Here is a 461,373-nt window from a genome sequence, read left to right as displayed (position 1 = left end):
GATCCGGAAGGGACCGCTGGGAGCTCCCGTTCCGATGGTCCAAGTGTTATCGATGTCTTCGGGACTGGCAATGCCCTTGCTCCAAAGAATCAAAGCGTTGTTTAAAAAGGGGACCAAAAGGCTGTTTAAGATGTAGCCCGGTTGTTCCTGATTAATCATGACTGGAATCATGCCAATTTCTTGAGAGTACTGTTTCAATGCTGCAGGCAGAGCGGAATCAGTTTTGCTTTGAGGCATGATTTCGGCTGTGTTGAATTTCCAAATTTCGTTGGCAAAGTGGTAAGCCAAAAACTTATCGGGACGACCAGTTGCTTCAGCAAATTGTGAAGGTAAGAAAGTGGAGGTATTGGTAACTAGGATGGTGTTTGAATCAGCTAATTCCTTGAACTGATCGTAAAACTCATCCTTGGTTGCCACGTTTTCTGGCAGGGCTTCGATTACCAGATCGGCACCAGCTAAAGCATCCTTTAAATCAGTGGTGTACTGTAAGTGCTTTTCGGCGTTTTTGATTTGTTCGTCAGTGGCGTTTAAATCAATCCGAACGGCCGTTTCCCACCGGTCAATTCGGGCTTTAGTTCTGTCGATGGATTGATCAGAACGACCCCAAATGGTGACATTTTTGTTATGAAAGGCAGACATGAATCCAATTTGGGATCCCAGTGTTCCTCCCCCAATGATGGTTACGTTATTAAATTCCATGATGGTCACTCTCTTCTATGGATTATTTGGTACAAGGCAAGTATAGCACCATGGACGAGGAACTAGCACAATTAGAAACCGCAAACTGGCAGATGAAGGGGGAAATTAAATTTTTCAGTAAAACGGTTTCATAAAACCAGTTAATTTGGTGATATAATTACGTTGAAGTAATAATGAAACGAGGATGAATCACAATGAAAAAGTCAAAATTCCTATTAACTGGCGTAGTCGCACTAACACTGGGAACGGTCGGGGTTGTTACCCTGTCAGCAAACCCATTAACGGTTCAAGCCCAAACGGCCAATTCGAATGCTGACCAAGGAGAGATTATTGTCCACTACGTTGATCAAAACGGCAATCCCATCCGCTCAGCAACCACGGCTACGGGTCAATCAGGAACGACTTACTATGCTTCGGTGCCCAACATTAATGGCTATCGGTACGTCCGGGTTGCAAATGGACAAAACGATAGTTATGGGCCTGCAATGGTATTTGGGGGTTCTACCGATGGTACCGGAGTTCAGGAAATGACCATCATTTATTCGGCAAACGTAAATCAAGGTCAGACTAGTTCTGCTACGAAAAAACAAGGTGATTCTGGCGCTACTACCTCGCAATCGACCAGGGCCAGTCAAACAAATTCAACCGCAACGGGTCAATCAGCTACTTCTCAGTCGGGACAAACTGCTGACGACCAAACAGACGCAACTGGAACCACTACGAAAGCTGACCAAAAGCAAACTACCAAAAAGAAGCAAAAAAAATCCGATCAGAAAAAGCAAGCAACGAAAAAAACGAATCAAGATCAAGCTAAAACTAAGACACATCACAGCAGCTTACCGTGGGTGATTGGGGGGATTGTTTTAGTGGCAATTGTGGTCGGAGCTGTAGTGTGGCACCGACGCTATGTGCCGAAACATTAAGTATGATGATTAATTTTAAAACGTCATCAAACTAAAAGGGGAGCGCAACCGCGTTCCTCTTTTAGTTTTAATCTTAAATTAAAGCTAACAAATAATTAATAGTTATTGTTTAAAAATATTTACTTGTTAAACTATAAAGAATGCTAAGCAACGTTGCTTAATCAGGAGGAATTTTAGATGGAAGAGCAAGCAAACCAACGCTGGTCGTGGCCAACTTACCTGCTATTTTTTGTTAGCAGTGTTTTATGTCCGAACGTTGTCTTTTACTTTACCAGCGCTAAGTTTTTTATAAGAAGAACCACCTTACTAGGTGTTAAGGACCTAGCTCATTTTACGGACCTGCAGTTTACGTTTTTCCAGCTGTTCTTGGTTTTATTTGTTTCCACCGTGGGATTCGGATTCACTTATTTAATTAATTGGCTGGTTTTAAAAATGCTTTCCCGGAATTTAGATGGCCAAGCCTTGTTTGTGGCAATGGGTTTTGCCATTTTGATTGCGGATGCCATTACCATATTAGTGACCGGATTATTTCACATCAATACGCCGACCCTCACAGCAGCTCTTAAAGTCCTAGTCCTCACGTTTTGTTACGCTAGTTTTACTAAGTATCAGGACAAACGGGGGGTTTGTATCTTAGGAGTTCTATCCCTATTGATTCATTTTGCCCTGCTATCATTAAAATAGTCATAAATAAAACTCCTCGTCAGCGTGATGCCGATGGGGAGTTTTTAAGCTTCGTTAAGTTCTTCGAGTGCCACACTCGCGGTTTCCCACTCATTTTCCACCCGTTGTTGTTCGGATTGGAGTTGATGGAGCTGTTCCTGGAGCTGTTGACTCCGCTCTGGATCCTGATAGTTTTCCGGTTGGGTCATATCAGTTTGAACCTGAGTTACTTGTTCCTCTAGCTGACCCAGTTGTTTTTCTAAGTCCTGTACGGATCGTTCTAATTTGCGGCGTTGGCGTTGCACGTCCTTTTGGCGTTGGAACTGTTGTTTCTTTTCTGAAATCGGTTCACTAGGTGCGGGAGCTGCTTCTGACTGTTCGTGGGCCGCAATTTCTGCTTCTTCTGCTTTTTTAGCCGTGTAGTAATCATAGTTCCCCATGTAGGTGGTGGAGCCATCCGCACTCAATTCCACGATGTGGGTCGCTAATTGATTGATAAAGTATCGGTCGTGAGAGACAAAGAGAATCGTACCCTGAAATTCCAACAGAGCCCCTTCCAAAACGTTGATACTGTCAACGTCGAGGTGATTAGTTGGTTCGTCCAGAATTAGGACGTTATCGTGTTGCATCGAAAGTTTGGTCAATAGCAACCGGGCTCGTTCCCCACCAGAAAGGTTGGCAACCTGTTTTTCGACCGCATTCCCACTAAAAAGAAAACTGCCTAAGATGGAGCGAATTTCTCGTTCTGGCGTGGTCGGATAGTCATCCCAAAGTTCATGAAGCACGTCTTTTTCAGGATGCAGGCGGGCCTGTTGTTGGTCGTAGTACCCGATTTGGACGCCAGTGCCAAAGTTGATGGTTCCCCGCAGTGGGGGGATTTCACCTACGATTGTTTTTAACAACGTCGACTTACCGACTCCATTGGGGCCAAAGATGGCGAACCGTTGACCGCGTTTTAGGTGGAGGTCGATGGGGTAACTAAGCTCCTTTTGGTAGCCGATACCCAGCTTTTCTACGTCGAGTACGACTTCACCACTTTTACGATCCGGATGAAATTGGAAGCGAGCGGTTGCATGTTGGGGATGCGGTTTTTCAACCCGTTCGATTTTTGCCAATTGCTTTTGGCGGGACTGAGCTCGTTTGGTGGTCGAAGCGCGGACCATGTTTTTTTGGATGAACTCTTCGTCCTTTTTGATTTGATGCTGTTGTTTTTCGTATTTCTTGGCAGCAATCGATAACTGGTGCTGTTTTTCCTTTACAAAAAAGCTGTAGTTTCCTGAATAGTGGGTCAACCGGCCGTTTTCGAGGTCGTAAATTTCATTAACCACTTGATCCAAGAAGTACCGATCATGGGAAACCACCAACAGGGCGCCACTATAAGACTTTAGAAAGTTTTCAAGCCAGGCCGTGGTCCCCATGTCAATGTGGTTGGTCGGTTCGTCGAGAATCAGAAGGTCTGGTTTTTCTAATAGCAGTTTTGCCAGGGCCACCCGAGTTTGTTGACCACCGGAAAGTTCATTAATCGGTCGGTTTTGGTCAGCAGTTGAAAACCCAAAAGCACTCATGACGGTTCGAATTTCAGCATGATAGCCATAGCCATTGTCGCGCTTGAAATCTGCTTGTAATTGATCGTAGGTTTTGGAAATGGCCGCTAGTTTCTCAGGATCAGCAATAACCGCTGGTTGACTCATTTCGGTTTCTAATTCGTGAATTCGAGTTTCCATTTTAATTAAACGTGCAAAGGGGAGTTCTAATTCGGCCTCAATGGTCCGGTCAGAATGTAACCCCGTGTTTTGGGGGAGGTATCCAATTGACAGCCCTTGTTTAATCGTTACGCGGCCATCGCTAGCGGTTTTAGGATCAACCAGTAGCTTTAATAAGGTTGATTTTCCTGCCCCATTTTGACCTACGAGTCCGATATGGCTGTGATCATTGATGGTTAAATTGAGGTCGTCAAAAATGGGCGTCCCGTTAAAGCGTTTAGTCAGTTGTTGTGCCTGTAAAATAATCATTGTGCTTCCTCCTGCCGTAATCTTATCATATTTTGTGGTTTGCTAATTAAAACCGAGATGAAATCATTCACAAACCCAGTGGAATTAACTAAGCGGGTTGAATTTGAAAAAGAAGCATCTTTTTTAGTTGAACAGTCCAATCAAATCGGGAATCATTGCCGGCTTAACGAAAAAATTCACAAGCGCATAGTTTGTGGTAAAATGAGATTAAGAGTAGAACGACTAATTTGAAGGAGGCCATCAGCAAATGGCAGAAGTGAAAATTCCCCGTGCAACCGCAAAACGGCTACCACTTTATTATCGTTATTTAAATATTTTACACGATGGAGGAAAGACGCGGGTTTCATCGACGGAACTGGCCGATGCCATTCACGTGGATTCGGCGACGATTCGGCGCGATTTTTCGTACTTTGGAGCCTTGGGAAAACGGGGTTATGGGTACGACGTTACGAACCTCTTGGAATTCTTCAAAAACATCCTGCACCAGGACCGTTTAACCAACGTAGCGTTAGTTGGAGTCGGAAACCTCGGGCACGCGCTATTAAACTTTAACTTTCACCAGGATAGTAACATCCGGATTTCTGCCGCCTTTGACGTAAATCCCAAAAACGTTAACACGATTCAGGGGGGCGTTCCGATTTATCCCATGGACCAGATGATTAAACAACTCCGGGACCAACAGATTAGTGTGGTTATTTTAACTGTGCCAACCAACGTGGCTCAAGATGTGGCAGATCAGGTCTCAGAAGCAGGCGTGAAGGGCATCTTGAACTTTACCTCCCGCCGTTTAAACGTTCCAGATGGGATTCGGGTGCACAACGTGGATCTTACCAATGAGCTCCAAACTTTAATTTATTTCATTGATCATTACGATCATGGCAGCGATGACTAAGGGTTCCGGAAATAGGAACTCTTTTTTTGAACTAAATTCTTGCATTTAAATTCGAAGGAGCTTATATTAAATAATGTAATTAGCACTTGATGAGTCTGAGTGCTAAAACGTTACTTTATTGGAGGGATTAATGATGTTACAACCAATTGGAGATCGTGTCATTATTGAAATTCAAGACCAACCGGAAGAAACGGTTGGCGGCATTGTATTAGCTGAAAACGCTAAGGAAAAACCAACCCAAGGAAAAGTAGTTGCGGTTGGAACCGGCCGAGTGCTTGATAACGGTGAAAAAGTTGCTCCCGTAGTTAGCGAAGGTGACGTTGTAATGTTTGATAAATACGCCGGAACTAAAGTTAACGATGGAGATCAAGAATATCTTGTGATGCACGAAAGCGACCTCCTCGCAATCGTTAAATAATTTAACAATTAGGCTGAAATAGCAAGTTCAAATTAATTAAACATGAGGTGAATGAAAATGGCTAAAGAATTAAAGTTTTCTGATGACGCACGGAGCGCCATGCTAAATGGTGTCGACAAGTTAGCTGACACAGTTAAAACAACGATGGGACCAAAAGGTCGGAACGTGGTCTTGGAAGAAACTGCTGGCGACCCCACGATTACTAACGATGGGGTTACGATTGCTAAGGCAATTAGCTTACCTGATCACTTTGAAAACATGGGAGCTAAGTTAGTTTCTGAAGTAGCATCCAAGACGAACGATGTTGCTGGTGACGGAACTACGACGGCCACGGTTTTAACCCAAGCCATCGTTAAAGAAGGAATGAAAAACGTGACGGCTGGTGCTAATCCAGTGGGGGTTCGTCGCGGAATTGAAAAGGCCACGAAAGCGGCTGTTGATAGCTTACACAAGATGAGCCACAAGGTGGAAAACAAAGATGATATTGCCCAAATCGCTTCGATTTCTTCTGCTAGCGAACAAGTGGGTAGTTTGATTGCCGACGCCATGGAAAAAGTTGGAAACGATGGGGTAATTACCATCGAAGACTCCAAGGGAGTAGAAACTAGCTTGGACGTGGTTGAAGGAATGGAATTTGATCGTGGCTACATGTCCCAATACATGGTCACTGATCAAGAAAAGATGGAAGCTGATTTAGACAATCCTTACATCTTAATCACCGACAAGAAGATTAACAACATGCAAGACATCATGCCGTTGCTGCAATCAGTTGTGGAACAAGGTCGTTCGTTATTGATGATTGCCGATGACATTGGTGGCGAAGTGCTCCCAACCTTGGTTCTGAACAAGATGCGGGGAACCTTCAACGTGGTTGCTGTTAAAGCTCCTGGCTTTGGTGACCGCCGGAAAGCTCAATTACAGGACATTGCAACCTTAACTGGTGCGACTGTCATTAGTGATGACCTCGGCTTAGAATTGAAGGACACCACGGTTGATCAATTGGGACAATCCAATAAAGTAAACGTTACGAAAGATTCGACGACCATCGTGGAAGGTAAGGGTGACAAGGATGCCATTGCCCAACGCGTTGCCGAAATTAAGGGTCAAATTGCTGCTACCAACTCTGATTTTGATAGAGATAAGTTGCAAGAACGTTTGGCTAAATTAGCTGGTGGAGTGGCTGTTATCAAAGTCGGTGCTGCTACGGAAACCGAATTGAAAGAACGCAAGTACCGGATTGAAGATGCCTTGAACGCTACCCGAGCTGCCGTAGAAGAAGGATTTGTTCCTGGTGGTGGAACGGCCTTCATCAACATCTTAAACGATGTGGCTGCTGTGGAAGCAGAAGGCGATGAACAAACTGGGGTTGACATCGTGCGTCGGGCTCTGGAAGCTCCGGTTAAGCAAATTGCTGAAAATGCCGGTGTAGACGGTGCTGTGATTGTGGACCACTTGAAGCAAGAAAAACCAGGAATTGGCTACAACGCTGCGGACGACAAGTATGAAGACATGATTGCCGCCGGGGTGGTTGACCCAACCAAGGTTAGTCGCTCTGCTTTACAAAACGCTGCTTCTGTTTCTTCCTTATTATTAACCACTGAAGCCGTGGTTGCGGAAGAACCAAAGGAAGATGGCGGTAACGATAATCCGGCCATGGCACAAGGAATGCCTGGCATGATGTAAGCGAACTAATTAAAGAGAAGTTTACACTAGTAAACTTCTCTTTTTTTGTTGTCGGAAACGGGCAGTCGGAGTATAGTAGCAGTTGTATAAAAATGCTAGTTAGCAAATTCAAGATATAGGAGTACAGTTTCATGTGGCGATATTTAAAACGTTTAATTATTGGCCGACCGCTGAAAAGTACCGATGAATCAGGGCAGTCCCTTACGATTTTTAAGGGATTAGCCCTGTTGTCGTCAGATGCGTTATCATCAGTGGCTTACGGAACGGAACAGATTACGGCAGTCTTGATTACGCTATCAACGGCCGCCCTCATGTACCAAATGTGGGTTGCGTTGTTGGTGTTAATTCTTCTGGCCGCCATTACTTTGTCCTACCGGCAAATTATTTATGCTTACCCCTCTGGTGGGGGAGCCTATGTGGTGGCTCGGAGTAATTGGGGTGAAGGTGCTGGGCTAGTGGCCGGGGGCTCGTTACTGGTTGATTACATGTTGACCGTGGCGGTGTCTACGACCTCTGGAACAGAAGCAATTACCTCGGCAATTCCTAGCCTATATCACTATCAGGTTCCGATTGCGATTCTGATTGTGCTGTTCATCATGGTCTTGAACCTGCGGGGGATGCGTGACTCTGCGTCCTTCCTAGTGTTGCCCGTTTATCTTTTCATTTTGATGATCATTTTAATGATTATCGTTGGGGGGTATAACATTTTAACGGGGAAGATTACCTATCATGCTGCAGCACCAATCACGGCCTCCGTGAAGGGTATGACCCTGTTAATGTTTTTTAAAGCCTTTTCGGCCGGGTCTGCTTCCTTAACCGGAGTGGAAGCCATCAGTAATGCGGTGCCCAACTTTAAGCAACCGAACCGGAAGAATGCTTCCAATACGTTAGCTTTAATGGCAATCATCTTGGCCATTTTCTTTGGTTCCATCACGTTCTTAAGTTACTACATGGGCATTATCCCGAACGCCAAGGATACGGTACTATCTCAAATCGGGACGGGTGTCTTTGGGCACGGGTTCTTCTACTACATGTTACAACTGGCGACGGCCTTAATTCTGGCTGTGGCTGCGAACACTGGATTCTCAGCCTTTCCCATCTTGGCTTACAACATGGCCAAGGATAAGTACCTGCCCCATGCCTACCTTGATAAGGGAGACCGGCTGGGTTATTCTAATGGAATTATTTCGCTGGCAATTGGAGCTGTTGTTTTAATCTGGATCTTCAACGGGAAAACCAACCTCCTGATTCCACTGTATGCGGTTGGGGTGTTTGTACCGTTCACGCTATCGCAATCCGGAATGATTGTGCATTGGTTACACCACAAGGAAGGCTTCTGGCCAGGTAAGATGTTCATTAACCTGATTGGAGCCGGAATTTCGGTCATGCTAGTGCTGTTCTTGTTTGCACTGCACTTCAAGGAAGTTTGGCCGTACTTGATCATCATGCCGTTGATTTTGTACATGTTCTACCGGGTTCACAATCACTACCAACAAGTAGCCCGACAGTTGCGGGTTCACAATAAGAATGAATCCGTTCAGATTCGAGAATACGATGGTTCCACGGTCATCGTGCTGGTCGGAAACGTCACCCAGGTGACCCGCCAGGCCATCAGTTATGCCAACTCGATTGCGGATCAAGTGGTTGCGGTCCACGTTTCCTTTGCCTCTGATCCAGATAAGGAAAACAAGATTGAAAATCAATTCAAGAGTGAGTATCCGGACATCAGATTCGTTAACATTCATACCTCATACCGGTCCTTGAACGATCCAGTGCTGCGGTTCTGTGATGTAATGGCCCGGAAGGATGATGAGATTAACTACTCCACGACCGTTTTGGTTCCACAATTCGTCCCGCGGAAACCATGGCAACAAGTATTGCATAATCAAACCGGAGTCCGTTTGCGGGCAGCCTTGAATTCACGACAAAATATTATTGTTTCAACGTACAATTACCATTTGAGTAACTAATTATTACTAAATTTTTTAACCAAAAAGGACAGCTTCCGCTTTGAGCGGAAACTGTCCTTTTTGTAGCTGGTGCAATGTTTGAAGTCTGATTACAGCACATAAAAAAGCTCCCTAAAGTTAACTTTTAGGGGGCTTTAGCTTAGGTTAGCTTTAAATTAAAGGTGAACCAAGTTGGCAAAGAGGGGTACGACAACGTCAACTACGATTGAGATGATAACAACCGAAATAGCAGCCATGGATCCTTGGATTTCACCGAGTTCTAACGCTTTGGCCGAACCCAGTGTGTGACCAGCGGTTCCTAATCCTAATCCCACTCCAATCGGGTTCTTGAGGTGGAAGATCTTAATCAGCCAGTCCCCGATGGCGTAGATGATTACGGCGTTTAAGATGCAGGCCATGGCGGTGATGGCTGGGATTCCGTGAATTCCGGCGGCGATTGGCATAGCGACGGCCGTTGTAGCAGCTTGTGGTAACATCGAAGCAATGCCGGCGTTGTTGAGACCCAGTAGTTTGGAAACAAAGTACATAATGACCACCGAAATTGATAGTCCAATTACGAGCGAAAGGATAATCTCCAACCAATACTTCTTCACAATGTCATTGCGTTTGAACAATGGAATCGCAAAGGCAATCGTAGCGGGGTAGATAAACCAGAAGATGATGTCACCACCGGGCTTGTAGAGGTTCTTGTAAACCCAGGTCACATCCAGATTTGCGACTCTGGCGATTAACCATAAGATGAAAATTCCTAACACCATGCTGACGAACAGCGGTTGAAAGAGGAAGAATCCCTTTGATTTTTTAAATAAGAAAGTCCCTAACAGAAAGACCAGCAGGGAGAGGGCAATTCCGAACATCGGCGTGCCCAAAAATTTAATTAATTCCATTTTCATTGCAACTTACTCCTTTACTGGGAAAAACCGGTTTCGTAACCAAATCAAAACCGTGGCTACCAGGGCAACCGAAATCAACATGACGACCGTGGAAATGAAGATCATGACAACCATTTGCAGTCCGGACTTTTTCATGATGTCTAAGTCAGCGGCCAGTTGAATTCCGGAGGGAACAAAGAGAAATGCTAGAATGCTAATCAAAAAGTTCCCGACCTTTTCCACGTGAAGCGGTTTGATAACGTGAAAGGTTAAGAGGAGGTAGAGAATCACTAATCCCACTACTGACGCCGGAACGGGAAAGTTCTTGGGAAAGAGGGACGAAATTATGTACGAAACGAATAAAATTACTGCATAAATTCCCATCTGTACCAGGATGGGAGCAGCTTTTGTGGTGTCTTGGGTGTTTTTTACATCTTTAGTTGACATCGCAATACTCCTTTCAAAATTGGAATCTTTTTTACTGTTAATATTATAACAGAGCCCAATGTAAACGCAATCATTCCTGGGAATTAGGCACGAGCCGTTCAACAAATTGGGTCCCCTCGGACTTAAATTGCACGTTGCCTGCCAATAGATTTTGTAAATCAGTTTGGAATTGATCTAAAGCACTGGCTGCCACGGACGTGGTCACGGTGACCATGGCTTGATAATCCATGTCCATAATTTGGAAGTCGTGGGTGGTTAAAAAGTAGTTCAATTGATCGTAATTTTTGTAGTCTACGGTAATTTTGAAGACCTCGTGGGTTACTCGTTGCACAATACCCACGGTCTCAATCACTTGGGCTGCTGAACCACTATAAGCTCGGATAAGACCACCCGCTCCCAGTTTAATACCGCCAAAGTACCGGGTGACCACAATCGCGACGTTGTGAAGCTGGTTCTTTTTGATGACTTCTAAGATGGGAACCCCGGCTGTACCACTGGGTTCTCCATTGTCACTTTCTCGTTGCACCTGATCGGTTTCGCCCAGTACGTAGGCAAAACAGTTATGGGTGGCCTTTTTGTGATCGGTTTTAACTTTTTGAATGAAGTTTATAGCCTCAGCTTCGGTGCTAATTCGAGCGATGTTAGCGATGAACTTGGATTTTTTGATGACAATTTCGTGATTGCCAGCGTGGGCAATCGTTAAAAATGGTTGATCCATGTTGAGTTCCTTTCCGTATCTAAAGCTAGAGGTGAAATATAAATGGACGAACAAAATTTCTGGGGTCGCTTGGTGCCATTGCCAACTGCAGAGGCATGTGCTTTACCCACTGAGCATTTTCAGCAACAAGCAGCCATTGAAGTGGGATCCAGCTTCCTTCATTGTAACCGATGCCAAACTGATTGTGAAAAAAGCAGGAATGAGCTACCGAGCGGAGATTATTACTGTCGAGCTTGTCTGAACTTAGGCCGCTTAGACAGCTCCATGCAGTTGGTGAGTCAGGCAGAACCAAATGCATTTCCACCAGCTTTAAATCCTTTAGTATGGACCGGGGAGTTGACTGCACAACAACGAGATTGTGCTGATCAGTTGCAGCGGGGGTTTCAAACTCACCAAGATCAATTGTTGTGGGCGGTGACCGGCGCTGGCAAGACCGAAATTTCATTTCCAGGAATTGCCTGGGCATTACAACAAGGCCTTCGGGTGGCGGTGGCCGCCCCTCGTGTTGATGTGTGTGGTGAACTTTATCCGCGCTACCAAGCCGTTTTCCCCACGATTCCGATTGCGTTACTGCATGGTCACACCGAAACGGGGTACGTCTATCGGCAATTAACCATCTGTACCACTCACCAACTCCTTCGGTTTCAATCAGCCTTTGACGTTTTGATTTTAGACGAAGTGGATGCCTTTCCGTATGCCAATAATCCTATGCTTGAACAGGCGGCTCGACGTGCGCTCAAATCGATGGGGAGCTGTCTGTTAATGACCGCAACCCCCAGTCTTCGACTTCAGCGAAAGTACCAGGGGCGGACGGCTTATTTACCACGGAGATTTCACGGGCATCCGTTACCTCAAATTCACTGGCGGGTGGCCGTGCGCTGGCGGAGGCAACTGCAACAGGGGAAATTACCACGGATTTTACGGAGCTTAATCCGCACCAAGGTTCGCGCGCAACAACCATTTTTATTATTTGTGCCTCGCATTCGTGATATAGATCCGCTTGATCGGTATTTACATTGCCATGTGGCCGGACCCCCGTGTTGGGAAACCGTGTATGCGGGTGATCCAGAGCGGATTAGCAAGGTAGAACGGATGCGGAACCGGAAAGTTTTATTTTTAGTGACGACCACGATTTTAGAACGAGGGGTTACCTTTCCGGGGATTGATGTGATTATCCTGGGTGGAGATGACCGGGTCTTTTCAGTGGCTTCGCTCGTGCAGATGGCGGGTCGGGTTGGTCGTAAAGACAGCCGGACCACCGGGCAAGTTGACTGCATCGTAAGTGGTTACACCAAAAACGTGCGACGTGCGCGGCGCCAAATTGCCCAGATGAATCGAAAGGGGGCTCGTGCGAATGTTTGAACGATGTTTGTGGTGTGATAATCAGTTGCGGCCGACGCTAACCGTGACCTGGCTCTTTAGTTTGCAACCCTATCAGGCACCCCAGCTTTGTCACCGCTGTCAACCACTTTTCGAACCACCGAAACAGCCCCAGTGTTCGCAGTGTGGTCGGTTCCAAACGGATGTACTGATTTGTGGTGACTGTCAGGCTTGGAATGAATGGGGCTTTGCCGTACTTAAGAATCAGGCACTCTATCCTTATCACGGGATGATGCAGGAGTACTTAGACCGGTATAAGTTTAAAGGTGATTACGCGTTACGGTTGTTGGTAAAGGAACGGTTGGAACGATGCCTGCCAGATGATGGATCGTTGATTGTGCCGATTCCTGTGGCTACCGCACAACGACAACAACGGAAGTTTAATCAGGTTGAGGGCTGGTTGACAGACGTGGACTGGTTGGATGCTTTGGTGGCAAAGCCGAAAACTACCAATCAGCATCAACGAAGTCGGCAACAACGATTACAAACGTGGCAGCCGTTTTCAATTAATCCAGCGGCAGTAACACAACTTCAGGGGGGCTCCGTCTGCTTGGTGGACGACGTGTATACGACGGGGCAAACGGTGCATCAAGCCCAACGGTTGTTATTGCAAAATGGAGCCGCTCAGGTTTGCAGCGTAACGCTCGCACGGTAATTGATTGTTATTTGCCCCGTAATTAACTATAATTAAATCAGTGGAATCAATGTGTGGAAACAAGTGAAGGGAAATTACATCATGTTATCTTTTAACGTTCGGGGCGACGATGTCGACATCACAGATGAGGTTCGACAGACTATCGGTAGCCAGATTGAACAAATCAATACAGAGTTAGCTGATGGTGTTTCAGCGGTAGCTCACGTAAATTTGGTTAGTTATTCTAATCGCCTAATTAAGGCTGAAATCACCATCATTTTTCCCTTTCTGTTATTGCGAGGAGAGGCAACGACGAACGCCATTACCACTAGCATCAGTAATGCAGTGGATCAGATTATGGGTCAGATTGAACGCTATCGCACTAACGTAAATCAACATGCTCAACGAAGCAATCATTCGAACTTGTTTCGGGATAAGGAAGCCCCCGTGGTGACGTTAGACGTGGTCCGTAAGAAACGGATTCCGTTAAAGCAGATGGACTCAGAAACCGCCATTTTACAAATGAACTTACTTAATCATGATTTTTACATTTACAAAGACATTAACGACGAAACCATTAACATCATTTACCGCCGTAACGATGGTCACTACGGTCTGATTACAACGGAAAGTTAAGGCGAGTGGTTATGCAACAATGGGGCTCTCAAAAACTAGTTTTTTGGGGGCTTTCCTCTTTTTTTAATGTGGGGAGAGTAATTTTTAATTAGGCGCAGAAAATGTTAGAATGAAAAGTATATAACTAAAACCGCCAGCAAACAATCAAGATACATCAAGGAGATTGAAAGCATGCCAACAAACGTATTAAAACAATGGGTGGAAAGTGATAACCGCCGCATTAAACAGCTAGGCAAAATTGCCGATCAGGTTAGTTCCTACTCGGAAGAATATCGCCAGCTCAGCGATGCTGAGTTACAGGCGAAAACGCCTGAATTCAAAGAACGCTATCAAAATGGAACCAGCTTAGATGATTTACTTCCAGAGGCCTTTGCGGTTGTCCGTGAAGGAGCTCGTCGGGTCCTTGGGATGACGCCGTTCCGGGTTCAAATCATGGGAGGTGTGGTTCTGCACGAAGGAAACATTGCCGAAATGAAGACCGGGGAAGGAAAAACCTTGACGGCCACGATGCCAGTGTACCTTAATGCCATTTCGGGTAAAGGGGTTCACGTGGTAACTGTGAACGAATATCTGTCTGCTCGGGATGCCGAGCAAATGGGAGAATTATACAACTGGTTGGGATTAACGGTTGGGGTGAATACTGCTGAAAAGAATCCCGAAGAAAAACGGGAAGCCTATAACGCGGATATCACCTACTCCACAAACAGTGAAATTGGGTTTGACTACCTGAGGGATAACATGGTGGTTTACAAAGAAAATCGGGTGCAACGCCCGTTAAACTTTGCTTTGGTCGACGAAGTGGACTCCATCTTAATTGATGAAGCCCGGACTCCGTTGATTATTTCTGGACAAGCTCAGGGTGCCAACGAGTTATACCGGCAGGCAGACCGATTTGCCAAAACCTTGACGGCTAAAGACGACTTTAAGGTCGACCTGGAAACTAAAACTGTTTCCCTCACGGAGCAGGGAATTAAAAAAGCGGATCAGTTCTTTAACTTGAAAAACATCTATGATCCGGATAACACGGCTTTAACCCACCACATTGACCAAGCCTTACGAGCTAACTACGTGATGGAACGGGACAAAGACTACGTGGTTAAGGACGACGAAGTTCTAATCGTGGATTCCTTTACCGGTAGAATTATGGAAGGGCGACGGTTCTCAGATGGTCTGCACCAAGCTTTAGAAGCTAAGGAAGGCGTAACCATCCAGGAAGAAAGTAAGACGATGGCCAACATTACGTACCAAAATCTCTTCCGGCGTTATAGTAAGCTAGCCGGGATGACGGGGACGGCTAAGACGGAACAAGAAGAATTTCGTGAAATCTATAACATGAACGTAGTCGCTATTCCGACGAACAAACCCGTGGTTCGGATTGACGAACCTGACGTGTTGTATCCGACGTTACAGTCTAAATTTGACGCAGTGATTGATAAGGTGAAGGCCTTACATAAACGGGGCCAACCAATTTTGCTTGGAACGGTGGCCGTGGAAACTTCAGAATATCTTTCCCAACGGTTAAATCAAGAACACGTTCCCCACGTGGTTTTGAACGCGAAAAATCACGCTAAGGAAGCTGATATCGTTGCCAACGCGGGCCAAAAGGGCGCGGTAACGATTGCGACCAACATGGCTGGTCGGGGAACCGATATTAAATTGGGACCCGGTGTAGTCGGTGTCGGTGGTCTTGCGGTAATCGGAACCGAACGGCATGAATCCCGGCGGATTGATAATCAGCTTCGGGGGCGGGCTGGCCGGCAGGGAGACCCTGGATATTCCCAATTCTACCTGTCCTTAGAGGATGATTTGATGCGGCGGTTTGGTTCAGAAAGAATTAAGAACGTTTTAAACACCCTCAAGGTTGAAGATGACGACGCTGTGATTCGGAGCCGGATGATTACCAAGCAGGTCGAATCAGCACAAAAACGGGTTGAAGGAAATAACTACGACTCACGGAAAAACGTGTTGAAGTACGATAACGTGATGTCCGAACAACGGGACGTGATTTACGGCGAACGGAATCGCGTGATTGAAGAAAACCGGTCGTTACGCTGGGTCATCATGCCGATGGTCGAACGGACGATTGACCGGATTGTTTCCCTGCATACCCAAGGAGAACCAAAGGACTGGAACCTTGATACGATTGTTGACTTTGCTGTTAGTTCATTAGTTAGCATCAACGAAATCGGGGTTGACGACTTAAAGGGCAAGAGTGCGGATGAGATTAAAGAGTACTTGAAACAGTTGGCTCGCCAGACCTACGATGAAAAAGCTAAGCAATTTCCAGATCCAAGTCAGCTCTTGGAATTTGAAAAAGTGGTGATTTTGCGGGTGGTTGATGATCATTGGACCAACCACATTGACGCCATGGATCAACTTAGAGAGTCGATTGGACTGCGGGGATATGGACAGTTAAATCCGCTGGTTGAGTATCAACGGGAAGGATTCCAGATGTTTGAAGAAATGGTTGCAGATATTGATTACGACGTAACTCGGCTCTTCATGAAGGCCGAAATTCGGCAAGACATTCAAAGATAACCAACAAGGCGAGGGACTGCGGTTCTTCGCTTTTTCTTGGTATCGGGTCTAAAAAAAGCACTTAAAGGGGTAATTAGAATGGAGTTAAGCACAGCAAAAGCCAAAGTGGCCGACATTAACGAAGCCATTAGTAACTTTGGGAGGTCTCTTTGACCTCGACCAATTAAATGAAGACATCAGCATCAATGAAGCCAAGATGGCTCAACCTGGGTTTTGGGATGACCAACAGGCGGCCCAGCAGTTAATTGCAACGACCAACCGGCTCAAGGAAAAGTACGATCAATTCCACGAGTTGGAAACGGAAGCCGAAAACCTGGAGGTTAGTTTGGCGCTGTTAACGGAATCCGATGATCCGGAACTAGCCCAGGAATTTGAGCACGATTTGGAGCAGGCGGAACAACACCTGCACAATTACCAGCTGAGTCTGCTGCTAAACGGAAAGTATGACCACAATAATGCGATTGTGGAAATTCATCCGGGAGCCGGCGGGACGGAAGCTGAAGACTGGGCGGAAATGCTGCTACGGATGTACACGCGGTGGGCCGAGCAGAATAACTTTAAGGTGGAAGTAGATGATTATCAACCGGGCGAAGTCGCCGGGCTTAGTAGCGTGACGATGACCATCAGCGGTCCGAACGCTTACGGTTATTTGAAAGCAGAAAAAGGGATTCACCGGTTGGTCCGGTTGTCACCTTTTGATTCGGCGGGACGGAGGCATACTTCATTTGCCTCTGTGGACGTGATGCCTGAGTTAGACGATAGTGTGACGGTTGAAATTAATCCAGATGACCTGCGAATTGATGTCTTTCGGTCTAGTGGAGCCGGGGGGCAGCACATTAATAAAACCTCTTCAGCCGTTCGCATCACTCACCTGCCGACAGGAATCGTGACGGCAAGTCAAGCTCAACGTTCTCAACTTCAAAACCGAGTTACCGCGATGAATATGTTAAAATCAAAGTTGTATGAACGCGAAGAGCAAAAGAAGGCCGAGGAAAAGGCAAAGTTAGCGGGAACCCAGCTGGACATTGGTTGGGGTTCACAGATTCGGTCCTACGTCTTTCATCCGTATACCATGGTGAAAGATCACCGAACGGGGTATGAAACTGCGAACGGAAAAGCCGTGATGGACGGAGACTTAAATCCCTTCATTGACGCGTACTTACAGTGGAAGTTACAACAAGATAATCAATAAGGATGGCAATTATGCAACAGCAGTTATTATTTAATGTTTTATTTTTCTTTATGATGCCGGCGTTCTGGTTCGGGATTGGTCGTACCCTGGTGGATCACCACTTACGGGTGAAGCGGGAACGATCGCTTTACGATAGTGCGATTAATCCCAAACATACTGAACTGCGGACCTTTTTGTGGGGAACGATTGGTTTAGGAATCGTAGGCTCGGTTCTGTCCTTTGCGTTTGGAATCGAGGTTTCCTATGCCTGGATTTTTGCTTACGAAGCCATTGTAGCCTTGATGCTGGTAATTCCGGGCGCTATGTTCCCGTTTGCTGGGATGGGGATTTTGATGTTACTGATTCTGTTACTCGGTAATAACTTTTACACTCACATTTTAAACGGAAACCTTAGCCTCACCTTGCAAAACACGATGCCCGTGGGAATGAACTTTTTGGAATTACTGACGGTCATGTTGATTTTGCAGTACCTGTTCTTGAAGTTTAACCGGAAGTCCGTGAATTCACCGGTCCTTAGTAAGAACATTCGGGGGAATCGAGTTGCTTCGTACCTCTTTAATAAATTCACCATCTTTCCACTGGTCTTTCTAGTTCCGGGACAATTGTTTGTCGCTAACAGTCCATTTTGGCCAATGTTTCGGTTGTTTGGAAGCAAGGTCAGTATCCTGGTGGTGCCGTTTTTGATTGGTTACCGATTTAAATTTGTTAGTGACATGTCAGCTGATATCCTTAAGCGCCTTGCCAATGCCACTGGTTGGTTAGCTTGGTTAAGTTTGGGACTTACGATTGATGCTTTTCTGTGGAAAAATCTCTGGTTTGAAGTGTTAGCGATTATCGTCTTGTTATTGGCTTACGGAATGGTGCTGTATCATTATCACCGTGTTGACAAACGTGCTTCGGCTAAGCAAGTAGAACAAGCCGTGGATGGAATTCGGATTTTAGCGGTGAAACCAAATACGCCTGCTAGCAAGATGAATCTGCAAACCGGCGATCTGATTTTAGAGGTCAATGGACAAGCCGTTCGTAACGAAGAACAGCTATACCGGGCCTTGCAAAGTAGTCCAGCCTTCTGCCATCTCAAGATTAAAAACCGGAACGGCCAACTAGAACTAAAGGATGCAGCCATTTACGAAGGGGCTCCCCACGAAATTGGGATTGTGACCTTTCCGAAAGAAAAAACAGGAGCAACCAAATGAGAGTAATTAGTCGGTGGCTGGTTAATTTCATCTTACTATTAGCCTTTTCCACCATCTTTCCGGCTTCCTTTTACATCGGGAGCTGGCAGGTGGCGCTTGGCGCCGCTGCCGTTTTAACCTTATTACAGGTTTTAATCAAACCAATTTTATCAATATTGTTTTTGCCAATTAATATTGTGACGTTTGGGCTCTTTAACCTAGTATTAAACGCTTTGATTTTAGAGATAACCGCCATCTTAGTGGGACCAATGATGAGTTTCTCATCGTTTGGCATGGTTTTTGTGATTTCTTTGTTAATGTCAATTTGTAATTACTTTATTACACCGGATGTGTAGTCAAGGAGGATCTTCATGAGTAACAAGAGTGTGAGTGTCAAAGAACTAGTGGAAAATACTCATTTGAACGTTTTTTCTGGTTCGGAATATTTAGACCGACCGATTACAACGAGCGATATTTCGCGGCCTGGATTGGAATTAACTGGCTACTTTGCCTACTATCCTTCAGAACGGATTCAACTGTTGGGAATTACGGAAACGTCATTTGCCAAGCACTTGGAAGAAAAGGACTTGCAAGAATACATGACCAGATTGTGCCAGCCTGATACTCCCGCCTTTGTAATCTCAACGGACATTGAACCACCGGTTGAATTGATTCGGGCCGCTAAAACAGCCCAAATTCCGATTTTGGAATCAAAGCTGAACACCTCGCGGGTTTTAAGTAACATGACGGATTATTTGGAAGCAAAACTAGCACCGCGGCAATCCATTCATGGAGTATTGGTCGAAGTTTACGGGGTTGGAATTCTGATTACCGGTGATTCTGGGATTGGTAAAAGTGAAACTGCGTTGGAACTGGTGAAACGCGGACACCGGCTGATTGCCGATGACCGGGTCGACGTACACCAACACGATGAGCAAGACATCATTGGACAGGCTCCCAAAATTTTGAGTCACCTGTTAGAAATTCGGGGAATTGGAATTATCGACGTGATGACGCTGTTTGGAACCGGAGCCGTTCGGTCGGAAACGCGGATTGACTTAATCGTTCACCTGGACGTGTGGGAAAAGGGGAAGAAGTACGATCGCCTAGGCACTGGTAACGACAAACAACAAATTTTTGATGTCGAAGTTAAGCAACTAAATATCCCGGTTAAACCAGGTCGAAATCTTGCCATTATCATTGAAACAGCAGCAATGAACTTCCGGGCTAACACGATGGGCTACAACGCCACGAAAATGTTTGACGAAGAATTAAACGGGTTAATTAAAAATAACAGTGCTGCGGATCAACCAAAGCCTGACGAAGGTAAATAAGGGGGACTTGCGACAATGTTTGCAATTGCAGCCCTAAATCCGATTGCCTTTAGCTTTGGTCCGTTCAACGTACGGTGGTACGGACTCATCATTGCCAGTGCCGTCTTAATTGCCGTGTGGTTGGCAATGCGAGAAGTGCATCGTCAGGGACTCAACGAGGACCTGGTCTATAACCTCATTTTAGGTGCGATTCCGATTGCCATTGTCTCTGCTCGGATTTATTACGTGGTTTTTCGGTGGAATTATTACGCGAGCCATCCGGGAGAAATTATCGCCATTTGGGACGGAGGCATTGCCATCTACGGAGCCTTGTTAGGAGCGGGTCTGTTTATCTGGTGGTTTTGTCGCCGTCATCAATTATCTCTTTGGCAGGTGTTTGACATTGCGGCCCCGACCGTAATTATGGCGCAAGGAATTGGCCGGTGGGGGAACTTCATGAACCAAGAAGCGTATGGAGCAATTACCACCCACCGTTTTCTCACCCAATTACATTTACCGACCGGGATTATCAATCAGATGTTAATTGACGGAGCATACCGGCAACCGACCTTTCTCTATGAATCCATTTGGGATCTCTTAGGCTTCATTTTGTTGATGACCATGCGCCATTCCGACCACCTGTTTAAGCGTGGAGAAATCTTTTTGGCTTACGTCATGTGGTATTCCTACGGGCGCTTTTTTACCGAGGGAATGAGAACGGATAGTTTGATGCTGGGGCCACTGCGGATTTCTCAGGTGTTATCAGTAGTGCTGTTTGTGGGGGCGTTGGCCGTCCTCGTTTATCGCCGCCGCACGGACCACAGTTTACAGTGGTACGACGTTTACAACTCTAAAGGAGATCAATAAATGAAAACTAAAATTGCCGTATTAGGAGCTGGCTCCTGGGGCAGCATGTTAGCTGCCATTTTGGATGCCAACGGGCATGAGGTCCAACTGTGGACCAGAAGTGCAGAACAGGCCAACGAGCTGAACCAGCACCACACTAATTCTCATTACATTCACGATTACACCTTTTCAGCCAGTTTGCAGGCAACTACTGATTTAGAGGAAGCCTTAACCGATGCGACGGATATTTTGTTCATTGTACCGGCTCAAGCAACTCGCTCCGTAGCACAGGACGTTAATCAAATCCTGGCTAAGTTAGGCACTAAACCAGCCTTGATTCACGGGAGTAAGGGATTGGAAACCAAAACCTACCTGCGGATTTCCCAGGTGCTGGCAGAAACAATTGATCCTAATCACCGTACCAGTATTGCGGTGCTTTCGGGTCCCAGTCATGCCGAAGGGGTTGCCCAACACGATCCGACCTTGGTAACGGTGGCGAGTGATGATTTTGACGCCGCTAAACACTTCCAAAAATTATTTATGAATGAGTACTTTCGGGTTTATACCAACTCAGATGTCATTGGGGTTGAATTTGGCGGCGCCCTCAAGAACATTATTGCCCTCGCATCGGGCGCCCTAGCTGGATTAGGTTACGGGGACAATTCCCGAGCGGCTTTGATGACCCGGGGAGTGGCCGAAATTTCGCGATTAGGGGTGAGCTTTGGTGCTAACCCGTTAACCTTTGCCGGTTTATCCGGAATGGGGGATGTGATTGTTACGGCGACCAGCACGAACTCGCGGAACTACCGAGCTGGTTACCAACTAGGTCAGGGCGTTCCGCTCGACGAAGTGGTCGCTAACATGGGCATGGTGATTGAAGGAATTGCCACTAGTCAAGCCGCTTATGACTTAGCTCAGACAACCGGAATTTCGATGCCAATTACCGAAGCAATTCACGCCGTCCTCGAACAAGAAGAAACCGTTCCAGATGCTATTCACGCTTTAATGACGCGGGAAGGGCAAACGGAAAATGGTTAACCAAAGTAGTTGTGAGCTAAATAAGTTACTAACTTTAAGTAAGTGTGTTAGGATAAAGCTATTGAAAGTTAACCACTAAATGAGGTGAACAAAATGACCAAAAAATACGATGTAATTGTAATCGGAGCTGGACCAGCGGGAATGACCGCCGCTCTTTACGCTTCGCGAGCCGAACTTTCTGTTTTAATGCTTGATCGGGGTGTGTATGGGGGCCAGATGAACAATACCGCTGAGATTGAAAACTACACGGGGTTTAAATCCATTCTGGGTCCAGACTTATCTGAAAAAATGTACGAAAGTAGTACCCAATTTGGGGTGGAATATGCCTATGGTGAAGTCACTGGGATTGAGTTAGCTGGGGACCAAAAAATTGTTCATACTGCCGAAGACCAGTTTGAGGCACCAGCGGTCATCATTGGGTCTGGTTCAGAATACCGGAAACTCGGAGTTCCTGGTGAAGATGAATATGGTGGTCGGGGAGTTTCTTACTGTGCCGTTTGTGATGGAGCCTTCTTTAAGAATGAAGACGTTGTTGTAGTCGGTGGTGGGGATTCTGCCGTTCAAGAAGCTACTTACTTGGCTAACTTGGCAAAAAAAGTGACGGTTGTGCACCGCCGGGATCAACTTCGGGCCCAAAAGATCTTACAGGAACGCGCCTTTGCCCGTGACAACATTGAGTTTATTTGGAATAGTAATGTTACTGAAATTCTTGGTGATGGCAAAAAGGTTTCTGGGGTTGCATTGAAGAATAATCAAACTGGCGCAACCAGCGAACTGCCAACGGCCGGGGTGTTTGTATACGTTGGCATTTTGCCAATTACCGAGGCCTTTAAAGACCTGGGCATTACCGATGAACAAGGTTGGATTTTGACCAATGACGAAATGGAAACGAACGTACCTGGGATTTTTGCCGTTGGAGACGTCCGCAAGAAGCATTTGCGCCAGATTACCACTGCCGTTGGTGATGGTGGAATTGCTGGTCAAGCGGTCTTTGACTACGTGGAATCCGTTAAAAGCAAATAATTTACCAAAAGGAAGGACTCTGGGAGTGCTTCTTTTTTGTTTGGCGAAAGTATGTTCGTGTGCTAAGATAATAACACTGACCTAGTTGACTGGAACAACTAGCACTTACGATTAATCACCAATTAAGAATAAGAGGATCAAATGGTTACAAAAACACAAAATCAATTTGAGTTGGTTTCAAAGTACCAACCAACCGGTGACCAACCCACGGCAATTCACAAGATTGACGCTGGTTTAGCTGCTGGCGATAAAGAACAAACCCTGTTGGGAGCTACGGGAACGGGAAAAACGTTCACGATGGCTAACATCATTCGGGATCAAAATCGGCCTACTTTAGTGTTGGCTCATAATAAGACCCTGGCGGGGCAGTTATATAACGAGCTCAAGGAGTTTTTTCCGCACAATGCCGTGGAATACTTCGTTAGTTACTACGATTTCTATCAACCAGAGGCCTACGTTCCTTCAAGTGATACCTACATTGAAAAGGATGCATCGATTAACGATGAAATCGACCAACTACGACATGCTGCGACGAGTGCGTTATTGTCTCGGAACGATGTGATTGTGGTGGCTTCTGTTTCCTCTATCTTTGGATTGGGGAATCCCGAAGAATACCAAAATCATACCGTTTCGCTACGGGTTGGTGATGAAATGGAACGCGACGTTTTGCTCCGGAAGCTGGTTAACATCCAGTTTCAACGCAACGACATTGACTTTGATCGGGGTCGTTTTCGGGTCCATGGGGATACCGTGGAGGTTTTTCCGGCTTCTGGAACGCAAAACGCCTACCGGATTGAATTCTTTGGCGATGAAATTGACAAAATTACTCAAGTCAACACCTTAACGGGGGAAGTCTTGGGAGAACCCACGTCGGTGACACTCTTTCCGGCGACCCACTTTTTGACCAATGATGAAATCATGCGGGTGGCTTTGCCAGAAATTAAAACCGACATGGAAACCCAAGTCGGAAAGTTAGAACACTCCGGTAAACTCCTAGAAGCCCAACGATTAAAGCAACGGACAACTTACGACCTGGAAATGATGCGGGAAATGGGTTACACGTCGGGAATTGAAAACTACTCACGTTACATGGATCGCCGGAAACCGGGCGAACCACCGTATACGCTGCTGGATTTCTTTCCCAAAGACTTCTTGATGTTTATCGATGAATCACACCAAACAGTGCCCCAAGTTCGGGGAATGTTAAAGGGAGATCGAGCCCGCAAGAAACAGCTAATTGACTACGGCTTTCGGTTACCGAGTGCCTATGACAACCGACCGTTAAACTTTGATGAGTTTGAAAAGCACATTCACCAGGTGGTTTACATGTCAGCTACTCCCGGTGATTACGAACTGGAACATAGCAGTCAGGTGGTAGAACAGATTATTCGACCAACTGGGTTACTGGATCCAACCGTCGAAGTGCGACCGACTAAGGATCAGATGGATGACTTACTGGGCGAAATTAACGCGCGGGTCAAGAAAAACCAACGGACCTTTGTGACAACCTTGACCAAAAAGATGGCCGAGGATTTAACCGATTATCTTAAGGATCTGGGGGTAAAAGTGAAATACCTGCACAGTGACATCAAAACCCTGGAACGAACGCGGATTCTGCGGGACTTGCGGTTGGGAAAATTTGACGTTCTGATTGGAATTAACCTCCTGCGGGAAGGAATTGACGTACCGGAAGTTTCACTGGTGGCCATTTTGGACGCTGATAAGGAAGGTTTCTTACGGAACGAACGCTCCCTGATTCAAACCATCGGGCGGGCCGCTCGGAACGAAGACGGGCACGTGATCATGTACGCCGATCATGTGACGGACTCAATGCAGTTAGCCATGGATGAAACCCAGCGGCGGCGGGACAAGCAAATTGCGTATAACGAAGCCCACCACCAGCAACCGCACACCATCATTAAACCGGTGGAAAAAGTCATTTCGGCTTACAAACAAACCGAAGATGATCATTACAACAAGGAAAAACCGTTTGCAGAGTCTGACTTTGAACAAATGAGTGTCAAGGAACAACAAGTGGTCCTGAAAAATCTGAGTGATGAAATGCAGACGGCGGCGCAACAACTAGACTTTGAACAGGCGGCAAACCTGCGGGATACGATTAAAAAATTAAAGCAAGAAATGGATTCATAATTAAAGGAGGTGGAGACCATGGCCAATGATGCCATTAAAATTCGCGGCGCCCGGGAACACAACTTAAAGGACGTGAATGTGGACATTCCGAAAAACCAGCTCGTAGTAATGACGGGTCTCTCTGGATCAGGAAAGAGTTCGCTGGCATTTGATACTTTATATGCGGAAGGTCAACGCCGGTACGTGGAAAGTCTGTCGTCATACGCCCGCCAGTTTCTGGGTCAGATGAATAAGCCAGACGTTGATTCAATCACCGGATTGAGTCCGGCGATTTCGATTGACCAGAAAACGACGTCAAAAAACCCCCGTTCCACCGTGGGAACAGTTACGGAAATTAATGATTACCTGCGCTTGTTGTGGGCTCGGGTAGGGACTCCGGTCTGTCCGAACGACGGCACGGTAATTCGGAGCCAATCGGTGGACCAAATGATTGACCGCATCATGGAACTGCCAGAGCGGACGAAAATGCAAATTTTGTCGCCAATTGTGCGTGCCAAACGGGGCCAGCACAAAAAGGTGCTGCAACGAATTAAAAAGGAAGGCTTCGTCCGGATTATCGTGGACGGGGAACAACATGATGTTAACGATGACCTAGAGTTGAATCAGAACCAACGGCACGACATTAGCATTGTGATTGACCGGATTGTGGTGAAACCAGGGATTAACGCCCGGTTGTCTGATTCCCTAGAGACGGCGTTACGTTTGAGTGAGGGGTATGCCACCCTTGACTTTCTCGGTCAACGGAAACCGATGCTCTTTTCGGAACATTATTCCTGTCCTGTGTGTGGCTTTACCGTGGGGCAATTAGAACCCCGGCTCTTTTCGTTTAACTCACCATTAGGGGCTTGTCCAGAATGTGACGGACTGGGTGCTAAGCTAGAGGTGGATGAAGAATTGGTGATTCCAGATTCCAGTAAAACGCTACGCGATGGGGTGATTGAGCCATGGAATCCGATTAGCTCCAAGTACTACCCGACATTATTGGAACAAGCGGCCACGGCCTTTGACATTGATATGGATGTCCCGTTTGAAAAATTACCGAAGGACCAACGGGAATTGATTTTGTACGGATCCAAGGGGAAAGAATTTCATTTCCACTATGAAAGTGACTTTGGGGGCGTTCGCGATGCCGATGTGCCGTTTGAAGGGGTCATGACGAACATTGCCCGTCGCTATCGGGACACTAACAGTGACTTCACCCGCGACCAGATGCGCAAGTACATGCGGGAATTAACCTGTCAGGCTTGTCATGGATTGCGATTAAACCAAAAAGCGCTGGCCGTTAAGATTAACGGGTTAAGCATTGCCGAAGTCTGTGAACAAAACATCACGGAGGAATTTAACTTCTTTCAAAACGTTGATCTCGGCGAGCAGGATACCACGATTGCGCAACCAGTAATCAAGGAAATTAGTGATCGGTTGGACTTTCTGCTCAACGTGGGACTAAGCTACCTAACCCTGTCACGAGCAGCGCGCACCCTCTCTGGAGGGGAAGCCCAACGAATTCGTCTGGCTACCCAAATTGGTTCTAACCTCTCGGGGATTCTCTACGTGTTAGATGAACCCTCGATTGGACTGCACCAACGGGATAACGCCCGCTTGATTAAGTCACTGAAGCAGATGCGCGACCTCGGTAACACCTTGGTCGTGGTAGAACACGATCAGGAAACGATGCTCGCGGCTGACTACCTCGTGGACGTCGGTCCGGGAGCCGGTGCGAACGGTGGTCGGATTATGGCAACCGGAACTCCCGCCGAAGTGGAACAGAACCCGAACTCGTTGACGGGACAATATTTATCAGGCAAAAAGTTTATTCCAGTCCCACTGCAACGACGGACCGGAAACGGGAAGTTTGTGACGGTGAAGGGCGCCCAAGCCAATAACCTAAAAAACATCACGGTGAAGTTTCCGTTAGGGGAACTGAACGTGGTTACCGGGGTCTCTGGCTCTGGGAAATCGACCCTTGTAAATGACATTTTAAAGCGGGCACTGGCCCAGAAGTTAAACCATAATTCTGCCAAGCCCGGGAAGTATAAATCAATTACCGGTTACCAGCAGATTGAAAAACTGGTTAACATCGATCAGAGTCCGATTGGCCGGACACCACGAAGTAATCCAGCCACCTACACGGGTGTTTTTGATGATATTCGCGATTTATTTGCCAAAACGAATGAAGCGCAATTGCGCGGTTACCATAAGGGCCGCTTTAGCTTTAACATCAAGGGGGGACGGTGTGAAACCTGTCATGGTGATGGAATCCTGAAGATTGGGATGGATTTCTTACCAGACGTGTACGTTCCGTGTGAAGTTTGTCACGGCAAACGGTACAATGCCGAAACTCTGCAGGTGGAATACAAGGGCAAGAACATTGCCGAAGTTTTAGACCTGACGGTACGCGAAGCCCTTGACTTTTTCTCGGCAATTCCCAAGATTACCCGGAAATTGCAAACGATTGCCGACGTCGGACTCGGTTACGTAAAACTCGGACAACCGGCGACAACCCTCTCCGGTGGGGAAGCCCAGCGGATGAAATTGGCATCAGAACTGCATAAACGTTCCTCCGGCAAGAACTTTTACATTCTCGATGAACCAACGACGGGATTACATACGGACGATGTGAAACGTTTGTTGCAAGTTTTGCAGGCCCTCGTGGATGAAGGCAATACTGTTTTGATCATCGAACACAACATGGACGTGATTAAGCAAGCCGACCATGTGATTGATCTCGGTCCGGAAGGTGGAGATGCCGGTGGAACCGTCGTGGCCACCGGAACGCCGGAAGAAATTACGACCGTTTCTGAGAGTTACACGGGTCAATATTTAAAACCAATTTTAGCGCAGGACACAGAACGTACGAAAGCTGCATTAGACTAAAAAGAATCGTCACTGACGGTTCTTTTTTGCTGGGGATGAAACACCCGGTATGCTATACTTAGACAAAGTTTGGAGGAGAGGGCAATGCGAAAAGATGATCAATTGGTAGTTATAACCGGAATGAGTGGAGCAGGCAAAACCAAGGCGCTCCAAACCTTTGAAGACTTGGGGTACTTTTGTGTTGATAACCTGCCAACGGCGTTGATGGGTAAATTTACCGAATTATTGCGCACTTCCAGTGAAATTAATCAGGTGGCCGTAGTCTTAGACTTACGTTCCGCTGAATCAAGTCAAGCCGTAGTGGAATTGTTGCTTAAGATTGCCAAACGACACAATGACCGGGAAGCAGTCATTTTCCTGGATGCGAACACCGAAAAGCTGGTCTCCCGCTACGAAGAAAGTCGGCGGGATCACCCGTTAGCTCGGAACGGACGGGTGGTTGACGGTATTGAAAAGGAACGGAAGCTCCTGGCTGAAGTGCGGGACAATGCTAGTTGGGTAATTGATACCACGGATCTTAAGCCACAAGACTTACAAGCAAAAATTGTGAAACGATTTGAACAGCACGAGCTACCGCAATTTCATGTGGAGCTAATGTCTTTTGGTTTTAAGCACGGACTGCCCTTGGATGCTGACATGGTGTTTGACGTGCGTTTCATTTCTAATCCATATTACATCCCCGAACTCCGGGATCAAACTGGTCAGGATCAACCAGTTTATGACTACGTCATGGAACAGGATAGCGCGGAGACCTTTTTTAACAAAACCCTCAATCTCCTCGAATTTGAATTGCCCCGCATTAGACAAAGTTCGAAATCCAGCGAGACAATTGCGATTGGTTGTACGGGTGGGCAGCACCGCTCCGTGGCGATGACCGAACGGTTGGCGCATCATTTGCGTGAACTGGGCTACGTGGTAAATATTACCCACCGCGACATTCAACGACACAAAGGAGCAGAGAAACCCAATGGTAGATAAAGTTGCGAAACGAATTGATCGTCCCCGGATGGTGGTGATTGGCGGAGGAACCGGGTTGCCCGTGATTCTAAGAAACTTAAAGAAACGCGACGTGGATATCACGGCCGTCGTGACGGTGGCTGACGATGGCGGTTCGTCCGGAATTTTGCGGAACTACATTAACGTGTTACCCCCGGGAGATATCCGCAACGTCCTGGTGGCCTTATCCACATTGCCAGAGCTATACCTAGATATTTTTCAGTACCGGTTTAAGTCTTCGGATAAATTTTTGTCCGGGCATGCGATTGGTAATTTAATTATTACGGCACTTTCCGAAATGGAAGGCGGCTTCTTTGACGCAGTGCAGGAATTAACCCGGATGATGAAAGTCGACGGGCACGTTTACCCGGTTTGTGATGAAGAACTGGTGCTGCATGCCGAGTTTAGTGACGGCAGTCAATTAGCCGGAGAAGCAGAGATTACGGCGGCTGATAAGCTGGTGAAGCGGGTCTGGGTGGAATCTCCGACTAATGATCACCAACCGGAGGCCGTCCCCGACGTGATTGAGGCCATTATGAACGCCGATCAAATCGTGCTGGGTCCCGGAAGCTTATATACCAGTATTCTGCCGAACTTAATGGTAAGCAACGTGGGTGAAGCGGTCAAAGCTACGAGTGCTGAGGTGGTCTATATTTGTAACATTATGACTCAAAAAGGTGAAACGGATCACTTTACGGATGCCGACCACGTGCGGGTTTTAGACCGGCAATTAGGGCAGAACTTCATTAACACCGTCCTAGTTAATAACCGTCCGGTCCCGGCGAGCTACATTGATCATCAACGTTGGGGGGATGAATCACAACCCGTCGGGCATGACTACCAAGGTCTCAAGGAACTAGGTTGTCGGGTGATTTCCTCAGACTTTTTAGAATTGAAAGACCACGGTGCCTTTCATAATGGTCAGCTTGTTTCCAACGAACTGATTCGCTTGCTCGGTCAACCAAAATTCAATCATTAGGAGGTCACCAAGATGTCATATGCTAGTGATGTGAAAAAGGAGCTCACCCGCTTAGAGGTCCATCGTACCAATGCCAAGGCGGAATTAATGGCGCTGATTCGGATGAATGGGACCTTAACACTGTCAAATCAACACTTCTCGTTAGAAGTCCAATCTGAAAATTCTGCGATTACCCAACGAATTTATCGGTTGCTGTTACAGTTTTATCAAGTTAAGGCTAGTGTCGTAGTTCGGAAAAAGATGAAGCTGAAGAAGAATAATTTGTACGTGGTGCGCCTGCAGCAACGGGTGGAAGCTATTTTGGATGACTTGGGAATTTTAGATCATTATCAGATTTTAGAACGGGTCCCGGTGGAGTTGTTACAAGATGATTTACAAGTCCGTTCCTATTTACGCGGAGCCTTTTTGGCCGGGGGATCGGTCAATAATCCCCAAACCTCGCGGTATCACCTAGAAATTTATTCTTTGTACGAAGATCACAGTGAGATGCTGACCGAGATGATGAATCAGTATCACTTAGGTGCCAAGCAAACCAAGCGGCGCAGTGGTTACATTGTGTACTTGAAAGAAGCCGAAAAGATTGCGGATTTCTTACAGCTGATTGGGGCCACCAATGCGATGCTGAAGTTTGAAGACATCCGGATTGTCCGCGACATGCGTAACTCAGTCAACCGGTTGGTTAATTGCGAAAATGCCAACATGAATAAGGTGGCGAACGCGTCGACCCGTCAGATTGAAAACATCCAACTGATTGAAGAACGGGTGGGACTTGAGTCCTTGCCACCGAAACTGCGCGACGTTGCCGAAACGCGCTTGAAAAATCAGGAAGTTAGTTTGAAAGAACTCGGCGAGTTGGTTGCGAACGGACCGATTTCCAAGTCGGGGATTAATCACCGGTTACATAAGATTAACGACTACGCAGAGAAGTTACGGGCCGAGCCGTAATGTCACTGCCAAATAAAAAAAGTGCCGAGAAAATTAATTCTCGACACTTTTTAGTTATTGCTTATTTTCGATCGGAACTGTTCTTCATAATACCGTCAATCAAGCCATAATCAACTGCTTCGGGAGCAGTGAGGTAGTTATCCCGTTCGGTATCACGATCAATCTTAGAGAGCGGCTGACCGGAGTGATCTGCTAAGAGTTCGTTAATCATCTTGCGAGCTCGCAGAATTTCTTTGGCAGCAATCTCAATTTCAGTTTGTTGACCTTGCGCACCACCAGATGGTTGGTGAATCATGATTTGGGCATGTGGCAAAGCAAACCGTTTACCTTTGGTTCCGGCCGTAGCCAAAACGCTGGCCATCGAAGCGGCCATTCCCATGACGATCGTTTGCACGTCGGCTTTGATGAAGTTCATGGTATCGTAAATGGCCATTCCGGAAGTAATGACTCCACCTGGGGAGTTGATGTATAAGTAGATGTCCTTGTCAGAATCTTGGGCGTCCAAGAATAGCAGTTGGGCAATCACGGCGTTGGCCATGTTGTCTTCAATTTCTCCGGAAAGCATGATAATGCGATCTTTTAGTAATCGTGAGTAGATGTCATATGCGCGTTCACCTTGAGGTGAGTTTTCAACGACTGTTGGAACTAATGGCATAGTTGAATCCTCTCTTTCTTCTTTAAATTTAATTGGAATTTTTTAATTCGTGAGTTTATCTTACAATGATGGTCAGTCAAGGTCAAACAAAGAGCTTATGAAAGTGACTTTGCATTAAACGAGACTGGATTAAATTGTATCATCATTTTACTAATAAATTTATATCTTATTAGTAAAATGCATTACTCGTTAGTGTATTATTTACCGTATAAAAATAAATTTAAAAGGAGGATCAAAATGAAAAACGAAATTTTAGACTTGCAAGATTTTTTGGGAATGCAACTAATTTATACCTATGACAATGGGTGGGAATATGAAATTTATATTAAAAATGAGGATACGATTGATTACAGAATCCATAGTGGGATCGTCGGTGGTCGCTGGGTAAGAAATCAGAAGGTTAATCTTGTGGAATTAACCCCAGGGATTTTCAAAGTTGCTTGGACGGAACCCACGGGTACGGATGTGTCATTGGATTTTATGCCTAATAAAAATAAAACGCACGGAGAAATTTTCTTTCCGAAGTGGGTCGATGAACATCCAAAACTCACAGTTTGTTATCAAAATGATTTTATTGATAAGATGCATGAAGCACGGAATCAATATCCCACTTATCCAAAAACTGTTGTTTCTGAATTTTCAACGATTACATTTCAACAACATCGAGGAGTCAATAATGAGAATGTAATAGCGCAAGCGCCATATCAGGGAATGGTTAATGATATTAAAACTGGTAAGCTTTAATGATATGCTTAATTTTTTCTAAATTAAAAAGCAGATGAGATTTCTCATCTGCTTTATCTTAGTGCGCCACGAGGGAATCGAACCCCCATCTCAAGAACCGGAATCTTACGTGCTATCCATTACACTAGTGGCGCGTCAGAACACTCTTATTATATTAAATGATTCAACGCTAATAATCAACCCCTAACTTTAAAATCGTTTGGTTTGAATTCAAATGGTGGTTTGCTATACTAAAAACCGTAGTTAGCTAGTGACTGGCTATCAATGCACGTGATTATGGAACCGCTTTAAGCTTGAGGGGAAATCACTGACATTTCCTGACAAAGGTGGTAAGATAGTTACGTATTAAATATTAGATATTCCTGAAGGAGGAAGCCGATTATGACTACAAAGATTGGTATTAATGGTTTCGGACGAATTGGTCGTCTTGCATTCCGTCGGATTCACGAACTAGGCGCTGAAGGGATCGAAGTTGCTGCAATTAACGACTTAACTACCCCTTCAATGTTAGCTTACTTATTGAAGTATGATTCTGTTCACGGTCGTTTCCCTGGCAAAGTGGAATCCACTGAAGACGCAATCATCGTTGATGGTAAGCGCATTCCTGTTTACGCAGAACGTGATGCTAAGAACATTCCTTGGGTTAAGAACGATGGTGTTGACTTCGTACTTGAATGTACTGGTTTCTACACTTCCAAAGAAAAATCACAAGCTCACTTGGATGCCGGTGCAAAACGGGTATTGATTTCAGCTCCTGCTGGTGACATTACTACTGTTGTTCCTGGTGTTAACTTGGATGTCTTGAGCCAAGACGACAAGATCGTTTCTGCTGGTTCATGTACTACTAGTTGTTTAGCACCAATGGCTTACTGGTTGAACAAAGACTTCGGTGTTAAAGTTGGTACCATGACTACTGTCCACGCTTACACTGCTACTCAAGCATTGCAAGATGGTCCACGGAGCGCTAAGTTTGCTAACAACCGTGCCGCTGCTGTTAACACGATTCCTCACAGTTCTGGTGCTGCTAAGGCCATTGGTTTGGTTATCCCAGAACTTGACGGTGCATTAAAGGGTCACGCACAACGGGTTGCTACCATTGACGGTTCTTTAACTGAATTAGTTACCGTCTTGGACAAGAACGTTACGGTTGACCAAGTTAACGACGCCATGAAGAGCCACGAAAACGAAGCCTTTGGTTACAACGACGACTTCATCGTTTCTTCAGATATCGTTGACGATGACCACGGTTCCATTTTCGATCCTAACCAAACTGAAATCGTTGAAAACGACGGTTTACAATTAGTTAAGACGGTTGCTTGGTACGACAACGAATGGGGCTTCACTTGCAACATGGTTCGGACTTTGCTTAAATTTGCTACGATGTAATTTAACCACTAGTTCTATGAACTGAATGTGATTGAAAAGGCGGAGGAGGGATAACCTCCCCCGCCTTTTTTCTAAATTAAAGAATCTCAGGAGGAAACACAGCATGAGTAAATTAATCATTGATGATTTAGATCTCAAGGATAAAAAAGTCTTAATGCGGGTTGATTTCAATGTTCCCATTAAAGATGGGGTGGTCGGTGACGATAACCGGATTGTGGCCGCTTTACCTTCCATCGAATACGTGATTGATCACGGTGGCAAAGCCATCTTGTTCTCACACTTGGGCCGGATTAAGTCCGAAGATGACAAACCTGGTTTGTCATTACGCCCGGTGGCCGAAAAGCTCTCGAAGTTATTGGGCAAACCAGTGACGTTTGTTCCCGTTAACGAAGGGCCACAACTGGAAGAAGCCATTGATAACATGCAAGATGGTCAAGTGTTACTAGCTGAAAACACTCGTTACCAAGACGTCATTAACGGCGAACAAGTTAAACGTGAATCCGGTAACGATCCTAAGTTAGGTGAATACTGGGCCTCTCTGGGTGACGTCTTTGTGAACGACGCCTTTGGAACGGCTCACCGGAGCCACGCTTCGAACGTGGGAATTGCAACGGCCATGGAAAAAGAAGGCAAGCCAGTGGCTGCTGGATTCCTATTGGAAAAAGAAATCCAATTCTTAGGAAACGCTGTAGACAATCCTAAGCATCCATTCGTAGCCATTTTAGGGGGAGCAAAGGTTTCCGACAAAATTGGTGTGATTGATCATCTGTTGGACAAAGCCGACAAGATCATCATCGGTGGAGGAATGACTTACACTTTCTATGCTGCTAAGGGCATTGGGATTGGAAACTCCTTAGTTGAAAAGGACAAGATTGACGTTGCTAAGGAAATCCTGAAAAAGGGTGGCGACAAGATTGTGCTGCCTGTTGACTCTGTTTGTGCCGACCAGTTCTCGAATGATGCTAAGACCCAAGTGGTTGACGGTTCCATTCCAGACGGCATGATGGCCTTAGACATTGGTCCTAAATCAATTCAACTGTTTGAAGACGTCTTAAAGGACGCGAAGACGGTGGTTTGGAACGGACCAATGGGTGTCTTTGAAATGCCTAAATTTGCTGAGGGTACCTTAGCAATCGGTCGTTACCTTGGGACTTTGAAGGACGCTACCACAATCGTGGGTGGAGGAGACTCAACGGCTGCCGTAAAAGAACTCGGTGTGGCTGATAAGTTAACTCACATCTCAACTGGTGGGGGAGCTTCTTTGGAATACCTGGAAGGAAAGACCTTACCGGGAATTGCTTGTGTTTCTAACAAAGATTAATTTAAAAAGACTAGTGCTTGCTGAGCGCTGGTCTTTTTTATTTAGAGTGATTGCTAGTTATTTGGGGAGATTTCCGCTAAAATTAAACTAACGAGACGAGAGGAGAAAGAAAAGATGAGAACTCCCTTTATTGGTGGCAATTGGAAAATGAATTTATCGTTGACCGAAGCCGCTCAATTTATTGATGAGATTCAGACCCAGCTTCCACCCAGTGACGAGGTGGAAACGGTGTTGGCGGCTTCGCCATTGTTTCTGCACACAATGCAGGAGCATAATAACAGCCCCCTGTTAGTTGCTGCCGAAAACTGTTTTTACGAAGACGAGGGGGCCTATACCGGTGAGGTAAGCCCCAAGGCATTGAGTCAGATGGGAATTAAGTACGTGATTGTCGGTCACTCAGAGCGCCGGAAGTACTTTCATGAAACTGATGAAATTGTGAACAAAAAGGTCCACGCGGTGTTCCGGAGCCACATGCTGCCCATCATTTGCTGTGATGAAACGATGGGTCGGTATGAAACCGGCGACCACATTTCCTGGATGGTCAATCAGGTGACAGCCGCCATTCGGGGGTTGGATGCCGATGACGTGAAAAAAGCGGTCGTGGCCTACGAACCCAGCTGGGCCATCGGAACTGGGCATACTGCTCCAGCAGATGCTGCAGAGGAAGGTTGTTATTTGATTCGGCAAACGATTGCGGATATTTATTCCGATCAGATTGCGAACCAAGTCCGGATTTTGTACGGGGGGAGCGTCACCCATGAAAACATCCGTGAACTAATGAAGCAACCAGATATTGACGGGGTGTTGGCTGGAAAAGCCAGTCTTACCACGCAGGAGTTTGTGGAATTAGCTAACTTTCACCAACCAAAATAGTTGGTGAATTTATTTGCAAAGTGATTTTTAAAACTGTAAAATTTAGATGGATAGAATTAGTTTATTAAACTACTAAGGAGATTTATTATGTCAATTATTTCTGATGTATACGCACGCGAAGTCCTTGACTCTCGTGGTAATCCAACTGTTGAAGCAGAAGTTTACACCGAAGACGGTGCAATGGGCCGGGGAATTGTTCCTTCCGGTGCCTCAACTGGTGAACACGAAGCCGTTGAATTACGTGATGGTGACAAGAGTCGCTACATGGGCAAAGGGGTTACGAAAGCCGTTGCGAACGTAAACGACAAGATTGCAAAGGAAATCATCGGTTACGATGTTACTGATCAATTAGGTATTGATCAAGCCATGATTAAGTTAGACGGAACGCCTAACAAAGCTAAGCTTGGTGCCAACGCCATTTTAGCCGTTTCCATCGCCGTAGCTCGCGCTGCTGCTGACGAATTAGGCACTCCTTTATACAACTACTTAGGTGGCTTCGATGCCCACGTTTTACCAACTCCAATGATGAACGTTATCAATGGTGGTAAGCACGCTAACAACAAGGTGGACTTTCAAGAATTCATGATTATGCCAGTTGGTGCTCCAACGTTCCGGGAAGCCGTTCGGATGGGTTCAGAAACGTTCCACAACTTAAAGGCCATTTTAAACGAACGTGGTTACTCCACGGCCGTTGGTGACGAAGGCGGATTCGCTCCTGACTTGAAGAACAACGAAGAACCATTTGAAATCTTGGTGGAAGCCATCGAACGGGCTGGCTACAAACCAGGTAAGGACATCTGCATTGCCTTTGACTGTGCTGCTTCTGAATTCTACAACACGGACACGAAGAAGTACGACTTAGTCGGTGATGGTAAGTCTTACACTGCTTCAGAATTCGTGGCATTACTGGACTCCCTGATTGAAAAGTACCCAATCATCTCTATCGAAGACCCATTGGACGAAAACGAATGGGAAGACTGGAAGGTTGCTACTGCTGAATTAGGTAAGAAAGTACAAATCGTTGGTGACGACCTCTTCGTAACTAACACTGAATACCTATCTAAGGGAATTAAGATGCACGTGGCTAACTCAATCTTAATTAAGTTGAACCAAATTGGGACCTTAACTGAAACTGTCAACGCAGTTAACATGGCTAAGGAAGCTAGTTACACGGCTATTATTTCTCACCGTTCTGGTGAAACGGAAGACACGACGATCTCTGACTTAGTGGTTGCTTTAAACGCTGGTCAAATCAAGACTGGTTCCATGAGCCGGGGCGAACGGATTGCCAAGTACAACCAATTGATGAGAATCGAAGACCAATTAGGTTCAGTTGCTCAATACAAGGGAATTCACTCCTTCTACAACTTGGACTACACTGCTCGCGAAAATATCATCAACAAATAATTAATTACCATCAGAAGTCGTTAGCGCTTGCTAACGACTTTTTTATAAGTTTTGTATATTACTATAATTAACAAGGTGAAATAATGAAGTTAAGTTTAAAAAACATTGGTAAATTAAATGATTCACAGATAGAAATTAATGGATTAACAATTATTGCAGGAGATAATAATACTGGTAAAAGTACTGTAAATAAAGCTCTTTATGCTGCATTTAAATCTCTGAATAATTATAAAGAAAAAATATATTATAATAGATTAAATAAACTAAAAAAATCTATATTGGGAATTGTACGAAGATCATTACGCAGGGGATCATTGCGAAGAGAATCTATTAGATCTAATTATTCTATGAGATCTTTTCTAACTTTTAGAAATAATATTAATTCACTCTTAGAAAATTTCATGAGTGATGAAGTTCAAGATTCTAATAAATTAGTAGATGAAATTTTTGAATTTTTTAATAGTGATAATTTGGAAATTGAAAAAAAACAAATCGTTGAAATAATTGAAGAAATATTAAATGTTTCAGATTATGATATTTTTAAAAATTTATCTTCTGGAAATTTTGAAGCTGAATTTAATGGTCAAATTTCAAATTTATATGAATCAAATAAAAAATCACTTATACAATTAGAGATTTCTAAAACAAAAACATCATTCGAATTTTATGATAATAGTATATCTGAAATCAATGAACCAATTGACCTAGAAGTTTTTCCTATATATATAGATGGTCAGAGTCGATTTGAAGATGAATCTGAAAGCTTGTTATTAGGTATTAACCATAATAATCATAATATAGATTTTAATAAAATGCTTAATAATAAAAAATATAATGTGGATGAGATCGATTGGGTATTAAACAATAAAAAACTAAATAAGTTAATTGGAAATATTAAAAGAGTTGTTCCTGGGGAAATGATTCAAGATGAATCTGACGGATATTTTTATATAGAAAATAACAAAAGGATAAATATAAATAACGTTTCGTCTGGGCTTAAATCATTTATTTATATTAAGGAACTAATATTGAAAGGTTTTATAAAAAAAATGGATTATTGATTTTAGATGAACCAGAAATAAATCTACATCCAAAATGGCAGATTATATTTGCCGAAATAATTGTATTAATTCAAAAAGAATTTAAAATGCATGTAATATGTACTACTCATAGTCCATATTTTCTTCAGGCATTGCAGGTTTATTCTGAGTATTATGATATTGACAAAAAAACAAGGTATTATCTTTCTAGTATAGAAGATGAGAAAACTTTTATTAATGATGTTACAGAGTCTATTGATGAAATATACAAGTTAATGGCAAAACCATTTGATGTGCTTAATAAAATACAAAATGATATTGATCAAAAAAACGAAGAAAATTATTAGTAGAGGATTTAATAGTGGCAAATGTACATTTGGATAGTAATTTGATTAAAGAAAAAAATATGGATCAATTTATTGATCGCATAACTGATGCCTCTTTTGATGATAGTCAGTGTCAATCATTAGTTATTAGCGATGTGAAAGTTTTGAATTTTGATAAAATTAAAGAAAATTTTGAAAATAAAAAATTTAAATATTTTAAATCAGCTGATACTATGTTTTGGTTAGACTCTAATTTTGATGATATTATTTTTGTAGAATTTAAAAATGGTCAGTATAAGCATGTTAAAAACAAAGATTTAAGAATGAAAATTTATGATAGCATGATTATTCTTTCTAATATATTTGAGTTAACTATATGTCAAATATTTAATAAAGTTAGATATGTAATTGTTTATAATGATGAATTCCCAAGCATAAATAAAATACATGAAGAAATAGCTGATTTAGCCAATACTGAATCAATTAAAACAGGATGGATGAATAAAATTGAAAGTATGGAATCATTGGAAAATGTTATTGTAAAAAAGATTGATGGATTAACAAGTGAAGAATTTAAATATGAATTTGATTTATAATTAATTACTATCAAAAGTCGTTAGCGCTTGCTAACGACTTTTTTCTTTGGGAGAAAGCCTCCCCTGGGTTATAATCATGAGCGTAGTTGTGTTATAATAAAAAATATGAATTATTAGACCGTGACTAGCTGTCGAGGAGGAAATTTCTGTGACTAATTTTTTGATGATTATCCTGTGGATTGTGAGCGTGCTCATTATCGCGGCAGTGTTAATGCAACCTTCCAAGAATAATGATGCCATGGCTTCGTTTACCGGAGGAGCGAGCGATTTGTTCTCAGAATCCAAATCCCGAGGCTTTGAATCATTTATTCAAAAAGTAACTGTGGTATTAGGGATTTTGTTTTTTGCGATTGCCCTAGTTTTAATGTGGATCGCTCAACATTAATGAAAAAACTCCTGTTGCCGACAGGAGCTTTTTTTATATGATTGTTCGACAGACTAGCAACTGAAGAAGTAGAAAAAAGAGGAATTTAACGTGCAAGATAACAAACTAAAACAAGAAATTGCCGATCTTTTAAGTTCGCATGCGAACGAACAGTTCGACGTGGAAAAAATTGCGGATGCCCTCCGCTACCATGGCTCGGCCGCCTTTAAACTAATTGTGCAAGAATTAGCTGAGTTGGAACGGGACCGAGTAATCGTGGTTACTAACGACGGTAACTTTAAGATTAACCCGAGTGAACTGTCCCACGAAGGGGTCTTTCACTCCAATCCGAAAGGCTTTGGGTTCGTTGCCTATGATGAACAACTTCCCGATGCCTTCATTGCACCCGATGACACCATGAAAGCCATGAACCTGGATAAGGTGCAGATGCAGATTACCAAGGCCGCTCAGAAGAATTCTGACCGAGGTCCTCAAGGAAAAGTTATGGAAATCATGGAACACCATTATGACCACGTGGTGGGGGAATTCGTGAAGACCAACAATGACCTGGGATACCTGGGGCAGGTGAAGTTACGCGATAAAAAGTTGACCGGAATGAAGTTCTACGTTGCTGACGCTGGGATTCACCCGACGCCCGGGGAAGTCGTGACGGCTGATATTACCGAATACCCGAATGCTAAGCATCCAGACTACATGGTCGGGGTGGCAAAGCAGGTCATCGGAAGCGTTGATGATCCGGGGATTGATATCCTCCAAATCGTGTACGCCAACGACGTTCCCTCTGAATTTCCGACGGACGTCTTAGAGGCCGCGGATGAGATTCCAGACCACGTTCTTCCCGAAGAAACTAAGGGACGTGAGGACATCACTGATCAAGACCTGGTGACGATTGATGCGGAAGAATCCAAGGACTTGGATGATGCCGTGACCGCCTGGAAGTTACCGAACGGAAACTACCATTTGGGGGTTCACATCGCGGACGTTAGTCACTACGTGAAACCCGGTAGCCGTTTAGACGAAGAGGCTTACACCCGGGGTACGTCTGTTTATCTGACCGACCGGGTAATCCCAATGTTACCGCGGCGGTTATCAAACGGAATCTGTTCGTTGAACGAAGGAGAACTCCGGCTCTGCATGAGTTGTGAGATGGAAATTAATCCGCAGGGACGCGTCGTGAAATCCCGGATTCATCCGAGTGTGATGAAGTCGACGGCCCGGATGACGTATAATGCTGTTAACGAAATCATTGAAAATCATGATCCGGAAACCCGGGCGCACTACGCTGGACTGGTTCCGATGTTTGAAACCATGAACGAACTGCACCAGATTCTATACAAGGCGCGGCGCCGACGGGGAGCCATTGACTTTGCCGATGACGAAGCTAAAATTATCGTGGACGAAGCCGGGCACCCGATTGACATTCAGGTGCGGACCCGGGGAACGGCCGAACGATTGATTGAATCGTTCATGTTGGCCGCCAACGAAACGGTTGCGGAAACTTATCACAAGGCGAAGGTTCCGTTTATTTACCGGATTCACGAAAATCCAGATCCCACCAAAGTGAAGGACTTCTTTGAATTCCTGACTGCCTTTGGAATTAACGTCAAGGCTGATCCCGATCACTTGCAACCAAAGACCTTGCAAAACATTTTGACAAAGGTCGAAGGTAAACCTGAAGAAGCGGTAGTCTCAGTAATGTTGTTACGGAGCATGCAGCAAGCCAAGTATAACGAAAAATGTGTCGGTCACTTTGGACTGGGAGCCAAGTACTACACGCACTTTACTTCCCCCATCCGGCGGTATCCTGACATGTTTATCCACCGGCTCATTCATTACTACGAAGACCAAGGAATCAACGATACCACGAAGAAGACCTATGCTGACGTCGTGAGCGACGTGGCGGTGCACGCTTCTGAAACCGAACGCCGTGCCGTAGATACGGAACGGGACGTGGACGCCATGATGAAGGCCGAATACATGAGCAACAAGATTGGCGAAGAGTTTGATGGGGTGGTTAGTTCTGTACTGAAGTTTGGAGCCTTTATTGAACTCCCCAACACGGTTGAAGGTCTCGTGCACATTAGCCGGATGACGGATGATTACTACGAATACGTGGAAAAATACATGGCGTTAGTCGGTCGGAACACGAAGCGGACCTTTAAGATTGGGCAAGACGTCCGCGTGAAGTGTGTGGGCGTGGATGTTGACCAAAGTGCGGTGGACTTTGAAATTGTGAACCCCGAAGAAACACCTACTAGTGAATTATTGCCCAAGCGAGCTCAGCACAATAACGCTAAGCGGCGGTATAACAACAATAGTCGGCGCCCGGGGAGCCATAACGGTTCCAACCAAAACCGGAATCACAACCAACAGCGTAATTATCAAAAACAGAACGGTGGGAACAAACCAGCCGGGCAACCCGCTACCGATCACAAACATCAATTTACGATTCAGAAACGAAAATAAGGACTGATTTACATGGCGCATACGAAACGGAAGCCCCAAACGGATAACGTGGTGGCGACCAACCGCAAGGCTCGCCACGATTATTTCATTGAGCAAACGTATGAAGCAGGGCTGGTGTTAACTGGAACGGAAATCAAATCGGTCCGGGAACGCCGGGTGAACCTCAAAGATGGTTTTGTTTCAATCCGCAACGGGGAAGCCTACCTGATGAACGTGCACATTAATGAATATACTGAGGGAAATCAATTTAATCATGATCCGTTGCGCAACCGGAAACTGTTGTTACACAAAAAAGAAATCAAGCATTTACAAGAAGCGGTGCAGACCAAGGGAGTTACAGTTGTTCCCCTCAAGATGTACCTAAAACACAATTTTGCGAAGGTTTTAATTGGCATTTCCAAAGGGAAACACAGTTACGATAAGCGTGAAACCATCAAACGGCGCGATCAACAACGCCAAATTGATCGGGTTATGAAACATTATTAAGGGACGGGTAACCGTCCTTTTTTGTTATAATTAGAGTGCAGGATTGGAAGGGAGCATCACAATGAAACGATTTATTGATAATGACTGGTGGCCCATTTTAGAGCCGGAGTTTCAAAAGCCTTACTACCAAAAGTTACGGCAGTTTTTGGTCAATGAATACCGGAATCAGACCATTTATCCGGCCATGCAGCGGATCTTTCAAGCCTTTGAATGGACACCGTTTTCAGACACCAAAGTGGTCATCTTAGGGCAGGATCCGTACCATGGTCCGCACCAGGCAATTGGGTTAAGCTTTGCGGTGGAGCCCAACGTTACGTTGCCTCCGTCGTTGCGCAACATCTACAAGGAGTTGGACAACGATTTGGGGATTAAGCCCGTGCACCACGGTTATTTAAAGCACTGGGCGGACCAAGGTGTACTACTCTTGAACTCCGTTTTGACCGTTCGTGATGGCCAGGCGTATTCGCACCAGGGTCATGGTTGGGAACAACTAACGGACTATGCGATTGCCAAGTTGTCGGAACGGCCGGAGCCCGTTGTTTTCATTCTCTGGGGTCGGTCAGCGCGTAACAAGCTTAAGCTCATTGACCAGGAAACCAACGTTGTGATTCAATCTGCCCATCCCAGTCCGCTGTCTGCTAATCGAGGTTTCTTCGGGTCACGACCGTTTTCAAAAACCAACGCGGCCCTAACCGCAATGGGAGAAACTCCGATTGACTGGCAATTGCCAGAACACGTTACGATGACAAATTAGGAGGTTACCATGGATTTATTTGAAAGTTTGAAAAGCAAAATTAAAGGTCAATCCATTCGCATCGTTTTTCCCGAGGGAAATGACGAACGAATCATTAGTGCCGCACATGGTTTACAAGCAGAAGCACTAATTCACCCCATTTTACTGGGACAAGAAGCTGACATTACGGCCACCGCGGCCAAAATGAACGTTGACCTGGATGGCGTTGAAATTATCGACTACCAAAACGTTGATAGTGAACAAACGCAAGCCATGGTGCAGGCCATCGTGGACCGGCGGGGTGGCAAGACGTCTGCCATGGAAGCCTTAGAATGGTTAAAGGATCCGAACTACTTTGGAACGACCATGGTTTACATGGGTCAAGCCGATGGAATGGTTTCTGGAGCTAGTCATCCGACGGGCGATACCATCAGACCTGCTTTACAAATCATTAAAACCAAACCAGACGTGAACCTCATCAGTAGCGCCTTCATCATGCAACGTGACGAAACCCGCTTAATCTTTGCGGATTGTGCGATTAACATTAACCCAGATGAAAACCAACTCGCTGAAATTGCGACGGAAACCGCTAAAACGGCGGCCTTGTTTGATGTGGATCCCAAAGTGGCCATGTTGAGCTTCTCCACCAAGGGTTCCGCTAAGGGTGCTGAAGTGGAAAAAGTCCAAAAAGCGACGAAAATTGCGCACGAACAAGCTCCCGACCTAGCTCTGGACGGTGAATTACAATTTGATGCTGCCGTGGTTCCGGCAGTTGCGAAGGCAAAAGCACCGGACTCACAAGTAGCGGGCTCAGCTAACGTCTTCGTCTTCCCTGATTTGCAATCCGGAAACATTGGTTACAAGATTGCCCAACGACTTGGTGGCTTTGAAGCCATTGGACCTATCTTACAAGGTCTAAACAAACCCGTTTCGGACTTATCTCGGGGTTGCAACGCGGCTGATGTTTACAAGGTCGCTATCATTACGGCCACCCAGGCCTTATAAGCGAGTTGAAAGCAATGGAAAAACAGGTAGTGGTCACGAAGCCGGCGGAAACAGAAGCCTTGGGAGAACAACTAGCGCAGCAACTCCAACCGGGTGATGTGATTCTGTTAGATGGAGATCTGGGTGCAGGCAAAACCACCTTTACGAAGGGGATTGCTCGCGGTTTGGGGATTCGGCAGACCGTGAAGAGTCCCAGTTTTCCGATTATCCGAGAGTATCAATCAGGACGGCTCCCACTCTACCACATGGACGTTTATCGGTTAGAAACCGGGGGAGCCGCCGACCTCGGCTTAGATGAATATTTTGCTGGCGACGGGGTGAGCGTGGTGGAATGGTCGCAATTTGCGGAAACCGAGCTACCCGAGCATTATCTGCAGGTTGCAATCGAACGCCAGGATGACGTTGATGCTGACCAACGACGGTTAACCCTGCGCGCTCACGGAGATCGGTTTGAAACTTTGTTAGCTCAGTTGGGGTTTTCCGATGAGTGAGGAAGTACGAATCCGCGCCGCGGTTCCAGCAGATGCAGCGGGGCTATTAACCTTAGTGAAACGGCTCCAACAGGAAACGGATTTAATCACGGTTGATGAACAGCTGGACCGGTTAACTTTGGATAAGGAAGCGGCAATTCTCGAACGTTTAAACACTTTGGGGACGAATCTAGTGGCCGTGGCATCCTTGGATACAACGTTGGTTGGTCTCGTGACCATCATGGAGCAAACTCCGGCGGTGGGAGAACTCGGAATTGCTGTGCTCAACGATTACCAGGGGGTGGGATTAGGTTCCGCGCTCCTCGACCTGGCCGTAGATTGGTTTACGAAGCTTAGCCGATTACAACGGTTGCTGTTGACGGTTAAAGAGTCGAACCAACGGGCGCTTCGGTTATACCAACACGCTGGCTTTCAGCTCACCGCCCGGCACCATGACATTCTTACCATGACATACAAAAACGACCAGTCAGAATCAGCTTCCCAGTAAGGAGCCGAACGACGACTGGTCGTTTTCAATTTTATTTAAATGTTGGTAATAAAAGGTCGCAGCGCTGCCGGACCGAATTGTTGCTGTTGGGCGAGCAAAATGTTGGCACACGCTAAACTGTCATCCAAGGCGTTGTGGTGATGTTCCAACGTAATTCCCAGTCGCTCACTGACCGTGTTAAGCTTGTGGTTCGGAAACTCCGGATAGAACTTTTTCGCGGTTTTAACCGTATCCAGGGTTTGATAGTGAGGGACCGGGAGCTCGTAGCGTTCTAAACTCTTTTTTAAGACGCTGTTATCGAAGCGGTTGTTGTGGGCAATTACCAAGCGGTGGGGTTTGAAAAATGGTTTGATGATTTCCCAAATTGCTGGAAACGTTGGCGCCGTTTGGACGTCGCGTTGGTGAATCCCATGGACCTGGATGTTGCGCCAGTTAAAGGACGTTTCGGGGTTGATTAACGAATAAAATTCGTCAACCACCTGGTCGTTACGCACGACCGTCAGGGCCACGGAGCACGCACTAGCGCGCTGATGCGTTGCGGTTTCAAAATCAATGGCGACAAAATTCACAAAAATCCCTCCTTGGGGTTGAAATCAGTAGAATCAATGCCTTTAGTATATCATTTTCCAAGTAGTGTTCCCCGAATGAGCGTGGTAGAATGAAGGAAGATGACCGAAAGGAAAACAGAACGATGACAGTTGATTTAACTACTAAATTTAACGATTTTAAAATTTTAAAAGATGAACCATTGGCTCATTATTCTTGGACCAAAACCGGTGGACCGGCGGACTTTTTGGCCTTTCCGGAATCGGACCAGCAGGTGGAAGCGCTAGTTCAATATGCCGACCAAATCGACATGCCAATCACGGTGCTGGGCAATGCTAGTAATTTAATCGTGCGGGATGGTGGAATTCGGGGACTGACCATCATCCTGACCGCGATGAATCACATTCACGTCGACGGTGAGCGGGTAATCGCAGAAGCCGGGGCTGCTTACATAGAAACTACCAAGGTTGCCCAACAAGCTGGTCTGACTGGTCTGGAATTTGCCGCCGGGATTCCTGGTAGTATTGGTGGCGGTGTCTTTATGAACGCCGGAGCTTATGGTGGTGAAACCAAATTTGTGTTGGAATCAGCTACTGTTTTAACGCAGGAACTGGCCGTTGAAGTTTGGCCGCACGAGCAGTTGAACTTTGGCTATCGTCACAGTGCGATTCAGGATCAACACGCGATTGTACTGGGGGCCACTTTCAAGCTCCGTCTGGGTCACAAAGATTTGATTCAACACGAAATGAATCATTTAAATTACTTGCGCAAGTCCAAGCAACCCCTTGAATATCCGTCCTGCGGGAGCGTCTTTAAGCGACCGAAGGGACACTTCGCTGGCAAGCTGATTCACGAAGCTGGCTTGCAAGGCTATCGGGCAGGCGGGGCCGAGGTGTCGAAAAAACACGCTGGCTTTATTGTCAACGTGGACCATGCCACCGCTACTGACTACCTGCACGTGATTCATCACGTCCAGGAGACGGTCTTTGCCCAAACTGGGATTCACTTAGAAACCGAAGTTCGGATTATCGGAGTGGAACCATAAAAAAGACTCATTAGGTTGCTAACGACACCTAATGAGTCTTTTGGTTTTCAATGATTTTTATGTTTCTGGACTGTTATCCTGAATGATTGTATAAATCCAGTAAATGACTAGCTGAATGATGGTCATCAAGATGACAAAAATCAGCATCTCCCGGTTCCACATGTTAGCAAACATGTGCATGTAAAATTTTGGATTGGTAATTAGGTAAACAGTGTGCACCCGCAGAAAACGGCCGATGTAGAGGCCAACCGAGCTCAGAAAAATTAGGACACAGGTCACCATCATGTTAGTAAAGGCCATCTGGAGGTGCAGCTTGGCGGTAATTGCCTTGGCCACGTGAATCAAACTCCAAAAGCCCAAAAAGGCGCAGGTTAACGCGCTAATCAAGAGGCAGGTATACAGAAACCAGATGTGACCATCTAACTTCAGCATTCCGTTAATGTCGTTCGGATGGAGCCACGATAGGTGCAATAAATCGGTTAAGATGTAGGGGGCATTTGGATAAAAAAGCATCCAGACGATGGTTAAAAACCAGAAAATCAGCACATTTTGCTTGGGCTTACCGATGTGGAAACTCAGCTCAATTGGGATGTAGCCTAAAAACGTGTTTAATAGTAAGAACCCGAAGAGCGAGTCCTTGATAAAAAGCTTGATAAACACCAGCCACACGATGAAAAACAAGCGGACTTGCCATTTTTTTCTGTTTGTCATATTTTAATCACCTCAAAATAGTCTACTTTCATTAAACCGCAAATTAAGTAAAAAAACTATTAAATTGTTTCTTAAACCACGCCGACCGCCCTATTAAAATTGGTTCGGGGAGTGCTATAATGATTCTAAAGTCGCCTCAAGTAGGAAGGAACACGAACGAATGGGAATTAACTGGAGTAACATTCTGACACTACACAACCTCAGCAACGTGCTGGACATTTTGGTAGTGTGGATTCTAATCTACGAATTATTTATGCTGTTAAAGGGGACCCGTTCCATCCAGCTCCTACGCGGGATTGTGGTGCTAGTGATTGCTAAGGTACTGAGCTGGTACCTTGGACTCACCATGACCTCTTGGATTTTGGATCAGGTTATTAATTGGGGAGTCATTGGTTGTATCGTGATTTTTCAACCCGAAATTCGGCGGGGACTCGAAAAATTGGGTCAACAGTCAGTCTTTAAGCAATCCCAGCAGGCTAACGCACGAACTGAAAAGGTGATTAAGGCATTGGACGGGGCAATTCAGTATCTATCTAAACGTCGGATTGGAGCGCTGATTGCGATCCAGATGAAGACCGGACTGGAAGAATGGATTGAAAAGGGAATTGCTTTGGATGCGGACGTTTCCAGTGAACTGTTGATTAACATATTTATCCCGAACACGCCACTGCACGATGGAGCCGTCATCATTAAGGATGATCGGATTGCCGCTGCCAATGCCTATTTACCTCCTTCGGACAGTAAATTAATTCCTCGGGAATTAGGAACCCGGCACCGGGCCGCCGTTGGTCTCTCTGAAGTTACCGATGCCATTACCATCGTGGTTTCTGAGGAAACGGGAGAAGTGTCGTTTACCCAGAACAACGAACTCCTGCGTGGAATGAGTCAGGAAGACTATTTAAAGTACCTGCGCAGTCATTTATTGAAACCAAGTCAGAAAAAGACTTGGCACGGGGAAGTGCACGATTTTTTTGCTAAACTAATGGGAGGTGGCAAGTAATGCACCGCTTTATGGATAGTAAAGTATTTGCACTGCTCTTTTCGTTTGTGATTGCCGTGGGTTTGTTTTTCATCGTGAATCAAGCTAAATTAGGCACTCCCAATGCACGCAATAATCAGGCAAACCAGCAGCTTACCTCTGATACTCGGAAGCAAATCGAGGTTCCGTTGCAACTGAACGTAAACTCTGAGAAGTATTTCGTGGTCGGGTATCCGAATCAGGTACAAGTCCAACTGAAGGGACCAGCTGCACTGGTGACTACGACCGCAAACACCAGGAACTTCAAAGTGATTGCTGATTTAAATGACCTTGGACCTGGAAAACACACAGTCCGGTTACAACAAACCGGTTTGAATTCCGAACTGCAAGCCACGATTAAGCCAGCTAAAATCACCGTGAACATTCAACCCCGTGAAACGGAAACCTTCCCCATAACGGTGGAGTACGATAAAAATCAAATCATGGCGGGGTATAAGGTAACCCGGGTCGAACAGGATCTCAAAAAGGTCAGCATCACCGGACCGGAAAATGAGATGCAACGGATTGATAAAGTGGTGGCCAAGGTGAACTTACCGAATGACGTACGCAAGTCGACCAATAAAGCAGCTGTGATTGATGCCGTGGACGTCAAGGGTAAAACCGTCAACGTGGTCATTTCTCCATCAACCACAGACGTAAAGCTCGACGTGCAAAAAGATAACCAAAAGAATAATGAAGAAAACAAGTAATTGGAACCAGTAAAGGAGTAAAAATGAAGTATTTTGGAACTGACGGAATTAGAGGGATTGCTAACCAAGAACTAACCCCAGAATTAGCCTTTCGGGCTGGTCGAGCTGGGGGTTATGCCCTTACCAAACGGAGTGCTGAAAATCACCAACCTCGGGTTTTGGTCTCACGTGATACTCGAATTTCTGGACAAATGTTAGAAGACGCCCTGGTAGCCGGCTTATTGTCCGTCGGGATTGAAGTGCTCCGTCTCGGAATCGTAACGACGCCTGGTGTCGCTTACTTAGTTAGAGACCAGGATGCGGATGCCGGCGTGATGATTACTGCTTCGCACAATCCAGCCGAATACAACGGAATTAAGTTCTTCGGTGGTGACGGCTACAAGCTGTCTGACGAGATTGAGGCTGACATCGAAGCCATCCTCGAAAATTCGGTGGATGATTTACCCCGCCCGGCTGCCAAAGGACTGGGAACGGCTGATAACTACACGGAAGCCGGACAAAAGTATCTTCACTTCTTAGCGCAAACAATTCCAGAAAATTTAACCGGCATGAAGGTAGTGGTGGACGCTGCTAATGGAGCCACCAGTTCGCTAGTACCACGTTTGTATGCCGACTTAGGCATTGATTTCACCACGATGGCTACGACACCAAATGGCATTAACATTAATGATCAAGTTGGTTCAACTCATCCTGAACAATTGCAACGGTTAGTGGTCAACGAAGGCGCCCAACTAGGAATTGCTTTTGATGGGGACGGTGATCGGTGTATCGCGGTTGATGAACTCGGAAACATTGTGGATGGTGACAAGATTATGTACATTTGTGGAAAGTACATGGATGAACATGGTCGTTTGAAGCAAGATACGATTGTCACCACGGTGATGAGTAACTTGGGAATGTACAAGGCTATGGAAGCCCACGGTTTAAAGAGTGTGAAGACCAAGGTCGGTGATCGGTACGTGGTAGAAGAAATGAACCGGAACGGTTACAATCTCGGTGGTGAACAATCTGGTCACATTGTCTTCTTAGACTTCAATACCACCGGAGACGGCATGTTAACTAGTTTGCAATTGATGTCGATTATGCAGGCGACGAACAAACCATTATCTGAATTAGCCGCTGGGGTACGTAAGTATCCCCAAAGTTTAGTGAACGTGAAGGTGAAAGATAAGAAACATGCAATGGATGCTCCTGAAGTTCAGGAGGTCATTCAACAGGTTGAAACGGAAATGAATGGCAACGGACGAATTTTAGTCCGACCGAGTGGAACCGAACCATTGCTCCGGGTGATGGTCGAAGCAGCGACGCAGGAGGATAGTCAGCGGTATGCTGATCAAATTGCTGCAATCGTTAAACAAGCTAATCAATAAAAAAGAACGGTTCGTTACGAACCGTTCTTTTTTATTGGGCGTAGACCAATTTAGAGTTATGGTTTGACAAGTATTTATGAAAACACTAATATATAAGATGCGTTAACAAACTAAAAATAATTTAAACATCTATACCAATTTAGGAACGAGGACATTTATTATGTGTGGAGTAGTTGGAGTAACCGGAAATAAAAACGCGACTGAAATTTTAGTTAGCGGCCTAGAAAAGTTACAATATCGGGGTTATGATTCGGCCGGAATCTTTGTTGACCAACCGGATGGCACTGATTACCTGGTCAAGACCACGGGAAGCATTGCCGACTTACGCAAGAAAATTGGACCAGAAGTTCAGGGAACGGCCGGAATTGGGCACACCCGCTGGGCAACCCACGGTGGAGTTACGATTGAAAATGCACACCCTCAATTTTCCAGTGACGAACGTTTTTACCTGGTTCACAATGGTGTGATCGAAAACTTCCAAGAATTAAAGGACAAGTACCTCCAAGGGGTGCACTTCCACAGCCAAACTGATACCGAAGTGGTTGTGCAGTTAATTGATAAGTTTGTGAAGGAAGGCATGAGCACCCAAGATGCCTTTAACAAGACGTTATCACTCTTAGAAAATTCATCATACGCCTTCATGTTAATGGACCGCGAAGAACCAGAAACGATTTACGTGGCTAAAAACAAGAGCCCAATGCTGATTGGATTAGGCGATGGTTGTAACGTGGTTTGTTCTGATTCGATTGCTATGTTAAATGTGACCCATACTTTCTTAGAAATTCAAGATGGCGACATGTGCATCGTGAAACCGGACGAAGTGATTGTAAACGATGCAGACGGAAACGTGGCCGAACGCGAAACCTTTGAAGTTAGTGTGGATCCAAGCGCTTCTGATAAGGGAACTTACCCATACTACATGTTAAAGGAAATTGACGAACAACCAAACGTAATGCGGAAACTTTCTGCTGAATACTTAGACGAAGCGGGACACCCGACAATCAATGCCGATTTAGTGGATGCCATTAAGGACTCCGACCGAATTTACATCGTCGGGGCAGGAACTAGTTACCATGCCGGTTTGGTCGGAAAAATGCAGTTAGAAAAGCTGACCGGGATTCCTGCTGAAGTTCACGTTGCTTCTGAATTTGCTTACGAAGACCCGTTACTGTCTGAAAAGCCATTCTTTATCTTCCTTTCGCAAAGTGGGGAAACGGCCGACAGTCGACAAGTGTTAGTTAACGTTAACAAACAGAAGCTGCCCAGCCTGACGATTACGAACGTTGCCAACTCCACGTTATCACGCGAATCAACTTTTACTTTGTTATTGCAAGCTGGTCCAGAAATTTCCGTGGCTTCCACCAAGGCTTACACCGCCCAAATTGCGCTCGAAGCTATTTTAGCTAAGGCCGTGGGTGAGGCCAAGGGACAATCAGCTGCCCTTAATTTTGATCTTAAAGGTCAACTAGCTGTAGTGGCTCAAGGAATGCAAAGTATCGTGGACGAAAAGAATGAAATTAATCAGATCGCGGAAGACTACTTCGTGGAAGCTAACCAAGCCTTCTATATCGGTCGGGGAATTGACTATACGGTTTCGATCGAAGCTGCTTTGAAGCTGAAAGAAATTTCCTACGTCCACGCCGAAGGGTTTGCCTCTGGAGAATTAAAGCACGGTACGATTGCCTTGATTGAACCAGGAACTCCCGTAATTGGCATTATTACGCAAGCTGGCACCGCTGGTTTGACGCGGAGTAATCTCGAGGAAACGGCTGCCCGTGGTGCTAAGACGCTATCGATTGTGAAAAAAAGCTTGGCTCGTCCGGAAGATACCTTTGTGATTCCGGATGTCGACGAACTATTGACGCCACTCTTGAGTGTCATTCCCGCCCAACTGTTGGCTTACTACACTAGCTTGAACAAGGGCTTGAACGTAGACTTACCACGTAACTTAGCTAAGAGTGTTACTGTGGAATAAAAAATTGTATAATTAAAAAGAAAAGGATTGTTACGACAATTCTTTTCTTTTTTCGCTTAAATTAAAGAAGGTGAATAAGATGAAATACACAAAACGAACGAAACAAAATAAACACGATCGCAAGGAAGCAACTTGGGAGAAATTTAAGCAGCAACAAAACAAGTTAAACGCGGACCGGCGGGGATTACGGTCGGTCTCAAAACGACACTGGTAAGGAGCGTTATATGGCACAAAAAAGTCACGAAACTCTTACTTTGATTGAAGAAATTACGCGCTTAGACGGTAGCAAGTACCTAGAAATTAGCAACATGGTTCAAAACGGACGAGCAGAGCTGGCCGCGGAACGGAACTTAATTAAGCAAGTGCGGATTCTGCAGCTCAACATCCCGCACTCCGTTCACGTGATTAATTACGAAAATTACATTAACCAGCGCTATACGATGCCTGATGAAAATCTGCAGGAGTTTGAAGAATGGAAAAAAACCCCTGCAATGGAACAGGAAGTTGCCCAAATTTTGAAAGAAAATCACATTGGTTAACGCTGCTTTACCGGATTTTTAGTTTGTGGGATAATGAACAAAAAGAACACGGAGGCAGGAAACATGATTGAAAAATTTCTGATCGGAACGTATACCAAAAATCAAAGTAAGGGTATTTACCAAATTGAATTGGATACGGACAAGCCGGCTTTGCAAAACCTGCAATTAGTGGCTAAGGCCGGTTCCCCAACCTATGTTGCTGAATCCAAAGCCCACCGTATTTACGCCGTGGAACGAGTCATGGAAGACAACGAACTGCATGGAGGGGTAGTGGACTTAGACGGGACCACCATTCCAGCGAAGGAACTGCAAAAGATCGTGGAAATGGGGAGTAGCCCGGCTTACATTACGGTCGACGAAAAACGGCAATTTGTGTACACTGCCAACTACCATACCGGAGATGTGACCATCTTTAAGATTGGGCCAGACGGCTTGCTGGCCGCTACTGATCGGGTTCATGATCATGGTAAGGTGGGACCGCGCCCAGAACAAGCTGATGGGCCCCACCCCCACTATGTTGATATCTCGTTTGACGGTCGGCTAGTGGTTTGTGACCTCGGTCTTGATCAGATTTTTCTGTACGATTTAACTCCGGAAGGAAAACTCGAATTAGTCAGTGGTTTAACCCTAGAACCGGGATTTGGACCGCGGCACATTACTTACATTGAAGAACTGGGTAAGGCTTACTTAGTCGGAGAGTTAAGCAGCAAAGTGGCGGTCTTAAACTACAACGAAGAAACCGCGCAGTTTGAAATCGAACAAGTAGTATCCACCATTCCAGCTGACTGGACGGAACATAACGGAGCCGCTGCCATTCACTTGTCGAGTGACCACCGCTTTATCTACGTTTCTAACCGGGGTAATGATAGCATTGTCGTCTTTGCCGTCCAACCAGACGGAAAGTTAAAACAAATCCAACGGATTTCTACCGAAGGGGAATTCCCCCGGGACTTCAACTTTAACCGATCGGAAGACTTCCTGATCGTTGCTAACCAAAACACCGATAACGCTACTTTATTCCAACGGAATGCCGATTCTGGCAAGTTAACCTTGGTCCAAAAGGACTTTACGGTGCCGGAAGGTACTTGTGTGGCTCACCGTCAGGATTAATTGCCATCCGAAAAGGATTGCGTTTTCAGCAGGATTATTGTATATTGAGACTAAATTAAGACCGCGTCAGGACGAGCGTAAGCAGAACCGTGACCAGCGAGCTAGGAAGGGTGAAAGCCTAGTACACGGAGCTTACAATTAACACCTGGAGGGTTCTCGAATTGAGAACCGCGGTACCGGAAGTTCAGCCGTTATTGTGAACTAGAGTTGGTTTTTCTTGGAAAAACAATTTGGGTGGTACCGCGAAGACCTCGTCCCTTACGACGAGGTCTTTTTCTTTGGCCTTAATTCTTGGCTGACGGTTAAATTTAAAAAGGGGAGTAATAAAATGGATGTATTAGTAAAAGACTTATACACAGAGTCACGTGACGGATTGACAAGCCCAATTACCATTTCGGGATGGGTGCGGACGATTCGGAACTCAAAAAAGATTGCCTTTATTGAAGTCAATGATGGTTCGTACATCAAAAACGTACAGGTGATTGCGAAACGGGATCAACTGGATAACTTCGAAGATGTGATTAAACTACCGATTAGTTCCACCGTTAAGATTACAGGACAATTGGTAGAAACACCGGATGCTCCACAACCATTTGAACTGCACGCGGATGAAGTGACCATTGCAGGTGTTTCTGACCCAGACTACCCACTGCAAAAGAAAGCGCACTCGTTAGAATATTTGCGGACAATTGCCCACTTACGGCCTCGAACCAACACCTTTTACGCTGTGTTTAAGATTCGGTCACTAGCAGCCTTTGCCATTCACGAATACTTGCAACACCACGACTTCGTGTACGTAAACACGCCGATCATCACCAGTAGTGATGCCGAAGGAGCCGGGGAAATGTTCCGGGTTACCACGTTAGATCCAGACCAACCGGAACAAGACGACAAGGGCAAGACCGACTTTGGTCAGGACTTCTTTGGTCAGGAAACTAACCTGACTGTGAGTGGGCAACTGCAAGTGGAACCATTTGCGCTAGCTTTTCGGAACGTTTACACCTTTGGACCAACGTTCCGGGCCGAAGATTCGCACACGAAGCGCCACGCCGCTGAATTTTGGATGATTGAGCCAGAAATGGCCTTTGCTGGTTTGCCAGAAACGATTGATGAAATTCAAGGATTGCTCCAATATGTGGTGCAATACTTGTTAGACCACGCCCAAGCTGATTTGCAATTTCTTAACGATCACGTGGACGAACACTTGCTGGATCGTTTACAACAAACGGTCGCCGAGCCATTTGCCCGAATTACCTACACGGAAGCAATCGAACGCTTAGAACAAGCCGATGCCGACTTTAAGTTCCCCGTGAAGTGGGGGATTGATTTAAAGGCTGAACACGAACAATATCTGGCCGAACAAGTTTTCCACAAACCGGTTTTTGTGACAGATTATCCTCGTGACATTAAGGCCTTCTACATGCGCGATAACGCGGACGAAAAGACGGTAGCAGCGGTAGACTTGTTAGTTCCCCGGATTGGTGAATTGGTCGGAGGAAGCCAACGCGAAGAACGCGAAGACGTGCTGTTGGATAAGCTTCACGAATTTAACCTACAAGAATCCGACTACGACTGGTATTTGGAACTCCGTAAATACGGGGGCACAAAGCACGCTGGCTTTGGAATCGGCTTTGAACGCTTGTTAATGTACGTAACTGGAATGGACAACATTCGGGACGTTATCCCTTACCCACGGGTACAAGGAAGCATTAATTTTTAATCATGAAAAGAACGTTTCGGCGTTCTTTTTTTCGGGCTCCAAGTGGTTTATAATGATTATCAGCAAAAGATTGGTCTTGAAAGGATGGTTCAAATGCAAACGGAAACTCCAATGAAACCCCTCACACGGTGGCTATTCATCGCGACCATGTTGGTGGGAACTTTCACCATGTCGATTAGTCAGTCTTCCTTATCGACGGCTTACCCCACCCTCATGAAGTATTTTCTAATTTCGGCGGACACGGTTCAGTGGTTAACCACTGGCTTCATGATTGTAATGTGTATTACGATGCCGATTAGTCCGTGGCTGTTAAACAACATCAGCTTTAAAACGCTCTTCATGGGCGCTTTACTGCTGTTCGATGTCGGAACTCTGATCATTTTCTGGGGACCTAATTTCTATCTAGTGATGCTGGGTCGGATTATGGAAGCCGCAGCCGTCGGGGTTCTCTTTCCCTCATACCAAACGGTGCTGTTGGAAATCACACCCGAAGCTAAGCGAGGGACTATCATGGGAATCGCTGGCCTGGTAATGGGTTCAGCGCTTGCTTGTGGTCCGATTATCTCTGGAATTGTCCTTCGTTTTACTAGTTGGCGAGGCCTTTTCATCTTCTTCATGGTGGTTATTACTTTAGTATTACTGTTGTCATTCTTCGTCATGCGTGACGTCATGCCACGGATTCCATCGAAATTGGACTGGCTTTCCGTGTTCTACTCGCTGGGGTTAATCGGTCTCTTGTACGTGATTACCAAGGCCGGGGAACCAAACGCCGACTGGACCACTTTAATCGTGATTCTCGTAGTGTCACTACTCTTGCTGGCCTTCTTTGTGCACCGGCAGTTAAATCTGTCGGAACCAATGTTGGATTTGCGAGTGATGAAGACCTTTAACTACGACCTAGCCGTGTTGTTAACCGGCTTTTCTTACATTTCCTTGATTGTGGTGACCATCATTTTCCCACTCTATTACCAACAGGTGTTAGGGGCTTCGCCGTTTGTTTCTGGAATGGCTCTAGTTCCTGGGGCGGCGCTCTTGAGTCTTTTGAACCCCGTTACAGGAACCCTAGCCGATAAGATTGGTTTTAAACCCACGATGTTAGTTGGAATGGGCATGATTGTGGTCGGCTGGGGGATTCTCGCCCTCGTCCACATTAATAACATTTGGGGGATGATTGGGTTGGCGATGCTAATTGAAGGAGGAAACGCCTTTGTCATGATGCCCGCTGTGACCCTAGGAGCGAACTCATTACCAAACGATCTAGTTTCGCACGGAACTGCTGTGATTACGACGGTGCGACAAGTCCTCGGTTCCACCGGAGTGGCTGTTGCCACTCTGATTCTGGTTAATGTGACTGGGAAGGCTATGCATGGTGGTTCATCGTACATGATGGCAAACCAAACTGGTTTTCACGCCGTCTATTGGACCTTCTTTGGAATTGCGGTACTCGGTTTTATCATCGCCATGCTAATTCGATCGACCGGGTCAAAAGATGCAGAATAGTATAATCATTGTGCTAAAATTAAATTAAACAACAGACAGTCATTGGTTATTAAATGGCTGTCTTTTTAACGAGAGGATTGGAAACATGGCACAGCCCCCAAAACAACAACGATGGCTTAAATGGGCAGAACGAATTCTGCTGGTCCTACTCCTAGTGGTAGGAATCACCCTGATTTTTAGCTCTCAATTAGAGGGATACTGGATTCAATGGCAGAGTCACCAGAAGGTTACGAACATTTCCCAGCGAGAAGCGCAACGAGGGAAAAAGAAGGATGCTAGTTATAACTATCAAAATGTCCAAGCGGTTTCTGAAAATGCGGTATTAGAGAGTGAAAAAGCGCGCAAAACGGACGCAATTGGTTCGATTCAGATTCCAGATTTAAACATTAATCTGCCAATTTTTAAGGGACTTAACTCTGAAAATCTGACGATTGGGGCTGGAACCATGAAGCCTAATCAAAACTTAGGAGAAGGGAATTATACCCTGGCAGGACATCACATGCAAAATCCCAAAATTCTCTTCTCCCCGTTAGCTGAAGCAAAAAAAGGGCAGGTCGTGAAGATTAAGACCGGCACCCAAACCGCCCACTATAAAATCACCAAGATTAAGGTGGTACCAGAAACAGATGTTTCGGTGATTAACGATGTGCCGGGGAAAAAATTGTTGACCTTAGTTACCTGTGCCAGCGGTAATCCAGGTGAAACTCGGCGCCTAATTGTAACTGGTGAATTAATTGAATAGCCGCACGAAGCCATTTAACTTTTGGGTTAGATGGCTTTTTTATTTAGTTGTGGTAAGATACGGAAAAATAGGAGGGATAAGCATGGAAAAATTAGCACAGTTACAAGCATATTTACGCGATCAACAACTAGACGTTGCCTACGTTAGTGATCCCGAAACGATTGAATATTTAACTGGGTTTGGGAGTGATCCTGTGGAACGGGTCTTAGCATTATTCGTATTCCCTGATCAGGAGCCCTTTCTCTTTGCACCGGCTTTAGAAGTTGAAGACATTCAGAGTACGGGCTGGACGCACCCCGTCTATGGTTACCTTGATCACGAGGATCCGTTTGCGATGATTGCCAAGGACGTGCGAGCCCGGATTACGAACCCAATCCACTGGGGGATTCAAAAAAACCAACTTACTGTGGAACGACTCCAAGCTCTACAAGCGGAATTTCCGGAGGCTCAATTTGCTGCTGATTTAACGTCCGTAATTGAACGGATGCGCCTGATTAAAACTCCCGATGAAATTGAAAAATTGCGGGCGGCTGGTAAAGAAGCCGACTTTGCTTTTGAGGTGGCCTTTAACACGATTGCACCAGGGAAGACTGAGGCCGATGTCGCAGCTGAAATTGAATACCAATTGAAAAAACGCGGAGTAATGGAGATGAGTTTTGCCACGTTAGTCCAAGCGGGAAAGCACGCTTCTCAACCGCACGGTGACACTGGGATGAATGAGATCAAAGAACATGAACTGGTGCTGCTGGATCTGGGAACGGTGCACGATGGTTACATTAGCGATGCCAGTCGGACGGTGGCAGTTGGTTCGCTTAGTGACCAGCTACAAGAAATTTATGCTGTATGTTTGAAGGCACAGTTAGCTGCTCAAAATGCGGTTAGGCCCGGCGTTACCGCCGCTGAGTTAGATAAGGTGGCACGTGATATTATTGACGAAGCAGGGTACGGTCAGTACTTTATTCATCGGCTCGGTCACGGAATGGGAATGAGTGAACACGAGTTTCCGTCCATCATGGAAGGGAACGGTCTGAAACTGGAAGAAAATATGTGCTTTTCGATTGAACCAGGGATTTACATTCCGGGGGTTGCCGGAGTGCGAATTGAGGATTGTGTGCGTGTAACTGCGGATGGTTGTGAACCATTTACCCATACTTCCAAGGTTTTGCAAAACGTTTTAAAATAGTGAAAGCGTTGATATGACTTGGACTTAACCGGAATGAACTGATTTTGCATAAAAAAATAAACCGTTTTCATTGTACCTTTTTTCACAACATGGTATATTTGTTTTTAGTAAATCGTAAGCATTAATTTGAAAGAGGGATTAACCATGAAAGTCGTTGTAGTTGGTTGTACTCATGCTGGAACCTTTGCCATTAAACAAACCCTAGCTTCTCATCCAGAAGCCGAAGTGACGGTCTACGAAAAGAACGATAACATCTCGTTCCTTTCCTGTGGGATTGCTTTATATCTTGGTAAAGAAATCAAGAACAATGACCCACAAGGATTGTTCTATTCTAGTCCAGAGGAATTAAAGAGCCTCGGGGCCGACGTTGAAATGAAACACGAAGTGACAGAAATTGATCCAAACCAAAAAATTGTCAAAGTTAAGGATCTTGAATCCGGCTCTGTTACGGAAACTCCATATGACAAGTTGATTATGACGACCGGCTCCTTACCAGTGGTTCCTCCGATTGACGGAATCCAAAGCGACAAAGTTTACCTGTGTAAGAATTGGCATGACGCTAAGAAGTTGTTTGACGAAGCTCCGAAGGTTAAATCAATCACGGTTATCGGTTCTGGTTACATTGGTGCTGAACTTGCCGAAGCTTACTCCAAACAGGGTTATCAAGTAAACCTACTGGATGGATCTACTCGGGTGCTCTACAAGTACTTTGACAAGAAGTTCACCGATATTTTAGCCGCCGACTATGAAAAGAACGGGGTTAACTTGGAATTAGGTTCAAAGGTCACCGGTTTTGAAGAAAAAAATGGTGGTATTTCCGTTTTGACCGCTAATGGTGACGAGATTCACTCTGACATTGCCATTTTATGTATCGGTTTCCGTCCGAATACTGGTCTGTTAAAGGGCAGGGTCGACATGATGCCAAATGGGGCCATTATCACTGACAGATACATGCACTCATCTAACCCAGACATTTTTGCTGCTGGTGATAGTGCAGCCGTTCACTATAACCCAACTGGTCAAAATGCTTACATTCCATTGGCTACTAATGCGGTGCGGCAAGGAATTTTAGTCGGTGAAAACCTAACGGAAGACAAGGTTAAGTACATGGGAACCCAATCTTCCTCTGGCCTGAAGCTTTACGACCGGACCTACGTTTCTACCGGGTTAACGATGGCGGCTGCTAAGGATCAAGGAATTAACGCCCGGCAAGTGATTGTTGAAGACAACTACCGACCGGAATTCATGTTAACCACTGAACCGGTTTTGATGTCCTTGGTTTACGACCCAAGTACGCGGCGGATTCTCGGTGGCTCCTTAACCAGTATGTACGACGTTTCACAATCTGCTAATGTCTTGTCTGTAGCAATTCAAAATCAAAACACGATTGACGACTTAGCCATGGTTGACATGCTATTCCAACCACAGTTTGATCGGCCATTCAATTACTTGAACATCCTGGCTCAAGCTGCTCAAGCACAAGAAGATAAAAGTAAAAAATAAAGCGACGATAGCTAAAAAAGTAGCTCCGTGAACTTAAGTTCACGGAGCTACTTTCTTTATTTGAACATCCTTAACTGGTACAATAAAGGATAATGCACTAAATTTTCTACGACAACCATTTACCAATTAAAAGTTAATCATCGTAGCCAAAATCATGGCGACAAAACAAATTCCCACTAATCCGATAATAATTTTTAAAATGATTTGCTTGAGATTAGTCCTTTCTGGAGCGGGTTGGTTCTTTTCAAGTTGTTCAAATCTTTTTTCTAAATCTTGTTTAAGTAGTTTTCCATTGTTTTTCATAATGTATAAATTATATAATTATTAAAAGCAATAAGCAATTAATTAATAAAAGGGGAGCAAGCTGAATGGCATTATTGCAAAAACGGCATTATCAAAAAGTGGTTCGTCAAGTGTTACAACTTGCCCCAACTTATCAGCAGATGTCAGATGCCGAGTTACAAAAACAAACCCAAACTTTAAAGACTAAGGTCAACGGGGATCGTTCCCACTTGAAATCGGTTTTACCGGAAGCGTATGCAATTGTTTGTGAAGCAGCCGATCGCGTTTTAGGGTTACGCCCGTATCCAGTCCAGATTTTAGGGGCAGTGGCCATGGAAGATGGAAACATCGCTGAAATGAAAACTGGTGAAGGAAAGACCTTAACTGCTACAATGCCGATGTACCTACACGGTTTAATGGGAAGTGGCAATTTTTTAATTACGGCTAATGAATATTTAGCTGCTCGTGATGCTCACGATATGGGAATCCTATATAAATGGCTCGGATTAACGGTTGCTAGTGCTGTTCCTGAACTTGGTCAAAAGCCAGAAGATCGTGATTTAGATGCAATCTATCAATCAGATATTGTTTACACGACTAACAGCACCCTGGGTTTTGATTATTTGTTTGATAATTTGGCTAAATCTCCACAAGAACAGCATTTAAGGGCATTGAACTTTGCGCTGTTAGATGAAGCAGATGCAGTTTTACTAGATACGGCTCAAACACCGCTGGTAATTTCTGGGGTGCCTCGGGTGCAATCTAATTACTATCAAAGTGCTGACCAAGTAGTGAAGCTTTTAGAGCTGGACGAGGATTATCAAATTAGTGACGATCAAAAGAGCGCTTGGTTTACCCCGCGGGGGATTGTTAAAATGGAACAATATCTGGACGTTGATAATCTGCTATCAAAAACGTGGACAGAACTTTATCGGCATCTTGTTCTAGCATTACGGGCCAATTACATTCAAAAACGTAATCGAAATTACGTTGTGAAGGATAACGAAGTGGTGCTAATTGATGCAGAAAATGGAAGAGAATTGCCCGGGATGAAGATGCAAGCTGGGATGCATCAAGCTTTGGAAGCCAAAGAGCAGGTTGAAATTTCTACCGAGCAGCGGACGATGGCGACGATTACATATCAAGATTTATTCCGGATGTTTAATCAATTAGCTGGGATGACTGGAACTGCGGCGACTGATAAAAAAGAATTTTTAGAGGTTTATAATCTATCAGTTTTTAAAGTTCCAACCAATAAACCAAGCATCAGGAAAGATTTACCTGATCACTTATTTATTAGTAACCGGGCAAAATTGTTAGCTACTTTAGCTGTGGTTAAAAAAGCCCACTCCAGTGGTCGCCCTGTATTAGTTGAAACCGGATCGTTGGAGTTGTCGGTATTGTATTCTAATTTACTTTTGAAAGAACGAATTCCACACAGTTTATTGAATGCGCGCAGTGAGGTAAAGGAAGCCGAGATTATCCGAAACGCTGGTGAAATTGGGGCAGTTACAGTTGCTACTTCTATGGCTGGTCGTGGAACGGACATTACCATTAGTGAGGAAGTTGAGAAGCTTGGGGGACTATTGGTACTTGGAACAGAAAGGATGCAAAATCGCCGGATTGATAATCAGCTTCGTGGTCGTGCGGGACGACAGGGTGAGCCGGGAGAGAGTGTGTTCTATGTTTCATTAGAAGATAAAGTGGTAACAGAAAATGCGCCTAAATCAATTCGGAAGTTTGCCTATCAGCATGCCCACGATCAGAATCAAACGTTAAGTAATCGGGGACGTTTTCGTAATGCCATTAATCGGTCTCAACGGATTTTAACGAACCAAGAACGTAACGCCCGTTTTGAAACATTACAATATGGAGAAGTGTCTCGGATTCAACGCGAGAGTGTCTATCAAACAAGAAATCTAATCATGCAGGCTACTAATTTGGATGCCCTGGTAAAAATGTGTTTTCAAGATGTGGCCAAGGATTTTGTGAATAATCAAGCAGAATGGATAGATGAAACGCAGACTCTTCTGGAGTTTGTTTACCAAAATATTGATCCAGACTATCAACCGAAAAAAGACTTAGAAAAGTTAAGCCATGCTGATCAGTTAGAGGTACTCCAGAAGATTATGAAAGCACGCTTAGTGACCGTCCACCAACAGCTTCCTCATCAAGACCAATGGATTTATTTTGAACGATTAGCCGTTTTGCGTGCAGTCGACCAAGGTTGGGTTGAACAAGTTGATCAACTGGAGATGTTAATGCAGGTAACTAAGAGTAGGTCGATTGCTCAAGTAAATCCGATTTTTGAATACCAAAAAGAAGCACAAAAAGCCTATCGGTCCATGCGATCTCGAATTAAATTGCAGGTGGTCAGAAATTTAACTAATTCAGAGGTCATTCCTCAATCGGATGGAACCGTTGACGTCGAATTTCCTTAAGTAGAGCGAAAGTGGTTAATATAAATGAAATTTTTACGTAAACATCTTTTGACCAGTCGCATTGTCTGGACGTTGTTAATTTTAGTAATTTCAATTCTGGGGCAAGATATCATTATTCCTGGAATCGATCCAGCGGTTGCCGATGCGGCTCTTTCCAAACAATCCTTCCTACAAATGTTGGGGATTACGATTGGGGGAGAATTGAAGATCCCTACCCTATTATCATTAGGTCTAGGACCATATATGATGGGATTGATTTTTTGGCAAGCGTTAGCAGCACTAGACTTTGATTGGGTAAATCGACTAACGATTAATCAAACAGGATACATTCAAAAAGTAATTACATTGCTGTTGGCCATTTTACAGGCTTACCAGTTGGTGTTTTATTTAAAACCCGCTCTTGTTCCCATTACGGTTCTGGATCATAGTTTACCATTGCTGGTTTCGGAAATAGGCGCAATTTTGATCCTAATTGCAGGTGCCATGTTAACCGTTTTTCTGGGAAACGTTAATGCTGAAAAGGGACTTGGTGGAATTTCAATTTTAATTCTACCGGGAGTTTTAATTGGTTTGCCGCGGGCATTACAGGCCGGGTGGCAGGATTTGAATTATCCGTTAACGGTACCGCACCTTCTTACAGCCGGACTGGTCACCCTAGTCGTGATTGTCCTGTTTGTAATGCTATTACAAATCGAACTGCGCATTCCGTTGCAACGACCGCTAATTGAAGGTAATGGGAGCCAGTCTTATTTACCATTTAAGTTATTAGTAGCAGGGGCGATGCCCTTCATGTTTTCTTCAACTTTGTTTTTAATTCCGAATGAATTAATTGAATCAAATGGAACATTACGTGCAAGTCACTTAGCTAAATTTATCCATCTTGTTACCAATCAGCAAACGGTAGCGGGAATTGTTGGATACGGTGTAATTATTATGTTGTTGACCTATATTTTTGGGTTCATCACGATTCAACCGCTACGATTGTCAAAGCAGATGAAGGAAAATAATGAGTACATTTTAAATGTCTTTCCGGGAATGGCCACAACTGACTATCTATTAAAATGGTTTCTAGTTATGGCAACTAGCGGAGGTTTATGTTTGGTTGTAATTGCCGTTATTCCCTTAATTATTGGATTAAAGTGGCACGGAATTGCGAACTATACAATTTACATTGGAAGTATTGCGATTATGGTTACTTTAATTCAGGGGCTGTGGGAACAAATTCGTGCTCTTTATAGTAAACAGCAATATCAGGTTTTTAAGTAAGAAGGTGAATTAATGGTATTAATTATTCCTAATTTTCAGGATGCTCATGGTCAGTCCTTAGCTGATTTACCCGAGGTTTGGCTAGCTAAAATGTTACAGCAAGCTGATGAACCAGTTGAATTGGCATTTTTACAGTCATCTTTGACGTTAAAGCGTGATTTACAACGGCTGGGTTTACAAGACATTGTTTATTGGAGTGCTTTTGCGGATTTGCAACAGGTTGATGGAATCGAAGGTTTACCGTTAACTTTGTATGATTTTCCCTTTACAGATGGATTAGATCCTTTCTTTATTAATGGAGAAAACCGAGTGTTGCTGTATCGTGATGGAGTATTAGAGATGGAAATTGTCGTTCATCACCAGCTGGAAGTGGAACAGGTAGTCTATTATCGCTCCGATGGATCTCGTGAAATTAATTATTATTCAGATGATGGGTTTTTAAGCACAAAAACTTGGATAAATAATAATAATCAGACAACGTGGCAAGAATGGTATACTCCGCTTCGACAACTAGTTTTTTGGATGGATGCGGAGCAGATTTTTCACGTTGCGCCTGAGTTCCAAAGTCAATTTGCCCAATCTACTTATGCCAATTTAGAGCTAATGATTCAAGAACGGTTTGAAAAGCATTTTCATAAACCTACGAACGTGATTGCAGCTTATCGAGCCGGAGTTCCTGCCACTAACCGCTTTCATTTATCGTTACCAGCCGAGCGGATGGTAGCGTTACTGGAGCCAGCAATTCACTTAGATCAAGTTAATCAGTTGCGACAACAGTTTCCCCAAGTAAATTGGGTATTCCCGAGTCATAATTTGGTGCAACAATTTCAAGCGGAGTACGAGTCAAAGGAGGATCAGCGACTTAGCGCAATTGAACCGTATCCAACCAGCTTTAGTCCCGGACTTAGTAATGAATTTGAGGCTCAATTTGTATACTGGCAGGTCGTAGGTCAGTCTGAAGAACAGATTGAACAAGCTGTAAATTCATTATTGCCTAAGCTACTGAGTGATGACAAACTGGTTTTACTGATTACAGGAGATGCTAATTCTAAACAACTGTTGCAGTTAAAACAGCAAGAGTGGATTTTAACTCATTTAAAGGTTGATGTTCTAGGAAGTGACTATCAAAGATACGTTACTGAAGCACAACCACATAAATTCCAAACAGAGGCAGAGTGGCTAGATTTTATTGATAATCAAATTATGGATGATGATGCTGCTCTGGATGATGATGACCTGCGGCTTTTTTATCGGGCTAATCTTTTTGCTAATCAGTTTCAATTTATTGAAGAACAGGATGATGATGAATCTATTTTTCAGAAAATTCGCTTGTTCATTGATATGGGAACCCATGCTGATTTAAAGAAACAAATTCAAGCAATTTCGGCCGCGGTTCCAATTATTAGTACCGTTCCAACGGATTTAATTCATAGTGGGAAGAATGGCTTTTTAAATCGAACAATTGCAGCGTTACCAACGCAACTTGATTACTTTTTAAAAGATTTACATCATTGGAATCAAGCAGTCGTTGATAGTGTTGATTTGATGGAAGAGTATGAGCAAGATCAAATCATTAAACGCTGGAAGGGGGTTTTAAATCATGGCTAATTCCAAAATTGTAACTCCTGTCATTCACATTGGGACAAACGACTTTACCACTGCCGCTCACTATTTAACGGATGATTATTTGTACCTTCATAGCACTAGTTCCAAATTAGGGCAACAATTAATTGACAAGTATCCTCTTTTTAAGGACAATAATAGATTAAACGGTAAATATCGAAATGCTGTTTTTATTTTAGACGTTGGCTTTCCATGGTTAAACGATGTGACAGTACTAAGAGAGTTACCGTCCAATCAAATCTTAGTTAACCGGCAGCTTGAATTTGAACAAGAGAGTCAAAATCTTTTAGCCATGAAGGGTGCGTTTTATTACGATTACTCAACGCCAGAACCATTAATTAAAGACATTCAACATTTTTTTTATTTTGATCCCGATGGCTATCGGTTCAATCCCCAAGCTTGGCACTTTAACTTGCAGCACTTAGTTACCGTTCACCAACGTGGAAATGTTTATCATGAATTAGAAATAAAACCGACTGATGATTGGCAACTAGTGGCTAGTCCCATGGACTCTTTCTTTTTGCCAGAAAAAATGGCAGATAAAGTTTCAATTGACTATCAAGTTGAGGATGGAGCTGAACTTGCTTTAAAAATCACCCAAGTTGATGCAAACACTAAGCAAGTTATTAAAACGGTTTTTGCAACTGGATCTGATTTAGAAACTAGTTTTGAAGTGCTTGGTAATGAGCAGCACTCTTTTTTTCAGGTATTGTTATACGCTAAAGGTCACGGAAAGGTTCAGATTGGGGATCTTCACATTCGCCGCTCACGAGGTCCATATGGAGAAATGATGCCTAATGATCTGGTTTTAAAAGATCAAAAAATGCATGGGAACGTTGGGGTTTACTTTGATGCTGGAGATTTAAAGCCACCATTAAACGTTTATTTTGCTGGTTATCGGACCAAGGAAGGCTATGAAGGACGGCGGATGATGGAGAACTTTGGAGCGCCGTTTTTATTAATTTCTGATTGGCGTCTGGAAGGAGGCGCTTTCTATCTTGGTGATGTTGACTTTGAAAATCAAATTGTGAAAATTATCCAGGATAAACTTCGTGAATTACACTTTCAGGAGTCTGATTTAATCTTGGCAGGGATGTCAATGGGGACCTTTGGAGCAATGTACTATGGAGCTCGTTTGAATCCAACTGGAATTGTCTTGGGGAAACCATTGGCGGAGTTAGGCACCATCGCTCAGAACGGACGCGTTCGACGTCCCAATGATTTTCGGACGAGCGAAGATATGCAACTATATTTTGAACCAGATTTATCAGAGTCCGCGAGTCAAGATTTAGATCAACGATATTGGAAAAATTTAGAAAACGGTCAGTTACAGAATACAACCTTGGCGATTGCTTACATGTTTCAGGATGATTACAATCGTGATGCTTACCAAGGAATTCGCACTCGGTTTGCAAAGTTGAATCCAACTGGAAAACTATTGGCCAAAGGCTTCGAGGGTCGACATAATGATCAAACTGGGCCAATCGTGGCATGGTTTCAACGCCAATATTGGTATCTATTGTCTACTTTTGGACGCAAACCAGTCCGAAAACCCCGCAAGAAGGCCCGGAAGCAAAAGAAAGGGGCATAAACATGAAAACTATCTATGGGTTAACTTGGGATGCATCCGATCCAAATACTGATAGTTATGGCTCCCAAATTGCCTATGATTTGAATGGATTTGTCCGCTACCAGAATCTTCTCCAGCCAGCTGGAAAAAGGATTCATTGGTGGGAAACTAAGCATCCGCAGGGAAATGCACAGGGACCTCATTATGGGAGTAAATTATTACCACAATTGCCCCGAAATGAAAAATTTCATTTACTTTTAGACGGAACAGCATCCCCAGCGGATTCGGTAGGGATAAAATTGGTTACTTATGATCAAAATCAGCAACTTGCAAACGAGTCAATGTCATTAACTAATCATTTATCCTTTGAACTAACTAATGATGAGCAGGATTATGAATTTTCACTGGTAAAATTTAATAACCAACAATTTGTTTTTAAGGGTTTATTCATTGTTCCAGATGAAATTTGGCAATTATTTACGATTAAGCCACGGTTTGAAATGGCTGCGATTGACTTGATTCCAAGGGATTCAGTCAAAAAGGGGACGGAAGGAACGATGATGATTCGTAATTTTAATCGTGTTGTTGATGCAACCCCCTTTGCAACGTTGCCGGCATTTCAACCTAATCGAATCGTATGGGTAACTGCATCTTGGTCTGCATCTGAATTAGAACAAAAATTAGCTGATTTTAAAACTGATTTTGATCTCCAGTCAGTTACGTTGACCGCCGGAGATTTAGTTTCACAACGACTGCTGAACGAAATGCAGCAGTCTGATATTTAAGAGAAAGTAGGACTTGCTATGAATTTTTTCATTAACCAAGCAATGGGATTGGGGAACTCTGGAGTAGAACATGCTGAGTTTTATCGGGCAGAACGCTTTAAGCAAGCAAAGTTACCATTCCGTTTTTTATTTTTGAATCTAGTTCCGGAATTGCATCGGGCGATGGATCGATGGGGGCTACATGATTCTGAGGTTTTAAATCTGTGGGAGTACCTTGTTTTAGGAGAATCATATTTAAAAAAAGGTTTAGTTCACCGGACTAAACCTCAAAAGAACGTGATGATCACTGATAATACCAATACCAATCGGAAGCAAGAATTTGTGACTGATTCTGGTATGCGGGTGATTCAGCATTTTTATAAAGGACCGGATAAACAACATCCGGATAATCCAGTTTTGCAGGTTGGCATTTCACGGGTGGAGCTTTATTTAGAAAGAACTGGCGAACGTAAAGTGATGTATCAGGTAGAAAATGATACGCACCGTGGTTCTAACGTTGTCAACATTCACCTCTTCAATGAACGTGGACGTCATCTTTTTTTCCGTAATTTATACGGATTACACCGTTATTTCTTTGAGAAGGTGGATCGCGCCTATCATGGTAATAGTAATTTTATTATTGATCGGGGAGAATTTGCGGATGACGTGTTAATGCAAAATCGGATTCCAAATTCTAAAATTGTTTATATTGTTCATGCAGACCAACTGGCTAATCGAGATGATCCAAAGTATCCGTTATGGAATGATCATTATGAATACATGTTAGAGCATCTCCATCAAGTTGATAGAGTGGTAACTGCCACTAAATTACAACGCGATGATTTATTAATTGACGATCCTAGTGCTCGCGATATTGTCACCGCGATACCTGTCGGGGGAGTACGTGATGGCATTACCCAGCAATCCGGGAGAAAGGCGCACCGTCCATTCCGTTTGATTACGGCCTCCCGCCTAGCCGCCGAAAAACACGTTGATATTGCCATTAAAGCTGTTGCTAACTTGCATAATCAAGGATTAAAAATTAATTTTGATATTTATGGTCAAGGGGAGGAACAGGAAAAATTAGAGAAAACCATTAAAGAACAACATGCAGAAGAGTATGTTCATCTGAAGGGGCTCTCCCATGATTTGGAAAATATTTATCCTAACTATGATGCTTTCGTTTCCACTTCTTTCTCAGAAGGCTTTGGATTAACTTACATTGAAGCTTTGAACGCTGGTTTGCCAGTCGTAACCTTCGATGCCCGTTTTGGGGCACAGGAATTAATTCAAAATGGCGTTAACGGATACCTTGTTAATTTAAAACGTACTGATGATGACTATAACGTAGAGCAAATTCAGGTGGCATTGCATAAGTTAATCACAGGTAATTATTCGAAACTGCAAGCAGCCACTAGTAAATCTGTTGCTGAATTTCAGGATCAAATCACAGCGGATAAATGGAGGAAATTAATTAATGGATTACGTACTAGTAAATAATGTTGTTGCTGACGAGCAATGGCAACAAATTAAGGCGGAAGCTCCTGATCAAGAGCAGCCTAATGTGATTTCCTTAGTTTCTGCTCCTAAGTTAGGGAAATATTTTGGTGAGTCAGGGGTTAATGGAATTAACCTATTAGACCGTTTAACCCAGCGCAAGTATCATTTGGGGCAATATCGTTTTTTTAATGACGTTCCGGTTCCGTATTGGGATAAAATTTTTGTGAACCGGGATGGGAGTATTTCAATCTATGATCGGGGTTCGGAAATTGCTAAAGAATTTTTGTATCCCAATACGAGAAGAGCGGCCCAGGACGTTCGTTACACCAATTTGGACGGTACGCTTGATTATATTGAAGAATATGCATATGATGGGACCATTTTTAGTAACCTGTTTTATGCAGAAAATGAAATGCTAGAGATGGTGTTTTATAATCAGAAATTTCAACCAGTGGTGCGTTACTATCTTTACCAAGGAGTCATTAATTTAGTAACCGTTGAGAACCCAGAAACCCACCAGGTTTTACAGCGTTATAATTCATTGCTTGAGTTTTATAATGATCAAGTTCGGTCCATTGTTACCGAGCAAGACACAGTGATGATTAATTACATGGGTGTTGAATTGACGTCGCTTATTAATACCGAATCACACAACATTTTGCGTTTAAGTGAGGACCCATTGGATGATCAGGGTAATGTCAGGGGAAACTTAGCTGATATCTTGTATGATCGGGTAAAAACAATTCAAACCGTCCAGGTTTCTGCAAAAGATTATAAGATTTTGCAAAAAAAAGGCTTACCACTTGCAAAAATTGTTATAATTTAGTTAGCTAAATAGTTGTACATAACTTTTTTGCTTTGTAATTTGTAGGAAGCAAGGGAATATGACCTTTAATAATTCAGGAAAATTAAGGAGCCATAATTATGAGTAGATTTAATCAAAAACGTCGGGAAGCGATTTTTGATAACAACAAAAAAGTCCGATACCGGATGTATAAAGCTGGAAGAAGATGGCTAGTCGCTGGAACAGCAACCGTTAGTGGATTGGCTGCTAGTTTATTTTTAGGGGTACCAACGACATTAGCCGATTCTACCCAGCAAGTTTCAAAACAAGTTGATGAAAATAGTGATTTGTTAGTTAGTAACCAACGAGCTTCTATTCCATCCACTTCCACTTCAAATAACAATGATTCTAGTAGTGCTAGCTCAACTTCAGTTAGTGAATCAACGAACTCTAACTCAACTAGTTCAACTTCTGTCAGTGGATCGAATGATACTCAATCAGATGGTTTAATGTCTGTGAGTGATTCTACTGACGCTAAGTCTACTAGTGCTAATTCAAGTTCTGAACAAAGTTTTGCTAGTCAATCTAAGAGTGTTTCAAAGACTGATGGACAAACGTCAGATAGTGTTTCTAGCATAGTTTCAAATGAGACTGTCACCAACGAAGCACATCATAATAATTTCCAAGTTGCTGCTCAGAATGACCAGCCATCACAGCCTTTTTACACTGAATCGCAAATTAATTCGTTGAGTGATTCTTATAGCGGAGCATATGAGTCTCAATCTGGTTCAGCCAGCACATCACTGTCACTGGACTCTAATTCGTTACTTTCACAAGAATCAGTTGCGCAAAGCACTAGCAATTCAACCAGTAATAATCAGACACAAAATTCACGCTATAACGAAAGTGTTTCGAACCAAAATCGTTCGTACTCAGAATCAATGAGTGCGTCTAACCAAACCTTATCGCTTTCAGCTTCGAAGTCAGCTAGTCGGAGTAAGCTGGGCTTTGACAGTATGAGTCAATCTAATTCAAACTGGTTAAAGAGTGCTTCGATATCGACTGATGATGTTACTGGACACGGATCCTTATGGGATATGGTATCTCAAGCTCTTTCGCGTGGGAGTCTTTCTCTTTCAACCCAGTTTCAGGGACAGCCGATTCCAAAGTCTGCGCAAGATTCTTATGATAAGGAAATGGGAGTTCTTAGTATCAGTGCCAGTATCATGAGATCCGCTGATACCAGTGTTTTAAATAGTATTAACAATAGTCATTTAATTAACCAAAATTCAGTTAGTACATCTGCCAGTCGATCTGCTTCAATTAGTGGATCAACATCGGCATCAAAGGCTCAAGATGCTTCCCAGCAAGCTTCAGCTTCTGATAGCAACGTTAGTCAGTTAATTTCAAGTTATCAGCAAGATTCTCAACGCAATAGCTTGAGTTATGCACAAAGTGTCAATGGCAGTATTAGTACCAGTCAAAAACGCAGTAATGATTATGTAAGTAGTGTTAGTGCTTCTGATAGTCAATTAATCAGCACCTCTGAGTACATCAGTCAGTTACGTTCTCAGACGATGCTTAGTTCATTGAGTAACTCTGCTAGTCAATCGGCATCTTCGGCTTCTGACGTGGCCAGTGCTAGCTTTTCTAAAATAAACTCTCTTACTGCTAGTGCCTCTGAGAATCAGTCCGACATAGCAAGTTTAGTCTCTAGCCAAGATAAAATTGATAGTAAAAACGGAAGTATCTATAACAGCTATTTGATTAGTCAATCAACTTCCGATAGTTTGAAAATGACTTCTACGTCTAATTCAGCTAGTCTAAGCAACTCCATTTCATCTAGTAAGTCACTTTCTGGACTAGAAAATATTTTAAGTCAATCAAAAAGTGCTTCGACTAGCAGTAGTTTGAGTACAGATGACGTTATCCAGCAGTCACTTTCTGCTAGTAGATCAGCATCTCAGACGTCTGCCAGCACGACTAAGACGGGGTCGTTAAGTGAATCTCTTAGTGCCTCAGCTTCGTTGAGTGCTAACGATTCTGCTTCAACCAGTAAGAATGCCGCTCAAAGTGGGAGTTCTTCTGCGGAGCAATCGCTTTCACAATCTAAATCGCTTAGCGCGGTCAGTGGGACGGCAAGTAAGAGTGCTTCGTTGAGTGTTAAAAACTCACTTTCCTTATCTAATTCGTTTGCTCGTTCTAATAGTGATTTGTTGAGTCAATCTCTTGTTAATCAATCAAATTCTGCATCGGCTTCTGCTATGCAAAGTAGGAACTACTCGATTAGTGATAGTAATAGTGTTAAATCTAGTCTTACATTTAGCAATTACATTTCTCAGAGTGCGAGTGGTTCGCGTTCAGGGCTTGATGCTAGTATGTCTGACTCTGAATCTTACTATTCAAATTCAGCACCAGCGTCGCTACGTTCCTCTTTGAGCTCTAGTACATCGCTTAGTGAAGCAGCTGCTAATTCTCAAAGTGGTTCTGCTTCTCAAAGTAGCTCTTTGAAGCAATCCAAGGGAGACAGTGTTTCAGTTTCCAACTCGATTTCTGAAAGCGCTAGATTAAAAAGCCTTAGCAATGAATCGAAAAATATTATCTCTGTCTCAAATAGCGGCTCTATTTCATTTTCAATTAGTGAATTAAAGTCTGCTTCCAACTTGAAATCAGCATCGCAGTCGGTTGACAGTGCTTCAAATTCTGCTTCTCAATCAGTGGTTGATAGTGTATCTACCAGTGGTTCTGCTTCAATGAGTGCTTCGACCAGTTCTTCTTTAAGTGCCGTTGGGGCTCACAGTACTAGTGCTAGTGTTTCTAGTTCAATGAGTGCTTCTAGAGTTGCAAATGAATCCACTGTTGCTAGTGATTCTACGAAAGAATCTAAATCTGCTTCAGCGTCGATTAACGATGTCTCACAGAGTCAAAGCAAACAAACTTCAGCTTCAACTTCGATCAGTTTAAGTCAAATGGAATCTAGTAGCGACAGTATGAAGGAAGCCGGTTCTGGTAGTAATTCTGTTTCTGCCTCTACCAGTGCCTCGATTAGTGCAAAGACTAGTGCTAGTAACGTAAATAGTGCTTCACTCAGTGCTAGTGTGAGTGATTCTTCTTCGGTTAAACATGTCGATAATAGTATTTCTGCAAGTAAATCGACTAGTGGTTCTGATTCTACTAGTACGCAGTTGAGTACATCGGCAGATAATTCAACATCTACTTCGGTTAATGGATCAGTTTCTGCTTCTGTTAGCGGGTCAAAAACTGGAGTAAGCAATGATTCTGCTAGTACCAGTGCCTCAATTAGTACTAGTAATTCAGATGCCGCTTCGATTAGTCAAAGTCAATCTGTTGCAAACAGCATCGCTTCTAAATCAGCTAGTGATGCTAGTGGATCGTTGAGCGCTAGTTCGGCTAGTTCCTCTGCCAGTGCTTCTAAGAGCATTTCGGCATCAACTAGTCAATTTGCTAGTCAATCGGCTTCTGATAGTACGGTAGTTTCTGCTTCAAATTCTACAAGTATTTCGCTTGTTAGTGACAGTACTAGCAAATCGATTAGCCAATCGTTGTCTGATTCTACTTCTAGTTCAAAATCAACTAGTCAGTCTGCACTTGATAGTACGTCTGACTCAGCAGCAAAATCCATCAGTGATTCACTTGCTAGTGACAGCACCAGTGCCTCAGCAAGTACATCTGTTAAGAGTGATAGTGCTTCAGCCTCTACAAGTTATCAATCAGCGAGTGAATCAGCTTCCGCAAGTAAGGCCGTAAGTGAAAGCGTCTCTGCTAGTCAATCAACTTCTACCAGTGACTCTGAACTAAAGAGCGTGTCGGATTCTGTTTCCTTGAGTGGCTCGGGAACTGATTCAGAATCAGCAAGTATGTCCGCTGAACAAAGCACTTCTACGAGTGAATCAGTTGTAAATTCAATGAGTGATTCAGCTAGTGTTTCTGCTTCCATGCAGAGTGACGCGGATTCGATTAGTACATCGAAGAGCGCATCAACTAGTCAATCTGATGCAGCATCTACCAGTTTTAGTACTTCAACAGTTAACTCGGCAAGCACTTCTGCTTCGACGTCTGCTTCATTGTCAGGCAGCATTTCCATGAGCCAAAGTGTAAGCATTTCTAATGCTGATTCAACGCCAAGTTCACGGAGCACGTCAGTCAGTGCTTCGATGAGTGATGCTTCTACGAGTGCTTCAAAGAGTCTCAGCGTTTCTGATGCAGCTTCACAAAGTGCGAGTGTTTCCGCCTCGACGAGTGCAAACTCTAAGTCTACGAGTGATGCCAGTGCTTCTGATAGTGCGGCATCGAAGAGTACTTCAGCTAGTGTCTCGGCCAGTGCTTCGGCTTCGATGAGCACGTCGGCTAGCGATTCAGCCGTAAATAGTACGTCTGATTCCGCCGCTAAATCGATGAGTAACTCCGTTGCTAGTGATAGTACAAGTGCTTCAACCAGTACTTCAGCTAACAGTGTGAGTGCCTCAACTTCAACGAGCGACAGCGTTGCTAGTGCTTCGCAGTCGGCTAGTGTGGAAGTAAGCATGAGCAAGTCGGCAAGCGAATCAGCATCGAAGAGTGTGTCAACGGACAACAGCCGCTCGGCTTCGGTTTCGATGAACGGCTCGGGAACTAATTCCGCTTCGGCCAGTGAATCGGCGGCACGAAGTGCCTCAATGAGTACGTCGGCTGTGAAATCAGCTAGTGTTTCAGCGAGTGCTTCGGCTTCAATGCAAAGTGATGCTAGCTCGAAGAGTACCTCGGCTAGTGCCTCAACGAGTCAATCAGATGTAACTTCGGTCAGTCTCAGCACGTCAATTGCCGGTTCAGTGAGTGCTTCGGCTTCGATGTCCTTATCAAGTTCGATGAGTGCTTCGCAAAGTTACAGTAGCAGCATCTCAAACTACGATTCGCAACCCGGATCACAAAGTGATTCGGTCAGTGCTTCGATGAGTGATGCTTCTACGAGTGCTTCAAAGAGTCTTAGCGTTTCTAATGCAGCTTCACAAAGTGCGAGTGTTTCCGCCTCAACGAGTGCAAACTCGAAGTCGGCTAGTGATGCCAGTGCTTCTGATAGTGCGGCATCGAAGAGTACTTCAGCTAGTGTCTCGGCCAGTGCTTCGGCTTCGATGAGCACGTCGGCTAGCGATTCAGCCGTAAATAGTACGTCTGATTCGGCTGCTAAATCGATGAGTAACTCCGTTGCTAGTGATAGTACGAGTGCTTCAACCAGTACTTCAGCTAACAGTGTGAGTGCCTCAACTTCAACGAGCGACAGCGTAGCTAGTGCTTCGCAGTCGGCTAGTGTGGAAGTAAGCATGAGCAAGTCAGCAAGCGAATCAGCATCGAAGAGTGTGTCAACGGACAATAGCCGCTCGGCTTCGGTTTCAATGAACGGCTCGGGAACTAATTCCGCTTCGGCCAGTGAATCGGCGGCACGGAGTGCCTCAATGAGTACGTCGGCTGTGAAATCAGCTAGTGTTTCAGCGAGTGCTTCGGCTTCAATGCAAAGTGACGCTAGCTCGAAGAGTACCTCGGCTAGTGCCTCAACGAGTCAATCGGATGTAACTTCGGTCAGTCTCAGCGCATCAATTGCTGGTTCAGTGAGTGCTTCGGCTTCAATGTCCTTATCAAGTTCGATGAGTGCTTCGCAAAGCTACAGTAGTAGCATCTCAAACTACGATTCGCAACCCGGATCACAAAGTGATTCGGTTAGTGCTTCGATGAGTGATGCTTCTACGAGTGCTTCGAAGAGTCTCAGCACTTCCAATGCAGCTTCACAAAGTGCGAGTGTTTCAGCCTCGACGAGTGCAAACTCGAAATCTACGAGTGATGCCAGTGCCTCTGATAGTGTCGCTTCCAAGAGTACTTCAGCTAGTGTCTCGGCCAGTGCTTCGGCTTCGATGAGCACGTCGGCTAGCGATTCAGCCGTAAATAGTACATCTGATTCCGCCGCTAAATCGATGAGTAACTCCGTTGCTAGTGATAGTACAAGTGCTTCAACCAGTACTTCAGCTAATAGTGCGAGTGCCTCAACTTCAACGAGTGACAGCGTAGCTAGTGCTTCGCAGTCGGCTAGTGTGGAAGTAAGCATGAGCACGTCGGCAAGCGAATCAGCATCGAAGAGTGTGTCAATGGACAACAGCCTCTCGGCTTCGGTTTCGATGAACGGCTCTGGGACTAATTCCGCTTCAGCCAGTGAATCGGCGGCACGGAGTGCCTCAATGAGTACGTCGGCTGTGAAATCAGCTAGTGTTTCAGCGAGTGCTTCGGCTTCAATGCAAAGTGATGCCAGCTCGAAGAGTACCTCGGCTAGTGCCTCAACGAGTCAATCGGATGTAACTTCGGTCAGTCTCAGCACGTCAATTGCTGGTTCAGTGAGTGCTTCGGCTTCAATGTCCTTATCAAGTTCGATGAGTGCTTCGCAAAGCTACAGTAGCAGCATTTCAAACTACGATTCGCAACCCGGATCACAAAGTGATTCAGTGAGTGCTTCGATGAGTAACGCTTCCAAGAGTGCCTCTATGAGTTTGAGTACTTCTACGGAACAGTCGATGAGCGCCAGTCAATCAGCCTCAACGAGTGCAAACTCGAAATCTACAAGTGATGCCAGTGCTTCTGATAGTGCGGCATCGAAGAGCACTTCAGCTAGCGTTTCAGCCAGTGCTTCCGCTTCGATGAGCAAGTCAGCGAGTGAATCAGCCGTAAATAGTACGTCTGATTCGGCCGCTAAATCGATGAGTAACTCCGTTGCTAGTGATAGTACGAGTGCTTCAACCAGTACTTCAGCTAACAGTGTGAGTGCTTCAGCTTCAACGAGCGACAGCGTAGCTAGTGCTTCGCAGTCGGCTAGTGTGGAAGTAAGCATGAGCAAGTCGGCAAGCGAATCAGCATCGAAGAGTGTGTCAACGGACAACAGCCGCTCGGCTTCGATGAACGGATCGGGAACTAATTCCGCTTCCGCCAGTGAATCGGCGGCACGAAGTGCCTCAATGAGTACATCGGCTGTGAAATCAGCTAGTGTTTCAGCGAGCGTTTCAGCTTCAATGCAGAGTGACGCTAGTTCGAAGAGTGCCTCAGCTAGTGCCTCAACGAGTCAATCGGATGTAACTTCGGTCAGTCTCAGCACGTCAATTGCTGGTTCAGTGAGTGCTTCGGCTTCAATGTCCTTATCAAGTTCGATGAGTGCTTCGCAAAGCTACAGTAGCAGCATCTCAAACTACGATCCGCAACCTGGATCACAAAGTGATTCAGTGAGTGCTTCGATGAGTAACGCTTCTACGAGTGCTTCGAAGAGTCTCAGTGCTTCTAATGCAGCTTCACAAAGTGCGAGTGTTTCCGCCTCAACGAGTGCAAACTCGAAGTCTATGAGTGATGCCAGTGCCTCTGAGAGTGCGGCATCGAAGAGCACTTCAACGAGCGTATCGGCTAGTGCCTCGGCTTCGATGAGCAAGTCAGCGAGTGACTCAGCCGTAAATAGTACGTCTGATTCCGCCGCTAAATCAATGAGCAACTCCGTTGCTAGTGATAGTGCGAGTGCTTCGAAGTTTACCTCAGCTAATAGTGTGAGTGCTTCGGCCTCAACGAGCGACAGCGTGGCTAGTGCTTCGCAGTCGGCTAGTGTGGAAGTAAGCATGAGCAAGTCGGCAAGCGAATCAGCATCGAAGAGTGTGTCAACGGACAACAGCCACTCGGCTTCCGTTTCGATGAGTGGCTCCGGAACTAATTCGGCTTCCGCAAGTGAATCGGCGGCACGGAGTGCCTCGATGAGTACCTCGGCTGTGAAATCAGCTAGCGTCTCAGCCAGCGCTTCGGCTTCCATGCAAAGTGATGCTAGCTTAAAGAGTACGTCAGCTAGTGCGTCAACCAGTCAATCAGATGTAACTTCGGTCAGTCTCAGTACGTCAATTGCTGGTTCAGTGAGTGCTTCGGCTTCAATGTCCTTATCTAGTTCGATGAGTGCTTCGCAAAGCTACAGTAGTAGCATCTCAAACTACGATTCGCAACCTGGATCACAAAGTGATTCAGTGAGTGCTTCGATGAGTAACGCTTCCAAGAGTGCCTCTATGAGTTTGAGTACTTCTACGGAACAGTCGATGAGCGCCAGTCAATCAGCCTCAACGAGTGCAAACTCGAAGTCTACGAGTGATGCCAGTGCTTCTGATAGTGCGGCATCGAAGAGTACTTCAGCTAGTGTCTCGGCCAGTGCTTCGGCTTCGATGAGTACGTCGGCTAGCGATTCAGCCGTAAATAGTACGTCTGATTCGGTCGCTAAATCGATGAGTAACTCCGTTGCTAGTGATAGTACAAGTGCTTCAAGCAGTACTTCAGCTAATAGTGCGAGTGCCTCAACTTCAACGAGTGACAGCGTAGCTAGTGCTTCGCAGTCGGCTAGTGTGGAAGTAAGCATGAGCAAGTCGGCAAGCGAATCAGCATCGAAGAGTGTGTTAACGGATAACAGCCTTTCTGCTTCGGTTTCGATGAACGGCTCCGGGACTAATTCCGCTTCCGCCAGTGAATCGGCGGCACGGAGTGCCTCGATGAGTACATCGGCTGTGAAATCAGCTAGCGTCTCAGCCAGTGCTTCGGCTTCCATGCAAAGTGATGCTAGCTCGAAGAGTACCTCGGCTAGTGCCTCAACGAGTCAATCGGATGTAACTTCGGTCAGTCTCAGCACGTCAATTGCTGGTTCAGTGAGTGCTTCGGCTTCAATGTCCTTATCAAGTTCGATGAGTGCTTCGCAAAGTTACAGTAGCAGCATCTCAAACTACGATTCGCAACCCGGATCACAAAGTGATTCGGTCAGTGCTTCGATGAGTGATGCTTCTACGAGTGCTTCAAAGAGTCTTAGCGTTTCTAATGCAGCTTCACAAAGTGCGAGTGTTTCCGCCTCAACGAGTGCAAACTCGAAGTCTATGAGTGATGCCAGTGCCTCTGATAGTGCCGCTTCCAAGAGCACTTCAACGAGCGTATCGGCTAGTGCCTCGGCTTCGATGAGCAAGTCAGCGAGTGACTCAGCCGTAAATAGTACGTCTGATTCCGCCGCTAAATCAATGAGCAACTCCGTTGCTAGTGATAGTACGAGTGCTTCGAAGCTTACCTCAGCTAATAGTGTGAGTGCTTCGGCCTCAACGAGCGACAGCGTGGCTAGTGCTTCGCAGTCGGCTAGTGTGGAAGTAAGCATGAGTACGTCAGCTAGTGCTTCAGCATCGAAGAGCGTGTCAACTGACAATAGTCTCTCGGCTTCCGTTTCGATGAGTGGCTCCGGAACTAATTCGGCTTCCGCCAGTGAATCGGCTGCACGGAGTGCCTCGATGAGTACGTCAGCTGTAAAATCAGCTAGTGTTTCAGCGAGTGCTTCGGCTTCAATGCAAAGTGACGCTAGTTCGAAGAGTACCTCGGCTAGTGCCTCAACGAGTCAATCGGATGTAACTTCGGTCAGTCTCAGCACGTCAATTGCTGGTTCAGTGAGTGCTTCGGCTTCAATGTCCTTATCTAGTTCGATGAGTGCTTCGCAAAGTTACAGTAGCAGCATCTCAAACTACGATTCGCAACCTGGATCACAAAGTGATTCGGTCAGTGCTTCGATGAGTGATGCTTCTACGAGTGCTTCGAAGAGTCTCAGCGTTTCTGATGCAGCTTCACAAAGTGCGAGTGTTTCCGCCTCGACGAGTGCTAACTCGAAGTCGGCCAGTGATGCCAGTGCTTCAATGAGTGCTAATGATAAGAGCACTTCAACGAGCGTATCGGCTAGTGCTTCCGCTTCGATGAGCAAGTCAGTGAGTGAATCAGCCGTAAATAGTACGTCTGATTCCGCCGCTAAATCGATGAGTAACTCCGTTGCTAGTGATAGTACAAGTGCTTCAAGCAGTACTTCAGCTAATAGTGCGAGTGCCTCAACTTCAACGAGTGACAGCGTAGCTAGTGCTTCGCAGTCGGCTAGTGTGGAAGTAAGCATGAGCAAGTCGACAAGCGAATCAGCATCGAAGAGTGTGTCAACTGACAATAGTCTCTCGGCTTCGGTTTCGATGAACGGCTCTGGGACTAATTCCGCTTCCGCCAGTGAATCGGCGGCACGAAGTGCCTCAATGAGTACGTCGGCTGTGAAATCAGCTAGTGTTTCAGCGAGTGCTTCGGCTTCAATGCAAAGTGACGCTAGTTCGAAGAGTACCTCGGCTAGTGCCTCAACGAGTCAATCGGATGTAACTTCGGTCAGTCTCAGCACGTCAATTGCTGGTTCAGTGAGTGCTTCGGCTTCAATGTCCTTATCAAGTTCGATGAGTGCTTCGCAAAGTTACAGTAGCAGCATCTCAAATTACGACTCCAACCCTGGATCACAAAGTGATTCAGTGAGCGCTTCGATGAGCGATGCTTCTACGAGTGCTTCAAAGAGTCTTAGCGTTTCTAATGCAGCTTCACAAAGTGCGAGTGTTTCCGCCTCGACGAGTGCTAACTCGAAGTCGGCCAGTGATGCCAGTGCTTCAATGAGTGCTAATGATAAGAGCACTTCAACGAGCGTATCGGCTAGTGCTTCCGCTTCGATGAGCAAGTCAGTGAGTGAATCAGCCGTAAATAGTACGTCTGATTCCGCCGCTAAATCGATGAGTAACTCCGTTGCTAGTGATAGTACAAGTGCTTCAAGCAGTACTTCAGCTAATAGTGCGAGTGCCTCAACTTCAACGAGTGACAGCGTAGCTAGTGCTTCGCAGTCGGCTAGTGTGGAAGTAAGCATGAGCAAGTCGACAAGCGAATCAGCATCGAAGAGTGTGTCAACTGACAATAGTCTCTCGGCTTCGGTTTCGATGAACGGCTCTGGGACTAATTCCGCTTCCGCCAGTGAATCGGCGGCACGAAGTGCCTCAATGAGTACGTCGGCTGTGAAATCAGCTAGTGTTTCAGCGAGTGCTTCGGCTTCAATGCAAAGTGACGCTAGCTCGAAGAGTACCTCAGCTAGTGCCTCAACGAGTCAATCGGATGTAACTTCGGTCAGTCTCAGCACGTCAATTGCTGGTTCAGTGAGTGCTTCGGCTTCAATGTCCTTATCAAGTTCAATGAGTGCTTCGCAAAGCTACAGTAGCAGCATCTCAAACTACGATTCGCAACCTGGATCACAAAGTGATTCAGTGAGTGCTTCGATGAGTGATGCTTCTATGAGTGCTTCAAAGAGTCTCAGCGTTTCTGATGCAGCTTCACAAAGTGCGAGTGTTTCCGCCTCAACGAGTGCTAACTCGAAATCGGCTAGTGATGCTAGTGCCTCAATGAGTGCTAATGATAAGAGCCTTTCCATGAGTGTTTCCACAATTGATTCGAACTCCACTAGTAAATCAGTAAGTCGGTCAATCGTTGAAAGTATTTCTGATTCCGCTATGCATTCAAATAGTAATGAAATCATGAGCCAAAGTGATAACGCTTCGCTAAGTACATCAGCTGCCTCACGGAGTGCTTCAACTTGGGAAAGCATGAAATCAGCTAGCCTATCTGAATCTAATAGTGAAGCAGTCATGAATAGTAAGCAGATTAGTGCATCAACGTCAACGAGTACTTCGACTATGAAGAGCTTGTCAACGTCGGCCTCGTCCTCAGCTTCTATGAATGGATTTGGAACAGATTCCGCTTCAACTAGAAATTCAGCAGCACAAAGTGCCTCAATGAGTGCTTCCGCTATGAAGTCGACTAGTCATTCTGTTAAGGCATCAACTTCCATTCACAGTGATGCTAGTTGGCACAGTAATTCTGGGAAACATTCAAATAGTCGATCCGATAGAACTTCAATGAGTTTCAGCACATCAGTTGTTCATTCGGCAAGCAAGTCGGTCTCCATCTCGGTAATAGCATCAGACAGTGCATCTCTGAGTCTAAGTCAAAGCATTTCGAAATATGCTTCAAGGACTGGATCACAAAGCGATTCAACTAGTACCTCATTGAGAAGTGCTTCCCTGAGTGCTTCGACTTCAATTAATCTTTCTACTGAGATGTCGATGAGCATTAGTAAATCAGCATCTGCAAGTACAATCTTAAAATCTACAAGTGATGAGAGCGTTTCTATCAGTGACAATGAGAACAGTTACTCATACAGTACTTCGATTAGTGAATCGGACTCAACCAGTAGATCGGTTAGTCGTTCGATTATTGACAGCACATCAGATTCAGAAGCGAAGTCCATTAGTAATTCCGTTGCTAGTGATAGTACGAGTGCTTCTGCAAGCACATCAGTTGCTTCCAAGAGTGCCTCAACTTCAATTAGCATGGATTCTAATAGTTACTCAGTATCTGAAAGTGAAGCTACTAGTAATAGTCATCGGGCTAGCAACTCTACCTCAATGAGTGCTTCAATAGCCCAGAGCTTATCGGTTTCTGTTTCTAAGAATGGTTCTGGAACCAATTCGGTTTCAACTAGTAGATCGGCATTACAGAGTGCTTCAATGAGTACCTCAGCTAGAAATTCAACCAGTGGTTCTGCTAGTTCATCTGCTTCGTTGCAAGATAAACTGGACTCGATGAGTACTTCCAAGAGTGCTTCCGCTAGCAATTCTGATACTCTCTCAATGAGTATGAGTATTTCGACGGTTATCTCAGCTAGTTACTCTGCTTCAACTTCTAGCTCGCAATCTAATAGTGCTTCTATTAGTCAAAGTGAAAGTATTTCAGAGTACGGTAAGCATCCAGGATCACAAAGTGATTCGGTAAGTGCCTCAATGAGTGAAGTTTCCACGAGTGCTTCACAGAGTATCAGTATGTCTACCGAGAAATCGATGAGTGCTAGTCAATCAGCTTCTACAAGTGCAAACTCGAAGTCCACAAATGATGCAAGTGCATCTGAGAGTGCCGCTTCGAAGAGTGCTTCTGCGAGTGCTTCGATGATTGAGTCTAACTCAACCAGCAAGTCTCAAAGTGAGTCAGTAATTAGTAGTACATCTGATTCAGCAGCTCAATCGACTAGTATCTCTGCTTCAAGTACCAGTGCTTCCGAATCAGCTAGAGAAGCATCACAAAGTACTAGTGTTTCAACTTCTGTAAGTATTTCTGGTTCGATTAGTACATCAATTGTTAATGAGAACAACGCTAACATTAATAACCAAAATATTGGTAATAATGGCAACGCAAATCTTATGCAGCAAATTAATACCATTGGTAGCAATGTGTTTATACCAGTAATCGGTAATGGTGCTCTTGCAGGACTAGCAGCCGTTAATGGTAATGCAATTATTCCGTTCTTCGTTGGTGCCGCTATTCAACAGTTAACAACTAATGCTAATGGTGGTAATACGAATAATGGCAATGCTAATGGAATTAATGCGGCAAATGAAATTAACACTAATGCGAATAACAAAAATGTTAACCGAAAGGCTAAACATAAGAAGCATTCCACTAATGTTAAGAGTTTTGCCAAAAATCATAATATTAATCAAAAACATCAAAAGCGGACACCAAACTACGCTGAAACTGCGGCGTTTGCTCTCGCTGGATTTGGAATTCTAGGATTATTCCTTCTCCTTGCTCTTGCTAAGAGAAAAAAAGATAAATAACGGAATTACATTATTTTTCAGGAAATGAAAATAATTGTAATTACCTAAGTTTAATACCCCAAAGGTCGTTGGCCTTTGGGGTATTTTTTTGATTTATGAAGCTTTTTGTTTCATCAAAAAATAAATTTGCGTGATAATAGTTATTGAAAAGTTGTATTTAACCAAAATTAGTGTATAATACTGTAGTTCTTTAATTAATATAGTGAAGTTAATTTCTAATAAGATCTGAACGATTTATAAAAACATTCATGAGTTAGAAGGGGATGAAAGCAATTGAAAAGATTTAGTCAAAAACGATTCGATGAGTTGTTAGAAAACAACCAGAAAATTCGTTATCGAATGTATAAATCAGGGAAACAGTGGTTATTTGCTGGAACGGCAACGGTTAGTGGAGCAGTTTCTAGTATTTTATTGGGAACGCCCACCACTTTGGCGGATACCAATCCGACTTTGAGAAAAGAATTAAACGATAGCGATCAGGTTCTGGTGAATCAACAATCAGCAACGGTGCCTGCTCATTCACAGATTAAGTCTGATTCCGTCAGTGGAACTGTCACGGATAGTACCGAAATTACTAAATTGGAATCAAGTTCGGAAACTTCAACTAGTGGATCAACATCTAGTGCGACTTTAATTAGTTCTACAGAAAATCAAGTAGGTTCACAAAGTATTAGTATATCGGAATCCAGTTCTTGGAGTTCAAAAAGTAGCACCGGTTCAAATCGTTTATCACTAAGTAATAATGATTCACAAAGTGATGAAATGGCAACGGGAGAATCTCAGTCGGCTGCATCCAATAATCAAACGGATACAGCATCAGATAAAATTGGGAAAGAAGCTACTTCGGTTACTGGGACTTCCAATGAAAAGGTAGAAGACAGCTCTTTATCACAAGTAAATGAAGACCGTAAAAGTACCAGCTTCGGTTCAGATTCAGAAATGATTAGTCAAAGTCAACGGCAGAGTGAGTCAACTGTGGTTGCTGATAAACAGTCCTTATCTTTTTCCCAAAACCAATCTATAAGTTTATCGGAACAGCAGTCACTAGTTGCTTCTACGAGTGATTCGCATATTCAAAGCCAAGTATTAGCCGTTAATAGCGCTCCTTCTAATAATGGAGTTAATAAAATTCCATCTGGTCCGGCTGGCGAAAATAATCAGTTTAACCTCTTGATGAATGCCATTGATAAAGCTCTGCAAAGAGTAGGACTTAGTTTATCGAAATTAGGCATTTCTGCTAATGTTGATGATGTTTTGAGCGGGAACAGTTTTATTTATGATGGGAACTCGGGAATCATTAAGATTAAAACGAGCCGGGGTTGGATTAACGTTTTTGGGAGTCAGACTGCCAACCTATACATCTGGAATCCTACTGCTAACCATGGATTAGGGGCGTGGGAGAAAGTTGGTTCTTACACCACTAATAGTTACAATCAGGATGTGACCGTTCAAATTAATCCTGATAACTATGGATTACAACCAGGCGATCAAATGTATTTCCAAGTTGGGGTGCAAAGCTATGATTTAGCGAACCAACTAGCGAACTATATTATTAGTCATTTAGGGAATAGCTTTTTAGATGGAATTGCTAAAGATGCCATTAAAGCCGCAGTATCCATTTATAATGGATTAGTTGGGGTTGGAAATAGTGAGTCTTATTCCAAGGTGCTGGGATTACCGGTCGTATCTAATATCCCATCGTTGTCAGCTTCTGCGTCTAGCAGTTTGCATGATTCACTAATTACAACGTTATCAGACAGCTTGTCAACTAGTTGGGGATCAACTTCTAACGCAGATGGAGCATCTCAGTTAGACTCACTTAGTGGTTCTCAATCACAATCAATCTCTGTTAGTCTAAGTGATTTTAGAAGTACTTCAAACGCGTTAGATTTTAGCGTTTCGTATACTTCATTGGATATTCCTAGTCTGATGAACTCTGCATCTACGGCGAACTCCTTAAGTTTGGATGTTTCGAACAGAATGTCACTTATTTCTGAATATGGTGGCGAAACTTCTCCTGATTTTAAAAATAGCGTTGCTAACAGTGCGAGTGTTAGCACACAGAGTAGTTTACAAGCCTCTAATGCATTGCAGAGTAAGTTGGATTCGCAGTTAAACTCGGTTAGTAACTCGATTAATTCTCGTAATTATTCGGGATCTTATTCACAAAGCGCTTCTACAAGTAAATCATTTGATGATTCGGTTCAACTATCCCGTTCAAACTCACAATCATTGATGATTGCCAGTGTTCAACAAAGTCAATTTGCCTCGATTTCTTATAGTGTTTCAAAATCTAGTAGTGAAAATGCTGCAATCCCATGGTGGCCATTTGGCAGGTCTGAATCTACTTCTATTTCGCTTTCCGACTCGGCCTCAACTGTCGCATCGCAGTCTAAATCTCAATCCGAAGCACCTGCTTCACAAAGTGTTTCTGCTTCACTTGCCAGTTCGATTGCGTCATCATTGCAGTCTAGCGCTAATTCTTCGGCTTCGACCAGTCAATCTTTAGCTGCTTCTAATCAAGCGTCAGTTAGTGAAGTTGAATCTTATAGTGATTCAATTATAAATTATCGTTCTGAAGTTGCTTCAAGGTTATACAACCAGTCGATTGTTGATAGCTTGCAAAGTTATTACGACTCGTTAAAGATAAACAATAGTGTCAGTTCTTCCGAGTCTAGCAGCATTACCTCGCAGTCGAAGTTAGTTTCACAATCTAAATCAAATGCCGCTTCGATTAGTAGTAGTGATTCAATTAATCAAAGTGAATCGATTTCAATTGCGGATTCTTTAAAGCATGACTCTCATTATGATTCCACTTCGCTTTCCACTAGTGCTTCTGTTTCAGATAAAGCTAGCCAGTCTAATGGAATTAGTGCCTCGCTTTCAGCTAGTGTTTCGACGTCTGAACATTCAAATAATGAACATTTAAGTATTTCTGCTTCAGTTTCTGCAGCAAATAGTTTTTCGATTTCTGCGGCTAATAGTTTGTCCACTCAAGTTAGTCTGTCTAAGTCATCTTCACAATCAATTTCGAATAATTCGATAATTACGGATAGCAGAGGATCGGCTTCTCGAAGTGCCTCGCTTTCACAGAGTACCCAGGAATCAGATTCCTCATCCACGAGTGTAGCAAATAGCTTTTCGGTTTCTTCGTCTATGAGTGAATCTAAATTTAATAGCGTTTCTGCATCTGCAAGTGTTTCTAAATCAGATGCAAGTGAGAATGACTTACAATCTGCTTCTACCAGTAAATTTGGTTCTTTATCCGCTTCGATTAGTAAAGTAGACTCCACATCAACTTCACAATCTAGATTTATTTCAGCTAGTTTTTCTAACTCAGTTTCTGGTTCAAATAGTAAGTCTACATTTGTATCGGAATCAGTTAGTCTTTCATTATCTAAATTAGGGTCAATGAGTAAGTCACTATCGGTTTCAACTAGCGAATCGATTTCCAATATTGTTTCACTAAGTAACTCAGTTTCAAAGGCTAAATCCGAAAGTGCGTCAGTTTCGATTGCTAAATCTTCTAGTATGTCTACTTCTAGATTGGAATCAGTCAGTGAATCTGAATCAGGTTCGGAAAGTAAATCAATATCAATTGTTGATTCATTAAGTACTTCAAGTTCTAATGTTTCATCGATAAGTGAATCTATGTCTAATTCAGAGTCAATTAGTGTATCGGATTCAAGTTCTGGAAGTATTTTGATTTCAACGTCTGATTCAATAAGCAACTCAATTTCTAAAGTAGCTTCTGAGAGTACGTCTATTTCTAATTCTGGATCATTAAGTAAATCAGTTTCGGTGTTTACTTCACTGAGTGAATCGAATTCGAAAGCAACTTCTGAAAGTACATCAATCTCGAATTCCACATTAGCAAGTGAATCCATATCTAAATCAGATTCAATTAGAGCATCAGATTTAAATTCTACAAGTACCTCACTTTCTGACTCTAAATCGAAATCATTAAGTAATTCGGCATCAATGGCTGCTTCATTGAGCAAATCAAATTCGAAAATAGTCTCCGAGAGCACTTCGAATTCTAAATTGGAAAGTGAGTCCACATCCAATTCAGATTCAATAAGTGTTTCAAGTTCTAATGTTGCATCAGCAAGTGAGTCTACATCTAAACTGGAATCAGCCAGCACTTCAATTTCAACAGCCAATTCACTAAGTATTTCAATCTCCCAATTGACATCCGAGAGTACTTCAATTTCAAATTTTGTATCGACAAGTGCATCTGCGTCTAAATCAGAGTCGACTAGGGGATCTGATTCAAGTTCGATGAGTAAATCAACATCAACGGCTGATTCACTAAGTGCATCAATTTCTAAAGTGGCTTCTGAAAGTAAGTCAATCTCGAATGTCGCATCGGCAAGTGAATCTGTTTTAAAATCAGAATCGATTAGTGTATCCAACTCAAACTCAATAAGCACCTCAGTTTCTATCTCTGCTTCCTTAATTGGGTCGACCTCGAAAGCAGCTTCCGAAAGTACTTCAACATCTAATGTTGCCTCGGCAAGCGAATCAACATCTAAACTGGAGTCGACCAGTTTATCGGATTCAAATTCGATGAGCAAATCAACATCAACGGTTGTTTCCTTGAGTGGATCGACTTCAAAAGCAGCTTCTGAAAGTACGTCAATCTCGAATGTCGCATCAGCAAGTGAATCCATATCTAAATTAGATTCAATCAGCACATCAGATTTAAGTTCTATAAGCACCTCGGTTTCTATCGCTGTTTCCTTGAGTGGATCGACTTCAAAAGCAGCTTCCGAAAGTACTTCAACATCTAATGTTGCCTCGGCAAGCGAATCAACATCTAAACTGGAATCGATCAGTTTATCGGATTCAAATTCGATGAGCAAATCAACATCAACGGTTGTTTCCTTGAGTGGATCGACTTCAAAAGCAACTTCCGAAAGTACTTCAACATCTAATGTTGCCTCAGCAAGCGAATCAACATCTAAACTGGAATCGATCAGTTTATCGGATTCAAATTCGATGAGCAAATCATTATCAATGGCTGTTTCATTGAGTGAATCGAATTCGAAAGCAGCTTCTGAAAGTACTTCGAGTTCAAATGTCGCGTCAGCAAGCGAATCAACATCTAAACTGGAATCGATCAGTTTATCGGATTCAAATTCGATGAGCAAATCATTATCAATGGCTGTTTCATTGAGTGAATCGAATTCGAAAGCAGCTTCTGAAAGTACTTCGAGTTCAAATGTCGCGTCAGCAAGCGAATCAATATCTAAATTGAAATCGACCAGTTTATCGGATTCAAATTCGATGAGCAAATCAACATCAACGGTTGCTTCCTTGAGTGGATCGAATTCGAAATCAGCTTCTGAAAGTACTTCGAGTTCAAATGTCGCGTCAGTAAGTGGCTCTGTGTCTAAGTCAGAATCAACTAGTGTATCTAGTTCAAATTTGGTAAGTAATTCGATTTCGACTTCTGATTCAATAAGCACCTCAATTTCCAAAATAGTTTCTGATAGTACGTCTGTTTCTAATGCAGGATCATTAAGTAATTCAGCATCAACAGCTGCATCAGTGAGTGGATCCGTGTCAAAATCAGAGTCGACCAGGGGATCTGATTCAAGTTCGATGAGTAAATCATCATCCATGGCTGATTCACTAAGTGCATCAAATTCAAAAGTGGCTTCTGAAAGTACGTCAATCTCGAATGTCGCATCGGCAAGTGAATCCATATCTAAATTAGATTCAATCAGCACATCAGATTTAAGTTCTACAAGTACCTCAGTTTCTAACACTGGATCATTAAGTAAATCAACATCAATGGCTGTTTCATTGAGTGAATCGAATTCGAAAGTAACTTCCGAAAGTACTTCGACATCTAATGTTGCCTCAGCAAGCGAATCAATATCTAAATTGGAATCGACCAGTTTATCGGATTCAAATTCGATGAGCAAATCAACATCAACGGCTGCTTCACTAAGTGGATCGACTTCTAAAGCAGCTTCTGAAAGTACTTCGAGTTCAAATGTCGCATCAGTAAGTGAATCTGTTTTAAAATCAGAATCGATTAGTGTATCCAACTCAAATTCAACAAGCACCTCGTTTTCTATCGTTGCTTCCTTGAGTGGGTCGACTTCGAAAATAACTTCTGAAAGTATTTCAACATCTAATGCTACTTCGGCAAGCGAATCAACATCAACGGTTGCTTCCTTGAGTGGGTCGGCTTCGAAAGCAGCTTCTGAAAGTACTTCAACATCTAATGCTGCTTCGGCAAGCGAATCAACATCTAAACTGGAATCGACCAGTTTATCGGAATCAAATTCGATGAGCAAATCAACATCAACGGTTGCTTCCTTGAGTGGATCGGCTTCGAAAATAACTTCTGAAAGTACTTCAACATCTAATGCTGCTTCGTTAAGCGAATCAACATCTAAACTGGAATCAATCAGTTTATCGGATTCAAATTCAACAAGCACCTCGGTTTCTATCGTTGCTTCCTTGAGTGGGTCGGCTTCGAAAGCAGCTTCTGAAAGTACTTCAACATCTAATGCTGCTTCGGCAAGCGAATCAACATCTAAACTGGAATCGACCAGTTTATCGGAATCAAATTCGATGAGCAAATCAACATCAACGGTTGCTTCCTTGAGTGGATCGGCTTCGAAGGCAGCTTCTGAAAGTACTTCAACATCTAATGCTGCTTCGGCAAGCGAATCAACATCTAAACTAGAATCGATCAGTTTATCGGATTCAAATTCGATGAGCGAATCAACATCAACGGTTGCTTCCTTGAGTGCATCGAATTCAAAAGCAGCTTCCGAAAGTAATTCGACATCTAATGTTGCCTCAGCAAGCGAATCAACATCTAAATTGGAATCGACCAGTTTATTGGAATCAAATTCGATGAGCAAATCAACATCAACGGTTGCTTCCTTGAGTGAATCGACTTCGAAAGCAGCTTCTGAAAGTACTTCAACATCTAATGCTGCATCAGCAAGCGAATCAACATCTAATGTTGCCTCAGCAAGCGAATCAACATCTAAACTGGAATCGATCAGTTTATCGGATTCAAATTCGATGAGTAAATCAACATCAACGGTTGCTTCACTGAGTGGGTCGACTTCGAAAGCAGCTTCTGAAAGTACTTCAACATCTAATGCTGCATCAGCAAGTGAGTCTATATCTGATTTAAATTCGATTAGTACGTCAATTTCTAATGTCGGCTCATTAAGTAAATCAACATCAATAGTTGTTTCACTGAGTGAATCTAACTCGAAAGTGGCTTCTGAAAGTACGTCAAGTTCAAATGTCACATCAGCAAGTGAATCCATATCTAAATCAGATTCAATCAGCACATCATATTTAACTTCGGTAAGTATTTCAGTATCAACTGATGCTTCATTAAGTACTTTGAACTCCAAGTTAATATCTGAGAGCACATCGCTTTCTAACGCTGGATCATTAAGTGCATCAAATTCGAAGGTGGTTTCTGAAAGTACTTCAATTTCTAATGTCGCATCAGCAAGTGATTCAACATCTAAACTGGAATCAGATAGTATATCTGGGTCAAAAACAACAAGTTTATCAGGTTCAACATCTGATTCAGTAAGTGTCTTGAATTCCAAGTCGACATCAGAGAGTACTTCTAGTTCTAGTGCTGGGTCATTAAGTAAATCAGTTTCTATAGTTTCCTCTTTGAGTGGATCTAATTCAAAAGTAGATTCCGAAAGCGCTTCAAGTTCGAATGCTGCATCAACGAGTGAATCCATGTCTAAGTTAGGGTCAATTAGTGTATCGGATTTAAATTCAACAAACATTTCAATTTCAAAATCTGCATCGACAAGTGACTCAATTTCTAAAACGATTTCTGAAAGTACATCAATTTCGGATTCTACGTCAGCAAGTAATTCATCATTTGCGTCAGAATCAACTAGTGCATCGGATTCAAGTTCTGCAAGCACCTCAAATTCCAAATTGATATCTGAAAGTATTTCGATTTCTAACGTTGATTCATTAAGTGAATCTATTTCCAAAGTTACTTCTGAAAGTACTTCAATTTCAAATGCTTCATCAGCAAGTGAGTTCACATCTAAATCAGGGTCAATCAGTTTATCGGGCTCAAATTCGATGAGTAAATCTGGATCATTAAGTAATTCAGTATCAACTTCTACTTCAGTAATTGAGTCAATTTCTAAAGTAAGTTCCGAAAGTACTTCAAGTTCGAGTTCCGCATCAATAAGTGGATCTACATCTAAACTGGAATCAGATAGTGTATCAGATTCAAACTCAGCAAGCATCTCAGCTTCGACTTCTGATTCAGTAAGTATTTTAATTTCCAAGTCAATATCAGAAAGTGCGTCGGGATCTAGTTCCAGGTCATTAAGTAAATCAGTTTCAATGGTTAGTTCGCAAAGTACTTCGAATTCGAAAGTAATTTCAGATGCTACTTCATTAAGTGCTTCATCCTCAGAGTCAGGATCAACTAGTGCATCTGATTTAAATTCATTAAGTGCTTCAGTTTCTAACGCTAGATCATTAAGTTCATCAACGTCAATGGCTGCCTCACTGAGTGAATCGAATTCGAAAGTGGATTCTGAGAGTACTTCAATTTTAAGCTCTAATTCGGTAAGCATCTCAATTTCGACAGTTAAGTCATTGAGCACATCAAGCTCCAATGCTAAATCAATGAGTGAGTCAGTATCTAAGTTAGTGTCAACAAGTTCATCAAACTTAAGTTCGTCAAGCATTTCTGCTTCATTAAGTGGTGTTAATTCAAAAATAACTTCTGAAAGCGCATCTAATTCTAGTGTTGCATCAGCAAGCAATTCATCATCCGCGTCAGAGTTAACCAGTTTATTGGGTTCAAATTCGGTAAGTGAATCCGCATCTAAACTGAATTCAATTAGCGCATCAGGATCAACTTCAGCAAGTACTTTAGCTTCGATATCTGATTCATTAAGTACTTTGGATTCAAATGTTGCTTCTGAAAGTACATCCAGTTCTAAGGGTTCATTAGTAAGTGAGTTATCATCTAAGCTGGGGTCAATCAGTGAATCAATCTCAAACTCATTCAGCGCCTTAAACTCTGATGCCTCGTCAGTAAGTGGATCGACGTCTAAGGTTGCTTCAAACAGTGGATCGGAATCAAACTCTAGTAGCATTCAGGTTTCAACAGACGATTCACTAAGTGCTTCAAATTCAAGAGTAGTTTCCGAAAGTACCTCAAGCTCTTCAAGTAAATTATTTTCAACGATTGATTCACTAAGTTTATCTAACTCAATGTCCGATTCTGAAAGTATTTCGGTTTCAATTGTTGATTCAATTTCTGGAAATAATTTGTTATCAGAAAATTCGCAAATGACTGCGATTAGTTCTCGAAATAGAGAGGCCAGAAGTTATCAAGGAACTAGTTTGAGATCTGGAGCATCCGAGTCAAATCAATTAGCTTTAAGCCACAATAATCAATCTATGATTAATGCAGGGAACCAGACTAATTCCGGAATTAACCAACAGCAAACTAATCAGACTCCGGTTAACTTGTCCCAGATTCAGCAATTGTTTGCTAATAATAGTGCTTCTGATTCATCAACAACGCCAACGAGACGGATTTCCAGATCAAGTAGTGTTCAAAAGAAAGTAGGACAACAGTCTGAAATAGGTTCTTCAGAGCAGCGTAATCATTCTGCAGTATCAGCAAAACACACTAAGCAATCCGTGCACAATCAAAAAGGATTCGTGGAAAAAGCCGCAGAATTCGGTGCCTTGGGAACCATAGGATTATTATTACTTTTAGGTAGAAGTAGAAAAAATAAAGGCAATAGAAAAAAATAAACTTCTTACTAATTAAAAAGGCTTCGTGATTAAATTATCACGAAGCCTTTTGTTGTTGCCTAATGGGTAATTCCATTATTAAGCATTAACTGTTTGTAAATTTCAATGAAGTTAAAGTACATGTCTTTAGTAATGTATTCATTGGTACAGTGTAAAGATTGATTTCCTGGTCCAAAAATCATAAACGGAAAATCTTTTTGTTTTTTAACTAGTAGTTTAGCTGCATCTGTCGTATAAGCTGCTCCAAACGTTTTGATTGGTTTTCCGGTAACCTGTTTTCCTACGACTTTTCCCCGTTCGATTAATTGGGTTTCTTTCACACCATCGACAGGAGGTAAATCCATGAGGACTTTAATGTCAAAGCGATATTTAGCATCCTTTTGCTGCAATTCATTAACTGCTGATTTAATTAATTTTAAAACTGCATCGTTATCAAAATTTTCGATTGTCCGAGCGTTTAAAGAAACGGTTGCAGTTCCAGGGATGGAATTAACCTGGGAGCCGGAGTTAAAAACAGTAAAATTAAATAGAAATGCTCCAGTAGCATCGTCTGACTCCGTAACCTGATGTAAGCGGTGATCAATGATTTCAACGAGGTCAAGTAAATTTTGGAGGGCATTGTTACCCAATTGGGGCATTGAGCTATGGGCATCGGTTCCCTTAGAATCAATTTGGATGTCAAGGGAACCTTTGTGTGCATAACAAATTTCATAGCCAGTTGGTTCCCCAATGATTAATGCATCAACATCATCCATATAGCCCATGGTAGTTAACTGCTCGGCACCGTATTCACCGACTTCCTCACCAACTGTTAATAAAAAGCGCACGGTCCCAGTTAATGGAGTTTTAGTTGCTTGTAATTCAAGCATGGCAATTACCATTGCTGCTAATCCGCTTTTCATATCGCAAGCACCACGTCCGTACAACTCATTATTTTTTTCAGTGAGAACAAATGGGTCTGTATTCCACTCATCATTAACAGCCACCACGTCAGCATGTCCGTTAAAGACCGTAACCGGGTGCCCACTACCAATTTCTGCAACTAGGTTGGATCGGTTGGGGGCATACGAAATCAACTTATTTGCAATTCCATGTTCAGTAAACACGGATGCTAGGTATTGCGCTACCTGCTCTTCATAGTTATTAATGGAACGAATGGCAACTAAATCAGAGAGTAGTTTGATTTTTTCAGTAGGATTCATTGCGTTCGTCCTTTCTTTTTCTACTAGAATAACCGAAACTTAGCAAAAGTCAATTTAACGGGAAATAAAAGCGTCTTTTTGGTGATTGGCGACTGAATTAGGTAGAATAAAAGCAAAAGAAGAGCTGGAGGCAAAAACACATGCATCAAAAAATTTTGGTAGTGGAAACAAACGTCGCAAATTTTGCGGGAACTAATCATTTAACTGGATTATGGTTAGGCGAATCAGCCGAATTTGTAACGGTGATGGAACACGCTGGATTTACAATTGATTACGTCAGTCCAAATGGTGGATATGTTCCACTTGATCCGCGGAGTATGAAAGATTCATATGTTAATGATGAAACGTTAAAAACGTACTTAACCAACGATTATCAGAGTCGGGGGTTAGCAGCTACCCTGAGTCCCCAACAAGTTAATCCTGCTGATTATGAAGCAATTTATTTTACGGGTGGTCATGGGGTTATGTTCGATTTCTTCAATAATCAACCTTTACAAAAGCTTGCCTTATCAATTTATGAGCAGAATGGTTATCTTTGTTCCGTCTGTCATGGGATTGCCGGCTTATTGAACGTTAAGTTAGCCAATGGGAACTATCTAATTACGGGCAAAAAGATTACAGGTTTTACCACTAGTGAAGAACTATTAAGTGGTAATTCCAAACGAGTTCCGTTTCTAAATGAAAAGGTGGCCACTAGCCACGGGGCTGATTTTCAGAAGGGGATGCCTTTTAAAAGTTTTGTGGTTCAGGATGGGCATTTAATTACCGGTCAAAACCCAGCTTCTCCCAAAGAAGTGGCAGAAAAATTAGTGGCAAATTTAAAGAATAAGAAAGACTGATTTTTAGATTTAGGAATGTATCAAATAAAGGAATCCGAACGTTATGTTGTGCGGATTCCTTTTTTATTTAAATTTAGATTGACTTCCAATGCAAATAAGCTATACTAACGGACATTAACTAATGATTAGTTTTAACTTTTAGTCAATTGACGGGATCTTAATTATTATTTGGTAAGCATAAATTAATATTGGAGTTCACATGACAACTGAGATTAAACATTTAACGAATAGCAAACAGACGGTCCGAAATTTACACCAAATGATTGTGAAAACCTTTTGGGATACATATCGGGGTACCTCTGCTGACCATAACATTGCGGATTATTTGGAGCAAAATTACTCTTTGGAGCAGGTTAAAAAGCAGCTGCAACAACCCAATTGTGCCTTTTACTTTATTTTGGTGAATGGTAGAATTGGGGGTTATATGAAGCTAAATTTTGATGAAGCGCAAACCGAAAATTATCATGGGAAGTCACTGGAAGTTGAAAAACTCTACGTTCTGCCCGCTTTTAAACGGCAGGGGTTAGGGACGAAACTTTTGGCCTTTGCTGAAGAGACCGCAGTCAAACGGGATGAAGATTATATGTGGTTAGGGGTATGGAGTGAAAATGAAAAGGCTAAGGCTTTTTACCAAGAAATCGGCTTTCATCAAGAAACTACCCATACCTTTGAACTTGGTGATGATCCGCAAACCGATTTAGTCTTCGTTAAAAAATTAAAATAAGTTGTAAAGTTAGGTGGATAAAAATGGAACAACAGGAAAAACTAGCAGTCTTACGGCAGTTAGTTGGGGTTAAAACAATTGATGGCAACGAACTCGCGGCCGCTGAGTACATTCAGGATTTACTGGCAGAACACGGAATTAAAAGTGAAATCCATAATTTAGGCCACCAACAGGCGAACTTAATTGCAGAAATTGGCACGGGCCAAAAGCCTGTTTTTACCGTTAGTGGACACTTAGATACGGTAGCCGTTGATGAAGATGATTGGGACACGGATCCGTTTGAACTGGTGCAAAAAGATGGTCAGTTTTACGGAAGTGGAGTAACTGACATGAAGGGCGGTGTGGCTGCTTTAGTAATTGCCATGATTGAACTCCACGACCGCCAGGTGCCTTTAAACGGAACCCTCCGCCTCGTTTTAACTGCTGGAGAAGAAAGTGATATGCGGGGTTCCCGTGCCTTGCACGCGGAAGGAGTAATGCAGGACTCTGATACGCTGCTAATTGCAGAACCAACGGGTTATCGAACGGTGTATGCGAACAAGGGGGAAGTGGATTTTATCGTCACTGCCGTCGGAAAAGCAGCGCACAGTTCGCGACCCAACTTTGGAATTAACGCCATTCAAAATTTGATGGACTTTTTAGAAGCGGTTAAGACCAAGATTGAACAAAAAGCGGAACAACGTCCTGATTCCGTGTTAGGAAAGACCACGTTTACGGTTGATATCTTTAAAGGTGGGATTCAAATTAATGCCATTCCTGCTAAGGCAGAAGCGCAAATTAATACTCGAATTGTCCCGGAGTATAATAATGAAGCCGTGATTGCGGATTTTAACGAAACGTTAGATGAATTTAACGCAACCCACGAAGGGGAAATTCAGGTTAAGTTGCTGATGAACATTCCGCCGGTGGTTGCTAAATCAGACTCCCGCTTAATCCAGGAAATTGTAAAGATTGCCACGCCGTACATGCAGTCGATGCACTATTCTGCAGAGGAACAGCAACAAGGAGCCGAAATGTTGGAAAAGCAGGGATTCAATCCCTTTGCGACTGACAAGCTGGCTGTGTTGAGTGCAGCTGGTGGTACCGATGCTTCGGAATTACTTCGGGACAAACTGGAAGGTGCTAATTACGCTGTCTTTGGCCCCGGAAATCCACTAAAAATGCACCAAACTAACGAAGCGGCCTCGGAACAAATGTGGTTCGATTTCATTGAAATTTACGAAAAATTATTTGCAGAGTACTTAAAGTAAACATTTCGCTTAATTGAAGGGTAAAATGGTCTTTAATTTTAATTAAAGGCTTTTTTGTTGTCATGATAACAAGGATTAATCTAGAGAAAGGAAGATGACCAATGAGAATTGGAATTACAGCTAATGTGAACCTTGGGGAACCCAACCTCTACTGCCAACCATTGGCCAATTGCTTGCCGAAAACGTTTATTGACGTGGTGACTAAGCATCAGCATATTCCGGTGATTTTACCGGTGGTTAAACCGGAATTAGCCCCAGAACTAGTTGAGATGGTGGATGCAGTGATTATTCCTGGTGGTCAGGACATTGATCCGGAGTTTTTTAATGAAAGCCCGCAGGAAGAAACCACTGCTAGCTATGAACCACACGATGAATTTGAATTTGCAGTCGCTAAAGCAGCATTAGATCAACACAAACCGGTGTTAGGGATTTGCCGTGGCTATCAACTGTTAAACGTGGCGTTTGGGGGAAGTTTGTATCAGGATTTGCCGACCGAATTTCCGGGTCACCCGCAGATTCACGAGCAACGGGGGAAATTAGCGAAAGCAGAGGTACATGAGGTCAAAGTAGAACCAGGTACCCAGCTTTCACAAGCGTTAGGAACCCAAACCGGGGTGAACTCACGGCATCATCAGGGCTTAAATCGAATTGCCCCCAACCTTCATGTGGTAGCGGAAGCCGCCGATGGAGTACCGGAAGCAGTGGAAGATGATTCGGGATTGCTGTTGGGTGTCCAGTGGCATCCTGAAGATTTATGGCAAACGGATGTGAGTCAGGAACAATTATTCACTACTTTTTTCCAACGGGCGGATTTGTGAAGTTATGTAATTAAAGCATAGCAAAAAGCACCTTCAATCATTTTTTGTTTGAAGTTGCTTTTTAGTTTGTGAAGTTTACATTAATATTGTGAAAACAAATTAGATGAATTATAATGGTTTTAGGTTAAGAAAACGGTTACAAGTTAACTGTACATAGAAAGAAGATTGAGGACAATGACAGTAATTAATGACTTAGAAAACATCGTTGGCAATCGTTATGTGATTACTTCAAAAGAAAAATCACTGCAGTATCGGGAAGGGTATCGTTCTGGTCGTGGAGACGCGTTAGCCGTGGTTCGTCCGGGTTCATTGTTAGAACTCTGGAAGATTTTGCAAGTGGTCCAAAAAAACGACTTGATTGTAATCATGCAGGCCGCTAACACCGGTTTAACAGAGGGTTCCGTACCTACCGATGGTGGATACGACCGCGACGTGCTAGTGATTAACGTGATGCGAATTAAAGGCATGCAGCTGATTGATGATAACAAGCAGGTGATTGCCTTTCCGGGGACCACGTTGCATAAATTAGAAACGAACCTGGACAAAGTTCATCGTGATCCGCACTCTGTGATTGGGTCTTCTAACATTGGGGCCACGGTCATTGGCGGGATTAACAACAACTCCGGTGGGGCCTTGATTCAACGGGGACCAGCTTATACCGAGCTAGCTTTGTACGCACAAATTACCGCTGACGGGCAACTCAAGTTAGTTAATCACCTCGGCATTGAGCTCGGAAGCACGCCGGAAGAAATTTTAACGAACCTTGAAAACCACAATTACTCTGCTAAGGATGTTCAATATGATCCAGACCGCGTGGGGCACAACCGGAACTACGAGGAACGGGTGCGCAACGTCACTTCTGAACAACCGACCCGTTACAACGCTGATCCACAAGAACTCTACGAAGTTTCTGGTTCAGCCGGTAAGTTAGTTGCTTTTGCCGTTCGGTTGGATACGTATCCGAAGCCCAAGGAAACCAAGGTCTTTTACATTGGAACTAACGATCCAGACGTCTTAGAAAAATTAAGACGGCACATCCTGACGAAGTTCAAGCACCTGCCAATTTCTGGGGAATATATGCACAAGGATGCTTATGACCTGGCAAAGAAGTATGGAAAAGACTCCCTAATGGTGATTGAATACCTGGGAACTAATCCGTTGCCGTTCCTGTTTAGTTTCCGGGCCGCTACCGAACGGAAATTACGGCACATTCCCACGTTCAAACCAGACTTTATTGACCGGACCTTGCAAAAGTCCAGCGTACTCTTCCCGAACCAATTGCCGAAACGAATGGAAGAGTTCCGGAACAAGTATGACCACTATCTGCAACTGAAGGTAGCAGACGATGGGATTACCGAAGCAAAACAGTACCTTGATGAGTTCTTTAAGGACAACGAAGGTGGCTACTTTGAATGTACGCCACACGAAGCTAATGTGGCAGCTATTCACCGGTACGTGGCGGCTTCTGTGCCAATTCGGTACCAAGAAACCCATCAAAAGCAAGGGAACCAAATCTTACCGTTGGACGTGGCTTTACCACGCAACGAAGAAAAATGGTTTGAAACCTTACCAAAGGAAATTGATGAACAGATTCAGTACAAGATGTATTACGGTCACTTTTTAGATCACGTGATGCATCAGGATTACATTTTGAAACCAGGCGTGGATGCTCACGAACTGAAAAAGGAAATGTTAAAATTATTTGACGCGCGGGGAGCCATTTACCCAGCTGAACACAACGTGGGGCACTTGTACCACGCTCCGGAAGCATTGGTACATCACTACCGGGAAAATGATCCGACGAATACGTTTAACCCAGGAATTGGTTTAACTTCAAAGAAGAAAAACTGGCAATAAATTTCTCTAAGTTTAATCACAATTAAGCGATACCCCTTAAATTAAATCTTTAATTTAGGGGGTATTTTTATGATTATAATTCTTGTACATATAAGTGAGCACACTATAAATTGCTTTTTTATTGACGCTGTAAGCACATCTTTTTGTGGATGGAATTCAGTATGATAAGGTAATACAGCATACAAAAAATAAGTAAGGGGTAATTAATTATGAAAATTCAACTCGCAATTGATCTAGAAGATGTGGACGGCGCTATTCAATTAATCGACAAAACGAAGGATGGTATCGATATTTTTGAATACGGAACTCCATTGGTAATTAACTTTGGTTTGGAAGGGTTAGCTAAGATTAGAAAGCAATTTCCAGACATCACTTTGTTGGCCGACTTAAAGATTATGGACGTGGCTTCCTACGAAGTGGACCAAGCCTTTAAGTACGGTGCTGACATCACTACTATTTTAGGGGTAGCTGAAGATCAATCCATTAAGGATGCCGTTAAGGCCGCTCACGATGCTGGCAAGGAAATCCTGGTGGACATGATTGGGGTGACTGATGTGGCTAAACGGGCTCGTGAAATTGATGCCATGGGAGCCGACTACATTGGAACTCACACTGGTTATGATTTACAAGCCAAGGGTGAAACGCCATTCGCTACTTTTGCTAAGATTAAGGAAAACGTTACGCACACTAAGACGGCGATTGCTGGGGGCATTAAGCTCGATAACGTGGATGAAGTTAAGGCTGCTGATCCGGACCTCTTGATTGTCGGTGGTGGAATTGCCACAACGGATGATCCTGCCAGGACTGCTGCTGAATTCAAAGCTAAATTAAAGTAGGCGCAGACTGATGTGGCAAACGATTCTGGCAGAATTAGGCCGACAAGACGTGACAACCACTAAGGCAGAGTTGGAACGGCTACAACAAGCACCACGTATCTTTGTCTACGGTGGTGGTCGTTCTGGTCTTGCCTTGCGGGGCCTGGCAATGCGCCTGATGCAGTTAGGCAAAACTGCCTACGTAGTGGGTGAAACCACGACCCCGGCAATTCAAGCTGGTGATTTGTTGCTGGTTGCTTCGGCGTCGGGAACCACGACGGGGACGGTCAATATTGCTAAAGCCGCGCGGCAAGCGGATGCTGACGGGTGGTTGTTGACTACTATTGATGAATCACCGTTGGCAGACTTAGCTCAGCAGGTGACATTGTTGCCCGGAAAGAGCAAAGACTTAGTGGGCGAAGAACAGGCTTCTGTTCAACCGATGGGGAGTTTGTTCGAACAATCCGTGTGGTTGTTTGGGGATGCGCTAACGCTGGCTTACATGCAGTTTGCCGAAGTTAGTGAAGCGGACATGCGCAAGCGGCACTCTAATTTAGAATAAATGAGATGAAGCGGGACTGACTGATGGGTTGGTCCTGTTTTTTTGTGAAGAGATTTAGCTGGTTCAATGCGCACTTTGTATGTATAATTTGATTTACATAAATCATGATGCATTAATTCAAATTAATAAATGACGTAAAACTGGAGTCAATAGTATGGCAGAAAAAATTTTGGTTTACCCAGTGATTTTGAAACAAGAAGCACATGATGTTTTTGTGACCATTCCAGACATTGATGGTGGTTATACGCAAGGTGACAACGTTGAGGATGCAATTCGAATGGCTCAGGATGCAATGGGAAATTTGTTAGAAGATGTGGATGGAAAGGATTATCCGCAAGCATCAAATCCCAATGATTTAAATTTACAAGATGATGAAAATTTAGTTTACGTTGCGATCAACATTGATGATTTTAAAAGACGGTATTCCAAAACGGTCCGGACGAACGTGACCATTCCTAAGGCGTTAAAGGAAAAGGCCAAACGGGAACACATTAATCTTTCACGGGTCTTAACGGATGCTTTGTATGAAGTAGTGAAATAATTGTGATTAAATGCAAAAGGAACTCCCTCAATGATTGGGGAGTTCCTTTTTTGTATTTTTACGTATTTAAATCGTGCTTAATTTTTATAAGATACTTTAAATAAAATTATTTTTTCAATCTATTAGTTATAGGTTATAATTAAGTCAGGATAAGTGATAGCGCTTACACCAATTTGAATATTGATTAGCTGGAGGTTGATTTTCATGGCAAACCGAATGAAAGATAAAGTAGCAATTATTACTGGTGGTAGTAAAGGGATTGGTTATGCAGTCGCAGAACAATTTGTGGAAGAGGGCGCTAAAGTTACCATTACCTGTCGAAAAGACGATGAAGGGCAAGCAGCGGTTGAAAAACTTAATGCGAAGATAGCTGGTTCCGCTAAGTACCTCAAACAAGATGTTTCTAATTCTAAACAGTGGAACGAAATCTTTGAGGAAACAGAAAAGGACTTTGGACCGGTAACAACCTTGGTTAATAATGCTGGGATTGGATTAGGTAAGACTATTGCTGATACGACTGATGAAGAATGGAACCAGGTTCTTGCAATTGATTTGAATGGAGTTTTCTATGGCCTTCGAGAAGCAATTAACCAAATGAGAAAACATTCTATTGCGGGATCGATTATTAACATGTCTTCCATTGAAGGAATTGTCGGAGATCCGATTTTAGGGGCTTATAATGCTTCTAAAGGGGCAGTTAAAATGATGACTAAGTCGGCCGCTTTAGATTGTGCTTTAAAAGATGATGGAATTCGAGTTAACTCTGTTCATCCTGGCTACATTAAGACTCCTATGATTTCAGCTGATTTGGAAAAAGCGATGTCACAAAGAACCAAGACGCCAATGGGACACCTTGGAGCACCAGAAGATATCGCATATGCCTGCGTTTACCTTGCTTCAGATGAATCGAAGTTTACCACTGGAACTGAATTAGTTGTTGATGGTGGTTACACGGCTCAATAATTTGTAACATAAAAAGCGCGCTTCAGATTGTGAAGTGCGCTTTTTGAATTTCTAAGTTCATTGTCAATCGTTATTCAACTGATTCGTGGATTAAGATATTTTTGATTTCATTATCAACGATTTCAAGGGAAATTAGATTGATATCTTCTAGGTCTAAAACCACTTGCCAGAACTCATTGAAGGATAACCCGGTTAGTTGGCGAATGGGTTTAATTCTTGAATTTGAAGTGGGACGTTCGGCGGGAGCAACTGCTCTAATTGCATTTAATACCTTTTCTGAATTCATAGCTCACGCCTCCTTAGGGTACAGTCTAACTAAAAAGGAATCGTTTGTAAAAGCACTATGGTTAGAAGCAAAATAATGGGAAGACCCCAAACGTAGTAGATGAACAAATAAACTACAATTCCATTTGAATCTTTTCAGGTTACCTGGGAAGGATTTTTTGAACTAATTGGGGTGAGTACAGTAATTTTGTTGTTGATTTGGTGGTTCCGATAAGTATTTATTTTCAAAAAGAGAATGAAAAAATATTAGTTTTTAAATAAAAGTAGCTGGAATCTGAAATAAGTTCAGATCCCAGCTACTTTATTATGTACACAGGGAATCCAATCTTTTTGTGAAAAATGATTTTGGTTAAATGCTTGCTTAATTTGATTCAAACTCTAGTTGTTTTATTGAATAAATTATCCAGATATTATTTTCTAAGCACGAATTGGGAAAGCTGGTTTGTAATGATAGAATGAACATAGCAAACAAATGAGGAGTTTAATAATGGAAACTAGGGTAAAGAAACAGTACCGAAAAAATGTAAAAAAATTACTATTAGGATTGTTAATTGTTATTCCGGTTGCTTTTTTAGTGGGCTATGAGATTGCACAAGCGGGTTATCATAATGATCGTAAATCGGTAAAATCAGCGCCTAGCAAGCAGGATAAGCGACACGTTCCAGCTAAGGTTAAAGCTCGTAGTCAAGAAACCAATGAAGGAGTTCCGACAACGAGGGGACAACAAGAGCAGAGAAGTGGGAATAGTACTGCTGGTGAAAGTATCCCAACTAAGCACGCACAAACTCGCCAGCAATCGGTTAATCAGAGTACTACAACTAATAACGACGTCGATACAACCGATCCCTTAAGTGGACCTGGAGCCGGATGTGCACTTGCCAATCGTTACCAGACGGATTCAGAAACCGGAAAAATCGTTGATGTTTCTACTGGCAAAGAAGCAACTGAAGCCGAAAGAAATGAATTTATGCAGAATCAGGAAGAACAACGGGATTATTTAAGGCGTGCAAATGAAAAAATTAACCAAATGAATCAAACAGATAATTCAAATTCAAGCGACGAACATTAAAATTGATGATTGGGGAAACCGAAGGAATGGAACAACGGGTTAATTTATATCACAAGGGGAAGAAAAGCAAAATCATGATTATTGGTGTGCTGGGATTGATTTTGTTAGTTATTTTGGGAAGCTATGTGTTAGCACGCCCAGAGCATAAAACAGCTGTCGAGCAACCGCGGAAGCATAAAAGTGCTAAGGACAAAAAAGCTTCGGTTCAACCAATTAAAAAGCAGAAGGTTATGGAACAAGTTAGTCCACGTACTTCTAATGTTGCTACTGGGACGCAATCACAATCTGCTAATGATGATAGTTCAACGGATCAAGAAAAGATAGCTCAGCAATACGAATATAATCGTGAAAAATTTCGGAAACAGGACATTGATGCTCAGAATGCCATCCATGCGTTAGTAACGAATCCTGATGGAACCAGAAGTTATGTGACAAAAGCTCAGGCCGAACAAGAGGGAACGCTGACTACGTTGTGGGATATGGGACCAGATGGTGTTGCCGTTCCGGTCTATGATTCTAAGGAAATGACGAACCAAAGTAACGATGGAAGTGCTAATAATGAACCTCAGAATAATTCAGATGGGAATGGAGCTGATGACGACAATTATGAGGTAAATTCTGGGGACGATGAAAATACAGTGATTGTAAAAAATAATAAGACTGGAGAAACGATTCAGAAGAAGTCTGTTGGAAACCCTGATTGGGATTATGCTCATGATCGACCGATTACATATTAGATGATTAAAGTATAATTATTAATTATCATTATCTAGAAATCCATCGATTATTTCTTTTATTGATTCTGACACTTCATTATATCTATTATTTATTTCTGAATCATTTGAATCTTTAGGAATAGTTTGAAATAGATCAAGTGCTTCATTTAATTTGTATAGAAATTTATCATACTTTGGAAAGTTTTTATTCATGGTTTTATATTTTTTAATATTAGCCAAACCATTAGCAAAACTTAATACAGAATTAAACATTTTGTTTTTATAAATTTCGTTATTGTTTTCAGATTCAATATTTTTTAAGACTCTTATAACATTTAGAATATCATTAGAAATAGTAAATGGGTCGGATGAGCTAGTAACATTTTCAACATTTGAAGATACTATTTCTAATGATGTCATAAAGTAATCATTTTTTTGTTCTGATAGTGCATTATTAAAGCTATGTTGTTGTTTTCGTAAAGATTCATCAAAGCTTTTTTGTTGATCATCTAAAGCTTTATTTGCCTCATCAATAAAGTCGTTTAATTCTTCTATTTTTTTATTGATATCTTCAATCCCAAAATCTTTTCTAATCTGATCTATTTGGTTTTGTGATAATTTTAATTGCTGGTATGAATAAAATCCTATAAATGCAATCGAGATAGTCATAATGCTGAATAACCATGTTATAGCTGTTGAAAATCTAGAATCCATTGTACTTATTTCAGACATTAGATGACCTACTAATTCGGAAGAAGTGAGATTTTTATATTTATCATAAGATCCATTTGCAGTAATATAACTGAATAGAGAAAAAAAGAAAATTGATATAAATAATGACCATCCTACTAAGTAGGTTTTCTTTAAAATTTTTAATGATTTTTTCAAAAATGTTTCTTTATTTGAATTTCCTTTGTTGATTTCCATAAGTAGTTCTCCTAAATAAAATATTAAAAAAGCCTGACAAAAATTAATCTGTCAGACTTTCAATGGAGTCGGCGGGATTTGAACCCGCGTCCGAATATGCCGCCACTCGAACGTCTACACTCGTAGGTCAATTATTTAAATTTCACTTTCCATCACGCCATTAATCAAGGCTAATATGGAAAGCTAACCTGATTAAGCTCTTCTTCCTGCCCCAGGTGGAGACAGAGAAGCGTCAGTCCACTAAATTTAGGACCCAGGATTAACTCATGGACGAAGTTAGCTGGATCTACGTCAGCTGGTGTTTAGGCAGCTAAGGCGTAAGAATTGTTATTATTTTTTGCAGTTATAATTTAAACTGAACGATTTGACGCATCGTCGTACGGAGTGCAGTTCAAGTACGGACCATACCCGTCGAATCCATAACGACCCCGATAGATACAACTAGAATTGTACCATATCCATTGGTTAAATTAAATCAAAATGACGCAGACCATTGACAATTCCGTGGTTAGTGTTGGCAGTGGTGACGAATTCTGCATGATCCTTAACGCGTTCACGTCCATTTTCCATCACAACGGGGTGATCAACAAAGTCTAGCATCGGAATGTCGTTGTTTCCGTCCCCAAAGGCATAAGTTGGAATGCCAGTTAAGCCGGTCATTTCCATTAGTTGCTTAATTCCACTGGCCTTAGAAGCTCCGTAGTCAACCACGTCGATACTAAACGGTGAGTTCCGGTAGAAACTTAGACGATCGCCAAATTTTTCCTCGTACACATCATCCAAGTCAGTCGTCGTTACAAACATCATATCAATCGGACGGTCGTACCAGTACTGACGGTCTACTAATTTGGGGAGGGGAGCGTGGACAAAGGCGCAGGCTTTCTTTAGGAGTTCGTCGTGGCGAGAAGCTCCCTTACCTTCTTGGTCCAGGACGGTGATGGAGTTGCCGTGTTGTTTGGCAAAGTCATCGAGTTCGTCGATTGTGTGAGGGTCAATCCGGCGTTCAAAGAGTTCCTTCCCTTTGTAAATTCCGTGGTCACCATTTGAAGTAACCGCCGTGTCAATTTTAGTTTTTTTCAGGGTTTCTGGAATTTCGTAGAGGGTCCGTCCGGTGGCAATGACCGGCAAGCCACCATTCTCCCGGATTTGATCCATGGCTTCTGCAACTTCGTCCGTCACCTGAGAGTTTTTATCAAAGAGGGTACTATCGAGATCAAAGAAAACTAAATATTTATACATAAATGGGACTCCTTTCAAAACAAGTTTTTATTATAACATTCAATGGCTACTAATTGGGAATGATTCAAGTTACAATAATAACAACTACATTACAGAAAAACGAGGGATTCAGATGCGAGCAATTGAAATTACAGGCGCCGCTGCCAGCAAAATTGAAGGTGGCTATCCTAAATTAAGTTTAAAGGATTTGGAACAACCAGTTGATGCGACGGACAACGGTGAATTTGTTGCGCTACAAAAGAGCGGACACTTTGTTGCTAGTGCTTACCTAGCTCAAGAAGGCAATGGGATTGGCTGGATTTTGAGTCGGAAAGAAAATCAAGCCATTAACGCGGCCTTTTTTGAACAACTTTTCCGTAAGGCATTTCAACTCCGCGCTCCGTTAGTGGGTCAACGGGTAACGGCTTACCGATTATTTAACGGCATGGGGGATGGCTTAGGTGGCTTAGCAATTGATAACTTTGACGGACAGATCTTATTAACCTGGGAAAATGCTGGCCTTTACCACCAACGAGCTTTCATCATGGATGCCCTGAACCAGGTTCTAGACGAATACAAGGGTGTGTACGAGTTAAAACGGTACCAAGCTCAAGCAACCATTACGCCCGTAACTGATTTAGCCGCTTTTCCCCAGCAACAACAAGTGGTGACGGAAAACGGGATTAATTATGAAATTCAACTGGCCGGGGGAATGAGACCGGGATTGGATCTGGCCTACCGGGAAGTTCGGCACCAACTCAAGAACAACTCACATGCTAAGTTGGCATTGCACCTGTTGTTTGACCAAACCGGCTTTGTAACGGCTTCCATTATTGGTGGAGCGGTGCAAAGTGAAGCTGTGGATCAAAAGAATAGCGCTAAGACAAACCTGGTGGCAGAACTGAGTGCTAACAAAATTACTCAAAAGATGCCGAAAGTTCGGACCATGGATTTATTAGGTTATTTGGATTATGCCACTAAGCACGAGTTGAAATTTGACGTGATTACGATTAACTTACCCGCCTTTCTGCGTTCCAAAAAGGGGAATTTCAACATCCGCAAAGACTTGAATACTTTGTTGCAACAAGTTTTTACGTTAGCCACCAAGGAAGCAGATGTTTTCATTACCACTGAAACGCCCGCGGTAACCATTAAGGGCTTGCGTCAAGCTGCACAAACGGCCTTACAACAATTGGGTCAAGCTTTCATCGAAAAGGAAGCCTTTAAGCAACCACTTGATTTCCCATTTAATCCCGAATACCAACGTGAAAGTCCCATTAAAGGACTCTGGTTTAAATTCCAACGGTAATTTATCTTAGCTAGTAAAAGCGAAAATTTAAAAACTTTGTGTAAACGTTTACAAAAGTTATTGCATTCCAATTTTTCCAGCTCTATAATAAAGTTGTAAGATGAATTGCCGTCCAAGGAGGATAAGATTATGTTATATGGAAGTATTGAAGCTGGTGGAACTAAATTTGTGTGTGCGGTTGGTGACGAAAACTTTAACGTGGTTGACCAAACCCAATTTCCGACCACAACTCCTGACGAAACATTAGCGAGAACCGTAAAGTACTTTAAAAAATTTGATCACATTGATGCCTTTGGAATCGCTTCCTTTGGTCCGATTGATATTGACAAGAACTCTGATACCTACGGTTGGATTATTAAAACGCCGAAAAAGGGTTGGAGTAACATTGACTTTTTGGGCAAGATGAAGGAAAGTTTCCACGTTCCAATGTTCTGGACGACGGATGTGAATGGGTCTGCATACGGTGAATACGTAAGCGCTAAGCGCCATGACGAAAACATCAAATCAGTTAGTTACATTACGATCGGAACTGGAATCGGAATGGGTTCGGTAATTAACGGTGATTTCTTAGGGGTTAAAGGAACGCCTGAATTTGGTCACATCAAAGTTAAACGCCATCGTGATGACCTTGATTTCAAGGGAACTTGTCCATGGCATGGTGACTGTCTTGAAGGAGTTGCTTCCGGTCCAACTTTTGAAGCTCGGAACGGGGTAAAAGGTCAAGATACACCAATTTCTGATCCAACTTGGGACATCATTGCTTACTATGCAGCTCAAGCGGTGGTTGATTTAACGGTTACCTTCCGGCCTGATAAGGTTGTGCTAGGTGGAGGTGTCTGCACCCCAGAATTTATTGCTAAAGTTCGGGCTCAGTTTACCTTACTCTTTAACAATTACCTCAGCGTTGGTTCATTAGAAAAATACATTACGGGTCCTGAAATCCAACACAATGGTTCCGCCACATTTGGTGACTTTGTGTTAGCTCAAAAAGCAATTGATGACGAAAAGAAGAATATTGAAGTGGGGGAGTAGCACAGATGGCTTACATTAAATTTGATGATTCGAAAGTTGGTCAATTTGTTCACGAAAACGAGTTACCAGAAATGCAAGCCTTAGTAACCGCTGCCGACCAAGAATTACGGAATGGAACTGGTGCGGGAGCTGACTTCCGGGGCTGGCTGACGTTACCAACTGATTACGATCACGAAGAATTTGCGCGGATTCAAAAAGCCGCTGAAAAAATTAAGCAAGATTCTGACGTGTTGGTCGTAATCGGAATCGGTGGTTCTTACCTGGGAGCTAAGATGGCTGTGGACTTCTTAAACGGAAGTTTCTACAATTCCAAACCTAAGTCAGAACGTCGGGGTGCCCAAGTGGTCTTTACCGGGAACTCATTGAGTGCTTCTTACCTACAGGAACTCCAGGATTTCGTGGGTGATCGCGATTTTTCAATTAACGTGATTTCCAAATCAGGAACAACCACGGAACCTTCGATTGCCTTCCGGATTTTTAAAGAAAAATTGATTAAGAAGTATGGTAAGGAGGAAGCAAACCATCGAATTTACGCTACGACGGATGCTAAAAACGGTGCTTTACGACAAGAAGTGGAAGCGAATGGTTACGAAAGCTTTATTATTCCAGATGACGTGGGTGGTCGGTTCTCCGTCTTAACGCCAGTTGGTTTATTGCCAATTGCTGCTACTGGTGCTGACTTAAACAAATTAATGCACGGTGCTGCTGACGCAGCTCAAAATTATCAAAGCACTGATTTAACCAAGAATGACGCCTATCGGTATGCCGCATTACGGAACATCTTGTACCGAAAAGGTTACGTAACGGAATTAATCGAAAATTACGAACCGAACCTGCGGATGTTAGCCGAATGGTGGAAGCAATTGATGGGTGAATCCGAAGGTAAGGATCAAAAGGGAATTTATCCTTCTTCTGCTAACTTTACGACGGACCTGCACTCGTTAGGGCAATATATTCAAGAAGGATTGCGGAATCTGTTTGAAACGGTTGTCAAAGTTGAAAAGCCACCTTACAACGTTGACATTCCAATGGAAGCAGATAACTTGGATGGATTGAACTACCTGAAGGGTCAATCTTTGAATGAAGTGAATGACAAAGCGTACGAAGGAGTGGTTTTAGCCCACAACGATGGGGGAGTTCCGGTCTTGACGGTCGAAATTCCTGACGAATCTGAATACAGCTTGGGGTACTTAATTTACTTCTTTGAAGTAGCCGTTGGCATTTCTGGTTACTTAAATGGAATTAATCCCTTTAACCAGCCAGGAGTGGAAGCCTACAAACAAAACATGTTTGCTTTGTTAGGTAAACCCGGCTACGAAGAATTAGCTGCTAAACTAAAAAAAGAAACTGATTAATTTAAGTAATAAAAGTGGAGGATGTTTTTGACGCTCTCCACTTTTTTGATGAGAAAAATCTAGGTGGAAGTTACAGCAACCCTAACGTGGAGTTACTTAAGCTTCCCTTAATAATTTCTCAATATATTTCAAAAAGATTACAGTTAGATTAAGAACAAGTTGAAGTGCCCACAAATGATTTTTGCCATGCTAGTATGTGTCTTGTAAGGTAATTAAATTAAAAAGTAAAAAGACAATTTCGAAAAGGAGATTATCGATACAATGAAAAATACTAAAGTTCACTTTAAGATGTACAAAGCAGGAAAGAAATGGTTGTTTGCCGGAATCGCAACTTCAATGATGGCAGGTGCTTTCATGTTTGCTGGTAACAACACTGCTTCTGCTGATGTTTTGTCTACTGGACAACAACACGTTGGAACTTCATACGCATGGGGTGGAACTAACCCTGGTGGCTTTGACTGTTCTGGTTTCACGCAATACGTTTACGGTCAAAACGGGATTAGCTTACCACGGACTGCTGCCGCTCAAGCTGCTGCTTCACAACCAATTAGTGCTTCTGAAGCTCAACCCGGTGATTTAGTATTTTTCAACGACGGTAGTGGAATTTACCACGTTGGTATTTACCAAGGGAACGGCCAAATGTTGGATGCTCAAAACCGTGGTGTAATTAGTGGAGACTCCATTTCTTACTTCCCTGGTCAAGTAACCTATGGTCGAGTTGGTGGTGGTGCTTCCGTTGCTCAAGCTCAACCAAGCCAAGTACAAACGCAAAGCCAATCAGCTGCTACTAACAACAATGGTCAACAAGCACAACCAGCAGCTGATGCGCAAGCACAAACTGCTAACAACGACCAAGCAGCCGCACAGCCAGCAGCTGATGCGCAAGCACAAACTGCTAACAACGATCAAGCAGCTGCACAACCCGCAACTGACACACAAGCACAAACTGCTAACACTGATCAAGTAGCCGCACAACCCGCTACTGATAATACTCAAGCTCAAGCAACTAATGATGACCAAGCAGCCGCACAACCAGTCGCTGAAGCTAAGCCAACTTTAACTGACGCTAAGTTAGTTTCTCAATCATCAAACGAAGGTAAATTTAACCCTGAAACTGGTTACTTCATCAACGGCGACACTCAAATTGCCGTTCGGAAATCAGCTAGCTTGAAAGACAAGATTACTGGTTACCTTCCTGCTGGAGCTAAGATTAGTTACGATGGCTACGTAGTTAAAGATGGTCACGTTTGGGTTGAATACACTGGTTACAACGGTGACAAGTTATACTGCCCAGTTCGCGAAACTCACAAGGTAGCTTGGGGTACGTTCGAATAATTAGATAAACTATTGAAAGGTGCTAACTTCGGTTGGTGCTTTTTTGTTTACCCGCAAACTAAAAAAGGCACCGTGTCGCAATCGACACGGTGCCTTTTAGATCCTAATTAAGCATCATATTCTTGTAAGTGACCCCGGAAATCAGCTAGTTTTTGGTAACCTTTGGCTTCCATGAGGTACGTTAACTCTTGGTTAATGCGGGCAAAGGCATCCAGGCCTTCTTGCATGACCACCGTTCCTAATTCCACGATGTCAGCCCCACAGAGAATCAATTCAAAGACATCGGTTCCCGTGTTGACGCCACCAGTTCCGATGATCTTGATTTCCGGACGCAGACGTTGCCGGAAAGCCCGGACGTTGGCTAATGCTACCGGCTTGATGTATTTGCCCCCGATACCACCAAAACCACCCTTAGGTTTAATCACCACTCGTTCGGTTTCTGGATCAACCACGAGCCCGTTCCCCACACTATTAATGGCGTTGATGTAAGTCAACGGGTATTGGTTTAAAATCTCGGCCATGGCATCGTACTGTTGCAGGTCAAAGTAGGGTGGTAGTTTAACTCCCAGGGGCTTGGTGTAAAAGGCAAATACCCGGTCCAAAATTTCTTTAGTGGCCTCTAGGTCGTACCCAATTTGGGGTTTACCCACTACGTTGGGACATGACAAGTTTAGTTCACATAGTCCGGCAAAATCACTGGCTTGAATTTGTTTAAGCGCGTCAATTTGATCCGCCATCTTGGTTCCAGTTACGGATAAATCAATTGGTTTGTCCGTATCGGTATTAGCGATAAAATCAAGGTAGTACGCTAAACCTTGGTTAGGCAATCCCATCGAGTTGATGCTCCCGAGGTCAGTATCAAAATAACGAGGTTGGGGATTTCCCGCTCGTGGGGCGAGGGTAGCACTCTTGGTGGTTAAACCGCCAGCGGCTGACGCTAACACCGCGTTCATTTCTGTTGCGGTTTCGTCCCACACTCCGGCCGCGTTAATCAACGGGTGCTGAAAGGTTTCATTTCCAATCGTTGCGCTTAAGTCAATTGCAGTCATACTCTTCTCCTTTGCACACTGCTGGAGGGCAGTGCGGTTAACGAAAAACGCAGTTAGTAAGGTCCTGGTTCAGAGAAAAAGACCGCACTAACTGCGTAATTTTACTATCATGCTGAAGATCTCTTGGTCTCTCTGAACCAAATTAAGATTAATTGTATTAATCCTACTGAAGAAGGACGAGCTTGTCAAGCAGCGGAGGATTGACTTTTGCGCTTAAATTCGTTAAAGTAAGCACCAATTAGACAACTCGATAAAGCGGGTGCTTTAATTCAATCCAGAGAGGTTGACAAGTTAGCTGGCGCTGTTTATTTAGGGACATGCTTGGTTAATTTGGGCATGTCCCTTTATTGTTAGCAAGACAAGCATGAGGAGGAACCAATGGTGAATGCAGCTCAACATGATTTGGTCTCAGTTAGTGATTTAAGTGAAGCAGACGTTCTACATAAGATTCGCTTAGCGCAGTTGTTTCAGGCCGGCAAAACGGTTCGGTTACAGCGACCAACGTTTGCGATGAATTTATTTTTTGAAAACAGTACGCGGACTCACACCAGCTTTGAAATGGCCGAACGCAAGCTAGGGATGCAGGTTTTACAATTCGTGGCCGATGGCAGTTCCGTGACTAAGGGCGAAACGCTAGGGGATACCATCAAAACGATTCAGGCGATTGGCGTTGACGTGGCTGTGATTCGGCATCCGGAAAACGAATACTACCAACCATTGTTATCTGATGACTTAGACATTAGCATTGTTAATGGGGGGGATGGGAGTGGGCAACATCCGTCCCAATCTTTACTAGACATGATGACCATTTACCAAGAATTTGGAACGTTCAAAAACTTAAACATCACCATCGTCGGAGACTTGAACCACTCCCGGGTTGCCCGATCCAACATGGCGTTATTAACCCGACTAGGGGCCCACGTCTCGTTTGCTGGACCAGAACAATGGTATAACGCCGAGTTTGAACAATATGGGAACTACACCACGATTGACGAAGCGGCGGAGAATGCCGATGTCATGATGCTCTTGCGGGTGCAAAAGGAACGGTTGGGAACGGAACTGCAGGATTTTGACGAAGCGAGTTACCACCAAAAATTTGGACTCACCAAGGAACGGTATGCTCGGTTAAAGTCGACGGCCATCATCATGCACCCGGCACCCGTGAATCGGGGGATTGAGATTGATTCTAGTTTGGTGGAAAAGCCTCAATCTCGGATTTTTAAACAGATGGAAAACGGGGTTTTCATGCGGATGGCGATTTTAACGGACGTGTTGGTGGCCAAGGGCTTGATCAATCCCGCAGAAATCAAAGGAGAATAAGCGATGACAAAGTTATTAGTGAAAAATGGTCAAGTTTATCAAGACCAACAACTGGTGCCTGGTGATGTTTTAATCAAGGATGGCAAGATTGCAGCCATCGGCGAAAACTTGGATCAACCCGATCAAATGGTGGTGGATGCGACCGGAAAAGCCATTTTACCCGGCTTAGTGGACGTCCACGTTCATTTCAGAGATCCCGGACAAACAGCTAAGGAAACGGTGGCTACGGGAAGCGCAGCCGCTGCGCACGGCGGTTACACGACCGTGTGTGCCATGCCGAACGTAACGCCGGTGCCGAACACGCCGGAACAGTTAAGCCAGATCATTGCTAAAAACCAGCAACAAGCGAAGATTAACGTGTTGCAATATGCGCCCGTGACCGTGGACGAACGGGGCGATGAACTGGTTGATTTTGCTGGCATGAAAGCCGCTGGCGCCATCGGCTTTAGTAATGATGGAATTGGGATTCAAACTGCCAAAACGATGTACGATGCGATGGTAGCAATTGCCCAAACCGGGTTGCCACTCGCTGCTCACGTTGAAGATCACGCTCTAATGAATGGCGGAGTGATGAACGCGGGACAACGCGCTCAAGAGTTGCACTTACCGGGGGCGGTTTCCGTCGCAGAAACGAGCCAATTGGCCCGGGATCTAGAGTTAGCTCGAGTTACTGGTGTGCACTATCACGTTTGTCACGTTTCCACCGCTCGTAGTGTGGAATTAATTCGGCGGGCCAAGGCCGATGGTATTCATGTGACGGCCGAAGTGAGCCCGCACCACTTGTTGCTGGATGACAGCATGATTCAGAACGATAATCCGATGTTTAAGATGAATCCACCCCTGCGGACTAAAGCAGACCGGGAGGCCCTGTTAGCCGGCTTACTGGACGGTACGATTGATATGATTGCGACCGACCATGCCCCGCACACAGTAGCAGACAAGGGCAACAGTTTTAAGGATAGTGCCTTTGGAATCACGGGATTGGAAACGGCCTTTCCGCTGTTGTTCACGCAGCTGGTAGAGCCAGGAACGGTTTCTCTGGAACAATTGCTGAACTGGATGAGTTTTAATCCCGCCCGGATTTTTGCGATTCCGAATCCGACGGACATTAAGGTCGGAAGTGCGGGCAACATTTCCATCTGGGACTTAGAGGTTGACCGGCAGATTACTGAAGCTGAGTTGCAATCAAAGGGGAAAAATACTCCGTTTATCGGCACTCCGGTCGTTGCTGAACACTTTAAGACGATTTGTAACGGCGAACTAGTTGATTAAAAAATAATGGTAAAAACCAGAGCGTGCTCTGGTTTTTAGTTTGGTCATTTTGACAGCTGACAGAGATTCCCGTAAGATAGATAAGGGCAACAAATGTTCGGATTTAAAGGAGAAAAATGATGAAAAAAATCATGCATTGGCTGGTGGGGCTGGTCGCCGGCATCACCCTGAGTTTAGGGGCGGGAGCAACCATTAGCCACGCCCAAACGGCGGTAACCACGGCCCCACAAACGACGGCGCGCTACCAACAATTACAACAAACTAACTATCAATCTGGCTCCGCGGCCTATGACGTCTTGAACAACGATCAACCGGACACCATTGCTCCGGTTGATTATGCAGTCAGCCACATTGATTTTTCTAATTTAGATCAGTTAAACCGGGTGGGAACCGCTACGGCCTATCTAACCAAGGATAATTTAGGCAAGTCACAGGGGCGAGCTGCTCAGGTCTTTAAACCCACGGGCTGGTCAAACCAACCCAAACGGGTCAACGGTGAACGAGTTTATCCGGTAAACCGGGGGCACCTAATTGCGTACACGTGTACCTTTAACCTGAATCAAAACGGAAAGTACACACCGGGCGCCAAGGGCTCGATTGATAATCCAAAGAACCTCTTTACCCAAACCGCGTTTGCAAACCAAAAGTTAATGACGATTAACGAGCAAGCGGTTCGGAATGCTTTATCGGCGGGGAAAAAAGTGATTTACCAGGTCACGCCCGTCTTTCAGGGTAATGACCTGATGGCCAAGGGAGTTTGGGTGCAGGCCGTCAGTACGGATGGATCATTTCATCTGAACCGGTACTTGTACAACGTTCAACCAGGCTTGGATTTTGACTATGCGACGGGGCGGTCGACGGTTGATCATAATATGAACGTACCGACCCCGATGAACTACGAGAATTATCACGCTAAATCCTATCACAAGGTTGCCAGTGGCTATCGGCACCACAAGGTTCATGTGAACTACCATCATTTCTTTTAAAAAAGAGTTTGACAAACTAAGCGAGTTCCTGTAAATTAATGACAATTAATTAGTTCGAAAAACAAAGCGGAGGAGAGTAATTTTCCAGTGACTGCTAGAGAGTTCCCGGGTGGTGCAAAGGGAGTCATTCGCTGGTAAATGAAAGTAACCTCCAAGTTGCAACTGCGAGAAGCCGAGTAGTTGTTGGGAGTGCCCATTATCGCACTGAGTATGTTAGTTTTAACTACATACCTGGAGCCAATCAATGTGATTGGGAAGATGGGTGGTAACACGTGAGAACGTCCTGGACTGTTTCTAGAGCAGTACAGGGCGTTTTCTTTTTGAACTAACATACTCGCAGAGCCCCCAGCTGTGAAGCTGCGGGAAAATAAGGTGGTACCGCGGTCACACGTCCTTAGGGAGTGACAATTATGAATTACACTAGGAGGATGCATCATGACCACGATTACTACGGAAAATCAGTCCAAGCTGAGTTTTAAACAATATTTGATCTTAGCCTCACTGTTGTTTGGACTCTTCTTTGGAGCTGGAAACCTAATCTTTCCCATTCATCTCGGCCAAATTGCGGGGCACAACTGGTTGCCAGCGGCGATTGGTTTTTTACTGTCGGCGATTTTACTGCCATTGTTCGCAATTTTAGCCCTCAGTATCACGCAAAGTAACAGTATGTACGACTTGGCGTTGCCAGCCGGCAAGTTTTTTGCAATTGGCTTCTTGGTTTTAACCCACGCCTCGCTGGGACTTTTAATCGCAGCGCCCCGGACGGCGACGGTTACCTTCTCGATGGGAGTACAACCGTTTATTCCGAAGGCCTGGGCAACCCCGGCGCTCCTGATTTTTTCGCTGTTCTTCTTTGCGCTCACCTTTGGGTTGGCTTATCACGAAGGGAGCGTTACCAAAAACGTGGGAAAAGTTTTGAACCCGATTTTTATTTTACTGATGGTTTTTCTGTTCGTCGTTGCATTTTTATTGTACGGCGACATTCGCGGGCTCCCATTGATGCCAAAACCAGGGCAGGGAACTGGTTCGTTGATTAACGGCTTCTTACAGGGTTACAACACGATGGATGCCTTAGCCGGCTTAGGCTTTGGTGTTACCATCATTACGGCGCTGAAAGCATTTGGACAATCCAGTCGGGACCGCTCCTGGTCAGTTGCTAAGGTAGGTGGCCTCACGATGGGTTTTGAAGCCTTGATTTATACCTTCCTGATTGCCTTGGGAGCCGCTAGTTTATCCTTTACTAAGGCTAGTGCCGACGGGGGAACGGCCTTTACAATCATCATGCGGCACTACACCGGAATCATGGGAGCCGGGGTATTAGCAGCCTTGACCTTCTTGGCTTGTTTAACCACGGCGATTGGCTTGTTAACTTCGTTGGCTCAGGATTTGAGTCGCCAACTTCCTAAGATTGGTTATCACAAGATTTTACTAACGGCAACCACCATTGCCTTTTTGATTGCTAACTTCGGATTGGAAAAGATTATCGAATACTCAGCCCCGTTACTGAGTTTCTTGTACCCCTTAGCGATTACCTTGATCCTGTTGGGCTTGTTAAAACCACTGTTGGGGACGAAAACGTTAATCTATCGGGTAACCACCGGAATTGTTTTAATTCCCGCCTTGCTAGATTTTATCCACACGTTGCCCAAACCGCTCTTGAGCTGGGCTCCATTGACTACGATCGATCAATGGTCCTTACACACGATTCCACTGTATCAAGTGGGCTTGGACTTCGTGCCGTTCTTAATCATTGGATTAATCTTGAGTCTCCTGCTTAATTACGGGAAAAAGGCGCTTACGAACTAAAATCAACTGAGAGTCACCATTGCTTTAGGAATGTGGCTCTTTTTTAGTTGATGTGACAAAAGGTGACATGATTTGTTTACCTTCGTAATTTTTCTGTGTAAGCTAAGATGAGAAAATTAGGAGGAAAAATCATGAAATCAATAAATCGAGCTACGAAAGGGTTGCTATTTGCCATTTTTGCATCCGTCTCCTGGGGTTTTTCAGGAACGTTGCAGCAGTTTGTCTCACAGAACGAAACGATTCCGGCCGGTTGGTTCTTATCGGCTCGGACGACGATTGCTAGTCTAATTTTGCTGGTGTTAAGTGCGATTATTTATCGCGGTAAAATCTTTGGCGTCTTTAAGAGTTGGCGTTCGATTGGCTGGTTAGTCGCCTACGGGTTGTTTGGACTAGCCGGGAACATGGGGAGTTTCTACGTGGCCATTCAACAAGGAGGCAGTAACGGGGCCAGTATGGCTACCATCTTGCAGTACTTAGCGCCACTGTTTATCCTCCTAGGAGCCTTGATTTTTCAACGACAACGCCCGAGCAAAGTAGACTTAGTCGTCTTTATTTTGGCCTTGTTAGGAGTCTTTTTGGCGGTGACAAAGGGGAACTTGAACGAGTTATCGATTCCAATGATTTCCTTGGTCATGGGAATTATTTCTGGGATTACGGCCGCGGGTTACGTGGTGTTACCAAAGGAAATTGGGAAGGATAACCCGCCCTTTGTGGTCTTGGGTTGGGGAACTTTGATTGCCAGTTTGGCCTTTAACCTCCACCAACCAATCTGGGTTGGGGTTCCGCACCTCAGCATGGGTGGCGTGCTCGGAATCCTCGGAATCATCTTTTTTGGAACGTTGATTACGTTCCCCGCCATTATTTACGCGACTCGCTACACGTCGTCTGCTGCCATTAGTTTGGTGGATGCGATTCAGCCGGTAATTACCTTCGTGATTAGTATTTTCTGGTTCCACGCTACTTTAAACATCGTGGAAATGATTGGGGCCGTGTTAATTATCGTGGCCATCTACATCTTGCAGTACTCCGAACGGCACCAAGTTGACCAGTTATCACAATGAGTTTATACTGATTCCAACCTAAGGGGGGATGCAGATGGAACTAATTGTGAATGACGAACTGACGTTGCGCACGCCCAAACCAGAAACGGATGGACCACGGTTAGCAGCCATCATTGCTAAAGATCGGGAGACGTTACAGCAATGGTTGCCGTGGGTACCAACGAACACGACCGCTAGTGAAATTAGTTTTTTACAGGAGTTGGTCACGCAGGCGCAGCAGCACCGTTCGCTGCAACTAATTATTTTGTGGCACGATGAACCGGTCGGCATGGTCGGTTTTAATCGGTACGACCAACTGGATTCCGGGCAACAAAACGCCGAAATTGGCTACTGGCTGGCTAATCAAGCTGTGGGTCATGGCATCATGCACCAGGCCGTGCTCGCACTGTGTCAATATGGTTTTTCGGATTTGCAACTCGATGCGATTACAATTGTGGTGGCGGTGTTAAATCAACGCAGCAATCACGTGGCTCAACGAGCTGGTTTTCAGTTAGATCACGTGGTGCCGAACCAGATTACTCTTTACGATGGGAGTCAGGTGGACGCGAACTACTGGCTGAAATTTAAACCAGATGGACAATTAGCTCAAAGTCAGGCATATTAAAAGCGACAATTAAATCAGTTTCTTCGGGGCAGGGTGTAATTCCCGACCGACGGTAACGGCAACAGCCGAAGTCCGTGACCCGCATTCGTGCGGTGGATCTAGTGAGAGTCTAGAACCGACAGTATAGTCTGGATGGGAGAAGAAACCAAACAGTTTTTGGATCAGTGGGTGCTCATGGGCACGAACTCGGTCGAAAAGCTTATTTGAATTAACTTAAAAACGGGAGCCCCGCAGTTTTTGACTGTGGGGCTTTTTGTTTGCCATGAAAATGAGAGGAGTAAAACGCTTTGGATGAAACCGCGTTGTTACAACAAGCGCAAGCGGCGGCCCGGCAAGGAAGCGAGCACACTTACACTAATCCGGTGGTTGGAGCTGTGATTGTGCGGGACGGTCAGGTGCTGGCTACCGGCTACCACCAACACTTTGGCGGTCCCCATGCTGAGATTAACGCACTACGGCAGTTAGCGGATCCGCAACTGGCTGAGGGCGCCACGATGGTGGTGACTTTAGAGCCCTGCAGTCATTACGGGAAAACGCCGCCGTGTGCGGCTAAGTTAATTGAGGTCGGAATTAAACGGGTCATTATTGGACAACTAGACCCAAATCCGGTGGTTGCCGGTCGGGGGAAACGAATGTTAGAGGCGGCTTGCATTGATGTTACCGTCGTTAATGACCCGGGGGACTTGAACCAGGCCTACAACTTCTTTTATCAACACCAGCGCCCCTTGGTAACGTTGAAAATGGCCCTGACGCTGGACGGCAAAATGAATCAGATGGCCCAGCAACGGACCATAATTACCGGAAAGATAGCTTACCAAGACAGTCAACGACTGCGATTAGAGCAACAAGCCATTTTAGTGGGCGAACACACCCTATTAGTGGATGATCCGCAACTGACGGTTCGCAACCAATCGTTGGACTATCCCCCGGTTCGAGTGGCAGTAGTAAATGATGCCGACCAGTTGCCCACGCAGCTCCACCTGTGGGATGATCAAGCACCGACCTGGATTTTAAGTCGGCAACCGAGTCAGCGTGAGTGGCCAGCGAATGTGCGCGTAATTACTGACCCAGAGTGGCAACCGGTAACGATTGTTAATTTTATGGCGCAGCAAGGGGTTCAATCCCTGTTAGTTGAGGGCGGGAGTACCGTGCAATCCCGCTTTTTAACGGCTGCTTTGGTTGATCGGTTGGTGGTATATCGAGCTCCAATCGTGCTTGGCAACGGGTTAGCAGCCTTTAACGAGTATCAAGAAAATCCAGTTGCATTTGAACTCGTTCAGGAACGGCAATTAGGCCAGGACTGGCGTGTTGATTTAAGGAGGAAATGATGTTTACAGGAATTATTCAAGGCACCGGGAAAATCAGACGGTGGAATCCCGCCGTCAATTCGGGACGGATGACGATTGCCAGTTCCTTACCGCACCAGTGGCAGAGTCGGATTGGCGATAGCATCGCATTGAGCGGGATTTGTCTGACGGTTGTGGATTATGACGAACGGGAGTTTAACGTTGACGTGATGCCGGAAACGACCCACCGCACAAATCTAAAGCAGTTGCAACCGGGAGCATCCGTCAACTTGGAACCAGCGTTATTAGCGACCCAACGCCTCGACGGTCACTTTGTGTTAGGACACGTGGACGCTACGGTTCCAGTGGTGCAGTTAAATCAAGATGAAAACGCCGTCCGGATGCGGATTGAATTACCTAGTCAGTACCGAGCGGAGGTTCAGGAAAAGGGTTCGGTCACGATTAATGGCGTTAGTTTGACCGTGACAACGGTGGGACCGCAGGACTTTGAAGTTAGTCTGATTCCGCACACTTTAGGGCAAACTAATCTAGGCGACGTGACCGTGGGGGACCTGGTTAACCTAGAAACGGATGTTTTAGCTAAGTACGTGAAAGGAATGATGAGTGATGACAAGAGCAGAACGCGTTAAGGCCGCCGTTCGTCAGTTACAACAAGGGGGCTTGGTGGTCGTGGCCGATGATCAGGATCGCGAAGGTGAGGGCGATTTAATTGGACTGGCTGAAAAGATGACGCCAGAAACGGTAAACCGAATGGTGACGCAGGCCCGCGGGTTGTTGTGTGTACCGATGGCGCCGGAGCAAGTGCAACGACTCGGGTTACAACCGATGGCTCATGAACAGGATGCCTTTGGGACGGCTTTTTTGCAGGGGACGGATGCCAAGGCAACCAGCACGGGGATTTCGGCGGTGGACCGAGCCACCACGATCCAGCGCTTGGCTAATCCCCACGCCACTCATGATGATTTTTATCACCCTGGTCATCTTTTTCCGCTGCAAGCACGGCAAGGCGGGATGCTTGCTCGGAACGGCCATACGGAGGCTGCCGTTGACTTAGCCAAGTTGGCGGGATCGATGCCGATAGCAGCCATCATTGAAATTTTGCGACCAGACGGCACCATGATGCGTCAGGCTGAGTTACAGGAGTTTGCTCAACGGAATACCTATCCCTTTATCACGATTGCCGATTTACAGGCTTATTGTAAAGAGCAGGTGCAGCAACAATTGCATCGCTTAGAACCGGTACAGTTGCCGACACAATTTGGCACATTTCAACTGACGGCGTACCAAACAGCTGTGGACAAAGAACCAGCTTTATTGATTAGTAAGGGTGAAGTGACGGTGGACGAGCCGTTGTTATTGCGCGTTCATTCCGAGTGTTTCACCGGTGACGTACTGGGATCGTTACGGTGTGATTGTGGCGAGCAATTAGCCACGGCGTTCCAAACGATTGCGGCTAATGGCCACGGCGCCGTTTTGTATCTACGGCAGGAAGGACGAGGCATCGGTTTGGCCAATAAGTTAGCGGCCTATCGCCTGCAAGAGCAGGGTCTGGATACGGTGGAAGCCAACCAAGAACTGGGCTTTGCGCCGGATGAACGTGATTATGAGCTGGCGGTGGCTATTTTACGTGATCAAGGAGTCACGACGATTGATTTAATGACCAATAATCCGGATAAGATTGAGCAGTTAGAAAGCGCTGGGATCATAGTCCGAAAGCGGGTTCCGTTAGAAATTCCGCCGCACGCGGCGAACCGGGCATACTTAGAAACGAAAAAACACAAGATGCAGCACATGCTAAAGGAGATTGACTAATGAAAATGGTAACGGGAAGCTTGAACGGGAACGACCGCAAAGTGGGAATTGTAGTGGCCAAGTTTAACCAACTGGTAACGCAAAAGTTGCTAGACGGAACGATTGCCACCCTGAAACAATGTGGGGTGGCAGATGCGGATATCCAGGTTTACTGGGTACCTGGAGCTTTTGAAATTCCGCGGGTCGCTAAGTTAGTGAGTGAATCTGGAAACGTAGCTGGTGTGATTGCTTTAGGGGCCGTGGTCCGCGGCGCCACTTCGCACTATGACTACGTGTGTTCCCAAGCTGCGGCTGGGATTGCGGAAGTTTCGTTAGCTAGTCCTGTTCCGGTGATGTTTGGCGTACTGACGACGGATGACATGGCGCAAGCGCTGGATCGAGCTGGCGGTAAGGCTGGTAATAAAGGAAGTGAGTGTGCGCAAGGCTTGTTAGAAATGCTTAGCGTGGAAGATCAAATTTAACGATTACGCTTGGATGAGAACGGGGAACCGTTCTTTTTTAGTACCAATTATCCGCACAAACCGACCACTTAACCAACTATCCATTGTTTTATCAGCTGGGCTTGCTAAGCTAATCATCAAGGAGGGAAAATGATGAAAGTTGAATTTGATTTACAGCCCCAGTTTGTCCAACCATTTGCAACGCTACACGCTGAGCAAAAGGATGAAGAGTTGCAAAAACTAGCAACGGAGATCGAACAGTGGGGACGGCCGCGCGTAATAACCGGTTATCAGTACCAACAGTCGTTTGCGTTGCCGGTAGCGGAAATTATTCGGATTTATACCGAAAATAAAGCGGTCTATGCCGAAACAGCCACGAGTAAATATCGGCTGCAACAACGGATTTATCAGTTACGCCAAACGTTACCCCGGCATCAATTCATTCAAATTTCGAGTGCTGAAATTGTAAACGTGGCAATGTTAGATCGGTTAGCTTTGAGTCGCACGGGTCAGTATGAAGTACGCTTGAAAACGGGACAGGTTAGCTATGCTTCCCGGCGATTTGTACAGAAAATGAAAAAGGAGTTGGATTAATGATGAGACGGATTTGGAATTATACAGTTAGCGGGGCAATTGGTGGCCTATTTATTGGTTTTTGGTTAGCCATGTTGTTTTCAAAATTAAATGGTGTGAATCATTTTTTTCCATCTAGTCCAGCTTTTATCAGTCATTTTGGTTCGGAATTGAACGCCACGGCGGTGGCCGGAGGAATATGGATGGCAATGGGGATCGTCTTTTCGCTGAGTAGTTTGATTTTTTGGGTCGAACGCTGGAGCATCACTAAGAAAACGGTTTTGCATTTTATCGTGACCTACGTGCTTTTTTCGACCCTAGCGGTTGTTTCGGAATGGTTCCCATTTAATTTTGTTTATTTTGCAAACTTTACCGTCATTTTCATCATCATCTACGTGGGGATATGGACGATTGAAATGAGAAAGGCCCGGAAAACGATTGCGGAAATTAACCAAAAATTAGCGAAGAAATAAGAAAAACCGACGAACTTCTCGAAACTGAGAGGTTCGTCGGTTTTAATTGTGATTAAAGTAACTGGCAGCGGCATAAATTATTAAGCCAACAATTGCGAAGGCGGCAAATAGCCAAAAGTATGTGATGAAAAAGCCAACAATGATTAAAAAGAAGAAGATGCCTAGACAGCCACAGCAGTTACTGCGAAAACTAGAGATGATTGCTATTAACAAGAGCAAGGGAAAAACAAAAAATAAGAAGATCATTAATAACCTCACAATTTAAGTGATAGAAAAAGTCGCTCAATGAGCGACTTTTTAGTAATTACCCGTACGAGACTCGAACTCGTAACTCCGCCTTGAGAGGGCGACGTCTTAAACCAGTTTGACCAACGGGCAATAATCATCATATAACGGTTTTATTTTACTCTCCTTGATGATAAAAGTCAATTGAATTAATGTTTGACAAGTGTCCGCTAGCATTGTAGTATATTTAATGTACTTATTGGGTATTAGCCAAACTGGTAAGGCAGTGGACTCTGAATCCATAATGTACTGGTTCGAATCCAGTATACCCAATTTCGTGTTTTTACTGATTTTCATACACTTTCAAAAGCTCGCTACGGCGGGCTTTTTTGCTACCCTTGGTTTCACTGGTTTTCGTTGTTTTTCGGGTCGTTCGTAACATTTCTCGTAACACGCAAATGGTAATCTTATAAGTTAATGAGTTTATCCATAATTTGACTAGCGTTATTTTCCTGTTCTTTGGTTACCGCTGTGTAAATATCCATGGTCGTATCAATGTTTGAGTGGCCGAGATACTTAGAAACGGTTTTTACATCCATGCCGTGCGCAAAAGACAGCGTAGCAAAGGTGTGCCGGAAACCGTGAGCAGTAACGTGCTTTAATTTGTATTTATTCTGAATGGTCGATAGCCAATAGGTTGACTTAGTCGGCTGTAATAATTGTCCCTTGGTATTGGTAAAAACTAAACGGCCGGGGTTGCTACTCGTTCCCAATGCGAATAAGTATTCTCGTTGCTTAGCTTTCCAATGCTTTAATAAGCGGATAATTTTAGGCGGTACGGTTAGCTTGCGTTTACTTCCCTTAGTCTTAGGGCTTTGGATAACTAGCTCGTTGCCGGCCTTAGAGAGCGTTTTATTGATATCAATGGTATTGTCCCTAAAATTGATATCGTCCCACGTAAGGGCAAAGGCTTCGCCTTTTCGCATGCCCGTAAAAGCCAATAAGCTAAAAAAGATAAACGGCTGGGGTTGTCCCTTATAATGTTGCTTGGTTAGGGTCAAAAACTGATTTAGTTCTTGTTCCTCGTAGTAGTTGCCTATGGTATCTCTGTTTATTTGTTGATCGTGTTTGCGCACTCTAATGCCAATCGCAACATTCCGCTCAATTAAACCGGTAACCACTCCGTATTGCAGTACGTTAGATACATAATTCTTTAGCTGATTGGTTTTCTTAATTTTTTCGTTCTCCCACGATCTTACCGCTTTGTAAACATCCTCGGCCGTGATTTTCTTAATATCACACTCGCCAAAGCAGGGGAGAATATGCAACTTAAAATTACGTTCGGTAGTAGTAACCGTACTTGCCTTTAAATTTCGTTGGCTGTATTCATTTTCGAACCATCGGTGATATAATTCAGTAAACGTGATAATTTGCGGTTTATTAAAGTCGAATTTACCGCTTTTAATCTGATATTGAAGCCTTGCTAGTTCTAGCTGGGCTTCTTTTTTTGTTCTACGGTGAATATGCTTGCTTACTTGCTTCTTTGTCCGTGGATCAATACCAATATATATATTGAAACCGTAACCCGTCTCACCGTCTTTAGTATTGAATTTATAAATTTTAGTCATTGTTTGCATCTCCATAAAAAAATCAGCTGGGGGCACGATTTAACTATGTAGATTGCGTATAACCTTGGTATATCTATTTATATTGTCATCCGTTTCAATGGTTTTTTAGTCTGCGGATGCTATTAATCGTTCTTTTCCTGAATAAATTTAGAAAGAGATTTTAGAGCATTATTTAAATTTTTATTTATAGATTGCACGGTATCATTATTTATATTTCTCGAATTAATGCAGTAACTCATTTTTTCAAAAATTTTAGAAGTGTTATTCATTAAATCATCTAGTGAACCATCTGAATTATTTTCTAAAATTGTATCCATGAAATTAACCGTATCAGCAAAGAAACAAAGATCAGCATCGCCAAAAGCTACCTCTTCCATTCCTTTCAAGGTTTCTAAAATTTCATCTCTTTTGTGCAGATTGCCAACGTCTAAAACATTTTCTACCTCGTTTAGTAGCTTTTCTTCATCAGCTGTTATCTTTTCACCGTTTTGTAATTTGGCAGTAACTTCACTGAATTTTTTCACTGTTTCTATATCATTTTCTTTTACACTTGTTGTTTTTGCATGGATATTGGGGGCGCCATTTAATAAATAATTTACTGACACGCCACCTAAGTTTGCAATTGATTTTAAACGTTGAGCATTAGGTTTATTTATGCCACGTTCCCAACGTGAAACAACGCTACCAGAAGTAGACGGTTTAACCATTTCGCCAAAACCACGTACATCTTTCCCTAATGATAGTCGGATAGTTTTAATTCTATCGCCTAATTCTTTGTTTTCTTTTGTTGGCCTTGGCTCTGACAATTACAGCACCCCCTTTGCATATTAAATAATACACTATTTTGTGACTAAATGAGACAATTTATATAAAATAGTGTTATAATTACTTTGTGACTAAATGAGACTTTTTGAGGTCTTTTTATTTTGAAAGGTTGTGACTAAATATGACTAAAGAATATTTAACGATTAGTGACGCTATGGAATATTTAGGTGTGAAGTCCTATCAAACGTTTAAAAAACTCACTAATAACGGTTTGCCCTTTGTTGAAATTGATGGTTTTAAGCGAATTAAAAAAGAGCAATTAGATAATTGGCTTAGACAGCACGAAAAATAGAGAGGATGAAAACAAGTGAAAGTTAAAGCAGTACCGAGGGAAGAGCTTCCGGAAAGTATGAATTATAAGCAGGCACTTCAATGGTTCAATATCGGGAGCTATAACACTTTGTATGATTTTATCGCCGAGGGCTTGCCGGTAACGGTGATTGGTAACGTTAAGCGGATCAGTAAAACTAATGCGCAAAAGTTTTGGGATGAACATACAAAGTAATTACTGACAGTTAAAGCTGGGGGCACGATTTAACTAAATAAAAAAGCCACTCGCTGAAAAAGTGGCCACACATAAGTAATTAGGTTTGGTAGGACATGAAAGGGGGTGAGCTAATGCCTGTATTAGTGAATTGGTTGGTATTTTTATTAATTGTTTCTGTGTCAATTAATCTGAACTTACTTGCTTATTACTTCGATAACAAAGACAAGCTAAAGGGGGATAAATCATGAGCAATAAAGCTATAAAAGTTACCTTTACGGATGATATGCCGAAAGGACTTTCGTTTTTAAGAATTGGCGGCCACTTTTTCATAAATAAAGGCTATTCACGGGAGCGCTTAAACATCAGCAACCCGTTAAAGGGGGTACATTGCAATGGCAACCAGTGAGCTATTTAAGAAATTAAACGAGCATCGCAATAGTTACATTAGTACGGATGAAATAGAGAATAGCGTGGGTCTTTCTCATTCTGCGTTATTACAAGTTATAAGGCGCCACGTCAAAGAATTAGAATCAGTTAGTAGAGAGCGCCTAAATTTCCGGCACGATGGTAAAGGCAGAAAGGTTTATCTACTTAACCCGGAGCAAGCAACGTTATTAGTGGTGTTCATGCGATCAACTGGGGTTGTTGCTGAATTTAGCACTGATCTAGTTAAGCAACTGTATTCAATCCAAAGAAAGCAGAACGACCAAGAAACGGCTGAAATTAATAAGAAGCTACGCCGTGCAATAAATGACAACGGAGACCGTGACTATCAAAAATATCACGATTTGGCTTACTTAACCGCTATTGGGAAACGCGCCAAGCAATTAAGAAAAGAGCTAAACATTCCGAGCGGTAAGACAATTACGGACTTCTTAAACGATAAACAAGTTACGCGTGTTAATGAGATGAAGCGGAGAATTGCCACCATGTTAGAGAACGGAAAAAGCTATCAAGAAATTAGGTTTAGCTTGTATCACTTGAACCAACTACAAGGGAGTTAGAAACGATGAAAAGGCTAGGCAAGGCAACAAAAATAGCCCGCATGACTTTGGAGAGTTGCGGACTATCTTAAAACGCATTCATAAACGTTTTATGGCTTGTTCAAGCCTTTTTAATTATAGCAGGTATATGCAGGTAATTAAAAAGAGAGGTAAACGGATGAATAAGAAAGAGTTAGTTAATCAAAGTACCAGTATTGAATATGAAGCGGATGCACTAGCTTCGCTTGCGCACTTAGGGATTAGAGAGGTGGGAAACATTATACAGACAGGAAAAGACCCAATAGAACGGCTGTACGACGTCAATAACTTACTTAAACTAATTTTAGATAAGTCTCTGATAATTGAAGAGTGTTCGGTAGATCTAGGGAACAATTTAAATGGATCCACGGAGAAAAAAGCGGGGGTAAATGCTAATGAATGAAACAGCATCCGTTAATTATGGATATACCTTTACTCGGCTTAGCGAGGATGCCCGCATTAGTTACCAATCAATCGCTATTTATGACGTTCTTAGCTCGTTAGCGGGTGATGGGTATAAATGTACTGCTACGGTGCAGGAACTTTGCGACATGCTACAAATGACCCCTAAAACGTTTTTTAAATACCAAAACGAGTTAATAAATGCCGGTTATCTATCAAAGAAACGACAGGGCGGACATAATGGCAATGTTTACACTTTAGAGCTTGCTAAGTCAGTTTTTAGAGATATGAAACATTTATATAGTTTAGATCTAAGTAGTGATGAAGCGTTAGATTTACCGGTTCCGGTTTACTTTGAATTAAGCACTGGTAATAAGCTAACTAAGGATTTAATACGTGATTTTGGTTCTGTTTATAATAGGCAACCAAACTGGGCTATTAATTATGCTATTGGTAAAGCGCTAGGCCATGACGTTAATAACCCTATTGAAACGGTGTTATATGCAAAAAGAACTGTTGAAAACTGGGCTACGGATCCAAGCATAAGAACTAAGGATGATATAAACGAGCAGGACAGAGAATACCACGCTATGCGCCAAAAAGAGCAACTAGGCTGGTAACGGTTAGGGGTGTTCATTATCGCAAGTAAAGCTAAAAAAATGGCTATTTTTGCCAAGAGTGAAAATTATTTAGATAAGCAATATAACCCCGACAATCCAAGTTATCAGTTTACAATCACGCCATTAGAATTACAGACAGATAAAAAATTAAATTCTAATGATAAAGCTATAATAGCTAGATTGGTTAGTTTATCTAACAACAATAATGGTTATTGCTATGCAACTGATAAGGTGCTTAGCACCTATGTTGGTTGTACTGTTCGATCAATCGGGAACTCGCTTCGTAAACTATCAGAACTCGGCTATATATATAAAGAAAGTCGATTCACTGATAATGATATAACTACTACTAAACGTAAAATATACGTTCATCCGACTATAAAGAGGTTATATAAACGGATCCAACAACAGAGTAAACAAAATAAAAAAGGGTCTGCGCCCTTTTAAGATTAAAGTAATTTAAATAATGTAACGTGGTACCTATCTTAATTCCATGTTACATTATTTTTTTATCTTTGAGTATTAGAGTATTTAACTGTTACGTAGCGCAATTTTTGCATGGTTAATAGTCCTGTTGCCCTAAATGGGTTAATCATTGATCTACACCGCTATTAAGAACGGAAGTATAGCAAATTAAAAATAAGTCATAAATAAAATATTGCTGTGAATGTTGATATAGCAACAATACTAGAGTGCTTTAAAATTTTATTTTTAAGCGCATTAAAAATAAAACGTAGAGCAAAGGTATTTAAAAAAGTTCCCGGCTTAGTAATGAAGTTATGCCAACTATCGCATCGCAATTGGCCACTTGCGGTTGAATAGTGTGCCCCAATTAGAGCATAGGGTATGCCCTAATTAGGGTATAGGCTGAAAGTCTTATATATCGGTATTTATCAGCATTTTAACGGTTACCTATGTTCGATTTTCGCACGTTGGTAAGTAAAATATTCTAGTTACGTAAGGAAAGTTTTTCATTTATAAAGCCAATGTAAAGGAAATTTTTTCCGTATGTAATGGAAAATTTTTCCGTTAGGTTAAGGAAAAAATTGCAGACATAATAAATAAGAGAATAAATAAGTTAATATATAAGGGTTTAACCAACTAATAAATAAGACTACTCAACCTACCGCTAAGAACCTGCGTAGGTGTGAGAGAAATAGTATAGGGCAATTATAGGTGGCTATATTGAGAGCCTTAACAGTCCTACATAATGGTTAGATACATAGCTTTAGTATCAGACCTTAACACATTAAAGAAACGGTTAAGTTATCCCATTAATCACAACGCCAACCATCTAAAGCATTAGAGCATTACGTAGGGTTAGCTTATTGAATAAATACCCTAAAGCGGATGCTAGTATTTAGTTGCTGATCTAGGTTAGTAACTGAACTGTATTATAAATGCCGTTATCATCCGCCACGGTACTTTATGAACTTAATTACTATCTATCTATAAACCGCTACAATTATATAGCGAACGTATGTTCTAATATTAATAACATGATCGTTAGCAGAAGTGGTTAGAGATTAAGTACAGTCGTAGTTGGCAACTGAAAGCTAGGTAAGTACATTGATGGTTAATAAAGTAGTTGGGAGTGTTTTATATGGATCTATCTTTTTTAGATGATGAGATTGACGAGCAGGCAACGTGCAATAAGGTACGCCGGTTTTTTAAGAAGCAAGTGCCTAGGTTAATTCGATTATCGGGGCTCAATTTGGTTAGCTTAAAATCTCCGGAGCTATCAAGCATGCCGACTAGCAAACCAGCCGGGAACACTAATGAGGATCGCATAGTTAGGAAACTAGAAGCGCAAAGAATTATAACGGCAGTGGTTCAAGCTATACGGATATGCGGGGAGCCTAGCAATACAATTCTTTTTGGTGTTTACTTGCAGGGGCTTCCGAATTGGCAAGTAGAACAGCAACTAGGTTATGGCGCTTCTAGGTTTTATCAGTTAAAAAATCAATCGTTTTTAAACTTTGCTGATGCCTTTGCTGAAGCTGATTTACATGTTTATAAATGATCTTTCTAGGTTGTCATATGAAGTAGGGGATACAACTAATCAAAAGCGATTAAAGAATTGAGAAAAGAACAAACGTTTAAAGAATAATGGGGGTCTTAAAATGAGGCCTCTTTTAAAATAGGTCGAATTATTTTGAACCGGTTAGCATCCGTTGGCAGCGAATTTTATGGCGCTAGAGTAAAACACCCCCCGCCCCCTGTTTTCGATCCGTGGGGAGCACGCACACGGTCTGCTTTGTGTAACAGCACAATTTTTCAGAATTTTTTTATAGGGGGGTACCCTTCCATAAACCGCGGTATAATAGGATTTTGCAAAAAATAAAAGCCAAAAACTTACCCCCTTAACGCACCCTAAAACGATTAAAAAATGGTTAGTGGATAATTGGCAGGAAATGACCTAAAAGGGGGCTAAATGGGGTAAAATTGGCCGAATTTGAAGCAATTAAGAGAAAAGGGCACCTAATTTTGAACTTGGTTTAACAGCAAAAAGGTTTAAGGCCACTTTTGTTTAATTGGTTGGGTAGTTAATTGCTAAGAATGCGGATCCTGATACCTAACGACTATCTAAATGTATCTATTCAATTTTAGATAGATGTTTACAGCTGAAAATTCAGCAGTGATGTTTAGTAGGTTATGGCGGTGGCCGGTTTGGTGTCCCTTTTAATGCTGGTAATTATCAATCTACGCTATATAGCTAAGTTGACGTTAGCGAGTTGAGTGTTGCAGTGCTTAACTATGATTAGTTAATGACCGCATCAGCTTTTGAGTTGTTGAGATGAACGTATTAGGCTACCTAATCGGGTTATTAGTAATGCAATGGATGCCACACAACGCCACGGCAGTAATAGTTAAATAATTCCGTTGAATTGTTGTAAACATTGGTACATAAAATAGCATCCGTACTAGACTTTACTAAGTATTTTTAGAGTGTTCAGCAGATGAAGTCCGGCCAATCATAACTAGAAGCCGGTACTTTAAAACTAAGGTCATGCTTAGATGAAATTACGTAAATGCCAAAGTTCAAACCTATTTGGGGTTAGTAAAGAGTGCATAAAATGATGCAGTCGCTTGCTTAATAACGTAAGCACTGGGGTACTTTAAAGATGCCCCCAATTTCGGGGATATATTGCCGGATGAGTTCTAGTTTTCCTGTTTCTAAAGTCTTAGATTTTTAGATGAGTAAATGAGGCAGTTTAGGCTAACAACTTATTAAATTTTGACAGGTTTTGACCCCACAAAATTTTGTGATCGATGAATTAGTAAACTAAGCATTTAGAAAATTGAGGGATGCCCCTAAAATTTGAGGAGATGTACTAACTAAATAAGTTGCTTTTATCTTTGTATAACGTCTTATATGGTTTTGATATTTAGAACGTGCCTTTGGCCTAGATTGGTAGAAATAATAGTGTAGTTAGATATTTGACCTCTAAAAGGGGATGCTTGCATATTAAGAAACTTAAAACTGGCCGACTAATTAGAACTGATCCGGGTAGTTATTCATTGTGCTAGGAATTGGGAACGAAAAGCCATCGATTACTAATCGTATATGTATAAAATTGGGTAAATATCACTATATAATCTAGGTTATTAGATTAAGAAGTGCGAAAAGCCCGGGGATGGTTAGAGCCAATAAATGAGATGCTAAGAGCTTCGCCGTGTATTGCTGATAACTAAATAACTTGATAGATAGGCAATAACTAAATATCTTTATCCAATTTGGGGCGATGGGAAACCGGCAATAGCGTTACGTTGAGAGTTACTAGATTATTCTAAGATTGGTAGGTTTTGACTGTTTAAAGTTGAGCAGTTGATTATAAAACCTAAGTTGAACTAGAACGTACGTGCATCCGCTTATACCAGTATTAGTTAGCACCGTTCTTAACCGGTCTTATTAGATTGAATGCTACGGATGATATTAGGCACAAAAAAACACCACCGAATTAATGCGGTAGTGCTTTTTGTATCATGCCCCCAACTATTTCTAAATTGAACTCGTAACACGTAAATGAACTCGTAACATTTTTCGTAACACGGAAAACTATAACCCGTTGGCAACCCTAAATAATCAACGTTTTAGCTGGTAGTAGTTTGAAACCAGTATACCCAATTACCTGTTTTCACAGATTTTCATAAACGTTCAAAAGCTCGCTACGGCGGGCTTTTTTGCTACCTTGGGTTCCACTGGTTTTCGTTGTTTTTCGGGTCACTCGTAATATTTATAGTAACCTGATTGGAATAAACCAGCTATATTTTAATTAATAACAGCAAGATTATCATTAAGACGGTGAATTATTATGAATGATGCAGTAAAAATCACGATTGGGGATATTTTAAAAGAAGAATTCAGGATATCCTGCATGATCGGAGAAAAATTAGTTTGGACACGTCAATTCGCTTAGGTAAATACTTTGGCGCTAGCAAAACTTACTTTTTAAACATGCAAAATTCTGTTGATTTACGTAACTTAGATGATGATGCCGTTAAGGAATACATTAAAATTAAACCAATTAAGCATTTATCAGCCTAATTGAATGTTGAAACTAGAAAAGCACCCCCACTTATAAAAGTAGGGGTGCTTTTCAGTATAATCATCAAAGTTTACAGCAGCTTCGACGTCTTCAACTTAATGTTATTCGAGTAATCCACCGGAATATCAATTACGACTGGTCCATCGGTCTTCATGGCTTTCTTGAAGGCATGCTCAAATTCATCGAGGTTGTTAACCCGGATTCCGGTAGCGCCGTAACCATTGGCAATTTCGGCGTAGTTGATGTTATTGAAATCAACTCCAGAGTCCTTACCGTACTTCGCAATTTCTTGGAAGCGCACCATGTCATAGTGGGAGTCGTTCCAAATTAACTGAACGATGTTGGAGTTCAACCGCACTGCGGTTTCTAGTTCTTGACCAGAGAACAAGAAGCCCCCGTCACCAGAGACGGACACGATTTTTTGGTTCGGACGAACTAACGAAGCGGCAATGGCCCATGGCAATGAGACTCCGAGCGTTTGCATTCCGTCACTGAATAGCAACGTCCGTGGTTGGTAAGACTTAAAGTAGCGTGCCATCCAAATGTAGTGACTGCCAATGTCAACCGTGATGGGCGTGTCTTCGGTAACGTTTTTTTGGACCACTTCCAGCAAGTTCAACGGATTCAAACGTTCTTGATCACCAGCTTGTTCGTACTGACGGTAGTTTTCTTCGTCAATCTTCTCGTATTCACTGCGCAAGCGGTTTAACTCATTCAACGTATCGGCAGGGAATTCTGGTTGATCGGGAAGGGCATCCGTAATGGATTCCAACGTCTTGGCTACACTGGTTTGGGTATCAATCACTGGTTGAAAATCGTTGGACAGTTCCGTTTGGACGTCATCAATGTTGATGATTGGCGTATCATCGTTGTGCCAGTTCCGTGGTTCGTATTCCACTGGATCGTAACCGACCGTCAAGACAAGGTCACTATCACGCAGAATCGAATCACCCAGTTGGTTCTTAAAGAGGCCAATCCGGCCAAAGTAGTGGTCAACTAGGTCCTTGGAAACGACGCCGGCGCCTTGGAAAGTTTCAACGACGGGCAGGGCATATTTTTGAATCAGATCACGGATGGCCTGCGTATTAGCTGGGGCAGAAGCACGCATGCCGGCTAAAATCACCGGACGTTTGGCTTTTTGAATCCGCTCGGTAATGGCAGTTAAAGTGGCCTTTCCAGCCCGACCGTGGTCCACATTACCCAAGGGTTGCAAAACAGGACGGGTGACTTCTTCGGCCAGTACGTTTTGGGGCAGGGAGATGAAAGTTGCCCCTTGTTTAGGCGCCATGGCCGTTTGGTATGCGTTGGTAAAGACTTCAGAAGCATTGTTGGCATCGTGAATCTCAACGCTGCTCTTGGTTACGTCACGCAGAATGTCAGTATTTCGAGCGGCCTGGTGGGTGGCCCGGTTAATGTCGTCTTGCGGAACTTGACCCCCTAAAGCAATCACGGGATCACCTTCGGTAGTTGCCGTCAGTAATCCGGTGGCTAAGTTGCTAACGCCAGGTCCGGAAGTAACCATGGCCACGCCAGGCTTGCCGGTTAACCGACCAATGGCAGCTGCCATGAAAACAGCATCCTGTTCGTGGCGTGTTACAATGAGTTTAGGTGCACGTTCATCTGGACAATACTCGAGGGCCTCGAACAATTGATCGACTTTGGCCCCAGGGATTCCAAAGCAATATTGGATGCCTTGGTTAATCATTGATTGGACGAGCGCTTCGGCACCGTTCATTTTTGTATCAGTCAAAATAAACAACTCCTTAGTTGAGAAAGTAGGATAAAATTATGAATCAGAATTTATTATACCAGCATTCAACCCTCGCTGACCTAACTGCCGGCTTGTTTTCTGGAACCATGCTCGTTTCGGAACTCTTGAAACACGGTGATACCGGGATTGGAACCGGGGACGGCTTGGACGGAGAATTAATCATTTTAAACGGAACTTTGTACCAGGTAACGTCGACAGGAGTCGTGAACGTCTTACAACCAGACGATCAAGTTCCGTTTGCAACGGTCAACTTTGCTAATTATCAACCAGAAACAGCTATCCAAGAGCAAACGCGCGATGAAACGCTAGCCCAAATTGCCGGTCGTCATCCGTGGCAAAACTTATTCTATTCCTTCCAATTAACCGGAAAGTTTAGTTACATGAAGACCCGATCGGTGAAAAAACAAAGCAAGCCGTATCCAACGTTGGAACAAGCGGCTAACGATCAGGCCATGTTTGAAACGCACGATGTCACCGGAACAATGCTCGGTTACTATGCTCCACAACTGTACAATGGGGTGGCAGTTGGTGGTTTTCACTACCACTTCCTTGCCGATGACCACGACTTTGGGGGCCACGTCTTAGACTTTACGGTAGCCGATGCTAAACTAAGCATGCAGGCCTTTACCGATTTGCAGGAACATTTCCCCGCTACTAATCCCGAATTTTTAAACTTTGACTTTGCTAAGCACAACGACGTGGCTAGTCAAATTAAAAACGCCGAACAATAAAAATTAGGTTAGAAAGAAGTCGATAGTGATGCGGTTTGCGCAGACGCAGGCAGAGATTCGGCAAATGATCGCCGACCAAACCATTCCAGGCGCCTCGTATGCCATGGTGACGGGTCTGAACGTCCAATCTTTTGTGCAGGGCTACCAACAGCTCCAACCGACGACCCAGCCGTTGCGCGAGAATCAGTTGTACGATTTAGCATCGTTAACCAAGGTAATGGGGACGTTACCAGTAATGATGAAGTTGCTTGAGCAGCAAAAGGTGGGAATCGATGATTCCATTACTAACTACCTGCCGGAGTGGAAGCATCCCCAGGTGACGATTCGCCATTTATTGACCCATACGTCCAACATTGAAGGGTACATCCCCAATCGCAACCAGTTAAACATGAACCAACTTCGAACCGCATTGCTAGGTTTGGATGTGGGACCTGATTTGGGGCACAAAATGCACTACCAGGATGTCAATTACATCTTTTTGGGTTGGATTGCCGGGGTGGTGTGTGGATTGCCGATTCAGCCGTTGATTAAGCACATGGTGCTCGAACCATTGGGACTGATTGATTCTACGTTTCACCCGGATGTGCGCAAGACGGTCCCGACCACGTATGACGAACAAACGGGAACCAATCGGGTCGGACAGGTGCATGATCCAAAAGCCCAAATTTTGGGCTCTGATTGTGGTTCCGCCGGGCTCTTTAGTTCGCTACGGGATGTCACCCGGTTTGCCCAGTGGATGTTACAACTCACTCCACCTGGCAAGGTCTACACGCCGGAGATATTTGCGGATATGTACAAGGACCAAACGCCGATGCAGGATGGCAGTCGCTCGTTTGGTTGGCGTTTAGGTAACTATCAGGGGCACCGTTACATCTGGCAGGGTGGGTATACGGGCACGTTATTGTTATTAGTGCCGGGCCGAAAAAGTGCACTGGTCTTTTTATCGAATCGGGTCCATCCGCAGGTTAACGAACACTTTATGGCAGCACGGAACCGGATGATTGACAGTTATTTAGCGGAACTATTTTAAGTCAGCACATTGTAACCATAAAAAAATGACCAACTTATCGTTGGTCATTTTTTTAGTATGATTCTGGTTTAACTTTGGCTTTCAAGTCCGTGAAATCATAATCAGGATATTTATTTTCTAAGGCTTCAAACATCATTTGCTTGGAGAAGTTTCCGTTCCGCGCCATGATGGGACCATGGAAGTAGGTTCCAATCGTGTTCTTGTGGACGGCTCCTTCAGTATGATCTTCACCGTTGTTCCCGTAACCCTTCAGCACTTTTCCCAGCGCGTGTTCGTCGTCACCCAGGAAGGTGATTCCTTGGTGATTTTCAAATCCGTGGTATTTTTGCCCGGTTGCTTCGTTTTGAATCTCGATGTTCCCGATAAAACGGTGTTCGTGTTGTTGTTCAGTGTAGTGGTTCATCGCACTAATTCCAGGAAGCTTGCGACCGCTTGCGTCCACGTAGTATTTACCCAGCATTTGGTAGCCACCACAAACCGCGATTAACGGCTTGTTTTGTTCGATGAACTTAATGATTTCATCTTTTTTGTTGGGTAAATCCTTGGCCACCACCATCTGTTCAAAGTCTTGGCCACCCCCAAACACGGCAAAGTCAAAGTCGTCGGCCTTAAAATCATCTTCGAGGCTAACGATTTGGTCGGTCACTTCTACACCGATTTGTTTGGCGTAAAAACGCAGGGTCAGAATGTTACCAATATCACCGTAGGTATTCATTAAGTCCCCGTATAGATGGGCAACCCGGATGTTCATGGTCATGATTATTTTCCTCCCTTAATGTAACCTTGCTTCATTAAGCGGGCCCGCATTTCCATCATGGCGGTGTAGGTCGCTAAAATGTAAACTTTTTGAGTTGGCATGTGTTTGATGTCTTCAATTACCTGGCCTAGGTCGGGTTGAATGGTGTGTTTGTCATCAGGAACACCGGCGACCTTCAGTCGGAAGGTAATGTCTTTATAACGTTTTCCCCCGGTCTCAAACTGCTTGATATCCATGGCTGGCAAGCGTTCAAATTCGCCATCCCAGATCCAACTAGTATCAATTCCGTCGGCATATTCCGCGTTTAACAGACCGACAAAGGAGAAGGAATCCGGTTCCGTTGCCAGTAGATCAATCACTTGGTTGGTTCCCACCGGATTCTTGACCAAGATGATGCTGACGTCTTTACCTTCCACGTTAATTTCTTCCTGCCGCCCAAAGAGGCGTTGGTTATTGTCAAAGGCGTGGCGAATCTGGTCTGGTTGAATGCCAACTTCACGACCCACCGCGTAGGCAGCTAGCGCATTGTAAATGTTGTAGGTTCCGCCAACGCCGATTTCGTACTGATTGCCGTCGATGGCAAACTTGGAATCCTTGGGAGTCCGTTCCGAAACGTCCGTAACTTTAAAGCGGAGATCCGGTCGTTGGAAACCACAGTTCGGGCAGAAGTAGTCCCCGAGGTTAGCATAAACAATGTAGTGATAGTGCAATAAGTGCTGACATACTGGACACAAAATTCCATCGGTATTAGGTGCGGCCTTCATGTCGCCCTTAGCGGGTTCGTTAGAAAAACCGTAGTAAACCTGCGGGTTCGGGAGTTCTTTGGAATGGAAAATGGGTTCGTCACCGTTGGCTAAGACCACGGCATCGGGCGCCAATTTGATTCCATCGAGAATCTTTTGGTAGGTGGTATAAATTTCACCGTACCGATCGAGTTGATCCCGAAAGATGTTAGTTAAAACAAACATCTTTGGTTTAATCTTTTCCACAATCGGTTTGACGTTGGCTTCGTCAACTTCGAGGACCGCGATTCCCTTTTTGCCTTTGGTGGGACGTTTGGCTTCAAGAAAGGTTGAGGTAATCCCCTGCACCATGTTGGAACCCGTTTTATTGGTTACGATGTTATCGTATTTTTCCTTTAAAACCTGGACCACTAGCGCCGTGGTCAACGTCTTTCCGTTGGTACCACTCACGATGATAACTTCGTAATTTTTGCCGATTTCCTGTAAGACATCTGGATCAATGGCAGTGGTAATCTTTCCGGGGAGGGAGCTTCCACCACCCATGAAGTTATGCAAGAACCAGTACGAGGAACGACCGGCTAACGTTGCAAGTTCACTTCTTAATGTCATTCGGTTTCACATCCTTCTAATTTCTCAATTGCTAATCCACTAAATTTTAGCATAAATCGGATAATTTAACGAAAATAAGCGATACCAGGGTTGATTAAGGAAATATAATGCAGGGCTGCTAAAAATTAGATATAATGAAAAACAGAGGAATTTAAGGAAAAAGGTGATAGTGTGGCACAGCTTTTCTTTCGTTACGGCACCATGAACAGTGGAAAATCAATTGAGATTATCAAAGTGGCGCATAACTATGAAGAACAAGGAAAACGCGTGGTCCTACTCACGAGCGCGTTAGATACCAGGGAAGAGCGAGGCATGATTGAATCGCGGATTGGGCTGAATCGCACGGCCATTGCCATTGATCCAGATGCAAATGCTTACGAGATTGTCAAAGAACAAGCAAATTTGATTGACCGACCCATTAGCTGCGTGCTGGTGGACGAAGCTCAGTTTTTAGAAAAGCACCATATTTTAGAACTTGCCCGCATCGTGGATGAACTACGTATCCCAGTGATGGCGTTCGGGTTAAAGAATGACTTTCAGAACCACTTATTTTCGGGTTCCAAGTACCTGCTTTTATATGCAGATAAGCTAGAAGAGATGAAAACCATTTGTTGGTTTTGTGAAAAGAAAGCAACGATGAATCTGCGGCTCCACGAAGGCCAACCGGTTTATGAAGGAGAACAGGTGGTGATGGGTGGCAACGAGTCTTACTATCCGGTCTGCCGGACTCACTATCAGCATCCACCCCTGTAAGTTAAAATCATTAAGGAAAGAGGAGAATAATGGCTGAAAACCAAATGGATCAAATTTTTGATAAATTACAAGCGGTTTCTGATCGTTACGACGAACTGAATGAGTTAATCAGTGACCCCGAAGTAATTGCAGATACGCAACGGTTTATGAAGTTGTCCAAGGAAGAGGGCGGACTGCGCGAGACCGTTGAAACTTATCACCACTACCAAGACGTTAGTACCGCGCTCGACGAAGACCAGGAATTGTTACAAGAAAAACTCGATGACGACATGACCGAAATGGTGAAAGGTGAGATTGCGGACTTAGAAAAAGAAAAAGCCGAATTAGAGCAAAAGCTCAAGATTTTGCTGATTCCGACGGATCCCAACGACGAAAAAAATATCATCATGGAAATCCACGGGGCGGCCGGAGGAGACGAGGCCAGCCTGTTCGCAGCTGATTTGTACAATATGTACGTGAAGTATGCTGAAATGCAAGGGTGGCAGGTTGAAATCATCGACGAAGCCGATACCGAAGTGGGTGGTTTTAAAGAAATCGTGTTGATGATTACCGGAAATAAAGTTTATTCCAAACTGAAATACGAAAACGGTGCTCATCGGGTACAACGGGTACCAGAAACGGAATCCGCTGGCCGGGTGCACACTTCAACTGCGACGGTGGGAGTTATGCCCGAAGAAGAAGACGTGGACATTGACATCGATCCCGCTGACATTCGGACGGATGTGTACCGGTCTTCTGGGGCCGGTGGTCAGCACATTAACAAGACGTCGTCTGCGGTGCGGATGACCCACTTGCCAACTGGAATCGTGGTTGCCATGCAGGATGAACGATCGCAACAACAAAACCGGGCCAAAGCCATGACCGTATTGCGGGCGCGGGTGTACGATTACTACAAGCAACAAGAAGAAGACGAATATAACGCCCAACGAAAATCCGCAGTGGGAACTGGAGATCGTTCCGAACGAATTCGGACCTACAACTTCCCGCAAAACCGGGTGACCGATCACCGGATTGGGTTGACCTTAAACAAGTTAGATAAAGTATTAGCGGGTGACTTAAACGAAATTATCGACGCTTTGATTATTTCTGATCAAGCAGAGAAGTTGGAGCATTTAAACGATGCCGATGCTTAAGCCGAACGCGACTCCCTTTGAAGCCCTTCGTTGGGCTTCTTTGTGTTTTAAAGAGCAGAACATTGATCCTTCAGAAGCTCGTTACCTGTTGATGGGGCAGTTAGGTTGGAATCAGACCCAGTTATTAAGTAACTACCGGACGCCACTTACACCTACCCAAGTGACAGAGTTTGGCAAAAACGTGCGCCGACGAGCCGCCGGTGAGCCGGCACAGTATATCTTGGGTCGCGCGCCCTTTTATGGACTAGAGCTGCGGGTAACCCCCGCGGTCCTGATTCCCCGCCCGGAAACGGAAGAATTGGTCGACTGGATCTTGCAGGATCATCGGGAAACAAAGTTACGAGTCCTAGACGTGGGAACCGGAAGTGGGGCGATTGCTTTAGCGCTGAAGCAGGCGCGTCCGCAGTGGTCGATTACGGCGAGTGATATTTCGCCGGATGCACTAGCAGTTGCCGAGCAAAATGCCGAGGAGCTGGGCTTGGCGGTTAACTTTGTGACGAGTGATCTGTTAGAGGGTTTACCGCAGCAACAATTTGACGTGATTGTATCGAATCCACCTTACATTGCCGATGCAGAGGCGAATGTGATGGATCGAACGGTTTTAGACTACGAACCCCGTTTGGCCCTGTTTGCACCCCACGACGGATTAGCGTTGTACGAACGACTAGCGCACAGCGTTGCGCCGTATCTTACGGTAACCGGAGCAGTTTACCTAGAAATTGGTTATCACCAGGGGGCTGCGGTGCAATCTCTCTGGCGCCAACAGTTTCCGACGGCTGACGTCGAGCTTCGGCGGGATTTAGCCGGACAGGATCGAATGGTACGGATTCAATTAGAAAAGAAGGGATTATAATGGAAACAAAAATCTTTACACCGGCAGAAATTCCTGCTGCTGCCGCGGCAATCAACCAAGGGAATTTGGTGGCCTTTCCCACGGAGACGGTCTACGGATTGGGAGCTGATGCGACGAACGTGGCGGCCGTGAAGAAAGTTTACGCTGCGAAGGGTCGCCCCAGTGACAATCCGTTGATTGTGCACGTGGCGGACCAAGCGACGGTGCGCCATTATGCTAAAGAGATTACACCGGCCGTACAAAAACTAATGGATACGTTTTGGCCGGGCCCACTGACGATTATCTTACCTTTAAAGGAAGACGCGCTGGCTCCGCAAGTAACCGGGGGTTTGAAGACGGCAGCGTTTCGAAATCCCAATCAGGAAGCAACCTTGGATTTGATTCGAGCAGCTGGAGTTCCGTTAGTAGGGCCCTCGGCCAACACCTCTGGAAAACCGAGCCCAACCTTAGCCGAGCACGTTTATCATGATTTAAACGGCAAAATTGCCGGAATTTTAGACGCGGGACCCACCGACTTTGGCGTAGAATCGACCGTCATTGATATGTCCACGGACCATCCAGCCATTCTCCGACCCGGTGCTGTAATGCGCTCGGAGCTAGAGGCGGTCATTGGACCGGTAGAAGACCAGTTACATCACGTAAACCAGGCTGAGGTTCCAAAAGCTCCTGGGATGAAGTACACGCACTACTCACCCGCCGCTGACGTCCAAATTGTAGATCCTGAGTTAGATTGGGAAACGGTGATTGTCTGGTGTCGGCAACAAGACGCTAAAATTGGCATTTTAGCCCCGGAAATGACAATTAAACGGTACAAATGGCCGCGTAATGTAGTAACATATACCCTGGGAACGAACGTTCAATCCGCTAGCCATCTTTTGTTCGCTGGTTTACGAACGTTTGACCTGGATGATTCGTTTGCGACAATCCTAGTTCAAGGTTTTCCAACCACAGGTTTAGGGGAAGCGTACATGAATCGACTCAATAAGGCAGCTGGTCAGCATCATTTTGGCGACACAGCGACAAATTAAAGAACCCTGGGGGATGAGAAAATGACAGAAGAATACCAACGTTTAGATCCACAGTTATGGGATGCCATTCAGAATGAAGGAATCCGGCAGGAAGATACGATTGAATTAATTGCATCCGAAAACATCGCGTCTAAAGCGGTTCGGGCTGCTCAAGGATCCGTGTTAACCAACAAGTACGCCGAAGGTTATCCAGGCCACCGCTATTACGGTGGTTGTCAGTACGTTGATGTGGTAGAAACCTTAGCCATTGACCGGGCCAAAGAACTCTTTGGCGCAGAATATGCGAACGTCCAACCCCACTCAGGTTCCCAAGCGAACGAAGCTGCGTATGCTGCGTTCTTGCAACCAGGCGATGTGATTCTAGGGATGGATTTAAATGCCGGGGGCCATTTAACTCACGGAGCTAAGGTTAGCTTTTCGGGTAAAATCTACCATTCTTATGCCTATGGTTTAAACCACGAAACGGAACGCTTGGACTTTGATGCCATTCGAGAAATTGCCCAAGAAGTGCAACCAAAAATGATTGTGGCTGGGGCCTCTGCATACAGTCGAATCATTGACTGGAATGAATTTCGCAAGATTGCGGACGAAGTGGGAGCTTATTTAATGGTAGATATGGCCCACATTGCCGGGTTAGTGGCAGCGGGATTGCATCCCAATCCAGTCGGAATTGCGGACGTGGTGACCACCACGACGCATAAGACCCTGCGTGGACCACGTGGTGGCTTGATTTTGTCGCAAGCAAAGTACGCCAAACAATTAAATTCGGCGGTGTTCCCACGCACTCAAGGAGGTCCATTAGAACATGTGATTGCTGGGAAAGCAGCTGCCTTTCACGAGAATCTGCAACCTGATTTTCACGACTACATGGCTCAAGTAATTAAAAACGCACAAGCCATGGCGGATGAGTTTAACCAATCTGACCACATTCGGGTCGTATCGGGGGGAACTGATAACCACCTCTTAAACATTGATCTAACTGATACGGAATTAACAGGGAAGGACGCCCAAAACCTGTTGGATTCCGTTAATATTACTACTAACAAAGAAGCCCTTCCAAACGAGCAACGGAGTCCGTTTGTGACGAGTGGAGTGCGATTAGGGACGCCAGCGATTACCTCACGGGGCTTTAAGGAAGCCGACGCTAGAGCTGTAGCCCAATTAATTATTAAGACGGTTGAGCATTCTGATGATGAACAAATCCTAGACGAGGTTCGTGCAGCTGTGCAAGCCTTATGTCAATCTCATCCCATTACACGGTAGACAACTTCGTGATATGATTAGGAGTGGACTGATAAAGAAAAAGGAGTGGGGACGTTGAGTAAATTTCACGTAATGAATCATCCGTTGATTCAACACAAATTAAGTATTATCCGGGATAAAAATACTGGAACCAATGAGTTTCGAGAAGTTGTAAACGAAATTGCCAATTTAATGGCCTTTGAGGTAACGCGCGATATGCCGCTCAAGGACGTTGAAATTGAAACTCCCATGGGAAAGGCCACCACGAAGAAGCTCGCTGGAAAAAAAGTGGCAGTTGTGCCCATCTTGCGGGCTGGAATTGGAATGGTTGATGGGATTTTGGAACTCCTGCCGAGTGCCCGAGTGGGACACGTGGGGATGTATCGGGACGAAAAAACCTTTGAACCGCACGAATACTTTGTGAAATTACCGTCTGACATTGAAGATCGGGAAGTTTTAGTCGTGGATCCGATGCTGGCCACCGGTGGTTCGGCCATCATGGCAATTGACGCCTTGAAAAAACGGGGCGCTAAAAACATTAAGTTTGTGTGCTTAGTGGCTGCTCCAGAAGGAGTAAAAGCCCTAGAAGAGGCCCATCCAGACGTTGAGATTTACGCAGCAGCGTTAGATGACCGCCTTGAGCATGGTTACATTGTTCCCGGTCTTGGTGATGCTGGAGATCGGTTATTTGGAACTAAATAAATTAAAAAGCAGAAATCTTGTGATTTCTGCTTTTTTGCTAACCGATAAATCACGTATAATCAACGATCAAATGAAATAATTTGCTTTGTATTTAATTTCATTTGGTGGTATCATTCTAATGAATTTTAGGATTAGCCATGGTCGTGGTTATTCTTAAAATGAATGGTAAAGCAAGGTGTGAATTCAGCGCCGACCGTTCGCTATTTGAAAGGCAAAAGAGGTGATAATTAGTGGATCCAACTCGTACTTTTCAATTTTGCGGTTTAACCTTCAACGTTGGGAACATGATTTCCGGACTCATCGTTGCAGCAATAGTGTTGGGGTTTGTTTATTTCTGTTCGCGGAAAATTCAAATGAAGCCCACCGGGAAGCAAAATTTATTGGAGTACATGATTGACTTTACGAACGGAATTGTGAAGTCGACGATGCCAAGTGGATCAACCAAGGATTATGGTTTGTGGGCCTTTACGCTCTTCTTTTTCATTTTGGTATCTAACCAACTGGGATTGTTCCTCCACATCGAAGTGGGCGGAATTGTGTACGTAAAGAGTCCCACGGCCGATCCAATCGTTGCAATGTCGTTTGCGCTGATGTCAATGTTGATTGCTCAATTCTCGAGTGTGCAAAAGTTAGGTTACAAAGGTCACTTTGAAACCTACCTGCAGCCCATTCCGTACTTGTTGCCAATTAACTTGATGGAAGAGTTTACTAATTTCTTAACCCTTGGAATTCGGGTGTACGGTAATATTTTTGCTGGTGAATTGCTGGCAGGTTTAATTGCGAAAATGGCATTTTCGCATGGGATTGTAACCCTTGCTATTTCAGCACCGCTTGAAATGGCCTGGATGGCATTCTCGGTATTTATTGGCTGTATTCAAGCCTATGTATTTGTAACTTTATCATGTGTTTATGTTTCTCAAAAGTTATCGATTGAGGAATAAGAAAAGGAGGAAGTATTTATGGGTGCAATTGGAGCTGGAATCGCGATCGCAGGTGCCGCTGTTGGTGCTGGTATCGGTGACGGAATTTTGATTTCTAAGATGCTTGAAGGAATGGCACGTCAGCCAGAATTGAGCAATACCTTACGGACTAACATGTTTATTGGGGTCGCTTTGATCGAAGTTATGCCCATCTTAGCCTTCGTGATTGCAATGTTGGTTATCAACAAGTAATCATTAATGTTGATTAACAAACAAAGGAGGTGTCAATAGATGTTAGTGGTTGGAGAGGCATTTAATATTGGTGATGCTCTGTTCTACGCGGTCCTCTTCATTATTCTGATGTGGCTGGTCAAGATTGTTGCTTGGAAGCCAGTGACTAAGATGATGCAAGATCGTTCGGATAAAATTGCCAATGATATTGATACGGCCGAAAAGTCGCGGACTGAAGCCCTCGAGTTGGCAAAACAACGCAAGGAAGCTTTGGTTAATTCGCAAGCAGAAGCAAACGAAATCATTAGTAAAGCACAACAAACTGGTGACAAGCGCCGGGAATCAATTATTAATGACGCAAACTTGGATGCCAAAACCATTAAAGAAAATGCTGAAAAGGATATCGCTCAGCAAAAGCGCGATGCCTTGGCTAGCACAAAGGATGACGTAGCTGATTTATCTATTGAAATTGCTTCCAAGATTATTCAAAAGAACTTAGACGCCAATGATCAAAAGACGTTGATTGATTCTTACATTAAGGGGTTGGATAGTCATGAGTCTAACTAAGCTTGATGTTGCGAAACGTTATTCCAAAGCGCTTTACGCGGTTTTAGAGGCTAATGATCAAGTTGAAACCGGTGGAGCAGATTTGGATGTCATTCGAGCAGTTTTAACTGATGAACCAGAACTTACGGTTGCTTTAGCATCCACCACACTGAATCATTCACAAAAAGAAACGTTGTTGCAGCCATTGTTAGAAAACGTGACAACGCCGGCAGTGCAAAATTTAGTGAAAATGCTGTTTGACTACGGTCGGATTAGTGATTTAGCTGCGGTAATTGATGCATTTAAGCAGTTGTATAATCAAAAACATGGAATTGTAACTGCGACTGTAACCACGGCCGTTCCTCTCTCTGAGGAGCAGCACAACCAGCTAGCCCAGACCTTTGCCAAAAAGGTTAACGCGAACCAGGTTGAGCTACAGGACCAAATCAATCCTGAGATTATTGGTGGAGTAATTTTGCGGTCGCAAGACGTGATCTATGACGGCAGCATTAAAACTAAAATTGATAAAATGAAAAGGTTGTTACTGCAGTAATGAGCTCGCAGAAGAAAGAGGTGAAACTTTTATGAGCATTAAGGCTGAAGAAATCAGTGCTCTAATTAAGAAACAATTAGAAGGTTATCAGGACGAGCTCACGGTTGCAGAAACTGGGGTTGTTACCTATATTGGTGACGGTGTGGCTCGGGCCTATGGGCTTGATAATGCCTTATCCGGAGAATTGGTTGAATTCCAAAGTGGAACCTACGGAATGATTCAAAACTTGGAAAACAACAACGTCGGAATCGTGGTCCTCGGTGATTACACTGGGATTCGTGAAGGAGATTCCGTCAAAAGAACCGGACGCATCATGGAAGTCCCCGTTGGTGATAACATGGTGGGTCGTGTTGTGAACTCATTAGGTCAGCCAATTGATGGTAATGGAAAGATCGAAACGGATACCGAAATGCCGATTGAACACAAGGCACCCGGGATCATGGATCGACAATCAGTTGATGAACCATTACAAACTGGAATTAAAGCGATTGATGCGTTGGTGCCAATTGGTCGAGGACAGCGGGAATTAATTATCGGAGACCGGAAAACCGGGAAAACTTCGATTGCCGTTGATACCATCTTGAATCAAAAAGACCAAGACATGATCTGTATCTACGTTGCCATTGGGCAAAAAGATTCCACGGTGATGCAACAAGTAGAAACGCTCCGGAAGTTTGGCGCCATGGACTACACGATTGTCGTGACGGCTGGACCATCTGAACCGGCTCCGTTGCTCTACATTGCTCCATACTCTGGAGCAACGATGGGTGAATATTTCATGAACAAAGGGAAGCACGTCTTAATCGTCTACGATGATTTAACGAAGCAAGCGAACGCTTACCGTGAACTCTCTTTGATTTTGAGACGTCCACCTGGCCGTGAAGCTTATCCTGGTGACATTTTTTACACCCACTCACGGTTGTTGGAACGGGCTGCTAAGTTAAATGACAAGCTCGGTGGGGGATCAATGACAGCCTTGCCAATTGTTGAAACCCAAGCTGGGGACGTTTCGGCCTACATTCCAACCAACGTAATTTCGATTACCGATGGTCAGATTTTCTTGAACGCGGACATGTTCTACGCCGGAGATCGTCCTGCCATCGATGCCGGGACCTCCGTTTCGCGGGTTGGTGGGGATGCCCAAATTCCTGCCATGAAGAAGGTTGCGGGGACGTTGCGGATTGACCTAGCTTCTTACCACGAACTAGAATCATTTGCCCAATTTGGTTCTGATTTGGATGAAGCAACGAAGGCCAAGCTTGATCGGGGAGCTCGGACGGTCGAAGTTTTGAAACAAAAACTTCACGATCCGCTTCCAGTTGAAAAACAGGTCTTAATTTTGTACTGCTTGACGCACGGCTACCTCGACAAAATTGCGGTGGATGATGTGTTACGCTTCCAAAACGAGATCTTTAACTACTTTGACGATCAACACGCAGACTTGTTACAACAAATCAAGGAAACGGGAAAGTTACCAGATGAGCAACAATTAACCACTGCCATTAGTGAATTTACTAAGTTATTTACTTCGACAGCGGCTGCCGTTCAAGATCAAGACGCACAGCAAGCTTAGATTTGAAGGGAGGATAACCAATGGCTGAATCAATGAATGAAGTCAAGCACCGGATTGCCTCCACCAAAAATACCCGGCAAATTACGGAAGCCATGCAAATGGTGCAAACCGTAAAGTTGAATCAAATTCAAGGGCAAACGGCTACGTATAACGAATACGTTGCTAAAATTAAGGCGGTTGTAATGCACTTGGCTGAATCACACTTGTTAGATAGCCAAGCGCCTTCAAAGACTCAGGACCAAGGTAAAAAGGGTCCAACGGCTTACTTAGTGATTACGTCTGATCGGGGAATGGTTGGCAGTTACAATAGTAACGCGTTACGCGGAACCAATCGGTTCATTGCTGACCATACGCCTAATGCAGATGACTACGTTATCCTAGCAGTAGGTGGTACGGGCGCTGATTTTTATAAAAAGAATGGCGCTAACGTTGCTTATGAGTATCGCGGTGTTTCTGACATTCCGACTTTTCAAGAGGTTAAGGGGATTGTGAAGACAATTACCCAGATGTATAACGACCAATTATTTAGTGAACTCTACGTGTGCTACAACCACTTTGTGAACCGGGTTCGGTCCGACTTTCGGGTAGAAAAACTGCTCCCGATGGATCGGGAATCGATTGAACAAAGTATGAGTGGTGCTGATGGAGCCGGAGCTAGCATCAAAACGGAAGCTCTGACGGCTGAATACGAGGTTGAACCTTCTGAACAAGAAGTGTTACACGCCATTTTGCCACAGTACTCTGAAAGTTTAGTGTATGGGGCAATTTTAGATGCCAAGACTGCCGAACATTCGTCAAGTTCGATGGCGATGAAAGCAGCAACTGACAATGCTGATGATTTAATTTCTTCGTTGGAATTAAAATACAATCGGGCTCGACAGGCGGCGATTACGACCGAAATCACCGAAATTACTGGTGGTCAGGAAGCATTGAATCACTAATGATAGGAGGAATTAACGCATAATGAGTGCTGGTAAAGTTGTACAAGTAATTGGACCGGTTGTCGATGTTGAATTTCCCCTAGATGGCGATTTACCTGAAATTAATGATGCTTTGAAAGTCCAAAAAGGCGATAACGATGTTTTAGTAACAGAAGTAGCGCTGGAATTGGGTGACGGAGTTGTCAGAACGATTGCCATGGACGGAACCGATGGTTTGCGTCGTGGGATGGAAGTTGAAAACACGGGAGCTCCAATTGAAGTTCCTGTGGGTAATGACACACTAGGACGAGTATTTAATGTTTTAGGGGAAACCATTGATGGTGGCCCTAAATTTGGTCCTGATGCAGAACGATGGGGGATCCACCGGGAAGCACCAAAATTTGATGAAATTAACCCGTCAACTGAAGTGTTGGAAACGGGAATTAAGGTTATTGACTTATTAGCCCCTTACATTCGGGGTGGTAAGGTTGGATTGTTCGGTGGTGCCGGAGTTGGTAAAACCGTTTTGATCCAAGAATTAATCCATAACATTGCCCAGGGACACAACGGAATTTCCGTCTTTACGGGGGTTGGTGAACGAACCCGTGAAGGAAACGATATGTACTTCGAAATGAAGGGATCGGGAGTTCTGAAGCAAACGGCCATGGTGTATGGACAAATGAACGAGCCGCCTGGTGCCCGGATGCGGGTTGCCTTGACGGGACTAACGATTGCCGAATACTTCCGGGATGAAGAAGGTAAGGATGTGTTGTTATTTATCGATAACATCTTCCGATTTACCCAAGCCGGAACGGAAGTTTCTGCCCTCTTGGGTCGGATTCCTTCTGCCGTAGGGTACCAGCCGACGTTAGCCACGGAAATGGGTCAGCTGCAAGAACGGATTACCTCAACGAAGAAGGGTGCCATCACCTCGATTCAAGCGGTTTATGTTCCTGCCGATGATTACACCGACCCGGCACCCGCAACGACGTTCGCCCACTTGGATGCCACGACGAACTTGGAACGATCTTTGACTCAACAAGGGATTTATCCAGCCGTGGACCCATTGGCATCAACTTCATCCGCTTTGGATCCTGCCATTGTCGGGGACGAACACTTCCAAGTTGCTAGTGAAGTGCAACATGAGTTACAGCGGTATCGTGAATTACAAGATATTATCTCTATCTTAGGGATGGATGAGTTGTCTGACGAAGAAAAGACCATCGTTGGTCGGGCTCGTCGGATTCAATTCTTCCTCTCGCAACCATTCTCAGTGGCCGAAACGTTTACGAACGTTCCTGGTAAGTACGTTTCCGTGAAGGATACGGTTGCCGGATTTAAGGGCATCCTAGATGGTAAGTACGATTACATTCCTGAAGACTTCTTCAGAAATTGTGGTCCCATTGAAGATGTGGTTGCTAAATACGATGCTACCCAAAAGGATACCGACAAGTAAGGAGGGATCTAATTGGCTGAAGCAAAGAATGTTTTAACCGTTAGTATCGTGACTCCGGACGGGCCGGTTTATACTAATGAAAATTGTTCATTAGCAGTCGTGCAAACGCAAAGTGGTGATTTGGGGATCATGGCTAACCATATTCCCGTAATTGCTGCCTTGCAGATTGCGCCAGCTGAGTTTAAAAATCAGGACGGTCAATCTGATACAATCGCTGTTAACGGTGGTTTTGTTGAATTTTCGAACAATGAGTTAACGATTGTGGCCGACAGTGCGGAACGCAAAGATCAAATCGATGTGGACCGGGCTAATAGTGCCAAGGAACGGGCTCAACGAGAAATTGAAGAAGCCAATAGTAAACACGATGCTGATACAATGAAACGAGCTGAAGTTGAACTTCGCCGGGCATTGAATCGGATTAATGTTGCTAATCAGCGTTAATTTTTATAAAGGAAAGTCATGCTTGCATGGCTTTCTTTTTTTTTGCCTTAAAAGGAAGTCAAAGTGAAGCAAACGGGGTGTTTCAACGACAGTATTGTTATTTTATGATAAGATTAAGGATAGCAATAAACGGAGGAATGAAAATGAATGGATTTGGATTACAGGCTTTGATAAGTGTCATTAGTCAGTTGTTTTTTGTGATTTTATCGTTTTGGGCCATTCAAGGAATTCATTTTGAACGGTTTTTACCCATTAAAGAACAGCAAGGCAAAGTTCTATTGGTTTTAATGGCCATCGTGATTGGTTCTTTAAGTAGTAATTTCTTTCTTTCCTTTATTGATAACCTCAAAAATTTACAATTCTTATTTTAAAATCAGCTAGGAGAAGAAAAATGGATAAAATTATTGTTCGCGGTGGCAACCGCTTATCCGGAAGTGTGCACATTGAAGGAGCTAAAAACGCGGTGTTACCCATTTTAGCAGCGACTATTTTAGGGAGCAGCGAGAAAAGTATCTTAACGAACACGCCGATTTTGTCTGACGTTCATGTTATGAACGAAGTGTTACGAAGCTTGCACCTGCAGGTTAACTTCGATGAAAATCATAACAGAATTACAGTTGATGCGACGGGTGATATCAGTAGTGAAGCACCTTTTGAGTACGTTTCGAAGATGCGGGCTTCCATTGTGGTATTAGGGCCACTGTTGGCACGCTTGGGTAAGGCTCGAGTGGCTTTACCCGGTGGTTGTGCGATTGGTTCCCGTCCGATTGACATCCATTTACGTGGATTTGAAGCTATGGGTGCTACGATTGAACAACACGAAGGTTACGTAGAAGCGACGGCACCTGAGGGACTCCACGGCGCAGAAATTTATTTTGACTTTCCAAGCGTCGGAGCAACCCAAAACGTGATGATGGCCGCCACCTTAGCTGACGGGGAAACTGTGATTAAAAACGTGGCGCGGGAACCAGAGATCGTTGATTTAGCCGACATGTTAAATGCCATGGGGGCGCAAATTAAAGGCGCCGGAACTGATACCTTGACCATTGAAGGAGTGGATCAGTTACATGGGGTTCATCATGAAGTAGTGCAGGACCGGATTGAAGCTGGAACTTTCATGGTGGCCGCCGCTGCTACGCAAGGGAACGTACTAGTGGAAGATGCAGTCATGGAACACAACCTGCCTCTTATTGCTAAGTTACGAGAAATGGGCGTGGAAGTAATCCAAGAAAAAAAAGGAGTTCGAATTGTGGGCCCTGCTACGTTGAAACCAGTGGACATTGAAACTGCCCCTTACCCTGGGTTTCCTACTGATATGCAACCGCAAATGACCGTTTTGCAGCTCGAAGCTGATGGAGTTAGTACGTTAACCGAAACGGTTTTTGAAAACCGGTTTATGCACTTAGACGAATTACGGCGGATGAACGCTAAATTTGAAATTAAGGGCAACACGGTGGTCATGCACGGACCGACTAAATTTGAAGGGACTGAGGTGGCTGCTACCGATTTAAGGGCTGCTGCAGCGCTCATTATTGCTGGTTTGATTGCAACTGGGGAAACTCAAATTACGAATCTCCAGTACTTAGACCGGGGTTACTACGAAATTGAAAAGAAATTACGCCACCTAGGAGCCGATATTGAACGAGTTTCTACGGGGGAATAGCGTGATAAATGCGGACTTATGATATAATCTACACAATTAGTTTTTAACTAGAAAGGAAGAAAATTATGGCTGAAGATATCGGAATTGACTTAGGAACAGCCAATGTGTTGGTATCTGTAACTGGGAAAGGGGTCGTTTTAAACGAACCTTCTGTGGTTGCAATTGATACCAAGACTAATAAGGTGCTCGCAGTCGGAAAAGAAGCTTATGAAATGGTTGGCAGAACCCCCGGTAACATTAAAGCTATTCGTCCTTTAAAGGATGGGGTTATCTCTGATTTTGACGTTACTGAAGCAATGTTAAATTACTTCATCAAAAAATTAAGCGTTAAAGGAATGGTTTCCAAGCCGAAGGTAATGATTTGTGCACCCACTAACATTACTAATATCGAACGGAAGGCCATTATCGAAGCGGCCCAAAAGTCAGTGGGAGGAGAGGTTTTCCTAGAAGAAGAACCAAAGGTTGCTGCCATTGGAGCGGGAATGGATATTTTCCAACCGACTGGGAGCATGGTAATTGATATTGGAGGGGGAACCTCTGACATTGCGGTGGTTTCACTGGGAGATATTGTCGCTAGTAAATCGTTGAAACTGGCGGGAGACGTCATGAATCAAGATATTGTAGATTACATGAAACAGACTCACAACATCATCATTGGGGAACATTCAGCTGAAAAAATTAAAAAATCAATTGGAACTGCAAAAGCAGATCCAAACGACATTCAGGAACTCCAAGTTCGGGGACGGGATGCAGTTAGTGGAATGCCAATTTCGGTTACCATTAACAGTGGCGAAATTGCCGATGCCATCCACCTGTCAGTACAAATGATCATTAACGCTGCGAAGAGCGTTCTAGAAACGATTCCTCCAGAATTAGCTGCTGATATCATTGATCGTGGAGTGATGCTGACCGGGGGAGGATCCATGTTAAAGAACATCGACGTGGTAATTTCTGACGCACTGACGGTGCCTGTGGTGGTTTCCGAAGACCCGTTAGAAAACGTGGCCAAGGGGGCTAGTTCGCTCTTGGAACACATTGATACGACGAAGAAACCCCAAAAAAAGTTTAGTTTATTCGGTCGCGATAAGTAAGCTGTGCAAACGTTCTTAGTCAAGCTCATTCGAGCTTATCAAGTCGGAATCTCTGCACATACGCCGCCGACCTGTCGGTACCAACCGACTTGTTCACACTATACTCAGACTGCTATTGAACGCTTCGGTAGTTGGCGGGGATTGGTAATGGGAGTTGCCCGAATCTTACGGTGTAATCCGTTGGTGCCTGGAGGCTTTGATCCAGTCCCAACTCATTTTAGTGTCCGGCGTAATCGAGTAAAATAGAATGGAGGTTAGAATGAGTCGCAAAGAAAAACAAATTGAATTAGAAGTGGTGGAAACACCCCAACACGAAAATTTAGTTCAAATTAAAGGTCAAACGGTGGGTAAAATTGTGGCCAATGCGGACAAGTTTGACTGTTACGTGGGCAACCAAATTTTTCACGAGAAAAACGAAGCGGATGCATTGCAACAAATCATTCGTGAATATAATTTACACCAACGGTAACCTTAGGTTTAGATTAAGGAGAGTTAGTTGTGTTTCAAAGAAAACAAATGCAAAGTGACGATCGCATCGATTGGAGTATCATCTTTTGCGTTCTGATGTTAGCGTTGGTGGGGTTAGGATCCATTTACGTAGCTGCTTCTCACGATACGGGGTCTGTTTCGGTGGTAAGAACCGTTGTATCTCAATTAGTGTGGTACGCTATCGGAGCAGGCGCCGTCGTAGTGATTATGCAGTTTGACGCTCAACAGTTGTGGAAGATTAGTCCTTACGTTTATTGGTTAGGAATTGCATTGCTGTTTCTGGTGCTGTTCCTGTATAGTCGAGCTTATTATGTGCAAACCGGAGCCAAAAGCTGGTTTGCCTTCGGACCGTTGACGTTTCAGCCGTCTGAAATTATGAAACCAGCGTATATTTTGATGGAAGCCCGGGTTATTGCGACGCACAATAATCAGCATCCTATTCACACGGTGCGGAGTGATTGGAAACTACTAGGTAAAATGTTCCTTTGGACGTTACCAGTCATTATTTTACTGAAGGTCCAAAATGACTTTGGGACAACGGTAGTGTTCTTAGCCATTTTGGGTGGTTTAATCATCGTCTCTGGAATTAGTTGGAAAATCCTTGGACCCGGAATCATTGCATTTGTAGCCTTAGTCACCACCGCTGTGATGTTAGTGGTTACTAGCGGTGGCCGGACGATTTTAGGGCACCTAGGATTTAAACAGTACCAATTTGAACGAATCGATAGCTGGTTACACCCGGCGTCTGATTCCAGTAACCAAGGTTTTCAACTCTGGCAGAGTATGAAGGCCATCGGTTCAGGTGGATTAACGGGGACCGGCTTTAATGTGTCCCATGTTTACGTTCCTGTGCGTGAATCCGATATGATTTTTTCCGTAGTCGGAGAAAACTTTGGGTTCATCGGTGGAACGCTTTTAATCTTACTGTACTTCCTGCTGATTTATGAAATGATTAAGGTGACGTTCCAAACTCGTAACGTCTTTTACGCCTACATTTCTACGGGTGTAATTATGATGATCCTGTTCCACGTGTTTGAAAACATTGGAATGAGCATTGATTTGATTCCAATGACTGGGATTCCGTTGCCATTCATTAGCCAAGGGGGTTCTGCCCTGATTGGGAATATGATTGGAATCGGCTTTATTATGTCGATGCAGTATCATAACAAGAATTCGATGTTTAGTAACGTTAAACAATTTTCGTAAAAGTCTACTGCGGTAGGCTTTTTTATTTGGTATTTTAACTGATGTACAAAAGTGTTATACTTAAGTTTCCAAAACATACGAATGGGAGAAAAAGCAGATGACAGATAAAAAGCAACACATCGCGTTATTATTTGGTGGCGATTCTTCAGAACACGACGTTTCCAAACGATCGGCGCACAACATTTTTGATGCCATGGATAAGGATAAGTATGATGTGAGCCTCTTTTTGGTAACTAAAGATGGCTTTATCCTGGACGATGCGTCCTCACATCGAGTATTTGCTGGTGAAGCAGAGGAAGACGTAGTTGCAGAAGTAGTCCCTAAGTTAGACCGTGAGCAGCCATTAGCTCCCATCCTAAACCTGGATAGTACGAAAAAGATTGACGCCTTTTTCCCTATTATTCACGGGAACCTCGGTGAAGACGGAACCATCCAGGGCCTCTTACGCTTATTGCAAAAGCCTTACGTTGGTAGTGGGGTCCAAGCTTCGGCACTGGCCTACGACAAGGACTTTACGAAAAAGATTTTAACGGCGACGGGCGTACGAAACACCAACTACGTATTAGTGACCCCGGGAAATGTTACTGACTGGGATTACGCTAAAATTAGTCAAAAGCTCGATTCCAAAATTTTGTTCGTTAAACCATCCCGGCAGGGTTCATCGATTGGAATCCATAGGGTGGAAAATGAAGCAGAGTACGAAGCGGGAATGCAAGACGCGTTACGCTACGATACGAAGATCTTAGTTGAAGAAGCGATTGAAGGGCCCGAAGAGGTGGAAATTTCCATTTTAGGAAATGAACAACCCGAAGCTTCCAAGATTGGGGCAATTAAAGTCCCAGCCGGAGATGCTTTCTACACTTACGACAACAAATTCGTGGATGCTAGCGCGGTTCAATTTACGATTCCAGTCGAACTACCGCAACCAGTTAGTGAAGAAATTACCAGGATGGCTTTACGTGCTTACCAAGCTCTTGAATTAAAGGGAATGGCACGGATTGACTTCTTGGTTTCTAAAGATTTCACCCCATACCTTGGTGAAATTAACACGTTACCAGGTTTTACTAACATCTCGTTATACCCGCAATTGTGGGAAGCAACTGGTATTAGTTATACAGAATTAATTGATCGCCTGATTGAGCTCGCTAAGGATGAGTTTAAGCGACAAACTGCCATCTTGCATGACTTCAAACCATTGCAAGCTAAGGATCAAAAAAAGGTTTACAAAGCTAAATAATGCAAAATGCCCCTGGAGAAATCCAGAGGCATTTTTTAATGGATTGACAAGTACCAAGAAACATAGGATAATAATACTTATTTTTTCGTAGATAATTTGTTAGAGGAGCACATTAATGTTGATCTTCCCATCTCCACAGTTGTTAACGGAATTGAGCCGCCTAGTCAGAACCAAACGGCAACAAATTCATTTATCCCAGGCTGACTTAGCTCGTGGGATTTGTACCCAAACCACCATTAGTACCCTGGAGAATGCAACCAGCTTTTCTAAATGGGAAATTGTCCCGCTGCTCCTAGCGCGACTAAAAATTAATCCTCAAGAACTAGAAAATAACTACTGTCGGCGATATCGTTACGGAGAAACGCAACTCCAAATATTGGAAGAACTGCTATTTCAATTTAAATTTAAGCAGGGAGCACAACAATTAGCTGTGATTAAAGTCGAAAATTTGGATTCTCGTGTTTTACTGAGTCGCTATCATTGTTATGCTGGTTTTTTGCATCTGCTTTTAGAGAAGAACCTGGAAGCAGCGATGATTGCTTTTGAGCGCTCCTCAGATTATCAAATCGGCACGACGCCCCATCCGTTTATTCATGGTCTAACCCGGTTAGGGGAGGCAGCCACTTATCGGCACCTTAATTTTACCCGTCGGGCCCAACAATCACTCATTAAGGCCTTGGAACAGTTAAAGCAGTTGTTACAAACGGAACCAGAATCATTATTGACGTTAATCCGCTTTGGCATGGCGGTTACGACCTTGGGTTCGGTATTAGAATTACATACCGAAACGCAGATCGCGTGTCAGTTATTAAGAAATTATCTGCATCAACACTACTCATACTACTGCCTGGCTGATTTATATTACCTAGAAGCAGCCTGTTTTCAAGCCTTGAAGCAACCAGCGAATGCTAGCCATTTAATGCAACGAGCTGATCAACTGGTGCATTTGAAAAATAACAGCAAATTAAAACAAATTTATCAAATGTACCAACCAAAAAATTCCTAGCAAAAGTGCTAGGAATTTTTTGGTTTTATTGATTGCTTTGTTTCCCTAATTGCCGTTCGGGAATCAATTCATTTTTAAGGTTGGTTTTTACTACTAAAACGTCGCAAGTAGCAGCCCGGGTCACGTATTCTGTAACCGAACCAATTAACAACCGTGCTACGGCGTTCAATCCAGTGGCCCCCATGATGATTAAATCAACGTTTAATTCGTGGGGTAGATCCTTAGCAATAATGGTCTTTGGTGCACCGTATTCAATCGAATAGTCAATGTCTTCTAATCCAGCTTCGTGAGCCGTTTGCATGTATTTTTCCAAACGATTCTTACTTTTATCGGTAATTTCATCAACGATGCTGTTGTCAAAGCTAGAAACGTCTTGGTAGGCTCGAGTATCAATGGCATGAACGAGGTGTAAATGAGCCTCATTTCGTTTGGCGATGGCGACGGCTTTTTCAAAAGCTAATTCAGCGCCATAAGATCCATCAACAGGAACTAGGATGTTGCGATATTCTTGTAACATAAATAATCACCTCATTTAGATTTGTGAATCATCTAATCAACTTTATTTTAACGCTCTTTCTGAAAAATAGTAGGGTTTAATGGTTCATAAAGGGAACTAACAGTAGTTCTGGAATTAAGCAACCCAAACAACCACCGACTAGCGCGATAACCAGAAGGGGAGTGTTATTAAGTAAAATAGCCCCCACGGTTAATCCAGCCAAAATCAGCAAACAGCTCCCACTAATTTTCAGGATTTGCTGTAACTTCGGATTATTTTCCGGGTGAAAGAGGAGAAATGAGCGATGTTGGTGGAGTAAAAAGTAGATTCCATTCCCAGCTAAGAGTAGGGCAAATAGTAACGCTAAGAGATTAATCATGGTGATCCTCCTTGGAAGTTTGGTCCTGGTGCTGAGCTTGTTGCAATTTTTGGTACTGTTCAGCGTATGCTCTTTCCATTTTGCCAGTTGTTTTAGGTTGGTAATACTGAGCATCCCTAATGCGATCGGGCAGGTATTGTTGGTTGACCCAGCCGTTTTTAAAGTTATGAGGGTACTGGTACCCTACGTGACCTAGTTCCTTGGCACCCTTAAAATGAGCATCGCGGAGGTACGGAGGAATTTCTCCGTAGTTACCGGAACGGACGTCTTCTAATGCAGCTGCCATTGCCGCCATCGCTGAGTTGGACTTTGGGGAAAGCGAAAGTTCGATAATAGCGTTGGCCAGGGGAATTTGGGCTTCTGGGAGACCGACCCGTTCGGCGGCTTGAACTGCTGTAACTGCTCGTTCGGCAGCTGGGGGATTGGCGAGGCCAACGTCCTCATAGGCAATTACCATTAAGCGACGGATAAGGGAGGTTAAATCTCCGGCCTCAATTAGCCGAGCCGCATAGTGCAACGCCGCATTGGCATCAGAACCCCGGATTGATTTTTGGAGGGCGGAGAGGACGTTATAGTGGGCGTCACCGTTCTTATCCTGGGTGAGGGCTTGTTGTTGTAAACAAGCTTCGACGTCTTTAATCGTGACATGAATTCGTCCTTTAGTTTTAGGAGTCGAGCGGACGGCCAACTCTAAGGCATTCAGTGCACTCCGTAGATCCCCATTGGTGCGATGACTGAGAAAATGTAATGCATCTTGATCAAGGTCAACTGGTTCGTTACCAAGTCCGCGCTCTGAATCATGTAAGGCCCGTTCAATGGCTGTTTCAATGTTTTCACTAGTGAGCGGGTGAACCGGAAAAATTTGAGTTCGTGAGCGGATGGCCGGGTTGATATTGATATAAGGATTCTCAGTCGTCGCACCAATTAAAATGATCTGTCCGCTTTCTAGTAAGGGAAGGAGAAAATCTTGTTTGGTTTTATCGAGACGGTGAATTTCATCTAACAATAACACCACGGTGCCACTCATTTTGGCTTCCTCGGCTACAATTTGTAGATCCTTTTTGGTGTCAGTGGCCGCGTTGAGGGAGCGAAAGGCGTATTTCGAGGAACCGGCAATGGCACTAGCAATGCTGGTCTTTCCGGTTCCAGGAGGACCATATAAAATCATGGAGGACAACAGCTGAGCATTGACCATTCGATTGATAATTTTGCCTGGGCCAACGAGGTCTGGTTGACCCACGATTTCTTCAATTTTAGTGGGACGCATTCTGTATGCGAGTGGTTTTTGCATAAAAGCCTCGTTCTAATGGTGAAACAAACGCTGCCAAAAGGATTGATGGGCAGATTTTGGGGACTCCTCAGGTTTTGGAGCTGGGGCTTGGAACTCAATTGATTCTACGTTGATAGCGTTTGAAGCAGCAATCACAATGCCCGCTTGATCAGCAGCCGTTCCGTAGTCGGTATTGTTTTTGAGGGTAAACTTGGTGTGTAACTCGCTAGCTAACTTAAGGTAGGGGCTTTGGAATGCACTATCAAGGTTACCGTTAATCAGGACGCTATAGTTGGAATGCTGTTCTAGTAATTGTTGGGCCTGCTTAATAGCAGCGTCGTTACTAACTTCCCCGACGGGAATGACTAGGGCCACTCGTTCGCGAAAGGTCCCGAGGTAGCGACGTTGCTCATCGGGATTGATTTGGGGAGTGCCCCCGCTCATGGCTTGATCCAGGCGATCTTGAACGTTATTTTCGTTTGGCATGGTTAGTGCTCCTTTCTAATTTATTCTTTATTGTAACATCAAGTTGATGGTAACAAAAAAAGAGCGCCCTCCAAGCAGAGAGTGCTCTAGAATCACTGATTAACGGTTGTAAAATTCAACCACTAGGGACGTGTCAATGTTAGCATTTAATTCGTCAGGTTGAGGAAGCCGAGTTAAGGAACCTTCTAACTTATCAGCATCAAAGGAAACGTAAGTTGGGCGACTAACCACTGCTTCAACTGCTTCTTTGATGATGGCGAGGTTCTTAGACTTTTCCCGAACGCCAACTACTTGACCAGGTTCAACTTCGTAAGAAGGAATGTCAACCCGTTTACCGTCAACCGTGATATGACCGTGGTTAACTAATTGACGAGCTTGACGCCGCGTCGTAGCTAAACCTAAACGGTAAACCACGTTATCAAGACGTTGTTCCAACTTAATTTCGAAGTTATCACCATGCTTACCTTCCCGAATTTTACCAGCCTTTAGGAACAAGGAGTAAAATTGACGTTCAGTTAAGCCATACATGTAACGCATCTTTTGCTTTTCACGTAATTGAACACCGTATTCAGAAAGTTTTTGACGTCGACCCTGACCATGAACACCAGGTGCGTAAGGACGCCGTTGTAACTCTTTACCAGTACCTGATAAAGAAATGCCGAGTCGACGAGAAATGCGCCAACTTGGTCCAGTATATCTAGACATAATAAATCCTCCAATAAAATATTTTGGAGTAAAATAATCAAATGCACACTTAGTATTCGTGCATGTCTCTCAGAACTTTCACCTCAGCAGCCGGTGGGTTACTAATTAAACTATTCAAGATAGCAAAGACATGTTGACGAGCTTACCGTGTACCGCTGCATTATTTTACACGAACTTAATTCTAGCTGGAATGGGTTGACTTGTCAACGGAATTGGTTGATTTTCTAGGGAAAGAGGCTGCTTTCTCTGTGATGACTATGGTATAATCCAAAGAGACTGTAATATTAACAGCTAGTTAATAAATCTAATTTAGGCGAAGGTCGAAAATCATGCTAAACGTTATTATCGGGATTGTAGTTATTATTATTATCATTTATCTTGCTGTCGTTGTGTACCAACGAACCCAATTAAAGCAAGCTAAAGCTATGAACCTTGAGTTGACGCGTTTGAAAAATTTATCGCTCACGGATCAGTTACAAGCGGTGAAACAGCTAACGCTCACGGGGGATTCATTAACTAAGTTTCAAGAAGCTCAAAAAAAATATCAAGACGTCCAACAAACCCAGTTTCCGGATGTGGCTCAGAGTCTGACGGCTGCCGAGAATGATGCCAAGGGGGTTAACTTCTTACAAACTCGTGATGACGTTGATCAGGCTCACGCTAAATTAGAAGCAGCCGCGACCAATCTGGATCAGGTGCAGGCCACCCTTACAAACATTCAGAAAATGGAGCAAGCGCACCAACAGGCAGTGGTCGACTTAGAAACTAATTATCAAAAACTACGAAAGACCTTATTAAACGATAACAGTAAGTATGGTCCAGCGATTGACGCACTGGAAGGTCAGCTTTCTTCCATTGAAGATACGTTTGCGGACTTTTCTGCACTAACCAAAAAAGGTGATCATCAGAATGCCGAAGTGATGCTGGGGGATTTAAAGCAAGCCACGATGACCTTAGAGCAAAAGATGGAGTCCATTCCAGAACTATACCAATTAAACCACGAGCAGTTTGTGAATCAGCTGCAAGAGATTGAGTCAGCATATGCTAAATCACGAGCAGAAGGATTTTGCTTTGCGGATGATGATTTCTCAATGACTTTAAAGGAACTTCACCAGGCCGTTCAAGACAATTTAGAAAACATTAAACACCTCGATTTAAGTTTCGTGAGAGAACAAGATAACGAGATTGAAAAACGAATTAATGGACTTTATGATCGCCTGGAAACGGAGATGAATGCGCGGTTGTTTGTTGATAAACAGCTCGACGTGATTGGCCGCTTCATTCAGCACGCATGGCAGCAAAACAAAACCCTGGCGGATGAATTAGAACGGTTGAGTCACAATTATTCGTTAGAGCACGGTGAAGTTGAAAATACCGACCGACTCCAAGAACAAATTAGTTTGATCAACCAAAAGTATCAGGGCGATTGCCAGACGATTAAAGATCATCAGGCCATTTATTCACAAATTGCGGCGGATTTGAAACAGTTCCAGCAATCCTTAACTAACATTGAAAAGAAGCAACGGGCGCTGAATGACTCGATTGCTGATTTAAGCGAGGAAGAGCAACAGGCCCAACAAACCTTAGAGGATTTAAACGCTGAATTACACGCCATTCATCGGCGAATTGAAAACCTGAATTTGCCGGGGATTTCTGCAGACTACGCCGAGTATTTTGAAATGGTTTCTAAAGAAGTGCAACATTTGAAAGCCACTATGAATAAAGCTAAAATTAGTATGGATGACGTCCAAAAGCAGTTGGAACAAATCAAACACGATCGTGACCAACTTCAGGAAAAAACTAGCGATTTGATTGACCAATCTTTACTGGCAGAACAAGTGATTCAATATGCGAACCGTTACGCAGCAACAAATCCAGCGATGGCAGCATCAATTCATAAAGCCCAGCAGCAATTTGAGCGGGATTATCGATATGAGGATAGTCTAGCAACGATTGCCAATGCTTTGGATCAAGTCGAACCGGGCGCTTTTACCCGAATTGAAGACAACTACTATAAGAATAAAGCTAAAACTAACTAATCATTAAACAGATGGAAGCCAGGTCGAGTTACTGCGGCCTGGTTTCGTTTTTCAAAGGAGTGATTACCATTATTTATTTTGATAACAGCGCGACCACTAAGGTGGATCCGGCTGTGCTAGCGACTTACAACCAGGTGAGTGAGGATTACTGGGGTAATCCATCTAGTTTGCATAATTTTGGCGAAAAAGCCGATCAATTATTGATTCAGTCCCGTCGGCAAATTGCGAGTCAGTTAGGCGTGCAACCGGCAGAAATCTTTTTTACCAGTGGGGGAACCGAAGGGGATAACTGGGTTGTGAAAGGAACCGCGCTAGCCAAGCGTCAGTTTGGGCGGCACTTAATTACCACCCAGGTTGAACACGATGCTGTCAAACACTCGATGCAACGTTTAGAAGAACTGGGATTTGAGGTAACGTATCTCCCGGTAGATGAAGAAGGGCGGATTCGTCCGGATGATTTACGCCAAGCAATTCGCTCGGATACGATCTTAGTTTCCGTGATGGCGGTCAATAACGAGATGGGCGCCGTGCAACCATTGGCTGAAGTGGCGGAGATTTTACGGGATTACCCGAAGATTCACTTTCACGTGGACGCCGTTCAGGGAATTGGCAAAGGCTTGCACGATCTGATTTTTAACGATCGGGTCGACTTTGCAACCTTTTCGGGGCACAAATTTCATGCACCACGGGGCGTAGGCTTTATTTACGGACGAACCGGCAAGAAATTGATGCAATTTTTAGACGGAGGTGGTCAGGAACGGGGCCAACGGAGTGGAACCGAAAACCTGCCAGCGATTGCGGCAATGGCTAAAGCGGTTCGCTTGTTAAAGCAAAACGAACCACAAACGGTGGCAACCGAACATGAGCTCCGTTTAAACTTGCGGGATTATTTGCAACGGTTTGCAAAGGTCCACATTTTTTCGGGCACCGGACCGCATTTTGCGCCTCATATCCTGTGCTTTGCGATTGAAGGGGTGAAAGGGGAAACCATCGTGCATGCGTTTGAAGAGGATGACATTTATTTGTCCACCACGAGTGCATGTTCGTCGAAAAAAGGACTAACTTCTAGTACACTGAGTGCAATGGGAGTTGATCCGGAAATTGCTCGGGGAGCAGTTCGGATTTCTCTGAGTGACCAAAATACGATGGCAGAGGTTGAACAATTTAAGCGGGTCTTTGCCAAGTTATACGAACAATTTAAAACCTTGAGTTAAAGAAAAAGGGAAGTGACAGAATGGAATACAGTGAAATTATGGTTCGCTACGGGGAACTCTCCACGAAGGGGAAGAACCGGAAGGAGTTTATCCGCCAGTTGGGCCAAAACATTCGCAACGTGTTGAAACCGTTTCCTGCGGTTGTAGTGAAAGCCCAACGAGATCGGTTACACGTGGTGTTAAATGATCAACCAGCCCAACCGGTCATGGATGCCTTGCAACAGGTGTTCGGGATTGAAACTTTTTCGCCGGTGGTAAAGCTACCAAAGGATGCTAGTTTAGCTGACATTCAGCAAACGGCGAAACAAATGATTAAGGAACAATATCAACCCGGCCAAACTTTCAAAATTGCGACTCGGCGCCAAAATAAAAACTATCCGTTAAATACCTACGGCATTGATGATGGAGTCGGCAGTTATATTTTAGAGGCCATTCCGGGAATTCGAGTGCAAATGAAGCACCCAGACATTAACCTCCAAATTGATGTTCGTTTAAGTGGAATTTATTTATCGAGTATCACAATTCCGGGTGCACTGGGTTTGCCAGTCGGAACCGGTGGACGAGCTACGATGATGTTATCTGGAGGAATTGACTCGCCGGTAGCAGCCTATCTAGCTATGAAGCGGGGCGTGAAAGTCGATATGATTCATTTCTTTAGTCCACCGTACACTAGCCAACAAGCCCTCGCGAAAGCGAAAGATCTGGCGGCTAAGCTTGCGGCCTTTGGGGGCACTATTGACTTCATTCAGGTACCGTTCACCAAGGTGCAGGAAGAAGTGAAAAAACGGGTTCCAGAGGGTTACTTAATGACGATTCAACGGCGGATGATGCTGCGCTTGGCGGCGGCCATTACGATTGACCGGCACTGTAACGGGGTCTTTACTGGAGAATCACTAGGTCAAGTTGCTTCCCAAACGCTCGAAAGCATGCGGGCAATTAACGATGTGACATCCTTACCCGTACTGCGGCCGTTAATCTCATTGGACAAAACCGAAATCATTAAAATTGCGCGGGAAATTGATACCTACGACCTCTCAATTATGCCATTTGAAGATTGTTGTACAATCTTTACTCCTCCCGCTCCGAAAACGAAACCGGATTTAGAGAAAACCCGCGAATTTGAAAAGTTGGTGGACGTAGACGGTTTAATGCAAGAGGCCTTAGCTGGAATCGAAGTCACGAAGATTAACGTAGGGGACGATTACCTCAATTCCCAAGAAGACGTTTTTGCTGAATTGCTATAAAGGGCAGTCAGAAAGGAATCATGATGAAAGTTAAATTAATGGATCACGAAGTTGAATTAGTGGGTACTCCGCCAGCAGTGGGGGACCGTTTGCCAGAGTTCACAGTACGAAATGATCAAAATCAGCCAGTGACCACGAATGATTTACTGGGGAAACCAATGGTTTTATGTGCTGTTCCAGATTTAGACACGGACGTGTGCAGCATGGAAACCAAGAAGTTTAACCAACAAGCGGACCAGTATCCCGCTGCCCGGTTTGTGACGATTTCCAACAACTCGATTGCAGAACAAACGGACTGGTGTGCTGCCAAGGGCGTGCAGAATTTATCCGTGTTATCCGATGCACAAGGAGAATTTGGTCAGGCCACGGGTCTGTACGTTCCTAGTTTCAAGCACCTTGCCCGGGCCGTTTTTGTCGTAGACGCGCAGGGAAAAATCACGTACGAAGAAATTTTGGATCAAATTGCGGCTGAACCTAATTATCAACAAGCTTTAATGGCCCTGGAACAACTTCTCTAATAAAGGAGTTGACGAATTAGTTAAAGTTCAGTATATTAATGGGCAAACAATAAATGTGATGAACAAGAGGCAAATTGAAACGAGTTAGAAGCGAGAGAGCGTTGGTGGGAGGCTCTTAACGAAGCCAGTTTGTGTAACTTGGGAGCAGTTATTACGAAACCAGTAGTTATAACCGGTTACCGCCGTTATTGGAATTGAGTTGGGATTAACAGCTTTGTTAATCCAATTTAGGTGGTACCGCGAGCATTCGTCCTATTGTGAAATAGGAACGAGTGCTTTTTTATTTTTGAAAGGGTGATTCGATGAGCAAGGAAGAAGCCAAAACAACCATGTCCACGAAGTTTGATCCGCAAGCCGTGGAACAAGGAATGTACCAAAAATGGGTTGACGAAGGCGTATTTAAACCCAGCGGGGATGAACAGGCCAAGCCATATTCAATTGTGCTGCCACCGCCAAACGTAACGGGAAAGCTCCACTTGGGGCACGCTTGGAACACGACGCTGCAAGATATGCTGATCCGGCAAAAGCGAATGGAAGGATACGATACGTTATGGTTACCCGGCATGGATCACGCGGGAATTGCAACGCAGGCCAAAGTGGAAGCCATGCTACAAGACGAAGGCATTTCACGGTACGATTTAGGTCGAGAAAAGTTCATTCAACAGGTTTGGGACTGGAAGGATAAGTTTGCGGCTACGATTCACGAACAGTGGGCTAAACTGGGATTATCTTTAGACTATGACCGTGAAACCTTCACCTTAGATGACGGAGTTTCAAAGGCCGTCCGGAAGGTCTTTGTGGACTTGTACAATCAAGGCCTGATTTACCGAGCTAAGTACATCATCAACTGGGATCCCCAGGCTAGAACGGCCCTCTCAGACATTGAGGTGGAACACAAAGACGACAAGGGTGCCTTTTACCACGTTAAGTATCAATTTACTGGTGACACCACGTTTGATGGTAAAGACTACATTGAAATTGCGACGACCCGGCCAGAAACAATGTTTGGGGACGTGGCCGTGGCGGTTAATCCAAGTGATGAACGTTACAAAGACTTAGTGGGCAAGACGGTCATTGTCCCGTTGGTTAATCGGGAAATTCCGATTATTGCAGACCACTATGTTTCACCTGACTTTGGAACTGGAATGGTGAAGATTACCCCGGCTCACGACCCGAATGACTTTAAGGTCGGGAAACGACATGATTTAGCAGAAATTAACACGATGAACGAGGATGCGTCCCTCAATGAAAACGCCGGGAAATACAACGGGATGGATCGATTTGAGGCCCGCAAAGCCATTGCCGACGACCTAGAAGCCGCCGGGGCCATGCTGAAGGTTGAACCAATTGTTCACTCCGTTGGGCACTCCGAACGGACGGGAGTTCAAGTCGAAGCCCGCTTGTCCACCCAATGGTTCGTGAAGATGAAGCCATTGGCAGAAGCCGCTTTGAAAAACCAACAAACGGATGATGCTGTGAACTTTGTCCCAGAACGATTTGAAAAAACGTTTAGTCGGTGGATGGAAGACGTGCATGACTGGGTTATTTCCCGGCAACTCTGGTGGGGACATCGGATTCCAGCGTGGTACAACAAGCGCACTGGTGAAATGTACGTGGGTGAAACCGCACCGAAAGACATTGAAAACTGGGAACAGGATCCAGACGTGCTGGATACCTGGTTCTCATCTGGGTTGTGGCCGTTTACAACCATGGGGTGGCCAGACACCAACTCGCATGATTTCAAGCGTTACTTCCCCACTTCAACGATGGTTACCGGTTACGACCTAGTCTTCTTCTGGATTTCGCGGATGATTTTCCAAAGCCTTCACTTTACCGGGCGACGGCCTTTCAAGGATGTCTTACTGCACGGTCTAATTCGGGATGAACAAGGTCGCAAAATGAGCAAGTCCCTTGGGAACGGAATTGACCCCATGGATGTGATTGACCAATATGGTGCGGATGCTCTGCGGTGGTCCTTATCTACTGGAACGACGCCCGGTCAAGACGAACGGTTTAGTTATGACAAGATGGATGGTTCCTGGAAGTTTGTTAACAAGATTTGGAACGCGAGTCGATACGTAATTATGAACCTCGGGGAATTGGAAAAACCAGAGTTACCAGCCGAATCAGACTGGAACCTTGCCGACCGGTGGATTTTAGCCCGTTTGAACAAGACGGTAGCAGCTGTCCGGGAAAACTACGACAAGTATAACTTTGGAGAATCCAATCGGGCCTTGTACGATTTCATCTGGAACGATTTCTGTGACTGGTACATTGAAATGAGTAAGGAAACGTTAACTGGTGACGATGAACAAGCTAAGCAAAACACGCGCAACGTGTTAGCGTACGTTCTTGACCAGTTCCTTCGGCTCTTGCATCCAGTTATGCCGTTTGTAACGGAAAAGATTTGGCTCTCCATGCCACATGAAGGGAAATCGTTGGTAACCGCTACCTATCCAGAAGTTCATGCTGAATTCACTAATGAAAATGCCGAAAGCGACATGGAACACTTGATTGAAATTATCAAAGCGGTTCGTAACATTCGGGCCGAGGCGGGAGCTCCGTTAGGAAATCCAGTTGATATTTTGATTAAGACCAAGGACACGGACTTACAACGGGTGTTAGAAACCAACCGTGAGTATTTGGACCGTTTTGGTCACCCACAAAAGTTGGAAATTGGTGCTGACGTTTCCGTACCTGACTTAGCTATGACAGCTGTGGTAACAGATGCTGAAGTTAGCATTCCACTGGCTGAATTGATTGATTTGCACGAAGAAGTGCAACGCTTAACCAAGGAAGTCGAAAAGTTCCAGGCCGAAGTTGATCGCGCTAAACGGAAGTTAGCTAATGAAAAATTCGTGGCTAATGCTCCAGCAGCGGTGGTTGATGAAGAACGCAGTAAACAAGCTGATAACGAACAAAAATTAGCAGCCGCGAAGAAACGGTTGGCTGATGTCCAAGCAGCTTTAGAAGATTAAAAAAACAAGCCCAGAATTTTCTGGGCTTGTTTTTTCGAGGAGTAAATATGATCACAGACTACGAAACGGCGCTGGCTTACATTCACGGTCGCCCCCGAATAAAAAAAGAAACCACTCAGCGGCGGATTAACGAGCTGTTGCAACAGCTGGGTCATCCAGAACGTCAAATTAAAACGGTTCACATTGTGGGAACCAACGGTAAGGGTTCGGTCGTGGCGTACCTTCAGCAACTATTAATGGAAAGTGGTCTCTTAGTGGGAGCATTTACTTCCCCCTTTATCGTGCGGTTTAACGAGCGGATTCAGATTAATCAGGTGTCGATTCCAGATCAAAAACTGGTGCAACTCGTGCAACGGGTGCAGCCCGTGGTGACTGAGTTAGATGCTAAAGATCCAGAACTAGGTCCATCTGAATTTGAATTGATTACGGCATTGATGTACTTGTATTTTCACGAACAAGGGGTGCAAATTGCATTAGTGGAGGCGGGTATCGGGGGGCAATCTGATTCAACGAACGTTGCTGATCAAGCACTAATGACCATCATCACTACGATTGGGATGGATCACATGGCCATTTTAGGCGATACGCTTACTAAAATTGCGACTGACAAAGCCGGGATGATTCGCGAAGATTGTCCGACAGTGACCGGGCCGCTTCCTGACGAAGCCAATCAAATTGTGCAGGAGGTGGCGATTAACCGTCACAGTCAGCTTGTCCAACTGCATCAGCAGTTTGACTACCACCGACTTACTGCCCAGAGCTTTTCGTTTCAAGATCAGTTTGGCAACATCAGGCAAATTAAGACCAACATGATTGGTGATTTTGAGATGGAAGATGCCGCCGTTGCAATTGCGGCTTTTCGTAATCTAACTCAGAAAACAGCGATGATGCCGGTGACGCAGACGGGAAATATCATCCAGAGTGCGATTCCGAAGACCCGATGGGCCGGCCGAATGGAGGTAGTCCAAACAAATCCCCGAACTTTAATTGACGGAGCGCATAACGTACCTGCCGTTCGGCGATTGTTAGAAACGCTGGATCAGTTTCCAGAACAGCGATTTAACGTGGTGTTAGCGGTGCTAGCCGATAAACAGTACCAGAAGATGGTTAAACTGTTACGCAGTGATCCCCGCATTCACCTGTATCTAACTGAATTTTCCGGAACGGGTCAGCGGGGTAGTGCAGATTTTTCTGACCCGGCGTTTGCTGATTTGGATTATATTACGGATTGGAAAACGGCCATTACCGTTGCCCAGCACCAGACGTCACAGAAGGATTTAACACTGATTACGGGATCACTCTTGTTCATTGCAACCGTGCGGGCTTGGTTTTTTAAAACGACTAAAAATTAAAGAATTGCTAATAATTCCAAACACGAGCCGTAACGGAACGCAATATGATATACTGGGATTATTAATAAGAAATTAAATATTACGATAAAGGGATGAACATTTTGTTTGGACTAGGAACTAAAAACATTGGAATTGATTTAGGGACTGCCAACACACTTGTTTACGTTGAAGGCAAAGGGATCGTCTTAAGAGAACCCTCTGTCGTGGCACGCAATGCCAAAACAGGTGAAATTGTGGCAGTTGGAAACGAAGCAGAAGAAATGCTAGGCCGTGCACCCGCTAGCATTGAGGTAATTCGTCCCATGCGTGACGGAGTAATCGCTGATTACGATACGACGGTCGCCATGTTGAAGTACTACATTGGCAAGGCCTTGGGCAACCGAAACGGTCGTCCGTACGTGATGGTTTGTGTTCCCAGTGGTATTACGACGGTGGAAAAACGAGCTGTGATTGATGCAACCCGGGTCGCCGGTGCTCGAGACGCCTACGTAATGGAAGAACCATTCGTAGCAGCGATTGGTGCCGGATTACCCGTAATGGATCCAACTGGAAGCATGGTCGTTGACATCGGTGGAGGAACTACAGATGTTGCTACGCTTTCCTTAGGGGGAATTGTTTCGTCTCGTTCCATTCGGATGGCAGGAGATAAACTAGACGAAGCCATCGTTTCTTACGTGCGGAAAAATTATAACCTCTTAATTGGATTGCCGACCGCAGAACAAGCTAAAATTAAGATTGGCTCTGCTTCAATCGAAAGAGCACGCCAAATGGAAAGTGAAACCGTCCGGGGCCGTGATTTATTGACGGGATTGCCTAAGTCAACGGAAATTACAGCAGAAGACGTCGCAATTGCCATTCACGAAGGAATCTTGGAAATCATTAACGCCATTAAGGAAACCTTGGAATCGACTTCACCTGAAATTTCTGCGGACGTTGTGGACCACGGGATTGTTTTAACCGGTGGTGGTGCCTTGATTCAGAATCTGGATGAAGTGATTGCGGATGCTACCAAGGTACCTGTAAGCGTCGCTCAAAATCCATTGGACTGTGTGGCAATTGGAACCGGTGAATCACTTAAGAGTATGGAAGTCATGAAGAAAAAATAAGCCAAATAAGCGGGTCTCTCCCGCTTATTTGTTTTATTGAATTGAATGGGAGATTGATATGCAGAAGCTTTTTTCCAGTCGTAACTTGGTGATTTTGGTAATTTGCCTAGTTCTGAGCTTGGGCCTCATTACCGGGACGGTTGCCATTCGAAACAAGCGGGCCACTCCGCCCATCATTCAAAGAATTGGAAATGATATCGCGGGATTTGGAAACCAAACGTTAGGTTTTCCCGTTGGGATTGTAGATGGTTTTTTTGCAAATACGAATGATTTATTAAACACCTATCACGAAAACCGGATTTTAAAGGGAAAGGTCGATCAAATCGAGGCTACCCAAACCAAGAATGCAGCCTTAAGTTCCGAAAACCAACAGTTAAAACGGCAGTTAAAAATGGACAAGACGCTGACGGATTACACTAAGGTGAATGCCAGTGTAATTGCACGGACTCCTTCTAATTGGCAACAACAACTGGTGATTAACAAGGGGAAGCTCAACGGCATTCAAAAGAACATGCCGGTAATTGTGAACCAAGGGCTAATTGGCCGAATTAGTGAAGTTAACGATACGAACAGTAAGGTTGAATTGATTACTGATAGTGGAGACGGTGCAAACCGTTTTGCGGTTGAAGTTGCTGGTGAAAAGGGTCCCGTGGATGGATTGATTTCTGGTTACAATAACGCTAACAATGAACTTGAAATGGGGAGCTTAACCTCAAAAGACAAGATAAAAAAGGGTGCTAAGGTAATGACCAATGGCCTAGGAGGAACGACTCCGAAGGGATTGTACGTGGGAAAAGTGACTGGTATTTCTGGTGCTGCCAACGGAATTTCAGAACAAATTAACATCAAACCGGCCGCCGATACCCGTAGCATTGATGTTGTTTCAGTGTTAGGAAAGAAATAGGGGGCGTGAATCATGATGAAAAAAAGAAAACGTCACATTCTGTTTCCGTTGGGTGTGATCATTGCCTTCATTTTCGAAGGCTCTGTCATGCACTTTTTTTCTGGATTATTAGCAGGAACGTTTCCGATGGTTCCCTATCTAACCCTTTTGTGGTTTGTATATGCCATTCTCTTTGTAAATGATTTATCGGAGTTACACCTTTACTGGTGGGCTTGGGGGATTGGAATTGTGTATGACTTGTATTACATTGGGGTTTTAGGTATTTACACTTTTTTATTCCCGCTGATTGTTTACGTTACAAGGTTATTTAAAAGTTACATTGAAGCGAACTTTGTTAGCGGAACATTAATTTATCTAATTGATTTAGTTATTGTGTTAACATTAAGTTATATGGCGGGACGGATTGCACATCTGGTATATTTTTCTGGAGTGCATTTTATGGCCTTCGCCTTTGGTCCGACGATTTTACTGAATCTCATTCTCTTTTTATTGTTGTACTATCCAGTGAGTTTGTTGTTTGACCAATATCGATCATAGGAGTTTTCAACGTATGAAAAGTGTGATGTTAAAGGGAAGCCAAACTGGTTTTCAAGTTACGATTAATGATGAAGCTGACTTTCAACAAGCTGTCCAAGAATTTGAAAAGTTAATGACCCAGTTGGCTACGAAAAATCAAGATGCCGCAGAATCAAAAATTGAATTCACAATTTTATCGGGGAATCGGGCGCTTTCTGCTGACCAAAAACAGCGATTGCGCAATATTGTTAATCAAGCGGGAAACCTGGTAATTAAAGAGTTTAAAGCCGATGTTATGTCTAACGATGAAGCATATCATCTGCGTGATGAAAATCGAGTTACAATTATTGATCAAACAATTCGTAATGGTCAAGACTTGCGGGTCAAAGGGGACGTCCTCTTTTTGGGTTCAATTCACCAGGGAGGGCGTTTAATTACTAACGGTAATCTCTTTAGTATGGGCAAGGTGAAAGGGATTGTGCACGTTGGTTTTCCTGTCGACGAAAGTAAACTAGCCATTGGTGATTTTCATGAAGCCCAGCAGGTTCGGATCGGCGAACAAATCGAGATTATTGCTGACCAACGTCAGCCGGTTTCTGCTGATGTGCGGACTGTTGTGCATGTGAATGACTTGCATAGTATCGGCTACAGTAATTTGGATAACATCAAAGCGATTAGTCCAAAATTCTTTAGTAGAATTGGAGGAATTTAAAGATGGGGGAAGCAATTGTAATCACATCTGGAAAAGGTGGGGTTGGAAAAACAACGACGTCCGCTAACATTGGGACAGCCTTAGCCCTTATGGGAAAGAAGGTGTGCCTTTTAGATTTAGATATTGGATTGCGTAATCTTGACGTGGTGTTAGGATTAGACAATCGGATTATGTATGACATCGTGGACGTTGCCAAGGAACGGGTTTCTGTCTTCAAAGCTTTGATTAAAGACAAGCGATTTGATGGAAATCTGTATCTATTACCGGCTGCGCAGAATACGGATAAAAATTCTCTTACTGAGGAAGAAGTTAAAAACATCGTGGATGAGTTAAAACCACGGTTTGATTACGTTTTAATTGATTGTCCAGCTGGAATTGAACAAGGTTTTTTGAACGCCGTTGCCGGTGCCGATCGAGCAATTATTGTTACCACTCCTGAAATTTCTGCAGTTCGGGATGCCGATCGAGTAGTTGGTCTCTTAGAAAAGCACCCATTACAAGAAGCTCCCGAGTTAATCATTAACCGGATTCGACCCAATATGATGGATAATGGGGATGTGATGGATGTTGATGAAATCACTCGACATCTGGGGGTAAAGCTGTTGGGAATTGTAATCGATGATGACGAAGTGATTAAAACGTCTAACCATGGAGATCCAATTGTTTTGAGTTCTGATAACGTTGCTGCCAAGTGTTATCAAAACATTGCGCGGAGGCTCATGGGTGAAACTGTACCGTTGATGCCCATTCAAGCTGCCAAACCCAGTTTCTGGGATCGACTTAAACACTTATTCAAGTAGACAATTACAACCCTTAGGAATTTGCTAAGGGTTTTTTTATTGGAGGAAGTATGCAGAACAAGACAGCACGCATTCATTTTAGCCAACAACCGGGGAGTAAATTTAAGACAACTACGGTTGCCATTGATTTTGTGGAACCATTGGATTGGCAAAACTTAGAAAAACGGGTCTTATTAGCAGAATTGATGGAAAATTACAGTCAAAAGTATGCTAGTAAATTGCAAGTAGCACAGCGTTTGGCGGAATTATACGGAACGCAGTTTGGCACCTCGGTTTTTCGGGTGGGGAACCAAGCGGTATTACGGTTTTTAATTAGTTTTGCAGATGCACGCTACCTTCCTGATGAAGTTGATGTAATCGCAGCGGTGGGTGATTTCATCAACGAGATGATTTTTCATCCTCTGATTAATAAGGGGGAATTTCCCACTGACTTGTTCCAACTACACCAGCAAAATCTAATTGATTATGTCAAAAATCTAGATGATGATAAGAAGTATTATGCTAGTCGCCAGTTACAAGAACTTTATTTTGCAGAAACTCCGCTTCAAGGCAAGAGGGTGCTGGGCGATGTACACCGGTTACAAAGTTTAACCAGTGCTGAAGTTGCGCAATATTACCGGAAGTTATTAACCGATGATGAAATTTTTGTGTCGGCGCTTGGGACGGCTGCACCGGCAATAACAACTCAACTCCAAATGCAATTTGACCAATTACAGCCGACTACTAGTGATGCTAGCAACGTCTTATCCCGGACGTTCCCGCAGCACATGCATACCAAGGTGGAATCTGTACAACAACAGCAATCGCTTTATCATCAGGCTTATACATTGCCAGTATTTCGTACGGATGCCGATTACTATGCTGCCGTGGTAATGAATAGTTTGTGGGGTGGAACGGCCAGTTCATTAATGTTTCGTGACATTCGTGAGCGGGATAGTTTAGTTTATTACATTAACAGTAGTTATGACTCTACCGTAGGCTTACTCACGATTCAAAGTGGGATTGATGGGGAACAGCAACCGCGGGTTCAAACGTTGATTCAAGCCGAACTCCAACGACTAATTGATGGCGATTATTCTGATTCCGATTTAGTCCAAGTCAAGGAAGTTTTAACCTCAAGCTTTAAGAGTCGGGCTGACAGTCCGCGCCGCTTAGTTAACCAACAATTTTTACAGCAATTATTGAGACATGATGCCAGTGGGTCATGGTCAAACCACATTCAGTGCGTTTCTAAAGCAGAAATTAGTGCCGTAGCGAGACAGCTGCAGTTGCGGGCCACCTTCTTTTTGAAAGGAGTTTCTAATGCAAAAACACTATAATCAATATGATGAAACGGTAGAAAGCACTCGGCTTGCGAACGGAATGAAAGTAATTGTTAATCCGAAACCCCAGTTTAATTCAACCTATGCGATGTTGACTGCGGACTTTGGCTCGATTAACGTCCGACTCAAAAATCGGATCGTTCCAGCTGGTATTGCCCACTTTATGGAGCATAAGTTGTTTGATAAGGAACATTACGATTCTAGTGATCACTACGCTGCTCTAGGAGCAAGTGATAATGCTTTCACCAGTTTTGCACAAACTAGTTACTTGTTTACAGCGACTGACAACGTGATTGAGAACCTCCGAGTGTTGTTAGATTTAGTTTATCACCCATTCTTTAGCACAGAAAAGATTGCTAAGGAACAAGGCATCATTGGGCAAGAAATTTTGATGTATCAGGATGATCCCAATTCGCGACTCTACTTTGATACGATTGCTAACTTGTATTCTAATTCGCCGTTAAGCGCTGACATTGCTGGTAACATTGCTTCGATTGCCCAGATTACAGAGGCGGATCTCTACGCGACCTACCACCAGTACTATCAACCCGGTAATCTAACCCTAACCATTTGCGGACCGGTGACGTTAGCGGACATTTTACCCGTTCTGCAAACATTACCAACCACGTCAGGTGATCAGGCCGAGTTACGTCGATTGAAACAGCAAACGAAGCGGGACATTCAAAACAGCTTGGTGATTCCAAAGACCACGACTTCATTAGGAGTAACCACGCCGAAAGTAGCGGTAGGGTATCGGGGACCGGCACCAATTCGGGCCGGTCGGGACTTTGCCCAGCAGGAATTAGCCTTCGGCATTTTTCTCCAGCTTCTATTTTCCGAAGATTCAGACATTTATCAACAGCTTTACCAAACGGGGATTATCAACGATTCCTTTGGTTTTGATTTTGAAATGGAAGCCGCCTATCACTTTTTGATTTTTGCCATGGACACGGAACAACCGGAGCGTTTTAGTGGTAAGATTGGAGCTGTAATTGAACAAGCCCTTCAAGATCCACAGCGCTTAGCACCTCAGTTTGATTTGATTAAAAATGAAGAACTGGGAGAACGAATTAGCCAAATGAATTCGGTTTCTGCCATAGCCAACCAGTTAGGGATGGCCATAGATGGTTATACTAATTTATTTGATGAAATTGAAATCATTAACCAGTTGGATTTGAAAACGGTCGTTACATTCGCCCGGGATTTCTTTCGGGCTAGTCAAAAAACGATTAACCTGATTAAGTAACCGACCGTGTTTTCACCATTATGGATATGATATACTGACAATAAATTAAGGAATTGGAGTTGAAAAAAATGAGTGAGGAAAACAAGCAAGCAAGTAATCCTGAAATCGGAGCTCAATTAAAGGCAGCTCGGGAAAAAGCCGGTCTGTCGGTGGACGAACTCCAAAAGCAGACCAAAATTCAGAAACGGTACCTAACGGCGATTGAAAATGATGATTTTGCTGCATTGCCGGGTCAATTTTACGTCCGGGCGTTTGTGAAGCAATATGCGAACGCGGTGGGGTTGAACGGAGAACAATTTTTACAGGACTCCCATTTGACGACTGCTAAGGTTAATCCCGATGCCGATTCATTAAAATCAACCGAACCAGCGGAAGCATCGGACAGCCGGACCTCTAATCGACCGACGAACAGCCCCAACTTATCCAAGAATCAGACGCAGATGGATCGACAAAAGATGCTTCCATTATTGGGTCTCGTAGTAATCGTGATTATTATCATCGGGGTTGTGATTTTTGCGGTTGCTAAAACTCGGCAAGATAGTAGCGCCACGGCGCCTAAAAACGCTAAGGTTACCGTTACTAATGATGACGCTAAAAAGAAAAGAGCGAAAAAGACAGAAAAACAAGCCCCCAAAAACAACTTAAAGGAAGGGCAAACGGAAATTAAACAGGTGAAAGACAGCACCAGTGACTTTACCGTTAAGACCGGAAATGCCACCTCTAAGTTAGATTTAGCAGCAACGCAAGCAACGACTGTAACAGTGAAACTGGATGGAAATCAGGTGTACAGTGGTACGTTAAATCAAAATGCGGGGCACCAAGTTGACATTCCGAAGAACACTAAAGAAGTGAATATTCATTTGACGAACGCTCCGATTTCAAGTGTTAAGTTAAATGACCAACAAGTAATGCTACCTCAACCGGCAGCGGGTCAAGATGCGAACCAGCGGGATATGAACTTTAAATTTGAATGGTAACGAACAATGGCGGCCTGTGTAATAGCAGGACGTTATTTTCGCTTTGAGGAGGATTTTTTGCAATGAATTTACCTAATAAACTAACCATGTTTCGGATTATCCTGATTCCCATTTTTATATTGTTATTAGCGTTACCGATTAGTATGGGGGCGGTGGTAATCGCCGGAACCATGATTCCGGTGAACCAGTTGTTGGCGGCTTTGGTATTTATTGTGGCAGCTTTAACTGATTTTTTGGACGGTCAGATTGCCCGTCGCGCGCACCTGGTCACTAACTTTGGGAAGTTTGCTGATCCGTTGGCCGATAAGATGATTGTCATGTCAGCTTTCATAATGCTGGTGGGAGTCGGGGATAATAACGTTGCTGCCTGGATTGCAGCTATCATTGTGTGCCGGGAGTTAGCAGTCACTGGGTTACGCTTAATTATTGTTCAAAATGATGGTCAGGTCATTGCGGCTGATTGGTCTGGAAAGGTTAAGACCTTTTTCGAAATGATTAGTGTCATTTTATTACTGTTAAACAACGTGTTTTTCAATAACTTGAACTTACCAGTCGGACAATTCTGTTTGTACGTAGCTCTCATTGCAGCCATTTACTCGGGGGTTGAATACTTTGTTAAGAACCGCAAGGTCTTTGCGGATTCTTTTTAGCTGATTTAAAGCACCGAATTAGGAAGAAGTTTAAAAATGAAAGCAGAAATTATTAGCGTGGGAACGGAGCTGTTACTGGGCGAAATTGTGGATACCAGTACTCCATTCATTGCCCAGCATTTGGCAAATTTGGGCATCGATGTGTACTTTGAGGCCACGGTGGGAGATAACCCCGAACGCTTAACTACGACCATTCAACGAGCCGCACGACGCAGTGAACTAGTAGTTTTAACTGGGGGACTCGGTCCGACCGAAGACGATTTAACGAAAACCACGTTAGCTAAACTAGTGAATCGGCCGTTGGTTCCGGAACCGCAGTCAATGAACAAAATTAAGACCTTTTATGCAGAGACCAAACGTCCACAACCTGTCCACGCTGACCTGATGGGGGAAATCATCGAAGGAGCAACTGTCTTACCCAACGAAGTCGGATTTGCCGTTGGAATGTTATTGACCACGAAACAGTGTCATTATCTGGTATTACCAGGTCCTCCGGCTGAGTTGCAACCAATGTTTGAAAAGGAAGCAGAACCGCGATTAGCGCAGCTAACCCAACACGGTCAGGTGATCAAGTCCCGGGTCATGCGTTTTTTTTGGGATTGGCGAACCAGCATTAGAGGACTGCTTGCACTCGTTGATTGCCGGACAGCAGAATCCGACGCTCGCTACGTATGCTAAGCAAAATGAGGTTACGTTACGAATCACTGCTAGTGGGAGTGAGAAGGCAGCCGTAGCTCGGTTGCTGGATGAAACAGAACAGCAGGTGCTACACCTAGCAGGACAATATTTCTACGGCTATGGTGATGATAATTCACTGGAACAGGTGGTAGTTCAGCTTTTGCAACAACGCCATTTAACCATTACCGCAGCCGAATCGTTAACCAGCGGACTTTTTCAAAGTACGTTAGCTAACGTTGCCGGAGCATCGCAGATTTTTTCGGGGGGCTTTGTTACTTATGCTGCTACCACGAAAGAGCAATTAGTAAATGTTCCTGCTGCTACGATTGCCACTCATGGAGTAGTTTCAAAGGAAACGGCTGTTGCCATGGCAACGGGAGCTCAACGACAATTACAAACTGATTTAGCCATTTCATTTACCGGAGTGGCTGGACCAGATGAGCTAGAAGGTCATCCGGCGGGCTTTTTTTGGTTGGGACTGGCCTTACCGGACGGACGGGTGCTTACTCGCAGCGTCCAGTTTTCTAGCTCGCGAAATTCCGTCCGTGACTATGCGGTTAAATCAGGGTTGAAATTAATTTATGATTATTTCCAAGGTTAGTTACTGACAAAGATGGAAATGGATGTTTCAATGGTCTTAGTTGACAGTTAAATTTTTTAACATTAAACTGGATAAGTGGCAAACGTGATGAACGTTTGCTTCTTTAAAATTCAAGTGATACGGGGGAAAAATAATGGTATTTGCTATTGTTGGATGCGCCGCTATCGCTATGATTGTTGGTTTTTTAATCGGGCAATTTACTCATAAACGAACGGTGGAAGCCAAGCTAACTGCCGCTCATCAAAATGCTAATGATATTCTAACCGATGCGCAACGTCAGGCAGAGCAGCAACTTAAAGAAGCGACTGCTAAAGCTAAAAAAGACGGCAACGCTTACCGAAATAAGGTCGAAAAGGGCCTGAAAAAACGGCGGGATGATATTCAACGCCAAGAAGATTATTTACTGAAACGAGAGGAAGCTTTAGATCGTAAGGATCGAGCTTTTGAAAAACGGGATGATAATCTAAATCGGTTAGAGGAACGCATTAGCAGTGAGAAAAAAGCACTGGAAAAAAAGCAACAAGATGCAGATGCACTTATCGCAAAAAGGCAGGCCGAGGTCACCAAAGTCGCTTCCTTAACAGAAGCAGAGGCACGCGACTTAGTGCTGGATGAAACGAAACGTGATTTGGCAGACGTTCGGGCGCGGATGATTAAACAAAACTATGAATCCGCCAAGCAGACGGCTGCTCAGGACGCGAAGAATTTAATTGTAGAAGCCCTACAACAAAGTTCTGCAGATATTGTTTCAGAGACCACGGTGTCCGTTGTGGCCCTTCCCAATGATGATATGAAAGGAAGAATCATTGGTCGGGAAGGACGTAACATTCGGACTTTTGAAACCGTAACGGGAGTTGATTTAATTATTGATGATACTCCCAATGCGGTGGTTCTGAGTGGGTTTAATCCAATCAGAAGAGAGGTTGCCAAATTAGCGCTTGAAAAGTTGATTAAGGATGGACGGATTCATCCCGCTCGGATTGAAGAAATGGTGGAGAAAAGTAAAAAAGAACTCGACCAACAGATTCAAGAAGAAGGCGAAAACGTTATCTTTGATTTAGGGATTCATTCCATGAATCATGAATTAGTCAAGTTAGTGGGACAATTGAAATATAAAATTTCATATGGGCAAAACGTCTTGTCCCGCTCCATTCAGGTTGCTAAACTAGCTGGAGTTTTTGCAGCTGAGTTAGGTGAAGATGTAACTTTAGCAAAGCGCGCTGGATTATTACACGAAATTGGACGAGCAACAGCGAGTGGGACCGATGAATCATACGTTGAAGCCGGAGTTGATATTGCCAAGAAATATGGCGAAGATCCGGTAGTCATCGATGCGATTCGACTCGAAAACGAGTTAAATGAGCCACACACCCTGGTTTCCGAATTAGTGGATGTTGCCAATCGAATTTCGATTACCCGGCCAGGGGCTAAGAGTGACTCGTTAGAGAGCTTTGTGCACCGGTTGGAAAAACTGGAGAACATTACCAATCGTTTTGATGAGGTCGAAAAAAGTTACGCCGTTAAGGCCGGCCGCGAAATTCGAGTAATTGCGAAACCAGAAAAAATCTCTGACTCACAAGCAATTGTGTTAGCTAGAGAGATTAAGGACAAAATTGAAAATGAAATGAATCATCCGGGTCACGTCGAGGTAAAAGTGATTCGGGAAGTTCGTTCCGTTGAATATGCTCAGTAGGAGACTGGTTGGTACCAGTCTTTTTTTATTTAGAAATTTCCATGGTAAAATAAGGTTAACAGAATAAATTTAGATGGGCGGACAGTCATGCAATTTTTATTTTTAGGTGACGTGGTTGGTGAGATGGGAATACAGTTAGTGGAACAGTATCTTCCCGAGTTAAAAAAAGAGTTTAAACCACAAGTTACCATTGTGAACGGAGAAAACACGACCAAAAGTGGCCGAGGAATTACCCAAAAATTATTTAAGGATCTAATGAAAGCCGGGGCTGGCGTTGTGACCTTGGGTAACCACGCATGGAATAATCAAGAGATCTTCACCTTTATTAATCAAACCCCTAATCTGCTGCGACCTTTAAATTATCCTGGAACCAAGGTCCCGGGACATGGCTATGCCACATTAAACATCAATGGCACGCAGGTTGCTGTGATTAACTTGCAGGGCCGGGTATTTATGGAAACAACTGATGATCCGTTTGCAGCGATTGATCGACTCGTCAATCAATTGCACGCGAAAGGAATTAAAGTTATTTTTGTTGATTTTCATGCCGAAACGACCAGCGAGAAAAAAGCGATGGCTTTGTTTTTAGACGGTCGGGTTTCAGCCGTAGTTGGGACGCATACCCACGTGCAGACAAATGATCCGCAAATTTTAACGAACGGAACTGCTTTTTTGACGGATGCCGGAATGACCGGTCCCGCTACAGGCGTGATTGGAATGGAGTATCAACCCGTCATTCAAAAATTTCTGACGGCGCGGCCAAATCGCTTTGCGGTTCAAACGACTGGGCCTGGGATCCTGTCCGGATGTGTGGTTAACATTAATCCGCAAACTGGCCATGCCAAAAAGGTGCAAACGATTTTAATTGATCATGACCATCCGTACCATAACGTTTAAATGAAAGAGTGAAAACATGGTAAAAGCAACAAAAAACACAGCAATGATGGAGCAGTATCAAAAAATTAAAGACCAGTATCCGGATGCATTTTTGTTCTATCGAATTGGGGATTTTTATGAGCTTTTTAACGATGATGCAGTGAAGGGGGCCCAGTTACTGGAACTAACCTTAACGGCGCGTAATCGCAATGCTGATGATCCGATTCCGATGTGTGGCGTGCCCCATCACTCGGCACAAAATTACATTGATACGCTGGTGGACCAGGGTTACAAGGTGGCCATTTGTGAACAGGTTGAAGATCCCAAACTCGCTAAGGGCATGGTGAAGCGCGAGGTGGTCCAGTTAGTGACTCCAGGAACGCAAACTGACAATCATGCTGAGACTGCCAAGGTCAATAACTATTTAACTGGAGTAGTGGTTGATGAGAACCAGCATCAGTTCGGCCTTGCTTACATTGAACTTTCAACGGGGGAACTAAAGGCCTGTCAGTTGGATAGTCAGGATGCGGTTTTAAATGAAATTATTAACTTAAATTCCAAGGAAGTCGTGGTTGCGGGAGAACAATTAACTTCACTAACTGCTCAGTTGGAAAAATTAGGCATTTTAGTTTCGCATGCTGAACCAGCGCCAATTGCTAACGAACAACTATTAGCAGGCTTACGCAGTTCTGTTTTACACCAAGCGGGCGAACTACTGCTAACCTACGTAACGGAAACCCAAAAGCGTAACTTAGCGCACATTCAACCAGCAGTTCAGTACCAACCGAACTCTTTTTTAAAGTTAGATCATAATTCGCAGTACAATTTGGAACTGACAAAGAACATTCGCACCGGAAAAAAAGCTGGAACCTTACTGGGCGTCTTGGATGATACGAAAACGGCCATGGGGGGACGAAAACTTAAGCAGTGGCTGGACCGACCGCTACTTCAACCACAACAGATTGAAACACGACAACGATTGGTTAAGACCCTGCTAGAGCACTACTATGAACGCAACGAACTCAGAGAAGCGCTTGTTCAGGTATATGATTTGGAACGGTTAGCGGGACGGATTGCCTTTGGTGGGGTTAATGGTCGTGATTTAATGCAACTGGCAACCTCGTTAGCGCAAATTCCTAAGGTTAAACACGTTTTAGATGAGCTAGATACACCTGAGTTTGCCGATTTGTATCAGCAACTGGATGATCTTCACGATGTGAAGGAGTTGATTGAAGCAGCGATTGTGTCAGAGCCACCAATTTCTGTAACTGAGGGTGGCGTCATTAAGCCTGGTTACAACGAAAAATTGGATCAGTACCGCGATGCAATGCAAAATGGGAAGCACTGGTTAGCTGATTTAGAAGCCCAGGAACGCCAGGCCACGGGAATTAATAACCTGAAGGTGAAGTATAACCGAGTCTTTGGATACTTTATTGAGGTTTCTAAGGTTAACTTAGCCAAATTGCCAGAAGACCGGTACTCTCGGGTGCAAACGTTAGCGAACGCCGAGCGCTTTACGACACCGGAATTAAAGGCGAAAGAAACCATCATCATGGAAGCCCAGGAAAAATCACAGAGTCTGGAATACGAACTGTTTACCCAGTTGCGCGACCAGATTAAGCAAGAGATTCCGCGGGTGCAAAAGTTGGCCGGTGGAATTGCCAGTTTAGATGTGTTACAAAGCTTTGCCCACGTTAGTGAACGTAACCAGTTTGTGCAACCGACCTTCAACACGGAGCATCGCCTCCAGATTACGAACGGACGGCACCCCGTGGTCGAAACGGTGCTGGGACCACAGGAATACGTCCCGAACTCCATTGAGATGGATCCAGAGACGCAGGTGCTCTTGATTACAGGACCCAACATGTCCGGGAAGAGTACTTACATGCGACAACTAGCGTTAATTGTGGTACTTGCACAGATGGGGTGCTTTGTTCCTGCGGAAGCGGCAGAGCTCCCGATTTTTGACCAAATTTTCACCCGAATTGGGGCGGCGGATGACCTGATTTCTGGTAAGAGTACCTTTATGGTGGAAATGAAAGAGGCCAATCAGGCGCTCCAAACGGCGACCTCCGACAGTTTAATCTTACTGGATGAACTGGGACGGGGAACCTCTACGTATGACGGAGTGGCGCTAGCACAGGCTATCATTGAGTACATTCATAATTACATTCACGCTAAAACGTTATTTTCGACGCACTACCACGAACTGACTGACTTGGATCAAGAACTAAAACACCTGCAAAATATTCACGTGGGGGCCGTGGAAAAGGACGGGCAGTTGGTCTTTTTGCACAAGATTATGCCGGGTCCTGCCGATAAATCGTACGGGATTAACGTGGCCAAGTTAGCTGGACTTCCTGATCAGTTACTGGAACGGGCACAAACCGTGTTGGACCAGTTAGAAGCGGAGAATGGACAACACGTGACAACCCAGGTGCGCCAATCCAGTCAGGAACCAGATACTCCCACAAAGACAGAGAAACAATTAGAGTTGTTAGCCCCAGCGCCACAGCCCCAGCCGGTGAATTCCAGCAAGCTAACTAGTACCGAAAAACAGTTACTCAAAGCAATTAAACAAACTGATCTAATGGGGAAAACTCCATTAGAACTAATGAACTTAGTCTATCAGTGGCAGCAACAATTACGAAAGGACTGAGAAATTCATGGGAACGATTCACGAATTACCAACGATTCTGGCCGATCAAATTGCGGCAGGAGAGGTAATTGAACGACCCGCATCAGTCGTGAAGGAATTGGTAGAAAATGCGATTGATGCACATAGTACCCGGATTGATATCGAAGTTAAGCACGGCGGCATTGACCGAGTGCGGGTTACCGATAATGGAGATGGAATTGCACCAGATCAGGTACGCTTGGCCTTTCAACGGTTTGCTACCAGTAAAATTAAGGATCAAGCTGATCTTTTTCGGGTGAACTCGTTAGGTTTTCGGGGCGAAGCCCTGCCCAGCATTGCCTCAGTGGCCCAGGTAGTGATGAAAACTTCCGATGGGGTTCATCCGGGAACCGAAATGCAGATGAAGGGGGGAACCGTGCAAGCGGAACTTCCCGCCGCCACGCGCCGGGGCACGACTGTGGAGGTAACGGACCTTTTCTTTAACACCCCCAAACGCCGCGACTATTTAAAGTCCAGCAGTACAGAACTTAGTAAAATTACCGAAATGGTGAATCATCTAGCTCTGAGTCATCCAGAAATTTCCTTTAGCTTGGTGCACGAGGGAAAGGAACTGCTGCGCACTTCAGGGCGCGATAACCTGCAGCAGGTGATTGCCGGTATTTACAGTAATCAAAGCATGAAAAAAATGATTGCGGTGCATGCGGAGAACGACCAATTTCAACTAGAGGGATATACGAGTTTGCCCGAACTAACCCGAGCCAGTCGGAAGTATTTATCAGTGATTGTGAACGGTCGCTTTGTTCAAGACCTCGAGTTAAACCGGGCCATCATCGCTGGCTATGGCTCAAAATTGATGGTAGGACGGTACCCGGTGGCTGTTCTTAAAATCACCATGGACCCTAGTCAAATGGACGTAAACGTGCATCCGACGAAGCAATCAGTCCGGTTATTGAACCGAGACAATTTGGGTCAGTTTATTGAAGACACGATTTACCGAACGTTGGCTCAGCAAAATCTGATTCCAGAAGCCCTTGATAATCAGCACTTTAAGAGTGGGGTGGCGCGCCATAATTCGGTTGAAGTGGCTTTAAATCTCACTCCAGGAACTGAACCAACGCCTACTTCAGTAACGACCGGAGCTTTTGAAGGATCGACATCAGAAGAAACTGATTCGTTTGAAATGCCGCATGAACCCATCATCATTCGGGATCAATCCGAATTACAGCAACCCGCGGTTCAAAACTTTCAACGCCGGTATCAGCAAGAACGACTGCCTGATGATCCGCTGCAAGGAGCCGGGAAGGAGCAAACGGTTGCAAGCGTTGCAGAACCAACCGGAGAGGTTACTCCAAAAGAACGGTTTCCGGAACTGCGGTTTGTGGGTCAGGTTCACGGCACCTATTTGGTGGCTGAAAGCGAACTAGGGCTCTACATTGTAGATCAACACGCGGCCCAGGAACGGATTAATTACGAACGACTGCGGACCGATGTGGGGTCTGTTGCCGCCGACCAACAGCACTTACTGGTTCCAATTGTCTTAGACTATCCTACTAGTGATGCGTTGGTGATAAAGCAACACTTGGATGACTTTGCAGCGATTGGAGTAGAACTGGAACCATTTGGAGCTAATAGTTTTATTGTACGTCAGCATCCAGCTTGGTTTCAGCAGGGTGAAGAGGAACAAACGATCCGCGAACTAATTGACTGGGGGCTCGCCCACCAAAAGCTCTCAGTGGCAGCATACCGAGAACAGGCAGCCATTATGATGAGCTGTAAGCAGGCGATAAAGGCGAACCATCATCTGGATCACAAGCAGGCCCAAGCCCTGTTGGACCAGTTGCATGAGTGCGAGAATCCCTTTAACTGTCCGCATGGCCGACCGGTTTTGGTTAATTTTTCGCCCACGGACTTAGAGTCCATGTTTAAACGAATTCAAGATCCCCATGAAGCCGAACGATGGGAATTATAACGGAAATGAGGAACAACGGTGTTTGAATATTTAAATGGAATCGTGACCAGCGTCACGCCCCAGACCATCGTCATTGATGTCAACGGGGTGGGATATTTGGTGTACGTTGCTAATCCGTATCATTTTGAACGGTCGGATCAGGTTCCCCAAAAAATTTATGTCCATCAAAACGTCACTGACTCTAGTCAAACGTTGTATGGATTTGCGACTGCGGCGGATAAGCAATTGTTTGAACAATTGTTGAATGTGTCGGGAATTGGAGCCAAAAGTGCCTTAGCCATCATGGCGGGTAACGATAATCAGGGGCTAATTACCGCCATTCAAACGGAAGACGTCCAGTTTCTGACGAAATTCCCGGGAATTGGCAAGAAGACGGCTCGCCAGATTATTTTGGACCTTCAAGATAAGCTTCAAACGCAAACGGTTTCGCAACCAACGATGGCCCGGCCAATTAGCGCAACCGACAATGCTCAGTTAGCCGATGCCCTTAGTGCTTTACAGGCACTTGGATTTAAGGAAAAAGAGGTAGCAAAAGTAGGCCAACAATTACAGACTACTGACGAAAATTTAACGACTGATCAGTACCTAAGTCAGGGCTTGAAATTACTTACAAAGTAGGAAGGGGGAATTAACGTGGAGAAGCGGATTATTACGCAGGATTCCGATGACGAGGAGCGTTCTTTTGAACAAACGCTGCGCCCCCAGACTTTTGCTCAGTACATTGGCCAATCTGAACTAAAACGGTCATTGCGGGTTTACATTGAAGCCGCCAAGCAACGTGAAGAATCACTTGACCACGTGCTACTGTTTGGACCACCAGGATTAGGGAAAACCACCCTGGCCACGGTGATTGCCAACGAAATGGGCGTGCATTTAAAAACGACCAGTGGGCCGGCAATTGAAAAAAGTGGGGATCTGGCGGCACTGTTGAACGAACTGGAGCCCGGCGACATTCTCTTTATTGATGAAATTCACCGGTTACCTAAAGCGGTGGAAGAAATGCTGTACTCTGCGATGGAAGATTTTTACATTGACATCGTAGTGGGCCAGGGACCCACGGCGCACCCAGTTCACTTTGCTCTACCTCCGTTTACGCTAATTGGGGCGACGACTCGGGCGGGGTTGTTGGACGCGCCCTTTCGGAATCGGTTTGGAATTGTGGAGCACATGAATTACTATCAAACGACTGAATTAGAACAAATTGTACAGCGGTCGGCCCAGATTTTTCAAACTAAGATTCAACCAGAGGGAGCCCACGAAATTGCCTTACGCTCACGGGGCACGCCCCGGATTGCGAACCGCCTGTTAAAACGGGTTCGTGATTTTGCCCAGGTCTTAGGCAAGGAAGAAATTGACGTGGCCAGCGTAGATCAGGCGCTTACGGCTTTAGGTGTTGATAGTGAAGGACTCGATCGCACGGACCGTAAGATTTTAGCGACCATGATTGATTTTTATAACGGGGGACCGGTTGGATTGAACACCCTGGCAGCTAACATTGGTGAGGAAACGGAAACCGTGGCCGAAATGTGTGAACCCTACTTACTGCAAAGTGGCTATTTAAAGCGGACGGCTCGGGGTCGAATGGTCACTCAGGCGGCCTATCAACATTTAGGCCGTCCCTACCCACAGGATGAAACCAAACCCTAGTCGGCACGACTTTTTTTTGCTAAAATTAGGATAGTAATGAAATTGAGGTGAGAATAATGGGACAATATGCTGGAATTATCGTAATCGTTGTTTTGTTTGCTTTAATGTACTTCTTCATGATTAGACCGCAAAAGCAACAACAACAAAAACACCAAGAAACCTTGAAAACCTTGAAAAAGGGTGACCGCGTGGTAACTATCGGTCGGCTTCATGGTGTGATTGATAACATTGATCGCGAAAAGAACTTGGTTACAATTGATTGTGACGGGGTTTACTTGGACTTTGACTTGAACGCAATTGCAAACGTTGAAAAGGCACCGGCTCCTGCCGCTACTGCTACTCAACCAGCTGCTAAGTCAGAAGCACCAAAGGATGAACAATCACAACCATCTGAATCTCCTGCTCCTAAAGCAGAGCAAGCAAACGATGACCAAGCACAGAAGTAGGAAATTAGTCTGGTAACAGACTTTTTTTCTGGGATGAAAACGAACGTACGTTTGGAAGGGGGGTCAATCTGGTGGACGAGCAGGCGGAATTGCAACAGTTAATTAAGCGCCGGATTCTGCACGTTGATATGGATGCCTTTTTTGCTTCCATTGAGGAACGAGAACATCCAGAATTAGCGCAGGTTCCATTGGTAATTGCGAAGGATCCACGTCATACCGGTGGTCATGGAGTGGTTACCACTGCTAATTACCACGCCCGTCAGTTTGGGGTTCACTCGGCCATGCCGGCTAGTCAAGCGCTCGAACTTTGTCCTGATGCGATTTTTAAAGCACCCGATTTTCCCCTGTTTCGCTCGGTTTCTGACCAGATTCACGAGATTTTTCATGAATATACGGATCGGATTGAAACCGTTGCCCTCGATGAAGCTTACTTAGACGTGACCACTAACAAACAGGATTTGGACGACACACTATTATTAGCACACTGGTTACAGAGTGAAATTTGGGAAAAGACGCATTTGACCTGTTCCACGGGGCTTTCTTACAGCAAGTTTTTGGCTAAAGAGGCCTCTGATTACCGTAAACCAGCGGGAGTAACGGTGATTAATCCGGAGGATGCCCATGAATTTTTAATGGCGTTACCAATTGCTAAGTACCGGGGCGTCGGGAAAAAGACCTTACCGAAGATGGAAGCCTTAGGAATTAAAACTGGAGCTGATTTATATCGGTTTTCGGAATTAGAACTAATGAACCAGTTTGGCAAGTTTGGCTATTTTTTGTACCGTCGGGTTCGCGGAATCGACGAACGACCAGTGGAATATCAGCGCGAGCGAAAATCGATTGGTAAGGAACGGACCTATAATCCTTCGTTACAAAGTCGAGGCGAGGTGCAGACTCAACTGCAAAAGCTGGCTGAGTTGGTGGTGGCGGCGTTACAAGCACACCAAAAGCACGGCAAAACAATCGTGGTTAAGGTCCGCTATCAGGATTTTACGACCATTACTAAACGCGTAACCGAAACGGACTTTTTTGCATTGGATGCGCAAACCCTCTACGAACGAGCGCTAGCTATTTTTGACGAGCTTCCGCCGGCGACCGCGGGAATTAGATTGGTAGGAATTACGGTTACGAACCTTGCCGAATTAAACTTTCAAACCATCAATTTACCGTTAACCACCAGATAGGGGTTTGCGAACGGAACCAGAAAGGTTATACTTAACTGTTAAAACCTTTCACGTCAGGAGTTATGCACCATGAGCATTCAAACAGAAATTTATCAAGAAGTGGCCGCAGCTAATCCGATTATTATCCACCGTCACCAACGGCCTGATCCAGATGCAATTGGCTCTCAAATGGGACTGGCTGCTATTATTAAGGCTAGCTTCCCGGACAAACAAGTCTACTGCGTGGGAAAGCAGTACGAGGGCTTTAAGTCCCTAGGGACCACCGATGAAATTAGTGATGAAACCTATCAAAATGCGTTGGTAATCGTAGTCGACACTGCTAATCAACCCCGGGTGGATGACCAACGCTTTACGACTGGAAAAAAGTTAATTAAAATTGACCATCACCCGAACGACGATCAGTTCGGCGATTTAATGTGGGTTAACGATGAGGCTTCCAGTGTGTCCGAAATGATTTACGACTGGTATGACGCTAACCCCGCGTTAAAAATGTCAGACCATGCCGCTGAACTGTTGTATACGGGAATTGTGGGCGACACAGGTCGCTTCAAATATCCGGCCACCACGAGTCATACCTTCTGGGTTGCGAGTCAGCTGGCTCAGCACGATTTTTCTACTACGGATGTGGCCCAAAAAGAGGACGAGATTGACATTCCGTTGGCCCATCTAGCTGCCTACGTCTACCAAAATCTACAGATTACGGAGTCGGGAGCCGCCTACGTGTTCCTGACCAACGAAGTGATTGCCCAAATGGAGCTCGGTGACGACAGTACGTCGGCCGTGGTTCCGTTGCCAGGGAACATCAAGCAGGTCGTTGCCTGGGCCATCTTTGTGCAGCAAAAAGATGGCAGTTACCGGATTCGCTTACGCTCGAAGGGCCCGTCAATTAATGAACTAGCCAAATTACATCACGGCGGGGGACATCCACTTGCGAGTGGGGCCACCGCCGCGGATGAAACTGAAATTAAAACGGTGGTCGAACAATTGAACCAAGTGACCACTGCTTATGCAACAGAAAGGAACGCTTAATGAGTGCTTCGTTTACAGACTATCATTTTCAGCCGTTTATCATGGATGCTCTGCAGGAATTAGGCTTTAAAAAGCCGACCTCCATTCAAGCACAGGTCATTCCAACGATTCAACACGGCAAGAGTATCGTGGGAAAATCTGCCACGGGAAGTGGAAAGACCCATGCCTTTTTACTGCCGTTGTTTGACCAGTTAGATCCGGCTGATCACCGACCCCAGGTAATCATTACCACGCCGAGTCGGGAGTTAGCCTATCAAATTTACGAAAACATCAAGCAATTGGTGCGCCACAGTCCTAGTGTCATTCACGTGGAAAATTACGTGGGTGGGACCGACAAGGAACGCCAGTTAGAGAAATTAGACCGAGAACAACCTCAGGTAGTGGTGGGGACGCCCGGCCGAATCTTAGACATTGTGAAAAGTGGAAAGTTGGAAATTAACGCTGCCCGGCGCTTGGTGATTGATGAAGCTGATATGACATTAGATCTGGGCTTTTTAACGGAAGTAGACCAAATTGCGGCTCGCATGGCGAAGGACCTGCAGATGATGGTCTTTTCTGCCACCATTCCGCCCAAATTGAAACCTTTCCTGCAAAAATACCTGAAGAATCCAGTGATTACTGACATTCCCACGGAACACGTGATTAATGCAGACGTCTCTAACTGGCTAATTTCAACCAAGGGTCAGGATAAGAACCGGTTAATTTTTCAATTGTTAACCATGGGGAATCCGTATCTGGCGTTGGTCTTTGCCAACACGCGTGAACGGGCCGATGAACTGGAAAAGTATTTACAAGAACAGGGATTGAAAGTCGCTAAACTTCATGGAGGAATGCAACCCCGGGTTCGCAAGCGGGTGATGAAACAGATTCAAAATCTCGATTTTCAGTACGTGGTGGCAACGGATTTGGCCGCTCGGGGAATTGATATTACTGGAGTGTCATTGGTCATTAATGATGATTTGCCGTCTGATTCCGAGTATTTTGTGCACCGCGTGGGTCGAACCGGGCGAAACGGGATGCCGGGAACGGCCATTACGCTCTACGCCCCTGATGATGAAGCAAAAATTGCGGAGTTAGAAGCAAAAGGAGTGCAGTTCCAGCCCAAGGAAATTAAGCACGGTGAAGTGGTCGATACTTATGACCGTCGGCGCCGGCAACAGTACCGCGGGCATCACGACCAGCTTGATGGTTCCACGTTGGGAATGATTAAGAAAAAGAAAAAACACGTTAAACCTGGTTATAAAAAGAAAATTAAGCGCGCCATTAAAATTAAAGATGATCAGAACCGAAAGATCGAACTGCGCCAACAAGTTCGCGCCAAGAAGAAACAGAAAAAGCGTAGTTCGCAGCGTTATCAATAATTGACAAGCTAGCCTAATTCTGACTATAATTTGCTTGTGGATATCCGTTTAAAACTGGCTTCAACAGAGAGGACGATTAGCTGAAAGCGTCTGAAGTGGTTTTTAAATTTGGGCTCCCACGTATGAACTAACGCTCCCCGCGTTATCAGGGCTAAAGAGGTTAACGACAACATCGTTGCAAACAGAGTGGTACCGCGTTTCGGCGTCTCTGGTCGCAACGATGTTTTTTCTATAAGGAGGAAAAAATGAAACAACTTACAAGTGGGCAGATTCGCCAAATGTTTCTCGATTTTTTTCAGGAAAAAGGGCATGAAATTGTTCCCAGTGCATCACTAATTCCGAAGGATGATCCAACGTTACTGTGGATCAACTCCGGGGTAGCGACCATGAAGAAATACTTTGATGGTTCGGTTGCCCCCGCTAATCCACGGATGACCAGTTCGCAAAAAAGCATTCGGACCAACGACATTGAAAACGTGGGGCGGACAGCCCGGCATCAAACGTTGTTTGAAATGTTGGGGAACTTCTCGGTGGGTGACTACTTTAAAAAAGAAGTAATTCCGTGGGCCTTTGAACTCTTAACCAGCGACAAATGGTTTGGCTGGGATAAGGACCGGTTGTACGTTACTTATTATCCAGAAGATAAGGAAACTAAAGAGTTGTGGGAACAGGTGGGGATTGCTTCGGATCATTTAGTTCCTGCTGAGGATAACTTCTGGGACATTGGTCAGGGCCCTTCTGGACCAGACTCTGAAATCTTTTACGACCGGGGTGAAAAGTACGATGACTTAGCACCCGATGATCCAGAAAATTACCCAGGCGGTGAAAACGAACGCTACCTTGAAGTTTGGAACATTGTCTTTTCCCAATTTAACCATACTGCGGCAGGAACCTACGAACCACTTCCCCGGAAAAACATTGATACGGGGATGGGCTTAGAACGGGTGGTTTCGGTCTTTCAAGATGCCCCCACGAACTTTGAAACCGACTTGTTCTTACCATTAATCAAAAAAACCGAAACCTTTAGCGATAAGCGGCACTATGGTGATAACACCACTGACGACATTGCCTTTAAGGTAATTGCCGATCACATCCGGGCGATTACCTTTGCGATTGGTGATGGTGCCTTGCCTTCTAACGAAGGTCGTGGTTACGTGATTAGACGTTTACTACGGCGGGCCACGGTCAACGGGCACCAACTTGGAATTGACGGGGCCTTCTTGTATCAACTAGTCCCGGTGGTCGGTGAAATCATGCAATCTCACTATCCGCACGTCTTAGAACAAAAGGATTACATCCAAAAAATTGTCAAGAGTGAGGAAGAACGGTTTAACGCGACCTTGAACGACGGAATTAAGCTTTTGGATGATTTAATCCAAAAGACTAAGGAAGCTGGTCAAACGGAAATTGCCGGAAAAGATGCCTTCCAGTTGTATGACACCTATGGTTTTCCACTAGAACTAACGGAAGAATACGCTAAAGACCGGGGTATCAAGGTCGATGAAGCTGGTTTTGATCAAGAAATGGAACAACAGCGGAATCGCGCCCGGTCAGCCCGAGGTAGCAAAGGATCCATGAAGGTCCAACGGGACTTATTATTGGACATTAAAACACCGAGTGAGTACGTGGGTTACGAGCAGCTCACCGTTCCTGCGGCTGAGCTCCAGGACCTAATTGTAGATGAGCAACTAGTTGACGATGTTAAGGATGGCACTGCTGAATTAATCTTTGACCGAACCCCATTCTATGCAGAAATGGGTGGTCAAGTGGCGGACATTGGAACGATTTATAACGAAGCCGGGGAAGTGGTCGCCACGGTGACCGACGTACAGCACGCTCCAAACGGGCAAAATCTGCACACGGTCAAAGTTACTGGTGAACTAAAAAGGGACGATCACTATCGGTTAGAAGTCGATCGTCAATTCCATGCCGGAGTAGAACGCAACCACACGGCGACCCACTTGTTGGATCAATCACTACGTAATGTATTAGGTGGTCATACAGAACAGGCTGGCTCGTTGGTAAAACCGGATTACCTGACTTTTGACTTCAATCACTTTGGATCGGTTACGAAGGAAGACTTAGCCAAGGTTGAACGGATGGTTAACGACCACATCTTTGCCGCATTGCCGGTTGAAACGGTGGTGACGGACCAAAAGACTGGAAAAGAAATGGGTGCCATTGCTTTGTTTGACGACAAGTATGGGGACCAAGTTCGGGTTGTGAAAGCTGGCGACTTTTCGGTGGAATTCTGTGGTGGTGATCACGTGCATAACACCAGCCAAATTGGGTTGTTTAAGATCCTTTCTGAAAGTGGAGTAGGAGCTGGAATTCGTCGGATTAAGGCGGTTACCGGGAAGTACGCCTTTGACTACTTAAACGATGAAGAAAAGATGCTGAATGAAATTGTCCAAACGGTAAAGGTCCCGACCAATGAACAAGCTCCCGGTCGGGTGAAGGAATTGCAGAACCAAATTAAGGAACTGGAAAGCACCCAGGAATCGTTAGAAGCAAAGTTGGCTAACCAAGAAGCCCAGGATCTCTTCACGAATCCAGAAACGATTAATGGCATTACTTTAATTACCGGACAATTGGAAAACGCCAATATGAACCAGTTACGCGAACTAGCCGATACGTGGCGAAACGAAGCCCGTTCTAACGTCTTGGTACTAGGAACAGCAACGGATGGGAAAGCTAATTTACTGGTTGCGGTTGATGAAGATCACGTAAAGGCTGGAATTAAGGCCGGGGATTTGATTAAATCCATCGCCAGTAACATTCAAGGGGGCGGAGGCGGTCGTCCGAACCTCGCCCAAGCCGGCGGAAAGAATCCAGCGGGACTACCGGACGCCTTCAAAGCCGCTGCTGATTGGTTAGCAACGAAGTAATTAGTACCCTTCCAAACGATAGGATGTTAAAATGAAGATTATGGGATTAGACGTGGGATCCAAAACGGTGGGCGTGGCCATCAGCGATGCTTTAGGCTGGACCGCTCAGGGAGTTGAAATTGTTGCCATCGATGAAGATGAAAAGGAATTCGGCTTAGAGCGGATTGGCGAACTAATCGCTGAAAACGATGTTCAACTAGTCGTGATTGGGCTACCCAAAAACATGAACAACACTTCGGGTCCCCGGGTGAAAGCTTCCAAACGTTACGGTAAAATGGTTCGAGCTAAGTTCCACGTTCCCGTGGAATTTGAAGACGAACGGCTCACCACGGTGGAAGCGGAACGGATGCTGATTGAAAAAGCGGACGTGTCCCGTGCTAAGCGTAAACGCGTTATTGATAAAGTCGCAGCAGAGTTGATTTTACAGGGATACCTGGATCGCAATCACGTTTAAGGAGGAATTAAACGATGGCTGAAGAACCACAAGCAGAACAAATCACCCTCATTGATGAGGACGGTAACGAAATTTTATATAACGAATTATTCACCTTTTCGTCAGAGGATTACGGACGTTCTTACATTCTAATGTATCCTGCTTCTGAAGAAGGTAACGACAGCATTAACATTGAGGCTTACGCCTTACCCAAAGGCGCTGATCCAACGGCGCCCGATGATGCTGACTTAGAGCCGATTGAAAGCGACGAGGAATGGGAAATGGTCCAAGAAACGTTAAACACGTTCTTAGATCCAAATGGTAAAATGTAATGCTACAGCAGAAAAGGGGATCAACACGTTAGTGTTGGTCCCCTTTTTCCCGTCAGCATGATAAAATAGACCATATTGGAGGGATTGACGTGAATAATAAACGAAGATTTAAAACGCGAATTGGCAAGAAAGAGTACACGCTCATTGGAGCGGCATCCGATCAACACATGCGGGCCGTGGCCAAAATTTTAAACGACGACCTAAACAAACTACAAAGCCAATCCCAAAACCTGAGCGAAGAAGACGCTGCAATTTTATTGGCTTTTAATGCCATTTCAGAGCAGCTAGACAAACAGTTAGAGTTAGATCAGCTCCGCACTAAATTACAACATGATAATTCAGATGAATCAGACACAACTAGTTAAACAAGGGGTTGTTAGTCTATGAACGATAAAATTTTACAAACATTAGAATACCAGCGGATTAAGGATCAAATTGCTCCGTTTTTAGTAACGGAAGCCGGCCGCACCGAATTACAGCAGCTCCTGCCTAGTTCGGACCAGGTCACGGTTCAGCGCTGGTTAGATGAAACTGACGATGGTGCTCATCTATACCGTCTGAATCGGACCATTCCGTTACCCAAATTAAAGGACATTAATCCTGCTGTACAACGGTTAGCGGTGGGAGCTAGCTTGAACGGAAAAGAATTAGCGCGCATTAACGCGGTGCTCTTAGCGAGTTTACGGGTACAGCGTTTTTTTGCTGACCTTGCTGCCGATCACATTGAGCTCAATTTATTGGATCAAGAAGCAGCAACCTTTGCCGTGCTTCCAGAAATTAGTGAACGCTTGCGACGTTCCGTTGATGAAAATGGTTTTTTAAAGGACGATGCATCCGCAACGCTGCGCTCCATTCGTCGCCGGATTTTGCAGTTGCAAGGAACGATTAAGGGCCGGATGGAAAGCTATATGCACGGTAAAAAGGCGAAGGACCTAAGTGAAACCGTAATCACCATCCGGGATGATCGCTACGTGATTCCGGTTAAGGCGGAAGCCAAACAAAAATTTGGCGGTATTGTCCATGATCAAAGTGCAACGGGGCAGACTCTCTACATCGAACCGGCCAGCGTGGTGGGTCTCAACAATGACTTACGCAGTGAACAGATTAACGAACGCGAAGAGATTAAACGGATCTTACGTGAACTTTCCGATTTACTTCGACCCGAACAAGCGGCTTTACGGCAAAATGCCGAAAAACTAGGCCACTTTGACTTTATTAATGCGAAGGCCCGGTCAGCGGACCAGTTAAAGGCCACGAAACCAGCTTTATCTGCTACCAATCAGGTGGAACTAAAACAAGCCCGGCACCCACTGATTGACCCGGCTAAAGTGGTGGGTAACGACTTAATCCTCGGACTTGATTACCGGCAAATTATCATTACCGGACCCAATACCGGGGGAAAAACGATCACCATGAAAACGTTGGGGTTATTGCAACTGATGGCGCAGTCAGGGTTATTTGTCCCCGCCAGTGAAGGTAGTCAGGTGGGACTCTTTGACGAAATCTTTGCAGACATTGGTGACGAACAATCCATTGAGCAAAATTTGAGTACGTTCTCCTCCCACATGGATAATATCATTCAGATTTTGCAGCAAACTACGAAGAAGAGCCTGGTGCTGATTGATGAACTGGGGGCCGGAACTGATCCACACGAAGGAGCCGCGCTAGCCATTTCCATTTTGGATGCGATTGGAACCAAACAAAGTGAAGTTTTAGCAACTACCCACTACCCAGAGTTAAAAGTGTACGGTTACAATCGACCGGAAACCATTAACGCCTCGATGGAGTTTGACGAAGCCACTTTGAAGCCAACCTATCGCTTGTTAATGGGGATTCCCGGCCAGAGTAATGCTTTAAGCATTGCTGCTCGGTTAGGATTACCCGCTGACGTAGTCGCTGAGGCCCGGTCGTTGACCAGCCAGGATAGTCAGGAAATTAATCGCATGATTAACCAACTGACGAAGCAAACGAAGGCAGCGGATGAGCGTGCCCGGAATCTGGAACAGCAGTTGGCAGAGGCAACCGATTTACACGCGGAACTGCAAACAAAGTTCACCCAATTTGCGGAACAACGAGATCAGCTAATGAATACTGCCAAGCGGGATGCTAACCAAATTGTTTCATGCACTAAACGCGAAGCTAATGCAGTGATTGCTGATTTACACCGGAAGCAAAAGCAGGGCACCGACATTAAAGAACACGAATTAATTGCGGACCAGGGAAAGTTGAATGCATTGGAGCAGCACCCAGAATTACAACATAATCGGGTATTACGACGTCAAAAAGCCCGTAAAGCCTTCCGCGTGGGTGACGATGTCCTGGTGAAAACCTATGGGCAACGTGGAGTGCTCCTGAAAAAAGTGGGAAATCATGACTGGGAAGTAGAGCTTGGGATCCTGAAGATGAAGGTAGCTGAGAGTGACTTGGAAAAAGTCAAACCTGAAGCACCACAGCGCAAGGCGAAAGCCAGCGTCCGGCGAACCAAGTCCAGTGGCTTATCCACCACTTTAGACTTACGGGGCGTACGCTATGAAGAAGCTATGCAGCGGTTAGATCGTTACATTGATGCTGCTTTACTGGCCGGTTATCCATCGGTGACCATCATTCACGGGAAGGGGACCGGTGCGTTACGGACTGGGGTAACCAACTACCTCAAACGAAACCGGCAGGTCGATTCCTTTGGTTTTTCACCGGCTAATGCTGGTGGTGATGGCTCAACGGTGGTAAAATTCAAATAAGATTAAATAATTGTAATTTAGAGTAAAGTTGTTATACTTACAGATAGTAAGTAGATAAAGGAGGAAATTAACATGGTACACGAAATTACGGATGCTAATTTTGCTGCTGAAACAGCAACTGGAACAGTGGTCGTTGATTTTTGGGCTCCTTGGTGTGGTCCTTGTAAGATGCAAGGTCCAGTCATTGAGGAATTAGCTAACGAAGAAACGGACATCAAGTTCTGCAAGATGAACGTTGATGATAACCAACAAACTGCCGGTCAATTCGGAATTATGAGTATTCCAACTCTTTTAATTCTGCAAGACGGTAAAGTGGTTGACCAAGTGGTTGGTTATCACCCAAAGGCTCAATTACAAAAGACTTTGGCGAACTACACGGCCTAAGCAAAAAAGGAAGCTCATGATTGAGCTTCCTTTTTTTATGGAGTTTGATCGTGAATGACGGCAATCATGACCACCAAGATACCAATACCAAAGAGGCAGAGGCAGTAAACGTTGTCTAAAAAGTGATTAAATCGCTCCTGTTGGGGAGAGAGTGATTTTCCCGTCCTAACAAGGTAAATAACCCCTTGCAACAATAAACAGGCCAGCATGATGATGACTAGTCCCGCGGCCACGATTTCTTTTTTACTCATCAAATCACTTCTTTCTCGATCAATCTTTCACATTTATTATATTATGAAAAAGAAAGAAGGAGCCGAATAACGACCCCTTTTTCACTAGATTATAAATTTTCTTCGATTTCTTCGTCACTTTCACCAGGTAATTCAGAATCAGCGTTCCGGTAACCATAGGCAAAGTAGATGATTACACCGATTAAGAACCAAATCACGGAGTAAATCTTAGCTTGGATGTCTAGACCCATGAACACCGCCAAGGATCCTAAGAAACCTAAGATTGGCAGAATGGGGAAGAATGGTTGCCGGTAAGCAGCCGTAGGTAAAGTTTTCCCTTCCCGTTTTCTGAGAGGGTACATGGCTAAGGAAACCGCCATGAAGGCAATCAAAGTTCCGGCAGAGATTAACTGAGCGAGGAAGGTGAACGGGAAAATAGCTCCCATTACGATTCCTACGGCCGTGATAATCCAGAGGGCGTTGGCCGGAATGTTTTTCTTGTTCAGTTTACCTAAACTTTTTGGAAGCATTTTATCCCGTCCAAACGAGTAAATTAACCGGGAACCGGCCATCATCATTCCAATTAGAGCCACTAACATTCCCACGACGGCCACTGCCTGAACAACAGAAGCAATGATCACGTGACCTTCTTGTCGTAAGGCCCAACCAACTGGTTCTGCGTTACCAGCGTACATGCTGTACTTGAACATTCCCACTAAGACCAAAGAAACAGCAACGAAAAACATCGTTCCAATGATTAGGGAACCGATGATTCCGCGAGGCATCGTTTTTTGCGGATTCTTGGCTTCAGCAGAGTTAGCGGCAATCGAGTCAAATCCAATGTAGGACAAGAAGATGGTTGAGATTCCGGCGTAGATTCCTTGCCAGCCTCCAAACATGGTTCCGTCGGCATTCATGTGTGGTTTCGGGAAGAACGGAACATAGTTTTGGGCCTTGATGGCAGTGGCACCGACTACCACGAAAGTTACGATGGCTAACAGTTTTAGGACCACTAGCACGTTAGCCACTTTAGTGGTTTGTGAGTCACCCCGAAGGAGAATAAAAGTTACTAAGGCAACCACTAATACGGCAATCAAGTCAAAGACTCCACCGTTCGTACCCAATGGGTAAGCAATTGCGTTGGGAAGTTTCCACCCGAGCGGGGAAATGAGTCCCTTCACGTTTGCTGATAGTCCCGCGGCCACGAAGGCCACCGCAATCAGATATTCGGCCAGTAAAGCCCAGCCGACTACCCAACCCCAGAACTTTCCGAAGAGAACGGAAATCCAGGAGTAGGCTGATCCCGCAAAGGGTAAAACCGAAGCCATTTCAGCGTAGTTCATGGCCACTAGTCCGGCTACCACGGCAGCCAGTAAAAAGGAAATTACCACGGCCGGGCCGGTATAATTAGCGGCCACCACGCCGGGTAATGTAAAAATGGAAGTGGATAAGATGGTTCCTAACCCGAGGGCTAAAAAGTCTTTAACAGTTAACGTTTTTTCCAACTTTTGATCCTTATTGGCATAGAAACGAAAATCGACCTTTTCGTTCATTTTTTTGAAGATATTTTTCATGTGCTCCTCCTTTGAAGCTTGTTGAATTTTGAATTAGGAATTCAACTAGTTTTGGTAGGTCCCGTTGGTAACATTCAAAACCCAGGTTGGAAATGATGGTGCGCTAAACGAAGTTCGTCCCTCCTTTTTTATGAAAAAAACCACCCAGAATCTAGAAGAAACTGGATGGTTAAAAGGCATGAATTAAGTCCATCACAGTCTCTCGATGAATCTGTGTGGACTTAAACAAGTTTCCAATGGTTAGAAACGGGTCGCATTATCCACACATCGGTTAATTAATCCGACTAAAATGAATAATGCAATTAAACTGGTATACAGCTCGGCCATTGGAAAAACTCCTTTGTTTAAGATTTTGTAAAAGTATAATCTGAATCCAGGTGGCTGTCAACCATCATTTTGCTTGTTTTGTAAGGATATGGGTTAGGTACCAGGTGGTTAAAATTCCGCAAGCCGTCAAAAGGGCGCCTCCAAGTCCAAGGGAGGGCATGCCCAAGTGATCGACAATTAAACCACCACACGCAGAACCAACCGCGATTCCGACGTTACTAAAGATGGGATTAAACGAAGAGGCTAGAACTAAGGACTGGGGATAGTCCGCTTCTGCAATGGACATGTAGAACAACTGCAGGGTGGAACCCGCTAGATAGATGGTAAAGCCCATGATTAAAATGGCACCCAGTACCACCCAGGAGAAGTTAAAAAACAGGGAAGTGGCTAGTAGCGCCACTAATTGCAGGGTGTAAAACTTGATGCTGCGGGGCAAGCCATTATGAGCGGCCAAGTTTCCGCTATATTGATTACTCAATAGGGAAGCAACCCCGTACAAAAGCAGGAAAAATGTAACAAAAGTTAAACTGTAGCCAAAGTGATTGGTTAGAATCGGAGTTGCGTAGGTATAGACTACGTAGACGCCTCCGAGGTTAAAAACGGGAATTAAGATTCCCAATTGAATCCGAAGATCGGTGAGGATCTGAAATTGTTCTGTAAAATGTTTGACGGGTTGTTGATGCAACGAACCAGGCAGGGAAAAGTCAAATAAAAGAAGAACGATTCCGGCCAGCACAGCAATGATTAGAAAAATCAAACGCCAGCCGAATAAGCCACTTAACCATGTCCCGACCGGAACGCCGAAAACGGAGGCAATGCTAAACCCGGAAAAGACCCAGGCTACAATCCAAGCGCGTTTCGAAAGCGGGGCAATGTGAGTTGCAAACGTGATGGTGATGGAAATGGTAATTCCAGACACAAGGGCAGTAATGACCCGCGCCACCGTCAACATGGTAAAACTTGATGCAACGGTAGCCAGCAAATTCCCCAGAATAAAACAACCGAGCACCACGTTCATAACCTTTTTGAGCGAACTTTTTCCAATCAGTAACGATAAAATAGGCGTTGAAATGGCGTAGATGAGGGCAAAAATGGTCGTTAAAAAGCCGACACTAGCAAAACTGACTTGAAACGTTTTGGCAATGTTATCTAAGACTCCGATGATAATAAATTCGCTCATGCCTAGGATAAAGGCAATGGCAATTAAAATGAGGGTTTGAACCTTGAATGCTTTCATTGATAGACCTCCAGTTGCTTTTTAGTCGTCTCCTCAGCTTACCAAAAAAATGTATAATGTTTAAAGATGCTTCAAGTAAATGGAGAAAAATAATGGCAAAAATAAAAGTGAAGCGACCTTCTCTCCTAATTATGTTGCTGTTATTAGGTTGGAGTGCGCTTTTAATCGGAATTTTTTCGTACAGTTCACCGCTGTATGATTTTAACTATACCGGTGATAATAATAACTATCTAACGGTGGGTAAGGCATTAATGCACGGAATGGTGACCTATCGGGATGTTTTTGAGCAAAAGGGTCCCTACGTGTATTTATTGTACGGATTAGCTAGTAAAATTTCTTTTACTACCTTTGGGGGAGCAGCCCTCTTTGAGATAATCGGACTGTGGTTAATTACGCTGGTGACTTGGAAACTGGCCAGTTTGTGGTTTCGGCAACAAACCGCCGTCTTGTTAGCGTTGGCTTCCGTACTTTTAGTCCTTATCGAACCCTACTATAGTTACGGTGGAACGGTGGAATTTTGGGTTTACCCAGCCATTCTCAGCGCGTTATTGTTGGTCTGCCAATTTGATCAGGGATTGCCCGAGTTACCAAAAGGGCAATGGTTTTTTCAGGGATTTTTGGTTGGAGTAATCTTTTTGGCAAAGTACAGTCTCTTAGGGACTTGGATTGCCTTTTTTGGAGGACTAACCATCTGGTTAATCCTCCAAAAAAATTGGCGCGAGTTCGGCCGGATGATTGGGTGGGCTGGGCTCGGATTTAGTTTGAGTACGATTCCTTGGTTGCTTTATTTTGCCTGGCAGCGAGCGCTACCGGCTTTTATTCGCGTTTATTTCATCGATAACCTAACTCTATACAGTAAAAACCGGGGGACCCCTTTGCAAAAGTTAGTTCATTCTGGCGCGGCATTGGTGCATTTTTTAACCTTGGAACAACCCGTGTTCGGACTCGTGGTGATTTTAGGAATTGGCGTTTTAATTTGGCAACGTAACCTAGTACGACGACCCACCAAATGGTTATTAATTGTGATGATGTTGAGCAATGCGCTGTTTGCACTCTACGGGGGTCAGTTTGGTCCGTACTACGATTTGGCCTATTTTCCAGATCTATTGCTCTGTGCGTTATTGGCACTTGTAGGCTTAAAGACGTGGTTGTTACCAGTTACTAAGTGGCGGTGGAACCAGCATCCGGTGCGTAACGACGTGTTTTTTTTAATTGTCCTGGGAGGTTCTCTAATATTATTGAACCAAAATCCGTGGTCCTCGCGATTGGTTCCCAATAATCCTTCGGTTACACTCCATCCTACTGCCCAGCGTCAGGAACCGGCCCAGTTGCAATTTGGCAAAATTATGTGGCAACGAAGTCAGGGACGACCGACCTTGTTAACGTTTGATTTTTTGGAAAATGGCTTTTATCTAACCTCTGGGGCATATCCAACCGTTTACTTTTTTGAAAAAAATAACATTCCCGAAACAAAACTCCCAGCGATGCTAGCGACGGGGATTAACGCGATGAAACGAAAACAGGTTGAATGGGTGGTAATTGCGACTCCTCCTACTAAGGACTGGAAACGAGGTAAGAGTTTGCAAACCCGGCAGGGACAGCAAGGAGTACGCGTGATCCAACGGAATTATCGGTTAGTGGCAACTCATTCCCAACTGTCTCAGGGAAACCCGACGCAGTACTGGTTATTTAGACGAAAATAAAAAGAGGTATTTAAAGCCTCTTTGTGATTATTCAGGGTCTGTTTGTGGGAAGACAACCGTGGGGTTTGCAGCTTGTTCAGGAGCTGGTTGATTAGGATCGGTAACCACGGTAATTTCAATGCCACCGGTTAGTTTCTTTTTGTATTCGGCTTCCGATAGACTGCCACTGTTTTGTTCCTGTGTTTGGGCCAGGAATCCGGTTTCTAACATAAATTCGCAGTTCTTATTCATCTTTAACCGGTTATTAATTGGTTGTCCGGTTAATTGCCAAACAACTTTTTGACTTGATTCCTTCTGTTTATTAAGGGTTCCCCAATGGTTAGCAGCAAAAAAAGCCGGTAAATCAGAATTAGTAACCGGAAATTTAATGGCTAAATTTTTTCCGGCCCAGTATAAAATGTCACTTAAATCGTCATTTAGCAGGTCTGGTAGCAATTCATCTCGAAGGATAAAGTTATTCCAGTCAGTTAAATCTGGGACTAAATCTTGGTACTTATTAAAATCACTTGGGTTTTGTTTACTCATATTGTTAATTGCTCCAATCAAAAGACTTCGCTCTTCATTTTATCATAACGACTGATCGAAAGAAGGATCATTTATTTTTATAGTATAATGAATTTAACGAAAGGGGAGATGAAAATGAATGAAGCGCCACTGGCTTTTATGGATTCAGGCGTTGGCGGGCTTACGATTTTAAAACCAGCGTTTGCCCAGTTACCCGCGGAAAATACCCTGTTTTTTGGTGATGAAGCTCATTTGCCGTACGGTGAAAAACAACCCCAACAAGTAATTGATTATTCTTTGCAGATTGGGCGTTTTTTTGTGCAAAAACAAGCAAAGATGATGATTATTGCTTGTAATACCGCGTCTGCTTTAGCATTGCCTACCTTACAGGCTGAATTACCGATTCCAGTGCTTGGAGTTGTGGAAGGTGGCAGTCGAGCGGCGATTCAGGCTACAAATAATCACAAGATTGGGATAATCGCAACCCGGGCGACGGTTAACAGTCATGCCTATCAATGTGTCATTCACCAGCTTTCTTCCCAAGCAGAAGTGATTGAGTTAGCCTGTCCTACCTTTATTCCGTTGGTAGAACAAGGGGATTACCACAGTGAACGAGTTCAACAAATGGTAAGCGACGGTTTAGCGCCCTTGCAGGGCAGTGGAATTGACACGCTCGTTTTAGGCTGTACGCATTTTCCCATTATTAGAGATTTGATTCAATCCGTAATGGGACCAACAGTAACCCTCGTTGATCCTGGTGCAGAAACGATTGCCGAAGCTCATCAAGTTTTAGAACGACGGCAGTTATTGGCTCAGAGTCAGCATCCATTTCATGATTTTTATACTTCAAGTGATCCCGAACGATTTCAGCAAGTGGGATCACAATGGCTCAATAGAAAGGTGGACGTACAGTTGGTGACGCCAAGCCAACTTTTAAGTTATGGCAACTAAACCTGAAATTGTAATTGCATCAAGCAATCCGAATAAAATTCGTGAATTTAAGGAGATGTTGGAGCCCTTAGGTTTTACGATTAAATCCATTGCTGATTTTGATGATATTCCTGCGATTGATGAAAACGGAAAAACTTTTGAAGAGAATGCAACGATTAAGGCGCAAACGGTGGCTCAGGCGTTACAAGTTCCTGTGTTGGCCGACGATTCTGGATTAGTGGTTCCTGCTATTAACGGGGAACCGGGAATTTATTCGGCTCGATATGCAGGAGATCATGATGATGAAGCCAATAACCAGAAGTTATTGAAACGATTGCAACATTCAGATGATCGTAATGCTTACTTTCACACGTCCCTCGTGGTTATGAAACCGACCGGAGAAAAACTGCACGTGACGGGGATTGTATCTGGAGAAATTCTGACGGAACCCCGCGGTGAGAATGGTTTTGGTTACGATCCATTATTTTACGTGCCTACGCTGCAAAAAACATTAGCGGAGTTAACCGATGATGAAAAGAATCAAGTTAGTCATAGAGGTCGAGCTTTAGAAAAGTTACAACAAGTTTTGAACGACTGGTGGTAAAAAAAACAAACCTACTTTTTAAAAGTAGGTTTGTTTTTTTATTTAGTTTTAAAGGGAGTTGCCACTGGTGTGCTAGCTGGGGCAGTTGGCTTTTTCGGTGGTTGAACGGTTTGCGGCGATAACGGCAATTCAATTCCAGCAGCTTGAATGGCCGTCAGGTAAGCCTGAAGATAATCGGCCTGGACGTCATCTTCCGTGCCACTCTTACAAGTAATGCAGGATTCGATTGCCAATGAACCATCAGAAAGATAGACAGTTCCAAAGATTAGTGGTTCACCAATGACAGCTTTATCTTGACCTGCCTTCTCTTGGTTCACCTCCTTCATGATTGATTCAATCCTCTTGATGGGGGCTTCTGGAGTGATTCTGATGTCAACTAAACTAGTTAAATCACCACGAGAGAGATTGGAAATGGTGGAGATGTTACGGTTGGGAATAAAATTTAAGGTTCCAGTTCCGCTCCGGACTTGAGTAGTTCGTAACCCTACGGCTGCTACGAAACCATCAATTCCGTTGATTTTAACGTGTTCTCCGACTTCAATTTGTCTTTCCGAAAGAATAAAGAAACCACTGACAATGTCACTAACAAACCCTTGGGCTCCAAGTCCAATTGCTAAACTAAAGATACCGGCTCCGGCAATCAAGGTTCCGACTGGGATTCCCATTACGGAGAGGATGGAGTACAGCCAAAAGAACAAAATAATGTAGTTGTAGGCATTTTCCAAGAGACTATAGATGGTTTTGTTACGTTTGATTCCCGGATCAGTGGGTAAATCATTATTTTTTTTCTGCTGTTTGAGGTCACGGTGGTGAAAGACGTGGTAAATAATGCTTTTACCTACTCTGGCAATGATTAAAAACAGAATTGAAAGTAAAATAATGGTCACAATTTTTGAAGTCAAGTCAGCCAGAATTTGATTCCAATTAAAACTATTCAAGTACCGGTTGATGAAGGTATTGTTAGTATATTGGATTAAATTAGCGGATGTTTGACTGAGTAAGGTGGTTAATTGCATAATCAGTCTCCTTTTTAAAAATGATTTATTATCCCATTCTAGCAAAGATTTACTAGTGAATTAAAGTAATATTGTACGTAAGCTTGGTTTAAGATTGTTTTAAATTATGATTAATGCTATTCTTAACCTGTTAGAAACCATCTAGGAGGTAAGTTATGACAATCGGAGGAATTGCAGCTTTAATTGCTGCTTTAGCATTTTTGCTGTTAGTAATCTTTTTATGCGTTACCTTAGTTCGTGTGGTCAAAGTTTTGGATGGCGTTTCGGAAAACTTAGAAAAAGTGACTGGAAACATTGATCAACTCAGCCGCCAAACGGATGAATTATTGACTACTGTTAACGAACGGTTGAACCAAGTGGAACCTGTATTTCAAGCAGCTGCTGACCTGGGGACGACTGTTTCAGACGTTAATAATGGGACTCGGGCTACCATTGAAAATATCAAAAACCGGGTGGAATTATTCACAAAGACTTCTGTTTTGGGAATTGCTGCTAACCGGATTTCCAAGTACTTTGCTAAACGCAAGGACAAAAAAGCGGTCAAAGCAGTTAATAAAAATGGATAATTAATTTAATTTATAGGAGAAACTATAATGGATATGAAAAAAGGTTTATTGCTAGGAAGCGTCTTAGGTGGAGCTGCTGCATACTTAGCTTTTCGGGCGTTGGATGCTGAAAAAGAGGCAGAAATCCGGAATCGAATTATTGAATCTGCAGAAGATGCTAAAGACCGGGCCGTTGATTATGCTTTTTACGCTGCTGATGCGTTGGCGGATGCGCGTGAAATGGTAAGTGACAAGGTGACGGATTACAAAGATTCATTATCCGATACATCGACCAAGGTTAACGATAAGTTGACGGATTTAAAAGATGACCTCAGTCAATTACAAGACTACTTAAACACGACGCCAGTTCCGAAAGACCAATTGGCCGACGAAGAAAAGGCTGATGAATCTGATGACATTACGGTGGACATGGACGATGCGTTTTCTCCCCAAAACAATGGAGATGACCCAGTCGTTCCTCCACATGCTGATCACCAAAAATAAACGAACGGAGAGCCCGGTAACGGGCTTTTTTTGTTGGCAAATTTCTTGAATGAAAACGGTTTCTTTGGTATTGTAAAAGAAGGTGTATGCATTTTAGAAAAGAGGGAGCGCCTTGAAAAAAAAACAGACGGTAACGATTTATGATGTAGCCCGGGAGGCTCAGGTCTCCATGGCAACCGTTTCTCGAGTCGTTAATCACAACCATAACGTTAAACCAGCAACAGAAAAAAAGGTCATGGAGGTCGTGAAGCGGTTAAACTATCGTCCGAATGACGTTGCTCGGGGTTTGGCTAGCAAAAAAACCACGACGGTGGGAGTGATTATTCCTAACGTGACTAATTCGTATTTTGCAGCGTTGGCACGGGGGATTGATGACATTGCTGAAATGTATCAATATAACATTATCTTGACCAATTCGGATGGAGATGAACAAAAAGAGGTTAAGGCCCTGAACACGTTGTACTCCAAACAGGTTGATGGAATTATTTTTATGGGTAATGAACTTAGCGCGCCCGTTCGCGACGAGTTTAAAGCCGAACGGATTCCGGTCGTCCTGGCTGGTTCGGTTGATCCCCAAAATGATTTTCCCAATGTTAACATTGATTATCGCCAAGCCGTTTCTAGCCAGGTTAATCAGTTGTTAGACAATGGGAACCAACGAGTGGCCTTTGTGGCTGGAAAATTAACCCGGTCCATTAACCAAGATTTTCGCATCCCGGGGTATCAAGCAGCGCTCCAAGCACACCAAATTTCGTTTGATGAGCAATTGTTATTTGAAGCTGCTGACTATGACGAGGGCTATGAACTCTGTGAGCAGCTGTTATCACATCAAGCCACGGCAGCAATGGTTAGTAATGACGAAGCAGCCGCTGGAATTATGAATGGGATGAATTACCGCGGTGTCCAGGTTCCCGAACAGTTTGAAGTGGCCACTAGTGATAATACTAAGCTTACGGAAATGACGAGACCAACCCTATCCACGATTACGCAACCTTTGTATGACGTGGGAGCGGTGGCAATGCGGTTATTGACCAAATTAATGGATAATGATGAAATTGAGCAAAAACAAGTTTTATTACCATTCGGAATGAAACAGCGCGGGTCAACGAAGGGTGCGTAAGTTGATTATAGCAATGGTTGTTGCTATAATTGGTAATGTTAATTTCGAATTACGGAAGGAGTGCTTTAGAAATGTCAGGACATTCAAAATGGCATAACATTCAGGGCCGTAAAAACGCTCAAGATGCTAAGCGAGGAAAAATTTTCCAAAAAATTTCTAGAAACTTATATCAAGCCGCTAAAGCAGGTGGAGTTGATCCAGATGGAAACCCCCAATTACGTTTAGAACTGGAAAAAGCTCGGGCAGCTAACATGCCTAAAGATAACGTTCAACGTGCTTTAGATAAGGCTTCTGGAGTCGGCGGAGCTAAGTTCGAAGAAGTAACTTACGAAGGTTATGGGCCTGGTGGAACCGCGGTAATGGTTTCCACTTTGACTGATAACAAAAACCGGACTGCAGCTGCAATTCGGTCTGCCTTCTCTCACCATGGTGGTTCTTTAGGTACTAATGGTTCGGTCTCTTATATGTTTGATCGGAAGGGCTACATTGTTGTTTTACGTGACCAAACTGATGATGACGAAGATTCCATGTTAATGGCAGCACTAGATGCTGGTGCCGACGATATGAAGGCTACCGCGGATGAATATCAAATCTTTACGGAACCAAGTAGCATGGCAGCCGTTCGGGATGCTTTGCAAGACGCTGGATACCAATTGGATAACTCTGAAGTTCGTTTGTTCCCACAAACCATAACGGAAGTTCCAGAAGATAAGGTTGGTCAATACACTGGTTTAATTGACGAACTTTCCGATAACGATGACGTTCAAGACGTTTATGAAGCTGCTGTTTTGCCTGAAGACGTCGAATAACATTTAAATAATTTCTGGAAAGTCGTAATCTTTACAAAAGATTGCGACTTTTTTTGCGTATTTACAGACAAAGGATGTGAATAAGCATGGAAATTAAGCAACTGTTTCAGGAAATTTTAACCTTGGCTATCGAAAAGCGAGCTTCGGACGTGTACTTTTTACCGAAAAGTACCAATTATGAGGTTAAAATGCACACGGTCGCAGGAGTGATTCAACTTTCAGAATTAGACAAAGGAACAGCACAACGAGTCTTAACCTATTGTAAATATCGAGGTGGGATGTCAATCGCGGAAAAGCGACGGCCCCAACTAGGCTCACTGCACTTTCAATGGCGCGACCGCTTTTTTCGAATTCGGTTAGCCACCGTGGGTAGTTTTAATCAGCATGAATCACTAGTGCTTCGGATTATTTACGACGGTGATGACCAACATTGTCAATTTTTCAATCCCCAGATTTTGCCCCAACTGCGCCAGTTAACCCACCACCGTGGATTACTGTTGTTTGCAGGTCCCACTGGATCTGGCAAGACAACGACCATCTACGAGTTGGCCCGGTCTCTACCAGCTACTGAAATGATCATGGCAATTGAGGATCCGGTGGAGATCTTCGAAGATCGTTTTTTACAATTAGAGGTCAACGAGCAAGCGGGTATGACTTACTCTAACCTCTTGAAGGTGGGTTTACGGCAACGACCAGATGTTTTTATTATTGGAGAAATCAGGGACCAGGAAACGGCCCAGATTGCAATTCGAGCCGCACTTTCTGGTCATCTGGTTTTAAGTACCATCCACGCTAAAAATTTAGCTGGGATTGAGGCCCGCCTGTTGGATTTGAAAGTGACAAAAGCTCAATACCAAGCGGCTTTGACCGCGACGATTTATCAGCGGCTGCTTCCGAGTACGCAAACGGGAACTAAGGCATTGGTAGCTTGGCAGGGTGGCCAGCAGACACAAACCAAAGGGAGGAGTTGGCAGGTAGAACTCCAATGGACGAAGGAGAAAGGGTTGATTACGGATGAGTGTTTTCAAAAGTTTACCAACGGGTAAAAAGGCAAAAATTTCGTTGAAAAAGCAAGCCGAATTATTTGCTTCTTTATCAGAATTAATCAGGAACGGTTTTTCCTTAGTGGAGAGCCTAGAATTTATGGAAACCATTACTCCTCAAAATGACGGACTGATTCAAACCATTCGTCAACGACTTAATCAGGGTCAGAGTCTGTCTGGGGCGATGCAGTTTTTCTTAGCCCCTGATTTGTATCAGCAATTACGTATCGCTGATGAACATGGGGATGTAATTAACGGAATGCTGGATATTAGTCGGTTTATTAAATTAAACATGCACCAACGACAAAAAATTAAAGCCATCGTAGTGTATCCTTTGGTATTAGTGGGTTTGTTAGTTGCGATGGTCTTACTGATTAAGCTAGTGATTATGCCTCAAACTGCTAGTTTACTGCCCGCAGATTCAACGCCCCAGGGCTCACAGTCACTTTGGTGGTTAGGAGGAGGTCTAATGATGGGAGTGATTTTGATGCTGGTGGTTGTGTTAAAACGCAGGCGGGGCATTAAACGAGCCGAACTACTAGTCGGTTTGCCGATAGTCGGACGTTTGTTTCAGAATTATTATGCTTATTACGTAGCTAATAACTTAGCCCTGATGTTTAAAAATGGACTTGATCTGCAACAGATTATTAGAGTGTTCCAACAATTTTCTCCTCATAGTCTGCTCTGGGAGATGGGGGTGCAAGCAGAACAATCAATTCAAAAGGGATCTGGATTATTGGCCGGTCTGCGGCATTATCATTTTATTGCTCCAGAAATGATGGTCTTTTTGGAAAATGGAAGTGAACAAGAACGGGTGAGCCAAAATCTACTAGCCCTCAGTGAACTGTATTTTCGCCGCTTAATGCAGAGTTCCGATACTCTCATTAAGCTGATTCAACCACTATCGTTTTTAGCAATTGGCGCGTTAATTTTTTTAACCTATTTACAAATGTTGATGCCGATGTATCAAGCCATGAAAGGAATTTACTAATGCTAATTAAATTACGAAAAGGGTTCACCTTGATTGAAATGACTATCGTTCTTTTTATCATCTCTTTGTTAATTTTGATTATTATTCCTAATTTGGGTAGCCAGAAAAAACACGCTCGTTCGGTGCATGGGTCAGCGATGACTTCCATGGTACAAACTCAAATTGATTCCTATAGTGATGAACTGGGAGACGGAAACGTAAACTTTCCGAAACTGGTTGAACATCATTATTTAACCGAGAAACAAGTTCAACAGGCCCAGGCAGAAAACATTGCAATCGAGGGGAATCATGCCTACCAAAAGTAACCGTCAGGGATTTACGTTGTTAGAAAGTTTAATTGTGTTGGGCTTAACCACGCTGACGTTGGTCACTTTGAGTGTTGGGGTACGCTGGTTTAACGAGGCAAATGTGACCGAAACGGCTTTTTGGCATGATTTTGCCAATACCTGGAATCGAACGTTGGTCTTGGCCCGGCAGAATCAGACTCCAGCAACGGTGACCTTTTTACCAAACGATCAGGTTATTTTTCGGAGTTACAACCATGGTAATCAGTTTCAAAAGCGAGTTAGCTTACCGTCCGGATTAAGCCCAGTGCGTTGGTATGAGGTTAAGATTACTGATCAAGGATATGTAAAACCACAGACACTTCGGTGGTTGTCCAATGCTAGTCATACTGAGATTTGGCAGAAATTTCAATTAGGATGGGGGAGTTATGTCAATGAAAAACATAAAACGAATTCGTAAGGGAATGACATTTGCCGATTCGTTAGTGGGACTCCTGGTCATTTGTGCTGGGAGTCTTTTTTACTTTGAAGGAACGCAAATAATTCAGCAACGAATGCAGGATTGTGACCAACAATTACGGGTGGTTAGGAGGGCATATGAGCAACACTTGGACACCAAAGTGGAAGTCTAGTCGTTCTGGGTTTACGTTGATTGAAACCATTATTTCGCTGGGACTAATTTCTGTCGGGATTAGCTTGATGCTGATTACAGTTAGTTTAATGCGCTCGGATGTTAAAACCCAAAGTCACTCACTACAATTTTACCGATTTGTGGATGTCTTGGAGTCGCATCATTTTAATTTTAAAGTTGATAGTTGTAATACCAGTTCAATTAATTTAACCAGTCAGATGGAGCAACAACATTACTATTTAGTGCTGGCCAAACAGACCCTGAAATTACGGACTAGTCAGGGAGGCTATATGCCGTTGTTAATGGATGTAGAAAAAACGGATTTTAAATTGCAACGTCAGTGGTTAGTCATCAGAGTATTAATGGAGGGAAAATGGTATGAAGTGCATGCACGGTTGGCGTCAGGGTAATTTAACCTTGCTTTCAATTTATTTTTTAATTTTAATTTGTACGGTAATGCTGTATCAGTTTCAAATGGCTAATATGTACATTGAAAGCAATCAAACTAGAATTAAATACTACCAACGTCAGCTGTAGATTAGCTACGGTTAATCTTGAAATACAGGTGGTGATTCGGTACTATGGTCATAGATGGATCGCCCATTAAAGGAGCTGATTAAGTGACAGAAGAACAAACAACACAGTTATTTCAGGTTTTTGACCAATCGGCACAAATTTTACAGCAGGCGCTGGGAGCTTCTTATCTAGATGCATTTATAGAAACTGCTGATAATATGATTGATGATAATCAGGTTCGAGTTGAAAATGGAGTGCCCAATGAACAACAGGTGCAAGCCATTACCAAATTGTATCAACAGGTTAACTATCAGGAACTAGATGCAACTACGATTCGAAAAGCGATTCAAATGGTGATGATTAAAGCGATCAAAGTAGATCAAATTCAGGCCATTCATCAAATTACTCCCGATACCATTGCATACACGATGGGTTACCTAGTGATTCGGTTAGTAAAGGAGCAATCAACCGTAAAAATTCTTGATCCAGCAGTTGGATCCGCTAATTTGTTGACTGCAGTGATGAATCAATTACAACAAGAAGCGCACGAAAAAGTCTCTGGAATTGGAATTGATAATGACGATTCTTTGATTTCCGTTGCCAGCATCAGTGCCCAGATGCAGAAACTTGATTTAGAACTAGTCCATCAGGATGCACTAGATGAATTGCCAACCACTCCGGTTGACCTAGTAGTTTCAGACCTACCAGTGGGTTATTATCCAGTTGACGAACGGGCACAGAACTTTGCGACACGTTCTGATGAAGGGCATTCGTACGTGCATAACTTGTTGATTGAACAAGCGGTGAACTACTTAGTTCCCGGGGGATTTGGCGTTTTCCTAGTTCCTAGTGGGTTATTCCAAAGTCCAGAAACAAAGGGATTGTTAAGGTGGATGCAGGATCATGTTTATTTGCAGGGAATTCTCAACTTACCGGGAGAATTATTTCAAAACGAAGCAGCCCAAAAGGCGATTATGATTGTCCAAAAACACGGCAACGGATCCCAACAAGCCGGACAAGTGATGCTCGGTGAATTTCCATCATTTAAAGATCCAGAAGCATTCCAAAAGTTCTTGGCAGAAATTGTGGAATGGGAAGAACAAGATTTACTGAATAAACGTCAATAAGGAGATTATTATGAGTAAAGTAATTGCAGTTAATGCCGGGAGTTCAACGTTAAAGTTTAAATTATTTGAAATGCCCGCTGAGGAAGTTGTCGCAGAAGGAGTGATTGAACGAATTGCTCTTCCTGATGCTCACGTTGAAATTAAATATGGGGACGGACAAAAATTTGAACAGGTTACTGAAGTTAAGGATCACGAAGCTGCCATTCAAATTCTGTTAGATCAATTACTTGATTTAAAGATTATTAATGATTACAACGAAATTAATGGGGTCGGTCATCGGGTCGTTGCTGGGGGAGAATACTTTGATAAATCAGTTGTGATTACCCCAGAAGTGTTGGAAAAAATTGAAAGTATAAGTGAATTTGCTCCATTACACGAACCAGCTAACGTGCTGGGAATCAAAGCATTTAAGAAGATTTTACCTGATATCATTAGTGTGGCGGTCTTTGATACGGCCTTTCACGCTACGATGCCAGAAAAGAATTACTTGTACAGCTTGCCATATGAATACTACGACAAGTACAAAGCCCGGAAGTACGGGGCTCACGGAATTAGTTACCGGTATGTTTCTCAACGGACTGCCGAATTATTAGGCAAACCTGTTGAAGATCTGAACTTAATCGTCATGCACTTAGGGGCCGGAGCTTCTATCTGTGCCGTGAAGGGTGGTAAGTCTTATGATACTTCCATGGGCTTCACTCCTGTTACTGGGGTAACCATGGCTACTCGGTCTGGAGACGTTGATCCTTCATTATTAGCATACGTCATGGAAAAAGAGGGAATGACTGATATCGAAGACATGATTGATGTTTTGAATCATAAGTCAGGTTTATTAGGGATTTCTGGAGTTTCTGCTGACATGCGAGATGTGGAAAAGGTACAAGACACTAACCACCGGGCTAAAATTGCACGGGAAATCTATGTGAACCGGATTGTTCGCTACATTGGAACTTACCTAGCTGAATTAGGTGGGGCAGATGCAATTGTCTTTACGGCTGGAGTAGGAGAAAACAGTATTACGATTCGAAAAGAAGTAACTGATCAACTTCATTACTTTGGCATCGGCGTTGATGAAGAAAAGAACAACGTTCGTGGGGTTGAACGTGATATCAGTGCTGCTGGTTCGAAAATTAAGACAATGTTAGTTCCGACTAACGAAGAATTAATGATTGTTCGAGACGTAGTTGAACTAGCTAAAGAAAGCAAATAATTGCATTTTAAAGGAAGTTTCCTCGGGAAACTTCCTTTTTTGCTTAGACAGATGTTCAAGAATTGGGTATAATCGAGTTGATTAAGATTTTCACTAGACGAAAGGATGTCAGTCGTGAGTAAAGATAATGAAGCTACCCCAGAGATGAACCGGGGATTAAAAAGTCGCCATGTGCAATTAATTGCCTTAGGGGGAACCATCGGAACCGGGCTATTTTTGGGGGCCGGCAAGTCCATTCATCTCGCGGGGCCATCTTTAATTTTGGCCTATCTAATTGCGGGAATCGCATGTTTCTTTTTGATGCGGGCCCTAGGGGAGCTGCTGTTATCTAACACACGGAGTGTTTCCTTTATTGATTTTATTGAAAAATATTTAGGCCCCAAAACAGGATTTGTAGCCGGCTGGACCTATTTAGTCTGTTGGATTACGATTGCGATGGCCGAAGTAACGGCTGCCGGTTTGTACATGCAGTTTTGGTACCCGAAACTTCCAATCTGGGTAACCGGATTGTTCCTACTAGTAATTCTATTCTTGATGAATTCTATTACCGTATCTGCCTTTGGAGAAACCGAATTCTGGTTTGCCATTATTAAGGTAGTCGCCATTTTACTGCTAATTTTAACGGGAGTCGTATTAGTAGCCATTCACTACAAGACTCCGGTTGGTTATGCTTCGGTTTCTAACCTAACGAACGGCAGTTTCTTCCCGCACGGATTAAGTGGTTTCTTTTTATCGTTCCAAATGGTGGTTTTCAGTTTCGTGGGAATTGAAATGATTGGAATGACCGCTTCAGAAACCAAGGACCCACAAAAGATTATTCCTAAATGTATTAATGATGTGCCGATTCGGATCATCCTCTTTTACGTTGGATCATTGTTGGCATTAATGTGTATTTTCCCATGGCAATACATTTCTCCATCATCAAGTCCGTTTGTGCAGGTCTTTCAAGGATTAGGGATTCGTCCAGCCGCTGCCATCATTAACTTCGTAGTGTTAACGGCCGCTGCTTCATCTTGTAACAGTGCTATTTTTACTACAGGACGGATGTTATATTCGCTTACGCAAAAATCAGACAATAAACTCGGAAAGCAATTAGGAAAGTTGTCACATCGTGGTTTACCAACCAATGCTATTTTTTTCTCTACGGTAATGATTGGATTATCGGTTATTCTCGATATTATTGTGCCCAGCGGAGTATTTGAATTCATTTCTAGTGTGGCTACGACTTGTTTCTTATTTATTTGGTCTTTGATTGTAGTAGCTCATTATCGTTACCGGAAGCAACTAAGCCCAGAAGCAACCAGCAAGTTAACTTTTAAAATGCCGTTCTTTCCGTTTGCGGACTTCTTTACCATTTTCTTTATGATTTTTGTGGCAGTTATCTTACTTTTCCAAACTCAAACTCTGATTGCCTTAATTGGTTCCGTCGTTTGGTTAATTGGTTTGTACCTGTTCGAAGCTTATCGGACGAGAGTCGCTTAATTATTTTCCAAAGAACCGCTTTGTCTCGGATGAGGCAGGCGGTTTTTTGTTACAAAAGAGTTAGCTATCAATGGTAGAATGGATTCAGACTGAACTTCAACGATTAGAGGTAAAAACGTGAAAACAAAAGTTGCCATTTTACACACGAACGATTTACACTCGCATTTTGAAAATTTCCCTCAGATTATTCAGTTAATTAAAATGCGAACCCAAGAATTAGAGCGAGCGGGTTACACCGTTTTTCGTGTTGACGATGGGGATGCCATCGACCGGTTTGAACCGCTCACGGATGCAACTGGGGGTCAAGCAAACATTGAATTTTTAAATCAAATTCATTACCATGCGGCCACAATTGGCAATAACGAAGCATTGACCACTTCGCACGAAGAACTTAGTCATTTATATGACCAGGCAAACTTCCCAATTGTATTAGACAATGTGTTAGATGCAACGACCGGCCAGGTTCCGACGTGGACCCAACCATTTGTAGATTACAAGCTGCCGGATCAGACCCGGGTGCGGTTCATGGGGCTAACCTTTCCATATCCTACTTTCCGTTTTATGGATTGGATTGCCCAACCGGTTTTACCCACAATCACCAATTGTTTAAAACGGTGGCAGGGGCAATATGATATTCTAATTTTGTTATCCCATTTGGGCATCAATCAGGATCGGCAGATTGCGGACCAGTTTCCTGAAATTTCCATTTTAGTTGGCGGGCACACGCATCACCTTTTACCACACGGAGAACTGCGTCATCACACTTTGTTGACCGCGGCGGAAAAATGGGGACACTATGTGGGTGAAATTACGTTTACGGTGGAAAACCACCGGATTCAAGATCAAACAGCTCGGGTGATCCCAATTTCACCGTTATCCACTGATTCAGACGAGCAAATGCAAGTTGAACAATGGCGGAAACGAGGTCGTGACCTCTTAGCTAACCAACTGGTGGCGGAATTACCCCACGCTTTTCAAACATCGTTTGTAGACGATAATTCGCTGGTGCAGTTAGGTTTACGAGCGGTAGAAGAAAGTTTAGGAGTTAAGGCAGCCGTCTTGAATACTGGGCTGTTTTTACATGACTTACCAGCTGGCATTGTTAACATGGAACAAATTCAACGGATTTTACCGCATAATATTCACGTCATGAAAACCAAATTATGGGGATATGATCTCTGGCGGTTGATGAAAGAAATGCAAAAGAATCGCAACTTCTTGATTGCCTTTCCCCAAAAGGGAATGGGCTTTCGAGGAAGCCAGTTTGGCCGCTTAGTCGCTGCTGGATTGCATTTTAATGATCAGGGACAGTTGTTGTGGCACGATGAACTGGTGGAACCCCAAAAACGGTATGAGATTGGCTTGTTAGATCACTATCAATTTATTCCCTTTTTCCCGACCATTGATTTAGTGGGTGAGAATACCATTTATTTTGATAAAACTTTAAAAACGGTTTTGGCTGATTATTTGAGTCGCCATTATCCGATTCAAGGAGAGCAACATGGATCATAGTCAGATTGAAGATTTAATTGAGCAACGTAAGGCAGAGAGAACTCCATATGCCGAAATTCAGCGGGTCGACGAGACAACCTTAAACATTAATGGACATATCTATTCGATTGAAATGAACGTGCGGGATGCTTTTGACCTCGGTGAATTTAGCAACCGCTTTAACCCCATTTTTACTCATTACGATTATATTGTGGGGGATTGGGGGTACGGACAGCTGCGATTAACTGGTTTTTACCGGGATGATCGAAACGTCAGTGAAGACTTACGATACCGCACGATTCAGGACTATTTGTTGGAAGTCGCTAATCTGGGGACAAATTATTTCATCATTAAAAATCTGGATCCAGTCGTACGACCTGGGGGTGGAAAAACTAGTTTTCAAGCGAACCAGCGTCCCAAAGATAAACACAATAAAAGAAAGCGACCGAATCGAACGCGGAATCAGTCGCGACCACCTAAATCGTTTCAGACGGGAAAGCACCGGCGGAAGCGGCAATTTACCATTCGACAAAGAAGTGAGGATTAACGATGGCCCAGTATCGAGGTTACCTAATTGATTTAGACGGAACGGTTTACCAAGGAAAAACACAAATTCCCGCAGCTCAGCGGTTTATTGCTCGCCTGCAGGAAAATAAGATTCCTTTTCTGTTTGTAACGAACAACACTACGAAAAAGCCGGCGGAGGTAGTCGCTAACTTGGCACATAATCATGACATTTATGTGCAAGAAGCTAATGTTTATACCGCGGGGATGGCAACGGCTGAATATTTACAGAACGATGCCGAGCAGCGAGGCTTACCACTGACGGCCAATGTAATTGGCGAACCAGATTTAAAGAGTTTAATTAGTCAGGCCGGTTTTGATGTTTTTGCTAATGATCCGGCCTACGTGGTGGCCGCGCTAGATTATGATTTAACCTATGAAAAGGTCGCTCAAGCAGCGCTTGCCATTCAAAAGGGGGCGCGCTTCATTGGGACGAATGCTGATACATTGATTCCAACGGAACGGGGTAAGTTACCGGGCGCTGGTTCGATTATTGAATTATTGCGATATGCCACTCAAGTGGATCCGGTTTTAATTGGCAAGCCCAACGATTTGATTATTAAAAATGCAATTAAATTATTGCAATTGCCTGCAGATCAAGTAGTGATGGTAGGAGACAATTATCAAACAGACATTAAAGCTGGGATGAAAGCGGGAATCGATACTATATTGGTTTACACTGGGGTTTCGAAGCGAGAGCAAGTTCAACAAGAAGAGCACAAACCAACCCACGAAATTGAGAGTTTTGATGATTGGCAAATTTGATGGGCGGTTGCTGCTTTCGTATTGTTTATTACTAGCGTGGCTCCTTGGTTTTGCGATCATCGTGGGAATTAATTCCGGGTGGGTATACCATCTTTGTGTCTTACAACTGAATTTAGACCAGCACTTCCACGTTTCCGTTGTCACGTTACAACGGAATCTGAACCAGATGATTGCATACATCCAATTACCCTGGAAGCAATCGATGCACTTACAGGTCTATCAGTTATCTCCAGCGGCTCAATCCCATTTTCGAGACGTGAAGGGGTTAGTTGAAAAAATTGAATTAGGCTTTATTTTGCTCACTGGATGGCTAGGCTGGGCGATTTTTAAGCAACAACTTAATCAGCAAATTTGGCGGCTAGAAGGGCTTTTGAACATAACCATCGTTGGTTTAATTGTGGTAGCTGGGCTTCTCCTAGTTGATTTTCAAGATTGCTTTATTTATTTTCATCGCCTGGTTTTTCGGAATCAGAATTGGATTTTTAATCCACGGGTAGACCCGATTATTAATGTGTTACCAGACCAATACTTTGCAGCCGTATTTGGATTAATCGCAGTCACATTTTTAGTTGCATTGTTAATATTACGGATTGTTGCCTATCACCAACTAAAAAAGGCAGGTTCTTAGAAAAAGAACCTGCCTTTACTTACTTATTTAGCTGAATAACGTTCCTTTAAAATCCCAACCACAGCTGGGATTAATGATATTCCGATGATGGAAATAACTACTAAAGAGAAGTGTTCTTGGACGAAGGGGATGTTTCCAAAGAAGTAGCCGCCCCCGCAACAGAGGATGACCCAGGCTAAACAAGCCGCCAAGTTGTACTTAATAAATTTTTGGTAACTGTAGTCACTGCTAGCAGCAACGAAGGGGGCAAAGGTTCTAACGATGGGAATAAAACGGGCAATGAAGATTGCAACCGCCCCGTATTTATCAAAGAAGGAACGAGCGCGTTGTAAATCTTTTTCCTTAATGAATCGACCGAAAAAGCGGTTTTTTGTGATTCCCATGCCCACCTTACGACCAATCATAAAGTTTAGTGAATCACCTAAAATAGAAGCTATTAGGAAGGAGAATACAAAAATCCAAATGTTTAAACCATATTGGGGGTTAGCAGCAAGGGCTGCCGCCGCAAACAAGAGTGAATCACCTGGCAAGAAGGGAAGAATCACCGCTCCGGTTTCCACAAAGATGATGAGGAATAAAATTAGATAGGTCCAATTACCAAAGACGTTCACTAAATAAATCAGATGTTTATCGATATGTAAAAAAAAGTCGATTAAAAAATGCATGCTTAAACTCCATTTCTAAAAAGTTGTCTTACTTTATTCTAGCAAATAAATTAGATGAAAAAATCGAATTAAGGATATTTTAATATAAAAAAAGTGTTGACTGCTACGTGCATTCTTGATAAGATAATTTATGTTGTTGAGAGCTAGTTTTTTGATTGCTTTGAACAAAGAATTGATTGACAACTAAGACAAATTTATGATATTATATTATAGTTGTCTTGTAATCCTAAGATAATTATTCCGACATAGCTCAGTTGGTAGAGCACCTGACTGTTAATCAGGTTGTCGACGGTTCGAGCCCGCCTGTCGGAGTATTATGGAGAGTTGTCCGAGAGGCCGAAGGAGCATCATTGGAAATGATGTAAACGGGTAAAAGCCTGTTTCGAGGGTTCGAATCCCTCACTCTCCGTATTCATTAATGACCCGCTGGTCAAGTGGTTAAGACACTGCCCTTTCACGGCAGTAACATGGGTTCGAATCCCGTGCGGGTCACTCATTTTGGAAGATTAGCTCAGTTGGGAGAGCGTCTGCCTTACAAGCAGAGGGTCACAGGTTCGAGCCCTGTATCTTCCACTTCTGGTTCGTTGGTCCAGTCCGGTTTAAGACGCCTGCCTGTCACGCAGGAGATCACGAGTTCGAGTCTCGTACGAACCGTTGTTGCAGCAATGCAACATTAATTGAATAGCGTTATTAACATGTCATAAATGGTTTGGCTCGGTAGCTCAGTTGGTAGAGCAACGGATTGAAGCTCCGTGTGTCGGCAGTTCGATTCTGTCCCGCGCCATTTATGGAGGGGTAGCGAAGTCTGGCTAAACGCGGCGGACTGTAAATCCGCTCCTTCGGGTTCGGTGGTTCGAATCCACTCCCCTCCACCATATAGGGATATAGTACAACGGTAGTATGTCGGTCTCCAAAACCGCTGATGCGGGTTCGATTCCTGCTATCCCTGTTTATGATGTTATGGCGGTAGTGGTGAAGTGGTTAACACATCGGTTTGTGGTACCGACACGCGTGGGTTCGATTCCCACCTACCGCCCTTTTGATTGTCTTGCATCTGCAAGAAGAGGGCATTTAAACTTAAATGTTTTTCTGGCGGTATAGCCAAGTGGTAAGGCAGAGGTCTGCAAAACCTTCATCGTCGGTTCAAATCCGACTACCGCCTTTGGCTCAATCAATCTTTTGCCGAGATGGCGGAATTGGCAGACGCGCTGGACTCAAAATCCAGTGATCATTGCGATCGTGCGGGTTCGACCCCCGCTCTCGGCATTAAGTTAAATCGGCAACTTCTTTAATTTTAATGAAGTTGCCGATTTTTTTGTTAATCATGGTCTAATGATCTTTGTAAAGAAGAGATAAAAATTGAGCGACTAATTTCCCATTCTAAGTGGAGAAATGGTTGCTTAATTATTGAAACAAACAATCACAAATAGACGTTTTATAAATTTACGATTGGAAGTACTCATCTAAATGGATTAGTTTATTTTCTGTTGAATTTGGGATTGCCATACGTATAGGACCATCTAGTAATCCCCAGTAATGCAACCACTCCTAAAACGATTGATCCAATTAAAAGGGGAGTATCTCCATGGTATTTTGGCTTATTCATAAATATCACCTAATTAAATTTAAAAGTTTTTGATTGAAAGATTAATTACTTGCTTGATCTAACTTATCACTGTCATCATTAGTCCGAATTCCGTTCAATATTACCTCGATGAAGCCGATGAACAAGCCAGCAGGAGGGAAGAAAAAAACCACGACGATTAGAACAACTAAGATTACTGGGAACCACACGCTTCCGATGAAACGATAAATAAACATGCTTCTAACTTTAGCAGCTGAGCCACCCGTCTTTTCCAATTCGTCGGCAATTGACTTACTTAGGAAAAGATAGGCATAGCTCCAAAACGCAAAGACTAATAGATAAAAAATTTCCGGATCCGGATCATTAATGTAACGACCAACCCAGGCTGTTGAAACGGGAATCAATGACATGGAAAACAACCAGAGGTTATTGAGCCAATAAATTTTTTTCGAAATATGGGTGGCCAACATAAACATGTAGTGCTGGTTATACCAAGCTACGGCAATGAAGAGGGCGCTTACAATGTAAGCAAAGAAGTACGGCGCCTCTTCAAACAGCGCCACAAAATGGGGATTTTCTGGCGCTTTTAACTCTAAAATCATAATGGTAACGATGATGGCAATGATGGCATCGGTAAAGGCCTCTAAACGTGATTTGTTCATAAACTGCTCCTTTTTATTTAAACATTAATTTTTAAGAATGAATTATGGCAAAGAATGCTAGCTTGCAATTCTAACGTTAGTTATTCACTCTTATTCAAATTAATTATAAGCCTAAATGCTGCTTCATTAATTGATTATTTTTAATTTACAGTTATTTGAAGGTAAACAAAAAGTCTCACTTAATTAAGTAAGACTAAATGATTTGGATGAATTGATAACCGAGATAGCAGGCTAGTAAACCACCGCCGTAACTAACCAGTAGGTAGGTACACAAACGAAGATACTGCTGCTGAAAGAAGAAGGAAGCTAGTTCGCCGTTAAAGGTGGAGTAGGTGGTAAATCCACCAATAAATCCAATTAATAAGGAAGCAATAAGACTGGAAGAATTGACACCAAGGAGTAAACCTGCAATCAAACAGCCGAGCAAATTGACCAATAAAGTGGCCCATAGTCCCCGTCGTTTGGTCTTCATAATATTAGTGATGGTCGAACGACCGACGGCACCAATGCCGCTACCTAAGACCAGCGTTAAAAACATGTTAGATGGCCTCGCTTTCTCGTAAGGAGTTAGAATATTGATCCCCTAAAATGGCACAGATTACGCCACCGATGATGGTAATCAAAAGATAGATTGCTAAGCTAGCATAATGTTGACTAAGCAGGAGATGACCGGCATCAAGTGTGATTCCAGAAAAAGTGGTAAAGGATCCAATGCCACCGACACCAACAGCTTTACGAACCGCAGGACGAAAATGGAATTTAAATCCCCAGTAATTATTCCATAGCGGCAGCAGAAAAGCCCCACTTAGGTTAATCAATAAAGTAACGTAAGGGAAAGCAAGATCCGGGAGTGCGTCAGTTAAGCCAATCCGAAAGCCACCACCGACAATTCCGCCGATGAAAACTAAGATGGTTTCCATTGGTTAATTCTTCCTTTCTGATTTAGACTTAGTAGTTAAAGACCAGTGTGTTAAACTGGCTAATGCTACTACTTGTAAACAAATTCCCAGCCCACCGACTATTAAAGATTCAACGAGGAGGGGGGTATTCTTGTATTTGATTGATTTCATGGCATACTCCTTTGCTTAATAATGCTATTATTTATTCTAACTAAAAAGGAATCGATGTAAAATCCATCGATTCCATATATAGTGCCCTGGGTGAGATTCGAACTCACACTTGATTAAATCAAACAGCGACCTGAACGCTGCGCGTCTGCCAGTTCCGCCACCAGGGCATAAATTGATTGTACCACAGAAAAAATTGAAAATAAACAGTAAATTGACTTCTTTTTTTTCGGAATGTGTAGTAACATAAAAGGAAATTATCACAAGTTGTTAACAGCAATGGGAGTGATGAAGTTCGACTTCACAAATTGGGTTTTAATCTGGGTTAACTTAAGGAGTAATGACAAATTTAGAAAGAAAAGGGATTACAATGTCAGCAAACAGTGCGAAAAAAGCGACCAAAAACGTTTATCTATCGAATGAAGATTTGGAAGATATAAAGAGCCAGTTGTGTTTTGCGATTTATAGTACCAATAAAAAATTCAATCATTTTTATCAGGAAGTTTTGAAGAGCTTTGATCTTACATATCCACAGTACTTAGTGATGATTGTGCTCTGGGAATATTCTCCGATTACGGTTCATCAATTAGGTCAAAGCATTGACCTTGATAGCGGAACTTTGACCCCCTTACTGAAACGGCTTGGGAAAAAGGGGTGGATTACCAAGACACGCTCCACTGAAGACGAACGGGTGGTAAATGTTTCGTTGACGCCTTATGCAGAAGAAATGAAAGATAGAATTCGTGATCACGTGGCCCAAGCATTTGAAGTCCTTGGATTAGACAAGGATGACGTTCAAGAATCAATGGAAGGTCTTTATAGTATCTCGAAAAAATTAGATAATTTAGATCTGAAGCAGTTTAACTAGAAGTGACCCCAATAAAATTAAAACCCTGGGAAAGTAGTCGATTTGGCTACTTTCCTTTTTTGTATCTTGGTGCTTTTTTTGCTAGAATTAAAAAGGTTTGGTAGCAAAATACCGATGATGAATTTTAAATTATTTTTAATGAAACTACAAATCCAACTAAAATGAGGTAACGAAGAGATGTTGAGCGTTGCAGAAATTATAAAGTTATTACAAGAACATCATTTATTAAAATCAACGAATGCTACTGATCAGCAAATTATATTTCAGGACGTTAGCTATGATTCTCGTGCGGTTACAAAGGGGACACTCTTTTTTTGTAAGGGTAATTTTCAGCCGGCTTATCTAACTGAAGCTCAACAACAGGGCGCCACAGGTTTTGTAGCAGAAGAACATCAACCAACGGAGAAAAATTTAGTTGAATTTGTAGTTAGCAACGTACAAAAAGCGATGGCTTTGTTATCGGCCGCTTTCTTTGATTTTCCTCAAAATGAATTAATGATATTCGCAATTACTGGAACCAAAGGGAAAACAACCACGGCTTATTTCTTACGCGAAGCTATTAATGCAGCTACTGAAAATCGGACGGCTTTATTTTCAACCGTTAACACCATTCTAGGATCGGAGCCGAATGATACGTTTAAGTCGGCGTTAACTACCCCAGAATCGTTAGATTTGTTTAAAAACATGCGGACGGCCGTTGACCAGGGAATGAAATTTTTGGTAATGGAAGTGTCCTCGCAGGCTTACTTGAAAAATCGGGTATTTAATTTGCACTTTGATGTAGGTAGCTTTTTAAATATTTCACCGGATCACGTGGGGGAAAATGAACATCCTACCTTTGCGAACTACTTGCACTGCAAGGAACAGTTACTGGTAAATTCCAAACAAGTGGTGATTAACGCTGCCACTGACCAGCTACAAGACGTTTATTTTGCGGCTAAAACCACTACTGATCCAGAAAACATTTACCTATATGCCCGCAATGGGACCGAAACGTCACTACCCGTTCAATTGGACTTTACCTTTGATAGCGAAGCCGATACGCTAACGGATAATGAGATTTACCTTCGGGCCTTAACGCCTAAGGCACAGGCGCTAAAATTGGACGGTAAATATCGAATTGGGATTCCTGGTGATTACAATGAAACCAATGCGGTGGATGCAATCATTAACGCCGGTTTGGCTGGCTTTCAGCGGGAACAACTTTTAACCGGATTAGCGGAAACCCAGATTCCGGGTCGGATGGAACGCTACGTGAGTCGCGGTCACGGGACGGTTTACGTTGATTATGCGCATAATTACGCTAGTACAAAGGCCTTGCTCCAATTTTTAAAGACGCAGTCGCCAAAAGGAAAAACGATTGCCGTGGTTGGCAGTCCTGGTAATAAAGGGATTGACCGGCGGGAAGGATTTGGTAAAGCCCTGAGTGAAGAAGCCGATGTGGCAATTTTAACTACCGATGACCCGGCCTTTGAAGATCCGGTAGCGATTGCGAAAGCCATTGATCGTCATATTGATCACAAGCGGGTGCAGGTCCATTACGAAATGGATCGGGAAAAAGCGATTCAAAAAGCAATCCAAATGGGTACGCCTAGTGATATAATCGTGGTTCTAGGGAAAGGACAAGATCCTTATCAAAAGATTCAAGGAGTCGATACTCCTTATCCCACTGATTCAGTGGTCGTCAGCAACTTTTTAGACCAGCTGCAGTAATTAAACTGAACGGATTTGATCCCGGCTAAATCTAAGTAAAGAAGGCAGAAAATGAAAAATGCAGTTCCAAACTTTACTCCGATCCTATTAGGGAGTGATTTTAACGTTTATGGAATGGCGCGTTCTTTTTATGAACTAAATGGAAAACCGGTTCGCGCCATTGCCCAAAAAAGATTAGCACCGACGCGCTATTCTAAAATTGTGGATTTAACCTTTATTCCCGGTTTTAGTGAGGACCCGGCTTGGATTAATGCCATGCGGAAGTTAAAGCAGGAGTATGCTAATCATCCAGAACCTGTCCTCTTAATCGGTTGTAGCGATGGGTATGCGGAGTTAATTGCTAAGCATAAGGACGAATTAGAGGATGTATTTGTGTGTCCATATGTCGATTATCAATTGTTGAAGCAGTTAAACGATAAGGAAAATTTCTATCAGCTCTGTGAAAAGTACGACTTACCGTATCCTGGCACTAAAATTATTTCGCGCGCGGACTACCAACAAAATCGGATTGATCAACCATTTGGGTACCCAGTGGCGGTCAAACCTGCTAACAGTGTCGAATGGGTTGACATTCAGTTTGAAGGACGGAAAAAGGCCTTTATCATTCATGATGAGGCCGAATACCGGTCGGTAATTGGGAAAATTTTTGACAATGGTTACAAATCCGATGTGATTGTGCAGGATTTTATTCCAGGAGACGACAGTCGCATGCGAGTGGTCAATGCCTATGTTGACCAATATCATCACGTCAAAATGATGAACCTCGGCCATCCGTTACTGGAAGATCCAGCCCCTGGCGCAATTGGTAATTACGTTGCCATTTTGCCGGAATATAACGAGGCCATTTATCAACAACTCAAGCAATTTTTGGAGCAGCTTAACTACGTGGGCTATGCTGATTTTGACTTAAAATGGGACGAACGGGACCAAACATATAAGGTGTTTGAAATTAATCTGCGCCAGGGTCGGAGTAGTTTTTACGTGACTCTGAACGGCTGTAACTTAGCGCAATATCTAGTAGCAGATTATGTTGCGGACAGTTTGAAAGATCGACCCATCGTGTTAGGAAATCAAGACCCCAAGAACTGGAAGCTCTGGTTAGGAGTTTCCAAACGAACGTTTGAAGAGTACGCTCTTAATAACCACGAAAAAGATTTAGCGGTCGAATTAATCCAGCAGGGCCAATACGGAAATACGTTCTGGTACAATAAGGACGAGAACCCGATGCGTTGGTTGCTCTGGAAATGGATGGATCATAAGTACGCGCAAAATTTTGCGAAGTACTTCCATTTAGAAAAAGGATGAGGAAAGATGAAAGACTTTTTTACGATTTTAGGTGGGATGGGTACGGAAGCAACGGAAGCCTACATTCATTTATTGAATGAACGGACGCCAGCGCATCGCGATCAAGATTATTTGAATTACATCTTGGTGAACCATGCGACGGTTCCCGACCGAACTGATTACATTGTTGATCCCAAACATCAGCCTAATCCATTGATTCCCCTAGCAGAAGACGTGCAGCAACAAAGTCAGTTAGGCCCCCAATTTTTTGCATTACCGTGTAACACAGCACATTATTTTTATAATCAATTGCAAGATTTAACGGAGATTCCAATCTTACACATGCCTAATTTGGCGATTGCAGCTGTAGCGCGAAAATTTCCCAACGCAAAACGTGTGGGACTGATTGCTACCGATGGAACGCTCAAAGATCGGGTTTATGAAGTTCCAATTCAAGCTGCCGGTTATCAGTTTGTGATGCCTACACCTGAAATTGCCCAGGAAACTATGACGCTGATTTATGATGACGTTAAGGCACAAAATTGGGTGGATGCTGACTTGTACCATCACATTTTGCAACAAATGGTAGAGGACTTGAATTGTGATGTCGTCATTTTAGGTTGTACCGAAATTTCAGTGGCCGAAGAACGAGCGGGTCATGCTGATTTTCCGGTAATTGATGCCCAAGGGGAACTAGTCGACGAATCGATTAGGTTAGCCCTAGACGCTCGCCAACAAAATAATTAATTAAAAAAACTGCAATCGAATCGATTGCAGTTTTTTTAGAGTAAACCCAGGGCTAATCCCATTGCGACAATGATACTGATGATAGTCGTAATGGCAATGGCTCTGGTAAGCAAACCTAGGAATTTACGTTGAAAGGTGATGTCGATCAGCGAGGCGGCGACCACACTGGCGACAAAATTGGCGCCAGCTAACCACGGTTGTTGGTTAAAGTGGTGTAACACTAAGACCACCTCAAGAATTAAAATAATGATGTATAAACCACGACTAATGATAAGCGCCTTGACCACTTGTTTATCCTGATGGAGGAAAATTCCCCAGCAGGTTGAAGCTAGCAAGAGCAGCCAGGCGCACAGAATTACGGGAACTAACATTGCATTAACCTCCAAATTATCTTAATTCTATCACACTCAAAGATTGGGAATGACATGGAACTAAAGACGTGTTATAATCTTATTTGTATCGCGGGTGTAGTTTAGTGGTAAAATTCAAGCTTCCCAAGCTTGCGTCGCGGGTTCGATTCCCGTCACCCGCTTTATAATTCCACTGATAAAAGAGTAGTAACTTTAAAACTTATTGAGCGATCCTAGGATGGTGTAAGCTAGGTTAGGTTGAGATGATGAAGGCGTGCTTTTTAGGGATTAAATGAATAATTGAGTGGGTTATAACCAAATAGAGTGGTACCGCGGGCTTCTCGTCTCTTACATTATCGATTTAATGTAGGAGTTTTTTTATTTTAAGGAGTGAAAAGAAAATGGATTACAAACAACTAGTAGCTGATGTTGTGGCTGATGCAGTTGACAACCAAGTTAGTTCCAGTGATATTTATGCAAAAATTGAAACGCCGAAAACGGCGCAAAATGGGGATTTAGCCTTTCCTGCTTTTATGTTGGCAAAGGCCATGCACCAAAATCCAAAGATAATTGCAGAACAAATTGCCAGTGAGATTAATACGGATGCCTTTGCGCAAGTTAAAGCAGTCGGCCCTTACGTGAACTTTTTCTTAAATCAGGGACAAGTTAGTTCACAGGTGCTAGAAACCGTTTTAACGGAGAAGGATCATTACGGAGACAACCACGATGGTGATAACGGCGTGGTTACGATTGACATGTCATCTCCAAATATTGCTAAACCCATGTCCATGGGTCACTTGCGATCCACGGTGATTGGGAATTCAATTGCCAAAATTTTAACTAAAAATGGTTACCGTCCCATTAAAGACAACCACTTAGGTGATTGGGGAACCCAATTTGGAAAGTTAATTACGGCGTACCTGAAGTGGGGAAATGAAGAAGACGTTAAACGTGATCCCATCCACTACTTGGTGAAATACTACGTTGAATTTCACCAGCGTGATGAGCAAGACCCTGCTTTAGATGAAGAAGCGCGAGAATGGTTCAAAAAGTTAGAAGATGGGGATCCAGAAGCCGTTAAGTTGTGGAAGTGGTTCCGCGACGTTTCCTTAAAGGCCTTTAACCAAACTTACAAAAAGCTGGGCGTTGATTTTGACACCTACAACGGAGAATCGTTCTACAACGATAAGCTGCAAGACGTGGTTGATACTCTGAAAAAGGATGGCTTACTCGAAAAATCACAAGGAGCTTCAGTGGTTGATCTTAGTGATCAGGACTTAAATCCAGCCTTGATTTTGAAAACGGATGGGGCCTCTTTGTACGTTACCCGGGACATTGCAACGGCCATTTATCGGGATGAAACTTACCACCCGGTGATGAACCTGTACGTTGTGGGTTCAGAACAAACCTACTACTTTAAACAATTAAAAGCCGTTTTACAGAAGATGGGTCTACAATCTGCAGCTGGATTGCATCACGTTCCGTTTGGATTGATTACCGTGAACGGAAAGAAGTTGTCCACGCGACACGGAAACATCGTGTTGTTAAACGAAGTTTTGGATGAATCCGTTAAAATGGCCGCCCAACAAATTAAGGAAAAGAATCCCACTTTACCTAATCAGCAACAGGTTGCTGAAGAAGTGGGGGTGGGCGCTGTAATTTTTGGTGACCTGAAGAATTCTCGGATTGATAGTATCGACTTTAACCTCCAGGATCAACTTAAGTTTGAGGGAGAAACTGGTCCTTACGTTCAATACGCTCATGCTCGGGCAGAAAGTGTTCTGGCTAAGGCTGGCAAACGGGATTATCAAGCCGGTAATCATCAATTAACCGGTGACGAAGCTTGGGAAATCGTGAAATTATTACAATCATTTCCAGCCGTGGTTAAAAAAGCCAACGCTGAATTTGAACCATCTGTGATTGCTAAATATTCCTTACGGTTAGCGAAGGCATTCAATAAGTACTACGCTCATACGAAAATTTTGACGGATGATGAACAACTTGATGCCCGTTTAGCACTGGTTAAGAGTGTTTCCATCATTCTAAAAGAATCGCTACGGTTATTAGGGGTTCAAGCTCCTGATGAGATGTAAGTTGATCACTTTTAAAGCAAGGATCACGGAAGTGGTCCTTGCTTTTTTGGTTAAGAATCCGTAAATTGGAGGCAAAGTTCATCTGAGAAATATGTTTTTGGGGCTGAGATAGGTTACAATTATTGGTAAGCTCAAAGAGGAGAATGATTAATGATGCAAACGAAGCAAACCACTTGGTGGAAACGATTCTTACGCGCCAGTTGGAATCAATTAAAACGATTAAATCACCGTTTTTTATTGACACACTGGTTAATTATCATCGTTTTGCTAATTACGTTAGTCTCAGTAACGTATCTAACGGTGGTGGCCAAAACCGCTCACGTCCGTGATCTTGAATCAAACCTCTCCCGGTCCACGGTGATTTATGATCAAAATGGAACGCAGGCTGGCAAGCTGTATGCCCAAAAGGGGACCTACGTAAAAGCAGATAAAATTTCCCCAGACATTGCGAATGCCATTATTTCCACGGAAGACCGTAATTTTTATCATGAGCATGGTTTTTCGGTAAAAGGATACGGACGCGCATTGTTATTAGTAATTACCAATAAATTAACCGGCAAGAACCAGATTAGTGGGGGTGGAAGTACGATCTCCCAGCAACTAGCGAAAAATACTTTCCTTTCCCAACAGCAAACTCTATCACGAAAATTCAAAGAACTGTTTATTTCCATTGAAATTGAAAACATCTATTCGAAGCAGCAAATTCTAACGATGTATATGAATAATGCTTACTTTGGTAACGGAGTCTACGGGGTGCAGGATGCTTCCCGAAAATACTTTGGGATGGATGCTGATGAGTTACCGGTGCAGGATGCCGCGGTGCTCGCGGGAATGTTACAAAATCCTAGTAATAATCCAATTGATCACCCGGAAGCCGCTAAAGAACGTCGTAACGTCGTTTTACAGTTGATGGCCGATAACAAAAAGATTCCGCAAAGTAAGGTTAAATACTATCAATCGCTCCCGTTAGGAACGAAGGATACCTTTACGGTGGGTAATAACTACAAATACCCGTACTATTTTGATGCAGTAATTAATGAAGCCATTAATAAATACGGCTTATCCGAAAAGGCTATTATGAATAATGGCTACAAAATTTACACTAATTTGAACCAACAACAACAGCAAAGTTTCCAAACAGACTTTAAAAATCCAAATCTTTTTCCCCAAAATGCTGCGGATGGAACGAAGGTGCAAGCCGCCTCAGTTGCCTTGGATCCAAAGAGCGGGGGAGTACAGGCCGTTGTCGGTGGCCGAAATAAGGATGTTTTTCGAGGCTTTAACCGGGCGACTGACATTAAACGGCAACCTGGATCCACGATGAAACCCCTTGCTGTTTACGCTCCCGCACTAGAAAACGGATTTAAGTATGATTCGGAATTAGTTAATAAAAAGTTATCATACGGGAAAAATCACTATACGCCGAAAAATATCAATGACGTTTACACCGGCAAGGTTCCCATGTATCAAGCCCTCGCACAAAGTCTAAATGCGCCCGCTGTGTGGACATTGGATCAAATTGGGGTAAACAAGGGTTATGAAGCCGTGCAGAAGTTTAATTTGCCGGTTACCAAAAAGGATGATAACCTGGCCTTAGCCTTAGGGGGTCTTTCCACGGGAGTTTCACCACAGCAGTTAGCAGGTGCCTATACGGCATTTGCTAATCAAGGAAAACTAACGAAGCCGTTTTACATTACGAAAATTGTTGATTCAACCGGAAAAACGATTGTGCAAAACGAGGGAGCCACTCCGAGTCAAGTAATGTCTAAAGACACTGCTCGCCAGATGACCAGCATGATGCTGGGGGTCTTTGACTACGGGACGGGAACCACGGCTAAACCAGTTGGTTATCAAGTAGCCGGGAAAACTGGGAGTACCGAGGCTGATAGTAGTACCGATGCGGATGCGACGCGAGATAAGTGGATCGTGGGGTATACGCCTGACGTGGTGGTTGCTACTTGGGAAGGTTTTGATAGCACAAACGCTGAACACCACTTGGAAAATTTGAGTGGAACGGGAGTTAACTCGTTATTTAAACACCAGATGGAACAAATCTTACCTGACACCGCCCAGACACAATTTAAGGTACAAGATTCTGCTACAATGGTAGCTGCCAAGCGGAGCCGAACGAACAAAATTACCGCTACTAATAGTAGCGAATGGATGCAAAAGGCAGAGGAATTGAACCAAAAATTATTGAATAGGGGAAGTAACTTGACCGATAAAGCGATTGAAAAGGCACGGAGTTTGTTAGGTTTTTAACAGCCAGTATGTTAGAATTGAAGTGACTTAAATGAAGAGGAGAATGATAATGTCAGATAATAAGATTATGGAACAAGCGCAAAAAATGCAGGAAGCAGTGGTTAAATCAGAAGAATTTACCAACTTAAAGAATGCTTTTGAAGCTTTAAAGAACGAAAAAGAATCATACAAAGTTTTCACTGACTTTCAAAAGAACCAAAGTGACTTACGGCAAAAACAAATGGCTGGTCAAGAAATTACTCCAGATGACATGAAGTATGCTCGTGAACTTGCCGACAAAATGAATGATCTTCCAGCCATTAAAGTGTTAATGGAACGGGAAAAGGCCATGGGTAAATTAATTGATGATGCTAATATGGTAATCACTGAACCATTGCGTCAACTTTACGAAGGCTAATTCAAAGAGAAGTGCTGGAAACGGTGCTTCTTTTTTTGTGGCAAAAGGAGAAAGTAATGAAGTTTATTCATACTGCTGATTTACATTTAGATACGCCGTTTACCGGAATTAGGGATGACGAAGCAGCACCTACTGCTCTGTGGAAGATGTTGCACGATGCGCCCTATGTTTCTTTTGAACGAATTGTAACGGATGCAATTCAAGCATCCGTTGACTTTGTATTAATCGTAGGAGATGTGTTTGATAGTAAAAATCCGAGTGCGGCGGCGCATAATTTTCTGTTGGAACAACTACAGCGGTTAAATGAGCAACAGATTCCGGTTTTTCTGTCGTTTGGGAATCATGACTTCCAACCGAATGGGAAAGCACAGTTACACTTTCCGGAAAACGTGCAGGTTTTTGGGCCCCAAGTGGAAACAAAACACTTAACTTTGAAAGACGGAACTACCGTTGCCATTAATGGTTTTAGTTATGACCAGCAAGCTATTGCTGCCGACATGGTTCGTGACTATCCGACCGGAAGTCAAGCCGATTTTACAATCGGAATGTTGCACGGAGCGGTTAAGTCTGGAACCGACTCACGGTACGCACCCTTTACCGTACCAGAATTAGAGGAAAAAGGTTATGACTACTGGGCTCTAGGTCACATTCATAAGCGACAGCAATTAGATGCAAATCCGCCGATTAACTATCCGGGTGATATTCAGGGACGGCACAAGAATGAGCCGGGTGAAAAGGGATACCTGCTGGTTACCACCAATGCAGACGAACATGCGCTTACTACCGAATTTATTGCGACCGCACCCGTAGTTTATGCACCTTTAGAAATCACAGTTACACAAGCTATGAATGTAACCGAAGTAGTTGAACAACTGGTTTCGACCATTCAACAGTCAGATTTTTCAAAATTACATCTGTTAAATGTCATTTTGAATGCCACTACAGCTGGAGTTAATGCTGTCGTGGCGATTAATGCCCAAAATGGAATTTTGCTGGGGCAACTACAACAAGTACTACGTTCGCAGTACGACCAATTAAACGCGTGGGTTTACGAATTAACGGTCAATGAAACCGAGTCCCTACAGTTTGCTGATTTAGATGAGGCTTTTTGGCAGCATACGCAAGCGGAGGTTTTTAACGAAAGCCATGTTAATGAGTTGGCGAAAAAACTATTTCAACATGATTTTATTTATCAAGCTCTCGGGAATCCAAGCGAACTGACTGAATTACGCCGCCACAGTGAAACGTTCCTGCAAGGAAAAACGAATCAGGAGGATTTTACAGATGAAGATTGACACAATTGATGTTTACAACTATGGAAAATTGCACCATCTGCACCTCCAGTTTACTGATTTGCAGGTTATTTACGGTAATAATGAAGCAGGGAAAACGACTCTGATTAATTTCATTTTAGATATTTTGTTTGGCTTCAAAAACCGGCAGGCCAACCACCCATATGCTCCTAAGGATAAAAGTCAAATGGGGGGCAAGTTGACGGTCTCCACCAGTTCAGAACGATTAGTGATTGAACGAGTGGAAGGAAAAAAAGGGGGCGATTTGTCCTTATTTGATGCTCAGGGTAATTCGGTTGCAAACGAACGCCTACAACAGTTGCTAGGACCAATTAACCGTGATGTATATAACAAATTGTTTTATTTTGATGCTAGTGCTGTCGAAACTATCCAAAAATTAACTACGACGGAATTAGAAGAACGAATTCGTCGGATTGGGGTTGTCGGCATTAATCAATGGTTGGGATTAGAAAAGGAGATTAAGTCAGAAACAGATGATCTATACAAACTGCGTGGGAAAAAGCCGGAACTCAATCAAAAATTGAAGGAATATGATGAATTAAGCCAGGAGATTCAACGGGCGCAAATGCAGTATACAGAGTACCTAGAATTAACGCAGCAAATTGTTCAGGGACAAACCGAAGTAAAAAAATTACAGCAACAAGAAGCAACTACGCAAAAGGAATTACAAAAAACTTACAAGGACCAGCAGGATTGGTCCGAATATCAAGAACTGCAACAACTAGATCAGCAGGATTTAACTCCCAAGCCCGGTTATACGCAGGCGGATTTAGATCAATTGCAACGCTTGCAAACGGAAATTGATTTTTTGAAGCAAAACGTAGCAAAAGGGCGCGAGCAGGTGCAAAAAGCACAACAACGTACGGTTCCGAATCACTATCAATTTTACTTACAGCATCAACATCAAATTGATAATTTAAGCGATCAACTAGCGCAAGCTCAGGATCAGTGGCAACAGCAGCGAAATCTGCAGGGGCAACTGGATTCAGAAACCAGTCGTTTACATGATGATGAGCTAGAAACGGGAGGAGCGACAGCCCAGCCATTTACTGACGCCGATTATCAACGGGTGGAACAACTCCTCCAGCAGCAAACTATGCTCCAAAACGCTGAACAGGTGCCTACCAGACAAGCAAACGCAACTCCGTCACATTTACCAATCATTCTAATGATTTTAGGAGCCGGGTTGCTCTGTTTAGGAGTTGTCTTGGGTAAAAGTCTGTTAATTGTTCTCGGATTGGTCGGGCTCTTATTGTTGGGTTATGGAGGATATCTGCAATGGCAAGCAGGATCGCAATCCAGTGCTACTCATCAAGATGAGAAAAATGCAGGGCAACTTCAACGGATTGCAGACCAATTACAGCAGCTTGGGGAACAGTATCATATCTCTGGCGTGAACCAATCGTTGTGGTTGACTACTCTACAAACAAGTATCAAAAAAAGAGAGCAACAAAAAGCACGCGTGTTGAAGTTGCAGCAACAAGCTAATCAATTAGCTCGACAGTTGACGGACTACCTCCAGCAGTGGCAGTTTTGCGAAACATTTTTGCACCTGCAAGAACAACCAGTTGCTCAACAATTAAGCACCATTCAAAAGTGGCTGGCAGGACTTAAGGATGAGCGGCAACGACAAGATCAGTTAGATCAACGATTGCGTGAAGATGAACAGCAACTAACCCAACTAGAGCAGAAACTGCAACAACGAGAGCAACAACTGCACGCTGAACTAACCCAAAGAAAGGTTGCTAACTTAAAAGAATTTAACGCCCAACTGGAACAGGAACAACAGCATCGGCAGCTGAACCAGCAGAAACAACGGTTGCAGCAGAAGTTTACACCCGCGTTAGTTAGTCGGTTGCAGCAATTTAGCACCAAGGCAGAACTAGAAGGACAAGTTCAACGTTTAGAAAATCAGTTGCAACAGATTCAGACGCAGCTTAGTAAAGTGGTGCAAACAACTACCGTCCAAAAGACACAATTACAGCAAATTAGTCGGGATGGCACGCTTGCCAAGTTAAGACAACAGCAGGCAAATTTGGAAGCTGAAATTATTGATTTATCGAAACAATGGCTCGTGTTACAACTTTCCTTTGATTGGATTGAAAGGGTACTAAATGAAGCTAGTCATGGTCGTTTCCCAAAGGTGCAGGAATTAGCACAACGCTACTTTGCCATCTTAACCGATCAACATTATCAACAAATTCGCTATCAGCAAAAGTTAGAAGTCGTTACCAAAGATGGTCAGCGGTTCAAGGTGGCCGAATTATCACGCGGGACGATGCAACAGCTTTACCTAGCTCTAGTTTTTGCCTTAACGGTTTCGTTTAGCGATGAATTTCCATTTCCAATCATAATTGATGATGGGTTTGCTGATTTCGATGAGATACGAACGCAGCGAGCGTTAGAACTACTAGAAACGCTCTCGCAAACTACCCAAATTATTTATTTCACTGCCAACCAAAGCCCAATTAAGGAAGCGGCGGTCAAGCATCGAATTGAACTTTGAGCAACTAAAAAAACTCAGACAAATGTCTGAGTTTTTTTAATCTAGTTATTTTTTGGAAGTGTCAATGTAACCAGATAAGATATTCTTCATGCTGGAGTCTTCGATTTGAACGTGACCGTCCTTCAGTACTTCAGAAACAACCTTGTGAACCGTCTTTTGGTCACTCAAGCGTTCGTTAGCTAATTGTTCCTTAACTTCGCTCTTGTGTTCCTTTAAGGTTCCCTTCTTAGGGTGTTTAACCATCTGAATCACAACGTAACCGCTCTGGGTCTTAATTGGTTCCTTGGAGTAATCACCGTTGTTAAGTTTGTAAGCTGCTTTTTTGACGGAGTTATCAACACCAGAAGTGGAATTGTCGAAGCTAACTTCTTGACCACCGTTTTTCTTGGTAGTGTCGTCAGCACCGTACTGTTTAGCGACATCTTTCCAACTAGTTCCGTTGTTTAAGTCAGAAATGGCTTTTTGAGCAGTGTCTTTATCGCTTACGGCTAATTCCTTAACCGTAACCTTAGGTTGGTACTTCTTAAATTGTTTTTCTAATTGCTTGTTTGAGAAATCTGTTTTATCCATGACAGCTTCCTTTAATAAGAGGTTGTTACGAATAGATTCCTTCAGTTGACTTTCGGTCATTCCTTGTTGTTGTAAGATAGTGTTAAATTGAGGTCCGTATTGTTTTTTGTATTGATCAAATTGTTTGTCAACATCGGATTGTTTAACTTTACTACCGTATTCGTGTTCCAAACATTTGTTTAGAATCATTTGTTGTAATTGGGCTTTCCCTTGTTGGGTCGACTTCATTTTGTCGTAAAATTGTTCTTGGGTAATCTTACCCCCGTCGGTAGTAGCAACGGTTTTACCTTGACCACAGGCAGCTAGGGATAGACTAAGCAATAATCCCGCGGCACCAATAGCCCATTTTTTCTTATTCATAATAATATATCCACATCCATTTCTTTAAAAATTATAGAATTGGCAAAGCAACTCTTTTAACAATATAACATACTTGTTATTATCTGCCATTTGTTCCAGTAAACTTAAAAATAATTTAAACTAAGCCTTTAATTGCTCTCGAATTGCCGTTTGCAAGGTTTCGTATTTGGCCTGGGTGTATTCTTTAGTATGATCACCAAAGTGAATGAAGAAATCGTCATCTATGGTATAACGCGGAATTAAATGAAAATGAGCGTGAAAGACCGATTGATAGGCGATTTTTCCGTTATCATTGACAATGTTCATTCCGGTAATTTTAGGGTTAGACGCCTTAATTGCCCGGGCAATTTGTGGAATTCGCGCAAACACTTGACCAGCTTGGTCTGCATCAAAGGCAAAAATATCTTGAATGTGATGTTTCGGAATTACCAATGTATGACCCGGGGTTGCCTGCGAAATATCTAAAAAGGCGAGGACTTGGTCATCTTCGTAAACCGGATAACTGGGAATCTCCCCTTGAATGATTTTGCAAAAAACGCATTGGTCGTCAAATTTTGGCATTTTAATCACTCCTTTGATTCCACATTATACACTAGATCGACCGAAAGTTTTTATTACCTTATGGTATAATCATTCATAAAACAACGAATGAGAGAGTGAATTTAATGACTTTAAAAGTTAATCAATTAACGGGAGGATATTCCAGTATTCCGGTTTTAAAGGCGGAAACTTTTGACGTTCAAGATGGAGAATTGGTTTCGTTAATCGGACTAAATGGAGCGGGGAAATCAACCACGATTAACCATATCATTGGATTAATGACTCCATTTTCTGGAACGATTACTTTGAATGGACTCCAAATTCAAGATGACGTTCAGCGTTACAAACAACAAATTGCCTATGTGCCTGAAATGCCGGTATTGTATCCGGAATTAACCTTACGAGAGCACGTTGAGACGACAATTATGGCCTATAATTTAGATCAATCAGTAGCTTGGGAACGGGCTGAGCGGTTGTTGAAACTCTTTCGTCTTGAAAATAAGCTAGATTGGTTTCCAGCTAATTTTTCGAAGGGAATGCGCCAAAAGGTGATGATTGTCTGTGCTTTCATCACCAATGCCCAACTATTAGTTATTGATGAACCCTTTTTAGGGTTAGATCCACTGGCTGTTGACGACTTACTGAACCTAATTGATCAAAAGAAGGAAGAAGGAGTTAGCGTCTTGATGTCGACCCATGTTTTGGATACGGCCGAGAAACACTGTGATCGCTTTGTCCTCATTAATGATGGTCAGGTAAGCTATGAGGGGACGATGCCCCAAATTAAGGAACGCTATCATGAACTAGGCGATTCATTAACCGATATTTATTTGGCACTAGCGCGCCAGCAAGACCGGTCAAAATCGAATGTAAAGGGTGATTAAGATGCATAATTTGTTTCAGCACCGGTTAGTGGACCACTGGATGCAATTAACGAAGTATCTGCGCTACGTTTTTAATGATTTCTTTGTCATTGCCTTGATGTTTTTTGTGGGGGCTTTGGGATTAGCTTATTCTAATTTTTTGAAGGGATTGGCTCCCCATCAATGGTGGCAATTCATCATTATTGTTGCGGTTCTTGAACTCGGACTACAACTGGGCCGCTTGGCAACCTTAATCATGGCGCCTGATCGAGTTTTTTTGGCTCCTCAGGAAGGTCAATTACAAAGTTACTTTCGCCAATCATTTATATATAGTTTTTTGATGGGCGGTCTCATGCAAGCAGGCGTGTGGTTTGTTTTACTTCCGTTTGTAAGTGTTAGTTTGAGTTGGAATCTAATGCAACTAGCTACGGGCTTTTGCCTTAGTTTGCTTTTAAAGTGGGACTGGTTGAGCTATCAATTCTGGATATTGCGAAATCATCAGCGCTTAGAATGGTGGCGTAAACCACTATTTCAGTGGCTCCTTCCGCTCTTAATTTTTAGCATTGGCATCATTGTTAACTTATGGTTGGCATTGGGATTAGCCGTTGGATTACTGGTGATTAGTGGTTGGTTAATTCGAAAGCAGGTTCCACCGTTAAACTGGCAAAGAATAGTGGCTGCCGAACGACTCCGGATGATTCGAATCTACCGCTTTTTTGCCCTCTTTACGGATGTTCCTACGGTGGATCCACAACCTAAGCGTCGGGGATATTTGGACCGGCTTTTCCGGAGGATTCCCCAAGATCAGCAACATTTATACACGAATTTGTACGTTCGCACCTTTTTCCGGGACGGAGAAACCAGTTCGATGTATGTTCGGTTATTGGTGGTTGCTGCGGTCATTCTCTTTTTCTTAAATAACTCGGTTGTGGCGGTGATTGTGGCCCTTACGTTGTTATATTTAACGGGAATCCAATTGCGCCCTTTCTTTACCTTTTTTGCCAATAACGTGTTTACCCATCTTTACCCAGTCCCAACCACTGATCAAGTGCATAATTTTCGGCGGTTTTGGCAGTGGCTCTTGATAATCGAATTGGCACTAGAAGTAGTAGTCTTGCTACTTGGAGAAGCACCAATTAGCGCCACCTTTATCAGTTTGGTGGGTGGCTTAGCCATTATCTGGTGGTTAATGACGCGGTTTGTTAGTAGAAATCAAAAACAGGAAGGAAATAACTAAATGAGAGTTCGCAAAAAGAAGTGGGCTTTGCCCTACATGCAGGACCACCCGGATTTTGCTGTGCTAGAACCAGGTCGATACAGAGGTCAGTGGGCTAGTCGGTTTGCTAATCCCAAAGCACCCATTCACTTGGAAATTGGTTCGGGAAAGGGGCAATTTATCATTGGTATGGCCCAAAAACATCCAGATGTTAACTACATTGGCATCGATTTAGAAGATTCAGTTTTAGCAATGGCAGTTAAAAAGGCGGTTAACGCTGGATTAAAGAACGTCCAATTGGTTTTAACCAATGGTGGCGACGTAGCGGATTTATTTGAAAAGGGAGAAGTGCAACAACTGTATTTGAACTTTTCGGACCCCTGGCCGAAGAAGCGACACACCAAACGACGGTTAACCTCGCCTAACTTTTTAACTAGTTATCAACGAATTTTACCTGCCGATGCGCCGTTGGAATTTAAAACCGATAATCGTGGTCTGTTTGAGTACTCCTTGGTTAGTTTGAATAACTTTGGATTACAGTTTGAACGGGTTAACTTGGATTTACACCATGGAAACGCGGAAGAATTAGCCGCAAACGTGGAGACAGAATATGAGGAAAAGTTCAAAGAAAAAGGCCCCATCTATAAGATTAGGGCCCGATTCCGGATTAATTAATTTGATCTGAGAGTGGTTTAATGCGGTATAGTTCCTGTTCATCTGGATTGTAGAGAAATGAGTATGATTCCTTTAAGCCAGTTTCTTGATTGATAAAACTGACCCCGCACTCATATTCCAAGCCGGCGTGATTATCAAAATCAATCCAGTAACCACTAAAATCTTGGTCGCCAAATTCAGCAGCGATTGCTTCGGTTAATCCGTCTTGAATGGCGATTTGTTGGGCTCGTCTGCGTTTCTTAGTGAAAACGTAGGCGGCGGTACCAACTAGCGAGAGCAGGGTGGTGGGAACTAGATATTTATGCTTAGCCATTTTTAAAATCCTTTCTTTTGCTTTTATCCTTTTAATTATATAACATTTTAATTGTTCACGGGTTATAATCGTAAAAAATTAAATAGGAGTGTTTATTATGGAAGAATTACCAATTATGAATCAAGATCAACTAGAAACGCACCTCCAGGATGGCAAGTACATCCTCTTCTTTACTGCAGGTTGGTGCCCCGATTGTAATTTCATTAAACCGTTCATGCCACTCATTGAAAAGGACTTTCCCGAATACACTTTTATTAAAGTGGATCGGGATGATAACATCGACTTATGTAAAGAATTAGACGTGTTTGGGATTCCTAGCTTCATCGCTTATGATCACGGCACTGAAATTGGCCGGCTCGTTAACAAAGCGAGAAAAACACAAGCTGAAGTCGAAACGTTCATTGAAAGTCTACCAGCAAAATAAACAGGAGTAAAAGAACATGATTGCAAGTTATAACCCCGCACAAATTGGTGACGTTTTGGTGGTTGTTTTGGGCCCTGATGATGGTCCCCAACAGGTTACCCAGCGTGATCAAATCGTTGAAATTAAAGATCAAAATGGGAAAGTGATTGGTTACAATTTTTTTGCAGCCCAAGCACTTTTACCGGAATTAGTTGATCAAAATGGACAGGTCAAGTTGACCCCAGAACAAATTCAAATTCTTAATCAACAACTGCAAGCTGCTGGTTTTGAAACAGGATTACCAGAGACTGAAACTTCAAAGTTCGTGGTGGGTTATGTTAAGGAAATGAAAGAACACCCCAAGTCTTCTCATTTACACATTACTACGACCGAAGTTGAAGACGGCCGTACGCTACAAATCGTGAGTGGTTCTCCGAACATGCAGGAAGGAATCAAGGTCGTGGTGGCTGAAGTTGGTGCCATGATGCCAGATGGGCTAATTATTTGGCCAAGCACCTTAAAAGACGTTGAAAGTGATGGCATGATTTGTTCTGGACGGGAATTACGGATTCCCAACGCGCCAGATAAGCCTGGAGCTTTAATCCTGCCGGATGAATACGAAGTGGGTCAACCATTTGATTTTAAACAAGCACAAACCCTTTTTAGCGAATAGTTTCTATTCGCTTTTTTGTACTGAAACGGAAAAAGGAAAGGGAATGACAATGAATCATTACGATGGTCCGGCTTTCTTTCGGAAGTTCTATGCGGAACGAAAGAGCCTGGGGATTAAAGCGTCTGATTTTGACCCCAATAATCTAGAGCGGTCTGATTGGTCTGCACCAGTAACCAGGCAGCAGGAACGGTTGGATACTACTAAAAGTACGGCCACAGCTGAAACCAATCAGTCGAAAAAAAGAAATCAGGGGATTCCTAAGTTGCAAACGGGATTGAATAAGCAGTCGCACCCGACGAACCTCGTTGAGAAAACGCGCGCTTTTCAACCCCAATTTGTGCCCGATAAATCAACTTTTTATGGTACCCAACGAACTGAATTTAATCATGATTATCAACGTGCGATTACCGCGTTAGAACCAGCTGCAGATGAACTGATTTTACTGGCAGCTACGCAGGTAGAAGAGGCAGCTGAGGAACCAGAGATTGTTATTTCGACGGTTATTGATCCAGCTCAATCGACTTCCACTATTCCGATTGTAAAGGAGCAACCAACTACATCAGCTTCAGTTGCAGCTCCTCAAGCGGATGAATCACGAAATGAAAACGAAAATGAAAGCACTGTGGATAACTCGCAGATAAGCCCCACAAAACCCAATCATAGCAAGGGATTGGGTCATTCGCTGGCAGATATTTTACAGGCGGAACGGGGGCAAGCAGACCACTTAAGTTTGTTTGAAAATGACAATGCTACTCCGACACAACCAGAGTCACAAACAACAGCTACCAAAGTAGCTTCTGCAACCGAAGCGACGTCGAAAACAGTGACTGCTCATTCTGAATCAGAGCAATCAGCAATTAGTGTTAGTGATTCGGAATCAGCACAACCGGCAACTTCGCTATCCACTAGCACCATTGTAACTGCTAAAGATCAGCCGGTTGCTACTGAACAACTGGGGTACCACTTTCCGCAATTAGACCTATTAAAGCCACCAGTTCAAGTCGATGAAGCCGACTTAGATAACTGGATTGCTGATCAAGCCGAAAAACTCGATGATACTTTACAGGCCTTCAACGTTGATGGTCATGTGGTTGATTGGACGAATGGACCGACGGTTACTCAATTTCAAGTTAAACTGGCATTGGGAGTCAAAGTCAGCAAGGTTACTAATCTGAACGATGATCTGAAATTAGCTTTGGCGGCAAAAGACATTCGGATTGAGGCGCCCATTCCTGGACGGTCCACGGTTGGAATCGAAATTCCGAACCCTAAGCCGCATCCCGTTATGTTAAGAGAAATTTTAGCTGATCCACATTTTCAAACAGACACAGCTAAAACTGAAATTGCCATGGGAATGAACATTGAGGGCCAACCAGTCACGGCTGATTTAAAGAAGATGCCGCATGCTTTGATTGCCGGGGCCACCGGTTCAGGGAAAAGTGTCTTTATTAATAGTTTACTATTATCGTTACTGTATCATGCCACCCCCCGCGATTTGCGGATGATTTTAATTGATCCGAAAGCGGTTGAACTGGCGCCTTACAACGAAATTCCTCATTTACTGGCTCCGGTCATCTCGCAACCACAAGAAGCGGCGGCCGCCTTAAAGTGGGTTACAGAAGAAATGGATCGGCGCTACGAACGGCTAACGGCTGCTGGGGTTAGAAACATTGAGCAATATAATCGTCAAGCACAAAAGACGGACCATGCTGCCGATCGGTTACCATATATCTTGGTTGTAATCGACGAATTGGCCGATTTAATGATGACGTCTGCCAATGAAGTTCAGGATTATATCGTTCGGATTACCCAAAAGGCTCGGGCTGCCGGAATCCACCTCGTAGTGGCCACGCAGCGTCCTAGTGTGGACATTGTGACGGGAACCATCAAAAATAACATTCCGACCCGGGTGGCCTTTATGGTTTCTAGCCAGGTGGATTCCCGGACGATTATTGACCAAGCTGGCGCTGAACGCTTGTTAGGTAAGGGTGATATGTTGTATCTTGGTAATGGTGCAAATAAACCAGAACGACTACAAGGGGCGTTTGTAACCAGCGAAGAAGTTGAAAAGGTGACCGATTTCGTTCGAACGCAGGGACCAGCTCACTATGAGTTTCAGCCAGCCGGCCTTTTAAAGAGTGCTGATCAAGCCGCTACCCATGATGAACTATGGGATTCGGTTTTAGAGTACATTGCCGGAGAAGATACGGTGTCGACCTCGAAATTGCAACGGGTCTTTTCGATTGGATATAACCGTGCGGCCAGCATCATTGATGACCTAGAACAGCATAATTTCATTTCTGGGCAACAAGGATCCAAGCCACGGGAAATTTATCTAACCAAAGAGCAGTACGCACAACTTAACCTCTAACTAACAACATAGAAGGGAACCAGTTTAAAAATTATGACAGAAACAGAACCAAAGTTAACCAAGGAATTAACTTATTATTTTGTGGGGATTAAAGGGACCGGGATGAGTGCCATGGCCCTCGTAGTGAAGGATATGGGCTTTCAGGTTGAAGGATCAGATATTGACAAATATACCTTTACCCAAAAGGGTCTAGAAGATGCCGGGATTCCGATTCACTCCTTTGATCCAGATAACATTAAACCGGGCATGGCATTGGTCGTTGGGAATGCGTTTAAGGATGATCAACCAGAGGTTTTACGGGCCAAGGAATTAGGTCTACCGATTTACCGCTACCCAGAATTTTTAGGTCAATTAATTAAGGGGTATACCAGCATCGCAGTTTGTGGTGCGCACGGAAAAACCAGCACGACGGGATTGTTAGCCCACGTGTTGAGTGGAATTGCTCCGACCGATTATTTAATCGGAGATGGATCGGGAAATGCAGTTCCCGATGCTCGTTTTTTTGTTTATGAAGCAGATGAATACCAGCGCCACTTTATGCCGACTTACCCTGACTACGCTATCATGACCAACATTGATTTTGATCATCCGGATTATTATACCGGAATTGATGACGTGTTTAATGCTTTTCAAACCTTTGCTGGTCACGTTAAAAAGGGAATTTTTGCGTGGGGGGATGATCCTTATCTGCGGAAACTACAAGTGGACGTGCCGATTTACTACTACGGAACGGGTGAAAAGGATGACTTTCGCGCTTTTGACGTGAAACGGACGACGACTGGCTCCACCTTTAACGTAGCCTTTCGTGGTCGTGACCTAGGTCGCTTTGAAATTCCGCTGTTTGGGGAACATAACGTGTTAAACGCGCTGGCCGTAATCGCCGTTTCATACTTTGAAGAGGTTGATTTAGCAGAAATTCGTCGGGAACTGATGACGTTTAAGGGGGTTAAACGCCGGTTTGCTCAAGTGAAGGTTAACGACATGACCATAATTGATGACTATGCCCATCATCCTTCAGAAATTCGAGCCACTTTAGATGCTGCTAGACAGGAATATCCGAATAAGAAAATTGTGGTAGTTTTCCAACCGCATACCTTCAGTCGGACCATTGCATACTTAGATGATTTTGCTGAAACGCTTGGGAAGGCGGATCAGGTTTATGTCACAAAAATCTACGGTTCTCCGCGAGAAAAATCGGGTGATGTCTCTAGCCAAGATTTAGTTGATAAGATTCCGGGTAGTGCGCTGATTACTGAAGATAATATGTCACCGCTTTTAGATTTCCATGACGACGTTGTTATCTTCATGGGTGCCGGTGACATCCAAAAGTACGAACGTACTTATGAAGATTTACTGAGTCATTTGAGTAAAAAAGTTAATTAGCAGAAAAGCATGGCGGGGAGTCATGCTTTTTTTCGCATAATTAATCAGGTAAAATGAAGTTAAAATAACGGAGGAAGTTTAGATGGGTGCCAAAAAGATACTATTGATTGATGGCAATTCCTTATTTTATAAGGCATTTTTTGCTCTCTATCAATCGTTAGACCGGTTTACTAATCAAGAAGGGTTGCATACCAATGCCTTGTATGGGTTTAACCGGATGTTAAATGATATGTTAGCTCGGGTGCAACCTGATGCAGTCTTAGCGGCGTTTGATGCCGGTCAAACTACCTTTCGGACAAAAATGTATGACGAGTACAAGGGTGGCCGTGATAAAATGCCGGAAGAACTACGGGAACAATTTCCGTATGTGATGGATCTACTGAAGGATCGGGGGATTAAGACCTACGAACTCGATAACTTTGAAGCTGATGATATCATTGGAACGACCGCCAAGCAGGCCGAAGCAGTCGGATATGAAGTGACGGTCGTGACGGGTGATCGGGATTTAACCCAACTTTGTTCGGAACAAACCACAGTGAAAGTTTCGAAAAAGGGGGTTAGTGATATTGAAGCTTACACCCCTGAATACGTGGAAGCAACGATGGGAATTAAGCCCGCTCAAATCGTGGATGTGAAGGGTTTACAAGGCGATACCTCAGATAATTATCCGGGGGTAGAAAAGGTCGGTCCCAAAACCGCGCTCAAATTAGTTAAGCAGTTTGGGACGATTGATAATCTGTATCAGCATCTGGATGAAGTTTCCGGGAAAAAGTTGAAGGAACATCTGGTGCAAGATCAAAAACAGGCCTTTTTATCCAAAGAATTGGCAACCATCAAGCGTGATGCGCCTCTCACGGTGGAATTAGCCGACATGAAATATTTGGGTGATCAAGAACCAGCATTGCAAGATTTTTACCAAAAAATGAACTTTCGCAGTTTCTTAACGGAAGCTGGAACAGAAAAAACATTAACTACAGAACTGCCGGAGGTAGAATACACGATTTTGACTGCTGAAAATGCAGTGGAATTAGATCAGTTTACTACCGAAATTACAATTAACGTGGAAATGTTGACGGCTAATTATCACGTGGCGGATCAAGTCGGCTTGGTACTAGGGACTCCAGATCACTGGTACGTAACAAATGACATTGACTTAGTGGAAAATGAGCACGTTAAACGATTGTTAGAGAGTACCACTGTCAAAAAGAACGTTTTTGATAATAAAGCGCAACGTGTCGCTTTGCAGCGGGATGGAGTTCGGTTACAAAACGTTGGTTTTGATATGTTGCTGGTCTCGTATCTGTTAAATACCTTGAATAACGCTGATGATGTGGGCGAGGTGGCCCGGCAACACGATTATCATGGAGTTTTGCCAGATCAAGATGTCTATGGGAAAGGGAAAAGTCTCAAGTTACCGGAATTACCCGCATTTTATGTCCATTTGGTGCGCAAAGCGTTAGCGATTAGTTCGTTAAAGGACCAAATGTTAACGGGGCTAACGGAACACCAACAGTCCAATTTATACCGAGAAATGGAGCTACCGTTATCGGAAGTACTAGCGCAGATGGAAATTACCGGAATTAAGGTTGATCCAGAACGTCTAGATGAGTTAAAGAGTAAGTTTCAAGAACGAGTTTCTGAGTTACAGCAGGGCATTTACCAGGACGCCGGTCAGGAATTTAACATTGGATCTCCGAAACAACTGGGAGAAATTCTCTTTGAAAAACTCAAGCTCCCGGTAATTAAAAAGACCAAGACCGGTTATTCAACCTCGGTCGACGTGTTAGAAAAATTAGCTCCTGAACATCCCATCATCGAAAAGATTTTAGCCTACCGACAGTTAACCAAGTTAATTTCAACCTATATTGATGGGATTAAGAGCGATATCCTTAGTGATCAAAAGGTGCACACTCGTTACCTGCAAACATTAACCCAGACGGGACGGTTGTCTTCCGTTGATCCGAACTTACAAAACATTCCGGTACGGACGGAAGAAGGACGTAAAATTCGCGAAGCCTTTGTTCCATCCCATCCAGACTGGGTTCTATTCTCTTCAGATTACTCCCAAATCGAATTGCGGGTGTTGGCTGCCATTTCCGGCGACCAGAACATGAAAGCAGCCTTTGCTAGTGATGAAGATATCCATGCGGTCACTGCCCGCCGCATTTTTGAACTAGGAGAAACGGCGACCGTAGATGCAAACCTAAGACGGCAGGCCAAAGCGGTTAACTTTGGGATTGTGTATGGAATTAGTTCGTACGGATTGGCGCACAACACCGGAATTTCTAATCCAGATGCCAAACGCTTTATCGATAAGTACTTTCATGAATATCCGGGAGTAAAGGAATACATGGATGGGAGCGTGGCATTTGCTAAACAACATGGATATGTTGAAACGATTTCGAAACGCCGGCGTTACATCCCGGAAATTAAATCCCGAAGTTTTCACCAACGTCAGTTTGCGGAACGAATCGCCATGAATTCCCCGATTCAGGGGAGTGCGGCTGATATCATTAAAGCTGCCATGATTCGCATGAATCACGTGTTGGCAACGGAAGGATTACAGGCGCGGATGTTGTTGCAAATTCATGATGAGCTAATTTTGGAAGCGCCCCAAACAGAAGTGGCAACGTTAACTAAAATTGTGCCGGAGGTCATGGATTCGATTATGCAAACGGATCCGTTACTCCAAAAAGCGGCCGTTAATTTCGACGTTCCGTTAAAAGTTGAGAGTCATTCCGGTGACAATTGGTATAATATAAAAAAATAAAACGAATGTAGGTGGAAAAATGCCTGAATTACCAGAAGTAGAAACCGTCCGTTCCGGACTAACTAAATTAGTGCAAGGTGCAACAATTGAATCCGTTGAAGTATTGTACCCAAAAATGATTAACCTCCCTGCTGCTGACTTTGAAAAGGATCTTGCAGGCAAACAAATTATTCGGATTGATCGCCGGGGAAAGTATTTATTATTTCGACTTAGCGATGATTTAACCCTAGTTTCGCATTTGCGGATGGAAGGAAAGTACGAAGTTGAACCAGAAGGGTCACCACGACCTAAACATACCAATATCGTTTTCCATCTCAACGATGGTCGCGAGTTGTGGTACAAGGATACCCGGATGTTTGGCAAAATGGCGCTCGTAAAGGATGACGAGGTCATGAATTTATCAGGATTAAATAAAATTGGGCCGGAACCGACCGATGCGGACTTAAGTTTTACGTATCTTAAAGAACGACTGCATAAATCACATCGTAAAATCAAGGCGTTTTTATTAGATCAATCTCAAGTAGCGGGTCTTGGAAACATTTACTGTGACGAGGTACTATGGATGTCTAAAATTCATCCCGAACAGATGACCAACTACGTTAGTGATGCGGAGATTGAAACGCTCCGGCAAAACATTATTAAAGAAATTGCCGCTGCCATTCAGGGACATGGAACCACGGTGCACTCGTATTCCAATGCCTTTGGGGAAGCTGGCGAATTTCAAAATCAACTGCAAGCTTACGGTCGAAAAGGTGAACCGTGCCGTCGGTGTGGAACACCCATGGAAAAAATTAAAGTGGCTCAACGGGGAACGACCTTCTGTCCGAAATGCCAAGTGGTTCACGGTGATTTAAGTGACTAGAATAATTGGGTTAACGGGCGGCATTGCCACCGGTAAATCAACGGCGGCTGCTTATTTGCGGGAACAAGGATTTCCGGTTCTGGATTTAGATCAGCTGACGCATGAGTTAGAAGCCCACGATCAAGACGTGATTCAACAGATTACGGCCGTTTTTGGTCCAGCGGTGCAAACGGATGGACAGATTGATCGTAAAAAATTGGGTCGCATTGTTTTTGCTGACCCGCATCTGCTAAAACAACTAGTTCGGATTATCAATCCGGCCTTATTAAAAGTTATCGCGGAAAAGACTGCTCCTGACTGGTTGATTCTGGATGCTCCGACCTTGTTTGAAAACGGGTTTACCAGTTATGTAGATTTAATTTTAATGGTGACCTGTGAACCTATGATCCAGATGCAGCGGTTGATTACTAGGGATCAGGTTTCGATCAGTTGGGCCAGTCGATTAATCGGGGCTCAGTGGCCCCAACGAACTAAGGCCGCTTTAGCCGATCAAGTCGTTGATAGTACCCAAGGTAAACAAAAACTTTACCGGGAACTCCAGCGTTTTATTGAAAATCTGAGGTGAGATAATGAAGTGTCCAAGGTGTCACCAGGCTTCTTCTAAAGTGATTGATAGCCGTCCTCTAGTTGGCGGAACAGAAATTAGACGACGAAGAGAATGTGAGCACTGTGGTTATCGATTTACCACGTTTGAAACAATTGAAGCCACCCCGTTATTGGTCGTTAAGAAAAACGGCGATCGGGAAGAATTTAGTACTGATAAACTGCTGCGGGGCATTATTCGTTCGTGTGAAAAACGGCCGGTGTCAATGGCGCAGATGAACGAGATTGTTAATCAGACCAAACAAAACATTGAGAATCAGGATAACGGTGGTCATGAGGTTTCTAGTAAGGTAATTGGCGAGTCCGTCATGAACGGTCTCAAGGACGTGGATGAAATTGCATACATCCGATTTGCGAGTGTGTACCGGCAGTTTAAAGACATGAACGAGTTTTATGCCAAAATGCAAGAATTAATGGGAAATGAAACAACTTCATCACCAGAAAGTGATCATGATGACAAATAATCAGCATTCAATTGATCCGCAAAGTAAGTTTCAAGTATTACGAGCGCACGATTTGACCACAGAACAGCGAATGAGCCTGGATCGTTTGTATTTACCAATGATTGGCAATGATGCGTACGCGTTGATTAATTTACTGTGGCACCAATCGCAACAATTTCAAGGTCATTTTGCCTTGATGAGTACGTTACAAATTGATGCAGAAGCCTTGTATCAAGCTCGATTAAAGTTAGAAGGAGCCGGGTTATTGCAGGTGTATACGGAGCAAACCCAGTTTCATTACCGGCTGGTGGATCCACTGACGCCAGTTACCTTTTTCCAAAATGACACGTTAAGTCAATTCTTGCTGGAAATGGTGGGCGAGAATCAGTTTGTAGAACTAACGCAGCAATTGTTGCCGACTCCGGTTGATATAAGCAATTTTGATGATCAGACCCACAGCTTTTGGCAGGTTTTTGCAGCACAACCGACCGCTGATTCCGCTTTAGTCCAAACAACGCAAAAGCGAGCTCAAGCCACTCAATCAACGGGACCTAAGTCAGATTTACCCACCATTGATCTTCAGTTAATGCTTAGTATCTTACAGAGTTCGTTTGTTAATTTAGCGGATGTAAAGAAGAATCAACCTTTGTTTGCAGTAACTAAACAACTTTATGGAGTTGAGGAAGCGGAAATGGCCCGGGTAGTAGAGCAGGCGACCAATCTCACGACCAATCACTTTGATAAGCAAAAGTTTCAGTTATTAATTGCGAGAAAATATCAGTCTACGCCAGCCACTCCGTCTGAACCGCAAATAACAACTACACCTGCTAGTGACAAACATACTAGTTTTACTGTTCAAGAACGCGAGTTGCTACAAGTGGCTGAAACCACCGCTCCTGTTCCTTTTTTAGGGGCCATCAAACAAGAAAAAGGTGGGTATGCAACGGCTGCCGAAGAACGTTCGTTACGCCAATTGTTGGAACAAAACGTTTTACCCAGTGCGGTAGTTAACATGCTCATCTACTTATTGCTGGTTGATCGGGAAAATCCCACGCTGAATAAAAATCTGTTAGATACGATTGCCAATGACTGGGCCCAGCGCCACATTCAAACGGCAGATCAGGCGCTGACAGAAATTAAGCAACGTGAGCGACGGATAACGAAGCAGCGCACCAAGCGAACGAAGCAAAAACAACAAACAGTAAAAGAAACCTTGCCAGAATGGGCTTATAAAGCTGATCATCAACGGTCTACGAAGCAGGCCTCGGCTGCTAATCGGAAATTAATTAAAGAAAAACTAGCAAAGTTACGGAATAATCAATCAGAGGGGAGTGAATAGAAATGAGAAACGTGGGGAAGGGGTTGAAGACTTCCATGCAAAACCATCATTTGACCGAACAGTACCAAAAACTGTTGCAATCCGTTTATGCTGATCCGGACGTGCAGGAATTTGTTCAAGAGCATCAGGAGGATTTAGCTCCCCAAGCGGTGCAAAAATCAGCATCGAAGCTCTATGAATTTGTGAATGAGAAAAAGAAAATGGCAGCGGGACAGACTACTTTTGCCCCCGGATATGCACCGCAACTAGTGGTAAACGACCATTTAATTGAGGTTGCCTACCAACCAACTAAAGACTTTTTACGGCGGCAACGTGATCAACGCATGAAGAATAACTTTGTGACCGTGGGAATGACACCCGAAATCAAACGGGTTAACTTTGAAGATTATGATCCGACTCCTGATCAAGAAGAGGTGATTATTGATTTAATTAACTTCATTGAAAATTACGAGAATGATCCCCAGGAACACCAAAAATCAGTGTATTTATACGGGCCATTTGGGGTCGGTAAAACATTTGTGATGGCCGCCATGGCCCACCGTCTCTCTGATCATGGGGTAAAAACCATGTTAGTTCACTTCCCGTCGTTTGCAGTAGAACTAAAAAACGCGATTGGCGACAATACGTTTAAGTCCAAGGTTGATCAGGTGAAAAAGATGCCGGTTTTGATTATTGACGATATCGGTGCAGATTCGATGTCTGCTTGGATTCGGGATGACGTGCTAGGCGTTATTTTGGAATATCGAATGCAGAATCAGCTATCCACGTTTTTCACTTCTAACTTCTCCATGGATGAATTAGCCAAAGAACATTTAGCAGTTACCGCCCGTAACGAAGCGGAACCACTCAAAGCCCAACGACTAATGGAACGAATTAAATTCTTAGCTCGTCCCGTTTATTTGAATGGCAATAATTTAAGGAATTAAGTCCTGACGCTTGACACTTTTTCGTCGGGTGATTAGACTACTAAATAAGGATATGAGTTAAATCTAAATTCACAGAGAGAGTAGTTTAATTCTGGAAGCTACTTGTCGGCGGATTTAACTTACCGCCTTACTTAAAATAACGTGAATAAATGTGGTTAACAGAGATATCCGATTTTCGGATAATTTGGGTGGAACCGCGTCAAAACGACGTCCCTTGGTATTTTTACCAGGGGGCTTTTTATTTAGGAGGAATGAAAATGGCACAAATTACGTTTGAATTTCCAGACGGACGCAACCAAGCGTTTGAGAATGGAATTACGATTGCTGAAATTGCTAAATCAATCTCAGTTAGCTTAGCTAAAAAAGCCATTGCCGGAAAAGTTGATGGTCAGTTAGTGGACGTCCAAGCTCCGTTAACGGCTGGTGGTAAGTTAGAAATTATTACGGCTGATTCAGAAGATGGTTTAACTGTGTTACGCCAAAGTGCAGCTGAACTACTGGCAGCGGTAGTAAAACGAGAATTTCCCGGAGTTCGACTTGGTCGCTTAGCTGCTGATGAAGACGGATTTTACGTTGATACGGAAAAAGATGAACGGCAAATTAGTGCCGATGAATTAAATGGCCTAGCTGACAAGATGCAGCGGGTCATCAAGGATAACGCATCCGTTAAACGAGTAACTTTAAGCAAAGATGATGCTTTAAATGAAGTTAGTGGTGATCGATACCAGACGGAATTAATCAAGACACTTGATAGTGATGAAATTCCTTTCTACGAAATTGGTGGTCAATTAGTCTACGCTCAAGTTGTTGCTGCTCCTAGTCTTAAGGATTTAAAGCACTTTAAACTGTTATCTGTAGCCGGAGCATACTGGGAAGGCAAGTCGTCTAACCCCATGTTACAACGGTTATACGGAACGGCCTTTTTCAAAGCTGCTGACTTAGAAGCAGACTTAAAGAAACGGCAAGAAGCCCGCGAACGTGATCACCGGGTGATTGGAAATAACTTAGACCTGTTCTTCGTTGATCCAAAGGTCGGAGCTGGATTACCATACTGGATGCCAAACGGGGCTACGATTCGGCGGACGATTGAACGTTACATTGTTGACAAGGAAGTTGCTAACGGTTACCAACACGTTTATACTCCAGTCCTTGCTAACTTGGATCTGTACAAACAGTCTGGTCACTGGGAACACTACCGTGATGACATGTTTCCACCAATGAAAATGGACGACGATGAAATGTTGGAATTACGGCCGATGAACTGTCCTTCCCACATTCAAATTTACAACCACCACATCCGTTCTTACCGGGAATTACCACTCCGGATTGCAGAACTAGGAATGATGCACCGTTACGAAAAATCGGGAGCCCTCAGTGGATTGCAACGGGTTCGGGAAATGACGCTTAACGATGGTCACACGTTTGTGGCTCCGGATCAAATCCAGGATGAATTTAAGAAGATCCTGAACTTGATGATGGAAGTTTACCATGACTTTGACATTGACAACTACACGTTCCGGCTTAGTTACCGTGATCCAGAAAACACGGAAAAATACTTTGATGATGACGAAATGTGGAACAAAGCGCAAACGATGTTGAAGGGTGCCATGGATGAATTAGGGTTAGACTACGTCGAAGCCGAAGGGGAAGCAGCCTTTTACGGTCCTAAACTAGACGTACAAACGAAGACGGCCCTTGGCAACGAAGAAACGTTGTCAACGATTCAACTGGACTTCATGCTACCTGAACGGTTTGATTTACACTACGTGGGGGAAGACGGTCAAGAACACCGTCCCGTTATGATTCACCGTGGTTTAGTTTCAACGATGGAACGGTTCACGGCTTACCTAATTGAAATGTACAAGGGAGCTTTCCCAACTTGGTTAGCACCAAAACAAGTGCAAATCATTCCAGTTAGTGATGAAAAACACGGTCAATACGCGCGCCAAATCAATGAAAAACTGCAAGCCATGCACATCCGGTCGGCAGTTGACGAACGTTCCGAAAAGATGGGTTACTTAATTCGGGATGCGCAGACGCACAAAATTCCATACACAATTGTGGTTGGTGACGATGAAGTTAACAACGACACGATTTCGGTTCGTAAGTACGGAGAAGACGACAGTCGGGAGTTATCAATGGATGACTTCACGGTTGAAATCATGAAAGACATCGCTAGTTACTCACGCGATGAGACTAAAGATGATAAAACAAAAGAAAAGGTTGACAAGTAATTGTAGCCTTGATATGATTAAATGGTTAAAAGCAGAGGCTTCCCGCTTCTCGCCTTAGTGACAAATGGTTGCTGGGCTAATCGGATGCAATTCTATGGGTAATCCCATAGAAAAAGGCGGGAGCTCGGTTGAGTTTCCGCTTTTTTTCTGCTTTGAAATTTACTTGGAGGTGAATCACCATAGCAAAAAGAGATCAAATGGTCAACGATGGAATTAAAGCTCGTGAAATGATGGTTATTGATGATCAAGGAAACAAGCTTGGTTTGAAATCAAAGGCGGAAGCAATGCAAATTGCTGAGGATGCCAACTTGGACTTAGTCTTAGTCGCACCAAACGCTAAGCCAGCGGTTGCTAAAATTCTTGATTACGGGAAGTACCGATTCAATCGGCAAAAGAAAGAACGAGAAGCCCGTAAGAAGCAAAAAACGGTGAGTGTGAAGGAAATTCGGTTGAGTCCAACGATTGATACCAATGACTTCAACACGAAGTTGAAGAATGCGCAAAAGTTCTTAACGAAGGGCGAAAAGGTCCGGGTTTCAATTCGATTTAAAGGTCGGGCTATCACGCATAAAGAAATTGGTCGAAACGTCTTGAATCGGATGGCTGATGCGCTGTCTGACATTGCGACCGTTACGCAACGAGCTAAAATGGATGGCCGGAGTATGTTCTTGATGCTTGCACCAAGTAATAAAATTAAAAATTAGTTTACGTTTGTAAACCAAAGAGGAGGAAATTGTTATGCCAAAAATGAAATCAAACCGTGCAGTTGCTAAGCGGTTCAAGAAAACTTCCAAGGGTGGTTTAAAGAGTGCCCACGCCTTTACTAGTCACCGTTTCCACGGAAAGACGAAGAAACAACGTCGTCACTTACGTGGGACTCACATGTTAAACAACATTTGGGTTAAGACCTACACTGAATTATTAAAGAAATAAACTAAGTTAAATTTTAATCTAGGGGGATTTTAATATGCCACGAGTAAAAGGCGGAACTACTACACGGAACCGGCGCAAACGCGTCCTTAAATTAGCTAAAGGATACCGCGGTGGAAAACACCGGCTCTTTAAAACTGCTAAAGATCAAGTAATGAAATCACGGGAATATGCTTTCCGTGATCGTCGTAACAACAAGGGTAACTTCCGGAAACTTTGGATTACTCGGATCAACGCAGCAGCTCGGATGAACGACATTAGCTACAGCAAATTAATGCACGGTTTAAAGGCCGCTAACATTGACGTAAACCGGAAAATGTTGGCTGACTTAGCTGTGAATGATGCTGATGCTTTTGCAGCCTTAGTTGCCGAAGCAAAAAAAGCTTTATAAAATAAGCGTAAAAGACTTCTGCTAGTGATGACTGGTGGAAGTTTTTTTGCTTTCACGGGGCTACTATTTCTCCAGCAGATGCTTTAAAATAAAGGATAAATGACAAAGAAGAGAGGGTTTTTATGTTAAGAGTTTTTAAACCAACCTGGATGGTGGAAAGTGTTTTTCATATTTCCCCCCAAAAACTAAAGCGGCACGGGATTACGACTGTTTTGGCTGATTTAGATAATACCCTCATTCCTTGGAACAATAAAACCAGTACGCAAAGATTACGGCACTGGATGGAATCCTTACATGCCGCCGGAATCAAGTTAGTGGTGGTCTCCAACAATAATCCGCGTCGCGTCAAACACGCAGTGGCTGATCTGCAGTTGCCGTTCGTGGCCCATGCTCTAAAACCACTACCGGTCGGGATTAAACGGGTGCTGAAACGGGATCATCTCAATCGAGGTGAAGTGGTGATGGTGGGTGACCAACTATTAACCGACGTATTAGCGGCCAATAACTGTAAGATTAAGAGTATTTGGGTTAAACCCCTCGTGAAAACTGATTTATTACCCACCAAGATTAACCGTCAGTTAGAAAAACTGGTCTACCGTTTAATTCGCAAGAAATATCACTTACAGTGGAAGGAAGATATTGATTAATGAATCAAAACCAAGGAAAAGAGCCAACTGAAACAGAACCATTGCTTTGCATCGGTTGTGGGGCTCAGATTCAAACCACGGCTCCAGAAGCACCGGGATATACTCCGAAAGGAGCCTTAGCGAAAGGACTGGAAACCGGAGAATTGTATTGCCAACGCTGTTTTCGGTTGCGTCATTACAATGAAATCCAACCAGTGAGCGTTTCTGATGATGAATTTTTAAATTTACTGAGTCAAATTGGGACAACCAACTCACTGGTAGTCTATGTGGTTGATATTTTTGACGTCAACGGGAGTTTGATTCCCGGTTTGCAACGCTTTGTCGGTGATAATCCGGTGCTTGTAGTGGGCAATAAGGTCGACTTACTCCCGGCATCATTTAAACCCAAGAAGGTCAAAGATTGGCTACGGCAAATGGTCAATCGGGCCGGAATTCGTCCGGTGGGCGTGGAACTGGTTTCAGCCAGGACCAATCAGTCGGTCGATGATTTATTAAAAGTCATTAATCAAAATGCCCGTAATCGAGATGTTTACGTCGTTGGAGTCACTAACGTGGGTAAATCGACGTTAATTAACCAAATCATTCATCAAAGTTCGGGCGAGGAACAGGTTATCACCACGTCCAAGTTCCCGGGCACTACGCTTGATTTGATCAAGATTCCATTGGATAACGGGCATGATTTAGTTGATACGCCAGGAATTATTCACGCTAGTCAAATGGCGCATTACTTAAATAGTCATGACTTAAAATACGTTTCACCCCAAAAACGGATTAAACCCCGTTCTTACCAGTTAAATGCGGAGCAAACTCTTTTTTTAGGGGCGTTAGGTCGGTTTGATTACGTGAGCGGAACCAAAGCAGGGTTCACGGTCTACGTTGATAATAACCTCATGATTCACCGGACCAAATTGGAGAATGCTGATGCGTTTTTTGAAAAGCACGCGGGAGAATTACTAACTCCACCAGAAGGAGCAGAAAATGTCATTCCACTGCAACGCCATGAGTTTAAGGTGACCGATACTTCTGATTTAGTGATTGAAGGATTAGGTTGGATTACTGTGCCCAAGGGCAGTGTCGTAGCCGGGTGGGCGCCGAAGGGTGTGGCCGTTTTAATTAGAAAATCAATGTTTTAACAAAGGGGAAACTATGCAACTAACAGGGAAACAAAAGCGATTTTTACGGTCCAATGCAAACCAACTCCGGCCGATTTTTTCGGTGGGGAAAAACGGGCTCAATGACGTCTGGTTGAAAGAAGTCGCTCAGGCAGTTGATAAGCGAGAATTGGTGAAGGTCAGCATCCAACAAAGTGCGGACGTTGCTCCGGCAGATGTGAAAGCCTTTATTGAGGCTAACAGTGACATCCAGGTGGTTCAAACGATTGGGAAAACGGTCTTACTTTTTCATGAATCTAGTCAGCCGAACCACCGGGACATCTCTCACGGAGTTTACCAACTATAGGACTGTGTGATGCGAAAATTAAAAGTAGGATTACTCGGGGGGACCTTTAATCCGGTCCACCAGGGACATTTAATCATTGCAGAGCAGGCTTTAGCTCAACTGCAGTTAGATCGAGTGGACTTTCTTCCGGACTTTTTGCCACCCCATGTGGATCATAAAGAAGCCATTGCGGCTCATCATCGGGTGGCCATGTTGCAATTGGCAATCCAAAAGAACGAACACTTTGGTCTAGAACTAGCAGAAATTGCACGCCAAGGAAAAAGTTATAGTTATGATACGATGAAAGAGCTGCAATCCCAGCATCCTAACGTGGAATACTATTTCATCATTGGCGGCGATATGGTTGCCTACCTTGATAAATGGTATCGGATTGCTGATTTAATCCAGCTGGTCACCTTTGTGGGGGTGAACCGACCGGAAACAACGGCAGATTCTCCCTACCCAGTCCAATGGATTAAAGTGCCGGCTTTTGCGGTGTCTTCGTCATTGATTCGTACCAATCTCAGTCAAGGAAGAGCCGTTCGTTACTTATTACCAGATTTAGTTTTAGATTACATTAAGGAGCATCAACTTTATGGCACACGTTAATTTAAATTATCAAGCCTATGCAGCTTTTAATCGGGATGAAATCATTGCTAAGATGAGCAAGCATCTCAAGCAATCTCGACTCGACCATTGTTTGCGCGTTGAACAGACCGCCCTTGAGCTGGCCCAGGAAAATGACGCGGATGTGACCGTGGCCGGATTAGCTGGTTTGGTGCATGATTATGCCAAGCAGCGTGATGTAGATGAGTTTACGGCCTTAATTAAGCAGGACCACCTTGATCCAGAACTCTTAAAGTATGGTCGAGCGATCTGGCACGGGTACGTGGGTTACTTAATGATCCAACGGGAACTTGGCATTAATGATAACCGGATTCTCCGGGCCGTCAAATACCACACCATTGGGGCTCCCGTGATGGACGTGTACGCGCAAATTGTCTATATGGCAGACTACATTGAACCGGAACGTGATTTTTCCGGGGTTGATGAAGCTCGCGCAATTACCCATCATAACCTGTGGGACGGGGTCGTTTACCAAAACGCCCAAACGATGAAACGATTAGTGAATAACCAACAAGCCATTTATCCAGCTGCAATCGTTGCTTACAACGTAATTGCGGCTGGTCAAAAATAGGAGGATTAATGAATAATCAAGCCATTTTAGAAACAGTTGTGAAGGCTGCCGATGAGCGGCGGGCACACGACATTGTCGTTTTAAACATTGAAAAATTAAGTGTAATGGGCCGCTACTTTGTCATTATGGATGCTGATTCTGATCGGCAGGTCAAAGCAATTGCCAATAACATTATTGATAAGTTAGAAGAACAACAAATTTCCATTAGTCACGTCGAAGGAAAAGATCAGGCGAACTGGATTTTAATCGAATCTGGGGAAGTCATTGTTCATGTGTTTAAAAAAGAAACCCGTGAATTTTACAACCTAGAAAAATTGTGGGCGGATGCACAGGTGGAAGATGTTTCTGCCTGGATCACCGAGGATTAAGCAATGATTTACAGTCAGTTTGCTACTTTTTATGATCAGTTGTTTGACAACGACCTGTATCCGCGGTGGGTGAATTATCTGCAAAAATACGTGCAACCTGGTGCGAACGTTTTGGACCTTGCTTGTGGTACAGGTCGCTTACTGGTGTTGTTAGGCCAAGCTGGTTATACGGTAACGGGGGTCGATTTGTCGAGTGAGATGCTCGCTTTGGCTAATCAACATGCTGAGGCAGCTGATTTAGAAATTCCGTTGTTTCAACTCAATATGTTAGCTTTGGATGGCTTGGGTGAATTTGATGCGGTGACCTGTTTTGATGATTCTCTGTGTTACCTATCTGATTTAGATGAAGTTACCCAGTCTTTCCAGCAAGTTGCCCAGCATCTGGTTACCGGTGGTCAATTTTGTTTTGATGTGATTACCCCTTATCAAACCGACGTTAAGTACCCAGGATATATGTATAACTATCAAGACGAGGAGCAGGCCTTTATGTGGACCACTTACGCCGGGGAATGGCCGCATTCGGTGGAACATGATTTAACCTTTTTCCTGTATCAAGCAGATTTAGATGCTTACCAGTCTTATTCTGAAACCCATTACGAACGGACCTATGAACTAGAAGCATATCAACAAGCCTTGCAAGCGGCCGGGTTTACCAACGTTACGGTTCGGGCCGACTTCGGGGAACAACCGGTTACGGAGCAAACCACCCGGTGGTTTTTCCACGGAGTTAAGGCATGAAACCAACGGCCGTAGCAATCATTGCTGAATACGTACCCTTTCATAATGGTCATGTGTTTCAGTTGCAGCAAGCCCAGCAACGAACCCAGGCGGATGTTACCGTAGCGATTATGAGTGGTAATTGGACCCAACGAGGGGAGCCAGCCATTTTTGATAAGTGGACGCGGACGAAAATGGCGTTGGCCAGTGGCATTGATTTAGTGGTGGAATTGCCAGCCGTGGCTGCCGTTCAACCGGCCCACTTGTTTGCTCAGAATGCAATCGAACTGGTCCAAGCGCTGGATTGTGACTATTTGGCCTTTGGCTGTGAACATGCTGAGTGGGATTTTAATCAATTTACGCAGCAGCAAGTGCAACCTAGTGGAACGGAATTTGCAGATCATCACCGTTCCTTTCCTGAAGCTTTTCAACAAGCTCTGCAACGCGAACTGGAAATTGAACTGACGGAACCCAACGACACCCTTGGGTTTTGGTATGCGCAGGCGGTGGCGGCACACAATGCTTCGTTGCAATTAGTTCCCATCAAACGACGGGTGAGCGGGCATCAGGAACAGGATCTACATGCCACGATTTCTAGTGGAACGGCGATTCGAAAAGCCTTGTTGGCACAGAATCGGAACTATTTAACCAGTGTACCAGCGGCCACGGCTCAGTTAATGGCCACGGCTCAACCCGTTACGTGGGAACAGTATTGGCCATACTTGAAGTACGCCATCAGCTCCCACTCGTTAGCAGAATTACGGAATGCTTATCAAATGACAGAGGGTCTCGAGCATCGAATCAAACGAGCTGCCGTGGCCGCTCATTCCTTTACCGAATTTCTGGAGTTAATTAAAACCAAACGATACACTTATCCGCGGTTGCAACGCTTGTGTACGTATATCTTGTTAAACTACCAAACAACCGCCGTGGCTGCTTATCAACCGGTCCTGCGGATTCTAGGGATGTCTACGGCCGGGCAAGGTTATCTGCACGAACTCAAAAAACAGTTGCCCATGCCGTTGATTACCACGGTTACGAAGTCGTTTTTAGAAAACGAACTGCAACTGGAAAACCGAGCGGGATTAATTACCGAAATGGTCACCGGGGTAGTTCAGGACCGCCGGCGTTCTGTGATTAGAACGGAAGCTATCAAGGAGTAGACCTTGACATCGATTTTTATTGTCAGTATAATTGGGGTTGTTGCATTGGAGGTATTTACATGAAATGGTCCTTTGAAAAATTACAAAGCTATCAAAAGGCACCGTTTGAGGAACAGGGGGAGTTGGATTTAAAGTCCGATTTAACGACCCGATATCCAGATGAAATTTTGGATGCGACGCCGTTTACGGTGAATGTTTCAGCGATGGCCGATCATGGTGATGTAATTGTGGATGCGGACGTGCAGGGAACGGTTACGGTTCCTTCATCACGTTCCCTAACTCCATTTAAGTTGCCACTCCAGTTTCACTTTACAGAAGTTTACGTTAATACAAAAGCAGCCTTGAATCGTTATGAAAACGATGTTGTCGTGATTAAAGTTGATGACGACGGCGAGGTTGATTTTAGTAAGGCAGTGGCAGATAATGTAATTATTCAGATTCCGATGCATTTACTTTCTCCAGATGAACAAGCTGGGGCAGCAATGCCAACCGGTGACGACTGGGAAGTGATTTCTGACGCTGATTACAAGCATCAGCACGAGGAATCTAATCAAGTTGATCCACGTCTTGCTAATCTGAAACAGTTTTATGCGGATGATGACGACAAGGCTTAAAAATTCACTAGTGGAAATTAATTAAAGGGAGGTTATTACTAATGGCTGTACCAAAGAGAAAAACTTCTAAAGCAAGAAGAGATATGCGTCGGGGACACATTAAGCTGACAGTGCCAGGCATGAGCCCATGTCCTAACTGTGGTGAATTACGTAAGTCTCACTACGTTTGCCCTAGCTGTGGCTACTACAACGGCAAAGAAGTCGTTGCGCAAAAGAACAACTAATTAATTGATTAGAACCAAGAAAACACCATGGGTTTTCTTGGTTCTTTTTTATTCATCTTGACTTTCGAGGGGCCTTTGCTAGAATACGGGTAACTAAAAATAAGTAGTTGTTCAAGTTATTTTTGGTGCTAATTTTTATTATTCAAATTTACCCTCCTTAAATTTTGCAAGCCAGTTAAGCTGGTTAGTAAAATGCAAAGGTGAAAGTAGGAAGTTATGCCGCAAGTAAATCAAATAAACCAATCAGTGTTGCAGTTTTTATTTAAAGGGAAAATGGGGATTGAGATTGAAGAACATCGTGTTGATCAAGAACGTCAGAGTCTTTCTCAATTTGATCATCCCCAGCAACTAGGTAATCGGCGCCATCAACCTTATTTTCAAACCGATTTTTCTGAAAGTATGGAGGAACTAATCACAGCGCCACATCACCGGCTCGTGGGGGTTACGAATCAACTTCACAATTTACAACAATTGTTAAACGAACAGCTGCAACCCAATGAGATTATATGGCCGTTGTCCATGCCACCTCGGTTACAAGCGGATGACGTCACCTTTTTAGAACAAACCTTTAAACGGGAATGGTATCAGGGCTATCGTGATTTGTTATTGGCCAAATATGGGCCGTTACGACACATTATGTGTGGGATTCACGTGAGTTATTCACCGGATCCAGCAATTGTGACGTGGTACCAGGAACAGCATCACCTGGATAATTTTACGACCGCGAAGAATCAGTTGCTATTTCAAATTACTCAGCATCTAGTAGGCTTTCGCTGGCTCTTGACCTATTTATACGGAGCAAGTCCTTTGGATGAGAATCAAGCCGGTCCCCAAAAGCCAGTTCGTTCAATTCGGGCTAGTCGGAAAGGATTTGCTAACTTACCGGATGTTCACATTGAATACAATACTCTGACCGGTTTCATTCAAGCCCAAGCGGATGCAATTAAAACGGGACAATTATTTGCTCCTAGCGAATTCTACGGACCAGTCCGGTTAAAGGGCAGTGATGATTTAGATACGCTTTTGGACACCGGAATTCAATATTTGGAGTTACGCGTGCTAGATGATGATCCGTTTGCATTAGATGGGATGCAACTAAGCACGTTACAGTTTGTTAAACTACTGATAATATCGGGAATTCTCTTTCCACGTGATTGGGATAAAGAGAAGCTGCAACAGGCTGCCAATGCTAATCAGCAGGTGGCCGTGTCCGCTCCTACTGAACCGTTGCCAGCTAAGTTACACCTGCAAGCCCAGCAGTTAATTGATCAGTTACAATCGGTACTGGATCAACTGCCAAATGCTTCAGAATGGCAAGCAGCACTAGCTTTAGTACAGGAACAAATTAATGATCCGAAGCAGACCATTGGGGCCCGATTAGTGGATGAGATTAAGGACAATTCCTTAATGGAATTCGGGTTCCGGCAGGGTGAACGGTTCAAGCAAATGCGGACGCAAGTACCACCGCAGGAACAATTTCGAGAGATTGCGCCAGAGTTGATTCCCCAGTATCGTTACTTAGCGGAGACGGGAATTCCGTTTGTGGTTGACTCCCCAACGAAGTTTACTGTGCAACCAGATTCTGAGCAGATAATGACAGTCACTGATAAAACATCACTGACGACGTTACAGTCCCGCTATGACAACCACGACAAGGGTTAAAGGTAACTGTTTCCCAACAAATGTGGTACAATTCAAGCATTACAATTAAAAAGGGGGTTTCACTATGAATGGTGAAATTTTGGGTAACACTCAAGATCTAGCACAACGTTTGATCGCGAAAACTTACCAAAAAGTGACGATTGGACTGATTATTACTGGATTAGTAATGGCCTTTATGGCCACGTTCATGCGTAACTTTATTATGTCGATGGGATTAGGAACATCTTTGATTTTCCTAGTAATCATGTTGGCACTAATGTTTATGTTATCGCGTTCAATTAGTAATGAAAACTCAAGTCCTTCGACCGCCAATGCGATTTATTACACAATGACGGTATTGTTTGGGGTTTCCGTGAGTCCGTTGTTGGTGATTTACAATATCAACACGATTGGATTAGCCATGTTGGCAACTGCCGTTATGTTTGGGGGCTTGACATACTACGCTAACCACACCAAGAAGGATTACATTCCGATGTCTATCTACTTGTTCTGGGGTTTGTTAGCTGCCATTGTTCTTTCAGTTGTGGCAGTTTTCATTCGAGTTCCAGGTTTCTACTTACTGATTGATGTAATCATGTTAGTTATCTTTGCCTTCTACATCATCGTGGATACGCAGAGTGTGAAACGGTTTGCCAACCAAGTTAGTTCAGAAGCTCAGTTAGAAAAATTCAGTACTTTAGGTGCTTTAAACATCTACCTGGATGTTTTGAACTTGTTTGAAATTCTGGTTGAATTAATCGGAATGGGTCAAAACAATAATAATTAGTGATTAAATCAAAAAAAGTCGTTCCCAGCGGGAACGACTTTTTTTAGTCATCATGATGATGACGTTGTTTATTCTGATTGCGTGGATGGTGATTGGTTGCTTCAGATTCCTTGGTTTCTGCTTTTTCTTCCGTTTCAATCTGATCCTCTGCCTTAACAATCTCATCTGGAACGACCACTTTTGGTGGGTTACGTTTGGCTTCGGCATTAACCTGCGCCACGATTTTAGGCCGATAAGCATTAACGATTAATTGTTGTAAGATGGCGAAGAGTCCACCGATGAAGAAGTAGATTCCTAATCCGGCTGGAGAGGACATGGTTACAAAGAAAATCATGATGGGACTGATTAACATCATGAAGCCCATTTGTTTTCGTTGATCCTTGGGCATCCCAATCATAGACAGGTAACCTTGAATTCCGTAGACAATCAAGGATAAAATGGCGAGTAATAAACTCTTTTGTCCTAGTTGAATCCCCATGAAAACGGTGTGGGACAGTTGTGGTGAGTACCGAATGGCTGCGTATAGAGCAGCAAACACTGGTAACTGAATTAAAAGCGGCAGACAGCCAATTCCACCGGTCATACTGATGTTATTGTCCTTGTACAAGCGCATCATTTGTTGGTTTAACTCCACTTGCTCTTGCTGGGTTTTGGCATTTTTCATCAGCTTTTGTAACTTAGTGAGTTGTGGTTTAACCAAGGCCATTTTTTCTTGCTGGACGGTCGATTTTTTCACCTGGCTGACCATCATGGGTAACAGTAAGAGTCTGACCACGACGGTGATCACAATTAAGGACCAACCGTAGCCTCCTACATACTGAGCCAGCCAATCCATGACGTGCTGCCCGGGAACGGCTAGGTAATCGTAAACAAATCCGTATGGCTTTCCGTGTGCATCAGTCTGGACACACCCAGACAAAGTGAAAGCAGCGAGACCGGCTAAGCCTAGTAACGCTAGTTTTTTTCTTTTTTTCATTTAACTTACTCCTTTGGTTTCAATCATAGCTATTATACTAACCTAAACCCCCATTAACTTCAATTAAACTCACTAAGTGCGGTGGAAGTTAACTACAACCTTTTTTGAGGAATGTGATAAAATGACGTTAATAAGTGAGCGAGTGGTGATTAAAAAATGGAACGAATTGATTCAAAACATAATCAACAAATTAAGCAGCTCAAAAAATTAGCCACTCCCAAGGGACGCAAGCACCAACAGCGTTATTTACTCGAGAGTTGGCATCTGGTTCAAGAAGCGCTATCCGCTTTACCGGCAGCTGAAATTGAAATGATTTATGCAACGGACGACCAGTATTTAGAGCACGGTTCAAAATTATCTGACCTTCCGGTGACGTTGATTTCTGACGCGGTCGCTCAAGAGCTGGGAGAAACCACAACTCCCCAAGGAATTTTTCTGGTTTGTAAATTGCAAGCTCCCGTAGTTGAACCAGACTATCATGGCGCATGGTTATTGCTAGACCAAGTGCAGGATCCAGGTAACATTGGAACCATGGTTAGAACTGCTGATGCGGCGGGTTTTGCCGGAGTGGTTTTTGGCAATGGAACGGCAAGCCCGTATAATGGGAAAGTTTTGCGAGCCATGCAAGGAAGTCAGTTTCACCTTCAAGTTGTAGAAGCTGATCTAAAAGCCGTGTTAGACTGGTTTCACACTAAGCACCAGCCAATTTATGGAACCGAACTGAACCCAGAGGCGGTTAATTATCGCGAGGTTCAGCCCCAGAGAGATTTTGCTTTGATTATGGGTAACGAGGGCAACGGAATGAATCCAGTATTACTGCACCAAACTACGAAGAACTTGTATATTCCCATTACGGGTCACGCAGAGTCTTTAAACGTTGCCATTGCTGCAGCCGTAATCATGTTCCGCATTAAAGCGAACTAAACGAGGTGAGAAAATGACCAAGACTGATTGGCAAAATGATCCGGAATACTTAAGCTGTGTGCAAGATTTGTTGGAAGCGCCCGCGGTGCAAAAACTGGCAAATTATACCCAGCATCACCACTCAACACGCTTAAAACATTGTATATACGTTTCTTATGAAAGTTATCGAATTGCCAAACGAATGAATCTGGACTACCGAGCGGCCGCTCGAGGGGGCTTGTTGCACGACTTGTTTTATTACGATTGGCGGACAACTAAGTTTTCGGTAGGAAGTCATGCCTTTATTCATCCCCGGGTGGCGTTAAGAAATGCTAAAAAAATTACGCAGTTGACTCCTAAGGAAGAAGACATCATTTTGAAGCACATGTGGGGGCTAACTTTGGCCCGGCCTAAGTACAAGGAAAGTGTCATTGTATCTTTGGTGGACGATTATGCGGCGGTTAATGAATTTATGACACCACTGGAAAGTAAAGTAAAAAAAGCTTTGAAAAAATAATTGAGTAAGGAGGCCCTTTCGATGGGAAAAAGACGAATGAGGGACGAAACCTGTTTATGTGCTAGCTTTCAGGAAGCATTCCAAATTTTAGGGCGCAAGTGGAACGGAATGATTATTCAATCTTTATTGGTGAGTGGACCACTCCGGTTTGGGGAATTGGCCTTAAAAGTTCCTGATTGTAGTGATCGGGTTTTAACGGCCCGGTTAAAGGAATTACAGGGCTATGACATTGTCACTAGAAAGACTAGTGATGATTCAGCATTGATTTTGTATGATTTAACACCCAAGGGACAAGATTTACGTCCGGTCATGGAAGCTACGCATGCGTGGGCGGATAAATGGTGTAATGGTAACGATGAGGCTTGACCCGATGCTCAGAATGATTTATATTTTTAGTAACTACGATAGTCAAAGAGGTAGTAAGTTTCTACTGTGACAGAGAGATCACGGAGGCTGAAAGTGATCAAAGAAACCGAATTCGCTTGTGGCTGTAGGCATCATGCTGAAAAATGTCCGACTGATGATCGTTATCCATCAAATGAGTGCGTAGGTAAACCTACGAATTTGGGTGGTAACGCGAAGCTTCGTCCCGGTCTGGGGCGGAGCTTTTTTTCTGGACAAAATTAAAGGAGGATTTCCATGAGTTTGCAAACGGAATTAGAAACGATTAAGGACAATGGTTTGCAGCAGATCGAGGCTGCGACGGATCAAAAGGAATTAAACCAAATTAAGGTGCAACTTCTGGGGAAAAAAGGCTCAATTACCCAAACGCTCCGGGGGATTGCCAAGTTACCCGTCGAAGAACGGCCGACGGCGGGAAGCTTAGCTAACCAGATTCGGGATGAATTAACTACGGCGCTAGAAACGAAGCTATCGGCCTTAGAAACGGCGGCCTTGAATCAAAAATTAGCTGCAGAAAAGATTGATGTCACCTTGCCCGGAGACCAAATTCCCTTTGGTCATCCCCACGTGATTCAAAAGATCATTGATGAAATTGAAGATATTTTCATCGGCATGGGGTATCAAGTTTTAAGTGGTCCAGAAGTCGAAGAAGAACACTATAACTTTGAGATGATGAACTTACCGAAGGATCATCCTGCTCGTGACATGCAGGATACGTTCTACATCACTAAGGAAATTTTAATGCGAACCCACACCTCACCCATGCAGGCGCGGGCATTAGAAACACATGACTTTAGCCAAGGACCCCTAAAGATGATTTCTCCTGGAGTCGTATTCCGGCGGGACACTGATGATCCGACTCATTCGCATCAATTTCACCAAGTAGAAGGAATTGTGATTGATAAGCACATTACGATGGCTGATTTAAAGGGAACGTTGGCTGCCATGACCCATGCGCTCTTTGGGGATAAATTTCAAGTACGGTTACGCCCCAGTTATTTTCCATTTACCGAACCATCTGTGGAAGCTGACATCACGTGTATGAATTGTGGCGGCAAGGGTTGTGCCGTTTGCAAGGGATCTGGTTGGATTGAAGTACTGGGGGCCGGAATGGTTCATCCGAACGTTTTAAAAATGGCTGGCGTTAATCCACACGAATATGGCGGCTTTGCCTTTGGAGTGGGTCCCGATCGGTTTGCAATGCTGAAATATGGTGTCAACGATATTCGGGATTTCTACTTAAACAACCTGAAATTTTTGACGCAATTTGACTAACAGGAGGATGAAGAATGTTACTTTCGTATGATTGGTTAAGCCAGTACCTGAAGCTCAAACTTGATCCAGAATCACTAGGAGAAAAGATTGAACGGACCTCGGTTGAGGTAGATTCGGTTACGAAACGAAGTACGGGTTTGAAAAAGTTAATCGTCGGCCAGATTTTATCCATAGAAAAACACCCAGATGCTGGTCACTTGAACATTTGTCAGGTGGATGTAGGTGCAGCGGAACCACAACAAATCGTGTGTGGAGCTCCAAACGTTGAAGTCGGCAAGAAGGTCATTGTGGCCATGCCTGGGGCTCGGGTAGCCGGAAACGTGAAGATTAAAAAGGCAAAAATGCGTGGGGTTAAGTCTGACGGCATGATTTGTGCCTTAGATGAAATTGGATTTCCCAAGGACGTGGTTCCCGACGAATGGAAGGACGGAATTTACTTCTTACCCGATGATGCTAAGTTAGGGGATGAAGTTTACGACTACTTGGGAATGAACGATCCCATGTTAGACCTAGATGTAACGCCCAATCGTGGTGACATGTTAAGTATGCGCGGGGTTGTCTACGATTTGGCGGCCGTGTTGGATCAAAAACCGGACTTTACGGTGCAACCAGAAGCAGCAACAGGTCAGGAGAGCAGTGCTGACGTGATTGCTGCTACTGCTGACGATCAACTAGCTAGTCAGTATCACTTACAAGTGGTCAAAAACGTGCAAGTCCATCCGAGTCCCCTCTGGTTACAAATTCGGCTCTGGAACGCTGGAATTAAGCCAATTAATAACGTGGTGGACGTTACGAACTACGTGATGCTATTCCTGGGACAACCATTACACGCTTATGATTTAAGTCAATTACCAGCGGCTAACTTAGAAGTTAGACGGGCTCGTCCGGGGGAAAAAATCACCACGCTGGATGAAGCTGAACGTGAACTAAACGACCAAGACGTGGTAATCACTAGCGGTGACCAACCAGTCGCATTAGCCGGGTTAATGGGAGGTGATTCGACTCGGGTTACCAACGAGACCACTACGATTGTCTTAGAAGCCGGAGTATTTGATTCCGTATTGACTCGGAAAATGGCCCAAAAAGAGAATCTGCACACGGATGCATCCCAACGCTTTGAACGGGGCGTTGATCACGGCGATGTCATTACGGCTCTTAATTATGCAGCGGGAATGATTCAATCTCTAGCTGACGGGCAGGCTAGCCAGGGGGTAGTTACCGGAAGTCAGGCACCGGTGAACGAACGGGTGATTAAAATTACGGCGGACCGGATTAATCACGTGCTGGGCACCGATTTGAGTGCAGCCACGATTAACGAAATCTTTACCCGGTTGGGATTTGGCGTGGTCGATAACCACGGTGAATTTACTGTTACCATTCCGACGCGCTGCTGGGACTTACAAATTGATGCTGATTTAATTGAAGAAGTGGCCCGGATTTATGGCTACGACAATATTCCAGAAACCTTGCCAGTGACCCAAACAACTGAAGGGGGATTAACCTCGAAACAACATGCCATGCGGAAATCACGGCAAACGTTACAGGGCATGGGACTTAATCATGCCATTTCTTACTCACTGACGACGCCCGAAAAGGCTGCCATGTTCATGTTACAGCAGAGTTTTTCTACTGACTTGCAATGGCCAATGACTAAGGATCACTCGGTGCTCCGGATGAACCTGGTCAGTGGCTTACTGGACGATGTTACTTACAACCAAGCTCGCGGAGTGGAAAACGTTTCCCTGTATGAACAAGGTCGGGTATTCTACAAGGATCAGGAAGATCAGATTCGACCGACCGAAGTGGAACACGTTGCCGGAGCCATTTCTGGTACCATGCCCATCGCTAGTTGGAACCAACAGGTTCGTCCGGTTGATTTCTTCCTATTAAAGGGAATTGTTGCTCAATACTTGCAAACCTTGTCACTCCAAGGAACAATTACGTACGAATCAACGGAGCAGTTAGCGCAAATGCACCCTGGTCGGACAGCCTTGATCAAACTAGATGATGAAGTTATTGGTTTTCTCGGTCAGGTTCATCCCAACACTACTAAGCAGTTTAAGGTGAAACCGACTTATGTTTTTGAGTTAGATTTTGATCGGCTAATGACTGCACCTAAGCACGAAGCGCAATATCAAGTGGTGAGCTCCTTACCAGGAATTAAGCGTGATATCGCCATGTTAGTTGCTGATGATGTCACAAACAAACAAATTGAAACCATTATTTGGAAACGTGGGGGAGCCTACTTGCATACTGTAACGCTATTTGATGTTTACGTTGGCGAACACGTTCCGGCAGGTAAGAAGTCTTTGGCATATACATTAAGTTTTGAAAATCCACAAGAAACGTTGCAGGACGACGTGGTGAACCAAGCTATGGCTAAAGTTGAGCAACATTTACAAGCAGAACTCAATGCAGAAATCAGATAAGCAGAAAGGCTGAACAGACTGATGGTAATTAAGCAAAAACGGCCCGTGATTATTGGAGTTACAGGTGGTTCTAGTAGCGGGAAAACGACGGTAAGTCGGGCAATTTTACAACGTCTCCTAGGTCATTCCATTTCCATTATTCAACAAGATTCGTATTACAAAGATCAGGCTGAGATGAGCATGGCCGACCGAAAAAAGGTCAATTATGACCATCCGGATGCCTTTGATAACGATTTACTGGTCGATCAACTCCAGCGGTTATTGAACTACGAAACAATCGAAAAACCAGTTTATGATTATTCCCAATTTACGCGGAGCAATAAAACAGAACGCCAAGAACCCACTGACGTGATTATTCTGGAGGGAATTTTAACGCTCAATGATTCCCGGTTACGTGATTTAATGGACATTAAGGTGTTTGTGGATACGGATGACGATATTCGGTTAATCAGACGGATTCAGCGGGATACGGAAGAACGGGGACGTTCCTTGGATTCAATTATTCAACAATACCTGGGAACAGTGCGTCCGATGTACCAACAATTTGTGGAACCTTCGAAGCGGTACGCAGATATCATTATTCCGCGTGGAGGTAAAAATAACGTTGCCATTGATTTGCTGGCCACTAAAATTAAAGCAATTTTAGGGACGGATGACGAAGGTCCCTTACTGGCTGAGTAACTTTTTATTTGCTAATGAACGAGGTTCGTGATAAATTCTAAGTTGACTAAAATAATTGAGGTGGAACAATGGCTGAAGATAAAGTATATCCAATGACCAAAGAGGGGAAAGTGAAACTTGAAGCTGAGTTAGAAGATTTAAAGACTAACCAGCGTCCCCACGTAATTGAACAAATTAAAATTGCGCGAAGCTATGGTGATTTGTCCGAAAATTCTGAGTACAAATCAGCTAAAAATGAACAAGCATTATTGGAAAGTCGGATTAACACGGTTGAACACATGCTCCAATTTGCAGAAGTGGTTGATGAAGAACAAACTGCTAGTGATGAAGTGAGTGTGGGAAAAACGGTTGAATTTAAGGAACTTCCAGATGAAGAACCAGAAACTTACCAAATTGTTGGGGCAGCTGAAGCAGATCCGTTGTCTGGTAAAGTTTCCAACGATTCACCAATTGCCAAGGGCTTGTTAGGACACAAGGTGGGTGAAGAGGTTGACATCGAAATTCCTGACGGAGTAATGCACGTTCAAATTATTTCCGTTCAATAATGACCAAGTAAGAAGACTCGCAAAGGTTTGCCTTTCGCGAGTTTTTTTCTTGTGAGTAAGATTTAAGCTAACTTTAAGAATAATCAGATTGCGGTTAATTCGTGATAATGTGATAATGTGAATAGTTGTCTTCGGAGGCAATTACTGATTTATGAAAATACAAAATGAAGAGGAGCAACATCGTGGGTAATTTCTTTGGTAGATTTTTCAAGAAAAAAACACGAACTAAACGACAAGAAACTGGCAATAAGCGAATTCCTTTCCGATTGAATTTGATTTTTCTGTTGGTTGGGGCCTTGTTTGCGGTTTTAATTTGGAAATTAGCAGATTTACAGTTGATTCAAGGTAATTACTTTAAGTCAGCAGTCAATAAAAATAATAGCTCCACCGTGTACGGAAACGTACAACGGGGCATGATTTATGATTCCACCGGAAAATTATTGGTTGGTAATAAAACAGAACGGGCGATTACTTATACTCGAGGACCAAAAGTGACGGTCAATGACATGTATCAAGTGGCCACTAAATTGAGTAAAATTGTCAAAGTTCCTACTAATAAACTAACAAAGAAGCAGATGGCACAGTACTATTTAGCTAGTACTGAACATCAAACCCAGATGGCCAAGCAGGTTCCGAATGCTCAAAATCTTAATCCGGACCAAAAGGTGGAAGCAGAACTAAAAATTGCTCAAAAGAATCCGCCATACCAAGAAACTACTCAGTTTAAAAACGCGGCTGCCATTTATATTTCTATGAGTGGGGCTTACCGGTTAACGACGACCTACGTGAAGTATGACAACGTTAGCAATCAAGAGATTGCTCAGGTGGGAGAACATGCGCAGGAGCTTCCGGGCGTTCAAGTTGGAACTAATTGGACGCGTGAGTATCCAAACGGGAAAGAAATTCAGTCCATTACAGGAACAGTTACCTCTAACCAAGTTGGTCTACCTGATAGTCGAATGAATCAGTTACTATCACAAGGCTATTCCCAGAATGAGGCAGCTGGAAACAACAGCTTGGAAGAACAATATGAACCAGTTTTACGGGGATCAAAGTCACAAACTGACATTAAGTTAAATAGTGATGATCAAATTGTTAAGGCGGTTAAAAAGTATCCCGGTCGGCGTGGCGACAACCTCCAGCTTTCCATTAATGGTAAATTCCAAAAGGAATTGCAGGATATGGTGAAAAAAGCTCAACCAGGTGGAAATGCGACTGGAACTTATGCCGTCGTAATGAATCCTAATACAGGAGCAATTATCGGTATGGCCGGGGTCAGCCGCAATCCTAAAACCGGGAAGGTTACGCAGAATGATCTAGGGGTAATGAATAGTTCGATTACCATGGGTTCGGTAGTTAAAGGTGCTACGGTTTATGGAGCATTACGGAGTAAAGTAATTACGCCTGAAAGCAGCACTTTGACTGACATGCCAATTAAAAATGGAGGAACTACGAAGAGTTCCTGGTTTAACAAGACGGGAGCCGCTAACATTGCATTAAATGCTTCGGATGCGTTAGAAGTTTCTTCTAACTCGTACATGATGCAATTAGCCATGAAAGAAGCTGGATATCACTATGTTGAAGGGGCTCCTTTGAACATGAATCCTAACATTTTTAACATCGAGCGGGGTTACTTTAACCAGTTTGGACTCGGAGTTAAAACCGGAATTGACTTACCAAATGAAACGACCGGGATTGAAGGACCAGGCGGATTTGCAAACATCGGGAAGGCGCTTGATGAATCTTTCGGTAACTATGACGGCTACACGACTTTACAAGTTGCTCAATATATGTCGACCATTGCAAACGGTGGGTACCGGGTACGTCCACACGTGGTTGAAAATGTGCGAAGTACGAACGGTAAAACAGGAAAACTAGGAGCAGTTCGTGAAACCATTATGCCGCAGGTTTTAAATACGGTTCCAATGAGTACCGATGAAAGCCGTGTAATTAAGCAAGGACTCTACCAAGTGGTTCATGGTCACAATAAGTACAAGACCGGTGGCGCCCTAGCTGACATTAAACCGGAGATTTCGGCTAAGACGGGGACGGCGCAAACCTTCTATAACGGTCAGGAAACAACGACCCTGAGTTTGGCTTCGTATGCTCCATCAGATCACCCACAAGTGGTTGTGGCCTTAGCGATGACCAACTTACCGAATGATGCTCAAAGCAATAACATTGATTTAGCGAAAAACATTTATCAAGCTTACTGGAAAGACGTACAACACAACGATAATTAGCGTCAAGTAGAAATACTTAACGTTTATTTGATTAATTGGTAGAAATTAATCTGAAAAGATGGTAGACTAGTATTTGTTATATTTGATAAATCTAAAAAGCATTGTTTGGAGGTATTTAACATGCGTGTACACATCACTTTAGAATGTACTGAATGCCACGAACGCAATTACTTAACATCTAAAAATCGTCGTAATAACCCCGACCGTTTAGAATTAGAAAAGTATTGCCCACGTGAAAGAAAAGTTACATTACATCGGGAAACAAAATAAGATTTTGGGCTGAGGCCCAAAATCTTTTTTATTAACTGGGAAGAAAAATGAAAACAGAAATTAGAACTGAAGTGATGCAAAGACTAGCAAACCAATCAGCTGGTCCTCACCGGTTTCAAAATTTATACCAACGTCTCTTCGCAACTCCAGAATGGCTGAATGCTCAGACTGTAGCAGTAACAATGAGTATGGATCACGAAATTCCTACGCAACCAATCATTAACGTGGCGCAACAATTAGGGAAAACGGTTGTAATCCCGCGAACTTTTCCCGGACGACGCATGCGCTTTTATCCGCTAACAGTCCATACTCAGTTGGTAAAAACCCACTTTGGCGTGATTGAACCAACGAACGGGGAACCAGTGCAGGCAGATGAAATTGATTTAATGATTGTACCAGGCGTTGCCTTTTGTACTACCAACCACCAGCGGATTGGATATGGCGGTGGTTTCTATGATCGTTTCCTAGCTGATTTTTCAGGAGCAACGCTTGCCTTGGTACAAAAGGAGCAGTTACTGGAGACTCCCTGGGAAACGGATCCCTTTGATGTTCCAGTGCAGCAATTACTAGTGGAGGATGCCGATGAGTAAACTACGTAATCAGCCAATCGTAACGTGGACTTTAATCGTGGTGATGACATTGGTATTTATTGCCATGACTTTGGCCGGTGGAACGACCAACTTAACCACCCTGGTTCAATTTGGAGGTGAAGTTAATCAGCTAGTCCGTGCCGGTCAATGGTGGCGGTTGGTTACTCCGATCTTTATCCACATTGGTTGGCAACATTTGACCCTTAATTTATTGACTTTGTATTTCTTGGGCCGAATTTTAGAAGGAATTTTTGGTCACTGGCGGTTCTTAGCCCTTTTTTTAGGTTCTGGAATCGTAGGGAATCTATTTAGTTTTGGCTTTGGTAGCGACGGGAGCGTTTCCGCCGGATGTAGTACTTCCTTATTTGGCTTGTTTGGGGCCTTTTTAATGTTAGGACTGACTTTACCGCAAAATCAGTGGTTTAAACAAACAGCCCAGTCGTTTTTATTGTTAATTATCATTAACTTGGTTTCTGATTTATTTTTACCTACTATCGATATTTGGGGCCATGTAGGTGGCCTCGTGGGTGGTTTTTGTGGTAGCTTTACAGTTGGTCTGTCCCAACCAAAATTATTGTCAAAAAAAGTACGATTTATTTATGCAAACGTTTTAATTATTGTTATAATAGCCTTGTGGATCATTGGATTTAATCATTAAGGCATAGTTATAACCAATGAGGTGACCAATGATGAAAAATCTATATGATGTTCAACAGCTCTTAAAGCGATTTGGAATCTACGTCTACGTTGGTAAGCGAATTTGGGATATTGAAGTAATGGCCTTAGAGTTGGATCACTTGTACGAAGCACAAGTGATTTCTCGGTCAGATTTTATGGCTGCTAAGTTGGTTTTGAAACACGAGCATCGAATTGAGGCAACCAAAGAACAACAGACAACTGGAGGATTAGAAGATGGCAAAGAACTTAATTGGAATTGATTTAGGTGGAACGACCACGAAAATGGCCTTTTTAAATCAACAAGGTGAAATTCTTGAAAAATGGCGGATTTTAACCGACATTAGTGATAACGGAAGCCACATCGTTGATAACATCATCAAGTCAATTCAACAACATATTGAAGACTCAGGAAAGACAAACGCCGATTTTATTGGAATTGGAATGGGAACTCCCGGAACGGTTGATCGTGAAAACGGCACGGTTTCTGAAGCTTACAACTTGAATTGGGCTAAAATGCAACCAGTGCGCCAAAAGATTCAAGAAGGCTTAGGTTTACCATTTGATTTAGATAACGATGCGAACGTTGCTTCGCTAGGTGAATATTGGAAGGGTGCCGGAAGTCTGGAAGAAGACGTGGTCTTTGTAACCTTGGGAACTGGAGTTGGTGGTGGTGTGATTGCCAATGGAAAGTTACTCCACGGGGTTAACGGTGGTGCGGGTGAAATTGGTCACATCGCGGTTCAGCCAAATGGGTACCAATGTACTTGTGGTAAAAAAGGTTGTCTAGAAACTTATGCTTCCGCTACTGGAATCGTGCGGGTTGCTGCTGACATGGCTAAGGAATTTCATGGAACTTCTCGGTTAGCCGAATTAGAACAAACTGATGAAAAGATTACTTCAAAGTTGATTTTCTATTTGGCTGATAATGGTGATATCCTAGCTAACCAAGTGGTTGACCGGATTTGTTTCTACCTTGGATTAGCATTATCAGACATTGGTAATACTTTGAATCCCGCTAGCATCGTCATTGGTGGGGGAGTTTCTAATGCCGGTAATACCCTCTTACAACCAACGACGAAGTACTTCCAAGAAAACGCCTTCCCATCCATTCGCGACTCAACCAAGTTGAAGTTAGCTGAACTAGGTAACGACGCTGGGGTAATTGGAGCTGCTTCCATGGCCTTACAATTTAGATAGGCTGGAGTGACGATTTATGATTGTTGCAAGTGGATTTGCCTCATCGTTATTAATGATTTTAATTGCGATTTTGTTGGTAATCGTGGTTATTGCGGGAGTACGTTATTGGCGGATTTTTCAGGTTAAGAAATATACTAAGTTCTTATCTGAGGATCAGTTTCAAGCTGGAATTCGTCAAGCCCAAGTAATTGATCTTCGCGAAGCGCAAAGCTTTGAAACTGGTCATATCCTGGGAGCACGTAACATTCCATATGCTTCCTTAAAGATTTCATATCAACAACTTCGTCCTGATTTACCGGTTTATCTGTATGATCAAACCAAGGTTTTAAGTGTCCAGGCCGCGAAGTTCCTACATAAGCAGGGATTTCAAAAGTTAGCCATCTTAAATGAAGGTTATCAGAAGTGGGACGGTAAAGTTAAAAAAGGTTAATTTAAAAACACTAGGTAAAATTTTACCTAGTGTTTTTGTTTGCTCTAATTGAATAACAAAAAAGCACTTCTCCATATGAGAAGTGCTCCGGCTAATTAACCTAAGTGAGAAGATCCGGCTTTGCGCATAACCTTTTTCCGGTTTTCGTCAGCTTTTTCTTCTTGTTTTTCGATTGGTTCAACGACCGTCTTTTTAAATGAGAATAATGCTCCGGCAGCAATCCCTAACATCGTGATTACACCAGTAGCAAATCCTTTTCCAAATTTGTTCATTCTAAGGGCCTCCTCGTGATAACTGTTCTTTCCTTGTCTATTATGCTCGAATTGCGGTAAGATATCCAGTGTTAAAACCAAATAAAGTGAGAAGAAAATGAAGCCAAAAGTATTAGCGGTCGTTGGACCCACTGCCGTGGGAAAAAGTGATTTAGCGCTTTCCCTCGCCCAGAAATTTAACGGAGAGATTATTTCGGGAGACTCCATGCAGGTGTATCGCCATTTAGACATTGGAACTGCCAAGGTTTCTCCCACAGAACAAGCTTTGGTTCCGCATCACCTAATTGACATCCTAACCGTTCAGGAACGATACGGAGTGCAACAATTTGTTAGTGATTGTCAGGCGTTAATTGTAGGGATTCACCAGCGGGGGAAACTTCCAATTATCGCTGGTGGAACTGGATACTATCTAAAGGCCCTCTTACAAGGATTACAACTTGGGGGTCACAACAGTTCCAGTGCTGAGGTTCGTTCCCAGTTAGAAGCAGAGTTAGCGGAAGTCGGTCCAGAAGAACTCTGGCACCAACTGCAATTAATTGATGCCATTGCGGCTGCTAAGATTGATGCGCATAATAGCCGGCGAGTGATGAGAGCGTTAGAGATTTATCGCGTGACTGGCAAGTTGCCGAGTGACCAGCAAAACCATCCACATCCATATGATGCCTATCTAATTGGTTTAAATTGTGAGCGATCGCTACTGTATCAACGAATTAATCAGCGGGTGGAACTGATGATGCAAGTGGGACTGTTATCTGAAAACGAATGGTTACGAAAGCAGGGACCAAATCTACCGGCTTTAAAGGGCATTGGCTATCGTGAATTTACGCCGTACTTTGCCGGAGAACAAGATTTAGCGACAACTGTGAGTGAGATTCAAAAAGACTCGCGCCATTATGCTAAACGGCAGTTAACCTGGTTTCGGAATCAGATGGACGTTCACTGGTACAATTTAGTGGAACGCAAAGAACAAATCACTGAAATTGAACAAGCAGTACAGAGGTGGAGGAACACAGATGAGCTTTAAAACCATGCAAACAGAGACTTTGAGCTATTACCAACAATTAGACGTGCAAAAACAGTTAATTTGGACGCAGCCACGGCACCAAATGGCCGCATTAGTTAGTTTGGATGTTCAGTTGGCTAGCCTGGCCCAGGCCACGGGATTAGAGACAGGAGTCGTAGCAAATCCAAGTTTGCAACCCAAGTCGCAACAATTAGGCCAAGTAGTGCGATGCTTACGCAGTTTCTTTCTCTTTGCTAATTTAATGAACTGGAACCAAGTTTGTCAGACAGAAGCGGACGAGCTTGAAAAGTTGCAGCAGTTAGATATCGATGACCAGTCTAAAAAAGCAACTCTCTATTTGATGTTAAAACGGATGCTGTTAACCAGTTATTATAAAAAGCGGCAAGCGGCCTTTCAACACGCCTGGATGCTATTTTTGAAGTGGGCACTAGTTGATTGCGGCTTTACGGTGGACCAGCTGGAAGCTGAGTTTAAACAACAATTACAAGCGTTACAGGAGCAAATTTAAGGCTAAATTGGGCGTTGACTTCCTGGGTCATAATCAATATAATTACTACTGTTAATATTGTCGCAGTAGCCCAGTTGGATAGAGCAACGGTCTTCTAAACCGTAGGTCGAGCGTTCGAGTCGCTCCTGCGACATTCTTAATCACTTCTAACATTTTAGAAGTGATTTTTTTATTTAGTTGACAGTTATGGTAAATTTCGCTATACTTTCATTGTTGTACTTGTGGACTTCCACAGCTACAACCGCACAGTGTAAGTAAATTAAGTCCTGAAACGGCGCTTATCTCTGGCGAGTCTAAGCAATTAATAGAGGAGGTGCATTTGAATGTACGCAATTATCGTTACTGGTGGTAAACAATACAAAGTCGCCGAAGGTGAAAGTATTTTTGTTGAAAAACTAGACGCCGAAGCAGGTGACAAGGTTACGTTTGACCAAGTTATTTTCGTTGGTGGAGACAATCCTAAGGTTGGAACTCCATTAGTTGATGGTGCTTCTGTAGAAGGCTCAGTTGAAAAACAAGGCAAGAACAAGAAGATTACCATTTTCCGTTACAAACCAAAGAAGGGGGCCCAATCAAAGAAGGGTCACCGTCAACCTTACACGAAAGTTAAGATTGAAAAAGTAAATGCTTAATCATGATTAGGGCTCATTTTGATACTAATCACGATGTAATTGCCGGATTTGAACTATCCGGACATGCCGATTCTGGAGAATACGGTCATGACATTGTTTGTGCCGCTGTTTCAGCGTTAGCAATCACGACGGTTAACGGACTAGAGCAGGTTGCTGGATTACAGCCAGCAATTACTCATAACGAAACCGATGGTGGTTATCTGAGCGTTTCGTTAACGGAACCACAGCAAGCTAACGTGGCCGGTCAAACGTTATTACAAAGCTTTGAAAATGGAATTAGTGCGATTACGGATCAATATTCTGATTTCGTAACAATTGAATAATCTCTTTATTTGGAGGTGGATGACATATGCTTAAAATGGATTTGCAATTTTTCTCTCACCATAAAACCGGTGGTTCTTCATCAAACGGTCGGGATTCTGCCGGTCGTCGATTAGGAACTAAGGCTGCTGATGGTTCATCAGTTACAACTGGATCAATTATTTACAGACAACGTGGAACTCGGATTTACCCAGGTAAGAACGTTAAACGTGGTTCAGATGATACTTTATTCGCATTAGTTGATGGAGTCGTTCGTTTTGAACGTTTGGGCAGAAGTAAGCGTCAAGTTTCTGTTTACCCAGCAACTGAAACGGTTAATAAGTAAATAAAGATTCGAGGCCCGCTTACGGCGGGCCTTTTTTATTACCGACCGGCTGTTTTACTTGCGCCCTGGTCACTAGTATTGATATGATAATGATGGATTAAACGGAGGATTACTATGGCAATTTCAACAGCAAAATTTAAAACTGGTTTAACAATTGAAGTAGACAACGCAATTTGGAAGATTATTGACTTTCAACACGTTAAACCTGGTAAAGGGGGAGCATTCGTTCGGACTAAGTTGAAGAACTTACGGACTGGTGCCGTCCAAGAAAAAACTTTCCGGTCTGGAGCCAAAGTGGAAAAGGCTGAAATCGATACCAAAAAGATGCAATACTTGTACGATGATGGGAATGGTTTAGTGTTCATGGACGTTGATACGTATGACCAAATTACGATTCCACGAGAAGCTGCTGAATCAGCAATGCCATACTTGCAACCTAACATGGAAGTGCAAATAGTCCAATACCAAGGTGAGACGATTGGAATTGAAGTTCCTAAGACAGTTACTTTAGAAGTAGCTGAAACAGAACCGGGCATTAAGGGTGACACCGCTTCTGGTGGTTCCAAACCAGCTACGATGACCACTGGTTTGACGTTACAAGTTCCTTTCTTTGTAAATCAAGGAGACAAGTTGGTCATTAACACGACCGATGGGACTTACATTTCACGGGGTAAATAACTAGAAATAATTTGGGGGGAACAGCAATGGCAACTGAAGAACAGTTTATTACGTTAGCAACAAAAAAGGATGATTTAGGTCAAATTAAAATTGCGCCCCAAGTAATTGAAGTGATTGCTGGGATTGCAGCAATTCAAGTTGAAGGAGTTAACCGAATGCAGGGGAACCTTTCCACTAGCGTCAAAGGTTTGTTTGGTAGAAAAGAACGAACCCAAGGGGTTAAACTGGTTCTCAGCGAACAAGGTGATTTAGATATTGATGTGTATGTCTATTTTAATTACGGCGTTTCTGTTCCGAAGGTAGCATTGCAGATTCAAGAACAAGTCCGGCAACAAATCCTCGTGATGACTGATTTACATGCTCAATCAGTTAACGTTCACGTGGAAGGAATTGTGCCAGAACGAACTCCCAAAGTTGATACTGATAGTTTGTTCAATAGTGATGGAGAAGACCGTGAAAATTAATCGACACCAGATTCGAGTGCTGGCCTTTCAAACGTTATTTGCTAGGGAAAATAATGTCGAAACGCAACCACAAGCATTATTTCGTGAATTAACCGATGGTAAGGTCGATCCGATGCCAGCTTACTTTTTAGAGTTGGTAAATGGGGTGCAACAACAGCAACCGGAGATTAATGAAACAATTCAAGCACATCTAGCATCCAAGTGGAAGTTAGAACGTTTGAACAAAGCGGATTTAATTATTCTTCAAATTGCTGTGTATGAAATTAAATTCAGCACTGAAGTTCCACGCAAAGTAGCGATTAACGAAGCGCTAGAATTAACGAAACAGTTTAGTGATCAACAATCGACGAACTTTGTTAATGCTGTTTTAGATCAAATTAAAAAGTAGAATCCTGCCAGTGGGTTCTACTTTTTTTTACCTTAATTTTAGGGTAATCTATGCTAAACTAAAACTAAGTTTGAAAGGGGAGGGGGTAATCATGGTCCAATTAATTGATGGTCGTAAAGCTGCACAAACGGTCAACGAAGCAACGAAACAACGAGTTAAACTGCTGAAACAACGGGGAATTATTCCTGGATTGGCGGTGGTATTGGTGGGGCATAATCAGGCCAGTGAACGTTATGTGCGTATGAAGGAAAAACAAGCGCAAAAATTGGGAATTTACTCCGTGTTAAAACAGCTCCCAGAAGACATCAGTGAAGTAGCATTATTGGAAATTATTTCCGTCTTGAATCACGATGATCGTATTAATGCCATTTTAGTACAGTCACCATTACCAGCGCACTTAGATGAAACTAAGGTCATTGCAACCATTGATCCGAACAAGGACGTTGATGGCTTTCATCCGGTCAACGTGGGGAAATTGTACTTGAATTTACCGGGCCCGTACCCGGTGGCCTGTACTCCGCGGGGCGTGATGACCTTGTTAGAGTTTAACCAGATTCCAGTTAAAGGGGCCAACGTAGTCATGATTGGCAAGAGCTCAATCGTGGGTAAGCCCCTCGCAGCCTTACTGTTGAATGCAGGGGCTACGGTATCAGTGCTACACAGCCAAACTCGTGACCGCCAGGATTTTCTCAAAACTGCAGATATTGTGATTTCAGCGGTGGGAAAAGCGCATTTCTTAAATGATGCTGATTTTCAGCCGCAAACCACGGTAATTGACGTAGGCCAAAATCTGGACGAAAACGGACAACTTGTGGGAGACGTTGATTATCCGACGGAACCCACTAATATTAGAAGCATTACTCCAGTTCCTGGAGGAGTAGGACCGATGACAATTGCCACTTTAATGCAACAAACGGTAGAAATGAGTGAATGGGGACTTTAGATGCAACAGGAATATTTAACGGTTACGGCCCTAAATCAATACATTAAACAAAAATTTGATCGCGACCCGTACTTAAAACGAGTCTACTTGACGGGGGAAATCTCAAACTGGCGTAAGCGTCCCGGTCACCAATACTTTAGTGTCAAGGATGACCAGTCGGTGATTAGTGCCGTGATGTGGAAAGGTCAGTTTGCCAAGGTCAAGTTTGAACCGGAAGAAGGAATGAAGGTTTTAATTACCGGTCGGATTTCGACCTTTCCGCGTAGTGGACAGTACCAAATTTACGTGGAAGGCATGGAACCAGATGGGGTCGGAAATCTGTACGTAGCCTATGAACAATTGAAACAAAAGCTTTATCAAGAGGGATTATTTGCGCCAGAACACAAACAGCCGTTACCAAATTATCCGCGACGAATTGCGGTTGTGACTTCCCAGAGTGGAGCGGTGATTAGGGATATTATTGATGCCGTCCGGAAACGCGATCCCAAGGTCCAGGTAGTTCTGTTCCCCGCCGCTGTGCAGGGTGAAAATGCTGCAGCAGAAATTGTATCCCAAATTGAACGGGTTAATCAGTTAGGCGACTTTGACACGTTAATCATCGGCCGTGGTGGGGGTTCGATTGAAGATCTTTGGCCCTTTAATGAGGAGGTTGTGGCACGAGCAATTTACGCGAGTCAAATTCCGATTATTTCTTCCGTGGGGCACCAAACGGACAACACGATTGCAGATTTTGTTGCAGATGTCAGAGCATCGACCCCTACTCAGGCTGGTGTATTAGCAACTCCTGTTTTGAGCGACGTTTTAGCCCAGTTACGGACCGCACAAACCACGTTGGAAAGCAGTATGAATCACATTTTACAGTTGCAACAACAACGTTTAGATCAACTGCGTCAAACTTACGTGTTCCAGCAGCCCCAGCGGTTGTACGAAACTTACACTCAGCAACGGGACCAATTGACCGAACGCTTACAACAAGAAATGCGGCGGATTTTAACGGAGCGACAGAACCAACTGGCATTAGCAAGTAGTAATTTGAAATCTAACTCACCTCAAAATCTGATTCAGCAAAATCAACGGGAACTAACTTACCAACGCGAAAATTTGCGCCAAGCCATGACGGCCAATTTACAACGACAACAAGAACAACTCCGTGGCAACGTTGCTGCCTTGGACCATCTTAGTCCGCTTAAAATTATGAGTCGGGGATATAGCCTGGTTCACGATGACCAGCACCAACTAGTGAAGTCGGTGACTCAGGTTAAACTAGGCGATCAGTTGACGGTTGCCTTTAGCGATGGAACCGCCGTTACTAACGTGCAACGGGTTATGAAAGCAAAAGGAGATCATCATGACAACTAATAAACCAACCTTTGAAGACAACATGCAACGCCTCGAACAAATTGTCCAGGAACTCCAAAATGGAAACGTTCCCTTGGAAAAAGCGCTCAGTGAATTCCAAACGGGAGTCAAATTGAGCCAAGCAATGCAACAAACGTTACAAAATGCGGAAGATACGCTCACCAAGATGATGACCCCGGATGGTGAGGAAGTTTCGTTTACCCGGGATAAGGGTTATGAAAAACAAGCTAAAAATGAAAAGCAAGATGATGAGGATGTACCATTCTAATGGACCAAAAAATAACCACGTTAGCCGCGTTGACGCAGCATTATCGACCACAGATTGAAGCGGAATTAACTAGGATTTTAGACCACGAAAGCACGGAGCAAACGTTGCAGCAATCGTTGCGTTATTCGTTACTGGCCGGAGGAAAACGCCTTCGTCCTCTGCTAACGTTAGCGACCTTGCTTACCTGCGATGAAACCATTACGGAGGAACGTCTTCAAGCCAGTGTGGCGGTCGAAATGATTCACACTTATTCGTTGATTCACGATGACTTACCAGCGATGGATGATAGTGATTACCGACGAGGAAAATTAGCCAATCACAAGCAATTTGGGGAGGCTCAGGCGATTTTAACCGGGGGTGGTTTATTGACGGATGCCTTTAACGTGTTAGCCACTAGCGGGCTGCCCGCAAATCAAATTATTGAATTGGTCGACCGGTTAGCGCTAGCAGCAGGATCTCGTGGCATGGTTGCCGGACAAGTCATTGACATGGAAGCAACAGGACTGCAATTGTCTTTGGTAGAACTGCAGGATTTGGACCGTAAAAAAACTGGAGCATTATTTCACTACAGTGTGTTGGCTGGAGCCATTATGGCCAACGTCACTGAAAATCAGCGTCAGCATTTAGCTGACTTTGCAGGAAAGTTTGGATTAGCCTTTCAAATTTATGATGATTTAATGGACGAACAGGCAGGAACTGATGAAGACGAGGGCAAGAATAGTTATGCGCATCTTCTCGGACGTAAGCAGGCTCAACAGGTCTTACAGGAAACGATTGCCGAAGGAGAATCAGCTTTAGATGCAGTGCCTCATGCTGATTTATTGCGGAGCTTTTTAACGTATTTCAAAGGATAGGAATGGATGCATGGCAAAGGAAAAAGAACGAATTGACGTTCTCTTAGTAAAACAAGGATTATTTACGAGTCGGGAACAAGCCAAACGAGCTGTAATGGCGGGCGAAGTTTTAGATGAAAAGGAACAACGCTTAGATAAGCCCGGAGTTAAAATTCCTAGTGAAACCCAGCTTCATTTAAAGGGAAACGTGATGCCGTATGTGAGTCGAGGCGGTTTGAAGCTGGCCAAAGCACTCGATCGTTTTAAAATTTCCGTGGTGAATCAGATTGTTTTAGACATCGGTTCTTCTACCGGGGGCTTTACGGACGTGATGTTGCAAAATGGGGCGCGGTTAAGCTACGCATTAGACGTAGGGACCAATCAATTGGTGTGGAAATTACGCACGGATCCGCGGGTAATTGTGATGGAAAACACTAATTTTCGTTACAGTAAACCGGAAGATTTTACCGCGGGACAACCAGCCTTTGCGTCAATTGACGTTTCGTTTATTTCGTTACGGCTCATCTTGGGACCACTGCACCCCATTTTACAGCCAGGAGGAGAAGTGGTGGCGCTGATTAAACCTCAATTTGAAGCAGGGCGAGAACATGTCGGCAAACACGGAATCGTTCGCGACCCAGCAGTGCATCGCGAAGTGATTGAAAACGTCTTTTCATATGCCGTAGCAGCCGGTTTTTCTGTGTTAAACCTTGATTTTTCTCCGATTACTGGTGGTGAAGGGAACGTGGAATTTTTAGTGCATTTAAAGGTAAGTGACACGCCTACCATCAACGAAGCAATCTCTATCCCAGCTGTTCAAGATCAGGCCTATAAAACGTTACGAAAGTAAAAACGAACTTTTAAGGGTTCTTAAAGAAGGTGATTAAGTGCTAAAGGAGATTTCAATTAAAGACTTTGCAATTATTGACCAATTGGCCGTCAACTTTGACACTGGTATGACGGTGTTAACTGGAGAAACCGGGGCCGGAAAGTCCATCATCATCGATGCCGTGGGCTTACTAGCTGGAGGCCGAGGCTCACAGCATTTCATCCGGACGGGTGCTAATAAGGCTGTTTTGCAGGGCTTGTTTCTAGTGCCGCAAGGTGGAATTGCCGAGCAAAAGTTAGATGAATTTGGAATTGATCACAGTGATGACAACATTATTTTGCAACGGGAACTTTATCGAAACGGGCGGAATATTTGCCGGGTAAATGGGATGTTGGTGAATACTACCACCCTGAAAAAAATTGGGGAAACGTTGGTTGATATTTATGGACAAAACGAACATCAGGCGTTGATGCAAGCGGACCAGCACATGGACTTACTGGATGAATTTATTGGCAATCAATTACGGCCGACCCTTTCTGAATATCAAACAGATTTTCGTAAGTACCAAAAGTTAACTAAAGAACTTCGTAATCAGAGTCAAAACGAAAAAGCGCGCGCCCAGCGATTTGATATGTTACAGTATCAGGTTAACGAGATTGAAAAGGCCGACCTCACAGCAGGGGAAGAAGAAGAATTACTAAAAGAACGGGACCGGCTCAATAACTTCCAAACGATTAGCAATAGTTTAAATCAAAGCCTGGCTGACATTGAAGGGGACGAGACAATTAGTCCGCTTGATATGATTGGTGATTCCATGAGCGCGATTGAAGCCGTGGAACGGCTAGGAGACGAGTTTAAACAGATTGCCGAAAACGTGAAGGGCGCCTACTACATGTTGCAGGATGCCACGGGAGAAATTGCGAACCAACTTGATTCCTTGGAATTTGATCAGTCCCGTCTGGATGAAGTGGAAGCCCGGTTAAACACTATTTTTGAATTAAAGCGGAAATACGGTGATTCTGTCGAACAAATTTTAGCTTACTATGACAAAATTTCTGCGGAGCTGGCCGACATGCAAGCTGAAAACAACAGTGGCAATGACCTAGAGACGCAGCTTAAAACCGTGGAAACCGGATTGAATCAACTGGGAGCTAAACTACTACAAATTAGACACCAAGGTGCCAAAGAATTGACCCATGCAATTCAGCAACAACTGGCCGATCTTTATATGGGCAAAACCGAATTTGAGGTTCGGTTTAATAGCCTGCCAGCCGGTCATTTTAATGCCAATGGAATTGAAACCGCTGAGTTTTACCTGCGGACTAATCCGGGTGAAGCCATGCTTCCCCTTAATAAAATTGCGTCTGGGGGAGAATTATCCCGGATTATGTTAGCGTTAAAAACGATTTTTTCCAAGGTGCAAGGGGTAACGTCCATTATCTTTGACGAAGTGGATACTGGAGTATCGGGTCGGGTCGCCCAAGCAATTGCAGATAAGATTCACGGGATTAGTCTGAAGTCGCAGGCATTGTGTATTACCCACTTGCCGCAAGTGGCAGCGATGGCGGATCATCAGGATTACATTGAAAAACACGTCGACAAGCAGGGTCGTACGGAAACGAGTATCGAACCGATTACAGGTAAACAGCGGGTTGATGAATTAGCGCGGATGCTAGCTGGGACAACTGTGACAAAGTTAACGATTGAACATGCACAAGAACTGTTGAAATTAGCTGAAAAGGCCAAGCAAGCCGGGGCATAATGCTGTTGATTATTTTGAAAAAAACCGCCATAATACCAATAATAAGTATTTTGATGAAGGAGCGGTTTAATTGACAAAAAGAGGGATGTTAATTGTCCTTTCTGGTCCATCAGGGGTTGGAAAGGGAACGGTACGTAAGGCACTGTTTGAGGATTCAAGCGTGGATTTTAACTATTCGATTTCCATGACGACGAGACAACCACGTGACGGCGAACAAAATGGGGTTGACTATTACTTTGTCTCTAAAACGGAATTTGAAGATCACATTAAAAATGGTGAGATGTTAGAGTATGCCAAGTACGTTGATAATTACTACGGAACACCATTAAACTATGTGAACCAGCAATTAGAGGCGGGTCACGATGTGTTTCTAGAAATTGAAGTTAACGGGGCCTTACAGGTTCGGGCGAACTGCCCCGACGGCATCTTTATTTTCCTGACTCCTCCAGACATCAAAGAATTGCGGAGTCGGCTGGTTGGTCGAGGGACCGACGCCCTAGAGGTAATTAACAAGCGGATTCAGACGGCCAGCAAAGAAATTCATATGATGCAAAACTATGATTATGCCGTGGTAAATGATAAAATTGAAAACGCTGTTAATCAGATTAAAGATATCGTTCGAAGTGAACGCTTAAAAGTCAAACGAGTAATGCCAGATTATTTGGATAGTTTAGGAGATGAAATCTAATGTTATATCCATCAATTGATGATTTGTTAAAAATCGTGGATTCCCGTTACTCACTGGTCATGTTGGCCAGTAAACGGGCAGAAGAATTAGACCAAGGAGCTGCTCCCTTACTTAGTCACTATCAAAATTCCAAGTCCGTGGGAAAAGCCTTAGAAGAAATTGCGGCCGGAGTTTTAAAGATTGAAAACTAAGCCTAATTAGAACAAAAAAGACCATACGTAGTGGGATGCCTAGGGCGCCTGGCGTAGTGGTCTTTTTTATTAATGGGACAGTTAATTCGGTATAATAAGATTAACGAATGACATGGGGTGAACTATGGACGGGAAAAAAATCACGTTATACGTAACGGGAAGCATTGCGGCCTATAAAGCGGTTTATTTGTTGCGACTCTTAATCAAAGCCGGGGCAGAAGTGCGCGTGGTAATGACAACGGCTGCCACCCGCTTTGTTACGCCCCTGACGTTTCAAACGCTTGCGCAACATCATGTCCTGACCGATGCGGATTGGGACCAAACTGGGGTGGTTCACGTTGAAACGGCTCAATGGGGAGATCTAAACGTTGTGGTACCGGCTTCTGCCGACTTCATTGCGAAGGCTGCCACTGGAATCGCTGATTCCATGGCAACGACCACTTTCTTAGCAGCTCCGGCGCCAAAACTGGTAGTGCCGGCCATGAACGATGGGATGTGGAATAATCCCGCCACCCAAAGAAATTTAACGCAACTTCGCCAAGATGGGATTCATACGTTGAGCCCTGATTCTGGATTTTTAGCCGAAGGATACGCGGCTAAGGGACGAATGCCTGAACCAGAAGTTATCGCGACTGAAATCGAAAAATTATTTACTAACGAGCAAGACTGGCAGGGGAAACGAGTTTTGATTACGGCCGGTGGAACCCGTGAAGATTTGGACCCAGTTCGTTATCTTTCCAATCGTTCTTCGGGAAAGATGGGCTATGAACTAGCGCGAGCTGCCCAAGCCCACGGGGCTGAAGTGACGCTGATTAGTGCCAACGTGACGCTGCCAACCCCACCGGGAGTTAAACTCGTTCGGGTGCGAACGGCTCAAGATTTAGCAATTCAACTACAAACGTTGTTTCCCCAAACAGATGTCTTGCTCATGGCGGCTGCTGTAAGCGATTTCCGTCCAGCTCAGGTTTTCCCACAAAAGATCAAGAAAACAACGGAGGACGCCCATTTAACGTTAGAATTAGAAGCTAATCCAGATTTACTAAAGTTAGTAGCAACGCAAAAAAAGCCGGGCCAATTAGTGGTAGGGTTTGCCGCAGAAACCGAGGATTTAAAGCAAAATGCGGCTCGAAAGTTAACTAACAAGAAGGCTGATTTTATTATTCTCAATGACGTGGGGAACCCTCAGATTGGTTTTAACGCAGATGATAATCAAGTGACGATTATTGGTGCGAATGGGTTTGAAACCCAAACTCCAGTCGAATCCAAATCAGCAATTGCAGAGCGCATTTTAGCCGTGCTAAAGAAAACTTTTAACTAAATTAGACACTTCAAAGAAAGGGGGGTCAGTGTGACCATTGCAGAAGTAATCGTAGATGTTCCTACCCGCCAAACAAACTTTCCGTACTCCTACGTTGTGCCGGAAGCACTAACGGATGAGATTCAACCAGGGATGCGAGTGGTTGTTCCCTTTGGTAAGGGTGATCGGAAGGTTGAGGGATTTGTGGTGGGCCTGAAAGATGCCGCGGACGTAACGAAGGCTGATTTGACCAAACTCAAACCGATTGCAGGGTTAATGGACCTTAATCCCGTGGTTAATCCTGAGTTATTAGAACTGTCCCAGTGGCTTTCCGAAACGACCTATTCGTTTCGGATTAGTTGTTTGCTGACAATGCTGCCCAACGTGATGAAGGCCAAGTACCAAACGTTGGTGACACCAGTTCCGCCGGTGAAGGATTCCTGGTTGCAGGAACGCTTTGCTGTGCAGCCAGCCCTACCATTGGACCAAGAGCACTTCACCACGGCTGAATTAGCGCGGCTTACTAAGTTACGGCAGCAGGGAAAAGTGCAATTGCAGTATCAAGTGCAGAATCAGGCGAAGCGTAAAACTGAGTTGGCAGTCGTTAATCAGATTGAAGACTTTGCGGAGGTCCGGCAGTTAATTCGGAAAAACGCTACGGGTCAGTTAGCGCTCCTGAATCAGTTAGAACAACAACCCCAAACCCCGTTAAAACAACGGGATTTAGTTCAAGAACCGGGGATTACTCCAGCGGTCATTAACACGTTTCAAAAACGCGGTTGGGTTACGAAAACGGAAGTCGAAAAGTATCGTGATCCCAACAAGGAAGCGATTAAGCCGGATCAACCGAAGCCACTTACCGCGGACCAACGGCAGGCGGTTACGCAGATTAACTCCGCCGTTACGAACCACCAAGCAACTACTTTCCTATTAGAAGGAGTCACGGGTTCTGGTAAAACCGAGGTCTACTTACAGACAATTCAGTGTGCTTTAGATCAATCAGAACAGGCATTGATGCTCGTCCCAGAAATTGCTCTGACCCCCCAGATGGTGAGCCGGGTAAAAAATCGGTTCGGTAGCCAAGTGGCCATCTTACATAGTGGTCTTTCGAACGGGGAAAAATACGATGAATGGCGCCGCATCAATGAAGGTAAGGCTCAGGTAGTCGTGGGAGCCCGCTCCGCTATTTTTGCGCCCCTCGCTAAGTTAGGGTTAATTATTTTAGACGAGGAACATGATCCGAGCTATAAACAAAGCGATAATCCACGCTATCATACCCGCAACGTGGCTCTGTGGCGCTCCCGGTACCACCATTGTCCGGTGGTGCTAGGAAGTGCTACTCCGTCGTTAGAATCTCGGGCCCGTGCGGAAAAAGGTGTGTATCAGTTATTACGCTTACCCCAGCGGATTAATCAACAGCAACTGCCAGCGATTCAAATCGTGGATATGACTGATTCGGTGCAACGAACGGGAGACTTGTTTTCGAACGAGTTGATTAGCGCCATCAAAGCAACGTTACAGCGCCATGAACAGGTCGTATTAATGTTAAACCGGCGGGGCTTTTCTTCGTTCATGCTTTGTCGGGATTGCGGGTACGTATTAAAGTGTCCGCATTGTGATATTTCTTTGACCATGCATCTGGATACGCACACCATGAAATGCCATTATTGTGGTTATGAAACGGCGATTCCTAACGAATGTCCCCAGTGTCATAGTCGTAACATTCGTTACTTTGGAACGGGGACGGAAAAAGCAACTCAGCAACTGCAACAATTAGTCCCAGAAGCACGTATTCTGCGAATGGACGTGGATACGACTCGCAAAAAGGGCGCCCACCGCCGCATTTTGCATCAGTTTGGGGAACAGCAGGCCGACATCTTGTTAGGAACCCAAATGATTGCGAAGGGACTCGATTTTCCAAACGTAACGCTAGTGGGAGTTCTAAATGCCGATACCGGGTTGGATTTGCCTGATTTTCGGGCTAGTGAACGAACCTTTGATTTGTTAACGCAGGTCGCGGGACGAGCGGGACGAGCGGAAAAATCAGGACAAGTTATCATTCAAACTTTCAACCCCGAGCACTATGCGATTCAACTTGCCCAACGTCAGGATTATGAAGCGTTTTTCCACAAAGAGATGCAACTCCGCCATCTGGCCGGCTATAGTCCCTATTTCTACACCGTCTTAGTAACGGTGAGCGCCCTGCAGGAAGATGCAGCGGCGGAGGAAGCTTTACGGGTATCGAACTTGCTACAAGCAAACGTTGCTCCCCAGACCGAGTTGTTGGGACCGACACCACGACCCATTGCTCGGATTAAAAATCGGTACTATTATCAAATTATCATTAAATATAAACACGATGAGCAACTTCCAGATGCTTTGAATCGGATTCAAGCCATTTCCCAAACAGAGATCCGCAAGGGCTTTCGGATTGCCATCGACGTGGAACCACAGAGTTTTATGTAGGAGGATCAAATGCAAAAAGTAGTTTTTATGGGGACCCCGCAGTTTAGCGTTCCCATTTTATGGGCGTTAAACGAACACTACCAAGTAGAAGCAGTGGTGACCCAACCGGATCGCCCGGTCGGCCGAAAACGAAAGTTGACCGCGTCACCTGTCAAGCAAACGGCAGAGGAACTCGGGTTGCCCGTTTTACAACCCGAAAAGCTGGGTGGCAGTCCCGAGTTACAACAAGTAATTGATTTAGCTCCAGACTTTATCGTTACTGCTGCCTACGGTCAGTTTTTACCAACGAAGTTACTGCAGGCTGCCCAAATCGCAGCGGTTAATGTACACGGCTCATTACTCCCGAAGTATCGGGGAGGTGCTCCCGTTCAGTATGCAATTATGAATGGGGATGCCAAAACCGGCGTAACGATTATGTACATGGTCAAGGAAATGGATGCGGGAGACATTTTGGAACAAGCAGCCGTTCCCATCACTGATCAAGATGATACGGAATCCATGTTTCAAAAGCTCAGCATCGTGGGCCGAGACTTGTTGTTAGACACGTTGCCCAAGTTAGCCAAGCACGAAATTACGCCGCAACCCCAAGCTGAGGACCAAGTGGTATTTTCGCCCACGATTAAACGAGGGGAAGAGCAACTGGATTTCCGGCAGCCCGCGCAAAATTTGGATTGGAAGGTACGCGCTTTGCGGCCTAATCCTGGAGCTTATGCGCTAGTGGATGGAAAACGGTATAAATTTTGGGACGTCCAACCAGTGGGAAAAACCACGAATTTGGCTCCCGGACAAGTTGTCATCCGGACCAAGCACAGCCTAGAGGTTGCAGCGGGAGACCAGACCGTCTTAAAAATTAACGAATTACAGCCAGCGGGAAAACCAAGAACGACGATTCAAGCCTTTTTAAACGGGAATCAGACACTACAAACAGGAGACCAATTTATTGATGAGTACGAACAAAAGTAATCCACGCTCTCTGGCGGTGGAAACGTTAGAACGCGTGCATAACGGCGCTTATTCTAATTTACAGATTAATAACGTGATTAGCGCGTCTGAGATGTCAGAAAAAGACATCCGTTTATTTACGAACATCGTTTATGGAGTGATTCAGCATCGGCTCACCCTTAATTACTACGTGCAGCAACTGGTCAGTCACGCCGATAAGTTACAACCGTGGGTCATCGAACTCCTTGATAGTGCGATTTACCAGATGGTTTATTTGGATAAGGTTCCCAACCGGGCAATTTTTGATGAATCCATTAAAATTGCTAAACAACGTGGTCATGATGGGATTCGAAGGTTAGTTACGGGGGTTTTGCATACGATTGCGCGGCGGGGATTACCCGATCTGCAACAAATTAAAGATCCCGTCGAACGGCTTTCAATTTCGGTTAGTGTACCGGTTTGGTTGGTTAAAACCCTTACGAATCAACTAGGTCAAACTAAAGCAGAGCACCTGCTAGCCACCATTAACCAACCGGCGAACCAATCAATTCGGGTCAACCGGGTGAAGACCACGCCCGCTGAACTGCAGAGTCAGTTAGAAGCAGAAGGGTTTACGGTACGACCGAGTGTCATTGCCGCCGACGCACTCGTATTAAGTCATGGCGTGGCCGCTCATTCTGCTTTATTTAAAGCTGGGTTGTACACGATTCAGGATGAAAGTGCAATGTTACCGGTCCAAGCGTTACCGTTAGCTGAAAGTGATGTTGTGCTGGATGCTTGTGCAGCACCGGGAGGGAAGACCACCCAAATTGCTGAGCGGTTGACCACGGGGAAGGTTGTTGCGTTAGATCTTCACGAAAAAAAGCTCAAGAAGATTCAGGAAAACGCGCAGCGGCTTGGAGTTAGCGACCGGATTACCACGCAGGCATTAGACGCCCGTCGGGTCACAACTGAATTTGCTCCCCAAACCTTTGATCACATTTTGGTGGATGCCCCATGTTCTGGGATTGGTCTGATCCGGCGCAAACCCGAAATTCGGTACGAAAAGACGCTGGCGGATGTGGAAAAATTAGCCAATATCCAACAAGCGATTTTAGATGCAGTAGCACCGACGTTGAAAGTGGGAGGCATGCTAATGTACAGCACCTGTACGATCTTAGATCAAGAAAACATGGCGAACGTGCAGGGGTTTTTAGCAACGCATCCTAATTTTGAAGCAGTTTACGTAACGACTAAGCATGATTTAAAGGCTGGGCGAACCGAACCGGAGTTGAAAATTTATCCGGATGATTATGGTTCAGACGGTTTCTTCGTCGCAGGCTTGAGAAAGGTGTCAGAATGACAGACGTTCAAAAGGGCAAAATTTATCAATCACTGAGCGGTTTTTACGACATTGTTTTGAACGGGAAAACCTTTCGGACCCGAGCTCGGGGTAATTTTCGTAAGCACCAAATTAAACCACTAGTTGGTGACTGGGTGGAGTTTACGGCTCCCAATCAACATGAGGGATATGTGTTAAAGGTCTTACCGCGTTTTAACGAGCTGGTTCGGCCTCCAATTGCGAATACAGATCAGGCGTTTGTGGTTACATCAGCGGTAGAACCAGATTTTTCGGCTAGTTTACTAGATAAAGAACTGGTTGCTCTAGAACGAGAACACATTCAACCAATCCTGGTGTTCACCAAGGTAGATCTACTGTCAGAAACCGTCAAGCCGCACTTTTTACAAATCGTCAAAAACTATCAGCAATTGGTGGGATATCCGACCATCATTGCAACCGATCCGGAGGCAGATACCCAGCTGCTTTCCCGTCTAATTGATAAACAGACGGTCGTGATGGGTCAAACCGGAGCCGGAAAATCGACCCTCTTAAATCACTTGGATCCGGAATTAAACCTCACAACCGGAGAGATTTCGCAGGCGTTGAGTCGGGGTAAGCACACCACTAGAAAAGTTTCGTTGGTTACCATTAATGGGGGGGTAGTTGCTGATACCCCGGGCTTTTCTTCCTTTGAAACCATGGACATTCAACCGACCGAATTAAAAAATTATTATCCAGACTTTGTTCGTGTTGCCGTGAACTGTAAATTCCGGGAGTGCGTGCACATTAACGAACCGGATTGCGCCGTGAAGCAGGGGGTAAAAAATGGTACAATTTTAACGAGCCGATATGAAGATTATGTCGACCAGTATCAAACCATTAAGGCCCAAAAACCGGTCTACCGACGGAAAAGAGGAAATTAATATGATTAAAGTGGCACCATCAATTTTAAGTGCGGATTACATTAACTTGCAAAAGAGCATTGAAGCGGTTGATCAAGCGGGAGCAGAAGTGCTTCACATTGACGTTATGGACGGTTTGTTTGTTCCAGCCATTTCCTATGGTCCAGCCTGGGTTAAGGCAATTCGGCCGATTACACAAATGGAATTAGATTGTCATTTGATGATTGAAAATCCAGAACGGTACGTGGATACGTTTGCTGACAACGGAGCTGATTTAATTGGGGTTCACGTGGAAGCAACTCCTCACATTCACCGGGCTTTACAGATGATTAAGAACAAGGGTGTGAAAGCTGAAGTTGTCATTAACCCGGGAACGCCGGTGAGTTTGATTGAACCGGTGTTGTACCTCATTGATCAAGTATTGGTTATGACGGTTAACCCCGGTTTTGGGGGCCAGAAGTTTATTCCCGAAACGATTAGTAAGATTAAGCAACTAAACCAACTGCGGAATGAAAATGAAGACTACGACTTTACCATTGAAATTGATGGGGGTGTTAACAACCAGACGGTGGTTAAACCATACGAAGCCGGTGCGGATGTTGCCGTAGCCGGTTCGTACGTCTTTGGTGCCGAAAATCCTGCCGAACGGGTCCAAGCAATCAAAAAGGCAACTGATTTTTAAAAACGGAGATCAAGTTAATGGAGACAATTAATTTGTTGGCCGGGGGACCTAAATCCGAGTGGCCAGTTGATTTAAATCATCGGTTGGAACAAAATCCCTGCATTGGAATTGACCGGGGGACGTTGCATTTGCTGGACATGGGCATTACCCCCTATGCAGCCATTGGTGATTTTGATTCTGTTTCCGCAAATGAACTTGCGTTGATTAGGCAATGTGTGGAGATTGTGCACCAGTCTAATCCAATTAAGGATGAAACCGATACAGAGTTAGCGTTACAGTTTGCGGGTCAGCAATTTCCTGCGGCTCACCTAACTTTGTATGGATTTTCGGGCGGTCGACTGGATCAACTTCTGACTAATTTGTTAATGGTTTATCGACCGTTTTTAACGGATGTGATTACGCGCTTAACGCTGCAAGATCGTCACAATTGGATTCAGTTCTATCAACCGGGAACGAATCTGGTGGAGAAGCAATCTGGGATGAAATATCTGGATTTTGTAGCTTTGGAGCCGACCACGTTGACCTTGCCTGACGAGAAGTACCAACTAAATCGCTTTGCAGTCAAACGACCCACCTCGTTTTCCAGTAATGAGTTTCTGGGTGAACAAGGTACATTTAATTTTGATCACGGTATCATGATGGTAGTCCAAAGTCATGATTAGTTTAAAACAAAAGAGCAACCGCAATTGCGGTTGCTCTTTTGTTTTAATTAATTAAAATGTGGAATAAAGCTTAAACCCGTTTGAATTTACCAGATTTTAAAGTTCTGGCACTTAACCAAACTTTCTTTGGTTTCCCATCAACTAAAATCCGTACTTTTTGCAAATTCGGCTTCCAACTACGTCTCGAAGCGTTCAAAGCGTGAGAACGACGGTTACCAAAGTGGGTTCTCTTTCCAGTTAAAGCATCCTTAGCCATGAAAATCCCTCCTTTGTCATAAAATAAAGCGTAATTAGCTATGTGACTAATCTAGCACAAGTTTAGCGCAATTGCAATCTTTCTTTCAAGTAATCTTACTTGACAGCAAAAACGGAATGTTTTGGTTTTTAAAATCAGTATGTTAATATATAGTATCGTGAGAAACTCGTTAAAAATAGGGAGATGCATCCGATGGCTGTAAAAATGAACACTAAATATGGATCAATCGATATTGACAATGATGTGATTGCTACGGTAGTCGGTGGTGCCGCTACCGATAATTATGGAGTAGTCGGAATGGCTAGCCGTAATCAAATTAAAGATGGAATGAACGAAATTCTACGGCGGGATGCTTATTCCCGCGGAATTGTGGTTCGGCAGATTGATGATGAAATTCAGGTCGACGTTAACATTATTGTGAGCTATGGAACTAAGATTTCTGAGGTTTCACGAACCGTGCAAGCCAAAGTTAAATACAATCTGGAAACGATGTTAGGGGTAACCGCTGACTCCGTGAACGTGTTTGTGCAGGGCGTTAAGGTCATTAACGACTAAAAAGTTTGAATTAAGAGGGAGATTGGATAATTGTGTCAGTAACGAAGATTACTACTAAAGAGTTCGACCAAATGGTTCAAGCTGCAGCGGTCGTCCTCCAAAATAATGCAGAATTTATTAATTCTTTAAACGTTTTTCCGGTTCCAGATGGGGATACCGGGATGAATATGAGTTTGTCGTTTGCGAGTGGAGCAAAGTACGTCGCTAAGGAATCTCAACAAACGGTGGGAGCTAAAGCAGCGGCACTGGCCAAGGGTTTACTGATGGGAGCTCGAGGAAATTCCGGGGTCATTTTGTCCCAAATTTTCCGAGGCTTTTCTAAAAACGTAGAAGGAAAAACCGATTTAACGGCGCAAGAATTTGCCGATGCCATCACTGCCGGAGCTAAAACTGCTTACAGTTCAGTGATGAAGCCGACGGAAGGAACCATTTTAACGGTCATTCGGTTTGCGGCCAATGCTGGTCGCAAAGAAGCAGCCCAAACTGATGATTTAGGAGTGGTGAGCGATGCCATCAAGCAAGGTGCTCAAACGGCTTTGAAGCAAACGCCGGATTTACTTCCGGTTTTGAAACAAGTCGGGGTCGTTGATTCTGGGGGACAAGGATTGACCTTTGTGCTGGAAGCCTTTGCTGACATTTTGAATAACCGTGAGCCTTCCGATGACGTTCATGCTAAGTTTAATGTCGAAGCTAACAAGATGGACGAGATGGTGAAAAAATCAGACCATGCGAGTGCGCAAGGTCAACTGAACCCCGATGACATTGTCTATGGATACTGTACTCAAATGACGGTACGCTTTGGAAAGGGCAAGGAGTACAAAGATAAATTTGATTATGATCATTTTTATGATCATCTCGCTCCCCTCGGTGATTCATTGTTAGTGATTAATGACGATGAAGTGGCCAAAGTACACATTCATACGGAACATCCTGGCAAGGTTTTGGCTTGGGGTCAAAATTTTGGTGATTTGATTAACATCAAGATTGACAACATGCGGGAACAACAAGAAGCCATCATGGAAAATGATGAAGAAGCTGAATCCACCATGCCGGCAAAGGAAGCTGTTCCAGAAGAACCAGCTGCTGAAATGGCAGTGATCGCCGTTGTCGCCGGAGCTGGATTAGAAAAACTGTTTAAGAGTTTAGGCGTTACCAAAATTATTAGTGGTGGGCAGACCATGAATCCTAGTACCGAGGACATTGTGAAGGCTGTCAATACGACGAACGCCAAGCACGTTTTGGTTTTACCTAACAATAAAAATATCTTTTTAGCTGCCGAACAAGCAGAAGATTTAACGGACGTTCCGATGAAGGTGGTGCACACCAAAACCATTCCGCAAGGATTGACAGCCATGTTTGCTTACAATCCTGAGGCTAGTTTGAGCGATAACCAAACGGCAATGGATGATTCGTTAGATACAGTTAAGAGTGGCCAGGTGACGACGGCCATTCGGGATACCAAGCTTGATGGCTTAGAAATTAAAAAAGGACAATTCATGGGCATCATTGATGGTCAGATCCAGGTTACAGCGAAAACGTTAGACGAAGCAGCTGTGCAAATGACCAAGCAAATGTTAGATGATGACAGTGAAAACGTGACGATTATTTACGGTGAGGGGGCGACGGAAGCTGATGCGAAACAAGTTGAAGCAGCCGCCGCAGCTGTCGATGATGAATTAGAAATCGAAATTCACGCTGGAAATCAACCAGTTTATCCGTTCATTATTTCGGTGGAATAAAACGAAGGGAATTAAGTAAGGCTGTCAATTCTACTAGAATTGACAGCCTTTTCCTACAGTTAGGTGGTGAAAGTTGTGAAGAATATTTTGGATCCAGTGGGAACGCTTAAGGGGGTCGGACCCAAAAAGCAAGTGGCGTTGGCTGACCTTAGCATTCATACCGTATTTGACCTTTTGACCTATTTTCCATTCCGCTATGAAGATTTTCGGAGCCAGGCGCTCACCGACTTACAGGATCAACAGTTAGTGACGTTAAAAGGGACCGTGGCTACGGAACCGGTGGTTAATTACTTTGGACGGCGGAAAAACCGCTTGGTTCTCCGACTCATGGTAGACAACGATGTCGTTCCAGTGACCTTTTTTAATCAACCTTGGCTGAAAAAACAGGTGGAAGTAGGGCAAACATTGCTGGTTCATGGTAAATTTGACGCTAGCAAAAAGAGTTTAACCGGAATTAAACTATTAACCGATGAACACCATCAGTTTAATTCGATTTACTCGGTTAACCATCAGATTACCCAGAAAACACTTCAGGCTTTGATTAAGCAAGCTTATTCTGAATACCAAGCGGTCATCGAAGATTTTGTGCCCAGCTGGATTCGAACCAAATTTCGCTTGGAACCACTAAAAACGGTGATTAAGGAAATGCACTTTCCGAGTAATCCCCAATCGGTTAAATTAGCGCGCCGAACGGCGAAGTTCAATGAATTCTTCTTGTTTCAGATGCAGTTGCAAACTTTGAAACAGCGCCAGCAGCAACCAGAACCAAAGGCCCAGATTAAGGCAGATAAGTTAACTTTGAAACCGTTTATTGAGCAATTACCGTACCAATTGACGGATGCTCAGGATCGGGTGGTAAATGAAATTTTAACGGATTTACAGCGTCCCGTTCCGATGAACCGGCTCTTGCAGGGAGACGTGGGGAGTGGGAAAACCATTGTGGCCGCGTTAGCAATCCTAGCCACCGTCTTGTCAGACCAACAGGCCGTGCTACTGGCACCGACCGAAATTTTAGCGGAGCAACACGCTAACAGTTTGGCACAGTTATTTGCGGGAACCAACATTAACATTGCTTTGCTAACTGGAGCCACTTCTGCTAAAGCTCGACGTACGTTATTACCGCGAATTAAGGCAGGTCAAATTAACTTGGTAGTGGGCACGCACGCTCTGTTTCAACCCAGTGTGAAGTATCATCACTTGGGTTTAGCAGTTATTGATGAACAGCACCGGTTTGGGGTGAACCAACGCAAGCAGATGCGAGAAAAGGGGCCAGCAACGAACGTCTTATCGATGACGGCGACCCCGATTCCCCGGACTTTATCAATTACCGCCTATGGTGAGATGGATGTTTCTGTGATTGATGAACTTCCCGGCGGCCGGAAACCAATCAAAACGACTTGGATTAAGAGTAGTCAAGAAGAGACAATGATGAAATTTGTCCGCAAGCACCTTCACAACGGAGAGCAGGCTTACGTCGTGGTTCCTCTGATTGATGAATCCGATGCAGTCGAAATGCGGAACGTGATGATGACCTATTCGCACTTTCAGGAGCAGCTAGGTCATGATTTTCACGTCGGTTTACTGCACGGACAGATGAATGAAGCTGATAAAAACCAGGTCATGGACGATTTTAAACATAATCGAACTCAAGTCCTAGTTTCTACCACCGTGATTGAAGTGGGCGTGGACGTTTCCAACGCCAGTGTGATGGTTATTTATGATGCCGATCACTTTGGCTTAGCCCAACTTCATCAACTGCGGGGGCGCGTGGGTCGAGGCGCACAGCAATCTTACTGTATCTTAATTGCCGATCCCAAGAACAAAGTCGGCGTGCAACGAATGAACGTCATGAGCACGTCAACCGATGGTTTCTTTATTTCACAAAAAGATTTAGAATTAAGGGGTCCGGGTGACATTCTAGGCAAACAGCAGTCGGGAATTCCGAGTTTTAACGTGGGAGATCCGATTAGTGATGTGAATGTCTTGAGTGCCGCCCAAGAAGTCGCTAAAATGGTGACTGATAATCCCGAGTGGATGCAAGATCCAGATAATCAAAACTTAGTCCGACAATTACAAACATTAAATAACAATACCTCATTTGATTAAGGAGTTACTGCATGATTAAAATTGCAATTGATGCCATGGGTGGCGACTATGCTCCCCAAGCAATCGTGGCGGGCGCAGAATTAGCTCGTGATGCTAGTCAGAACGATGTAGAATACATCTTGTTTGGAGACCAACAGCAAATTGAGCCGTTAGTCAAAAATCAGGAGCACATTCAGATTGTTCACGCTGATGAAGTAATTGAAATGGATGATGAACCGGTGCGAGCGGTCAAAAAGAAGAAACGGGCGAGTTTAGTCCTCGCAGCTCAGGCGGTTCGAGATGGGGAAGCGGACTTATTGCTTTCAGCTGGAAATACCGGGGCCCTGATGGTCGCGGGTTTATTAATTATCGGTCGGATGCGCGGAATAAGTCGACCTGGGTTAATTGTGACGTTGCCAGTCGTTGATAATGATCAGGGATTTACCATGATTGATGCCGGCGCGAATGCAGATGCTAAGGTGGAAAACGTGCTTCAGTACGCCCAACTAGGTAAATTGTACAGTCAATTGGTGCGTAAGATGGATAACCCTCGAATTGGCTTAATTAACAACGGAACAGAACCAGATAAAGGGGACGTCAACCACCGAAAAATGTATGAAGAACTCGAAAAAATGGGTCAAGCCGGGGAGCTGAACTTCATTGGAAACGTGGAAGCACGCGATCTCTTACATAATGTAACCGACGTGGCTGTCACCGATGGATTTACTGGCAATGCAGCTTTAAAGGGGATTGAAGGTAGTGCTCTGGCCGTGGTCAATATGATTAAAGATAGTATTAATGATGGTGGGATCCGAGAGAAACTCGGGGGTCTATTGTTAAAACCAGCGTTAAAACAAATTGCCAAAAAGATGGATTACACGCGGTATGGTGGTTCTGTCTTGCTGGGATTGAAAGCACCAGTAATTAAAACGCACGGAAATAGTAATGCCAAAACAATTTTCTACGCCCTGCAGAGCGCAGCTGAAGTGGCTAATTCAAATTTAGTGCACGGAATTGCAATGCAATTCCATGCTGATCAACAGCAAAAATAACGGTGGAGGGATTTTACCATGGATGAACAAACGGTATTTGCAACGGTAGCACAAACGTTGGAAGATCAATTTCAAGTTGAAAAGGATGAGATTAACCTAGAAACTAATTTTCAACGTGATTTAGGCGCCGATTTTGTGGACTTGGCTCATTTTATCGTTGAGCTTGAGGATGAGTTTGGGGATGTCATTCCAGACGATGCCGCGGAACAGATTGATACAGTTCAAGACTTAGTAACCGTAATCGTTAAAAATACACCAAAGCAAAAATAAGTGAAACCCCATCATTGACTGATGGGGTTTTTCGTTTAATGCTATAATAGAATTATTAAAAAATCGGGAGGAACTTCACTTGCAGAAAGAATTTGATCACAAATTAGCCAGTGATTATAACATTAAATTTAACAACGAAGCATTATTAGACGAAGCCTTTACGCAGGCTTCCTACGTTAACGAGCATCCAGATGAAGACCTTAAGTTTTACGAACGATTGGAGTTTTTAGGCGATGCGGTTTATCAGTTAGTGGTTTCTGATTACATTTTTAAACGCTACCCAGAAATGCCCCAAGGACGGTTAACCCGGCTCCGAGCCGCGATGGTTAATCGGCATAGTTTTAGTCGCTTTGCCCGTGAATGTCACTTTGATAAATACATTCGGTTGGGAAAAGGAGAAGAAAAGGCGGGCGCTCGCAATCGCGATTCGTTACTGTGTGACATCTTTGAATCGTTCATTGGGGCCGTTTATTTGGACCAGGGAATTGAAACCGTGAAAAACTTTTGTCGCTTAGTAATTTTTCCTAAGCTTGATGAAGGTTGGTTTGACGAATTCTTTGACCATAAGACCGAATTACAAGAAGCAATTCAAGTTAATGGACCCGTCGACATTAACTACGAACTTTTAGATGAAGACGGACCTGACAACGACCGGCAGTTTAAAGTGGCTGTTTTGGTCGATAACCAAGAACTAGGCGTGGGTGAGGGTCATTCGAAAAAAAGTGCTGAACAAGCAGCTGCTAAAGCTGCGTTAAATAAACTTGGTATCAAAGACCAAAAACTACAATAAAGTGGGTGAACGTTCGTGAAGTTACAGTCAATTCAAATCTCTGGATTTAAATCATTTGCCGAGCGAACGGTCATTGACTGTCAAGATGGTTTAACGGGAATCGTGGGTCCCAACGGAAGTGGGAAAAGTAACATTATTGAAGCAATTCGGTGGGCCTTGGGGGAACAGTCGGCTAAGCAACTACGGGGCCAAAAAATGAAGGACGTCATTTTTTCTGGTTCTAATGATCGGCGTCCTTTGAATCGGGCCGAAGTAAGTTTGCAATTTGAAAATCACGATCACTACCTAGCCACCGATTATAGCGAGGTTAAAATTACCAGACGTTACTATCGCAATGGTGAGAGTAACTATTTAATTAATGATCAAGAATGCCTCTTACGTGATATCCAGCGTCTGTTTTTAGATACTGGTTTAGGAGAAGGGTCACTGTCGATTATTTCTCAAGGAAACGTGGATGATATTTTAGCCGGAAGCGGAGAACAACGGCGGGCAGTGATTGAAACGGCTGCGGGAGTGTATCGGTATAAAAAACAAAAGGCTGATTCGGAAAAGAAACTAGCTGATACGCAGGCGAACGTCGAACGGGTCTCAGACATTGCCCGCGAACTAAATAAGCAGTTAGAGCCGTTAAAAGCGCAATGTGCAACGGCTAATGAGTACTTAGAACATACGGCTCGTTTGGAGCAGTTACGCTATACTCAGTTGGTAACTCAACGGCATCAGTTTCAGCAGCAACAGCAACATACTACTGTTCAATTGCAAGATCAAGCAGTTGACCAACAACGTCTAACGAAGCAACTAGAACAGTTAAATGAACAGAAGCAAACGGTGCATCAACGGCTAACAACGGCTGAACAACGGCAAGATGAATTGCAACAGCAACTATTAGCGGCGACGAAGCAACTAGAATCAGTTACGGGGAAAGCTAAACTCCGCAAACAGCAGCTTGAATTTAATCAAACCCGGCTCACTGAACTTCAGGAACGGCATCAACAAGAGCAGGAAAAAATTAATCAGCTGAAAGAACAACTGCAAGCAGTTCAAACGACGGAACAAACAACTATCGAACGCTTACAGGCGCTAACCAAGCAAATTGAAGCGAGTGATGCCACGAAAAAATTGAAACAGGTAGATGCAGAAGAGGCTGAATTAGAGCAAGCTCAAAGTCAATACGTTGCGCTAATGCAAAAGTTAACGAATCAAAAAAACGAGTTGCGGATGGCGGATCAACTGTCTGAACGACAACAACAGGCCTATCAAGAAAAACAACGGCAATTACGAGAGCTAGAAACGGAACAACTACGTCAGGAAGCAACATTAGCCACGGCCACGCAGAACGTAGAGAACTTGCAACAACAAGTTACGCAAGCACAAGCACAGCAACAACGGTTTCAAGCCCAAGTTGATGAGCTGGCCAATCAACAGGAACAGCAGCAACAAAGTTGGTATCAACAACTGCGTGATTTGCAGACGGTTAAGACCGAATGTGATAGCTTACAAAATATGGTAACGGGGCATAATAATTTGTACCGGGGCAGTCGGAATTTACTGCAACATCGTGACGAATTAACTGGGATTTTAGGACCAGTCGGTGATTTCTTGCAGGTTGAGGAGCGTTATTTACAAGCGATTGAAACCACGCTAGGCGGCGCCATCCAGCAAATTGTAGTTGACAACGTCAAAAATGCCCGGCAGGCCATTCGCTTTTTAAGTCAACGGCAACTCGGTCGGGTAACGTTATTGCCCCTAGATGCCATTAATGAACGATTTGTGAATCCCAGTTTGTTACGGATGGCTGAACAACAACCCGGCTTTTTAGGTGTCGCTGCTGACTTAGTCACCATGCCGGCCAAAATGAAACGGGTTAAAGTCCATTTGTTGGGAAACGTGATCATTGCAGACGATTTGAAGCATGCCACGGCAATTAGTCAACTGGTTCAACGCCGGGTTAAAATTGTAACGTTAGCCGGAGAGGTGGTTAATGCAGGAGGATCCATTACCGGAGGAAAAAATCAACGTGATGAAAGTGGAATCTTGCGGCAACGCCAACGATTAGACCAGCTAACGCAACGAAAAACCCAGTTACAACAACAGTTAAAACAACAGGAACAACGTTTGACAGAAATTAAGCAAGCAGGGCAAACTGCTCAAACTAAACGGGACGAGTGGTATCAACAAGAATCAACTCAGACTGCGGAGTTAAAGATGCAGCAGCAACAAGTTGCGCAATTAACGGAACAATTAGAACGACAAAAACGTGAACAGGCGGCGACTCGACTGCAGTTAAAACTGAATTTTGCAGATGACAAGCAAACGCCAGTAGATTCGCAAGCTATTGCCCAAACTCAAGCTAAATTAGATCAGAATCAAGCAACGGTCAAGCGCCTGAAACAGGCAATCCAAACCCATAAGCAACAACAGCAACAAAGTCAGTCTGTTTTGATGAAACAGCAACAGCGGGAGAGTCAGATTCGAGAAAGACTGAAACAGGAACGCAATCAGGTGCATCAGGTAACGAAGCAATTGCAAACTGCACAGGAGGATGAAACTCAATTACAACAGCAATTGACTCAACTGCGACAAGGTTTGGCTGAACTAGAATCAGATGCAACCATTAATCCTGCTGAACTCCAAAGTCAGATTGAGAAACAACAACAAGAGTTACAGGAAATTAAACAACAAATCAAGACGGGAAGAACTAAGGCTGAGACGTTGGAAAGTGAAATTACAGACCAGCACCAATCGTTGACAAAGGTTCAGCAACAGGCTCATGAGCTTCAGGTGGATGCTAAAATTCAACAGCAACATCTAACCGAAGTCCAATCGGAATTGCAATCCTTACAGGATAGTTCTAACCAGGAACTGCAGGTTCTTGATTTAGACGAAGCTACTTTGCAACAAGAATTGGACCAGGTTCAAGACCAAATTACCGCCCTTGGGCCCGTTAACGTAGAAGCAATTTCGGCTTATGATGAATTGAAAACACGCTCGGATTTTGTAAATGAACAGCTAGACGATCTTTTAACGGCGAAGACTCAGTTATTAACGATTATGAATCAGATGGATCAAACGGTGAAAGAACGGTTTCAAACCACTTTTAACGAGGTGGCTTCCGCCTTTACTGAAGTCTTTCGGCATATTTTTGGTGGTGGAGAAGCTAAACTAAAACTAGCAGATCCCCATCACTTATTGACAACGGGAATTGACATTCTTGTGAAACCACCAGGAAAACGGTATCGGGATTTGAGTTTGTTATCTGGTGGAGAAAAGGCATTAACTGCCTTAGCTTTATTGTTTGCGGTCTTGCAGGTGAAGCCAGTACCATTCGTGATTTTGGACGAAGCAGAATCCGCGCTTGATCCCGCTAATGTGGATCGTTTCGCTCGTTATATGCAAAAATTGAAACAACAAACCCAATTTATTGTGATTACCCACCGAAAGGAAACGATGGTTTATGCAGACCAATTGGTAGGGATTACCATGCAGGATTCTGGAGTTTCAAAGTTAGTATCCGTTAACTTAGAAGATACCCAACAAAGGAGACATAACGATGGGATTATTTGACATTTTTAAACGAAAAAATCAGAACGAGCACGAACATCCGGAGCAAGTTGATGGTTCTGAATTAATTTCCGCAGAACAATCCCAGGCAGCTGAATCTGATGCCGCGCAATCAGAAATGACGTCAGCTGTTAGCACTGAGCAATCAACGGCTAGTACGGAAACAGCAATCGCTTCTGCAAGTGAAAGTGCTAGCCCGCAAGTAAACGAAGGCTCAACTGCAATGGAATCGGAAGCCACTACTTCAGAAAGTACAACGGAAGCAACGTCTGAAACGGCAGCTTCCGCGGAGAAAATTAAGTCAGAGTCAGTAACTGTCGCCACAGAAGAATCAGCTTCAGCCAAGCAGTCTGAGGAATCAGAACAAGAAACGATGCAAGCAGCCGAGCAAAAATATGAGCACGGGTTATCGAAATCACGGTCTTCATTTGGTCAAAGTTTAAACCGATTGTTTGCGAACTTCCGGTCGGTGGATGAAGCCTTTTTTGATGATTTAGAGGATACCTTAATTCAGGCTGATGTGGGGGTTAATACTGCAACTGACATCAGTGACCAACTTCGTGATGCTGTGCGGTTAAACAACATTAAAAATCGCAATGAAGTCCAAAACTTCATCGTGCAAAAACTAGTCGAAATTTACGACGTTCCGGACCAACAATCGATGGAACTGCAACAAAATCCGGACGGCCCGACCGTAATTCTGATGATTGGGGTTAATGGAGCTGGAAAGACGACCACGATTGGAAAACTGGCGAACCAGTATCGTTCGGAAGGGAAAAAAGTGTTAGTGGCTGCGGCTGATACGTTCCGGGCGGGAGCCATTGAACAGCTAGCTGAATGGGCGCGCCGCGATCAGGTAGACATCGTGCAAAAACCAGAAGGTAGCGATCCCGCTTCGGTAGTCTTTGACGCGGTGAAACGAGCTAAAGACGAAGATTACGACATCTTGTTAGTTGATACAGCGGGACGGTTACAAAACAAGGTTAACCTGATGAAAGAGCTGGAAAAGATGAATAAAATCATCCAACGAGAAATTCCAGGGGCACCGCAAGAAGTCCTCTTGGTAATTGATGCAACGGTCGGACAAAACGCCTTAACTCAAGCCAAGCTCTTTCGTGATGTAGCAGATATTACCGGAATTGTTTTGACGAAGTTAGATGGAACGGCCAAGGGTGGAATTGTTCTGGCCATCAAGCAGGATCTGGGGATTCCCGTGAAGTACGTCGGATTAGGAGAAGGAGTTAACGACCTCCAGACTTTTAATCCGGAAGAATTTGTGTATGGGCTCTTTAAAGGCCTCATTAAGGAATAACCATGGAAACTGATTTTAATGCTAAACTAGCTAAGGATAACCGGATTAACGCGTTATTTGATTTTTACGGCAGCTTATTGACGCCCAAACAGGCTGATTACATTCGCCAGTACTACGCCGATGACCTATCACTGGGTGAGATTTCTGAGAATTTTAACGTGAGTCGGCAAGCGGTGTACGATAACATTCGTCGGACCGAACTGACCCTAGAGCGGTACGAAGAGCGGATGGGCTTGTATCAAAAATTTGTGGCGCGCAATCAACTGATTGATCAATTAGCGCAGGTCGTGCACACTAAACACGCAGATGACGGACAATTAAACGAGTTAATGAACCGGTTAGAAAAACTAGAAGAAAACTAAAGGAGGACACATGGCATTCGAAGGTTTATCAGAAAAATTACAAAATGCGTTTCGTAATTTACGGGGAAAGGGCCAGATTAGTGAAGCCGATTTACGCAGTACTATGCGCGAGATTCGGCTGGCTCTGTTAGATGCCGACGTTAATTTTACGGTGGTACGTAATTTTGTTAAGCAAGTGCAAGAAAAAGCCAAGGGGGAAAAGGTGCTCGAAGGCCTGAACCCGGGGCAACAAATCGTTAAGATTGTTGACGATGAATTAACTGAAATGATGGGTGGTTCAGCCACCGATCTGAAAAAGGCCCCTAAGATTCCCACAATCGTCATGATGGTTGGGCTTCAAGGGGCTGGAAAAACGACGACGGTGGGGAAACTCGCTAACCGTTTGAAAAAGGATGATAACGCACGGCCGTTGCTAATTGCGGCTGACGTTTATCGTCCGGCAGCCATCGACCAGTTAGAACAAGTGGGAAAGCAAATTGACGTCCCGGTCTTTTCAGAAGGGACCGACGTTGATCCAGTGCAAATCGTTAAGGATGGACTGGATCAAGCTCGCGAAAATCATAACGATTACGTCTTTATCGATACGGCCGGACGGCTACAGATTGACGAAAAGTTAATGCACGAGTTGGAACAAATTAAGGAAGTTGCTAAACCAACTGACATTCTGCTGGTTGTAGATGCCATGACCGGACAAAGTGCGGTTGAAACGGCTGAAGGTTTTAACGATGATCTGGATATCACCGGAGTGGTCTTAACCAAATTAGACGGGGATACTCGTGGTGGTGCGGCCTTATCCATTAAGGCTGTGACTGGTAAACCAATCCTCTTTACCGGTCAGGGTGAAAAGATGGACGATTTGGATGTCTTTCATCCCGATCGAATGGCCTCCCGAATCCTGGGAATGGGAGACGTGCTCTCCTTAGTTGAAAAGACCCAGAAAAATGTGGATGAACAAAAAGCGCAGGAACTCGCTGAAAAGATGCGCGAAAATTCCTTCAACTTTGATGATTTCCTGGATCAATTACAACAAATTCAAAACATGGGTCCGTTAAAGGACATCATGGCGATGATTCCAGGAATGGCCAACAACCCGGCGCTTAAAAACGTGGAAATGGATCCCAAGGATTTGGAACGAATCAAGGCGATGATTTATTCCATGACGAACGAGGAACGGGAAAATCCAGATGTTCTAAATCCATCCAGACGGCGTCGGATTGCCCGTGGTTCAGCGCAACCGATTCAAAGCGTGAACCGGATGATCAAGCAGTTTGATCAAATGAAGAAAATGATGAACCAAGTCTCAAACGGGAACATGGCTGGAATGGAAAACATGATGCAGGCTGCTGGCATGGGTGGCGGTGGCATGGGCGGTAAGCTTTCCAACCTTGCCATGAAACGGATGAGTCGTAAGATGAAAAAGAATAAGCGAAAACGTTTGAAAAAACGGAAAAAGTAAGAGTGTAAAGAAAAAACCCTTTACATTACTTTTTATTCTTGGTAAGATAGAAACCGTTAAGAAAACTTGAGGAGGTGTCATTATGTCTGTTAAAATTCGTTTGAAACGAATGGGTTCCAAGAAAAATCCATTTTATCGAATCGTAGTTGCTGATTCACGAAGCCCTCGTGATGGTCGTTACATTGAAAACGTGGGAACTTACAACCCATTAATTCAAGAAAACCAAGTAACTTTAGAAGAAGAAACAATTTTGGATTGGTTGCAAAAGGGTGCCAAGCCTTCTGATACAGTTCGCAACATTTTGTCAAGAGCCGGCATCATGAAGAAGTTGCATGAAGCCAAATTAGCTAACAAGCAAAAATAAGGCTGATCATGGTAAACTTTGACAATCTCATCACAACCATCATTAAACCGTTAGTAAAGTTTCCCGATGACATCAAAATTGATCATCGGGAAACCGCTGAATTTCATGAATATATTTTGACTCCGAATCCCCAAGACGTGGGGCGGGTGATTGGTAAACGAGGCCGTGTGGCACAAACCATTCGCGCGATTGTATATAGCATTCACGTTCCTGATCACAAGCGAGTTAAGTTAATTATTGATGACGGTAAATAGAAAAGAACTCTTAGATAAAACCCAGTTTTATTTAGGAGTTTTTTTAGCATAAATTAGAATTAAAGGGATTACTTAAATATGGATTACTTAGAGATTGGAACGCTCGTCAACACGCAGGGAGTAAAAGGTGAGGTTCGAGTTTTACCCCAAACTGATTTTCCGGAAGTTCGCTTTCAACCAGGCGCGACCGTCTACGCCTTTCCTAAAAACGGTCAGATGGTTGAACTAGAAATTGATCAATCCCGGAAACACAAAAATTTTATCTTGTTGCACTTTAAGGATCATCCGTCCATCAATGACGTGGAATACTTAAAGCCGTCTACTCTAAAAATTGATGCCGCTAAACAAGCTGAGGCTCCGTTACAGCCTGGTGAATACTACTACAGCCAAATCATTGGCTTACGCGTGATTGATGAAACTGGTCGCGAATTAGGTACAATTAAAGACATCATGGATTTAGGTCCAAACGACGTCTGGGTGGTTAAGCGCAATAACCAACCTGATTTATTGCTACCTAAAATCGATGAGGTCATCAAAAAGGTTGATTTAGAGCACCAGGTTGTAACGGTGGAATTGCTGGAGGGTTTGGAATAAATGAAGATTGACGTGTTAAGTTTATTTCCCCAAACCATCAGCGGACCGTTGCACGATTCAATTTTAGGGAAAGCCTTAGAAAAACACCTTTTAGAGGTGAGCGTCACTAATTTTCGTGATTTTTCTGAGAATAAGCACCATAACGTTGATGATACTCCGTATGGAGGCGGAGCGGGAATGCTCCTGCAGGCGCAACCAATTGTTGATGCCGTGGCGTATACGCAACAACAAGCCCAAGCAGAGGGACTTTCAGCCGGACGAGTTATTTTAACTGATCCAGCTGGGAAGAGATTTGACGAGCAAGCGGCCGCCGATTTAGCTCAAGCAGATCATTTAACCTTTATTTGCGGACACTATGAGGGCTTTGACGAGCGGGTGAAGGCGGTCGTCACCGATGAGTATTCAATTGGTGATTATGTGCTGACTGGAGGCGAGTTGCCAACGCTGGTCATGATTGATGCCTTGTCACGGTTGATTCCCGGCGTCCTTGGTAACGATGAATCCGCGGTAGATGATTCCTTTTCTACAGGATTACTAGAAGCGCCTCAATACACACGTCCCGCTAATTTTCGTGGTGCAGATGTTCCTGCTGTTTTAATGAACGGAGACCACCAAAAGATTGCTGATTGGCGTTTGAAGGAGTCATTACGCAAAACCTATTTGCATCGGCCGGATTTAATTGATTATCAGCAACTTTCGCCGCGAGCGAAAGAGTTATTAGCTGAAGTAAAAATTGAAGAAGAATAAAATTAGTCTTTATTTGGTTGTGATTATGTGCTATATTATTAGTTAGTCGTGAGACTAAAAAAATACAACAGTATTCCGCTGTCGAAAAGATATGAGTGCTAGTTAGGAGAATTGACATGCGTCAAAACAAGCTGATCGAAAAGATCAATCAGGAACAATTACGTTCTGACATTCCCGACTTTCGGCCGGGTGATACTGTAACGGTATCTGTTCGAGTTGTTGAAGGTGACACGGAACGGTTACAAGATTTTACTGGTGTAGTTATCAAGCGCCGCGGTGTCGGGATTCAAGCTACCTACACTGTTCGTAAAATCAGTAACGGAATCGGTGTGGAAAGAATTTTCCCACTTAACTCACCTCGAGTTGCTAAACTTGAAGTCGTTCGTCATGGTAAGGTTCGTCGTTCAAAACTTTACTACCTGCGCGATCGTCAAGGAAAAGCTGCTCGGATCAAGCAATCATTCAAAAAACGCTAAAAGAAAAACGGTTGGAAATTTTTCCAACCGTTTTTTGTTGGTTTACGAGTTACTAAAATTATGATATTTTAGTAATTAAACTAACTTAGAGGAGAATTAAATGGGTTTTTGGATCTTTTTAGGCATAATTATCATTTTGATGCTGTTAGAAGTGTTTGTTTTAACGGATACTAAATATTTCTTGGTGGGTGGGATTATTCCACTCATAGGAACCATTGGGATTTTATTTGTCTTAATTGCAACCCATAGTTATTCATCGGGTGATTTCTTCCATGCCCTTATAGGCATTTTTATGCTATTACTTTTCTGGGGTGCGGGGGATGACCGTCACCGACGCAAACTAAAGCGAACAGAAGCAGAAAGGTTAGCGCATAAGCATCATGATGATTAAGTAATTTAAGAAAAAGAGATTGGATTTTTTCCAATCTCTTTTTGATTTATGCTTGTAATTGATTGCGACTCTTCTTGCGCAAGCCCACTTCATACATCAACCAGCCGATTAGTCCAAAGGCAACCGGGCCAAAGATGGTCCAGAATGCGGTTTGATAATCGTGTTCTAATAGAGGTTCGACGGCCGTAAAACCAATCCCTAAGACTAAGATAACGAGAATAATGACTACGACAACGTTCGTCATGATGCGATTTTTGTAAAATACAAACGGTCGTTCAATGTCAGGGATTTTTTTAAAGAACGGAAAGGCTCCAACTAAGAAGAGGTATGGGAAGGTGCTCGAAATATTGGCCATATCGGTCAAAATCAGATAGAACTGTTGCGCTCCCGATCCACTAAACGAAATGGCAAAAATCACCAATGAAACAGCGGCAGCTTGCAACCACATGGCAAAGGATGGCATTCCGTGTTGGTTAAGATTCGTAACGCGCTTGGGCCAAATCTGTGGGTCAGAGCCTTCAATAAACGACTTAATTGGGGAGTAGATTAGCACAAAGAAGGAGCCCAGGTAGGCCAGAAACATACTGAGACCTGCGAACCGCGCCAGCCAGTTTCCAACCGTAATGGCCACGGAATGCGACAATCCTAGTGATTGAGCGAAGACGAATCCAAGGTTATTCAGTAAAACGTAGGTGATGTTTCCAAGGTTAACTTTGCCGTTACCCAGGACCACGTGCCAGTTAGCGGTTACTCCAGCAAAGAAGATGGTTCCCGAATAGATGATGGCCATTAAGACGCCGGCAATCATAACACCTTTGGGGAAGGTCTTTTTAGGATTATCCACTTCGTCAACCACTCCTCCCATTGATTCCATCCCACCGTAAGCAAAGATGGCATAGACCACGAATGATAGTAAGGCAATTGGGCTGGCGAACAACGGGTTCGGAGATTTAATAAAGGAACTCATGCCGTGAATCGGTTCTGCTAATTGACCATGATGCAGAATGAGGACAATTACCGACAGAACCACAAAGACGATGGGAAGCAACAGGGTGAAGAATCCACCCAGATTGGCGATTTTAGCAATTTGTTCAAAACCACGGGTAGCACAAAACGTAATTACTAACACCCACATGATTCCTAAAATTCCCACGGTTTGCATCGGTGTAAATAGATTAAATAAGCGCCAGGTGTTGGTTTTATCCGAGCCAAAGAAGATGTTTGAAACCGGAATCCAGACCTTACTAGAAACCGATATCATCCAGATAATCCAAGCTGAGAGCCAGATAAACGTCCCGATAAAAGCGAGCCGTTCACCAATCGAATTCTTAAGCCACGAGTAGATTCCTCCCTTAGCGTCACTAAAAGCGGAACCATATTCTGCGAACATGAGGCTGGAGGGGAGAAAGAAGACGATGGCCGCAAAGGCGTACCAAATGATGCTGGCATAACCCATCTGATCATAGGCCACGGTTACGTTAGCGAACCCAAAGATTGCAGAGAAAATCATTAAGACCAGTGAACCAGTCTTCATTTTTTGTTTTGCCATGCAGTTATGATCCTCCCTATAAATTCAAATCCTGGTGATAGTTTAACGGTGATAGGTCAGCAGAGTCGGTGATAAGTTGGGATGATAATGCTTGGAACCGACTTAAGGCGAGCTTAGCTGCTTGATTGCTAGCTTGATTGGCTAATGCAACTAAATCATTGCTATTAGCAACTTGGGACTGAGCTTGATTAATAATTTGGCGATAACTTTGCCGTAGTTCTGCTTGGACGTCGTTAACCTGGTCGATAAAACGATGGTAATGAGCGTCGGTTAAAATCCCAACTAGTTTAAAGTTCCAGTAGGCGGATTGAGGATCGTAATCGTGACCAACTGGATATTGATAGGCAGCGGGAGTCTCACTAATTCCGGCGAAAAAGGGGACAAAGGTACTTTCTGCTCCAACTCCCATGGAGAGCCAGTGAATACCACCGATTTCCACGGGTAAATCTGCTTGCAATTGTAAAACGTGTGACTCTTGGGTTTTAGCGAAGCTAATCGGACGGAAGCGATGCTTGTCAAATTCACTACCCGTTCCGACTGGATCAAACTCGGTGCCTTGATAGTGAGAACTTAGCAACATTTGGACATCCGTGGCTGATAATCGACGGCTACTCTTGCGGAGGAAAGGCAAATCCTGTGAGGTTGGCTCCTGTTCAATTTCGGGATTAAACATTCTTTGTCCGTACCACACACGCGGCGTATTGTAATAGGTATCCATTTGAGTGCGAGTTCCAAAGATGTGGCGAAAGTTAAAGCCGTGTCGATCTGGATTCAGATGATTGTCGGTGACAAATTTTTCTAAACCTTGTGACCATTGAAAGTTAACCTGGTCATTAAAATCAACCTTTTCAATCGCCATTTGGTTCGCAACCACCGCATAACAGTCATCGGGAATCCGTTGGGCGACCCACTGATGACCAGAGCCGATTTCAAAGTACCAGACTTCTTGTGCATCAGAAAACAGGATTCCGTTGGTTTCACTGGCACCTTTCGTACTAACAATTTCACCCAAACGTTGGACTCCTTCTCGAGCGGATTTGACATAGGGAAGCACGACGGTGACCATTGCTTCTTCTCCGAGCCCATCCTTCACTAACGGATCGCAGCCTAAGACACTATCATTAGCATAGGTACTCTCGGTCGCACTCATGGCGACGCCGTGTTCGTTAATTCCTTCTTCTTCAAATAAGCCTTCACTGTCAGTCCATTCCGGGGTAGCCGTATACTTAGCGGCCTCAGCCGGCAGTTCTAACTGAAAGCCATTCGCAGTAGATTGAAAGACAACCGGATCAGTTGCAACCTGGTGTTCGTGAACGACGAAACGCTTCGGCCAGGCGGCTTTGGCATCCTCGTTGCGACCGATGAGGGTACTACCATCGACGGTCGCGTTTTTACCCACTAACATACTAGTGCAAGCGGAATAATTTGGTTCTGTCATATTATGATGCTCCTTCGTAAAATTAGTTCCGCATCTATTTTACACTTCTTGGGTGAAACTGAAAAAGAGAGCGCCTGCTCCGGTTAGGCAGAAGCAGGGGAAAAGGTTATAATAAGGACTGAATTTTTAATGATGAGGTACGTAATGAAAAACGAACAATACATTCTCGCAATTGACGAAGGCACGACTTCAGTCCGAGCCATTTTATTTAATCGCCAGGGACAAATCGTGGGACAGGCCCAGCGCTTGATTCACCAATCTTTCCCACACCCTGGTTGGGTAGAACAAGACCCAATCGAAATTTGGAATAATACAGAAACGGTCATCTCAGAGGTGCTGTTTCAGACGGAAACTCCACCGTATAAGGTGCGCGCGATTGGGATTAGTAACCAACGAGAAACCACCGTGGTTTGGAATCGAAAAACGGGCAAACCAATTCATAATGCCATTGTCTGGCAATCAAAGCAGACGAGCGACCTTGCGAACCAACTAAAGGAATCCGGTTACCAGGAATTAATTCAGCAAAAAACGGGTTTACTGATTGACTCGTATTTTTCGGCCACCAAGATTCAGTGGTTGTTAGACCAGGTTCCTCAGGCACGAGAACAAGCCGAGGCTGGTGATTTATTGTTTGGAACCATCGATACCTGGTTGCTGTGGAAGTTAACTAACGGGCACGTGCACGCCACTGACATGACGAACGCCAGTCGGACGATGTTGTATAACATCCATACGTTGGAATGGGATGAAGAGTTGTTAAACCTGCTGCACATTCCTAAGCAAATGTTGCCAGATGTTGAAGAATCTAGCCATTTCTACGGCTACACCCAAGAATTTACCTTTATGGGAGTCCAGATTCCGATTACTGGAATTGCCGGGGACCAACAGGCCTCGTTGTTTGGGGAACTAGCCTTAGAGCCCGGTATGACCAAAAACACCTACGGGACGGGGGCCTTTATTATGATGAATTTAGGCACCCAACCCCAGACGTCTACCCATGGTTTACTAACCACGATTGCCTATAGTGTGAACGGGGAAGTTAATTATGCGTTTGAAGGGAGTGTTTTCACCGCTGGAGCAGCCGTAGACTGGCTGAAAGATCAGGTGAAGCTGGTTCAAGATGTAACAGAAACTGCCCACCAAGCGCAAGCAGCGGCTTCTAACAATCAGCTCTATGTAGTGCCGGCTTTTAACGGCCTAGGGGCCCCTTATTGGAATCAGGCCGCGCGGGGAGCTATCTTCGGGATTACCCAGCAGACGGATGATAAGCAATTGGTCAAAGCCACGTTAGAATCTTTGGCCTTTCAAACTCGCGATGTCTTAGAAACCATGAGCAAGGAAACCGGATTACCGGTCAAATCGTTAATGGTGGATGGTGGAGTTTCGAAGAATGAATACCTGATGCAGTTTCAAGCCGATATTTTAGATACGACCATCACACGGGCCCCGTTGACAGAAACCACGGCACTCGGAGTTGCTTACTTAGCGGGATTGCAGGTTAACTATTGGACCGATTTAGCTACCATTAAGTCCATCATCCGGTCAACTAATAGTTATCAACCGAAAATGGCTGCATCCGAGCGGAAATCACGGTATGCTGGTTGGCAACGGGCGGTTCAAGCAACGCAGCTTTTTGCGGAGGAAAATCATGATTGAATTACCAGCAGCATTTAAAACAAAATATGAACGGTTACTAGGGGATCAGTTTCCGGCCTTTTTACAGAGTTTTACCGACACTCCACAGCATGGATTTCGAATTAATCCCTTAAAGAGTCCGGCGCAATTGGACGTCGATACCAGTCATCCCATCCCAGGTATTCAGCATGGTTATTACGGCAAGGTATCCGGCAAGTCTCCAGAACATCAAAGCGGGTATGTTTATAATCAAGAACCGTCGGCAATGTTAGTAGCAGAGGCGGTCAATCCTCAACCCGGTGAACGAGTGCTTGATTTGTGTGCCGCTCCCGGGGGAAAATCAACCCAGTTGGCGGGGATAATGCAAAATCAAGGTTTACTGGTTGCTAACGAAATTAACCGCAGCCGGGCCAAGGTGTTAGTCGAAAATCTTGAACGATTTGGTGTGTGGAACCCGTTAATTTTAAATGAGACACCGGAACACCTGAGTAAAGCTTTTCCCGCTTACTTTGATAAGATTCTGGTGGATGCACCCTGTTCTGGAGAAGGGATGTTCCGGAAGAATCCAGAGGCGACGACCTATTGGAACGAAGAATATCCGGCTGAGTGTGCGCTGCGGCAGCGTGACATCTTAACCGAGGCCGTTAAAATGTTAAAACCGGGTGGGCAGCTAATTTATTCGACCTGTACGTTTGCACCGGAAGAGGATGAACAAATCATTGCCTGGTTGTTGGATGAATACGCATTAGAAATGATTCCACTTGAAAAACAAGCCGGTATGAGCAGTGGACAACCAGCGTGGGCGAACGGGAATCCTGAGTTACAGGATGCCGTCCGGCTCTTTCCACAGCTGTTTGCAGGGGACGGTCATTTTATTGCCAAACTTCAAAGTACGGAAACTGCTAAGCCAACTAAGATTAGAAAACAAGAGGCCAGTGCATCGGGAGCAGAGCGAAAAGAGTGGCAACAATTTGCGGAGCAGAACCTGACCAATTTTCAGGCTGGTTCGTTGTTGCGGTTTAAAGAACAACTTTATTCGTTTAATCCAGAGATCCCGGCTTTAAACGGATTGAAAGTGATGCGCCCCGGAACGCCCCTCGGAACGTTAAAGAAGAATCGGATTGAACCGAGCTACGGTTTAGCAATGGTCCTTAACCCGGAACAAGTTCAACGTACGATTGCGCTTAGCGATGATCAGTGGCAAAAATACGTTCACGGAGATATTTTTGCTACCGATCAAATCCAAGCGAAAGGCTGGGCTCTTTTGGTGTATCACCAAATGCCAGTCGGATTTGGGAAAGTGGTAAACGGTACCGTGAAGAATTTCTTCCCGAAGGGACTACGATTTCAAGCTTAATTTTCATTAATTATTAAAAACAAATAAGAATTTCATCTAATTAGTAAACATGTTATGCTTAATTAATATGTCATAAAAGATGGAATTCATTATTAATAATAAAAGAGACATTCGCAGTAATTTTGAAAGGTCCAATGGTAGAAATGACGTAAATAGTAAACTTGGAGCACATAGATGGTAAAGCTAAGCTTTAAAACCCCAAGATACTTCATCGCTGTTTTGCTCTTCTTACTTGGCTTTGCTGGGGCAATTTTACTCGATTCTCGCTTTAATTGGTTATCATTTTATTTTTCCCCCATGACTTTAAGGCATTTCATAACACAACAATGTTTAATGAATCGTATCACTTACATGCCCCCTTAATTCTTAAAATCTGGGTCACATTTAAACTTTTAGTATCTCTAGTGGGTGAAGAGGTCGGAATGGCTTCAATTTTGCTTCCATTAATTCATTTACTATTAAGAACAAAACTAAAAAGATTCGCTTGGCCCATTGTAAATATATCAGGTTGTATCTTATTTGCGCTTTTACATTTACCTCACTATCATTTTGAGTTATTGATGCCTTTGATCGTAGGAATCACTCGTTATCCAATCACTGCTTCCTGGAAAGATTCTAATACGCTGTGGAGTGGGATTTATATCCATTGGATTTCAGATTTTGCATTAATTATGAGTGCTTTGTTTTAAATGAAAAAAGTAAGCCTAACTAAAAAATGATGAGCATTTGCTCATCATTTTTTAGTTAGTATGAATGTTACGTTGCCGTAAATAACTTTCTAGCGTGGGACTTAGAACCACCGGACGGGTCCGAAGTTCAGCAATATTTCGAACTCCCAGCGCCGTCATGATGCTCTTTAATCCATAAATCCAATCCTGAATCATTTGGATGGTATCTGCGACGCCATTGTCAATTAGATTGGTTAAAATTTCACTGGCAATCCCCACGGCATCCGCACCAAGAGCGAGGGCTTTAGCAATTTCTAGCGGATTTGTAACTCCACCTGCTGCTACCACTTGGACGTCAGGAACTTGTTGGGCTTCGTACAGAGACTGCACGGTGGTTAAACCCCAGTCCTCCAGATAAGCCATCTCTTTCCGTTTTCTGCGAAAGTTTTCGATTTGAGCAAAGTTAGTTCCGCCCAAGCCACCCACGTTTACAGTGGTGGCACCGAGTTGGTGCAACCGGCGGATGGTTTCCTGATCAAGACCAAATCCGACTTCCTTGACAATGACCGGAACCGAAACGTGGTTGATGATGTTTTGTAGGTTAGTTGCCCAATGAAAATCGCGGTCGCCCTCAGGCATTACTAGTTCTTGGACGACGTTTAGATGAACCTCTAAGGCATCAGCCTGAACGAGATCCACGACCGCCTGTGCTGCTGCGGGAGTGACCCCAGCACCGACGTTTCCCATGATCATTCCGGTGGGGTTAGTTTTGCGGGCCACTGTAAAGCTGGCGGCACTATCTGGATCCTTTAAGGCTACGCTGGCGCTTCCCAGCGCCAGTGCCAGTCCAGTTTCTTTGGCGACCTGAGCTAGTTGCTGGTTTAACTTTTGTGTGTAAGTACTACCACCGGTCATTGCTTCGATGTAAAAGGGGACTGAGAGGGGATGCCCCGCTAATGACGTCTTCAGATCGATATTAGCAACTGCTTGTTCAGGTAAACCGTTGGGAATGAATTTTAGATCAGCAAAACCGGCGTGAGATGGCTGATGAAACTTTTTAGCTAGAGAAACGTGTTCATCCTTGCGATGAGATTGACGATTAATCACGAATTCCTCCTTAGTAGTTATAAATTGAGAGGTCGAGTGGCTCAATGTCAGCTTCCCGCCAGGCGGCCTTTAACCCGGCAATGTCACAATCAGATTTAATCAGAACAATGCCGCAGTCGCCTCCTCCAGCGCCAGAGGTTTTTGCTACTCCGCCAAATTGTTCTGCGATTTCAATTAAACGGGTTAACTGGGGGGTTTCGATGGGAACTCCAGCCATCTGACTCAAGGATTGCAACAGTTCCCGATTTTTCTTGATGTTTTGCATAATCAAGCGGATGTTATTTTGGCGAAAACCGTTGGTAATTTCGCGAACACACTTATTGCTGTCATGTAAGAAGCGTTCGTAGTGAATTCCATGTTTTCCTTTTTTCAGTTCCACCTTGTCGATTAACTGGGACGTAGAAGCAGGGGAACCGGTCCAGCCCACTAGAAAGCGTAAGACTGGTGGAATTTGCAGGGGAGTGATTTCTAAGCGGGGCCATTCGAGTTTTAAGAGCTCCGGCAGGGTAATTTTATGTAAAAATTCAGAAAGCCATTGCCGATCAAAGGAGCAATAGGTGATTAGTCCGCCAAACACGCTAGAAGCTACGTCACCTAATGACCCATTGCCCTGCACGCTAAAGTGGGCAATCGCTGCGAGTTTAAATAATTGCACCTTACTAACGTTGAGGTGATACAACTGGCAAAGGGCTTTGATCGTGGCTACCGTTACGGCTGCCGAGGAACCCAAACCATATTTTTTTCCCGTACCACTGTCAAGGTCACTATTCACACTAAGGTGATATTTCTGGGTCGGCTTTCCCAGCGCCTGCACGTAGTCTTCGGTGACCTGAATGGCTGCAATGATGTATTGAAAGGGATTATCCCGATCATCAACTACCATCCGCGAGTTAATTCGTTCCCAGTGGACGAGATGATTTTCGTACTGTTTTGAAGTGATGGAACAGCGGTCTGTGTTTTCATCAATGGTGACGGTGACAAACCGATTAACCGCCGCAATAATTGCAGGATTACCGTTTTCAACAACGGCATACTCACCGGCAAGATATAATTTTCCTGGGGTGCTTGTTTTAATCAATGTTAGTCTTCTTTCTACGTGAGATATTGAACACCGGGACCGGGAGCAGCCACGACAATGTTATCTGGTCCAAACGCAGTTTGTAAGGTTGAAACGACGGACTCCCGATGTTCTGGTTCTACTAAAACTTTAACGTTGGGACCAGCATCCATGGTGAAGTAGCACGGAATCCCGGATTCGCGAAGCTGATGAACGATGCGCATCGCCTTTAAAGAATCCGCGTCAAAGTAGCAAAAATCCGGAGCGGCACTTAGGGTCAGCGCGTGCATCCGCATCGCATTTTCTTCCGCAATGTTTCCTAAATCATTAAAGTTATGGTTTTTAATTGCTATTTTAAGCTTTTTTAAGTCACGTTGGCAAAGTTTTTCCCATTCGTGGTAGTAGGGGGAGGTCGTTTGCGACAGCTGCATGCCCTCAGAACTACTCATTTTTTTAGGTTGTTGGTTCACTAAAATGGCAATGACGTTTAAATCCCAGTAGTCGGCTGGAGCAACCTGGGTCGCAAAGGAAGTTCGATCCCCAATTCCCTTGTGCCACTCGACAAATCCCCCGTCAATCGACCTAGTAGCGGATCCGGATCCACGCCGCGCCATCCGGGAAAGTTCACGATGATTTAACCGCAAGCCACTGGCTTTACTAGCGGCAGCGGCCAAGGCGGCAAAGCCGGAGGCAGAAGAAGCCAACCCGGCAGCAGTGGGAACGTTGTTGGTAGTTTGAACAACTGCCTTAGTGGTAATCCCGGCTTGGTTACGAACTAGATCCAAGAAATCAGTAATGCGGCGGGCGGACCGTTCATTTAAACGACGTTCATTGAATGTTACCTGATCGTTAGTTAGGGTTTCGTTAAACTGCACGCTCGTATCGGTATAAAATTGGTCAAGTGTTAGTGAAAGACTGCTAGTAGTCGGTAACTTTAGCGCTGAGTTTATCTTTCCCCAGTACTTAACCAGGGCGATATTGGTATGCGCGCGGGCTTTAGCGTAGTTATTCATCGTTATTATTCTCCTCTGGATTTAATTCGGTTAATGATTGAATCCACGTTTGAGTGGCTCCGTAGTCCGTTAAGGCTGCGGCAATTCGTTTTGCACTAGGATAATCGGGCGCTAACGCAATGATACAACCGCCTAAACCACTCCCAGTTAATTTGGCTCCTAGAGCTCCTGCTTGGTTGGCCACGGCCACTAGTTGTTCAATTTGGGTCGTGCTAACGCCGAGGGCGGTTAGAATTGCCTGTGCCTCGGTTAGCACCTGTCCCGTTTTTACTAAATCCTGATTCGTTAAGGAAGTTTTAACCACTTCGGTTAGGTGTCCTAAGCGAGTAATGAGTTCTTGACGAACTGGGTCGGCCTCGAGAAATTCCCGAACCTGGTTCACCGCTGTCTTAGTATTGCCTGCTAAGCCAGTATCTGCAATCACCAAAAAGCCCGATAGCTGCGGGGTAAAATCAATAAATTGTTGTTGCTCGTACAGAATCGGATGACTAACGTTCACCGTTTGGGCGTCAATCCCACTCGGATTTCCGTGGGTAATTTTTTCTTCAATGTCGGTGTACTCGGTTAGAGTTGCTCGAGACAGAGGCGTTTCAAAAAAAGCAAAGTACCCGCGGATGATGGCACTCGCAATGGCTGCTGAAGACCCCATTCCGCGTCCCAAGGGAATTGTACTGTTAATTTCCAAGTTCATTGGTTGGTGCTGGCGATTTAATTCTTGGTGTAGTTTTTGAATTAACGCCGTAATCCCAGCCATTGATGCGGGCAAGTCCGCAATGGGACCGGAATAGTACTGACTGTGAATGGTGGTTACACCTTGATTCGACGCTTGTAGCGTTGCGGTAACGTTTGCCTGGGGAACGGGAAAAACAATGGCAGGCTGATGATAAACGGCACTATGTTCGCCTAAAAAAATCACCTTGGCGTGACTGTGACCCGTCGCTTTCTTTTTCATTTCAATCGCTCACTTTCTTATCAGTCTTATTCTACCATAGTCAGAAATAAACTTTGATTTTGAACTTGAAGCCGAGGAACCCGTTTCCGTAGGATTTGTAGTAAAATGAGCGTAGTTAGAAACGAAAGTAGGCAGATACGTGATGGACTCAAACTCGAAATACGCTGTGGTGGATATGGAAACCACGGGAACTGATTTACGGCGTGACGACCGCATTATTCAATTTAGTGTGAGTTTCGTGCAGAACGGCAAGATTAGTTCTACTTTTTCAACGTACGTAAACGATGGGGTGGCAATTCCTCGCGAAATTACCGAATTAACCGGGATTGATCAAACCACGATTAAGACGGCGCCCAGTTTTGATCAGTTGGCGCCCCAAATTTATCAAATGTTACGAGGAACGGTCTTTGTGGCGCATAACGTTAACTTTGACTTTCCCTTTTTGAATCACCATTTAGAACGCGTGGGCTTTCCTTCCCTAGAGATTGAAGCGATTGATACGGTGACCCTCAGTCAAATCTTTTTTCCGACGTTAACTAGTTATCGATTAAGTGATCTAAGTGCTCATTTTCAGATTCAACATCAACATCCACATTCTTCTGCTAGCGACGCGGATGCCACCGCCCAGCTATTGCTGCGAATTGCCCAACGGATGCAGGACTTACCGAATGCAACTTTGCAATCCTTGTTAGCGTTAGATTTGAAGCTCCCCCAGCAAACCCATGAATTCATTAAAATGGGGGCAAAGGTGCATCCTAAACACGATCATCTGCCCGCTGGTTTAATTGAACTAGAAGGGTTGGTATTAAAAAAACATCACTTGCCTGCGGCAGCGCAACACAATCGGTTAGCTAAATTTCCCTTGTCCAAAAAGCAAAAGGAACGAGACTTTGCGGGTCACTTGGAATGGCGGGCGTCGCAAAGTAAAATGATGAATTTAATCTATCGAAACTTTGCGGATGGTAAACAACCCGCCCGAAACTTATTAATTGAGGCGCCTACTGGAAGTGGGAAAACGCTAGGCTATTTAGTCCCATTGGCTTTTTTAAGTCAAAGTGGCACCCCTGTTGTAATTAGTACAGCAACGATTAGCTTGCAAGAACAGCTCCAGACGGTCGTGCAAGAACAACTTAATCAAGACTTGGGCTTTCACTTGCAATCGCTAGTCTTGAAAAGCAAACGTCACTACCTGGATTTGTCCCGCTTTGCGACGGCAGTCGTGGCGGATGATAGTAATCATCTATCACAGTTTAGTAAGGCCCAGATTTTGGTCTGGCTGACAGAGACGGAAACGGGTGATTTAGATGAACTGCACATTCCCCACAATGCAGCCATTTTACAACAGGTTAATTACCAGTCAGAACCTCAATTTACTGACAGCGAGTTTGGGGACTATGATTTTTGGCACTGGCAAATGCAACGCCTGCAAACGACAGATATAATTATTGTTAATCACCACTATTTGTATCAAAATGCCACACGGTTAACCAGTCAACTGACGGGGATTCCGTATTTAGTGGTGGACGAAGCCCATCATTTACCAGAGGTCGCTTTTGCCGCCCAACGCCAAGAATGGTGGTTAGGAGCCGTCAAAGCAAACGTAGGGCGAGTGCGGAATGATATCTTTCAAACTCACGAACAAAATTTAACGGAGATTGTGCAACGAAATCGAAATTTAAGTGCCAATTTACAACGATTGGTTGCTTCTTTAACGCAAATCGAAGAGCAGCAACAGCAATTGTTACAAAATTTGATACAGTCGCTGCAAGTTCGGTTTACCCAGCAAGCGAATGTAATTGGAGTTTCAGCAGCAAAACTAAACCAGTTTATGCGACAACAGCAGGTAGAATTAAAGCATCAAGAACAACAAGCCCGGCGGTTGGAGCAACTTTTAACTACTATCAACCAAAGTCTCGGGCAGACGGATGGTCAGTGGTTGGCTTCTGAATACGAAACGTTTTTACGATTTAACGAACACGTGCATCAAGTGCTGCAAGGATTAGCACAGATGCAATTGTTTTTACGTTCCGTGGCTGAGCAGCAAAGTGTTGACGGTTTTTGGTTGCGATACGGGGCTGACCATGATCCGAATAACATGCGTCTAGAGTTAGCGCGGTTTGACACCAGTACGCGCTTGCATAAGCAAATTTATCAATATTTTAAACCAATTATCTTTACGGGAGCCGTACTTTTTACTTCGAAAAAATCACAATATATTTACGATCAATTAGACTTAAGACGGAATAACACCCGGATGAAGCGGTTGGCAGCTGACTTTGACTATCAAAAACAGGTTCAGTTAATGATTGCAGAAAACACACCGATGCCAGCTGTGGTTGAGAATGAGGAATACGTGGCGTTTGTGGCCAATTCGATTCAAAAAATTTACCATGCGCAACCGGTTCCAACGCTAGTCCTGTTTAACTCCCTGGAGTTGATTCAAGCGGTTTATGCGAAACTGCATGATCAAGCAGGAATCGGGATGGTTCTAGCGGCCGGAATTTCTGGAAGTCAAAGTAAGATTATTCGGCGTTCGGAAGGTAAGAAGGCCCCTATCATTTTAGGGGCCAATGGTTTTTGGGAGGGGGTGGATTTCCCACCGAACTACCTAAAATCAATCATCATTCCCCGAATTCCATTTGCCGCTCCAGATAGTCCGTTGATGCGCGCCCGAGCGCATTATCTAAAGCAACAAAATAAAAATCCGTTTACCAGTTACTCCTTACCACATGCTATCATTGAAATGAAGCAGGGAATTGGGCGGTTATTACGCCGTAGTGATGACCATGGCATCATAACCATTCTTGATAATCGAATTTTAACCAAGCGATACGGTAAACAAATTTTAACGGCTTTGGAAGAAAACCTAACCGCTAAAACGGGATCCATTACAGAGATTCAGCAGCAGCAAAAAGAGTTTTTGCTAAAATACAATCAACGAAAATGATTTGCTATAATGGAGACAGTACGCTTACGGAAGGAATCTAAAATGCGAGAAGAAAGAAAACGAAGAATCCTGATTCGACGCTGGTTAAGCTGGATTGTAGGGATATTATTGGCTTTGGTTGTCGCTTTCGTGGTGGTTGTTTACATTGCCAAGTTGCCGCAAAAGCACACCTTAAAGACAGCGACACAGTTAGCAGAACAGCACGCCCAGATTCATGATGTTCAACGAACCTATAAAGCGGATGTGGGCAAACAACCATACTACACCGTGGTGGGGCAGAACAGTTCCAATAAACCAGCCTATGCCGTGGTGAGCGGTGATTGGAAGCACATCCAAGTAATGAAACAAAAGGATGGGATTACCGCGGAAGAAGCAAGTGCCATTGCCCAGCAACATGTTAAAGGTGATAGTGAGGTAACTAACGCCGGACTACTAATTAATAAAAAGAAGCCGACGTGGGCGGTTACCATTCAAAAAGGTAATCAAATTCATTACGTGTTGATTAACTTTAAATCGGGAAAACTCATTAAGAAAATTAATTTATAAAAAGGAGTTTAGAATGAGTAATCCATTAGCCGAATATTTAAATTCCGGATCGATTAATGTATCCGGTTTTTTATTAACTAATTTAGCAACATTGAAAATTAATGCTGCTGAATTAACCATCTTATTGGAACTACAGTATTTTCGCAGTCAGGGAGAACGATTTCCAGCGGCAACCAAACTTGCGCAGGTCACTGACTTTTCTGAGGATACCGTTTATGAGTTATTACATCAACTAGTTAGTAAAAAATTGATTGTGATTACCACTAGTGCAGATGGCAAGGATGAATACAGCTTTGCTCCGTTAGTAGCGAAACTCAGTGAATTGTTAGAGAAGCACCAAGAGCAACCATCGGCTACGGCTGTACAGAACTCAACAACTGCATCTAAATCAGAGAGTATTAATGACCGAGAACAGACCTTTAAAATGATTAGTCACGAGTTTGGACGAATGTTGTCTCCAATTGAATTAGAGATGATTAACGGCTGGTTTGAAAAGGATCATTATTCAGCTGAATTAGTGCAGTTATCGTTACGGGAGGCCGTCTTAAATCAGGTTTATAATCTAAAATACATGGATCGAATTCTTTTAAACTGGAAAAAGCACAACGTTCAATCCGCTGCTCAAGTGGAAGCTCAACGGGAACAACGGCAACAGCAATCTGCCGGTAAGGGAGAACGACAACCGTTACCAAAAGTACCACTTTTTAAAATTAAAAAAGATCAAGGATAGGCATAATCTGGGAAGCGAAAAAGGAGACTCACATTTGAATGTGGGTCTCCTTTTTTAAATTCCACCAACTTAATTAATTATTGGTAGTTGGCTGAGGACTATTAGTGGCCGTAGAAGAAGTTGGATTAGTTTGTCCCGTCGCCGGCTGTGAATTAGTGTTTGGCTTCTGCTCGTTAGTAGTTGCCGTGGTGTTAGCTTGCTTATTATCAGTATTTCCAGTCTGATTGGAAGTAGCATCCTGCGTGCCGTTGGTTTGTTTAGTATCAGACGTTGGCTTCTGCTCGTTGTTAGCAGTCGTTCCATTATTGGTGCTTTTATCGGTTGTCTGCTCATCCTGCTTGTTTGTTTGGCTGTTATTCAGATTTGCAACCGCCTTATTATCAGCAGTTTGACCAGACTGGGTACTGTTTTTAATCACGTTTTCCCTGGCTTCTCCACCGTGACCAGCGATGTAGTATTGCGTCTGGTTATCCATTCTCGTTTTAATTACATCAGCTGGTTTGGTCCAGTTGTCGTTTGGAAGATCTTGCGAAGCATCTTCCATTACTTCTTTATAGAAAAGTTGGGAAATTTTTGCTTGTGATTGAGAAATATAGTGTCCTGGTTCTAGTGGGTGATCATACCCAGTCCAAACGGAGAGGGAGAGGTTCTTGGTATAACCAGTAAACCAAGAATCCATGCTGGAACCCTCAGGCACAGAACTAAGCCAGTCATCTGGGAATTGCGTTGTTCCTGTTTTTCCGGCTTGGTTTAAACCTGGAATGTTAGCCGCTGTTCCAGAACCGTTTGGATCAGTCATAACGCCTTTGAGCATTTCTGTCATCATGAAGGCCGTAGAATCAGACATTGCTTCTTTTCCTTTAGCCTCGTAATGATTAGTTTCACCTGTCGGGGTTTCTACCTTAGAAATCGTATAAGGTTTGTAGTAAGTTCCGCCGTTAGCAAATGCTCCATAGGCAGCTGCTTCTTGTTCAGTTGAGATGTAAGCCCCAATCCCGTTTTGGAGGTTCAGTGGTTCTTTGAATGTCATTCCCAAGCCCTTTAAGAATTCAGTCGCTCGGGGAATTCCAACGGCCTCTAATGTTCGAATTGCTGGAATGTTTCGTGATTCCACGAGCGCCTTTTTCATGGTAATCGTTCCTTCGTACCGATTATCGAAATCATGTAATTTGCGGTCAGTGCCTGGGTAGGTATATGGCGTATCTTTTAATGGTTGGTAAGTAGGGTAGTTGAGATATTCAATGGCTGGTCCATAATCCATGAGGGGTTTCATTGTGGAACCACTGGAGTGATCGGTTTGCACGGCCCGGTTTAAACCAAATTGGACGTTTTGCTTCCGACTCCCGAGCATGGCCACTACTTTTCCGTTGTTAGGGTTAGTCATGGTTGCTCCGATTTGGAAGTCATTATTTGGGAAGTTTAAATCAGAATTTTCGTCGTTAGCCAGGTTGTACATTTTCTTTTGCACGTCCATATCAATGTTCGTGTAGACCTTGTTACCGGCGTTTAATTTATAACCCTTTTGGTTCATTTCTTGCAGTACCTGGCCGATATAAGCGTCAGCGTATTTTTCGTCCTTTTGGGTTGGCGTTTTATCTACGTTTTTCTTGTCGATTCCCGCTTGCACGTCTTCTTTTTCAGCTTGATCAGCTTGAGCGCGGGAAATTGATTTATTTTTCACCATGGCCTCTAACACTTGGTTTCTTCTGGCCGTAGCGTATTTGGGGTTGTGAACGGGATTATAAGCAACGGGAGCTTGAGGTAGTCCAGCTAACAATGCAATCTGGGATAAATCTAGTTCACTAAGAGGCTTGTGGTACATGACTTCTGAAGCGGTTTGCATTCCGTAAGCATTATTCCCCATATAAACCTTATTAATGTAGAACTCTAAGATTTGTTGCTTGCTGTATTCACGATTAACTTTTGTGGCCAACCATGCTTCTTGTGCCTTTCGTTTTAACGTTTGGTCTGAAGCTTTGGTAGAGAAAACCGAAAGTTTCACTAGCTGTTGAGTCAAGGTACTTCCACCTTGAAGCCCACCGCCACCAAAAACGTTATTAACAGCCGCACCGGCAATTCGAACTGGATCCACTCCTTTGTCGGTGTAGAAGTGCCGATCTTCGACTGAGATAATGGCATTTTTTAGATTATCAGGAATATCCTCTTGTTTTACGTAATCCCGATTTTGCATCCCTAATCGCGAAATGACTTTTCCATTACGATCATAGATGGTAGTGGAATTATCACTGGAAAGGGTTTTGTAGGATATGTTTGGGGCCGTGGAAGCGTAGTAGGCAAATACTCCACATCCAATGAAAAAAAGCACTACGAGGAAAAAAAGCACCCACATCGTAATTTGAAAAATGGGACCGTGCTTCTTTTTGCGATTTTTCTTTAAACGGCTATAAACTTCATCGGAACTCATTCTAGATCTCCTTTACTTTTATCAATAATGATTTGGACGGCATCCAGATAGGGAATCAAAGGATTTAGCTGTGGTCGAATTAGATAACCGTGGTTGGCTATCTCAGCTTGGGTAATTGATTTGCGACCCCCGTGAAATTGACGTTCCCAGAAATGAAACAAATCCGGTCCGTTTAGCAAGTATATTTCATTTCGCTTTACAAAGCGAATTAAAGCAAAACAAATTCCCCCCATTTGATAACAACTTTCCATGTGGTCGATTTGGTGTTCGTGAAAGTTAGCCAGAGGGAACGAATGAAGATTGGTGGTTTCTTTCGCGTCAAAGTCTAAATAATAACCAGCAAAAATACCATTGTAATCAGTTGTCGAAGCTTGTTTGAAATAAGCTTCTTTAATTACGGCTGCACTTCGTTTGGGATAATCGACGTTTACAATTTGGATGGGGGTGGGTTTTTTGTGGACGACTGCAATCTGATGTTCGCGGTAAAATTGATTGCTTTGATTGATCTCTGCCTCTAAAGACATGCCCCGATCAGCATAGTTAGCAGTGGTCAGCCGAGCTGATTTTTTTCCATTACTACGTGTATCATGGAATGATTGGCCGTTGGGATAATTGATTGTCAAATTAACCTCCTTACTAATTGAGTAATTAATTTGAAGCGTGGTATATTACAGCAAATGATGTTTCTATTATAGCAATTCCACCCGGGGAATAAAATTATACTAATTCAAGTCAGGTGACTTTATGAGTAGACAATGGATAACTGGATATCGGAGTTATGAATTAGGGGCGTTCGATGAAAAAAGTCCGAAAGTTCAAATCATCAAACGTTCTTTGCGCAATCAGCTTATTGATTTAATTGATAATGGTTGCGATTGGATTATCACCGGAGCACAGTTAGGAACGGAACAGTGGACTGTGGAAATTGCGGCTGATTTAAAAAAACAGTTTCCTAATCAGTTTCAAATTGCGGTGATGTTACCATTTTCAGAATTTGGTGCACAATGGAATGAAACAAATCAATTGCGATTACAGCAAACGCTTGCGTTAGCTGATTTTTCCGCCACCGTTAGTCAAGTTCCTTACCATTCACCACAACAACTAAAAAATTATCAGCAGTTTATGCTAACACATACCGATGGAGCTCTGTTATTATATGATTCAGAAAATGAGGGAAAGACGCAGTATGATGTGCGTGCGATTGAAGCATTTCAACAACAGCATCCGTATACCTGTCAATTCATTGATTTTGATGATTTACAGGAGGAAGCTAATCAATATGAAGCAGAAATTAATTCTGAATTTTTCGAATGACTATGTTATACTGTGATAGTTACCAAACGATAAGAGGTGCAGATTATGGATAAAGTTAACTTTACGCCGAAAGATATTCTCCAAAAAGAATTCCGTCAAAAGATGCGCGGTTATGACCAAACAGATGTTGATTCTTTTCTGGATGAAATTATTAAGGATTACGAAACCTTCCAAGCGGAACTCAACGATAAGGATCAGCAAATTGCTCAATTAATGGCTGAAAATAACCAGTTGAAAAATAAGCTGAATGAAACAGCGCAACAGCCACAACCACAATCGGTTGTACATCCGCAACAACCTGCTAATGAGTCGACTTCTTCTGATGTAACCACGATGGATATTTTGAAACGACTATCCAATCTAGAACAACATGTTTTTGGTGACGGAACACAAAATTAGTTATTATTGGTGCAGGTTCTGAGTAATCGCGGTCAGCAAGCGCTGGCTGAGGAAAGTCCACTCTCGCACAAGCTGCGATGCTTGTAGTGTTCGTGCCCGGTGAAAAAATAAGCCGAGGGATTGTGTTAAGCAATTACGGCGAAGGAAATGGCTACGGTTTTCTATGCCTCAGTACTTCCTAAGGTGCTATAGAGACGATTAATTCAAGAAATTGGATTACTGGAACGCAGTAAACCCCGCGAGCGGGAAACCCAAACTTTGGTAGGGGAGCTTTACACACGGAAATTGAACTAAGTGTAGGGCAAGAATCATAATGATTCTTGAGATAGATGATTACTACTTGATTGTTAGTCCTGATCTTTCAATCAAGCACAAAACATGGCTTACAGGAGCCTGCACCAATCAGGAAGAGTGGGGTTTTCCCGCTCTTTTTTTATATCGTGAGAAAGGGCATAACATGAAAAAATTTAACTTAATGGCTACGTGTGCTGCTGGAATTGAAGCAGTGACCGCCAATGAATTAAAACAAATGGGATACCAGGTTAACGTTTTAAATGGAATGGTTTTGTTTTCTGGAACGGTGGCTGATATTATCAAAACCAATCTATGGTTGCGAACGGCCGATCGGATTAAAATAATTGTGGGGGAATTTGAAGCTCAAACCTTTGATGAATTGTTTGAGGGCACCAAGGTTTTGCCATGGGAAAGTTTAATTCCGATGGACGGAGAATTTCCAGTTGCTGGTCGCTCGAAAAAATCGTCGTTACATAGCGTTCCTGACGTGCAAGCAATCACCAAAAAAGCAATTGCCACTAAATTAGCTAGCTTTTATCACCGGAGAACCCGGTTACCAGAAACCGAAGGATTGTATCCGCTAGAAGTTCGCATTAATAAGAATCACGTGCTAGAGCTGTTAGATACGACAGGTCCTAGTTTGTTTAAGCGCGGTTATCGAATTGCCAAAGGAGAAGCTCCTTTAAAAGAAAACATGGCCGCAGCCTTGATCCTATTAACCAATTGGCATCCAGAAACGATGCCATTCTTAGATCCAATGTGCGGATCTGGAACCATTCCGATTGAAGCGGCGATGATTGCTAGAAACGTTGCTCCGGGAATTAAACGGTCCTTTGCGTTTGAAGAATGGGATTGGATCAGTTCCGACCTAGTTCAAGAAATTCGGGATGAGGCTGTGAATGTTATTAAAGACGAAGGAGAGCTGCACATTCAGGCTTCCGATGTGAATGGGGAAATGATTAATCATGCAAAAGTCAATGCGCAAGCGATGGGACTTTTGCATGATATTCAATTCAAACAATTAGCCGTTCAAGATTTTAAGACAACTTCTACCGATGGGGTAGTAGTCACTAACCCGCCTTATGGGCAACGATTGGGCGATCAGGAAGCCGCTACGAAGTTATATCATGATCTAGGACAGGTATTTCGGCCGTTAACGACTTGGTCGAAATACTATTTAACCAGTGATTTAAATTTTGAAAAAGCATATGGACAAAAGGCAACGAAGCGCCGGAAGCTTTATAACGGTCAGATTCGAACTGATTATTTCCAGTATTGGGGAATTAAAGCCTAGGAGGGATGACTTACGAAACGAGTAGCAATTATTGGTGGTGGAATCGTAGGGACTAGTGCAGCCTACTTTTTAAATCAGTTTGCGACTACTGAACAGTTACAAGTAACGCTGTTTGACAATGGAACCGGACAAGCAACCAAAGCAGCTGCTGGAATTATTTCTCCCTGGTTATCAAAACGCCGCAATCAGCATTGGTATCGTTTAGCTAGAGACGGAGCTGACCTTGTGAGGCAACTGGCCACAGCAACCAAGATGGATTCGCAGACGTATGCTAACAATGGAACTATCATTACGCGGAAAGATGCCGCGCAAGTTTTTGAGTTAGAACAATTGGCGCTGGAACGAAAGCAATCAGCCCCCTCGATGGGGGAGATTCAGTCCTTAAGTCCTAGTGAAATTAAGCAACTATTACCCATGTTAACCAACATGCAACAACCGGGCTTACTCGTAAGTGGGGGAAGTTGGATTGATGGGAATCGTTTCTGTCAGCATCTGTTAGCCCAATGTTCACAAGCAATGGTTCACGTTGTCTCAGAACAAGTAACGTTGGCTGATGAGCATCAATTAATCACTACAGGAGGAGTTCAACGGTTTGATAAGATTATTGTGGCTACGGGAGCTTGGACGAGGGAACTGCTGCGCTCGATTAACGTGCATACTGATATTCGTCCCCAAAAGGGACAATTAATTGAGCTCCAATTGCCACACGCTACTTTACCAAATCGACCAGTGCTCATGCCGGAATCAGAGTATGATTTTATTCCGGTTGCTTCAGATCGATTGATTATCGGAGCAACCCATGAAGATGATCAGGGCTTTGATCTTAAAGATACCGTGGCAGCAACGACAGACCTGTTACACACCGCTAAACATTTAATTGCAGGAATTAGCTCAGAAAATGTTATTCTAAAGAGGGTTGGAACTAGGGCGTATACCTCTGATTACGGTCCTTTTGTGGGCTCAGTGCCAGAACATGCTGATCTTTTAGTGGGAACCGGGCTAGGATCATCTGGATTAACAACCGGACCATTAGTCGGGAAACTCTTAGCGCAATTAGCATTAGATCAAACAGTAGATTTAACCACTTACTCTAAACCAGTTACGAACTATTTACGCTCGGAGCGATGAAGGGCTTGTAGTGCTAGTTGATGGGCTCCTTGGTTATCTCGATCCGGAATCCAATTCACAAAAAACATGGAAAATGATTGTTGCAATTGCTGAATGCAATCAATGTATTCTTGGTAGTGCTTGGCATAGTTTTTTTGAATACTATCAGCAACGATTTTACTATCAGTATAATAATTAACGATGGCAGTGTGTTGCTCTGCCGTCGTTAATTGTTGTTGTAAGGTCTTCAATGCCAATTCACAGGCTTGAAACTCAGCTTCATGGTTATCGGTTGCATTGAGCAACCGTTTTACTGGATACTGTTTGTGATTAACAATAATTAAAACTCCAGCGCTACATTGCTGGGTCTGCGGCTGCTCCGCCGCATCAGAATAAACTTTAATGTACATGGTAATCTCCATCTTGTAAGGGGTATTTTTTATGATAACGCAGAAAAGAAAATTTTTATATCAACCGCAACCCACCACTAGCATTATTTGTTGGAGTTGGACACTCATCGTTTTATTGGTCGGAGTCATTATTTGGCTTGAAATCACCCAATTTCAAAATATAACTTTTATGTTCTTTCTAGTGTTTGTGGCTTTGACCTGGATCCAGATTTATTTCCGCAAGATGTTAGTCTGGTCCGATACGATTGAGATTAGACAGGTCTTAAACCCATTTGGGAAAAAAATTAGTCTGCAGTCCATTTCACGAGTACGAGCTCAGCGAAATAGCATTGCATTTAACGCTGGGGGTCGTCGGTATAAGTTTTTATTACCAGCGAACTCTGTAATTGAACTAGAAGAACTATTAACCAAGGATCGCCAGCATGAGTAAAATAAACAAGTCACGGTTTCCTCAGCTATTCCTCATTCTTACGTTTGTTGGAACGTTACTTTTAATTATCCTTGATCAATGGGTTAAACAAGTAGTACGGACTCAGATTAAGCCGGGCGAGAGCATCAATTTGATACCCCACGTATTATCAATTACAAATATTACCAACTCAGGCGCGGCCTGGAGTTTTTTAGCGGGTAATTCGTGGATTTTTAGCGTAATTGCAGGAATTGCTAGCCTCCTTTTTATCTGGTTAATGGCTAAAAATCAACGGCAGCACTGGATTGTAATTGCTTTAGGATTAATGTTAGCGGGAACCATTGGTAATTTATTGGATCGAATTTTCTTTGGTGCGGTTACTGATATGATTCAGTTAGATTTTATCCAATTTCCGATTTTTAACCTAGCAGATTGTTACCTTACGCTCGGTGTGGGATTAATCCTAATTCGACTCGTTTTACAGGAGGACTAATGGAAGAACGCCAATTTACGGTTGACCAACCAAATACGAGATTGGATAAATTGATTGCTAATCAATTTCCAGATTTAACTCGTTCGCGAGTTAGTAAATTAATTAAAGATGGGGCTGTTTTAGTCAATCATCAAGTCCAAAAACCCAAGTATCAAGCTCAATTGCATGATCAAGTTATAATTAAGATTCCAACTCCAGAGCAATTAGACGTTACTCCTGAGGCAATTCCGTTGGATGTGGTTTATGAAGATGATCAGGTGATTGTTGTTAACAAACCGCAGGGAATGGTGGTTCATCCTGCTCCAGGTCATCCCAATCACACGCTGGTTAACGCTTTACTTGCACATACCAAATTATCTAGCATTAATGGTACTTTTCGACCGGGAATTGTGCATCGAATTGATAAGGATACTTCCGGTTTGTTGATGGTGGCAAAAACCGACGTGGCGCATCAATCGTTAACCAAGCAACTCCAGGAAAAGACTAGTCGGCGGAAGTATTTAGCACTTGTACATGGCAACATTCGTGAAGACCAGGGAACCATCGATGCCCCGTTAGGTCGTTCGTTTAAGGATCGTAAGAAACAAGCGGTGGTTCCAGATGGGCGCCATGCGGTTACTCATTTTCGGGTGTTACAACGTTTCGGAACTGATTATACGTTGGTAGAATGTGAGTTAGAGACCGGACGGACGCATCAAATTCGGGTGCACATGCAATACATCAATCATCCGCTGGTCGGAGATCCTCTCTATGGTCCCCGCAAAACGATTAAGGGGAATGGTCAATTTTTGCATGCCGCCGAATTAGGATTTACGCATCCTACGACGGGGAAAGCGTTAGATTTTCACAGTCCTTTGACATCCATTTTTCAGCAAACATTAGATAAGTTAGCCAAACAATACGGTGTTACAAATTTAGAGGAGGAAGCCAAGCATGAATGGTGAAAAAGTTGTTTTAGATAGCATGTCAATGCAACGGGCATTGACCCGCATTACCTATGAAATCATCGAAAAGAATAAAGGGGTCCAAAACCTCGTTTTAATTGGAATTAAGACCCGTGGGGTTTACCTCGCAGAGCGAATTGCTAATCGACTGAAAAAATTGGAAGATACTGATGTACCGGTAATTTCACTGGATATCACCAAGTATCGAGATGACCAATCAGCTGATCCCAGTAATCAATCGGTAGCAGAAAACGTAGTTCCCATTGATGATAAAAACGTGGTTCTCGTCGATGATGTATTATTTACAGGCCGTACGGTTAGAGCAGCCCTAGGAGCCATTAATGAAATTGGCCGACCTAAACGGATTAATTTAGCTGTTTTGGTAGATCGCGGTCATCGGGAATTACCGATTCGAGCAGATTTTGTGGGTAAAAACATTCCGAGTTCAAAAGATGAAACGATCAAAGTGCTCGTATCTGAAATTGATGATCGAGATGGGGTTGAAATTAAGCAAAAATAGCAATGACCTTAGGTAGGAAGGAGTTTATGTGGTTAAACGATATTTAGTTCTAGATGACGGAACCTCATTTGCAGGAGAAGCATTTGGTGATTTAACCAGTACCACTGGGGAACTAGCAATTAATACTAATTTAAATTATTATCAAGAAGCTTTAACTGATCCAACTTACCATAATCAAATTGTTACTTTTTTGCAGCCCTCCATTGGAAACGGTGGAATTAATCCCAAAAATTATGAATCTATTTTAACGTCTGCAAAGGGAATTGTGGTTCATCAGAGTGAAAATATTTCTTTTTCGCAATTAAAGGATTTATCATTGGATTCCTTTTTAAAGGAACGGCATATTCCGGGGATTAGTCAAATTGATACTCGTCAGTTGCAGAAACACGTGCGCCAACACAATGTAAAAAAGGCTAGCATTGTCAGTACTAATGATGACCACGCTTTTGATCAGTTACAGGCAGCGGTATTAAGTAATCAACAAATTCAAGCCGTTGCTACGCCGAAACCATATTTGGTACCGGGGACCGGTGTTACGATTGTGGTGATTGATTTTGGGTTACGAGAATCCATTATTCGACAGTTAGCAAAGTTAAACTGCAACATGATTGTTGTACCTTGGAATACTAGTTTTGCTGAAATTAAAAACTTAGACCCGGAGGGAGTCGTGCTCTCATCGGGACCAGGGTCTCCAGATGAAATTGATACAAGTGTCATTGAAACCATTCAAACAATTCAAGCACATTTACCGTTATTTGGAATTGGATTAGGGCATGAATTAATTGCAATTGCCAACGGGGCTCAGGTAACTCGAATGTCGATTGGAAACTATGGAAGTAATCATCCGGTGCGTAAAATTATTACCAACGAGTTGATTTATCCGAACCAGGCTCAGGCTTATGCGATTGCAAACGATTCTGTGGACAACAATCGTTTAATTGTGACTTACAAAGATATTATTAATGGAACCATTCAGGGACTTCGGAGTCGAGATTTTCCTACTTTTTCAGTTCAATTTTCTCCCGATGGCTCTGGTGGAATGGTCGATGGTTTCGATTTATTTGAAGAATTTGTTGAGAGCATTATTGCACACAGGAGATCAACTCATGAAGCAAATTAAAAAAATTTTAATTCTGGGTGGGGGAGCTTCCAACATTGACCATGAAAGTGAACAAGATGCGGCTGCTTTTCAAGTAATTTCAGTTTGGCGCCGGTTAGGGATTGAACCTTATGTAATTGACAATAATCCGTATTCGTTATTATTACAAGAAGTTGATTCCCAGCATACCTTTGTGCGTAGCATTACAACGCAAACCGTAGCTGATTTATTACGGAAACATCACATTGACGGGATTACCCCAATTTTTGGAACCAAAGCAGCGTTGACCGTCGTGCAAAGGTTAGAAAAAAATCAGGTTCTGCAGGAATTACAAGTCCAGTTAATTGGTTTGAATGCTAATAATTTATATTTATTTGGAACTGAAACGGAAGCATCCGACCAAAATACCGCGTTAGCTAATCGATTAGCCGATAATCACATTCCCATTGTAGCGTCACAAATCATTCGTAATTTTACGGATTTACGAGATAATATCGAACGAATTCAATTTCCTGTTTCGATTAAACCGTTAAGTACCAATAAAAAGCGGCAACGCCGGATTTTTCAAAATATGGAGAGTCTGAATAATGAAATCGATGATTTATTTCAAGAGTCTCCCGAACAAAAGCTGTCATTAGAACGGGAAGTTGGTAATTACCAAGAAATTGGAATGGTGGCCATCAGAGACGTTGAAGGCAATAAAATGCTGATTTCTTCTCTGGAAGATATGAATCCGGTAAAGATTAATGCGACTGATTCGGTTATTTTTGCCCCGGCTCAGACCTTGAACGATTATCAATTGAAACGATTACGTTCCATTACGTTTGACGTTTTAGACTGTTTAGGAATTAAGGGAATTTGTCACCTGCAATTTGCGATAAATGGGGAGACTGATGAGGTTTATGTAATTAAAGTAAATCCAGTTTTTAATTCAGAAACGTCGTTAGCGGCAAAATCCACTGGTTATCCGCTGGCCAAGGTGGCAGCCTCATTATTACTAGATATCCCGCTAACCAAGGTGAAATTACCGCCTCGTTTTAATCCGTTGACCACTATCTTACAGCCCTTAAGTGATCACGTTACGGTTAAAATGCCAATTTGGTCATTTGATTATTTAGATATGGCGGATAATCATTTGGGTACGCATGCCAAGGCCACCGGAGCTGCAATCGGAGTCGGACGTAGTGCTGAAGCAGCACTAATGATTGGGCTACGTAGTTCGCAACCTAGTCCACAAGATGTTCTACCTGAGTATGCTGATTTGAGCGAAGATGATTTAATTAATCAATTGATTCATCCGACCGACCAGCAAATTCTAATTTTATTTGAAGCCGTGCGGCGGGGGTATTCTGCTAGTGACTTAAGTGAGTTAACTAAAATTGACGAATTTTACTTTGTCATTATGAAGAATTTGCTGACAGTTATTGAACAAGTGCGACAACATCCTTTGCAAACAGAAGCACTTTTAGCCGGTAATCGTTATGGTTTTGGAAACGGGATGTTTTGTCATTTTTGGAAGACTAATAACGCAACCATTGTGGCTATGCAAAAACAACTAGATCATGTTAAGACTTATAAAATGATTGAGCCCACGGCGGGAGAATTTCCAGAGAAAATTAATTCATTTTATGGTAGTTATGAATTTGAAAATGATACCCAAAAGTTGAGTGATCATAGTGCCTTAGTTATTGGAAAAGGGCGGAATCATTTAGGGCCGAATACTGCTGCGGATACTTATACGGCGGAAATGTTAATTCAACTACATAAACTAGGTTATAAAACCATTATTTTAAATAATAACCCTAATTCGGTTTCTTTAATTCCGGCCATTAGTGATAAACAATACATTGAACCAGTGCAACTGGGCGAAATTTTAAATGTAATTGAATTAGAACAACCCCAGTACGTGTTTTTACCAGGTAATCGTCATTTCTTGATTCGGGAACTGCAAAAGATTGCTGGAAACTTTAAATTAGTGGTCCTTCCTCCAGATCAAGAAACTGGAACTGTCTATCAAGATCACGTTGATTTTGCTTTAAACGTGTTGGTTAGCCCCCAGGGAATCATCCCCATTGCAACGGTGGGCTTTCGTTCCCAAATGGAAAATGATGATAATCAGTTAGAAAATCAAACTAGTTATTATATTCCTTATGCTAACCGACAATTGGATTCGGAACGAGTGGAAGAGTTGGCCCGAGCCGAGATTAAGCAACATCCTTTAACCGGCTTAATCCAGATTCTATTTACCATTGATGAAAATGGAAATTATGTTACGACGGGGATTACCCCGCTTCGAATCACGGAAACCATCTTTTTAAACCAGGTAACCGGGATTAACTGGATTCGGATTTTAATGCAAATGTATACAGGTCATTTTGATCCAATGTTTATTCGGAAGTTAATTCCTCAAATTAATTCTGCGAGTCGCTTTGCGATTATGCAAATCACATTTCCGTTTAAACACTTGGGAATCAACAATGTTCCCAAACGACGACGGTATGAAATTGGGGCAAAACTTTCTTTTGGTCCCACGTTAGATGACTCCACTACTAATTTACTAAAATAAGAGAAACTTGCATTTCGCAAGTTTCTCTTATTTTTTTATTGTAATTGACAACAGATTTCATTATCCATATACTAAGAGCAATTTTCGTTAAAAAGCGGGGGGAGTCCAATTAATTTATCAGCACGGTTTAATTATTATTTTTATACAGTGGGAGTTAAAGCTCGTTTCACACGTATCATTAATATTTTGTTCTGTCTGCAAATTCTCCACTTAACCTTGTTTCAGTTTGCATTGTTTCAATCGACTTTTTTGGTTGCTCAACTAATCATGGAATTGCCAGCTGGGATTATCAGTGATTTAGTCGCTCGTCGTAAAATTATTGTAAGCGGGCTGATGATTCTGAGTATTTCTCCCTTAATCATGGTTAGCGCGGTTCTTTTGGCTCATCCGCTGTTAATTATTTTATTGTCAGCCACTCTTGAGGGACTAGGTAATGCACTTCTGAGTGGCTCTGACACTGCTTACTTTTTTGAAGCGTTACGGACAGATCATGATTTAGAATTTTATGATCGCATTCGGGGGCAAGTACAGTTAGTAACGGCACTCGTCACGGGAATAGCAACATTTGTGGGTGGATTTTTGTTTAATGTTAATTTTATCTTGCCTTACATAGCTCAGACTGGGTGCTTGTTATTGACTATCTTATTAATTAGTAGTCTTCCCGTTGAACCAAAAGTAAGGGGGAAGCAGAATAAAACCGATTTTTGGCAACCATTACTTGTTTTTCGTTCAATGTTTACTAATAAAACCATTCTGGCTACCTTTTTATTGACCGGAATGATTACAGCGGTCGTGAATGCCATTTTTAGTTTTATGCCGCAAACGGTCGCTAAAATTGGATATTCGGCAACGGCAAATGGACTGATTTTTATGCTGTTTAGTTTTGTAGGTGGGTTAGTTGCGACGCAATCTTATCGATTATTGAATTGGAAAATTACTCGAATTATGGAATTAATCATTGTGATGATTGGGATTGGCTTCGGACTGCAATTACAATCATTACCGTACTTGTTTCTTTGTGGTTTAGGAATTTTGTATGTTACAGTTGATTTTTTAGATCCACTTGTAATGACCATTTTGAATAATTGGGTTAGGGATTGTGAACGGGCCACTTTTCTTTCTGGTTTGACGTTTTTAACGACGATTTTAACCGTTTTCGTAAATCCTTTAGTTAGTGTACTAATGACTAAATTAGGGGTAATTGCAATGCTGGGAATTATGGCTGGCTTCACAAGTTTAGCGATTATAACGATGATTATCATCTTTAAATTAGCGCAACCTAAAAAATAAACCTATGACTAACAAGGATCCATAGGTTTATTTTAGTTTTATTTTTTCGCATTACGCCGAAGTTGTTCAACTAGCTCTTGGTTAGGAGTGACATAGACGGTTTTTTGACCGGTATAGTGAACCAATCCGGGTTTGGCACCATTGGGCTTTTTAACTCGTTTGACTAAGTCATAGTCGACGGGCACATTCGCTGAAGCCCGGGCCTTAGAAAAATAAGCGGCTAAATTAGCGGCCTCTAGAATGGTCTGTTCGCTTGGATCAAATGAACGAATAATTACGTGGGAACCATGGATATTTTGCGTGTGCAGCCAGGTTTCCCGTTTGTCAGCAGTCTTGAGGGTTAACTTGTCATTTTGTAAGTTATTTTTTCCGACTAAAATGACCGTCCCATCGGTTGCCATAAACTTTTCTGGTTGACTAACTTGAACTTTTTTATTTTGGCGTCCCGTCTGGCGTTTTAGATAGCCAGATTGTTGGAGCTCGGTTTTAATGTCATCCAAATTTTCGGGATTAGCCAGTTCAATTTGACTCTCAATGTTTTCAAAGTAGTCAATCTCGGCCTGAGCGTTTTGAATTTGCTGCTGAATGTATTGACCAGCATTCTTTTTCTTTTGGAACTGTTTGAAGTACCACTGGGCATTTGCGGAGGGGGAGAGTTCAACCTTTAAGTTAATCTCAATCGGTTGATTATTGTCATAAAAGTTAGGCAATGAAATTTGGTTCATTCCGGGTTTCACTTGATGCAGGTAGGTCATTAAAACTTCACCTTTAACCCGATATTGATCAGCGTTAGCAGCATCCGTTTCATCTTTTTCTAATCGTTTAATTTTCTTGCGATTTTTCTTTAATTCATTTCTAGTGATTTGAATTAATTGGGCGCCTTGTTCTCGAACCCGTTCTCTTTGAACCTTAGTTTGGTAGAATTGATCTAACATTGTGCTCAATGAGGTAAAATGTTGCTCAATTTGTAAAGGAGGGAAGGGAAAAGGGGCAAACCCTAGTTTCCCCTGTCTAGTGAGGGTCGTTACGGGTGAAGGGTGATTAAATTTTTGCCAAAAATCAGTATACTTGGTTTGCAGACTTCCTCCAGATTGATGCAGAGCCTCTGCAAGAGCAAACGAAGTATCAATTCCCAATCCCTGTAAATGCTTCCGTAATTCACCGGCTAGGACTTCTAAGTTGGGAAAATCATGATCAAGGTGTTCAATTACACTAAAGTCAGATAACTGAAACGGATTTAATAAATCTTGTTGGGGTGGATTTACGTATTTTGAACCAGGTAAAATAGTGCGGAATCGATTTTTGTCGGGGCCAATCCGTTTGATGACGTCAATAATGTTTCGATTTTGGGCTTCGACCAGCATAATATTACTATGCCGAGCCATGATTTCAATGACCAGCACTAGTTCCTCCAAGTCTCCAATTTCATTGCGGGTATTAATGTGGAGATGGACAATCCGATCGTTATCAACCTGGTGAATCTGATTAATAAAACTACCTTGGAGATGTTTGCGTAATGTCATTGTAAAGTTATTGGGAACTGGGGGATTTTGAAAGGGAATCGTGGTAGTTTGAATGCGAGCATAGGTAGGATTAGCAGATAATAATACCTGATAATTTTGTCGTTGAGCTCTAACCGTTATGATAATTTCATTAGGATATGGTTCACTAATTTTAGTAATCCGGCCTCCAATTAACTCAGATTGTAATTCGTTAACCATTGCGTGGGTAAAGGAACCATCAAATGACATAATTCGTCTCCTTTTAAATTTAGCGTTATTTTTAGTATAGCTTATAAATCCTATAACTAACAGCAATAAGAAAAAGCGTAAACTTGTAACAGGCAATTAATGTTATAATGATTAGCGGAGGATTTAACGATGAAAAATAGTTTAGAGGCATTGCGCGACGTTAGTAAAATTCATCAACACCAATTGCAGGTAATTACGAAGGCTCAAAATTTAACTATTTCGGAGTGGCAGTTGTTAATGGCAATTAACGGTGGGAGCGATACTCAAGAAAAGTTGTCACATACAATGAATCTAGATACTTCGACGCTTTCACGTCAGTTGAAACGCTTGTTAGTGAAAGAGATGATAATTAAACATGCCGTTGGTCAAGATCGGCGTCAGTTAATTTATCAATTAACACACTTGGGCACCGATGCATTAAAGCAGATTAACGCCGCTTATGACCAGCTTCAACAACAAATTTTTGCTCAATGGACTGAAGACGAATCGAACCTATTAAAAATCCTATTAAATCGATTAGCAACTAGTATTAAAAGATTGAATAAATGAGGTGCATAGATTGAAAACCGCAATTGTAACTGATAGTACCTGCTATCTTTCTAAAAAGGAAATTAAGAAGTATCATATCCACATTATTCCACTTGAGCTTTTGTTTGGAGCAACTGAATACTTAGAAAATGTTGATATTACTAGCAAGGATTTTTATCTTAAGTTAGCGGAAGCATCAGAATTACCGACAACCTCTCAACCAGCCACGGGAAAACTAATTGAACTATACAATCAATTAGCAGATGAAGGCTATGAAAACGTTATCACAATTACGCTGGCTGGAACCATTTCTGGGTTTTATAATCAAATCGGTAACATTGCAAACATGGTGTCCAATCTACGTGTAATTCCATTTGATTCAGAAATTACGTTAGGATTAATGGGAGATTTAGCCATTTATGCGGCTCAATTAGCTGCTGTTGATACTGATCCGGATACAATTATTGCCAAATTGAAGGAACAACGAGCTACGATTGATGAATTGTTTGTGGTAGATGATCTAAAGAACTTAGTTAAAGGCGGTCGTTTATCAAACGCATCGTCATTTATTGGTGGATTATTGAACATCAAGCCAATTTTAACCTTTGATAAGCAAACTGATGAAATTGTGGCTTTTGATAAGGTTCGCACAATGAAGCGCGCTTTAAAACGAGTTGAGCAGTTATTTAGCGAAAAGACAGCTCAATTAGATTATCCGATCAAAGCATTCGTACTGGATGCTAACGCTAGTCAAACTGGAAAACAATGGATGAAGCACCTTAAGCACGAATTTCCAGAAGTAGAGTTTACGCAAGCAGAGATTGGCCCGGTTATCGGAACGCATTTAGGTTCAGGAGCGTTAGCGTTAGGCTGGGAACGAAATATTCATAAATTAAAAGATTAGGAACGAATTTAAGATTCGTTCTTTTTATTTTGCGTACATATAAGCGGGGCGGAATCCTTGAAGCTAGATTACCTTAATTGCATATTTTAGTTTACATAATATATATTATACGAAGTAATAATTAAATTTAATAAAAACAGCATCTTAAGCGAATTTCCGTATTTATTCTTCTAGCTCCATGGATTCATGGCAAATTAATGAACCATTAGTTCATTTAATCAATTTGAATCGTTTTTAACCTAATCGTTAATTACTCACATGAATCTTTGCCTTTATTAAGCTAATCTTCCTAATGCTTTAGCTAACATTTCAGCAACAACGACTGGCTCTTCTGGTTCTTTCTTATTAATCCAATTAGAAATTAAGTTCCAATAGCCACCCACAAAGAAATCCATTAAAGAGAAAATAAATTGACCTTATAACCAAAAAAATCCAACTATTATTAAATAGATAGTTGGATTTTTGCTTTTTATTTAATAACTAATAATCTTAAAGCTAATTGTGTTGTTTTAAACGCTTCCAAGTTTCTTTATATCCAGTTATATAATCAATAATTTCTTGAAATCGGCCCCGAAATAATGGATTAATCCAACAGAAAATGGCTCCCAAAAAGATCCATTGCCACTGATAATGTTGTTTCATTTGCCACTCTTGCTGAGCATGTTTGCTTCCTAATTCCCAGTCACTTTTTTGTTTGGAAGTTGTTGACCCATTATAATTTACATTTGTAAACCCTGCTTGCTGTTTCCAATCATAAGGTTGTTGGAAATGTCCTGCTTCGTACTCATGTTTCAGCCAATCATGAATCTCATTCCAATTATGCTTATCTCCCATTAATAAATCCTTTCTATCATTGAACTGCTATACGGTTTGTTTTTTCAGTAAGTAATAAATGCCAATGATTACTGGAATTCCCGTCAATAAGCTAATCCCAATGAACCAGCCCACGTTAATCATCCAGGTTTGACCGAGAAATTTAGCTGTAATAACTTGATATAGATAATACGGTGGAAATAATTGCTGGATCTTCGTAATAATTTGTTCAAATTTTCCGTTTGCAAATTCATGAAATGGAATCAATAAGAACATCACTGCAAACATTAAAAAGAAACTAGTGGCATCGAGAGTTTGGGCATCTAGCCATTGACCAATTAAAAAACCAAATAAACTTAGGTAAATCCCAAGATACAGCAGTAGCAAAAACAAAATTAATAACTTCCCAGACAGTCCGTAGTCACCCAGTAACATTCCAAAAATGATTACTACAATTGCAATTAAAGCGTTAAGCATGGTTTGACATAAAAGATCATCAAAAATCCACTGTTTAATGGTGTATGGTGACGTCTCCATCTGGAGTAAATAAAATTTTTTCGTGTAATTAAATGATTTGGCAAATGTCACTAAGGAATTACCAGCAATTCCCATTACAACCGAACAAGTAACCATTAATAACGAATTAGAAACAGCAAACGCATCATTATGATTAATTAAGTGCATCAACAAATAGAATAAAATTGGAGTTACCATCGTGAAAAAAAGAAAACGCCGATTTCGAAAGGTCATTTTGAGCGTTAAGTAATTGTTCATGTTATACCTCCTGAACTTGATTATGGCCACGATACCAAGTATCCAAATCTTGATTATGCGCGTGAATCGTAGCGACCTGTTCATCGGCAGCAATCACTCCACCTTTTAACAGCAGCACCCGGTCAAAATAATGATCAATCTGATTAAAATCATGGGTAATCACCAATGTGGTCCCAGAAATTTGGTCCAAGCGCTGCCAAAAGTGGTCAATGGTCTCTAAATCCATCCCCACAGTTGGTTCATCAAAAATAAATAATTTGGCGGACTTAATCATCGTTAATAAAAACATGAGCTTCCGTTGTTGCCCTCCAGATAATGAATCTACCACCTGTCGTCGTTGTTCCCATAGGTTGGCACTTTTTAGTATCTTTTCAATATCAATCGTGTTTAATTTAGCAACGCTAACTTCTAGTTCCATCATTTCTTGCACGCGCATTGGACCAATTAATACGTTTTTTTGTGGCATTAAACTAAACTCTAATTTGGGTTGATAATGTCGTTCAATGATTCCCGCATCTGGTTTAATTCGGCCGGCAATTAAATTAACGAGCGTGGTTTTCCCTGCTCCATTACTTCCTAATAAGGCCACCCGCTCATGATTATGTAAACTAAAGCTAACATCTTTCAAAATCGGCTGCCTATAATTTTTACTGATCTTCGTTAATGCTAAAATTGGTGTTTGACGCATCGGCTGATTTAAAACTAAATAGTCTAAATCAACATTGAAAATCTGACTTAGTTGTACTAGCTTGTCCAAATCCGGTTCTGCATCTCCGTTTTCCCATTTGGAGATTGCTTGTCTAGACACAAATAACCGTTCCGCTAATTGAGATTGGGATAATTGTTGTCGTTGCCGTAAACGAATAATCTGCTTTCCTAATGAATTATTTTGCATTTGCATTGTCCTTTCTGAGTTGATTAAATCTAGCTGTCCTCAATATAGCAAATCAAGCAATTAATACTAGTGAATCTCTAGCTCTGCTTCGCTGACAAGCTCGCAACGGTGGGTTGCAACCCATTCATAGCAACGATTTCATCAAATAAAAAAGGCTGTAGTTTTAAAACTACAGCCTTAATTCTAATTTAACTTATTATTTAGTTAGTTACTGGTGTCTTGTTTTCAGTAGAGTTTTGTTCAGGTTGAACATTATCACCTGATTTTAATAGTTCTCCCGACTGGGGATCAAAATTAACGGTTTGACCATTAATTACTTGGGTTCCGTAAACTTTTTCACCAGCAGCGTTAAGATAATATGTTTTTCCATCTTTAGTAACATATTGATTTTTTACTGGTTCACCATTGTTTACGTCAAAATAATACGTTTTTCCAGTGGCCGGATTAGTGGCAAAATCACCTTTAACTTGAATTAAAGTATTAGGATCAAAGTAATGTGGATGTCCATTAATTACTTGATATCCGGAAACTAAGTGCCCATCAGCAGCGTCGGTGTAGAAAAATTGATTATTTCCAAGATCAATGAATTCACCTTTGCTCTGGATTCCATTATCATGGAAATATTTTTTCATTCCATCTAACTCAACCATCCCTGTCGTAGCATTCCCATTTTTATCAATGTAATACCAGTTTCCATCGTGATCACCAGCATACCGATCAGAAACTAAGTTTCCACTACCATCATCAAAGTAATGGACCTTACCATCCGGAGTTTTAACAAACCGATCTTTAGCTTCAACTCCATTTTGGTCAAAGTATTGGGTATATTTACCTTCAACGTCATAAAGTTGATTAATTAACATCTTACCGTCATCGCCAAAGTAGTATGCATTACCACCCTTGTCTAAAACGTATTGATTCCGGGCTTGACGTCCTGAGCCGGTATAGTAGTACGTATTTCCGTCTTGACCTTGGAAGAATGAATTTCTTAATTCAATGCCATTTGGTAAGAAGTAGTATTTTGAACCATTAATCGTCTGTTCTCCCGTTGCTAAATGACCACTGTTATCAAAGTAATAGTAATTATCTAGATCATCCTTAATAATGGAATTTTTAGCTTGATAACCACTCGTGTCAAAGTAAATAATCCCTTGTTGATCACGAGTAAATCCGGCAGAAGAAGGCAGGTTTAGCAGTTGTTTTGGTAAGTATTCTTTACCATTACCATTATCAACGACCTTGAAATATTGACCGGTAGAAGGATCTTTTAACACGAAATCTTTTCCCTTACCCTCAATGTTACTTCCGTTAAAGTATTTAGCTGACCATTCCTTAATTTTAGTGCTTGGATCAATTGGTTGTCCCGTTGAAATTTGCTTATCCTTAAATAATTCTGGGTAATCCTTTTGCAATTGCTCTAAGAATTCTCCCCCAAATTTTTCTTGGTAAGCTCCTCCACCACGGGTATTAGAAACGTATAAGTCCCCTTGCATATCCGAATCGGTTTCTGGCTTTCCTAAGGAATCCGTCCGGTTAACCGTCGTTAATTCCTGTTTCTTCATGTTGTAAAGTTGATCAGGAACAAAGTCGGCCATGACTTGGATTCCTTGGGCGTGTAGTGCTTTGATTGCATCACGTAATTGGGCATCGGTTCCATATTTAGTTGGCTTATTGAAACCAAGATCATAACGATCAGAAAATGCATATCCATTTTTAACGATTGAGTCCAAGAATGTATTGTCTTCACTAGATCGGTATTGTGGAGCTAATTGCATGCTCGTAATTCCCCAGTCCCGGAAAATCTGGGCATTTTTAGCAATCCGAACGTTAGCAAATTCATCAACCGTTTTCGGCATTGCTTGGAAGTTTGAAAATCCTTCAAAAATAACCTGAGAATCTAAGGCAGCGTTAGAATGGAAAGTATTTCCGTCACTATTTTGCTGATCACTAGCGTTCGTTCTTGCATCTTGATTTGCACTAGCCCCAACCGGGACCCAAGCAGAAAGATAACCAGAAACTTGCGGGTTAAGATATCCTTTGATTTCATTGCCAGTAAAAATCAAATCTCCATTTTCATCTGTCCAACGAATTGGAGCCTGTGTATCACTAGTGTAGTTTTGTAATCCATCAGCGGTAGTTACGGTAACTGCTCTAAATGCTTGGTTACGGTGCGCAGCTCCCATGTGTAAAACGATTTGATCCGATTGATTTAACTTCAAATCGTGATTATTACTAATGATTACTCCAATTCCTTCAGTTCTAGTTTCAGCATTCCCTTGATCACTGGCATTCATAGCTCCTTTTCCAAAGCGAACGCTCGTCAAGACATCATTCTTATCGACATCCATTGTTTGCCCACCAGCTACGTACTTCATTCTAGTTTTAAGGAAATTATCGATGGCCTCAAAGTATGGTGACTTAGTTTCCATAAATGCTCCATCATCCGTATATAAATCTCCATAATAAATTCGCGGAATCGTATCTTTATTTGTCAGCATCATTGCATACGCACTTGGCATATTATAATGAGTGTACTTCTTCTCTGCCTGCTTCATGTCTTCATTATAAACTTTGAAAGCAGCATCAAGTTGGTCCTGTGTGGGAGCCAAACTGTTTTTCACTCCTGGATATAAATCTTCGATAATTTGCGCAATTACCGTTTGCACTTCACTATCGTGCGCCCTTACGAATGAGTAATTAGGTAAAGCCTGATTATCTTTATCGTCCCGGCTTCGATCTACCATTTTATACTCCAGGAATCGTTTCATGGCACCTCGCAGTTTATCTGGCTTAGTTAATGACCAGATTAACTGAGTATGGCTATAGTCATCCATACTAAGTTGTCCTTGACCATGATCACGCATGTAAAGTGGATCATTATGACTCCAGTCCTCTAAAATTGATAAATGTTTCATTGCGTCTTTATCAGATTTTTTCACACCATATAAAGCAGCAAAGTATTTTGCAGAAATATTCAATAAGTCAGCATCAACGTTATCAACGGCATCAATTCTAATTCCATCAAAGTTCGCATCTGGATCATTATTGGTAATGGAACCAAAATGCATTAAGAAATGAAGCCAGTTTAATTGTTCCGCTTGCACAACAGGATTAGAGTTATCAACGTCATCTGCTAATAATAGCTCAAATCCTCCTTTACTCTTATCAACATCATACTTTTCTTTTCCAGTTTGGTTTGTCGGTGTCCGATTCATCAAACGAAAGTTTGAATTAGCATCAGGAGTTAATTTACTGTTAATGAAGCTTAGAGCCCCGCGTTGTAAATGATCGTGATTAGGATTTTCACTAATAATGTTCCACTGGGGCTGTTCCTTGATGAAGTCTCTCATCAATTCGCGTAACCATTCCGTATCATTACGCTGACTAATTTTAGTTTCAATTGCTTTTTGAACGGCAGTAACTGATTCATTTAACAACTGTTGATCATCATCAAGTTTAAATCCTTGGTGATTATCAATCAGACCTGCTTTAACCATGTAATTTAGATAGTTAACTTCTGTCCTTTTATTCGGCCACCAAGTCATTAGGATTGGCCGATAGTCATTGCTTGTAGAAGCACGCCAGTCTTTTCCATCAGCCAGGATTTCTTTAGGACGATACCAGGACTCGGCAGTCAAATACCCATCAATATTTTTAAAATTATCTTTTGACGTCCCATTAACCGCATTGTGGGGCGTATAAGCAGTGGTTTGATCAGCAATTCCTTCCTTAATTTTGGAATTCTTAGTTTCCGTTGCAATTCCGGTCTTCGCATCAAAGTAAAGTAATTCTCCATTAAAAACTCCAGAGAATCCTCGACGCATAACCCCACTACCATCAAAGTAATAAGTTTTCCCGTCAATCGTTTGCAATCCAGTAACAATTTCTCCGTTTTGATTAACGTAATAAATATTCCCTGATATTTTATTTTTATCGTTTTTCTTTTTTTGTTCGCGATAGTAAGGATTACTACTATCACTGGTTCCAGTTTCATCTTCATCATCTTGTTCTAATTTCAATGCATCTAAATTAGGCAATGATTTTTGTTTATCAGATTCATAAAAAGAACTTTGCACCCGAGTTCCATCTTTATTAAATGCAATATTTTTTGAATCAATCGTTTCAATTCCAGTAACTAAATTTCCACTTCCGGGTTTAAAGTAATACTTTTTCCCATCAATTGTAACGTAGTCACCTTTCACCTGTTTCCCAGAATCATCAAAGTACTGGGTAAATCCATTAATCTTAGTCAAGCCCTTGGCATAACTACCGTCATTATATTGATAGTAAAAATTACCGTTTTTATCAAAATACTGTCCTGGTTTTTCTGCCGACTTGTGATTTTCGTTGGTATTCGCTTCTGTCCCATCATCCTGCTGCTTTGAATCAGCTTGGTGATCTTCTGGTTGTTGTTTAGAATCGGCACCCGGTTTCGTTTCGGATTCTTGAGCTTGTTGTTCTGCCTGTGGTTGGTTGTCACTTTTGGCAGCTGGTTTTTTTGACGATTCTGTTTCAGAACTAGATTGATCTGTAGTTGGATTAGCTTGAGTCCCAGTATCAACTGTTTTGTGATTTGAATCAATTTGATCTAAGTGTTGCCCTTGTTCAGAATCTTGTTGCTCTTTATTTTGCTGATTTAAGTCATTTCCCGCTTTTTCCGCAATATCTGATTGTTGTTGCGTATCTTCTAAAGAAGCGGTAGTTTTTTCTAACTTAGTTTCAGCACCTTCGGTTTGCTTGGTACTTTGGCTATCAGACTCAGAATTAAGTACTTTAGTTGTCTGTTTACCAACTGACTGATCTGAATCAGTTCGCTTTTCTTCTGAAGTTACTTTAGTTGTATCCTCAGACTTTTCATTTGGTGAATTGGAATCCGCCTGCTTCGTTAAAGTAGTAGTTAGGTTCCCTTGAGTACTATCAGCAGAAACCTGATTGCTACTAATTACGGTAATCCCTGTAAATGTAATAGTGAAAATTGCTCCTATTACCCAGGTTTTCCCAGCTTTATACATCTTTTTCCGACAAGTTTTATTAAACATTAATAATCCCCTTTCAATTGATTAATGCTATTTTAAAACGTTGCCAAAAATATTTTTAATTTGTAGCAAAATTATTACATTAACTAGCTAGGATGGTCTTAATTTCTCTACGTAACGATGTAACTAATTTTTTCGCACCAAAATCACTCAAGATATCCAGTTTATGGTTAATTTTACTTTGATAGTTTTGATCTTGTTCTAACAAAATGAGCCGAATGTCAGCAACAATCACTAGATCATATCTACCAGTTTGGGATGCGATTTTCCGTGATTCCATTACTTCTATAAACGGGGGCTTAATTTTTCGATTTAAAATTAATAAATAGCAATAGTTCGCACTAAAAGCTGCCTTTAATCCTACTAAGGTGGGATATTTTTTATCAATAATTCGAAAAGCATGGTGCATAATTTCACGAGCCGTATCTAATTCAAAAAAGAAAAGACACGAATCCAAAATCCGTAAATCTAACATGCACCATTCGTCAATTTGTGATAAATCATCCCACACTGGTCGTAATAAATTACGTAATTCTTTAATCTTTTTTACGTCAAAATCTTGATCATCAATTTGGAGCATTGCTTCAACGGAAAGCATAATATTTCGAGCGGTCATATTGCTGTCCTTTTGATAAATCATATGCGCCAATTCTTTAATTTCTTCTAAGGTTTGATGATCTCCAGAACTGTTTAACTGATATAAGAACAACTGACTTAACTTAGAAAAACTGGTGGGATTATAAGTGGCCCGTTGCTTATCAAAATCACTTAAAGAAATCCCTAATTTTTCCAGTAATTCGGTACTTGTTTCAAAAGAAGGACTTTGATGCTTATTTTCAATCCGGACGACCGTATCGCGGGAAATGAGATTGTGGGCAAGTTCAGCTTGGGTAACATGTCGACTAGTCCGCAAGTATTTTAATAGTTTTCCAAATTCTGTCAAAATAGTTCCTCCTTAATTTTAAAATTGTGCTAATTTCATAGCTAGAATTTGGTGAGTATTGTATCACACTGGTTAATTTATGCATCTAAAAAATGACGAAGATTTACTACATTTAGTTAATTGTCGTAATAAATCAGTTATAGTAATCATATTCAATTAAGGAGGTGTTAACTATGCCATCAATCTTTAACGTTTTCACTTGGTTCTTTAAGTTTTAATGTTTTTAACTAATAACTAAGGTAGCTCCAATAAAATTTATTGGAGCTACCTTTTTTATCAACATCGACAGGTAAAAATGGTAATATGAAAAAGGAAATAAACGTATTAAATAATCTTACATAAACTTAAACGAGGTGTTCTAATGTATTTAAAACGATTCGTTGAACTATTCATTGTCTACGTAATTTCATTTGCCCTAGGAAGTTTGATTTATGGTTGGAACTTCTTCACTAATTACTGGTTTTTAATTTTGATTGGTGGAATCATTGGTTACATCATCTTGATCATTCCACTAACTATTATGACCATTCGCAAAATGACCAAACGGGAAACCGCTAGTGGTGAAAATCAACCAGCTCAATCTCGTTTTAGTAATGTACTGGCAGAACTACCAGGAAATCTTTACTTGGCCACCAGTGACTCAGACGGAAACGTCAGTAATTCAATTGTCACTTATACCCAGTCCGAAAAACAGGAAAACGTATTATACGTAGTTACCGATCCCAAAACAAAGCGAGCTCAGAATGCTGTTAATCATCCCCAAGTAGCCATCGCCAGCTTATATGATCCCAAACTGGGGACGCGCTTCTCTTCTAATCAAGCGACGGTTCGAGTAATTCAAGGCAAACAAGCCATTACGGAATTAGTAAATTCAACTACCGCTTTACAAGGGTTTGACGATAACATTACCAATCAAGCAGTCCTAGAAATCACCCTTACCTCTGCCGTAATCGAGTCTTTCCGGGATGCTCCAGAAGTCGTTAAATTTTAGACCAAACAAAAACTGCTAACTCAATCGAGTTAGCAGTTTTTTAATTATGCTTCCTTTTGCAGTAACAATTGTGCTTGTTTAATTTGCTGTTTAATTGACTGAAAGCCAGTTCCGCCTAATGAATTACGCCGTTCAACGGCTACCTTTGGCTGTAACTCGTGATAAACATCAGCTTCAATTAACGGCGAAGCAGCTTGTAATTCGTCTAACGACATATCCTGTAGATTACGGTGCTCTTGGATGCCTTTAAATACCAGTTGCCCGACAATCCCATGGGCCTCTCGAAACGGCATACCCTTGTTAGCCAGGTAGTCAGCTAATTCGGTGGCGTTGGAATAATCATTTTCCGTACTAGCATACATTTGTTCTTGATTGATTTTCATCGTTTTTAGCATTCCAGTAAAAATCTTCAGAGTTGGTAAAATCGTGTGGACGGTATCAAAAACTCCTTCTTTATCTTCCTGTAAGTCCTTATTGTAAGCTAACGGGAGTCCCTTCATTGTCGTTAACAATCCCATTAGATGACCGTAGACCCGGCCGATTTTCCCTCGAATTAGTTCGACCATATCCGGATTTTTCTTTTGCGGCATAATCGAGCTACCGGTAGTATAGGCGTCGCTGAGTTCCACAAAGTTAAATTCCTGACTGACCCACAGACTAAGTTCCTCACAAAACCGGGAGAGATGCATCATGAGCATCGAGGCATTACTTAAGAACTCAAGCGCAAAGTCCCGATCAGAAACGGCATCCAACGAGTTAGAATAAACGGCTTGAAAACCTAATTCGTGAGCCGTAAATTCGCGGTCAATCGGAAACGTGGTTCCAGCTAAGGCTGCTGAACCAAGCGGCAATAGATCCGTATGTTTTTGGTTAAACTCAAAGCGTTCGTAGTCCCGTTGTAACATGTTGAAATAAGCCAAAAATGATTGAGCTAATGAAATGGGTTGCGCATGTTGCAAGTGAGTATAGCCCGGCATTACGGTTTCGACGTTTTCACTTGCTAATTGCAATAAAACCGTTTGTAACTGTTTAATTGCATTCAGAACCTGCGGTAACCGCCGCTTGACATAGAGATGAAAATCGGTGGCCACCTGATCATTCCGCGATCTTGCTGTATGCAGTTTTCCAGCTACTGGTCCAATTCGCTCCGTCAGTAACGCTTCCAGATTCATGTGGATGTCTTCGTTAGCCGTGGAAAATTGAAGTTTGCCGGCGGCTAAATCCCGTTGTAAATCATGTAACCCTGCCGTAATTTGTTCTACTTCAGTCGTAGAGAGGATTCCAGTCTTTCCTAACATTTTGACGTGCGCTAAGGATCCTAACAAATCTTCTTCAGCCATTAGTTGGTCAAAACCAATCGAAGCACCAAACTCATCCACCAGTTGGTCAGTTTCTGCTTGGAACCGACCGCCCCATAACTTTTTACTCATGATGATCTGCCTCTTTTTGTACTACCTGAGCTGCCACTTGGGTTGGTAAGCCCCATAACTTGATGAATCCCTTGGCTGCTTCTTGATCAAACGAATCAGCAGCGGTGTAGGTAGCCAAATCTTTATCGTATAGGCTCCAGTTAGACTGCCGTCCCAAGATAGTAATATTGCCTTTGTATAGACTAAGCCGAACATCTCCATTTACTACTTGTTGGCTCGTTGTAATAAAGGCCTGCAAAGATTGCATTAACGGAGAGAACCAGAGTCCGTTGTAAATTAATTCTGCAAACTCTTTTTCGATGTTTAACTTAGAGTGCGCCAAATCCCGTTCCAAGGTGAGGTTTTCTAATGCTTGATGCGCTTTAATCAAAACCATCGCTGCTGGAGCTTCATAAATTTCTCTTGACTTGATTCCCACTAACCGGTTTTCAATGTGGTCAATCCGACCCACTCCATTTTCTCCCGCAATTTGGTTGAGCGTTTCAATTAATGGAGCAAAATCCATTTTCTGACCATCTAGTGCCACTGGCTTTCCGTGGTCAAAGCTAATGACCAACTCTGTGGGTTGCTCGGGTGCATCCGCAATTGAATTGGTCATTGCAAAGGCATCCGCCGGGGCGCTGACCCAGGGATCTTCTAACACACCCGCTTCGTTAGCCCGACCGCTTCGTTAGCCCGACCCCAGATGTTGGCATCAATGGAGTACGGAGAATCCAAGTCAATTGGGATTTCAATGTCATGCTCTTTGGCGTAGTCAATTTCTTCTTCCCGCGACCAGTGCCAATCCCGCACGGGACTAAGGACTTCAACGTCGGGGGCAAGCGCGTGAATGGCAACTTCAAACCGCACCTGATCATTTCCTTTCCCGGTACAACCATGGGCAATTGCCGTCGCCCCTTCTTGCTGAGCAACTTCCACTAACTTCTGCACGATTAACGGCCGTGATAATGCCGAAACCAGTGGATAAACCCCTTCATACAAAACGTTTCCCTGCAGTGCTAACGTTAAATAGTGATCGGCAAATTCATTCTTAGCATCAATTACGTATGCAGCTACCGCTCCGGTTTTGAGTGCCTTGGCTTCTAACATCGTCGCGTCTTTTTCTTCACCAACGTTTACACAACAGGACACCACGTCGTATCCCTGGTCAGTTAACCAAGCGATGGCCACCGACGTATCTAATCCACCTGAATATGCTAATACTACTTTTGGTTGCGCCATTGTAATTTCCTCCTTCTAATTTTTAATCAACAATAATTTTATTGATAAAGTCTTTCGTTCGTTCCTCTTTCGGATGGTCAAAAATTTCCTTAGGCGTATCCTTTTCTAATAAGTACCCCCCATCCATAAACCAGACTTGATCAGCTACCTTTTTGGCAAATCCCATTTCATGAGTCACCACAATCATGGTCATCTTTTCATCCGCCAGTTCTTGCATTACCTGGAGCACTTCTCCGACCATTTCAGGATCCAAAGCACTGGTTGGTTCATCAAATAGCATCACTTCAGGATTCATTGAAAGGGCTCGCGCAATGGCTACCCGTTGTTGTTGTCCCCCCGACAGACTAGCCGGATACGCATCCGCTTTTTCTGCCAACCCAACTCTGGTTAAGTACTTCATTCCAATTTTTTTGGCCTCAGTTTGACTCATCTTTTTTACCCGAATCGGTGCTAACGTGAGGTTTTCAAGCACCGTTAGATTGGGGAACAGGTTAAAGTTCTGAAACACCATCCCGATTGATTCACCTAGCGTTGAAAGCTGTTGGGCCGTTTCCTTAGTTAAATCTTTGCCGTTGAACCAAACCGCTCCGCTAGTTGGCGTTTCTAACTGGTTAATGCACCGTAATAAGGTACTTTTACCAGAACCAGATGGTCCAATGATACACACTACCTCACCTTTATTTACTTCTCCGTTAATGTCCTTTAGTACTTCGTTTTTTTCAAATTGTTTTTGAATGTGGTCAATTTTAATCAATGGATTAGTCATGTTTCATCTTTCCTTCCCAGTAATTTAATAGTCTTGTGAGTGTAAACGTGATGATGAAGTAGATAGCCATTACAACGACAATGGGAGCAACCCCTCGATAGGTATCGGCTCTCACGACGTTTAGTTCGTAAACCAGGTCCGTTACTCCGATAATGGAAACAATCGAGCTTTCCTTAATAACTGAGATAAACTCGTTTCCTAGTGCAGGCCAAATGTTCTTAAAGGCCTGGGGCAAAACGATGAACCGGAGAGCATCATGCTTAGATAAACCGAGACTCTTAGCTGCTTCTTTTTGACCCTTCGCCACGGAGTTGATCCCCCCTCTGATAATTTCGCTAACGTACGCCGCGCTATTTAGAGTCACAGCAATAATCCCGGCAGGTAAAGCAGGAATGTTAACCAAAATTCCCAGTCCAAAGTAGACTAATAGTACTTGCACCATCATCGGAGTACCCCGGACTACTTCGACGTAGCTAATGGCGGGCCAACTTAACCATTTAACGTTGCTTAATCGCATCAGGACTAACAATACTCCTAGTATAATTCCGCCGGCAACCGCACAAACAGAAATTAACAATGTGTATTTTAAGCCATCAAAGAAGTACTTCCAGTAGTGCCACATCGAGGTGTTAGCGGTATTAACCTTCATGTATTTAGCGGCCGTTTTTAAATATTGTGGCATTAAGTGTTGTTCGGCAATCTTATCCATCGATTGGTTCACAGCCGTTTGGAGGGTTGTAGCTCCCTTCGGCATGGCAATTGCAAAGCCGGTTTCTTTCTTGTCTAGCTTGTAGTCAGCGGGAATCATCTTTAAATCCGGATCATTTTCCACATAGGCCTGCGCCACTGGCTTTTCCACCCCCACGGCATTAACCTTGTGAGTCTTGATTGCTAAAACTAGGTCCGTGGTCTTATCCATGCTAACTAGCTTGCTATCAGTTAAATGTTTTTTGGCTAAGGTTTGTTGCATCGAACCAGTTTGAGTTCCGACTTTTTCACCCTTCAAACTCTTTTGGTTCTTTAACCTGTTAGCATCCGTTTTGTTAATCAGGAAGCTTTGGCCTCCGTAGTAATAGATTTTAGAAAAATCGGCATTTTGTTCCCGGGCGGGGGTCGGATTAATTCCTCCTAACGCTAAATCAACTTTCCCGGTTTGAACGGCCACCAACACGGAATTAAAATCCATGTTCTTTAGTTGGAGCTTCACGTGAAGATCCTTGGCAATTTGTTTTGCCACCTCAATATCCATTCCCACGTCTTTTGACTTGCCGTGTTCGTTAACCTGAAAGGCAAACGGCGGATAATCGGGAGCAACCGCTACTTTTAACACGCCTTGCTCTTTCACTTTTTGCAGTGAGTCATCGGCATGAACGGTTGCTTTAGCCAGGGTACCCCCTAGCAAAACCGTTACCATGACCAAAAACCACTTGAGCCATTTCTTTTGCATTACTAATTCCTCCTCCGTTTAATCGTGTTTCATTCTTCTTTCCATGTAATTTAATAGTCTGGTTAGCGTAAAGGTAATGACGAAATAGATGGCCATTACCACTACAATTGGCGCCACTCCTCGGTAGGTATCCGCTCTTACGACGTTTAGTTCGTAAACTAAATCGGTAACTCCGATAATCGATACAATCGAACTTTCCTTGATGACCGAAATAAATTCATTTCCAAGGGCCGGCCAGATGTTTTTAAATGCTTGGGGTAAAACGATGAAACGCAATGCATCCGTTTTGGATAAGCCAAGACTCTTGGCCGCTTCCTTTTGCCCCTTAGCGACGGAGTTAATTCCACCCCGGATAATTTCACTGACATAGGCAGCACTGTTCAGGGTCACCGCAATCATCCCGGCAGGAAGAGCGGGAATGTTAACTAGTACTCCCAGGCCAAAGTAAACTAACAGTACTTGTACCATCATCGGAGTGCCCCGAACCACTTCGACGTAACTAACGGCGGACCAACTGAGCCACTTGAAATTACTCAAGCGCATAAGGGCTAATAAGATTCCCAGGATAATTCCACCCGCAACGGCGCAAACAGAAATTAACAGCGTGTACTTTAACCCATTAAAGAAGTACTTCCAGTAGTGCATCATCGATGTATCGGCGGTGTTAACCTTCATATACTTGCCGGCCGTCTTCAGATACTGGGGAATCAGGTGCTGAGCTTTCGCTTTTTCGATTGACTGATTCACAGCGGTTTGTAAGGTCGTGGCGCCCTTCGGTAAGGCCACCGCAGAACCGGTATCCTGTTTGTTTAAATGATAGTTAGCTTTAACCATTTTGAGGTCTGGATCATTTTGCACGTATGCTTGTGCTACGGGAGTTTCCACTCCCACGGCATCAACCTTGTGGGTTTTTAAAGCCAAAATTAAATCGGTATTTTTATCCATAGTGACCACTTTGGTACCCTTTAAATTCTTTTTGGCTAAACTTTGTTGCATGGAGCCAGTTTGGGTTCCCACTTTTAATCCTTTTAAAGCAGATTGATTTTTCAACTTTTCTGTATCTGCTTTATTGATTAAAAATGATTCACCCCCGTAGTAATAAATCTGAGAAAAGTCCGCGTTTTGTTTCCGTTCTGGAGAAGGATTAATTCCGCCAATGGCCATGTCGGCCTTTCCGGTCTGAATGGCCACTAACAAGGAGTTAAAATCCATGTTTTTAATCTGGAGCTTGACCCCTAAATCTCTAGCAATCTGTTTGGACAACTCAATGTCCATTCCAACGTCCTTAGAATGGCCGTGTTGGTTAACCTGAAACTCAAATGGAGGATAATCGGGCGAGGTCGCCACCGTTAATACTCCTTTATCTTTCACCTTTTGCAGTGAATCATCTGCATGAACGCTGTTCCCTTTAATGCTGATTCCGACAATCAGCATGACGGTCAGTAACAACCACTTCAACCATTTCTTCTGCATTTCCTTGCTCCTCCACTTTCTCAACTTATTACGCCAACAAAAAAAGCGTCCTTTAGTCAATTTCACTTGACTAAAGGACGCTTTGTACGCGGTACCACCTTTATTATGCTGACCCCAAAAATCAACATCTCTCACGATCCAGCTTCGAATCGTTGGCTCTGTAATGGGAGCACCCAGTATGGTTTACAATCGCATACTACAATTAGGTGACGTTCATCGAAGCTTCCACATGATGTTTCGCACTAACCAACATCTCACTGCGGGCTTCCGCTTGGACTACTACTTCCTAACTAACGCTTTGTTTTTGTAATTTTTATTTATCATAGCATGGATTAGAGATAATGCAACCTTTTTTTAAAATTTAATTCGGATTTAATCACCTTAACTAGTTTAAATCGCAGTTAATATTAGTTAATCAGTAGACTTACTAAAATTTAAAAGTAGCACTTAGATACATAATGTCATAATCTAATTGAACATCGCCCCAGACTTTTTCCTCAATTTGACCATGTTCACTAACATTAATCTCTTTAAATCCTAGTTGCTGATAAAATTGTTCAATCTCGGTCGCTGTAAAAAATGATTGCCAAGGGCATCCAATTTGTTGCACTAATTCTAATTGCTTTCTGGCTTTAGTATGACGAGGCGGATTAAAAACGGTACTACTCATGTAATCAACCAATAATCCAATTAAATTAAGATTTTGGTTTAAAAATTTCAGGTCATGCAAAACTGATTTTTTCGGCAGGTAAAACGTTCCGCCTTCCCATAACACCAACGTGGGCCGGTCACGGGAAAATCCATGTTCTTGTAGTCTCTGTAAAAATTCCTGATTCATTCCATTTTTCAAATCACAGGATACCAACTTTGTTTTTGTTTTTACGCCAGTGGCTTGATAAATCTGCTTAATATCAGTAACTGCCAAATCACATCCATAGACATCCTTATCACGTAAACAAGCAAGCGTATCTGGTTTAGTATCTAGCCCAACGCCCAAAATTAGAACTTGTGTATATTTCTGCTGATATTTTTCCAAGTAATGAGTGAAATAATGATGTCGAACTATAACATTCCGACTCAAAAAATTACTGTAAACTGCATCACAATTTTTTTGAAAACAATCAGGATCAGCAAATTTTTTAATAATTTTCGTTGATTGATCATCATGCAACAACTTACTTTTGACACAAGGAATTGATAACATTGTTAGATTTATCCCATCGGTACTTAACACATTAATCGCCTCACCTTTAATTTCATCCTCATTACTTCAGTCTAATTCTGATTTACGATTAATTCAAATTTAAAGTCTGTTAAAAAAAGACGTGCTCTTTAAAAGCACGTCTTTTAAACATTATTTTGACCAGTGTTCCTTAATGAATTGTTCACGTCCACCCATTTCTTCAATTTGAGCTCGTAATGGGTTCTTTTTGTAGAAATCTTGGTGGTAGTCTTCGGCTGGATAGAATGGCTGGGCCGGTTCAATTTTAGTAACGATGGGCTCATCAAATTGACCCGATTCTTCCAATGCCTGCTTAGAAGCTTCAGCCACTTTTCTTTGTTCCGGACTGTTCACAAAGATAACCGGCCGGTAACTGTCGCCACGGTCTTGAAATTGACCCATAGCATCGGTTGGATCCGTTTGCCGCCAGTAAATTTCCACTAAATCCTTGTAAGAAATAACACTAGGATCAAATGTAATCTTTACGGCTTCTGTATGCCCGGTGGTATGGCTGCAAACCTGTTCGTAGGTTGGGTTAGGAACGTGTCCACCGGTATAACCAGAAACTACCGAAATAATTCCCGGAGTTTCTTCAAACGGTTTAACCATGCACCAGAAACATCCTCCGGCAAAAATCGCTGTTTCTTCCTTTTTCATTCGTTAGGACCTCCATTTTCGTCAACCTGGGCTTTGTACTGACCATAGCCAGCAGCATCCATTTCATCGTACGGAATGAACTTCAAAGCGGCTGAGTTAATGCAGTACCGGAGACCACCCTTATCAGCGGGACCATCTGGGAAAACATGACCCAAGTGGGAACCAGCGTCAGAACTTTCAACTTCTTCTCTAATCATGCCAAAGGAAGTATCGGTCTTGCTCTTTAAGTTTTCTTTCTTAATTGGCTTAGTGAATGCGGGCCAACCACAACCAGAGTCATACTTATCAGCGGAACTGAAAAGTGGTTCTCCACTAACAACATCCACGTAGATTCCCTTTTTAAAGAATTGGTCATACTTACCAGTAAAAGCTGGTTCCGTAGCGGCCTCTTGGGTAACCGCATATTCTTCTGGGGTTAATTTTTGCTTTAATTCATCTTTGTTCATCACAAATTCCTCCTTGACATTTACTAACCTTTATTCTAATGATATAACCCTCAATTGCAAATATATTGCTCGCAATTAAAAAATAGCCGGATCATAAAGATCCGGCTATTTGGGTAAATTAATTATTTGCTTCTAATTGGGTGGTTAACGGTGGAACCACTTGTTTCTTTCTGGAAACTACGCCTGGTAAATTCATTACGTCGTTTTCATCAAATTGGTTGTTAAAAGCCTGGGCAACCACATCTTTTGGTTCTCCTACCGTAATTAGTTCAGAATTACTAGTTAAGACATTCGTAACTAAGACTAAGAATAAATCGTAATTTTCATTTTGCGCCTCTGATTCCATCGCCTGCTTAATTTCTGCCAAACGTTTGTTAACGTCTTCTAAATCAACCACGTTAATTTGATCAATCCGTACGTTTTTGCCACCGAGGGTGAAAGATTTTGCATCACTATCAATTAATTCTTCTGCTGACTTAGCGTCCACATTGGTACCAGCTTTTAGCATTTGAACGCCGTAATTTTCATAGTTATCAACCCCGGCAATTTCAGCCAATGCCTGTAAAGCATCGCGGTCAACGTCAGTCGTAGTTGGTGACTTTAAGAGTAAGGTATCAGAAATAATTGCAGACATCATCAATCCCGCAATTTCTTTGGGAATTGTAACCCCTTCTTCTGAGAACATTTGGGTAATGATAGTTGAACAACAACCGTAAGGTGCAGCTCTGTAGTAAAGTGGTTTGGAAGTATCAAACCCGTTAATCCGATGGTGATCAACTACGTGAGTTACCGTTAAATCAGCAATGTCTGCGATACTTTGTTGGGGTTCGTTGTGATCAACCAACATTACTAAATCTGTTTCTGGTTTAGCATGATCAACTACTCGGGGTGCCTTAACACCAAAGTAATCTAAGACGAACTGTGTTTCTGGGTTAACTGGTCCCAAGGCAACAGCTTCCGTGTCATAGCCATCTTGTTTTTCTAAGTATGCTAATGCAATCGCTGCTGCAATTGCATCTGTATCTGAATTTTGGTGGCCAAAAACTAATTCTTTTGTCATGAAAAAATCTCCTTTATTCACCTGATACGTTTACTTTACCATATTTTATTCCCCGAGGGGGCTTAAAATCACACTACTCTTCGGCAAACCGTGCTTCTGGAACATTCGTTAATAAGACAGGCGTTCCCTCCTTAGTTACATCCAATAGCTTCGATCCGTTGGACGTTCTTGGCGCCGCTTGGTAATCAGCCACGAACACATCTTGCGCATGACGCGTATCTGTATGAACGCGAATCAGAGTTTCGTCCGAATCCAAACGCATGAAATCTGCCAGTAAATTAGCCTTGGTCTTTAGATCACGGAGTACTTTAATTCCCTTTCGTGCCCTAGCTGTTTGCGGAATATCAACCACTTGCATTTTTTTGAAATTACCATTTTGAAAGACCATTGCTAAGTCATCAGTCTCTTGCACAAGCTGGGCATTGATTACGTGATCATCTGAACCTAAATTAATGGCTTTTACTCCTACGGTCCGCGGTCCGTTAGTGGACACCTCATCCAGCGCATATCGTAGTCCGAGCCCTTGTTCCGTCATAATTAAAACGTCCCGAGTTTCGTTTGGTTCTAAATAAGTAACGTTAACGACGGCATCTAACTCGTCTTTTAACTTGGTAAACATCATTGCTCGACTGCGGTAGGTTCGTCCCGGTAGTAACTTGGAAAATTCAACCTGTTTAACGTGTCCAGCTCGCGTAGCAATCACAAAGTTTCCAGTCTGCTTCAAGGAAGAAAATGATTTGACCGCAATCACTTTTTCGGTTGGTTGCAATCCATTTAACTGGGAGATATGCTCCCCGGTATCTTTCCATTTAGTATCTTCAATTTCGTGCACTGGTCGATAAATCAAGTTCCCACCATCAGTGAAGAGGTAAACCGAATCTCTGGTACTAAGTTGTTGGATGAAAACTGGATAATCATCCTCTTTTAAACCATTATCCGTTAAATCAGTAGCGCCAAAGGAACGTAAATTGGTTCGTTTCAAATAACCATCGCGCGAAACGAGCACCATCACTTGTTCATCTGGAACGGTTACCTGCTTACTAATATTTAAGCTTTCAATCTCCGGTTGGATGGTCGAACGTCGTGGTGTCTTGTATTCTGCAGCAATTTCCTGTAATTCCTGTTTCAACACCCGATCTAATTCACTTGGGTCTGCCAAAATGGTTTCATACTCCGCAATTTGCGCAGCTAAATCCGCATTTTCTTCATTTAATTTAGTTACATCAGTATTCGTTAACCGGTACAATTGTAAAGCAACGATGGCATCGGCCTGTTTTTCGGTAAAGTCATAGGTAGCAATTAGGTTGTCGCGTGCATTTTTTCGATTTTGACTAGCTCTAATTGTTTTAATAACTTGGTCTAAAATCGATAAGGCTTTAATTAGCCCTAAAACAATGTGCTGACGATCTTGCGCCTTTTTCAAATCAAACTGAGTTCGTTTGGTTAATACGGACCGCTGATAAGCTAAGTAAGTAGTTAAAATATCCTTTAACGATAACCGTTCAGGCCGCATGTCCTTAATGGCTACCACATTAAAGTTATATGAAATTTGCAGGTCCGTATTTTTATACAAATAGTTTAAAATCCCACGTTCATCCACGTTTCGTTTTAATTCAATGGAAATCATTAATCCGGAACGGTCTGAGTCATCTCGGACTTCGGCAATTCCTTCAATTTTTTTGTTTAACCGAATCTCGTCAATTTGCTTCACAAGCTGGGCTTTATTTACTTCGTACGGAATTTCTGTGACCTGCACTAGTTTCTTACCGCCACGCATCTCGCTAATGGTAGAGCGGGAACGAATTACAACCCGGCCGTGTCCCGTTTCATAGGCCTGCTTAATGCCATCCAGACCTTGGACAATCCCACCGGTGGGGAAATCTGGACCCTGAATGAACTGCATCAGTTGTGCTAACGTTGCATCTGGGTGAGCCTGTAAGTAAATCAAGGCATCCACGACTTCACTCAAATTATGCGGCGGAATTTCCGTCGCGTATCCGGCCGAAATTCCGGTAGCTCCGTTTACCAGTAGGTTGGGAATCCGGGCTGGTAACACGGTCGGTTCTGATTCGGTATCGTCAAAGTTTAAGACCCAACTAACCGTATCCTTATCGATGTCACGCAGCATTTCGCCCGCAATCTTACTCAAACGCGCTTCTGTATACCGCATGGCTGCCGGCGGATCACCGTCCATCGAACCATTATTTCCGTGCATATCAATTAAGGGGGCCCGTAACTTCCAATCCTGACTCATCCGGACCATGGCATCATAGATAGAACTATCACCGTGGGGGTGAAAATTTCCCATGACGTTTCCGACTGATTTAGCAGACTTTCGAAAACCCTTATCGTAAGTATTACCATCCTTATTCATGGAATACAAAATCCGACGTTGGACCGGTTTTAACCCATCGCGAATGTCTGGTAAGGCTCGTTCCTGGATGATGGCCTTGGAATAACGACTAAAGCGTTCATCCATGACAGATGCTAACGATAAGTCTTTAATTTCGGCATGCTTTGCCATTTGTTCACCTTCTAATCCAAAGTTTTATCTAAGATACTACCTTCATCTTCTAGGGTAAATTGAACGTTACTTTCAATCCAATTTCTCCGCGGTTCGACCTTAGTTCCCATTAAAGTGGAAACCTGTTTTTCGGCCATCGCCGCATCGTCAATTTGAACCCGAATCAAGGTCCGGTGATCTGGATCCATCGTGGTTTCCCACAACTGGTCCGCGTTCATTTCTCCGAGCCCTTTAAAACGTTGCAATGTCATTCCCTTGGGAAAATCCGGACGTAAGCGTTCAAGTTCTTCATTGGTCCAGGCATACTCAACCTTGGCCTGTTTGCCTTTACCAGCTTGCAACTTGTACAACGGTGGCAACGCCACGTAAACTCGACCAGCTTCAATCATTGGGCGCATGTACTTGTAAAAGAACGTCAATAACAAGATTTGAATGTGGGCTCCGTCATCATCCGCGTCAGTCATGATGATAATCTTATCGTAGTTGGCATCTGAAAGCGAAAAATCACTACCCATACCAGCTCCCACCGTATACATAATCGTACTTATTTCTTCGTTCTTTAAAATATCGGTAACACTGGCTTTTTCGGTATTTAAAACCTTACCTCGTAACGGTAAAATCGCCTGATGTTTTCGGTCTCGTCCTTGTTTAGCAGATCCGCCCGCTGAATCACCTTCGACTAAAAACAACTCATTTTTGCTGGCATCCTTAGACTGCGCCGGAGTTAACTTCCCGGATAACAAACGTTCGCTTTTTTTCTTCTTTTTTCCGCGCCGGCTTTCATCCCGAGCTTTTTTAGCGGCTTTCCGCGCTTTCCGCGCCCGCAAAGCCTTTTGAACCAGAGTATTCGCAAAATCCCCGTTTTCCATCAAAAAGTAAACCAATTGCTCTGAAACAACGCTATCTACAATTGATCGAGCGGCCGGGGTGCCTAATTTTCCCTTCGTTTGTCCTTCAAACTGCAGTTCCTCTTCTGGAACCCGCAAAGAAATTACTGCAGTAAGGCCTTCTCTCACATCGGATCCGTCCAGGTTTTTATCTTTTTCCTTCAATAATCCGACCTTACGCGCGTATTCATTCATGGCTCTTGTCCAACCACTCCGAAATCCCGCTTCGTGAGTTCCCCCATCATTGGTCCGCACGTTGTTAACAAAAGAAATCATTGTTTCCGTGTAACCATCATTGTATTGCGCAGCAACTTCAACTTCGATTCCATCCTTAGTGGTATCAAAATCCATCACTGGACCTAACGTGCTCTTACTTTCATTTAAATACGTAACAAACTCTTTAATTCCTTCATCAAATTGATAAATTTCTTGACGTTCTTGTCCAGCCCGTTTATCGGTCAGGGTAATCTTCACTCCCTTCAGTAAGAAGGCTGCTTCACGCAATCGGGTTGCTAAAGTATCGAAGTTATAGACCACCGTGGTAAAAATCGTCGGATCTGGTTTAAACGTAATCGTCGTTCCCGTGGGCTTCGTTGTCTTACCCATTTTCTTCAAAGTTCCTACTGGTTGCCCGCCATCCACGAATTGTTCTTCATACAACTGATGGTCCCGAACGATTTGAACTGTGAGATTAGTCGATAAAGCGTTCACAACACTCGAACCAACCCCATGCAGTCCTCCAGAGGTTTTATAGCCACCCTGACCAAATTTACCCCCAGCATGTAGGACCGTCAAAATCACTTCTGGAGTTGGTTTACCAGATGCGTGCATCTCAACCGGCATCCCCCGGCCGTGGTCTTCAACAGTAATACTATTATCAGCATTAATTGTGACATTAATGGCATCACCGTAACCAGCGATGGCCTCATCAACAGCATTATCAACAATTTCGTAAACTAAATGATGGAGTCCCCGGCTATCGGTCGAACCGATGTACATTCCGGGCCGTTTACGGACGGCTTCTAAACCATGTAAAACTTGAATTGAGGAAGCATCATAAGCTTGGGTTTCCTTTTTCTTCGTCATCGTTCATTACTCCTTTTTTTGCCATTCTCATCATACCTGATTTAACTGGGATTGCAACAATCCAGGTTAGCTCGCTCATCAGTCATGCTGTTTTCTTGTTAGAATAAATGCTAAAATAACGTTTGTTGGTTTTATCAAAGTAGGAGGAAAAATGGTTAAAATAGTGCTACTTTTAATTATTGCCTATTTGTTAGGCTCCATTCCTAATGGAATTTGGATTGGAAAACTTTTTTTTCACGTTGACATTCGTCGCCACGGTTCCAAGAACATTGGCGCTACCAATACCCTACGTGTTTTAGGACCCGTGGCCGGAACCATTGTGATGCTCTTAGACATCGGAAAGGGTTGGCTAGCAACTTGGTTACCAATGCAACTGGGCATTCATTCTTGGTACCCCTTGATTTTTGGCATCATGGCTGTCTTGGGTCATACCTTTTCCATTTTTGACCATTTTAAGGGTGGAAAGGCTGTGGCTACTAGCGCTGGAATGTTGATGGCCTACAACTTTGGCTTCTTTTTAATCGCAGCGATAACGGCCTTCACCTCAGTTTTTGTTACCAGCATGATGAGTTTAGGGAGTATCCTCGGGTTCATCATAATTTTCCTAGTCTCGTTAACTACTTCTGACGTAGCGCTCCAAATTGTAGCATTGGTCCTGACCATCTTTACCATTTATCGCCACCGCAATAACATCAAAAAAATCATAAACGGAACCGAAAATATTCTCCCATTTGGATTATACTACTGGTATTTACAATCTAAAAAAGCAAGACAACAGAAAAAATAACGTAATAAAAAAGGACCGAGTCCGCAAGTCCAGCAGATCAGAACTAACCTGATACTCCGCTGTGACTTCCACTTCTAAGTCCTTTTTTAGTTAGAAAAATTTCAACTGAAATTCAAACGTCTTTTTAGCCCCTGGCCGTAACTTACGAATGTCAGGCTTATCCGCTAAATTACCAGAAACCGTTTCAGAATCAGCAACTCCCCACCACGGTTCCAAGCAGACGAAGTTGGAAACCTGCGGATACGTGGACCAAATCCCTAGATAGTCATTGTGAATTCCGGTTAAAGTTACCCCCCATTTATGGTCAGAAGCAGCAATGGTAACTTCGGTCTTCGGATTCATTTTCACGTTAAGAATTTGGGCGTCATTTTGAAATAGCAAATGTTGTAATGAAACTGGTTGTTGAAATAAATCGGTTATTTGTTCCGTTTTAGTTAATCCATCAGTTCCAAGTTGCACTTGCTGGTATAAGGTTGCCGGCGTAACCGTTAACGTTGCTGGAGTAACATCTTTTTCTAGGGGAACCCGAAACCCTGGATGAGCTCCGATAGCGTACAAAAGTTCGTCAGACTCACTTACATTAAGGACCGTCATTTGCACTTCCACGTGAGCATGGCGCAACGTATAACTAATTACTAATTCAAAGTCAAAGGGATACATTTCTTTGGTTTCATTATTTGATTCCAGCAAAAAAACCGCTTGATCAGCCGTTTTACTAATTAACTGAAACTGCTGATCTCTGGCAAAACCATGTTGAAACATCCGGTACGTCTGTCCCTGATATTGGTACTGATTATTTTTTAGCTTTCCCACGATGGGAAATAGAATCGGAGCGTGGCGCTTCCAGTGAGCAGGATCAGCATTCCAAATATACTCGTGACCAGAACGAACAACGGAAACTAACTCCGCCCCAAGTTCATCGATCTTGATGGTCAATTGGTCATTACGTAATTCAACAGTCATGATTCTCGCTCCAATTTAGTTATTTTATTCCTTTGAGTCGTTTTTGGGTCTACTTAGTTCAATTCTATAATAATTGGAGCGAATAAAAAAGAATTATCTTTGTCAATTAATCCCGCTTAAAGAACTGTTGATAGTTTTGGAGTAATTTTTCCTTAGTAACATGCGTATAAATCTGAGTGGTCGCTAAATTACTGTGTCCTAATAACTCCTGAACTGTTCGTAAATCAGCCCCGTTATTCAGCATCTGGGTAGCAAAGGAATGCCGCAACATATGCGGATGAATACTACTGTGTAGTCCACTTCGTTTCATAACCCGATTTAACGCATATTCAATTCCTCGTGCGGTTAACGGTAATCCTTGGTAATCAACCATTAGGTAATCATGATCCTGATGAGTTTTCTGCATTAAGGTCTGCCGACCATGATTCACAAAGGTTTCAATTGCTTCATGAGCATACCGACCAAAGGGTAAATAACGATCCTTATTTCCCTTTCCGTGGACTAACATCATATTATTGTCCAAATCAATCTGGCGTAATGTGAGATTAACACACTCACTAACCCGAATTCCAGTCCCATACAGGACTTCTAATAACGCGGTATCGCGCTCGGCCAATTCTGGCTTCGGATTTTGTTTAGCCGTCGCAAACAATTTATTCAGTTCTTGATCATAAAAAAAACGAGGTAAGCGGGGTTGCTGTCGTTTAATTTGAACGTAGCGAAATGGATTTTCTGTGCTTAACCGGTTATTGACCAAAAAATTATAGAACGAACTTAGCGCTGAAACCTTGCGAGCCACGGTATTAGTTCCGTCTCCTTGATCGTGTAATTCACTCAAAAAGACCTCCACATCAAACGGCTCAACCTTGGTAAAGGGAATCTTCTTCCCGGTTGTCTGCAAAAAATGTTCAAATTGTTCTAAATCATCGCGATAAGCACGAATGGTCAAGTGAGAATACTGTCGTTCACTATCTAAATAGCGTTCAAATAATATGATTAATTCTTGATCGTTTTTTTTTGGCTGCATGGCACACCTCAATTACAAAAAAGGCTGGTTCGCAAGGAGCCGCCTTTGTTAGTTTATTTAATGATACTTTCTTCATAATCACCATTCGGACACAGGATTTGCCAACCCCCGCGGACCTTTTTGTTGACCAGGAAGTGGTGACACTTGGGACAATCACGGCCCACTGGTTTATCCCACGAAACAAAGTCACAATCAGGATACCGGGAACAACCATAAAAGGTCCGTTTTTTCTTGGTCTTGCGCTCAATTACTTGACCCTGATGACATTTCGGACAAGTAACCCCAATTTCCTTCACGATGGTTTGGGTATTGCGACAATCTGGGAAACGGGAACAAGCAAAGAATTTTCCGTATTTTCCCATTTTTTCGACCATTGGAGCCCCGCAAATTTCACAGTTAAAGCCAGCCAGTGGTTCCTTGATCTGGACGTCTTCCATTTTCTTTTCAGCATGACTAACTTCTTTGGAAAATGGTTGATAAAACTCGTTCACTACAGCGACCCATTGTCGCTTAGCTTCTTCAATCTCATCTAGTTGGCCTTCAATGTCAGCTGTAAAATCAACGTTCACGATATCTGGGAAGTACTCTTCAATTAGTTTGTTGACAATTTCCCCTAATTCGGTTGGTACAAAGCGGCGAGCCTCTAACTTAACGTAATAACGTTTTTGAATCGTCATTAACGTCGGAGCATAAGTAGAAGGCCGGCCGACACCGTTTTCTTCTAACGTTTTAATCAAAGCCGCTTCTGTATATCGAGCTGGTGGCTGGGTAAAATGCTGATCCGGCTGATTGTTGACCAAGCGAACGCTGTCATTCGTTTTTAAATCTGGTAAAACGTTATCCTTTTCTTTGCCGGCGGCATAAACCTTCAGATATCCTTCAAACTTGAGCTTCGATCCATTAGCGCGGTAGTCCACGCCATTTTGGTCAATGGTAACCGTTTCGGTATCCACGATTGCCGGGGTCATCTGACTCGCCACAAACCGGCTCCAAATCAAATTATATAGCTTGTACTGATCCTTAGTTAGATACTTTTCAATCGATTTGGGCGTCCGTAACACTGACGTTGGTCGCACGGCTTCGTGCGCATCCTGCGCTCCTTCAGGTAATTTCCCCTTGCGCGGATGGTTAGTTGCATACTCTGCTCCATAATTTTCGTGTAAGAAAGTGGCCGCCTCGTGCTTAGCTCCGGCAGAAATTCGGGTGGAATCCGTCCGCATGTAAGTGATTAATCCTTGGCTACCTTCTTTACCAATGTTAATTCCTTCATAAAGTTGTTGTGCCGCCATCATGGTTCGACCGGTCCGGAAGCGGAGTTTCTTATTGGCATCCTGTTGTAGCGTACTGGTGGTGAAGGGACGGGGTGGTTGTCGTTTCTTTTCCCGTTTTTTTACGTCAGTAATGGTGAAATCATCCTTCGGATCAATTCGGCTCAAAGCTGCCTGAACCGCATCGTTGTTTTTTAACGCCGTTTTTTTACCGTCTAAGCCGTAGAAGCTCGCCTTGAATTGAGAACGTCCCTTTTTAAAAACCCCATCAATGGTCCAGTATTCTTCGGGTTGAAATTTTTGAATTTCTCGTTCTCGTTGAATGATAATCCACAGAGCAACTGATTGCACTCGTCCGGCACTCAAACCCTTCTTTACCTTTTTCCATAAAATGGGAGAAATTGAGTAACCCACAAGGCGGTCAATAATCCGACGTGCCTGTTGGGCATTCACCAGGTTCATATCAATCGTGCGGGGATGTTTAAACGCATCCTTGACGGTTTCCTTTGTAATTTCGTTAAAGGTCACCCGGTTATGATCATTAACATCCAGGTTAAGGATGTGGGCCACGTGCCAGGCAATCGCCTCTCCTTCCCGATCCGGGTCAGAAGCCAGAAACACTTCCTTCGCCTTTTTAGCTTCGGTTTTCAAAGTTTTAATGGTATCACCCTTACCCCGAATGGAAATGTAATCAGGCGTAAAATCATTTTCAATTTCAATCCCCATCCGACTTTTCGGTAAATCCCGGATATGCCCTTTACTAGCAATAACGCTATAAGTCCGGCCAAGATACTTGCTAATCGTTTTTGCTTTGGCCGGAGATTCCACAATTACTAACTTCTTTTTGGTGGTACTGCGTTTTCGTTTAGTCGTTTTATTTTTTGTCGTTGTTTTAGTGGCCATTCAATTTATCCCTCGTCACTTTTCTACTATTATATAAGCTTTCTTCACAATCAACGTGCGATGAAATTCTAACAAAGCATATTGCAATTTTTTCTAAGTGTCAAATTAAATACAGCAAACAAAAAGCCTCCCAACTTTAATTGGAAGGCAAATGAACAGATTGCCGTTGGTTAAATTAGGTTATTTATTCAAAAATTTCCAGATTACTCCACCCACAAAGGCAAAAATTAAAACAAAAATGGAAATTAACAATAACATCACATCAGGAACGTATAATCCTAGCGTCAGTACCATTCCATAGAACCAAATACTGAAAATCAAAATCACCGTGTCAATGAAACAGACGATTTGCCCACAATCAGCCCAGGCTAGTTTATAGGCCGGTTTCTTCACAAGGCGGTCAATCCCCCACAATAGAGCAGTAATGATCCACAATAAGATGTTGGCAACCGCTAAAAATTCTAATGAGTTGACACTACTAAGAAAATTAAACATGCTGCTTCTCCTTTGCCATTAAAATACTTACTATTCTCATTATACACATAATTAACAACTACTTGGGATTCTAAGTCTTATTTATACAAACTAGCCAGTGGTTTATCTGAAAAGATAAGTGTAAAATTATTAATTAACTTCAATTAATGACAAATGACTGACTAGTAATCATTTTAATCCCGTAAGGAGGATCGATATGTTTTCGAACATCCGTAAACGCAAACTAAATAATCCTTTTTCCACCTATTTCATGCTGTACAATTTAATTATGATTTTACTCATGATTATTCCCTACATTATCATTATTTACGGATTCGCTAGTGGTAAATATATTCCCGTCGATCCGTTAAGCGTAATTAAAGCTAACTTGGTCAATCTCGTTAAAGTCGTTTTCAATAATTCGTTTACTATTTTTTCGATTTTTGCCATTCTAACTCCGGTGATTTCGGTCCTAAAATTTTACAACAACTATAAAAATTCAGAAACACATAATGTGTCACTAAGTAATCCCATTAAACTCATCAATGTTCTTTACCATAAACAAGATGTGACCTTTTTGTTTGTCTTGGCCATTTCGATTGTTTTGATTCCCTTACTAAATTACTTTTATTCCTATTATTTGCTCCGTTTATTTTTCTTGATTCTGATTTCGTGTCTTCCCATTTTTCTCCGTTTACCCGCGGTGATTGGAATTGTACTCATTAGTATTATTTGTCTTTGTTTACTGCTAATCGTGCTCGTCTTATTCCTAGCCTCGTTTCACCTGCTGTTTAAACTAATTATCCCCTCCATGAAAAGACTTTTTTCCCCAATACCTATCTGCCCCTGCTAGAAATTAACGATAAAAAGTATTGCATTGTTGGAAACGATCAGGAGTATTTTTTCTTAATTAAGCTAAACGAGCGATCCTTGGAGGACACTAAAAATAGCCAAATTCCTAATCCTGACATTAGTAATTTCACAGACACCAATCGAATGTATCTGTTTCCACGCGAAAAATTTAACGACAAGCGGATTAAATACTTTAAGATTCAAATTCACTTCTTGCGTCCCTACATTAAAAATTTTAAAAACGGACAGTTAGAAGTCAAGGTGTTAACTTCCCTTTAAATTATTTTCGGTTGTCTAAAAAAGATGCCAGCCCGTGGTTGGCATCTTTTTTAGTGCTTTAAAGCACAATTCTACCCAACAAATCCTGCGTATCAATGCACGGTTGCGCGCCGGCCGCAATTAATTCATTGGCACCTAAAGATAGTTGACTGTTGATGTTGCCCGGAATGGCTAGTACATCTCGATTAGCTTGTAATGCTAAACTGGCCGTGATCAAACTTCCTGATTTCTTACGGGCCTCCACGACTAACAGTTTTTGGCAGAGGCCAGCAATAATTCGATTCCGTTCTACGAACTGATACCGGCGTGGTCCTGCTCCTTGGGGATATTCCGTAATCACCAGTTGATGCTGGGCTAAGTCACGTTGTAGATTTCGATTAGTAGCTGGATAGTAGTGATCTAAACCCGTTCCTAAAACGGCCACGGTTTTCCCGTGATACGCCAAAGCTAACTGATGCCCGAGCGTATCAACTCCCGTCGCTAGTCCAGAAACAATTAAGTAGCGGCTTACCACCTCACTTGTAACCGTGCGCTTTAAGGATTTCACCGCGTATGCTGAACAGTTCCGGGAGCCCACGATCCCTAATACCGGAGTATTCGTTAGGCACTGCCATTTACCCGCGTAAAATAAGACAATCGGTGGCAAAAAAATTTCTTTAAGTTGTTCTGGATATTCAGCATCTAAAATCGTCAGCCATCCACCCTGTTGATTGGTACGGACTCGTTCGGTTAGTTCGGGAGTCAAAAAATGGTGAATGAAAGGACTAGTTTTCAGCCGGTGTTTTCGCAGTAAAGCCGCCAATGGTTGTAGTAACCCTGCCAGTGAATACCGGCTAAAATGCTGCTCCCGTAGCAACCATTCATAAATTAAGCTCTCACCCTTTAACCCCACACCGGGACAAAGTTTAACCCGTAGTAAAAATTCTCGTTTATCCATCGTCGTTCTCCCCTTTTAGAAGAGATACGTAGTTAACGGAACAAATCACGCACGGGTGCAAAACTTTTTCGATGAATCGGTGTCGCGCCAAATTGCCGTAACGCCTGTAAATGTTCCTTAGTTCCATAACCATCATTATGGTCAAAGCCGTACCCTGGATATTGGTCTGCGTACTTAATCATGATATCGTCTCGCGCAACCTTAGCTAGGATGCTGGCCGCAGCGATACTAGCGGATTTAGCGTCCCCCTTGATTAACTTGGTTTGGGCTAAATCTGTGTCAATGACCATGGCATCTACCAAAAGATGTTCGGGAGTGGGCTGCAATTGTTCAATTACCCGCTTCATTCCCAGGCGACTGGCTTCGTAAATGTTAATTTGATCAATCGTTTGAGGACTAATGCTGACTAACTGATAAGCAACGGCTGTTTGTTTGATTAACGGTGCCATAACTCGACGTTCGTGGTCAGTGAGTTGCTTGGAATCGTTGACGTTCACTAACGCAAAATCATGAGGTAAAATCACGGCTCCGATAACAACTGGACCAGCTAATGGTCCCCGTCCTACTTCATCTACGCCCGCAACGTATTGGATCCCTTGCTGCCACAGTTCTTTTTCAAAGTGTAACCGCTGTTCAAAAGCAGCTTTTGCTTCTCGTTGTTTGGTTAACCGCCGTTTGGTTTGCTGCACTAAGCGCTGGACTCCCTTACGTGGATCAGCTTCGTAAGCCGCTAATTGAGGGTCTGTTTCCGTCGTTACTTGAGCCAGTACTTTCTTAACTTCACTAATTTTCATTGGAATCTAAATCCTGAGGATCATCCAGCGTAAAGCGACCGAGTTTTCCCTTGCGGATGTCGTTGATAATCCGATCAGATGCTCGTTCGTAGTCATCACGCATTCCTAAGTTAGCAGTAATGGTCAGCAATAGATCCGGATCCGGAAGAGTTAAATCGGCATCGCGGAGCCGATAGCGATTAATTAACTCCGTGCGGTTGTGAGCCTTAAAAAAGCAAAGGGCGTATAACGCCACGTCATCACTATGATATGAATTTTCCCGAATTGCCCCCGTCAAAGCTAATTTTTCGGCTATCGTCTGATTTTGAAATTTCGGCCACAAAATTCCCGGGGTATCCAACAGTTCTAAGTGACCGTTACCGGTTAACCATTGTTGCCCCTTCGTTACTCCCGGTCGGTTACCCACCGGAGCCGAACGCCGTTTGACCAGCTGATTTAAGAGAGTAGATTTTCCCACGTTAGGCACTCCCACACAGATGGCTTTCAAACTCTTTCGCTCTAATCCTCGTTCACTCTGGGACGTTAGTTTACTGGTTAACTGATCCTGAGCAGCTTTCTCAATTTTTTTGGCTACTCCATTGACCTTCGAATCTACCGCTAGCGCCGCAAATCCCTGCTGGCGAAAGTAAGTTAACCATTGCTGCGTCAGATTAGGATTGGCCAAGTCCGCCTTGGTTAAAATCATGAGCCGGGGCTTACCCTGACTAATTCGACTAACTTCAGGATTGATGGAAGTAAATGGAATCCGGGCATCGACTAATTCAAACACAATATCAACCAGTTTGATGTTTTCTTCAAACTGGCGAATGGCCTTCGCCATGTGACCGGGGAACCATTGAATGTTACTCTGCATAACCTGTCTCCTTAATTTAGATAAGCGAGGTACTTCTGCCAAGCATCATCAAAGATGGTGAGGCTTGGCAGATAACCTGCATTTTCCTCTAAGTACTTAGAGATTTCGTCAAAATTATCAGTGTGCTTTGGGAAGCTTTGGTCAAAAAAAGCGTTATTGGCAAACTCCGCAATTTCATCATGGCTATTGGGATTGCGTTCGGTCATTAAATATTCGTAAAAACTTTTTCGCATACTATGCTTCCTTTCGACGCCAAATTTCAAAATGGTGCGGATATTGAGAGTCGGTTGCTCCCGGCCGTTCTTGGACCAGTTCAAACTGAGAATAATCAATGTGGGGCATCCAAGTATCACCATCCACATCGGCATCAATAACTGTGCGATACAATTGATCGACATCTGGCAGCAATGCTTTAAAAACCTGACTCCCCCCGACTACGAAAATGAGCTCGTCCTGGTGTTCATTTGCGTATTGCAAGAAACTAGTTGTAGTTGGAAAGACCTCCACTCCCGTCGGAAAATGATCCGCTGGTTGCCTGGTTAATACCATGTTTTTGCGATGGGGAAGCGGACGCCCAAAACTCGCAAACGTTCGGCTTCCCGCTAGAATGGGATGCCCCGTGGTTTGCTCTTTAAAAAAGTGCATATCATCAGGAAGGTGCCATGGTAACGTTCCGTCTTTCCCAATCACGTGTTGGTGTGCTTCTGCCCAAATAAATGCTAACATTGCTAGTTCCTCCTAAACGGCCACGGCCCCTTTGATGCGTGGATGGTGGTGATAATTTTCGATTTTAATATCATCAATGTCATAATCAAAAATACTTTGTTTCTCCGGATTTAACCATAGCTGGGGAGCTGGATATGGCGTTCGCGTCAGTTGCTCTTTAATTTGTCCCACGTGATTTTGGTAAATATGAGCGTCACCCAAGGTATGGATGAATTCGCCCGGTACCAAGCCGCACTCCTTGGCAATTAAACTAGTTAACAATGCATAACTAGCAATGTTAAACGGCACGCCCAGGAAAATATCCCCACTTCGTTGGTACAGTTGACAGCTTAATTTGCCATCGTTGACATAAAATTGAAACAGCGTGTGGCACGGCGGCAAAGCCACGTCATCAACATCCCCAGGATTCCAAGCTGAAACAATCAAGCGTCGGGAATCTGGATTGGTTTTAATCTGGTCAATCACCTTTTGAATTTGATCCACCGTTTGGCCATCAGCAGTTTGCCAACTACGCCATTGGCTTCCGTAAACCAGCCCCAAGTCGCCATAACGAGCCGCGAAATCAGCATCCGCCAGGATTCGTTGACAGAACCACTTCTTTTGCTTCAGATACTCCGCTTTAAACTCCGGATCAGTTTGGGACCGTAAGCCGAAGTCAGTCATATCAGGTCCTTGGTATTCATCAGATTCAACCCAGTTTTTAAAGGCCCACTCGTCCCAGATGTGGTTATTGTTTTGGAGAAGATACCGGATGTTAGTATCACCACGTAAAAACCAGAGTAACTCACTCTTAATCAACCGAAACGGAACGCTTTTGGTCGTTAATAACGGAAATCCTTCTGCCAGGTTAAAACGCATTTGATAACCAAAGTAACTAATGGTCCCGGTCCCCGTTCGATCACCTTTTGGTTGTCCATTTTCAAGCACAAATCGTGCTAGGTTTAAATATTGTTCTTCTAACATTCGTTCCTCCGTCCTAGTCCTCATCCACGTACTGACTTAAATAGTCCCAGCGTTCGACTAACTGATCACCCTGGGCATTTAAATCATCTAATTGTCGTTGTAATTCTGCTAACTTGTTATAGTCAGCGGCATTTTGCTGCATTTCCGTTTGCACTTTGGTCACTGCTGCTTCGTTATCGGCCAGTTTTTGGTCCATTTGCTCCCACTCTAATTTTTCCGCGTAGGTTAACTTGGTTTTAGACTGGGATTTCTTATCCGAAGCGCCTGGTTTTTGTTTTGCCATCGTTTGTCGTTTGGCCGCGCTCTCTTCCGTTTTCGCTTGTTGCTGCTGTTCTGCTAGGTAGCCTGACAATGATCCTGTATAGCGGTCAATTTGCGCGTCACCCTTAAACATCAACAGGTAATCGGCAACCTTATCCAAAAAGTACCGATCATGAGACACCGTAATCGTGGTTCCGTTAAAGTTTTCAATGTAGTTTTCTAAAACGGTCAACGTACTAATATCCAGGTTATTAGTTGGTTCATCCAGTAACAGGACATTCGGTTGTTCCATCAGCAATTTAAGCAAATAGAGGCGTCGTTTTTCACCACCAGAAAGCTTACGAATCAAAGTTCCGTGGGTCGATTTCGGAAACAGGAACTGTTCCAGCAAATTCGTAACGCTAATCTGATTGCCATCCTTGTCCACGACTTTTTGACCCACATCCGTCAGATAATTAATAACTCGTTTATCCTCTGGGATTGGTTCCATTTGTTGGGTGTAGTAACCTAATTTCACCGTTTCACCAAGTTCAATGGTCCCCGAATCTAGGGGTAATTTACCGGCAATCGCATTTAAAAAACTAGATTTCCCGGTCCCATTTTCCCCACTAATCCCCAGACGTTGCCCGTTTTGGACGATTAAATTAAAGTCCCGCAAAATTGGATGATCGGCCACGGTAAGGTTGACGTCCTTCATTTCAATTACCTTTTTACCTAACCGTTGTTGCCCCATACTGATGTTCACGTCTTCTTCGACAGGAGTTCCTTGATCAACCTCTTGTTTGAGTTCCTGGAACCGTTCAATTCGGGCGTTTTGCTTGGTGGAACGCGCCTTCGCACCGGCTTTCATCCACTGCAATTCTTTTTTATATAATTGTTGCTGTTTATGTCCCGCTGCGATTTCTTGATCCACCCTTTCGGCCTTTTTGGCTACGTAGGTTTGGTAGTTCCCCTCGTATTCGTACAACTTTCCAAACGAAAGCTCCCAAATGTGATTGGTAACCTGATCTAAGAAGTAGCGATCATGGGTAACTACCAGTAATGAACCGTGATAACGACTCAGGTATTGTTCTAACCAGGCAATCGAATCAAAGTCCAAGTGGTTGGTCGGTTCATCTAGCAATAACAGGTCTGGAGCTTGAAGTAAAACCTGGGCTAAGCCAACTCGTTTTTGCATTCCCCCAGACATCGTTTTAATCGTTTGGTTCAAATCCATGATTTTGAGTTGGGTTAAAATCGTTTTAACTTGGCTCTCAGCCGTCCAAGCATCCATCTCGTTCATCTTCGCCTCGGCTGCGAGGTAAGCCCGTTCCGCATCGGCAGATTCAGGATGAGCGGAGTAAGCGGCCAGTGTATCTTCATATCGGCGAATCACCCGAAAGATGGCCTGATTACCAGCAAACACGGCTTCTAACACCGTTTTATCTGCAGGTAATTCCGGATGCTGTTTTAAATAACCAATGGTATAGGTTTTGGAAGTAATAATTTCACCGGTCACATCATGGTCCAACTGGGCAATCGCGTTTAAAAGCGAGGATTTCCCACTTCCGTTGGTCCCAATCAGACCAATTCGATCGTGCTCGTTAATGATAAAGTTCAAATCGTGAAAGAGCGTTTTTTCTCCATAGGTTTTCGTTAAATGTTCGGCTCGTAACGTTTCTACCATACTTTTTTATGCCTCACTTTGGGTTCGAGCGGCTGCTAACAATTGATCTTGCTCGTTTGCAATTGTTCCGGCCACCACTTGTTGTTCTAATTGATTTAAGAGTTGGCCTAATTGGGGTCCAGGTTTAACTCCAGCCTGAATTAGTTGTTTACCGTCAATATTTAGCTCATGTTTATTGTGAATCGGAAGTTGATCGTAGCGATGTTGTAACGATTGGGTTTCATCAACATGTCCCAATACCACGGCTACTTGAGCGGCCGTAACTAAGTTCTGGGCTCCAGTTTTATATAACTGCCAGTTTGTTAACTGATGATCTAACAGTGCTTGTAATGCGGATGTTACACTGGTAACAGCCGAAATGAGCTGCTTGGAACTCTTCCAAGCCTGAAGCGTTTTGCGAATCCGCGGGGCATTCCAGTCTAAACTAAACGCCAACCAACTCCATACTTGCGTTTCGTCTGCCAATCGCTGGGCTAACGGATGCTTGATCAATGCAGCAATTGAATCAATCTCATCCTTTAAAACTGGGACATACCGAAGTAAATCAGTCGTCAGCATCTGTTGAAGACCACGTAAGGGCGCCATGCCTAATAGCATTTTGACAAATTCCACGTGAATTCGTTCCACCGCAATCTTTTCTAACAACGGACTATTAGTTTGAATGGCGGCCATGGTGGCTGCTTCAATCGTAAAATCAAGTTGACTGCCAAAGCGAACTGCCCGCATCATCCGCAGGGCATCTTCATGAAACCGTTCGTTGGGATTCCCCACCGCCCGAATGATGTGGCGGCGTAAATCAGAGATTCCAGAAAAGAGATCAATAACCTCCCCGTTTTCACGCATGGCCAAGGCATTTACCGTAAAATCCCGGCGCATCAAGTCCTCCCTTAAAGAACGCACAAAGGTTACCCGGTCTGGTCGGCGATAGTCCTGATAACCAGATTCAGTTCGAAAAGTCGTAATCTCGTAGCTGTGCTTGTGATGCAGGACGGTTACGGTGCCATGTTCAATTCCGGTATCAATCGTACGCGGAAAGATTTGTTTGATTTCGGCTGGATAAGCCGACGTCGCTAAATCCACGTCATGAATCGGTAGATTTAATAAGGTATCACGAACACTGCCTCCGACAAAATAGGCTTCATAACCATGTTTTTCAATCACTTGTAATACTTGCTGAGCCCCGATGAAGGCGGCTGGTAATTTTTCGATGCGCAACCACTGCCACTTCTTTCTCGTCTTTTTGTCAATTATACCAAGAAACTAGGTCAATTTGTCCCTTGACACAAAAGACGCACTGCGACTGGCAATGCGTCTTTCATTTTTTATTGTTCCTCTAAATCCTCTAACATGTAAATCATTTCGTCGTCATTAGGTGCTAACTTAACGTACTGTCGTAACAACGGCAAAGTTGCTTGGACTGATCCTGTTTCTCTAAGAAATAATATGTATTCCTTTAAAAACTCGGGGTCATCTTTGAAACTCTGGTAGGCTTGTTCATAATCACTAGCCGCCACATCCCAGTTTTCTAATCGTGCGTTGGCAACCGCTAAATCCCATTCTAACTGACCATCGGTTTCGTGGTCCTGTCGATAAGGGTTTAGTAAATCCACGACCGCCTGATTTTGCTGGTTCCGTAAATAAGCCGCGGCTAGTTGCGTAATCACCGCTAAATTATCTGGATTAGACTCATGTCCGCGTTGTAAGTAATCGATGGCTAATGCAGCATCACCCTGTTGCTCGGCTAATTTCGCCGTTAGCAGGTACAGGGTTACATTATACTCATCAACGCCAATTCCCTCCTGATAGACGCGTAAGGCCACCTCAGGCTGATGATCAGCTTCTAACGCCTGCCCTAAATAGGGGTACAACGAACTGTACTGCGGATCAGTATCCCGTAACGTCTCAAACATGGCAATTGCCTTTTTAAAATCATCGAGTTGGAAATAGGTAAAGCCCGTTTCGAATTGAACGTCAGTAGACATTTCGCCGGGCTGAATCTGTTCTAAATAACCAATTGCGTTCTCAAAGTTGCCTACGTTGGCATAGGCCACCCCGATCCGTTCCACGAGGTTCACGTTCGAAATGTTTAACTGCCCACTTTTAATTAAATCAAGGTACAGAGGAATGGATTCGGCGTATTTTCCCTCCGAAAAGTAAAGTTCGGCCAACGCAAATTTTACCACCGGTTCATCGGGAGCAATTCGGGAAGCTTCCTTGAGTTTTTGTTCACTAACGACCGTTAATCCCTGGGTTTGGTATAAATCCGCTTGTCCTAACAGGGAATTCAGGTAGAAATCTGAATCCGGTTGAATTTGATGAAGATAGTCCAGGGCATCATCAGTTTCATCCTGGGCAATCAAGATATCCGCAATGTAAGTACGCAGCTGGTCCTCATCAGGATATTGCTTTAATAGTTGCCGGTACAGCTGCAAAGCATCGTCAGCAAAACCTAACGAGTAGATTTCTTCTGCCAGTGAAAATAAGAGCTCACTCTCATCATTTTCTGATGCTAATTTTAAGTTTTTTTGGTATCCTTCTAAATCATTATTTTGGAGTGCGTCTAACGCTTGTTCTGAATAACTCATTGTCAACCTCTCTTTTCCAACAAAAAAAGCCAGTTCGCACATGCGAACCGACTCCTGCTAAATAGCGTTTATTTAACAGCATCCTTTAAAGCTTTACCAGGTTTAAAGGCAGGTACTTTACTTGCAGAGATTTCAATTTCCTTACCAGTTTGGGGGTTCCGTCCCTTACGTGCAGCACGTTCACGAACTTCAAAACTACCAAAACCGATTAATTGAACACGTTCACCTTTTGCAAGTTGTGCTTGGATTGCATCAAAAACAGCGTCCATCGCTGCCGTAGCATCCTTTTTAGTTAAACCAGTTGCTTGCGCAACATCGTCTACCAATTCTGCTTTGTTGGCCATGAGTGATTCACCTCCTGAAAAGATGTTTGAAATTTAAACATCGACTTCTAAGCGTTCCCATTAAATCAGAACACTAGATGACACAATACAAGCATCATCTCGTATTTAAAGATAGCACACGAAAACCGCGATTGCAACGGCATTTTAACATAATATTAAGGGATTAAGGTTAATTAACCTTATTTTCGACTTCGAGCAATAATATGGATGGGTGTCCCACTGAAGTCAAAGTTTTTCCGAATTTGGTTCTCTAGGTACCGCTTGTACGAGAAATGGAGTAACTCTGGATCATTGACAAACACCACGATGGTTGGCGGTGCAGTAGCCACCTGAGTCGCATAATAAATCCTTAACTTCCTGGTTTTGATCGTCGGGGTCGGCGTCATTGCCACGGCATCCATAATGACTTCATTCAACGTGGATGAACTAATTCGTTTCTCATGGTTGACGTTGACCCGTTCGATTAATTCTGGCAATTGTTGTAACCGTTGCTTTGTTTTGGCGGACACAAAAATAATCGGCGCATAGTCTAAATACTTAAATTCCATTCGAATTTGAGCTTCAAACTGCTTCTGCGTGTGATTGTCCTTCTTCAAGGTATCCCACTTGTTAACGACAATAATGATCCCCTTACCGGCTTCATGGGCATAGCCGGCAACCCGCTTATCTTGTTCCCGAATGCCTTCCTCAGCGTTTAATACGACCAACACGACGTTACTCTCGTCAATTGCTTTCATCGCCCGCATCACGCTATACTTTTCGGTTTTTTCGTAAATCTTGCCGCGCTTTCTAATTCCCGCGGTATCAACAATGGTAAATTCTTGCCCACTATGAACAAACTTAGTATCAATCGCATCCCGAGTGGTACCGGCCACTTCAGAAACAATTACCCGTTGATCACCTAAGATAGCATTAACCAGAGATGATTTACCCACGTTAGGTCGGCCAATCAGGCTAAAGCGAATACTATCGTCTGGCGCTGGATCTGGAACTTCAGGGAAGTTCTTAATCACTTCATCAAGTAAATCTCCGATTCCAAGTCCATGGGCCCCCGAAATGGGATTCGGATCTCCAAAGCCGAGGGCGTAAAAGTCATAGACATCCGCCCGACTTTCAAAGTTATCAATTTTGTTAACCGCTACCACTACCGGTTTATCAGCTCGATACAATAATTGTGCAACTCGTTCGTCCGCATCAGTGATTCCCTGGCGACCATTCACCATAAAGATGATGACATCAGCTTCATCGATAGCTACTTCGGCCTGTGCCGTGATTTGTTGCATAAACGGTTGGTCGGAAACCTCAATTCCACCGGTATCAATCAAATTAAAATTGTGACCGAGCCATTCACCATGTGCGTAAATTCGATCTCGGGTTACACCGGGGGTATCTTCAACGATTGAAATTCGTTCTCCGGCAATGCGATTAAAAATAGTGGATTTTCCCACGTTCGGTCGTCCCACAATTGCAACGGTTGGATTTGCCATTTTGTTACCTCCTTTTTAAAATAAAAAAATCCTCCATTTTTCAATGAAGGACTTTTTTAATTAATTAGTTTTGCGAATTAATGTCTCCACCTAAGATATCACCTAAAGTAAAGCCGCTTTCTTCTTCAGGAGCATTTGCAGTTGAGTTATCGTCAACGTTCCGCTTAGGCGCTTGCTTGTGCTCTTCAGCAGGAGCTTCTTCTAAAGCTTTCATTGACAATGCTAAACGGTGTTCTTCTGGGTCGATAGAAAGAACCTTCACTTTAATGTCTTCACCAGACTTCAACACATCACTTGGTTTGTCAATGTGTTTGTGAGAAATTTGGGAAATGTGAACTAATCCTTCCACGCCAGGGAAGACTTCGACGAAGGCTCCAAAGTCAACTAAACGTTTAACCTTTCCATCTAATACGCTCCCAACTGGTGCTTTTTCTTCAATGTCATCCCAAGGACCTGGTTGTAATTGTTTGATGGAAAGTGAAATCCGGTCACGGTCTGGATCAACAGAAAGAACTTTAACCTTAACTTTTTCGCCAACTTCTAAGACGTCGGCAGCTTTGCTAACGTGATCGTAGGAAATTTCGGAAATATGAACCAATCCGTCCATTCCACCGAGATCAATGAAAGCACCAAAGTTAGTTAAACGGGCAACTGTTCCTTCAATAACATCTCCCGGCTTAATTGAGCTCATAATCTTTTCACGAGCCGCAGCACGATCTTTTTCAGCAATGGCACGGTGAGAAAGAATTAAACGATTTTCTTCAGGAACCACTTCGATAATCTTAACTTCTAGTTCTTGACCCTTGTACTGGTTCAAGTCACTAACGAAGTGATCAGTAATCATTGAAGCAGGGATAAAGCCACGAACACCATCAGCGTTAACTACTAATCCACCCTTAACTGGACGAGTTACCTTAACCGTAATGGTTTCATCTTTTTCAGCTTTTTCCTTAATTTCATCCCAAACCTTTAAAGCTTCTAAGCGACGAATTGAAAGTAAGTAACTACCATTTTCCTTATCGTCACCAATCTTAGAAACTACGACAACTTTAACTTGGTCACCCACTTTATAGTTATCGGCGATGTTTTCGTCTGGATCTCCAGAAATTTCGCGGTGAGGAATAACACCTTCAACCCCGGCTCCTTCGATTCCGACCATTAATTGTTGATCATTATCAACGGCTAAAATTTCACCGTCCACAACGTCTCCAATGTTTACCTGCTTGATATTATCAAGCGCATCTAATAATTGTTTGTTTTCATTTTCACTCATCAAACATTTCCTCCTTGAAACTACTCTACGACCATTTTATCCTAATTGATTGTAGAATACCAGTAAAATATCGCTAACCTTACTTATTTTTTGTTTCCTGGAGCTTTTGCTGCATTAATTCAGCAATCTGATTTACCACCTGCTCAATGGAAAGAGTCGTTGTATCAATTTCAACTGCGTCTGCAGCTTTTTTCAGAGGAGAAACAGTTCGATGAGAATCTTTATAATCACGCTCGGCAATTTCCGCCTGCAAATCGGCTAGACTAGTCGTAATGCCCTTCGCCTGATTTTCTAAATAACGGCGCTCAGCCCGTTGATTAACACTAGCAACTAAGAATATTTTAACATCTGCATCTGGAAGGACCGTCGTACCAATGTCGCGGCCATCCATTACTACTCCACCGGCTCGGGCAATTTCTCGTTGGCGGTCTACCAGGGCTTCTCTAATTTTTGGCAACGCCGCAACCGTTGAAACGTTATTAGTTACTAGTTCCGAACGAATGGCTTCTGTTACTTCTTGTTGATTAGCAAATACATGTTGGACCGGTTCGCCTGGTTGAAACGTAATTTGGGTTTGTTCTAATAATTGTAAAACTCGTTCTTCGTCAGATAAATCCACCCCAGCCTGTAATGCTACAAGGGTAACAGTTCGATACATGGCTCCCGTATCTACATATACATACGCAAACCGTTGAGCCACAATCTTGGCCACGGTGCTTTTTCCAGCTGATGCTGGTCCGTCAATGGCAACTTGTAATCCTTTTTGGTGCATCCTCATCAATCCTCAACTATCTAATTCTTAATTTTTGTCCTGGCACGATTACGCTTTGTGACGTAAGACCGTTAAGTTGCTCTAATTTTTGCATACTAATCCCGGCATTCTGCGCAACCCGGTACAGCCCTTCGTGTCTTTGAACCACAATGTAATCATTCGAACTTGCACTTGAGTTCGTGTTTGTATCCGAATTCGCCGGCTTATCATTTGTGTTATTTGGATTCACTTGAGTATTCTTAGCGGTGCCGTTTTGGTTAGTAGTTGTGGTTTGACCAGATGGAACTGTAGTAGAACTAGTCGTGTCTGACTGATTTGCACTGGGTTCCTGTTGCGTAGCATCATTTGAATTATCAGTATCCGCCGTTTCTTCCTTAGTGATTTTCTTTTTCTTTGGTTCTTTTTTCGTCTTTTTCTTAGTTGCTTGCTTAGTGGTTTTGGTTTCAGCTTGTTTAGAATTATTCAAGTTCTTTTGCTGAGACATCCCAAAGGCCAACGCAAACAACGCGATTAATACCACCACGGAAATCAAAATCGTCACAATGACCTTAATGTTACCTTGTCGTTTTCTCCGGGCCATTCGCGACAAATTTTTGTCTGACTTTTTCTCCTTTTTCCCCCCATTTAATTCTGAATTATCTGCCGCAGCAGTCGGTTCCTCGTCAAATGACTGTTCCCACGGTTGTCCAGCTTGATCTGGATTATCTCGTTTATCCAATTTTTCAGCCTCCCTGTTCTTAATGGTTTAATTATAGCATGTTACCATCTGCTTCAAATAATTCGGCAATAATTTGGTGCCAATCTTTCATTAAATTTGGTTTCAGTACCCGTGGTGTTTCTAATTTTAATGCAGCTATGGTCCAATCTGGTTGATCAAAATCACAACACCACTGTGGTTTATCCTGAAGTTGGTTAGAAAAATTGCTCAATAATCGTTCACGCCGACAACCAGTAGTTAAAACATACTGCACTACCTTCAGAAGGGCCGCTTCCTTCCGTTTTCGTTCTGCTTGAAAGATGGCTAACATCTGATCATGACTTACTTGGTGTCGCCCATAATATTGAATCAACTTTCGCATTTGCTCATTCAGTTGCTGCGGTTGCTGCGTATACATGGACAGCGTGGCTTCTGTGGGCAAAGAATGATCAATAAGATTCAACGCTAGAGTTTCATCCCCAGGCGTATAGAGTAATAACGCTAAACTTTGTTTACCATCCCGCCCAGCCCGGCCAATTTCTTGCAGATAGCTTTCTAAGTCCTGAGGCAGGTGATAATGAATGATAATGCGAATGTTAGCTTTATCGATCCCCATCCCAAAGGCTGAGGTCGCACAAATTACCTGGAGCTGATCGTCCATGAACTGATGCTGGACTTTAAACCGCGTCTCTGTGTCTAAGTCAGCATGATAAGCAGCTACGTTTAACTCCGTTTCTGCTTGTAATGTAGCGGCCATCTGGTTGGCCATTTTTTTACTGGAAAAATAAATAATGGCCGGTCCCGGTGTATGTTTGAAAAAGTCCACCAAAAATGCTTGCTTATCGATTTCCGTCTCAAGAGTCTGCTCGGCCAAAAAAATGTTAGGCCGATCCACATCCAAAATAACCCGAGCTATGTTATGAACTTGTAACTTTTGCAAAATGTCACTTTGAATCCTAGGCGAAGCAGTCGCCGTTAGAAGTAAAAGCTGCGGTTGCCCTAGTGTTTGCCAATGTTGACCTAAATCTAAATAATCTGGCCGAAAGTCAACGGCCCACTGCGAAATGCAATGAGCTTCGTCAATTACGAATAAGCCGGGATTAATTTGAGCTAACCGCTGCACCAAATCTAAATTAGCCAAACTTTCGGGAGAAACAAAAATAAATCGATACTGTGCTAACTGATCTAACGCTCGTTGTCGTTCTGACCAATTTTGTTGGGAGTTAAATGCAACGACCCGTTTTTCACCCTCCGCCTGCATTCGTTCCACTTGATCAGTCATCAAAGACAACAAGGGTGAAACAATAATGACGGGACGGTCAGTAACCGCCCCATACATTTGATAAATTAACGTTTTACCAGCTCCTGTGGGTAAAACTGCCAACACGGATTCTTCGGCTAATAAGTGCTTTAAAGCAGCTTCTTGTCCCGGCCGAAATCTTTGAAATCCAAAACGCGTTTGCAATATCTTAGTTAGGTTCTCCATCGCTGGATTCTCCTTGTTGTTCTTTAGTTAACCAAATTTGAATTAGACGGAATTGAAGGAAAGTTAAGTGCTCATCCGGTCGAGTTTGAAATTGCCATGTATCAACATCTGGACCCCATTGCGCAATCAATTGCTTAACCTGATCCTTGCTAGTGAAATCTACATACGGAAACTGTGCCATCGGTAAATAAATCGCTGTTTCTAAAAGATGCTCTTGTACCGTTGATTGTCGAATTCGTTGAGTGTGCGCCACCACCTCCAAGGATTTAGTTGCTTGATACAAATTCAGAGTGCGCAACGCATTTTTACTAATCAATGGTCGTGCTAATCCCTGACATAACGGAGCCAAAACGGAATGGGGATGGCGCTGGCACCAGTCCACCAATTTGCCTAATGCACTTAACTCGAAAAAAGCCACTGCCAGTGAGTTTTGCTGCACGGAAATAGCAATCTGATCGCGGGTCAATCCGTTATTTTGATACCCAACCAGTTCCTGTCCTAAAACCTGGGCAGTTTGGTCAGGTAACGTTTCTAGATAAACAGTTAAATCCGAACCCACCAGTTGATAACGCTGGGACTGTCGCAATTGCTTAAAGTAACTTTTAACCCACTGTTGCTCACGTAAGGGGGTGCGCACCACAAAATAATGCGCTTGGTGGTGTTGAAATTCAGAAACTACCTGAACCAACAGTAGCAAACGTTGCTTCAAACGAATTAAATCAACGGTTTGAAAACGTGCTTGCCAGTCAAGTACTAATTGGGAGCGTAGCTGTTGTTGCTGTGCCTGTCCTGTCTGCGTTAACCGATAACGTTCATTTTCAATTGCAATCAGGTGACGTTGTTGTAAGGCACGAAAGTCTAACTGGGCTACATCTAAATAGCGGGAAATTCCTAGGTACCCGAGTTGCTGATGTCGTAAACCCCAGTATAAAGTGGAAACCGTCCGCTTGCCCTTCGCCAAACTCGCCAGAGAACGGGGACGCCGCCACTGCTTTGCATCCAATAACAGGAGAGCCAAATCCTGGTTTAAGCTTGCCATTAACGTCGTTCCATCCACCCCTTCAGTCGGCCGTAAATCAGAACCAACAGCGTTCCATCGACTACCCCCTTAATCAGGTTGAACGGGAGGATCCCAATTAAAACTAGTTTTGGCAGAGAAATGGAGAGCTTAAAGCCGGCTACGTTCATATAAACTGGCATTAGAATGAAGTAATTTAATAAACTCATCCCGATGGCCAATCCAACGGCAGCAATCACAATTGCCAATACCATTTTTCCCTTGCCAGCTAAAAACCATTTCTTGAATGCCCAAAAACTGATGATTAGTAATAGTGAAGCGACAAGTGAACCGAGTAATCCCACTAATTCAATTACAGAAAAGCCCATCGTCATCCAGTAGAGAAATAATTTCAAAATGGTAATTTCAATTGCACCTACGGGACCGAGCATAAAAAGCCCCAGCAAAATTGGCACATCAGAAAAATCTAGTTTTAAAAAAGGGACATACGGTAGGATTGGAAACGAAACAAACATTAAGAGATAGGCAATCGCACTTAACATCGCAATAATCACCATGCGTTTTAGTTCTTGGTTATTTGTTTTCACGAGGTAGTTCTCCCTTCGCTAGTTCTAGTAAATCACGAACCTCTCGTTTATTAAGGGGACGCCACTGACCGGGTTCTAAGTCAGCAAGTTTTAGTCCGGCAAAAACGGTCCGCTTTAATTTTTCCACTGGATGCCCCACCGCTTGGAACATTTTTTTAACTTCGTGATTCCGGCCTTCGTGAATGGTTAGTTCCATTAACGCGTTTTGTCCATCCGTCCCCATTTTCTTAACTAAGCGCACTTCAGCGGGAGCACTGGTATGGTGATCATCTAACTTCACTCCCGTTTGCAAGCGTTGAAAATCAGCTGCATCTGGGATGCCAGTCACCTTGGCTAGATAGGTTTTGGGAATCTCATGTTTGGGATGAGTTAAGAGGTAATCCAGCTTTCCATCGTTGGTTACTAACAACGCTCCAGTCGTATCGTAATCCAAACGTCCGACCGGATAGATTCGTTCTGTAACCTGATGTTTAAAATAATCCAAGACGGTTTTGCGTTTTTTTTCATCTGATGCAGAAGTAATCACACCCCGTGGTTTATTGAATAAAAAATAGACCGGGGCTTCTCTGTGAATCGGTTTATGATTAACCTCAATTTGATCGGCATCCGTGACCGTCGTCCCTAAAGTGGTTACCACTTTGCCATTTACTCGCACATGACCAGTTTCAATCAATTTTTCACTTGCCCGACGCGATGCAATTCCTGCGTGAGCCATTACTTTTTGTAATCTTTCTTTCATTCTGGTTCTCCTTCGTCATCATTTCTAGCTGGATACATTGCTCCATCACTAGTCGGTTGCTCAACTGGTAGGGGCGGTAATTGTTGCAAATCAGTTAATCCAAAGGCCCGCAAAAATAGGTCCGTGGTACGGTATAAGTTCGGGGTTCCTGGTTCATCCGCCTGCCCCGCGATGATAATTAATCCCAGACTCTGTAAGTTCTTCAGCGAAACGGAACTATTAACTCCTCGAACCTCATCAACCTGCAAACGTGTTATCGGTTGTTGGTAGGCAACGATGGTTAAGGTTTCCAACATAGCTGGGGTTAACAGGGAATCATCATCGTTAAGCACCTTTCGTACCGCTTGATCATATTCCGGTTTGGTGCTCATAGTTACTAAGTCGCCGTTTTGCTGAATCACTAAGCCGTAATCAGCAGCGGAGCTAGCTTCGACCAACTTAACCACGTTTTCTCGTACCACAGCCATAGACAATTGACTAATTTGTGCCAATTGCTTAATTTCAATTCCACTGGCTCCCGCGGCATAAATTAAGGCTTCTAATTGCGCACTAATTGACATGCTTATTTTTCCTACTTTCAATGATAAAATTGGTCTTTCCCTGAGTCTGAGTAATCCGAACCACTTGTTGCTTGGCCAAGGTCAAAACGGCCAGAAAGTCCGTCACAATTTCTTCTGGTTCTGACCGTGGACTGAATAATTGGGAAAAAAACAATGGTTGGGTCGGATTTTGTTGCACTTGGTCAATAATAAAAGCAGCCTGATCTGCAAGACTAAACCGCCATTCTTCAATTTGGTTCAATGGCCCCACATTAACTTGGCGCTTGCGTCGGATAATCCGTTGCCAGGCATTCTGCAGTACCATCACTTCAAACTCATGCGCTGCAATTTCTACGTCCTGATTCCGGCGTGAAGGTATAATGGTATGCAACTTTTGTTGTTGGCGCTCTCGTTTCTGGAGTCTATGTGACGCCTGCTGGTAGCGCTTATATTCCAGTAATTGCTCCACTAAATCAGCACGCGGATCTTCCTCCTCTTGATCATCATCAATTTCTTCTGCCAACAGCCATTGCGACTTTATGTGCATCAATTTGGCTGCCATCACAAAGAATTCGCCGGCCACTTCCAACTGGGTTTCCTTCATCTTCTGCAGGTACTTAAAATACTGGTCCGTAATCTCTTTAATGTTGATGTCATAGATATCCATCTCGGAATCTTTAATAAGATGTAACAATAGTTCTAGCGGGCCATCAAAATCAGTCAAATGAATCTTCAGGGTAGCATTACTCATTGTTTCGCTCCCACCGTGTAATCACCTCTTGATTATGCAAGGTTCCTATGATGTGTTGGTTCGGGTACAGCGTCTTTAAATTATCAAGCACCCGGAAGGCATTAAAATAAGTATCAGCATCCGGCGTTAAAATCATTTTACGCATCAACAGCCACTGCGGATTTTCCTCAATCCCAATGACGCCTGCCCAATTATTAAATTGGTCCTTCCAGAGGTACAAATTTCGATTAGCTCCGTCCTCATACCACTGGATTTCTTCTTGCAAAAATTCAATCTGATGGGAGCGCTGTGACATCGTCAAAATGCCCATAACGACCTTTTCATTTTCGGGTTGATATTTATATAACATGACTTCCTCCTGTTATTACGCACGTGGGTGGTACTTTTGGTATTCGCGCGTTAAATGCTCGTGCGAAACGTGAGTATAGATTTGGGTGGTAGAAATATCAGCATGACCCAGTAATTCTTGAACGGTCCGTAAGTCAGCTCCGTTCTCCAGTAAATGCGTGGCAAAAGTATGGCGCAGTGTGTGGGGCGTGATGTTTTTTTGAATCCCGGCTGCTACTGCCGTTTGTTTTAACATTTTCCACACACTTTGTCGGCTTAATTGGTGACCGTGGGCGTTTAAGAAGACATACGCATTCGCGGTCTGTTTTAACAATTCTGACCGTGCCGTATCTAAATAACGCATCAACCACTCAATGGCCACATCATCAATCGGAACAATTCGTTCCTTGTTCCCCTTCCCCAGGGTTTGAATTAAGTGCATTTCCAAGTGTAAATCTTGCAGTTTCAGGTTCACTAACTCAGAAACCCGCAAGCCGGTTGCATATAAAACTTCTAAGATGGCACGATCCCGCAACCCTAACTTTTTTTGTACGTCGGGAACCGCCAGTAAGCGTTGCACCTCTTGATCGGTTAAAACGGACGGTAAATGCGTCCCGCGTTTGGGCGTCGCAATTTTTTGCATCGGGTCAACCGTAATCACTTTCATCCTCATCAAATATTGGAAAAATTTTCGTAACGATGAAACACTGTGAATGACTGAGTTTCGCGCTTTTCCGGCCTTTTTCTCCCGCTCTAAATAACTCAGGACGGTAAACTGATCAATTGCTCCCCAACTGGTCAGATGCTGTTGTTGCAAGTAGTCAATAAACTGAGTTAAATCCTGACGGTAACTTTGAACTGAGTTAGCAGCTAACCCCCGCTCCACCACTAAGTAGTGCAGGTAGTTTTCCAAATCATCATTCATGATCTGGTTCCACCAGTTGAATGCCATCCGTAGTGATGGTAATTTGCTTAGCTTTAAAAAGGTGACCAATGGCCCGTTTGAACTGCCCCTTACTAATCCCGAAGTAAGCTTTGATGGCATCCGGATCACTATGATCGTTGTAAGGCAAAGAATGATCCGCGCGCATGGTTAGCGTCCGATAAATCATTTCGGCATCATCGTTAATTGCTTCGTAAGCACGAGGACGCATTGATAAATACAACGTTTTGTTGGGCCGCAAGCCAATCACCCGGGCTGAAACTAATTCACCTAGACGCGGTTCTTGTTCCTCTTCTGACTTATCAATAAAACCCAGATGATACTGGTCGGTTAAAACCTGCGTTCCCATTTTTTTCGGATTAATCACACGGGCTTGAAGCATCCGGTTCTTTAATTTCGGGTTCCCGGCGGGTTGCGAAATGGCTTTAAAGACCTCGTCGTCTGCCAATTCGCCCCACAAGCGACCCTTGCGATCTCGCTTTAAGGCTACTAACAATTGATAGCCCACGTCTGGCCACAAAGCACGCAGGGCGGGCAGATCATCCATGGAAACGGCTAAGTCTTTATCGGGAAGCCCCATATCAACGAACACGCCTAGGCCAAACTTTTTATTCACGACCTTCCCCCAGCCGTAACGATCAAAGCCGATGGCCGGTACTTCACGCGTAATCCGTAAGGCATGATTCTCATTTTCGTAAGCAAACCCCCGAAAGGTACTGCCCAGTTTCAGCGGCTTTTTAATCTCTGCTTTGGCTAAAGAATAGGTCAATCCATCCTTTTGCACAAAATACTCTTGCTCATTTTCATCGGTTACCGTAGTGGTAATCATGGTTCCAATTGCATCATTCATGAACTTCTCCAATTTCACTATTCCGGCTAATTAGGTTGCGCTTAATTTTCTTCATTATACCAAAGAAAAAGGCATCCGGAAAAACCCGGATGCCTTTTGGTTTAGAAAATATTTAATTAATCGTTTTTAGCTTGATTACCTTGGTAAACGACTCCACGCCGAGCGTCCACCGTTACTACTTCACCATCAGTAATCGTAGAAGTAGCGTTGTGAGCAGCCACAATCACAGGAACATCCAAAGAAATTCCGATTACGGCAGCGTAGGAAGTTAAACCACCCGTTTCAACCACGATTGCACTAGCCTTCTTCATGGCCGGTAAATAGTCTTTGTTAGTATCTTTAACTACCAAAACACTTCCGTCAACGGCTTTAGCGTTTGCTTCATCAGCGTCAGCAGCAACCACTGCCTTCCCAATCACCGTTTCGTCGCCAATTCCTTGACCTTGGGCCAACTTGGTTCCAATTAATTGAACGCGAACCGTGTTAGTAGTTCCTTCGTCACCTAACGGAACCCCGGTTGTCACGATGATTTCTTCGCCTTCTTTAGCTAAACCAGTTTCAACGGCTTTAGCAACGGCTAAGTTAACCATTGCTTCAGCTGATTCTGGTTTTTCAACTAACACTGGGTTAACCGCCCAATTAACCGTCAAACCTCGACGAACCCGGTCGTCAAAGGTTAATGCTAAGATGTTAGCATCTGGGTGGTACTTCGAAATCATCCGAGCTGTGTAACCAGAACCAGTAGCGACTACAATCGTGTGAATCCCCATGTCTTTAGCAATCCGAGCCACAGATTCACCAAGGGCTTCAGTAACGTCACCGTCGTTAAATTCGGGACGAGGAGTTCCGAATTCTTCAAAGTGACCGTCAGAAACTTCGTCAATCCGAGCCATCATCGAAACAGCAGCAACTGGGTAGTCCCCGTTGGCACTTTCACCAGAAAGCATCGTAGCATCAGTTCCATCGTAAACGGCGTTCGCAACGTCAGAAACTTCAGCCCGCGTTGGACGAGGTTCTTCTTGCATGGAGTCTAACATTTGGGTAGCAGTAATCACTGGTTTACCAGCTTCATTACACATCTTAATTAAACGTTTTTGCACGGCCGGCACATTTTCAGGTGGAATTTCCACACCCATGTCTCCACGGGCAACCATCAATCCATCAGAAACTTTTAAGATTTCAGGGAAATTGTCAATTCCTTCTTGGGATTCAATCTTTGGAAAGATTTGAACATCTTGCATGTTCTTTTCTTCCAATAATGCCCGAATGTCCAGAATATCTTGAGGCTTCCGTACAAATGAAGCAGCAATGTAGTTAATGCCATGTTCACAACCAAAGCGGATATCATCAGAATCCTTTTCAGTGATTCCAGGTAGGTTGATGGAAACGCCAGGAGCATTAACCCCTTTCCGGGAACCAAGGACACCGTTGTTAGTAACTTCCACTACTAACTCACGGTTCTTATCGTCCTTTTCCAAAATCTTGGTTCCAACCAAACCATCATCAAAGAGAACCTGGCCACCAACTTTAACATCATCGTAAAGTCCTGGATAAGTTACGGCAATCTTATCTTTTGTACCTTTAATGCTGTCATCCATGGAAATACGGAACTTGTCGCCAGTCTTGAATTCAATCTTACCATCAACTTGTTCGGTTGTCCGGATTTCGGCACCCTTAGTATCCAAGAGAATCCCAGCAATCTTACCAGTTCTCTTTTCCGCTTCTTTTACCATGTTCATCCGTGATAAGTGTTCTTCATGATCCCCATGGGAAAAGTTAAAACGAAAAACATTTGCACCACTATTCAATAACGTAGTAATGGTATCTACATCGTTCGAAGCAGGTCCAAGTGTACTTACGATTTTTGTTCTCTTCATAAGTAAAAGCTCTCCTTTTTTGTAAGCAAACCGTCGCCAGTTTAACTTGCCTTTATTAGATTTCGTTTTCATTGTATCACTTTTCACAGCTAGTGTCTGTATCGAACTAAAAATCATTTTAAAACCACGTTTTTAGTTCCCAATAATGCCTGTAACTGTACCATTAACTTGTCATTAGGATCCACGTTAAAAATGGAGGCTAATTGTTGTCGCTTCTTGGTTCGCGCCCAGTATAAAATCACAGGAACTGCACCGGGATGATCCTTTAGTAAGCTCTGTAACTGCTGTAACAACTCTGGTTGTTCTTGACTAGCTAAGATTTGCACAAATAAACGTTGCCGACTCGTCTTTTGCTGGTGTACTACATTAGCAGCTAACTGAATCTGGTTAACAACTACCTGTAATCCACGTCGTTCTTCAACATCACCGGTCACTAAAATCACCCGGTTCGGCTGTAACCACTCGCTCACATCACGGTATAAGTTGGGAAATAAAGTTAGATTAACTTCACCTACTTGATCGGAAGCAGTGACAAATGCCATCTGTTGACCCTTCTTCGTTCGAATCGTTTTCACCCGGTTAACTAAGAGGACCATCGTGACGTTTTTTTGGTTAGCAACTAGTTCATCACTGCGCAAGGCATGTCGGGCCTGCTTTAATTCGTTATACCGCTCAACCGGATGTCCTGATAGAAAGGTTCCCAGGTATTCACTTTCGTAGTTAGTTTTTTTCCATTCCGGCCAATCGTCCTTCGGTGCCACTTCAACTTCCATTCCTGGAATGGATGCCAACAGTGAACCAGATAAATCAGCAGCACTAATGAACTTAGGAATTGCATCGCTAATTTCACGCCGGTTATATCCCAACTGATCAAATGCTCCGACCGCCGCCAAAGTTTGTAACGGCTCCATTTTGCGAAAGTTAGGTGGAAGTTGTTGAATCAGATCGTCTAAATTTTGAAAGGGACCATCGTTGTTTCGAGCTTGCAACAAGGCGCGGATGAAGTCTGAACGTAAACCCTTGATGGCTCGAAATCCAAAGCGAATCGCTCCATCCTGATAAGTGAAATCTAACTGACTCTGATTAATATCTGGCGCCAGAACGGCAATCCGATCGTCCTTAGCTTCCTGAATGTAAGTTCGGATTTTCACTTGATTCCCCACCACTGAATTAAGCAGAGCCGTGAAGAACGGACCTGGGAAATGAACCTTTAAGTATGCCAATTCCACCGCCATCTTGCTATAAGCAACAGCATGGGATTTATTAAATCCGTAACTAGCAAATTGTTCAATGTAGGCAAAGGTTTGTTCTGCCGTTTGTTGCGAATAACCATTTTGCACGGACCCCGACACAAACCGCGCTCGCATTGATTCCATTTCCTGGTGATGCTTCTTACTCATCGCCCGCCGTAACACATCGGCTTGCCCCAGCGAGAAACCGGCCATAGTAGAGGCCAATTGCATAACTTGTTCTTGGTAAACAATAATTCCATAAGTTGATCCCAAGATAGCTTTAATCGCATCGTTTTGATAGTGATACTCTTCTTCACCATTCTTTCTTTTAATGAAAGAATCGATATTTTCCATTGGCCCGGGCCGATACAATGCGTTCACAGCCGCAATTAATTCAAACCGATCTGGATGCATTCGCCGCAACACGTTTTTAATCCCGCTGGATTCAAACTGGAAAACCCCGTTCGTTCGTCCCGCTTGAAACAGTTGGAGCGTCTGTTGATCATTTAAATCAATCTTTGTCACATCAAACTGCGGATCTAACTGATCGTGCACAGTTTTAAGGATATTAGCCATAATGGACAGATTTCGAAGGCCCAAAAAATCAATTTTTAACAAACCTACATCTTCAACGTAGTACTTAGAGTACTGGGTCATCAGTAACCCTTCGTTTCCGGTTTGAACCGGGGACTTCTGTACAATCGGTTGGTCACTCAATATGACCCCCGCTGCGTGGGTAGAATAGTGACGCGGTAAGCCTTCCAGATGCCGAGCGGTCTGAAAAAGCGTCTCATTTAACGGTTGATCCGCAATTAAATTTTGTAGTTTCTTGGATTCTTGAACGGCATGATCGAGCGTCTGATTCAAATGATTAGGAATAGCGGCACTCCACTGGTTCATCTGTTCTGGCCGCATTCCAAACACCCGCCCCACGTCACGAATTGCTTGTTTGGCTCCTAGAGTTCCAAAGGTAATAATTTGAGCTACATGAGTATCACCATAGCGATCATGCACGTAGCGTAAAATTTCATCGCGTTGGTCATCCGGAATGTCCATATCAATATCCGGCATTTGCGCCCGTTCTTCGTTTAAGAATCGTTCGAACAAGAGATCGTAACGAATTGGATCCACATCGGTAATCCGGAGGGCGTAAGCCACTAACGAACCAGCGGCTGAACCACGTCCCGGTCCCGTAATGATGTGGTGCTGGTGAGCAAAATTAATGACGTCCCACACAATCAAAAAGTAATCGCTAAATCCCATCCGGTCGATGACATCAAGTTCATGTTGCAATCGTTGCTGGTACTCAGAAGGAACATCATTAGCCAATCTGTCTTTCAGTCCTTGTTTACAAAGTTCCTGAAGATAGGTAATGGCCGACTGTTGGTTCGGAGTTTGAAATTGTGGTAAATGAGGTGCTTGCTTGGGAATTTCTACGTTGCACTCATCCACTACTTGTTGGTTGACCTGCACCGCTGCTTGTAAGGTCGTGGTTTGATAGTGAGCTTCCAGTTCTGCTTGCGACCGCAACCATTCTTCTCCCACAATTACTTGTTGTTCTGGAATGGATCCCAGAGAATTACCGGTTTCAATGGAACGTAATACCCGGACGTCAAAGTAATCAGTTGCTTTCAGATAATTAACTGGATTTAGAGCCATTAATTCGGCATTAGTTTGAGTGGCGAGTCGTTGGCGAGCTTCTAACTTAGTCGGTTGCAAATCCATGGGAAGTCCGATTTTAACTGAGCCAGCGTCGGTAAATTGTTGTAAGTGGGTCACTGCAGTAACTGCATCATCTGACCGCTCATACTCTAAGAGTGACAGGGCTTCGCTTTGTTCTGGCAACAACACAAATAAATTGGAAAGCCATTCACTCACTTGCGCTAACGTGGGAACATCTGTCTGAGTCATCGCTCGTGAGGAAATTTCCATTAAATGTTGGTAACCCCGTTGGTTTTTAGCTAGTAAGACCAATTCAAATTGATGTTCCGTTAGTTGTTCGCCCTGTAAAGTTAAGGTTAGGCCAATGATGGGTTTAATTCCCTGGCGGCGGGCCTCTTTTTCAAAGGCTACCGCACCGTACATGACGTTATGGTCGGTTAAAGCAACCGCTTGATACCCCTGATCTTGCGCTGCCTTTATCAATCCTGGAATTGTAGTAGTACTTTGCAGTAAACTGTAGGAACTAATGTTTTGTAACGGTGAATAAGTCATTAACGCCCCTCCCTTCTAATCCTATTATCGCTATTATAGCAGACCACCCATTTCCTTTTTAGCTAGTTCTTGAATTGCAATTATCTCAATTAGTGATAAACTACTAATGAATAAAAAGGGGTGGAAATTATGCGCACAATTGCTACAAATTTAACAACTATCTTCTGGGGAATCTTGTATGGTGAAGTAATTGGTTACATCGGCTCGGCACTGCTCCAGACTCCGTTTAATGCCACGATTGCGCTAGACGTAGCCATTGTCGGTGCCATTGTGGCCCTCGTGGGTGTGAATGCCTTAAAAATTGTAATGAAACCATAAATCTGAATGCAAAAACGGTTGGAAGTCAAACTTCCAACCGTTTTTTTATTGAAAGCGGAAGGGATCGGTGTTGAGGTCTGATTCTAACACCTCAATCTCCCACTGATTTTCAGCCTTCCATTGGTTAAATAACGCACGTAACCGAGGCTTGCAAATGCTTTCGACGTGGTGACCAGGATCAATCGCTTGTAATCCCGCAGCCAGTAAATCCTGGGCGGTGTGATAAAACAAGTCACCCGTAATGTACACATCGGCCTGCTTCTCTAATGCAGCGGAATAAAATTTACCCCCGCTTCCCCCTAAAATGGCTACCCGGTGAACCAGTTGATCGGGATTAAAACTAACCACCCGGAGTCCCGTAAGGTTAAATCTTGCTTCACAAAGTTTCGCTAACTCAGTGGTGGTCATCGGTTGTGGCAAATCACCCACCCGTCCCAGCGCAGATCCATCGGCGTGGTTAAGCAAACCAGTTGTTTGTTCTAAATCAAGCGCGGTCGCCAGCCAATCGTTCATGCCACCCTCAGCATTATCCAAATTGGTGTGCGCAGCATAGACGGTAATGTCATGTTTCAAAAGTTGCGCATACATGTCATTTTGCGGGTTGGATAAGTCTAGATTACGGGCCGGACGGAACATCACTGGATGATGAGCAAAGATGAAGTCCACGTGGCGCTGAACGGCTTCGTCCACCACTTCGGGTCGCACGTCCAAAGTTGTCATCATTCTATGCACGGGAGCATCCCGTCGCCCGATTTGAAATCCAGTGGGATCGCCTTCTTCTTTAAGAGTTAAGGGTGCAAAACGTTCAAAACGCGTAATAATTTCATTAACGGTTGTCATTAAGAACCTCCTGAATGGCTGCTACCTTCCGCCGCATGGCTGTAATTTTAGCCTGCGGATGGCTCTGCGATGCTTCTAACTGCGTTAAAATGGCTTGGCTTTTCTGTAACCGGGAATGCCATTTTTGCTGAAAGGTCGAGCTTTTAGCGGCTAACAAGTAGGGACCAAAGTTAATTTCCATCGTACTCAACGTCGCTGGTACTGGGGTAAATTCGGCTCGCATCATTTCGTAAAAATGACCACTATCTTCTACCAGTTGTTCCGCGGTAATCTGATACTGATGTTGCATTAACCAGCGGCGTACCCTGTTTTCGTCCACGTTTGGCTGTAACAAGAGCGCCGGATGGTTCGCTAGCTTGGCTTGCCCATCCGTTAGAATGTCAGTAATCAGTTCACCACCCATGCCAGCGATCACAATCACATCAACGTGGTCAGCCGGTTCAATCACCGCCAAGCCATCCCCAAGCCGGGCTTGCATTACGGCTTGTAATCCCAGTTTTGTAATCTCACGCTGAGCATTCGCTAACGGACCCGGCCGAACTTCACCAGCAATGGCCGTTTGAATCACCTGCTGTTGCAGTAAATAAGCAGGTAAATACGCATGATCCGAGCCAATGTCCGCTAGTGTAGCTACCCGAGGCACTAATTCCGCCACAGCCTGTAACCGTCTTGATAAATGCTGTTCTGTCATGCTTCCTCCCGTGGTAAAAAAACAGGGATCCAATTGGATCTCTGTTTTTTACTTTGTTAGTCTAAAAAGTCCTTTAGTTGTTTGCTCCGTGATGGATGGCGCAACTTTCTGAGTGCCTTGGCTTCAATTTGCCGAATTCGTTCCCGGGTGACCCCAAAGACCTTTCCGACTTCTTCTAAGGTTCTGGTCCGGCCATCATCAAGACCAAACCGTAACCGCAGTACGTTTTCTTCCCGGTCGGTCAACGTATCCAAGACGCCTTCCAGTTGTTCCTTTAACAACTCGTAAGAAGCATGGTCTTCTGGGCTAGTGGCTTCCTTATCTTCAATGAAGTCCCCGAGATGGGAGTCATCCTCTTCCCCAATTGGAGTTTCTAATGAAACGGGTTCTTGTGAAATCTTCAGGATGTTTCTCACTTTTGAAGTTGGCATGTCCATTTCGGCCCCAATTTCAATCGGAAGTGGCTCCCTGCCTAAGTCTTGTAGGAGTTGCCGTTGGACCCGAATTAACTTGTTAATCGTTTCCACCATGTGAACCGGAATTCGAATGGTCCGTGCTTGATCAGCGATTGCTCGGGTAATTGCCTGCCGAATCCACCAAGTAGCATACGTTGAGAATTTAAATCCCTTGCGGTAATCAAACTTTTCAACGGCCTTCATCAGTCCCATGTTTCCTTCTTGAATCAGATCCAGGAACTGCATTCCTCGACCCACGTACCGCTTAGCAATCGAAACCACCAATCGGAGGTTAGCTTCGGCCAACTCTTGTTTGGCCTCTTCATCACCGGCTTCAATCCGTAAGGCTAGTTGAACTTCTTCATCTGCCGTTAGCAAAGGTACCCGTCCAATTTCCTTCAGGTACATCCGCACAGGATCGTTAATCTTTACTCCTTGTGAACTAGAAGCGTTTTTCAGTTCCTTTTGGGTCACTTTTTTAGCCGCGTCTAATGCCCGAGGATCTGGTTCACCATTTTCGTCAACGATGCTAATCCCGTCGTCTTCGACCTTTTCCATCAGCTCGTTCATTTGTTTTTTCTTTAAATCAAATGGAACCTGCATTTCCTCTTCTAGAACCGTGTAGGTAATGTGCCCAATTTTTTTGTATTTTTTCACCAAGGCCTGGTAAACCTTGTGGTAACCATCCTTATCAAAATCTTTTTTTAGTTCTTGCTTCAGTTCGGCTTGTTTAGCAGTGTGCTTACTTTTGGCTTTGGGAGTAGATTTTTTCAGTTCTGTTTTTTTCTGTGCTTTTCGTTCTGCCATGTGGATTCCTCCCATTTTAATCATTAGTTGACTTCAACTGATCCAATTGCTGTTGTAGTTTAATTAGATCAGCCGCCAACTTTAGTTGTTGCAATTCGTTACCGGTTTGTTGGGCCACTTCAAATTCATGTTTAATGGCCTTAATTTGTGCGACTAACGGAGCGTCTTGCTGTATTATTTTAACACAATCTACCACCGCTTGATTGCTAGAATGATCGTAGGCTGGCGTCATTTCTAATTCGGCTAAGACCGACTGTAAATGAGCTTCGCCCACAAAATTGCTAAATTCCGCAGATTGATAGTTGGGATGCTCGCGAAAGAATTCCTGCGCAAATAAATATAACTGTTGGTAATCATCGTGGACAAAACTAAAGTCTGGTTGGTTAATCACCCGCGTCCACACGTTTGAATCATGCAACATTGCTACCAACAACTGACGTTCTGCATTTTCGACTCGAGAATAACGCGATTGCTCTCGTTGTAACGGTTCGGACACTTCCACAACATGGTTAAGCTGCCGCGGTTCCGTCCGTTGCCGTTTGCGATCCTGTTCACACTGTTCCTGCAGACTCGCTTGGTCAAAGTCCAAATCAGTCGCCAAGTCTTTGAGATAAACCCCTCGTTCCACGGAACTATCTAAAGTTGCAATCAGTTTCGTGGCCTGCTTGGCATACTCAATTTTTTCCGTTTCTTGTTCGAGGTTAAATTGCGAACGTAAGTAGCGCAGTCGGAACTTAATGACCGGTTCGCGTCCTGTTTTCACAATTTTTTGGAGTCCAGCAGCGCCGTATTTTCTCCGGTATTCGTCCGGATCCATGCCCCCAGGAATTTGAATTACACCGATGTTAAACTGGGTTGTTTGTTCTAACAAACTTACAGCACGATTAATCGCTTTTTGCCCCGGCACGTCCCCGTCGTAACAAATATCCACGTTACTAGTGACGCGCTTTAAATCGTAAATTTGTTCCTCAGTGAGACTCGTTCCCATGGATGCCACGCCAAAGTCAATCCCCGCTTGCATTGCCGAAATGACGTCCATAAACCCTTCCAACAGCAACAATCGTTGCGACTTACGGGCGGCTTTCCGCGCCACGTCGTAGTTATAGAGGACCCGGCGCTTATTAAACAATTCCGTTTCCGGACTGTTTAAGTACTTAGGTAAACTATCACTGATTTGTAACAGCCGACCGGAAAAACCCACGACCGCGCCATTTGCATTTTTAATGGGAAACATCAACCGGTTGGCAAACCGATCTTTGAGGTTGCCATCCTGATCTTCAATAAATAGTCCGGTCTTCCGTAACGTTTGGTAGTCAGTTTTTCGTTCTGCAAAAAAAGACTGCAAAACTTGATCCCCGGGGGCAAAGCCGAGGTTAAATTGTTCAATCATGTCAGCGCTAACCTGCCGCTCAGCCAGATATTTCCGCGCTGCTTCGCCTAGTTTAGTGTTCATTAAAATGTGATGGTATAGTTGGGTGGCAGCTTGATGAGCTTCAATTAGCGGTTGCTGTTTTTGTTGGTGGAGACTAACACCCGCATTGGTAATTGACGTGGGTAGTTCGATGCCATCATCTTTAGCAACCGCTTCCACGGCCTCTGGAAATGACATCCCCTTCAAATCCATCAAAAAGGTAAAAACGTTACCACCCCGACCACAACTAAAACAGTGAAAGATTTGTTTCTCTTCATTCACTGAAAAGGAAGGCGTCCGTTCCTCGTGAAAGGGACAAAGCCCAAAGAGGTTCTTTCCAGCCTTTTTTAACTGGACGTATTTACTAACTTCATCAGTAATATTAGTGCTCGTTCGAACTTTTTCCACAAATTCTTCTGGAAGCTTAGGCACACCATTCACCATCCTTTAAAATGATGGTTATTTCACCATCACCGCTTCTACATCAGCAAAGTGCATGATTAGAGCTGATAGCTGCGTTAATTCTGCTAATCGATTATCCCGCACCACGGGGTTTTCGCTCATAACCATCGTCGCGTCAAAATATGCATCAATCAACGGTTGCAACTTCGCCAATGCTACATAAGCTTGTTCTGCCGACTGACTAACAAAATCAGCCTGTAACTTTTGCACTGCATCGTACAGCTGCTGCTCTGAGTCGTTTTCAAAGAGACTTGAATCTACTGTCTGGGCATCAACGTCGCTATCTGCTTTCGTGGCAATTCGTGTTACCCGGGTTAAGGCTTCAATTACTGCCTTAAAGTCAGCTTGATCCGCATTTGTTTGCAAAACATGCGCACTCTGTTCGTTGTAATTAATGTCAGTATTAGTGGCATCTACAGCTGCATTGACGAGATCGTATCGAACGCCGGCATCCTTTAGCTCTTTCTTAATCCGGTCCTTTAAAAATTCAACCACTGGCTTAAACACCGGAGCTTGATCAACCTTCGGCAGCACGTCGGTAGCTTGTTCTTTTTTCACAATCAGTTGGAGCAACGGCAAAATTGGTAAGGTCCATTGTTCCTTAGTTACAATTCGCACAATTCCAGTTGCTTGACGCCGTAAGGCATACGGATCATTGGAACCACTCGGAATCATTCCAGCTGCAAAGAAGGTTAAAATGCTGTCTAGTTTGTCGGCAACGGCCAAAACGGCCCCTACCTTTGAAGCCGGTAATTCACCGTCGGCAGCAATAGGTTCGTAGTGTTCCCGAATCGCTTGAGCTACTTCTGGATCTTCTCCTTGCAAGAGCGCGTACTTTTCGCCCATGATTCCTTGCAATTCGGCAAATTCGCCGACCATTCCGGTCACTAGGTCAAATTTGTAAATTTCAGCAGCACGTTGCAGGTGAGCTAACTGGATTGCGTTTAGACCGACTTGTTCTCCAATCAGTTTGGCAATTACCTGGACCCGTTGCATCTTGTCGTACATTGAGGAAATCTGATCGTGGAAAGTAACATCCTTCATCTTGTTCACAAAGTAGTCAATGTCGTGTTGTTGATCTTCTTGATAGAAGAACTCAGCATCATACAGACGAGCAGCTAGAACCTTTTCGTTTCCAGCAATCACGTTGTCTAGGTGATCTGCGTTCCCGTTTCGAACCGACACAAAGTGGGGCAATAAGTTACCCGCTTGATCCTCGACGAAGAAGAACCGTTGGTGGTCCCGCATCGAAGTGATCAAAACTTCCCTAGGAATCGATAAGAACCGTTCGTCAAAGTCGCCGGCAAAGCTGGTCGGCCATTCAACTAAGTTATTAACTTCTTCCAAGAGTTCGTCGTCAACTGGAATTTGCCAATCGTGTTCCTTCGCAATTGCCAAAATTTGTTCTTTAATCCGTTGCTTGCGCTCCTTAGCATCAACTAGAACAAATTGTTCTTTTAAGCGTGGCTCGTAATCAGCGACGGTTTTTAGTTCGACCGGTTGACCTAAGAAACGGTGCCCCTGCGTGGTTCGACCCGCTTTCACGTCCACGATTTCTAGTGGTAGCACTTCATCATCTAATAGAGCAACCATCCACTTAATGGGTCGCACAAATTGGAAGTGATGGGTTCCCCACTTCATCATGGTGGGGAAATTCATGGATTTAATCACATTTACCAAGCCCAATAATACTTCGCTAACGGGTTTTCCGGCAACGTGTTTATTAACAAAGACGTAGTCGGTTCCTTTGACGTTTTTAAAGGTAATTTCGTCAGTGGTTACCCCTTGTCCTTTGGTAAAACCAATGGCCGCCTTACTCCATTGTCCGTCCTCTGTTTGAGCAATCTTTTTGGCCGGACCTTTAACCTCTTCATCAATGTCTGGCTGTTTAGCGGCTAGGCCATCAATTTCTAACGCCAAACGCCGGGGAGTCGAAAATGGTTTGATCCGGTCATAACTAATCCGCTCTTCTTTTAAAAACTGAGCGACCTTGGCTTGTAACTCCTTAATGCTGGGGGTTACAACGTGCGCCGGCATTTCCTCTAAACCAATTTCTAGTAGAAAATTACGTGTCATTATTTGTCATCCCCCTTTTGTTTTGCTTGGCGTTTCAAGTTTTCTGTTCTTTTTTGCGTATATTTAGCTAGAACAGCTTCCCGAGTCTGTTCATCTTTGATTAACGGGAAACCTAGTTTGCGGCGTTCTTCTACAAAGGCCTGTGCGATGCCGTGCGCCATCTTCCGAATCCGCGCTAAGTAGCCGGCCCGTTCGGTAACGGAAACTGCTCCACGAGCATCCAATTGGTTAAAGGTATGACTACACTTTAACACGTAGTCGTAAGCCGGATGAACCAGTCCCAGTTTGATGAGGCGTTGAGCTTCTTTTTCGTAGGCATCAAACAGCTCGTGCAACATGGCCTGATCACTTTCTTCAAAGCTATACTTAGAGTGTTCGTATTCCGGTTCCTTAAAAATATCACCATACTTCACTCCATCAGACCACTCCAAATCAAAGACGTTATTAACGTCTTGAATGTAAGAAGCTAAGCGTTCCATTCCGTAGGTAATTTCAACGGCTACGGGATCCATTTGTAAGCCACCCACTACTTGGAAATAAGTAAACTGGGTAACTTCCATTCCATCCAGCCAAACTTCCCAACCAACTCCGGCACAACCCATAGATGGGTTTTCCCAGTTGTCTTCCACGAACCGAATGTCATGTTCTAACGGATTAATCCCCAATTCTTCTAACGAATGAATGTAGAGATCTTGAATGTTGTCAGGAGATGGTTTCATCAGCACTTGAAATTGGTGGTGTTGGTAAAGCCGGTTCGGGTTTTCCCCGTAACGACCATCAGCTGGCCGTCTGGATGGTTCTACGTAACAAACGTTCCACGGTTCTGGTCCAATTGCCCGCAAAAAGGTAAAGGGACTCATGGTTCCGGCCCCTTTTTCCGTGTCGTAAGCATCCATAATCATGCAACCCTGCTTACCCCAGTATTCTTTTAATTTCGTTCCAATTGCTTGCATTGACAACTTTTTGGTCATGCTGACTCCTCCTATTCACAAACAAATAAAAAAGCCTATGTAAAAGTAAAAACTTTTACATAGGGACGATATCGTCGCGGTTCCACCCTACTTCTGAACTTAATCAGCAACTCGAAACGCATTGACTCGAAAAGCGCCAGATTCCGGGTTCAATCGCCATCTCGCACTATCATGGCTTCGCTGCCTTGAAAATCCCGGTCACTCTCTTTTGTCTGTGTCAAATATTTAGTTAACTATATTATAGATGGCAATGACGCAAACGTCAACGAGAACCACTCGTCCCCACGGACCAGTGCTTCATCTGCCGTAAAAATTTTTTACTCTTTAAGTTTAAACCCACTTCATTATCATAAAGCTGGTCTAAAACTTGTTGAAGTTGCTGTTTGGTCCGTTGGTTTACGTTAATCTTGCCAATTTTTTGTAAGTCAACCACCGAAAACAACTGTAAATAGTAAATGGTGCGGGGTTCCAAATGCAGTCGATGCGGATCGTCTGCAAAATGGCGCTCACAAATCAGTCCCCCTAGTTGTTCAGAATAATCATAAGTATGCGCTTTTCGACCACAAACAGCACACCGTTTAAGTTGTGGAGCAATCCCAAACACCGGGAGTAGCTGCACCTCCATGATATTAGTAATAATTGCCGGATCAAATCCGTTATTAATCAGGTTTAATGCGTAAAACAGTTGATCAAACCAGTGTGGGGCAGCGACCCCATCGCTAAAGGCGGCGTCGACTAGTCCCATTACATAAGTTGCATACGCATTCAACATTAAATCATCACTAATTTGGGTAAAATGTTTCACCTGCTTAGCAGCTGAAATATATGATAACCCCTGCTTTTTCAAGCTGCCGTCGTAAGTTCCGTAGCTAAAGGGAAGAATATCGGCCGTCATTTTAAATTTGGACCGCCGGGCTCCCCGGATAAAAAACATTTTTTTGCCAGCTTCGGCCGTAAAAAACTTCACTAGCATATCGTGTTCCCGATAATTTTGGCGGTACAACAAAATCCCATGGAAGGGACGACTTCTGGTATTAACCATCACTAAGCCCCCTTAAGCGCTGGGCATCGTTTAATAATCATTTTTAGAGCTGTAACCTAAGTTGTTTAAGGCCGTCGCTTTATCGCGCCAGCCCGACTGCACGTGGACCCAGAGCTTTAAATTAACCTTGGTCCCCAGTAATTTTTCAATTTCACGGCGCGCCCCTACGCTAATGTACTTCAGGCGTTGGCCCCCTTTGCCGACAATAATTCCCTTTTGTCCGTCTCGTTCCACGATGATGGAGGCCTCAATCTGCAGCTTGCCAGCATCATTCGGTCGCATCCACTCAACGTATACAGCCACTGAGTGCGGGATTTCCTGGCGGGTATTCTCTAAAATCTTTTCCCGGATAATCTCTTGAACAATAAAACGTTCGGGATGATCAGTGATCTGATCATCCGGATAGTACTGGGGTCCTTCAGGGAGAATTTTAACGAGGGAATCTAATAGTTGATCCACGTTATTTCCCTTTAAAGCAGAAATCGGAAAGACATCAGCCCATGGATAGGCCTTCTTGTACGTATCCATAATGGGTAAGAGTTGATTGGGATCCACTTCATCAATCTTATTAATGATTAAGTACACCGGGGTTTTCACCTTTTTCAATTGATCGATGATGTAATTATCCCCAGCACCTCGAGTTTCAATGGCACTGACCATGAATAATACGGCCTCTACCTCTTGAAGCGAAGATAACGCCGCCTGATCCATATATTCATCCAATTTATTTTGCGGTTTATGAATTCCTGGTGTATCCAAAAACACAATCTGACTTTCATTCGTGGTATAAATTCCCTGAATTTTATTCCGCGTTGTTTGGGCCTTGTCACTCATGATGGCCACCTTTTGCCCCACCACGCGATTCAAAAAGGTCGATTTACCGACGTTCGGACGACCTACAATGGCCACAAATCCAGACTTAAACGCTGTACTCATACTACTTCCTCATCTCTCAAACTGGTAACAGGGACCCAAAATAGGGCCACAAAACAATGACGCCAATCACCGCCGCCGTTCCAGCGGTAAAGAGCACGCCACCGGCTGCGATATCCTTAATTTTTTTAGCGGTCGGATCAAAGTGCGGTCCCACCATTAAATCCACCAGGTATTCCACCAAGGTATTTAAAATTTCAGCACTTAGAACCAAAAAACAAGCCAATAATAACCATAACCAAGTGGTTCGATTCACCCGTAAAACCAACCCGGCAATGATTACCAGTGCCATGGCTAAGAGATGAATGCGAAAGTTTCGTTCCCGAAAGAAAATTAAGTAAAAACCGTCCCACGCATGTCCTAAGGCTTGCGCAAAATTCTTATTTTTAGTAATTTGCCGCTTATTTTTTGAGTCCATAATTATCTAAAATCTTTCGTTGGAGAGGGAACATCACTGCTTCATCTTCTGGCTGCATGTGGTCATAGCCATTCAAATGCAAAAAACCATGCACTACCAAGAAACCGAGTTCCCGATCCTCTGAGTGACCCAAAAAGTCTGCTTGTTCTTTGACCTTATCCACGCTGACAAAAATATCTCCCAAATTTTCGGGAATCTCTGCCCGCAACTCATCATCCATGATCATCGGAAACTCACCGTCCGTATCGTCTTCAATTGCAAAACTAATCACGTCAGTGGCGCGATCAACGTTGCGGTATTCCCGGTTAATTTCCTGAATTCGATCGTTGTTAACTAAAGTCACTGACATTTCCGTATTGTCAGACAAGTCCAACGTCTGAGCCGCATAGTCCAACAAATTTTTAATTAGTTCAATCTGCGTCGCTGGCACCTGGTCTTTGGTTTCATCGTAAATTTCTAAATCCATCTGTACTCCTTATTCGGCTTCATAAGCGGTAATGATTTTAGCAACCACTGGATTTCGCACCACATCGGCTGCTGTCATTCGAACCACCGCAATGTCATCAATGTTGGCTAGGATGTGGGGAGCGGTTACCAACCCACTCGCAACGTTTCCCTTCAGATCAATTTGTTGAATATCACCATTGACAATCATTTTAGAATTAAAGCCCAGCCGGGTTAAAAACATTTTCATCTGGGGATTCGTAGTGTTTTGCGCTTCATCCAAAATCACAAAGGCATTCTCCAACGTTCGACCCCGCATGTAAGCCAACGGTGCGATTTCAATCACACCCCGTTCAATCAAGCGATCCGTATGATCTTTCCCTAAAATGGCATACAGAGAATCGTACAACGGCCGCAGGTACGGATCAACCTTTTCCTTCAGGTCCCCAGGTAAGAAACCGAGACTTTCCCCAGCTTCCACTGCAGGTCTAGTCAAAACAATCTTATCGACTTTTCCCTTTTTAAGGGCAGCCACTGCCATCACCACGGCGAGGTAAGTTTTCCCAGTTCCGGCAGGACCAATTCCAAAGGTAATGTCATGTTGATTAATTGCTTGAATATATTGACGCTGCCCAAAGTTCTTGACCCGCACCGGCTTACCCTTGTTATCTTTAATCAAGACCTGATTATAAAGATCCGGCAAAGAACTAATTCGTCCTTGGCGCCCAAGGTTCACGGCGGAAACGTAATCGCTTTCGGTCGGATGAATGCCGGCGTGAATCAATTTTAAAAGGTTAAACAAAATATCATGAGTCAACTGCACGTCTGCTTCATCATGACCTTCGATTTTCACGATGCCATTGGCATAGCGAATCGAAGTTTGCAATTCTTCCTCAATAATTTTAACTAACGCATCTTGAGTTCCAAAGAGCACTGCTTGATCATTGGGATTGTTCAGCGGTAATTGTTTTTGATATTCAAAATTTTCAATCAATCAAATATATCTCCTTAAATCAGTTTTTATAAATCAGTTTTAGTTAAATTTTAGCATATCCCGGGGGCTTTCCAAAACAAAAACCAAACCACTCCAATAAAAAACACCCCAAAGATGATCTTTGGGGTGCTTTTTATGCTGCAACTTACTTAGAAGTTGTTACGACGCTTTTTCTTTTTATTGTTACGTTTTCTTGCTGCTTCTGATTTTAATTTACGTTTAACGCTAGGCTTTTCGTAAAATTCACGTTTACGAAATTCCTGGAGAGTTCCGCTTTTTGAAACAGTCCGTTTAAAGCGACGAAGAGCATCTTCAAGAGATTCGTTCTTACGAACAACGGTTTTTGACATGTAAAATCCCTCCCTCCGAGCTTAAATAGTGCCAGCGTTTATCTGACAAGCTTAATTATACCTTATGAAAATTTTAGCGTCAACGGGCTAATTTAAGATTTTGTTCTGATCCGTTTAAAAGCAAAAAGAAGTTTATAATAAAGAAAATTCATCTTTAAAGGAGTTCCCTATGAAAACTACGTACAACGTCTTTGTTATTTCTGATTCTAGCGGTCAAACCGGAACGGCACTAGCCAAAACGGCCGCTGCTCAATTCCCAGAAGCATACGCTAACATTAGTCAGTACCCTTTCATTCGAACCAAATCAATTTTGACCGGGATTTTAAAGTTAGCCAAGGAAAATCAGGCCATCATCTTTCATACCCTTGTCGATTCGGAATTAAGCGATATGGTGACGCAGTTTGCCGAAGAAAATCAGCTCTTTAGCTTTGATTGCATTCAAAAGCCGATTGACCTGATTTCAAAACGACTCAATGAATCATCGGCAGCCGTTCCTGGTCTAGTTCATGATCTCAACGCCGCCTACTTCAAACGAATCGATGCCATTGAATTCACGGTGGCCAATGATGACGGCCGGCATCCAGAAAACCTCAACAAAGCAGACATCATTATCCTCGGCGTTTCAAGGACTTCAAAAACTCCACTATCTTTGTACCTAGCCAACGAAAGTTACAAGGTTGCCAACGTTCCGATTGGTCCTAACCTGCAGTTACCAGCAGAGGTATGGGATTTAAATCCCAAAAAGGTCTTTGGGCTCACCAATTCAATTGAAAAATTACAGGAGATTCGGGCCCAACGGATGAAGGAATACGGGATTGAAAATGATACCCGCTATTCTAACGCTGACAATATTAAAAAGGAGTTGGACTATGCCCAACACCTTTATCAAAAAATTGGTTGTTTGTGTATTAACGTGGCCGATAAATCAATTGAGGAAACAGCTTCCATTATCACAGAAAGCCTACCTAAACCTACTCAGCCGTAGCAATAAGTTTTTCAATCATTTCTGGGTCAAATTCTTGCCGACGAAGCATGGCAACTTCTGCCCCGTGGGGATCAATTTTAACTTTATCATTTACCTTAATGGCGGGCGTTTCCATAATTTTGGGAACGGTCGCCAATTTTGGATCATGAGCAATGGCGTTTAGAGCAGTAAAGCCAATCGTGCCAAACCCAATGTTTTCATGACGGTCCTTATGACTACCAAGGGCATTTTTGTCATCGTTCAGATGAATCACCTTGAGCCGGTCTAAACCAATCACCTGGTCAAATTCGGCTAGTACTCCGGCAAAATCATCCTTGACGTCATATCCTGCATCATACGTATGGCAAGTGTCAAAGGTTACTGACAGTTTTTCATCATGGTCAACCCCAGCAATGATAGTTTGCAATTGTTCAAACGTCGTTCCAACCTCCGTGCCCTTGCCAGCCATCGTTTCAAGCGCGATTTGGATCTTTTGCTCTGGAGTAATCACCTGGTTTAAACCCTTGATAATTTGTTGTAAGCCAGCATCAATTCCGGCCCCCACGTGCGAGCCCGGGTGTAGCACAATCTGCGTAGCTCCGAGTGCCTCAGACCGTTTAATTTCCTTGCGCAAAAAATCAACCGCAAAATCAAAACTATGGGGCTTTTTCGTGTTGGCTAAGTTAATGATATACGGAGCATGCACAACGACTTCCTGTAAATTGTGACTGCGCATGTATTCCTTACCCGCCGGAATTTGGAGCTCGTCTAACGGCTTGCGGCGCGAATTTTGCGGAGCCCCGGTATAAACCATAAAAGCCGTTTCATCATTGCCTGCCGCTTCTTCAGCAGATCCCAAAAACATCTTCGGAGCTTTTAAGCCCACGTGCGATCCTAGTAATAATTCATCACTCATCATAATCCTCCGCAGCGTTCTCACGACCAATGACATACTTGTCAATCACTCGTTTATACGCTTTTCCATCGTTGTAGGTGTTCCATTGGTCGTTAAAAGCAGCAAAGTCCACGGGTTGATCCGCCAAGACCGCCTGTTTTAAATCAGCAACTGTTCTAACGGGAGTAGTGGGCAACCACTTCTCAAATCCCTTTTGCACCCCTGGTTGTTGTTCATAGTGTTTCAAGTCATACATAAAGAAAATGGCCGAGCGGGCTTGAGGCATTAAACTAAAGTCAAAGATAAACGAAGAATAATCCGTCACTAACGTGTCTGCTAACGTCATTAAGTCGGTAGTGGTAAATTCATCGTAAATTTTCACATTTGCATGCTTAAATTGTTCCATTTCTAGTTTTTCGCGATTAACTTCTTGGTACAATTTTACCGCCACTATGGCATTTGGATCTGCGGCTAGAGCTTCAATGGTCCCTACCGGAGGATTAACGTGTTCGGCACTCCGATAGGTTGGCGCGTATAAAATGACTCGTTTGTCCTTCAATTCCGGAGCAGCGGTTAAAACTCGTTGCCGAACCGTTTGCAACCAGTTGTCACTAAACAAGCGATCCGACCGCGGGGTTCCCAGGTACTGCATTTTACTAGCAGACTGTTTAAAGCTCCGTTGAAAAACGTCCCCCATTGCTTGAGATGCCACCACGTAGTCATCAAACTTGTCATAAACTAACTGGTGACGACGACGCTTAAACCAACTATTTTGTCGTTGACCTGGATCTTCCCAGCCAAAGCATTTAATGGTGCCATCGGCATGCCAAAGCTGAATGATTTTAGTCTTGTCCTTGGGACGAATTAAACCTGCTAGTAGGGCGTAATAATTGTCACAAAAAATCAAGCGTGCTGTCATTAGCTGGGGAATCCGGTGGAATAAGAAAGAAACACTCATCCGCAGTGGAATTGTTTTTAGTCCAAAGGCGCGTAAATCATAAGCAGCCGCCAACGTCCGGGGATTATAGATGACCACTAACTTTTGCCCCGCTGGTAATTCCGCCGCAATCCGCTTAATCATATGCAGATTATTACTGTAACTCATTAAATAATAAACATTTCTCTTCGGTCTTAAATAGAATAATAAGGAAAGGAACCGCACTACCCAAACATAAAATGTTTTCATCTGCTCTTCATTCCGTCACTTTCTAAGTTAATGTCCAGTTTTTATTTCGGCTTGGTCTCGTAGAAATGACCAAACACTTCATCTACATCCAACGCCACCGCAAAAGCATTAGGATCAGCTTCCTGCAGGGCTTCATCTAATTCATTTTTCTCGTACCGGGAAATGACCGTAAAGAGAATCGCTTTTTTATCATGATGATAGGCCCCTTCCGCGTTGTGCACGATGGTAATTCCGCGCCTGAGGTGATTTTGCACACTATCAACGACCGTTTTAGGAAAGTCCGTCACAATCATGACTTCCATCCGTTGTTGTCTAGTATAGGTTAAATCCATGACCTTCGCATTCACAAACAACCCAATTGCAGAGTAAAACGCATACGGCCAACCGTACATAAATCCGGCTGAAATGATGATGATTGAATTAAAAAGAATGTTAATGTTTCCAATTGAACGCCCCGTTTTTCGTTGAATCACGATTCCCAGGATGTCTAACCCTCCCGTTGAAATCTGATTCTTTAACGCCAGCCCCGTTCCAAACCCATTCACAGCCCCCCCAAAGAGCGCACAGATTAATGGATCGGATGTTAACGTTAACGGATGTAAAATCTTAATCATAAAACTGGCTAACAAGACTGAAATAAACGTAAAAATCGCGAACTGATGACCAATTTGTTTCCATGCTAATAGTAGTAGCGGCACGTTTAGTAACAGCAAGGCCAGTGCCGTTGATAAGGTAAACGGCAAGTACCGTTGGGAAACGGTGTTTAATAACTGCGCGAATCCGGTAATTCCAGATGAATAAATATGTCCAGGCGTCCAGAAAAAATTCATGGCAATTGAAACTAACGTCGCATAGATAAATGCGGTTGATAGTTTCGTAATGATTTGGTGCCGGCGAATGACCTTGTGCACATCGTCCATAAGCAACCCTCTACTTCAAGTTATTGTGATTATCACGTAGTAGTATAACACGAAAAAAAGAAGTTACGAACCATTCGCAACGTTCTTTTTCGCAATGTTAATCAGTTGGTTTTTCGACTTCAATGCCTAGTTCATCTAGCTGTTTAGGTGATACTGGCGTTGGAGCATTAGTTAATGGATCAACGGCTTTCGAATTCTTTGGAAAGGCAATGACATCCCGGATGTTACCCCGCTTTGCCAATAACCGAGCAAACCGGTCTAAGCCAATGGCTAAACCACCGTGTGGTGGAAAACCATAGTCTAAAGCCCGTAAGAAGTAACCAAATTGGGCTTCAGCACTTTCAGGGGTAAAGCCTAGGGCTCGAAACATTTTTTCTTGTAATTCGCGCGTATGAATCCGGATGGATCCTCCTCCAAGTTCAAGACCGTTTAAAATAATGTCGTAACTCTGGGCGTGGGCTTGATGCGGATCTTCTCCTTCATCTAAGTAGTGTTCGTCCCCTTCGTTAGGCATCGTAAACGGATGATGTGCGGCCGTCCAGCGTTGGGCTCCTTCATCATATTCAAAGAGCGGCCAGTCAACAACCCACAGGAAGTTATACTTGTCAGCTGGAATCATGTCTTGTTCCTTGGCAATTGCCACCCGTAAGTACCCTAAGGTATCCGCGACTACTTTTGCTCGATCAGCGGCAAATAACAGTAAATCGCCACTCTTAGCACCCGTTTGCTCTTTCAAAGCGACTGCTTGATCCGCATCCTTGAAGAACTTCGCAATTGGTCCAGAGAAACCGTCATCGGTCACCTTCAACCAAGCCAAACCTTTAGCTCCAAACCGCTTAACGTAATCTGTGTATTGATCAATTTCTTTGCGGGAGTAAGCAGCTGCCCCATTTGGAACGGCAATGGCCTTAACTTGACCACCATTTTCAATCGCAGCACTAAAGACCTTAAAGTCAGAATCAGCTACAATTGCAGATACGTCCTTTAATTCCATGCCAAAACGGGTATCTGGTTGATCAGTCCCAAATCGATCCATTGATTCTTGCCAGGTAATCCGTTCAAACGGCAGTTGAACGTCGTAATCCACGGCATCCTTCATCACTTCTTTAATTAAACCTTCGGTGATGTCTTGAATGTCTTTGGCACTCATAAACGAAGTTTCTAAGTCAATTTGCGTAAATTCTGGTTGCCGATCGCCCCGTAAATCTTCGTCCCGGAAACAACGAGCAATTTGGTAATAACGGTCAAAGCCAGCTCCCATCAACATTTGCTTAAATTGTTGGGGTGATTGCGGCAAAGCATAGAATGACCCCGGATAAACTCGAGATGGCACCAGGTAATCCCGTGCTCCTTCTGGAGTAGAAGCCGTTAAATCTGGGGTTTCAATGTCAATGAATCCGTGTTGATCTAGGTAGCGGTGCGTCGCCTGTAAAATCCGGTTCCGGATTAAAATCCCCTGTTGCATCACTGAGCGCCGGAGGTCAAGGTACCGATATTTCAAACGCAAATCATCCGTAGCGTTAGTATCATCCTTAATTTCAAAGGGCACTGGTTTTGAAGTACTCAAAATCTTCGCTGCTTGAACGTGAACTTCGACTTTTCCCGTGTACAAATCCGGATTGATTTCTTTTTCTGACCGCGCTACGACCTGACCTTGAACTTCAATCACAAATTCATTTTTAGCCTGGCTTGCAACTTGAAAGGCTTCTGGATTTTCTTTTTCGTTAAAGACCAGTTGTACAATTCCAGCTCGATCCCGTAAATCAACAAACATCAAGCTTCCGAGGTCGCGTTTTTTCGCAATCCAACCGTCTAACGTCACCATTTGATCCAAGTAACGTTCGTTCACGTCGCCTGCATAGGTAGTTCGTTTCATCTGATAATCTTCCTTTCGAGTTAATCGGTTGATTCCATAAAAAAGACCATGCAAAATTGCTCTAAGGGCGCAAATGCACGGTACCACCTTTTTTTATCACTTTTAACTCTATTTAATTTTTCCATTTGGTAGTTCCAAACGCGTCTTTTCAAGCACTTCATTGCGTTCTTCCACTCCCGAACGCTTTCTGAAAAATGGTTACTTGATACTCTTCGTTATCAACGAACTAACACTTGATTTTACCCTAATCAAAAGCCATCCGAAAGTCAAGGACCTAATTGAGATTTACTGTCAGAAGTCTGAAAAAGTTATATGATATTAGCTAAGGAATTATTTTAATCTTAGTGAGGAAAAAACCATGCACTTTAAAATACGAAATCGACGGGGATTTTGGGTTACCATTTTGGTAATTTTAGGAACCGAATTAGTCATCGGCACTATGCTTTTACGTAACAACGTGGCAGTTCCCCTTAACCAGCTCGCCATTAAAGCAGCACCGACGCCCACCAGTCAGACGATTGGAACCGTTAATCGCGGTGATCGAGTCCAAATCATCACCAAAAACCGGCAGTGGGCTCAAGTGGTATATCAACAACAAAAAATTGGTTGGGTCCCTAACTGGCTATTAAATAAGCATTCCCAGGTCAAAACGGCTAGTAAGCTAGCAGAAACAACCATTGTGTTAGATCCTGGTCACGGTGGTCATGACTCCGGCGCCCTAGCTAATTCGAACCAACCGGAGAAAAAATATACCTTAAAACTGGCCCAGCAAGTTGCTAGCAATCTACAAAAAAGTGGAACCAACGTCATTATGACTAGAACTAAGGATCATACGGTCGGACTCAAACAACGACCACGCTTAGCAGCAGCACAACAAGCCAACCTCTTTGTCAGCTTTCATTTTGACTCTGCGGCCACGCCCAATTCGGGAACCGGTTTTACGACCTATTATTACCATCCAGGAGCGTCCAAACAGCTCGCCCAATCCATTAACAATCAATTGGGTCATCTGGGACTCGAAAATAAAGGCGTTAAAACGGGCGATTATCTCGTCATCCGCGATAATTCTGTCCCCGCGGTTTTATTGGAGATGGGTTATATGAATAATGATCTTGATTTTAAACGAATTAAAAATCCGAACTACCGCAAACAGGCTGCCGCAGAAATCACTGCCGGGATTAAGGAATACGTTAACGACCACTATTAATTTTAGGAGGTTCTCATGAAAACGTTAAGTTCAGAATGGTTAGCACAATTACCCATTAATAACATCCAAACGGTAACCCCCGTTTCGGGTGGTGACATTAACGAAGCGTATGAAATTGTAACCAAAAAAGACCAACGCTACTTTTTAAAGGTGCAGCCTGGTCGCGGGCAAGCTTTTTTCGCCCACGAAATTGAAGGCTTAAACCTGATTGGAGCTGTTGCGCGCGTTCCCCAGATAATTACCAGTGGGACCATTGAAACGGATGGCTTTTTACTGCTAAACTGGCTAGACATTGGCACCGGCGACCAATTAGCATTAGGGAAAATGGTGGCAGAGGTCCATCAGCAACATGAAAAGCGCTTTGGTCTCGACCACGACTTTCAACTCGGGCGCTTCCCGAAAAATAACCAGTGGCAAACTAGTTGGGCAACTTTTTTTGCGAACCAACGTCTGCAACCCCTTGCGGATTTAGCCCAGCAAAAAGGCCGCTGGAACTCAAATCTAACTGCGGCCTTAGCTTTAATTATTAAACAAATGCAACAATATGAAGCAGAGCATGAAATCACTCCGAGTCTGCTTCATGGTGATCTTTGGTCTGGTAATGCGTTGTTTAACGCAGCTCACCAACCAGTATTGATTGACCCAGATGTTTATTATGGAGATCGCGAATTTGACCTCGGTGTCACTACCGTTTTTGGTGGGTTTACGGATGCCTTTTACCAAGGCTATCAACAGGTTTATCCGTTCCGTCCCGGCATTGAAGCACGACTCATTTGGTATCGCTTCTACTACGTTTTAATGCACGTCGTCCTTTTTGGCGAAAGTTACGAACCATTTCTTGATCAAATTTGTGCTTCCGTATTACAGTAACTGCTGTAACTCTGCTAACGAATGAATCGTCACCGTTGGATTCCCGGTCGCCTCTAGGAGATAATCCGGATCGAATAACACCGATTGGATTCCCGCATTGTGTGCAGCTTCAACGTCCAGCTTTCGGTCCCCTACCATGAAAGTTTCTGTGGGATTCAAATGCTGCTGCTTAATTAAAAAGAGTAAGGAAGCTGGATCAGGCTTCCGAGCCAATCCCTGTTGACTGGTTACAAAACCGGTGAACAGGGATTTTAGTTTGAACTGCTCCAATAACGCGATGGCATGTTCATCTCGATGGGTTAATAGGCCATTTTGACCTCCGTTAGCTGTAACTGCTTGTAAAATTGTTGGACCACCAGCAAACGGCTGGGATAACTGAATTTCCAGTGCTTCAAACCGGCGATAATCAGCGAGCAAGCGCTCCGAGTCCAGATGAAAGCGGGCACTAAACTTCGTGATGGCCGAGTTTAACGAGTGAATTCGCATCTGCTGATAAATTTCGTCGCCATCAATCTCAACCTCATCAATCCCGTTTTGTTGGAGCGCCTTGGTAAAGGCACTGACCATGTACGGATAGGTATCAAAGAGCGTTCCATCAAAGTCCCAAATCAAATTTGTCATGCGTTGGGCTCCTGATAATCCATCAAGAAGGTGGCTGGTCCATCATTAACCAATTCGACTTGCATGTCCGCCCCAAATTCACCCGTAGCCACGGGTAAACCTTGATCTGCTAAAGCAGCATTAAAACATTGATAATTATGGTTGGCTTCAGCAGGAGCCCCAGCTTGCTTAAACGACGGGCGGTTCCCGTGTTGTAAGTCGGCTAATAACGTAAATTGAGAAACCGATAAAACGGCACCGTCTACCTGCTTAATGTTCAAGTTCATTTTCCCGGCTTCGTCTTCAAATACCCGGAGCTTGGCAACCTTTTGCGCTAGGTGCTGAACTGTCGCTTGATTATCTCCTGCTTCTGCCCCAACGAGAATCAAAAAACCAGTTTGAATGGCTCCTACTTCTTGCTCGTCAATGCGAACTGCTGCTCGTTGGACTCGTTGAATCACTAACTTCATGAAACTCTCCTTTAGTTCAAAATTCGGGTCGCTGTGGCGACCCCCGGTACCATTTTGACGGTATCCAACACTCGTTCTGCTTGAGCAACGTTGTGAACCTCCACAATGGCTTCGATGGTCACCCCGGTATCGTCGTGAACCCGACCATTAATTGAAGTTAATTGAACCGGACTATTGCTAAACCGTTTAATCACATCGTTTAAAACCCCATTCCGGTTATCGGCTTCAAACCGGAGTTTTGATTGGTAATTAATCCGATTATCATCCACATGGCGCCAGTGTGCTGCAATGATTCGACCTGGTTCGGCTTGACTAAAATTATTACAATCAACCCGGTGAATCGAAATGCCCCGACCCTTCGTAATGTAACCGATGATTTCGTCACCTGGCAGTGGCAAACAACAATGACTAATCCGTACTAAGACGTTGTCAATTCCATCGATAGCAACGTTATCCGCTGGTCGATTCCCCTGCGGAGCCTGTGCTTCTTTTTTTGTCGAAAGAGTCTGGGGTTGTTCCAAAAGCTCTTGTTCAGCTTGTTGTTCGCGTTCTCGTTGCCGTTCATCCCGGATCTCACTGGTAAACCGGTTGGCCACTCCCACTACGTGAATGTCGCCAAAACCAAGGGCGGCCAATAAATCGTCTTCCGACCGGTAGTGTAGTTCGTTTAAAACCCGATCCCAGTTCTCGGTAGTTAACAATTCATTGGGTACATAACCGGTTTCTTCCAGTTGATTGTGAAGTAATTCCGCCCCGGTTTTAATGTTATCTTCACGATTTTGCTTTTTGAAAAACTGATTAATTTTGTGCTTAGCACTGTTCGTATGCACCAAATCCAACCAGTTTTTCCCTGGTCCCGTCGAATTGGCAGACGTAATGATTTCTACGATGTCTCCATTTTTAATCTGGTAATCCAAAGAAACCATCTTGCCGTTGACCCGTGCTCCCGTAGCTCGGTGACCAACTTGCGTGTGAATGGAGTAAGCCATGTCTAATGGACCCGCCCCCTGAGGTAATTCCAGCACGTCCCCGTTCGGAGTAAAGGCATATACGTGATCAGAGAAAAGCTCTCCTTGCACGCTATCCATGAACTCAGAAGCGTTATCAGTTTCTTCTTGAATTTCAATAATCTTTTTAAACCAGTTCAATTGCATGTTATTTTCATCATTGGCAACCGCGTCGGTCTCACCTTGCTTATAAGCCCAGTGGGCCGCTACCCCGTATTCGGCAATCCGGTGCATCTCTTTGGTTCGAATCTGGATTTCGAGCGGTTTGCCTTCCGGACCAATCACAGTTGTGTGCAATGACTGGTACAGGTTGGGTTTAGGCATTGCAATGTAGTCCTTAAACCTTCCGGGCATTGGCGGCCACTTGGCATGAACTGCTCCCAAAATGGCATAACAATCCTTCACCGTATCAACAATAATCCGAATGGCCGACAAGTCATAGATTTCTTCAAACTTCTTGTGCTTGTCCACCATCTTTTTGTAAATGGAATAAATGTGTTTGGGACGTCCATAAATTTCAGCATCAATGTGATAATCCTTGATGGCGTTTTTAACTTCGCAAATCGCATCCTGGATGTAAGATTCCCGTTCGTTACGCTTGGATTTCATGGAGTGAGCAATTTTGTAGTACGCATCTGGATTCAGGTAGCGCAGGGCCATATCCTGCAGTTCCCACTTAACGGTTCCCATCCCAAGGCGATCAGCAATCGGTGCATACACATCCAGCGTTTCCTTGGCAAAACGGGGCTGAAACTCAGGGTTTAAATCCCCCAACGTATCCATATTGTCCATCCGGTCTGCAAGTTTCACGATCATAACTCGAATGTCTTTACACATTACCAGCAACAACTTGCGGTAGTTTTCTGCCAATGCTTCGCGACTGGAATTATATTTGATTTTACTAATCTTGGTAACTCCGTCCACAATCAGGGCTACGTCATCACCAAATTGCTCCCGCACGTCTGCAAGTTGTACGTTGCTATCTTCCACTACGTCATGTAAAAAACCGGCCGTTACTGCCACGGAATCCATGTTTAAATCAGCTAAGATACCGGCTACGTTAGTGGAATGGGCAATATAGCTTTCTCCAGAAGCACGTAAATTCGTTCCATGAGCATGCCGAGCGACTTGATACGCCCGTTTAACCATGTCAACTTGATCCGGAGTCATTTCGGTCTGAATTTTGGAAAAAATCTCAGTGGGTTGCCACTGTTTTAGACTAGCCATCGGTTTCACCCCCACTTAGCAATGACATCATTCGTAATTTACTTGATTTTAATAACATTCTATCATTTAAGTTCGGAAAGTACAGACATGGCACTTAAAAAGTACAACGGTGCTGATTCAGTTCGCAGAATCCGGGGGCCTAAGCCCACCACGTGAAAAGCATGATTCTGAAGCCATCCGACCTCCGCAGGACTTAGACCCCCCTCTGGTCCAAAGACTGCTAGCAAGCGTTGACCTGGTTGCATCTGAGTTACGATCCGCACCAATTCACTCACTTCTCCGCGTTTGGCCGCCTCTTCATAAGCCACCACTCGTTGGTCAACCTGAACGTCTAATAAATCAGTGAACTGGCCTAAATAACGAACCTTAGGAACTAGATTGCGGTGAGATTGCTCGGCAGCACTGTGAGCAATCTTTTGCAAGCGTTCCACCTTTTTGCCAGCTTTGTGCTTCCACTGAGCCACTGACCATTCAGTCGGCAGAAAAATAATTTCTGCAGCACCCATTTCCGTCGCCTTTTGCACCATTAACTCTGCTTTTCCGCTCTTTGGTAATCCACAAGCAATCGTGGTGACAATCGGAAGCTCCGCATCGTGATCCTTTTGCAACACAATTTTGATGGTCCCCGTAGTTTCATCCACTAGTTCTCCAATAAAAACTTGTTGCTGATCATCCACAAATTCTGCTTGCTCACCCGGTTTGGCCCGTAATACCCGTACCCAGTGCTTTTGAACCGCGGTCGGTAACGAAACTTGAGCTCCAAGCTTCAATGCTTGATCCATAAAATAATGTTGCACATTACTGTCCTTTCTGCGTCGCAATCACAGCTCGCCAGTTGCCCACCGTCATGATTTGTTCAGCAATCAACTGCTGCTCGGCTAACTGAGCCTGAATCTTGGGTAATTGATCCACGTAAATCCCGGCAAGAATGAGGTGACCGTGATTACGTAAGTGCGTAGGAACCTGGGGAATTAGTGGTAATAACACTTCTGCTAACATATTAGCGACAATCACGTCGGCCGTACCGTCAATCCCAGTTAATAAACTGTTTTGTGATACCTGAATGTCTTCCATTCCGAGATTCATTGCTAAGTTTTTTTGAGCCGCTTCCACCGCCACGGGATCGTTATCCCACGCTCGAATTGACTTTGCTCCTAGCAACCGAGCTCCAATGCTAAGTACTCCAGAACCGGTTCCGACGTCAAAAAGCGTTTCTTCCCCGCGCAAGGTTGTTTCTAACGCTTGTAACGACATCTTTGTCGTGGGATGCGTTCCTGTTCCAAAGGCCATCCCAGGATCGAGGCGAATCACTTTTTGATCAGTCTGAGCAGGTTGATAATCTTCCCAATTAGGCACCACCGTCAGGTAACGAGTAATCCGCTCCGCGTGGTAATATTGTTCCCATTCGGTCGTCCACTGCTCGTCAACCGGGCGGGTTTCAATCGTCTCCACGCCCGCGTTTAGCCCATATTCAGTAAAGTGGCTCAGTCCTTCTTCGACTTGTTTGATAAAGACAGCTAGGTTAAGGTCCTCAGTAACATACGTAATTACCGCCACTTGGTCGCCCGGTAATTGATCATCAAGCTGAATTCCCTGAGCTCCGGCTGTAATCAGCAAATTACTAACCGCTTCTTCGGCTTCGTTAGTGGTAGTAATGCGAACTTCCGTTAACTTCATAGTATGTTGTCCCCTCTTAGCAAAAGAAGCACCCTGCCGAGGATGCTTCAATTATTGTTCTTCTTTAATTTTTTGCAACTTGGCTTCGTGATAAGAAAGGTGTGACTTGAGGTACTTCAAGAGACTCCGTTCGGTCTTAAAAATCCGTGGATGCTTTTGTTTATGCAAACGTAAATCAATTTCTTTAATTTTTTGGCGCCCGGTCCAGCCATGTCCATATCGTAAGATAATCCGATTGTTCAACTCTTCTTTGCCAAACCGGAAAATGTAAACACTGTCTGGAGTCATTAACGGGCGGATGTAACCCTTTTTATAGTGATAACCGTTATCACGCAAAAATTTTTTCGTCATTGCCAACATGTTATCCACCTCCATTTTCATAAATTCGATTAAACCTATTACCCATGGTACTGGAGCAATCCTAAAATGGCAAGAAGATTTCTTTAATTTAGATAATAATCATTAAAAATCACAAAAAAGCAGGCGCATCAATACGCCTGCTCTTAAAAAAGCTTATTTTACGATTTCACAGAATTCAATCTTTTCGTGGTTCGGACCATAAATGTTAAAGAACTTAATTCCCTTGTCCCAAAATGGACGAGTTTGAATTTCAGTATCAATTAAATCTAAGCCCATGTCCTTAGCCTCTTGTAAAGCAGCAGCTGCGTCAGTTGCATTTAAAGAAATGTGGTTAATGGCTCCGTCAACCTTAGCAGTTTCGTCACCTTCCCAAGTTTCAATCATTAAGTTGTCATACTTCATGAATGCACAACGATTGCCTTGGTATAAAAATTCGCCCGCTTTAGTAAAACCTAACTTTTCGTAAAAAGCCACCGTTTCGTCTAAATCCGTAGCTGGAATTCCAACGTGTTGTAATCCAGTAAAGTAGTTATCTAATGCCATTGTAATCTCTCCTTTGGGTTTGGTTCACTTCATCATGTGAAGCTTTGAACATCTTTATTATAAGTCATTTTAAAAAAATAATAAAGTGTAGCCACTTAATTTTTTCTTTTAATTGCCACAATTCGTTCAAAGGGAATTAGCTGGGAATTAATCCGTAACAGCCCATCTTCGTTTCCAGTCACCCGTCCCTGGGCTTGAAAATACTGATTTTCCAGGCCACTGGTTCGTTGCCAAATTAACGTGACTGGCTGTCGCTTCCGCACGGCGTACTGTAGTTCCTGGCTAATCTCTGTCCGGTTCATCGCTGGGATTCTCTCCCAAGTAGTAGCTTGTTGAACAGCTTGGTGCCGTTCGCGGAGGTGTTGGGTATGATCAGATAAAAAGTATCCCTGCCACTTTTGGACCCCTCGATCATGATAATCATGCGCGAAGAATTGTTGGGCCACCCGATCGTTCATCACAAATCACCTGTTTGCTCAATTAGACGTCCCGTGGTCGGCCAGCGTAAATTACCACAGTTTCGGTAATTAATCGTAAAGTGATATTGCTCACTGACTCCCTTTAAAACCGCTTCTAGACACTGTAAATCACTCGGTAAAACTGCCAGAGGCTGAGAGCGGGCGTTTTGGTGGGGATGCTTAATGTTCAAGAACCAGTTAAAAGCGGGCGCATACGGATCATGCACAATTAAAATGGTGTATCGACTTCCTGATTGAGGATGAAACTGGCGGGAAATCCGGTGGTTAATGGTCGTAACGGTGGTTGAAACGTCCGGCTTATTCATAGCTATTGCCCCCACTATGACCTCCCACCAATCCGGCACGCTCCAACGCGGTTCCCCCGGAACAAAGACTTTGAGCGCGAAAGACAGCATCTACTCCAAACCGTTTTCGAATCGCAGCGGTGACGTGGTCTAACTCGCGTTGCTTTGTACGTCGCTGGTTATCAGCTAGTAAATCCAGTTGCATTCCGGTGGCAGGAGTTAAATCACCAAAGGCCAGATTAATCCACCGAATCGTTTCCCCGTGCCAGAGCTTTTGAAATATTGCCATCACCACCTGCCGGAGTTCAACCGTTTGATCCGTAGTCGGAATCCGCTGAGTATGGGAGAGATGGTGCGCATCGACTTGCCCATGAGCCATGCCCAGTTGTAACGTAACCGATCCGACCTGGAAATGATGAGCCTGAACGCGAGCGGCAACCTGTTCAGCTAGTTCCTTAATCACCACTGCTAGTTCACTTTCCTGACAGTAGTCCCGGGGCAACACCTGGCCGTTACTATAACTCCGTTGTTGGGGTTGATAAGCTTCGTGCAGATTACTACGGTCAATTCCCCAGGCAGTCGCAAATAGTTGGGTTCCAATCACCCCCAGCTCTTGTTTTAAGACATATGGATTAGCAGCAGCTAACTCAGCCATCGAATGAATCCCTAATCGTGCTAATCGTTGTGCCTGACGTTTGCCAATTCCCCATACGGACGTTAAATTCTGAATTGGCCACAGTTTGGTTGGCACATCTTCATAATGCAGTTCGCCAATCAGATTCCGGTTATGCTTCGCATAAAGATCTAGGGCTAGCTTGGCTTGCACCGGATTATCTCCAATTCCCACCGTGACGTACAAACCCAGGCGTCGCTTAATCTCACGCTGAATTTGCTGAGCCACTGTTTTCACTGTATTGCCAAATAACCGCCACGAGTGGGTCATGTCTAACAACGACTCATCAATCGAATATGGTAGCAGGTCTGCTTCAGCTGCAAATTCAGTAAAAATCTGATTAATCTCTAGGTTCTTTTTGATGTAAAGATTCATGCGTGGTGGAACCAGAATGAGATGTTCATCGTGTGGCAACTCATACTGACGGTTGACGTTGTGAAGCCCGAACAACTGCTTTGCACGGGGGGAAGCAGCCAAAATTAGTCCCCCGTTAGTGTTGGCAGTTTCTGACATGACGCATAAAACAGCTGTCAACGGATTTAATCCTCGGGCTACACTTTCACAGCTAGCGTAAAAAGACTTATTATCAATGAAAAAATAAACCCCATGAGGTTCTGCATCGTAGTTCATTACTCCATCTCCCGAACATTTGTTCGGTACTATTATATCTCACCTCAAAGTTCGTGTAAATGTCCATTTGTCCTCTGATATAATAAAATGAAACTAACTATTTTAAAATGGAGGACCATCATGTTTAGAGCATATCGTAATTTCTGGCATAATATCTTTAACTTTTCGGGAACCGCTTCGCTAGTTGAATTCTGGATTCCCCTCATTTTTAACTACATCTTAGCGCTGCTAGCTGCTTGGTTATTGGGTGTTCTAGCGGGCACCGTATCCGCCCAAATGGTTTCCGTTATTTACGGAATCATGTTTCTCTTAGCATGGATTGGAAGCATTTCTGTAACCTTCCGCCGGCTCCACGACTCCAACCATTCAGGTTGGTGGTTCTGGATTCAAATAATCCCGGCTATCGGAACCCTGTGGCTCTTGATTCTCCTAATTCTTCCAACTAGAAGAGCTAGTCGCTGGCGTTAACTAAAAAAATGGCTGAACCTGTTTAAATTCAGGTTCAGCCATTTTTATTAATTAAAGACCATTCCACCGTCAATCAAGAGTGATTGTCCGGTCATGTAATTTGAATCTGGTCCAGCCAGATAAGAAACACACCCAGCAACGTCTTCAGGTTGCGAAAGCCGTTTTAATGCGATGTCCTTAGCAAACTGTTCCATTCCCCATTCAAACGGTTTTCCTGCTTTATCAGCCACTTGTTGGGCAATGTCGTTCATCATTGGTGTTACCACGATTCCGGGACAGAAGGCGTTGACCGTAATCCCATCGTCTGCCAATTCCTTCGCCGTGGTTTCGGTAATCCCTCGAATGGCAAACTTGGTAGATCCATAAACCGTTAAGTTGGGATTTCCAGTCATTCCGGCTTGCGAGGAAGCGTTGATGATTTTACCAGCATGACCTAAATTCTTAAACATCGTGGCAGCTGCTTGAATGCCCCAAATTGTTCCACCAACGTTAATTCGTTCGGCTTCTTCCAGAACTTCTGGAGTTACCTCAAAAATTGGGGTTGTCGGTGCCACTCCAGCATTATTAACCATTACGTTGAAATCACCAAAGTGGTCGTAAGTCTTTTGCACGGCGGCAAAAACATCATCGCGTTTTGCAACATCGGCCTGAATCGCAATTGCATCGCCGTGGTCATTTTGGATTTCCTTAGCGACTGCTTCGACTTTGTCCAGGGTTCGACCCACTAAGGCCACCGCAAAACCATCGTGGTGTAAACGTTTCGCGATTGCTTCTCCAATTCCTTGTCCTGCTCCTGTAATTAAAGCAACTTTTTTCATGTCCTACTCCAATTTCTAAACTAAAAATTTAACTAACTTAACGGATTAATTATACTACCAATTGTTAATAAATGCACAATAGAAATAGTCATTCATTAAAACCGAGTTAGTTCTAACTTTAATCAGAAATATCCTAAATTCTGGAATAACTTAATATCCAAATAAAATCACCATAAGTAATGATAACAAAAGCAAGATTAAACCAAGGATAACTACTGCCATCGAATGTTGAGCACCTAACTGCGGAATTAGTGGTTGTTTAGCTTGGTGCTGTGAAACCACCTGCCTATCTGATCCTCGTGTGTATGGAATGTTAATCAGATTTCCAGCCACTGGAATCGTTACCGTAAACGACGTTTTCGGTTTATTGTATCCAGGAATATCTGGTAACGTGTTCGGATCAATCGTGATTTGATCCCCGGGCTTTCCGGGATACTTAGGAAAATCAATTCCCGTATGCGGAATGACCTTCCCGTTTGGGTCCACCGGTTGACTCGTCGTTTCTGGTTCCGGAAGTGGCGTATATGGAATATTAATTGGCGTCCCGTCCGCCGGAATTGTTACCGTAAACGGCGTTTTCGGTTTTTCATAACCGGGTAGATCAGGCAACGTATTCGGATCAATTGTAATTTGATCCCCGGGCTTTCCGGGATACTTAGGAAAATCAATTCCCGTATGCGGAATGACCTTCCCGTTCTGATCCACCGGCTGACTCGGCGTTTCTGGTTCTGGAAGTGGCGTATATGGAATATCAATTGGCGTCCCATCCGCTGGAATCGTCACCGTAAACGGTTCTTTAGGCTTATTGTATCCGGGTAGATCAGGCAACGTATTCGGATCAATCGTGATTTGATCCCCGGGCTTTCCGGGATACTTAGGAAAATCAATTCCCGTATGCGGAATAACTTTCCCGTTTGGGTCCACCGGCTGACTCGGCGTTTCTGGTTCTGGAAGCGGCGTATATGGAATATCAATTGGCGTCCCATCCGCCGGAATCGTTACCGTAAACGGCGTTTTCGGTTTTTCATAACCGGGTAGATCAGGCAACGTATTCGGATCAATCGTGATTTGATCTCCAGGTTTTCCGGGATACTTAGGAAAATCAATTCCCGTATGCGGAATGACCTTCCCGTTTGGGTCCACCGGTTGACTCGTCGTTTCTGGTTCCGGAAGTGGCGTATATGGAATATTAATTGGCGTCCCGTCCGCCGGAATTGTTACCGTAAACGGCGTTTTCGGTTTTTCATAACCGGGTAGATCAGGCAACGTATTCGGATCAATTGTAATTTGATCCCCGGGCTTTCCGGGATACTTAGGAAAATCAATTCCCGTATGCGGAATGACGTTCCCGTTCTGATCTACCGGTTGACTCGGCGTTTCTGGTTCCGGAAGCGGCGTATACGGAATGTTGATTGGCGTCCCGTCCGCTGGAATTGTTACCGTAAAAGGCGTTTTCGGTTTTTCATAACCGGGTAAATCAGGCAACGTATTCGGATCAATTGTAATTTGATCCCCGGGCTTTCCGGGATACTTAGGAAAATCAATTCCCGTATGCGGAATGACCTTCCCGTTCTGATCCACCGGCTGACTCGGTGTTTCTGGTTCCGGAAGCGGCGTATATGGAATATCAATCGGCGTCCCGTCCGCCGGAATTGTCACCGTAAACGGTTCTTGGGGTTTATTGTATCCAGGTAAATCAGGCAACGTATTCGGATCAATCGTGATTTGATCCCCGGGTTTTCCAGGATAATTAGGAAAATCAATTCCCGTATGCGGAATGACGTTCCCGTTCTGATCCACCGGCTGACTCGGCGTTTCTGGTTCCGGAATCGGCGTATATGGAATATCAATTGGCGTCCCGTCCGCCGGAATCGTCACCGTAAACGGTTCTTTAGGTTTATTGTATCCAGGAATATCTGGCAACGTGTTTGGATCAATTGTAATTTGATCTCCTTCATTTCCATTAACTGGCGGAAAATCAAATTTATTTTCACTTGGTGGAATTACCTCACCATTATTAGCATTCACCGGCTGCATTGGTGTTTTAGAATAAACACTAAATTCTACTCCATCAATGTAATTACCATACGAAGGTTCTTTACTGGTCACACTCTTAAATCCGAAGTAAGTTTCTGTCTGCCCATCGGGGACCTCATAATAACCATCATAGCGTGTCCACGTTCGATTCGGACTGGAAACCCGTCTAACGGCGCTGTGATTGGTTAACGTTCCAATGTTAATATCCATCGTATCAGTTTGATCCCTACCAGCATGGTAAAGACTCCAATGCATGATTGTCCCTGGAATAGATTTAACCACTTGATATAATTCCCCAGGTTCATTGGCATTAATCTCTGCCCATTGATTTCCAACGGCCGGCCTGAAATTATGGTACTTACCACCATTTCCATTCATCATTTCAATGTTATGGTCACCAGCAGTAGTTGACCACCCTGGAACATTATTTTCGGAGGTAATATTAATACTGTTAGCAGGTAAAACCGGCTCCTCAAAAGAACCATTCACAATATGATCAGCCAGTTGATCCTGAGCAGTCACATTACTAACGGTCGCTGATGACACTGGAGCTGCATCCACAATTTGGGGATAAGCAACTAACATTTGGGTAACTACAAATCCACTAAAAATTATTTTCCATTTACACTTCATAAGTCAAGACTCCAATAACTAAACTTATTTAAGAACAGGTTTCTAACCTAAGTATACCACAATGAGAATTATCATTATCTTACGTTTTTACTGTTATAGGGTTTAATTAAAGATGTTTCACTGTTGAAGTAAATTTTCCTAACTAAAAATCCGCAACTGCTATTTCAGTTGCGGATTTTTCATCAATCACCGTTTTGTTCCGTATCGGATTGCAGAACGGTCATGAATGCTTCCTGGGGAATATCCACCTTTCCCACGGCCTTCATCCGTTTCTTCCCTCGTTTCTGCTTCTCCAGCAACTTTGCTCTCCGATCTGGATCCCCAGTGTGAATCCGAGAAGTAACGTCCTTTCGGTACGCCTTAATGTTGGTCCGAGCAATAATCTTGGAACCGATGGCCGCCTGGACCGGAATTTCAAAGTTTTGCCGCGGAATAATTTCCTTGAGTTTCCGGACAATGTCACGACTCCGTTCTTCCGCAAACTGACGGTGGGCAATGAAACTCAACGCGTCCACTTGATCACCATTTAACAAGATATCCACTTTAACCAAGTCACTGGCGTGATAACCGTCCACTTCGTAATCTAGTGAAGCATACCCTTTGGTACTAGACTTAAGCTTGTCAAAGAAGTTGAAAATGATTTCTGACAGTGGCATTTGGTAAATCACATTCACCCGGGCGTCATCCAAATATTCCATCGTCACAAATTCTCCCCGCCGAGCTTGACAGAGTTTCATCACGGCACCCACGTAATCATTAGGAACCATGACTGTGGCTTTCACGTAGGGTTCCTCGATACTTTTAATGGTAGAAACGTCTGGCATTTCAGCTGGGTTTTCCACTTCTACCATGTCACCACCAGTTAAATTAACGTGGTAGGTTACCGACGGTGCCGTAGTAATTAAATCTAAATTAAACTCGCGTTCGAGTCGTTCCTGAACTACATCCATGTGCAATAAACCTAAGAACCCACACCGAAACCCAAAACCGAGGGCCTCAGAAACTTCTGGTTCAAATTCGAGCGAGGCATCATTCAACTTCAGTTTTTCTAGCGCTTCTCGCAGGTCCTCAAATTTTGCGTTATCAGTTGGATATAGCCCGGCGTAAACCATAGGAATCATTTCCCGATAACCCGGTAATGCCTTTTCTGCTGGATCATTAGCTAGCGTAATCGTATCTCCAACTCGAGTTTGGGTAATGTCTTTAATGCTAGCAGTTAGATAGCCAACATCCCCAGCCATCAGGAAGTCGCGGGGCAATGGGTTAGGGGAATTAACTCCCACTTCAGTCACTTCGTACTCACTTCCACTATTCATCAACCGGATCCGGTCGCCGGCTTTTACAACCCCCTCAAAGATCCGCACGCTGAGGACCACACCCCGATAATCATCATAAATAGAGTCAAAGACCAATCCCTTTAACGGAGCATCAATGGCCCCCGTGGGAGCGGGAATTTTAGCCACAATTTCCTCTAACAACTTATCTACGTTCAAGCCCGTTTTGGCACTAATTTCGACGGCGTCACTGGTATCTAAACCAATCACGTCTTCAATTTCCTTCTTGACTCGTTCCGGTTCGGCAGATGGCAAATCCACCTTGTTAATCACCGGTAGAATTTCCAAGTCATCGTCAAGGGCAAGGTAAACGTTAGCCAACGTTTGCGCTTGAATCCCTTGAGTAGCATCCACCACCAAAATAGCCCCTTCACAGGCAGCTAAGCTCCGGGACACTTCATACGAAAAGTCCACGTGTCCTGGGGTGTCAATCAAGTGAAACACGTAATCCACACCGTCTTTCCCGTGATACTTTAACTGGACAGCGTTCAATTTAATCGTAATGCCTCGTTCGCGTTCCAAATCCATGTTATCCAGTAGCTGATCCTTCATTTCGCGTTTGGACACCGTATCGGTGAGCTCCAAAATCCGGTCCGCTAGAGTGGATTTTCCATGGTCAATATGGGCTACAATCGCAAAATTTCTGATTTTACGTTGGTCCGTTTTCATTTCTTGATAATCCACGTTCATTCCTGCTTTCTTCGGTCGATCATTTTTCTTAATTATACCAATGGCCCGGTTCAGAAACAAATAGAGCGAGATTTACATCTCGCTCTATTAGCATCAATTATTTCAATTTATCTTTTAATTTTTCAAAGAATCCCTTTTCGGGGATTGGGTTTTCTCCACTGGCTTCGGCAAATGCTTTTAAAGCCAATTTTTGTTCTGGTGATAGCTTCTTAGGCGTAACCACAGTCACGCGGACCATTTCGTCTCCCTTGCTATCGCTGTGCAGACGTGGAGCACCTTTCCCTTTTAACTTAAAGACCGTGCCCGTTTGGGTTCCGGCTGGAATGGTTAACTTACCATTACCATACACGGTTTTAACGTCGATTTCGTTTCCAAGGGCTGCATCCGTAAAGGAAATGTCCTTGTTGTAGTAAATCGTGGATCCGTCTCGTTGAAAGTCCTTACTAGGTAGAACCCGGAAGACAACGAATAAATCACCGTAAGGACCGCCGTTAACTCCAGCATTTCCTTGCCCTTGCAACCGCATTTGTTGTCCTTCTTCGACTCCAGCAGGAACCTTAACCTCTACCTCGTGGTTTTCACTAATCTTCCCAGCGCCACCACACTTAAGACACTTGTCCTTAATGATCTTCCCAGTTCCTTCACACCGCGGACACGTGCTTTGGGTCTGCATCTGTCCCATCGGGGTGTTCACCGTTCTAGCAATCCGGCCGGTCCCATGACAATCAGGACAGGTTTCTGGATGAGTTCCTGGTTTAGCTCCCGTTCCGTGACAATCCGGACATTGAGCTTCTCGTCTGTAATTAATCTTGGTAGTTTTCCCAAAGATGGCCTCATCAAAGGTCAAAGTCATTTGGTACTGCAAATCTTCACCCTGTTGAGGTGCCGTAGGATCGGTTTGGCGCCGACCGCCACCACCAAATAAATCGCTGAAAATATCTGAGAAATCGCCAAATCCAGCACCACCAGCGCCGCCGAAGCCACCGCCTCCGCCGGCTCCACCACCAAAACCTTGGGGCCCATCAGCAGATCCGTATTGGTCGTAGTTAGCCCGTTTTTGTTTGTCACTCAGGACTTCGTAGGCTTCGGTAATTTCTTTAAACTTTTCTTCGGCTCCCGGTTCTTTGTTGATGTCTGGATGGTACTTTTTGGATAAATGACGATAAGCATGGTTGATGTCTTTTTCAGAAGCATCCTTGGAAACACCCAAGACATCATAATAATCTTTTGCTGCCATTCTCTAATCCTCCCTGATTTAAAGTTGCGGTTCTAAAACAAAAAGCCAAAGCAGTTCACATCAGCTTTGGCTTTTTGATCACCTTCGTGGTCATTCACTCCGGTAAGCTCCCACTTTTCGAGGAACTTGAAACGTGCTCAATTATTTTTTGTCGTCATCGTTAACTTCGTGGAAGTCACCATCAACGGTGTTGCCATCGTCTTGCTTCGTAGCATCATCGTTAGCGCCATCACCGTTTTGACCTGATTGAGCTTGTTGTTGGTAAAGTTTTACGGCTACTGCTTGCACTTTTTCGTTCAAAGCATCCTTCTTGGACTTCATATCGTCCAAGTTGTTGTCTGCTTTGGCCTTCTTCAGTTCTTCCTCAGCATCCTTCACTTCTTTAATTTCAGCTTCAGAAACCTTACCTTCAACGTCCTTCAAAGTCTTATCAGTTTGGAAAATTAATTGATCAACTTCGTTGTTTAAGTCAACTTCTTCTTTCTTCTTCTTGTCGGCTTCTTCGTTGGCTTGGGCTTCTTTCATCATCTTTTCGATTTCATCGTCGGAAAGACCATTAGAATCCTTGATGGTAATCTTTTGTTCCTTACCGGTTCCCTTATCTTTAGCAGAAACGTTTACAATCCCGTTTTTATCAATGTCAAAGGTAACTTCAATCTGTGGAACTCCCCGTGGAGCAGCAGGAATATCAGTCAATTGGAACCGACCTAACGATTTATTATCGGCAGCCATTGGCCGTTCCCCTTGCAGCACGTGAATGTCAACGGCTGTTTGGTTATCAGCAGCAGTCGAGAAGGTTTGGGACTTGGAAGTTGGAATCGTGGTGTTCTTGTCAATTAACTTCGTCATTACACCACCCATGGTTTCAATTCCCAAGGATAATGGCGTAACATCCAAGAGCACAACATCCTTCACGTCACCAGTTAAGACTCCCCCTTGAACAGCAGCCCCTAAAGCAACAGCTTCGTCCGGGTTAATGGAGTGGTTCGGGTTCTTGCCAGTCCACTTCTTAACAGCTTCTTGCACAGCAGGAATCCGGGTGGAACCACCATTCAAGATGACTTCATCAATGTCACTAGTGCTTAAGCCAGCATCCTTTAAGGCGTTTTCAAACGGAACCTTGGTCTTGTCAACCAAATCAGAAGTTAATTCGTTGAACTTAGCCCGAGTTAATGTCGTTTGCAGGTGCAAAGGACCGTTATCGTTCGAAGCGATAAATGGCAAACTGATTTCAGTTTGGTTAACTCCAGAGAGTTCCTTCTTTGCTTTTTCGGCGGCATCCTTCAATCGTTGTAAAGCCATCTTGTCTTGGGATAAGTCGACGCCTTGTTCTTGTTTGAAGTTGTCAACTAACCAATCGATAATCCGTTGGTCAAAGTCATCCCCACCTAGGTGAGTGTCACCATTCGTTGACAGTACTTGGAAGACCCCATCACCTAATTCAAGGACGGAAACATCAAAAGTTCCTCCCCCTAAATCGTAAACTAAAATCTTTTCGTCTTTATCTTGTTTGTCCAATCCGTAAGCTAAAGAAGCAGCGGTTGGTTCGTTGATAATCCGCTTTACGTCTAATCCAGCAATCTTACCAGCATCTTTAGTGGCTTGCCGTTGGGCATCGTTAAAGTAAGCTGGTACCGTAATAACTGCTTCGGTAACCGTATCACCAAGGTAGTCTTCAGCGTAGCCCTTGATGTATTGCAAAATCATTGCTGAAATTTGTTGGGGAGTGTACTTCTTCCCATCAATATCAACCGTGTAGCCTTGTTCACCCATGTGGCTCTTAATAGAACGAACCGTGTTGGGGTTAGTGATTTCTTGACGTTTAGCAACTTCACCAACTTGGGTTTCACCATCTTTAAAGGCAACTACTGATGGAGTCGTCCGCGAACCATCTGGGTTGGTGATAATTTTGGGTTTGCCACCTTCCATAACGGCAACGGCTGAGTTCGTAGTTCCTAAGTCAATTCCAATAATTTTATTACTTGCCATGGTATTATCTCCTTTTATCCTTAATTTATTGTGCCACGATTACCATTGCTGGACGAATCACTCGATCAGCTAATCGATAACCGGTTTGTAAGACTTGCACAACTGTGTCAGCTGGATGTTCATCACTCGCTGGCACTGTTTGCACCGCTTGATGAATCTCCGGGTCAAATTGCACTCCCACTTCATCAACGGCGTGGATATCATTATCAGTTAACGCCTTGTCTAGATGTTTAACCACCATTTCAATCCCAGTCTTTAGTTGCTGGCCACTTTCATCATCAACCTGAACGTCTAACGCTCTGGTTAAATCATCCAATGCCGGAACGATGTCCTTGGCTAGCTGCTGGGGACCATACTTAGCCATTTCACTGACTTCTTTTTGATTCCGTTTTTGCATGTTTTGAATCTCTGCTTGGGAACGTAAATAATCATTTTGCGCTCCATCTAGTTGTTCTTGCAACTTAGCAACCTCAGCCTGCAACTTTTCCGTTTGCTCAGTCGCAACATCTGTTTTTGGTTGTTCGTCAGCTGCTTGCTTTGTTGCTGGCTTTTGTTGGTCAGCTGGTTGCTCTTTTTTCGTGGCTTTGGTTTCTTTTTCTTTGGCCATGCTAACCCTCCTTACTGATCGTAGTCATGATAGTAACTACGAATTCTTGTTTGTAGTTCATCGCGAAAGGCGTCTACCAAGCCCATCACCCGTGGATAAAACATTCGGGTCGGACCAATTACCGCAATCCGTCCAACTCCATGTGCACCAGCATCATAGGTTCCACTAATGATACTGTAATTACGCCATAAATCATTATGCAGTTCTGAACCTAATCGCACCGATACATCTTGACCGCTAGATTGTAAAATCGTGTCTAAGTCAGTTGCCGAACTCAACGAGGAGTAGAGCGGTTTCAAGTTTGCAAACGTTTCGGCCCCCACTCCGTGGAAGAGGTTACTTCTACCACTGACAAAGAACTGCTCATGACGTAACTTATTAGCTACTACCACAAACGCATTCACAATCTGCGTAAAATCAGCAGGCTGCTGATTACCACTTGCAAGCTCCGCTTCTAAAGTTTGCGTTACTTGACTTAGTGATTCGCCACGTAGATGTTGGTTTAACCAAGCTTCTACATGGCTTCCGTCAGAACTCGTCAAAGGTTGCTCGGTTAAAAATGGTTGGCTTTGCACTAGACCACTTTTCATCATCATAATGGCCATGAAGTTCTGATGGTTAATTTGCGTGAGGCGGAAGGACTCGACTACATCCTGCTGTTGCAGCATCGGAGTAAACGTTAGTGCCGTATAATCAGTAATCTGGGAGAGTAAATCGGCCGACTGTCTGACAATATCGTCTAACTGTTTAAACGACCCGGCTAACATTTCTGTAATGTAGTCGCGTGCCTGGACTTCTAGTGGAATCGGTTGCGTCAAATTATCAACGTAATATCGATAACCTTGATAAGAAGGAATTCGTCCCGAAGAAGTATGCACCTGTTCGATAAAGTGATTTTGACTAAGCACACTCATCTCGTTCCGAATCGTTGCTGAACTAACTTTAATTGGCAAGTGTTGTGCCAAAGATTTCGAACCAACGGGTTCCCCCGTTTGCGAATATTCATCAACAATCTGTTTAAGAATCAAGTTTTGTCTGTCAGTGAGCATCTTCACCACCTCTTTTTAGCACTCTCAATCATCAAGTGCTAAGGTACAGTTATACTGTATCAAGGATCATTATTAAGGTCAAGAATTACGCTTCCCTAGATTGAAAAAAGTTTCTGGTTTCTTGCTCATCTCGGTTTAATTGGTCAATCAATGCCGCTTCTCCTTGATATTTAACCTCATTACGAGTTTTCTTCAAAAATTGAACTTGAATTTGTTTCCCATACAAATTGCGCTGAAAATCCAATAAATTAACCTCCAGCGTCACGGGATTTTGATCGCCAAAGGTCACGTTTTTTCCAATCGAAGCCATCCCGGGATACCACTGGTGATCAATCTGCATCAAGACAATGTAAACTCCCAGCGGTGGCATTCGTTGTAAGTCATCATATTGAACGTTAGCAGTCGGAAACCCAAGGGTCCGACCCCTTGCTAGGCCATGCACAACCGTTCCACTAATTTCAAATGGCCGGCCCAATAAACGCCGAACTGTTTCCAAGTGGCCGTCACTCAAATTCCGGCGCACCCGGGTCGAACTAACTTTTTTCTCGTCCAGCAACAACGCAGGAACCGTTTCGACCGTAAACCGGTGGTGGGCATATTCTCCTAAGTTTGCCATGGCGGCGTCCTTAGTTCCGTAGGTATGATCAAAACCAGCTACGACCACCGCGGCGCCCATCCGAACAATAAAATTATCCACGAATGTCTGGGGTGCTTGCGCTTGAAAGTCATGGTCATAGTTAACCTCATACACATAATCCACCCCGAGCAGTTCAAATAATCGATACTTCTCCGGATGCAGGGTTAAATAACGCGCGGAATCCCCGGTTAGCTTTTGATATACCAGTGCTGGATGATGATCATAGGTTAAAATGGCGAGCGGCAGCTGACGCTCTAACGCAATTTCCTTTGCCCGATTAATGACGTTCTGGTGTCCGAGATGCACTCCGTCAAAAAAACCCATTGCTAACACCACTGGCGCCGGAAATTGTTGCTCTGCTTCTAGCGGATAGGCCAACTTGATAATTTTCATTGCTCGTTACTCCAAACTAAACATTTTTTGTGGTTTATACCGCTGATGACTTTCATCATAGTAGTATAAAGCCTTATCGCTACTATTATAGCGTAAAACGATTTCTGCTTCAGTAGTCTGCAAGTCTGATGCTGGTAAAAAGGACCCATGTTGGACCTGCATCCACTGTTCAGCCGTCAAATCAACGTGTGCAAAGGCGTGAAGCGCATGGTCAATTGGATAAATGAACTGATCTAATTGTCCGGCTTGTTGCGCATCCTCCAGAGTTTCTAAAGCGACCGTTTGCTGAATATCAAATCCACCGCTAGCAATCCGAGTTAGTTGTGACATCACGGCGGGTAAGCCAAAGTAGCGACCAAAGTCGACCGCTAACGTCCGCACGTAGGTTCCTTTGCCACAATCCACTTCAAAGAAAATCGTTTGGGTTCCAGCATTCCAATCAACAATGGAATCTCCGATTTGATAGAAATCAGTGACCCGAATCGTGCGTTGCGGCCGTTTGACGGTTTCGCCATGACGGGCATAATCATACAAGCGACGTCCGTTCACCTTAACCGCCGAATACATGGGTGGCGTCTGAATGTGAGAACCAATGAAGTGCGTTAATCCCGTTTTAATTTGTGCATCGGTCAGGGGCTTAAAATCATGCTGTTCGGCAACAATTTCACCATCCAAATCTTCAGTGGTTGTCGCAAAACCCAGGGTAATCGCTCCTCGATAGGTCTTCCCGGTGGCCATCAGATAATCAACCACCTTAGTCCCATTGCCTAAACAAATTGGTAACACTCCATCCACGTTTGGATCGAGGGTACCGCTATGGCCCACCTTTTTTTGATGCACAATCCCCCGAATTTTACTGACACAGCCAAAACTAGTCAGGCCTAATGGTTTATATAACGGGATAATTCCGTTGATCATTTGCTCCCTCCTTCGTATATGTACGCAAAAATGACTGAGAAAATTTTTCTCAGTCATTTTTAATTATTGATTTAATTTATTAATCAACTGGTCAATCTTACTTCCGTACTCAATCGATTCATCTCGTTCAAAATGAATCTCCGGAGTAACGTAGATACTTAGGCGGTGACCCAGTTCGCCCCGGATTAACCCCGTGGCTTTATCGAGTCCCTGCTGAACCTTTTCTTGCTCTGCTTTATCACTCGACAAAATACTGTAATAAATGGTGGCCTGTTGTAAGTCCCCTGTCACCTTAACACCAGTGACCGTAACTCCTTGCACCCGCGGATCACGCACGCGCTTCAATAAAATGTCATCGACTTCTTTTTGAATTTCTTGTTGGAGCCGACCAACTCGATATTGTTGTACCATGTGGTTTCCTCCTTTACTTCGGAGCAACTTCTTTCATGTGGTAGGCTTCGATTACGTCGCCCACTTTGATGTCGTTGTAGTTTTCAATGGTCAATCCACATTCGTGACCTTGCTTAACTTCCTTCACATCATCTTTAAAGCGCTTCAAACTGCCTAGTTCGCCGTCGTATTTAACTACCCCGTCCCGAACCAAACGCACCTTACTGTCATTTCTGACGTAACCATCATTAACCATTCCACCAGCGATGGTTCCCACCGCGGAAGCCTTGTAGATTTGCCGGACATCAATGCTACCAGTTACTTCTTCTACGTAAGTTGGATCAAGCTTCCCTTTCATGGCCGCCGTCACGTCGTCAATCGCGTTGTAAATAACTTGGTAAAGCCGCACATCAATCTTGTCCGTTTCCGCTTGCACTTTAGCTTGCGGAGTAGGCCGCACGTTAAACCCAATGATAATTGCGTTACTTGCCTTCGCTAAGGCAATATCACTTTCGTTCACGGCCCCCACCGAAGCATGGATGACGTTCACGTTCACACCTTCAACGTCAATCTTTTTCAGGCTATCTGCCAAGGCTTCAACCGAACCTTGCACGTCAGCTTTGATGATCACGTTAACCTGCTTCATATCCTCTTGTTTCATGGAATCAAACAAGTTATCCAACGTAACCCGGTTGTTTTGCTTTCGTTCTTCAATTTGTGCTTCTTTGGCCCGTTCTTCTCCGGCAACTCGCGCAGTTTTTTCGTCATCGAAGACCACAAACCGGTCACCGGCTTCTGGAACGGCATTTAATCCCGTAATTTCAACGGGAGTTGATGGAGTAGCCGATTCTAGGTCTTGTCCGGCTTCGTTCGTCATCGTCCGCACTCGACCAAATGTATCACCAACCACGATGGGATCACCGCGACGTAAGGTTCCCTGTTGCACTAATAATGTAGCTACGGGACCCTTTCCTCGGTCTAGTCGTGCTTCTACCACTGACCCGGCTCCATTTTGTTTCGGATTGGCCTTTAATTCCATCACGTCTGCTTGTAATATGATCATGTTCAACAGTTCGTCCACATTCGTTCCGTTTTTAGCGGAAATATCAACGAAAATCGTATCTCCACCGTAATCTTCTGGAACCAAACCATAATTCATCAACTGCTCTTTCACGTGTTGCGGATTAGCGTTGGGCCGATCAATCTTGTTCACGGCCACGATAATTGGCGTGTTGGCTTCCTTAGCATGGTCAATGGCTTCAACCGTCTGCGGCATCACTCCATCGTCAGCTGCGACCACTAGCACCGTAATGTCAGTGATGTTAGCTCCCCGTGCCCGCATTTCAGTAAAGGCCGCGTGTCCAGGAGTATCTAAGAACGTAATCAAATGATCATCTTGCTTTAATTGATAAGCCCCAATCGCTTGGGTGATTCCCCCGGCTTCGCCTGATGTAATGTGAGAGTGACGCAGGTAATCCAACAACGTGGTTTTCCCGTGGTCAACGTGTCCCATGATGGTTACGACTGGAGGACGAGGAGCTTGATAACTAGTGTTATTTTCCTCTTCTTCAAAGAATTTATCGATATCAGAAACGTTCACGTGTTCTTTTTCTTGCGCCTTGACACCGTAATCGGCAGCCAGCAATTCAATCGCATCCTTATCCAAGGATTGGTTCTGGTTCACCATCATCCCTAACATAAAGAGCTTCTTGATAATTTCAGCTGGTTCTCTGTGCAGGATTTTACCCAAGTCTTGAGCATTCATCCCGTCTTCATAAACCAATACTTCTGGCAACGGCCGGTTCTTTCTAACCGTTGGAGCCTTCTTTTTGTGGTTTTGCCGAATCCGTTGGTTCTTGGAATACATGTTGGCAAAGCGGTTGTTACGGTTATTCCGACGTTTCTTTTTATTTTTGTTGTTATTGTTGTTGCGGTTTAAGCTCCCACCAAACTTTCCGCCACCAGTCTTTGGCTTAGCGGTGGTAGTTGATTTAGCATTCGTCGTCGTTTTAGCACGAGCCGGTTGCTTTTGATCTGATTGGTGTTGGTTGTTCTTGGTGGTTGGCTTAGAATGGTTAGCATTTGAACGACGTTGGTTCCCCTGCTGGACCTGTGATCCATTGTGTTGCTGGTTGGCTTTCCCATTATTGTTTGTCCGGGGCTTGGTTCCCGTTGCCTGGGACTGGTTCTTGGTACTTGGTTGGCTTTTGTTAGTCATTGCTCCTCGCACTGTTTTCTCTTGGGATGCATCTAATGATGACATGTGGTTTTTTACCTTAATCCCATTGGCCTGCGCTACACCCAGTACTTTCTTACTGGGAACGTTTAGTTCTTTTGCTAGTTCATAGATTCTTTTTTTCGCCATGAAACCACGCTCCTTACTTGTTTATTTCATTTAATTTCCTCGCAAAACCCTGGTCTATAATTCCAATGACTGTTCGTGGCTGCCCGATGGCCGCACTTAATTCTGATTTGTTTAGGTCGTTGTTAACTGGAACGGCATAAAATCGACTTTTGTCTAAAAATCGTTTTGCGGTTGCCGCACCGGCATCACTAGCTAAAAACAAGAACTGCACCTGCTGGTGACGGATCCCGTTTAGAACCAATGACTCTCCCGTGACTATTTTACCAGCTCTCCGAGCAATTCCCAACAAATTAAGCGTCTGCTTATAATTGGTCATTTTTTATCAGTTCCCGTCGTGCTTGGATGTGATCAACGTAATCAATCAAAGTTGCATAAAAATCAGGAGATAGAGTAACGGAAAAAACTTGATCAAGAATTTTTTCGTCCCGAGCCTTTTTAACAGCCGAAACGTCAACTTGAACGTAGGCGCCCCGCCCAGATTTTTTCCCGGTTGGATCTAACTCGACGTTCATTTCTTTATCCCGAACAATGCGCACAAGTTCCTTTTTGGGGAACATTTCTCCAGAAATAACATCCTTCCGCATCGGAATTTTTCTTTTCTTCTTCAACCTGGTTCAGCTCCTTTATCTCACTAATTAGCCATTAGTCTGCTGCTTCATCACCAGCATCGGCCTCACTAACTTCTACTTCAGCATCGTCGTCATCCGGGGCGGTCATTTCTGACTCAGACTTGATGTCAATTCGATATCCAGTTAAACGAGCAGCTAATCGGGCATTTTGCCCACGCTTTCCGATGGCTAACGACAACTGGTCATCTGGAACCACTACGGTACAAGCCTTTTCTTCGCCATCTTTAAAGATCACGTCAATTACTTCAGCCGGATTGAGGGCGTTGGCAATGTATTGGGCTGGATCTTCATCCCACTGGACGATATCCATGTTTTCGCCACCCAATTCGTTTACAATGTCTTGCACCCGTTGGCCGCGAGGCCCGACCGTAGTCCCAACCGGGTCGACGTTGGCTTCATTTGATTTCACTGCCACTTTAGAACGGTCACCCGCTTCTCTGGCAATCGAAATAATTTCGACTACACCATCGTAAACTTCGGGTACCTCTTGTTCAAACAAACGTTTCAACAATCCCGGCGCTGTCCGACTCACAAAGACTTGGGGACCCTTGGCAGCATCATCAACGTTCGTTACGTACACTTTCAACTTATCTTGCGGACGATAAGTTTCGTTCGGCATCTGGTCGTTGTGCGCCATGGCTGCTTCCACGCCATCCAAATTCAGGTATACAAACCGGTTATCCTGGCGTTCCACTTCGGCCGTGACCAGTTCATCCTGATACTTACTGTACTTGTCGTACACGTTTTGCCGTTCGGCTTCCCGAACACGTTGCATGATGACTTGTTTAGCGGTTTGAGCCGCAATCCGACCGAAATCTTTGGGGGTCACCTTAAATTTAATTTCATCGCCCAGCTCGTAGCCCCGGTTGATTTGCAATGCTTCGTCGAGGCTCACCTCTAAGCGCGGATCAACGACTTCTTCAACCACTTTTTTAACGGCATAAACGTTAATATTACCCTGTCGTTCGTTAAATTCAACGTCCACGTTTTGGGCTTGGTCATAGTTGCGTTTGTAAGCTGAAATCAAAGCAGCTTCTAACGCTTCAATAACAACTTCCTTTTTAACGCCTTTTTCGCGCTCTAATTCATCGAGCGCCGTTACTAACTCTTTACTCATTGTGCTTGCTTCCTCCTCGTTAAAATTTAATTGCCAAGCGAGCTTTAGAAATTAACTCCCGGGGCACGACCACGTCTCGTTCCCGGTTTTTTTCCGTTACCCGAATGGTTAGAGCTTGGTCATCTAGTTTAATTAGCGTTCCTTCGTAGATCTTTTTCCCATTTAATTTTTGGTAAAGGGACAAGTGAACGTATTCGTTGAGAGCGCGTTGATAGTCCTGTTCTTTTTTTAGAGGCCGTTCTGCTCCTGGAGACGAAACTTCCAAAAAGTATGGTTCTGCAAATGGATCTGGATCCAGTTCATCTAACTTTTCGCTCAATTGGTCACTAACCAACACGCAATCATCCAAAGTAATGCCACCATCTTTGTCAACGTACACCCGGAGGTACCAACTGCCACCTTCTTTAACAAATTCGATGTCATATAAATAAAAGTTTGCTGCTGCTAGAATTGGTTCCACGGTCTCTGTGACCTTTGCAATAATTTCGCTCGTTTCGCTCAACTATTTACCTCCCAAATGTTTCTAATAAAAAGAGCGAGCATCGCTGCTCACTCCGAAAAGAGTTTTCAATTACTATTACTAGTGTAACATAAGCGGACAACATTATCAATCAGCTTACAAATCAAACAAACTCAACTGGTTTTCGTCTGGCAGGCCTTTCAATACTCCATTTTGATTCATAAATTCAATGATGGTTTTAGAAACGCCTCCTCGTTTAGACAAATCCTCCTTAGAAAGAAACGGTTTGTCTTCGCGAGCAGCCACAATCTGCTTGGCTACGTTTAAGCCCAGACCGGGCACAGCGCTGAAAGGTGCAATTAATTTTTTCCCATCCACGAGCCATTCCGAAGCATCGGAACGTTCGAGGTCAATCATTTCAAACGAAAAGCCCCGTTCAAGCATTTCATTCGCAATTAGCATCACCGTTTGCAGGTTCTTTTCCTTAGCGGAAGCATCGTTACCCTTACTATTAATTGCTTGAATGACGTTTTTCACCGCTTCTTTTCCGTGCGCCATGGCCTCAACGTCAAAGTCGTCAGCCCGGACAGAAAAGTAGGCTGCGTAGTAAACCAACGGGAAGTACACCTTGAAGTAGGCCACCCGTAACGCCATCAGCACGTAAGCTGTAGCGTGAGCCCGGGGGAACATGTATTTAATCTTTAAGCAAGAATCAATGTACCAGTCTGGAACGTCTGCTTCCTTCATCTTGGCCTGCCATTCCGGTTTAATTCCCTTTCCCTTCCGCACTTTTTCCATGATTTGGAAGGAAGTTTCTGAATCAACTCCGTAATTAATCAAGTCGGTCATGATGTTATCCCGACACCCGATCACGTTTGAAATGGTAGCCGTGCCTTCTTTAATCAACTCTTCGGCATTCCCTAACCACACATCAGTTCCATGGGATAACCCAGAAATTTGTAGCAGGTCAGAAAAGTTCTTCGGATTAGTTTCCTCTAACATTCCCCGGACAAAGTGAGTTCCAAATTCGGGAATCCCCAGGGTCCCCGTTTTCGAAAAAATTTGTTCGGGCGTAACTCCCAAGACTTCGGGGCTGCTGAAAATCTTCATCACCCCCGGATCATTCATGGGAATCGAGTACGGGTCAATTCCCGAAAGATCTTGGAGCATCCGGATCATGGTCGGATCATCGTGTCCCAGAATATCAAGCTTTAGGATGTTATCGTGAATGGAGTGGAAATCAAAGTGGGTCGTTTTCCAGGCCGCATTTTGATCTTCAGCTGGAAATTGAATCGGCGTGAAGTCATAGATATCCATGTAATCAGGAACAACAATGATGCCGGCTGGATGTTGACCGGTCGTTCGTTTTACTCCCGTGGCTCCCTGAGCTAGACGGTCAATTTCTGCGCCCCGCAATTGTTGTTCGGTATCGCGTTCATAGGCTTTCACGTAACCATAAGCCGTTTTATCGGCCACGGTTCCAATCGTTCCCGCCCGAAACACGTTCTTTTCTCCAAACAAAACCTTCGTATAGTTATGTGCAATCGATTGATAATCACCAGAAAAGTTCAAATCAATATCCGGCACTTTATTCCCTTTAAAGCCCAGGAAAGTTTCAAACGGAATATTATGACCGTCGCCAATCATCACGGCGCCACATTCCGGACACTTTTTCTCGGGTAAATCAAAACCAGAACTGTATTCACCCTTAGTAAAAAACTCTGAATATTGGCATTCGGGACAACGATAGTGTGGTGGCAGTGGATTAACTTCCGTGATTCCAGTCATAGTAGCAACCAAGCTAGATCCCACGGACCCCCGGGAACCGACCAAATAACCATCCTTATTACTCTTAGCAACCAGCCGTTGCGAAATCAAGTAGATAACCGAGAATCCGTTATTAATGATACTGGTTAATTCCCGATCCAGGCGATGTTGGACCAATTCAGGTAAATTTGTGCCATACAATTGATGCGCCTTATCCATGGTTCGCTGCTTAATTTCATCCTCGGCCCCATCCATTTTTGGTGTATACAACTTATCTTTCAATGGTTGCACCGTTTCAATTTGCTTCGCAATGGCTTGCGAATTCTGAACCACAATTTCATGGGCCTTTTCAGTTCCTAAAAAGTCAAAATCTTCCAGTAATTCATCAGTCGTGCGAAAATGCGCATCCGGCAGGGTTTGCCGGTTTAACGGATTAGCGCCTCCCTGGGAGTTAATTAAAATCTTTCGGTAGATAAAATCATGGGGATCTAGGTAGTGCACATCGCCCGTCGCCACTAACGGAAGCTGGGATTGATCAGCGACCTTTACCAAATTTTTGATAATGGTCTGTAATTTGCCGCGGTCACTAATCAAGTGACTGTCAATTAACGGTTGATAGGCTGCCTGAGGTTGGACTTCCAGGTAGTCATAAAAGCGGGCTTTCGTTAAGGCTTCAGCTTCACCTTTTTGCATGAGCGAGGTAAATACTTCTCCACTCGAACAAGCAGAACCCACTAACAGACCTTCCCGATACTTTTCTAACTCACTTCGCGGAATCCGGGGCACCCGGTAATAATATTTAATATGAGCTAACGAAACCAGTTTAAATAGGTTTTTTAACCCGGCTTGCGTTTGCGTCAACAACACCACATGGAACGGTCGAGCGTGTTTATAGGCATCGTTATCAGTCATGTGTTCATTTAATTGATCATGATACTCAATTCCGTACTGGTCTTCCGCATCCTTTAAAAAAAGATAATTTAAATGACCAGTAGTTTCGGCATCATAGATGGCTCGGTGATGGTGCTCCAAATTAACGTTGAACTTTTTCGCTAACACATTCAGTCGGTAACTCTTGTAATTGGGATATAAAAACCGTGCCAACGTTAACGTATCAATGATCGGGTTTTTGATTGAATCCATGCCGTGGCGCTTGTAACCCGTGTTCATAAAGCCCACGTCAAAGGTGACGTTGTGCCCCACGATAATGGCATCCCCACAAAATTCCCGAAAGAGACTGAAGACCTCTTGTTCTGACTTAGAACCGGCCACCATTTCGTCCGTAATTGACGTTAAATTAGTGGTTTGCTCGGACAAATGAAATCCCGGATCAATGAACTCCTCAAACTCATCAATGACGTTATTCCCCTGCATCTTAACTGCTGACAATTCAATCACGCGATCATACACGGCAGAAAGACCGGTCGTTTCCGTATCAAACACAACGTACGTGGCCTCTTTCAGGTTCACGTGTTGATCATTGAATCCAATCGGTTCTCCGTCATCAACCACGTTGGCTTCCATCCCGTAAATCATTTTCACGTCATTTTGCTGCCCCGCCTGATAGGCTTCCGGAAAGGCTTGAACGTTGTCGTGATCGGTGACGGCTAGTGCCGTGTGTCCCCATTGTTTAGCCCGTTTCACGTAATCCGAAATGGAGTTCGTGGCGTCCATTTGGCTCATGTTAGAGTGCAGGTGCAGTTCGACCCGCTTATCACCATCTGGAGCTTGATCTGCCCGTTCTTGGTGGTCAATCGGCATCACGTCGCGAGCAATCATCGTCAGTTCATTCGAATAACTGTCCTCTTGTACCCCACCACGAACTTTGATCCAACCTCCGGCCTGAAAGTTTTCAAACATCTCCATGTCAGCTTCGTCATTGGAAAACAGCTTCACCGTTAACGAGGAGGTATAATCGGTAATCTCTAAAATGAGTAATTCGCGCCCGGATTTTAACTTCCGCAGTTCCTTGTTAAACACGTAACCATTAATAACCACCGAGCGTTCTTCCTCTGTAATATCGGCCATTTGGGTCACATCTAAATTAGCTGAAATCTTTCTTCCCACTTGCAACGTTCCGTTCTTTTTCGGTCCGGCCTTGCGAGCACTGCTTTTTTCCATGGCCATGCGGGCTTGTTGGGCCAGTTGTTCGTCTCGTTCTTTCTTTTTCGCCTTTATTTCCTCAATCTGCTCCTGCGAGGCTGATTCATCAACAAATGTATGAATTGTAAAGGACGGAAACCCCAGCTGGTGATAAAGCTCTTCAATGGGTCCCAACGCGTTGTTCGTCATAAAGTCCTTGACCACTTCGTTCATGGCTAAAAAATTAATCCGACCAGCATCGTCAACTTCTGGGACATGATTATTTAATAACTCCTGGGTCAGATTGGAATGTAACCCGGCATGCTGAACCACCCAATTCCAGTAGTCACCTAGTTCTCGACTGGGAACATCCTGCTGATTCGTATGAATCTTCAGTTCGATCGTGGCAATGTCTTGAAACGACTGTTGCAAATCACCAAACAGCTTTTGAAACGTGACAAACGGCAGGACGTGCTCTAACTGCAACGTGAACTCCCAGCGATTCGACTGCTGATGGACTGTAACTTGGGCAATCTGGCCATTTGTAAATTCATCTCGTTGGTCCGTGGACCAACCAATTTGATCCAATAGTTTTTGCAAACGTTCTTCTTTAGTTAGTGCCACTAATAACCTCCTGTGGTGCAAAAAAGACCAGTCTGCCGCTGGTCTTTTGCCTAAATCTCTTTTGCTAAAATTTTAATCGTGTTTTGTAAATCATCAACCTTAGTTTCAACCGTTTCGCCGGTTTTTCTGATTTTAACTTCCACGATTCCCTCATCGGCTTTTTTTCCGATAGTGACCCGAATCGGAACTCCGATTAAGTCGGAATCAGCAAATTTAACCCCGGCCCGTTCTTTGCGATCATCAACTAGCACTTCGAAGCCAGCTTCTTCTAAGCTAGTCGTGATTTGCGTGGCTAATTCTGCCTGTTCTTCCTTTTTAACGTTCGTGGGAATCACATGCACATCAAACGGAGCAATTGCCGTTGGCCAGACCAGCCCGTTTTCGTCAGCCTGCTGTTCAGCTACGGCAGATAGTAAACGGCTAACTCCAATCCCGTAACAACCCATGATAATTGGTTGTTGCCGGCCGTTTTCATCAAGAATATCAGCCCCCAGCACCTTTGAATACCGGGTCCCCAGTTTAAAGATATGGCCAATTTCAATTCCCTTGGTAAACTGGAGTTCACCACTCCCATCGGGCGAAATGTCTCCCTCTTTAACCGTACGGACATCCGCATACTCTAAATCAGGTAAATCTCTTGTCGGGTTAAAGCCTTGATAATGCTTGCCAGTTTGGTTAGCACCCACAATGGCATTCACCATGGGTTGGACGTATTCATCCGCGATGACCCTCGTTTCAGCCGACAAATCAAAAGGACCCACCGCACCCGGTTGGACGTCTAATAATTCTGCCGCCTGAGCGGGTGTGGCTAATTCTAACGTATCAGCGCCTAAAACGTGTTTTAACTTAGCTTCGTTGGCAACCTGATCGCCACGCGTTAACACAATCACTGGTTGTTCATCAGCGAGGTACAGCAAACTCTTGACCACTTGATCAGGGTGAACGTCAAAGAATTCAGTTACCTGGTCAATCGTTTTGACATCTGAAGTATCAACCAGTTCCAATGGCTGGGCTTCTGCATGTGATTTCTGGGGGACAAACATGTTCGTGGCCATTTCCAAGTTAGCAGCGTATTCACTATCATTGGAATAAACAATCGTATCTTCCCCCACGGCTGCCGGAGCAGAAAATTCCATTGAATCAGAGCCACCCATGCTGCCACTATCCCCAATGATGCCTCGGTAGGACAGTCCGATTTGGTTAAAGATGGCTTCAAACGCCCCGCGCATTTCTTTATAAATTTGATCTAAATCCGCTTCGTTAGCGGAGAAAGAATAAGAATCGAGCATCAAGAATTCCCGACTCCGGAGTAATCCATACCGGGGTCGGTCTTCATCACGAAACTTGCTTTGAATTTGATACAAGTTTAACGGTAACTTTTTGTAGGACTTGACTGAGCTCTTAATCAATTCCGTAAAGGTTTCTTCGTGTGTTGGTCCTAAAATAAATTCCGTGTCGTGGCGGTTTTTGAGCTTAAACAATTCATCACCATAGGTATCGTAACGGCCGGAATCCTGCCAGAATTGAGCAGGAATGATTTCTGGAACCAGCATTTCACAGGCTCCAGAGTCATCCATTGCTCGTTTAATAATCCGTTCAATTTTTTCAAGCACCCGATAAGCCAACGGTAAGTACGCATACGTTCCGGCTGATACTTGTTGAATATAACCAGCCCGCAGTAACATCCTGTGACTCAGGGCCTCGGCCCCCGTAGGATCCTGTTTCTGGGTCGGAATTAACATTCTTGATTGTTTCATCTTTGTTTATCACTCCTACTATTAACGAATAAAGTACCGCATTATATCATTCCAAGTTACCAAAATCATCAAAACGGCTAAGAAGGCAAAACCAACCAAGGTAATCCCCGTTTCAACTTTTTCAGATAGCGTTTTTCTCCGAACTAATTCAATTAGATTTAACAAGATTTTACCACCATCGAGGGCCGGGATGGGGATTAAGTTAATCACAGCCAAGTTAATCGATAACCAAGCTAGTAATGAGACCACTCCCACTAATCCATAAGCAGTTGCTTGCGAGGTACTTGCGTAGATTGCTACGGGTCCCCCTAGATCATTTAACGAGAAGTGTCCCGAAACCATCCGCCATAAAGCTGAGCCTAACATTTTGGTACTAGACCAGGTTTGGGTAAAACCAGCGGTCAATTTTGCCGTTAAACTCGGGTTCACAGACTTTGTTACCCCAATCATTCCTACTCGTTTCTTTTGAACGGTTTGGGCTTCAGTGGTAAGGGTAATGTTGCGGCGCTTTCCTTGCTCAACCACCGTCAGCGTCACCCGTTGCTTCGGTCGTTTACTAATCTGGGTCGCCACGGAATTGAAATCTTTGGTCTGCTGTCCATCAACGGCGACAATCCGATCTCCACTTTTAATTCCAGCTTGTTTAGCAACACTCGGTTGATTTTTAGAAATTTGGATTTGGTTGGAATTACTGGCTACCCCACCCTGTAGGAAGGCTAACAACGTAAACGCTACAATCGCTAGCAACACGTTATTAAAAATTCCAGCGGCGTTTACCAGCAATTTTTTCCCTACCGGTGCATTTTGAA

The 461,373-nt window shown here is 43.7% G+C and carries 443 protein-coding genes, 17 tRNA genes, 2 other RNA genes, 3 pseudogenes, 1 riboswitch and 3 other annotated features (2 of these 469 running past the window's edge); of the genes and pseudogenes, 307 read left to right on the top strand and 158 right to left on the bottom strand.

Annotation, left to right across the window (positions count from 1 at the left end):
- Window positions 1-699, bottom strand: the 5' portion of a protein-coding gene (locus tag M3M38_RS02625) for a 3-hydroxyacyl-CoA dehydrogenase (protein ID WP_252766219.1). Its footprint begins 150 nt before the window's first position; the window shows 699 of its 849 coding nt (coding positions 1-699); the start codon lies at window positions 697-699; its stop codon lies beyond the left edge, outside the window.
- A gap of 194 nt (window positions 700-893) precedes the next feature.
- On the opposite strand from M3M38_RS02625, the gene M3M38_RS02620 reads away from it, so the two are divergent.
- Both M3M38_RS02620 and M3M38_RS02615 read left to right on the top strand, forming a co-directional pair.
- A complete protein-coding gene (locus tag M3M38_RS02620) occupies window positions 894-1,622 on the top strand; it encodes a MucBP domain-containing protein (protein ID WP_252814686.1) in 729 nt (242 codons plus the stop codon).
- A 177-nt stretch (window positions 1,623-1,799) separates the two neighbouring features.
- Complete coding sequence (locus tag M3M38_RS02615) at window positions 1,800-2,306, top strand: RNA-binding protein (RefSeq protein ID WP_252814685.1); 507 nt, start codon at window positions 1,800-1,802, stop codon at window positions 2,304-2,306.
- A 44-nt stretch (window positions 2,307-2,350) separates the two neighbouring features.
- Here the strand turns inward: M3M38_RS02615 and M3M38_RS02610 are convergent, their stop codons facing one another.
- The gene (locus tag M3M38_RS02610) at window positions 2,351-4,297 is read right to left on the bottom strand and encodes an ABC-F family ATP-binding cassette domain-containing protein (RefSeq protein WP_252814684.1); all 1,947 of its coding nucleotides are present in this window, start codon (window positions 4,295-4,297) and stop codon (window positions 2,351-2,353) included.
- A gap of 247 nt (window positions 4,298-4,544) precedes the next feature.
- Here M3M38_RS02610 and M3M38_RS02605 point away from each other — a divergent pair, with 247 nt between their 5' ends.
- The 4 genes from M3M38_RS02605 to M3M38_RS02590 all read left to right on the top strand — a co-directional run bounded on the left by M3M38_RS02605 (window position 4,545) and on the right by M3M38_RS02590 (window position 9,260).
- On the top strand, window positions 4,545-5,189 hold the full coding sequence (locus M3M38_RS02605) for a redox-sensing transcriptional repressor Rex (protein ID WP_252766215.1): 645 nt from the start codon (window positions 4,545-4,547) through the stop codon (window positions 5,187-5,189).
- A gap of 133 nt (window positions 5,190-5,322) precedes the next feature.
- A complete protein-coding gene (gene groES / locus M3M38_RS02600) occupies window positions 5,323-5,607 on the top strand; it encodes a co-chaperone GroES (protein ID WP_252767477.1) in 285 nt (94 codons plus the stop codon).
- A gap of 57 nt (window positions 5,608-5,664) precedes the next feature.
- Window positions 5,665-7,290, top strand: a complete 1,626-nt coding sequence (gene groL, locus M3M38_RS02595; protein ID WP_252766214.1) for a chaperonin GroEL — start codon at window positions 5,665-5,667, stop codon at window positions 7,288-7,290.
- 131 nt (window positions 7,291-7,421) lie between these two features.
- Window positions 7,422-9,260, top strand: a complete 1,839-nt coding sequence (locus M3M38_RS02590; RefSeq protein ID WP_252766213.1) for an APC family permease — start codon at window positions 7,422-7,424, stop codon at window positions 9,258-9,260.
- A gap of 155 nt (window positions 9,261-9,415) precedes the next feature.
- On the opposite strand, the gene lrgB is transcribed toward M3M38_RS02590, so the two are convergent.
- From lrgB to M3M38_RS02575, 3 genes are all read right to left on the bottom strand, one after another.
- Window positions 9,416-10,153, bottom strand: coding sequence for an antiholin-like protein LrgB (gene lrgB, locus M3M38_RS02585; protein WP_252814683.1), 738 nt, complete (start codon window positions 10,151-10,153; stop codon window positions 9,416-9,418).
- A gap of 6 nt (window positions 10,154-10,159) precedes the next feature.
- Window positions 10,160-10,579, bottom strand: a complete 420-nt coding sequence (locus M3M38_RS02580) for a CidA/LrgA family protein (RefSeq protein WP_252814682.1) — start codon at window positions 10,577-10,579, stop codon at window positions 10,160-10,162.
- Window positions 10,580-10,649: 70 nt separating this feature from the next.
- Window positions 10,650-11,297, bottom strand: coding sequence for a YigZ family protein (locus M3M38_RS02575; protein ID WP_252814681.1), 648 nt, complete (start codon window positions 11,295-11,297; stop codon window positions 10,650-10,652).
- Between the two features lie 42 nt (window positions 11,298-11,339).
- Between M3M38_RS02575 and M3M38_RS02570 the strand changes: the two genes are divergently transcribed.
- The 16 genes from M3M38_RS02570 (at window position 11,340) to whiA (ending at window position 31,017) form a co-directional block, all read left to right on the top strand.
- Window positions 11,340-12,659, top strand: coding sequence for an ATP-dependent helicase ComFA (locus M3M38_RS02570; protein ID WP_252814680.1), 1,320 nt, complete (start codon window positions 11,340-11,342; stop codon window positions 12,657-12,659).
- Window positions 12,652-13,332 carry a ComF family protein gene (locus tag M3M38_RS02565; protein WP_252814679.1) on the top strand — a complete coding sequence of 227 codons (681 nt, stop codon included), beginning with the start codon at window positions 12,652-12,654 and terminating at the stop codon, window positions 13,330-13,332. The genes M3M38_RS02570 and M3M38_RS02565 overlap by 8 nt, the downstream gene beginning before the upstream one ends.
- Window positions 13,333-13,413: 81 nt before the next feature.
- A complete protein-coding gene (locus tag M3M38_RS02560; RefSeq protein ID WP_252814678.1) occupies window positions 13,414-13,947 on the top strand; it encodes a ribosome hibernation promotion factor in 534 nt (177 codons plus the stop codon).
- A gap of 171 nt (window positions 13,948-14,118) precedes the next feature.
- Window positions 14,119-16,485 (top strand): preprotein translocase subunit SecA, encoded by a 2,367-nt coding sequence (gene secA / locus M3M38_RS02555; protein ID WP_252814677.1) that lies wholly within the window; start codon window positions 14,119-14,121, stop codon window positions 16,483-16,485.
- 78 nt (window positions 16,486-16,563) lie between these two features.
- Window positions 16,564-17,677, top strand: a protein-coding gene (gene prfB / locus M3M38_RS02550) for a peptide chain release factor 2 (RefSeq protein WP_252814676.1) whose coding sequence is annotated in 2 segments (ribosomal slippage) — window positions 16,564-16,635 and window positions 16,637-17,677 — 1,113 coding nt in all. Because the reading frame shifts where the segments join, the coding sequence is not laid out codon by codon here.
- Window positions 17,678-17,688: 11 nt separating this feature from the next.
- Window positions 17,689-18,873 carry a PDZ domain-containing protein gene (locus M3M38_RS02545; RefSeq protein WP_252814675.1) on the top strand — a complete coding sequence of 395 codons (1,185 nt, stop codon included), beginning with the start codon at window positions 17,689-17,691 and terminating at the stop codon, window positions 18,871-18,873.
- Window positions 18,870-19,208, top strand: coding sequence for a phage holin family protein (locus M3M38_RS02540; protein ID WP_252766203.1), 339 nt, complete (start codon window positions 18,870-18,872; stop codon window positions 19,206-19,208). Before M3M38_RS02545 ends, M3M38_RS02540 begins: the two co-directional genes overlap by 4 nt.
- A gap of 15 nt (window positions 19,209-19,223) precedes the next feature.
- The gene (gene hprK, locus M3M38_RS02535; RefSeq protein WP_252814674.1) at window positions 19,224-20,186 is read left to right on the top strand and encodes an HPr(Ser) kinase/phosphatase; all 963 of its coding nucleotides are present in this window, start codon (window positions 19,224-19,226) and stop codon (window positions 20,184-20,186) included.
- A 15-nt stretch (window positions 20,187-20,201) separates the two neighbouring features.
- Window positions 20,202-21,032 carry a prolipoprotein diacylglyceryl transferase gene (gene lgt / locus M3M38_RS02530; RefSeq protein WP_252814673.1) on the top strand — a complete coding sequence of 277 codons (831 nt, stop codon included), beginning with the start codon at window positions 20,202-20,204 and terminating at the stop codon, window positions 21,030-21,032.
- Entirely contained in the window at window positions 21,033-22,049 is a 1,017-nt protein-coding gene (locus tag M3M38_RS02525; RefSeq protein ID WP_252814672.1) for an NAD(P)H-dependent glycerol-3-phosphate dehydrogenase, read from the top strand.
- Window positions 22,050-22,142: 93 nt separating this feature from the next.
- Window positions 22,143-23,072: a thioredoxin-disulfide reductase gene (gene trxB / locus M3M38_RS02520; protein WP_252814671.1), complete on the top strand. Its 930-nt coding sequence runs from the start codon at window positions 22,143-22,145 to the stop codon at window positions 23,070-23,072.
- Window positions 23,073-23,213: 141 nt separating this feature from the next.
- Entirely contained in the window at window positions 23,214-25,223 is a 2,010-nt protein-coding gene (gene uvrB / locus M3M38_RS02515) for an excinuclease ABC subunit UvrB (RefSeq protein WP_252814670.1), read from the top strand.
- A gap of 18 nt (window positions 25,224-25,241) precedes the next feature.
- Entirely contained in the window at window positions 25,242-28,097 is a 2,856-nt protein-coding gene (gene uvrA, locus M3M38_RS02510) for an excinuclease ABC subunit UvrA (RefSeq protein ID WP_252814669.1), read from the top strand.
- An 84-nt stretch (window positions 28,098-28,181) separates the two neighbouring features.
- On the top strand, window positions 28,182-29,075 hold the full coding sequence (gene rapZ, locus M3M38_RS02505; protein ID WP_252814668.1) for an RNase adapter RapZ: 894 nt from the start codon (window positions 28,182-28,184) through the stop codon (window positions 29,073-29,075).
- Window positions 29,065-30,072: a gluconeogenesis factor YvcK family protein gene (locus tag M3M38_RS02500; protein WP_252766195.1), complete on the top strand. Its 1,008-nt coding sequence runs from the start codon at window positions 29,065-29,067 to the stop codon at window positions 30,070-30,072. The genes rapZ and M3M38_RS02500 overlap by 11 nt, the downstream gene beginning before the upstream one ends.
- 12 nt (window positions 30,073-30,084) lie before the next feature.
- Window positions 30,085-31,017: a DNA-binding protein WhiA gene (gene whiA, locus M3M38_RS02495; protein WP_252766194.1), complete on the top strand. Its 933-nt coding sequence runs from the start codon at window positions 30,085-30,087 to the stop codon at window positions 31,015-31,017.
- 61 nt (window positions 31,018-31,078) lie between these two features.
- On the opposite strand, the gene clpP is transcribed toward whiA, so the two are convergent.
- The gene (clpP, locus tag M3M38_RS02490; RefSeq protein ID WP_274705803.1) at window positions 31,079-31,705 is read right to left on the bottom strand and encodes an ATP-dependent Clp endopeptidase proteolytic subunit ClpP; all 627 of its coding nucleotides are present in this window, start codon (window positions 31,703-31,705) and stop codon (window positions 31,079-31,081) included.
- Between the two features lie 204 nt (window positions 31,706-31,909).
- Here clpP and M3M38_RS02485 point away from each other — a divergent pair, with 204 nt between their 5' ends.
- Window positions 31,910-32,416, top strand: a complete 507-nt coding sequence (locus tag M3M38_RS02485) for a phenolic acid decarboxylase (protein ID WP_274705794.1) — start codon at window positions 31,910-31,912, stop codon at window positions 32,414-32,416.
- Between the two features lie 62 nt (window positions 32,417-32,478).
- On the opposite strand, the gene M3M38_RS02480 is transcribed toward M3M38_RS02485, so the two are convergent.
- Window positions 32,479-32,550, bottom strand: a tRNA-Arg gene (locus tag M3M38_RS02480).
- Between the two features lie 247 nt (window positions 32,551-32,797).
- Between M3M38_RS02480 and gap the strand changes: the two genes are divergently transcribed.
- From gap to M3M38_RS02410, 14 genes are all read left to right on the top strand, one after another.
- Window positions 32,798-33,802 carry a type I glyceraldehyde-3-phosphate dehydrogenase gene (gap, locus tag M3M38_RS02475; RefSeq protein WP_252766192.1) on the top strand — a complete coding sequence of 335 codons (1,005 nt, stop codon included), beginning with the start codon at window positions 32,798-32,800 and terminating at the stop codon, window positions 33,800-33,802.
- Between the two features lie 103 nt (window positions 33,803-33,905).
- Entirely contained in the window at window positions 33,906-35,123 is a 1,218-nt protein-coding gene (locus tag M3M38_RS02470) for a phosphoglycerate kinase (RefSeq protein WP_252766191.1), read from the top strand.
- A 114-nt stretch (window positions 35,124-35,237) separates the two neighbouring features.
- Entirely contained in the window at window positions 35,238-35,996 is a 759-nt protein-coding gene (tpiA, locus tag M3M38_RS02465; protein WP_252814667.1) for a triose-phosphate isomerase, read from the top strand.
- Between the two features lie 87 nt (window positions 35,997-36,083).
- The gene (gene eno / locus M3M38_RS02460; protein WP_252766189.1) at window positions 36,084-37,403 is read left to right on the top strand and encodes a phosphopyruvate hydratase; all 1,320 of its coding nucleotides are present in this window, start codon (window positions 36,084-36,086) and stop codon (window positions 37,401-37,403) included.
- 83 nt (window positions 37,404-37,486) lie between these two features.
- Window positions 37,487-38,464, top strand: coding sequence for an AAA family ATPase (locus M3M38_RS02455; protein WP_252814666.1), 978 nt, complete (start codon window positions 37,487-37,489; stop codon window positions 38,462-38,464).
- Window positions 38,461-38,790, top strand: a complete 330-nt coding sequence (locus tag M3M38_RS02450; RefSeq protein ID WP_252814665.1) for an AAA family ATPase — start codon at window positions 38,461-38,463, stop codon at window positions 38,788-38,790. The genes M3M38_RS02455 and M3M38_RS02450 overlap by 4 nt, the downstream gene beginning before the upstream one ends.
- A 14-nt stretch (window positions 38,791-38,804) precedes the next feature.
- Complete coding sequence (locus tag M3M38_RS02445; protein ID WP_252814664.1) at window positions 38,805-39,365, top strand: hypothetical protein; 561 nt, start codon at window positions 38,805-38,807, stop codon at window positions 39,363-39,365.
- 148 nt (window positions 39,366-39,513) lie between these two features.
- On the top strand, window positions 39,514-39,750 hold the full coding sequence (gene secG, locus M3M38_RS02440; protein WP_252766188.1) for a preprotein translocase subunit SecG: 237 nt from the start codon (window positions 39,514-39,516) through the stop codon (window positions 39,748-39,750).
- 90 nt (window positions 39,751-39,840) lie between these two features.
- A complete protein-coding gene (gene rnr, locus M3M38_RS02435; RefSeq protein WP_252814663.1) occupies window positions 39,841-42,216 on the top strand; it encodes a ribonuclease R in 2,376 nt (791 codons plus the stop codon).
- A gap of 12 nt (window positions 42,217-42,228) precedes the next feature.
- The gene (smpB, locus tag M3M38_RS02430; protein WP_252814662.1) at window positions 42,229-42,702 is read left to right on the top strand and encodes an SsrA-binding protein SmpB; all 474 of its coding nucleotides are present in this window, start codon (window positions 42,229-42,231) and stop codon (window positions 42,700-42,702) included.
- Window positions 42,703-42,763: 61 nt separating this feature from the next.
- On the top strand, window positions 42,764-43,456 hold the full coding sequence (locus M3M38_RS02425) for a uracil-DNA glycosylase (RefSeq protein WP_252766185.1): 693 nt from the start codon (window positions 42,764-42,766) through the stop codon (window positions 43,454-43,456).
- 9 nt (window positions 43,457-43,465) lie between these two features.
- Complete coding sequence (pta, locus tag M3M38_RS02420; RefSeq protein ID WP_252814661.1) at window positions 43,466-44,440, top strand: phosphate acetyltransferase; 975 nt, start codon at window positions 43,466-43,468, stop codon at window positions 44,438-44,440.
- 14 nt (window positions 44,441-44,454) lie between these two features.
- Window positions 44,455-44,931 carry a tRNA (adenosine(37)-N6)-threonylcarbamoyltransferase complex ATPase subunit type 1 TsaE gene (gene tsaE / locus M3M38_RS02415; protein WP_252814660.1) on the top strand — a complete coding sequence of 159 codons (477 nt, stop codon included), beginning with the start codon at window positions 44,455-44,457 and terminating at the stop codon, window positions 44,929-44,931.
- Window positions 44,924-45,418, top strand: a complete 495-nt coding sequence (locus M3M38_RS02410) for a GNAT family N-acetyltransferase (RefSeq protein WP_252814659.1) — start codon at window positions 44,924-44,926, stop codon at window positions 45,416-45,418. Before tsaE ends, M3M38_RS02410 begins: the two co-directional genes overlap by 8 nt.
- 35 nt (window positions 45,419-45,453) lie before the next feature.
- Here M3M38_RS02410 and M3M38_RS02405 read toward each other — a convergent pair whose 3' ends face one another.
- Window positions 45,454-45,987 carry a 3'-5' exonuclease gene (locus tag M3M38_RS02405; RefSeq protein ID WP_252814658.1) on the bottom strand — a complete coding sequence of 178 codons (534 nt, stop codon included), beginning with the start codon at window positions 45,985-45,987 and terminating at the stop codon, window positions 45,454-45,456.
- 122 nt (window positions 45,988-46,109) lie between these two features.
- Between M3M38_RS02405 and murB the strand changes: the two genes are divergently transcribed.
- Window positions 46,110-47,009: a UDP-N-acetylmuramate dehydrogenase gene (gene murB, locus M3M38_RS02400; RefSeq protein WP_252814657.1), complete on the top strand. Its 900-nt coding sequence runs from the start codon at window positions 46,110-46,112 to the stop codon at window positions 47,007-47,009.
- Window positions 47,010-47,066: 57 nt separating this feature from the next.
- On the opposite strand, the gene M3M38_RS02395 is transcribed toward murB, so the two are convergent.
- The gene (locus M3M38_RS02395) at window positions 47,067-47,720 is read right to left on the bottom strand and encodes a DUF1361 domain-containing protein (protein ID WP_252766179.1); all 654 of its coding nucleotides are present in this window, start codon (window positions 47,718-47,720) and stop codon (window positions 47,067-47,069) included.
- A 160-nt stretch (window positions 47,721-47,880) separates the two neighbouring features.
- Here M3M38_RS02395 and cdaA point away from each other — a divergent pair, with 160 nt between their 5' ends.
- From cdaA to M3M38_RS02340, 12 genes are all read left to right on the top strand, one after another.
- Window positions 47,881-48,720 (top strand): diadenylate cyclase CdaA, encoded by an 840-nt coding sequence (gene cdaA / locus M3M38_RS02390; RefSeq protein WP_252766178.1) that lies wholly within the window; start codon window positions 47,881-47,883, stop codon window positions 48,718-48,720.
- Window positions 48,720-49,448, top strand: coding sequence for a CdaR family protein (locus M3M38_RS02385; RefSeq protein WP_252814656.1), 729 nt, complete (start codon window positions 48,720-48,722; stop codon window positions 49,446-49,448). The genes cdaA and M3M38_RS02385 overlap by 1 nt, the downstream gene beginning before the upstream one ends.
- 23 nt (window positions 49,449-49,471) lie before the next feature.
- Window positions 49,472-50,818 carry a phosphoglucosamine mutase gene (glmM, locus tag M3M38_RS02380; protein WP_252766176.1) on the top strand — a complete coding sequence of 449 codons (1,347 nt, stop codon included), beginning with the start codon at window positions 49,472-49,474 and terminating at the stop codon, window positions 50,816-50,818.
- A gap of 160 nt (window positions 50,819-50,978) precedes the next feature.
- Window positions 50,979-52,793 carry a glutamine--fructose-6-phosphate transaminase (isomerizing) gene (gene glmS, locus M3M38_RS02375; RefSeq protein ID WP_252814655.1) on the top strand — a complete coding sequence of 605 codons (1,815 nt, stop codon included), beginning with the start codon at window positions 50,979-50,981 and terminating at the stop codon, window positions 52,791-52,793.
- 79 nt (window positions 52,794-52,872) lie between these two features.
- Window positions 52,873-53,007 (top strand): hypothetical protein, encoded by a 135-nt coding sequence (locus M3M38_RS07470; RefSeq protein ID WP_274705792.1) that lies wholly within the window; start codon window positions 52,873-52,875, stop codon window positions 53,005-53,007.
- A 10-nt stretch (window positions 53,008-53,017) separates the two neighbouring features.
- Entirely contained in the window at window positions 53,018-53,332 is a 315-nt protein-coding gene (locus tag M3M38_RS02370; protein WP_252814654.1) for a hypothetical protein, read from the top strand.
- Between the two features lie 63 nt (window positions 53,333-53,395).
- Window positions 53,396-54,442 (top strand): lactonase family protein, encoded by a 1,047-nt coding sequence (locus M3M38_RS02365; RefSeq protein WP_252814653.1) that lies wholly within the window; start codon window positions 53,396-53,398, stop codon window positions 54,440-54,442.
- 328 nt (window positions 54,443-54,770) lie between these two features.
- Complete coding sequence (asnS, locus tag M3M38_RS02360; RefSeq protein ID WP_252814652.1) at window positions 54,771-56,162, top strand: asparagine--tRNA ligase; 1,392 nt, start codon at window positions 54,771-54,773, stop codon at window positions 56,160-56,162.
- 93 nt (window positions 56,163-56,255) lie between these two features.
- Window positions 56,256-57,662 (top strand): MFS transporter, encoded by a 1,407-nt coding sequence (locus M3M38_RS02355; protein ID WP_252814651.1) that lies wholly within the window; start codon window positions 56,256-56,258, stop codon window positions 57,660-57,662.
- Between the two features lie 85 nt (window positions 57,663-57,747).
- A complete protein-coding gene (locus M3M38_RS02350) occupies window positions 57,748-58,404 on the top strand; it encodes a class A sortase (RefSeq protein ID WP_252814650.1) in 657 nt (218 codons plus the stop codon).
- Window positions 58,405-58,486: 82 nt separating this feature from the next.
- Window positions 58,487-59,587 (top strand): M24 family metallopeptidase, encoded by a 1,101-nt coding sequence (locus tag M3M38_RS02345; RefSeq protein WP_252814649.1) that lies wholly within the window; start codon window positions 58,487-58,489, stop codon window positions 59,585-59,587.
- Between the two features lie 144 nt (window positions 59,588-59,731).
- The gene (locus M3M38_RS02340) at window positions 59,732-61,090 is read left to right on the top strand and encodes an FAD-dependent oxidoreductase (protein WP_252814648.1); all 1,359 of its coding nucleotides are present in this window, start codon (window positions 59,732-59,734) and stop codon (window positions 61,088-61,090) included.
- A gap of 126 nt (window positions 61,091-61,216) precedes the next feature.
- Here M3M38_RS02340 and M3M38_RS02335 read toward each other — a convergent pair whose 3' ends face one another.
- Window positions 61,217-61,393: a hypothetical protein gene (locus M3M38_RS02335; protein WP_252814647.1), complete on the bottom strand. Its 177-nt coding sequence runs from the start codon at window positions 61,391-61,393 to the stop codon at window positions 61,217-61,219.
- A gap of 65 nt (window positions 61,394-61,458) precedes the next feature.
- Between M3M38_RS02335 and secA2 the strand changes: the two genes are divergently transcribed.
- The 8 genes and pseudogenes from secA2 to M3M38_RS07500 all read left to right on the top strand — a co-directional run.
- Window positions 61,459-63,813 carry an accessory Sec system translocase SecA2 gene (secA2, locus tag M3M38_RS02330; RefSeq protein WP_252814646.1) on the top strand — a complete coding sequence of 785 codons (2,355 nt, stop codon included), beginning with the start codon at window positions 61,459-61,461 and terminating at the stop codon, window positions 63,811-63,813.
- Between the two features lie 24 nt (window positions 63,814-63,837).
- The gene (locus M3M38_RS02325) at window positions 63,838-65,079 is read left to right on the top strand and encodes a preprotein translocase subunit SecY (protein WP_252814645.1); all 1,242 of its coding nucleotides are present in this window, start codon (window positions 63,838-63,840) and stop codon (window positions 65,077-65,079) included.
- A gap of 12 nt (window positions 65,080-65,091) precedes the next feature.
- Window positions 65,092-66,687, top strand: coding sequence for an accessory Sec system protein Asp1 (gene asp1, locus M3M38_RS02320; protein ID WP_252814644.1), 1,596 nt, complete (start codon window positions 65,092-65,094; stop codon window positions 66,685-66,687).
- On the top strand, window positions 66,680-68,293 hold the full coding sequence (gene asp2 / locus M3M38_RS02315) for an accessory Sec system protein Asp2 (RefSeq protein WP_252814643.1): 1,614 nt from the start codon (window positions 66,680-66,682) through the stop codon (window positions 68,291-68,293). The genes asp1 and asp2 overlap by 8 nt, the downstream gene beginning before the upstream one ends.
- A 2-nt stretch (window positions 68,294-68,295) precedes the next feature.
- Window positions 68,296-69,057, top strand: a complete 762-nt coding sequence (locus M3M38_RS02310; RefSeq protein WP_252814642.1) for an accessory Sec system protein Asp3 — start codon at window positions 68,296-68,298, stop codon at window positions 69,055-69,057.
- A gap of 18 nt (window positions 69,058-69,075) precedes the next feature.
- Window positions 69,076-70,536 (top strand): glycosyltransferase, encoded by a 1,461-nt coding sequence (locus M3M38_RS02305; RefSeq protein ID WP_252766162.1) that lies wholly within the window; start codon window positions 69,076-69,078, stop codon window positions 70,534-70,536.
- Window positions 70,514-71,362 (top strand): hypothetical protein, encoded by an 849-nt coding sequence (locus tag M3M38_RS02300; RefSeq protein ID WP_252766161.1) that lies wholly within the window; start codon window positions 70,514-70,516, stop codon window positions 71,360-71,362. Before M3M38_RS02305 ends, M3M38_RS02300 begins: the two co-directional genes overlap by 23 nt.
- Before the next feature lie 98 nt (window positions 71,363-71,460).
- Window positions 71,461-71,598: pseudogene (locus M3M38_RS07500) on the top strand (KxYKxGKxW signal peptide domain-containing protein); the annotation flags it as partial.
- A 2,687-nt stretch (window positions 71,599-74,285) separates the two neighbouring features.
- Here the strand turns inward: M3M38_RS07500 and M3M38_RS02295 are convergent.
- The 14 genes from M3M38_RS02295 to M3M38_RS02230 all read right to left on the bottom strand — a co-directional run bounded on the left by M3M38_RS02295 (window position 74,286) and on the right by M3M38_RS02230 (window position 83,849).
- Complete coding sequence (locus M3M38_RS02295) at window positions 74,286-74,594, bottom strand: hypothetical protein (RefSeq protein ID WP_252814641.1); 309 nt, start codon at window positions 74,592-74,594, stop codon at window positions 74,286-74,288.
- Between the two features lie 513 nt (window positions 74,595-75,107).
- On the bottom strand, window positions 75,108-75,278 hold the full coding sequence (locus M3M38_RS02290) for a hypothetical protein (RefSeq protein ID WP_252766158.1): 171 nt from the start codon (window positions 75,276-75,278) through the stop codon (window positions 75,108-75,110).
- Window positions 75,279-75,326: 48 nt separating this feature from the next.
- Complete coding sequence (locus M3M38_RS02285; RefSeq protein WP_252814640.1) at window positions 75,327-75,914, bottom strand: hypothetical protein; 588 nt, start codon at window positions 75,912-75,914, stop codon at window positions 75,327-75,329.
- Window positions 75,915-76,223: 309 nt separating this feature from the next.
- Complete coding sequence (locus tag M3M38_RS02280) at window positions 76,224-76,688, bottom strand: hypothetical protein (protein ID WP_252814639.1); 465 nt, start codon at window positions 76,686-76,688, stop codon at window positions 76,224-76,226.
- 309 nt (window positions 76,689-76,997) lie between these two features.
- Window positions 76,998-77,462: a hypothetical protein gene (locus tag M3M38_RS02275; protein WP_252814638.1), complete on the bottom strand. Its 465-nt coding sequence runs from the start codon at window positions 77,460-77,462 to the stop codon at window positions 76,998-77,000.
- A gap of 423 nt (window positions 77,463-77,885) precedes the next feature.
- On the bottom strand, window positions 77,886-78,236 hold the full coding sequence (locus M3M38_RS02270) for a hypothetical protein (protein ID WP_252814637.1): 351 nt from the start codon (window positions 78,234-78,236) through the stop codon (window positions 77,886-77,888).
- 303 nt (window positions 78,237-78,539) lie between these two features.
- Window positions 78,540-79,142, bottom strand: coding sequence for a hypothetical protein (locus M3M38_RS02265; protein WP_252814636.1), 603 nt, complete (start codon window positions 79,140-79,142; stop codon window positions 78,540-78,542).
- Window positions 79,143-79,427: 285 nt separating this feature from the next.
- A complete protein-coding gene (locus tag M3M38_RS02260; RefSeq protein WP_252814635.1) occupies window positions 79,428-79,916 on the bottom strand; it encodes a hypothetical protein in 489 nt (162 codons plus the stop codon).
- Window positions 79,917-80,087: 171 nt separating this feature from the next.
- Complete coding sequence (locus tag M3M38_RS02255) at window positions 80,088-80,552, bottom strand: hypothetical protein (RefSeq protein ID WP_252814634.1); 465 nt, start codon at window positions 80,550-80,552, stop codon at window positions 80,088-80,090.
- 309 nt (window positions 80,553-80,861) lie between these two features.
- Window positions 80,862-81,326: a hypothetical protein gene (locus M3M38_RS02250; protein WP_252814633.1), complete on the bottom strand. Its 465-nt coding sequence runs from the start codon at window positions 81,324-81,326 to the stop codon at window positions 80,862-80,864.
- Window positions 81,327-81,635: 309 nt separating this feature from the next.
- Entirely contained in the window at window positions 81,636-82,100 is a 465-nt protein-coding gene (locus tag M3M38_RS02245) for a hypothetical protein (protein WP_252814632.1), read from the bottom strand.
- A gap of 309 nt (window positions 82,101-82,409) precedes the next feature.
- Complete coding sequence (locus M3M38_RS02240) at window positions 82,410-82,781, bottom strand: hypothetical protein (protein ID WP_252814631.1); 372 nt, start codon at window positions 82,779-82,781, stop codon at window positions 82,410-82,412.
- A gap of 603 nt (window positions 82,782-83,384) precedes the next feature.
- A complete protein-coding gene (locus M3M38_RS02235; protein ID WP_252766148.1) occupies window positions 83,385-83,543 on the bottom strand; it encodes a hypothetical protein in 159 nt (52 codons plus the stop codon).
- Between the two features lie 72 nt (window positions 83,544-83,615).
- Complete coding sequence (locus M3M38_RS02230; protein WP_252766147.1) at window positions 83,616-83,849, bottom strand: hypothetical protein; 234 nt, start codon at window positions 83,847-83,849, stop codon at window positions 83,616-83,618.
- Window positions 83,850-84,072: 223 nt separating this feature from the next.
- Between M3M38_RS02230 and M3M38_RS02225 the strand changes: the two genes are divergently transcribed.
- Together M3M38_RS02225 and M3M38_RS07495 are read left to right on the top strand one after the other, a co-directional pair.
- Complete coding sequence (locus M3M38_RS02225) at window positions 84,073-84,846, top strand: hypothetical protein (protein WP_252814630.1); 774 nt, start codon at window positions 84,073-84,075, stop codon at window positions 84,844-84,846.
- 273 nt (window positions 84,847-85,119) lie between these two features.
- A pseudogene (locus tag M3M38_RS07495) lies at window positions 85,120-85,263 on the top strand (KxYKxGKxW signal peptide domain-containing protein); the annotation flags it as partial.
- A 2,576-nt stretch (window positions 85,264-87,839) separates the two neighbouring features.
- On the opposite strand, the gene M3M38_RS02220 reads toward M3M38_RS07495, so the two are convergent.
- Window positions 87,840-93,647, bottom strand: a complete 5,808-nt coding sequence (locus tag M3M38_RS02220) for a hypothetical protein (RefSeq protein ID WP_252814629.1) — start codon at window positions 93,645-93,647, stop codon at window positions 87,840-87,842.
- Between the two features lie 31 nt (window positions 93,648-93,678).
- Here M3M38_RS02220 and M3M38_RS02215 point away from each other — a divergent pair, with 31 nt between their 5' ends.
- A complete protein-coding gene (locus M3M38_RS02215) occupies window positions 93,679-94,653 on the top strand; it encodes a hypothetical protein (RefSeq protein ID WP_252814628.1) in 975 nt (324 codons plus the stop codon).
- Window positions 94,654-94,712: 59 nt separating this feature from the next.
- Here the strand turns inward: M3M38_RS02215 and M3M38_RS02210 are convergent, their stop codons facing one another.
- Window positions 94,713-95,855 (bottom strand): ArgE/DapE family deacylase, encoded by a 1,143-nt coding sequence (locus M3M38_RS02210; RefSeq protein ID WP_252814627.1) that lies wholly within the window; start codon window positions 95,853-95,855, stop codon window positions 94,713-94,715.
- Between the two features lie 140 nt (window positions 95,856-95,995).
- Between M3M38_RS02210 and M3M38_RS02205 the strand changes: the two genes are divergently transcribed.
- The 9 genes from M3M38_RS02205 to M3M38_RS02165 all read left to right on the top strand — a co-directional run bounded on the left by M3M38_RS02205 (window position 95,996) and on the right by M3M38_RS02165 (window position 104,224).
- Complete coding sequence (locus tag M3M38_RS02205; protein ID WP_252814626.1) at window positions 95,996-96,694, top strand: type 1 glutamine amidotransferase domain-containing protein; 699 nt, start codon at window positions 95,996-95,998, stop codon at window positions 96,692-96,694.
- 199 nt (window positions 96,695-96,893) lie between these two features.
- Complete coding sequence (locus M3M38_RS02200; protein WP_252814625.1) at window positions 96,894-97,418, top strand: GNAT family N-acetyltransferase; 525 nt, start codon at window positions 96,894-96,896, stop codon at window positions 97,416-97,418.
- Between the two features lie 23 nt (window positions 97,419-97,441).
- On the top strand, window positions 97,442-98,668 hold the full coding sequence (locus M3M38_RS02195) for an ArgE/DapE family deacylase (protein ID WP_252814624.1): 1,227 nt from the start codon (window positions 97,442-97,444) through the stop codon (window positions 98,666-98,668).
- 101 nt (window positions 98,669-98,769) lie between these two features.
- Window positions 98,770-99,486, top strand: coding sequence for a gamma-glutamyl-gamma-aminobutyrate hydrolase family protein (locus M3M38_RS02190; protein WP_252814623.1), 717 nt, complete (start codon window positions 98,770-98,772; stop codon window positions 99,484-99,486).
- 174 nt (window positions 99,487-99,660) lie between these two features.
- Window positions 99,661-101,343, top strand: coding sequence for a D-lactate dehydrogenase (gene dld / locus M3M38_RS02185; protein WP_252814622.1), 1,683 nt, complete (start codon window positions 99,661-99,663; stop codon window positions 101,341-101,343).
- Between the two features lie 209 nt (window positions 101,344-101,552).
- A complete protein-coding gene (gene hxlA / locus M3M38_RS02180) occupies window positions 101,553-102,179 on the top strand; it encodes a 3-hexulose-6-phosphate synthase (protein WP_252814621.1) in 627 nt (208 codons plus the stop codon).
- A gap of 10 nt (window positions 102,180-102,189) precedes the next feature.
- Entirely contained in the window at window positions 102,190-102,720 is a 531-nt protein-coding gene (gene hxlB, locus M3M38_RS02175; RefSeq protein WP_252814619.1) for a 6-phospho-3-hexuloisomerase, read from the top strand.
- A 154-nt stretch (window positions 102,721-102,874) separates the two neighbouring features.
- Window positions 102,875-103,261 (top strand): type II toxin-antitoxin system HicB family antitoxin, encoded by a 387-nt coding sequence (locus tag M3M38_RS02170; protein WP_252814617.1) that lies wholly within the window; start codon window positions 102,875-102,877, stop codon window positions 103,259-103,261.
- Between the two features lie 204 nt (window positions 103,262-103,465).
- The gene (locus M3M38_RS02165) at window positions 103,466-104,224 is read left to right on the top strand and encodes an NADP-dependent (R)-specific alcohol dehydrogenase (RefSeq protein WP_252814616.1); all 759 of its coding nucleotides are present in this window, start codon (window positions 103,466-103,468) and stop codon (window positions 104,222-104,224) included.
- Between the two features lie 70 nt (window positions 104,225-104,294).
- On the opposite strand, the gene M3M38_RS02160 is transcribed toward M3M38_RS02165, so the two are convergent.
- Window positions 104,295-104,510, bottom strand: coding sequence for a hypothetical protein (locus M3M38_RS02160; protein ID WP_252814614.1), 216 nt, complete (start codon window positions 104,508-104,510; stop codon window positions 104,295-104,297).
- Between the two features lie 486 nt (window positions 104,511-104,996).
- On the opposite strand from M3M38_RS02160, the gene M3M38_RS02155 reads away from it, so the two are divergent.
- Complete coding sequence (locus tag M3M38_RS02155) at window positions 104,997-105,578, top strand: hypothetical protein (RefSeq protein WP_252814612.1); 582 nt, start codon at window positions 104,997-104,999, stop codon at window positions 105,576-105,578.
- A gap of 26 nt (window positions 105,579-105,604) precedes the next feature.
- A complete protein-coding gene (locus M3M38_RS02150) occupies window positions 105,605-106,315 on the top strand; it encodes a hypothetical protein (RefSeq protein WP_252814611.1) in 711 nt (236 codons plus the stop codon).
- A gap of 18 nt (window positions 106,316-106,333) precedes the next feature.
- On the opposite strand, the gene M3M38_RS02145 is transcribed toward M3M38_RS02150, so the two are convergent.
- From M3M38_RS02145 to M3M38_RS02135, 3 genes are all read right to left on the bottom strand, one after another.
- On the bottom strand, window positions 106,334-107,221 hold the full coding sequence (locus M3M38_RS02145) for a coiled-coil domain-containing protein (protein WP_252814609.1): 888 nt from the start codon (window positions 107,219-107,221) through the stop codon (window positions 106,334-106,336).
- Window positions 107,222-107,281: 60 nt separating this feature from the next.
- Window positions 107,282-107,651, bottom strand: a transfer-messenger RNA (tmRNA) gene (gene ssrA, locus M3M38_RS02140).
- Between the two features lie 35 nt (window positions 107,652-107,686).
- Complete coding sequence (locus tag M3M38_RS02135) at window positions 107,687-108,460, bottom strand: Cof-type HAD-IIB family hydrolase (RefSeq protein ID WP_252814607.1); 774 nt, start codon at window positions 108,458-108,460, stop codon at window positions 107,687-107,689.
- Window positions 108,461-108,572: 112 nt separating this feature from the next.
- On the opposite strand from M3M38_RS02135, the gene M3M38_RS02130 reads away from it, so the two are divergent.
- The 4 genes from M3M38_RS02130 (at window position 108,573) to M3M38_RS02115 (ending at window position 113,470) form a co-directional block, all read left to right on the top strand.
- Window positions 108,573-109,748, top strand: coding sequence for a class I SAM-dependent rRNA methyltransferase (locus tag M3M38_RS02130; protein ID WP_252814605.1), 1,176 nt, complete (start codon window positions 108,573-108,575; stop codon window positions 109,746-109,748).
- 129 nt (window positions 109,749-109,877) lie between these two features.
- On the top strand, window positions 109,878-110,780 hold the full coding sequence (locus tag M3M38_RS02125; RefSeq protein WP_252767419.1) for an ROK family protein: 903 nt from the start codon (window positions 109,878-109,880) through the stop codon (window positions 110,778-110,780).
- A gap of 5 nt (window positions 110,781-110,785) precedes the next feature.
- Entirely contained in the window at window positions 110,786-112,135 is a 1,350-nt protein-coding gene (locus tag M3M38_RS02120; protein ID WP_252814603.1) for a glucose-6-phosphate isomerase, read from the top strand.
- 261 nt (window positions 112,136-112,396) lie between these two features.
- On the top strand, window positions 112,397-113,470 hold the full coding sequence (locus M3M38_RS02115; RefSeq protein WP_252814601.1) for an NlpC/P60 family protein: 1,074 nt from the start codon (window positions 112,397-112,399) through the stop codon (window positions 113,468-113,470).
- Window positions 113,471-113,577: 107 nt separating this feature from the next.
- On the opposite strand, the gene M3M38_RS02110 is transcribed toward M3M38_RS02115, so the two are convergent.
- Window positions 113,578-114,519, bottom strand: coding sequence for a dihydroorotate oxidase (locus M3M38_RS02110; protein WP_252814599.1), 942 nt, complete (start codon window positions 114,517-114,519; stop codon window positions 113,578-113,580).
- 378 nt (window positions 114,520-114,897) lie between these two features.
- Between M3M38_RS02110 and M3M38_RS02105 the strand changes: the two genes are divergently transcribed.
- The 12 genes from M3M38_RS02105 to M3M38_RS02050 all read left to right on the top strand — a co-directional run bounded on the left by M3M38_RS02105 (window position 114,898) and on the right by M3M38_RS02050 (window position 126,173).
- A complete protein-coding gene (locus M3M38_RS02105; RefSeq protein WP_252814597.1) occupies window positions 114,898-115,839 on the top strand; it encodes an aspartate carbamoyltransferase catalytic subunit in 942 nt (313 codons plus the stop codon).
- Window positions 115,840-115,842: 3 nt separating this feature from the next.
- On the top strand, window positions 115,843-117,111 hold the full coding sequence (locus tag M3M38_RS02100; RefSeq protein ID WP_252814595.1) for a dihydroorotase: 1,269 nt from the start codon (window positions 115,843-115,845) through the stop codon (window positions 117,109-117,111).
- Window positions 117,112-117,230: 119 nt separating this feature from the next.
- A complete protein-coding gene (locus tag M3M38_RS02095) occupies window positions 117,231-118,097 on the top strand; it encodes a DNA/RNA non-specific endonuclease (RefSeq protein ID WP_252814593.1) in 867 nt (288 codons plus the stop codon).
- A gap of 435 nt (window positions 118,098-118,532) precedes the next feature.
- Window positions 118,533-119,903: a branched-chain amino acid transport system II carrier protein gene (brnQ, locus tag M3M38_RS02090; protein WP_252814592.1), complete on the top strand. Its 1,371-nt coding sequence runs from the start codon at window positions 118,533-118,535 to the stop codon at window positions 119,901-119,903.
- Between the two features lie 131 nt (window positions 119,904-120,034).
- Window positions 120,035-120,964 (top strand): DMT family transporter, encoded by a 930-nt coding sequence (locus M3M38_RS02085; protein ID WP_252814590.1) that lies wholly within the window; start codon window positions 120,035-120,037, stop codon window positions 120,962-120,964.
- 34 nt (window positions 120,965-120,998) lie between these two features.
- Window positions 120,999-121,568 carry a GNAT family N-acetyltransferase gene (locus M3M38_RS02080; protein ID WP_252814588.1) on the top strand — a complete coding sequence of 190 codons (570 nt, stop codon included), beginning with the start codon at window positions 120,999-121,001 and terminating at the stop codon, window positions 121,566-121,568.
- Between the two features lie 15 nt (window positions 121,569-121,583).
- Window positions 121,584-121,716, top strand: a riboswitch (FMN riboswitch).
- A 139-nt stretch (window positions 121,717-121,855) separates the two neighbouring features.
- Window positions 121,856-122,896 (top strand): bifunctional diaminohydroxyphosphoribosylaminopyrimidine deaminase/5-amino-6-(5-phosphoribosylamino)uracil reductase RibD, encoded by a 1,041-nt coding sequence (gene ribD / locus M3M38_RS02075; RefSeq protein WP_252814587.1) that lies wholly within the window; start codon window positions 121,856-121,858, stop codon window positions 122,894-122,896.
- Window positions 122,896-123,504, top strand: a complete 609-nt coding sequence (locus M3M38_RS02070) for a riboflavin synthase (RefSeq protein WP_252814585.1) — start codon at window positions 122,896-122,898, stop codon at window positions 123,502-123,504. The genes ribD and M3M38_RS02070 overlap by 1 nt, the downstream gene beginning before the upstream one ends.
- Complete coding sequence (ribA, locus tag M3M38_RS02065; RefSeq protein WP_252814584.1) at window positions 123,482-124,687, top strand: GTP cyclohydrolase II; 1,206 nt, start codon at window positions 123,482-123,484, stop codon at window positions 124,685-124,687. The genes M3M38_RS02070 and ribA overlap by 23 nt, the downstream gene beginning before the upstream one ends.
- Entirely contained in the window at window positions 124,687-125,148 is a 462-nt protein-coding gene (gene ribH / locus M3M38_RS02060) for a 6,7-dimethyl-8-ribityllumazine synthase (protein ID WP_252814582.1), read from the top strand. Before ribA ends, ribH begins: the two co-directional genes overlap by 1 nt.
- Before the next feature lie 129 nt (window positions 125,149-125,277).
- Window positions 125,278-125,721 carry a LytTR family DNA-binding domain-containing protein gene (locus M3M38_RS02055; protein WP_252814580.1) on the top strand — a complete coding sequence of 148 codons (444 nt, stop codon included), beginning with the start codon at window positions 125,278-125,280 and terminating at the stop codon, window positions 125,719-125,721.
- Window positions 125,721-126,173 carry a DUF3021 domain-containing protein gene (locus M3M38_RS02050; RefSeq protein WP_252814578.1) on the top strand — a complete coding sequence of 151 codons (453 nt, stop codon included), beginning with the start codon at window positions 125,721-125,723 and terminating at the stop codon, window positions 126,171-126,173. Before M3M38_RS02055 ends, M3M38_RS02050 begins: the two co-directional genes overlap by 1 nt.
- A gap of 304 nt (window positions 126,174-126,477) precedes the next feature.
- On the opposite strand, the gene M3M38_RS02045 is transcribed toward M3M38_RS02050, so the two are convergent.
- A tRNA-Glu gene (locus M3M38_RS02045) sits at window positions 126,478-126,551 on the bottom strand.
- A 107-nt stretch (window positions 126,552-126,658) separates the two neighbouring features.
- On the opposite strand from M3M38_RS02045, the gene M3M38_RS02040 reads away from it, so the two are divergent.
- A tRNA-Gln gene (locus M3M38_RS02040) sits at window positions 126,659-126,731 on the top strand.
- A 134-nt stretch (window positions 126,732-126,865) separates the two neighbouring features.
- Here the strand turns inward: M3M38_RS02040 and M3M38_RS02035 are convergent.
- Together M3M38_RS02035 and M3M38_RS02030 are read right to left on the bottom strand one after the other, a co-directional pair.
- Entirely contained in the window at window positions 126,866-128,026 is a 1,161-nt protein-coding gene (locus M3M38_RS02035) for a tyrosine-type recombinase/integrase (RefSeq protein ID WP_252814576.1), read from the bottom strand.
- Window positions 128,027-128,148: 122 nt separating this feature from the next.
- Entirely contained in the window at window positions 128,149-128,832 is a 684-nt protein-coding gene (locus M3M38_RS02030) for a helix-turn-helix domain-containing protein (RefSeq protein WP_252814575.1), read from the bottom strand.
- A gap of 140 nt (window positions 128,833-128,972) precedes the next feature.
- Between M3M38_RS02030 and M3M38_RS02025 the strand changes: the two genes are divergently transcribed.
- From M3M38_RS02025 to M3M38_RS01985, 9 genes are all read left to right on the top strand, one after another.
- On the top strand, window positions 128,973-129,143 hold the full coding sequence (locus tag M3M38_RS02025) for a helix-turn-helix domain-containing protein (RefSeq protein ID WP_252814573.1): 171 nt from the start codon (window positions 128,973-128,975) through the stop codon (window positions 129,141-129,143).
- Window positions 129,144-129,158: 15 nt separating this feature from the next.
- On the top strand, window positions 129,159-129,356 hold the full coding sequence (locus M3M38_RS02020) for a DNA-binding protein (protein WP_252814571.1): 198 nt from the start codon (window positions 129,159-129,161) through the stop codon (window positions 129,354-129,356).
- Window positions 129,357-129,582: 226 nt separating this feature from the next.
- Window positions 129,583-129,744, top strand: a complete 162-nt coding sequence (locus M3M38_RS02015) for a hypothetical protein (RefSeq protein WP_252814570.1) — start codon at window positions 129,583-129,585, stop codon at window positions 129,742-129,744.
- Window positions 129,731-130,342: a Rha family transcriptional regulator gene (locus M3M38_RS02010; protein ID WP_252814568.1), complete on the top strand. Its 612-nt coding sequence runs from the start codon at window positions 129,731-129,733 to the stop codon at window positions 130,340-130,342. The genes M3M38_RS02015 and M3M38_RS02010 overlap by 14 nt, the downstream gene beginning before the upstream one ends.
- A 157-nt stretch (window positions 130,343-130,499) precedes the next feature.
- Window positions 130,500-130,763: a hypothetical protein gene (locus tag M3M38_RS02005; protein ID WP_252814567.1), complete on the top strand. Its 264-nt coding sequence runs from the start codon at window positions 130,500-130,502 to the stop codon at window positions 130,761-130,763.
- Window positions 130,756-131,382, top strand: coding sequence for a hypothetical protein (locus M3M38_RS02000; RefSeq protein ID WP_252814565.1), 627 nt, complete (start codon window positions 130,756-130,758; stop codon window positions 131,380-131,382). The genes M3M38_RS02005 and M3M38_RS02000 overlap by 8 nt, the downstream gene beginning before the upstream one ends.
- 39 nt (window positions 131,383-131,421) lie before the next feature.
- Window positions 131,422-131,829, top strand: a complete 408-nt coding sequence (locus M3M38_RS01995; RefSeq protein ID WP_252814563.1) for a helix-turn-helix domain-containing protein — start codon at window positions 131,422-131,424, stop codon at window positions 131,827-131,829.
- A gap of 1,156 nt (window positions 131,830-132,985) precedes the next feature.
- Window positions 132,986-133,405, top strand: coding sequence for an ArpU family phage packaging/lysis transcriptional regulator (locus tag M3M38_RS01990; RefSeq protein WP_252814562.1), 420 nt, complete (start codon window positions 132,986-132,988; stop codon window positions 133,403-133,405).
- A 2,376-nt stretch (window positions 133,406-135,781) separates the two neighbouring features.
- On the top strand, window positions 135,782-135,931 hold the full coding sequence (locus M3M38_RS01985) for a helix-turn-helix domain-containing protein (RefSeq protein WP_252814560.1): 150 nt from the start codon (window positions 135,782-135,784) through the stop codon (window positions 135,929-135,931).
- 71 nt (window positions 135,932-136,002) lie between these two features.
- On the opposite strand, the gene alsS is transcribed toward M3M38_RS01985, so the two are convergent.
- Window positions 136,003-137,667: an acetolactate synthase AlsS gene (gene alsS, locus M3M38_RS01980; RefSeq protein WP_252814857.1), complete on the bottom strand. Its 1,665-nt coding sequence runs from the start codon at window positions 137,665-137,667 to the stop codon at window positions 136,003-136,005.
- Between the two features lie 53 nt (window positions 137,668-137,720).
- Here alsS and budA point away from each other — a divergent pair, with 53 nt between their 5' ends.
- Window positions 137,721-138,434, top strand: coding sequence for an acetolactate decarboxylase (gene budA, locus M3M38_RS01975; protein ID WP_252814558.1), 714 nt, complete (start codon window positions 137,721-137,723; stop codon window positions 138,432-138,434).
- Between the two features lie 28 nt (window positions 138,435-138,462).
- On the top strand, window positions 138,463-139,464 hold the full coding sequence (locus M3M38_RS01970) for a serine hydrolase domain-containing protein (RefSeq protein WP_252814557.1): 1,002 nt from the start codon (window positions 138,463-138,465) through the stop codon (window positions 139,462-139,464).
- 52 nt (window positions 139,465-139,516) lie between these two features.
- Here the strand turns inward: M3M38_RS01970 and M3M38_RS01965 are convergent, their stop codons facing one another.
- Together M3M38_RS01965 and M3M38_RS01960 are read right to left on the bottom strand one after the other, a co-directional pair.
- Window positions 139,517-140,221 (bottom strand): type 1 glutamine amidotransferase, encoded by a 705-nt coding sequence (locus M3M38_RS01965; protein WP_252795810.1) that lies wholly within the window; start codon window positions 140,219-140,221, stop codon window positions 139,517-139,519.
- A gap of 2 nt (window positions 140,222-140,223) precedes the next feature.
- The gene (locus tag M3M38_RS01960; protein WP_252814555.1) at window positions 140,224-141,573 is read right to left on the bottom strand and encodes a Mur ligase family protein; all 1,350 of its coding nucleotides are present in this window, start codon (window positions 141,571-141,573) and stop codon (window positions 140,224-140,226) included.
- Between the two features lie 171 nt (window positions 141,574-141,744).
- On the opposite strand from M3M38_RS01960, the gene M3M38_RS01955 reads away from it, so the two are divergent.
- The 22 genes from M3M38_RS01955 (at window position 141,745) to M3M38_RS01850 (ending at window position 160,616) form a co-directional block, all read left to right on the top strand.
- Window positions 141,745-142,326, top strand: coding sequence for a thymidine kinase (locus tag M3M38_RS01955; RefSeq protein WP_252814554.1), 582 nt, complete (start codon window positions 141,745-141,747; stop codon window positions 142,324-142,326).
- A gap of 44 nt (window positions 142,327-142,370) precedes the next feature.
- Complete coding sequence (prfA, locus tag M3M38_RS01950; RefSeq protein WP_252767472.1) at window positions 142,371-143,459, top strand: peptide chain release factor 1; 1,089 nt, start codon at window positions 142,371-142,373, stop codon at window positions 143,457-143,459.
- The gene (gene prmC, locus M3M38_RS01945) at window positions 143,452-144,312 is read left to right on the top strand and encodes a peptide chain release factor N(5)-glutamine methyltransferase (RefSeq protein ID WP_252814856.1); all 861 of its coding nucleotides are present in this window, start codon (window positions 143,452-143,454) and stop codon (window positions 144,310-144,312) included. The genes prfA and prmC overlap by 8 nt, the downstream gene beginning before the upstream one ends.
- Window positions 144,312-145,340, top strand: a complete 1,029-nt coding sequence (locus M3M38_RS01940) for an L-threonylcarbamoyladenylate synthase (protein WP_252814553.1) — start codon at window positions 144,312-144,314, stop codon at window positions 145,338-145,340. The genes prmC and M3M38_RS01940 overlap by 1 nt, the downstream gene beginning before the upstream one ends.
- Window positions 145,341-145,361: 21 nt before the next feature.
- Entirely contained in the window at window positions 145,362-146,603 is a 1,242-nt protein-coding gene (gene glyA, locus M3M38_RS01935) for a serine hydroxymethyltransferase (protein WP_252814551.1), read from the top strand.
- Between the two features lie 54 nt (window positions 146,604-146,657).
- Entirely contained in the window at window positions 146,658-147,284 is a 627-nt protein-coding gene (gene upp, locus M3M38_RS01930) for a uracil phosphoribosyltransferase (RefSeq protein WP_252767391.1), read from the top strand.
- A gap of 284 nt (window positions 147,285-147,568) precedes the next feature.
- On the top strand, window positions 147,569-148,225 hold the full coding sequence (gene atpB, locus M3M38_RS01925) for a F0F1 ATP synthase subunit A (RefSeq protein WP_420842669.1): 657 nt from the start codon (window positions 147,569-147,571) through the stop codon (window positions 148,223-148,225).
- Between the two features lie 18 nt (window positions 148,226-148,243).
- Complete coding sequence (gene atpE, locus M3M38_RS01920) at window positions 148,244-148,456, top strand: F0F1 ATP synthase subunit C (protein ID WP_252750032.1); 213 nt, start codon at window positions 148,244-148,246, stop codon at window positions 148,454-148,456.
- Between the two features lie 39 nt (window positions 148,457-148,495).
- A complete protein-coding gene (gene atpF, locus M3M38_RS01915; RefSeq protein WP_252767389.1) occupies window positions 148,496-149,002 on the top strand; it encodes a F0F1 ATP synthase subunit B in 507 nt (168 codons plus the stop codon).
- On the top strand, window positions 148,989-149,534 hold the full coding sequence (gene atpH / locus M3M38_RS01910) for an ATP synthase F1 subunit delta (RefSeq protein ID WP_252814549.1): 546 nt from the start codon (window positions 148,989-148,991) through the stop codon (window positions 149,532-149,534). The genes atpF and atpH overlap by 14 nt, the downstream gene beginning before the upstream one ends.
- A 31-nt stretch (window positions 149,535-149,565) precedes the next feature.
- The gene (gene atpA, locus M3M38_RS01905) at window positions 149,566-151,107 is read left to right on the top strand and encodes a F0F1 ATP synthase subunit alpha (RefSeq protein ID WP_252814548.1); all 1,542 of its coding nucleotides are present in this window, start codon (window positions 149,566-149,568) and stop codon (window positions 151,105-151,107) included.
- Window positions 151,108-151,127: 20 nt separating this feature from the next.
- Window positions 151,128-152,048, top strand: a complete 921-nt coding sequence (locus tag M3M38_RS01900; protein WP_252814546.1) for a F0F1 ATP synthase subunit gamma — start codon at window positions 151,128-151,130, stop codon at window positions 152,046-152,048.
- A 22-nt stretch (window positions 152,049-152,070) separates the two neighbouring features.
- Window positions 152,071-153,483, top strand: coding sequence for a F0F1 ATP synthase subunit beta (gene atpD, locus M3M38_RS01895; RefSeq protein ID WP_252814544.1), 1,413 nt, complete (start codon window positions 152,071-152,073; stop codon window positions 153,481-153,483).
- Between the two features lie 12 nt (window positions 153,484-153,495).
- The gene (locus M3M38_RS01890) at window positions 153,496-153,924 is read left to right on the top strand and encodes a F0F1 ATP synthase subunit epsilon (protein ID WP_252767384.1); all 429 of its coding nucleotides are present in this window, start codon (window positions 153,496-153,498) and stop codon (window positions 153,922-153,924) included.
- Window positions 153,925-154,067: 143 nt separating this feature from the next.
- A complete protein-coding gene (locus M3M38_RS01885) occupies window positions 154,068-154,295 on the top strand; it encodes a DUF1146 family protein (protein ID WP_252814542.1) in 228 nt (75 codons plus the stop codon).
- A gap of 20 nt (window positions 154,296-154,315) precedes the next feature.
- Window positions 154,316-155,587 carry a UDP-N-acetylglucosamine 1-carboxyvinyltransferase gene (murA, locus tag M3M38_RS01880; protein ID WP_252767382.1) on the top strand — a complete coding sequence of 424 codons (1,272 nt, stop codon included), beginning with the start codon at window positions 154,316-154,318 and terminating at the stop codon, window positions 155,585-155,587.
- A gap of 65 nt (window positions 155,588-155,652) precedes the next feature.
- Window positions 155,653-156,678: a rod shape-determining protein gene (gene mreB / locus M3M38_RS01875; protein ID WP_252814541.1), complete on the top strand. Its 1,026-nt coding sequence runs from the start codon at window positions 155,653-155,655 to the stop codon at window positions 156,676-156,678.
- A 3-nt stretch (window positions 156,679-156,681) separates the two neighbouring features.
- Window positions 156,682-156,924 carry a membrane protein insertion efficiency factor YidD gene (yidD, locus tag M3M38_RS01870; RefSeq protein WP_252767380.1) on the top strand — a complete coding sequence of 81 codons (243 nt, stop codon included), beginning with the start codon at window positions 156,682-156,684 and terminating at the stop codon, window positions 156,922-156,924.
- Window positions 156,925-156,937: 13 nt separating this feature from the next.
- On the top strand, window positions 156,938-157,147 hold the full coding sequence (locus M3M38_RS01865; protein ID WP_252814539.1) for a DUF2969 family protein: 210 nt from the start codon (window positions 156,938-156,940) through the stop codon (window positions 157,145-157,147).
- 47 nt (window positions 157,148-157,194) lie between these two features.
- Window positions 157,195-158,373, top strand: a complete 1,179-nt coding sequence (locus M3M38_RS01860) for an FtsW/RodA/SpoVE family cell cycle protein (protein ID WP_252814855.1) — start codon at window positions 157,195-157,197, stop codon at window positions 158,371-158,373.
- 97 nt (window positions 158,374-158,470) lie between these two features.
- The gene (locus M3M38_RS01855) at window positions 158,471-159,610 is read left to right on the top strand and encodes a D-alanine--D-alanine ligase family protein (protein WP_252814538.1); all 1,140 of its coding nucleotides are present in this window, start codon (window positions 158,471-158,473) and stop codon (window positions 159,608-159,610) included.
- Window positions 159,611-159,725: 115 nt separating this feature from the next.
- Entirely contained in the window at window positions 159,726-160,616 is an 891-nt protein-coding gene (locus M3M38_RS01850; RefSeq protein ID WP_252814536.1) for a helix-turn-helix domain-containing protein, read from the top strand.
- 25 nt (window positions 160,617-160,641) lie between these two features.
- Here M3M38_RS01850 and M3M38_RS01845 read toward each other — a convergent pair whose 3' ends face one another.
- From M3M38_RS01845 to rpsD, 5 genes are all read right to left on the bottom strand, one after another.
- Window positions 160,642-161,133: a universal stress protein gene (locus tag M3M38_RS01845; protein WP_252767376.1), complete on the bottom strand. Its 492-nt coding sequence runs from the start codon at window positions 161,131-161,133 to the stop codon at window positions 160,642-160,644.
- A 76-nt stretch (window positions 161,134-161,209) separates the two neighbouring features.
- A complete protein-coding gene (locus tag M3M38_RS01840) occupies window positions 161,210-161,491 on the bottom strand; it encodes a hypothetical protein (protein ID WP_252814535.1) in 282 nt (93 codons plus the stop codon).
- Window positions 161,484-162,782, bottom strand: a complete 1,299-nt coding sequence (locus M3M38_RS01835) for a replication-associated recombination protein A (RefSeq protein ID WP_252814533.1) — start codon at window positions 162,780-162,782, stop codon at window positions 161,484-161,486. Before M3M38_RS01835 ends, M3M38_RS01840 begins: the two co-directional genes overlap by 8 nt.
- Before the next feature lie 12 nt (window positions 162,783-162,794).
- On the bottom strand, window positions 162,795-163,247 hold the full coding sequence (locus M3M38_RS01830) for a YueI family protein (protein WP_252814532.1): 453 nt from the start codon (window positions 163,245-163,247) through the stop codon (window positions 162,795-162,797).
- A gap of 99 nt (window positions 163,248-163,346) precedes the next feature.
- Window positions 163,347-163,952: a 30S ribosomal protein S4 gene (rpsD, locus tag M3M38_RS01825; RefSeq protein ID WP_252767372.1), complete on the bottom strand. Its 606-nt coding sequence runs from the start codon at window positions 163,950-163,952 to the stop codon at window positions 163,347-163,349.
- 329 nt (window positions 163,953-164,281) lie between these two features.
- Here rpsD and ezrA point away from each other — a divergent pair, with 329 nt between their 5' ends.
- From ezrA to trxA, 33 genes are all read left to right on the top strand, one after another.
- Window positions 164,282-165,991: a septation ring formation regulator EzrA gene (gene ezrA, locus M3M38_RS01820; protein WP_252814530.1), complete on the top strand. Its 1,710-nt coding sequence runs from the start codon at window positions 164,282-164,284 to the stop codon at window positions 165,989-165,991.
- A gap of 68 nt (window positions 165,992-166,059) precedes the next feature.
- Entirely contained in the window at window positions 166,060-167,205 is a 1,146-nt protein-coding gene (locus M3M38_RS01815; RefSeq protein WP_252814854.1) for a cysteine desulfurase family protein, read from the top strand.
- A gap of 20 nt (window positions 167,206-167,225) precedes the next feature.
- Complete coding sequence (thiI, locus tag M3M38_RS01810) at window positions 167,226-168,449, top strand: tRNA uracil 4-sulfurtransferase ThiI (protein ID WP_252814529.1); 1,224 nt, start codon at window positions 167,226-167,228, stop codon at window positions 168,447-168,449.
- A 20-nt stretch (window positions 168,450-168,469) separates the two neighbouring features.
- Window positions 168,470-168,967, top strand: a complete 498-nt coding sequence (tpx, locus tag M3M38_RS01805; protein ID WP_420842656.1) for a thiol peroxidase — start codon at window positions 168,470-168,472, stop codon at window positions 168,965-168,967.
- Between the two features lie 49 nt (window positions 168,968-169,016).
- Window positions 169,017-169,225, top strand: a binding site (T-box leader).
- A gap of 44 nt (window positions 169,226-169,269) precedes the next feature.
- The gene (locus M3M38_RS01800; RefSeq protein ID WP_252814527.1) at window positions 169,270-171,945 is read left to right on the top strand and encodes a valine--tRNA ligase; all 2,676 of its coding nucleotides are present in this window, start codon (window positions 169,270-169,272) and stop codon (window positions 171,943-171,945) included.
- A 47-nt stretch (window positions 171,946-171,992) separates the two neighbouring features.
- Window positions 171,993-173,297, top strand: a complete 1,305-nt coding sequence (locus tag M3M38_RS01795) for a bifunctional folylpolyglutamate synthase/dihydrofolate synthase (protein ID WP_252814521.1) — start codon at window positions 171,993-171,995, stop codon at window positions 173,295-173,297.
- Between the two features lie 101 nt (window positions 173,298-173,398).
- Entirely contained in the window at window positions 173,399-174,403 is a 1,005-nt protein-coding gene (locus M3M38_RS01790) for a rod shape-determining protein (RefSeq protein WP_274705802.1), read from the top strand.
- Window positions 174,404-174,461: 58 nt separating this feature from the next.
- The gene (gene mreC / locus M3M38_RS01785) at window positions 174,462-175,307 is read left to right on the top strand and encodes a rod shape-determining protein MreC (protein ID WP_252814519.1); all 846 of its coding nucleotides are present in this window, start codon (window positions 174,462-174,464) and stop codon (window positions 175,305-175,307) included.
- A 12-nt stretch (window positions 175,308-175,319) separates the two neighbouring features.
- Complete coding sequence (gene mreD, locus M3M38_RS01780) at window positions 175,320-175,844, top strand: rod shape-determining protein MreD (RefSeq protein WP_252767365.1); 525 nt, start codon at window positions 175,320-175,322, stop codon at window positions 175,842-175,844.
- Between the two features lie 13 nt (window positions 175,845-175,857).
- Entirely contained in the window at window positions 175,858-176,535 is a 678-nt protein-coding gene (locus M3M38_RS01775; protein ID WP_252767364.1) for a septum site-determining protein MinC, read from the top strand.
- A 2-nt stretch (window positions 176,536-176,537) separates the two neighbouring features.
- Window positions 176,538-177,335 carry a septum site-determining protein MinD gene (minD, locus tag M3M38_RS01770; protein ID WP_252767363.1) on the top strand — a complete coding sequence of 266 codons (798 nt, stop codon included), beginning with the start codon at window positions 176,538-176,540 and terminating at the stop codon, window positions 177,333-177,335.
- Between the two features lie 50 nt (window positions 177,336-177,385).
- Window positions 177,386-178,654, top strand: a complete 1,269-nt coding sequence (yfmF, locus tag M3M38_RS01765; protein WP_252767362.1) for an EF-P 5-aminopentanol modification-associated protein YfmF — start codon at window positions 177,386-177,388, stop codon at window positions 178,652-178,654.
- Window positions 178,638-179,903: an EF-P 5-aminopentanol modification-associated protein YfmH gene (gene yfmH, locus M3M38_RS01760; protein WP_252814517.1), complete on the top strand. Its 1,266-nt coding sequence runs from the start codon at window positions 178,638-178,640 to the stop codon at window positions 179,901-179,903. The genes yfmF and yfmH overlap by 17 nt, the downstream gene beginning before the upstream one ends.
- 68 nt (window positions 179,904-179,971) lie before the next feature.
- Window positions 179,972-180,880, top strand: coding sequence for a helix-turn-helix domain-containing protein (locus M3M38_RS01755; RefSeq protein ID WP_252767360.1), 909 nt, complete (start codon window positions 179,972-179,974; stop codon window positions 180,878-180,880).
- A gap of 62 nt (window positions 180,881-180,942) precedes the next feature.
- Window positions 180,943-181,530 (top strand): CDP-diacylglycerol--glycerol-3-phosphate 3-phosphatidyltransferase, encoded by a 588-nt coding sequence (pgsA, locus tag M3M38_RS01750; protein ID WP_252767359.1) that lies wholly within the window; start codon window positions 180,943-180,945, stop codon window positions 181,528-181,530.
- 36 nt (window positions 181,531-181,566) lie between these two features.
- Window positions 181,567-182,208 carry a molybdopterin-binding protein gene (locus M3M38_RS07490; RefSeq protein WP_338082201.1) on the top strand — a complete coding sequence of 214 codons (642 nt, stop codon included), beginning with the start codon at window positions 181,567-181,569 and terminating at the stop codon, window positions 182,206-182,208.
- Complete coding sequence (locus M3M38_RS07485; RefSeq protein WP_338082200.1) at window positions 182,156-182,809, top strand: nicotinamide-nucleotide amidohydrolase family protein; 654 nt, start codon at window positions 182,156-182,158, stop codon at window positions 182,807-182,809. The genes M3M38_RS07490 and M3M38_RS07485 overlap by 53 nt, the downstream gene beginning before the upstream one ends.
- A 133-nt stretch (window positions 182,810-182,942) precedes the next feature.
- Window positions 182,943-184,502 (top strand): ribonuclease Y, encoded by a 1,560-nt coding sequence (gene rny / locus M3M38_RS01740; protein WP_252814515.1) that lies wholly within the window; start codon window positions 182,943-182,945, stop codon window positions 184,500-184,502.
- A gap of 87 nt (window positions 184,503-184,589) precedes the next feature.
- Window positions 184,590-185,399: a TIGR00282 family metallophosphoesterase gene (locus tag M3M38_RS01735; protein ID WP_252767356.1), complete on the top strand. Its 810-nt coding sequence runs from the start codon at window positions 184,590-184,592 to the stop codon at window positions 185,397-185,399.
- A 16-nt stretch (window positions 185,400-185,415) separates the two neighbouring features.
- Window positions 185,416-188,037, top strand: coding sequence for a DNA mismatch repair protein MutS (gene mutS / locus M3M38_RS01730; protein WP_252814514.1), 2,622 nt, complete (start codon window positions 185,416-185,418; stop codon window positions 188,035-188,037).
- A 7-nt stretch (window positions 188,038-188,044) separates the two neighbouring features.
- Entirely contained in the window at window positions 188,045-189,985 is a 1,941-nt protein-coding gene (gene mutL, locus M3M38_RS01725) for a DNA mismatch repair endonuclease MutL (RefSeq protein ID WP_252814512.1), read from the top strand.
- A gap of 18 nt (window positions 189,986-190,003) precedes the next feature.
- Window positions 190,004-190,603, top strand: coding sequence for a Holliday junction branch migration protein RuvA (ruvA, locus tag M3M38_RS01720; protein ID WP_252767353.1), 600 nt, complete (start codon window positions 190,004-190,006; stop codon window positions 190,601-190,603).
- Between the two features lie 9 nt (window positions 190,604-190,612).
- Entirely contained in the window at window positions 190,613-191,632 is a 1,020-nt protein-coding gene (gene ruvB, locus M3M38_RS01715) for a Holliday junction branch migration DNA helicase RuvB (RefSeq protein WP_252814852.1), read from the top strand.
- Between the two features lie 56 nt (window positions 191,633-191,688).
- The gene (gene yajC / locus M3M38_RS01710; RefSeq protein ID WP_252767352.1) at window positions 191,689-192,078 is read left to right on the top strand and encodes a preprotein translocase subunit YajC; all 390 of its coding nucleotides are present in this window, start codon (window positions 191,689-191,691) and stop codon (window positions 192,076-192,078) included.
- Between the two features lie 68 nt (window positions 192,079-192,146).
- Entirely contained in the window at window positions 192,147-193,262 is a 1,116-nt protein-coding gene (gene dinB, locus M3M38_RS01705; RefSeq protein ID WP_420842667.1) for a DNA polymerase IV, read from the top strand.
- Between the two features lie 69 nt (window positions 193,263-193,331).
- Window positions 193,332-194,291, top strand: a complete 960-nt coding sequence (locus tag M3M38_RS01700; protein WP_252767351.1) for a DHH family phosphoesterase — start codon at window positions 193,332-193,334, stop codon at window positions 194,289-194,291.
- Window positions 194,291-195,652 carry a DEAD/DEAH box helicase gene (locus M3M38_RS01695; RefSeq protein ID WP_252814511.1) on the top strand — a complete coding sequence of 454 codons (1,362 nt, stop codon included), beginning with the start codon at window positions 194,291-194,293 and terminating at the stop codon, window positions 195,650-195,652. The genes M3M38_RS01700 and M3M38_RS01695 overlap by 1 nt, the downstream gene beginning before the upstream one ends.
- 245 nt (window positions 195,653-195,897) lie before the next feature.
- A complete protein-coding gene (alaS, locus tag M3M38_RS01690; RefSeq protein WP_252814510.1) occupies window positions 195,898-198,540 on the top strand; it encodes an alanine--tRNA ligase in 2,643 nt (880 codons plus the stop codon).
- A gap of 31 nt (window positions 198,541-198,571) precedes the next feature.
- The gene (gene ruvX / locus M3M38_RS01685) at window positions 198,572-198,994 is read left to right on the top strand and encodes a Holliday junction resolvase RuvX (RefSeq protein ID WP_252767348.1); all 423 of its coding nucleotides are present in this window, start codon (window positions 198,572-198,574) and stop codon (window positions 198,992-198,994) included.
- A gap of 14 nt (window positions 198,995-199,008) precedes the next feature.
- Complete coding sequence (locus M3M38_RS01680; RefSeq protein WP_252767347.1) at window positions 199,009-199,305, top strand: DUF1292 domain-containing protein; 297 nt, start codon at window positions 199,009-199,011, stop codon at window positions 199,303-199,305.
- A gap of 89 nt (window positions 199,306-199,394) precedes the next feature.
- Entirely contained in the window at window positions 199,395-199,670 is a 276-nt protein-coding gene (locus M3M38_RS01675; protein WP_252767346.1) for a cell division protein ZapA, read from the top strand.
- Between the two features lie 18 nt (window positions 199,671-199,688).
- Window positions 199,689-202,043, top strand: a complete 2,355-nt coding sequence (locus tag M3M38_RS01670; protein ID WP_252814508.1) for an endonuclease MutS2 — start codon at window positions 199,689-199,691, stop codon at window positions 202,041-202,043.
- Between the two features lie 72 nt (window positions 202,044-202,115).
- Complete coding sequence (trxA, locus tag M3M38_RS01665) at window positions 202,116-202,427, top strand: thioredoxin (RefSeq protein WP_252814506.1); 312 nt, start codon at window positions 202,116-202,118, stop codon at window positions 202,425-202,427.
- A 35-nt stretch (window positions 202,428-202,462) separates the two neighbouring features.
- Here trxA and M3M38_RS01660 read toward each other — a convergent pair whose 3' ends face one another.
- From M3M38_RS01660 to M3M38_RS01650, 3 genes are all read right to left on the bottom strand, one after another.
- Window positions 202,463-202,678 (bottom strand): hypothetical protein, encoded by a 216-nt coding sequence (locus M3M38_RS01660; protein WP_252767343.1) that lies wholly within the window; start codon window positions 202,676-202,678, stop codon window positions 202,463-202,465.
- Between the two features lie 89 nt (window positions 202,679-202,767).
- Window positions 202,768-204,231 (bottom strand): APC family permease, encoded by a 1,464-nt coding sequence (locus tag M3M38_RS01655; RefSeq protein ID WP_252814505.1) that lies wholly within the window; start codon window positions 204,229-204,231, stop codon window positions 202,768-202,770.
- A 391-nt stretch (window positions 204,232-204,622) separates the two neighbouring features.
- Entirely contained in the window at window positions 204,623-205,795 is a 1,173-nt protein-coding gene (locus M3M38_RS01650) for an MFS transporter (RefSeq protein WP_252767341.1), read from the bottom strand.
- 92 nt (window positions 205,796-205,887) lie between these two features.
- Here M3M38_RS01650 and M3M38_RS01645 point away from each other — a divergent pair, with 92 nt between their 5' ends.
- Window positions 205,888-207,498 (top strand): hypothetical protein, encoded by a 1,611-nt coding sequence (locus M3M38_RS01645; RefSeq protein WP_252814503.1) that lies wholly within the window; start codon window positions 205,888-205,890, stop codon window positions 207,496-207,498.
- 27 nt (window positions 207,499-207,525) lie between these two features.
- Here the strand turns inward: M3M38_RS01645 and M3M38_RS01640 are convergent, their stop codons facing one another.
- Entirely contained in the window at window positions 207,526-208,023 is a 498-nt protein-coding gene (locus M3M38_RS01640) for a DUF2507 domain-containing protein (protein WP_252814501.1), read from the bottom strand.
- Window positions 208,024-208,137: 114 nt separating this feature from the next.
- On the opposite strand from M3M38_RS01640, the gene murI reads away from it, so the two are divergent.
- Window positions 208,138-208,953: a glutamate racemase gene (murI, locus tag M3M38_RS01635; RefSeq protein ID WP_252814499.1), complete on the top strand. Its 816-nt coding sequence runs from the start codon at window positions 208,138-208,140 to the stop codon at window positions 208,951-208,953.
- A complete protein-coding gene (locus M3M38_RS01630; RefSeq protein ID WP_252814498.1) occupies window positions 208,943-209,536 on the top strand; it encodes an XTP/dITP diphosphatase in 594 nt (197 codons plus the stop codon). The genes murI and M3M38_RS01630 overlap by 11 nt, the downstream gene beginning before the upstream one ends.
- Window positions 209,537-209,574: 38 nt before the next feature.
- Here M3M38_RS01630 and M3M38_RS01625 read toward each other — a convergent pair whose 3' ends face one another.
- Window positions 209,575-210,552: a mechanosensitive ion channel family protein gene (locus M3M38_RS01625; RefSeq protein WP_252814497.1), complete on the bottom strand. Its 978-nt coding sequence runs from the start codon at window positions 210,550-210,552 to the stop codon at window positions 209,575-209,577.
- A 155-nt stretch (window positions 210,553-210,707) separates the two neighbouring features.
- Here M3M38_RS01625 and M3M38_RS01620 point away from each other — a divergent pair, with 155 nt between their 5' ends.
- The 17 genes from M3M38_RS01620 (at window position 210,708) to M3M38_RS01540 (ending at window position 224,262) form a co-directional block, all read left to right on the top strand.
- Window positions 210,708-211,118 (top strand): DUF948 domain-containing protein, encoded by a 411-nt coding sequence (locus M3M38_RS01620; RefSeq protein ID WP_252814495.1) that lies wholly within the window; start codon window positions 210,708-210,710, stop codon window positions 211,116-211,118.
- Between the two features lie 27 nt (window positions 211,119-211,145).
- Complete coding sequence (locus M3M38_RS01615) at window positions 211,146-211,601, top strand: hypothetical protein (RefSeq protein ID WP_252767334.1); 456 nt, start codon at window positions 211,146-211,148, stop codon at window positions 211,599-211,601.
- Between the two features lie 112 nt (window positions 211,602-211,713).
- Window positions 211,714-212,721 (top strand): catabolite control protein A, encoded by a 1,008-nt coding sequence (ccpA, locus tag M3M38_RS01610; protein ID WP_338082199.1) that lies wholly within the window; start codon window positions 211,714-211,716, stop codon window positions 212,719-212,721.
- Between the two features lie 71 nt (window positions 212,722-212,792).
- Window positions 212,793-213,530 (top strand): YebC/PmpR family DNA-binding transcriptional regulator, encoded by a 738-nt coding sequence (locus M3M38_RS01605; RefSeq protein ID WP_252814494.1) that lies wholly within the window; start codon window positions 212,793-212,795, stop codon window positions 213,528-213,530.
- Between the two features lie 86 nt (window positions 213,531-213,616).
- Window positions 213,617-214,576, top strand: coding sequence for a competence type IV pilus ATPase ComGA (gene comGA, locus M3M38_RS01600; protein ID WP_252814492.1), 960 nt, complete (start codon window positions 213,617-213,619; stop codon window positions 214,574-214,576).
- Window positions 214,545-215,564, top strand: a complete 1,020-nt coding sequence (locus tag M3M38_RS01595; RefSeq protein WP_252814491.1) for a type II secretion system F family protein — start codon at window positions 214,545-214,547, stop codon at window positions 215,562-215,564. The genes comGA and M3M38_RS01595 overlap by 32 nt, the downstream gene beginning before the upstream one ends.
- Window positions 215,564-215,869: a competence type IV pilus major pilin ComGC gene (comGC, locus tag M3M38_RS01590; RefSeq protein ID WP_252767330.1), complete on the top strand. Its 306-nt coding sequence runs from the start codon at window positions 215,564-215,566 to the stop codon at window positions 215,867-215,869. Before M3M38_RS01595 ends, comGC begins: the two co-directional genes overlap by 1 nt.
- Window positions 215,853-216,308: a hypothetical protein gene (locus M3M38_RS01585; protein ID WP_252767329.1), complete on the top strand. Its 456-nt coding sequence runs from the start codon at window positions 215,853-215,855 to the stop codon at window positions 216,306-216,308. The genes comGC and M3M38_RS01585 overlap by 17 nt, the downstream gene beginning before the upstream one ends.
- Window positions 216,283-216,480 carry a type II secretion system protein gene (locus tag M3M38_RS01580; RefSeq protein ID WP_252767328.1) on the top strand — a complete coding sequence of 66 codons (198 nt, stop codon included), beginning with the start codon at window positions 216,283-216,285 and terminating at the stop codon, window positions 216,478-216,480. Before M3M38_RS01585 ends, M3M38_RS01580 begins: the two co-directional genes overlap by 26 nt.
- Window positions 216,446-216,889: a competence type IV pilus minor pilin ComGF gene (locus tag M3M38_RS01575; RefSeq protein WP_252767327.1), complete on the top strand. Its 444-nt coding sequence runs from the start codon at window positions 216,446-216,448 to the stop codon at window positions 216,887-216,889. The genes M3M38_RS01580 and M3M38_RS01575 overlap by 35 nt, the downstream gene beginning before the upstream one ends.
- A gap of 210 nt (window positions 216,890-217,099) precedes the next feature.
- Window positions 217,100-218,122 carry a class I SAM-dependent methyltransferase gene (locus M3M38_RS01570; RefSeq protein ID WP_252814490.1) on the top strand — a complete coding sequence of 341 codons (1,023 nt, stop codon included), beginning with the start codon at window positions 217,100-217,102 and terminating at the stop codon, window positions 218,120-218,122.
- A 10-nt stretch (window positions 218,123-218,132) separates the two neighbouring features.
- Window positions 218,133-219,332, top strand: coding sequence for an acetate/propionate family kinase (locus M3M38_RS01565; RefSeq protein ID WP_252767325.1), 1,200 nt, complete (start codon window positions 218,133-218,135; stop codon window positions 219,330-219,332).
- Between the two features lie 144 nt (window positions 219,333-219,476).
- The gene (locus tag M3M38_RS01560; RefSeq protein WP_252814850.1) at window positions 219,477-220,814 is read left to right on the top strand and encodes an amino acid permease; all 1,338 of its coding nucleotides are present in this window, start codon (window positions 219,477-219,479) and stop codon (window positions 220,812-220,814) included.
- A gap of 117 nt (window positions 220,815-220,931) precedes the next feature.
- Window positions 220,932-222,326 carry a bifunctional metallophosphatase/5'-nucleotidase gene (locus M3M38_RS01555; RefSeq protein WP_252814488.1) on the top strand — a complete coding sequence of 465 codons (1,395 nt, stop codon included), beginning with the start codon at window positions 220,932-220,934 and terminating at the stop codon, window positions 222,324-222,326.
- Window positions 222,316-222,852, top strand: a complete 537-nt coding sequence (locus M3M38_RS01550) for a YutD family protein (RefSeq protein ID WP_252814487.1) — start codon at window positions 222,316-222,318, stop codon at window positions 222,850-222,852. Before M3M38_RS01555 ends, M3M38_RS01550 begins: the two co-directional genes overlap by 11 nt.
- A gap of 2 nt (window positions 222,853-222,854) precedes the next feature.
- A complete protein-coding gene (locus M3M38_RS01545; protein ID WP_252814485.1) occupies window positions 222,855-223,634 on the top strand; it encodes a TIGR01457 family HAD-type hydrolase in 780 nt (259 codons plus the stop codon).
- Window positions 223,618-224,262, top strand: a complete 645-nt coding sequence (locus tag M3M38_RS01540) for a TIGR01906 family membrane protein (protein ID WP_252814483.1) — start codon at window positions 223,618-223,620, stop codon at window positions 224,260-224,262. The genes M3M38_RS01545 and M3M38_RS01540 overlap by 17 nt, the downstream gene beginning before the upstream one ends.
- A gap of 23 nt (window positions 224,263-224,285) precedes the next feature.
- On the opposite strand, the gene M3M38_RS01535 is transcribed toward M3M38_RS01540, so the two are convergent.
- Window positions 224,286-224,927, bottom strand: coding sequence for a VTT domain-containing protein (locus M3M38_RS01535; protein ID WP_252814481.1), 642 nt, complete (start codon window positions 224,925-224,927; stop codon window positions 224,286-224,288).
- A gap of 239 nt (window positions 224,928-225,166) precedes the next feature.
- Between M3M38_RS01535 and M3M38_RS01530 the strand changes: the two genes are divergently transcribed.
- The 11 genes from M3M38_RS01530 to M3M38_RS01480 all read left to right on the top strand — a co-directional run bounded on the left by M3M38_RS01530 (window position 225,167) and on the right by M3M38_RS01480 (window position 226,193).
- Window positions 225,167-225,239: transfer RNA gene (locus M3M38_RS01530), tRNA-Asn, on the top strand.
- Between the two features lie 6 nt (window positions 225,240-225,245).
- A tRNA-Ser gene (locus M3M38_RS01525) sits at window positions 225,246-225,336 on the top strand.
- An 11-nt stretch (window positions 225,337-225,347) separates the two neighbouring features.
- Window positions 225,348-225,419 (top strand) — tRNA-Glu (locus tag M3M38_RS01520).
- Between the two features lie 8 nt (window positions 225,420-225,427).
- A tRNA-Val gene (locus M3M38_RS01515) sits at window positions 225,428-225,500 on the top strand.
- A 5-nt stretch (window positions 225,501-225,505) separates the two neighbouring features.
- Window positions 225,506-225,581: transfer RNA gene (locus M3M38_RS01510), tRNA-Asp, on the top strand.
- A gap of 57 nt (window positions 225,582-225,638) precedes the next feature.
- A tRNA-Phe gene (locus tag M3M38_RS01505) sits at window positions 225,639-225,711 on the top strand.
- Between the two features lie 5 nt (window positions 225,712-225,716).
- Window positions 225,717-225,802: transfer RNA gene (locus M3M38_RS01500), tRNA-Tyr, on the top strand.
- Window positions 225,803-225,805: 3 nt separating this feature from the next.
- A tRNA-Trp gene (locus M3M38_RS01495) sits at window positions 225,806-225,876 on the top strand.
- A 14-nt stretch (window positions 225,877-225,890) separates the two neighbouring features.
- Window positions 225,891-225,963, top strand: a tRNA-His gene (locus tag M3M38_RS01490).
- Between the two features lie 55 nt (window positions 225,964-226,018).
- Window positions 226,019-226,089, top strand: a tRNA-Cys gene (locus M3M38_RS01485).
- Window positions 226,090-226,108: 19 nt separating this feature from the next.
- Window positions 226,109-226,193 (top strand) — tRNA-Leu (locus M3M38_RS01480).
- 381 nt (window positions 226,194-226,574) lie between these two features.
- Here M3M38_RS01480 and M3M38_RS01475 read toward each other — a convergent pair.
- The 4 genes from M3M38_RS01475 to M3M38_RS01460 all read right to left on the bottom strand — a co-directional run bounded on the left by M3M38_RS01475 (window position 226,575) and on the right by M3M38_RS01460 (window position 228,411).
- Window positions 226,575-227,174 carry a TMEM175 family protein gene (locus tag M3M38_RS01475; protein ID WP_252814479.1) on the bottom strand — a complete coding sequence of 200 codons (600 nt, stop codon included), beginning with the start codon at window positions 227,172-227,174 and terminating at the stop codon, window positions 226,575-226,577.
- 193 nt (window positions 227,175-227,367) lie between these two features.
- Window positions 227,368-227,712 carry a fluoride efflux transporter FluC gene (locus tag M3M38_RS01470; RefSeq protein ID WP_252814478.1) on the bottom strand — a complete coding sequence of 115 codons (345 nt, stop codon included), beginning with the start codon at window positions 227,710-227,712 and terminating at the stop codon, window positions 227,368-227,370.
- Window position 227,713: 1 nt separating this feature from the next.
- On the bottom strand, window positions 227,714-228,094 hold the full coding sequence (locus M3M38_RS01465; RefSeq protein WP_252814477.1) for a fluoride efflux transporter FluC: 381 nt from the start codon (window positions 228,092-228,094) through the stop codon (window positions 227,714-227,716).
- Between the two features lie 232 nt (window positions 228,095-228,326).
- Window positions 228,327-228,411 (bottom strand) — tRNA-Leu (locus tag M3M38_RS01460).
- Window positions 228,412-228,581: 170 nt separating this feature from the next.
- Here M3M38_RS01460 and M3M38_RS01455 point away from each other — a divergent pair.
- From M3M38_RS01455 to M3M38_RS01440, 4 genes are all read left to right on the top strand, one after another.
- A complete protein-coding gene (locus M3M38_RS01455; protein WP_252814476.1) occupies window positions 228,582-229,109 on the top strand; it encodes a MarR family winged helix-turn-helix transcriptional regulator in 528 nt (175 codons plus the stop codon).
- Window positions 229,110-229,286: 177 nt separating this feature from the next.
- Complete coding sequence (locus M3M38_RS01450; RefSeq protein ID WP_252814475.1) at window positions 229,287-230,822, top strand: UDP-N-acetylmuramoyl-L-alanyl-D-glutamate--2,6-diaminopimelate ligase; 1,536 nt, start codon at window positions 229,287-229,289, stop codon at window positions 230,820-230,822.
- 51 nt (window positions 230,823-230,873) lie between these two features.
- Window positions 230,874-232,127 (top strand): carboxylate--amine ligase, encoded by a 1,254-nt coding sequence (locus M3M38_RS01445; protein WP_252814473.1) that lies wholly within the window; start codon window positions 230,874-230,876, stop codon window positions 232,125-232,127.
- Between the two features lie 6 nt (window positions 232,128-232,133).
- Window positions 232,134-232,853, top strand: coding sequence for an aspartate/glutamate racemase family protein (locus tag M3M38_RS01440; RefSeq protein WP_252814471.1), 720 nt, complete (start codon window positions 232,134-232,136; stop codon window positions 232,851-232,853).
- 35 nt (window positions 232,854-232,888) lie between these two features.
- Here M3M38_RS01440 and M3M38_RS01435 read toward each other — a convergent pair whose 3' ends face one another.
- Window positions 232,889-233,224, bottom strand: coding sequence for a DUF1516 family protein (locus tag M3M38_RS01435; protein ID WP_252814469.1), 336 nt, complete (start codon window positions 233,222-233,224; stop codon window positions 232,889-232,891).
- A 90-nt stretch (window positions 233,225-233,314) separates the two neighbouring features.
- On the opposite strand from M3M38_RS01435, the gene M3M38_RS01430 reads away from it, so the two are divergent.
- The 6 genes from M3M38_RS01430 (at window position 233,315) to M3M38_RS01405 (ending at window position 241,774) form a co-directional block, all read left to right on the top strand.
- Window positions 233,315-233,385: transfer RNA gene (locus M3M38_RS01430), tRNA-Gly, on the top strand.
- 219 nt (window positions 233,386-233,604) lie between these two features.
- Complete coding sequence (gene argS, locus M3M38_RS01425; RefSeq protein ID WP_252814468.1) at window positions 233,605-235,296, top strand: arginine--tRNA ligase; 1,692 nt, start codon at window positions 233,605-233,607, stop codon at window positions 235,294-235,296.
- A gap of 153 nt (window positions 235,297-235,449) precedes the next feature.
- Window positions 235,450-237,558, top strand: coding sequence for a transglycosylase domain-containing protein (locus tag M3M38_RS01420; protein ID WP_420842666.1), 2,109 nt, complete (start codon window positions 235,450-235,452; stop codon window positions 237,556-237,558).
- Window positions 237,559-237,607: 49 nt separating this feature from the next.
- Entirely contained in the window at window positions 237,608-237,955 is a 348-nt protein-coding gene (locus M3M38_RS01415; protein WP_252767309.1) for a YlbF family regulator, read from the top strand.
- A 56-nt stretch (window positions 237,956-238,011) separates the two neighbouring features.
- Window positions 238,012-239,250, top strand: coding sequence for a metallophosphoesterase family protein (locus tag M3M38_RS01410; RefSeq protein WP_252814465.1), 1,239 nt, complete (start codon window positions 238,012-238,014; stop codon window positions 239,248-239,250).
- Complete coding sequence (locus M3M38_RS01405; protein ID WP_252814463.1) at window positions 239,240-241,774, top strand: ATP-binding protein; 2,535 nt, start codon at window positions 239,240-239,242, stop codon at window positions 241,772-241,774. The genes M3M38_RS01410 and M3M38_RS01405 overlap by 11 nt, the downstream gene beginning before the upstream one ends.
- A gap of 45 nt (window positions 241,775-241,819) precedes the next feature.
- Here the strand turns inward: M3M38_RS01405 and M3M38_RS01400 are convergent, their stop codons facing one another.
- Window positions 241,820-242,704, bottom strand: coding sequence for a peptidylprolyl isomerase (locus M3M38_RS01400; protein WP_252767306.1), 885 nt, complete (start codon window positions 242,702-242,704; stop codon window positions 241,820-241,822).
- A 120-nt stretch (window positions 242,705-242,824) separates the two neighbouring features.
- Window positions 242,825-243,265 carry an HIT family protein gene (locus M3M38_RS01395; protein WP_252814462.1) on the bottom strand — a complete coding sequence of 147 codons (441 nt, stop codon included), beginning with the start codon at window positions 243,263-243,265 and terminating at the stop codon, window positions 242,825-242,827.
- A gap of 104 nt (window positions 243,266-243,369) precedes the next feature.
- On the opposite strand from M3M38_RS01395, the gene M3M38_RS01390 reads away from it, so the two are divergent.
- Genes M3M38_RS01390 through trmB form a run of 3 tightly spaced genes read left to right on the top strand, consistent with a single transcriptional unit; the run spans window position 243,370 to window position 245,998 of the window.
- Window positions 243,370-244,128, top strand: a complete 759-nt coding sequence (locus M3M38_RS01390; RefSeq protein WP_252814461.1) for an ABC transporter ATP-binding protein — start codon at window positions 243,370-243,372, stop codon at window positions 244,126-244,128.
- A gap of 1 nt (window position 244,129) precedes the next feature.
- The gene (locus tag M3M38_RS01385) at window positions 244,130-245,344 is read left to right on the top strand and encodes an ABC transporter permease (RefSeq protein WP_252814459.1); all 1,215 of its coding nucleotides are present in this window, start codon (window positions 244,130-244,132) and stop codon (window positions 245,342-245,344) included.
- A complete protein-coding gene (gene trmB / locus M3M38_RS01380; RefSeq protein ID WP_252814458.1) occupies window positions 245,345-245,998 on the top strand; it encodes a tRNA (guanosine(46)-N7)-methyltransferase TrmB in 654 nt (217 codons plus the stop codon).
- Here trmB and M3M38_RS01375 read toward each other — a convergent pair.
- Window positions 245,991-246,311 (bottom strand): hypothetical protein, encoded by a 321-nt coding sequence (locus M3M38_RS01375; RefSeq protein ID WP_252767301.1) that lies wholly within the window; start codon window positions 246,309-246,311, stop codon window positions 245,991-245,993. The two genes, trmB and M3M38_RS01375, sit on opposite strands and share 8 nt — an antisense overlap.
- A 97-nt stretch (window positions 246,312-246,408) precedes the next feature.
- On the opposite strand from M3M38_RS01375, the gene M3M38_RS01370 reads away from it, so the two are divergent.
- The 26 genes from M3M38_RS01370 to M3M38_RS01245 all read left to right on the top strand — a co-directional run bounded on the left by M3M38_RS01370 (window position 246,409) and on the right by M3M38_RS01245 (window position 270,435).
- A complete protein-coding gene (locus M3M38_RS01370) occupies window positions 246,409-246,735 on the top strand; it encodes a thioredoxin family protein (RefSeq protein ID WP_252814456.1) in 327 nt (108 codons plus the stop codon).
- 16 nt (window positions 246,736-246,751) lie between these two features.
- The gene (ytpR, locus tag M3M38_RS01365; RefSeq protein WP_252814455.1) at window positions 246,752-247,387 is read left to right on the top strand and encodes a YtpR family tRNA-binding protein; all 636 of its coding nucleotides are present in this window, start codon (window positions 246,752-246,754) and stop codon (window positions 247,385-247,387) included.
- 49 nt (window positions 247,388-247,436) lie between these two features.
- Complete coding sequence (locus M3M38_RS01360) at window positions 247,437-249,758, top strand: DNA translocase FtsK (RefSeq protein ID WP_252814849.1); 2,322 nt, start codon at window positions 247,437-247,439, stop codon at window positions 249,756-249,758.
- A 33-nt stretch (window positions 249,759-249,791) separates the two neighbouring features.
- The gene (murC, locus tag M3M38_RS01355) at window positions 249,792-251,141 is read left to right on the top strand and encodes a UDP-N-acetylmuramate--L-alanine ligase (protein WP_252814453.1); all 1,350 of its coding nucleotides are present in this window, start codon (window positions 249,792-249,794) and stop codon (window positions 251,139-251,141) included.
- Between the two features lie 82 nt (window positions 251,142-251,223).
- Window positions 251,224-253,911, top strand: a complete 2,688-nt coding sequence (polA, locus tag M3M38_RS01350) for a DNA polymerase I (RefSeq protein ID WP_252814451.1) — start codon at window positions 251,224-251,226, stop codon at window positions 253,909-253,911.
- A gap of 19 nt (window positions 253,912-253,930) precedes the next feature.
- Window positions 253,931-254,773 (top strand): DNA-formamidopyrimidine glycosylase, encoded by an 843-nt coding sequence (gene mutM, locus M3M38_RS01345; RefSeq protein ID WP_252814450.1) that lies wholly within the window; start codon window positions 253,931-253,933, stop codon window positions 254,771-254,773.
- Window positions 254,766-255,338, top strand: a complete 573-nt coding sequence (gene coaE / locus M3M38_RS01340) for a dephospho-CoA kinase (protein WP_252814449.1) — start codon at window positions 254,766-254,768, stop codon at window positions 255,336-255,338. The genes mutM and coaE overlap by 8 nt, the downstream gene beginning before the upstream one ends.
- A gap of 4 nt (window positions 255,339-255,342) precedes the next feature.
- Window positions 255,343-255,840 (top strand): transcriptional regulator NrdR, encoded by a 498-nt coding sequence (gene nrdR, locus M3M38_RS01335; protein WP_252814447.1) that lies wholly within the window; start codon window positions 255,343-255,345, stop codon window positions 255,838-255,840.
- On the top strand, window positions 255,827-257,158 hold the full coding sequence (locus tag M3M38_RS01330; RefSeq protein WP_252814445.1) for a replication initiation and membrane attachment family protein: 1,332 nt from the start codon (window positions 255,827-255,829) through the stop codon (window positions 257,156-257,158). The genes nrdR and M3M38_RS01330 overlap by 14 nt, the downstream gene beginning before the upstream one ends.
- Window positions 257,159-257,160: 2 nt before the next feature.
- Window positions 257,161-258,084: a primosomal protein DnaI gene (dnaI, locus tag M3M38_RS01325; RefSeq protein WP_252814443.1), complete on the top strand. Its 924-nt coding sequence runs from the start codon at window positions 257,161-257,163 to the stop codon at window positions 258,082-258,084.
- Between the two features lie 257 nt (window positions 258,085-258,341).
- Window positions 258,342-260,318 carry a threonine--tRNA ligase gene (gene thrS / locus M3M38_RS01320; protein ID WP_252814442.1) on the top strand — a complete coding sequence of 659 codons (1,977 nt, stop codon included), beginning with the start codon at window positions 258,342-258,344 and terminating at the stop codon, window positions 260,316-260,318.
- A 23-nt stretch (window positions 260,319-260,341) separates the two neighbouring features.
- Window positions 260,342-260,472, top strand: a sequence feature (ribosomal protein L20 leader region).
- 43 nt (window positions 260,473-260,515) lie between these two features.
- Complete coding sequence (gene infC / locus M3M38_RS01315) at window positions 260,516-261,022, top strand: translation initiation factor IF-3 (RefSeq protein WP_252767291.1); 507 nt, start codon at window positions 260,516-260,518, stop codon at window positions 261,020-261,022.
- A 34-nt stretch (window positions 261,023-261,056) separates the two neighbouring features.
- Window positions 261,057-261,251, top strand: a complete 195-nt coding sequence (gene rpmI, locus M3M38_RS01310) for a 50S ribosomal protein L35 (RefSeq protein WP_252767290.1) — start codon at window positions 261,057-261,059, stop codon at window positions 261,249-261,251.
- 34 nt (window positions 261,252-261,285) lie between these two features.
- The gene (gene rplT / locus M3M38_RS01305) at window positions 261,286-261,639 is read left to right on the top strand and encodes a 50S ribosomal protein L20 (RefSeq protein ID WP_252767289.1); all 354 of its coding nucleotides are present in this window, start codon (window positions 261,286-261,288) and stop codon (window positions 261,637-261,639) included.
- A 122-nt stretch (window positions 261,640-261,761) separates the two neighbouring features.
- The gene (locus tag M3M38_RS01300; RefSeq protein ID WP_252814440.1) at window positions 261,762-262,286 is read left to right on the top strand and encodes a YqeG family HAD IIIA-type phosphatase; all 525 of its coding nucleotides are present in this window, start codon (window positions 261,762-261,764) and stop codon (window positions 262,284-262,286) included.
- Window positions 262,286-263,419 carry a ribosome biogenesis GTPase YqeH gene (gene yqeH, locus M3M38_RS01295; protein ID WP_252814438.1) on the top strand — a complete coding sequence of 378 codons (1,134 nt, stop codon included), beginning with the start codon at window positions 262,286-262,288 and terminating at the stop codon, window positions 263,417-263,419. Before M3M38_RS01300 ends, yqeH begins: the two co-directional genes overlap by 1 nt.
- A gap of 13 nt (window positions 263,420-263,432) precedes the next feature.
- Window positions 263,433-263,744 (top strand): ribosome assembly RNA-binding protein YhbY, encoded by a 312-nt coding sequence (gene yhbY / locus M3M38_RS01290; protein ID WP_252814436.1) that lies wholly within the window; start codon window positions 263,433-263,435, stop codon window positions 263,742-263,744.
- Between the two features lie 9 nt (window positions 263,745-263,753).
- On the top strand, window positions 263,754-264,332 hold the full coding sequence (locus M3M38_RS01285) for a nicotinate-nucleotide adenylyltransferase (RefSeq protein ID WP_252814434.1): 579 nt from the start codon (window positions 263,754-263,756) through the stop codon (window positions 264,330-264,332).
- Window positions 264,319-264,921 (top strand): bis(5'-nucleosyl)-tetraphosphatase (symmetrical) YqeK, encoded by a 603-nt coding sequence (gene yqeK, locus M3M38_RS01280; RefSeq protein WP_252814433.1) that lies wholly within the window; start codon window positions 264,319-264,321, stop codon window positions 264,919-264,921. The genes M3M38_RS01285 and yqeK overlap by 14 nt, the downstream gene beginning before the upstream one ends.
- A gap of 8 nt (window positions 264,922-264,929) precedes the next feature.
- Window positions 264,930-265,289 carry a ribosome silencing factor gene (gene rsfS, locus M3M38_RS01275; protein ID WP_252814431.1) on the top strand — a complete coding sequence of 120 codons (360 nt, stop codon included), beginning with the start codon at window positions 264,930-264,932 and terminating at the stop codon, window positions 265,287-265,289.
- Window positions 265,290-265,292: 3 nt separating this feature from the next.
- The gene (locus M3M38_RS01270) at window positions 265,293-266,027 is read left to right on the top strand and encodes a class I SAM-dependent DNA methyltransferase (RefSeq protein WP_252814429.1); all 735 of its coding nucleotides are present in this window, start codon (window positions 265,293-265,295) and stop codon (window positions 266,025-266,027) included.
- Window positions 266,024-267,169, top strand: a complete 1,146-nt coding sequence (locus M3M38_RS01265) for a nucleotidyltransferase (protein WP_252814427.1) — start codon at window positions 266,024-266,026, stop codon at window positions 267,167-267,169. The genes M3M38_RS01270 and M3M38_RS01265 overlap by 4 nt, the downstream gene beginning before the upstream one ends.
- 59 nt (window positions 267,170-267,228) lie before the next feature.
- The gene (locus tag M3M38_RS01260) at window positions 267,229-267,783 is read left to right on the top strand and encodes a DUF177 domain-containing protein (RefSeq protein ID WP_252814425.1); all 555 of its coding nucleotides are present in this window, start codon (window positions 267,229-267,231) and stop codon (window positions 267,781-267,783) included.
- Between the two features lie 41 nt (window positions 267,784-267,824).
- Window positions 267,825-268,007, top strand: a complete 183-nt coding sequence (gene rpmF / locus M3M38_RS01255; RefSeq protein WP_252750151.1) for a 50S ribosomal protein L32 — start codon at window positions 267,825-267,827, stop codon at window positions 268,005-268,007.
- A gap of 216 nt (window positions 268,008-268,223) precedes the next feature.
- Window positions 268,224-269,669 (top strand): glutamate--cysteine ligase, encoded by a 1,446-nt coding sequence (locus M3M38_RS01250; protein WP_252814424.1) that lies wholly within the window; start codon window positions 268,224-268,226, stop codon window positions 269,667-269,669.
- A 64-nt stretch (window positions 269,670-269,733) separates the two neighbouring features.
- Window positions 269,734-270,435 carry a Bax inhibitor-1/YccA family protein gene (locus M3M38_RS01245; protein WP_252767278.1) on the top strand — a complete coding sequence of 234 codons (702 nt, stop codon included), beginning with the start codon at window positions 269,734-269,736 and terminating at the stop codon, window positions 270,433-270,435.
- A 43-nt stretch (window positions 270,436-270,478) separates the two neighbouring features.
- On the opposite strand, the gene yidC is transcribed toward M3M38_RS01245, so the two are convergent.
- Window positions 270,479-271,411, bottom strand: a complete 933-nt coding sequence (yidC, locus tag M3M38_RS01240; protein ID WP_252814422.1) for a membrane protein insertase YidC — start codon at window positions 271,409-271,411, stop codon at window positions 270,479-270,481.
- Between the two features lie 156 nt (window positions 271,412-271,567).
- Here yidC and M3M38_RS01235 point away from each other — a divergent pair, with 156 nt between their 5' ends.
- The 14 genes from M3M38_RS01235 (at window position 271,568) to M3M38_RS01170 (ending at window position 283,571) form a co-directional block, all read left to right on the top strand.
- The gene (locus M3M38_RS01235) at window positions 271,568-272,335 is read left to right on the top strand and encodes a TrmH family RNA methyltransferase (protein ID WP_252814420.1); all 768 of its coding nucleotides are present in this window, start codon (window positions 271,568-271,570) and stop codon (window positions 272,333-272,335) included.
- A gap of 13 nt (window positions 272,336-272,348) precedes the next feature.
- Window positions 272,349-272,831 carry an HD domain-containing protein gene (locus tag M3M38_RS01230; protein ID WP_252814418.1) on the top strand — a complete coding sequence of 161 codons (483 nt, stop codon included), beginning with the start codon at window positions 272,349-272,351 and terminating at the stop codon, window positions 272,829-272,831.
- Between the two features lie 21 nt (window positions 272,832-272,852).
- Window positions 272,853-273,197, top strand: a complete 345-nt coding sequence (locus M3M38_RS01225; RefSeq protein ID WP_252767274.1) for a winged helix-turn-helix transcriptional regulator — start codon at window positions 272,853-272,855, stop codon at window positions 273,195-273,197.
- Window positions 273,198-273,470: 273 nt separating this feature from the next.
- Window positions 273,471-274,508: a phenylalanine--tRNA ligase subunit alpha gene (gene pheS / locus M3M38_RS01220; protein WP_274705789.1), complete on the top strand. Its 1,038-nt coding sequence runs from the start codon at window positions 273,471-273,473 to the stop codon at window positions 274,506-274,508.
- A 14-nt stretch (window positions 274,509-274,522) separates the two neighbouring features.
- Window positions 274,523-276,937 (top strand): phenylalanine--tRNA ligase subunit beta, encoded by a 2,415-nt coding sequence (gene pheT, locus M3M38_RS01215; protein WP_252814416.1) that lies wholly within the window; start codon window positions 274,523-274,525, stop codon window positions 276,935-276,937.
- Window positions 276,938-276,958: 21 nt separating this feature from the next.
- Entirely contained in the window at window positions 276,959-277,618 is a 660-nt protein-coding gene (gene udk, locus M3M38_RS01210) for a uridine kinase (RefSeq protein ID WP_252814414.1), read from the top strand.
- Window positions 277,619-277,686: 68 nt separating this feature from the next.
- Window positions 277,687-278,163, top strand: a complete 477-nt coding sequence (gene greA, locus M3M38_RS01205; RefSeq protein WP_252767270.1) for a transcription elongation factor GreA — start codon at window positions 277,687-277,689, stop codon at window positions 278,161-278,163.
- Window positions 278,164-278,345: 182 nt separating this feature from the next.
- Entirely contained in the window at window positions 278,346-280,406 is a 2,061-nt protein-coding gene (locus M3M38_RS01200) for a peptidoglycan D,D-transpeptidase FtsI family protein (RefSeq protein WP_252814413.1), read from the top strand.
- 120 nt (window positions 280,407-280,526) lie between these two features.
- Window positions 280,527-280,676 carry a 50S ribosomal protein L33 gene (gene rpmG, locus M3M38_RS01195; RefSeq protein WP_252750162.1) on the top strand — a complete coding sequence of 50 codons (150 nt, stop codon included), beginning with the start codon at window positions 280,527-280,529 and terminating at the stop codon, window positions 280,674-280,676.
- Between the two features lie 47 nt (window positions 280,677-280,723).
- Window positions 280,724-281,266 (top strand): 5-formyltetrahydrofolate cyclo-ligase, encoded by a 543-nt coding sequence (locus M3M38_RS01190; RefSeq protein WP_252814411.1) that lies wholly within the window; start codon window positions 280,724-280,726, stop codon window positions 281,264-281,266.
- Window positions 281,259-281,924 carry a rhomboid family intramembrane serine protease gene (locus M3M38_RS01185; RefSeq protein ID WP_252814409.1) on the top strand — a complete coding sequence of 222 codons (666 nt, stop codon included), beginning with the start codon at window positions 281,259-281,261 and terminating at the stop codon, window positions 281,922-281,924. Before M3M38_RS01190 ends, M3M38_RS01185 begins: the two co-directional genes overlap by 8 nt.
- A 31-nt stretch (window positions 281,925-281,955) precedes the next feature.
- On the top strand, window positions 281,956-282,204 hold the full coding sequence (locus tag M3M38_RS01180) for a YqgQ family protein (RefSeq protein ID WP_252814847.1): 249 nt from the start codon (window positions 281,956-281,958) through the stop codon (window positions 282,202-282,204).
- Complete coding sequence (locus M3M38_RS01175; RefSeq protein ID WP_252767266.1) at window positions 282,179-283,141, top strand: ROK family glucokinase; 963 nt, start codon at window positions 282,179-282,181, stop codon at window positions 283,139-283,141. Before M3M38_RS01180 ends, M3M38_RS01175 begins: the two co-directional genes overlap by 26 nt.
- A gap of 16 nt (window positions 283,142-283,157) precedes the next feature.
- Window positions 283,158-283,571: a rhodanese-like domain-containing protein gene (locus M3M38_RS01170; RefSeq protein WP_252767265.1), complete on the top strand. Its 414-nt coding sequence runs from the start codon at window positions 283,158-283,160 to the stop codon at window positions 283,569-283,571.
- 95 nt (window positions 283,572-283,666) lie between these two features.
- On the opposite strand, the gene M3M38_RS01165 is transcribed toward M3M38_RS01170, so the two are convergent.
- Window positions 283,667-283,843, bottom strand: a complete 177-nt coding sequence (locus M3M38_RS01165; RefSeq protein WP_252767264.1) for a DUF3042 family protein — start codon at window positions 283,841-283,843, stop codon at window positions 283,667-283,669.
- 97 nt (window positions 283,844-283,940) lie between these two features.
- On the opposite strand from M3M38_RS01165, the gene miaA reads away from it, so the two are divergent.
- From miaA to M3M38_RS01045, 24 genes are all read left to right on the top strand, one after another.
- On the top strand, window positions 283,941-284,867 hold the full coding sequence (miaA, locus tag M3M38_RS01160; RefSeq protein WP_252814408.1) for a tRNA (adenosine(37)-N6)-dimethylallyltransferase MiaA: 927 nt from the start codon (window positions 283,941-283,943) through the stop codon (window positions 284,865-284,867).
- Window positions 284,857-285,375, top strand: a complete 519-nt coding sequence (locus M3M38_RS01155; protein WP_252814406.1) for a hypothetical protein — start codon at window positions 284,857-284,859, stop codon at window positions 285,373-285,375. The genes miaA and M3M38_RS01155 overlap by 11 nt, the downstream gene beginning before the upstream one ends.
- Window positions 285,376-285,434: 59 nt before the next feature.
- Window positions 285,435-285,508 (top strand) — tRNA-Arg (locus M3M38_RS01150).
- A 96-nt stretch (window positions 285,509-285,604) separates the two neighbouring features.
- Window positions 285,605-285,680, top strand: a sequence feature (ribosomal protein L21 leader region).
- Window positions 285,681-285,698: 18 nt separating this feature from the next.
- A complete protein-coding gene (gene rplU, locus M3M38_RS01145; protein WP_252767261.1) occupies window positions 285,699-286,007 on the top strand; it encodes a 50S ribosomal protein L21 in 309 nt (102 codons plus the stop codon).
- A 2-nt stretch (window positions 286,008-286,009) separates the two neighbouring features.
- The gene (locus M3M38_RS01140) at window positions 286,010-286,330 is read left to right on the top strand and encodes a ribosomal-processing cysteine protease Prp (protein ID WP_252814404.1); all 321 of its coding nucleotides are present in this window, start codon (window positions 286,010-286,012) and stop codon (window positions 286,328-286,330) included.
- A 26-nt stretch (window positions 286,331-286,356) separates the two neighbouring features.
- On the top strand, window positions 286,357-286,653 hold the full coding sequence (gene rpmA / locus M3M38_RS01135) for a 50S ribosomal protein L27 (protein ID WP_252767259.1): 297 nt from the start codon (window positions 286,357-286,359) through the stop codon (window positions 286,651-286,653).
- Window positions 286,654-286,767: 114 nt separating this feature from the next.
- On the top strand, window positions 286,768-287,331 hold the full coding sequence (gene efp / locus M3M38_RS01130) for an elongation factor P (RefSeq protein ID WP_252795631.1): 564 nt from the start codon (window positions 286,768-286,770) through the stop codon (window positions 287,329-287,331).
- A 26-nt stretch (window positions 287,332-287,357) separates the two neighbouring features.
- Window positions 287,358-287,795 carry an Asp23/Gls24 family envelope stress response protein gene (locus M3M38_RS01125; protein ID WP_252767257.1) on the top strand — a complete coding sequence of 146 codons (438 nt, stop codon included), beginning with the start codon at window positions 287,358-287,360 and terminating at the stop codon, window positions 287,793-287,795.
- Window positions 287,785-288,183, top strand: coding sequence for a transcription antitermination factor NusB (gene nusB / locus M3M38_RS01120; RefSeq protein WP_252767256.1), 399 nt, complete (start codon window positions 287,785-287,787; stop codon window positions 288,181-288,183). Before M3M38_RS01125 ends, nusB begins: the two co-directional genes overlap by 11 nt.
- Window positions 288,184-288,274: 91 nt before the next feature.
- Window positions 288,275-289,126, top strand: a complete 852-nt coding sequence (locus tag M3M38_RS01115) for a bifunctional 5,10-methylenetetrahydrofolate dehydrogenase/5,10-methenyltetrahydrofolate cyclohydrolase (RefSeq protein ID WP_252814402.1) — start codon at window positions 288,275-288,277, stop codon at window positions 289,124-289,126.
- Window positions 289,127-290,485, top strand: coding sequence for an exodeoxyribonuclease VII large subunit (gene xseA / locus M3M38_RS01110; protein WP_252814401.1), 1,359 nt, complete (start codon window positions 289,127-289,129; stop codon window positions 290,483-290,485).
- The gene (locus tag M3M38_RS01105; RefSeq protein WP_252814400.1) at window positions 290,475-290,753 is read left to right on the top strand and encodes an exodeoxyribonuclease VII small subunit; all 279 of its coding nucleotides are present in this window, start codon (window positions 290,475-290,477) and stop codon (window positions 290,751-290,753) included. The genes xseA and M3M38_RS01105 overlap by 11 nt, the downstream gene beginning before the upstream one ends.
- Complete coding sequence (locus tag M3M38_RS01100) at window positions 290,753-291,607, top strand: polyprenyl synthetase family protein (protein ID WP_252814398.1); 855 nt, start codon at window positions 290,753-290,755, stop codon at window positions 291,605-291,607. Before M3M38_RS01105 ends, M3M38_RS01100 begins: the two co-directional genes overlap by 1 nt.
- A 10-nt stretch (window positions 291,608-291,617) precedes the next feature.
- Window positions 291,618-292,436, top strand: coding sequence for a TlyA family RNA methyltransferase (locus tag M3M38_RS01095; protein ID WP_252767251.1), 819 nt, complete (start codon window positions 291,618-291,620; stop codon window positions 292,434-292,436).
- A gap of 37 nt (window positions 292,437-292,473) precedes the next feature.
- Window positions 292,474-294,177 (top strand): DNA repair protein RecN, encoded by a 1,704-nt coding sequence (recN, locus tag M3M38_RS01090; protein ID WP_252814396.1) that lies wholly within the window; start codon window positions 292,474-292,476, stop codon window positions 294,175-294,177.
- 70 nt (window positions 294,178-294,247) lie between these two features.
- On the top strand, window positions 294,248-294,865 hold the full coding sequence (gmk, locus tag M3M38_RS01085) for a guanylate kinase (protein ID WP_252814394.1): 618 nt from the start codon (window positions 294,248-294,250) through the stop codon (window positions 294,863-294,865).
- Window positions 294,865-295,056, top strand: a complete 192-nt coding sequence (gene rpoZ / locus M3M38_RS01080; protein WP_252767248.1) for a DNA-directed RNA polymerase subunit omega — start codon at window positions 294,865-294,867, stop codon at window positions 295,054-295,056. Before gmk ends, rpoZ begins: the two co-directional genes overlap by 1 nt.
- Before the next feature lie 124 nt (window positions 295,057-295,180).
- On the top strand, window positions 295,181-296,374 hold the full coding sequence (gene coaBC, locus M3M38_RS01075; protein WP_252814392.1) for a bifunctional phosphopantothenoylcysteine decarboxylase/phosphopantothenate--cysteine ligase CoaBC: 1,194 nt from the start codon (window positions 295,181-295,183) through the stop codon (window positions 296,372-296,374).
- Between the two features lie 30 nt (window positions 296,375-296,404).
- Window positions 296,405-298,819 carry a primosomal protein N' gene (gene priA, locus M3M38_RS01070; protein WP_252814391.1) on the top strand — a complete coding sequence of 805 codons (2,415 nt, stop codon included), beginning with the start codon at window positions 296,405-296,407 and terminating at the stop codon, window positions 298,817-298,819.
- A gap of 9 nt (window positions 298,820-298,828) precedes the next feature.
- A complete protein-coding gene (gene fmt, locus M3M38_RS01065) occupies window positions 298,829-299,782 on the top strand; it encodes a methionyl-tRNA formyltransferase (protein ID WP_252814389.1) in 954 nt (317 codons plus the stop codon).
- Window positions 299,763-301,103: a 16S rRNA (cytosine(967)-C(5))-methyltransferase RsmB gene (rsmB, locus tag M3M38_RS01060; protein ID WP_252814387.1), complete on the top strand. Its 1,341-nt coding sequence runs from the start codon at window positions 299,763-299,765 to the stop codon at window positions 301,101-301,103. Before fmt ends, rsmB begins: the two co-directional genes overlap by 20 nt.
- Complete coding sequence (rsgA, locus tag M3M38_RS01055) at window positions 301,100-302,005, top strand: ribosome small subunit-dependent GTPase A (protein WP_252814385.1); 906 nt, start codon at window positions 301,100-301,102, stop codon at window positions 302,003-302,005. Before rsmB ends, rsgA begins: the two co-directional genes overlap by 4 nt.
- 1 nt (window position 302,006) lies before the next feature.
- Entirely contained in the window at window positions 302,007-302,666 is a 660-nt protein-coding gene (gene rpe / locus M3M38_RS01050; RefSeq protein ID WP_252814384.1) for a ribulose-phosphate 3-epimerase, read from the top strand.
- Between the two features lie 17 nt (window positions 302,667-302,683).
- Window positions 302,684-303,328 (top strand): thiamine diphosphokinase, encoded by a 645-nt coding sequence (locus tag M3M38_RS01045; RefSeq protein ID WP_252814382.1) that lies wholly within the window; start codon window positions 302,684-302,686, stop codon window positions 303,326-303,328.
- Between the two features lie 70 nt (window positions 303,329-303,398).
- Here M3M38_RS01045 and rpmB read toward each other — a convergent pair whose 3' ends face one another.
- On the bottom strand, window positions 303,399-303,584 hold the full coding sequence (gene rpmB, locus M3M38_RS01040; protein WP_252767240.1) for a 50S ribosomal protein L28: 186 nt from the start codon (window positions 303,582-303,584) through the stop codon (window positions 303,399-303,401).
- Window positions 303,585-303,776: 192 nt separating this feature from the next.
- Here rpmB and M3M38_RS01035 point away from each other — a divergent pair, with 192 nt between their 5' ends.
- From M3M38_RS01035 to M3M38_RS00960, 16 genes are all read left to right on the top strand, one after another.
- Complete coding sequence (locus M3M38_RS01035; protein ID WP_252767239.1) at window positions 303,777-304,139, top strand: Asp23/Gls24 family envelope stress response protein; 363 nt, start codon at window positions 303,777-303,779, stop codon at window positions 304,137-304,139.
- A 32-nt stretch (window positions 304,140-304,171) separates the two neighbouring features.
- Window positions 304,172-305,878, top strand: a complete 1,707-nt coding sequence (locus M3M38_RS01030; RefSeq protein WP_252814381.1) for a DAK2 domain-containing protein — start codon at window positions 304,172-304,174, stop codon at window positions 305,876-305,878.
- Window positions 305,879-305,953: 75 nt separating this feature from the next.
- Window positions 305,954-307,984, top strand: coding sequence for an ATP-dependent DNA helicase RecG (gene recG / locus M3M38_RS01025; RefSeq protein WP_252814380.1), 2,031 nt, complete (start codon window positions 305,954-305,956; stop codon window positions 307,982-307,984).
- Between the two features lie 11 nt (window positions 307,985-307,995).
- The gene (plsX, locus tag M3M38_RS01020; protein ID WP_252814379.1) at window positions 307,996-309,015 is read left to right on the top strand and encodes a phosphate acyltransferase PlsX; all 1,020 of its coding nucleotides are present in this window, start codon (window positions 307,996-307,998) and stop codon (window positions 309,013-309,015) included.
- Between the two features lie 18 nt (window positions 309,016-309,033).
- On the top strand, window positions 309,034-309,285 hold the full coding sequence (locus M3M38_RS01015; protein WP_252767235.1) for an acyl carrier protein: 252 nt from the start codon (window positions 309,034-309,036) through the stop codon (window positions 309,283-309,285).
- A gap of 79 nt (window positions 309,286-309,364) precedes the next feature.
- On the top strand, window positions 309,365-310,075 hold the full coding sequence (rnc, locus tag M3M38_RS01010) for a ribonuclease III (RefSeq protein WP_252767234.1): 711 nt from the start codon (window positions 309,365-309,367) through the stop codon (window positions 310,073-310,075).
- Between the two features lie 15 nt (window positions 310,076-310,090).
- A complete protein-coding gene (gene smc, locus M3M38_RS01005) occupies window positions 310,091-313,639 on the top strand; it encodes a chromosome segregation protein SMC (protein WP_252814377.1) in 3,549 nt (1,182 codons plus the stop codon).
- Entirely contained in the window at window positions 313,626-314,948 is a 1,323-nt protein-coding gene (gene ftsY / locus M3M38_RS01000) for a signal recognition particle-docking protein FtsY (protein ID WP_252814376.1), read from the top strand. Before smc ends, ftsY begins: the two co-directional genes overlap by 14 nt.
- A gap of 2 nt (window positions 314,949-314,950) precedes the next feature.
- On the top strand, window positions 314,951-315,310 hold the full coding sequence (locus M3M38_RS00995; protein WP_252814374.1) for a putative DNA-binding protein: 360 nt from the start codon (window positions 314,951-314,953) through the stop codon (window positions 315,308-315,310).
- Between the two features lie 10 nt (window positions 315,311-315,320).
- Complete coding sequence (gene ffh / locus M3M38_RS00990) at window positions 315,321-316,766, top strand: signal recognition particle protein (RefSeq protein ID WP_252814372.1); 1,446 nt, start codon at window positions 315,321-315,323, stop codon at window positions 316,764-316,766.
- 82 nt (window positions 316,767-316,848) lie between these two features.
- On the top strand, window positions 316,849-317,130 hold the full coding sequence (gene rpsP / locus M3M38_RS00985) for a 30S ribosomal protein S16 (protein ID WP_252767229.1): 282 nt from the start codon (window positions 316,849-316,851) through the stop codon (window positions 317,128-317,130).
- Window positions 317,131-317,138: 8 nt separating this feature from the next.
- Entirely contained in the window at window positions 317,139-317,384 is a 246-nt protein-coding gene (locus M3M38_RS00980) for a KH domain-containing protein (protein WP_252767228.1), read from the top strand.
- A 78-nt stretch (window positions 317,385-317,462) separates the two neighbouring features.
- Complete coding sequence (rimM, locus tag M3M38_RS00975) at window positions 317,463-317,978, top strand: ribosome maturation factor RimM (RefSeq protein WP_252814371.1); 516 nt, start codon at window positions 317,463-317,465, stop codon at window positions 317,976-317,978.
- Window positions 317,979-318,725: a tRNA (guanosine(37)-N1)-methyltransferase TrmD gene (trmD, locus tag M3M38_RS00970; protein WP_252814370.1), complete on the top strand. Its 747-nt coding sequence runs from the start codon at window positions 317,979-317,981 to the stop codon at window positions 318,723-318,725.
- A gap of 116 nt (window positions 318,726-318,841) precedes the next feature.
- Complete coding sequence (gene rplS / locus M3M38_RS00965) at window positions 318,842-319,201, top strand: 50S ribosomal protein L19 (protein ID WP_252814368.1); 360 nt, start codon at window positions 318,842-318,844, stop codon at window positions 319,199-319,201.
- A gap of 100 nt (window positions 319,202-319,301) precedes the next feature.
- The gene (locus tag M3M38_RS00960) at window positions 319,302-319,592 is read left to right on the top strand and encodes a hypothetical protein (protein WP_252814367.1); all 291 of its coding nucleotides are present in this window, start codon (window positions 319,302-319,304) and stop codon (window positions 319,590-319,592) included.
- Between the two features lie 46 nt (window positions 319,593-319,638).
- Here the strand turns inward: M3M38_RS00960 and yjeM are convergent, their stop codons facing one another.
- Window positions 319,639-321,141 carry a glutamate/gamma-aminobutyrate family transporter YjeM gene (yjeM, locus tag M3M38_RS00955; RefSeq protein ID WP_252814366.1) on the bottom strand — a complete coding sequence of 501 codons (1,503 nt, stop codon included), beginning with the start codon at window positions 321,139-321,141 and terminating at the stop codon, window positions 319,639-319,641.
- A 16-nt stretch (window positions 321,142-321,157) separates the two neighbouring features.
- A complete protein-coding gene (locus tag M3M38_RS00950; RefSeq protein WP_252814365.1) occupies window positions 321,158-322,579 on the bottom strand; it encodes a C69 family dipeptidase in 1,422 nt (473 codons plus the stop codon).
- 144 nt (window positions 322,580-322,723) lie between these two features.
- On the opposite strand from M3M38_RS00950, the gene glpK reads away from it, so the two are divergent.
- The 3 genes from glpK (at window position 322,724) to M3M38_RS00935 (ending at window position 326,260) form a co-directional block, all read left to right on the top strand.
- Window positions 322,724-324,235, top strand: coding sequence for a glycerol kinase GlpK (glpK, locus tag M3M38_RS00945; RefSeq protein WP_252814364.1), 1,512 nt, complete (start codon window positions 322,724-322,726; stop codon window positions 324,233-324,235).
- Complete coding sequence (locus M3M38_RS00940; protein WP_252814846.1) at window positions 324,231-325,571, top strand: RsmB/NOP family class I SAM-dependent RNA methyltransferase; 1,341 nt, start codon at window positions 324,231-324,233, stop codon at window positions 325,569-325,571. The genes glpK and M3M38_RS00940 overlap by 5 nt, the downstream gene beginning before the upstream one ends.
- A 326-nt stretch (window positions 325,572-325,897) precedes the next feature.
- Entirely contained in the window at window positions 325,898-326,260 is a 363-nt protein-coding gene (locus tag M3M38_RS00935; protein WP_420842652.1) for a CPBP family glutamic-type intramembrane protease, read from the top strand.
- 51 nt (window positions 326,261-326,311) lie between these two features.
- On the opposite strand, the gene fni is transcribed toward M3M38_RS00935, so the two are convergent.
- Genes fni through mvk form a run of 4 tightly spaced genes read right to left on the bottom strand, consistent with a single transcriptional unit; the run spans window position 326,312 to window position 330,368 of the window.
- Window positions 326,312-327,346 (bottom strand): type 2 isopentenyl-diphosphate Delta-isomerase, encoded by a 1,035-nt coding sequence (gene fni, locus M3M38_RS00930; RefSeq protein WP_252814362.1) that lies wholly within the window; start codon window positions 327,344-327,346, stop codon window positions 326,312-326,314.
- 10 nt (window positions 327,347-327,356) lie between these two features.
- The gene (locus M3M38_RS00925; RefSeq protein WP_252814361.1) at window positions 327,357-328,424 is read right to left on the bottom strand and encodes a phosphomevalonate kinase; all 1,068 of its coding nucleotides are present in this window, start codon (window positions 328,422-328,424) and stop codon (window positions 327,357-327,359) included.
- A gap of 14 nt (window positions 328,425-328,438) precedes the next feature.
- Window positions 328,439-329,416 (bottom strand): diphosphomevalonate decarboxylase, encoded by a 978-nt coding sequence (gene mvaD, locus M3M38_RS00920; RefSeq protein ID WP_252814360.1) that lies wholly within the window; start codon window positions 329,414-329,416, stop codon window positions 328,439-328,441.
- On the bottom strand, window positions 329,409-330,368 hold the full coding sequence (gene mvk, locus M3M38_RS00915; RefSeq protein WP_252814359.1) for a mevalonate kinase: 960 nt from the start codon (window positions 330,366-330,368) through the stop codon (window positions 329,409-329,411). The genes mvaD and mvk overlap by 8 nt, the downstream gene beginning before the upstream one ends.
- Window positions 330,369-330,510: 142 nt before the next feature.
- On the opposite strand from mvk, the gene M3M38_RS00910 reads away from it, so the two are divergent.
- The 3 genes from M3M38_RS00910 to M3M38_RS00900 are packed head-to-tail and all read left to right on the top strand — an operon-like array spanning window position 330,511 to window position 334,591.
- Window positions 330,511-333,315: a helicase C-terminal domain-containing protein gene (locus M3M38_RS00910; RefSeq protein WP_252814845.1), complete on the top strand. Its 2,805-nt coding sequence runs from the start codon at window positions 330,511-330,513 to the stop codon at window positions 333,313-333,315.
- A gap of 42 nt (window positions 333,316-333,357) precedes the next feature.
- Window positions 333,358-333,861, top strand: a complete 504-nt coding sequence (locus tag M3M38_RS00905; RefSeq protein WP_252814357.1) for a PepSY domain-containing protein — start codon at window positions 333,358-333,360, stop codon at window positions 333,859-333,861.
- Window positions 333,862-333,874: 13 nt separating this feature from the next.
- On the top strand, window positions 333,875-334,591 hold the full coding sequence (locus tag M3M38_RS00900; protein WP_252814355.1) for a DnaD domain-containing protein: 717 nt from the start codon (window positions 333,875-333,877) through the stop codon (window positions 334,589-334,591).
- A gap of 73 nt (window positions 334,592-334,664) precedes the next feature.
- Here the strand turns inward: M3M38_RS00900 and M3M38_RS00895 are convergent, their stop codons facing one another.
- Together M3M38_RS00895 and recU are read right to left on the bottom strand one after the other, a co-directional pair.
- Complete coding sequence (locus M3M38_RS00895) at window positions 334,665-337,016, bottom strand: PBP1A family penicillin-binding protein (protein ID WP_252814354.1); 2,352 nt, start codon at window positions 337,014-337,016, stop codon at window positions 334,665-334,667.
- Window positions 337,013-337,639, bottom strand: coding sequence for a Holliday junction resolvase RecU (recU, locus tag M3M38_RS00890; protein WP_252767212.1), 627 nt, complete (start codon window positions 337,637-337,639; stop codon window positions 337,013-337,015). Before recU ends, M3M38_RS00895 begins: the two co-directional genes overlap by 4 nt.
- Window positions 337,640-337,760: 121 nt before the next feature.
- Between recU and M3M38_RS00885 the strand changes: the two genes are divergently transcribed.
- The 5 genes from M3M38_RS00885 to M3M38_RS00865 all read left to right on the top strand — a co-directional run bounded on the left by M3M38_RS00885 (window position 337,761) and on the right by M3M38_RS00865 (window position 341,445).
- Window positions 337,761-338,330 carry an SLOG family protein gene (locus tag M3M38_RS00885; RefSeq protein WP_252814353.1) on the top strand — a complete coding sequence of 190 codons (570 nt, stop codon included), beginning with the start codon at window positions 337,761-337,763 and terminating at the stop codon, window positions 338,328-338,330.
- Between the two features lie 45 nt (window positions 338,331-338,375).
- Window positions 338,376-338,729, top strand: coding sequence for a cell division regulator GpsB (gene gpsB, locus M3M38_RS00880; RefSeq protein ID WP_252814351.1), 354 nt, complete (start codon window positions 338,376-338,378; stop codon window positions 338,727-338,729).
- Window positions 338,730-338,743: 14 nt separating this feature from the next.
- Window positions 338,744-339,120: RNase P RNA component class B (gene rnpB, locus M3M38_RS00875), an RNA gene on the top strand.
- Between the two features lie 66 nt (window positions 339,121-339,186).
- Window positions 339,187-340,317 (top strand): THUMP domain-containing class I SAM-dependent RNA methyltransferase, encoded by a 1,131-nt coding sequence (locus M3M38_RS00870; protein ID WP_252814350.1) that lies wholly within the window; start codon window positions 339,187-339,189, stop codon window positions 340,315-340,317.
- 27 nt (window positions 340,318-340,344) lie between these two features.
- The gene (locus tag M3M38_RS00865; RefSeq protein ID WP_252814844.1) at window positions 340,345-341,445 is read left to right on the top strand and encodes an NAD(P)/FAD-dependent oxidoreductase; all 1,101 of its coding nucleotides are present in this window, start codon (window positions 340,345-340,347) and stop codon (window positions 341,443-341,445) included.
- On the opposite strand, the gene M3M38_RS00860 is transcribed toward M3M38_RS00865, so the two are convergent.
- Window positions 341,424-341,834: a ribonuclease HI family protein gene (locus tag M3M38_RS00860; protein WP_252814348.1), complete on the bottom strand. Its 411-nt coding sequence runs from the start codon at window positions 341,832-341,834 to the stop codon at window positions 341,424-341,426. The two genes, M3M38_RS00865 and M3M38_RS00860, sit on opposite strands and share 22 nt — an antisense overlap.
- 31 nt (window positions 341,835-341,865) lie before the next feature.
- On the opposite strand from M3M38_RS00860, the gene M3M38_RS00855 reads away from it, so the two are divergent.
- The 7 genes from M3M38_RS00855 (at window position 341,866) to M3M38_RS00825 (ending at window position 349,155) form a co-directional block, all read left to right on the top strand.
- On the top strand, window positions 341,866-342,264 hold the full coding sequence (locus tag M3M38_RS00855; protein WP_252814346.1) for an EbsA family protein: 399 nt from the start codon (window positions 341,866-341,868) through the stop codon (window positions 342,262-342,264).
- Window positions 342,257-342,736: a signal peptidase II gene (lspA, locus tag M3M38_RS00850; protein ID WP_252814344.1), complete on the top strand. Its 480-nt coding sequence runs from the start codon at window positions 342,257-342,259 to the stop codon at window positions 342,734-342,736. Before M3M38_RS00855 ends, lspA begins: the two co-directional genes overlap by 8 nt.
- Window positions 342,736-343,680, top strand: coding sequence for an RluA family pseudouridine synthase (locus M3M38_RS00845; protein ID WP_252814342.1), 945 nt, complete (start codon window positions 342,736-342,738; stop codon window positions 343,678-343,680). Before lspA ends, M3M38_RS00845 begins: the two co-directional genes overlap by 1 nt.
- Window positions 343,670-344,200 (top strand): bifunctional pyr operon transcriptional regulator/uracil phosphoribosyltransferase PyrR, encoded by a 531-nt coding sequence (gene pyrR, locus M3M38_RS00840; RefSeq protein ID WP_252767204.1) that lies wholly within the window; start codon window positions 343,670-343,672, stop codon window positions 344,198-344,200. Before M3M38_RS00845 ends, pyrR begins: the two co-directional genes overlap by 11 nt.
- A gap of 28 nt (window positions 344,201-344,228) precedes the next feature.
- The gene (locus tag M3M38_RS00835) at window positions 344,229-345,320 is read left to right on the top strand and encodes a carbamoyl phosphate synthase small subunit (RefSeq protein WP_252814340.1); all 1,092 of its coding nucleotides are present in this window, start codon (window positions 344,229-344,231) and stop codon (window positions 345,318-345,320) included.
- Window positions 345,307-347,865 (top strand): carbamoyl phosphate synthase preATP-grasp domain-containing protein, encoded by a 2,559-nt coding sequence (locus M3M38_RS00830; protein WP_252814338.1) that lies wholly within the window; start codon window positions 345,307-345,309, stop codon window positions 347,863-347,865. The genes M3M38_RS00835 and M3M38_RS00830 overlap by 14 nt, the downstream gene beginning before the upstream one ends.
- Window positions 347,866-348,012: 147 nt before the next feature.
- Window positions 348,013-349,155 (top strand): MFS transporter, encoded by a 1,143-nt coding sequence (locus M3M38_RS00825; RefSeq protein ID WP_252814336.1) that lies wholly within the window; start codon window positions 348,013-348,015, stop codon window positions 349,153-349,155.
- Between the two features lie 38 nt (window positions 349,156-349,193).
- Here M3M38_RS00825 and M3M38_RS00820 read toward each other — a convergent pair whose 3' ends face one another.
- Window positions 349,194-350,906: an Rqc2 family fibronectin-binding protein gene (locus M3M38_RS00820; protein ID WP_252814334.1), complete on the bottom strand. Its 1,713-nt coding sequence runs from the start codon at window positions 350,904-350,906 to the stop codon at window positions 349,194-349,196.
- Between the two features lie 129 nt (window positions 350,907-351,035).
- Here M3M38_RS00820 and M3M38_RS00815 point away from each other — a divergent pair, with 129 nt between their 5' ends.
- Entirely contained in the window at window positions 351,036-351,455 is a 420-nt protein-coding gene (locus M3M38_RS00815; RefSeq protein ID WP_252814332.1) for a MarR family winged helix-turn-helix transcriptional regulator, read from the top strand.
- Window positions 351,456-351,465: 10 nt separating this feature from the next.
- The gene (locus M3M38_RS00810; RefSeq protein WP_252814330.1) at window positions 351,466-352,338 is read left to right on the top strand and encodes a DegV family protein; all 873 of its coding nucleotides are present in this window, start codon (window positions 351,466-351,468) and stop codon (window positions 352,336-352,338) included.
- Between the two features lie 495 nt (window positions 352,339-352,833).
- Here the strand turns inward: M3M38_RS00810 and M3M38_RS00805 are convergent, their stop codons facing one another.
- The 5 genes from M3M38_RS00805 to M3M38_RS00785 all read right to left on the bottom strand — a co-directional run bounded on the left by M3M38_RS00805 (window position 352,834) and on the right by M3M38_RS00785 (window position 360,799).
- On the bottom strand, window positions 352,834-353,172 hold the full coding sequence (locus M3M38_RS00805) for a hypothetical protein (protein ID WP_252814328.1): 339 nt from the start codon (window positions 353,170-353,172) through the stop codon (window positions 352,834-352,836).
- Between the two features lie 27 nt (window positions 353,173-353,199).
- Window positions 353,200-353,925 carry a multidrug ABC transporter permease gene (locus tag M3M38_RS00800; protein WP_252814327.1) on the bottom strand — a complete coding sequence of 242 codons (726 nt, stop codon included), beginning with the start codon at window positions 353,923-353,925 and terminating at the stop codon, window positions 353,200-353,202.
- 1 nt (window position 353,926) lies between these two features.
- Window positions 353,927-354,820, bottom strand: a complete 894-nt coding sequence (locus M3M38_RS00795) for an XRE family transcriptional regulator (RefSeq protein WP_252814325.1) — start codon at window positions 354,818-354,820, stop codon at window positions 353,927-353,929.
- 200 nt (window positions 354,821-355,020) lie between these two features.
- Window positions 355,021-359,859 (bottom strand): glycoside hydrolase family 70 protein, encoded by a 4,839-nt coding sequence (locus tag M3M38_RS00790; RefSeq protein ID WP_252814323.1) that lies wholly within the window; start codon window positions 359,857-359,859, stop codon window positions 355,021-355,023.
- Between the two features lie 79 nt (window positions 359,860-359,938).
- Window positions 359,939-360,799 (bottom strand): helix-turn-helix domain-containing protein, encoded by an 861-nt coding sequence (locus M3M38_RS00785; protein WP_252814322.1) that lies wholly within the window; start codon window positions 360,797-360,799, stop codon window positions 359,939-359,941.
- A 361-nt stretch (window positions 360,800-361,160) separates the two neighbouring features.
- On the opposite strand from M3M38_RS00785, the gene M3M38_RS00780 reads away from it, so the two are divergent.
- Window positions 361,161-361,790, top strand: coding sequence for a pyridoxamine 5'-phosphate oxidase family protein (locus M3M38_RS00780; RefSeq protein ID WP_252814320.1), 630 nt, complete (start codon window positions 361,161-361,163; stop codon window positions 361,788-361,790).
- A gap of 44 nt (window positions 361,791-361,834) precedes the next feature.
- Here the strand turns inward: M3M38_RS00780 and argH are convergent, their stop codons facing one another.
- From argH to parE, 11 genes and pseudogenes are all read right to left on the bottom strand, one after another.
- Entirely contained in the window at window positions 361,835-363,223 is a 1,389-nt protein-coding gene (gene argH / locus M3M38_RS00775; protein ID WP_252814843.1) for an argininosuccinate lyase, read from the bottom strand.
- Window positions 363,213-364,441: pseudogene (locus M3M38_RS00770) on the bottom strand (argininosuccinate synthase). The gene argH and the pseudogene M3M38_RS00770 overlap by 11 nt, the downstream one beginning before the upstream one ends.
- Before the next feature lie 22 nt (window positions 364,442-364,463).
- Window positions 364,464-365,207 (bottom strand): amino acid ABC transporter ATP-binding protein, encoded by a 744-nt coding sequence (locus M3M38_RS00765; RefSeq protein WP_274705788.1) that lies wholly within the window; start codon window positions 365,205-365,207, stop codon window positions 364,464-364,466.
- Window positions 365,200-366,654 (bottom strand): ABC transporter substrate-binding protein/permease, encoded by a 1,455-nt coding sequence (locus M3M38_RS00760; RefSeq protein WP_420842650.1) that lies wholly within the window; start codon window positions 366,652-366,654, stop codon window positions 365,200-365,202. Before M3M38_RS00760 ends, M3M38_RS00765 begins: the two co-directional genes overlap by 8 nt.
- An 18-nt stretch (window positions 366,655-366,672) precedes the next feature.
- On the bottom strand, window positions 366,673-368,127 hold the full coding sequence (locus M3M38_RS00755) for an ABC transporter substrate-binding protein/permease (RefSeq protein ID WP_252814319.1): 1,455 nt from the start codon (window positions 368,125-368,127) through the stop codon (window positions 366,673-366,675).
- Between the two features lie 427 nt (window positions 368,128-368,554).
- Entirely contained in the window at window positions 368,555-369,361 is an 807-nt protein-coding gene (locus tag M3M38_RS00750; protein ID WP_252767189.1) for a class I SAM-dependent methyltransferase, read from the bottom strand.
- A gap of 120 nt (window positions 369,362-369,481) precedes the next feature.
- Window positions 369,482-370,006: a peptide-methionine (S)-S-oxide reductase MsrA gene (gene msrA, locus M3M38_RS00745; RefSeq protein ID WP_252767188.1), complete on the bottom strand. Its 525-nt coding sequence runs from the start codon at window positions 370,004-370,006 to the stop codon at window positions 369,482-369,484.
- Entirely contained in the window at window positions 370,003-370,452 is a 450-nt protein-coding gene (gene msrB / locus M3M38_RS00740) for a peptide-methionine (R)-S-oxide reductase MsrB (RefSeq protein WP_252767187.1), read from the bottom strand. Before msrB ends, msrA begins: the two co-directional genes overlap by 4 nt.
- Window positions 370,453-370,570: 118 nt before the next feature.
- Complete coding sequence (locus M3M38_RS00735; RefSeq protein ID WP_252814317.1) at window positions 370,571-371,512, bottom strand: manganese-dependent inorganic pyrophosphatase; 942 nt, start codon at window positions 371,510-371,512, stop codon at window positions 370,571-370,573.
- 73 nt (window positions 371,513-371,585) lie between these two features.
- Window positions 371,586-374,036 carry a DNA topoisomerase IV subunit A gene (gene parC / locus M3M38_RS00730; RefSeq protein ID WP_252814315.1) on the bottom strand — a complete coding sequence of 817 codons (2,451 nt, stop codon included), beginning with the start codon at window positions 374,034-374,036 and terminating at the stop codon, window positions 371,586-371,588.
- An 11-nt stretch (window positions 374,037-374,047) separates the two neighbouring features.
- Window positions 374,048-376,009, bottom strand: a complete 1,962-nt coding sequence (parE, locus tag M3M38_RS00725; protein WP_252814313.1) for a DNA topoisomerase IV subunit B — start codon at window positions 376,007-376,009, stop codon at window positions 374,048-374,050.
- A gap of 151 nt (window positions 376,010-376,160) precedes the next feature.
- Between parE and plsY the strand changes: the two genes are divergently transcribed.
- Window positions 376,161-376,796 carry a glycerol-3-phosphate 1-O-acyltransferase PlsY gene (gene plsY / locus M3M38_RS00720; protein WP_252814311.1) on the top strand — a complete coding sequence of 212 codons (636 nt, stop codon included), beginning with the start codon at window positions 376,161-376,163 and terminating at the stop codon, window positions 376,794-376,796.
- Window positions 376,797-376,886: 90 nt separating this feature from the next.
- On the opposite strand, the gene M3M38_RS00715 is transcribed toward plsY, so the two are convergent.
- The 4 genes from M3M38_RS00715 to M3M38_RS00700 form a co-directional block, all read right to left on the bottom strand.
- A complete protein-coding gene (locus M3M38_RS00715) occupies window positions 376,887-377,759 on the bottom strand; it encodes an aldose 1-epimerase family protein (protein ID WP_252814309.1) in 873 nt (290 codons plus the stop codon).
- 106 nt (window positions 377,760-377,865) lie between these two features.
- Window positions 377,866-378,786, bottom strand: coding sequence for a tyrosine recombinase XerC (xerC, locus tag M3M38_RS00710; protein ID WP_252814308.1), 921 nt, complete (start codon window positions 378,784-378,786; stop codon window positions 377,866-377,868).
- A 53-nt stretch (window positions 378,787-378,839) separates the two neighbouring features.
- The gene (gene topA, locus M3M38_RS00705; protein WP_252814306.1) at window positions 378,840-380,957 is read right to left on the bottom strand and encodes a type I DNA topoisomerase; all 2,118 of its coding nucleotides are present in this window, start codon (window positions 380,955-380,957) and stop codon (window positions 378,840-378,842) included.
- 180 nt (window positions 380,958-381,137) lie between these two features.
- Window positions 381,138-381,452 (bottom strand): hypothetical protein, encoded by a 315-nt coding sequence (locus M3M38_RS00700; RefSeq protein ID WP_252814304.1) that lies wholly within the window; start codon window positions 381,450-381,452, stop codon window positions 381,138-381,140.
- Window positions 381,453-382,361: 909 nt separating this feature from the next.
- Here M3M38_RS00700 and M3M38_RS00695 point away from each other — a divergent pair.
- The gene (locus M3M38_RS00695) at window positions 382,362-382,562 is read left to right on the top strand and encodes a hypothetical protein (RefSeq protein ID WP_252814302.1); all 201 of its coding nucleotides are present in this window, start codon (window positions 382,362-382,364) and stop codon (window positions 382,560-382,562) included.
- A 58-nt stretch (window positions 382,563-382,620) separates the two neighbouring features.
- On the opposite strand, the gene dprA is transcribed toward M3M38_RS00695, so the two are convergent.
- The 25 genes from dprA to dnaE form a co-directional block, all read right to left on the bottom strand.
- Window positions 382,621-383,499, bottom strand: a complete 879-nt coding sequence (gene dprA, locus M3M38_RS00690; RefSeq protein WP_252814300.1) for a DNA-processing protein DprA — start codon at window positions 383,497-383,499, stop codon at window positions 382,621-382,623.
- Window positions 383,500-383,531: 32 nt separating this feature from the next.
- Complete coding sequence (locus M3M38_RS00685; RefSeq protein ID WP_252814299.1) at window positions 383,532-384,293, bottom strand: ribonuclease HII; 762 nt, start codon at window positions 384,291-384,293, stop codon at window positions 383,532-383,534.
- Entirely contained in the window at window positions 384,283-385,146 is an 864-nt protein-coding gene (ylqF, locus tag M3M38_RS00680; protein WP_252814297.1) for a ribosome biogenesis GTPase YlqF, read from the bottom strand. Before ylqF ends, M3M38_RS00685 begins: the two co-directional genes overlap by 11 nt.
- 11 nt (window positions 385,147-385,157) lie before the next feature.
- Window positions 385,158-385,379, bottom strand: a complete 222-nt coding sequence (locus M3M38_RS00675) for a YozE family protein (RefSeq protein ID WP_252767174.1) — start codon at window positions 385,377-385,379, stop codon at window positions 385,158-385,160.
- Between the two features lies 1 nt (window position 385,380).
- Complete coding sequence (locus M3M38_RS00670) at window positions 385,381-385,872, bottom strand: dihydrofolate reductase (RefSeq protein WP_252814295.1); 492 nt, start codon at window positions 385,870-385,872, stop codon at window positions 385,381-385,383.
- A 12-nt stretch (window positions 385,873-385,884) separates the two neighbouring features.
- A complete protein-coding gene (locus tag M3M38_RS00665) occupies window positions 385,885-386,835 on the bottom strand; it encodes a thymidylate synthase (protein ID WP_252814294.1) in 951 nt (316 codons plus the stop codon).
- A gap of 13 nt (window positions 386,836-386,848) precedes the next feature.
- Window positions 386,849-388,762 carry an ABC-F family ATP-binding cassette domain-containing protein gene (locus M3M38_RS00660; protein WP_252814293.1) on the bottom strand — a complete coding sequence of 638 codons (1,914 nt, stop codon included), beginning with the start codon at window positions 388,760-388,762 and terminating at the stop codon, window positions 386,849-386,851.
- A 6-nt stretch (window positions 388,763-388,768) separates the two neighbouring features.
- Complete coding sequence (locus tag M3M38_RS00655; RefSeq protein ID WP_252814291.1) at window positions 388,769-389,977, bottom strand: CCA tRNA nucleotidyltransferase; 1,209 nt, start codon at window positions 389,975-389,977, stop codon at window positions 388,769-388,771.
- A gap of 107 nt (window positions 389,978-390,084) precedes the next feature.
- The gene (locus M3M38_RS00650) at window positions 390,085-391,347 is read right to left on the bottom strand and encodes a tetratricopeptide repeat protein (RefSeq protein ID WP_252814289.1); all 1,263 of its coding nucleotides are present in this window, start codon (window positions 391,345-391,347) and stop codon (window positions 390,085-390,087) included.
- A 68-nt stretch (window positions 391,348-391,415) separates the two neighbouring features.
- A complete protein-coding gene (locus M3M38_RS00645) occupies window positions 391,416-391,691 on the bottom strand; it encodes an HU family DNA-binding protein (RefSeq protein WP_252767168.1) in 276 nt (91 codons plus the stop codon).
- A gap of 179 nt (window positions 391,692-391,870) precedes the next feature.
- A complete protein-coding gene (gene der / locus M3M38_RS00640; RefSeq protein ID WP_252814288.1) occupies window positions 391,871-393,178 on the bottom strand; it encodes a ribosome biogenesis GTPase Der in 1,308 nt (435 codons plus the stop codon).
- A 64-nt stretch (window positions 393,179-393,242) separates the two neighbouring features.
- Window positions 393,243-394,451 carry a 30S ribosomal protein S1 gene (rpsA, locus tag M3M38_RS00635; RefSeq protein WP_252767166.1) on the bottom strand — a complete coding sequence of 403 codons (1,209 nt, stop codon included), beginning with the start codon at window positions 394,449-394,451 and terminating at the stop codon, window positions 393,243-393,245.
- A 79-nt stretch (window positions 394,452-394,530) separates the two neighbouring features.
- Window positions 394,531-395,223 (bottom strand): (d)CMP kinase, encoded by a 693-nt coding sequence (cmk, locus tag M3M38_RS00630; RefSeq protein ID WP_252814287.1) that lies wholly within the window; start codon window positions 395,221-395,223, stop codon window positions 394,531-394,533.
- Between the two features lie 16 nt (window positions 395,224-395,239).
- Window positions 395,240-395,941 (bottom strand): LysM peptidoglycan-binding domain-containing protein, encoded by a 702-nt coding sequence (locus tag M3M38_RS00625; RefSeq protein ID WP_252814286.1) that lies wholly within the window; start codon window positions 395,939-395,941, stop codon window positions 395,240-395,242.
- A gap of 31 nt (window positions 395,942-395,972) precedes the next feature.
- Window positions 395,973-397,406, bottom strand: a complete 1,434-nt coding sequence (locus tag M3M38_RS00620; protein ID WP_252814284.1) for a RecQ family ATP-dependent DNA helicase — start codon at window positions 397,404-397,406, stop codon at window positions 395,973-395,975.
- Window positions 397,390-398,445 (bottom strand): helix-turn-helix domain-containing protein, encoded by a 1,056-nt coding sequence (locus M3M38_RS00615; protein ID WP_252814283.1) that lies wholly within the window; start codon window positions 398,443-398,445, stop codon window positions 397,390-397,392. The genes M3M38_RS00620 and M3M38_RS00615 overlap by 17 nt, the downstream gene beginning before the upstream one ends.
- On the bottom strand, window positions 398,445-399,011 hold the full coding sequence (locus M3M38_RS00610) for an ECF transporter S component (RefSeq protein ID WP_252814282.1): 567 nt from the start codon (window positions 399,009-399,011) through the stop codon (window positions 398,445-398,447). Before M3M38_RS00610 ends, M3M38_RS00615 begins: the two co-directional genes overlap by 1 nt.
- On the bottom strand, window positions 398,998-399,750 hold the full coding sequence (locus M3M38_RS00605) for a pseudouridine synthase (protein WP_252814280.1): 753 nt from the start codon (window positions 399,748-399,750) through the stop codon (window positions 398,998-399,000). Before M3M38_RS00605 ends, M3M38_RS00610 begins: the two co-directional genes overlap by 14 nt.
- Window positions 399,747-400,310 carry an SMC-Scp complex subunit ScpB gene (scpB, locus tag M3M38_RS00600; protein ID WP_252767159.1) on the bottom strand — a complete coding sequence of 188 codons (564 nt, stop codon included), beginning with the start codon at window positions 400,308-400,310 and terminating at the stop codon, window positions 399,747-399,749. The genes M3M38_RS00605 and scpB overlap by 4 nt, the downstream gene beginning before the upstream one ends.
- Window positions 400,300-401,040 carry a segregation and condensation protein A gene (locus M3M38_RS00595; protein WP_252814279.1) on the bottom strand — a complete coding sequence of 247 codons (741 nt, stop codon included), beginning with the start codon at window positions 401,038-401,040 and terminating at the stop codon, window positions 400,300-400,302. The genes scpB and M3M38_RS00595 overlap by 11 nt, the downstream gene beginning before the upstream one ends.
- Entirely contained in the window at window positions 401,033-401,389 is a 357-nt protein-coding gene (locus M3M38_RS00590) for a riboflavin biosynthesis protein RibT (RefSeq protein ID WP_252814278.1), read from the bottom strand. Before M3M38_RS00590 ends, M3M38_RS00595 begins: the two co-directional genes overlap by 8 nt.
- 15 nt (window positions 401,390-401,404) lie before the next feature.
- On the bottom strand, window positions 401,405-402,292 hold the full coding sequence (gene xerD / locus M3M38_RS00585; RefSeq protein ID WP_252814276.1) for a site-specific tyrosine recombinase XerD: 888 nt from the start codon (window positions 402,290-402,292) through the stop codon (window positions 401,405-401,407).
- Complete coding sequence (locus M3M38_RS00580; protein ID WP_252814275.1) at window positions 402,285-403,160, bottom strand: CvfB family protein; 876 nt, start codon at window positions 403,158-403,160, stop codon at window positions 402,285-402,287. The genes xerD and M3M38_RS00580 overlap by 8 nt, the downstream gene beginning before the upstream one ends.
- A 116-nt stretch (window positions 403,161-403,276) precedes the next feature.
- Window positions 403,277-405,037 (bottom strand): pyruvate kinase, encoded by a 1,761-nt coding sequence (pyk, locus tag M3M38_RS00575; protein WP_252814273.1) that lies wholly within the window; start codon window positions 405,035-405,037, stop codon window positions 403,277-403,279.
- A gap of 113 nt (window positions 405,038-405,150) precedes the next feature.
- A complete protein-coding gene (dnaE, locus tag M3M38_RS00570) occupies window positions 405,151-408,483 on the bottom strand; it encodes a DNA polymerase III subunit alpha (RefSeq protein ID WP_252814272.1) in 3,333 nt (1,110 codons plus the stop codon).
- Window positions 408,484-408,612: 129 nt separating this feature from the next.
- Between dnaE and M3M38_RS00565 the strand changes: the two genes are divergently transcribed.
- Window positions 408,613-408,801: a DUF2929 family protein gene (locus M3M38_RS00565; RefSeq protein ID WP_252795531.1), complete on the top strand. Its 189-nt coding sequence runs from the start codon at window positions 408,613-408,615 to the stop codon at window positions 408,799-408,801.
- 45 nt (window positions 408,802-408,846) lie between these two features.
- Here M3M38_RS00565 and M3M38_RS00560 read toward each other — a convergent pair whose 3' ends face one another.
- The 12 genes from M3M38_RS00560 to rpsU form a co-directional block, all read right to left on the bottom strand.
- Window positions 408,847-409,641: a Nif3-like dinuclear metal center hexameric protein gene (locus M3M38_RS00560; RefSeq protein WP_252814271.1), complete on the bottom strand. Its 795-nt coding sequence runs from the start codon at window positions 409,639-409,641 to the stop codon at window positions 408,847-408,849.
- Window positions 409,628-410,332: a tRNA (adenine(22)-N(1))-methyltransferase gene (locus M3M38_RS00555; RefSeq protein ID WP_252814269.1), complete on the bottom strand. Its 705-nt coding sequence runs from the start codon at window positions 410,330-410,332 to the stop codon at window positions 409,628-409,630. Before M3M38_RS00555 ends, M3M38_RS00560 begins: the two co-directional genes overlap by 14 nt.
- Window positions 410,333-410,388: 56 nt before the next feature.
- A complete protein-coding gene (rpoD, locus tag M3M38_RS00550; protein WP_252767149.1) occupies window positions 410,389-411,594 on the bottom strand; it encodes an RNA polymerase sigma factor RpoD in 1,206 nt (401 codons plus the stop codon).
- A 16-nt stretch (window positions 411,595-411,610) separates the two neighbouring features.
- Complete coding sequence (gene dnaG, locus M3M38_RS00545) at window positions 411,611-413,437, bottom strand: DNA primase (RefSeq protein WP_252814268.1); 1,827 nt, start codon at window positions 413,435-413,437, stop codon at window positions 411,611-411,613.
- A gap of 27 nt (window positions 413,438-413,464) precedes the next feature.
- Window positions 413,465-415,543 carry a glycine--tRNA ligase subunit beta gene (gene glyS / locus M3M38_RS00540; RefSeq protein ID WP_252814266.1) on the bottom strand — a complete coding sequence of 693 codons (2,079 nt, stop codon included), beginning with the start codon at window positions 415,541-415,543 and terminating at the stop codon, window positions 413,465-413,467.
- Window positions 415,543-416,514, bottom strand: coding sequence for a glycine--tRNA ligase subunit alpha (gene glyQ / locus M3M38_RS00535; RefSeq protein WP_252767146.1), 972 nt, complete (start codon window positions 416,512-416,514; stop codon window positions 415,543-415,545). Before glyQ ends, glyS begins: the two co-directional genes overlap by 1 nt.
- A 262-nt stretch (window positions 416,515-416,776) precedes the next feature.
- A complete protein-coding gene (gene recO / locus M3M38_RS00530) occupies window positions 416,777-417,556 on the bottom strand; it encodes a DNA repair protein RecO (RefSeq protein ID WP_252814264.1) in 780 nt (259 codons plus the stop codon).
- A gap of 30 nt (window positions 417,557-417,586) precedes the next feature.
- Entirely contained in the window at window positions 417,587-418,492 is a 906-nt protein-coding gene (era, locus tag M3M38_RS00525; RefSeq protein WP_252814262.1) for a GTPase Era, read from the bottom strand.
- Window positions 418,493-418,508: 16 nt separating this feature from the next.
- The gene (locus M3M38_RS00520; protein ID WP_252814261.1) at window positions 418,509-418,907 is read right to left on the bottom strand and encodes a diacylglycerol kinase family protein; all 399 of its coding nucleotides are present in this window, start codon (window positions 418,905-418,907) and stop codon (window positions 418,509-418,511) included.
- Entirely contained in the window at window positions 418,891-419,373 is a 483-nt protein-coding gene (ybeY, locus tag M3M38_RS00515; protein WP_252814259.1) for an rRNA maturation RNase YbeY, read from the bottom strand. The genes M3M38_RS00520 and ybeY overlap by 17 nt, the downstream gene beginning before the upstream one ends.
- A 9-nt stretch (window positions 419,374-419,382) precedes the next feature.
- Entirely contained in the window at window positions 419,383-420,345 is a 963-nt protein-coding gene (locus M3M38_RS00510; RefSeq protein WP_252814258.1) for a PhoH family protein, read from the bottom strand.
- Between the two features lie 149 nt (window positions 420,346-420,494).
- Window positions 420,495-420,695 (bottom strand): 30S ribosomal protein S21, encoded by a 201-nt coding sequence (gene rpsU, locus M3M38_RS00505; protein WP_252750292.1) that lies wholly within the window; start codon window positions 420,693-420,695, stop codon window positions 420,495-420,497.
- 169 nt (window positions 420,696-420,864) lie between these two features.
- Between rpsU and M3M38_RS00500 the strand changes: the two genes are divergently transcribed.
- Window positions 420,865-421,680 (top strand): pyruvate, water dikinase regulatory protein, encoded by an 816-nt coding sequence (locus M3M38_RS00500; protein WP_252814257.1) that lies wholly within the window; start codon window positions 420,865-420,867, stop codon window positions 421,678-421,680.
- Here M3M38_RS00500 and M3M38_RS00495 read toward each other — a convergent pair.
- The 4 genes from M3M38_RS00495 to aspS form a co-directional block, all read right to left on the bottom strand.
- Window positions 421,667-422,578 (bottom strand): deoxyribonuclease IV, encoded by a 912-nt coding sequence (locus M3M38_RS00495; protein ID WP_420842645.1) that lies wholly within the window; start codon window positions 422,576-422,578, stop codon window positions 421,667-421,669. The two genes, M3M38_RS00500 and M3M38_RS00495, sit on opposite strands and share 14 nt — an antisense overlap.
- Complete coding sequence (locus M3M38_RS00490; RefSeq protein WP_252814254.1) at window positions 422,568-423,740, bottom strand: CDP-glycerol glycerophosphotransferase family protein; 1,173 nt, start codon at window positions 423,738-423,740, stop codon at window positions 422,568-422,570. The genes M3M38_RS00495 and M3M38_RS00490 overlap by 11 nt, the downstream gene beginning before the upstream one ends.
- Window positions 423,741-423,781: 41 nt before the next feature.
- A complete protein-coding gene (locus M3M38_RS00485; RefSeq protein WP_252767138.1) occupies window positions 423,782-424,660 on the bottom strand; it encodes a YitT family protein in 879 nt (292 codons plus the stop codon).
- Between the two features lie 97 nt (window positions 424,661-424,757).
- Window positions 424,758-426,536 carry an aspartate--tRNA ligase gene (aspS, locus tag M3M38_RS00480; protein WP_252814253.1) on the bottom strand — a complete coding sequence of 593 codons (1,779 nt, stop codon included), beginning with the start codon at window positions 426,534-426,536 and terminating at the stop codon, window positions 424,758-424,760.
- A gap of 358 nt (window positions 426,537-426,894) precedes the next feature.
- Here aspS and M3M38_RS00475 point away from each other — a divergent pair, with 358 nt between their 5' ends.
- Together M3M38_RS00475 and M3M38_RS00470 are read left to right on the top strand one after the other, a co-directional pair.
- Window positions 426,895-427,743, top strand: a complete 849-nt coding sequence (locus M3M38_RS00475) for an N-acetylmuramoyl-L-alanine amidase family protein (protein WP_252814252.1) — start codon at window positions 426,895-426,897, stop codon at window positions 427,741-427,743.
- A gap of 15 nt (window positions 427,744-427,758) precedes the next feature.
- Entirely contained in the window at window positions 427,759-428,613 is an 855-nt protein-coding gene (locus M3M38_RS00470; RefSeq protein WP_252814248.1) for a fructosamine kinase family protein, read from the top strand.
- On the opposite strand, the gene M3M38_RS00465 is transcribed toward M3M38_RS00470, so the two are convergent.
- The 10 genes from M3M38_RS00465 to M3M38_RS00420 all read right to left on the bottom strand — a co-directional run bounded on the left by M3M38_RS00465 (window position 428,605) and on the right by M3M38_RS00420 (window position 436,563).
- Window positions 428,605-429,234 carry an HAD-IA family hydrolase gene (locus M3M38_RS00465; RefSeq protein WP_252814247.1) on the bottom strand — a complete coding sequence of 210 codons (630 nt, stop codon included), beginning with the start codon at window positions 429,232-429,234 and terminating at the stop codon, window positions 428,605-428,607. The genes M3M38_RS00470 and M3M38_RS00465 overlap by 9 nt on opposite strands.
- The gene (gene dtd / locus M3M38_RS00460; RefSeq protein ID WP_252814245.1) at window positions 429,231-429,683 is read right to left on the bottom strand and encodes a D-aminoacyl-tRNA deacylase; all 453 of its coding nucleotides are present in this window, start codon (window positions 429,681-429,683) and stop codon (window positions 429,231-429,233) included. Before dtd ends, M3M38_RS00465 begins: the two co-directional genes overlap by 4 nt.
- 11 nt (window positions 429,684-429,694) lie before the next feature.
- The gene (locus M3M38_RS00455; protein ID WP_252814243.1) at window positions 429,695-431,917 is read right to left on the bottom strand and encodes a RelA/SpoT family protein; all 2,223 of its coding nucleotides are present in this window, start codon (window positions 431,915-431,917) and stop codon (window positions 429,695-429,697) included.
- A gap of 62 nt (window positions 431,918-431,979) precedes the next feature.
- Window positions 431,980-432,714 (bottom strand): RsmE family RNA methyltransferase, encoded by a 735-nt coding sequence (locus M3M38_RS00450; RefSeq protein WP_252767131.1) that lies wholly within the window; start codon window positions 432,712-432,714, stop codon window positions 431,980-431,982.
- Window position 432,715: 1 nt separating this feature from the next.
- Window positions 432,716-433,594 (bottom strand): 50S ribosomal protein L11 methyltransferase, encoded by an 879-nt coding sequence (prmA, locus tag M3M38_RS00445; protein ID WP_252814241.1) that lies wholly within the window; start codon window positions 433,592-433,594, stop codon window positions 432,716-432,718.
- A gap of 51 nt (window positions 433,595-433,645) precedes the next feature.
- Window positions 433,646-433,954 carry a hypothetical protein gene (locus M3M38_RS00440; protein ID WP_252767455.1) on the bottom strand — a complete coding sequence of 103 codons (309 nt, stop codon included), beginning with the start codon at window positions 433,952-433,954 and terminating at the stop codon, window positions 433,646-433,648.
- A gap of 153 nt (window positions 433,955-434,107) precedes the next feature.
- On the bottom strand, window positions 434,108-434,497 hold the full coding sequence (locus M3M38_RS00435; RefSeq protein WP_252767129.1) for a VOC family protein: 390 nt from the start codon (window positions 434,495-434,497) through the stop codon (window positions 434,108-434,110).
- Between the two features lie 95 nt (window positions 434,498-434,592).
- A complete protein-coding gene (locus M3M38_RS00430) occupies window positions 434,593-434,955 on the bottom strand; it encodes a hypothetical protein (RefSeq protein WP_252814240.1) in 363 nt (120 codons plus the stop codon).
- Window positions 434,955-435,281, bottom strand: a complete 327-nt coding sequence (locus M3M38_RS00425) for a hypothetical protein (protein WP_252814239.1) — start codon at window positions 435,279-435,281, stop codon at window positions 434,955-434,957. The genes M3M38_RS00430 and M3M38_RS00425 overlap by 1 nt, the downstream gene beginning before the upstream one ends.
- Window positions 435,274-436,563 (bottom strand): Y-family DNA polymerase, encoded by a 1,290-nt coding sequence (locus tag M3M38_RS00420; protein WP_252814238.1) that lies wholly within the window; start codon window positions 436,561-436,563, stop codon window positions 435,274-435,276. Before M3M38_RS00420 ends, M3M38_RS00425 begins: the two co-directional genes overlap by 8 nt.
- A 120-nt stretch (window positions 436,564-436,683) precedes the next feature.
- On the opposite strand from M3M38_RS00420, the gene M3M38_RS00415 reads away from it, so the two are divergent.
- Window positions 436,684-437,031: a DUF805 domain-containing protein gene (locus tag M3M38_RS00415; RefSeq protein WP_252767125.1), complete on the top strand. Its 348-nt coding sequence runs from the start codon at window positions 436,684-436,686 to the stop codon at window positions 437,029-437,031.
- A gap of 47 nt (window positions 437,032-437,078) precedes the next feature.
- Here M3M38_RS00415 and M3M38_RS00410 read toward each other — a convergent pair whose 3' ends face one another.
- The 18 genes from M3M38_RS00410 to rseP form a co-directional block, all read right to left on the bottom strand.
- On the bottom strand, window positions 437,079-437,849 hold the full coding sequence (locus tag M3M38_RS00410) for a (S)-acetoin forming diacetyl reductase (RefSeq protein WP_252814237.1): 771 nt from the start codon (window positions 437,847-437,849) through the stop codon (window positions 437,079-437,081).
- A 150-nt stretch (window positions 437,850-437,999) separates the two neighbouring features.
- On the bottom strand, window positions 438,000-440,519 hold the full coding sequence (locus tag M3M38_RS00405; protein ID WP_252814236.1) for a DUF5978 domain-containing protein: 2,520 nt from the start codon (window positions 440,517-440,519) through the stop codon (window positions 438,000-438,002).
- Between the two features lie 182 nt (window positions 440,520-440,701).
- Complete coding sequence (gene lepA / locus M3M38_RS00400) at window positions 440,702-442,543, bottom strand: translation elongation factor 4 (RefSeq protein WP_252814234.1); 1,842 nt, start codon at window positions 442,541-442,543, stop codon at window positions 440,702-440,704.
- A 97-nt stretch (window positions 442,544-442,640) separates the two neighbouring features.
- On the bottom strand, window positions 442,641-443,780 hold the full coding sequence (gene dnaJ / locus M3M38_RS00395; RefSeq protein ID WP_252814232.1) for a molecular chaperone DnaJ: 1,140 nt from the start codon (window positions 443,778-443,780) through the stop codon (window positions 442,641-442,643).
- 141 nt (window positions 443,781-443,921) lie between these two features.
- Complete coding sequence (dnaK, locus tag M3M38_RS00390) at window positions 443,922-445,769, bottom strand: molecular chaperone DnaK (protein ID WP_252814231.1); 1,848 nt, start codon at window positions 445,767-445,769, stop codon at window positions 443,922-443,924.
- Window positions 445,770-445,794: 25 nt separating this feature from the next.
- Entirely contained in the window at window positions 445,795-446,376 is a 582-nt protein-coding gene (gene grpE, locus M3M38_RS00385; RefSeq protein ID WP_252814229.1) for a nucleotide exchange factor GrpE, read from the bottom strand.
- Between the two features lie 11 nt (window positions 446,377-446,387).
- Window positions 446,388-447,425, bottom strand: coding sequence for a heat-inducible transcriptional repressor HrcA (gene hrcA, locus M3M38_RS00380; protein ID WP_252767119.1), 1,038 nt, complete (start codon window positions 447,423-447,425; stop codon window positions 446,388-446,390).
- An 85-nt stretch (window positions 447,426-447,510) separates the two neighbouring features.
- A complete protein-coding gene (gene ribF / locus M3M38_RS00375) occupies window positions 447,511-448,455 on the bottom strand; it encodes a riboflavin biosynthesis protein RibF (RefSeq protein WP_252814228.1) in 945 nt (314 codons plus the stop codon).
- Window positions 448,456-448,461: 6 nt separating this feature from the next.
- Window positions 448,462-449,373, bottom strand: coding sequence for a tRNA pseudouridine(55) synthase TruB (gene truB, locus M3M38_RS00370; protein ID WP_252814227.1), 912 nt, complete (start codon window positions 449,371-449,373; stop codon window positions 448,462-448,464).
- A 63-nt stretch (window positions 449,374-449,436) separates the two neighbouring features.
- The gene (rbfA, locus tag M3M38_RS00365) at window positions 449,437-449,784 is read right to left on the bottom strand and encodes a 30S ribosome-binding factor RbfA (protein ID WP_252767116.1); all 348 of its coding nucleotides are present in this window, start codon (window positions 449,782-449,784) and stop codon (window positions 449,437-449,439) included.
- Window positions 449,785-449,797: 13 nt separating this feature from the next.
- The gene (infB, locus tag M3M38_RS00360; RefSeq protein ID WP_252814226.1) at window positions 449,798-452,128 is read right to left on the bottom strand and encodes a translation initiation factor IF-2; all 2,331 of its coding nucleotides are present in this window, start codon (window positions 452,126-452,128) and stop codon (window positions 449,798-449,800) included.
- A gap of 13 nt (window positions 452,129-452,141) precedes the next feature.
- Window positions 452,142-452,444 (bottom strand): YlxQ-related RNA-binding protein, encoded by a 303-nt coding sequence (locus M3M38_RS00355; RefSeq protein ID WP_252767114.1) that lies wholly within the window; start codon window positions 452,442-452,444, stop codon window positions 452,142-452,144.
- On the bottom strand, window positions 452,431-452,712 hold the full coding sequence (gene rnpM, locus M3M38_RS00350; protein ID WP_274705800.1) for an RNase P modulator RnpM: 282 nt from the start codon (window positions 452,710-452,712) through the stop codon (window positions 452,431-452,433). Before rnpM ends, M3M38_RS00355 begins: the two co-directional genes overlap by 14 nt.
- A gap of 58 nt (window positions 452,713-452,770) precedes the next feature.
- Complete coding sequence (gene nusA, locus M3M38_RS00345) at window positions 452,771-453,874, bottom strand: transcription termination factor NusA (RefSeq protein WP_252814222.1); 1,104 nt, start codon at window positions 453,872-453,874, stop codon at window positions 452,771-452,773.
- Between the two features lie 19 nt (window positions 453,875-453,893).
- Window positions 453,894-454,376 carry a ribosome maturation factor RimP gene (rimP, locus tag M3M38_RS00340; RefSeq protein ID WP_252814221.1) on the bottom strand — a complete coding sequence of 161 codons (483 nt, stop codon included), beginning with the start codon at window positions 454,374-454,376 and terminating at the stop codon, window positions 453,894-453,896.
- Window positions 454,377-454,490: 114 nt separating this feature from the next.
- Window positions 454,491-458,807 carry a PolC-type DNA polymerase III gene (locus tag M3M38_RS00335; RefSeq protein WP_252814220.1) on the bottom strand — a complete coding sequence of 1,439 codons (4,317 nt, stop codon included), beginning with the start codon at window positions 458,805-458,807 and terminating at the stop codon, window positions 454,491-454,493.
- A gap of 50 nt (window positions 458,808-458,857) precedes the next feature.
- On the bottom strand, window positions 458,858-460,564 hold the full coding sequence (locus M3M38_RS00330; protein WP_252767110.1) for a proline--tRNA ligase: 1,707 nt from the start codon (window positions 460,562-460,564) through the stop codon (window positions 458,858-458,860).
- A 21-nt stretch (window positions 460,565-460,585) separates the two neighbouring features.
- On the bottom strand, window positions 460,586-461,373 hold the 3' portion of the coding sequence (gene rseP / locus M3M38_RS00325; RefSeq protein ID WP_252814219.1) for an RIP metalloprotease RseP. It continues 490 nt past the right edge of the window; 788 of the gene's 1,278 nt are visible here — the last part of the coding sequence; its start codon lies beyond the right edge, outside the window; the stop codon is at window positions 460,586-460,588.

The organism is Fructilactobacillus cliffordii (genome assembly GCF_024029355.1).
In the GTDB taxonomy this organism is placed as follows: Bacteria; Bacillota; Bacilli; order Lactobacillales; family Lactobacillaceae; genus Fructilactobacillus; species Fructilactobacillus cliffordii.
This window is presented reverse-complemented; position numbering and strand designations above follow the sequence as displayed.

What these genes read in the sequence shown, in the direction of transcription:
- M3M38_RS01775 (WP_252767364.1), top strand. Translation starts at nt 175,858, where the DNA reads ATGAAAAGTGTGATGTTAAAGGGAAGCCAAACTGGTTTTCAAGTTACG.
- mutM (WP_252814450.1), top strand. Translation starts at nt 253,931, where the DNA reads ATGCCTGAATTACCAGAAGTAGAAACCGTCCGTTCCGGACTAACTAAA.
- M3M38_RS02110 (WP_252814599.1), bottom strand. Translation starts at nt 114,519, where the DNA reads ATGACTGCAATTGACTTAAGCGCAACGATTGGAAATGAAACCTTTCAG.
- dtd (WP_252814245.1), bottom strand. Translation starts at nt 429,683, where the DNA reads ATGAAGTTAGTGATTCAACGAGTCCAACGAGCAGCAGTTCGCATTGAC.
- M3M38_RS02610 (WP_252814684.1), bottom strand. Translation starts at nt 4,297, where the DNA reads ATGATTATTTTACAGGCACAACAACTGACTAAACGCTTTAACGGGACG.
- murC (WP_252814453.1), top strand. Translation starts at nt 249,792, where the DNA reads ATGACAGAAACAGAACCAAAGTTAACCAAGGAATTAACTTATTATTTT.
- M3M38_RS00805 (WP_252814328.1), bottom strand. Translation starts at nt 353,172, where the DNA reads ATGGGAGATAAGCATAATTGGAATGAGATTCATGATTGGCTGAAACAT.
- M3M38_RS01840 (WP_252814535.1), bottom strand. Translation starts at nt 161,491, where the DNA reads ATGATTAATCTCTTAGCGTTACTATTTGCCCTACTCTTAGCTGGGAAT.
- M3M38_RS00665 (WP_252814294.1), bottom strand. Translation starts at nt 386,835, where the DNA reads ATGTTAGAAGAACAATATTTAAACCTAGCACGATTTGTGCTTGAAAAT.
- M3M38_RS02565 (WP_252814679.1), top strand. Translation starts at nt 12,652, where the DNA reads ATGTTTGAACGATGTTTGTGGTGTGATAATCAGTTGCGGCCGACGCTA.
- M3M38_RS00405 (WP_252814236.1), bottom strand. Translation starts at nt 440,519, where the DNA reads ATGAAGTGTAAATGGAAAATAATTTTTAGTGGATTTGTAGTTACCCAA.
- M3M38_RS01865 (WP_252814539.1), top strand. Translation starts at nt 156,938, where the DNA reads ATGAGTCGCAAAGAAAAACAAATTGAATTAGAAGTGGTGGAAACACCC.
- M3M38_RS00815 (WP_252814332.1), top strand. Translation starts at nt 351,036, where the DNA reads ATGAAAAATAGTTTAGAGGCATTGCGCGACGTTAGTAAAATTCATCAA.
- M3M38_RS01545 (WP_252814485.1), top strand. Translation starts at nt 222,855, where the DNA reads ATGGCCCAGTATCGAGGTTACCTAATTGATTTAGACGGAACGGTTTAC.
- M3M38_RS02165 (WP_252814616.1), top strand. Translation starts at nt 103,466, where the DNA reads ATGGCAAACCGAATGAAAGATAAAGTAGCAATTATTACTGGTGGTAGT.
- M3M38_RS01445 (WP_252814473.1), top strand. Translation starts at nt 230,874, where the DNA reads ATGAAAAATGCAGTTCCAAACTTTACTCCGATCCTATTAGGGAGTGAT.
- dnaJ (WP_252814232.1), bottom strand. Translation starts at nt 443,780, where the DNA reads ATGGCAGCAAAAGATTATTATGATGTCTTGGGTGTTTCCAAGGATGCT.
- M3M38_RS01125 (WP_252767257.1), top strand. Translation starts at nt 287,358, where the DNA reads ATGGCAACTGAAGAACAGTTTATTACGTTAGCAACAAAAAAGGATGAT.
- M3M38_RS00845 (WP_252814342.1), top strand. Translation starts at nt 342,736, where the DNA reads ATGGAAGAACGCCAATTTACGGTTGACCAACCAAATACGAGATTGGAT.
- M3M38_RS01535 (WP_252814481.1), bottom strand. Translation starts at nt 224,927, where the DNA reads ATGCATTTTTTAATCGACTTTTTTTTACATATCGATAAACATCTGATT.
- atpB (WP_420842669.1), top strand. Translation starts at nt 147,569, where the DNA reads ATGATTTCCGGACTCATCGTTGCAGCAATAGTGTTGGGGTTTGTTTAT.
- M3M38_RS01155 (WP_252814406.1), top strand. Translation starts at nt 284,857, where the DNA reads ATGAGCTTTAAAACCATGCAAACAGAGACTTTGAGCTATTACCAACAA.
- M3M38_RS01360 (WP_252814849.1), top strand. Translation starts at nt 247,437, where the DNA reads ATGAATCATTACGATGGTCCGGCTTTCTTTCGGAAGTTCTATGCGGAA.
- M3M38_RS00430 (WP_252814240.1), bottom strand. Translation starts at nt 434,955, where the DNA reads ATGAACGATCGGGTGGCCCAACAATTCTTCGCGCATGATTATCATGAT.
- M3M38_RS02050 (WP_252814578.1), top strand. Translation starts at nt 125,721, where the DNA reads ATGATGAGACGGATTTGGAATTATACAGTTAGCGGGGCAATTGGTGGC.
- yajC (WP_252767352.1), top strand. Translation starts at nt 191,689, where the DNA reads ATGGGACAATATGCTGGAATTATCGTAATCGTTGTTTTGTTTGCTTTA.
- M3M38_RS02290 (WP_252766158.1), bottom strand. Translation starts at nt 75,278, where the DNA reads ATGGAAGCAGAAACACTAGCTGAATCACTCATTGAATTTACAACTGAT.
- pheT (WP_252814416.1), top strand. Translation starts at nt 274,523, where the DNA reads ATGTTACTTTCGTATGATTGGTTAAGCCAGTACCTGAAGCTCAAACTT.
- secA (WP_252814677.1), top strand. Translation starts at nt 14,119, where the DNA reads ATGCCAACAAACGTATTAAAACAATGGGTGGAAAGTGATAACCGCCGC.
- glmS (WP_252814655.1), top strand. Translation starts at nt 50,979, where the DNA reads ATGTGTGGAGTAGTTGGAGTAACCGGAAATAAAAACGCGACTGAAATT.
- smpB (WP_252814662.1), top strand. Translation starts at nt 42,229, where the DNA reads ATGGCGCATACGAAACGGAAGCCCCAAACGGATAACGTGGTGGCGACC.
- M3M38_RS00355 (WP_252767114.1), bottom strand. Translation starts at nt 452,444, where the DNA reads ATGACCAATTATAAGCAGACGCTTAATTTGTTGGGAATTGCTCGGAGA.
- M3M38_RS00605 (WP_252814280.1), bottom strand. Translation starts at nt 399,750, where the DNA reads ATGAAAGAAAGATTACAAAAAGTAATGGCTCACGCAGGAATTGCATCG.
- M3M38_RS02620 (WP_252814686.1), top strand. Translation starts at nt 894, where the DNA reads ATGAAAAAGTCAAAATTCCTATTAACTGGCGTAGTCGCACTAACACTG.
- tpiA (WP_252814667.1), top strand. Translation starts at nt 35,238, where the DNA reads ATGAGAACTCCCTTTATTGGTGGCAATTGGAAAATGAATTTATCGTTG.
- dprA (WP_252814300.1), bottom strand. Translation starts at nt 383,499, where the DNA reads ATGGATAAACGAGAATTTTTACTACGGGTTAAACTTTGTCCCGGTGTG.
- M3M38_RS00500 (WP_252814257.1), top strand. Translation starts at nt 420,865, where the DNA reads ATGAAAACTACGTACAACGTCTTTGTTATTTCTGATTCTAGCGGTCAA.
- M3M38_RS01645 (WP_252814503.1), top strand. Translation starts at nt 205,888, where the DNA reads ATGGCAAAAATAAAAGTGAAGCGACCTTCTCTCCTAATTATGTTGCTG.
- infB (WP_252814226.1), bottom strand. Translation starts at nt 452,128, where the DNA reads ATGGCGAAAAAAAGAATCTATGAACTAGCAAAAGAACTAAACGTTCCC.
- mreB (WP_252814541.1), top strand. Translation starts at nt 155,653, where the DNA reads ATGGCTGAAGATATCGGAATTGACTTAGGAACAGCCAATGTGTTGGTA.
- M3M38_RS02410 (WP_252814659.1), top strand. Translation starts at nt 44,924, where the DNA reads ATGAGTGAGGAAGTACGAATCCGCGCCGCGGTTCCAGCAGATGCAGCG.
- pta (WP_252814661.1), top strand. Translation starts at nt 43,466, where the DNA reads ATGGATTTATTTGAAAGTTTGAAAAGCAAAATTAAAGGTCAATCCATT.
- M3M38_RS01560 (WP_252814850.1), top strand. Translation starts at nt 219,477, where the DNA reads ATGAACCGGGGATTAAAAAGTCGCCATGTGCAATTAATTGCCTTAGGG.
- M3M38_RS02350 (WP_252814650.1), top strand. Translation starts at nt 57,748, where the DNA reads ATGGCACAGCCCCCAAAACAACAACGATGGCTTAAATGGGCAGAACGA.
- M3M38_RS00885 (WP_252814353.1), top strand. Translation starts at nt 337,761, where the DNA reads ATGAGTAGACAATGGATAACTGGATATCGGAGTTATGAATTAGGGGCG.
- era (WP_252814262.1), bottom strand. Translation starts at nt 418,492, where the DNA reads ATGAGTACAGCGTTTAAGTCTGGATTTGTGGCCATTGTAGGTCGTCCG.
- M3M38_RS02370 (WP_252814654.1), top strand. Translation starts at nt 53,018, where the DNA reads ATGGCACAAAAAAGTCACGAAACTCTTACTTTGATTGAAGAAATTACG.
- M3M38_RS01405 (WP_252814463.1), top strand. Translation starts at nt 239,240, where the DNA reads ATGAAGATTGACACAATTGATGTTTACAACTATGGAAAATTGCACCAT.
- M3M38_RS01015 (WP_252767235.1), top strand. Translation starts at nt 309,034, where the DNA reads ATGGATGAACAAACGGTATTTGCAACGGTAGCACAAACGTTGGAAGAT.
- xerD (WP_252814276.1), bottom strand. Translation starts at nt 402,292, where the DNA reads ATGAATGATGATTTGGAAAACTACCTGCACTACTTAGTGGTGGAGCGG.
- M3M38_RS01650 (WP_252767341.1), bottom strand. Translation starts at nt 205,795, where the DNA reads ATGAAAGCATTCAAGGTTCAAACCCTCATTTTAATTGCCATTGCCTTT.
- trmB (WP_252814458.1), top strand. Translation starts at nt 245,345, where the DNA reads ATGAGAGTTCGCAAAAAGAAGTGGGCTTTGCCCTACATGCAGGACCAC.
- gpsB (WP_252814351.1), top strand. Translation starts at nt 338,376, where the DNA reads ATGGATAAAGTTAACTTTACGCCGAAAGATATTCTCCAAAAAGAATTC.
- M3M38_RS01855 (WP_252814538.1), top strand. Translation starts at nt 158,471, where the DNA reads ATGACAGATAAAAAGCAACACATCGCGTTATTATTTGGTGGCGATTCT.
- M3M38_RS01885 (WP_252814542.1), top strand. Translation starts at nt 154,068, where the DNA reads ATGAATGGATTTGGATTACAGGCTTTGATAAGTGTCATTAGTCAGTTG.
- M3M38_RS00330 (WP_252767110.1), bottom strand. Translation starts at nt 460,564, where the DNA reads ATGAAACAATCAAGAATGTTAATTCCGACCCAGAAACAGGATCCTACG.
- M3M38_RS00420 (WP_252814238.1), bottom strand. Translation starts at nt 436,563, where the DNA reads ATGAACTACGATGCAGAACCTCATGGGGTTTATTTTTTCATTGATAAT.
- M3M38_RS01845 (WP_252767376.1), bottom strand. Translation starts at nt 161,133, where the DNA reads ATGTTACAAGAATATCGCAACATCCTAGTTCCTGTTGATGGATCTTAT.
- dld (WP_252814622.1), top strand. Translation starts at nt 99,661, where the DNA reads ATGACAGTAATTAATGACTTAGAAAACATCGTTGGCAATCGTTATGTG.
- M3M38_RS02095 (WP_252814593.1), top strand. Translation starts at nt 117,231, where the DNA reads ATGAAAAAAATCATGCATTGGCTGGTGGGGCTGGTCGCCGGCATCACC.
- prmA (WP_252814241.1), bottom strand. Translation starts at nt 433,594, where the DNA reads ATGAAGTTAACGGAAGTTCGCATTACTACCACTAACGAAGCCGAAGAA.
- M3M38_RS01940 (WP_252814553.1), top strand. Translation starts at nt 144,312, where the DNA reads ATGGAAACAAAAATCTTTACACCGGCAGAAATTCCTGCTGCTGCCGCG.
- dnaI (WP_252814443.1), top strand. Translation starts at nt 257,161, where the DNA reads ATGAGAAACGTGGGGAAGGGGTTGAAGACTTCCATGCAAAACCATCAT.
- M3M38_RS00670 (WP_252814295.1), bottom strand. Translation starts at nt 385,872, where the DNA reads ATGTTAGCATTTATTTGGGCAGAAGCACACCAACACGTGATTGGGAAA.
- M3M38_RS01655 (WP_252814505.1), bottom strand. Translation starts at nt 204,231, where the DNA reads ATGAAAAATATCTTCAAAAAAATGAACGAAAAGGTCGATTTTCGTTTC.
- M3M38_RS01960 (WP_252814555.1), bottom strand. Translation starts at nt 141,573, where the DNA reads ATGACATTAAGAAGTGAACTTGCAACGTTAGCCGGTCGTTCCTCGTAC.
- yqeK (WP_252814433.1), top strand. Translation starts at nt 264,319, where the DNA reads ATGGCACACGTTAATTTAAATTATCAAGCCTATGCAGCTTTTAATCGG.
- M3M38_RS01970 (WP_252814557.1), top strand. Translation starts at nt 138,463, where the DNA reads ATGCGGTTTGCGCAGACGCAGGCAGAGATTCGGCAAATGATCGCCGAC.
- yidC (WP_252814422.1), bottom strand. Translation starts at nt 271,411, where the DNA reads ATGAAAAAAAGAAAAAAACTAGCGTTACTAGGCTTAGCCGGTCTCGCT.
- M3M38_RS02085 (WP_252814590.1), top strand. Translation starts at nt 120,035, where the DNA reads ATGAAATCAATAAATCGAGCTACGAAAGGGTTGCTATTTGCCATTTTT.
- hxlA (WP_252814621.1), top strand. Translation starts at nt 101,553, where the DNA reads ATGAAAATTCAACTCGCAATTGATCTAGAAGATGTGGACGGCGCTATT.
- M3M38_RS01700 (WP_252767351.1), top strand. Translation starts at nt 193,332, where the DNA reads ATGAGCATTCAAACAGAAATTTATCAAGAAGTGGCCGCAGCTAATCCG.
- M3M38_RS07490 (WP_338082201.1), top strand. Translation starts at nt 181,567, where the DNA reads ATGAAAGCAGAAATTATTAGCGTGGGAACGGAGCTGTTACTGGGCGAA.
- murI (WP_252814499.1), top strand. Translation starts at nt 208,138, where the DNA reads ATGAATGAAGCGCCACTGGCTTTTATGGATTCAGGCGTTGGCGGGCTT.
- M3M38_RS01095 (WP_252767251.1), top strand. Translation starts at nt 291,618, where the DNA reads ATGGCAAAGGAAAAAGAACGAATTGACGTTCTCTTAGTAAAACAAGGA.
- M3M38_RS02310 (WP_252814642.1), top strand. Translation starts at nt 68,296, where the DNA reads ATGAAAACTATCTATGGGTTAACTTGGGATGCATCCGATCCAAATACT.
- rpsD (WP_252767372.1), bottom strand. Translation starts at nt 163,952, where the DNA reads ATGTCTAGATATACTGGACCAAGTTGGCGCATTTCTCGTCGACTCGGC.
- asnS (WP_252814652.1), top strand. Translation starts at nt 54,771, where the DNA reads ATGGATGTATTAGTAAAAGACTTATACACAGAGTCACGTGACGGATTG.
- M3M38_RS01605 (WP_252814494.1), top strand. Translation starts at nt 212,793, where the DNA reads ATGTCAGGACATTCAAAATGGCATAACATTCAGGGCCGTAAAAACGCT.
- atpA (WP_252814548.1), top strand. Translation starts at nt 149,566, where the DNA reads ATGAGCATTAAGGCTGAAGAAATCAGTGCTCTAATTAAGAAACAATTA.
- lgt (WP_252814673.1), top strand. Translation starts at nt 20,202, where the DNA reads ATGTTTGCAATTGCAGCCCTAAATCCGATTGCCTTTAGCTTTGGTCCG.
- M3M38_RS02425 (WP_252766185.1), top strand. Translation starts at nt 42,764, where the DNA reads ATGAAACGATTTATTGATAATGACTGGTGGCCCATTTTAGAGCCGGAG.
- M3M38_RS01100 (WP_252814398.1), top strand. Translation starts at nt 290,753, where the DNA reads ATGGACCAAAAAATAACCACGTTAGCCGCGTTGACGCAGCATTATCGA.
- M3M38_RS00950 (WP_252814365.1), bottom strand. Translation starts at nt 322,579, where the DNA reads ATGACAGAACCAAATTATTCCGCTTGCACTAGTATGTTAGTGGGTAAA.
- pyrR (WP_252767204.1), top strand. Translation starts at nt 343,670, where the DNA reads ATGAATGGTGAAAAAGTTGTTTTAGATAGCATGTCAATGCAACGGGCA.
- M3M38_RS00980 (WP_252767228.1), top strand. Translation starts at nt 317,139, where the DNA reads ATGGTAAACTTTGACAATCTCATCACAACCATCATTAAACCGTTAGTA.
- M3M38_RS00935 (WP_420842652.1), top strand. Translation starts at nt 325,898, where the DNA reads ATGTTTAATGAATCGTATCACTTACATGCCCCCTTAATTCTTAAAATC.
- M3M38_RS02300 (WP_252766161.1), top strand. Translation starts at nt 70,514, where the DNA reads ATGGATTACGTACTAGTAAATAATGTTGTTGCTGACGAGCAATGGCAA.
- M3M38_RS02325 (WP_252814645.1), top strand. Translation starts at nt 63,838, where the DNA reads ATGAAATTTTTACGTAAACATCTTTTGACCAGTCGCATTGTCTGGACG.
- ribH (WP_252814582.1), top strand. Translation starts at nt 124,687, where the DNA reads ATGAAAATGGTAACGGGAAGCTTGAACGGGAACGACCGCAAAGTGGGA.
- M3M38_RS02170 (WP_252814617.1), top strand. Translation starts at nt 102,875, where the DNA reads ATGGCAGAAAAAATTTTGGTTTACCCAGTGATTTTGAAACAAGAAGCA.
- M3M38_RS00555 (WP_252814269.1), bottom strand. Translation starts at nt 410,332, where the DNA reads ATGACAGAACAGCATTTATCAAGACGGTTACAGGCTGTGGCGGAATTA.
- M3M38_RS00435 (WP_252767129.1), bottom strand. Translation starts at nt 434,497, where the DNA reads ATGGCATTAGATAACTACTTTACTGGATTACAACACGTTGGAATTCCA.
- prfA (WP_252767472.1), top strand. Translation starts at nt 142,371, where the DNA reads ATGGATCAAATTTTTGATAAATTACAAGCGGTTTCTGATCGTTACGAC.
- M3M38_RS01045 (WP_252814382.1), top strand. Translation starts at nt 302,684, where the DNA reads ATGGAGACAATTAATTTGTTGGCCGGGGGACCTAAATCCGAGTGGCCA.
- M3M38_RS01270 (WP_252814429.1), top strand. Translation starts at nt 265,293, where the DNA reads ATGATTTACAGTCAGTTTGCTACTTTTTATGATCAGTTGTTTGACAAC.
- M3M38_RS01185 (WP_252814409.1), top strand. Translation starts at nt 281,259, where the DNA reads ATGAGTAAACTACGTAATCAGCCAATCGTAACGTGGACTTTAATCGTG.
- brnQ (WP_252814592.1), top strand. Translation starts at nt 118,533, where the DNA reads ATGACCACGATTACTACGGAAAATCAGTCCAAGCTGAGTTTTAAACAA.
- M3M38_RS00860 (WP_252814348.1), bottom strand. Translation starts at nt 341,834, where the DNA reads ATGTACATTAAAGTTTATTCTGATGCGGCGGAGCAGCCGCAGACCCAG.
- M3M38_RS00900 (WP_252814355.1), top strand. Translation starts at nt 333,875, where the DNA reads ATGAGTAATCCATTAGCCGAATATTTAAATTCCGGATCGATTAATGTA.
- lrgB (WP_252814683.1), bottom strand. Translation starts at nt 10,153, where the DNA reads ATGAAAATGGAATTAATTAAATTTTTGGGCACGCCGATGTTCGGAATT.
- efp (WP_252795631.1), top strand. Translation starts at nt 286,768, where the DNA reads ATGGCAATTTCAACAGCAAAATTTAAAACTGGTTTAACAATTGAAGTA.
- trxA (WP_252814506.1), top strand. Translation starts at nt 202,116, where the DNA reads ATGGTACACGAAATTACGGATGCTAATTTTGCTGCTGAAACAGCAACT.
- M3M38_RS00870 (WP_252814350.1), top strand. Translation starts at nt 339,187, where the DNA reads ATGAAAAAATTTAACTTAATGGCTACGTGTGCTGCTGGAATTGAAGCA.
- glyA (WP_252814551.1), top strand. Translation starts at nt 145,362, where the DNA reads ATGACAGAAGAATACCAACGTTTAGATCCACAGTTATGGGATGCCATT.
- budA (WP_252814558.1), top strand. Translation starts at nt 137,721, where the DNA reads ATGAATCAGAATTTATTATACCAGCATTCAACCCTCGCTGACCTAACT.
- M3M38_RS01250 (WP_252814424.1), top strand. Translation starts at nt 268,224, where the DNA reads ATGCCGCAAGTAAATCAAATAAACCAATCAGTGTTGCAGTTTTTATTT.
- pyk (WP_252814273.1), bottom strand. Translation starts at nt 405,037, where the DNA reads ATGAAGAGAACAAAAATCGTAAGTACACTTGGACCTGCTTCGAACGAT.
- M3M38_RS02070 (WP_252814585.1), top strand. Translation starts at nt 122,896, where the DNA reads ATGTTTACAGGAATTATTCAAGGCACCGGGAAAATCAGACGGTGGAAT.
- greA (WP_252767270.1), top strand. Translation starts at nt 277,687, where the DNA reads ATGGCTGAAGATAAAGTATATCCAATGACCAAAGAGGGGAAAGTGAAA.
- M3M38_RS02130 (WP_252814605.1), top strand. Translation starts at nt 108,573, where the DNA reads ATGCGAGCAATTGAAATTACAGGCGCCGCTGCCAGCAAAATTGAAGGT.
- M3M38_RS01670 (WP_252814508.1), top strand. Translation starts at nt 199,689, where the DNA reads ATGAACGATAAAATTTTACAAACATTAGAATACCAGCGGATTAAGGAT.
- M3M38_RS02560 (WP_252814678.1), top strand. Translation starts at nt 13,414, where the DNA reads ATGTTATCTTTTAACGTTCGGGGCGACGATGTCGACATCACAGATGAG.
- M3M38_RS02615 (WP_252814685.1), top strand. Translation starts at nt 1,800, where the DNA reads ATGGAAGAGCAAGCAAACCAACGCTGGTCGTGGCCAACTTACCTGCTA.
- groES (WP_252767477.1), top strand. Translation starts at nt 5,323, where the DNA reads ATGTTACAACCAATTGGAGATCGTGTCATTATTGAAATTCAAGACCAA.
- M3M38_RS01180 (WP_252814847.1), top strand. Translation starts at nt 281,956, where the DNA reads ATGAAAAATCTATATGATGTTCAACAGCTCTTAAAGCGATTTGGAATC.
- M3M38_RS00520 (WP_252814261.1), bottom strand. Translation starts at nt 418,907, where the DNA reads ATGGACTCAAAAAATAAGCGGCAAATTACTAAAAATAAGAATTTTGCG.
- M3M38_RS01800 (WP_252814527.1), top strand. Translation starts at nt 169,270, where the DNA reads ATGAGCAAGGAAGAAGCCAAAACAACCATGTCCACGAAGTTTGATCCG.
- grpE (WP_252814229.1), bottom strand. Translation starts at nt 446,376, where the DNA reads ATGGCCAAAGAAAAAGAAACCAAAGCCACGAAAAAAGAGCAACCAGCT.
- alaS (WP_252814510.1), top strand. Translation starts at nt 195,898, where the DNA reads ATGAAACAACTTACAAGTGGGCAGATTCGCCAAATGTTTCTCGATTTT.
- M3M38_RS02485 (WP_274705794.1), top strand. Translation starts at nt 31,910, where the DNA reads ATGAAAAACGAAATTTTAGACTTGCAAGATTTTTTGGGAATGCAACTA.
- M3M38_RS01990 (WP_252814562.1), top strand. Translation starts at nt 132,986, where the DNA reads ATGGATCTATCTTTTTTAGATGATGAGATTGACGAGCAGGCAACGTGC.
- rpoD (WP_252767149.1), bottom strand. Translation starts at nt 411,594, where the DNA reads ATGGCAGAACGAAAAGCACAGAAAAAAACAGAACTGAAAAAATCTACT.
- atpD (WP_252814544.1), top strand. Translation starts at nt 152,071, where the DNA reads ATGAGTGCTGGTAAAGTTGTACAAGTAATTGGACCGGTTGTCGATGTT.
- rsmB (WP_252814387.1), top strand. Translation starts at nt 299,763, where the DNA reads ATGAGTACGAACAAAAGTAATCCACGCTCTCTGGCGGTGGAAACGTTA.
- rpmI (WP_252767290.1), top strand. Translation starts at nt 261,057, where the DNA reads ATGCCAAAAATGAAATCAAACCGTGCAGTTGCTAAGCGGTTCAAGAAA.
- M3M38_RS01450 (WP_252814475.1), top strand. Translation starts at nt 229,287, where the DNA reads ATGTTGAGCGTTGCAGAAATTATAAAGTTATTACAAGAACATCATTTA.
- M3M38_RS00675 (WP_252767174.1), bottom strand. Translation starts at nt 385,379, where the DNA reads ATGCGAAAAAGTTTTTACGAATATTTAATGACCGAACGCAATCCCAAT.
- M3M38_RS02590 (WP_252766213.1), top strand. Translation starts at nt 7,422, where the DNA reads ATGTGGCGATATTTAAAACGTTTAATTATTGGCCGACCGCTGAAAAGT.
- M3M38_RS00660 (WP_252814293.1), bottom strand. Translation starts at nt 388,762, where the DNA reads ATGGTAGAAACGTTACGAGCCGAACATTTAACGAAAACCTATGGAGAA.
- M3M38_RS00820 (WP_252814334.1), bottom strand. Translation starts at nt 350,906, where the DNA reads ATGTCATTTGATGGTTCCTTTACCCACGCAATGGTTAACGAATTACAA.
- M3M38_RS01470 (WP_252814478.1), bottom strand. Translation starts at nt 227,712, where the DNA reads ATGTTTTTAACGCTGGTCTTAGGTAGCGGCATTGGTGCCGTCGGTCGT.
- yfmH (WP_252814517.1), top strand. Translation starts at nt 178,638, where the DNA reads ATGCAAAAACACTATAATCAATATGATGAAACGGTAGAAAGCACTCGG.
- M3M38_RS00715 (WP_252814309.1), bottom strand. Translation starts at nt 377,759, where the DNA reads ATGACTGTTGAATTACGTAATGACCAATTGACCATCAAGATCGATGAA.
- M3M38_RS01835 (WP_252814533.1), bottom strand. Translation starts at nt 162,782, where the DNA reads ATGCAAAAACCACTCGCATACAGAATGCGTCCCACTAAAATTGAAGAA.
- secA2 (WP_252814646.1), top strand. Translation starts at nt 61,459, where the DNA reads ATGGCATTATTGCAAAAACGGCATTATCAAAAAGTGGTTCGTCAAGTG.
- M3M38_RS02265 (WP_252814636.1), bottom strand. Translation starts at nt 79,142, where the DNA reads ATGGAAGCCGAAGCGCTGGCTGAGACGCTAGCTGATTTCACAGCCGAG.
- tsaE (WP_252814660.1), top strand. Translation starts at nt 44,455, where the DNA reads ATGGAAAAACAGGTAGTGGTCACGAAGCCGGCGGAAACAGAAGCCTTG.
- M3M38_RS02500 (WP_252766195.1), top strand. Translation starts at nt 29,065, where the DNA reads ATGGTAGATAAAGTTGCGAAACGAATTGATCGTCCCCGGATGGTGGTG.
- M3M38_RS02540 (WP_252766203.1), top strand. Translation starts at nt 18,870, where the DNA reads ATGAGAGTAATTAGTCGGTGGCTGGTTAATTTCATCTTACTATTAGCC.
- infC (WP_252767291.1), top strand. Translation starts at nt 260,516, where the DNA reads ATGGTCAACGATGGAATTAAAGCTCGTGAAATGATGGTTATTGATGAT.
- ezrA (WP_252814530.1), top strand. Translation starts at nt 164,282, where the DNA reads ATGCTAAACGTTATTATCGGGATTGTAGTTATTATTATTATCATTTAT.
- M3M38_RS02205 (WP_252814626.1), top strand. Translation starts at nt 95,996, where the DNA reads ATGCATCAAAAAATTTTGGTAGTGGAAACAAACGTCGCAAATTTTGCG.
- M3M38_RS01640 (WP_252814501.1), bottom strand. Translation starts at nt 208,023, where the DNA reads ATGAGTAAACAAAACCCAAGTGATTTTAATAAGTACCAAGATTTAGTC.
- pgsA (WP_252767359.1), top strand. Translation starts at nt 180,943, where the DNA reads ATGAATTTACCTAATAAACTAACCATGTTTCGGATTATCCTGATTCCC.
- glyS (WP_252814266.1), bottom strand. Translation starts at nt 415,543, where the DNA reads ATGACACGTAATTTTCTACTAGAAATTGGTTTAGAGGAAATGCCGGCG.
- M3M38_RS02005 (WP_252814567.1), top strand. Translation starts at nt 130,500, where the DNA reads ATGAATAAGAAAGAGTTAGTTAATCAAAGTACCAGTATTGAATATGAA.
- M3M38_RS02210 (WP_252814627.1), bottom strand. Translation starts at nt 95,855, where the DNA reads ATGAATCCTACTGAAAAAATCAAACTACTCTCTGATTTAGTTGCCATT.
- dnaE (WP_252814272.1), bottom strand. Translation starts at nt 408,483, where the DNA reads ATGACTTATTCACCGTTACAAAACATTAGTTCCTACAGTTTACTGCAA.
- rpmG (WP_252750162.1), top strand. Translation starts at nt 280,527, where the DNA reads ATGCGTGTACACATCACTTTAGAATGTACTGAATGCCACGAACGCAAT.
- yjeM (WP_252814366.1), bottom strand. Translation starts at nt 321,141, where the DNA reads ATGGCAAAACAAAAAATGAAGACTGGTTCACTGGTCTTAATGATTTTC.
- M3M38_RS00495 (WP_420842645.1), bottom strand. Translation starts at nt 422,578, where the DNA reads ATGATGAGTGATGAATTATTACTAGGATCGCACGTGGGCTTAAAAGCT.
- M3M38_RS02100 (WP_252814595.1), top strand. Translation starts at nt 115,843, where the DNA reads ATGACAAAGTTATTAGTGAAAAATGGTCAAGTTTATCAAGACCAACAA.
- M3M38_RS02155 (WP_252814612.1), top strand. Translation starts at nt 104,997, where the DNA reads ATGGAAACTAGGGTAAAGAAACAGTACCGAAAAAATGTAAAAAAATTA.
- M3M38_RS00895 (WP_252814354.1), bottom strand. Translation starts at nt 337,016, where the DNA reads ATGAGTTCCGATGAAGTTTATAGCCGTTTAAAGAAAAATCGCAAAAAG.
- plsX (WP_252814379.1), top strand. Translation starts at nt 307,996, where the DNA reads ATGATTAAAATTGCAATTGATGCCATGGGTGGCGACTATGCTCCCCAA.
- M3M38_RS00425 (WP_252814239.1), bottom strand. Translation starts at nt 435,281, where the DNA reads ATGAATAAGCCGGACGTTTCAACCACCGTTACGACCATTAACCACCGG.
- glmM (WP_252766176.1), top strand. Translation starts at nt 49,472, where the DNA reads ATGAAGTATTTTGGAACTGACGGAATTAGAGGGATTGCTAACCAAGAA.
- rbfA (WP_252767116.1), bottom strand. Translation starts at nt 449,784, where the DNA reads ATGGTACAACAATATCGAGTTGGTCGGCTCCAACAAGAAATTCAAAAA.
- M3M38_RS02115 (WP_252814601.1), top strand. Translation starts at nt 112,397, where the DNA reads ATGAAAAATACTAAAGTTCACTTTAAGATGTACAAAGCAGGAAAGAAA.
- M3M38_RS02355 (WP_252814651.1), top strand. Translation starts at nt 56,256, where the DNA reads ATGCAAACGGAAACTCCAATGAAACCCCTCACACGGTGGCTATTCATC.
- M3M38_RS00685 (WP_252814299.1), bottom strand. Translation starts at nt 384,293, where the DNA reads ATGAAAATTAGTGAAGTTAAGAAAGTACTGGCTCAAGTAACGACGGAA.
- M3M38_RS01175 (WP_252767266.1), top strand. Translation starts at nt 282,179, where the DNA reads ATGGCAAAGAACTTAATTGGAATTGATTTAGGTGGAACGACCACGAAA.
- ytpR (WP_252814455.1), top strand. Translation starts at nt 246,752, where the DNA reads ATGATTGCAAGTTATAACCCCGCACAAATTGGTGACGTTTTGGTGGTT.
- pheS (WP_274705789.1), top strand. Translation starts at nt 273,471, where the DNA reads ATGAGTTTGCAAACGGAATTAGAAACGATTAAGGACAATGGTTTGCAG.
- rpsA (WP_252767166.1), bottom strand. Translation starts at nt 394,451, where the DNA reads ATGAGTGAAAATGAAAACAAACAATTATTAGATGCGCTTGATAATATC.
- alsS (WP_252814857.1), bottom strand. Translation starts at nt 137,667, where the DNA reads ATGAACGGTGCCGAAGCGCTCGTCCAATCAATGATTAACCAAGGCATC.
- M3M38_RS01385 (WP_252814459.1), top strand. Translation starts at nt 244,130, where the DNA reads ATGCATAATTTGTTTCAGCACCGGTTAGTGGACCACTGGATGCAATTA.
- M3M38_RS00410 (WP_252814237.1), bottom strand. Translation starts at nt 437,849, where the DNA reads ATGAAAAAAGTTGCTTTAATTACAGGAGCAGGACAAGGAATTGGAGAA.
- M3M38_RS01630 (WP_252814498.1), top strand. Translation starts at nt 208,943, where the DNA reads ATGGCAACTAAACCTGAAATTGTAATTGCATCAAGCAATCCGAATAAA.
- hprK (WP_252814674.1), top strand. Translation starts at nt 19,224, where the DNA reads ATGAGTAACAAGAGTGTGAGTGTCAAAGAACTAGTGGAAAATACTCAT.
- yqeH (WP_252814438.1), top strand. Translation starts at nt 262,286, where the DNA reads ATGAATCAAAACCAAGGAAAAGAGCCAACTGAAACAGAACCATTGCTT.
- rpe (WP_252814384.1), top strand. Translation starts at nt 302,007, where the DNA reads ATGATTAAAGTGGCACCATCAATTTTAAGTGCGGATTACATTAACTTG.
- M3M38_RS02035 (WP_252814576.1), bottom strand. Translation starts at nt 128,026, where the DNA reads ATGACTAAAATTTATAAATTCAATACTAAAGACGGTGAGACGGGTTAC.
- M3M38_RS01795 (WP_252814521.1), top strand. Translation starts at nt 171,993, where the DNA reads ATGATCACAGACTACGAAACGGCGCTGGCTTACATTCACGGTCGCCCC.
- M3M38_RS01620 (WP_252814495.1), top strand. Translation starts at nt 210,708, where the DNA reads ATGACAATCGGAGGAATTGCAGCTTTAATTGCTGCTTTAGCATTTTTG.
- rsfS (WP_252814431.1), top strand. Translation starts at nt 264,930, where the DNA reads ATGAATAATCAAGCCATTTTAGAAACAGTTGTGAAGGCTGCCGATGAG.
- M3M38_RS01410 (WP_252814465.1), top strand. Translation starts at nt 238,012, where the DNA reads ATGAAGTTTATTCATACTGCTGATTTACATTTAGATACGCCGTTTACC.
- M3M38_RS02120 (WP_252814603.1), top strand. Translation starts at nt 110,786, where the DNA reads ATGGCTTACATTAAATTTGATGATTCGAAAGTTGGTCAATTTGTTCAC.
- M3M38_RS00595 (WP_252814279.1), bottom strand. Translation starts at nt 401,040, where the DNA reads ATGAGTAATGCTACCCTGAAGATTCATTTGACTGATTTTGATGGCCCG.
- M3M38_RS00800 (WP_252814327.1), bottom strand. Translation starts at nt 353,925, where the DNA reads ATGAACAATTACTTAACGCTCAAAATGACCTTTCGAAATCGGCGTTTT.
- ybeY (WP_252814259.1), bottom strand. Translation starts at nt 419,373, where the DNA reads ATGGATTTAGAAATTTACGATGAAACCAAAGACCAGGTGCCAGCGACG.
- M3M38_RS02305 (WP_252766162.1), top strand. Translation starts at nt 69,076, where the DNA reads ATGAATTTTTTCATTAACCAAGCAATGGGATTGGGGAACTCTGGAGTA.
- M3M38_RS00615 (WP_252814283.1), bottom strand. Translation starts at nt 398,445, where the DNA reads ATGGCAAGCTTAAACCAGGATTTGGCTCTCCTGTTATTGGATGCAAAG.
- M3M38_RS01595 (WP_252814491.1), top strand. Translation starts at nt 214,545, where the DNA reads ATGAGTGTTTTCAAAAGTTTACCAACGGGTAAAAAGGCAAAAATTTCG.
- M3M38_RS02190 (WP_252814623.1), top strand. Translation starts at nt 98,770, where the DNA reads ATGAGAATTGGAATTACAGCTAATGTGAACCTTGGGGAACCCAACCTC.
- asp1 (WP_252814644.1), top strand. Translation starts at nt 65,092, where the DNA reads ATGGTATTAATTATTCCTAATTTTCAGGATGCTCATGGTCAGTCCTTA.
- ribF (WP_252814228.1), bottom strand. Translation starts at nt 448,455, where the DNA reads ATGAAAATTATCAAGTTGGCCTATCCGCTAGAAGCAGAGCAACAATTT.
- M3M38_RS02365 (WP_252814653.1), top strand. Translation starts at nt 53,396, where the DNA reads ATGATTGAAAAATTTCTGATCGGAACGTATACCAAAAATCAAAGTAAG.
- yhbY (WP_252814436.1), top strand. Translation starts at nt 263,433, where the DNA reads ATGCAACTAACAGGGAAACAAAAGCGATTTTTACGGTCCAATGCAAAC.
- rplS (WP_252814368.1), top strand. Translation starts at nt 318,842, where the DNA reads ATGCGTCAAAACAAGCTGATCGAAAAGATCAATCAGGAACAATTACGT.
- M3M38_RS02545 (WP_252814675.1), top strand. Translation starts at nt 17,689, where the DNA reads ATGCAACAGCAGTTATTATTTAATGTTTTATTTTTCTTTATGATGCCG.
- M3M38_RS02575 (WP_252814681.1), bottom strand. Translation starts at nt 11,297, where the DNA reads ATGGATCAACCATTTTTAACGATTGCCCACGCTGGCAATCACGAAATT.
- M3M38_RS00645 (WP_252767168.1), bottom strand. Translation starts at nt 391,691, where the DNA reads ATGGCCAACAAAGCAGAATTGGTAGACGATGTTGCGCAAGCAACTGGT.
- M3M38_RS02225 (WP_252814630.1), top strand. Translation starts at nt 84,073, where the DNA reads ATGAGTGCTAGTCAATCAGCTTCTACAAGTGCAAACTCGAAGTCCACA.
- trmD (WP_252814370.1), top strand. Translation starts at nt 317,979, where the DNA reads ATGAAGATTGACGTGTTAAGTTTATTTCCCCAAACCATCAGCGGACCG.
- rpsU (WP_252750292.1), bottom strand. Translation starts at nt 420,695, where the DNA reads ATGTCAAAAACCGTTGTTCGTAAGAACGAATCTCTTGAAGATGCTCTT.
- mvk (WP_252814359.1), bottom strand. Translation starts at nt 330,368, where the DNA reads ATGAAAAAGAAAGCGACGGGTCACAGTCACGCCAAGGTGATTTTTTTA.
- M3M38_RS02455 (WP_252814666.1), top strand. Translation starts at nt 37,487, where the DNA reads ATGAAGTTAAGTTTAAAAAACATTGGTAAATTAAATGATTCACAGATA.
- atpH (WP_252814549.1), top strand. Translation starts at nt 148,989, where the DNA reads ATGAGTCTAACTAAGCTTGATGTTGCGAAACGTTATTCCAAAGCGCTT.
- coaBC (WP_252814392.1), top strand. Translation starts at nt 295,181, where the DNA reads ATGGACGGGAAAAAAATCACGTTATACGTAACGGGAAGCATTGCGGCC.
- topA (WP_252814306.1), bottom strand. Translation starts at nt 380,957, where the DNA reads ATGGCCACTAAAACAACGACAAAAAATAAAACGACTAAACGAAAACGC.
- M3M38_RS00620 (WP_252814284.1), bottom strand. Translation starts at nt 397,406, where the DNA reads ATGGAGAACCTAACTAAGATATTGCAAACGCGTTTTGGATTTCAAAGA.
- M3M38_RS01615 (WP_252767334.1), top strand. Translation starts at nt 211,146, where the DNA reads ATGGATATGAAAAAAGGTTTATTGCTAGGAAGCGTCTTAGGTGGAGCT.
- M3M38_RS01225 (WP_252767274.1), top strand. Translation starts at nt 272,853, where the DNA reads ATGGGAAAAAGACGAATGAGGGACGAAACCTGTTTATGTGCTAGCTTT.
- xseA (WP_252814401.1), top strand. Translation starts at nt 289,127, where the DNA reads ATGCAACAGGAATATTTAACGGTTACGGCCCTAAATCAATACATTAAA.
- M3M38_RS01265 (WP_252814427.1), top strand. Translation starts at nt 266,024, where the DNA reads ATGAAACCAACGGCCGTAGCAATCATTGCTGAATACGTACCCTTTCAT.
- M3M38_RS00905 (WP_252814357.1), top strand. Translation starts at nt 333,358, where the DNA reads ATGCGAGAAGAAAGAAAACGAAGAATCCTGATTCGACGCTGGTTAAGC.
- M3M38_RS00490 (WP_252814254.1), bottom strand. Translation starts at nt 423,740, where the DNA reads ATGAAAACATTTTATGTTTGGGTAGTGCGGTTCCTTTCCTTATTATTC.
- rplT (WP_252767289.1), top strand. Translation starts at nt 261,286, where the DNA reads ATGCCACGAGTAAAAGGCGGAACTACTACACGGAACCGGCGCAAACGC.
- M3M38_RS02145 (WP_252814609.1), bottom strand. Translation starts at nt 107,221, where the DNA reads ATGGAAATCAACAAAGGAAATTCAAATAAAGAAACATTTTTGAAAAAA.
- M3M38_RS00910 (WP_252814845.1), top strand. Translation starts at nt 330,511, where the DNA reads ATGGACTCAAACTCGAAATACGCTGTGGTGGATATGGAAACCACGGGA.
- rplU (WP_252767261.1), top strand. Translation starts at nt 285,699, where the DNA reads ATGTACGCAATTATCGTTACTGGTGGTAAACAATACAAAGTCGCCGAA.
- M3M38_RS01260 (WP_252814425.1), top strand. Translation starts at nt 267,229, where the DNA reads ATGAAATGGTCCTTTGAAAAATTACAAAGCTATCAAAAGGCACCGTTT.
- M3M38_RS01580 (WP_252767328.1), top strand. Translation starts at nt 216,283, where the DNA reads ATGAAAAACATAAAACGAATTCGTAAGGGAATGACATTTGCCGATTCG.
- hrcA (WP_252767119.1), bottom strand. Translation starts at nt 447,425, where the DNA reads ATGCTCACTGACAGACAAAACTTGATTCTTAAACAGATTGTTGATGAA.
- M3M38_RS01435 (WP_252814469.1), bottom strand. Translation starts at nt 233,224, where the DNA reads ATGTTAGTTCCCGTAATTCTGTGCGCCTGGCTGCTCTTGCTAGCTTCA.
- atpE (WP_252750032.1), top strand. Translation starts at nt 148,244, where the DNA reads ATGGGTGCAATTGGAGCTGGAATCGCGATCGCAGGTGCCGCTGTTGGT.
- M3M38_RS01105 (WP_252814400.1), top strand. Translation starts at nt 290,475, where the DNA reads ATGACAACTAATAAACCAACCTTTGAAGACAACATGCAACGCCTCGAA.
- M3M38_RS02385 (WP_252814656.1), top strand. Translation starts at nt 48,720, where the DNA reads ATGCACCGCTTTATGGATAGTAAAGTATTTGCACTGCTCTTTTCGTTT.
- M3M38_RS01390 (WP_252814461.1), top strand. Translation starts at nt 243,370, where the DNA reads ATGACTTTAAAAGTTAATCAATTAACGGGAGGATATTCCAGTATTCCG.
- groL (WP_252766214.1), top strand. Translation starts at nt 5,665, where the DNA reads ATGGCTAAAGAATTAAAGTTTTCTGATGACGCACGGAGCGCCATGCTA.
- rimM (WP_252814371.1), top strand. Translation starts at nt 317,463, where the DNA reads ATGGATTACTTAGAGATTGGAACGCTCGTCAACACGCAGGGAGTAAAA.
- M3M38_RS01370 (WP_252814456.1), top strand. Translation starts at nt 246,409, where the DNA reads ATGGAAGAATTACCAATTATGAATCAAGATCAACTAGAAACGCACCTC.
- M3M38_RS01475 (WP_252814479.1), bottom strand. Translation starts at nt 227,174, where the DNA reads ATGAACAAATCACGTTTAGAGGCCTTTACCGATGCCATCATTGCCATC.
- plsY (WP_252814311.1), top strand. Translation starts at nt 376,161, where the DNA reads ATGGTTAAAATAGTGCTACTTTTAATTATTGCCTATTTGTTAGGCTCC.
- lspA (WP_252814344.1), top strand. Translation starts at nt 342,257, where the DNA reads ATGAGTAAAATAAACAAGTCACGGTTTCCTCAGCTATTCCTCATTCTT.
- comGC (WP_252767330.1), top strand. Translation starts at nt 215,564, where the DNA reads ATGCTAATTAAATTACGAAAAGGGTTCACCTTGATTGAAATGACTATC.
- M3M38_RS02345 (WP_252814649.1), top strand. Translation starts at nt 58,487, where the DNA reads ATGGAAAAATTAGCACAGTTACAAGCATATTTACGCGATCAACAACTA.
- M3M38_RS01695 (WP_252814511.1), top strand. Translation starts at nt 194,291, where the DNA reads ATGAGTGCTTCGTTTACAGACTATCATTTTCAGCCGTTTATCATGGAT.
- rapZ (WP_252814668.1), top strand. Translation starts at nt 28,182, where the DNA reads ATGCGAAAAGATGATCAATTGGTAGTTATAACCGGAATGAGTGGAGCA.
- cmk (WP_252814287.1), bottom strand. Translation starts at nt 395,223, where the DNA reads ATGCACCAAAAAGGATTACAAGTTGCCATTGACGGACCAGCATCAGCT.
- M3M38_RS00995 (WP_252814374.1), top strand. Translation starts at nt 314,951, where the DNA reads ATGGAAACTGATTTTAATGCTAAACTAGCTAAGGATAACCGGATTAAC.
- murA (WP_252767382.1), top strand. Translation starts at nt 154,316, where the DNA reads ATGGATAAAATTATTGTTCGCGGTGGCAACCGCTTATCCGGAAGTGTG.
- M3M38_RS02340 (WP_252814648.1), top strand. Translation starts at nt 59,732, where the DNA reads ATGAAAGTCGTTGTAGTTGGTTGTACTCATGCTGGAACCTTTGCCATT.
- M3M38_RS00700 (WP_252814304.1), bottom strand. Translation starts at nt 381,452, where the DNA reads ATGTTTAATTTTCTTAGTAGTGTCAACTCATTAGAATTTTTAGCGGTT.
- yfmF (WP_252767362.1), top strand. Translation starts at nt 177,386, where the DNA reads ATGCAGAACAAGACAGCACGCATTCATTTTAGCCAACAACCGGGGAGT.
- minD (WP_252767363.1), top strand. Translation starts at nt 176,538, where the DNA reads ATGGGGGAAGCAATTGTAATCACATCTGGAAAAGGTGGGGTTGGAAAA.
- M3M38_RS00455 (WP_252814243.1), bottom strand. Translation starts at nt 431,917, where the DNA reads ATGGCTAGTCTAAAACAGTGGCAACCCACTGAGATTTTTTCCAAAATT.
- M3M38_RS01575 (WP_252767327.1), top strand. Translation starts at nt 216,446, where the DNA reads ATGAGCAACACTTGGACACCAAAGTGGAAGTCTAGTCGTTCTGGGTTT.
- M3M38_RS02580 (WP_252814682.1), bottom strand. Translation starts at nt 10,579, where the DNA reads ATGTCAACTAAAGATGTAAAAAACACCCAAGACACCACAAAAGCTGCT.
- M3M38_RS01860 (WP_252814855.1), top strand. Translation starts at nt 157,195, where the DNA reads ATGCAAAGTGACGATCGCATCGATTGGAGTATCATCTTTTGCGTTCTG.
- M3M38_RS00760 (WP_420842650.1), bottom strand. Translation starts at nt 366,654, where the DNA reads ATGCAAAAGAAATGGCTCAAGTGGTTTTTGGTCATGGTAACGGTTTTG.
- M3M38_RS01965 (WP_252795810.1), bottom strand. Translation starts at nt 140,221, where the DNA reads ATGACCATGAACATCCGGGTTGCCCATCTATACGGGGACTTAATGAAT.
- uvrA (WP_252814669.1), top strand. Translation starts at nt 25,242, where the DNA reads ATGGCCAATGATGCCATTAAAATTCGCGGCGCCCGGGAACACAACTTA.
- ruvX (WP_252767348.1), top strand. Translation starts at nt 198,572, where the DNA reads ATGAAGATTATGGGATTAGACGTGGGATCCAAAACGGTGGGCGTGGCC.
- M3M38_RS01565 (WP_252767325.1), top strand. Translation starts at nt 218,133, where the DNA reads ATGAGTAAAGTAATTGCAGTTAATGCCGGGAGTTCAACGTTAAAGTTT.
- M3M38_RS00790 (WP_252814323.1), bottom strand. Translation starts at nt 359,859, where the DNA reads ATGTTTAATAAAACTTGTCGGAAAAAGATGTATAAAGCTGGGAAAACC.
- rnpM (WP_274705800.1), bottom strand. Translation starts at nt 452,712, where the DNA reads ATGCGGAAGGATGTTATTTCTGGAGAAATGTTCCCCAAAAAGGAACTT.
- M3M38_RS01455 (WP_252814476.1), top strand. Translation starts at nt 228,582, where the DNA reads ATGACAAATTTAGAAAGAAAAGGGATTACAATGTCAGCAAACAGTGCG.
- M3M38_RS01995 (WP_252814563.1), top strand. Translation starts at nt 131,422, where the DNA reads ATGGCTATTTTTGCCAAGAGTGAAAATTATTTAGATAAGCAATATAAC.
- rpmB (WP_252767240.1), bottom strand. Translation starts at nt 303,584, where the DNA reads ATGGCTAAGGATGCTTTAACTGGAAAGAGAACCCACTTTGGTAACCGT.
- M3M38_RS01245 (WP_252767278.1), top strand. Translation starts at nt 269,734, where the DNA reads ATGAATGGTGAAATTTTGGGTAACACTCAAGATCTAGCACAACGTTTG.
- M3M38_RS00465 (WP_252814247.1), bottom strand. Translation starts at nt 429,234, where the DNA reads ATGACAAATTTGATTTGGGACTTTGATGGAACGCTCTTTGATACCTAT.
- M3M38_RS00780 (WP_252814320.1), top strand. Translation starts at nt 361,161, where the DNA reads ATGTATTTAAAACGATTCGTTGAACTATTCATTGTCTACGTAATTTCA.
- M3M38_RS00765 (WP_274705788.1), bottom strand. Translation starts at nt 365,207, where the DNA reads ATGACTAATCCATTGATTAAAATTGACCACATTCAAAAACAATTTGAA.
- M3M38_RS01035 (WP_252767239.1), top strand. Translation starts at nt 303,777, where the DNA reads ATGGCTGTAAAAATGAACACTAAATATGGATCAATCGATATTGACAAT.
- M3M38_RS02025 (WP_252814573.1), top strand. Translation starts at nt 128,973, where the DNA reads ATGACTAAAGAATATTTAACGATTAGTGACGCTATGGAATATTTAGGT.
- M3M38_RS02125 (WP_252767419.1), top strand. Translation starts at nt 109,878, where the DNA reads ATGTTATATGGAAGTATTGAAGCTGGTGGAACTAAATTTGTGTGTGCG.
- glyQ (WP_252767146.1), bottom strand. Translation starts at nt 416,514, where the DNA reads ATGACCAAAAAGTTGTCAATGCAAGCAATTGGAACGAAATTAAAAGAA.
- trxB (WP_252814671.1), top strand. Translation starts at nt 22,143, where the DNA reads ATGACCAAAAAATACGATGTAATTGTAATCGGAGCTGGACCAGCGGGA.
- M3M38_RS02335 (WP_252814647.1), bottom strand. Translation starts at nt 61,393, where the DNA reads ATGAAAAACAATGGAAAACTACTTAAACAAGATTTAGAAAAAAGATTT.
- M3M38_RS01235 (WP_252814420.1), top strand. Translation starts at nt 271,568, where the DNA reads ATGGAACGAATTGATTCAAAACATAATCAACAAATTAAGCAGCTCAAA.
- tpx (WP_420842656.1), top strand. Translation starts at nt 168,470, where the DNA reads ATGATGAAAGTTAAATTAATGGATCACGAAGTTGAATTAGTGGGTACT.
- M3M38_RS00855 (WP_252814346.1), top strand. Translation starts at nt 341,866, where the DNA reads ATGATAACGCAGAAAAGAAAATTTTTATATCAACCGCAACCCACCACT.
- miaA (WP_252814408.1), top strand. Translation starts at nt 283,941, where the DNA reads ATGAAGCCAAAAGTATTAGCGGTCGTTGGACCCACTGCCGTGGGAAAA.
- M3M38_RS02015 (WP_252814570.1), top strand. Translation starts at nt 129,583, where the DNA reads ATGAGCAATAAAGCTATAAAAGTTACCTTTACGGATGATATGCCGAAA.
- M3M38_RS02055 (WP_252814580.1), top strand. Translation starts at nt 125,278, where the DNA reads ATGATGAAAGTTGAATTTGATTTACAGCCCCAGTTTGTCCAACCATTT.
- M3M38_RS01170 (WP_252767265.1), top strand. Translation starts at nt 283,158, where the DNA reads ATGATTGTTGCAAGTGGATTTGCCTCATCGTTATTAATGATTTTAATT.
- M3M38_RS01680 (WP_252767347.1), top strand. Translation starts at nt 199,009, where the DNA reads ATGGCTGAAGAACCACAAGCAGAACAAATCACCCTCATTGATGAGGAC.
- polA (WP_252814451.1), top strand. Translation starts at nt 251,224, where the DNA reads ATGGGTGCCAAAAAGATACTATTGATTGATGGCAATTCCTTATTTTAT.
- M3M38_RS02570 (WP_252814680.1), top strand. Translation starts at nt 11,340, where the DNA reads ATGGACGAACAAAATTTCTGGGGTCGCTTGGTGCCATTGCCAACTGCA.
- M3M38_RS00755 (WP_252814319.1), bottom strand. Translation starts at nt 368,127, where the DNA reads ATGCAGAAGAAATGGTTGAAGTGGTTGTTACTGACCGTCATGCTGATT.
- glpK (WP_252814364.1), top strand. Translation starts at nt 322,724, where the DNA reads ATGAAAAACGAACAATACATTCTCGCAATTGACGAAGGCACGACTTCA.
- M3M38_RS02150 (WP_252814611.1), top strand. Translation starts at nt 105,605, where the DNA reads ATGGAACAACGGGTTAATTTATATCACAAGGGGAAGAAAAGCAAAATC.
- M3M38_RS01140 (WP_252814404.1), top strand. Translation starts at nt 286,010, where the DNA reads ATGATTAGGGCTCATTTTGATACTAATCACGATGTAATTGCCGGATTT.
- M3M38_RS01190 (WP_252814411.1), top strand. Translation starts at nt 280,724, where the DNA reads ATGAAAACAGAAATTAGAACTGAAGTGATGCAAAGACTAGCAAACCAA.
- rpmA (WP_252767259.1), top strand. Translation starts at nt 286,357, where the DNA reads ATGCTTAAAATGGATTTGCAATTTTTCTCTCACCATAAAACCGGTGGT.
- mreC (WP_252814519.1), top strand. Translation starts at nt 174,462, where the DNA reads ATGCAGAAGCTTTTTTCCAGTCGTAACTTGGTGATTTTGGTAATTTGC.
- M3M38_RS00580 (WP_252814275.1), bottom strand. Translation starts at nt 403,160, where the DNA reads ATGAATGATGCAATTGGAACCATGATTACCACTACGGTAACCGATGAA.
- M3M38_RS01900 (WP_252814546.1), top strand. Translation starts at nt 151,128, where the DNA reads ATGGCTGAATCAATGAATGAAGTCAAGCACCGGATTGCCTCCACCAAA.
- msrA (WP_252767188.1), bottom strand. Translation starts at nt 370,006, where the DNA reads ATGAAAAAGGAAGAAACAGCGATTTTTGCCGGAGGATGTTTCTGGTGC.
- nusA (WP_252814222.1), bottom strand. Translation starts at nt 453,874, where the DNA reads ATGAGTAAAGAGTTAGTAACGGCGCTCGATGAATTAGAGCGCGAAAAA.
- mvaD (WP_252814360.1), bottom strand. Translation starts at nt 329,416, where the DNA reads ATGAATAACTACGCTAAAGCCCGCGCGCATACCAATATCGCCCTGGTT.
- xerC (WP_252814308.1), bottom strand. Translation starts at nt 378,786, where the DNA reads ATGCAGCCAAAAAAAAACGATCAAGAATTAATCATATTATTTGAACGC.
- rpmF (WP_252750151.1), top strand. Translation starts at nt 267,825, where the DNA reads ATGGCTGTACCAAAGAGAAAAACTTCTAAAGCAAGAAGAGATATGCGT.
- M3M38_RS01755 (WP_252767360.1), top strand. Translation starts at nt 179,972, where the DNA reads ATGAGTGAGGAAAACAAGCAAGCAAGTAATCCTGAAATCGGAGCTCAA.
- M3M38_RS02010 (WP_252814568.1), top strand. Translation starts at nt 129,731, where the DNA reads ATGGCAACCAGTGAGCTATTTAAGAAATTAAACGAGCATCGCAATAGT.
- lepA (WP_252814234.1), bottom strand. Translation starts at nt 442,543, where the DNA reads ATGAACGTGGATTATCAAGAAATGAAAACGGACCAACGTAAAATCAGA.
- hxlB (WP_252814619.1), top strand. Translation starts at nt 102,190, where the DNA reads ATGTGGCAAACGATTCTGGCAGAATTAGGCCGACAAGACGTGACAACC.
- M3M38_RS01415 (WP_252767309.1), top strand. Translation starts at nt 237,608, where the DNA reads ATGTCAGATAATAAGATTATGGAACAAGCGCAAAAAATGCAGGAAGCA.
- mutS (WP_252814514.1), top strand. Translation starts at nt 185,416, where the DNA reads ATGGTAAAAGCAACAAAAAACACAGCAATGATGGAGCAGTATCAAAAA.
- ylqF (WP_252814297.1), bottom strand. Translation starts at nt 385,146, where the DNA reads ATGCAGAGTAACATTCAATGGTTCCCCGGTCACATGGCGAAGGCCATT.
- M3M38_RS02260 (WP_252814635.1), bottom strand. Translation starts at nt 79,916, where the DNA reads ATGGAAGCCGAAGCACTGGCTGAGACGCTAGCTGATTTCACAGCCGAT.
- parE (WP_252814313.1), bottom strand. Translation starts at nt 376,009, where the DNA reads ATGACGAAGAAAAAGGAAACCCAAGCTTATGATGCTTCCTCAATTCAA.
- M3M38_RS00485 (WP_252767138.1), bottom strand. Translation starts at nt 424,660, where the DNA reads ATGGACGATGTGCACAAGGTCATTCGCCGGCACCAAATCATTACGAAA.
- murB (WP_252814657.1), top strand. Translation starts at nt 46,110, where the DNA reads ATGACAGTTGATTTAACTACTAAATTTAACGATTTTAAAATTTTAAAA.
- mutL (WP_252814512.1), top strand. Translation starts at nt 188,045, where the DNA reads ATGGGAACGATTCACGAATTACCAACGATTCTGGCCGATCAAATTGCG.
- M3M38_RS01585 (WP_252767329.1), top strand. Translation starts at nt 215,853, where the DNA reads ATGCCTACCAAAAGTAACCGTCAGGGATTTACGTTGTTAGAAAGTTTA.
- aspS (WP_252814253.1), bottom strand. Translation starts at nt 426,536, where the DNA reads ATGAAACGAACTACCTATGCAGGCGACGTGAACGAACGTTACTTGGAT.
- asp2 (WP_252814643.1), top strand. Translation starts at nt 66,680, where the DNA reads ATGGCTAATTCCAAAATTGTAACTCCTGTCATTCACATTGGGACAAAC.
- M3M38_RS01330 (WP_252814445.1), top strand. Translation starts at nt 255,827, where the DNA reads ATGATGACAAATAATCAGCATTCAATTGATCCGCAAAGTAAGTTTCAA.
- parC (WP_252814315.1), bottom strand. Translation starts at nt 374,036, where the DNA reads ATGGCAAAGCATGCCGAAATTAAAGACTTATCGTTAGCATCTGTCATG.
- prmC (WP_252814856.1), top strand. Translation starts at nt 143,452, where the DNA reads ATGCTTAAGCCGAACGCGACTCCCTTTGAAGCCCTTCGTTGGGCTTCT.
- M3M38_RS00795 (WP_252814325.1), bottom strand. Translation starts at nt 354,820, where the DNA reads ATGCAAAATAATTCATTAGGAAAGCAGATTATTCGTTTACGGCAACGA.
- M3M38_RS01115 (WP_252814402.1), top strand. Translation starts at nt 288,275, where the DNA reads ATGGTCCAATTAATTGATGGTCGTAAAGCTGCACAAACGGTCAACGAA.
- M3M38_RS00560 (WP_252814271.1), bottom strand. Translation starts at nt 409,641, where the DNA reads ATGACAACCGTTAATGAAATTATTACGCGTTTTGAACGTTTTGCACCC.
- M3M38_RS01735 (WP_252767356.1), top strand. Translation starts at nt 184,590, where the DNA reads ATGCAATTTTTATTTTTAGGTGACGTGGTTGGTGAGATGGGAATACAG.
- comGA (WP_252814492.1), top strand. Translation starts at nt 213,617, where the DNA reads ATGGAAATTAAGCAACTGTTTCAGGAAATTTTAACCTTGGCTATCGAA.
- M3M38_RS00565 (WP_252795531.1), top strand. Translation starts at nt 408,613, where the DNA reads ATGCGCACAATTGCTACAAATTTAACAACTATCTTCTGGGGAATCTTG.
- whiA (WP_252766194.1), top strand. Translation starts at nt 30,085, where the DNA reads ATGTCATATGCTAGTGATGTGAAAAAGGAGCTCACCCGCTTAGAGGTC.
- M3M38_RS00590 (WP_252814278.1), bottom strand. Translation starts at nt 401,389, where the DNA reads ATGTTATATAAATATCAACCCGAAAATGAAAAGGTCGTTATGGGCATT.
- M3M38_RS01400 (WP_252767306.1), bottom strand. Translation starts at nt 242,704, where the DNA reads ATGAATAAGAAAAAATGGGCTATTGGTGCCGCGGGATTATTGCTTAGT.
- uvrB (WP_252814670.1), top strand. Translation starts at nt 23,214, where the DNA reads ATGGTTACAAAAACACAAAATCAATTTGAGTTGGTTTCAAAGTACCAA.
- ftsY (WP_252814376.1), top strand. Translation starts at nt 313,626, where the DNA reads ATGGGATTATTTGACATTTTTAAACGAAAAAATCAGAACGAGCACGAA.
- M3M38_RS02395 (WP_252766179.1), bottom strand. Translation starts at nt 47,720, where the DNA reads ATGACAAACAGAAAAAAATGGCAAGTCCGCTTGTTTTTCATCGTGTGG.
- M3M38_RS02525 (WP_252814672.1), top strand. Translation starts at nt 21,033, where the DNA reads ATGAAAACTAAAATTGCCGTATTAGGAGCTGGCTCCTGGGGCAGCATG.
- rny (WP_252814515.1), top strand. Translation starts at nt 182,943, where the DNA reads ATGGTATTTGCTATTGTTGGATGCGCCGCTATCGCTATGATTGTTGGT.
- M3M38_RS02000 (WP_252814565.1), top strand. Translation starts at nt 130,756, where the DNA reads ATGAATGAAACAGCATCCGTTAATTATGGATATACCTTTACTCGGCTT.
- M3M38_RS00470 (WP_252814248.1), top strand. Translation starts at nt 427,759, where the DNA reads ATGAAAACGTTAAGTTCAGAATGGTTAGCACAATTACCCATTAATAAC.
- fmt (WP_252814389.1), top strand. Translation starts at nt 298,829, where the DNA reads ATGCAAAAAGTAGTTTTTATGGGGACCCCGCAGTTTAGCGTTCCCATT.
- M3M38_RS02240 (WP_252814631.1), bottom strand. Translation starts at nt 82,781, where the DNA reads ATGCTTTCCCAAGTTGAAGCACTCCGTGAGGCAGCTGATGTACTTAGC.
- thiI (WP_252814529.1), top strand. Translation starts at nt 167,226, where the DNA reads ATGGAATACAGTGAAATTATGGTTCGCTACGGGGAACTCTCCACGAAG.
- M3M38_RS01375 (WP_252767301.1), bottom strand. Translation starts at nt 246,311, where the DNA reads ATGGCTAAGCATAAATATCTAGTTCCCACCACCCTGCTCTCGCTAGTT.
- der (WP_252814288.1), bottom strand. Translation starts at nt 393,178, where the DNA reads ATGGCAAATCCAACCGTTGCAATTGTGGGACGACCGAACGTGGGAAAA.
- M3M38_RS01465 (WP_252814477.1), bottom strand. Translation starts at nt 228,094, where the DNA reads ATGGAAACCATCTTAGTTTTCATCGGCGGAATTGTCGGTGGTGGCTTT.
- rpsP (WP_252767229.1), top strand. Translation starts at nt 316,849, where the DNA reads ATGTCTGTTAAAATTCGTTTGAAACGAATGGGTTCCAAGAAAAATCCA.
- ribA (WP_252814584.1), top strand. Translation starts at nt 123,482, where the DNA reads ATGACAAGAGCAGAACGCGTTAAGGCCGCCGTTCGTCAGTTACAACAA.
- M3M38_RS00415 (WP_252767125.1), top strand. Translation starts at nt 436,684, where the DNA reads ATGTTTAGAGCATATCGTAATTTCTGGCATAATATCTTTAACTTTTCG.
- M3M38_RS01395 (WP_252814462.1), bottom strand. Translation starts at nt 243,265, where the DNA reads ATGCCAAAATTTGACGACCAATGCGTTTTTTGCAAAATCATTCAAGGG.
- M3M38_RS01300 (WP_252814440.1), top strand. Translation starts at nt 261,762, where the DNA reads ATGTTAAGAGTTTTTAAACCAACCTGGATGGTGGAAAGTGTTTTTCAT.
- gap (WP_252766192.1), top strand. Translation starts at nt 32,798, where the DNA reads ATGACTACAAAGATTGGTATTAATGGTTTCGGACGAATTGGTCGTCTT.
- thrS (WP_252814442.1), top strand. Translation starts at nt 258,342, where the DNA reads ATGGCACAAATTACGTTTGAATTTCCAGACGGACGCAACCAAGCGTTT.
- atpF (WP_252767389.1), top strand. Translation starts at nt 148,496, where the DNA reads ATGTTAGTGGTTGGAGAGGCATTTAATATTGGTGATGCTCTGTTCTAC.
- M3M38_RS01625 (WP_252814497.1), bottom strand. Translation starts at nt 210,552, where the DNA reads ATGCAATTAACCACCTTACTCAGTCAAACATCCGCTAATTTAATCCAA.
- cdaA (WP_252766178.1), top strand. Translation starts at nt 47,881, where the DNA reads ATGGGAATTAACTGGAGTAACATTCTGACACTACACAACCTCAGCAAC.
- M3M38_RS02195 (WP_252814624.1), top strand. Translation starts at nt 97,442, where the DNA reads ATGGAACAACAGGAAAAACTAGCAGTCTTACGGCAGTTAGTTGGGGTT.
- M3M38_RS01285 (WP_252814434.1), top strand. Translation starts at nt 263,754, where the DNA reads ATGCGAAAATTAAAAGTAGGATTACTCGGGGGGACCTTTAATCCGGTC.
- M3M38_RS00960 (WP_252814367.1), top strand. Translation starts at nt 319,302, where the DNA reads ATGGGTTTTTGGATCTTTTTAGGCATAATTATCATTTTGATGCTGTTA.
- nrdR (WP_252814447.1), top strand. Translation starts at nt 255,343, where the DNA reads ATGAAGTGTCCAAGGTGTCACCAGGCTTCTTCTAAAGTGATTGATAGC.
- M3M38_RS02135 (WP_252814607.1), bottom strand. Translation starts at nt 108,460, where the DNA reads ATGTATAAATATTTAGTTTTCTTTGATCTCGATAGTACCCTCTTTGAT.
- M3M38_RS01440 (WP_252814471.1), top strand. Translation starts at nt 232,134, where the DNA reads ATGAAAGACTTTTTTACGATTTTAGGTGGGATGGGTACGGAAGCAACG.
- ffh (WP_252814372.1), top strand. Translation starts at nt 315,321, where the DNA reads ATGGCATTCGAAGGTTTATCAGAAAAATTACAAAATGCGTTTCGTAAT.
- M3M38_RS01850 (WP_252814536.1), top strand. Translation starts at nt 159,726, where the DNA reads ATGTTGATCTTCCCATCTCCACAGTTGTTAACGGAATTGAGCCGCCTA.
- eno (WP_252766189.1), top strand. Translation starts at nt 36,084, where the DNA reads ATGTCAATTATTTCTGATGTATACGCACGCGAAGTCCTTGACTCTCGT.
- M3M38_RS02160 (WP_252814614.1), bottom strand. Translation starts at nt 104,510, where the DNA reads ATGAATTCAGAAAAGGTATTAAATGCAATTAGAGCAGTTGCTCCCGCC.
- M3M38_RS00830 (WP_252814338.1), top strand. Translation starts at nt 345,307, where the DNA reads ATGAAGCAAATTAAAAAAATTTTAATTCTGGGTGGGGGAGCTTCCAAC.
- M3M38_RS01550 (WP_252814487.1), top strand. Translation starts at nt 222,316, where the DNA reads ATGGATCATAGTCAGATTGAAGATTTAATTGAGCAACGTAAGGCAGAG.
- msrB (WP_252767187.1), bottom strand. Translation starts at nt 370,452, where the DNA reads ATGAACAAAGATGAATTAAAGCAAAAATTAACCCCAGAAGAATATGCG.
- argS (WP_252814468.1), top strand. Translation starts at nt 233,605, where the DNA reads ATGGATTACAAACAACTAGTAGCTGATGTTGTGGCTGATGCAGTTGAC.
- udk (WP_252814414.1), top strand. Translation starts at nt 276,959, where the DNA reads ATGGTAATTAAGCAAAAACGGCCCGTGATTATTGGAGTTACAGGTGGT.
- rpoZ (WP_252767248.1), top strand. Translation starts at nt 294,865, where the DNA reads ATGTTATATCCATCAATTGATGATTTGTTAAAAATCGTGGATTCCCGT.
- M3M38_RS01540 (WP_252814483.1), top strand. Translation starts at nt 223,618, where the DNA reads ATGATTGGCAAATTTGATGGGCGGTTGCTGCTTTCGTATTGTTTATTA.
- M3M38_RS01165 (WP_252767264.1), bottom strand. Translation starts at nt 283,843, where the DNA reads ATGAACAAATTTGGAAAAGGATTTGCTACTGGTGTAATCACGATGTTA.
- rsgA (WP_252814385.1), top strand. Translation starts at nt 301,100, where the DNA reads ATGACAGACGTTCAAAAGGGCAAAATTTATCAATCACTGAGCGGTTTT.
- M3M38_RS02605 (WP_252766215.1), top strand. Translation starts at nt 4,545, where the DNA reads ATGGCAGAAGTGAAAATTCCCCGTGCAACCGCAAAACGGCTACCACTT.
- M3M38_RS02470 (WP_252766191.1), top strand. Translation starts at nt 33,906, where the DNA reads ATGAGTAAATTAATCATTGATGATTTAGATCTCAAGGATAAAAAAGTC.
- M3M38_RS02080 (WP_252814588.1), top strand. Translation starts at nt 120,999, where the DNA reads ATGGAACTAATTGTGAATGACGAACTGACGTTGCGCACGCCCAAACCA.
- mreD (WP_252767365.1), top strand. Translation starts at nt 175,320, where the DNA reads ATGATGAAAAAAAGAAAACGTCACATTCTGTTTCCGTTGGGTGTGATC.
- M3M38_RS07470 (WP_274705792.1), top strand. Translation starts at nt 52,873, where the DNA reads ATGAAATACACAAAACGAACGAAACAAAATAAACACGATCGCAAGGAA.
- recO (WP_252814264.1), bottom strand. Translation starts at nt 417,556, where the DNA reads ATGGTTAATACCAGAAGTCGTCCCTTCCATGGGATTTTGTTGTACCGC.
- M3M38_RS01420 (WP_420842666.1), top strand. Translation starts at nt 235,450, where the DNA reads ATGCAAACGAAGCAAACCACTTGGTGGAAACGATTCTTACGCGCCAGT.
- M3M38_RS02105 (WP_252814597.1), top strand. Translation starts at nt 114,898, where the DNA reads ATGGTGAATGCAGCTCAACATGATTTGGTCTCAGTTAGTGATTTAAGT.
- M3M38_RS01830 (WP_252814532.1), bottom strand. Translation starts at nt 163,247, where the DNA reads ATGCCAAACGAAAATAACGTTCAAGATCGCCTGGATCAAGCCATGAGC.
- scpB (WP_252767159.1), bottom strand. Translation starts at nt 400,310, where the DNA reads ATGTCAATTAGTGCGCAATTAGAAGCCTTAATTTATGCCGCGGGAGCC.
- dnaK (WP_252814231.1), bottom strand. Translation starts at nt 445,769, where the DNA reads ATGGCAAGTAATAAAATTATTGGAATTGACTTAGGAACTACGAACTCA.
- M3M38_RS00650 (WP_252814289.1), bottom strand. Translation starts at nt 391,347, where the DNA reads ATGAGTTATTCAGAACAAGCGTTAGACGCACTCCAAAATAATGATTTA.
- M3M38_RS00735 (WP_252814317.1), bottom strand. Translation starts at nt 371,512, where the DNA reads ATGACAAAAGAATTAGTTTTTGGCCACCAAAATTCAGATACAGATGCA.
- M3M38_RS01230 (WP_252814418.1), top strand. Translation starts at nt 272,349, where the DNA reads ATGACCAAGACTGATTGGCAAAATGATCCGGAATACTTAAGCTGTGTG.
- M3M38_RS02200 (WP_252814625.1), top strand. Translation starts at nt 96,894, where the DNA reads ATGACAACTGAGATTAAACATTTAACGAATAGCAAACAGACGGTCCGA.
- M3M38_RS01660 (WP_252767343.1), bottom strand. Translation starts at nt 202,678, where the DNA reads ATGAGTAAAAAAGAAATCGTGGCCGCGGGACTAGTCATCATCATGCTG.
- M3M38_RS00475 (WP_252814252.1), top strand. Translation starts at nt 426,895, where the DNA reads ATGCACTTTAAAATACGAAATCGACGGGGATTTTGGGTTACCATTTTG.
- M3M38_RS00440 (WP_252767455.1), bottom strand. Translation starts at nt 433,954, where the DNA reads ATGTTGGCAATGACGAAAAAATTTTTGCGTGATAACGGTTATCACTAT.
- truB (WP_252814227.1), bottom strand. Translation starts at nt 449,373, where the DNA reads ATGATCAACGGAATTATCCCGTTATATAAACCATTAGGCCTGACTAGT.